This is a genomic window from Ralstonia sp. R-29, assembly GCF_049913345.1.
Classification (GTDB): domain Bacteria; phylum Pseudomonadota; class Gammaproteobacteria; order Burkholderiales; family Burkholderiaceae; genus Ralstonia.
In genome coordinates this window covers 113,815-565,951 of the sequence record NZ_CP184377.1, presented here as the reverse complement: position 1 = coordinate 565,951, position 452,137 = coordinate 113,815, and the positions used below count along the sequence as shown (strand labels likewise).

The 452,137-nt window shown below is 64.1% G+C and carries 431 protein-coding genes, 2 tRNA genes and 1 other RNA gene (2 of these 434 running past the window's edge); 228 read left to right on the top strand and 206 right to left on the bottom strand.

All coding sequences use genetic code 11. The annotated features are described in order from the left end of the window. Positions 1-24, bottom strand: the 5' portion of a protein-coding gene (locus ACN9M1_RS02685; RefSeq protein WP_426397167.1) for an MFS transporter. It extends 1,170 nt beyond the left edge of the window; 24 of the gene's 1,194 nt are visible here — the first part of the coding sequence; its start codon is at positions 22-24; the stop codon falls past the left edge of the window. Positions 25-212: 188 nt separating this feature from the next. On the opposite strand from ACN9M1_RS02685, the gene ACN9M1_RS02680 reads away from it, so the two are divergent. The 4 genes from ACN9M1_RS02680 to mobB all read left to right on the top strand — a co-directional run bounded on the left by ACN9M1_RS02680 (position 213) and on the right by mobB (position 5,985). Further along, positions 213-1,130 (top strand): Ku protein, encoded by a 918-nt coding sequence (locus ACN9M1_RS02680; RefSeq protein WP_426397165.1) that lies wholly within the window; start codon positions 213-215, stop codon positions 1,128-1,130. Positions 1,131-1,147: 17 nt separating this feature from the next. Then, on the top strand, positions 1,148-3,730 hold the full coding sequence (ligD, locus tag ACN9M1_RS02675) for a DNA ligase D (RefSeq protein ID WP_426397164.1): 2,583 nt from the start codon (positions 1,148-1,150) through the stop codon (positions 3,728-3,730). Positions 3,731-3,895: 165 nt separating this feature from the next. Continuing rightward, entirely contained in the window at positions 3,896-5,449 is a 1,554-nt protein-coding gene (gene dacB / locus ACN9M1_RS02670) for a D-alanyl-D-alanine carboxypeptidase/D-alanyl-D-alanine endopeptidase (RefSeq protein WP_426397162.1), read from the top strand. Then, positions 5,446-5,985, top strand: a complete 540-nt coding sequence (gene mobB, locus ACN9M1_RS02665; protein ID WP_426397160.1) for a molybdopterin-guanine dinucleotide biosynthesis protein B — start codon at positions 5,446-5,448, stop codon at positions 5,983-5,985. Before dacB ends, mobB begins: the two co-directional genes overlap by 4 nt. Before the next feature lie 126 nt (positions 5,986-6,111). Here mobB and ACN9M1_RS02660 read toward each other — a convergent pair whose 3' ends face one another. The 9 genes from ACN9M1_RS02660 to ACN9M1_RS02620 all read right to left on the bottom strand — a co-directional run bounded on the left by ACN9M1_RS02660 (position 6,112) and on the right by ACN9M1_RS02620 (position 16,288). Continuing rightward, positions 6,112-7,119, bottom strand: a complete 1,008-nt coding sequence (locus ACN9M1_RS02660; protein ID WP_426397158.1) for an SGNH/GDSL hydrolase family protein — start codon at positions 7,117-7,119, stop codon at positions 6,112-6,114. A 255-nt stretch (positions 7,120-7,374) separates the two neighbouring features. After that, complete coding sequence (locus ACN9M1_RS02655) at positions 7,375-8,412, bottom strand: SGNH/GDSL hydrolase family protein (protein ID WP_426397156.1); 1,038 nt, start codon at positions 8,410-8,412, stop codon at positions 7,375-7,377. Between the two features lie 143 nt (positions 8,413-8,555). After that, positions 8,556-9,569 (bottom strand): L-threonylcarbamoyladenylate synthase, encoded by a 1,014-nt coding sequence (locus tag ACN9M1_RS02650; RefSeq protein WP_426397154.1) that lies wholly within the window; start codon positions 9,567-9,569, stop codon positions 8,556-8,558. Between the two features lie 23 nt (positions 9,570-9,592). Then, complete coding sequence (locus tag ACN9M1_RS02645; protein ID WP_426397152.1) at positions 9,593-10,828, bottom strand: 5-(carboxyamino)imidazole ribonucleotide synthase; 1,236 nt, start codon at positions 10,826-10,828, stop codon at positions 9,593-9,595. 19 nt (positions 10,829-10,847) lie between these two features. Further along, positions 10,848-11,369 (bottom strand): 5-(carboxyamino)imidazole ribonucleotide mutase, encoded by a 522-nt coding sequence (gene purE / locus ACN9M1_RS02640; RefSeq protein ID WP_426397151.1) that lies wholly within the window; start codon positions 11,367-11,369, stop codon positions 10,848-10,850. An 18-nt stretch (positions 11,370-11,387) separates the two neighbouring features. Continuing rightward, complete coding sequence (locus ACN9M1_RS02635) at positions 11,388-12,323, bottom strand: phosphoribosylaminoimidazolesuccinocarboxamide synthase (protein WP_426397149.1); 936 nt, start codon at positions 12,321-12,323, stop codon at positions 11,388-11,390. 113 nt (positions 12,324-12,436) lie between these two features. Further along, positions 12,437-13,501 carry a class II fructose-bisphosphate aldolase gene (fba, locus tag ACN9M1_RS02630; protein ID WP_426397147.1) on the bottom strand — a complete coding sequence of 355 codons (1,065 nt, stop codon included), beginning with the start codon at positions 13,499-13,501 and terminating at the stop codon, positions 12,437-12,439. Positions 13,502-13,590: 89 nt separating this feature from the next. Beyond that, entirely contained in the window at positions 13,591-15,030 is a 1,440-nt protein-coding gene (gene pyk / locus ACN9M1_RS02625; protein ID WP_426397145.1) for a pyruvate kinase, read from the bottom strand. A 61-nt stretch (positions 15,031-15,091) separates the two neighbouring features. Further along, positions 15,092-16,288, bottom strand: coding sequence for a phosphoglycerate kinase (locus tag ACN9M1_RS02620; protein WP_426397143.1), 1,197 nt, complete (start codon positions 16,286-16,288; stop codon positions 15,092-15,094). A 179-nt stretch (positions 16,289-16,467) separates the two neighbouring features. Between ACN9M1_RS02620 and ACN9M1_RS02615 the strand changes: the two genes are divergently transcribed. Beyond that, positions 16,468-18,363: a M66 family metalloprotease gene (locus tag ACN9M1_RS02615; RefSeq protein WP_426397142.1), complete on the top strand. Its 1,896-nt coding sequence runs from the start codon at positions 16,468-16,470 to the stop codon at positions 18,361-18,363. Here ACN9M1_RS02615 and rarD read toward each other — a convergent pair. Genes rarD through ACN9M1_RS02600 form a run of 3 tightly spaced genes read right to left on the bottom strand, consistent with a single transcriptional unit; the run spans position 18,349 to position 20,374 of the window. Next, positions 18,349-19,257, bottom strand: a complete 909-nt coding sequence (rarD, locus tag ACN9M1_RS02610) for an EamA family transporter RarD (protein ID WP_426397140.1) — start codon at positions 19,255-19,257, stop codon at positions 18,349-18,351. The two genes, ACN9M1_RS02615 and rarD, sit on opposite strands and share 15 nt — an antisense overlap. A 2-nt stretch (positions 19,258-19,259) precedes the next feature. Further along, on the bottom strand, positions 19,260-19,583 hold the full coding sequence (locus ACN9M1_RS02605; RefSeq protein ID WP_426397138.1) for an AzlD domain-containing protein: 324 nt from the start codon (positions 19,581-19,583) through the stop codon (positions 19,260-19,262). Then, entirely contained in the window at positions 19,580-20,374 is a 795-nt protein-coding gene (locus ACN9M1_RS02600) for an AzlC family ABC transporter permease (protein ID WP_426397136.1), read from the bottom strand. The genes ACN9M1_RS02605 and ACN9M1_RS02600 overlap by 4 nt, the downstream gene beginning before the upstream one ends. Before the next feature lie 348 nt (positions 20,375-20,722). Between ACN9M1_RS02600 and ACN9M1_RS02595 the strand changes: the two genes are divergently transcribed. The 5 genes from ACN9M1_RS02595 to ACN9M1_RS02575 are packed head-to-tail and all read left to right on the top strand — an operon-like array spanning position 20,723 to position 24,168. Then, positions 20,723-20,920 carry a zinc-finger domain-containing protein gene (locus ACN9M1_RS02595; RefSeq protein WP_426397134.1) on the top strand — a complete coding sequence of 66 codons (198 nt, stop codon included), beginning with the start codon at positions 20,723-20,725 and terminating at the stop codon, positions 20,918-20,920. A 37-nt stretch (positions 20,921-20,957) separates the two neighbouring features. Further along, complete coding sequence (waaF, locus tag ACN9M1_RS02590) at positions 20,958-21,983, top strand: lipopolysaccharide heptosyltransferase II (RefSeq protein WP_426397132.1); 1,026 nt, start codon at positions 20,958-20,960, stop codon at positions 21,981-21,983. Positions 21,984-22,027: 44 nt separating this feature from the next. Next, complete coding sequence (locus ACN9M1_RS02585; RefSeq protein ID WP_009239042.1) at positions 22,028-22,468, top strand: YybH family protein; 441 nt, start codon at positions 22,028-22,030, stop codon at positions 22,466-22,468. A gap of 34 nt (positions 22,469-22,502) precedes the next feature. Continuing rightward, on the top strand, positions 22,503-23,594 hold the full coding sequence (locus ACN9M1_RS02580; protein ID WP_426397131.1) for a YheT family hydrolase: 1,092 nt from the start codon (positions 22,503-22,505) through the stop codon (positions 23,592-23,594). After that, a complete protein-coding gene (locus ACN9M1_RS02575) occupies positions 23,587-24,168 on the top strand; it encodes a DUF2946 family protein (protein WP_426397129.1) in 582 nt (193 codons plus the stop codon). The genes ACN9M1_RS02580 and ACN9M1_RS02575 overlap by 8 nt, the downstream gene beginning before the upstream one ends. 19 nt (positions 24,169-24,187) lie before the next feature. Here the strand turns inward: ACN9M1_RS02575 and ACN9M1_RS02570 are convergent, their stop codons facing one another. Then, positions 24,188-25,897 (bottom strand): M48 family metalloprotease, encoded by a 1,710-nt coding sequence (locus tag ACN9M1_RS02570; RefSeq protein ID WP_426397127.1) that lies wholly within the window; start codon positions 25,895-25,897, stop codon positions 24,188-24,190. Between the two features lie 105 nt (positions 25,898-26,002). Between ACN9M1_RS02570 and moaC the strand changes: the two genes are divergently transcribed. After that, entirely contained in the window at positions 26,003-26,479 is a 477-nt protein-coding gene (moaC, locus tag ACN9M1_RS02565) for a cyclic pyranopterin monophosphate synthase MoaC (protein ID WP_426397125.1), read from the top strand. Positions 26,480-26,539: 60 nt separating this feature from the next. Here moaC and ACN9M1_RS02560 read toward each other — a convergent pair whose 3' ends face one another. From ACN9M1_RS02560 to recA, 10 genes are all read right to left on the bottom strand, one after another. Further along, positions 26,540-27,061 (bottom strand): pilin, encoded by a 522-nt coding sequence (locus ACN9M1_RS02560; RefSeq protein WP_426397123.1) that lies wholly within the window; start codon positions 27,059-27,061, stop codon positions 26,540-26,542. 171 nt (positions 27,062-27,232) lie between these two features. After that, positions 27,233-28,966, bottom strand: coding sequence for a Wzy polymerase domain-containing protein (locus ACN9M1_RS02555; RefSeq protein WP_426397121.1), 1,734 nt, complete (start codon positions 28,964-28,966; stop codon positions 27,233-27,235). Between the two features lie 123 nt (positions 28,967-29,089). Beyond that, complete coding sequence (gene tfpZ, locus ACN9M1_RS02550; protein WP_426397119.1) at positions 29,090-29,899, bottom strand: TfpX/TfpZ family type IV pilin accessory protein; 810 nt, start codon at positions 29,897-29,899, stop codon at positions 29,090-29,092. Positions 29,900-29,991: 92 nt separating this feature from the next. Beyond that, positions 29,992-30,570, bottom strand: a complete 579-nt coding sequence (locus tag ACN9M1_RS02545) for a pilin (protein ID WP_426397118.1) — start codon at positions 30,568-30,570, stop codon at positions 29,992-29,994. Between the two features lie 179 nt (positions 30,571-30,749). Then, positions 30,750-31,445, bottom strand: a complete 696-nt coding sequence (locus tag ACN9M1_RS02540; RefSeq protein ID WP_426397116.1) for a TerC family protein — start codon at positions 31,443-31,445, stop codon at positions 30,750-30,752. Positions 31,446-31,593: 148 nt separating this feature from the next. Next, positions 31,594-32,475 carry a succinate--CoA ligase subunit alpha gene (gene sucD / locus ACN9M1_RS02535; RefSeq protein WP_021196607.1) on the bottom strand — a complete coding sequence of 294 codons (882 nt, stop codon included), beginning with the start codon at positions 32,473-32,475 and terminating at the stop codon, positions 31,594-31,596. An 85-nt stretch (positions 32,476-32,560) separates the two neighbouring features. Next, positions 32,561-33,727: an ADP-forming succinate--CoA ligase subunit beta gene (gene sucC, locus ACN9M1_RS02530; RefSeq protein WP_426397114.1), complete on the bottom strand. Its 1,167-nt coding sequence runs from the start codon at positions 33,725-33,727 to the stop codon at positions 32,561-32,563. A gap of 78 nt (positions 33,728-33,805) precedes the next feature. Further along, positions 33,806-34,444, bottom strand: a complete 639-nt coding sequence (locus ACN9M1_RS02525) for a DUF2889 domain-containing protein (RefSeq protein ID WP_426397112.1) — start codon at positions 34,442-34,444, stop codon at positions 33,806-33,808. 287 nt (positions 34,445-34,731) lie between these two features. Continuing rightward, complete coding sequence (gene recX / locus ACN9M1_RS02520) at positions 34,732-35,211, bottom strand: recombination regulator RecX (protein ID WP_426397110.1); 480 nt, start codon at positions 35,209-35,211, stop codon at positions 34,732-34,734. A gap of 96 nt (positions 35,212-35,307) precedes the next feature. Beyond that, on the bottom strand, positions 35,308-36,366 hold the full coding sequence (gene recA / locus ACN9M1_RS02515) for a recombinase RecA (protein WP_426397108.1): 1,059 nt from the start codon (positions 36,364-36,366) through the stop codon (positions 35,308-35,310). A gap of 270 nt (positions 36,367-36,636) precedes the next feature. On the opposite strand from recA, the gene ACN9M1_RS02510 reads away from it, so the two are divergent. From ACN9M1_RS02510 to ACN9M1_RS02500, 3 genes are read left to right on the top strand one after another with little or no spacing between them, the layout of a single operon-like run. After that, entirely contained in the window at positions 36,637-37,347 is a 711-nt protein-coding gene (locus ACN9M1_RS02510) for a response regulator (protein WP_426397107.1), read from the top strand. Then, complete coding sequence (locus ACN9M1_RS02505) at positions 37,340-38,899, top strand: sensor histidine kinase N-terminal domain-containing protein (protein ID WP_426397106.1); 1,560 nt, start codon at positions 37,340-37,342, stop codon at positions 38,897-38,899. Before ACN9M1_RS02510 ends, ACN9M1_RS02505 begins: the two co-directional genes overlap by 8 nt. Next, positions 38,896-39,198: a sodium/substrate symporter small subunit gene (locus ACN9M1_RS02500; RefSeq protein WP_426397104.1), complete on the top strand. Its 303-nt coding sequence runs from the start codon at positions 38,896-38,898 to the stop codon at positions 39,196-39,198. Before ACN9M1_RS02505 ends, ACN9M1_RS02500 begins: the two co-directional genes overlap by 4 nt. A gap of 7 nt (positions 39,199-39,205) precedes the next feature. Here ACN9M1_RS02500 and ACN9M1_RS02495 read toward each other — a convergent pair whose 3' ends face one another. From ACN9M1_RS02495 to ACN9M1_RS02480, 4 genes are all read right to left on the bottom strand, one after another. Beyond that, a complete protein-coding gene (locus ACN9M1_RS02495; RefSeq protein ID WP_426397103.1) occupies positions 39,206-39,856 on the bottom strand; it encodes a 3'-5' exonuclease in 651 nt (216 codons plus the stop codon). Positions 39,857-39,872: 16 nt separating this feature from the next. Continuing rightward, complete coding sequence (locus tag ACN9M1_RS02490) at positions 39,873-41,699, bottom strand: DUF294 nucleotidyltransferase-like domain-containing protein (RefSeq protein ID WP_426397101.1); 1,827 nt, start codon at positions 41,697-41,699, stop codon at positions 39,873-39,875. A gap of 64 nt (positions 41,700-41,763) precedes the next feature. Continuing rightward, positions 41,764-43,494, bottom strand: coding sequence for a cation acetate symporter (locus ACN9M1_RS02485; protein WP_426397099.1), 1,731 nt, complete (start codon positions 43,492-43,494; stop codon positions 41,764-41,766). Further along, positions 43,491-43,796 carry a DUF485 domain-containing protein gene (locus tag ACN9M1_RS02480; RefSeq protein WP_426397097.1) on the bottom strand — a complete coding sequence of 102 codons (306 nt, stop codon included), beginning with the start codon at positions 43,794-43,796 and terminating at the stop codon, positions 43,491-43,493. The genes ACN9M1_RS02485 and ACN9M1_RS02480 overlap by 4 nt, the downstream gene beginning before the upstream one ends. A 499-nt stretch (positions 43,797-44,295) precedes the next feature. Between ACN9M1_RS02480 and ACN9M1_RS02475 the strand changes: the two genes are divergently transcribed. From ACN9M1_RS02475 to ACN9M1_RS02465, 3 genes are all read left to right on the top strand, one after another. Next, on the top strand, positions 44,296-45,999 hold the full coding sequence (locus ACN9M1_RS02475; RefSeq protein WP_426397095.1) for an MFS transporter: 1,704 nt from the start codon (positions 44,296-44,298) through the stop codon (positions 45,997-45,999). Between the two features lie 48 nt (positions 46,000-46,047). Further along, a tRNA-Met gene (locus tag ACN9M1_RS02470) sits at positions 46,048-46,124 on the top strand. A 287-nt stretch (positions 46,125-46,411) separates the two neighbouring features. Then, complete coding sequence (locus ACN9M1_RS02465; RefSeq protein ID WP_426398780.1) at positions 46,412-46,633, top strand: hypothetical protein; 222 nt, start codon at positions 46,412-46,414, stop codon at positions 46,631-46,633. Positions 46,634-46,642: 9 nt separating this feature from the next. On the opposite strand, the gene ACN9M1_RS02460 is transcribed toward ACN9M1_RS02465, so the two are convergent. Continuing rightward, positions 46,643-47,599 carry an alpha/beta fold hydrolase gene (locus tag ACN9M1_RS02460; protein ID WP_426397094.1) on the bottom strand — a complete coding sequence of 319 codons (957 nt, stop codon included), beginning with the start codon at positions 47,597-47,599 and terminating at the stop codon, positions 46,643-46,645. Positions 47,600-47,614: 15 nt separating this feature from the next. After that, positions 47,615-49,141: a flavin-containing monooxygenase gene (locus ACN9M1_RS02455; protein ID WP_426397093.1), complete on the bottom strand. Its 1,527-nt coding sequence runs from the start codon at positions 49,139-49,141 to the stop codon at positions 47,615-47,617. 100 nt (positions 49,142-49,241) lie between these two features. Here ACN9M1_RS02455 and ACN9M1_RS02450 point away from each other — a divergent pair, with 100 nt between their 5' ends. The 3 genes from ACN9M1_RS02450 to ACN9M1_RS02440 all read left to right on the top strand — a co-directional run bounded on the left by ACN9M1_RS02450 (position 49,242) and on the right by ACN9M1_RS02440 (position 51,756). Continuing rightward, positions 49,242-49,889 carry a TetR/AcrR family transcriptional regulator gene (locus ACN9M1_RS02450; RefSeq protein ID WP_426397091.1) on the top strand — a complete coding sequence of 216 codons (648 nt, stop codon included), beginning with the start codon at positions 49,242-49,244 and terminating at the stop codon, positions 49,887-49,889. A 73-nt stretch (positions 49,890-49,962) separates the two neighbouring features. Beyond that, positions 49,963-51,159, top strand: a complete 1,197-nt coding sequence (locus tag ACN9M1_RS02445) for an FAD-dependent oxidoreductase (RefSeq protein ID WP_426397089.1) — start codon at positions 49,963-49,965, stop codon at positions 51,157-51,159. An 18-nt stretch (positions 51,160-51,177) separates the two neighbouring features. After that, positions 51,178-51,756 (top strand): hypothetical protein, encoded by a 579-nt coding sequence (locus ACN9M1_RS02440; protein ID WP_426397087.1) that lies wholly within the window; start codon positions 51,178-51,180, stop codon positions 51,754-51,756. On the opposite strand, the gene ACN9M1_RS02435 is transcribed toward ACN9M1_RS02440, so the two are convergent. The 3 genes from ACN9M1_RS02435 to ACN9M1_RS02425 all read right to left on the bottom strand — a co-directional run bounded on the left by ACN9M1_RS02435 (position 51,740) and on the right by ACN9M1_RS02425 (position 54,272). Next, a complete protein-coding gene (locus ACN9M1_RS02435) occupies positions 51,740-52,072 on the bottom strand; it encodes a cupin domain-containing protein (protein ID WP_426397086.1) in 333 nt (110 codons plus the stop codon). The genes ACN9M1_RS02440 and ACN9M1_RS02435 overlap by 17 nt on opposite strands. Positions 52,073-52,149: 77 nt before the next feature. Next, on the bottom strand, positions 52,150-52,890 hold the full coding sequence (locus ACN9M1_RS02430; RefSeq protein ID WP_426397084.1) for a response regulator transcription factor: 741 nt from the start codon (positions 52,888-52,890) through the stop codon (positions 52,150-52,152). A 464-nt stretch (positions 52,891-53,354) separates the two neighbouring features. Next, positions 53,355-54,272, bottom strand: a complete 918-nt coding sequence (locus ACN9M1_RS02425) for a LysR substrate-binding domain-containing protein (protein WP_426397082.1) — start codon at positions 54,270-54,272, stop codon at positions 53,355-53,357. A gap of 149 nt (positions 54,273-54,421) precedes the next feature. Between ACN9M1_RS02425 and ACN9M1_RS02420 the strand changes: the two genes are divergently transcribed. Beyond that, the gene (locus ACN9M1_RS02420; protein ID WP_426397080.1) at positions 54,422-55,327 is read left to right on the top strand and encodes a pirin family protein; all 906 of its coding nucleotides are present in this window, start codon (positions 54,422-54,424) and stop codon (positions 55,325-55,327) included. A 140-nt stretch (positions 55,328-55,467) separates the two neighbouring features. Here ACN9M1_RS02420 and ACN9M1_RS02415 read toward each other — a convergent pair whose 3' ends face one another. Together ACN9M1_RS02415 and ACN9M1_RS02410 are read right to left on the bottom strand one after the other, a co-directional pair. Beyond that, complete coding sequence (locus ACN9M1_RS02415) at positions 55,468-56,505, bottom strand: serine/threonine protein kinase (RefSeq protein WP_426397078.1); 1,038 nt, start codon at positions 56,503-56,505, stop codon at positions 55,468-55,470. Positions 56,506-56,510: 5 nt separating this feature from the next. Next, on the bottom strand, positions 56,511-58,160 hold the full coding sequence (locus ACN9M1_RS02410) for a DEAD/DEAH box helicase (protein WP_426397076.1): 1,650 nt from the start codon (positions 58,158-58,160) through the stop codon (positions 56,511-56,513). Positions 58,161-58,687: 527 nt separating this feature from the next. On the opposite strand from ACN9M1_RS02410, the gene ACN9M1_RS02405 reads away from it, so the two are divergent. From ACN9M1_RS02405 to ACN9M1_RS02270, 28 genes are all read left to right on the top strand, one after another. Beyond that, positions 58,688-59,743 (top strand): TetR/AcrR family transcriptional regulator, encoded by a 1,056-nt coding sequence (locus tag ACN9M1_RS02405; protein ID WP_426397074.1) that lies wholly within the window; start codon positions 58,688-58,690, stop codon positions 59,741-59,743. Between the two features lie 114 nt (positions 59,744-59,857). Further along, the gene (locus ACN9M1_RS02400; RefSeq protein ID WP_426397073.1) at positions 59,858-62,368 is read left to right on the top strand and encodes an acyl-CoA dehydrogenase; all 2,511 of its coding nucleotides are present in this window, start codon (positions 59,858-59,860) and stop codon (positions 62,366-62,368) included. Positions 62,369-62,386: 18 nt separating this feature from the next. Further along, positions 62,387-63,799 (top strand): 3-oxoacyl-ACP reductase, encoded by a 1,413-nt coding sequence (locus ACN9M1_RS02395; RefSeq protein WP_426397071.1) that lies wholly within the window; start codon positions 62,387-62,389, stop codon positions 63,797-63,799. A 7-nt stretch (positions 63,800-63,806) separates the two neighbouring features. Beyond that, positions 63,807-64,718 carry a MaoC/PaaZ C-terminal domain-containing protein gene (locus tag ACN9M1_RS02390; RefSeq protein WP_426397069.1) on the top strand — a complete coding sequence of 304 codons (912 nt, stop codon included), beginning with the start codon at positions 63,807-63,809 and terminating at the stop codon, positions 64,716-64,718. Between the two features lie 4 nt (positions 64,719-64,722). After that, complete coding sequence (locus ACN9M1_RS02385; protein WP_426397067.1) at positions 64,723-66,042, top strand: acetyl-CoA C-acetyltransferase; 1,320 nt, start codon at positions 64,723-64,725, stop codon at positions 66,040-66,042. Between the two features lie 96 nt (positions 66,043-66,138). Continuing rightward, positions 66,139-67,881 carry an AMP-binding protein gene (locus ACN9M1_RS02380; RefSeq protein WP_426397065.1) on the top strand — a complete coding sequence of 581 codons (1,743 nt, stop codon included), beginning with the start codon at positions 66,139-66,141 and terminating at the stop codon, positions 67,879-67,881. A gap of 21 nt (positions 67,882-67,902) precedes the next feature. Beyond that, complete coding sequence (locus ACN9M1_RS02375) at positions 67,903-68,805, top strand: DUF1571 domain-containing protein (RefSeq protein ID WP_426397064.1); 903 nt, start codon at positions 67,903-67,905, stop codon at positions 68,803-68,805. A 361-nt stretch (positions 68,806-69,166) separates the two neighbouring features. After that, positions 69,167-70,087 carry an OmpW/AlkL family protein gene (locus ACN9M1_RS02370; protein ID WP_426397063.1) on the top strand — a complete coding sequence of 307 codons (921 nt, stop codon included), beginning with the start codon at positions 69,167-69,169 and terminating at the stop codon, positions 70,085-70,087. 128 nt (positions 70,088-70,215) lie between these two features. Beyond that, positions 70,216-71,214, top strand: coding sequence for an NAD(P)/FAD-dependent oxidoreductase (locus tag ACN9M1_RS02365; RefSeq protein WP_426397062.1), 999 nt, complete (start codon positions 70,216-70,218; stop codon positions 71,212-71,214). A gap of 99 nt (positions 71,215-71,313) precedes the next feature. After that, a complete protein-coding gene (locus tag ACN9M1_RS02360) occupies positions 71,314-71,715 on the top strand; it encodes a hypothetical protein (RefSeq protein ID WP_426397060.1) in 402 nt (133 codons plus the stop codon). 57 nt (positions 71,716-71,772) lie between these two features. Beyond that, the gene (miaB, locus tag ACN9M1_RS02355) at positions 71,773-73,140 is read left to right on the top strand and encodes a tRNA (N6-isopentenyl adenosine(37)-C2)-methylthiotransferase MiaB (protein WP_426397058.1); all 1,368 of its coding nucleotides are present in this window, start codon (positions 71,773-71,775) and stop codon (positions 73,138-73,140) included. 21 nt (positions 73,141-73,161) lie between these two features. Further along, entirely contained in the window at positions 73,162-74,154 is a 993-nt protein-coding gene (locus ACN9M1_RS02350; protein ID WP_426397057.1) for a PhoH family protein, read from the top strand. Between the two features lie 2 nt (positions 74,155-74,156). Continuing rightward, positions 74,157-74,975 carry an rRNA maturation RNase YbeY gene (gene ybeY / locus ACN9M1_RS02345; protein WP_426397055.1) on the top strand — a complete coding sequence of 273 codons (819 nt, stop codon included), beginning with the start codon at positions 74,157-74,159 and terminating at the stop codon, positions 74,973-74,975. Between the two features lie 1,073 nt (positions 74,976-76,048). Beyond that, positions 76,049-76,579, top strand: coding sequence for a hypothetical protein (locus ACN9M1_RS02340; protein WP_426397054.1), 531 nt, complete (start codon positions 76,049-76,051; stop codon positions 76,577-76,579). Between the two features lie 107 nt (positions 76,580-76,686). Beyond that, positions 76,687-77,580 (top strand): HlyC/CorC family transporter, encoded by an 894-nt coding sequence (locus tag ACN9M1_RS02335; RefSeq protein ID WP_426397052.1) that lies wholly within the window; start codon positions 76,687-76,689, stop codon positions 77,578-77,580. Positions 77,581-77,656: 76 nt separating this feature from the next. Beyond that, positions 77,657-79,168: an apolipoprotein N-acyltransferase gene (gene lnt, locus ACN9M1_RS02330; protein WP_426397050.1), complete on the top strand. Its 1,512-nt coding sequence runs from the start codon at positions 77,657-77,659 to the stop codon at positions 79,166-79,168. 174 nt (positions 79,169-79,342) lie between these two features. After that, complete coding sequence (gene glyQ / locus ACN9M1_RS02325; RefSeq protein WP_426397048.1) at positions 79,343-80,338, top strand: glycine--tRNA ligase subunit alpha; 996 nt, start codon at positions 79,343-79,345, stop codon at positions 80,336-80,338. Continuing rightward, positions 80,335-80,994 carry a hypothetical protein gene (locus ACN9M1_RS02320; RefSeq protein WP_426397046.1) on the top strand — a complete coding sequence of 220 codons (660 nt, stop codon included), beginning with the start codon at positions 80,335-80,337 and terminating at the stop codon, positions 80,992-80,994. Before glyQ ends, ACN9M1_RS02320 begins: the two co-directional genes overlap by 4 nt. Positions 80,995-81,079: 85 nt before the next feature. Further along, a complete protein-coding gene (gene glyS, locus ACN9M1_RS02315) occupies positions 81,080-83,173 on the top strand; it encodes a glycine--tRNA ligase subunit beta (RefSeq protein WP_426397044.1) in 2,094 nt (697 codons plus the stop codon). Between the two features lie 22 nt (positions 83,174-83,195). Then, positions 83,196-83,783 carry a D-glycero-beta-D-manno-heptose 1,7-bisphosphate 7-phosphatase gene (gmhB, locus tag ACN9M1_RS02310; RefSeq protein WP_426397042.1) on the top strand — a complete coding sequence of 196 codons (588 nt, stop codon included), beginning with the start codon at positions 83,196-83,198 and terminating at the stop codon, positions 83,781-83,783. A gap of 11 nt (positions 83,784-83,794) precedes the next feature. Then, positions 83,795-84,547, top strand: a complete 753-nt coding sequence (locus tag ACN9M1_RS02305) for a lysophospholipid acyltransferase family protein (protein ID WP_426397040.1) — start codon at positions 83,795-83,797, stop codon at positions 84,545-84,547. Beyond that, positions 84,544-85,410: a M48 family metallopeptidase gene (locus ACN9M1_RS02300; protein ID WP_426397038.1), complete on the top strand. Its 867-nt coding sequence runs from the start codon at positions 84,544-84,546 to the stop codon at positions 85,408-85,410. Before ACN9M1_RS02305 ends, ACN9M1_RS02300 begins: the two co-directional genes overlap by 4 nt. A 54-nt stretch (positions 85,411-85,464) precedes the next feature. Continuing rightward, the gene (locus tag ACN9M1_RS02295) at positions 85,465-86,208 is read left to right on the top strand and encodes a hypothetical protein (RefSeq protein ID WP_426397036.1); all 744 of its coding nucleotides are present in this window, start codon (positions 85,465-85,467) and stop codon (positions 86,206-86,208) included. A 101-nt stretch (positions 86,209-86,309) separates the two neighbouring features. After that, the gene (locus tag ACN9M1_RS02290; RefSeq protein WP_426397034.1) at positions 86,310-87,449 is read left to right on the top strand and encodes an MGDG synthase family glycosyltransferase; all 1,140 of its coding nucleotides are present in this window, start codon (positions 86,310-86,312) and stop codon (positions 87,447-87,449) included. Continuing rightward, the gene (locus ACN9M1_RS02285) at positions 87,446-87,937 is read left to right on the top strand and encodes a hypothetical protein (RefSeq protein ID WP_426397033.1); all 492 of its coding nucleotides are present in this window, start codon (positions 87,446-87,448) and stop codon (positions 87,935-87,937) included. Before ACN9M1_RS02290 ends, ACN9M1_RS02285 begins: the two co-directional genes overlap by 4 nt. A 27-nt stretch (positions 87,938-87,964) precedes the next feature. Beyond that, positions 87,965-88,546, top strand: a complete 582-nt coding sequence (locus ACN9M1_RS02280) for a dual specificity protein phosphatase family protein (RefSeq protein WP_426397031.1) — start codon at positions 87,965-87,967, stop codon at positions 88,544-88,546. A gap of 68 nt (positions 88,547-88,614) precedes the next feature. Next, positions 88,615-89,022 carry a lactoylglutathione lyase gene (gloA, locus tag ACN9M1_RS02275; protein ID WP_426397029.1) on the top strand — a complete coding sequence of 136 codons (408 nt, stop codon included), beginning with the start codon at positions 88,615-88,617 and terminating at the stop codon, positions 89,020-89,022. Beyond that, positions 89,006-89,911: a DMT family transporter gene (locus ACN9M1_RS02270; protein WP_426397027.1), complete on the top strand. Its 906-nt coding sequence runs from the start codon at positions 89,006-89,008 to the stop codon at positions 89,909-89,911. Before gloA ends, ACN9M1_RS02270 begins: the two co-directional genes overlap by 17 nt. Here the strand turns inward: ACN9M1_RS02270 and rsmA are convergent. From rsmA to ACN9M1_RS02250, 4 genes are all read right to left on the bottom strand, one after another. Continuing rightward, positions 89,898-90,743, bottom strand: a complete 846-nt coding sequence (rsmA, locus tag ACN9M1_RS02265; protein WP_426397026.1) for a 16S rRNA (adenine(1518)-N(6)/adenine(1519)-N(6))-dimethyltransferase RsmA — start codon at positions 90,741-90,743, stop codon at positions 89,898-89,900. The genes ACN9M1_RS02270 and rsmA overlap by 14 nt on opposite strands. A 35-nt stretch (positions 90,744-90,778) precedes the next feature. Then, a complete protein-coding gene (gene pdxA, locus ACN9M1_RS02260; RefSeq protein ID WP_426397024.1) occupies positions 90,779-91,792 on the bottom strand; it encodes a 4-hydroxythreonine-4-phosphate dehydrogenase PdxA in 1,014 nt (337 codons plus the stop codon). An 89-nt stretch (positions 91,793-91,881) separates the two neighbouring features. Then, positions 91,882-93,378, bottom strand: coding sequence for a peptidylprolyl isomerase (locus tag ACN9M1_RS02255; RefSeq protein ID WP_426397022.1), 1,497 nt, complete (start codon positions 93,376-93,378; stop codon positions 91,882-91,884). Positions 93,379-93,385: 7 nt separating this feature from the next. Next, the gene (locus ACN9M1_RS02250) at positions 93,386-95,815 is read right to left on the bottom strand and encodes an LPS-assembly protein LptD (RefSeq protein WP_426397020.1); all 2,430 of its coding nucleotides are present in this window, start codon (positions 95,813-95,815) and stop codon (positions 93,386-93,388) included. A gap of 165 nt (positions 95,816-95,980) precedes the next feature. Between ACN9M1_RS02250 and ACN9M1_RS02245 the strand changes: the two genes are divergently transcribed. From ACN9M1_RS02245 to murU, 4 genes are read left to right on the top strand one after another with little or no spacing between them, the layout of a single operon-like run. Further along, positions 95,981-97,051 (top strand): aminoglycoside phosphotransferase family protein, encoded by a 1,071-nt coding sequence (locus tag ACN9M1_RS02245; RefSeq protein WP_426397018.1) that lies wholly within the window; start codon positions 95,981-95,983, stop codon positions 97,049-97,051. After that, the gene (locus ACN9M1_RS02240) at positions 97,051-97,776 is read left to right on the top strand and encodes an AzlC family ABC transporter permease (protein ID WP_426397016.1); all 726 of its coding nucleotides are present in this window, start codon (positions 97,051-97,053) and stop codon (positions 97,774-97,776) included. The genes ACN9M1_RS02245 and ACN9M1_RS02240 overlap by 1 nt, the downstream gene beginning before the upstream one ends. Continuing rightward, on the top strand, positions 97,773-98,090 hold the full coding sequence (locus ACN9M1_RS02235) for an AzlD domain-containing protein (protein ID WP_426397014.1): 318 nt from the start codon (positions 97,773-97,775) through the stop codon (positions 98,088-98,090). The genes ACN9M1_RS02240 and ACN9M1_RS02235 overlap by 4 nt, the downstream gene beginning before the upstream one ends. An 8-nt stretch (positions 98,091-98,098) precedes the next feature. Next, complete coding sequence (gene murU / locus ACN9M1_RS02230) at positions 98,099-98,800, top strand: N-acetylmuramate alpha-1-phosphate uridylyltransferase MurU (RefSeq protein WP_426398779.1); 702 nt, start codon at positions 98,099-98,101, stop codon at positions 98,798-98,800. A 13-nt stretch (positions 98,801-98,813) separates the two neighbouring features. Here murU and ACN9M1_RS02225 read toward each other — a convergent pair whose 3' ends face one another. Beyond that, entirely contained in the window at positions 98,814-100,886 is a 2,073-nt protein-coding gene (locus tag ACN9M1_RS02225; RefSeq protein WP_426397012.1) for a putative bifunctional diguanylate cyclase/phosphodiesterase, read from the bottom strand. A 239-nt stretch (positions 100,887-101,125) separates the two neighbouring features. On the opposite strand from ACN9M1_RS02225, the gene ACN9M1_RS02220 reads away from it, so the two are divergent. The 11 genes from ACN9M1_RS02220 (at position 101,126) to ACN9M1_RS02170 (ending at position 112,505) form a co-directional block, all read left to right on the top strand. Continuing rightward, positions 101,126-102,502 (top strand): aminopeptidase P N-terminal domain-containing protein, encoded by a 1,377-nt coding sequence (locus ACN9M1_RS02220; protein WP_426397011.1) that lies wholly within the window; start codon positions 101,126-101,128, stop codon positions 102,500-102,502. Positions 102,503-102,507: 5 nt separating this feature from the next. Next, positions 102,508-103,746 (top strand): UbiH/UbiF/VisC/COQ6 family ubiquinone biosynthesis hydroxylase, encoded by a 1,239-nt coding sequence (locus tag ACN9M1_RS02215; protein WP_426397010.1) that lies wholly within the window; start codon positions 102,508-102,510, stop codon positions 103,744-103,746. A 3-nt stretch (positions 103,747-103,749) separates the two neighbouring features. Continuing rightward, a complete protein-coding gene (locus ACN9M1_RS02210) occupies positions 103,750-104,997 on the top strand; it encodes an NAD(P)/FAD-dependent oxidoreductase (protein ID WP_426397008.1) in 1,248 nt (415 codons plus the stop codon). A gap of 196 nt (positions 104,998-105,193) precedes the next feature. Next, on the top strand, positions 105,194-106,261 hold the full coding sequence (gene dusB / locus ACN9M1_RS02205; RefSeq protein WP_426397006.1) for a tRNA dihydrouridine synthase DusB: 1,068 nt from the start codon (positions 105,194-105,196) through the stop codon (positions 106,259-106,261). Beyond that, entirely contained in the window at positions 106,258-106,491 is a 234-nt protein-coding gene (locus ACN9M1_RS02200; RefSeq protein ID WP_048934022.1) for a Fis family transcriptional regulator, read from the top strand. Before dusB ends, ACN9M1_RS02200 begins: the two co-directional genes overlap by 4 nt. A gap of 85 nt (positions 106,492-106,576) precedes the next feature. After that, the gene (gene purH, locus ACN9M1_RS02195; RefSeq protein ID WP_426397003.1) at positions 106,577-108,151 is read left to right on the top strand and encodes a bifunctional phosphoribosylaminoimidazolecarboxamide formyltransferase/IMP cyclohydrolase; all 1,575 of its coding nucleotides are present in this window, start codon (positions 106,577-106,579) and stop codon (positions 108,149-108,151) included. 87 nt (positions 108,152-108,238) lie between these two features. Next, entirely contained in the window at positions 108,239-108,784 is a 546-nt protein-coding gene (gene ruvC, locus ACN9M1_RS02190; RefSeq protein ID WP_199029271.1) for a crossover junction endodeoxyribonuclease RuvC, read from the top strand. A gap of 79 nt (positions 108,785-108,863) precedes the next feature. After that, a complete protein-coding gene (locus tag ACN9M1_RS02185) occupies positions 108,864-110,003 on the top strand; it encodes a glycerophosphodiester phosphodiesterase (protein ID WP_426397001.1) in 1,140 nt (379 codons plus the stop codon). 51 nt (positions 110,004-110,054) lie between these two features. Then, on the top strand, positions 110,055-110,636 hold the full coding sequence (ruvA, locus tag ACN9M1_RS02180) for a Holliday junction branch migration protein RuvA (RefSeq protein WP_104655438.1): 582 nt from the start codon (positions 110,055-110,057) through the stop codon (positions 110,634-110,636). Positions 110,637-110,712: 76 nt separating this feature from the next. Further along, positions 110,713-111,774 (top strand): Holliday junction branch migration DNA helicase RuvB, encoded by a 1,062-nt coding sequence (gene ruvB / locus ACN9M1_RS02175; protein ID WP_426397000.1) that lies wholly within the window; start codon positions 110,713-110,715, stop codon positions 111,772-111,774. Positions 111,775-111,794: 20 nt separating this feature from the next. Further along, positions 111,795-112,505 carry a queuosine precursor transporter gene (locus tag ACN9M1_RS02170; protein ID WP_426396998.1) on the top strand — a complete coding sequence of 237 codons (711 nt, stop codon included), beginning with the start codon at positions 111,795-111,797 and terminating at the stop codon, positions 112,503-112,505. A gap of 376 nt (positions 112,506-112,881) precedes the next feature. On the opposite strand, the gene ACN9M1_RS02165 is transcribed toward ACN9M1_RS02170, so the two are convergent. The 4 genes from ACN9M1_RS02165 to ACN9M1_RS02150 all read right to left on the bottom strand — a co-directional run bounded on the left by ACN9M1_RS02165 (position 112,882) and on the right by ACN9M1_RS02150 (position 115,548). Next, positions 112,882-113,562, bottom strand: a complete 681-nt coding sequence (locus tag ACN9M1_RS02165; protein ID WP_426396996.1) for a histidine phosphatase family protein — start codon at positions 113,560-113,562, stop codon at positions 112,882-112,884. A gap of 18 nt (positions 113,563-113,580) precedes the next feature. After that, positions 113,581-114,081 carry a D-aminoacyl-tRNA deacylase gene (dtd, locus tag ACN9M1_RS02160; protein ID WP_426396994.1) on the bottom strand — a complete coding sequence of 167 codons (501 nt, stop codon included), beginning with the start codon at positions 114,079-114,081 and terminating at the stop codon, positions 113,581-113,583. Further along, positions 114,078-115,256, bottom strand: a complete 1,179-nt coding sequence (gene tyrS / locus ACN9M1_RS02155; RefSeq protein ID WP_426398778.1) for a tyrosine--tRNA ligase — start codon at positions 115,254-115,256, stop codon at positions 114,078-114,080. The genes dtd and tyrS overlap by 4 nt, the downstream gene beginning before the upstream one ends. An 88-nt stretch (positions 115,257-115,344) precedes the next feature. Further along, on the bottom strand, positions 115,345-115,548 hold the full coding sequence (locus ACN9M1_RS02150) for a hypothetical protein (protein ID WP_426396993.1): 204 nt from the start codon (positions 115,546-115,548) through the stop codon (positions 115,345-115,347). Here ACN9M1_RS02150 and ACN9M1_RS02145 point away from each other — a divergent pair. Beyond that, positions 115,547-116,701 carry an anhydro-N-acetylmuramic acid kinase gene (locus ACN9M1_RS02145; RefSeq protein WP_426396991.1) on the top strand — a complete coding sequence of 385 codons (1,155 nt, stop codon included), beginning with the start codon at positions 115,547-115,549 and terminating at the stop codon, positions 116,699-116,701. The two genes, ACN9M1_RS02150 and ACN9M1_RS02145, sit on opposite strands and share 2 nt — an antisense overlap. Positions 116,702-116,767: 66 nt before the next feature. Here ACN9M1_RS02145 and erpA read toward each other — a convergent pair whose 3' ends face one another. The 5 genes from erpA to rplM all read right to left on the bottom strand — a co-directional run bounded on the left by erpA (position 116,768) and on the right by rplM (position 119,538). Beyond that, positions 116,768-117,142, bottom strand: coding sequence for an iron-sulfur cluster insertion protein ErpA (gene erpA, locus ACN9M1_RS02140; RefSeq protein WP_252676715.1), 375 nt, complete (start codon positions 117,140-117,142; stop codon positions 116,768-116,770). A 128-nt stretch (positions 117,143-117,270) separates the two neighbouring features. Further along, positions 117,271-117,675, bottom strand: coding sequence for a bactofilin family protein (locus ACN9M1_RS02135; protein WP_426396989.1), 405 nt, complete (start codon positions 117,673-117,675; stop codon positions 117,271-117,273). Between the two features lie 43 nt (positions 117,676-117,718). Next, positions 117,719-118,474, bottom strand: a complete 756-nt coding sequence (locus tag ACN9M1_RS02130) for a DUF6776 family protein (RefSeq protein ID WP_426396987.1) — start codon at positions 118,472-118,474, stop codon at positions 117,719-117,721. Between the two features lie 230 nt (positions 118,475-118,704). After that, on the bottom strand, positions 118,705-119,097 hold the full coding sequence (gene rpsI / locus ACN9M1_RS02125; protein WP_426396985.1) for a 30S ribosomal protein S9: 393 nt from the start codon (positions 119,095-119,097) through the stop codon (positions 118,705-118,707). A gap of 12 nt (positions 119,098-119,109) precedes the next feature. After that, positions 119,110-119,538: a 50S ribosomal protein L13 gene (rplM, locus tag ACN9M1_RS02120; RefSeq protein WP_426396983.1), complete on the bottom strand. Its 429-nt coding sequence runs from the start codon at positions 119,536-119,538 to the stop codon at positions 119,110-119,112. A gap of 621 nt (positions 119,539-120,159) precedes the next feature. Here rplM and ACN9M1_RS02115 point away from each other — a divergent pair. Beyond that, the gene (locus ACN9M1_RS02115; RefSeq protein WP_426396981.1) at positions 120,160-120,606 is read left to right on the top strand and encodes an OsmC family protein; all 447 of its coding nucleotides are present in this window, start codon (positions 120,160-120,162) and stop codon (positions 120,604-120,606) included. A 1-nt stretch (position 120,607) separates the two neighbouring features. On the opposite strand, the gene rnpB is transcribed toward ACN9M1_RS02115, so the two are convergent. From rnpB to ACN9M1_RS02095, 4 genes are all read right to left on the bottom strand, one after another. Then, positions 120,608-120,948: RNase P RNA component class A (rnpB, locus tag ACN9M1_RS02110), an RNA gene on the bottom strand. A gap of 19 nt (positions 120,949-120,967) precedes the next feature. Continuing rightward, on the bottom strand, positions 120,968-121,762 hold the full coding sequence (locus ACN9M1_RS02105; RefSeq protein ID WP_426398911.1) for a DUF3025 domain-containing protein: 795 nt from the start codon (positions 121,760-121,762) through the stop codon (positions 120,968-120,970). Between the two features lie 13 nt (positions 121,763-121,775). Continuing rightward, the gene (pyrC, locus tag ACN9M1_RS02100) at positions 121,776-122,810 is read right to left on the bottom strand and encodes a dihydroorotase (protein WP_426396980.1); all 1,035 of its coding nucleotides are present in this window, start codon (positions 122,808-122,810) and stop codon (positions 121,776-121,778) included. A gap of 32 nt (positions 122,811-122,842) precedes the next feature. Beyond that, positions 122,843-124,141 carry a glycerate kinase type-2 family protein gene (locus tag ACN9M1_RS02095; RefSeq protein WP_426396978.1) on the bottom strand — a complete coding sequence of 433 codons (1,299 nt, stop codon included), beginning with the start codon at positions 124,139-124,141 and terminating at the stop codon, positions 122,843-122,845. Positions 124,142-124,336: 195 nt separating this feature from the next. Here ACN9M1_RS02095 and ACN9M1_RS02090 point away from each other — a divergent pair, with 195 nt between their 5' ends. Continuing rightward, entirely contained in the window at positions 124,337-125,167 is an 831-nt protein-coding gene (locus ACN9M1_RS02090) for a class II glutamine amidotransferase (protein WP_426396976.1), read from the top strand. Positions 125,168-125,233: 66 nt separating this feature from the next. Here the strand turns inward: ACN9M1_RS02090 and ACN9M1_RS02085 are convergent, their stop codons facing one another. The 5 genes from ACN9M1_RS02085 to ACN9M1_RS02065 all read right to left on the bottom strand — a co-directional run bounded on the left by ACN9M1_RS02085 (position 125,234) and on the right by ACN9M1_RS02065 (position 130,358). Beyond that, entirely contained in the window at positions 125,234-125,968 is a 735-nt protein-coding gene (locus tag ACN9M1_RS02085) for an amino acid ABC transporter ATP-binding protein (RefSeq protein ID WP_048934006.1), read from the bottom strand. Beyond that, entirely contained in the window at positions 125,965-126,648 is a 684-nt protein-coding gene (gltK, locus tag ACN9M1_RS02080; protein ID WP_048934005.1) for a glutamate/aspartate ABC transporter permease GltK, read from the bottom strand. The genes ACN9M1_RS02085 and gltK overlap by 4 nt, the downstream gene beginning before the upstream one ends. Before the next feature lie 18 nt (positions 126,649-126,666). Beyond that, positions 126,667-127,395, bottom strand: a complete 729-nt coding sequence (locus ACN9M1_RS02075) for an amino acid ABC transporter permease (protein ID WP_426396974.1) — start codon at positions 127,393-127,395, stop codon at positions 126,667-126,669. 220 nt (positions 127,396-127,615) lie between these two features. Beyond that, positions 127,616-128,524: a glutamate/aspartate ABC transporter substrate-binding protein gene (locus ACN9M1_RS02070; RefSeq protein WP_426396973.1), complete on the bottom strand. Its 909-nt coding sequence runs from the start codon at positions 128,522-128,524 to the stop codon at positions 127,616-127,618. A gap of 532 nt (positions 128,525-129,056) precedes the next feature. Continuing rightward, positions 129,057-130,358, bottom strand: coding sequence for a Glu/Leu/Phe/Val family dehydrogenase (locus ACN9M1_RS02065; RefSeq protein ID WP_426396971.1), 1,302 nt, complete (start codon positions 130,356-130,358; stop codon positions 129,057-129,059). 323 nt (positions 130,359-130,681) lie between these two features. On the opposite strand from ACN9M1_RS02065, the gene ACN9M1_RS02060 reads away from it, so the two are divergent. Continuing rightward, positions 130,682-133,267, top strand: a complete 2,586-nt coding sequence (locus ACN9M1_RS02060) for a glycoside hydrolase family 19 protein (protein WP_426396969.1) — start codon at positions 130,682-130,684, stop codon at positions 133,265-133,267. Continuing rightward, positions 133,264-133,764 (top strand): hypothetical protein, encoded by a 501-nt coding sequence (locus ACN9M1_RS02055; protein ID WP_426396967.1) that lies wholly within the window; start codon positions 133,264-133,266, stop codon positions 133,762-133,764. Before ACN9M1_RS02060 ends, ACN9M1_RS02055 begins: the two co-directional genes overlap by 4 nt. Before the next feature lie 562 nt (positions 133,765-134,326). Here ACN9M1_RS02055 and ACN9M1_RS02050 read toward each other — a convergent pair. Together ACN9M1_RS02050 and ACN9M1_RS02045 are read right to left on the bottom strand one after the other, a co-directional pair. Then, on the bottom strand, positions 134,327-135,271 hold the full coding sequence (locus tag ACN9M1_RS02050) for a LysR substrate-binding domain-containing protein (RefSeq protein WP_426396966.1): 945 nt from the start codon (positions 135,269-135,271) through the stop codon (positions 134,327-134,329). 24 nt (positions 135,272-135,295) lie between these two features. Next, entirely contained in the window at positions 135,296-137,134 is a 1,839-nt protein-coding gene (locus ACN9M1_RS02045; protein WP_426396964.1) for an ABCB family ABC transporter ATP-binding protein/permease, read from the bottom strand. Between the two features lie 92 nt (positions 137,135-137,226). Between ACN9M1_RS02045 and ACN9M1_RS02040 the strand changes: the two genes are divergently transcribed. Continuing rightward, positions 137,227-137,667 carry an acyl-CoA thioesterase gene (locus tag ACN9M1_RS02040; protein ID WP_426396962.1) on the top strand — a complete coding sequence of 147 codons (441 nt, stop codon included), beginning with the start codon at positions 137,227-137,229 and terminating at the stop codon, positions 137,665-137,667. Positions 137,668-137,728: 61 nt separating this feature from the next. Here ACN9M1_RS02040 and ACN9M1_RS02035 read toward each other — a convergent pair whose 3' ends face one another. The 26 genes from ACN9M1_RS02035 to ACN9M1_RS01910 form a co-directional block, all read right to left on the bottom strand. After that, the gene (locus tag ACN9M1_RS02035; RefSeq protein ID WP_426396960.1) at positions 137,729-138,493 is read right to left on the bottom strand and encodes an enoyl-CoA hydratase; all 765 of its coding nucleotides are present in this window, start codon (positions 138,491-138,493) and stop codon (positions 137,729-137,731) included. A 27-nt stretch (positions 138,494-138,520) separates the two neighbouring features. Next, positions 138,521-139,474, bottom strand: coding sequence for a DegV family protein (locus tag ACN9M1_RS02030; RefSeq protein WP_426396958.1), 954 nt, complete (start codon positions 139,472-139,474; stop codon positions 138,521-138,523). A 213-nt stretch (positions 139,475-139,687) separates the two neighbouring features. After that, a complete protein-coding gene (locus tag ACN9M1_RS02025) occupies positions 139,688-140,887 on the bottom strand; it encodes an acetyl-CoA C-acyltransferase (RefSeq protein ID WP_426396956.1) in 1,200 nt (399 codons plus the stop codon). A gap of 32 nt (positions 140,888-140,919) precedes the next feature. Continuing rightward, complete coding sequence (locus ACN9M1_RS02020) at positions 140,920-143,400, bottom strand: 3-hydroxyacyl-CoA dehydrogenase/enoyl-CoA hydratase family protein (RefSeq protein ID WP_426396954.1); 2,481 nt, start codon at positions 143,398-143,400, stop codon at positions 140,920-140,922. Between the two features lie 191 nt (positions 143,401-143,591). Beyond that, on the bottom strand, positions 143,592-145,379 hold the full coding sequence (locus ACN9M1_RS02015) for an acyl-CoA dehydrogenase C-terminal domain-containing protein (protein WP_426396953.1): 1,788 nt from the start codon (positions 145,377-145,379) through the stop codon (positions 143,592-143,594). Positions 145,380-145,430: 51 nt separating this feature from the next. Beyond that, positions 145,431-146,021, bottom strand: coding sequence for a TetR/AcrR family transcriptional regulator (locus ACN9M1_RS02010; RefSeq protein ID WP_199032971.1), 591 nt, complete (start codon positions 146,019-146,021; stop codon positions 145,431-145,433). Between the two features lie 403 nt (positions 146,022-146,424). Next, positions 146,425-148,086 carry an acyl CoA:acetate/3-ketoacid CoA transferase gene (locus tag ACN9M1_RS02005; protein WP_426396951.1) on the bottom strand — a complete coding sequence of 554 codons (1,662 nt, stop codon included), beginning with the start codon at positions 148,084-148,086 and terminating at the stop codon, positions 146,425-146,427. 42 nt (positions 148,087-148,128) lie between these two features. Next, on the bottom strand, positions 148,129-149,397 hold the full coding sequence (clsB, locus tag ACN9M1_RS02000) for a cardiolipin synthase ClsB (RefSeq protein ID WP_426396949.1): 1,269 nt from the start codon (positions 149,395-149,397) through the stop codon (positions 148,129-148,131). Further along, a complete protein-coding gene (locus ACN9M1_RS01995) occupies positions 149,394-150,140 on the bottom strand; it encodes an endonuclease/exonuclease/phosphatase family protein (protein ID WP_426396947.1) in 747 nt (248 codons plus the stop codon). Before ACN9M1_RS01995 ends, clsB begins: the two co-directional genes overlap by 4 nt. Position 150,141: 1 nt before the next feature. Next, positions 150,142-150,627: a dihydroneopterin triphosphate diphosphatase gene (gene nudB / locus ACN9M1_RS01990; RefSeq protein WP_426396946.1), complete on the bottom strand. Its 486-nt coding sequence runs from the start codon at positions 150,625-150,627 to the stop codon at positions 150,142-150,144. A 114-nt stretch (positions 150,628-150,741) separates the two neighbouring features. Beyond that, positions 150,742-151,608, bottom strand: coding sequence for a hypothetical protein (locus tag ACN9M1_RS01985; protein ID WP_426398910.1), 867 nt, complete (start codon positions 151,606-151,608; stop codon positions 150,742-150,744). Between the two features lie 147 nt (positions 151,609-151,755). Further along, the gene (aspS, locus tag ACN9M1_RS01980) at positions 151,756-153,582 is read right to left on the bottom strand and encodes an aspartate--tRNA ligase (protein ID WP_426396944.1); all 1,827 of its coding nucleotides are present in this window, start codon (positions 153,580-153,582) and stop codon (positions 151,756-151,758) included. A 103-nt stretch (positions 153,583-153,685) separates the two neighbouring features. After that, on the bottom strand, positions 153,686-154,435 hold the full coding sequence (locus ACN9M1_RS01975; RefSeq protein ID WP_426396942.1) for a DUF502 domain-containing protein: 750 nt from the start codon (positions 154,433-154,435) through the stop codon (positions 153,686-153,688). A 31-nt stretch (positions 154,436-154,466) separates the two neighbouring features. Further along, a complete protein-coding gene (locus ACN9M1_RS01970; protein WP_426396940.1) occupies positions 154,467-154,805 on the bottom strand; it encodes an FmdB family zinc ribbon protein in 339 nt (112 codons plus the stop codon). 248 nt (positions 154,806-155,053) lie between these two features. Further along, positions 155,054-156,493 (bottom strand): sodium:solute symporter family protein, encoded by a 1,440-nt coding sequence (locus ACN9M1_RS01965; protein ID WP_426396938.1) that lies wholly within the window; start codon positions 156,491-156,493, stop codon positions 155,054-155,056. A 220-nt stretch (positions 156,494-156,713) separates the two neighbouring features. Further along, a complete protein-coding gene (locus ACN9M1_RS01960) occupies positions 156,714-157,343 on the bottom strand; it encodes a methyltransferase domain-containing protein (protein WP_426396936.1) in 630 nt (209 codons plus the stop codon). 23 nt (positions 157,344-157,366) lie between these two features. Further along, positions 157,367-158,944, bottom strand: coding sequence for a ubiquinone biosynthesis regulatory protein kinase UbiB (gene ubiB, locus ACN9M1_RS01955; protein WP_426396935.1), 1,578 nt, complete (start codon positions 158,942-158,944; stop codon positions 157,367-157,369). Then, a complete protein-coding gene (locus ACN9M1_RS01950; protein ID WP_426396933.1) occupies positions 158,941-159,606 on the bottom strand; it encodes a ubiquinone biosynthesis accessory factor UbiJ in 666 nt (221 codons plus the stop codon). Before ACN9M1_RS01950 ends, ubiB begins: the two co-directional genes overlap by 4 nt. A gap of 147 nt (positions 159,607-159,753) precedes the next feature. Continuing rightward, complete coding sequence (locus ACN9M1_RS01945; protein ID WP_426396931.1) at positions 159,754-160,794, bottom strand: Tim44 domain-containing protein; 1,041 nt, start codon at positions 160,792-160,794, stop codon at positions 159,754-159,756. 127 nt (positions 160,795-160,921) lie between these two features. Continuing rightward, positions 160,922-161,653: a bifunctional demethylmenaquinone methyltransferase/2-methoxy-6-polyprenyl-1,4-benzoquinol methylase UbiE gene (ubiE, locus tag ACN9M1_RS01940; protein ID WP_426396929.1), complete on the bottom strand. Its 732-nt coding sequence runs from the start codon at positions 161,651-161,653 to the stop codon at positions 160,922-160,924. 53 nt (positions 161,654-161,706) lie between these two features. After that, positions 161,707-162,123: a gamma-butyrobetaine hydroxylase-like domain-containing protein gene (locus tag ACN9M1_RS01935; protein ID WP_426396927.1), complete on the bottom strand. Its 417-nt coding sequence runs from the start codon at positions 162,121-162,123 to the stop codon at positions 161,707-161,709. Positions 162,124-162,156: 33 nt separating this feature from the next. After that, positions 162,157-164,001 (bottom strand): ABC transporter ATP-binding protein/permease, encoded by a 1,845-nt coding sequence (locus ACN9M1_RS01930; protein WP_426396925.1) that lies wholly within the window; start codon positions 163,999-164,001, stop codon positions 162,157-162,159. 102 nt (positions 164,002-164,103) lie between these two features. Beyond that, positions 164,104-164,556: an HIT family protein gene (locus ACN9M1_RS01925; RefSeq protein WP_426396923.1), complete on the bottom strand. Its 453-nt coding sequence runs from the start codon at positions 164,554-164,556 to the stop codon at positions 164,104-164,106. Beyond that, positions 164,553-168,575, bottom strand: a complete 4,023-nt coding sequence (locus ACN9M1_RS01920; RefSeq protein ID WP_426396922.1) for a DUF3683 domain-containing protein — start codon at positions 168,573-168,575, stop codon at positions 164,553-164,555. The genes ACN9M1_RS01925 and ACN9M1_RS01920 overlap by 4 nt, the downstream gene beginning before the upstream one ends. 199 nt (positions 168,576-168,774) lie before the next feature. Further along, entirely contained in the window at positions 168,775-169,356 is a 582-nt protein-coding gene (locus tag ACN9M1_RS01915) for a YqaA family protein (RefSeq protein ID WP_426396920.1), read from the bottom strand. 57 nt (positions 169,357-169,413) lie between these two features. Then, positions 169,414-170,661, bottom strand: coding sequence for a nucleoside recognition domain-containing protein (locus ACN9M1_RS01910; protein WP_426396918.1), 1,248 nt, complete (start codon positions 170,659-170,661; stop codon positions 169,414-169,416). A gap of 136 nt (positions 170,662-170,797) precedes the next feature. Between ACN9M1_RS01910 and ACN9M1_RS01905 the strand changes: the two genes are divergently transcribed. Next, entirely contained in the window at positions 170,798-171,277 is a 480-nt protein-coding gene (locus ACN9M1_RS01905; RefSeq protein WP_426396917.1) for a hypothetical protein, read from the top strand. Between the two features lie 9 nt (positions 171,278-171,286). Here ACN9M1_RS01905 and ACN9M1_RS01900 read toward each other — a convergent pair whose 3' ends face one another. Further along, a complete protein-coding gene (locus tag ACN9M1_RS01900) occupies positions 171,287-172,192 on the bottom strand; it encodes an ion channel (protein ID WP_426396915.1) in 906 nt (301 codons plus the stop codon). A 134-nt stretch (positions 172,193-172,326) separates the two neighbouring features. On the opposite strand from ACN9M1_RS01900, the gene ilvA reads away from it, so the two are divergent. The 5 genes from ilvA to ACN9M1_RS01875 all read left to right on the top strand — a co-directional run bounded on the left by ilvA (position 172,327) and on the right by ACN9M1_RS01875 (position 177,570). Beyond that, positions 172,327-173,847, top strand: a complete 1,521-nt coding sequence (gene ilvA / locus ACN9M1_RS01895; RefSeq protein WP_426396914.1) for a threonine ammonia-lyase, biosynthetic — start codon at positions 172,327-172,329, stop codon at positions 173,845-173,847. 19 nt (positions 173,848-173,866) lie between these two features. Next, the gene (queF, locus tag ACN9M1_RS01890; protein ID WP_426396912.1) at positions 173,867-174,703 is read left to right on the top strand and encodes an NADPH-dependent 7-cyano-7-deazaguanine reductase QueF; all 837 of its coding nucleotides are present in this window, start codon (positions 173,867-173,869) and stop codon (positions 174,701-174,703) included. Between the two features lie 90 nt (positions 174,704-174,793). After that, positions 174,794-174,940, top strand: a complete 147-nt coding sequence (locus tag ACN9M1_RS01885; protein ID WP_426396910.1) for a hypothetical protein — start codon at positions 174,794-174,796, stop codon at positions 174,938-174,940. A 496-nt stretch (positions 174,941-175,436) separates the two neighbouring features. Continuing rightward, positions 175,437-175,910 (top strand): hypothetical protein, encoded by a 474-nt coding sequence (locus tag ACN9M1_RS01880; protein ID WP_426396909.1) that lies wholly within the window; start codon positions 175,437-175,439, stop codon positions 175,908-175,910. Between the two features lie 331 nt (positions 175,911-176,241). Next, entirely contained in the window at positions 176,242-177,570 is a 1,329-nt protein-coding gene (locus ACN9M1_RS01875) for an acetate kinase (RefSeq protein WP_426396907.1), read from the top strand. 10 nt (positions 177,571-177,580) lie between these two features. On the opposite strand, the gene ACN9M1_RS01870 is transcribed toward ACN9M1_RS01875, so the two are convergent. The 5 genes from ACN9M1_RS01870 to ACN9M1_RS01850 form a co-directional block, all read right to left on the bottom strand. After that, positions 177,581-178,120 carry a hypothetical protein gene (locus tag ACN9M1_RS01870; RefSeq protein WP_426396906.1) on the bottom strand — a complete coding sequence of 180 codons (540 nt, stop codon included), beginning with the start codon at positions 178,118-178,120 and terminating at the stop codon, positions 177,581-177,583. Positions 178,121-178,166: 46 nt separating this feature from the next. Continuing rightward, positions 178,167-178,847 (bottom strand): C39 family peptidase, encoded by a 681-nt coding sequence (locus ACN9M1_RS01865; RefSeq protein WP_426398909.1) that lies wholly within the window; start codon positions 178,845-178,847, stop codon positions 178,167-178,169. Between the two features lie 28 nt (positions 178,848-178,875). Next, positions 178,876-179,349 carry a hypothetical protein gene (locus tag ACN9M1_RS01860; RefSeq protein WP_426396904.1) on the bottom strand — a complete coding sequence of 158 codons (474 nt, stop codon included), beginning with the start codon at positions 179,347-179,349 and terminating at the stop codon, positions 178,876-178,878. 129 nt (positions 179,350-179,478) lie between these two features. Beyond that, positions 179,479-180,753 (bottom strand): hypothetical protein, encoded by a 1,275-nt coding sequence (locus tag ACN9M1_RS01855; RefSeq protein ID WP_426396902.1) that lies wholly within the window; start codon positions 180,751-180,753, stop codon positions 179,479-179,481. Between the two features lie 710 nt (positions 180,754-181,463). Beyond that, on the bottom strand, positions 181,464-183,179 hold the full coding sequence (locus tag ACN9M1_RS01850; protein WP_426396901.1) for an AMP-binding protein: 1,716 nt from the start codon (positions 183,177-183,179) through the stop codon (positions 181,464-181,466). Between the two features lie 231 nt (positions 183,180-183,410). Here ACN9M1_RS01850 and ACN9M1_RS01845 point away from each other — a divergent pair, with 231 nt between their 5' ends. Continuing rightward, positions 183,411-183,929, top strand: a complete 519-nt coding sequence (locus ACN9M1_RS01845) for a gluconokinase (RefSeq protein WP_426396899.1) — start codon at positions 183,411-183,413, stop codon at positions 183,927-183,929. Positions 183,930-183,939: 10 nt separating this feature from the next. On the opposite strand, the gene ACN9M1_RS01840 is transcribed toward ACN9M1_RS01845, so the two are convergent. Together ACN9M1_RS01840 and ACN9M1_RS01835 are read right to left on the bottom strand one after the other, a co-directional pair. Further along, positions 183,940-184,743 (bottom strand): hypothetical protein, encoded by an 804-nt coding sequence (locus ACN9M1_RS01840; RefSeq protein ID WP_426396897.1) that lies wholly within the window; start codon positions 184,741-184,743, stop codon positions 183,940-183,942. Between the two features lie 66 nt (positions 184,744-184,809). After that, positions 184,810-185,769 carry an alpha/beta hydrolase gene (locus ACN9M1_RS01835; RefSeq protein ID WP_426396895.1) on the bottom strand — a complete coding sequence of 320 codons (960 nt, stop codon included), beginning with the start codon at positions 185,767-185,769 and terminating at the stop codon, positions 184,810-184,812. Between the two features lie 152 nt (positions 185,770-185,921). Here ACN9M1_RS01835 and ACN9M1_RS01830 point away from each other — a divergent pair, with 152 nt between their 5' ends. Together ACN9M1_RS01830 and ACN9M1_RS01825 are read left to right on the top strand one after the other, a co-directional pair. After that, entirely contained in the window at positions 185,922-186,356 is a 435-nt protein-coding gene (locus tag ACN9M1_RS01830) for a YeeE/YedE family protein (RefSeq protein WP_426396894.1), read from the top strand. Position 186,357: 1 nt separating this feature from the next. After that, positions 186,358-186,771 (top strand): DUF6691 family protein, encoded by a 414-nt coding sequence (locus tag ACN9M1_RS01825; RefSeq protein ID WP_426396893.1) that lies wholly within the window; start codon positions 186,358-186,360, stop codon positions 186,769-186,771. A 16-nt stretch (positions 186,772-186,787) separates the two neighbouring features. On the opposite strand, the gene ACN9M1_RS01820 is transcribed toward ACN9M1_RS01825, so the two are convergent. Both ACN9M1_RS01820 and ACN9M1_RS01815 read right to left on the bottom strand, forming a co-directional pair. Beyond that, positions 186,788-187,558 (bottom strand): glycosyltransferase family 2 protein, encoded by a 771-nt coding sequence (locus tag ACN9M1_RS01820; protein WP_426396891.1) that lies wholly within the window; start codon positions 187,556-187,558, stop codon positions 186,788-186,790. A gap of 53 nt (positions 187,559-187,611) precedes the next feature. Beyond that, positions 187,612-187,872, bottom strand: coding sequence for a phosphopantetheine-binding protein (locus tag ACN9M1_RS01815; protein ID WP_426396889.1), 261 nt, complete (start codon positions 187,870-187,872; stop codon positions 187,612-187,614). Positions 187,873-188,306: 434 nt separating this feature from the next. Here ACN9M1_RS01815 and ACN9M1_RS01810 point away from each other — a divergent pair, with 434 nt between their 5' ends. The 10 genes from ACN9M1_RS01810 (at position 188,307) to ACN9M1_RS01765 (ending at position 198,483) form a co-directional block, all read left to right on the top strand. Next, positions 188,307-188,951, top strand: a complete 645-nt coding sequence (locus ACN9M1_RS01810) for a hypothetical protein (RefSeq protein ID WP_426396887.1) — start codon at positions 188,307-188,309, stop codon at positions 188,949-188,951. A 19-nt stretch (positions 188,952-188,970) separates the two neighbouring features. After that, the gene (locus ACN9M1_RS01805; RefSeq protein WP_426396885.1) at positions 188,971-190,665 is read left to right on the top strand and encodes an AMP-binding protein; all 1,695 of its coding nucleotides are present in this window, start codon (positions 188,971-188,973) and stop codon (positions 190,663-190,665) included. Then, on the top strand, positions 190,662-191,624 hold the full coding sequence (locus tag ACN9M1_RS01800; protein ID WP_426396883.1) for an acyl-CoA synthetase: 963 nt from the start codon (positions 190,662-190,664) through the stop codon (positions 191,622-191,624). Before ACN9M1_RS01805 ends, ACN9M1_RS01800 begins: the two co-directional genes overlap by 4 nt. Further along, the gene (locus tag ACN9M1_RS01795) at positions 191,621-192,229 is read left to right on the top strand and encodes an outer membrane lipoprotein carrier protein LolA (RefSeq protein WP_426396882.1); all 609 of its coding nucleotides are present in this window, start codon (positions 191,621-191,623) and stop codon (positions 192,227-192,229) included. The genes ACN9M1_RS01800 and ACN9M1_RS01795 overlap by 4 nt, the downstream gene beginning before the upstream one ends. Next, positions 192,226-194,691: an MMPL family transporter gene (locus ACN9M1_RS01790; RefSeq protein WP_426396881.1), complete on the top strand. Its 2,466-nt coding sequence runs from the start codon at positions 192,226-192,228 to the stop codon at positions 194,689-194,691. Before ACN9M1_RS01795 ends, ACN9M1_RS01790 begins: the two co-directional genes overlap by 4 nt. After that, positions 194,688-195,551, top strand: coding sequence for a polysaccharide deacetylase family protein (locus tag ACN9M1_RS01785; protein ID WP_426396879.1), 864 nt, complete (start codon positions 194,688-194,690; stop codon positions 195,549-195,551). The genes ACN9M1_RS01790 and ACN9M1_RS01785 overlap by 4 nt, the downstream gene beginning before the upstream one ends. A 72-nt stretch (positions 195,552-195,623) precedes the next feature. Then, the gene (locus ACN9M1_RS01780; protein WP_426396877.1) at positions 195,624-196,838 is read left to right on the top strand and encodes a beta-ketoacyl-[acyl-carrier-protein] synthase family protein; all 1,215 of its coding nucleotides are present in this window, start codon (positions 195,624-195,626) and stop codon (positions 196,836-196,838) included. A 9-nt stretch (positions 196,839-196,847) separates the two neighbouring features. Further along, a complete protein-coding gene (locus ACN9M1_RS01775) occupies positions 196,848-197,687 on the top strand; it encodes a beta-ketoacyl synthase chain length factor (RefSeq protein ID WP_426396875.1) in 840 nt (279 codons plus the stop codon). Then, complete coding sequence (locus ACN9M1_RS01770; protein WP_426396873.1) at positions 197,684-198,142, top strand: hotdog family protein; 459 nt, start codon at positions 197,684-197,686, stop codon at positions 198,140-198,142. Before ACN9M1_RS01775 ends, ACN9M1_RS01770 begins: the two co-directional genes overlap by 4 nt. A 23-nt stretch (positions 198,143-198,165) precedes the next feature. Next, positions 198,166-198,483, top strand: a complete 318-nt coding sequence (locus tag ACN9M1_RS01765) for a hypothetical protein (protein WP_426396871.1) — start codon at positions 198,166-198,168, stop codon at positions 198,481-198,483. A 72-nt stretch (positions 198,484-198,555) separates the two neighbouring features. Here ACN9M1_RS01765 and ACN9M1_RS01760 read toward each other — a convergent pair whose 3' ends face one another. From ACN9M1_RS01760 to ACN9M1_RS01735, 6 genes are all read right to left on the bottom strand, one after another. After that, the gene (locus tag ACN9M1_RS01760) at positions 198,556-199,056 is read right to left on the bottom strand and encodes a hypothetical protein (protein WP_426396870.1); all 501 of its coding nucleotides are present in this window, start codon (positions 199,054-199,056) and stop codon (positions 198,556-198,558) included. Positions 199,057-200,122: 1,066 nt separating this feature from the next. Next, on the bottom strand, positions 200,123-200,890 hold the full coding sequence (locus tag ACN9M1_RS01755; RefSeq protein ID WP_426396868.1) for a hypothetical protein: 768 nt from the start codon (positions 200,888-200,890) through the stop codon (positions 200,123-200,125). Between the two features lie 141 nt (positions 200,891-201,031). Further along, the gene (locus tag ACN9M1_RS01750) at positions 201,032-202,294 is read right to left on the bottom strand and encodes a RelA/SpoT domain-containing protein (protein ID WP_426396866.1); all 1,263 of its coding nucleotides are present in this window, start codon (positions 202,292-202,294) and stop codon (positions 201,032-201,034) included. Between the two features lie 261 nt (positions 202,295-202,555). Further along, positions 202,556-204,973: a hypothetical protein gene (locus tag ACN9M1_RS01745; protein ID WP_426396865.1), complete on the bottom strand. Its 2,418-nt coding sequence runs from the start codon at positions 204,971-204,973 to the stop codon at positions 202,556-202,558. Continuing rightward, positions 204,970-205,899 carry a PIN domain-containing protein gene (locus ACN9M1_RS01740; protein WP_426396863.1) on the bottom strand — a complete coding sequence of 310 codons (930 nt, stop codon included), beginning with the start codon at positions 205,897-205,899 and terminating at the stop codon, positions 204,970-204,972. Before ACN9M1_RS01740 ends, ACN9M1_RS01745 begins: the two co-directional genes overlap by 4 nt. Positions 205,900-205,954: 55 nt before the next feature. Beyond that, the gene (locus ACN9M1_RS01735; RefSeq protein WP_426396861.1) at positions 205,955-209,596 is read right to left on the bottom strand and encodes a DEAD/DEAH box helicase; all 3,642 of its coding nucleotides are present in this window, start codon (positions 209,594-209,596) and stop codon (positions 205,955-205,957) included. Between the two features lie 146 nt (positions 209,597-209,742). Between ACN9M1_RS01735 and istA the strand changes: the two genes are divergently transcribed. After that, positions 209,743-211,269, top strand: a complete 1,527-nt coding sequence (gene istA / locus ACN9M1_RS01730) for an IS21 family transposase (protein ID WP_012760797.1) — start codon at positions 209,743-209,745, stop codon at positions 211,267-211,269. Then, complete coding sequence (gene istB / locus ACN9M1_RS01725; protein ID WP_426394882.1) at positions 211,259-212,044, top strand: IS21-like element helper ATPase IstB; 786 nt, start codon at positions 211,259-211,261, stop codon at positions 212,042-212,044. Before istA ends, istB begins: the two co-directional genes overlap by 11 nt. Here istB and ACN9M1_RS01720 read toward each other — a convergent pair. The 4 genes from ACN9M1_RS01720 to ACN9M1_RS01705 form a co-directional block, all read right to left on the bottom strand. Next, positions 212,041-212,868: a hypothetical protein gene (locus ACN9M1_RS01720; RefSeq protein WP_426396860.1), complete on the bottom strand. Its 828-nt coding sequence runs from the start codon at positions 212,866-212,868 to the stop codon at positions 212,041-212,043. The two genes, istB and ACN9M1_RS01720, sit on opposite strands and share 4 nt — an antisense overlap. After that, positions 212,865-214,061: a tyrosine-type recombinase/integrase gene (locus ACN9M1_RS01715; protein ID WP_426396858.1), complete on the bottom strand. Its 1,197-nt coding sequence runs from the start codon at positions 214,059-214,061 to the stop codon at positions 212,865-212,867. Before ACN9M1_RS01715 ends, ACN9M1_RS01720 begins: the two co-directional genes overlap by 4 nt. Positions 214,062-214,221: 160 nt before the next feature. Beyond that, positions 214,222-214,785 carry a single-stranded DNA-binding protein gene (locus ACN9M1_RS01710; protein WP_426396856.1) on the bottom strand — a complete coding sequence of 188 codons (564 nt, stop codon included), beginning with the start codon at positions 214,783-214,785 and terminating at the stop codon, positions 214,222-214,224. A 46-nt stretch (positions 214,786-214,831) separates the two neighbouring features. Then, entirely contained in the window at positions 214,832-215,995 is a 1,164-nt protein-coding gene (locus ACN9M1_RS01705) for an MFS transporter (RefSeq protein WP_426398908.1), read from the bottom strand. Between the two features lie 225 nt (positions 215,996-216,220). Here ACN9M1_RS01705 and uvrA point away from each other — a divergent pair, with 225 nt between their 5' ends. After that, positions 216,221-219,085 (top strand): excinuclease ABC subunit UvrA, encoded by a 2,865-nt coding sequence (gene uvrA, locus ACN9M1_RS01700; protein WP_426396854.1) that lies wholly within the window; start codon positions 216,221-216,223, stop codon positions 219,083-219,085. A 45-nt stretch (positions 219,086-219,130) separates the two neighbouring features. On the opposite strand, the gene ACN9M1_RS01695 is transcribed toward uvrA, so the two are convergent. From ACN9M1_RS01695 to ACN9M1_RS01685, 3 genes are all read right to left on the bottom strand, one after another. Next, positions 219,131-220,813 (bottom strand): Na/Pi cotransporter family protein, encoded by a 1,683-nt coding sequence (locus tag ACN9M1_RS01695; RefSeq protein WP_426396852.1) that lies wholly within the window; start codon positions 220,811-220,813, stop codon positions 219,131-219,133. Between the two features lie 25 nt (positions 220,814-220,838). Next, positions 220,839-221,459, bottom strand: a complete 621-nt coding sequence (locus tag ACN9M1_RS01690; RefSeq protein WP_426396851.1) for a LysE family translocator — start codon at positions 221,457-221,459, stop codon at positions 220,839-220,841. A 127-nt stretch (positions 221,460-221,586) separates the two neighbouring features. Next, the gene (locus tag ACN9M1_RS01685) at positions 221,587-222,195 is read right to left on the bottom strand and encodes an adenine phosphoribosyltransferase (protein ID WP_426396849.1); all 609 of its coding nucleotides are present in this window, start codon (positions 222,193-222,195) and stop codon (positions 221,587-221,589) included. A 123-nt stretch (positions 222,196-222,318) separates the two neighbouring features. Here ACN9M1_RS01685 and ACN9M1_RS01680 point away from each other — a divergent pair, with 123 nt between their 5' ends. Together ACN9M1_RS01680 and ACN9M1_RS01675 are read left to right on the top strand one after the other, a co-directional pair. Next, the gene (locus tag ACN9M1_RS01680; protein ID WP_426396848.1) at positions 222,319-222,897 is read left to right on the top strand and encodes a DJ-1/PfpI family protein; all 579 of its coding nucleotides are present in this window, start codon (positions 222,319-222,321) and stop codon (positions 222,895-222,897) included. A 39-nt stretch (positions 222,898-222,936) separates the two neighbouring features. Next, positions 222,937-223,341 (top strand): ribbon-helix-helix domain-containing protein, encoded by a 405-nt coding sequence (locus ACN9M1_RS01675; protein ID WP_426396846.1) that lies wholly within the window; start codon positions 222,937-222,939, stop codon positions 223,339-223,341. 9 nt (positions 223,342-223,350) lie between these two features. On the opposite strand, the gene ACN9M1_RS01670 is transcribed toward ACN9M1_RS01675, so the two are convergent. Next, positions 223,351-225,330, bottom strand: a complete 1,980-nt coding sequence (locus ACN9M1_RS01670; RefSeq protein WP_426396844.1) for a cation:proton antiporter — start codon at positions 225,328-225,330, stop codon at positions 223,351-223,353. A 310-nt stretch (positions 225,331-225,640) separates the two neighbouring features. Between ACN9M1_RS01670 and ACN9M1_RS01665 the strand changes: the two genes are divergently transcribed. The 12 genes from ACN9M1_RS01665 (at position 225,641) to ACN9M1_RS01610 (ending at position 235,409) form a co-directional block, all read left to right on the top strand. After that, a complete protein-coding gene (locus ACN9M1_RS01665) occupies positions 225,641-226,624 on the top strand; it encodes a KpsF/GutQ family sugar-phosphate isomerase (RefSeq protein ID WP_426396843.1) in 984 nt (327 codons plus the stop codon). Positions 226,625-226,640: 16 nt separating this feature from the next. Further along, positions 226,641-227,228 carry a KdsC family phosphatase gene (locus ACN9M1_RS01660; protein WP_426396841.1) on the top strand — a complete coding sequence of 196 codons (588 nt, stop codon included), beginning with the start codon at positions 226,641-226,643 and terminating at the stop codon, positions 227,226-227,228. A 4-nt stretch (positions 227,229-227,232) separates the two neighbouring features. Next, a complete protein-coding gene (lptC, locus tag ACN9M1_RS01655) occupies positions 227,233-227,865 on the top strand; it encodes an LPS export ABC transporter periplasmic protein LptC (protein WP_426396839.1) in 633 nt (210 codons plus the stop codon). 58 nt (positions 227,866-227,923) lie between these two features. After that, the gene (gene lptA / locus ACN9M1_RS01650) at positions 227,924-228,499 is read left to right on the top strand and encodes a lipopolysaccharide transport periplasmic protein LptA (protein ID WP_426396838.1); all 576 of its coding nucleotides are present in this window, start codon (positions 227,924-227,926) and stop codon (positions 228,497-228,499) included. A 26-nt stretch (positions 228,500-228,525) separates the two neighbouring features. Further along, entirely contained in the window at positions 228,526-229,314 is a 789-nt protein-coding gene (gene lptB, locus ACN9M1_RS01645; RefSeq protein WP_426396836.1) for an LPS export ABC transporter ATP-binding protein, read from the top strand. 108 nt (positions 229,315-229,422) lie between these two features. Beyond that, positions 229,423-230,931: an RNA polymerase factor sigma-54 gene (locus ACN9M1_RS01640; RefSeq protein WP_426396834.1), complete on the top strand. Its 1,509-nt coding sequence runs from the start codon at positions 229,423-229,425 to the stop codon at positions 230,929-230,931. 51 nt (positions 230,932-230,982) lie between these two features. Further along, on the top strand, positions 230,983-231,336 hold the full coding sequence (gene hpf, locus ACN9M1_RS01635; RefSeq protein WP_426396832.1) for a ribosome hibernation-promoting factor, HPF/YfiA family: 354 nt from the start codon (positions 230,983-230,985) through the stop codon (positions 231,334-231,336). A gap of 348 nt (positions 231,337-231,684) precedes the next feature. Then, positions 231,685-232,140 (top strand): PTS IIA-like nitrogen regulatory protein PtsN, encoded by a 456-nt coding sequence (gene ptsN / locus ACN9M1_RS01630; RefSeq protein WP_426396830.1) that lies wholly within the window; start codon positions 231,685-231,687, stop codon positions 232,138-232,140. Positions 232,141-232,212: 72 nt separating this feature from the next. Further along, the gene (gene hprK / locus ACN9M1_RS01625) at positions 232,213-233,187 is read left to right on the top strand and encodes an HPr(Ser) kinase/phosphatase (protein ID WP_366174061.1); all 975 of its coding nucleotides are present in this window, start codon (positions 232,213-232,215) and stop codon (positions 233,185-233,187) included. Positions 233,188-233,371: 184 nt separating this feature from the next. Next, positions 233,372-233,722 (top strand): PsiF family protein, encoded by a 351-nt coding sequence (locus ACN9M1_RS01620; protein ID WP_426396828.1) that lies wholly within the window; start codon positions 233,372-233,374, stop codon positions 233,720-233,722. A gap of 92 nt (positions 233,723-233,814) precedes the next feature. Next, a complete protein-coding gene (rapZ, locus tag ACN9M1_RS01615) occupies positions 233,815-234,705 on the top strand; it encodes an RNase adapter RapZ (RefSeq protein WP_426396827.1) in 891 nt (296 codons plus the stop codon). Positions 234,706-234,755: 50 nt separating this feature from the next. Continuing rightward, complete coding sequence (locus tag ACN9M1_RS01610; RefSeq protein ID WP_426396825.1) at positions 234,756-235,409, top strand: LON peptidase substrate-binding domain-containing protein; 654 nt, start codon at positions 234,756-234,758, stop codon at positions 235,407-235,409. A 22-nt stretch (positions 235,410-235,431) separates the two neighbouring features. Here the strand turns inward: ACN9M1_RS01610 and mutY are convergent, their stop codons facing one another. The 3 genes from mutY to mutM form a co-directional block, all read right to left on the bottom strand. Continuing rightward, complete coding sequence (mutY, locus tag ACN9M1_RS01605) at positions 235,432-236,580, bottom strand: A/G-specific adenine glycosylase (RefSeq protein WP_426396824.1); 1,149 nt, start codon at positions 236,578-236,580, stop codon at positions 235,432-235,434. Positions 236,581-236,683: 103 nt separating this feature from the next. Then, the gene (locus ACN9M1_RS01600; RefSeq protein WP_426396823.1) at positions 236,684-238,627 is read right to left on the bottom strand and encodes a dynamin family protein; all 1,944 of its coding nucleotides are present in this window, start codon (positions 238,625-238,627) and stop codon (positions 236,684-236,686) included. Between the two features lie 286 nt (positions 238,628-238,913). Next, complete coding sequence (gene mutM, locus ACN9M1_RS01595; protein WP_426396822.1) at positions 238,914-239,777, bottom strand: bifunctional DNA-formamidopyrimidine glycosylase/DNA-(apurinic or apyrimidinic site) lyase; 864 nt, start codon at positions 239,775-239,777, stop codon at positions 238,914-238,916. 101 nt (positions 239,778-239,878) lie between these two features. Between mutM and ACN9M1_RS01590 the strand changes: the two genes are divergently transcribed. From ACN9M1_RS01590 to ACN9M1_RS01555, 8 genes are all read left to right on the top strand, one after another. Continuing rightward, positions 239,879-241,831 carry a tetratricopeptide repeat protein gene (locus ACN9M1_RS01590; RefSeq protein ID WP_426396820.1) on the top strand — a complete coding sequence of 651 codons (1,953 nt, stop codon included), beginning with the start codon at positions 239,879-239,881 and terminating at the stop codon, positions 241,829-241,831. After that, the gene (lolB, locus tag ACN9M1_RS01585) at positions 241,831-242,442 is read left to right on the top strand and encodes a lipoprotein insertase outer membrane protein LolB (protein ID WP_426396818.1); all 612 of its coding nucleotides are present in this window, start codon (positions 241,831-241,833) and stop codon (positions 242,440-242,442) included. Before ACN9M1_RS01590 ends, lolB begins: the two co-directional genes overlap by 1 nt. An 18-nt stretch (positions 242,443-242,460) precedes the next feature. Continuing rightward, complete coding sequence (gene ispE, locus ACN9M1_RS01580; RefSeq protein WP_426396816.1) at positions 242,461-243,330, top strand: 4-(cytidine 5'-diphospho)-2-C-methyl-D-erythritol kinase; 870 nt, start codon at positions 242,461-242,463, stop codon at positions 243,328-243,330. Between the two features lie 50 nt (positions 243,331-243,380). Beyond that, positions 243,381-243,457, top strand: a tRNA-Gln gene (locus ACN9M1_RS01575). Positions 243,458-243,538: 81 nt separating this feature from the next. Further along, a complete protein-coding gene (locus ACN9M1_RS01570; protein ID WP_426396814.1) occupies positions 243,539-244,489 on the top strand; it encodes a ribose-phosphate pyrophosphokinase in 951 nt (316 codons plus the stop codon). Between the two features lie 162 nt (positions 244,490-244,651). Further along, a complete protein-coding gene (locus ACN9M1_RS01565) occupies positions 244,652-245,278 on the top strand; it encodes a 50S ribosomal protein L25/general stress protein Ctc (protein WP_426396813.1) in 627 nt (208 codons plus the stop codon). A gap of 176 nt (positions 245,279-245,454) precedes the next feature. Further along, positions 245,455-246,057, top strand: coding sequence for an aminoacyl-tRNA hydrolase (pth, locus tag ACN9M1_RS01560; protein WP_426396811.1), 603 nt, complete (start codon positions 245,455-245,457; stop codon positions 246,055-246,057). Positions 246,058-246,084: 27 nt separating this feature from the next. Continuing rightward, the gene (locus tag ACN9M1_RS01555) at positions 246,085-246,711 is read left to right on the top strand and encodes a DUF4124 domain-containing protein (protein WP_426396809.1); all 627 of its coding nucleotides are present in this window, start codon (positions 246,085-246,087) and stop codon (positions 246,709-246,711) included. Positions 246,712-246,768: 57 nt separating this feature from the next. On the opposite strand, the gene ACN9M1_RS01550 is transcribed toward ACN9M1_RS01555, so the two are convergent. The 5 genes from ACN9M1_RS01550 to ACN9M1_RS01530 all read right to left on the bottom strand — a co-directional run bounded on the left by ACN9M1_RS01550 (position 246,769) and on the right by ACN9M1_RS01530 (position 251,315). Beyond that, on the bottom strand, positions 246,769-247,029 hold the full coding sequence (locus ACN9M1_RS01550) for a YfhL family 4Fe-4S dicluster ferredoxin (protein ID WP_426396807.1): 261 nt from the start codon (positions 247,027-247,029) through the stop codon (positions 246,769-246,771). Between the two features lie 50 nt (positions 247,030-247,079). Beyond that, positions 247,080-247,583, bottom strand: coding sequence for a pantetheine-phosphate adenylyltransferase (gene coaD / locus ACN9M1_RS01545; RefSeq protein ID WP_426396805.1), 504 nt, complete (start codon positions 247,581-247,583; stop codon positions 247,080-247,082). Positions 247,584-247,745: 162 nt separating this feature from the next. Next, positions 247,746-248,402: a 16S rRNA (guanine(966)-N(2))-methyltransferase RsmD gene (gene rsmD, locus ACN9M1_RS01540; protein ID WP_426396804.1), complete on the bottom strand. Its 657-nt coding sequence runs from the start codon at positions 248,400-248,402 to the stop codon at positions 247,746-247,748. 76 nt (positions 248,403-248,478) lie between these two features. Next, positions 248,479-249,831: a M16 family metallopeptidase gene (locus ACN9M1_RS01535; RefSeq protein WP_426396802.1), complete on the bottom strand. Its 1,353-nt coding sequence runs from the start codon at positions 249,829-249,831 to the stop codon at positions 248,479-248,481. Next, positions 249,831-251,315: a M16 family metallopeptidase gene (locus tag ACN9M1_RS01530; RefSeq protein ID WP_426396800.1), complete on the bottom strand. Its 1,485-nt coding sequence runs from the start codon at positions 251,313-251,315 to the stop codon at positions 249,831-249,833. Before ACN9M1_RS01530 ends, ACN9M1_RS01535 begins: the two co-directional genes overlap by 1 nt. 72 nt (positions 251,316-251,387) lie before the next feature. Between ACN9M1_RS01530 and ftsY the strand changes: the two genes are divergently transcribed. The 4 genes from ftsY (at position 251,388) to ACN9M1_RS01510 (ending at position 255,949) form a co-directional block, all read left to right on the top strand. After that, a complete protein-coding gene (gene ftsY, locus ACN9M1_RS01525) occupies positions 251,388-252,755 on the top strand; it encodes a signal recognition particle-docking protein FtsY (RefSeq protein ID WP_426396798.1) in 1,368 nt (455 codons plus the stop codon). Between the two features lie 282 nt (positions 252,756-253,037). Continuing rightward, a complete protein-coding gene (locus ACN9M1_RS01520) occupies positions 253,038-254,027 on the top strand; it encodes a M35 family metallo-endopeptidase (RefSeq protein WP_426396796.1) in 990 nt (329 codons plus the stop codon). Then, complete coding sequence (locus ACN9M1_RS01515) at positions 254,017-254,442, top strand: hypothetical protein (RefSeq protein ID WP_426396794.1); 426 nt, start codon at positions 254,017-254,019, stop codon at positions 254,440-254,442. Before ACN9M1_RS01520 ends, ACN9M1_RS01515 begins: the two co-directional genes overlap by 11 nt. A gap of 1,042 nt (positions 254,443-255,484) precedes the next feature. Then, positions 255,485-255,949, top strand: coding sequence for a hypothetical protein (locus ACN9M1_RS01510; RefSeq protein ID WP_426396792.1), 465 nt, complete (start codon positions 255,485-255,487; stop codon positions 255,947-255,949). Positions 255,950-256,038: 89 nt separating this feature from the next. Here the strand turns inward: ACN9M1_RS01510 and maiA are convergent, their stop codons facing one another. Further along, on the bottom strand, positions 256,039-256,683 hold the full coding sequence (gene maiA, locus ACN9M1_RS01505; RefSeq protein WP_426396790.1) for a maleylacetoacetate isomerase: 645 nt from the start codon (positions 256,681-256,683) through the stop codon (positions 256,039-256,041). 17 nt (positions 256,684-256,700) lie between these two features. Next, positions 256,701-257,402 carry a fumarylacetoacetate hydrolase family protein gene (locus ACN9M1_RS01500; RefSeq protein ID WP_426396788.1) on the bottom strand — a complete coding sequence of 234 codons (702 nt, stop codon included), beginning with the start codon at positions 257,400-257,402 and terminating at the stop codon, positions 256,701-256,703. A gap of 140 nt (positions 257,403-257,542) precedes the next feature. On the opposite strand from ACN9M1_RS01500, the gene ACN9M1_RS01495 reads away from it, so the two are divergent. The 7 genes from ACN9M1_RS01495 (at position 257,543) to ybiB (ending at position 264,756) form a co-directional block, all read left to right on the top strand. After that, positions 257,543-258,181, top strand: coding sequence for an ANTAR domain-containing response regulator (locus ACN9M1_RS01495; RefSeq protein WP_426396786.1), 639 nt, complete (start codon positions 257,543-257,545; stop codon positions 258,179-258,181). Positions 258,182-258,864: 683 nt separating this feature from the next. After that, positions 258,865-260,145, top strand: a complete 1,281-nt coding sequence (locus tag ACN9M1_RS01490; protein WP_426396784.1) for a CmpA/NrtA family ABC transporter substrate-binding protein — start codon at positions 258,865-258,867, stop codon at positions 260,143-260,145. A 59-nt stretch (positions 260,146-260,204) separates the two neighbouring features. Further along, on the top strand, positions 260,205-261,056 hold the full coding sequence (gene ntrB, locus ACN9M1_RS01485; RefSeq protein ID WP_426396782.1) for a nitrate ABC transporter permease: 852 nt from the start codon (positions 260,205-260,207) through the stop codon (positions 261,054-261,056). A 10-nt stretch (positions 261,057-261,066) separates the two neighbouring features. Beyond that, positions 261,067-261,870 carry an ABC transporter ATP-binding protein gene (locus ACN9M1_RS01480; protein ID WP_426396780.1) on the top strand — a complete coding sequence of 268 codons (804 nt, stop codon included), beginning with the start codon at positions 261,067-261,069 and terminating at the stop codon, positions 261,868-261,870. Between the two features lie 285 nt (positions 261,871-262,155). Beyond that, positions 262,156-262,845 (top strand): Crp/Fnr family transcriptional regulator, encoded by a 690-nt coding sequence (locus ACN9M1_RS01475; RefSeq protein ID WP_426396779.1) that lies wholly within the window; start codon positions 262,156-262,158, stop codon positions 262,843-262,845. A 117-nt stretch (positions 262,846-262,962) separates the two neighbouring features. Further along, positions 262,963-263,367, top strand: coding sequence for a VOC family protein (locus tag ACN9M1_RS01470; RefSeq protein WP_426396778.1), 405 nt, complete (start codon positions 262,963-262,965; stop codon positions 263,365-263,367). A 378-nt stretch (positions 263,368-263,745) separates the two neighbouring features. Further along, the gene (gene ybiB / locus ACN9M1_RS01465) at positions 263,746-264,756 is read left to right on the top strand and encodes a DNA-binding protein YbiB (protein WP_426396777.1); all 1,011 of its coding nucleotides are present in this window, start codon (positions 263,746-263,748) and stop codon (positions 264,754-264,756) included. Positions 264,757-264,777: 21 nt separating this feature from the next. On the opposite strand, the gene ACN9M1_RS01460 is transcribed toward ybiB, so the two are convergent. Next, positions 264,778-265,647: a pirin family protein gene (locus ACN9M1_RS01460; protein ID WP_426396775.1), complete on the bottom strand. Its 870-nt coding sequence runs from the start codon at positions 265,645-265,647 to the stop codon at positions 264,778-264,780. 18 nt (positions 265,648-265,665) lie between these two features. Next, positions 265,666-266,070 carry an OsmC family protein gene (locus tag ACN9M1_RS01455; protein WP_426396773.1) on the bottom strand — a complete coding sequence of 135 codons (405 nt, stop codon included), beginning with the start codon at positions 266,068-266,070 and terminating at the stop codon, positions 265,666-265,668. 228 nt (positions 266,071-266,298) lie between these two features. Between ACN9M1_RS01455 and ACN9M1_RS01450 the strand changes: the two genes are divergently transcribed. Next, the gene (locus ACN9M1_RS01450) at positions 266,299-269,223 is read left to right on the top strand and encodes a diguanylate cyclase domain-containing protein (RefSeq protein ID WP_426396772.1); all 2,925 of its coding nucleotides are present in this window, start codon (positions 266,299-266,301) and stop codon (positions 269,221-269,223) included. A 199-nt stretch (positions 269,224-269,422) separates the two neighbouring features. Next, on the top strand, positions 269,423-270,352 hold the full coding sequence (rpoH, locus tag ACN9M1_RS01445; RefSeq protein WP_426396770.1) for an RNA polymerase sigma factor RpoH: 930 nt from the start codon (positions 269,423-269,425) through the stop codon (positions 270,350-270,352). A 65-nt stretch (positions 270,353-270,417) separates the two neighbouring features. On the opposite strand, the gene ACN9M1_RS01440 is transcribed toward rpoH, so the two are convergent. From ACN9M1_RS01440 to ACN9M1_RS01420, 5 genes are all read right to left on the bottom strand, one after another. Next, the gene (locus ACN9M1_RS01440) at positions 270,418-271,023 is read right to left on the bottom strand and encodes an SCO family protein (protein WP_426396768.1); all 606 of its coding nucleotides are present in this window, start codon (positions 271,021-271,023) and stop codon (positions 270,418-270,420) included. A 61-nt stretch (positions 271,024-271,084) separates the two neighbouring features. Beyond that, positions 271,085-272,026: a heme o synthase gene (gene cyoE / locus ACN9M1_RS01435; RefSeq protein ID WP_426396766.1), complete on the bottom strand. Its 942-nt coding sequence runs from the start codon at positions 272,024-272,026 to the stop codon at positions 271,085-271,087. Between the two features lie 9 nt (positions 272,027-272,035). Continuing rightward, positions 272,036-273,127 carry a COX15/CtaA family protein gene (locus ACN9M1_RS01430; protein WP_426396764.1) on the bottom strand — a complete coding sequence of 364 codons (1,092 nt, stop codon included), beginning with the start codon at positions 273,125-273,127 and terminating at the stop codon, positions 272,036-272,038. A gap of 3 nt (positions 273,128-273,130) precedes the next feature. After that, a complete protein-coding gene (locus ACN9M1_RS01425) occupies positions 273,131-273,787 on the bottom strand; it encodes an SCO family protein (RefSeq protein ID WP_426396762.1) in 657 nt (218 codons plus the stop codon). 52 nt (positions 273,788-273,839) lie between these two features. Then, positions 273,840-274,622 carry an SURF1 family protein gene (locus tag ACN9M1_RS01420; protein ID WP_426396760.1) on the bottom strand — a complete coding sequence of 261 codons (783 nt, stop codon included), beginning with the start codon at positions 274,620-274,622 and terminating at the stop codon, positions 273,840-273,842. Positions 274,623-274,688: 66 nt separating this feature from the next. On the opposite strand from ACN9M1_RS01420, the gene ACN9M1_RS01415 reads away from it, so the two are divergent. Continuing rightward, on the top strand, positions 274,689-274,898 hold the full coding sequence (locus ACN9M1_RS01415; protein WP_063392667.1) for a twin transmembrane helix small protein: 210 nt from the start codon (positions 274,689-274,691) through the stop codon (positions 274,896-274,898). 112 nt (positions 274,899-275,010) lie between these two features. Here the strand turns inward: ACN9M1_RS01415 and ACN9M1_RS01410 are convergent, their stop codons facing one another. The 8 genes from ACN9M1_RS01410 to ACN9M1_RS01375 form a co-directional block, all read right to left on the bottom strand. Further along, the gene (locus tag ACN9M1_RS01410) at positions 275,011-275,871 is read right to left on the bottom strand and encodes a cytochrome c oxidase subunit 3 (RefSeq protein WP_426396758.1); all 861 of its coding nucleotides are present in this window, start codon (positions 275,869-275,871) and stop codon (positions 275,011-275,013) included. A gap of 89 nt (positions 275,872-275,960) precedes the next feature. Beyond that, positions 275,961-276,173, bottom strand: a complete 213-nt coding sequence (locus tag ACN9M1_RS01405) for a DUF2970 domain-containing protein (protein ID WP_426396756.1) — start codon at positions 276,171-276,173, stop codon at positions 275,961-275,963. Between the two features lie 4 nt (positions 276,174-276,177). Further along, a complete protein-coding gene (locus tag ACN9M1_RS01400) occupies positions 276,178-276,771 on the bottom strand; it encodes a cytochrome c oxidase assembly protein (protein WP_426396754.1) in 594 nt (197 codons plus the stop codon). 32 nt (positions 276,772-276,803) lie between these two features. Continuing rightward, the gene (locus ACN9M1_RS01395; RefSeq protein ID WP_426396752.1) at positions 276,804-276,935 is read right to left on the bottom strand and encodes a cytochrome oxidase small assembly protein; all 132 of its coding nucleotides are present in this window, start codon (positions 276,933-276,935) and stop codon (positions 276,804-276,806) included. Positions 276,936-276,987: 52 nt separating this feature from the next. After that, the gene (ctaD, locus tag ACN9M1_RS01390) at positions 276,988-278,592 is read right to left on the bottom strand and encodes a cytochrome c oxidase subunit I (RefSeq protein WP_426396751.1); all 1,605 of its coding nucleotides are present in this window, start codon (positions 278,590-278,592) and stop codon (positions 276,988-276,990) included. 53 nt (positions 278,593-278,645) lie between these two features. Beyond that, positions 278,646-279,860, bottom strand: coding sequence for a cytochrome c oxidase subunit II (coxB, locus tag ACN9M1_RS01385; RefSeq protein ID WP_426396749.1), 1,215 nt, complete (start codon positions 279,858-279,860; stop codon positions 278,646-278,648). 49 nt (positions 279,861-279,909) lie between these two features. Beyond that, positions 279,910-280,440, bottom strand: coding sequence for a DUF2244 domain-containing protein (locus tag ACN9M1_RS01380; protein ID WP_426396748.1), 531 nt, complete (start codon positions 280,438-280,440; stop codon positions 279,910-279,912). 191 nt (positions 280,441-280,631) lie between these two features. Then, complete coding sequence (locus ACN9M1_RS01375; RefSeq protein WP_426396746.1) at positions 280,632-281,573, bottom strand: methyltransferase domain-containing protein; 942 nt, start codon at positions 281,571-281,573, stop codon at positions 280,632-280,634. 107 nt (positions 281,574-281,680) lie between these two features. Here ACN9M1_RS01375 and ACN9M1_RS01370 point away from each other — a divergent pair, with 107 nt between their 5' ends. Both ACN9M1_RS01370 and trmL read left to right on the top strand, forming a co-directional pair. Next, positions 281,681-282,403, top strand: coding sequence for a phosphoribosyltransferase family protein (locus ACN9M1_RS01370; RefSeq protein WP_426396744.1), 723 nt, complete (start codon positions 281,681-281,683; stop codon positions 282,401-282,403). A 108-nt stretch (positions 282,404-282,511) separates the two neighbouring features. Continuing rightward, on the top strand, positions 282,512-282,982 hold the full coding sequence (trmL, locus tag ACN9M1_RS01365) for a tRNA (uridine(34)/cytosine(34)/5-carboxymethylaminomethyluridine(34)-2'-O)-methyltransferase TrmL (protein ID WP_426396742.1): 471 nt from the start codon (positions 282,512-282,514) through the stop codon (positions 282,980-282,982). 26 nt (positions 282,983-283,008) lie between these two features. On the opposite strand, the gene ACN9M1_RS01360 is transcribed toward trmL, so the two are convergent. The 4 genes from ACN9M1_RS01360 to ACN9M1_RS01345 form a co-directional block, all read right to left on the bottom strand. After that, the gene (locus ACN9M1_RS01360) at positions 283,009-284,025 is read right to left on the bottom strand and encodes an NAD(P)H-dependent glycerol-3-phosphate dehydrogenase (protein ID WP_426396740.1); all 1,017 of its coding nucleotides are present in this window, start codon (positions 284,023-284,025) and stop codon (positions 283,009-283,011) included. A gap of 84 nt (positions 284,026-284,109) precedes the next feature. Next, the gene (gene secB / locus ACN9M1_RS01355; protein WP_426396738.1) at positions 284,110-284,631 is read right to left on the bottom strand and encodes a protein-export chaperone SecB; all 522 of its coding nucleotides are present in this window, start codon (positions 284,629-284,631) and stop codon (positions 284,110-284,112) included. Between the two features lie 162 nt (positions 284,632-284,793). Next, positions 284,794-285,051, bottom strand: coding sequence for a glutaredoxin 3 (gene grxC / locus ACN9M1_RS01350; RefSeq protein WP_426396735.1), 258 nt, complete (start codon positions 285,049-285,051; stop codon positions 284,794-284,796). Between the two features lie 19 nt (positions 285,052-285,070). Then, the gene (locus ACN9M1_RS01345; protein WP_426398907.1) at positions 285,071-285,493 is read right to left on the bottom strand and encodes a rhodanese-like domain-containing protein; all 423 of its coding nucleotides are present in this window, start codon (positions 285,491-285,493) and stop codon (positions 285,071-285,073) included. A 144-nt stretch (positions 285,494-285,637) separates the two neighbouring features. On the opposite strand from ACN9M1_RS01345, the gene gpmA reads away from it, so the two are divergent. From gpmA to ACN9M1_RS01330, 3 genes are all read left to right on the top strand, one after another. Next, positions 285,638-286,384, top strand: coding sequence for a 2,3-diphosphoglycerate-dependent phosphoglycerate mutase (gpmA, locus tag ACN9M1_RS01340; RefSeq protein WP_426398906.1), 747 nt, complete (start codon positions 285,638-285,640; stop codon positions 286,382-286,384). 118 nt (positions 286,385-286,502) lie between these two features. Continuing rightward, complete coding sequence (locus tag ACN9M1_RS01335) at positions 286,503-288,110, top strand: S41 family peptidase (RefSeq protein ID WP_426396733.1); 1,608 nt, start codon at positions 286,503-286,505, stop codon at positions 288,108-288,110. A 69-nt stretch (positions 288,111-288,179) separates the two neighbouring features. Further along, positions 288,180-288,929: a HesA/MoeB/ThiF family protein gene (locus ACN9M1_RS01330; protein WP_426396731.1), complete on the top strand. Its 750-nt coding sequence runs from the start codon at positions 288,180-288,182 to the stop codon at positions 288,927-288,929. A 66-nt stretch (positions 288,930-288,995) separates the two neighbouring features. Here the strand turns inward: ACN9M1_RS01330 and bfr are convergent, their stop codons facing one another. The 10 genes from bfr to ACN9M1_RS01280 all read right to left on the bottom strand — a co-directional run bounded on the left by bfr (position 288,996) and on the right by ACN9M1_RS01280 (position 298,227). Beyond that, positions 288,996-289,475, bottom strand: coding sequence for a bacterioferritin (bfr, locus tag ACN9M1_RS01325; protein WP_004637092.1), 480 nt, complete (start codon positions 289,473-289,475; stop codon positions 288,996-288,998). 158 nt (positions 289,476-289,633) lie between these two features. Continuing rightward, complete coding sequence (locus ACN9M1_RS01320) at positions 289,634-289,909, bottom strand: (2Fe-2S)-binding protein (protein WP_252676423.1); 276 nt, start codon at positions 289,907-289,909, stop codon at positions 289,634-289,636. Between the two features lie 224 nt (positions 289,910-290,133). After that, positions 290,134-291,885, bottom strand: coding sequence for a phosphoenolpyruvate--protein phosphotransferase (ptsP, locus tag ACN9M1_RS01315; RefSeq protein WP_426396728.1), 1,752 nt, complete (start codon positions 291,883-291,885; stop codon positions 290,134-290,136). A 49-nt stretch (positions 291,886-291,934) separates the two neighbouring features. Then, positions 291,935-292,204, bottom strand: a complete 270-nt coding sequence (locus ACN9M1_RS01310) for an HPr family phosphocarrier protein (RefSeq protein WP_426396726.1) — start codon at positions 292,202-292,204, stop codon at positions 291,935-291,937. Beyond that, positions 292,173-292,628: a PTS sugar transporter subunit IIA gene (locus tag ACN9M1_RS01305; protein WP_426396724.1), complete on the bottom strand. Its 456-nt coding sequence runs from the start codon at positions 292,626-292,628 to the stop codon at positions 292,173-292,175. The genes ACN9M1_RS01310 and ACN9M1_RS01305 overlap by 32 nt, the downstream gene beginning before the upstream one ends. Before the next feature lie 119 nt (positions 292,629-292,747). Further along, positions 292,748-293,719, bottom strand: a complete 972-nt coding sequence (gshB, locus tag ACN9M1_RS01300) for a glutathione synthase (RefSeq protein WP_426396723.1) — start codon at positions 293,717-293,719, stop codon at positions 292,748-292,750. Positions 293,720-293,757: 38 nt separating this feature from the next. Next, complete coding sequence (gene gshA / locus ACN9M1_RS01295) at positions 293,758-295,053, bottom strand: glutamate--cysteine ligase (protein WP_426396721.1); 1,296 nt, start codon at positions 295,051-295,053, stop codon at positions 293,758-293,760. A 393-nt stretch (positions 295,054-295,446) separates the two neighbouring features. Continuing rightward, on the bottom strand, positions 295,447-296,982 hold the full coding sequence (locus ACN9M1_RS01290; RefSeq protein WP_426396720.1) for an ammonium transporter: 1,536 nt from the start codon (positions 296,980-296,982) through the stop codon (positions 295,447-295,449). A gap of 30 nt (positions 296,983-297,012) precedes the next feature. Then, positions 297,013-297,351 (bottom strand): P-II family nitrogen regulator, encoded by a 339-nt coding sequence (locus tag ACN9M1_RS01285; RefSeq protein WP_426396718.1) that lies wholly within the window; start codon positions 297,349-297,351, stop codon positions 297,013-297,015. 66 nt (positions 297,352-297,417) lie between these two features. Continuing rightward, positions 297,418-298,227: a TorF family putative porin gene (locus ACN9M1_RS01280; RefSeq protein WP_426396716.1), complete on the bottom strand. Its 810-nt coding sequence runs from the start codon at positions 298,225-298,227 to the stop codon at positions 297,418-297,420. 530 nt (positions 298,228-298,757) lie between these two features. Here ACN9M1_RS01280 and ACN9M1_RS01275 point away from each other — a divergent pair. The 3 genes from ACN9M1_RS01275 to ACN9M1_RS01265 all read left to right on the top strand — a co-directional run bounded on the left by ACN9M1_RS01275 (position 298,758) and on the right by ACN9M1_RS01265 (position 301,455). Then, a complete protein-coding gene (locus ACN9M1_RS01275) occupies positions 298,758-299,015 on the top strand; it encodes an accessory factor UbiK family protein (protein WP_426396714.1) in 258 nt (85 codons plus the stop codon). A 178-nt stretch (positions 299,016-299,193) separates the two neighbouring features. After that, a complete protein-coding gene (locus ACN9M1_RS01270; RefSeq protein WP_426396712.1) occupies positions 299,194-299,706 on the top strand; it encodes a DUF1269 domain-containing protein in 513 nt (170 codons plus the stop codon). Positions 299,707-299,910: 204 nt separating this feature from the next. Then, positions 299,911-301,455: a YifB family Mg chelatase-like AAA ATPase gene (locus ACN9M1_RS01265; RefSeq protein WP_426396710.1), complete on the top strand. Its 1,545-nt coding sequence runs from the start codon at positions 299,911-299,913 to the stop codon at positions 301,453-301,455. Between the two features lie 4 nt (positions 301,456-301,459). Here the strand turns inward: ACN9M1_RS01265 and ACN9M1_RS01260 are convergent, their stop codons facing one another. Beyond that, complete coding sequence (locus tag ACN9M1_RS01260) at positions 301,460-302,101, bottom strand: LysE family transporter (RefSeq protein WP_426396709.1); 642 nt, start codon at positions 302,099-302,101, stop codon at positions 301,460-301,462. A 67-nt stretch (positions 302,102-302,168) separates the two neighbouring features. Further along, the gene (locus ACN9M1_RS01255) at positions 302,169-302,543 is read right to left on the bottom strand and encodes a heavy metal-responsive transcriptional regulator (protein WP_426396707.1); all 375 of its coding nucleotides are present in this window, start codon (positions 302,541-302,543) and stop codon (positions 302,169-302,171) included. A 99-nt stretch (positions 302,544-302,642) separates the two neighbouring features. Here ACN9M1_RS01255 and ACN9M1_RS01250 point away from each other — a divergent pair, with 99 nt between their 5' ends. Further along, positions 302,643-303,470 carry an SDR family NAD(P)-dependent oxidoreductase gene (locus ACN9M1_RS01250; protein WP_426396705.1) on the top strand — a complete coding sequence of 276 codons (828 nt, stop codon included), beginning with the start codon at positions 302,643-302,645 and terminating at the stop codon, positions 303,468-303,470. A gap of 32 nt (positions 303,471-303,502) precedes the next feature. Here the strand turns inward: ACN9M1_RS01250 and ACN9M1_RS01245 are convergent, their stop codons facing one another. After that, positions 303,503-303,961, bottom strand: a complete 459-nt coding sequence (locus ACN9M1_RS01245) for an Lrp/AsnC family transcriptional regulator (RefSeq protein WP_426398905.1) — start codon at positions 303,959-303,961, stop codon at positions 303,503-303,505. Positions 303,962-304,084: 123 nt separating this feature from the next. Here ACN9M1_RS01245 and ACN9M1_RS01240 point away from each other — a divergent pair, with 123 nt between their 5' ends. Next, positions 304,085-304,633 carry an RBBP9/YdeN family alpha/beta hydrolase gene (locus ACN9M1_RS01240; RefSeq protein ID WP_426396703.1) on the top strand — a complete coding sequence of 183 codons (549 nt, stop codon included), beginning with the start codon at positions 304,085-304,087 and terminating at the stop codon, positions 304,631-304,633. Positions 304,634-304,653: 20 nt separating this feature from the next. On the opposite strand, the gene ACN9M1_RS01235 is transcribed toward ACN9M1_RS01240, so the two are convergent. Next, entirely contained in the window at positions 304,654-305,217 is a 564-nt protein-coding gene (locus ACN9M1_RS01235) for a hypothetical protein (protein ID WP_426398904.1), read from the bottom strand. Between the two features lie 88 nt (positions 305,218-305,305). On the opposite strand from ACN9M1_RS01235, the gene ACN9M1_RS01230 reads away from it, so the two are divergent. The 3 genes from ACN9M1_RS01230 (at position 305,306) to ACN9M1_RS01220 (ending at position 307,350) form a co-directional block, all read left to right on the top strand. Then, positions 305,306-305,821 (top strand): O-acetyl-ADP-ribose deacetylase, encoded by a 516-nt coding sequence (locus ACN9M1_RS01230; RefSeq protein ID WP_426396701.1) that lies wholly within the window; start codon positions 305,306-305,308, stop codon positions 305,819-305,821. A 99-nt stretch (positions 305,822-305,920) separates the two neighbouring features. After that, the gene (locus ACN9M1_RS01225; RefSeq protein WP_426396699.1) at positions 305,921-306,475 is read left to right on the top strand and encodes a TlpA disulfide reductase family protein; all 555 of its coding nucleotides are present in this window, start codon (positions 305,921-305,923) and stop codon (positions 306,473-306,475) included. Between the two features lie 137 nt (positions 306,476-306,612). Then, positions 306,613-307,350: a DUF2278 family protein gene (locus tag ACN9M1_RS01220; RefSeq protein WP_426396697.1), complete on the top strand. Its 738-nt coding sequence runs from the start codon at positions 306,613-306,615 to the stop codon at positions 307,348-307,350. A 62-nt stretch (positions 307,351-307,412) separates the two neighbouring features. Here ACN9M1_RS01220 and ACN9M1_RS01215 read toward each other — a convergent pair whose 3' ends face one another. The 3 genes from ACN9M1_RS01215 to ACN9M1_RS01205 all read right to left on the bottom strand — a co-directional run bounded on the left by ACN9M1_RS01215 (position 307,413) and on the right by ACN9M1_RS01205 (position 312,153). Beyond that, the gene (locus ACN9M1_RS01215) at positions 307,413-308,729 is read right to left on the bottom strand and encodes a sigma-54-dependent transcriptional regulator (RefSeq protein ID WP_426396695.1); all 1,317 of its coding nucleotides are present in this window, start codon (positions 308,727-308,729) and stop codon (positions 307,413-307,415) included. A 22-nt stretch (positions 308,730-308,751) separates the two neighbouring features. Next, positions 308,752-310,725, bottom strand: coding sequence for a sensor histidine kinase (locus ACN9M1_RS01210; protein ID WP_426398903.1), 1,974 nt, complete (start codon positions 310,723-310,725; stop codon positions 308,752-308,754). 138 nt (positions 310,726-310,863) lie between these two features. Further along, positions 310,864-312,153, bottom strand: coding sequence for a dicarboxylate/amino acid:cation symporter (locus tag ACN9M1_RS01205; protein WP_426396693.1), 1,290 nt, complete (start codon positions 312,151-312,153; stop codon positions 310,864-310,866). 449 nt (positions 312,154-312,602) lie between these two features. On the opposite strand from ACN9M1_RS01205, the gene ACN9M1_RS01200 reads away from it, so the two are divergent. The 4 genes from ACN9M1_RS01200 to ACN9M1_RS01185 all read left to right on the top strand — a co-directional run bounded on the left by ACN9M1_RS01200 (position 312,603) and on the right by ACN9M1_RS01185 (position 315,204). Further along, entirely contained in the window at positions 312,603-312,926 is a 324-nt protein-coding gene (locus ACN9M1_RS01200) for a (2Fe-2S) ferredoxin domain-containing protein (RefSeq protein WP_366172166.1), read from the top strand. Positions 312,927-312,958: 32 nt separating this feature from the next. Next, positions 312,959-313,606 carry an alpha/beta hydrolase gene (locus ACN9M1_RS01195; RefSeq protein WP_426396691.1) on the top strand — a complete coding sequence of 216 codons (648 nt, stop codon included), beginning with the start codon at positions 312,959-312,961 and terminating at the stop codon, positions 313,604-313,606. Positions 313,607-313,690: 84 nt separating this feature from the next. Then, the gene (locus ACN9M1_RS01190) at positions 313,691-314,884 is read left to right on the top strand and encodes a D-alanyl-D-alanine carboxypeptidase family protein (RefSeq protein WP_426396689.1); all 1,194 of its coding nucleotides are present in this window, start codon (positions 313,691-313,693) and stop codon (positions 314,882-314,884) included. A 20-nt stretch (positions 314,885-314,904) separates the two neighbouring features. After that, the gene (locus tag ACN9M1_RS01185) at positions 314,905-315,204 is read left to right on the top strand and encodes a YbeD family protein (protein ID WP_426396687.1); all 300 of its coding nucleotides are present in this window, start codon (positions 314,905-314,907) and stop codon (positions 315,202-315,204) included. Between the two features lie 69 nt (positions 315,205-315,273). Here ACN9M1_RS01185 and ACN9M1_RS01180 read toward each other — a convergent pair whose 3' ends face one another. Then, positions 315,274-316,236 carry a transcriptional regulator GcvA gene (locus ACN9M1_RS01180; RefSeq protein WP_426396685.1) on the bottom strand — a complete coding sequence of 321 codons (963 nt, stop codon included), beginning with the start codon at positions 316,234-316,236 and terminating at the stop codon, positions 315,274-315,276. 140 nt (positions 316,237-316,376) lie between these two features. Between ACN9M1_RS01180 and ACN9M1_RS01175 the strand changes: the two genes are divergently transcribed. From ACN9M1_RS01175 to lipA, 3 genes are all read left to right on the top strand, one after another. Continuing rightward, complete coding sequence (locus tag ACN9M1_RS01175) at positions 316,377-316,736, top strand: DUF2917 domain-containing protein (protein ID WP_426396683.1); 360 nt, start codon at positions 316,377-316,379, stop codon at positions 316,734-316,736. Between the two features lie 147 nt (positions 316,737-316,883). Continuing rightward, positions 316,884-317,573, top strand: coding sequence for a lipoyl(octanoyl) transferase LipB (gene lipB / locus ACN9M1_RS01170; protein ID WP_426396681.1), 690 nt, complete (start codon positions 316,884-316,886; stop codon positions 317,571-317,573). A gap of 41 nt (positions 317,574-317,614) precedes the next feature. After that, positions 317,615-318,592 (top strand): lipoyl synthase, encoded by a 978-nt coding sequence (gene lipA, locus ACN9M1_RS01165; protein WP_426396679.1) that lies wholly within the window; start codon positions 317,615-317,617, stop codon positions 318,590-318,592. A gap of 80 nt (positions 318,593-318,672) precedes the next feature. Here the strand turns inward: lipA and ACN9M1_RS01160 are convergent, their stop codons facing one another. From ACN9M1_RS01160 to ACN9M1_RS01140, 5 genes are all read right to left on the bottom strand, one after another. Next, a complete protein-coding gene (locus ACN9M1_RS01160; RefSeq protein ID WP_426396677.1) occupies positions 318,673-319,020 on the bottom strand; it encodes a hypothetical protein in 348 nt (115 codons plus the stop codon). Positions 319,021-319,238: 218 nt separating this feature from the next. Next, complete coding sequence (locus ACN9M1_RS01155) at positions 319,239-319,541, bottom strand: CBU_0592 family membrane protein (protein ID WP_426396676.1); 303 nt, start codon at positions 319,539-319,541, stop codon at positions 319,239-319,241. Positions 319,542-319,611: 70 nt separating this feature from the next. Continuing rightward, the gene (locus ACN9M1_RS01150) at positions 319,612-320,421 is read right to left on the bottom strand and encodes a TorF family putative porin (protein ID WP_426396674.1); all 810 of its coding nucleotides are present in this window, start codon (positions 320,419-320,421) and stop codon (positions 319,612-319,614) included. Beyond that, entirely contained in the window at positions 320,421-322,154 is a 1,734-nt protein-coding gene (gene betA, locus ACN9M1_RS01145) for a choline dehydrogenase (RefSeq protein WP_426396673.1), read from the bottom strand. Before betA ends, ACN9M1_RS01150 begins: the two co-directional genes overlap by 1 nt. Positions 322,155-322,171: 17 nt before the next feature. Continuing rightward, positions 322,172-323,695, bottom strand: coding sequence for an aldehyde dehydrogenase family protein (locus ACN9M1_RS01140; RefSeq protein WP_426396671.1), 1,524 nt, complete (start codon positions 323,693-323,695; stop codon positions 322,172-322,174). A gap of 281 nt (positions 323,696-323,976) precedes the next feature. Here ACN9M1_RS01140 and ACN9M1_RS01135 point away from each other — a divergent pair, with 281 nt between their 5' ends. The 3 genes from ACN9M1_RS01135 (at position 323,977) to ACN9M1_RS01125 (ending at position 326,987) form a co-directional block, all read left to right on the top strand. After that, positions 323,977-325,419 (top strand): PAS domain-containing protein, encoded by a 1,443-nt coding sequence (locus ACN9M1_RS01135; protein WP_426396670.1) that lies wholly within the window; start codon positions 323,977-323,979, stop codon positions 325,417-325,419. Positions 325,420-325,608: 189 nt separating this feature from the next. Further along, positions 325,609-326,688 (top strand): hypothetical protein, encoded by a 1,080-nt coding sequence (locus ACN9M1_RS01130; RefSeq protein WP_426396668.1) that lies wholly within the window; start codon positions 325,609-325,611, stop codon positions 326,686-326,688. Continuing rightward, positions 326,685-326,987 (top strand): hypothetical protein, encoded by a 303-nt coding sequence (locus ACN9M1_RS01125; RefSeq protein WP_426396666.1) that lies wholly within the window; start codon positions 326,685-326,687, stop codon positions 326,985-326,987. The genes ACN9M1_RS01130 and ACN9M1_RS01125 overlap by 4 nt, the downstream gene beginning before the upstream one ends. Positions 326,988-327,166: 179 nt before the next feature. Here the strand turns inward: ACN9M1_RS01125 and ACN9M1_RS01120 are convergent, their stop codons facing one another. Next, complete coding sequence (locus tag ACN9M1_RS01120) at positions 327,167-329,269, bottom strand: phosphocholine-specific phospholipase C (RefSeq protein ID WP_426396664.1); 2,103 nt, start codon at positions 329,267-329,269, stop codon at positions 327,167-327,169. A 326-nt stretch (positions 329,270-329,595) separates the two neighbouring features. On the opposite strand from ACN9M1_RS01120, the gene ACN9M1_RS01115 reads away from it, so the two are divergent. Beyond that, positions 329,596-331,554: an NRPS-independent rhizoferrin synthetase gene (locus ACN9M1_RS01115; protein WP_426396662.1), complete on the top strand. Its 1,959-nt coding sequence runs from the start codon at positions 329,596-329,598 to the stop codon at positions 331,552-331,554. Then, the gene (locus ACN9M1_RS01110) at positions 331,551-332,795 is read left to right on the top strand and encodes a rhizoferrin export MFS transporter (protein ID WP_426396660.1); all 1,245 of its coding nucleotides are present in this window, start codon (positions 331,551-331,553) and stop codon (positions 332,793-332,795) included. Before ACN9M1_RS01115 ends, ACN9M1_RS01110 begins: the two co-directional genes overlap by 4 nt. On the opposite strand, the gene ACN9M1_RS01105 is transcribed toward ACN9M1_RS01110, so the two are convergent. The 5 genes from ACN9M1_RS01105 to ACN9M1_RS01085 form a co-directional block, all read right to left on the bottom strand. Next, on the bottom strand, positions 332,783-333,973 hold the full coding sequence (locus ACN9M1_RS01105) for a VanZ family protein (protein ID WP_426396658.1): 1,191 nt from the start codon (positions 333,971-333,973) through the stop codon (positions 332,783-332,785). The two genes, ACN9M1_RS01110 and ACN9M1_RS01105, sit on opposite strands and share 13 nt — an antisense overlap. Before the next feature lie 114 nt (positions 333,974-334,087). Beyond that, positions 334,088-334,726 (bottom strand): ABC-type transport auxiliary lipoprotein family protein, encoded by a 639-nt coding sequence (locus ACN9M1_RS01100; protein ID WP_426396656.1) that lies wholly within the window; start codon positions 334,724-334,726, stop codon positions 334,088-334,090. Between the two features lie 9 nt (positions 334,727-334,735). Continuing rightward, positions 334,736-335,707 carry an MlaD family protein gene (locus tag ACN9M1_RS01095; RefSeq protein ID WP_426396654.1) on the bottom strand — a complete coding sequence of 324 codons (972 nt, stop codon included), beginning with the start codon at positions 335,705-335,707 and terminating at the stop codon, positions 334,736-334,738. Beyond that, complete coding sequence (locus tag ACN9M1_RS01090) at positions 335,707-336,585, bottom strand: ABC transporter ATP-binding protein (protein ID WP_426396652.1); 879 nt, start codon at positions 336,583-336,585, stop codon at positions 335,707-335,709. Before ACN9M1_RS01090 ends, ACN9M1_RS01095 begins: the two co-directional genes overlap by 1 nt. After that, positions 336,582-337,706, bottom strand: coding sequence for an MlaE family ABC transporter permease (locus tag ACN9M1_RS01085; protein WP_426396650.1), 1,125 nt, complete (start codon positions 337,704-337,706; stop codon positions 336,582-336,584). Before ACN9M1_RS01085 ends, ACN9M1_RS01090 begins: the two co-directional genes overlap by 4 nt. 175 nt (positions 337,707-337,881) lie before the next feature. Here ACN9M1_RS01085 and ACN9M1_RS01080 point away from each other — a divergent pair, with 175 nt between their 5' ends. The 3 genes from ACN9M1_RS01080 to ACN9M1_RS01070 all read left to right on the top strand — a co-directional run bounded on the left by ACN9M1_RS01080 (position 337,882) and on the right by ACN9M1_RS01070 (position 340,467). Further along, positions 337,882-338,763, top strand: a complete 882-nt coding sequence (locus tag ACN9M1_RS01080) for a biotin--[acetyl-CoA-carboxylase] ligase (protein WP_426396648.1) — start codon at positions 337,882-337,884, stop codon at positions 338,761-338,763. Continuing rightward, entirely contained in the window at positions 338,760-339,623 is an 864-nt protein-coding gene (locus tag ACN9M1_RS01075) for a type III pantothenate kinase (RefSeq protein ID WP_426396647.1), read from the top strand. The genes ACN9M1_RS01080 and ACN9M1_RS01075 overlap by 4 nt, the downstream gene beginning before the upstream one ends. Before the next feature lie 88 nt (positions 339,624-339,711). Further along, the gene (locus ACN9M1_RS01070; RefSeq protein ID WP_426396645.1) at positions 339,712-340,467 is read left to right on the top strand and encodes an SPOR domain-containing protein; all 756 of its coding nucleotides are present in this window, start codon (positions 339,712-339,714) and stop codon (positions 340,465-340,467) included. A 15-nt stretch (positions 340,468-340,482) separates the two neighbouring features. Here the strand turns inward: ACN9M1_RS01070 and rfaE2 are convergent, their stop codons facing one another. Both rfaE2 and ACN9M1_RS01060 read right to left on the bottom strand, forming a co-directional pair. After that, positions 340,483-340,980 carry a D-glycero-beta-D-manno-heptose 1-phosphate adenylyltransferase gene (rfaE2, locus tag ACN9M1_RS01065; protein ID WP_426396642.1) on the bottom strand — a complete coding sequence of 166 codons (498 nt, stop codon included), beginning with the start codon at positions 340,978-340,980 and terminating at the stop codon, positions 340,483-340,485. Positions 340,981-341,054: 74 nt separating this feature from the next. Next, entirely contained in the window at positions 341,055-341,915 is an 861-nt protein-coding gene (locus tag ACN9M1_RS01060) for a ferritin-like domain-containing protein (protein ID WP_426396640.1), read from the bottom strand. Between the two features lie 400 nt (positions 341,916-342,315). Here ACN9M1_RS01060 and ACN9M1_RS01055 point away from each other — a divergent pair, with 400 nt between their 5' ends. Next, positions 342,316-342,996 (top strand): glutathione peroxidase, encoded by a 681-nt coding sequence (locus ACN9M1_RS01055; protein ID WP_426396639.1) that lies wholly within the window; start codon positions 342,316-342,318, stop codon positions 342,994-342,996. 64 nt (positions 342,997-343,060) lie between these two features. Here ACN9M1_RS01055 and ACN9M1_RS01050 read toward each other — a convergent pair whose 3' ends face one another. The 4 genes from ACN9M1_RS01050 to ACN9M1_RS01035 all read right to left on the bottom strand — a co-directional run bounded on the left by ACN9M1_RS01050 (position 343,061) and on the right by ACN9M1_RS01035 (position 346,841). Beyond that, positions 343,061-344,245: a patatin-like phospholipase family protein gene (locus ACN9M1_RS01050; RefSeq protein ID WP_426396638.1), complete on the bottom strand. Its 1,185-nt coding sequence runs from the start codon at positions 344,243-344,245 to the stop codon at positions 343,061-343,063. A 3-nt stretch (positions 344,246-344,248) separates the two neighbouring features. Beyond that, positions 344,249-345,130 carry a PhaM family polyhydroxyalkanoate granule multifunctional regulatory protein gene (locus tag ACN9M1_RS01045; protein WP_426396636.1) on the bottom strand — a complete coding sequence of 294 codons (882 nt, stop codon included), beginning with the start codon at positions 345,128-345,130 and terminating at the stop codon, positions 344,249-344,251. Positions 345,131-345,167: 37 nt separating this feature from the next. Beyond that, a complete protein-coding gene (locus ACN9M1_RS01040; protein ID WP_426396634.1) occupies positions 345,168-345,986 on the bottom strand; it encodes an enoyl-CoA hydratase/isomerase family protein in 819 nt (272 codons plus the stop codon). Positions 345,987-346,178: 192 nt separating this feature from the next. Next, positions 346,179-346,841, bottom strand: coding sequence for a hypothetical protein (locus tag ACN9M1_RS01035; protein WP_426396632.1), 663 nt, complete (start codon positions 346,839-346,841; stop codon positions 346,179-346,181). A 102-nt stretch (positions 346,842-346,943) separates the two neighbouring features. On the opposite strand from ACN9M1_RS01035, the gene ACN9M1_RS01030 reads away from it, so the two are divergent. After that, entirely contained in the window at positions 346,944-347,840 is an 897-nt protein-coding gene (locus tag ACN9M1_RS01030; protein ID WP_426396631.1) for an IclR family transcriptional regulator, read from the top strand. Between the two features lie 16 nt (positions 347,841-347,856). Here the strand turns inward: ACN9M1_RS01030 and ACN9M1_RS01025 are convergent, their stop codons facing one another. After that, complete coding sequence (locus ACN9M1_RS01025; protein ID WP_426396629.1) at positions 347,857-348,849, bottom strand: fumarylacetoacetate hydrolase family protein; 993 nt, start codon at positions 348,847-348,849, stop codon at positions 347,857-347,859. 95 nt (positions 348,850-348,944) lie between these two features. Between ACN9M1_RS01025 and ACN9M1_RS01020 the strand changes: the two genes are divergently transcribed. From ACN9M1_RS01020 to ACN9M1_RS01005, 4 genes are all read left to right on the top strand, one after another. Beyond that, complete coding sequence (locus tag ACN9M1_RS01020; RefSeq protein ID WP_426396627.1) at positions 348,945-349,808, top strand: IclR family transcriptional regulator; 864 nt, start codon at positions 348,945-348,947, stop codon at positions 349,806-349,808. Further along, on the top strand, positions 349,774-350,910 hold the full coding sequence (locus ACN9M1_RS01015; protein ID WP_426396625.1) for a DUF3108 domain-containing protein: 1,137 nt from the start codon (positions 349,774-349,776) through the stop codon (positions 350,908-350,910). The genes ACN9M1_RS01020 and ACN9M1_RS01015 overlap by 35 nt, the downstream gene beginning before the upstream one ends. A 2-nt stretch (positions 350,911-350,912) precedes the next feature. Beyond that, positions 350,913-351,755: a 3-oxoadipate enol-lactonase gene (gene pcaD, locus ACN9M1_RS01010; protein WP_426396623.1), complete on the top strand. Its 843-nt coding sequence runs from the start codon at positions 350,913-350,915 to the stop codon at positions 351,753-351,755. 319 nt (positions 351,756-352,074) lie between these two features. Then, entirely contained in the window at positions 352,075-352,332 is a 258-nt protein-coding gene (locus tag ACN9M1_RS01005) for a BTH_I0359 family protein (RefSeq protein WP_012760982.1), read from the top strand. A 110-nt stretch (positions 352,333-352,442) separates the two neighbouring features. Here ACN9M1_RS01005 and ACN9M1_RS01000 read toward each other — a convergent pair whose 3' ends face one another. Beyond that, positions 352,443-352,835, bottom strand: a complete 393-nt coding sequence (locus ACN9M1_RS01000; protein WP_426396621.1) for a rhodanese-like domain-containing protein — start codon at positions 352,833-352,835, stop codon at positions 352,443-352,445. A 158-nt stretch (positions 352,836-352,993) separates the two neighbouring features. Here ACN9M1_RS01000 and ACN9M1_RS00995 point away from each other — a divergent pair, with 158 nt between their 5' ends. The 6 genes from ACN9M1_RS00995 to ACN9M1_RS00970 all read left to right on the top strand — a co-directional run bounded on the left by ACN9M1_RS00995 (position 352,994) and on the right by ACN9M1_RS00970 (position 359,189). Further along, positions 352,994-354,034: a homocysteine S-methyltransferase family protein gene (locus ACN9M1_RS00995; RefSeq protein WP_426396620.1), complete on the top strand. Its 1,041-nt coding sequence runs from the start codon at positions 352,994-352,996 to the stop codon at positions 354,032-354,034. 52 nt (positions 354,035-354,086) lie between these two features. Next, positions 354,087-356,804: a methionine synthase gene (gene metH, locus ACN9M1_RS00990; protein ID WP_426396618.1), complete on the top strand. Its 2,718-nt coding sequence runs from the start codon at positions 354,087-354,089 to the stop codon at positions 356,802-356,804. Positions 356,805-357,043: 239 nt separating this feature from the next. Further along, positions 357,044-357,496, top strand: a complete 453-nt coding sequence (locus ACN9M1_RS00985; RefSeq protein ID WP_426396616.1) for a hypothetical protein — start codon at positions 357,044-357,046, stop codon at positions 357,494-357,496. A gap of 296 nt (positions 357,497-357,792) precedes the next feature. After that, positions 357,793-358,425 carry a response regulator gene (locus ACN9M1_RS00980; protein WP_039599179.1) on the top strand — a complete coding sequence of 211 codons (633 nt, stop codon included), beginning with the start codon at positions 357,793-357,795 and terminating at the stop codon, positions 358,423-358,425. Between the two features lie 113 nt (positions 358,426-358,538). Beyond that, positions 358,539-358,979, top strand: coding sequence for a response regulator (locus ACN9M1_RS00975; protein ID WP_426396614.1), 441 nt, complete (start codon positions 358,539-358,541; stop codon positions 358,977-358,979). Positions 358,980-359,048: 69 nt separating this feature from the next. Further along, positions 359,049-359,189 carry an entericidin A/B family lipoprotein gene (locus ACN9M1_RS00970; protein ID WP_366172077.1) on the top strand — a complete coding sequence of 47 codons (141 nt, stop codon included), beginning with the start codon at positions 359,049-359,051 and terminating at the stop codon, positions 359,187-359,189. Between the two features lie 81 nt (positions 359,190-359,270). Here ACN9M1_RS00970 and ACN9M1_RS00965 read toward each other — a convergent pair whose 3' ends face one another. Continuing rightward, the gene (locus ACN9M1_RS00965) at positions 359,271-360,695 is read right to left on the bottom strand and encodes a CHASE3 domain-containing protein (protein ID WP_426398902.1); all 1,425 of its coding nucleotides are present in this window, start codon (positions 360,693-360,695) and stop codon (positions 359,271-359,273) included. Positions 360,696-360,928: 233 nt separating this feature from the next. Between ACN9M1_RS00965 and ACN9M1_RS00960 the strand changes: the two genes are divergently transcribed. The 3 genes from ACN9M1_RS00960 to ACN9M1_RS00950 all read left to right on the top strand — a co-directional run bounded on the left by ACN9M1_RS00960 (position 360,929) and on the right by ACN9M1_RS00950 (position 362,254). Continuing rightward, entirely contained in the window at positions 360,929-361,096 is a 168-nt protein-coding gene (locus ACN9M1_RS00960; RefSeq protein WP_426396612.1) for a DUF1328 domain-containing protein, read from the top strand. A gap of 142 nt (positions 361,097-361,238) precedes the next feature. After that, positions 361,239-361,664, top strand: a complete 426-nt coding sequence (locus tag ACN9M1_RS00955) for a DUF883 family protein (RefSeq protein ID WP_426396610.1) — start codon at positions 361,239-361,241, stop codon at positions 361,662-361,664. Positions 361,665-361,702: 38 nt separating this feature from the next. Then, positions 361,703-362,254, top strand: coding sequence for a ferritin-like domain-containing protein (locus ACN9M1_RS00950; RefSeq protein ID WP_426396608.1), 552 nt, complete (start codon positions 361,703-361,705; stop codon positions 362,252-362,254). Between the two features lie 139 nt (positions 362,255-362,393). Here ACN9M1_RS00950 and ACN9M1_RS00945 read toward each other — a convergent pair whose 3' ends face one another. After that, positions 362,394-362,714, bottom strand: coding sequence for a DUF1840 domain-containing protein (locus ACN9M1_RS00945; RefSeq protein ID WP_426396607.1), 321 nt, complete (start codon positions 362,712-362,714; stop codon positions 362,394-362,396). Between the two features lie 175 nt (positions 362,715-362,889). Here ACN9M1_RS00945 and argS point away from each other — a divergent pair, with 175 nt between their 5' ends. From argS to ACN9M1_RS00920, 5 genes are all read left to right on the top strand, one after another. Beyond that, the gene (gene argS / locus ACN9M1_RS00940) at positions 362,890-364,680 is read left to right on the top strand and encodes an arginine--tRNA ligase (protein ID WP_426396606.1); all 1,791 of its coding nucleotides are present in this window, start codon (positions 362,890-362,892) and stop codon (positions 364,678-364,680) included. Between the two features lie 60 nt (positions 364,681-364,740). Beyond that, positions 364,741-365,448 (top strand): SPOR domain-containing protein, encoded by a 708-nt coding sequence (locus tag ACN9M1_RS00935; RefSeq protein ID WP_426396604.1) that lies wholly within the window; start codon positions 364,741-364,743, stop codon positions 365,446-365,448. A 98-nt stretch (positions 365,449-365,546) separates the two neighbouring features. Continuing rightward, entirely contained in the window at positions 365,547-366,233 is a 687-nt protein-coding gene (locus tag ACN9M1_RS00930; RefSeq protein WP_426396602.1) for a thiol:disulfide interchange protein DsbA/DsbL, read from the top strand. A gap of 132 nt (positions 366,234-366,365) precedes the next feature. Continuing rightward, positions 366,366-367,166 (top strand): SDR family oxidoreductase, encoded by an 801-nt coding sequence (locus tag ACN9M1_RS00925; protein ID WP_426396600.1) that lies wholly within the window; start codon positions 366,366-366,368, stop codon positions 367,164-367,166. Further along, positions 367,163-368,008: a helical backbone metal receptor gene (locus ACN9M1_RS00920; RefSeq protein WP_426396598.1), complete on the top strand. Its 846-nt coding sequence runs from the start codon at positions 367,163-367,165 to the stop codon at positions 368,006-368,008. Before ACN9M1_RS00925 ends, ACN9M1_RS00920 begins: the two co-directional genes overlap by 4 nt. Positions 368,009-368,055: 47 nt before the next feature. On the opposite strand, the gene ACN9M1_RS00915 is transcribed toward ACN9M1_RS00920, so the two are convergent. Together ACN9M1_RS00915 and ACN9M1_RS00910 are read right to left on the bottom strand one after the other, a co-directional pair. Further along, positions 368,056-368,442 (bottom strand): antibiotic biosynthesis monooxygenase family protein, encoded by a 387-nt coding sequence (locus ACN9M1_RS00915; RefSeq protein WP_426396596.1) that lies wholly within the window; start codon positions 368,440-368,442, stop codon positions 368,056-368,058. A gap of 20 nt (positions 368,443-368,462) precedes the next feature. Then, positions 368,463-369,542: an MBL fold metallo-hydrolase gene (locus ACN9M1_RS00910; protein WP_426396595.1), complete on the bottom strand. Its 1,080-nt coding sequence runs from the start codon at positions 369,540-369,542 to the stop codon at positions 368,463-368,465. A 173-nt stretch (positions 369,543-369,715) separates the two neighbouring features. Here ACN9M1_RS00910 and ACN9M1_RS00905 point away from each other — a divergent pair, with 173 nt between their 5' ends. From ACN9M1_RS00905 to ACN9M1_RS00810, 20 genes are all read left to right on the top strand, one after another. Continuing rightward, positions 369,716-370,213, top strand: a complete 498-nt coding sequence (locus ACN9M1_RS00905; protein WP_426396593.1) for a MerR family transcriptional regulator — start codon at positions 369,716-369,718, stop codon at positions 370,211-370,213. Between the two features lie 177 nt (positions 370,214-370,390). Then, on the top strand, positions 370,391-371,572 hold the full coding sequence (locus ACN9M1_RS00900; protein ID WP_426396591.1) for an isovaleryl-CoA dehydrogenase: 1,182 nt from the start codon (positions 370,391-370,393) through the stop codon (positions 371,570-371,572). Between the two features lie 169 nt (positions 371,573-371,741). Beyond that, complete coding sequence (gene aceK, locus ACN9M1_RS00895; protein WP_426396590.1) at positions 371,742-373,592, top strand: bifunctional isocitrate dehydrogenase kinase/phosphatase; 1,851 nt, start codon at positions 371,742-371,744, stop codon at positions 373,590-373,592. 23 nt (positions 373,593-373,615) lie between these two features. Continuing rightward, the gene (can, locus tag ACN9M1_RS00890) at positions 373,616-374,296 is read left to right on the top strand and encodes a carbonate dehydratase (protein WP_426396588.1); all 681 of its coding nucleotides are present in this window, start codon (positions 373,616-373,618) and stop codon (positions 374,294-374,296) included. A gap of 663 nt (positions 374,297-374,959) precedes the next feature. Then, positions 374,960-376,141 carry an acetyl-CoA C-acetyltransferase gene (locus tag ACN9M1_RS00885; protein WP_426396587.1) on the top strand — a complete coding sequence of 394 codons (1,182 nt, stop codon included), beginning with the start codon at positions 374,960-374,962 and terminating at the stop codon, positions 376,139-376,141. Positions 376,142-376,167: 26 nt separating this feature from the next. Then, positions 376,168-376,881: an SDR family oxidoreductase gene (locus ACN9M1_RS00880; RefSeq protein ID WP_426396585.1), complete on the top strand. Its 714-nt coding sequence runs from the start codon at positions 376,168-376,170 to the stop codon at positions 376,879-376,881. Positions 376,882-376,891: 10 nt separating this feature from the next. After that, a complete protein-coding gene (locus tag ACN9M1_RS00875; protein ID WP_426396583.1) occupies positions 376,892-378,022 on the top strand; it encodes an acyl-CoA dehydrogenase family protein in 1,131 nt (376 codons plus the stop codon). A gap of 21 nt (positions 378,023-378,043) precedes the next feature. Next, entirely contained in the window at positions 378,044-378,454 is a 411-nt protein-coding gene (locus tag ACN9M1_RS00870) for a rhodanese-like domain-containing protein (RefSeq protein ID WP_426396582.1), read from the top strand. Continuing rightward, the gene (locus tag ACN9M1_RS00865; RefSeq protein ID WP_426396580.1) at positions 378,451-379,149 is read left to right on the top strand and encodes an HAD family hydrolase; all 699 of its coding nucleotides are present in this window, start codon (positions 378,451-378,453) and stop codon (positions 379,147-379,149) included. Before ACN9M1_RS00870 ends, ACN9M1_RS00865 begins: the two co-directional genes overlap by 4 nt. Beyond that, positions 379,149-379,589 carry a YchJ family protein gene (locus ACN9M1_RS00860; protein ID WP_426396578.1) on the top strand — a complete coding sequence of 147 codons (441 nt, stop codon included), beginning with the start codon at positions 379,149-379,151 and terminating at the stop codon, positions 379,587-379,589. The genes ACN9M1_RS00865 and ACN9M1_RS00860 overlap by 1 nt, the downstream gene beginning before the upstream one ends. Positions 379,590-379,612: 23 nt before the next feature. Then, positions 379,613-381,220 (top strand): carboxyl transferase domain-containing protein, encoded by a 1,608-nt coding sequence (locus tag ACN9M1_RS00855; RefSeq protein WP_426396577.1) that lies wholly within the window; start codon positions 379,613-379,615, stop codon positions 381,218-381,220. Positions 381,221-381,254: 34 nt separating this feature from the next. Beyond that, entirely contained in the window at positions 381,255-382,163 is a 909-nt protein-coding gene (locus ACN9M1_RS00850) for a dienelactone hydrolase family protein (protein WP_426396575.1), read from the top strand. Then, the gene (locus ACN9M1_RS00845) at positions 382,160-382,954 is read left to right on the top strand and encodes an enoyl-CoA hydratase/isomerase family protein (RefSeq protein WP_426396573.1); all 795 of its coding nucleotides are present in this window, start codon (positions 382,160-382,162) and stop codon (positions 382,952-382,954) included. Before ACN9M1_RS00850 ends, ACN9M1_RS00845 begins: the two co-directional genes overlap by 4 nt. Positions 382,955-383,005: 51 nt before the next feature. Then, positions 383,006-384,088 carry a biotin synthase BioB gene (gene bioB, locus ACN9M1_RS00840; RefSeq protein WP_426396571.1) on the top strand — a complete coding sequence of 361 codons (1,083 nt, stop codon included), beginning with the start codon at positions 383,006-383,008 and terminating at the stop codon, positions 384,086-384,088. Positions 384,089-384,744: 656 nt separating this feature from the next. Further along, positions 384,745-386,769, top strand: a complete 2,025-nt coding sequence (locus tag ACN9M1_RS00835; RefSeq protein WP_426396569.1) for an acetyl/propionyl/methylcrotonyl-CoA carboxylase subunit alpha — start codon at positions 384,745-384,747, stop codon at positions 386,767-386,769. 95 nt (positions 386,770-386,864) lie between these two features. Then, positions 386,865-387,806 carry a 2-hydroxyacid dehydrogenase gene (locus tag ACN9M1_RS00830; protein WP_426396567.1) on the top strand — a complete coding sequence of 314 codons (942 nt, stop codon included), beginning with the start codon at positions 386,865-386,867 and terminating at the stop codon, positions 387,804-387,806. A 1-nt stretch (position 387,807) separates the two neighbouring features. Next, on the top strand, positions 387,808-388,737 hold the full coding sequence (locus ACN9M1_RS00825; protein ID WP_426396565.1) for a hydroxymethylglutaryl-CoA lyase: 930 nt from the start codon (positions 387,808-387,810) through the stop codon (positions 388,735-388,737). A gap of 22 nt (positions 388,738-388,759) precedes the next feature. Beyond that, entirely contained in the window at positions 388,760-389,260 is a 501-nt protein-coding gene (locus ACN9M1_RS00820; protein ID WP_039599414.1) for a YbaK/EbsC family protein, read from the top strand. A 10-nt stretch (positions 389,261-389,270) separates the two neighbouring features. After that, positions 389,271-389,537: a DUF1289 domain-containing protein gene (locus ACN9M1_RS00815; RefSeq protein ID WP_426396563.1), complete on the top strand. Its 267-nt coding sequence runs from the start codon at positions 389,271-389,273 to the stop codon at positions 389,535-389,537. A gap of 12 nt (positions 389,538-389,549) precedes the next feature. Beyond that, positions 389,550-390,509, top strand: coding sequence for an MBL fold metallo-hydrolase (locus ACN9M1_RS00810; protein WP_426396561.1), 960 nt, complete (start codon positions 389,550-389,552; stop codon positions 390,507-390,509). Positions 390,510-390,535: 26 nt separating this feature from the next. Here ACN9M1_RS00810 and ACN9M1_RS00805 read toward each other — a convergent pair whose 3' ends face one another. Beyond that, complete coding sequence (locus tag ACN9M1_RS00805; protein ID WP_426396559.1) at positions 390,536-391,462, bottom strand: alpha/beta fold hydrolase; 927 nt, start codon at positions 391,460-391,462, stop codon at positions 390,536-390,538. Positions 391,463-391,578: 116 nt separating this feature from the next. Here ACN9M1_RS00805 and ACN9M1_RS00800 point away from each other — a divergent pair, with 116 nt between their 5' ends. The 5 genes from ACN9M1_RS00800 to ACN9M1_RS00780 all read left to right on the top strand — a co-directional run bounded on the left by ACN9M1_RS00800 (position 391,579) and on the right by ACN9M1_RS00780 (position 396,290). Further along, entirely contained in the window at positions 391,579-392,127 is a 549-nt protein-coding gene (locus ACN9M1_RS00800; RefSeq protein WP_426396557.1) for a type 1 glutamine amidotransferase domain-containing protein, read from the top strand. Positions 392,128-392,207: 80 nt separating this feature from the next. After that, entirely contained in the window at positions 392,208-393,191 is a 984-nt protein-coding gene (locus tag ACN9M1_RS00795) for an NAD(P)H-dependent flavin oxidoreductase (protein WP_426396555.1), read from the top strand. A gap of 472 nt (positions 393,192-393,663) precedes the next feature. Then, complete coding sequence (locus ACN9M1_RS00790; RefSeq protein WP_426396553.1) at positions 393,664-395,109, top strand: DUF1254 domain-containing protein; 1,446 nt, start codon at positions 393,664-393,666, stop codon at positions 395,107-395,109. 51 nt (positions 395,110-395,160) lie between these two features. Next, positions 395,161-395,757 (top strand): helix-turn-helix domain-containing protein, encoded by a 597-nt coding sequence (locus ACN9M1_RS00785; protein ID WP_426396551.1) that lies wholly within the window; start codon positions 395,161-395,163, stop codon positions 395,755-395,757. After that, complete coding sequence (locus ACN9M1_RS00780; protein WP_426396550.1) at positions 395,754-396,290, top strand: GNAT family N-acetyltransferase; 537 nt, start codon at positions 395,754-395,756, stop codon at positions 396,288-396,290. The genes ACN9M1_RS00785 and ACN9M1_RS00780 overlap by 4 nt, the downstream gene beginning before the upstream one ends. Here the strand turns inward: ACN9M1_RS00780 and ACN9M1_RS00775 are convergent. Beyond that, a complete protein-coding gene (locus tag ACN9M1_RS00775; RefSeq protein WP_426396548.1) occupies positions 396,287-397,144 on the bottom strand; it encodes a PhzF family phenazine biosynthesis protein in 858 nt (285 codons plus the stop codon). The genes ACN9M1_RS00780 and ACN9M1_RS00775 overlap by 4 nt on opposite strands. Before the next feature lie 143 nt (positions 397,145-397,287). Further along, on the bottom strand, positions 397,288-398,142 hold the full coding sequence (locus ACN9M1_RS00770) for a 3-hydroxybutyryl-CoA dehydrogenase (protein WP_426396546.1): 855 nt from the start codon (positions 398,140-398,142) through the stop codon (positions 397,288-397,290). Positions 398,143-398,313: 171 nt separating this feature from the next. On the opposite strand from ACN9M1_RS00770, the gene ACN9M1_RS00765 reads away from it, so the two are divergent. From ACN9M1_RS00765 to ACN9M1_RS00735, 7 genes are all read left to right on the top strand, one after another. Beyond that, complete coding sequence (locus ACN9M1_RS00765; RefSeq protein ID WP_426396544.1) at positions 398,314-399,246, top strand: LysR family transcriptional regulator; 933 nt, start codon at positions 398,314-398,316, stop codon at positions 399,244-399,246. 229 nt (positions 399,247-399,475) lie between these two features. Next, entirely contained in the window at positions 399,476-400,162 is a 687-nt protein-coding gene (locus ACN9M1_RS00760; protein ID WP_426396542.1) for a hydrolase, read from the top strand. 130 nt (positions 400,163-400,292) lie between these two features. Then, positions 400,293-401,114, top strand: a complete 822-nt coding sequence (locus ACN9M1_RS00755; protein WP_426396540.1) for an alpha/beta fold hydrolase — start codon at positions 400,293-400,295, stop codon at positions 401,112-401,114. A gap of 54 nt (positions 401,115-401,168) precedes the next feature. Beyond that, the gene (locus ACN9M1_RS00750; protein WP_426396538.1) at positions 401,169-401,456 is read left to right on the top strand and encodes a XapX domain-containing protein; all 288 of its coding nucleotides are present in this window, start codon (positions 401,169-401,171) and stop codon (positions 401,454-401,456) included. 4 nt (positions 401,457-401,460) lie between these two features. Continuing rightward, positions 401,461-401,877, top strand: coding sequence for a DoxX family protein (locus ACN9M1_RS00745; RefSeq protein ID WP_426396536.1), 417 nt, complete (start codon positions 401,461-401,463; stop codon positions 401,875-401,877). A 10-nt stretch (positions 401,878-401,887) separates the two neighbouring features. Then, positions 401,888-403,726 carry an amidohydrolase gene (locus ACN9M1_RS00740; protein WP_426396534.1) on the top strand — a complete coding sequence of 613 codons (1,839 nt, stop codon included), beginning with the start codon at positions 401,888-401,890 and terminating at the stop codon, positions 403,724-403,726. Then, positions 403,716-404,423: a YoaK family protein gene (locus tag ACN9M1_RS00735; RefSeq protein WP_426396532.1), complete on the top strand. Its 708-nt coding sequence runs from the start codon at positions 403,716-403,718 to the stop codon at positions 404,421-404,423. The genes ACN9M1_RS00740 and ACN9M1_RS00735 overlap by 11 nt, the downstream gene beginning before the upstream one ends. An 18-nt stretch (positions 404,424-404,441) precedes the next feature. On the opposite strand, the gene ACN9M1_RS00730 is transcribed toward ACN9M1_RS00735, so the two are convergent. Beyond that, on the bottom strand, positions 404,442-405,164 hold the full coding sequence (locus tag ACN9M1_RS00730; RefSeq protein WP_426396530.1) for a GntR family transcriptional regulator: 723 nt from the start codon (positions 405,162-405,164) through the stop codon (positions 404,442-404,444). A gap of 286 nt (positions 405,165-405,450) precedes the next feature. Between ACN9M1_RS00730 and ACN9M1_RS00725 the strand changes: the two genes are divergently transcribed. From ACN9M1_RS00725 to ACN9M1_RS00700, 6 genes are all read left to right on the top strand, one after another. Further along, positions 405,451-406,518 (top strand): porin, encoded by a 1,068-nt coding sequence (locus ACN9M1_RS00725; protein ID WP_426396528.1) that lies wholly within the window; start codon positions 405,451-405,453, stop codon positions 406,516-406,518. A 159-nt stretch (positions 406,519-406,677) separates the two neighbouring features. Next, positions 406,678-407,706, top strand: coding sequence for an ABC transporter ATP-binding protein (locus ACN9M1_RS00720; protein WP_426396526.1), 1,029 nt, complete (start codon positions 406,678-406,680; stop codon positions 407,704-407,706). A gap of 77 nt (positions 407,707-407,783) precedes the next feature. Further along, positions 407,784-409,049, top strand: a complete 1,266-nt coding sequence (locus ACN9M1_RS00715) for an ABC transporter substrate-binding protein (RefSeq protein ID WP_426396524.1) — start codon at positions 407,784-407,786, stop codon at positions 409,047-409,049. A gap of 24 nt (positions 409,050-409,073) precedes the next feature. Next, positions 409,074-409,982 carry an ABC transporter permease gene (locus tag ACN9M1_RS00710; RefSeq protein ID WP_426396522.1) on the top strand — a complete coding sequence of 303 codons (909 nt, stop codon included), beginning with the start codon at positions 409,074-409,076 and terminating at the stop codon, positions 409,980-409,982. Position 409,983: 1 nt separating this feature from the next. Next, positions 409,984-410,880, top strand: a complete 897-nt coding sequence (locus tag ACN9M1_RS00705) for an ABC transporter permease (RefSeq protein ID WP_426396520.1) — start codon at positions 409,984-409,986, stop codon at positions 410,878-410,880. Positions 410,881-410,896: 16 nt separating this feature from the next. Beyond that, complete coding sequence (locus ACN9M1_RS00700) at positions 410,897-411,616, top strand: aspartate/glutamate racemase family protein (RefSeq protein ID WP_426396519.1); 720 nt, start codon at positions 410,897-410,899, stop codon at positions 411,614-411,616. Between the two features lie 15 nt (positions 411,617-411,631). On the opposite strand, the gene icmF is transcribed toward ACN9M1_RS00700, so the two are convergent. After that, positions 411,632-414,919, bottom strand: coding sequence for a fused isobutyryl-CoA mutase/GTPase IcmF (gene icmF, locus ACN9M1_RS00695; protein WP_426396517.1), 3,288 nt, complete (start codon positions 414,917-414,919; stop codon positions 411,632-411,634). A 285-nt stretch (positions 414,920-415,204) separates the two neighbouring features. On the opposite strand from icmF, the gene ACN9M1_RS00690 reads away from it, so the two are divergent. The 10 genes from ACN9M1_RS00690 (at position 415,205) to ACN9M1_RS00645 (ending at position 425,572) form a co-directional block, all read left to right on the top strand. Further along, on the top strand, positions 415,205-415,705 hold the full coding sequence (locus ACN9M1_RS00690) for a sn-glycerol-3-phosphate transporter (RefSeq protein ID WP_426396515.1): 501 nt from the start codon (positions 415,205-415,207) through the stop codon (positions 415,703-415,705). Between the two features lie 134 nt (positions 415,706-415,839). Then, positions 415,840-416,865 (top strand): hypothetical protein, encoded by a 1,026-nt coding sequence (locus ACN9M1_RS00685; RefSeq protein ID WP_426396513.1) that lies wholly within the window; start codon positions 415,840-415,842, stop codon positions 416,863-416,865. Between the two features lie 248 nt (positions 416,866-417,113). Beyond that, complete coding sequence (locus ACN9M1_RS00680) at positions 417,114-418,316, top strand: ammonium transporter (RefSeq protein ID WP_426396511.1); 1,203 nt, start codon at positions 417,114-417,116, stop codon at positions 418,314-418,316. A 74-nt stretch (positions 418,317-418,390) separates the two neighbouring features. Continuing rightward, on the top strand, positions 418,391-418,753 hold the full coding sequence (locus tag ACN9M1_RS00675) for a DUF427 domain-containing protein (RefSeq protein WP_426396509.1): 363 nt from the start codon (positions 418,391-418,393) through the stop codon (positions 418,751-418,753). A 155-nt stretch (positions 418,754-418,908) separates the two neighbouring features. Then, positions 418,909-419,634, top strand: coding sequence for a helix-turn-helix domain-containing protein (locus ACN9M1_RS00670; protein WP_426398901.1), 726 nt, complete (start codon positions 418,909-418,911; stop codon positions 419,632-419,634). 364 nt (positions 419,635-419,998) lie between these two features. Continuing rightward, positions 419,999-420,973 (top strand): DMT family transporter, encoded by a 975-nt coding sequence (locus tag ACN9M1_RS00665; RefSeq protein ID WP_426396507.1) that lies wholly within the window; start codon positions 419,999-420,001, stop codon positions 420,971-420,973. 645 nt (positions 420,974-421,618) lie between these two features. Beyond that, positions 421,619-422,251: a LysE family translocator gene (locus ACN9M1_RS00660; protein WP_426396505.1), complete on the top strand. Its 633-nt coding sequence runs from the start codon at positions 421,619-421,621 to the stop codon at positions 422,249-422,251. A 28-nt stretch (positions 422,252-422,279) separates the two neighbouring features. After that, positions 422,280-423,482 (top strand): low temperature requirement protein A, encoded by a 1,203-nt coding sequence (locus ACN9M1_RS00655; protein WP_426396503.1) that lies wholly within the window; start codon positions 422,280-422,282, stop codon positions 423,480-423,482. Between the two features lie 125 nt (positions 423,483-423,607). Then, entirely contained in the window at positions 423,608-424,315 is a 708-nt protein-coding gene (locus ACN9M1_RS00650; RefSeq protein ID WP_426398900.1) for a glutathione binding-like protein, read from the top strand. 60 nt (positions 424,316-424,375) lie between these two features. Beyond that, entirely contained in the window at positions 424,376-425,572 is a 1,197-nt protein-coding gene (locus ACN9M1_RS00645; protein WP_426396501.1) for an MFS transporter, read from the top strand. Between the two features lie 347 nt (positions 425,573-425,919). Here ACN9M1_RS00645 and ACN9M1_RS00640 read toward each other — a convergent pair whose 3' ends face one another. The 6 genes from ACN9M1_RS00640 to ACN9M1_RS00615 all read right to left on the bottom strand — a co-directional run bounded on the left by ACN9M1_RS00640 (position 425,920) and on the right by ACN9M1_RS00615 (position 429,118). Next, positions 425,920-426,168: a hypothetical protein gene (locus tag ACN9M1_RS00640; protein ID WP_426396500.1), complete on the bottom strand. Its 249-nt coding sequence runs from the start codon at positions 426,166-426,168 to the stop codon at positions 425,920-425,922. Then, positions 426,165-426,581 carry a VOC family protein gene (locus ACN9M1_RS00635; RefSeq protein ID WP_426396498.1) on the bottom strand — a complete coding sequence of 139 codons (417 nt, stop codon included), beginning with the start codon at positions 426,579-426,581 and terminating at the stop codon, positions 426,165-426,167. The genes ACN9M1_RS00640 and ACN9M1_RS00635 overlap by 4 nt, the downstream gene beginning before the upstream one ends. Continuing rightward, positions 426,581-427,078, bottom strand: coding sequence for a helix-turn-helix domain-containing protein (locus ACN9M1_RS00630; RefSeq protein WP_426396496.1), 498 nt, complete (start codon positions 427,076-427,078; stop codon positions 426,581-426,583). The genes ACN9M1_RS00635 and ACN9M1_RS00630 overlap by 1 nt, the downstream gene beginning before the upstream one ends. Before the next feature lie 27 nt (positions 427,079-427,105). Further along, complete coding sequence (locus tag ACN9M1_RS00625; RefSeq protein ID WP_426396494.1) at positions 427,106-428,314, bottom strand: PLP-dependent aminotransferase family protein; 1,209 nt, start codon at positions 428,312-428,314, stop codon at positions 427,106-427,108. A gap of 161 nt (positions 428,315-428,475) precedes the next feature. Next, positions 428,476-428,664 carry a hypothetical protein gene (locus tag ACN9M1_RS00620; RefSeq protein ID WP_426396492.1) on the bottom strand — a complete coding sequence of 63 codons (189 nt, stop codon included), beginning with the start codon at positions 428,662-428,664 and terminating at the stop codon, positions 428,476-428,478. A 58-nt stretch (positions 428,665-428,722) separates the two neighbouring features. Continuing rightward, entirely contained in the window at positions 428,723-429,118 is a 396-nt protein-coding gene (locus ACN9M1_RS00615; protein ID WP_426398899.1) for a PRC-barrel domain-containing protein, read from the bottom strand. Positions 429,119-429,380: 262 nt separating this feature from the next. Between ACN9M1_RS00615 and ACN9M1_RS00610 the strand changes: the two genes are divergently transcribed. Beyond that, a complete protein-coding gene (locus ACN9M1_RS00610; protein ID WP_426396490.1) occupies positions 429,381-429,857 on the top strand; it encodes a hemerythrin domain-containing protein in 477 nt (158 codons plus the stop codon). A 23-nt stretch (positions 429,858-429,880) separates the two neighbouring features. Then, a complete protein-coding gene (locus ACN9M1_RS00605) occupies positions 429,881-431,677 on the top strand; it encodes a thiamine pyrophosphate-requiring protein (RefSeq protein WP_426396488.1) in 1,797 nt (598 codons plus the stop codon). Positions 431,678-431,695: 18 nt separating this feature from the next. Here ACN9M1_RS00605 and rtcA read toward each other — a convergent pair whose 3' ends face one another. From rtcA to ACN9M1_RS00585, 4 genes are all read right to left on the bottom strand, one after another. Beyond that, positions 431,696-432,757, bottom strand: a complete 1,062-nt coding sequence (rtcA, locus tag ACN9M1_RS00600) for an RNA 3'-terminal phosphate cyclase (RefSeq protein ID WP_426396486.1) — start codon at positions 432,755-432,757, stop codon at positions 431,696-431,698. Positions 432,758-432,803: 46 nt separating this feature from the next. Then, positions 432,804-433,613 (bottom strand): nucleotidyltransferase domain-containing protein, encoded by an 810-nt coding sequence (locus ACN9M1_RS00595; protein WP_426398898.1) that lies wholly within the window; start codon positions 433,611-433,613, stop codon positions 432,804-432,806. 91 nt (positions 433,614-433,704) lie between these two features. Then, positions 433,705-434,919, bottom strand: coding sequence for an RtcB family protein (locus ACN9M1_RS00590; RefSeq protein WP_426396484.1), 1,215 nt, complete (start codon positions 434,917-434,919; stop codon positions 433,705-433,707). Between the two features lie 376 nt (positions 434,920-435,295). Beyond that, positions 435,296-436,855, bottom strand: a complete 1,560-nt coding sequence (locus ACN9M1_RS00585; protein WP_426396483.1) for a vWA domain-containing protein — start codon at positions 436,853-436,855, stop codon at positions 435,296-435,298. Positions 436,856-437,052: 197 nt separating this feature from the next. Between ACN9M1_RS00585 and rtcR the strand changes: the two genes are divergently transcribed. Beyond that, a complete protein-coding gene (gene rtcR / locus ACN9M1_RS00580) occupies positions 437,053-438,654 on the top strand; it encodes an RNA repair transcriptional activator RtcR (protein ID WP_426396481.1) in 1,602 nt (533 codons plus the stop codon). Here rtcR and ACN9M1_RS00575 read toward each other — a convergent pair. Beyond that, a complete protein-coding gene (locus tag ACN9M1_RS00575; RefSeq protein WP_426396479.1) occupies positions 438,651-439,556 on the bottom strand; it encodes a patatin-like phospholipase family protein in 906 nt (301 codons plus the stop codon). The two genes, rtcR and ACN9M1_RS00575, sit on opposite strands and share 4 nt — an antisense overlap. A gap of 75 nt (positions 439,557-439,631) precedes the next feature. Further along, entirely contained in the window at positions 439,632-439,910 is a 279-nt protein-coding gene (locus ACN9M1_RS00570; RefSeq protein ID WP_426396477.1) for a hypothetical protein, read from the bottom strand. A gap of 668 nt (positions 439,911-440,578) precedes the next feature. On the opposite strand from ACN9M1_RS00570, the gene ACN9M1_RS00565 reads away from it, so the two are divergent. Continuing rightward, positions 440,579-441,721 (top strand): ABC transporter substrate-binding protein, encoded by a 1,143-nt coding sequence (locus ACN9M1_RS00565; protein WP_426396475.1) that lies wholly within the window; start codon positions 440,579-440,581, stop codon positions 441,719-441,721. Between the two features lie 279 nt (positions 441,722-442,000). Here the strand turns inward: ACN9M1_RS00565 and ACN9M1_RS00560 are convergent, their stop codons facing one another. The 9 genes from ACN9M1_RS00560 to ACN9M1_RS00520 all read right to left on the bottom strand — a co-directional run. After that, positions 442,001-442,870: an OST-HTH/LOTUS domain-containing protein gene (locus ACN9M1_RS00560; protein ID WP_426396473.1), complete on the bottom strand. Its 870-nt coding sequence runs from the start codon at positions 442,868-442,870 to the stop codon at positions 442,001-442,003. 36 nt (positions 442,871-442,906) lie between these two features. Continuing rightward, positions 442,907-444,283, bottom strand: a complete 1,377-nt coding sequence (locus tag ACN9M1_RS00555) for an SIR2 family protein (RefSeq protein ID WP_426396471.1) — start codon at positions 444,281-444,283, stop codon at positions 442,907-442,909. Positions 444,284-444,571: 288 nt separating this feature from the next. Beyond that, positions 444,572-445,093, bottom strand: a complete 522-nt coding sequence (locus ACN9M1_RS00550) for a hypothetical protein (protein WP_426396470.1) — start codon at positions 445,091-445,093, stop codon at positions 444,572-444,574. 113 nt (positions 445,094-445,206) lie between these two features. Further along, positions 445,207-446,265: a hypothetical protein gene (locus tag ACN9M1_RS00545; protein ID WP_426396468.1), complete on the bottom strand. Its 1,059-nt coding sequence runs from the start codon at positions 446,263-446,265 to the stop codon at positions 445,207-445,209. A 600-nt stretch (positions 446,266-446,865) separates the two neighbouring features. Continuing rightward, positions 446,866-449,253, bottom strand: coding sequence for a hypothetical protein (locus ACN9M1_RS00540; RefSeq protein ID WP_426396466.1), 2,388 nt, complete (start codon positions 449,251-449,253; stop codon positions 446,866-446,868). 281 nt (positions 449,254-449,534) lie between these two features. After that, positions 449,535-451,109 carry an IS66 family transposase gene (gene tnpC / locus ACN9M1_RS00535; protein ID WP_426398811.1) on the bottom strand — a complete coding sequence of 525 codons (1,575 nt, stop codon included), beginning with the start codon at positions 451,107-451,109 and terminating at the stop codon, positions 449,535-449,537. A 31-nt stretch (positions 451,110-451,140) separates the two neighbouring features. Next, positions 451,141-451,491, bottom strand: coding sequence for an IS66 family insertion sequence element accessory protein TnpB (gene tnpB / locus ACN9M1_RS00530; protein ID WP_426396465.1), 351 nt, complete (start codon positions 451,489-451,491; stop codon positions 451,141-451,143). After that, the gene (gene tnpA / locus ACN9M1_RS00525) at positions 451,467-451,934 is read right to left on the bottom strand and encodes an IS66-like element accessory protein TnpA (RefSeq protein ID WP_426396463.1); all 468 of its coding nucleotides are present in this window, start codon (positions 451,932-451,934) and stop codon (positions 451,467-451,469) included. The genes tnpB and tnpA overlap by 25 nt, the downstream gene beginning before the upstream one ends. Then, a protein-coding gene (locus tag ACN9M1_RS00520) for a TnsA endonuclease N-terminal domain-containing protein (protein ID WP_426396462.1) crosses the window boundary here: on the bottom strand, positions 451,838-452,137 show its 3' end. Its footprint extends 483 nt past the window's final position; 300 of the gene's 783 nt are visible here — the last part of the coding sequence; its start codon lies beyond the right edge, outside the window — the gene reads right to left on this strand; it ends in the stop codon at positions 451,838-451,840. Before ACN9M1_RS00520 ends, tnpA begins: the two co-directional genes overlap by 97 nt.

Sequence of the window (452,137 nt, the reverse complement as noted above, 5' to 3'; positions counted from 1 at the left end):
GGACTGAATGAATTCGGAAGACATGAAGGACCGCGGAGAAATGCGATGCGGCGCAAATCGGTCGCGCCGCAAAAGCACCATGCTACCGCGCCCCGCTGAGGAACGTATGAGGCCCGCCCCAAGCGCCATGCAGCGCAGCGCGCACATGCGCTGGGTATGCCGCTTGCGTCACCAGTCAGCAGCATTGCATCCAACGCATCGGGAGACCCGTCATGCCCCGCGTGATCTGGAAAGGCGCCGTCAGCTTCGGCCTCGTCCACATTCCCGTCGCGCTATATCCGGCCACCCGCAGCGACGACCTCGACTTCGACTGGCTCGACCGCCGCACCATGGACCGCGTCGGCTACAAGCGCGTCAACAAGGCCACCGGCAAGGAAGTGCCACGCGAGCAGATCGTGCGCGGTTACGCCTACGAGAAAGACCGCTACGTCATCCTGACCGACGACGACATCCGCGCTGCCAACCCGGTCTCCACGCAGACGGTGGACTTGCTGGCGTTCGTCAACGCGGCGGAAATCCCGTTTCTCTATCTCGACACGCCGTACTTCCTGGCGCCCGACCGGCGCGGCGAAAAGGTCTACGCGCTGCTGCGCGAGGCGCTGGTACGCACACAAAAGATCGGCGTGGCCAATGTCGTGCTGCACACCAAACAGCATCTGGCGGCGCTGATTCCGCTTGGGCCGGTGCTGGTACTGCACACGCTGCGGTGGTCCAATGAAGTGCGCGACTGGTCTGAATTGGACATCCCCGCCGAGGGCGCCAAGGCCGCCAAGCTCACCGCCAAGGAAATCGACATGGCCGAGAAGTTGATCGACGACATGGCCGATACGTGGGACCCAACCGCGTATCACGACACCTTCCGCGACGACATCCTCGCGCTGGTCGATCGCAAGGTGCGCGAGGGCCGCACGGAATCGATCGAACCGGTGGAAGGCGAGCGTGCTGCACCCCGCGCCGACAACGTGATCGACCTGACCGACCTGCTCCGCCAAAGCCTGGCACGACGCGGCAAGGGCAAAGGCGCATCCGATGACGAAGCCCAAGAAGAGGCTGCCCCGCGCAAACGCGCACCTCGCAAGGCGGCCGCCACCAAGACCACGCGCAAGACTGCCGCCCGCAAGCACGCATAACGTAGGGAATCGACGCCATGCCACGCCACCTTGCCGACTACCGCCGCAAGCGCGATTTCACGCAGACTCAAGAGCCCGCCGGCGCACGCCGCAAGGCCGACGAACGCCGTGGGCGCGGCGGCAACGGCGCTTTGCACTTCGTGATCCAGAAACACGATGCCACGCGGCTCCACTACGACTTCCGGCTGGAGCTCGATGGCACGCTTAAGAGTTGGGCCATTCCCAAAGGCCCGAGCCTGGACCCGCACGACAAACGCCTGGCCGTGCATGTGGAAGACCATCCGCTCGACTACGCAGACTTTGAAGGCTATATCCCCGAAGGCCAATATGGCGGCGGCGATGTGATCGTGTGGGACCGCGGTATCTGGCACCCGCATGGCGACCCGCGCAAGGCGTACCGCGAGGGCAAGCTCAAGTTCGATCTCGACGGCGAGAAACTGCATGGCGCGTGGGCGCTGGTGCGCACGCATTTGCGCGCCAGCGGCAGGCAACCCAAAGAGCAGTGGTTACTCATCAAAGAGCGCGATACCCAGGTGCGTGCCGCGTCGGATTACGACATCACGCGGGCACTGCCCGGCAGCGTCATCAGCGGTAAGCACGTCGGCGAGGATGCCCAAGACGCTCCCTCCACAAGCGTGCAACCGCCAGCCGGTGCCGTGCCGGCTGCGCTGCCACGTACGTTGGAACCGCAACTGGCCACGCTGGTGGACGCCGCCCCCACCCACGGCGAATGGGACTACGAAGTCAAGTTCGACGGCTACCGCATCCTCGCGCGCATCGACGGCAACACCATCCGCCTGTTCAGCCGCAACGGCCGCGACTGGACGGCCAAGCTGCCGCGCCAAGCGCGCACACTGCATGCGCTGGGTCTGCGGGAGGCGTGGCTCGATGGCGAGGTCGTCGTGATGGGCGAGCGCGGGGTGCCCGACTTTCAGGCGCTGCAAAACGCGTTTGAAACCGCGCATGCCGAGCACATCGTCTACTACCTCTTCGACGTGCCGTTCTGCAATGGCATGGACCTGCGCAACGTGCCGCTGCGCGAGCGGCGCGCGCTGCTACAGCGCATTCTGGAAGCGGCGCCCGGTGACTTGGACCGTGATGCCGTGCTGTTCTCGGGCACCTTCCACGCAGCGCCGGAAGACCTGCTCGCCTCGGCCTGCAGCATGTCGCTCGAAGGCGTGATCGGCAAACGCGCCGATGCCCCCTACCGCGCCGGCCGCAGCCCCGCGTGGATCAAGCTCAAGTGCGGCCAGCGACAGGAATTCGTGATCGGCGGCTACAGCGCGCCCAAGGGCAGCCGCAGCGGCTTTGGCGCGCTGCTGCTCGGGGTGTATGACGATGCTGGCACGCTGCGCTATGCGGGCCGCGTCGGTAGCGGCTTCAACGAGACCAGCCTGAACGCGCTGCACCACGAGCTCAGCGGCTTGACGATCGACTCGCCGCCCTTCGCCAACCCGCCCACCGGCGCCGATGCGCGCGATGTGCAATGGGTCAAACCCGAGCGCGTGGCGGAGATTGCCTTTGCAGAGTGGACGCGCGAGGGCATCGTCCGCCAGGCGGTATTCCAGGGCTTGCGCGATGACAAACCCGCGCGCAGCATCATGCGCGAGACTGCCAAGCCACCGCGTGCCGCCAGTCAGGACCACCGCAAGGAGACCCGTGCCGTGAGCGCTGCCGAACGCAAAGTCCGACCGGGCGCGGAACGCATTGCCGGGGTGGACGTCACGCATCCGGATCGCGTCATCGAAAAGGCCAGCGGCACCACCAAGGCCGATCTCGCACGCTATTACGCGAGCGTGGCCGATTGGCTGCTGCCGCATCTGCGCAACCGGCCAACCTCGCTCGTGCGCGCGCCGGATGGCATTGAAGGCGAGCGTTTTTTCCAGAAGCATTCCGCCGCGCTGAAGCTGCAGGGCATTACGCAACTCGATCCATCGCTGGACCCGGGGCACCCCCCGCTGCTGGCGATCAACTCGGCCGAAGCGCTGGTCGGCGCCGTGCAGATGGGCACGGTGGAATTCCACACATGGAATGCGCTGGCCGACCGCATCGAGCAGCCCGACCGCATCGTCTTCGATATCGACCCCGACCCGGCGCTGCCCTTTGCGCGCGTGATTGAAGCCACGCAACTCACGCTGGCGATGCTCGATGAACTGGGCCTGAAGGCGTTCCTGAAGACCAGCGGCGGCCATGGGCTACACGTGGTGGTGCCGCTCACGCGGCGGGAGTCTGCCGGCTGGGATCTGCTCAAAGGCTTTGCCCACGCCGTGGTGCAGCACATGGCGGCCACCTTCCCCGACCGCTTCGTCGCCAAGATGGGCCCGCAGAACCGCGTGGGCAAAATCTTCATCGACTATCTGCGCAACAACCGGGGGGCGAGCACGGTGGCGGCGTATTCGATTCGGGCGCGGACGGGGCTGCCGGTGTCCGTGCCCATCCGCCATGACGAACTGGAAGGGGTGCAATCGTCCGCCCAATGGACGCTGCGCACGCTGCCGGACCGGCTCGCCAAGCTCAAAGCCGACCCGTGGGCGGATTACGCCGGCACGCGCCAATCCGTGACCGCCGAGATGCGCAAACGCGTCGGCGCCGATGGCTGACGCGTCACCTGCGGACGGTTCACGCAGAATTGGGCGGTGAATTGGGTGGCGAATTGGGCGGTAAATGGCCGCCTGCTTGTCGGCCGAAGCATGGGGTTGCTGCGTTAACATGCCTGCGTCCGCACATGGCGCCTGCGCATGTGCCCCACTCCGCCCCCCTGCCCGATGGCCCGAATTCGTCCGACCCGTTTGCCGTATCTGTCGCGCTGCGCACTGGCCTGCGCGATGCTTCTCACCCTCACCGCTGCGCCGCCGGCACACGCCAAGAAAGCGAAAGCCCGTGTCGCGCATACCGCAGCCGCCACCGCGGCCCAAACACGCCAGGCTGCGAACAACCCCGCCGGCCTGCCCGCCAATGTGGCGCTGGCGTTTTCGCGCGCGCATATCCCGTTAAGTGCGGTGAGCGTGTTTGTCGTGCGCACGGGCAGCGCCTCACCCATCCTGCAATGGAACGCCGACACGGGCATGAACCCCGCGTCGACCATGAAGTTGCTGACCACCTTCGCGGGGCTGGACATGCTCGGCCCCGACTTCCGCTGGAAGACCAGCGCCTATGCCGACAAAGAGCCGGTGAACGGCACGCTCAACGGCAACCTCTACCTGCGCGGCCAGGGCGATCCGAAGCTGATTCCCGAAGAGCTGGTCAAGCTGGTGGCCGACGTGCGGCGCGCTGGCGTGAACGAGCTGGCCGGCAATATCGTGCTGGATCGCACGTACTTTGAGAGCGGTCTGTCCGAATCGGCACCGCTGGACGGCGACAGCGCACGCGCCTACAACGTGGCGCCCGATGCGCTGCTGTATTCGTTCAAGACACTGACGTTCACGCTCGCGCCAGATGCCGGCAACGGCGCGATCAACATCGACGTGTCGCCGCCGCTGGCGCAATTGCAGATCGACAACCAGTTGCGCGTGACGCGCGGCGGCTGCGGCGATTGGAAGACCAGCTCCGGCGCCAACATCAGCACGCAAACCGACGGCCACGTGCTCGCCAGCTTCGACGGCCGCTATGCCGCCGCATGCGGCGAGCGCGTCTTCAACATTGCCGCGCTCACGCATGCCGATTTCATCTGGGGTGGCTTCCTCGCCCTCTGGCAGCAAGCGGGTGGCACGACGCGCTTCACGCCGGGCCTGCCGGGGTTACGTGAAGGCAAGGTACCGCACCAGGCTGTGCTGCTGGCCACGCACTACGGCCCCACGCTGGCCGAAGTCGTGCACGACATCGACAAGTACTCGAACAACGTGATGGCGCGCCAGCTCTTCCTCACCATCGGCGCGGAGATCGGCCGCAAACCGGCATCAGTGCGCCAAACCACCGAAGTCATCAACCGCTGGCTCGCCAAGCAGAACCTGACGATGCCGGAACTGGTGCTGGAGAATGGCTCGGGCCTCTCGCGCATCGAGCGCATCAGCGCGCGCAACATGGGCCGTCTGCTGCAACAAGCCGATGCCAACCCGAATGGCGGCGTCCTGCGCGATGCGCTGCCCGTGGTGGGTGTGGACGGCACCATGCGCAACCGCCTCACCCGCGCGGGCGTCGCCGGCAACGCCGAGATCAAGACCGGCACGCTCAATGACGTGCGCGCCATTGCCGGCTATGTGGAAGGCGAAGGCGGCGAGCGCTTCGTGGTGGTCAGCATGATCAATCACCCCAACGCCAGCGCCGGCCAGGCCGCACATGATGCGCTGCTGCAGTGGATCTACCAGGGTGCGCCGCGATGAGCCCGCACGTTGCGCTGCTGGGCATCACGGGCACATCGGGCAGCGGCAAGACCACGCTCACCGAAAAGCTCATCGCCCGCTTCGTGCGCGACGGCCGCCGCGTGGCGGCTATCAAGCACACGCATCACGGTTTCGACCTCGATTCGCCCGGCAAGGATTCGTACCGCATGCGCGAAGCCGGCAGCGCCGAAGTCGTGCTGGTGGGCGGCGAACGCCTGGTGCTGATGCGCGAATATGCGAACACGCGTGAGCCTGAACTGGCTGACGTGCTGGCGTTACTCTCGCCCGAGACCAACCTAGTTATCGTGGAAGGCTACAAGCGCAGCAACTTTCCGAAGATCGAGGTGTTCCGCCCCTCACTGGGCCGCGCCCCGCTGTGGCCGGAAATCGGCAGCGTGGTGGCCGTGGCCACCGACGCGCCTGAGGCCGTGGCCGTGCCCGCTGGCGTGGCGGTGCTCGATCTCAACGACGTGGATGCGGTGTATCGGTTTGCTGCACACCAAGTGGCGCAATTCACCAACATGAAGCGCCCTTAACCTTTGCACGGGGCCGCTTGGCTATGATGGGCTGGCTCGGTTTGCGCCAGCCCCCCAATGCTTGTCTAAGCGCGATGAGTGAAAACGCCCGCTTCGTGCGGGCGTTTTGCTGAGCGCCGACCTCAATCAGTGCGTCACACCGTCTGCCCGCAAACGCTGCAGCACATTGCTCGCAATCAGGCGATGGCCGCCCGTGGTCGGGTGTACGCCATCGGCGAACAGGTAGGTTTGATCAGCGCCGGGCGCCACCAGCGTATCGGCCGTGCAGAACAGCGTGCTACCGCCCGCACCTGGCACCAGCGCGTCGATCTTGGCTGGATCGCAGGCCGGCATGTTGGTGTTGACAAAACCAAACTGCGCACCGTTGTAAATAACATCCGCAAATTGCGTGTTGAAGTCGATCACGCGTGCGGTGGTACCCATCAACCCACTCTGCAGCGTCGCGTTGAACGCATTGACCAGTGGCGCATCGGCCGCCGAGCCCGCCGGTGTCAGGCTGCTGTCGGGCAGGTTGAGCACGTAGAGCTGCGTCGCGTTCTTGCTGATCATGTCGTTGACATAGCCAACCAGTTCACTTGCCACCCGTTGCACCTGCGCCATGGCGACCTCCGGCGTGACACCTGAGCCCGGCGTGTTGGCCATGTTGGCCCAATAGAAGACATCGTTGCTGCCTGCAAGCACGAAGACCACGTCGCTGTTGCCATTAAAGGTATGGTCGCTGGCCGCATAGAAATTGGCGAGCTGCTGCTCGACCGGATAGGGAAGCGCTCCGCCGATGTCGGTCACCCGTGCGCCACTCTGCGCGTAGTTGAAGCAACCTGGTTTCGGGCAGGCTTGTATCGCCCCGGTGGCGTCCGCCTCAACCGCTGGCGTGAGTGCCACGCCCAACTGCATAGCCACGGCTTCTGCCCACACGGGGCCGGGGTTGGTCGTGGCTTTGCCGCCACCCACCATGTGCGCCACGGGTGCCCAAGTACCGGAGTCGCTCAGGCTGTCGCCAAATACCACCACGCGCTGGACGTTGGGAACCTCGGGAGCCACAGGCTCAACACCCTCATCTCCGCCGCCACCGCATGCAGCCAAGCCCAAAGCCAGGACCACCGATGCGACGCTCACCCACTTGCGCTGTGCCATCACCTTCTCCTATATGCATTCTCGATCGTGGAGTTGGAACTCCGCGCGCTCAAGGCATATTGAAAAGCACAGCGCGAAAACGGAACAAAACAATTGACAGATGATGAACAGCTCGCGAGCTGGCGCCTGGCAGCAGGTGACCATATGACGCCAATCACCTGTAGGTTTGCCTTCAACCGCCCCTTTTGGGCTCGTTGGCATGCAAACAAGAACGCCCGCACAAGGCGGGCGTTTTGCGGAGTACGGTGTGCGGAATCAGTGCACCAGATTGTCCGCCAGCAAGCGTTGCAACACATTGCTGGCAATCAGGCGATGGCCACCCGTAGTCGGGTGCACGCCGTCTGCGAACAGGTAGGTCGTATCCGCGCCCGTGGCAACCAGCGTATTGGCCGAGCAAAACAGCGAGCTGCCGCCAGCGGTTGGCACCAGCGCGTTGATCTTCGTGGCATCGCAAGCCGGCGTGCTGGTGTTGGCAAAGCCAAACTGCGCGCCATTCTGGATCACGGCCGTCAGCTGCGAGTTGAAGTCGATCACGCGTGCGGTGGTGCCAGCCAGGCCATTCTGCAGCGTGGTGTTGAACGTGCCCACCAGCGAATGCAGCAGCGCTTGGCCCGCTACGCCGCCTGCTACGCCCTGCGGCGTCAGGCTGCTGTCGGGCAGGTTGAACACGTAGAGCTGCGTCGCGTTCTTGCTGATCATGTCCTTGATGTAGCCGACCAGGTCCGTCGCCGCCTGCTGGACCTGCGCCGTGGCGATCGCGGGCGTCACCGTGGTCGGGCTGGCAGCCACGGCGGCCGCCCAGAAGAAGATGTCGTTGTTGCCACCGAAGACGAACACCAGGTCACTGCTGCCGTTGAACGTGTTGTTGCTCGCCGTGTAGAAGTTGGCCAGTTGCTGCTTCACCGGATACGTCAGTGCGCCACCAGCGTGGCCGATGCCGTTCGGGTCCGTCACGCGCGCACCGCCTTGTGCATAGTCGAAACATCCAGCCTTCGGGCAGTTCTGCACCGAGGTGCCGAAACCCATGACGGCCGGCGTGAGCGCCACACCCATTTGGGAGGCCACCGTTTCGACCCACACCGGGCCCGGATTGGTGGTGAACCGGCCACCACCCACAGCGGCTGCCGCCGGCGTGTAGGTGCCGGCATCGCTCAGGCTATCGCCGAACACCACCACGCGCTGCACCTTGACAACGTTGTCGTTACCGCCCTGGTCGGATTCACCGCCGCCGCAAGCGCTCAAGCCCAAGGCCAGGGCCGCCGATGCGACGCCCATCCATTGACGCAACTTCATGGTCTGTCTCCCGTATGGAATTTTTATGATCTCTGGTGCCGCGGTATGTAACTTCGCCGCGCACCTTTGCGGCACGCGGAACGACACAACGACCCAGTGTAGCGAGGTAGACAGCCGTTCGACGAACGGTGGCGCCGGAAGAATTAGAGGCCTGACTCGAACGCGGCGGCGGCGCGACGCAGGCGATCGTTGACAGCCGCCCAGGCGGGCGTGTCGGCTAGGGTTTCCACCCAGATAGCGTCATACCCGCCGCGATCGAGCTCGCGCAGCAGCGCGTACAACGCATTCGCATACGCGGCCGGCGTTGCAGGCGCGGTGCGTTGATCGCAGCCGGCAGGCAACGCAAGCGGCGTGCCCAGCCACACGATGCGCTTGCCGGGCGGCAGCGCTGCAATGCGTGCAGGCACATCGGCGGCGCTCAGCAGATACAGCGGCGTGCGCGGCGCATAGTGCGCCTTCAGCGTGCCGGAAGCACGCGGTGCCGCCGCATCGGGGAGCGCGGGCAACTCGCCCGTCACGCGTTCGATGTCTTCTGGGGTGATGGCGCCTGGGCGCAACAGCACAGGGCCAATGCCCTGGTCCAGGCGCGAGAGATCGATGATGGTCGATTCAATGCCCACGTCCACGCCATCGCCTTCCAACACGAACACGGCATCACCGAATTCATCGCGCACGTGCTGGGCTGTGGTCGGGCTAACCTGGCCGAACTTGTTGGCCGATGGTGCCGCAATGCCACCGCGCCCACGCTTGAAGCGCGAGAGCAGCGCCTGCGCCACCGGATGCGACGGGCAACGCAGCCCGATGCTGTCCTGCCCGCCGGCCACGGCTGCGGGGATGTGGGGCGCACGCTTCAGAATCAACGTCAGCGGACCGGGCCAAAAGGCTCCAATGAGCTGCAGCGCGATGCCGGGCACCTCATCGGCCCAGTAAGAGATGTCCGCCCCATCGACCACGTGCACGATCACCGGATGATTGGAGGGCCGACCTTTGGCCGCGTAGATCTTGGCGATGGCCTGCGGGTTCTCCGCATCGGCGCCGAGGCCGTAGACGGTCTCGGTCGGGAAGGCGACCAGCTCGCCCGCCTCCAGCGCGCGGGCGGCCTCGTCGAGGCGCGCGGCGAGAGGCATCACGTAGGGCGTCTTGGTCCGATGCGGCATGGCGTGGCTCGCGCGTCTTCGTCTTAATCGGGCTGCAGGCCGAGCACGTGTGCAGCGTGGCGGAACGCTTCATCCACCACTTCCGGCGAGGTGCCGACACAGTTGACGTGGCCCATCTTGCGGCCGGGGCGCGCATCGGCCTTGCCGTACAAATGGACCTTGGCGCCGCTGTGGCGCATCACCTCTTGCCACGCCGGTGTGCGCTCCAGACCGTACTCGAACCACACATCGCCGAGCACATTCAGCATGCGCCCCGGCGAGTGCTGACGCGTGCTGCCCAGCGGCAGGCGGGCCATCGCACGCACCTGCTGCTCGAACTGGCTGGTCTCGCACACATCCATGGTGATGTGGCCAGAGTTGTGCGGGCGCGGCGCCATTTCATTGGCCACCAGCGAGCCATCCTGCAGCACGAAGAACTCGATGCACAGCACGCCGACGTAGCCCATCTCTTCCGCGATCATCGCGGCGGCGGCGCGGGTGCGCGTGGCAATGTCGTCCGACACGCTGCGCGACGGCATGATCGTCGAGAACAGGATGCCGTCACGGTGGGCGTTCTCTGCCAGCGGCCACGTAGCGGTCGTGCCGTCGGCGGCGCGGGCGGCCAGCACGGACACTTCGTAGGCCAGCGGCAGCATCTTCTCGAGCACGCATGGCACGTGCTGCATGGCACCCCAGGCGGCGCGCAATTCGTCGATGGTCAAGACGCGCGCCTGGCCCTTGCCGTCGTAGCCCATGCGGGCAATCTTCAGGATGCCGGGCAGCAGGTCGGCGGGCAGTTGCTCGATGTCGGCTTCGTGCTCGATCACCCAGCTTGGCGCGGGGTGGATGCCGGTGCGCGCCGCGCACAGCGCGAAGAACTTCTTCTCGGCGATGCGGTTCTGCGCGATCGACACGCAGTTGGCGCGCGGCGCAACGAATGCGCCAAGTTGCTCCAGACGGTCCAGCGCTTGCGCGGGCACGTTCTCGAATTCGGTGGTCACTGCCGGGCACAGCGCAGCCATCTCGGCCAGCGCGGCTTCATCGGTATAGCCAGCGCACAAGTGGCGCTCGGCGATGGTGCCGGCGGGGCTGCTTGGGTCCGGGTCCAGCACGCACACCTTGTAGCCCATCGCCTGCGCGGCGTGCGTGAACATGCGGCCAAGCTGGCCGCCGCCGAGCATGCCCAGCCAGGCATCGGGCAGGATTGCGTTGGGAACGTTCAGCGCGCGGGATTCCGCGGTGTGGGCTTGCGCCAGGCGCGGGTTCAGGTCGTCGGCCATGAATCAGGTCGTAGGTTGCTTAGGCGCCGTGCACAGGGAGCGTCATGCCGCGTGCCACTTCGGTCTGTTGCGCGCGGAAGGCTTCGAGCTTGTCGGCCAGGGCCGCGTCGGTCGTGGCGATGGTGGCGATGGCCGCCAGCGCCGCGTTGGCTGCACCCGCTTCGCCGATGGCAAACGTCGACACCGGAATGCCCTTGGGCATCTGCACGATGGAGAGCAGCGAGTCTTCGCCGCGCAGGTACTTGGACGGCACCGGCACGCCGAACACCGGCACGATCGTCTTGGCAGCGATCATGCCCGGCAGGTGCGCTGCCCCGCCGGCACCGGCGATGATGGCGCGCAAACCCCGGCCGCGCGCGGCTTCGGCGTAACGGAACATGTCGTCCGGCATGCGGTGCGCCGAGACGACCTGCGCCTCGAACGGAATGCCGAACTGCGTGAGCATGTCCACGGCGTGGCGCATGATTTCCCAATCGGAATTCGAGCCCATCACCACGCCAACGAGCGGAGCAGCTTGGGTGGCCGATTCGTGTGCGGTCATCGTCATCGCTCCAGGGTCTTAACGCAGGGACTCGCCAGTCAGGCGGGTCAGTGCTTCGCGGTACTTGTCGGCGGTCTTTTCGATCACGTCGGCAGGCAACTCGGGCGCCGGCGCGGTCTTCGGCCACGGCTTGCCGTCGATGCGCACGGCTTCGAGCCAATCGCGCACGAACTGCTTGTCGAACGACGGCGGGTTGGTGCCCACCTGGTACGAATCGGCCGGCCAGAAGCGCGATGAATCGGCGGTGAGCGCCTCGTCCATCAGCGTGAGCGTGCCGTTCTCGTCCAGGCCGAACTCGAACTTGGTGTCGGCGATGATGATGCCGCGCGTGGCGGCAAAGTCAGAGGCTTCCTTGTACAGGCGGATGCTCACGTCACGGATCTGCGCGGCGAGGTCCGGGCCGATGCGGCGCTCGACTTCATCGAAGGAGATGTTCTCGTCATGCTCGCCCATCTCGGCCTTGGCGGCGGGGGTGAAGATCGGCTCGGGCAGCTTCTGCGCGTTCTGCAGGCCCGGGGCCAGATGCACGCCGCACACGGCGCCGGTGGCCTGGTAGTCCTTCCAGCCGCTGCCGGCCAGGTAGCCGCGCACCACGGCTTCGACCAGGATCGGCTTCAGGCGCTTGACCACGATGGCGCGACCGCGCACCTGGTCGACTTCATTCGGGGCCACCACGGTTTCCGGCGTGATGCCCGTTTCGTGCGTCGGCACGATGTGGCGCAGCTTGCTGAACCAGAAGTCCGACATCTGCGCGAGCACCTTGCCTTTGTCCGGAATCGGTTGGCCGAGGATCACGTCAAACGCCGACAGGCGATCGGTGGTGACCATCAGCAGCTTGTCGTCGCCAACAGCGTAGTTCTCGCGCACCTTGCCGCGGCCAAGCAGCGGCAGGCTGGTGATCGACGATTCGTAAAGGGCGGACGATGCAGCGGGGTTGTTAGATGCGGCGGACACGGCGGAACCCGAGAGGAGATGAGAAAACGTGGAAGGCCAGCATTATACGTGGCCTGTGCAATGCAAAACGGCTGGCGCAGTGCCAGCCGTTTGCTAGATGTGACGCGAAAGGCTTATTGCACCACTTGCGCCAGCTTGCCGTTCGCGTAGTCAGCCGCCATCACCGACATACCCACCGGCTTGATCTTGCCAGCCTGACCTTCGCAGCCGAACTGGATGTAGCGCGCCTTGCAGACTTGCTTGGCGGCTTCGCGGGCGGGCTTGAGCCATTCGCGGGCGTCGAACTTGTCCGGATTTTCAGCCAGGAACTTGCGCACCGCGCCGGTCATCGCCAGGCGGATGTCGGTGTCGATGTTGATCTTGCGCACGCCGTACTTGATGGCTTCCTGGATTTCCTCGACCGGCACGCCGTAGGTTTCCTTCATCTTGCCGCCGTACTGGTTGATGATGGCCAGCAGTTCTTGCGGCACGGAGGACGAGCCGTGCATCACCAGGTGGGTGTTGGGGATGCGCGCGTGGATTTCCTTCACGCGGCTGATCGCCAGGATGTCGCCGGTGGGCTTGCGCGAGAACTTGTACGCGCCGTGGCTCGTGCCAATGGCGATGGCCAGGGCGTCGAGCTGCGTCGCCTTGACGAACTGCGCAGCCTCTTCCGGATCGGTCAGCAGCGACGAGTGGTCGAGCACGCCCTCGGCGCCGATGCCGTCTTCCTCGCCAGCCATGCCGGTTTCCAGCGAGCCCAGGCAGCCGAGTTCGCCCTCCACGGTCACGCCCACCTTGTGGGCCATCTCGACCACGCGGCGCGTCACGTCGACGTTGTAGTCGAAGTCGGCCGGGGTCTTGCCGTCTTCACGCAGCGAGCCATCCATCATGACCGAGCCGAAGCCCAGGTCGATCGCGCCTTGGCAGATTGCCGGGCTCTGGCCGTGATCCTGGTGCATCACCAGCGGGATCTCCGGGTACGCCTCAACAGCCGCCTGGATCAGGTGCTTGATGAAGGACTCGCCGGCATATTTGCGGGCGCCTGCACTGGCCTGCAGGATGACCGGCGCGCCGGTTTCCTTGGCGGCGTCCATCACGGCCTGGACTTGCTCCAGGTTGTTCACGTTGAACGCCGGCAGGCCGTAGCCGTTTTCGGCGGCGTGGTCCAGCAATTGGCGCATGGAAACGAGTGGCATGGTTTTCTCCTATGGGTCGATCTGTATTCGGGTCTCAGGAACGTATCTTGTTGGGGTAGCAATCTACGTTCCGTCGTGGGCGTCAGGCCTCAGTGCATGCCGACGCGGACAATCTTGAGTGTGTTGGTGCCGCCGGCCTGGCCCATCGGCTCACCGACGGTCAGGACGATGAAATCGCCGCGCTGCACGACGCCGCGCGAAACGAGCAGTTCTTCCGCTTGGTGCAGTGCCTCGTCGCGGTCGGTGCTGGTGGCCAGCGGCAGCGCCTGCACATTGCGGTACAAGGCCATCTTGCGTTGCGAGCCCACGTTGGGCGTCATCGCGTAGATCGGCACGTTGATGCCGTGGCGGCTCATCCACAGCGCGGTGGCGCCGGAATCCGTCAGCGCGGCAATCGCCTTCACCTGCAAATGGTAGGCCGTGAACAGCGCCCCCATGGCGATCGATTGGTCGATGCGGCTGAAGGTCTGTTCGAGGAAATCGGTGTCCAGGTGCACCGGCTGCGACTTCTCGGCTTCCACGCAGATGGCTGCCATGGCTTCGATGGTCTCGACCGGGTAGCGGCCGGCGGCGGTCTCGGCGGAGAGCATCACCGCATCGGTGCCATCCAGCACGGCGTTGGCGACGTCCGACACCTCGGCGCGCGTCGGCACCGGGTTCACGATCATCGATTCCATCATCTGCGTGGCGGTGATCGTCAGCTTGTTGGCTTCGCGCGCGAGCTTGATCATGCGCTTCTGCAGCGCCGGCACCGCGGCGTTGCCCACTTCCACGGCCAAGTCACCACGCGCGACCATGATGCCGTCGGAAGCGGCCAGGATCTCTTCGAGCACACCCGGGCGGATGGCCTCGGCACGCTCGATCTTGGCGATCATGCGCGGCTTGTGGTTGTGCGGTGCGCCCGCCACCACGGCCAGTTGGCGCGCCATTTCCATGTCGGTGGCGTTCTTCGGGAAGCTGACCGCGACGTAATCAGCGCCCAGCGCCATCGCGGTCTTGATGTCTTCCATGTCCTTGGCGGTCAGCGCGGGGGCCGACAGCCCGCCGCCCTGGCGGTTGATGCCCTTGTTGTTGGACAGCTCGCCGCCGATCTTGACGATGGTTTCGATCTCTTCACCCACCACGCGCTCGACCTGCAGCACGATCAGGCCGTCGTTAAGCAGCAGCAGATCGCCAGGACCAACGTCGCGCGGCAGTTCCTTGTAGTCGAGGCCGGCGCGCTCTTGGTTGCCCATTTCGCAACGCGCATCCAGCGTGAAACGGTCGCCAGGGGTGAGCGTGATCTTGCCGCTTTCGAACTTGCCCACGCGGATCTTCGGGCCTTGCAGGTCGGCCATGATGGCCACTTCGCGCCCCACCGAGCGCGCCACCTCGCGCACGAGCTGTGCGCGGTCGATGTGATCCTGCGCGGTGCCGTGCGAGAAGTTCAACCGCACCACATCCACCCCGGCCGCAATCATGCGGGTGAGGATTTCCTGCGTGCTGGACGCAGGGCCGAGGGTGGCGACGATCTTGGTGGCGCGGGTCATGGGCGGCGGTGTCTCGTTGGTGTTTGTTGTTAGATGACGCGAAGCGAAGCAGTGAGCGCGATCAGTCCTTGGCGCGCTGCTCCAGGATTTCCACGGCCGGCAGCGTCTTGCCTTCCAGGAATTCCAGGAACGCACCGCCGCCGGTGGAGATATAGCCCACCTTGTCGGCGATGTTGTACTTGGCGATGGCAGCCAGCGTGTCACCACCACCCGCAATGGAGAAGCCCGACGAAGCCGCAATCGCCTCGGCCAGCACCTTGGTGCCATTGCCGAACTGGTCGAATTCGAACACGCCAACCGGGCCATTCCACACGATCGTGCCGGCAGCCTTCAATTGGTCAGCCAGTTGTGCGGCCGTCTTCGGGCCGATGTCGAGAATCATGTCGTCGTCCGCCACGTCTGCCACATCCTTGACGGTGGCAGCGGCGGTGGCGCTGAATTCCTTGGCGCAGACCACATCCACGGGAATGGGCACCGAAGCACCGCGTGCAGCCATCAGGTCGATGATGGTCTTGGCGTCGCCCAGCAGATCCGGCTCGGCCAGCGATTTGCCGATCTTCAGGCCCGCAGCCAGCATGAACGTGTTGGCAATGCCGCCACCGACGATCAAGTTGTCCACCTTGTCGGCCAGCGATTTGAGGATGGTCAGCTTGGTCGACACCTTGGAGCCGGCCACGATGGCGACCAGCGGACGCTTGGGCTGGCCCAGCGCCTTGCCCAGCGCATCCAGCTCAGCGGCCAGCAGCGGGCCGGCGCAGGCGATCGGGGCGAACTTGGCGATGCCGTGGGTGGTGGCTTCCGCGCGGTGGGCGGTGCCGAAAGCGTCGTTGACGTAGACATCGCACAGCTTGGCCATCTTCTGGGCCAGTTCGTCGCTGTTCTTCTTCTCGCCCTTGTTGACGCGGCAGTTTTCCAGCAGCACGACCTGGCCGGGTGCCACATCCACGCCATCGACCCAGTTCTGCACCAGCTTCACATCACGGCCCAGCAACTCGGCCAAGCGTTTGGCCACCGGTGCCAGCGAGTCTTCCGGCTTGAATTCGCCCTCGGTCGGGCGGCCCAGGTGCGAGGTGACCATCACGGCCGCACCGGCACCCAGGGCGGCCTGAATGGCCGGTACGGAGGCGCGGATACGGGTGTCTTCGGTGATGTTGCCGGCATCGTCTTGCGGCACGTTCAGATCAGCGCGGATAAACACACGCTTGCCGGCAAGCTTGCCTTCGGAGATGAGATCGGACAGACGCAGGACGTGAGGCATGGCAGCAACGGAAGGAATCACGGAAAACGACGATTTTACCCGATCACTCTGGCCTCCTTGCCGTAAAACGGACGAGCGAAACCCCGAGTCCCCTGAATAGGGGAGCGCGCCCATCTTCACAATCCTCCACAAAGTTAGAATGTGCGCACAAACAAACATAAATACGTCGGGAGTTTTCCATGAGCCTAGTGCCAATCCTGGGCCGCACCACGCTGGCGGCCGCCTTGACGACCCTGTTGCTGACCGCGTGCGGCGGCGGCGATGGAGGGGCCACCAGCACCACATCGAGCACCTTGCCGGACGGTGGATCGACCGGCACCCCTGGCGCGCCGACGACACCGGCTGCCGGCCCGCTCACGCTCAACAAGCTCGAATTTGCGCAAACGCACGTACTGCCCGAGGGCGGCCTCACCTGGACGCTGCCCAACACCACGGGCACGCTGCAACTCACGGCTAATCGCGGGGCCTTGGCCCTGGTGTCGATCGGCCAAGCGGATGTGCAGCAACCCAAGCTGGAAGCCTGGCGCAACGGGGCGCTGGTCGGCAGCCTGGTACTGAATGCGCCATCCGCCCTGCCGCCCACCGAATCCAATGGCCGCGCTTACGCAACCGACCGCTGGAGCGTGACTGTGCCCGCCGCTTGGATGGTGCCCGGCACGTCGTTCCGCGTGTCCGCGGCCAACTACAGCGCCAGCACGAGCCACACGCCGAGCTTCGGCACGAACGCCGACATCACGCTGCGCGTGCTGCCGTTCTATCTGTTTGGCGCGAACGATTCGAACACGACGCCGCTGTCGACGGTCAAGACGCCGGACGCGGCTACGCAGCAGGAAATCTTCGCCAAGTGGCCGGTCTCCGCCTTGACGGCGGTGAATCATCCGATCGGGCGCGTGTCGTGGCCCAGCATCGTCATTGCACCCCGTACAGACAGCGCCAACGTTGCACAGCCCGCCTACGTGGTCACGGCCATGAGCCAGCAGAAAGAAGGCTATGCGGTGATGAGCGCCGTGCTCAGCCTCATTCAGAGCCTGCGCAATGCCAATGGTGAAGGGCCGACCAACAACCAGTACTACGCGCCGATCCTGCCGGTGGATCCGGTGACGAACCGGCCGGTGTCGCTCGGCGGTGGCCTGGGAGGTGGCAGCGCGGGCGTGGGCGACCAGAACTACACCGGTGTCTTCATCCACGAGCAAGGCCACGCGTTTGGCCTGCCGCACGCCGGCGATGCCTACACCGCCGGCACGTATCCGTATGCAGGCGGCAGCCTGACGGGCTCGGTGTGGGGTTATGACCCGAACAAGAACCAGTTCCTCGATATCCGCGCGCCGACCACGGCCAGCAGCTATACCAATTGCGCGGGCGGCCACCAGATCGACTCCGCTGGTCGCTGCATCAAGCAAGACCCAATGCAGGGGGGCGCGGGCGATCAATCGCCGGGCTACAAGTTCGCGACGTTCTCGGATTTCAATACGGGGAAAATGCAGGCTTGGCTGCAGGGCCGCATCCTGGTCGACGCGGCCTCGCCCACCGGTTACAGCCAGTGGAATACGACCACCCAGGCGCGCGTCGCCTACACGCCCGCAACCACCAGCAACGGCCTGTACGGCATCAATCAGAATCTGCCGACGCTGAGCAACGTGCCGGTCTACGCCATCGCCATCACCCTCAGCCGCGCGGGCACGGCGGGGGTCTCGCAGATCTATCCGCCGCTGTCGTTCACCGGCAACCTGATCCAGACGTTTGACCCGGCCAGCACCGCCGACCGCGCCGCCATCGTGCCCAACACCGGCACCTATGCGTGGTACTGCCACGCCAGCGGCTGCGATTACACCGTACGCGTGACCTACGCCGACAACTCGCAGATCACGCGGGTGCTGCAAGGCGGCTTCCGTCCATGGTTCGCACCGACGGGCACGCCCGCCGCGAGCACAACCGACCCCACCAGTGGCGACAGCTTCAAGCTGTGGACGATCAACGTGCCAGGCGACAAGGCCATCACCAAGGTGGAGTTGCTGGATACGCCGATGGCGTGGAACGGCCTGCCCGCCACGCCCACGGTGCTACTTAGCCGGTAACACCTGAGGGCGCCGCTGCAAACGCAGCGCGCCCTCTGCGCTGTAAAGCGCCAGCCCCACCCAGATCAGCACGTAGCCGGCGACCTTCGGACCGGCGAACGGCTCGTTGTAGAGCCACACGCCCAGCAGCAGTTGCAGCGTGGGGCTGACGTACTGCAGCAGGCCCAGCAGCGACAAGGGAATGCGCCGTGCGCCCGCGCCGAACAGCAACAACGGCAGCGCCGTCAGCGGGCCGGCCAGCGCCAGCAGCAGTTGCATCCCCGACGATGCGGCCAGGAACGCGTTCTGGTGCTGCGAAGCCAGCCAGCCCAGATAGCCCAGCGCCAGCGGAAACAGCAGCAGTGTCTCCAGCGTCAGGCCTTCCAGCGCGCCCAGCGGCGAGGTCTTGCGCAACAAGCCATACAGCCCAAACGAAAACGCCAGCGCCAGCGCAATCCACGGCAACGTCCCGGCCTGCCACGTCAGCCAGGCCACCCCGCAGGCGGCCAGCGCCACGGACATCCACTGCACCGGCCGCAAGCGCTCGCCCAGCACCAGCAACGCCAGCATCACGACCACCAGTGGGTTGATGAAGTAACCGAGGCTGGCGTCGATCACATGGTCATGGTTGACGGCCCAGATGTACGTCAGCCAGTTGGCGGCCAGCAGGAGCGTGCTTACCGCATAGCGGCCCACCACGCGCGGCTGCTTGCGCAACGCCCACAGCCACGCCCAATGGCGTTTGGCGAGCAGAATCACCACCATCACCGCCAATGACCAGATCACCCGGTGCGAGAGGATCTCCACCGGCGACACCGCCTTGAGCAGCTTGAAGTACAGCGGAAACAGGCCCCACATCGTGTAGGCCAGAAACGCGAAGATGGCGCCGTTGCGCGTGGAAGTCGAGCCCGACATCATCATCCCCAGAGGCGCAGCACAGTGAACACCGCCATGCCGACGACGACCATACCCAGCATGCGGCGCGTCACCACGTAGAACACGGTCGCGACAATGCCCGCCATCAGGCGCGGGTTGGTCCAGCTCGCATCAAAGTGGCCGTGGTTCCAGAGCAGATCGGGCAGCACGATGGCGATGAGCGCCGCAGCCGGCGCAAAGCGCAGCGCGTGCTGCAGGCGCGTGGGTAGCGTCAGGCGGTTGCCCACCGCCAGAAACAGCGAGCGCGTGAACACGGTGACCACCGTCATGCCGATGATGACCAGCCAGATTTCCAGCGCGCTCATGCGTCATCCTCCGGGGTGGGGACCACCGCGGCACGACGGCGCTGCCATTGCAGGCGCGCAGCAGCCTCATCGGCCGCCAGGCCGGCGGCCATCGCGCCGGTGACGGCAATCACGAGGCTCAATCGATACGGCAGCTTGAAGGCGATCAGCGCCAGCACCGCCGCCACGGCCACCGCCATCAGCGCGGCACGGCCACGAATGGTCGACACCATGACAGGAATGAGCGCCAGCGTCCCGGCCAATGCCAGGCCCCACGCATCAGGAAACAGGCTCGCCGCAACGATGCCCAGAATGGACGACGCCTGCCAGGCCACGAAATTGAGCAGGACCAAGCCCCAGTAGTAGCCCTCCTTGCCCGCTTGCGGCGCGGCCGACGGATACCGCTGGGTGAACATCACAAACGGCAGATCGCCGTTGAACACGCCCAACACCACCCGCCGCACGAACGGCAGATGGCCGAAATGCTGCATCAGCCCCGCGCTGAAAATGATGAAGCGCACATTAACGATGAACGCCGTCAGCAGCGCCGTCCAGATCGGCAGCCCGGCCGCCAGCAGCGGCAGCACCGCCAATTGCGACGACCCGGCATACACCAGCAGCGACATGCCGATCGCCTGCGGCAAGGTCAGCACGGACTTGCTCATCGCCACGCCCGTCACCAGGCCCCAGGCAAACACCGGCACCGTCGACGGCGTGTAGGCCCGCACGCCGGCCAGGAAGCCGTCGCGCTCGGCGGGGTCGAAGGCTTGCCAGCGCTGTTGCAACGCGGCGCGCCAGCGGGCTAGCGCCATGCTGACCTCGAAAGCGGCGAATGCATCTCTTTTAAATGGACCGGCCAGAGGCTGCCGGCAGCGCCGGAATACGCAAAGCAGCGCGGGGACGTCGGGAGCGACATGGGTGGCTCGCAGGAAACATGCGATTATACTTTTTGTATTAAGTGTCTGCTTAACGCCCCACGGACGACGACGGGGATACAACATCACGCCCGCTATTCATGCGCGCCACCACGCGCCGCAACAATCGGCGTTGGCGCGCCCGCCCCCACCCCTTACAATTTCAGCTTTGCCAGCATTTGAGCCTGCCGCATAACAAGACATGGCTGGCCCTGGCCAGACCCTGTCGGCATTTCTCACCTCATCATGACCACGCAAACCGCACCCACGATCGAAATCGGCGCAGACGACCTGCCGCTGCACTGCCCGACCGCCAAGACGCCGACCTGGAACTACCACCCGCGCGTGTTCCTCGACATCGCCGATACGGGCGAAGCCAAATGCCCGTACTGCGGCACCGTCTACAAGCTGGCTGCCGGCGTCGAACTGAAGGGCCACCATTGAGCCCGATTCACCCGCTGTACGCCGATCAGGCGAGTTGATGATGCGCAAGATCCTGGTAGTCGCCCCCAACTGGATCGGCGACGCGCTGATGGCGCAGCCCCTGTTTGCGCAGATCAAGGCGCGGCACCCGCGCGCGCAGATTCACGCCATCGCCCCGAAGTGGGTGGCGCCCGTGCTCGCCCGCATGCCGGAAATCGCGCGCGTGCTGCCCACCGAACTCGCGCACGGCAAGCTGCAGCTGGGCAGCCGCACGATGTTCGCCCAGCAGCTCAAAAACGAGACGTTCGATGCGGCCTACGTGCTGCCGAACTCGTTCAAGAGCGCGCTGATCCCGTGGCTGGCCGGCATTCCGCTGCGCATTGGCTACAAGGGCGAATCGCGCCTGGGCGTGCTGAACGTGCGCTACCCCAATCCGCCCAAGAGCGAGCGTCCGCCGATGGTGCAGCACTACGCGGCGCTGGCCTTCAAGCCCGGCGCCAAGCTGCCCGACACGCTGCCCGATCCCAAGCTGAATGTGGACGTGCAGCGCGTGGCCGCCACCTCGGCCAAATTCGGCATTGCCGGCAATGCGCGGCTCATCGCTTTCTGCCCGGGTGCGGAATACGGCCCCGCCAAGCGCTGGCCCGCCGAGCACTTTGCCGAACTCGCGCAGATGCTGCGCCGCTCGTTCCCGTACGCGCAGATCATCACGCTCGGCTCCGGCAAGGACCGCGAAATGGCCGATGCGATCGTCGAGCGCGCGCCGTTCGTGCGCAATCTCTGCGGCGAGACCTCGCTGGATGAGGCGATCGACCTGCTCGCGCGCTCCGAAGCCGCCATCTGCAACGACTCGGGCCTGATGCACGTCACCGCTGCCCTGGGGCGCCCGCAGGTGGCGGTGTTCGGCTCCAGCGACCCGCGCCACACGCCGCCGCTGTCGCCCGCTGCGAGTATCATGTGGCTCCATCTGGAGTGCAGCCCGTGTTTTGCACGCGAATGCCCGCTGGGCCACCTGCGCTGCCTGCGCGACATCGGCCCCGAGATGGTGTTTCATGAATTGCGCCGGCTGCTGCAACCGCAGTAACCACAGTAACCACAGCGCACCCCTCCCCCCAACCTTCGCCCGCCATGCCACGATTTGCCCGCCTGTTCGAAGCCGCCGAGGACATCCTCGAAGCCTATCGCGATGCGCTCAAGCGCCGCGATGCCGACGGTGCGCTCAAGCTGTGGCTGGACGAAGATTCCGTGAGCTTCATCCTGCCCGACGGCCAGCGCCTGCACGGCCACGAGCAACTGCGCGGCTGCCTCGATGCGCTGGTCGAGAAGAACCCGGTGTGGATCGAATGCCTCAGCCAGCAGGTGCATTCGTCGCTGGGCGTGTCGATTTTCGAGGCGACGGAAGCGCTGCGCTTCTCGGCCACCGCCACCGAGGCCGACCTGTACGTGCACACGACTTACGTGCTGATGCAGAACCACGAAGGCTGGCGCATCGCCCACGTGCATTCCAGCCAAGCCGCTGAAGAACGCGTGGCCGCCTCCATCGCCAGCGTCACGCACTCGCTCCACTAAGCCCGCCGCACTGGCGTGGCCGCCGTACCGTTTGATGATGCATCCGCTTCGCCACGCCGCCCCTGTTGATCTGAACCTTGGCGCCCTGCTCGCGGGGCCGTTCGAGCCGCATGCCTTCCGCTCGCCGTGGTGGCTGATCGGCGGCAATGCACAGACCATCGTGCCGGCGCGCCTGTGGCGCTTTCCGCGCATCACGTACCGGCGCGAGCGCTGGACCACCCCCGACCACGACTTCATCGACCTCGACTGGGCCACGCATGATGCGGACGCGCATGCGCCGCTCGTCGTTATGTTCCATGGGCTGGAAGGCGACTCACGCAGTCACTACGCGCGGTTGCTCATGGACGCCCTGCGTGCGCGCCGTTGGGCTGGCGTGATTCCGCACTTTCGCGGCTGCTCCGGCGAGATGAATCTCGCCCCGCGCATGTACCACTGCGGCGATGGCGCGGAGATCGGCTGGATTCTTGAGCGCCTGTATCACGAGCACTGCGTGCCGCAAGGGCGCAAGCTGCTGGCCGTGGGCATCTCGCTGGGTGGCAATGCGCTGCTGCGTTATCTGGGCGAACGCGGCATCGACGCACGTTGCGTGAGCGCCGCGGCAACCGTGTCCGCACCGCTGGACATGCGGGCCGGTGGCGCCGCGCTGTCCAAGGGCTTCAACATGGTCTACACGCGCATGTTCCTGCGCACGCTTAAGCTCAAAGCCAGCGCCAAGCTCGATCAGCATCCGGGCCTGTACGACCGCGCTGCGATGCTCGCCACGCGCAACCTCGGCGAGTTCGACAACCTCGTCACCGCGCCGCTGCATGGTTTTCGCGATGTGCTCGACTACTGGACCCGCGCGTCGTCCAAGCCCGTGCTGCACGACGTGCGCGTGCCCACGCTGGTGCTGAACGCGCGCAACGATCCGTTCCTGCCGGGCCAGCACTTGCCAGGTCCCGCAGATGTGTCGCCCGACATCGTGCTCGACCAGCCGCTGCATGGTGGCCACGTCGGCTTTCTGCTGCGACATGACGCGGGCTTGCGCCACCTTGCCGGCCGCGTCGACTGGATGCCCGCGCGCGTGCTGCGGTACTTTGACGACGTGCTCGGCCGCGCACCGCACGAAGAAGATGCCCATGGATGACGTCGTTCGCCAGGCCATGGCCAAGTGGCCCAACGTGCCGGATTGCTTCGGCTGGCTCGCGCTGGACCGTCGTGGCCAATGGCGCATGCGCAACGAGTTTGCACAGGCCAACAAGCTGTCGGGTGATCCGATCCGGCATGCACCGTTGGTCGACTTCATCGTCCGCAACTACGCGCATGACGATGCGGGACGCTGGTTCTTTCAGAACGGGCCGCAACGTGTGTTTGTCGAACTCGACTACACACCGTGGATCGTGCGACTGATGCCCGACGGCAAAGCGCACGCCTTCGCAACCACAACGGGTGCCGCTTTTGTCCCCACAGGCTGCTTTGCCGATGAGCGTGGCAATGTCCTGCTCGCTGGGCACGTGGCCGGGCGCGACGCGGAAGAAACGATCGCCGTCCTGCACGATCACGACCTGGAGCCGTTTTCCGCACTGGCGCAGTGGCATGGAGAGGCGTGCGGCGCTGCGCTGGGCACGCTCACCGTCGGCGCGCATCGGTTCGACATCGAGCCCATCCGCAGCACGGAAGTTGCGCGGCGCTATCGGTTCGTGCCGCACCCGGCCGCGTAACGCGCCCAACTTCGGCGCCCTACTTCGGCAGCGCTTTCTCCTCCACCTTCTCTTCCTTGTACTGCCGCTCCATCTGATGCAGACGCGCGTCGACCTCTGAGAGCGTGTAGAAATCCGCATCCCCCGCATCACGCGCGAGTTTGAGCTGCTCGACCGCAGAACCCCAGGCGCCATCGCGCGCGTACTTCTCGGCCAGCGCGCGGTGCTGCTCGACGCGCTTGCCCTGATCGGCATACGCGCGGGCCAGCATGTCCCACCAGATCGATTGCGTGGTGTCTTCGCGGGCCTTGTCCTTCAGATACGGAATCGCATCGTTCGTGCGGCCGGCTGCGAGCAACGTCTGCGCGTAGGTGATACCGACCGCGCGTGAGAGCGGATAGGCCGTCAGCGCCGCGCGCGCAAGCGTCATGGCCTCCGGCGTGCGACTGCGGGCGCGCGCCAGCTCGATCGCCGTCACGTCTAAATCCGCACTGCCCGATGTGATGCCCGGGATGTTGCCGTACAAGCGACGCGCTTCCAGCAACGCCTGATCCGCCTCATCCAGCCGCCCCGCCAGTTGATTGGCGACCGCGACGCCGTACCACAGTGCAGCACGCTTCTCGACCGGCGCATCTGGCGCCGACGTCAACTGCGAGCGCATCGCATTGCGCACATCGAGATAAGCGCTCGTGGACGTCTCCTGCAACACACGGGCGCGCGCCTTGGCAAAACCGAATTCCGGCCGATGGGGCTGACGTGGATGCGGCAGGCCACGCGCGCGATCTTCCATGTCGGCAATGCGCTCGCCGGTCAGCGGGTGGGTGCGCGCATAGCCGGGAATCACGCCCGTGTCGGCAATGTTAGTCACACGCTGCAGACGGCGGAAGAAGTCCGGCATGCCGTCCGGGTTGTAGCCGGCACCAGTGAGCAGCGTGAAGCCGACGCGGTCCGCCTCCCGCTCAGCGCTGCGCGAGAACGCCAACTGGTTCGACACCGCCGCCGCCTGGCCGCCAATCGCCAGGGCCTGTGCGGCATCCCCGCTCTTCGTGGCCGCCAGCCCGGCAAGCAGAATGGACGCCAGCGCAATCCACATCGACTCGCCCGACTTGTCGATGCCGCGCGCAATATGCCGCTGCAGCACGTGGCCGATTTCGTGGCCGAGCACCGAAGCCAGCTCCGATTCGCTATCCGTGGCCACCAGCGTGCCCGTATTCACGCCGATATAACCGCCCGGCAACGCAAACGCGTTGATGCCTGGATCGCGCACCGCAAACAACTCAAAGCTTGACGCCGACGCCGACGTGCTGCCCGCGACGTGCTGCCGGCGCGCCGCCTCGATCAGCTTGTAGCCAATGCCGTTGAGGTAATCGGTCAGCAGCGGGTCGGGTATGTAGTCCGGGTCCCGGCGAATCTGACGCATCACCCGGTCGCCCAGGCGGCGCTCCGTCTCCGGCGACAGCGCCGCCGTGGATGGGTCCCCCATATCGGGCAACTCATACGTCGGCGCATCAATGACGATCGGATCCTTCTGCAGATACGGCGATTGACGACCGATCTGCACGCTGCGGTTCAGGTTGCTTTGCACCTGGTCAGCCGCTGCTGCGGAACCCAAATCCGGAGGCATCGAAGCCGCCGGCGCCGAAGCCGCTGCTTGGGCCAACACAGGCAACGGCAGCGGCGCGAGCCACGTCGACAACAACACAGCAGCCGTCAGCTTGCAAACGCGCGGCCGAAAAATGGAAAGCGTCATACGGAAAGCAGGGAGTGCGGAATCAGCGCGACGACATCGCCGCGAGCCGGGTGCTTGCTATCATAAAACGCTTCGCACTCTGCTCCGCAAATCGCGCTGTCACCCATGTCGCAACTCACCCATTTCGATTCCGCCGGACAAGCCCATATGGTCGACGTCGGCGACAAGGCCGTCACGCACCGCGTGGCCGTGGCGACGGGCACGATCCGCATGTTGCCCGAGACGTTTGCACTGGTACGCGATGGCACCGCAAAAAAAGGCGATGTGCTGGGGATCGCGCGGATTGCAGCGATTCAGGGGTCCAAGCGGACGTCGGATTTGATTCCGCTATGCCATCCGTTGGCGTTGACCAAGGTGGCGGTTGATTTTGCGCTGGATGAGGCAGCGAGCACTGTCCGCTGTACGGTTCGGGCTGAGACGCGCGGGCAGACTGGGGTGGAGATGGAGGCGTTGACGGCTGTTCAAGTCGGGCTGCTCACCATCTATGACATGTGCAAAGCCGTGGATCGGGGGATGGTGATTGGGGATGTGCGGTTGGTGGAGAAGCGGGGGGGGAAGTCGGGGGAGTGGGTGGCGGGGTGATGCGGCAAACAGAAAAAGAACGCCAGTGAGGCGTTCTTCTTTACATTCCCTAGGGTCTGACTATCGGCAATCTGCCGGCGCAATATTTCCCGGCAGTGTTGCTGCTATCGCTGGTAGATCGGTGACTCCATCGCGCGTTGTCACGCCCGCTGCGTAGCAATCCCAGCGGATCGGGCCGACAGGCCGAGTGCTGCTGGTCGTTGTCCCCACCAAGGCCGCGCGGCTGGCAGTTGGCTTCAGAATCAGAGTGTTGGAGCCTGCCGCCGCCACATTTGGCGCATAGGTAATTAGAATCTCACCGGTAGTCTGATCAATCGCAATGCTGGTTACATTTCGTGTAGCCGAGTTTGCCACATCGTAGCCTTGATCCAAGACGGCCCCAGCAAGAGCGTTTTCAGCTACGGCCGTTTTGGCTGTAGCAGCCAATGCCAAGCCCTCTGTTACGCGCGAGCGCGCAACATAGTCCTGATACGCCGGCACCGCCACTGCCGCCAGGATGCCAACAATAGCAACCACGATCATCAGCTCGATGAGGGTGAAGCCGCGCTGGCGCTGATGGTTGCTTCGATATTGAACTCGCATAGATTTCTCCACAATTTATGATTTCGATTCACTCGGAAACCCGAAGTGAAGCGAGATTAGTGGACAACCTTGCAATATAGATATCAGACAACCAATTTTTACCAGCGCATAATCCAGTTCTTAAAAATCAATCTCGCGCTTAAATTCAGAAAATTTACATTGAATTCCCTTTCATTCTGCGCTAGCGAGAAGTTTTTCAGATTTTAGACGCGAACAGAAATTCTTTAAGCCGCCAACGTTGCGCTGGCAAGTCTGGCTCAGCAAGGCACTTTGCGCAGCGAAATCCGTCCAGTAGTGATTGTGAAGGCGTCGGACCTGAATGACGGCTTCTCCATTCTTACCTTCAAACGCAAGCGCCAGTGCATACCGCTGGATCGTCGAGGATGCGGGGTAGAACTGCACCGCCTGCCGCTCAAGCTTCACCAGCGAGGGCGCTGTTTGTTCGGTGACAGACGCGTTCATGGCCGTGACCAGTGTTGCGTAAGGGGTGAGCAACACGGGGCCGCCTGGGTGCCATGCCGATTCGATACGCGTGCCCGGCACGAAATAGAGCCGTTCGAGCACACGGTAATCCGCCCATAGACGAACAAGAAGCACCGCCCCCAAAACAACGATCACCCCCGAGAACCCCCAGGCGACAGGTGGCGAAGGAAACCGTAGCGTCTTGTTGTCGAGCAAGCCCAGAACGAAGGCAAACGGAAACAGAAAAAACACGTAGTGAAGCGGGTACTCCAGCAGCGAGTGCACAACCATCACGGCAATCACGGCGGACAGGAATGCCACCTCCGGAGACCGCAGTCGCTTAAGCAAGCCGAACGCCCACCACGCAAGCGGAATCAAAACCGCCAGTAAACCGGCCACGCCCGCCTTTGCCAATAGGTCGAGCACGATGTTGTGGGCATTCATCGACATCTCGACCTGGCCGACCGTGTCGGTTTGCACGTATTGATTCCATGCGTAGTCACCCCAGCCGCCGCCGAGCCACGGGTGCGCGAGGAAGATGTGCCAAGCATGCTTCCAGAGCAGCGGGCGCAGGCCGACGCCCTCCTGCATACGCTGTCCCATGGAACCAGGCAAGTCGAGCGCCCAAGCGCCATTAGCGAGCGAGATCAACCCGCCCCAGCTTTGGTACGCCAGCGCAAGCAACAGCACGGGGCCGCAGAGTGCAAGCAATCGGATTCGCCAAGCACGGCCTCGCGCTTCTGCTGCAAGCGGTATGCCGGCCAACAGCCCGACCACCGCAATGTGGATCCACGTCACCCGCGAGAACGTCAATGCCATGCCCAGCAGCAAGGCGAGCACGGCGACGGTCAGCGGACCGAGCCACTTCCGGTGGCGCTGACCCAGAAAGAGACACGCCGCCAGTCCAAACGCGAGATACGTACCGACGTGATTGGGTTGATTCAGATTGCCCCACATGCGCCGCGCACTGCCGGTCGGGGTCATTGAGAAGAAGGGCTCCGGCAGGTTTGGCACGCGGAACACCTGCACCAGCTCAATCGCCACTGTCAGCAGGCCGCCAATGGTAACGGCGACCGCAAGGGCATCCAACACACCCGGCAGATCGCGGCACCGCGCGCCTAGCCCGCAGATGACGGCAGCCGCCAGCAACGCCGCGATGGCTCCGGAAGAGAAGAATGGATTGAGCGGCGGCGCAATCGCCAGTTGCAGGATCAACACTGCAATCAACGCCAATGGCGCAAGCGCGGCTCTCGGCAGGCCAACGACTTGGCCGCACGTGGCGCCCAACACCGCCACCCCCAGCGCGATCCAGCATGCGGCTGCCACCCACTCCGAATAGAACGTGGGGATGGGATAGGTATGTGGCGCGACCAGGAAAGGCAACACCCAGCACGCCCCCAGGGCTAGCCAGACTGGCAAGAGCAAAACGGAGAATCGGCGCATCGGTGAGATGGACTGCGAAGATGCTGAAAACGAAAAGAGCGCCCGAAGGCGCTCTTGCTAGGCGGGCTAGTTTAGCTTAGGGGCCGTTCGCCACACCAGTGTTTGCGGCCGGACCGAACGCGTTCAGTCAAAACCGCCTACGGGCGCATAGCCCTTGATCGTGCCTTGCGCGTCGAGCAACGCGATCCACGTATCCAGTTGCTTTTGGCTGACAAGCGGCAGGTAATACAGTTGATCGATGGGGATGCCCGTTTTGCTTGCGGACTCGTCAACAACGGCTTGCTTGGCAGAGGGCAGCTTGGAGCGCAGTGCGGTGAGCGGCTTCATGCGTTGGCGAACAACGGGCCGACTTTCTTCGTAACTTTGCCACCAGCCTGGACGCGCGCTCGGTTCAATGCCTTGCATCGACAGCTCGATGCTTTTCAAGGTCTCTTCCCCGTTTTTTGGCGTGCGCGTTCCTAGAAGAACAGGGCCGGTCCAGGAGAGCCTCTGAAATTCAGCAGGCGCCTGCGGCAAATCGCTGGCGTTGATATCCGTTGCAGAAACTGCGACCAATCGATCGGTTTCAAAAGCCACGACCACAGGGCGCGCCAAGGTGACGCTGTGAAGGCCATACAGCAGCGCCGCTAGCTGGATCAATGCCACTAGTGATAGATCTAGCGTCAACTCTCGGCGAGACTTCACAGGATTGAACAGAACACTGGTGAGCAGCGGGCCACAAACAACATCAACGCCGACCACAATCCAAAAGAGATGCTGACCGCCCGCAACGTCACGGTAGGGGTAGGGAAACCATAGGCCGAACATCGTTGCCGCAGTCAGCGCTGCCACGACAAGACTCAGGCCAAGATGGATTAGTGCTGCCTTGGCTGCCGCTTGCACTCGTGCATGGTAAATCCAGGAGCGTATTACTGGCTTTTCAAATCGACCCATTCTCGGTGAATATCAATTCAAAAACGAAAAAAGGACTCCAGTTTCCTAGAGTCCTTTTCCTCTAATAGCCTAACTATTAGCAACCGATCCAATTAACGGCATTGAGCCGGCGCATACTTAGCCAGCACCGTGCCAGGCGTTGCAATAGTAATACCGTTTGCCGCAGCTGCGGCGCTGGTTTGGGATGCGCAACCCCAGTCAAGAACACCGGTGGCACCCGCCTGCACAGCCGCGAAAGCGGTTTGACCAGCAGCAGTATTCCGAATCCAAGGAGTCAGCGTAATCGTGTTCTGGTTAGCCGCGACACCTGCAGCCGCGGCGTTATACGTAACGGTAATAACAGGGTTAACCGTCGCTGCTGCGCCCGCGGCCACGGCAGGGAACAAAACCGAAGTCACATACTTGGAAGTTGCGCCGAGACCACCGTTTTGAAGATTCCACGTACCCGTGGCGTTGCCCATGTCTTGCAACGACGCAACGCCATCGGAAGCCAGAGTTGTCTTCGCGGATTCCGCCAGAGCCAGGCCTTCCGTCAATTTCGTACGGATGGTGTAATCCTGATAAGCCGGCAGCGCGATGGCAGCCAGAATACCGATGATCGCGACCACGATCATCAGTTCGATCAGCGTGAAACCCTTCTGGACACGCTTGTTGAGTCGCATCGACTTCATGAAATCCCCCGGATTGTTTGGTTAAAGATGATGCGGAGGAGATAGAGCATGGACCGTGCCAGCCGAAAAACCGTGCTTGTCAGCGAAAAGCTGACGCGGTTCGTATGAGCAACGTGACAGACTGTGACACGTTTTGACACCAATTGACGAAGTTCGTCAATTTGCGCCGCATAGATCACTTACACGTGCCGCAACGCCCGCCGGCTCAACCATCGACCCAGCGCCACCACAAGCAGCGCGCCCAAAACGCCGACCACCACATCCGCATACGGCACCGCACCCTCAAACCAAGCCGCATCCACCGGATCCGTCACCAACATATCCCCCGCCAGATACCCCAGCAACGCCGCCCCCAACGTCACGATCACCGGAAACCGAGCCATCACGCCCACCAGCAGCGTGCTGCCAAAGACGATGAACGGCACCGACAGCCCGAGCCCCAGCACCAGCAGCAAAAACGTCGTTCCCGGCGGCCCCTTCTCTGCGGCAGCCGCCACGGCGACGACGTTATCCAGCGACATCACCAAATCAGCAATCAAGATGGTCTGAATCGCGGGCCACAAGCCGTCGCGCTGGTGGTGATTCGCGGCCTCCTCTTCTGCTTCGGCCAGCAGCTTCACGCCGATGTAGACCAGCAACACCGCGCCGACCGTCTTCAGGTACGGCAACGCCAGCAGCTTGACAGCCAGGATGGTCAGCACGATGCGCAATACGATCGCGCCGGCGCTGCCCCAGAAAATGGCCTGCTTCTGCTGGCGCTTGGGCAAATTGCGCGCTGCCAGGGCAATGACGACCGCGTTGTCGCCCGACAGCACCACGTTGGTCAGAATGATGGAGCCGAGTGCGAACCAGAATGCGCTTGAGGTGAGCGCCATAGTGTTCCTGAAGCCGTTCTTATGGGAGGGATGATCTGCTTATACACATGTCGCGCCGAGGTCGCACGTTGCATCATCGACGAGCCTCGCGCACAAACAAAAACGGGAGCCGAAGCCCCCGTTCTCGCACAACCTCAAACCTTGCTGATTACAGCATCGCCTTGAGCAGACGCGCCATTTCCGACGGGTTCTTGGTGGTCTTGATGCCGCACTCTTCCATGATGTCCAGCTTGGCTTGCGCGGTGTCGGCACCGCCCGAGATCAGCGCGCCGGCGTGGCCCATGCGCTTGCCCGGAGGCGCGGTCACGCCAGCGATAAAGCCAACCACCGGCTTCTTCATGTTGTCCTTGATCCAGTAAGCCGCGTTGGCTTCGTCCGGACCGCCGATCTCACCGATCATGACCACGGCGTCCGTTTCCGGATCGTCGTTGAACATCTTCATCACGTCGATGTGCTTCAGACCGTTGATCGGGTCGCCGCCGATACCGACTGCCGACGATTGGCCCAGACCCAGTGCGGTGAGCTGGCCCACGGCTTCGTACGTCAGCGTGCCCGAGCGCGACACCACGCCGATGCGGCCCTTGCGATGGATGTGACCCGGCATGATGCCGATCTTGATTTCGTCCGGCGTGATCAGGCCCGGGCAGTTCGGGCCCAGCAGCAGCGTCTTGCTGCCAGCCTTACGCATCTTGTCCTTGACCATCATCATGTCGCGCACGGGGATGCCTTCGGTGATGCAAACCACCAGATCCAGCTCGGCCTCAACGGCTTCCCAGATGGCGTCAGCGGCGCCTGCGGGCGGCACGTAGATCACCGACACGGTTGCGCCGGTTTGTGCCTTCGCATCCTTGACGGTTGCGTAGATGGGAATGCCTTCGAAATCTTCGCCGGCCTTCTTCGGGTTCACGCCGGCCACGAAGGCGGCCTTGCCGTTGGCGTAGTCGCGGCAGCCGCGGGTGTGGAACTGGCCGGTCTTACCGGTGATCCCCTGGGTGATGACCTTGGTGTCTTTGTTGATCAGAATCGACATGCTGTAATCCTTTTATGCAGCGAGCCGCGCCGTCATGTTCAACGGGCGCCGCTCGCGTTCGCGTATGGTTGGGTCAGCGGGCGGCTTACTTGCCGGCGGCTGCGGCCACGACCTTCTCGGCGGCCTCTGCCATCGTGTCAGCGGCGATGATGGGCAGACCCGAGTCAGCCAGCATCTTCTTGCCGAGGTCTTCGTTCGTGCCCTTCATGCGCACAACCAGCGGCACCGACAGCGACACAGCCTTCGCCGCAGCGATCACGCCTTCAGCGATCACGTCGCAACGCATGATGCCGCCGAAGATGTTGACCAGGATGGCCTTCACGTCCGGGTTCTTCAGCATCAGCTTGAAGGCTTCGGTCACCTTCTCGGTGGTGGCACCGCCGCCAACGTCGAGGAAGTTGGCCGGCTCGCCGCCGAACAGCTTGATGGTGTCCATCGTGGCCATGGCCAGGCCGGCGCCGTTCACCAGGCAACCGATGTTGCCGTCCAGCGAGATGTACGCCAAGTCGAACTTCGAGGCTTCGATTTCAGCCGGATCTTCTTCATCCAGATCGCGGTACGCCACGATTTCCGGGTGACGGAACAGCGCGTTCGAGTCGAAGTTGAACTTGGCGTCCAGCGCGATGACCTTGCCGTCGCCGGTCAGGATCAGCGGGTTGATTTCAGCTTGCGAAGCGTCGGTTTCCCAGAATGCCTTGTACAGGCCTTGCAGGGCTTGGCGGGCTTGCGCGATCGAAGCGTCCGGCACGCCGATCTTGCGGGCGATGTCGTCAGCGTCAGCGTCGGTCAGGCCGGTCGACGGTTCGATGATCAGGGTGTGGATCTTTTCCGGGTGCGATTCGGCAACTTCTTCGATGTCCATGCCGCCTTCGCTCGAGGCCATCAGCGCGACCTTCTGCGACACACGGTCCACCACCAGCGACACGTACAGTTCCTTCTTGATGTCCGCGCCTTCTTCGATCAGCAGGCGCTTGACCAGCTTGCCTTCCGGACCGGTCTGGTGCGTCACCAGGGTCATACCCAGGATGCTGCTGGCGTATTCCTTGACCTGGTCCATGCTCTTGGCAACCTTCACGCCGCCGCCCTTGCCACGGCCACCCGCATGAATCTGTGCCTTCACGACCCACACCGGGCCGCCCAGGGTTTCAGCAGCCTTGATGGCCTCGTCGACCGAGAAGGCCGGAATGCCGCGCGGAACCGGCACATTGTATTTGCGCAGGATTTCCTTGCCTTGGTACTCATGGATATTCATGCGTGTTTCCTTTGCTAGGCAGAGTGAGTGTGATGAATGTTAAGGATCGAAAAAAGCGCGCGAGCAGCGCAACGTCCTTCAGGACGAGGGCTCGGGCGACAGCTCGATGGGTGGCGGTTGGATCTTGGGTTCGGGCTGGCTTTTGGGTTGATACGCATACCAGCGCGGATAATGCTTGCGGACCACCTCGCCCTCGAAATGCAGGGCATGGCAGCCGTGGAGTTGGTAAGGCGGCTGTTCGCCGGGCTCGATCGGCCGGTGATCGTCGGAGTTGTCGCGCACCGGAAAGACGTCGCCCGCAAAGGCCTGGATGGCAGCGGTCGGCAGCACACCGCACAGCTCGGTCAGGTGCGTACAGCCCGCCACGCCGCCGAGTCTCTCACGTGAAGCCTTTCGAAAACCCTTCATCAGGTTCAGGCCGATGAGCTTGCGGTAGGCCGGGCCGATCGTGTCGCAATGCGTGGGGTACGGCACCCAGTCGGAGCACGCTTCGGCGTCGACGACATTCATGCGGGTGTCGATGGTCACGCGCAGCCAGAGGTCGTGCAGCGGTTCGCCTTCCGGGCGGACGCCGCCGCTGGCGAGCGGAATGTCTCGGGGCTTGGTATCCGTCAGGCGCGCTTCGATGTCCCACAGACCGTCTTCCCGCAAATAGGCCTCCACCGTGATGGCACGGCGGTGACGCATGGCGCGCGGGACGGGGGCGGACAAAGGCATGAACCAGACAGACCGATAGGACCGATGAAGGAGGCGCGCAAATGCGTCGCGCAACACCTGCAGAACGTGCGTAGCAGCGCATTCGCCACCACTCACGAACACAATCGCCCTGCCACTGTGGTGTAGGACGATATCGAAGCCTTGGATTTTAACACGTCGTTACGACCGAACCGGGTCCGTTGCTGCAATGCGGCAGCAGAACGGCCGCAACAAGCCCAAACCATGCAAGCCGCAGAATCGGCACGCCCGCGGATTGTCCGCGCAGATTGTCGCGAGATCGGCGACGTTCACGCAGGATCGTCACCGTCGCCCAGCAGCTCATCGGCCCCGGAGATGATGCGTGACACCACGGAACGCGAGAACCCACGCGCCATCATGTAGCGGACCTGCTTGGCACGCTCGGCCAGGTCAGCAGGTGGCCGGCCGAAGCGCTTGTTCCACAACGCCTTGGCCCGGGCGGCCTCGGTGCTCTGCAGTTGAACCTTGACCTCGCCCAGTGTCTCTTCGCTGAGGTGATGCGTTTTCAGTTCCTGCATCAGCCGTGCAGTGCCGTAGCGGCCAGCGCGGCGGTGTACGACGCTTTCGGCAAAGCGCGTGTTGGAGAGCCAGTTCTCACCCTCCAGCCAATCCAGCAACGCGTCCACTTCTTCCGCAGATTCGGCATGCGGCGCCAGCTTGCGGCGCAGTTCCGCCCGGCTGTGCTCGCGCCGGGACAAATAGCCCAGCGCACGCGCCTTGAGCGACAACGGTTGACGGGGCAACGGCATACGCTTTCACGCCCAAAGAAAAAACGCCCGCCGTTGGGGGACGGCAGGCGTATGAAGCTCGATAGAGCCGCCGATCTGCGCCGACGGCCAACCCAATTACTCTTCGCCGACTTCCTCGGCCACCACGACGGCGTCCATCGGCGTCACGCCCAGTGCTTCGCGGACCTTGTTCTCGATCTCGCGCGCCAAATCGGGGTTCTCGCGCAGGTATTCGCGGCAGTTGTCGCGGCCTTGGCCGACGCGCTCGCCGCCGTAGCTGTACCAAGCGCCGGACTTCTCGACCACCTTGGCTTCCACGCCCAGGTCGATGATTTCGCCTTCACGCGATACGCCCTGGCCGTAAAGGATGTCGAAGATGGCTTCACGGAACGGCGGCGCCACCTTGTTCTTGACGACCTTGACCTTGGTTTCGTTGCCGACCACGTCGTCGCCCTTCTTGATCGAACCGATGCGGCGGATATCCAGGCGCACCGAGGCGTAGAACTTGAGCGCGTTACCGCCCGTGGTGGTTTCCGGCGAGCCGAACATCACGCCGATCTTCATACGGATCTGGTTGATGAAGATGACCATGCAGTTGGTCTTCTTGATGGTGCCGGTCAGCTTACGCAGTGCCTGGCTCATCAGGCGGGCTTGCAGGCCGGGCAGCGCGTCGCCCATTTCACCTTCGATTTCGGCCTTCGGCACCAGAGCGGCCACCGAGTCGATGACGATCAGGTCGACCGAGCCCGAGCGCACCAGCGCGTCGGCAATTTCCAGAGCCTGTTCACCCGTGTCCGGCTGGGAAATCAGCAGATCCGGCACGCTCACGCCGATCTTGTCAGCATAAGCGACGTCTAGCGCATGTTCTGCGTCGATGAAGGCGCAGGTGCCGCCCAGCTTCTGCATCTCGGCCACCACCTGCAGCGTCAGCGTGGTCTTACCCGATGATTCCGGGCCGTAGATTTCAATCACGCGGCCGCGCGGCAGGCCGCCAACGCCCAAGGCCACGTCCAGCCCCAGCGAGCCGGTGGACACAACCTGGACCGGCTCCACCTCGGCGTCGCCCATCTTCATGATGGAGCCCTTGCCGAACTGCTTTTCGATCTGCGCGAGCGCGGCAGCCAGCGCCTTCTGCTTTTCCGCGCTCATCGTGGCTGCCTTCTTGCCGTCTTCCATGGTCGTCCTTCGTGCAAATTGGTGTATAAATGGGCCGCAAGGGCTTGCGATTCCAGCGGTTGTCTGCAACAACGGGCCGCGAGGTGATCGCCTTGATACGGCCCAATTCCATGACTTTAGCGCCGCCAAGACTACAGCACCGCGAATTCGGAGTACTGTATAAAAAACCAGTGGTTTTGACAAGTCTCCAACACGAATGTCGCGCAAAAACCATGTAGCGGGCGGGACGGGCGAGCCAGACACTCGCCCAAGCATCGCGGGGAGACACGCATGCGCATCCTGATTGCCGAAGACGACGCCACCCTGGCCGACGGGCTCACACGCTCGCTGCGCCAGGCCGGCTATGCCGTCGACCAAGCCTCCGATGGGGCCACCGCCGATGCTGCGCTCTCTGCGCAGACGGCCCAGACCTATGACCTGCTGATCCTCGACGTGGGCCTGCCGCGCATGTCGGGGCTAGAGGTGCTCAAACGCCTGCGCTCGCGCGGGGCAATGCTGCCGGTGCTGATCCTGACCGCCGCCGACAGTGTGGAAGAGCGCGTCAAGGGTCTGGACCTGGGCGCTGATGATTACATGGCCAAGCCATTCGCGCTCTCTGAGCTGGAAGCACGCGTGCGGGCGCTGGTGCGGCGCGGCGCAGGCGGCGGGGCCACGCTGATCCGCCACGGGCCGCTCGCGTTCGATCAGGTCGGGCGCATCGCTTATATCCACGATCAGTTGGTCGAATTGTCGGCGCGCGAGATCGGCCTGCTGGAGATTCTGCTCGCCCGCGTAGGCCGGCTCGTCTCGAAGGAACAGTTGGTCGACCACCTGTGCGGTTGGGGCGAGGAAGTCAGCAACAACGCCATCGAGGTCTACATTCACCGGCTGCGCAAGAAGATCGAGGTGGACGGCATCCGCATCGCCACCGTGCGCGGGCTGGGCTACTGCCTGGAACGCGCGGCCGCACCCACCCCCGCTGCAACCGCCGCCCATGGGTGATCGGCTGGCTTGGCCGTGGCGCCGTCCTCGCGCACCGCAGCCTGACCCTGCCAGTGCGGCGCCCCAGGCGGACGACCGCGACCTCGCCGATACCCTGCCCCACCTCGAAGACGACGCCACCCGGCCCGTCGCGCGCTCGCTCTTCGGCGAGATTCTCGACTGGATGCTCGCGCCGCTGCTGTTGCTCTGGCCGATGAGCATTGCGGTGACGTACCTCGTGGCCAAGTCGATTGCGAACGCGCCGTACGACCGCGCGCTGGAATCGAGCGCGATCGTGCTCAGCCAGCAATTGCGCGAAGTGAACGGGCGCGTAACGCTGCAGTTGCCGATTTCCGCGCGGGAAATTCTGCGGGCGGATGAGACGGACAACATCTATTACCAAGTGCTCGGCACGAACGGCGAGTTCGTCTCCGGCGACCGCGACCTGCCGCTGCCGCCCGAGGAAGACACCGGTGCCGGTGGCCTCGTGCAGTTGCGCGACGATCGGATCCATGGCGCGGACATCCGCGTGGCCTATACGTATGTGCAGCGCCCAGGCATCGACGGCGGCAAACCGGCGCTGGTACAGGTGGCAGAGACGCTCGACAAGCGCGCGCAACTGGCCAACGAAATCATCAAGGGCGTGATCCTGCCGCAGTTCGTGATCCTGCCGCTGGCCGTCATCCTCGTCTGGTTCGGGCTCACGCGCGGGCTGGCGCCGCTCAATGCAATCCAGGAGCGTATTCGCGCGCGTAACCCGGGCGACACGAGCCCCATTGATGAAGGCGCAGCGCCGCAAGAACTGACGCCGCTAGTGGCGTCATTCAATGATCTGCTGGGGCGGCTGGAGCAATCGGTGCAGACACAGAAGCGCTTCATTGCCGATGCGGCACATCAGATGAAGACGCCGCTGGCGGGTCTGCGCATGCAAGCCGAATTGGCCCAGCGTGAACAATCGCCGGACGAACTGCGCCGCACACTCGCGCATATCGCTGACAGCTCGGACCGCACCGCGCACCTCGTCAAGCAACTGCTCTCGCTGGCGCGCATGGAGAACATGGGTGCGACCGATGGCATGGTGCCGCTGGACATTTGCGCGCTGTCGCGCCAAGTCGTGGCCGACTGGCTGCCCAAGGCGTGGGCCAAGCAGATCGATCTCGGCTTCGAAGAGCCCGGCCCGCCCGTCATGACGCCCGGCAACGCGACGATGCTTGCCGAGATGCTCAACAACCTGCTCGACAACGCGATCCGCTACACGCCCGACGGCGGGCACATCACGGTGCGCATCACCACGGCGCCGTTCGAGCCGTTCGTCTTTATTGACGTGGACGACACCGGCCCCGGCATTCCCGTGGCCGAGCGGGAACGCGTCATGCAGCGCTTCTATCGCATCCTCGGTACGCAGGCGGAAGGCAGCGGACTGGGCTTGGCCATCGTGCGGGAAATCGTGCAGCAGCATGGCGGCGATATCGAGGTGCTCGATAACGTGTACCAGGCATCGCCGCGGCTGGCGGGCGCGCGTTTTCGCATCACGCTGCACCGCTGCGCGCCGGATGAGGCGCCGAGCGTATGAGCATCACGCCCGGCACCCCAGCACGTCGACGCTGGATCACCAACATGCGCTGGATTGCTGCGCTGCTGGGGATATGGTTTGTGGTGACGTTCGTCGTGGCGTTCTTCGCGCGCGATTTGTCGATGCACATTTTTGGCTGGCCGTTCGCGTATTGGGTGGCCAGCCAAGGGGCGCCCATCGTCTATGTGCTGATCACGGTGCTGTATGCGTGGCGCACCAATCGTGCAGCGGCTGCCGAGGAAGACGCAGAGGCCGCCCACACGCCCCCGACTGAGTCCTCACCGCCGCCGTCGATCTAAGCGACTGTCATGTCGCGCCGAGCTGGCGGAGTTTGACGAAGGCCAGCGCGGCCATCACCGCATCGTTGAGCGCGTCGTGCGCGTCCCACGTTGGCAGTTCGAGCTCGCGCATGAGCGTGGCGAAACGCAGGTCGATGTCGGGATCCCCTTGTTGCCGATACGGCGGCAACTGCTGGAACCGGTAATCGTAGTACAACGCGGAGACTTCGATCCTAGGCTGCGGCAGGCCAATGCCAAGCATAGGCACCAACACGCGATTGAGCATCGCCACATCGAACTCCAGGTAGTAGCCCACCAGCGGCCGGCTGCCGATGAAGTGCAGCAGCGCGCGGATGGCCTGCTCGATCGGCACACCCTCTTCCAAATCGCGTTTGCGCAAGCGATGCACGCAGATGCTCTCTGCACCCACATTGCGCTGCGGCTTGATGAGCAATTCCAGGCGTTCACTCGTCAGCACGCGGTTGCCAACAATGCGAACCGCGCCGATGGAAATGATCTCGTCGGTGCGCACATTCAGGCCAGTGGTTTCGCAATCGAGCGCGACCCATTCGTCAGCAGGCGGCGTGTCGAACAGGAAGCGGAACGCCGGATCACGCAGCTTGCGCAACAGGCGGCGCCTTTGCAGCGCATCTCGCCAGTCGGAAAACAGCGTCGTCATGATGGCCTGCGCGCAGTTACATCCATTCGGTGCGCCAGCGCTGCCGCAACAGCGCCTTGAAGCGCTTGACCGCGCTCAGCGCATCCTTGAGCAGATCCCGCTCCAACGACGACAGGTGCGACAGATGCACATCACCCGACACCGGCTGATGCGCGTCGATGTCTGCCAACCCCGCCTTGAGCCGCAACGTCATCAGGAAGTGCAGGCTTTCACGTAGCTCATTGGCCATCTGCGCGTCGATCGCTTGCGCACGCACCAGCGCTTCCAGACGCGGCACGGTGCCGGTCTCGTCGAGCAGGTGGTGCGCCAGCGCAAGGCTGCGCACGCCGTGAACGATGGGGAAAATGCCTTCCTTCTTCACGTCGAGTACGGGGTCGGCATCGCCCAATCCGAGCAGGCGATCGCGCCAGCCCGAGGCCGTGCTAAAGGCTTCAATGGCAGCGGAAAAACGGCCGAGTACGGCGTCGTTGTCGAGCGTCAGGTCCAGCAAGGTGCGACGCAGTTGCTTGAGCAAGGTGGCATCGCCGCACACGGCGTGCGCATCAAAGAAGATCGCGAGCTGCATCAGGCCTTCCGGGCTCGGCAGGATCAGCCATTCACGGATGCGCCGAGCGAAGTCGCTTGCGCTCATGCACCACTCTGGCCGGCTGAGCATGATGCCGCCCGGGCACGGTGGGTAACCAAACGCGGCGAGCGCTTCGGAGAAACGTTCGACGATCTGCTGCAAGTCGGGCGGTGGCACGTAGCCGTCGCGCAGCACCAGGGCGTTGTCCTGATCGGTCTTGAGCAGTTGCTCGCCCCGCCCCTCGCTGCCCATGACGAACAGGCAGCTGTTGGCGACAAGATCCGGCGGCGCAATCATCTGCCACGCGCGCTCAAACAGGCGCGCGTTGATTTCGCGCACGAGGTGGGCGATGTGGTCCACACGTGAGCCGCCACGCAGGAGCAGCGCCACCATCCGCGTGATCTGCGCGGCCACCTGCGCGAGTGCGTCGAGATCCTGCGCGAGGTTGATCTGCACGGTCAGCAGATACGAGTGGTTGGCCAGAAAGCTGAACACATCCAGCGATTCCAGCAGGCCGACAATCGCATCATCACGCGTGACGACGAGGCGGTGCACGCGATGGCGCAGCATCAGGGTCAGCGCATCGCCGATCTGCGCGGAAGCGGGCACGGTGATGAGCGAAAACTGGCTCATCTGGCCGACCGGCAAACGATCGAGCGGCGTGCCATGGAGGATGGCGCGCTGCAAGGAACTGCGTGTAAAGATGCCCACGCGCGGCGGACTGCAGGCACCGTCACGTACCAGCACGTTCGACGTGTTGTGCGCCTGGAACAGCTCGACCACGGAGACGACATCCGTGTCCGCATCCACAAAATGGGCGGGCCGGATAAACGCATCGCTCACGCGGGACACCGCCAGCGACTGCATCGTTTCCAGGCTCTGCCGCTGCGCGATGGCGCTGAGCTTGCTGCCGAGATCTGAGAACAGCAGTGCCCCAAATGTGGCATTGGCGGCAATGAGGTCGCGCACCGCCTGGCGCGCGATTTGATAGGCGACGACTTCTTCAGTGGCGACGAAGCGGCTGCTGGCCTTGCCCGCGACCAGCGCGCGGCCGTCGAAGCAATCGTCGGGGCCATAGGTGGCGACCAACTCGTCGCCATCGTATTGGGCAACGCCGCCCTTGATGATCACAAACAGGTACAGCGGTGCCGCGCCCACATCGAGAATGACGTCGCCTTCTGGGTAATAGCCGATGTCGACGGCGTCATGCACCAGGCGCCGTTCGTCCTGGCTCAGGCAATCGAACGGCCAGACGGAGAAGTTGAATGTGCTGGGCATGGTGGCTGCAGAGGGTGGGCGACGCGATGCATCGCCCTGCCCTCGCTCAGCGTGCCGTGCTCGCTCAGTGGCCCGATGCGCCAGCCGCGCCGAGGCCCGTTTCGGAGCGCACCTGCTGCGCGGCGAACGACGCCTTCTCGTTCTTGGCACGCACGCTGGTGTCCAGCACCGAGAAGAGCCACACGCCAACGAAGCCGATCGTCATGGAGAACAGCGCGGGCGAGGTGTACGGGAACCACGCCGAGCCCTTCGGATAACCGAGCGTGGCTTCCCACACCGACGGCGACACGATCGTCAAACCCACCGACGAGATCAAGCCCAGGAAGCCACCGATGACCGCGCCACGGGTGGTGCAGCCCTTCCACAGCATCGACAGGAACAGCACCGGAAAGTTGGCTGACGCCGCCACCGCAAACGCCAGCGACACCATGAAGGCGATGTTCTGCTTCTCGAAGGCAATGCCCAGGAGCACAGCGATCACGCCTAGCACCAGCGTGGTGATGCGCGACACACGCAGCTCATCGGCGCTGTTGGCTTTGCCGTGCTTGAAGACCGTGGCATACAGGTCATGCGACACCGCCGAAGCGCCCGACAGCGTGAGCCCTGCCACCACCGCCAGGATCGTGGCAAACGCCACGGCCGAGATGAAGCCGTAGAACACATCGCCGCCCACCGATTTGGCCACCAGCACTGCAGCCATATTGGCCGTGCCCGCACCGCCCTTGATCACACCCTTGGCCACATCGGACAGCTCGGGGTTCGTCAGCACCAGCGTGATCGCGCCGAAGCCGATGATGAAGATCAGGATGTAGAAGTAGCCGATCCAGGTGGTCGCCCAGAACACCGATTTACGCGCTTCCTTGGCGTCCGGCACCGTAAAGAAACGCATCAGGATGTGCGGCAGCCCAGCCGTGCCGAACATCAGCGCCATGCCGAACGAGATGGCAGAAATCGGATCCTTGATGAAGCCGCCCGGCGACATTACCGACAGGCCGATCTTGGCAGCCTCGTCGGGCGATTTGCCGGCGTTGGCGGCAATCGCCGTCTTCACCTCAACCGCCTTGGCAAACAGCGCTTCCGGGCTGAAACCGTATTGCGCCAGCACCATGATCGCCATGAACGTCACACCCGCCAGCAGCAGGCAGGCCTTGATGATCTGCACCCAGGTCGTGGCCGTCATGCCGCCAAACAGCACGTAGACCATCATCAGCGCGCCGACGATGACCACGGCAATCCAGTAGTCCAGGCCAAACAGCAACTTGATGAGCTGACCGGCACCGACCATCTGCGCGATCAGGTAGAACGCCACCACGACCAGCGTGCCCACCGCGGCAAAGCTGCGGATCGGGCCTTGCTCGAAGCGATAGCCCGCCACATCGGCAAAGGTGAACTTGCCCAGGTTGCGCAGCCGCTCGGCCATCAGGAAGGTGATGATGGGCCAGCCGACCAGAAAGCCGATCGAGTAGATCAGCCCGTCATAGCCCGAGGTCATGACGGCTGCGGAAATGCCCAGGAACGACGCCGCCGACATGTAGTCGCCGGAGATCGCCAGGCCATTCTGGAAGCCGGTGATGCCGCCGCCCGCCGTGTAGAAATCCGCCGCCGAGCGCGTGCGCTTGGCCGCCCACTTGGTGATCCACAGCGTGCCTGCCACGAAGAGCGCAAACAACACGATGGCGGTGGTGTTGGTGGCCTGCTTGGCGGTCTGTCCAACATCGCCGCCGGCGGCGAACACCGCACCACAAGCGCCAGCGGCAAGCAGCGCCACCAGCATCGTTGAAAAATGCTTCTTCATTTGGCGATGTCCTTCAGGATGTCCTGCGTCAGTTGGTCGTATTCGCTATTCGCGCGGCGCACGTAAATGCCCGTAATGACGATGGTGAACACGATCACCGCCATGCCCACCGGCACCCCTACGCTCATCACGCCAGCGCCCAAGGGCTTGGCGAGAAACGGCTTGTCGAATGCGATCAGCGCGATGTAGCCGTAGTACACGACCAGCATCAGCACCGTCAGAACGAGGCCGAGCTTGTTGCGCCGTTGCTTGAGTTGCGCATATTTCGGATGCGCCTCGATTTTTCCTACCAATGAATCCATCGCCTGTCTCCTCTATCTCTCTTGGAACGAGTGCGCCGATTCTTATTGGCGAAACTGACTGAACTCTTACTCGGCCTCCCTTCAATGGCTTTCCACCGATAGTGGTTTTCCCTAGCGATGCGGACGGCCGTGCTGCCCGCTGCGATGCCGCGGTGTTTCAGATTGCGCGGAAGAGCGACATCAGCAGCGTGCGATTTTTGTGCGTATGCACATTGGCAGCGCTCTCAATTGCGTTGTGGCCCGCAGCGCATTTGGGTTGTGTTGGATGATGCAACGCACTAGACACAGCGGCGAACCTGCAGCGTCATCTCGCGTGCTTGAAATACCCAAGTCTTTGATTTTGTTGGGATCGCGGAGGGTTCGTGGCGCACGCGACGCACATCCCTTTGTCAGAACGCCGTAAGTTTCGCTTTCCACAATCGTTCACAGTTCTGCGGGCGCCCGTGTTGCGTTGTCATGTCCATGCCCAGCGGGATGATCCAAAAAATCAGGAGACAACATGGCAACCGTGCAAAGTGCACCGAATGCGCCCGCCGGGCGCATGCAGCCCGCGCCCATGACACGAGAGGAGAAGAAGGTCATCTTCGCCTCGTCACTGGGGACGGTGTTCGAATGGTACGACTTCTATCTCTACGGGTCGCTGGCCGCCATCATCGCCAAGCAGTTCTTCTCGGGGCTGGACCCGACGGCGGCATTCATCTTTGCGCTGCTGGCGTTTGCGGCGGGCTTTCTGGTGCGCCCGTTCGGCGCGCTGGTGTTCGGCCGCCTGGGCGACATGATCGGGCGCAAGTACACGTTCCTGATCACCATCGTGATCATGGGTACGTCAACGTTCATCGTCGGTCTGCTGCCCTCGTACAGCACGATTGGCGTGGCTGCGCCGGTCATCCTGATCGCGCTGCGCATGCTGCAGGGCCTGGCGCTGGGCGGTGAGTACGGCGGCGCTGCCACGTACGTTGCCGAACACGCACCGCACGGTCGCCGTGGTGCCTACACGTCGTGGATCCAGACCACCGCCACGCTGGGCCTGTTCCTCTCGCTGATCGTCATCCTTGTGGTGCGTGAGCTGACCGGCAAGTCGTTCGACGATTGGGGCTGGCGCATTCCGTTCCTGGTGTCGATCCTGCTGCTTGCCACGTCGGTGTATATCCGCCTGTCGATGAGCGAATCGCCGGCATTCCAGAAGATGAAGGCCGAGGGCAAGACCTCCAAAGCCCCGCTGACCGAATCCTTCGGCCAATGGCGCAACCTGAAGATCGTGATCCTGGCGCTGATCGGGCTCACCGCTGGTCAGGCCGTAGTCTGGTACACGGGCCAGTTCTACGCGCTCTTCTTCCTCACGCAAGTGCTGAAGGTGGACGCGTTCACGGCCAACGTGCTGATTGCGGTGGCGCTGGCCATCGGCACGCCGTTCTTCGTGTTCTTCGGCTCGCTGTCGGACCGCGTCGGCCGCAAGTGGATCATCATGGGTGGGTGCCTGCTGGCCGTGCTGACGTACTTCCCGCTGTTCAAGGCGCTCACGCACTACGCCAACCCGGCACTGGAGCGCGCGCAGCAAACTGCGCAGATCGTCGTCAAGGCCGATCCGAAGGAATGCTCGTTCCAAGGCAGCCCGATCGCCCGGGAAGTGGATTTCCGCTCGTCCTGCGACATCGCCAAGCGCACGCTGGCGCAATCGTCGGCCAGCTATGAGTCGGAAGACGCCCCCGCCGGCACCGTCGCCACGGTGACGATCGCCGGCCGGGAGATCGCCTCGCTCAACGCCAGCCGCACGGCCGACGGCCAGGCATTCGACGCCGACAGCAAGACCAAGATCGCCGACTTCAAGAAGCAGGTGGCGGAATCGCTCAAGGCGGCCAACTACCCGACCAAGGCCGATCCGGCCCAGATGAACACGGTCATGGTGCTGGTGATCCTGGTGATCCTGGTGATCTACGTAACCATGGTCTACGGGCCAATCGCGGCGATGCTGGTGGAGCTGTTCCCGACGCGCATCCGGTACTCGTCGATGTCGCTGCCGTATCACATCGGCAACGGCTGGTTCGGGGGGCTGCTGCCGACCATCTCGTTCGCCCTGGTGGCGCAGAACGGCAATATCTATCACGGGCTGTGGTACCCGATCTGGATCGCCGCCATTACCTTCGTGATCGGCGCGCTGTTCGTACGGGAGACCAAGGATGTGGATATTTATCGCAACGATTGACGAAGGGGGTTGACACATCCTCAGAAACCGGTAGAATCCCGCTTCTTCGGCGAATTAGCTCAGTCGGTTAGAGCGACGGAATCATAATCCGCAGGTCCGGGGTTCGAGTCCCTGATTCGCCACCAAATACCAAAAAGCCCTGCTTCGGCAGGGCTTTTTGCTTTTCTGCCGTCCCTTCTCGGCCGGCCTCCGCTGTCGCTCCCTGCTGGCCGCGATCCTCCTCCCCGACAGCAAATCTGGCATGCGGGCAGCACAGCGTCGATACTTCTGCACGCCCGCCACTCAACCAGCACACCAACCCGGAGCCCGCATGACCCGATTTGCCACGCTTATCACCACGGTCGCCGTCGCTGGCATGGCCGCATGCACCACTGCCGGCACCGAACCTGTCCCGACCGGAAAAGACATCGCCATGACCGATCCCACGCACGCCGGCGGCACATGCCACGCACCGACAACGGACGACGCACTCATCGGCAAATCGGAGCAGGAAGCCACGGCGCTGCTGGCCGGCTGCCTCTGGCGCATCAGCGAGCGCGACGGCAAAGCGCTGCCGGGCACGATGGACTACCGTGAAGAACGCCGAAACCTCGGCCTACAAAACGGCAAGGTGATCTGGGTGCGTCGCGGCTAAAGCGCGCTCCTACGCAACGGCCTCGGCCTGCGCAGGCGTCGAGGCGGCAACACCGAGCACCCACTCTGTCGTCAACGCGGGCTGTGTCACGGGCAGCATGTGCCCGCCTTCCACCACGCGCAGATTCACTCGGTCGAGCTTCTGCTTGAGCGCCTCGCCCTGGCGTTTGACGTTTAGGATGCGGTCGCCCCGGCCGTACAGCACGTCCACAGGCACTGCCATCGACGCATAGCGACGCTCCATGTCCGGCAGATCCTCCGGCGCGGAAACCAGATCCGACGACGCCGCATAGAACACCTGCGGGCGCAGTCCCAGCAAGCCACCACCCTTGAACGGAAAATCCTTCGGCATCGATTCCGGCGCGAACACAGCTTCGACGGCCTTGCGCGAATTCACAATCGACAGGGGAATCGCCAGCGTCCACGACACCAGCCGGCGCACCAGCGGCGACGGCAGCACCAAGCCGCCGAACGCGCCCGGCGGTGCGTTTTCGGCGTGCGTCAGCGGCGCAATCAACGCGAGGCGGCGAACCAGGCGCGGATGATTCAGCCCCACCGCCAGCGCAATCGCGCCACCCAGCGAATGCCCGACCAACACGGGCTTGTCGAGCCCGAGTGCCTCGATGCACTGCGCGACCACGCGTGCCTGGGCGTAGATGTTGGCAGTGGAATCGGCCCCGCGCGCGGAGCGGCCAGAACCGGGCCGGTCGATCGCAATCACGCGGTGGGACTGCGCCAGCCGCTCCAAATCCAGGTAGGCGAAGTTACGCAGATTGCCGCACAGGCCATGCACGAGCACGATGGCCGGGCCCTGGCCGCGATCGACGTAGTGCACGCGGTCACCGCCCACGTCGATGAACTGGCCTTCCGGGGGAAAGCCCTTCACAACACGGCGGGCGATGAAGAACGTGAACGCAACCGGCGCCGCAAGCACCAGCCCAATCACCAACAGGACAATTTGGGTCACAGTGTTCTCGCTTCGTTAGGCAGGTTGCTCAGCACCGGCCGGCTGCGCGCGGCGCTCGAATTGCATGGCGCTATCCGCAAGCGTGCCGAACTTGAGCATCAGCACATCCCGCGCGTAGTTTTGATACGACTTCCACGGCTGCTTCGTGCCCTGCTTGGGCAGGATGGATGCGGCGCGCTGGATGTAGCCCGAGGTTAGGTCGACGGCGGGTTCGCGGCCCATGGCTTCATCGTCAAGACGTGGCATGCACGTATCAAACCCATTGGCCTGCATGTGATTGAGCAAGCGGCAGACGTACTGTGCAATCAGCTCCGCCTTGAGCGTCCACGAGGCATTGGTGTAGCCGAACGATGACGCGAGGTTCGGCACGCCGCTGTACATCATGCCCTTGTACGACACCGTATCCGCCAGGTTCACCGGACGACCGTCGATCGTGATGGACGCCCCGCCCAGCACCTTCAGCTTGAGCCCGGTCGCGGTGACGATCACGTCTGCATCAAGATGCGCACCGCTCTTGAGTTGCAGGCCCGTGGCCGTAAAGTGCGCGATCTCATCGGTGGCGATGGACGCCTTGCCCGCACGGATCGTCTTGAACAGATCGCCATTCGGCACGAGGCAGAGGCGCTGGTCCCACGGGTTGTAGTGCGGCGTGAGGTGCTTGCGCACGTCGAATTCGGGGCCCAGCTGCTTGCCCGCCATGCGGATGATGAAATCCTTGAACGTCTTGGGCTTGCGGCGCGCCAGGCTGTAGAAGTACATCGTCAGCAGCACGTTCTTGGTGCGCACGAGGCGATGCGCGAGCCCCGACGGCAGCCAGCGTCGCAGCATGTTGGCCACGGCGTCTTGCTCCGGGCGCGACACGATATAGGTGGGCGAGCGCTGCAGCATCGTCACGTGCCGCGCCGTCTCGGCCATGGCGGGCACCAGCGTGACGGCCGTCGCGCCGCTGCCGATCACGACCACGCGCTGGTCGGCGTATGACAGATCGCTCGGCCAATGCTGCGGATGCACGATGCGGCCCTGGAACCGGTCCATGTCGGGCCACGTCGGCGCATGACCTTCTGCATAGTCGTAGTAGCCGCTGCACATGTAGAGGAACTTGCAGGTGAAGCGCACTGGCTCCTCACGGGTGCCGCTGGTGCCATCACTGCGCAAAGCCTGCACGGTCCAGCGCGCAACGGACGAATCCCAGCTGGCGCCCGTCACCTTGTGGCGGAAGCGGATCGACTTGTCGATGCCGAATACGCGTGCGGTATCGCGGATGTAGTCGAGGATGGTCTGGCCATCGGAGATGGCCTTGTCGCTGTGCCACGGGCGGAAGCTGTAACCCAGCGTGAACATGTCGGAGTCGGAGCGGACGCCAGGGTAGCGGAACAAGTCCCACGTGCCGCCGATGGTTTCGCGCCCTTCCAAGATGGCGAAGCGCGCCGAGGGGCAGCGCTCTTGCAGGTGATACGCGGCGCCCACGCCGGAAAGGCCGGCCCCGACGATCAGCACGTCGAAGTCCGTGTCAGGCACTGCGTACGCGGTGGTCGTCTCCATGTGGTCCGGTCTCCTGTTGGCGGCGCGGCGGATTTCGCCTTAAATGTGGTGTGCGTTGTCACCAATTTAATTTTCAGGCGCCCTAACGTCAAATTGGGAAATGGAGAAAACATTTGAAACGGCCAGAAAAGGCCGCCCGTATGGGGGTGTGGCGTCAGAGGCGCGTGCCGCGGAGCGCCGCGATGCGCTGATCTGCGCAGCCACGCAAGTCTTCGGCACGGTGGGATTCCGCAAGACCACGGTGCGTGCCGTGTGCCAAGCGGCGAAGCTCAATGACCGCTATTTCTACGCTGCATTCGAGAGCCTGGAAGCCCTGCTGCGCGCCACCTATCAGCACCACGCCGAACACCTGCGTGCGGATGTCTCGCAAGCCATTGCGGGCGTCGAGGGGAGCCTGGAAGCCCGTATCGATGCGGGCTTGCACGCGTTCTTCGCCTTCCTGCGCGATCCCTGCGCTGCGCGCGTACTGCTGCTGGAGGTGATGGGCGTGAGCCCCGAAACCGATGCGACGTACCAGCGCAACCTGCTGGAGTTCGGCAAGCAAATCATGACGCTCGCCCTGCCGTCCGGCACGGAGGGCGCCGATGTCCGCGCCGACGCCCGCATCCTCGGCCTCGCGCTCGTAGGCGCCATGACCAACGTGGGCGCCGCTTGGCTGCTGACCGGCTATCGTGATCCCGAAGACACCATGGTCCGCAACTGCCGCCGCGTCCTACTCGGCACGCTGCACGCAACGACACTAGGCTGACCACGCGAACTGCCTTAACGTGCGCGGCGTATCGTTATCATTTCGGGCAAACGATCCGCCACGCTTTCCTTTCATGACTGCACCCCGCTCGCTGCGCATCGGCATTGCCGGCGCAGGCAACGCCGGCCTTGCCGCCGCCATTGCATTTGCCCGCCAGGGACACGATGTCCACGTCTTCGAAAAACATCCGCAACTGACCGCCATGGGCGCGGGCCTGTTGATCCAGCCGCAGGGTATCCGCGCGCTGGAGGCCCTCGGCGTGGGCCGCGAGCTGGAAGGCATTGGCGCGCCAATCGATCGACTGATCGGCCTGAGCCATCGCGGCTGGCGCCTGCTCGACATCGACTACGCCGACGCGCCCGGCCGGGCAGTCACGCGCGCCGCAATCTCCTCGATGTTGTACGACGCCGCTCTACGCGCTGGCGCGATCTTTCACTTCGGCTGCGGCATCGAACAACTGCAACGTGATGGCGCGCAAGCCCACATCACCCATGCGCAGGGCGAATCGACATTCGACCTGTTTGTGATTGCCGATGGCGCGGCCTCCTCACTGCGCGAGCCTGCCGGGCTGGCCGGCCCATCGAGCACCTACCGCTGGGGCACGTTGTGGTTTCAAGCGTGGACTGAAGGATGGGATGCGCGCGTGCTGCATCAACGCTTTCGCGGCACGCGCGAGATGATGGGCCTGTTGCCCACCGACGTGGATGGCACCCGCACGCGCCTGTCGATGTTCTGGAGCCTGCGCGCCGACGCCGTGCAAGCCTGGCGTCAGAGCGACATCGCCCAGTGGAAAGCGCACGTGCTGAGCCTCTGGCCCCAGGCAGCGCCCGTGGTCGAGCAGATACGCTCGCACGATGATCTGTCGTTCGCCGTCTACCGCCACACGTGGCCGCGCGCGCTTGCCAAGCCGCCCTTCTGCGTGATCGGTGACGCCGCCCACGCGATGAGCCCGCAACTCGGTCTGGGCGCCACACTGGCCGCGCAGGATGCATTGGCTTTGGCCTCATGCGTGCAAGCACATGGCGCCACCGATGGCGCGCTCGCTTACCACGCACGCCGGCTGCGCACCGTGCAGGCTTACCAGACGCTCAGCCGCGCGCTCACGCCGTGCTTCCAGGCGCAATACGGCGGGTGGATGCGCGACGTGGTGTTCGCCACCGGCCTGCGTATCCCGGGCGTTACCTGGCTGATGAAGCGCAGCCTGGCGGAGCCGCCCGCACGCGATGCCGCATTTACCGCCGCCCCTGCCAGCGAAGATCCCCAGGCATAACGCCACCAACCCCAGTCCATGCATCTGCTACAGACGTTCCTGCCTGAACCCCAGTTCAGCGAGCAGCATCAAATCCGCATCGACGCGGCGCCGGGCCGCGTGCTGGACATGGTGCCGCAATTGGACGTAGCGGGCTTCCCGCTCGTGAAGTTATTTCTGGAGTTGCGTGCCGTGCCCGCGCGCATTGCCGCCGCACTGGGCAAGCCTGTCGGCGAACGCCGTGTCGATGCGGGTTTCGGCTTGCACGAGTTCATACCGCTTGGCCGCGATGCAGATCGCGAACTCGCTTTCGGGCTGATCGGCCGCTTCTGGGAGCCGACCGCTGGGCTCATCCGCGTCAACGCCGATGCATTCCGCGCATTTTCAACGCCCGGCGTGCCCAAACTGGTGATGACGTTTGTTGCCGAGCCAGACGGCGCCGGCACGCGGCTGACTACGCGCACCTGCGTGTACTGTCCGGATGCCGCATCGCGACGCCGCTTTACGCCGTATTGGCTGTTGATTCGCCTGCCAAGCGGGCTGATCCGCCGGACGATACTGCGGCGGATCAAGCAGCTTGCCGAAACGCCGGCTGCCCCACTTACACGTCCAGAATAACCAGCGTGCCCGCGCTGCCCGCATCCACGCTGTGCGGCACACCGGCCGGCACCACGTAGACCTCCCCGCGCGACACCGTCACCGGCGCGCCGTGAATACGCAAGCGCAATTCGCCGTCGATGACCAGCAAGCCTTCCGCGTAGTCGTGTACCTCGTCGGGATACGGCGTGCCATCCATGCGCAGCACCTTGAAGTTGCCGCCGCCAAATCGCTCCAGCACGCGCGACGACCACGCTTGCGGCAGCGCATCCGCAACGGCAATGAGGTTGACAAGCGACACACCGGCCTCGGCAGAAAAATGGAATGCCGCGAGCATACCAGCGGCCACCATGTAAAACGGGCGACGCCGCTTTCCCGCAACGTCGCCCGATGCGTGGGTTGACCGGTGTGCGCTTATTCGTCGTACGCCATCGCGTCGGTGTCGGCCAGCGCGCCCATGTCATCCACCGGCTTGAGGTGGTCCAGGCGATAACCGTGCTTGTACACCGCCACCAGGCGCACTTCGTTCACCGGCTCGATGTTCAGCTTCATCCGGATGCGCGAAACGTGGCTGTCGATCGTGCGCGTGTATTCCGACGAATTGCGGCCCCACACCTGCCCGAAGATGTGGTCACGCGACAGCGTGCGGCCCACGTTCGAGAATAGCAGCAGCGCGAGCTGGAACTCGATCCCTGTCAGCGTGACCGGCTCGCCGTGCAGCGTGACCTGCTGGCGCTGCGGGTTGAAGTGATACGGCCCCACATCAAACGGCAGGCGGCCATACGGAATCGGATACGCACGGCGCAGCAGCGCATCGACGCGCGCACGCAGCTCGGGAATACGGAACGGCTTGGCGATGTAGTCATCCGCGCCTTGCGTGAGCGCGCGCACGAGGCTCTTCTCGCCTTCTTCGGCCGTGACGAACAGGATCGGCAACACATCCTTGTGGCGGCTGCGCACCACGCTCAGCACGTCAATGCCGAGCATGCCCGGCGTATGCCAGTCGAGAATCAGCATGTCGTACGAAGAACGGCCGAGCATGCGCAGCAGCGTCGCGCCGTCGGTATAGGTCACCACGTCGTGGCCCGATTGGGACAGGATCTGGACGATGACTTCGCTCTGGAAGGGATCGTCTTCAAGCAAGGCGATTCGCATGTTTGGCTCCATGAATATTGCGCACATGCGTGCCGGGATGGCGGGGGTACAAATTGCACCCAATCAGTCGCGGCATAGCGCGATCCGTTGCATGTGTTACGTGTCTGCAATTTTCATGGCGAGGTTTGCTACGAACCATGAGAAGAGTCCTAATTTGTGAAGACCTTGAAACACCCTGACCCGTGTGCGTTAGCGAAAATCGGGCAAAAAAAAGCCCGGACAACGAGGTCCGGGCGGCGGTGTTTCCCACAACGTGACGGGATCAGAAACACCCAAGGGTCGCGTATGCCGAACACACTGCAACACACCGGGGGGACGCGCTGCAGTGCTTCACGGGGGTGACGTCAAGGAGGGTCCGACGTACTTGTCCGGCACACGAATGCGCATGATGCCGTGCGATGCGCACTGCCGGATCAACCGTGACAACATTTGACCAACCATCCCGCCGGTGGAACAGCCGTGTCTTAGGTGGGATCCGCGTTTTCCAGCTCTTGCCGAATCGACTCCGTCAGCATGTCGATCAACAGGCGAACGCGCTTGGGCACGAAGCGCGCAGAGGGCGTGACGAGATTGATGGGCTCGCCGCTGGTGGCGTAATCGGGCAGCACGCGCACCAAGCGCGGCAGTGGCGCATTGGCACGCGCCACGGCGCTCGCATAGAGGGGCAGCGGGCCGATGCCGGCGCCGGACGCGATGAGTGTTTCCAGATACGAGAGGCTATCGGCATTCAACCGTGCGCGTACCGCGACCGTTTTCAGGCCATCGGGGCCGACCAGGCGCCATTGCGTTTCGCCGCGGCCGGTGCCGCGAAAGTCGAGGCAGCAATGGTCGGCCAGCGCCTGCACGGTCTGCGGCGCACCGCGCTTTTGCAGGTAATCGGGTGACGCGAACAGACCAATACGCAGCACGCCCAGCGGCCGTGCGACCAGCGAGCTATCGGCGAGGCGACCCACGCGCACAGCGAGATCAAAGCCTTCCTGTACAAGATCGACATTGCGCGGCGTCAGTACCACGTCCAAATCGATATCCGGATACTGCTGCATGAAGCGCGCCGCCACCGGGGCGACAAGTAAGCGCCCGACATCTTCGGAGGAGGTGATCCGCACCTTGCCGCGCGGCAGATCCTGCAATTCCCCGGCGCAGGTCGTGGCGCGTTCGATCTCTTCCAGCGCCTGGGACGCCACTTGGTATAGGCTCTGCCCCGCGTCAGTGAGATGCAAGGTGCGGGTGGTGCGCTGTAACAGTCGCACGTTCAAATCTTGTTCGAGCGCAGCAATGCCCCGGCTGACGGACGATTTGGGCAAATCCAGTCGCGTCGCCGCTGCGGTGAAGCTGCCCGCTTCAACCACGCGCACGAACAGCGCCAGTTGGTTCAAATCCATGGTTTCCTCCTGTAATGGGCGCGCTCGCCGGCTGTGGTTTTGATTGTCTCGCCGGGAGCAACATTTTTTCCCACAATAACCGACTAGTGCAGACGGGGCAACCACCCTACATTTGCGGTATGACAAATCCCCGATTCCAGGAGAACAACATGGAAACCCTCGCACAACCGCAAGTACAGCAAGTGCAACGTGCTCGCCGTGTGGAGCGCCTCGTCACCGGCCGGCCGACGTCGGACGGTGCGGGCGTGAAGCTCACGCGCGTGCTGACGAACAACCTGCAACGCCGGCTCGATCCCTTCCTGATGCTCGACGCGTTCCGCAGTGATGACCCGAACGACTACCTGGCCGGCTTCCCCGATCACCCGCACCGCGGCTTTGAAACGGTGACGTACATGATCGCGGGCCGCATGCGCCACCGCGACAGCGCCGGCAACGAAGGCCTGCTGCAACATGGCGGCGTGCAGTGGATGACCGCCGGCAGCGGCGTCGTGCACTCCGAGATGCCGGAGCAGGAAGATGGCGTGATGGAAGGCTTCCAGCTCTGGCTGAACCTGCCCGCGCGCGACAAGATGACGACGCCGTGGTACCGCGATATTCCGTCGGCCGAAATTCCCGAGTTCACGACGGAAGATGGCGTGGCGGTGCGCGTGATCGCCGGTGAGTCGCAAGGCGTGCAAGGTGCGATGACGCGGGAAGCGACGCAGCCGCTGTACCTCGACATCACGCTGCCGGCCGGTACATCGTTCGCGCAGCCGCTGCCCGAAAAGCACAACGCGTTTGTCTACGTGTTCCGTGGCAGCGCGCTGGTGGGCGATGCCGATGCCCCGGGCAACGCTGGCCTGCAGCGCGTGGATGACAAGCAGATGGCCATTCTTGCCAACACGGAAGGCAGCGACGGTGTTGTGATCCGCGCGGAGGATGTAGAGACCCGCGTGCTGCTGATCGCAGGCAAGCCGCTGAACGAGTCGATCGCGCAGTACGGCCCGTTTGTGATGAACACGCAGGAAGAGATCTTCCAGGCCGTGCGAGACTTCCAGGCCGGCAAGTTCGCGTAAGGCCACGCTGCAAAACTACTGCGCGGCCCGATCTTGAACCTGTGATGCTCGCCGTACCCGTGTACGGCTGTGCTTCTCGGTTCAACCTCGGGCCGCTCGCTACGTTTTTCAGCGCAGCCTTACCCTTCTTTTGGTGGACCTCACCAGAGCGGCGGTTCGTCCAACAGCGCGATCTGCTCGCGCAATTCCAAGACCCGGTCCTGCCAGTAGCGTTGCGTGTTGAACCACGGAAACGCGGCAGGGAACGCCGGATCATTCCAGCGACGCGCCAACCACGCGCTGTAGTGCAGCAGCCGCAGCGTGCGCAGCGCTTCCACCAGATACAACTCACGCGTGTCGAATTCGCAGAAATCTTCGTAGCCGGCCAGCAGGCTGGCGAGCTGCGATTGCATCGACGCGCGATCGCCCGAGAGCAGCATCCACAGATCCTGCACGGCGGGGCCGGTGCGGCTGTCATCGAAGTCGACGAAGTGCGGGCCAGCGCTGCGCAGCGGGTCGCCTTGCTTGGCGTCGGCCTCTTCGATCCAGAGAACGTTCGACGCATGGCAATCGCCATGCAGGCGCAGCAATGTCACATCGCCTGCGCGGTCGTAGCAGCGGCGTACGCCGTCGAGCGCGGCATCGGCCACGCTGCGCCAGGCGGGCAGCAAGTCGGGCGGGATGAAATCGTGTTCGAGCAGCCAATCGCGCGATTGCACGCCGAAGGTGTCGATGTCGAGCGCAGGCCGCGCCATGAACGGGCGTTGCGCGCCCACGGCGTGGATGCGGCCGAGGAAACGGCCCATCCATTCGAGCGTGTCGTCGCGGTCGATTGCGGGCACGCGGCCGGCGCAGCGCGGGAAGACCGCGAAGTGCCAGCGCTCGAAGGCGTGCAGCGTGCGGCCGTCGATTGCCAGCGGCGCGATCACGGGGATCTCGGCGGCGGCGAGCTCCTCGGTGAACGCGTGTTCCTCGACGATCTGCGCGTCGTTCCAGCGGCCGGGGCGGTAGAACTTGACCACCACCGGCGCGCTGTCTTCCACGCCGACCTGGTAGACGCGGTTCTCGTAGCTATTGAGCGCGAACATGCGGCCGTCCGGCATCAGCCCGACCTGCGCCAGCGCATCGAGGATGCTGTCGGGCGTCAGGCCGTCGTACGGGGCGTCAGTTGATGCCGGTTGGCCGTCGTCGTCACGCATGAGCGTCAGGCTTTGCGGCCGCCCAGCAATGCAGCAGCCTTGGCGAACAGACCGTTGAACGGCTGCTTGGCCGGTTGCGCAGCCTTCTGCGCCGGTTGTGCGGCTTGCGTGTTCGACGAACGACGCTGACCGCCCTGCCCGTTGCCTTGCGCTTGGCCCTGGCGCTGACCACGCCCCTGCGATTGACCGTTGCCTGCGCCGTTGCGATGGCCGCCCTGCGGCTTCGGTGCAGCCTGGCCGTCACGCTGGCCTTGTGCTTGTCGTTGGCGGCTGCCGCCGCCGTTACGACCCTGACCTTGGCTTTGGCCCTGACCATTGCCACTCGACTCACGACGCGGTTCGCGGGGCTCACGCGGAGCGCGCGGCTCGCGCGGCGCAGCGTTGCCGCCGGCCGCTTGGCGCGGTTGCTGGCTGCGACCACCGCCCGGGCGGCCACCACGCGCATTACCGCCGCGGCCGGCCGAGTTGCGGCCATTCGGAATCGGCTCTGGCGCGATGCTCGGATCCGGCTCGAAACCTTCCAGCACGGTGCGCGGCAGTTCGCGCTTGATCAGGCGTTCGATGTCGCGCAGCAGGCCGTGCTCGTCCACGCAGACCAGCGAGATCGCCTCACCCTGCGCACCTGCGCGGCCCGTGCGGCCGATCCGGTGCACGTAGTCTTCCGGCACGTTCGGCAGGTCGAAGTTGACCACGTGCGGCAGTTGATCGATGTCGATGCCACGTGCAGCGATGTCGGTGGCGACCAGCACGCGCAGCGTCCCGGCCTTGAACTCCGACAGCGCACGCGTGCGCGCCGATTGGCTCTTGTTGCCGTGAATCGCCAGCGACGAAATGCCGTCACGCGTGAGCTGCTCGGCCAGACGGTTCGCGCCGTGCTTGGTGCGCGTGAAGACCAGCACCTGATGCCAGTCGTTGTCGCGCACGAGCTTGGCCAGCAGTTCGCGCTTGCGCTCGCGGTCCACCGGGTAGATGCGCTGCTCGACCGTCTCGGCCGTGGTGTTACGGCGCGCGACTTCGATCAGCGCCGGCTTGTCGAGCAGGCGGTCGGCCAGTTCGCGGATGTCATCCGAGAACGTTGCCGAGAACAGCAGGTTCTGGCGTTTCGGCGGCAGGATGTTGAGGATCTTGCGGATGTCGTGGATGAAGCCCATGTCGAGCATGCGGTCAGCTTCGTCCAGCACCAGCAGTTCGATGTGCGACAGGTCGATGGTGCGCTGGCCCACGTGGTCCAGCAGACGGCCCGGCGTGGCCACGACGATATCGACACCGCGCTTGAGCGCGTCGATCTGCGGGTTGATGCCGACGCCGCCGAACATCACCATCGACTTCAGCGGCAGGTATTTGCCATAGGCGCGCACGCTCTCTTCCACCTGCGCGGCGAGTTCACGCGTAGGGGTGAGCACCAGCGCGCGGATCGGGAAGCGCATGCCGTTGGGCGTCTGCACCTTGTTCGGTTGCGTGGCGGAGAGGCGATGCAGCAGCGGCAGCGTGAAACCGGCGGTCTTGCCGGTGCCGGTCTGTGCACCGGCGAGCAGGTCACCGCCCTTAAGGACTGCGGGGATGGCCTGGCGTTGAATCGGAGTGGGTTCGGTGTAGCCGAGTTCGGCCACGGCGCGTACCAGCTTGTCTGACAAGCCGAGTTCGGAAAACGACATGGAAAAGCGATTGGACCGGCGTGTCCCGCGCATTCGTTCGTGCGCCAATCGTGGACAAAGCCTGGGTAGGTGACGGGGCGACTGGACCCCGGGGACTGCATGGACTGCAAGAAGGGGCGTAGTTTAACAGGGTGCCGTGTCGCGACGCCGTTTTGCGACGTTCGTGCGCGCCAAGTCGAAGGCAGCGCGCCCCGAGCCACAGTCGATGTGCACACAACGTCGCAGTGCTCGTTGGTTCGCTTCAAGCGCCGCTTCAGCCGATTGGCGGACCCGACCGCGCCTACGCAAACAAGGCTTTAGCGGTCTCGATGTTTGCGCCCACTCACCCCCCATCTCAATAGGAAAGAGCCACTCCTGGGCAAATCCCCTATCTCTAGAGGCTTCGCTCGAATTGCTCGCTTGGCGTTTTCAAACGTCTGTTCCTAACATGCCCTGGCAACACAAATACACATGTTTGAATCGTTCGTTCGAGCGCTGCAATGCAGCAATCCACGCCGATATCGGACCAAAAAAACGAGGTTGGAGACATGGGACGTCCTGGAGCAGGAGACACCAAGGGCCGCATTCTTGAGGCCACCGAACTGCTGTTCATCGAGTTCGGCTACGAGGCGATGTCGTTGCGGCAGATCACGGCGCGCGCCAAGGTCAATCTGGCAGCGGTCAACTATCACTTCGGCAGCAAGGAGGCGTTGATGCAGTCGGTGCTTGGGCGCCGGCTCGATCCGCTCAATACGCGCCGCCTGGCGCTGCTCACCGCTTGCGAAGAGCGCTGGACCAAGGAGCAGCTCACGTGCGACCACGTGCTCGGCGCGCTGTTCGTGCCCGCGCTGCAGATGGCGCGCAACCCGGACACCGGCGGCCCCGCCTTCCTGCGTCTGATGGGGCGCGTGTATTCCGACACCTCGCCGTTCGTGCAGAACTATCTGCTCGGGCATTACGCGCCGGTGTTCGGTCGATTCTTCGAGGCGTTCTCAGCCGCGCTGCCGCATGTCCCACGCGCTGAGCTCGGCTGGCGCCTGCACTTCTCGCTCAAGGCGCTCGCGGGCGTGCTGGCGGGCGACGATCTCAACAACCTCTTGCCGATGTTCACGCAGGGCAAGCCGATGACCGATGCCTCGCTGCTGGCGAGGCTCACGGCACTGGTGGTGGCCACGCTCAACGCCCCGTTGCCGGGCGAGGCCGGCGCGCTGGACCAGGTGGTCGAACTGGCCGAAGCGCAGGCACCCACGCCCGCAGCGCAGGCCAACGATGCGCCCAATGGCAGCGAAGGCAACGGCCACGGCGGCTCCACGCGCCAAGCCGGACACGGCAACGGCCGCGCCACCGAACGCGGTACGACACCCGCCACCACTTCGCCGTTCTCCGGCGATCTGTTCGGCCGCACACCCGGCGCCCGCGCCAGCGCCGCCGCTGATGTGCAGGACGACCTCGGCGAGGATGCGGACGACGATCACCCGGACGATGGCGACGACGGCGCGGCACCCACCGCGCGCACCCGGGCGCTGGCCATCCGGCGCAGCAATGCTGCCCGCGCGATCTTCCCGGCCAACCCGATGCGCCCCTGGCGTAGCCCCGGCGCCTGATCTCGCAGGCGCCGCGCGGCGCTCCCGCGCCCAGGCACGGGAGTCGCTCCGGCATTCGGCAAGCGCCGCTTGTCCCAGACATCCGGCGCAGGAACGCAGCGAATGGAGACCCTCATGACGGCGATCTGGATCGTCTTGCTTGGCATCGGCGCGCTCGGGCTCGCCAGCCTGGAAGCCTCGGCATTTGCCTGGCTGATCGCCACCGGCGTATGGCTGGTGGCCGGCGCGTGGCTCGGCCTGATCGGCCCTGTGATGACCACGGTACTTGCCATCCTTTTGATGCTGCCCGCGCTCGTGCTCACGCTGAAACCGCTTCGCCGCGCACTCATCACGCGCCGGGTGCTGGCGATGTTCCGCAAGATCATGCCGGAGATGTCGCAAACCGAACGCGACGCCATCGAAGCCGGCACGGTCTGGTGGGATGCAGAGCTGTTCTCCGGCCGGCCGAATTGGTCGCGGCTGCTCTCTTCGCCACAGCCGCGCTTGTCGCCGGAAGAACAGTCGTTCCTCGACGTCGAAACCGAAAAACTCTGCGACCTCGCCAACGACTGGGAAAGCACGCAGATCTGGCAGGACATGTCGCCCGAAGCGTGGGCCTATGCCAAGCGCGCAGGCTTCCTCGGCATGATCATTCCGAAGGAATACGGCGGCAAAGGCTTCTCGGCGTATGCGCATTCGCAGGTCATCATGAAGTTGTCGACGCGCTGCTCTGCAGCTGCTGTGTCGGTGATGGTGCCCAACTCGCTCGGGCCGGCTGAACTGCTGCTGCACTACGGCACCGAAGCGCAGAAGAACCACTACCTGCCGCGCCTCGCCCGCGGTGAAGAGATCCCCTGCTTTGCACTGACCAACGCGTATGCGGGCTCCGATGCTGCGGCCATTCCCGATGTGGGCGTGGTCTGCCGCGGCATGCATGAGGGCCGCGAAACGCTGGGCTTCCGCGTGACCTGGAGCAAGCGCTACATCACGCTCGGGCCGATTGCGACGGTGCTCGGCTTGGCTTTCCGCGCAGTCGATCCGGATGGCCTGCTTGGCGGGGATAAGGAGCCCGGCATCACCTGCGCGCTCATCCCGACCAAGCATCCGGGCGTGAACATCGGCCGCCGGCATTGGCCGCTGAACGCGGTGTTCCAGAACGGCCCCAACTGGGGCAAGGACGTGTTCATCCCGATCGACTGGGTGATCGGCGGGCAGGCGCAAGTGGGCCGTGGCTGGCGCATGCTGATGGAATGCCTGGCGGCGGGTCGGGCGATTTCGCTGCCGTCGTCCAACGTGGGGCTGTCGAAGATTGCCGTGCGCAGCACCGGTGCGTATGCCGCAGTGCGCCGCCAGTTCCGCACGCCCATCGGCAAGTTCGAGGGCATTCAGGAAGCGCTCGGCCGCATGGGCGGCAACCTGTACATGATGGATGCGGCGCGGCGCCTGTCGGCGCTGGCCGTGGACCTGGGCGAGAAGCCTTCGGTCATCTCCGCCATTGCCAAGTATCACGTCACCGAACGTGCGCGCGATGTGGTCAACGATGCGATGGACATCGTGGGCGGCAAGGGCATCTGCATGGGGCCGAACAACTTTCTCGCACGTGCGTATCAGCAGGTGCCGATCGCGATTACGGTGGAAGGCGCGAACATCATGACGCGCTGCCTGATCATTTTCGGGCAGGGTGTGATCCGCTGCCATCCGTACGTACTGCGCGAGATGACGGCCGCGCAAGGTGCCGATTCGCCCGAGACGCTGCGCGCATTCGATGCGGCGCTGTTTGGCCACGGCGCGTTCATCGCGGGCAACTTCGTGCGGGCGTTCCTGCATGCGCTGTCGGGCGGGCGCGTGGCACCTGCACCATCGAATGCGGCGCCCGAAATGCAGCGCTACTACCAGGCCGTCAACCGCTTCTCGACCGCGCTGGCGCTGCTGTCCGACGTATCGATGTTCACGCTGGGCGGCACGCTCAAGCGCCGCGAGAGCATCACCGGCCGGCTGGGCGACATCCTTTCGCAGATGTATCTAATTTCGTCTGCGCTCAAGCGCTTTGAGGACGAGGGCCGCCCGGTGGAAGACGCACCACTGGTGCACTGGTCTGTGCAGGACGCGTTGGTGCGCGCGCAAGACGCACTCGACGGCGTGCTGGCGAACTTCCCGAACGCGGGCATCGCCGGCCTCCTGCGCACGATGATTTTTCCGTTCGGTGCGCCGTATCGAAAACCGTCTGACGCACTGGCCGCGCAAGTGGCCGAACTGATGCAGACACCCGGTGCCGCGCGCGACCGCCTGCTGAGCGATTCGTATTGCCCCACGCCCGATATCGACCCGATTGCCTACGGCGAAGCCGCCTTCCGCCTGCAACCGGCGGTCGACGCCATCGAGCAACGCTTGAAACCCGTCATCCGAGAAGGCAAGCTGCCGCCCGTGCCGCAAAGCCTGCCCGATTTCGAAACGTGGACGGCGCAAGCCGTGGCACAAGGCCTCATCGATGAAGCCGAGCGCAAGCAACTGTGCGACTACGCGCGCTTTGGCGAACACGCCGTCGCCGTGGACGACTTCCCGCCCGACTTCAACCTGCTGGCCGACCTACAGCGCCGCAAGGATGCATTGGACGCACTACAAGCTGCAGAACGCCGCGCAGCCTGATCAACCACAACAACAACGATGCAAGACAAGTATCTCGATTTCGTCGGTTCCGGCTTCGGCAAATGGCTGTCGGCCAATCTTGGTCTGCCGCAGCCGGTGCCGCTGCGCCGCTATCGCGCGGGGGAGCCGGAGTTTGTCGGGCCCTTTCTCGTGGGCGCAGCACCGGGCGGCGCGATGCGCGAGACGCTCGCCGCGCTGTTTGCCGAGATCGGCGTGCCGACGCGCTTTCATGAAAGCGACCCGGAGTGGCTCGGCGTGGCCAACCGGCACGGGCAAATCACAGGCCGCTTTGTTGCGCCCACGGGCAGGGAGGGCGATGCGTTTGACCGCATTGGCGGCATCGTTGTCGACGCGACGGGCATCGTCTCAGTCGACGGACTCGACGCGCTGTACCACGTGTTCCACGACGGCGTGCGGGCCATCGGTCGCTGCGGCCGCATCGTCGTGATTGGACGCCCGCCGGAAGCCTGCAAGACATCGGAAGCTGCGGTTGCACAACGCGCGCTGGAAGGCCTGACGCGCTCGCTGGGCAAGGAAGTGCGGCGCGGCTGCACGGCGCAACTCGTCTACGTGGCCGATGGCGCGGAGAACGTGGCTGCATCGACCTTGCGCTTCCTGCTGTCCGCGCGTTCAGCGTATGTGTCGGGGCAGGTGGTGCGCGTGCGTGCGGCAACGCCGGTGTCCGTGGATTGGCAGAAGTCGCTGGCCGGGCGTACCGCGCTGGTGACTGGCGCCTCGCGCGGCATTGGCGCGGCGATTGCGCATGTGCTGGCCCGGGATGGTGCGCGCGTGTTGTGCCTGGACGTGCCCGCCGCGCAAGAGAGCCTGAACACCGTCGCGCAGGAAATCGGCGGTGAAGCGTTGGCCTATGACGTTGCCGCACCGGAAACCCCCGCGCTGCTCGCGCAGCAACTCGCGGCGCTGGGCGGCATCGACATCCTCGTGCACAACGCCGGTATCACGCGCGACAAGACCATCGCCCGCATGGCCGAACCTGCGTGGCGCAGCGTGCTCGACATCAACCTCACCGCGCAGTTGCGCATCAACGACGCCCTGCTCGCCGCCAATGCGCTGCATGCGGGCGGTGCCATCGTGTGCGTGTCGTCCATCAGCGGCATTGCAGGCAACCTGGGGCAGACCAACTACGCGACCTCCAAGGCGGGTGTGATCGGCTTGGTGCAAGCGAGCGCGCCGCTGCTGGCTGAACGCGGCATCACCATCAATGCCGTCGCGCCGGGCTTTATCGAAACGCAGATGACGGCGGCCGTGCCGTTTGCCATCCGCGAGGCGGGCCGCCGCATGAACGCCATGAGCCAGGGCGGCCAACCCATCGACGTGGCCGAGACGATTGCGTGGTTCGCAAATCCCGCATCCAACGGCGTCACGGGCAACATCGTCCGCGTGTGCGGGCAGAGCCTGCTCGGAGCCTGAGACGACCATGCGCACGCTGGCCCTGTCCTGCCCGATGACCGCAACGCAGACGCTCGTGACCGAGCCGCCGTCGCCGGGGGCATTGGCATGGCGTGCGCTGCTGTCGCAGCGCAAGGGCAAGCGCGGCGGGCCGCTGCCACGTCATACCCTGGTGCGCCAGGAAGTGCCGCTGGACGCCGAGCACATCGCGCAGTACGCGGCGGTGTGCGGTTTCTCGCCTGCGCATGGGGTGCCGATGACGTATCCGCATCTGCTGGGTTTTCCGCTGCAACTCATGCTGATGACGGAGTCGGCATTTCCGTATCCGGTGATCGGGCTCGTGCACCTGTGCAACACGATCCGCCAGCATCAACGCCTGGAGGCAGGTGAACGCGTGCGCGTGGAAGTGCGCCCGCGCCGGCTGCTCCAGCACGCGCGCGGGCAAGCCTTCGCCATTGAGACGGCCATCCTCAAAGCGCGCACGGTAGTGTGGGAATCGCTGTCGACGTACCTGCGCGTCGGCGTGCCGTCGCCGCAGGGTGCGCCGTTGATTGCGCTGCCGACCATATCCGACCTGTCGCCCGATGGTCACTGGGAAGTCCCCGCTGACACCGGCCGCCGCTACGCAGAGGTGTCAGGCGACTGGAACCCCATCCACGTGTCGAGCATCGGCGCAAAGCTGTTCGGCTTTGCGCACCCCATCGCGCATGGCATGTGGACCAAGGCGCGCGCACTGGCCGCGTTGCTGCCGGCCGCGCCGCTCACGCAAAGCGAGGTGGTGGCGGAATTCAAGACGCCGCTGCACCTACCGGGGGCCGCTACGCTCTGGCAAGCCCACGAAGCCGCCACCGGGCGCGCATTTGAGGTTCGCAACGCGGCTGGCGACAAACCCTATCTGCGTGGCGTACTCACGCTGACGCAACCCAATACCGGAGACTGAACCCATGCTCGTCAACGCGCAGCCGCGCCGCGTCGCCATCCTCGGAGGTAACCGCATCCCGTTCGCGCGTTCGAATACCGCCTACGCCACGGCGTCGAACCAGCAGATGCTGACCGCAGCGCTGCAAGGCCTGATCGACCGCTTCAACTTGCATGGCCAACGCCTGGACGAAGTGGTGGCCGGTGCCGTCATCAAGCACGCGCGCGATTTCAACCTGGCGCGAGAGACGGTGCTGTCCACCACGCTCGCCAAGCAAACACCCGCGTATGACGTCCAACAGGCCTGCGGCACGGGGCTGGAAGCGGCCATCCTGGTCGCCAACAAGATTGCGCTCGGGCAGATTGAGGTGGGCATTGCGGGCGGCACGGATACCACCTCCGATGCGCCCGTCGGGCTGAACGAAAAGATGCGCAAGATCCTGCTGGAAGCCAATCGCGCCAAATCCACCGGCGCGCGCATCAAGGCCCTGGCCGGGCTGCGGCCGTCGATGTTCGTGCGGCCCCTGCTGCCCCGCAACAGCGAGCCACGCACGGGCCTGTCAATGGGCGAGCACTGCGAACTGATGGCCAAGCGCTGGGGCATCCGCCGCGAAGACCAGGACGCCCTCGCGCTGCGCAGCCACCAGAACCTCACCGCCGCCTACGAGCGCGGCTTCTTCATCGATCTGATGACCGCCCACCTCGGGCTGGACCGCGACAACAACCTGCGCAGCAACCTCACCATCGCGCAACTGGCGAAGTTGCAGCCGGTGTTCGACCGCAGCGCCGCCGGCACCATGACGGCCGGCAATTCCACACCGCTCACCGATGGCGCCTCGTGCGTGCTGCTCGCCAGTGAAGACTGGGCGCGTGCGCACAACTTGCCGGTGCTTGCCTACATGACCTGCGCGGATACCGCCGCCGTCGATTTCTTCAGCGGCACACCCGAGCAGAACGAAGGGCTGCTGATGGCGCCGGCCTATGCCGTTTCGCGCATGCTGCAACGTGCCGGCCTCACGCTGCAGGACTTCGACTACTACGAGATCCACGAAGCCTTCGCCGCCCAGGTGTTGTGCACGCTAGCCGCGTGGGAATCGCCCGAGTACTGCCGAGAAAAACTCGGCCGCAGCGCACCGATGGGCAGCATCGACCGAGCCAAGCTCAACGTAAACGGCAGCTCGCTGGGCACCGGCCACCCGTTTGCCGCCACAGGCGGGCGCATCGTCGCCACACTCGCCAAGATGCTGGCGCAACGCGGCAGCGGGCGCGGGCTGGTGTCGATCTGCGCGGCGGGCGGGCAAGGCGTCGTCGCCATTCTGGAAAGGCCCGAACAGATGTCGCATTGAACCCACGGGCCCACGGGAACGGCCCGCTTAAGAACCCGCGCGGCATATAACGAAACCAGCCGCATGCCGTTTCAACGGACGATGGACGGAGACACCATGAACACCGTTGCCGACCGCAACAATCTGACCGACCGCATCTGGCTAAAGTCGTATCCCGAAGGCGTACCTGCGGAGATCAACCCCGACCGCTATCACTCGCTGGCCGAAGTGTTTCGCGAATCGGTGGAGAAGTACCGCACGCGCGTCGCTTACGTGAGCGTCGGCACGGAGATGACCTACGGCGAATGCGAACAGCAGGCCAAGCACTTCGCGGCATGGCTGCAATCGCGTGGCGTGAAGAAAGGCGACCGCGTGGCGATCATGCTGCCCAACAGCCTGCAGTATCCGGTGTGCCTGTTCGGCACGTTGCTGGCCGGCGCCATCGTCGTCAACGTGAACCCGCTGTACACGGTGCCGGAACTGGCCCACCAGCTGCGCGATTCCGGCGCGCAGACCATCGTCGTGCTGGAAAACTTTGCGCGCACGCTGGAGCAAGCGCTGCCCGGCACACAAGTGCGCAACATCGTCATCACCGGCATTGGCGACCTGATGGGTGGCGCGCTCAACGTCAAAGGCCGTGCGCTGAACTTCGTGATGCGGCATGTACAGAAGCAAGTGCCGCCGTACACGCTGCCCTCGCCGATCTGGCTGCGCGATGCGCTGGCCGCGGGGCGCGCCCGTGCGCTGCAGCCGGTGCAACTGGCATCGGAAGACATCGCCTTCCTGCAATACACCGGCGGCACCACTGGCGTGGCCAAAGGCGCGATGCTCACCCACCGCAACATCATCGCCAACCTGCTGCAGGCAGAGGAATGGTCCAAGAGCATGCTCACCGGCGGCGCGGAGACCAACGTCACGCTGTTGCCGCTGTATCACATCTTCTCGCTCACGGTGAATCTGCTGATGTTCATGACCATGGGTGGGCGCAACATCCTCATTGCCAATCCGCGTGACACCAAGCGGGTGCTCTTCATCTTGCGCAAAGAACGCTTCTCGGGCATTGCGGGGGTCAACACGCTGTTCAATCTGCTGCTGGAAGACCCCGAGTTTGCCAAGCGCGATTTTTCTGCGATGAAGATCACCATCGGCGGCGGCATGGCGGTACAGCGTGCCATTGCGGAGCGCTGGAAGAAGGTGACTGGCCACACCATCGTGGAAGGGTATGGGCTGACGGAATGCTCGCCCGTGGTGTCGATGAACCCGCCGAACATTACCGAATTCAGCGGCACGATTGGCTTGCCGGCGCCCTCCACCGAAGTGCGTTTCAAACGCGACGACGGCACCATCGCCCCCCTGGGCGAGCCCGGCGAATTGCAGGTGCGCGGCCCCCAGGTCATGCGTGGCTACTGGCAGCGCCCGGAGGAAACCGCCAAGGCCATCGATGCGGATGGCTGGTTCTCCACCGGCGATATCGGCGTGATGGACGCCAACGGCTACATCCGCCTGATCGACCGCAAGAAGGACATGATCCTCGTCTCGGGCTTCAACGTGTATCCGAACGAGATCGAAGATGTGGTGGCGCTACACCCCGAGGTGCTGGAGGTGGCCGCCATTGGCGTGCCTGACCCGGTGGCGGGCGAGCGCGTGAAGATCATCGTGGTACCCCGCACCAGTGCATTGACGGAAGCCGCACTGCTCGAACACTGCCGCGCGCATCTGACCGGCTACAAGATGCCGCGCATCGTCGAGTTCCGCCACGAGGAGCTGCCCAAGTCGACGGTGGGCAAGATCCTTCGGCGCGAACTGCGCGATGCCGATCCGGACATCCAGCGCGCCCGCGCGGCACAGGTACCGCAATAGCGCGCCGATTAGGAGACTCGCATGCGTGCACGCACTGTTGCCCTGATGACGGCGCTGGCTTGCTGCGCCCCAAGCTGGGCCCAGACCTCGGATGGCTCCGCACCCGTTGCATCTTCGGTGGCGGCGCCGGCTTCGCAGTCCGTCGCCATTGCAGCCTTTGCCGCCATGGACGTCAGCAGACAGGCGGCGTGGCTCGGCACGGAGGTCCACGCCAACGCATTCGCTAACTGGGCTGACGACGACATCCTCGCCATGGCACAAGCCATGAAGCCCGAAACGCTGGTGCGCTGGCTCAAGGCCGAGGTCGCCAACCTGCCGGAATACGAATACCGCATGCGCCGCCAGGAGCGCGTGAAGGACCAATGGCAAAGCCAGCCGTCGCTCATGCTGGTGCGCTACCGCCACGCGCCGCGCCAGGTCTATGCGCGCTGGCTCAAAGGCGGTGCACACGCGGGCCAGGAAATCATCTACGACGAAACCGTGCGCAAAGACGAGATGTACGGCCACCTGGGCGGCGTCTTCGGCTTTGCGGCCATCTGGAGCGCGCTCGACGGGCAGCTCGCCAAATCGCAGTCAAACCACACCGCGCGCGAGCTGGGGCTGCAGTTCATTGTCGATGCGGTCGAACGCGATGGCCGCGCCCACGTTGCCGCCGGCGAGACCGGCAAGTTCAACGACGCCCGCGTGGTGACCGAAAGCGGTGAGCGCATGCTGGCCCTGACCTGGGATTCGCCCACCGGGCCACCGGCGTTTTACGCCAAGCGAGTACGGCTGTTTTTTGACCTCAAAAACCCGTGGGTCCGTGTTGAAGAATCATGGGATGCATCAGGCAACCCGCTTGAAAAAATTGCCATTGAAAGCGTGACGCGCAAGACCTGGAACGACCAAACCTTCAACCCAAAGAACCCGGAATACAAGTTTTAAAGCCCCACCCGTAGACCGTTGTGCACCAAGGCTCCGCCGCTTGGGCGATCGGTATCAAACACGCCTAGGGGAAACCCTTGTGGCGTGCGTACCAGCTAGAGGAAAGCTTCAACGAACGCAGAGAAATCGCTGCGTTATGCTGCGGAAACACAAATCGCCACACCAGTCCACTGAATCACTGAAATTGGTCGGTGCTTGCCACGCCATACGGGCGCATCGCGTTGTTGCAAATGCTCGCAATAGCCAGCTATTGCTGCGCTTTGCGCCTAGCGCTGCATCCCGCATGGCATGTCCTGCCCCTCCCATTTCAGTGATTCAGCGGACTAGGCGAAATAACAATTCCATCCAGAGAGACAACCACATGAACCGCACTGCCCGCCGCTTTGCCGCAGCCCTCGCCTGCGCCGCTGTCAGCACCCTCGCAGCCTCCGCTGCGCACGCGCAATCCACCGCAGAGTCCAACGTTGCTGCAAGCGCCAGCACCGGCTCGGGCAGCTCCAGTGGCGGCGGATTCGGGCAATTCATGGACGACTACGTCTGGGGCCGTAACGTCATGGCGGTGGGCTGGTTCTACATCCGCCCGATGGATTCGGCCACGCCGCTGACCACCACGACCAGCGCCCTGGGTCTGGGCACGTACCAGTCGCCGGGCACCGATGTGAAGGTCAGCAACGCCAACACGCTGTCGGTCACGTTCACGCACTTCTTCAACGACAACATCGCCGGGACCTTCGTGGGTGGCGTGCCGCCCAAGTTCAACCTGTACGGCAGCGGCAACGTGATCGCGCCGGTGCCGGTGATCGGACCGCTGACGCTGATCAACCTGGGCCTGCCGCAAAACAACCCGGTTGCCACGGTGCGCGAGTGGAGCCCGACGATCGTCGCGCAGTACTACTTCGGCACCAAGGAGAGCAAGGTCCGTCCGTTCGTCGGTGGCGGCGTCAGCTACAACTTCTTCACCAACCTGCGCCTGAACTCCAACTTCGTGAACGCCATGCAGAACCTGGGGCAGGTGCTGCAACTTGGCATGGGCCAGGTGCCGACCGGCCCGGCCAAGGTGACGGCCGAGACCTCCAGTTCCTGGACGCCGGTGGCCAGCGTCGGCGTGTCGTATGAGTTCGCCAAGAACTGGTCCGCCATCGGCACGGTGTCGTACCTGCCGCTGAAGACCACGTCGACCATCACGATCCGCAGCCAACAGGGTCAGGTGCTGGCCACCAACAAGACCGACATCAAGGTCGACCCGCTCGTGTTTGGATTGGCGATCGGCTACAAGTTCTGAGCCGCCGGGTTGCTCAATCGCAAACGCCACCTCCGGGTGGCGTTTTTCATTGGGGCATGGCGCAATAGAGTCGATATGATGGCGGGATTCTGCTGACCCATCCCTCGCCCGCTTAACCCACCTCGCCCATGACCCAGCCTTCCATCGCCATCGTCGGAGCCGGCATTGCCGGTGTTGCCTGTGCCAACGCGCTTGCCGCGGAAGGCATCGCTTCCACCGTCTACGAGCGCGCGGGTGGCGTGGGTGGCCGGCTGGCGACCACGGTGTTGCCCGAGGGTGCCCCGGCGTATGCGTTCGACCATGGCGCGCAGTCGTTCAACGTGCGCAGCGAGGCCTTCCGCCGCGCGGTGGATGCTGCCGGGCGACAAGGCTCCGTCCTGCCATGGCCCGCGCGCTGGGGGCACCGCACCGCCGACACCTTGCAGGCCGATACGCGTGACGAAACCCGCTACGTCGGCCTGCCCGGCATGGGCGCACTGGTGCGCAGCCTCGCCACGCCGCTGGACGTGCGCTTTGGCCACGCCGTCACGCACATTGCGCACGAGGGCCGGCGCTGGACGATCGAGCGCAACGGCGCCGGCACCGAACACGCCGACATCCTCGCCCTGGCCTTACCCGCGCCCGAACTGCCGGCGCTCTTCCATGGTACGGCACCAGCCTCGCTGCAAGAGACGATTGCCCCAGTGCGCTACGCCCCGTGCTGGGCGCTGATGATGGGCTTTGCGCAACCGCTCGACCTCCCTTACGACGGCATCCGCATCGACGACGACATGCTCGCCTGGGCCGCGCGCGACAGCGCCAAGCCCGGCCGCGTGATGGTCGACGAGTCGTGGGTGGTGCATGCGTCGCCCGCTTGGTCTGCTGCACACGCCAACGACACGCCCGAGCAGGCGCTGCACGCCATGCACGCCCGCTTTGCCGAAGCCTTCCCCGGCACGCCCGAGCCCGACCTCATGGCCGCGCACCTGTGGCCGCATGCGCTGGTGGAACAAGCCGTCGGCCTGCCCTGCCATTGGGACGGCGCCGCCCGCCTGGGCGCCTGTGGTGACTGGTGCGAAGGCCCCCGCGTGGAAGCCGCCTTCCTCAGCGGTGTGGCGCTGGCCGCAAAGATCGCGGAATCGCTGTGAGGAAACGCCATCGCGCGCCACCGGGCGTTACAATGTCGGGTTGTCTCGTGTTTCGTGTGCCGGGTCGCTCACCCGGCGTGGCTTTCCTCTGACGACGCCATGCGCACCCGACGCCAAGTCCTCGCCCTAGCCTTTGCCGCCGTTGCGGCATCGGTGCCAATGCTGTCCGCCCATGCGCAGGTGCTGCGCAATATTCCGGCGAACGCTCCGGCAGCCCAGTTGACCGTCAATTCGGCCAACACCGGCACGCTGAGTACCGGCAGCACCGGCGTAGTCCGCATCCTGCTGCTTGGCCTGACCAGCAGCAGCGCGGATATCAACTTCGCCCCGGGTGTGCGGATCCTGTCGCTGGACGGGCGCCTGCTGCCGCCCGCTTCGGTGGTCGGCCAGACGTTCAAGGTGCGCTATCAGCTCGACCTGTATCGGCAGTTGCTGACGGCATGGGTTGTCAGCGATGACGACTACAACGCCGCAGTCGCCGCGCAAGCCCAGTCCCAGTAGTCAAGACAGAACGCCCCACGAAGCACGTGCCCCCAGGTCAACCACTGTGAACGGCACATGAAAAAAGTCTTCATCAAAACCTACGGCTGCCAGATGAACGAGTACGACTCGGACAAGATGTCCGACGTGCTCAATGCCGCTGAAGGTCTCGTCCCCACCGACACGCCCGAAGATGCGGACGTGATCCTCTTCAACACGTGCTCCGTGCGCGAGAAGGCGCAGGAGAAGGTGTTCTCCGAACTCGGCCGCGTGAAAGCGCTCAAGGCCCTCAAGCCGGACCTCGTCGTTGGCGTGGGCGGGTGCGTGGCCAGCCAGGAAGGCGCTTCCATCGTGGCGCGCGCGCCGTACGTGGACGTCGTCTTCGGCCCGCAGACGCTGCACCGCCTGCCCGACCTGATCGCAGCGCGCCGCCGCACGGGCCGCTCGCAGGTCGACGTGTCCTTCCCCGAGATCGAGAAGTTCGACCACCTGCCGCCCGCGCGCGTGGATGGCGCCAGCGCTTTCGTGTCGATCATGGAAGGCTGCTCGAAGTACTGCAGCTACTGCGTGGTGCCTTATACCCGTGGCGAAGAAGTCTCGCGCCCGTTCGACGACGTGCTGGCCGAAGTGGCTGGCCTGGCCGAACAGGGCGTGCGTGAAGTCACGCTGCTCGGGCAGAACGTCAACGCCTACATCGGCAGGATGGGCGACACCAGCGAGCGTGCGGACTTCGCGCTGCTGCTGGAATACGTGGCCGAGATTCCCGGCATCGAGCGCATCCGCTACACGACCAGCCACCCAAAGGAATTCAGCTCGCGCCTGATCGAGGCGTACGCCACCAACCCGAAGCTGGTCGATCACCTGCACCTGCCTGTGCAGCACGGCTCCGACCGCATCCTGATGGCCATGAAACGCGGCTACACAGTGCTCGAATACAAGAGCAGCATCCGCAAGCTGCGCACAATCCGGCCGAACATCTCAATTGCCACCGACTTCATCGTCGGCTTCCCGGGCGAAACCGATGCGGACTTCGCCAAGACGATGGACCTGATTCACGAGATCGGCTACGACACCTCGTTCAGCTTCATCTACAGCCCGCGCCCCGGCACGCCGGCCGCCAACCTGCCCGACGACACGCCGCAGGCGGTGAAGCTCGAACGCCTGAAACATTTGCAGGCGACCATTGAAGAGAACGTCGTGCGCATCAGCCAGGGCATGGTCGGCAGCGTGCAGCGCATTCTGGTCGAAGGCCCATCGCGCAAGGACCCGACCGAGCTGCATGGCCGCACCGAGAACAACCGCGTCGTCAACTTCGCCCTGCCCGAGTTGCCGCAAGCGCGCCGCGATCAACTCATCGGCCAGATGCTCGACGTGCGCATCGTGCACGCGTTCCCGCATTCGCTGCGCGGTGAGGTTGTCGCCGATGACAACCGCGTGACCCACTGATCATCAACACAGACGGATTGGATGAAACCGACCACCGCTGAATTCACCGCGCCCAAGAACGACAACGCACGCCTGCAGAACCTGTGCGGGCCGCTGGATGAAAACCTGCGCCAGATCGAGCAGGCACTGGACGTGACCATCAGCCGGCGCGGCAGCAAGTTCACCGTGCGCGGTGCCAACGCACAAGGCGCGGCCAATGCGCTGGAAACGTTCTACAACGCCGCTCGTGATCCGCTGTCGGTGGACGACATCCAGCTCGGCCTAGTGGAGACCCGCCAGGTGGCCGCACATGGCGCCTACCTGCCGGAATCGAGCACCGACGTGCCCGATGGCAACGACCTGTCGCCGGTATTGCACACGCGGCGTACCGATCTGCATGGCCGCACGCCGATGCAGCGCGAATACCTGCGCAGCATCCTCTCGCACGACCTGTCGTTCGGCATCGGCCCGGCGGGTACGGGCAAGACGTACCTGGCGGTCGCCTGCGCGGTCGATGCGCTCGAGCGCGACGCCATCAAGCGCATCGTGCTGACACGCCCCGCCGTGGAAGCGGGCGAGCGCCTCGGCTTCCTGCCCGGTGACCTTGCACAGAAGGTCGACCCCTACCTGCGCCCGCTGTACGACGCGCTGTACGACCTGCTCGGCTTCGACAAGACGCAGAAGATGTTCGAGCGCCAGATGATCGAGATTGCACCGCTTGCGTACATGCGCGGGCGCACGCTCAATCACGCCTTCATCATCCTGGACGAAGCCCAGAACACCACGCCGGAACAGATGAAGATGTTCCTCACGCGGATCGGCTTCGGCTCCAAGGCGGTGATTACCGGCGACACGACGCAGATCGATTTGCCGCGCGGCCAGAAGAGCGGCCTGATCGAAGCGCAGCACGTGCTGCGTGACGTGCGCGGTGTGGCGATGACACGCTTTACCAGCGTCGACGTGGTGCGGCACCCGCTGGTGGCGCGCATCGTCGAGGCTTATGACGAATTCCATGCACAGCACAAGGACGCCTGAACGTGGCCAAAGCTAAAACCAAAGCCAAGAAGACCCAACCCGAAGCCGCCGATTCGTTCGGCCCGCGCGTCGACGTATTCGACGCCAAGGGCAAACCCAAGACGGTGGATGCCAGCGCCGTGCGCATCGCCTTTGCCGATGGCCGCAGTCTGATCATCAGCGTGCCCGACACTGCGGACGGCGCCATCACCCTCGTCGCCGAGCATTCGGACACCAACACGAACGCCATGCTGTCGTTGCGCCCGGAGCACCACGACAGCGTCACGCTTCGTGTTGAAGCCGAGCCGGTGCAAACGGAGCGCACTGAAGACCTCGACGACACGTTCTGGAACCACGGCGCCGAGGCCTTCGACGACGCGGAAATGCTCACGCTCGACCTGACCGTGCAGTACGGCGACGAGTTGAAGGCTGCCGCGCGCAAGGCTCTGCCGAAAGAGCAGGACATCGAAGCGTGGATCGCCCCCGCACTGTTTGCCGATGCGCAGCTGAACGTACGCTTCGTCGGCGAGGAAGAAGGCCGCACGCTCAACCGCACGTATCGCGGCAAGGACTACGCCACCAATGTGCTGACCTTCTCGTACGCAGAGAAGGAAGACGACCCCGTCTCGGCCGACGTCGTGCTGTGCTGCCCGGTGGTCGAGAAGGAAGCGAAGGAACAGAAGAAGCCGCTGCTCGCACACTACGCACACCTGATCGTGCACGGCGCGCTGCATGCGCAAGGCTACGACCATGAAGAGCCGGCCGATGCCGAAGAGATGGAAGGCATCGAAACGCAGATCCTCGGCGAGCTCGGTTTTGCCGATCCATACGCGGATCGATAAAGAAGCACCGTCCCGCATGCTTAACGCCGGCCTCGCGCCGGCGTTTTGCTTGTTGCGTGTTCCATTTCTGCAGCAAGCCGTTTCAACGCTGAATCAACCTGCTTAACCGCAGACCCAATCCCCACAAAGGTTTACAGGATTTCCTCCGCCATTCGGCGCATGGCCGCGCCGGTCAAACCGCGCATGCACGGCGCACCGGTGGCCGGCCATCCGGCACTCGCACCACTGTCCATACGGCGCATGGGTTTTGCCGTAGCGATTTCTATCCTCCACGCATAAGCCGCCGCTCGAGCGAGCTCAACGAACGTCGGCGCAAACGAGCGCCATGGGCCAACCCACGCACAGACGGGCACGGCCCCGCGGGGAGGTCATCATGCGTCAACGCTTCATGGACAGCATTCCATGGACCACGCTGCTCGTCGGCGTGGGTGTCGGCACTGCGCTCGCGGTCGCGCCGCGCATCGCGCATGCGGATCACAAGCAGTCGTGTTATGCGGGCATCGTCGTCGTGTTTGACGGTGCATGGCACCCGGGTGCGGTGATGGGTTGTCGCACCGTCAATGTGTCCGACAGCAACAACGTGGTCGGCGCCGAAGTGAACCTCATGATCGCGCAAGGCACGATCCGGCCGCGTGTGCAGGCCGTGGTCGGCAGCACCAGCGTGCAGGCGCTGATCGGCGGCGGATACGATTTCGCGAGCGGCAAGCCCCTGGTGGGCGTCGGCGTCACGGGCAACCATTGGCTAGGCGGCGTAGACACGGAGATCGCCGGCCGCTGGACAGCCTACGCCGGCGCCAGCACGCTGGGCCGCTACCACCGCAACACGCAGGACCCCGCCGTGACGCCTGCAACCACCCCAGCCAACAACATCACGCCGCCACCGCCCACGAACAACAACGCACCAGCCCCCGCTCCGACGCCAGGCAAGTCGCCGAGTCCTAGCCCTAGCCCTAGCCCTAGCCCTAGCCCTAGCCCTAGCCCTAGCCCCGGCCCTAGCCCGACTCCGACTCCGACTCCAACACCAACACCGACGCCCAGCCCGGCCCCAACCCCGTCGCCCTGCGGAAGCTGCCATGGCGGTGACCATGGTGGTCATCATCACGGCGGGCATCACGATCATGACCACGATCACGACCATGACGGCCACCACGGTGGACATCATGGCGGCGATCACGACCGCGGCGGCGATGGCGACCATGACCATGGCGGAGGTGGCGACCATGGCAATCACCACGGCCCGCACGGTGGCGACCATGACCACGGTGGCGATGGTCACCACGGCAACGGCCACGGCGATCACGATGGCAACCACGGGCACCAAGGCGACCATGATCGTGGCGGCGACGGCCACCATGACAACGACCATGGCCATCACGACCGCGGCGGTAGCACCGACCACGACAAAGACCACGGCCACGACGACCGAGGCGGCGGTGATGACCCCGGCGCTCACCACCATGGCGACAACGACCACCACGGTGACGAGAACGGCGGACCTCCCGGCAACGACGATCACCATCACCCAGGCGGCAAGGACGGCAGCGACTGACCGTTACCCCCTTCGGCAGCGCGCCCCAGCCATGCCGCCCGAGCCGGCCACCTGAAGTGCAGCGTCATTCACTTCAGGTGGCCCGGGGCTCGCCCGGCGTCATCTGGACCGCCAATCTTTTGGTGTATGCTGGCCCGATGTTTAACGACGCGCGACCGCGCCATGAATGATCCGTATCCCAGTCCGAAGCCAGCCGACAAACCCCGCTCGCTGCTGGAACGCCTGACCGACCTCATCTCGCCCGAGCCCGAATCGCGGGCCGAGCTGCTCGAAATCCTCCAAGACGCCCATGCGCGCAACCTGATCGACGCCGACTCCCTGTCGATGATCGAAGGCGTCTTCCAGGTCTCGGACCTGTGCGCGCGCGACATCATGATCCCGCGCGCCCAAATGGACGCGCTGAACATCGCCGACGCGCCATCCGAATTCATCCCCTTCGTACAGGAAGCTGCGCATTCGCGTTTCCCCGTCTACGAAGGCAGCCGTGACAACATCATCGGCATCCTGCTGGCCAAGGATTTGTTGCGTTTCTATACCGATGAAGACTTCGACGTGCGCGACATGCTGCGCCCGGCCGTGTTCATCCCCGAATCGAAGCGCCTGAACGTGCTGTTGCGCGACTTTCGCGTCAACCGCAACCACATCGCCATCGTCGTCGACGAATACGGCGGCGTGGCCGGCCTCATCACGATTGAAGACGTGCTGGAGCAAATCGTCGGCGACATCGAAGACGAGTACGACATCGAAGAGGAAGAGGACAACATCCTCGCGACCGCCGATGGCCACATGCGCGTGCGCGGCCTGACCGAGATCGAGCAGTTCAACGAAGCCTTCGGGACGCAGTTCTCCGACGAAGACGTCGACACGATTGGCGGGCTGCTGTCCAACCACCTGGGCCGCGTGCCGCACCGTGGCGAGAAGATCGTCATGGGTGCGCTGCAATTCGACGTGTTGCGCGCCGATGCACGCCAGGTGCAGGTGCTGCTGGTACGCCGTATCACCTCGCCGGCCGGCGGCAATGCCGTCGCTGACACTTCCGGTTCTCACCCCGCCTGATTCTTCCGTGCCTGCTCAGTTCTCTTCCCCTGCCGACCGTTCCCGTCGGCAGGATGCTCCCCTTGTGCCGCCCGCCGTGCCACTGGCACGCCTGCGTTTTGCGATACCGCTGGCGGCCTTGCTGGGCGTCATGCATACGCTGTCGTTCGCGCCCAACCACTGGTGGTGGCTGCAGATCCTCTCGCTGACGGGGCTGGCGGCGCTCGTGCAGCGTGCGCCGCGTCTGCGTGATGCGGCGTGGGTCGGCTATGCCTTCGGCTTGGGCTGGTTCCTGTCGGGCGTGTGGTGGCTCTATATCAGCATGCATGTCTACGGCGACATGCCCGCGTGGATGGCCGCGCTGGCCGTGCTGCTGTTCGCGGGCTATCTGGCCCTGCATCCGGCGCTGACCATGTGGGTGTGGCAATGGCTGACGCGGCGCGGGCGGTGGTCCGGTGCGGCATCGGCGTTGGTGTTCGGTGCAGCGTGGGCCATTGCGGAATGGCTGCGCGGCACCGTGTGGACAGGTTTCCCCTGGATCAACGGCGGCTATGCGCACACCGAAGGCCCGCTGGCCGGCTACGCGCCGCTGGTGGGCGTGTACGGCATCGTGTTGATCGCCGCCGTACTGGCTGGCCTGCTGTGCGTCGCGGCTGAACGCCGCCTGCACTGGCTGGCGGGCATCGCGGGCGCCATCGTGCTGGTGGCTGGCTGGCCACTGCACGGCATTGCGTGGACGCAGCCGGTGGGCAAGCCGATCTCCGTGCGCCTCCTGCAGGGGAATGTGCCGCAGGACGTGAAGTTCCAGCAGACCGGCATCGAGCGATCGCTGGAGCTGTACACCAAGATGGTCACGGAAAAGCCCGCGCAGCTGGTCGTCACGCCCGAGACCGCCTTCCCGATCATGATCCAGGACATGCCGCAGGAGATCGCGCTGGCTATCCGCACGTATGTGGACACGACGGGCTCCAGCGTGCTGTTTGGCGCCGCCAGCCAGGACTCGGCGGTGGACTACACCAACAGCGTGTTCGGCGTCGGCCCGCAGTTCCAGAGCGTGTACCGCTACAACAAACACCACCTCGTGCCCTTCGGCGAGTTCATCCCCCTCGGTTTCCATTGGTTCGTCAACATGATGAACATGCCGCTTGGCGATTTCCGGCGCGGCCAACTGGTGCAGCCGCCCATGCCCGTAGCGGACCAGCGCATCGCCCCCAACATCTGCTACGAAGATTTGTTCGGCGAGGAGATTGCTGCCTCGCTGCGCCATGCCGATCAGCCGGCCACGATCCTCGCCAACACGACGAACCTGGCGTGGTTTGGCGACACCATCGCGCTGGACCAGCACCTGCAGATCTCGCGCATGCGTGCGCTGGAGACGGGCCGCCCGATGCTGCGCGCCACCAATACCGGCGCCACCGCCGTGGTGCGCCCGGACGGCAGCGTGCAGGCGCGCCTGCCCGTCTTCACGCTCGGCACGCTGCAGGCTGACGTGCAAGGCACACAAGGGCTGACGCCCTTTGTGCGCGTGGGCAACGCCCCGGCGGTTGGACTGGGCGCTCTGGTGCTGCTGATCGCATTCGTACGCCGTCGCAAGGCCGGCGCGAACTGAGCGTTGGCCGCCCGGAGGACTTTCGAGACACTTTCCGGGGCGGCTGACAAAAAACGCTAAAATTCAATGTTTTACGGCGATCATGCACGTCACTGCGCGCAGCAAAGCGCGCCGTGCCCGCCGCTGCATTCCACCGCCGCGCGGCGTTGCCACGACGGACCAACGGGTACCACCATGCTTACTTTCCAGCAAATCATTCTCAAGCTGCAGTCGTACTGGGACGCCCAGGGCTGCGCCCTGCTGCAACCGATCGACCTCGAAGTCGGCGCCGGCACCTCGCACGTGCACACCTTCCTGCGCGCGATCGGCCCCGAGCCGTGGCGTGCCGCGTATGTGCAACCGTCGCGCCGCCCCAAGGACGGCCGCTACGGCGAGAACCCGAACCGCCTGCAGCACTACTACCAATATCAGGTGGTGCTCAAGCCGGCACCGGAAAACATCCTCGACCTGTATCTCGGTTCGCTGCAAGCGCTGGGCCTGGACCTCAAGCAGAACGACGTCCGCTTTGTGGAAGACGACTGGGAAAACCCCACGCTCGGCGCCTGGGGCCTCGGCTGGGAAGTCTGGCTCAACGGCATGGAAGTCACGCAGTTCACGTACTTCCAGCAGGTGGGCGGCCTGGATTGCAAGCCCGTCACCGGTGAAATCACCTACGGCATCGAACGCCTGGCGATGTACATCCAGAAGGTCGAGAACGTCTACGACCTCGTCTGGACCGAATGGGAAGAACCCGGCCCGAACGGCCCGGTCACCCGCCGCCTGACCTACGGCGACGTCTACCACCAGAACGAAGTCGAACAATCGACCTACAACTTCGAACACGCGGACACCGCCGTGCTGTTCCGCCGCTTTGCCGAACACGAAGCCGAGGCCAAGCGCCTGATGGGCGCGCCCGCAGAAGGTAAAGACGGCGATGCCGCTGCGCAGAGCGACGCACCGGTGGTACAACTCGCCCTGCCCGCCTATGAGCAAGTGCTCAAGGCCGGCCACACCTTCAACCTGCTGGACGCACGCGGCGCCATTTCGGTGACGGAGCGCGCGGCCTATATCGGCCGCATCCGCAACCTGTCGCGCTCGGTGGCGCAGGCCTATTACGACTCACGCGAGCGCCTGGGCTTCCCGATGTGCGGCTCGTCCGCCACCGCTGCCAAGACCACGGAGGCCGCATGACGGCCACCCGTGCGCGACGCGGGCTGGCGCTGCTGACGGCAGCGTCGATCGGCGCGCTGGCGCTGCCGGCAAGCGTTGCGCAAGCGGCGCGGCATCGCACGGCCAAGCCGGCGTCGACGGAGAAGATCTACGTGGTGCCGAGCAACCTGACGCAGATGTGCGTGGCCGACGCCAAGCCGCTGCAGCAAGCGCTGAACGGCGCCTGGACGCCGCCCCCGCCCGCGCTCGACCAATGGACGAGCCTGGCGCGGACCATGGCCTGCGACCTGTCCGGCGCGCGTGACCTCGGCTGGCACCGTGTGCCGCTGCGCACGTACGCCACCGCCCTGCGCTTCCCGTTCACGTGGGTGGAATGGCAAGGCGTGGGGGCGAAGGCGCAGCGCCGTGCGCGCGTGTTCCGCGCGTCGACCCAACTGCCGAGCCGGCTCGAATTCAACGTGTCGGGCACGCTGCAAGAGGTGCGCTACGACGCGCGACGCGGCACGCTGTCGGCCCGCTTCCTGCGCCGCGATGCGGCTGCGCCTGGGACCAACCCTGCGCCGATTGCGCCGCCGCCTCCGCCGGGGCAATGCGCGGGTACCCAATTGCAGTTCCAGCAGCAGGGCGGCGTGTGGCTGCTCTCGGGCGTGGAGCCCGTGCCGGGTTCGCCCTGTTAAGCCTTGCTGATCTGAACCTAACAACGTAACCGCCGCACACAGCACGTAAGCGGCGCAGAACAACGACGTCACCGATTCAAACGCTATGTCCACCCTCCTGATCGAACTGCTGACCGAAGAACTGCCGCCCAAGGCGCTGGCCCGCCTGGGCGAGGCGTTTGCGCGCGGCCTGTTTGACGGTCTGTCGGCGCAAGGCCTGCTCGAAGAAGGCGCTGCCGTGGAAGGCTTTGCCACGCCGCGCCGCCTAGCCGCATCGATCACCGGCGTGCGCCGAACCGCGCCCGATCGCGAACTGCGCGAGAAGGTGCTGCCCGTGACCATCGCCTTCGACGCCGAGGGCAAGCCTGCCGCACCGCTCATCAAGAAGCTGGCCGCGCTGGCCAAGACGGTGGGCGTGGAAGCCATCGCCCCCGAATCGCTCGAACGCGCCCCGGACGGCAAGGCCGAGGCGCTCTTCTACCGCTACACCGCACGCGGCGCTGTGCTGGCTGATGGCCTGCAGACCGCGCTGTCGCAAACCATCGCCAACCTGCCGATCCCGAAGGTGATGACCTACCAGCGCCCGAACGGTGACAACGTCCAGTTCGTGCGTCCGGCGCACAAGCTGATTGCGCTGTTGGGTAGCGAAGTCATTCCGGTCAGTGCGTTTGGCCTGCAATCGGGCAACGTCACGCTGGGCCACCGCTTCCTGTCAGCCGGCGAAATCGTCATCCAGGACGCCACTTCGTACGCGAGCACGCTGGAGTCGCAAGGCAAGGTCATCGCGAGCTATGCCAAGCGCAAGGACGCCATCCGCGCCGAGCTGCTCAAGACGGCCGGCGCCGATACGGTCGTCATGCCGGAGTCGCTGCTGGACGAAGTGAACGCGCTGGTCGAATGGCCCGTGGTCTACCCCTGCCACTTCGAGGAAGCCTTCCTCGCCGTGCCGCAGGAATGCCTGATCCTGACCATGCAGACCAACCAGAAGTACTTTGCACTGACCGATGCACAGGGCCACTTGCGCAACCGCTTCCTGATCGTCTCGAACATCGCCACCAGCACGCCCGAGGCCATCATCGAAGGCAACGAGCGCGTGGTGCGCCCGCGCCTGGCCGATGCGCAGTTCTTCTTCGAGCAGGACAAGAAGAAGCCGCTGGCCGACCGTGTGCCGCTGCTCTCGCGCGTGGTCTATCACAACAAGATCGGCACGCAACTTGAGCGCGTATCGCGCCTGCAAGCGATTGCCGGCCAACTCGCTGAAAAGCTCGGTGCGGATGTCGCCCACGCCTCGCGCGGTGCGCTGCTGGCCAAGGCCGACCTGCTGACTGACATGGTGGGCGAATTCCCCGAGCTGCAAGGCACGATGGGCACCTACTACGCCCGCCACGACGGCGAACCCGACGACGTGGCGCTGGCCTGCTCCGAACACTATCAGCCGCGCTTTGCCGGCGACGCGCTGCCCACCACCGCCACCGGCACCGTGGTGGCGCTGGCCGACAAGCTGGAAACACTGGTCGGCATCTGGGGCATCGGCCTGCAACCCACGGGCGAGAAAGACCCGTTCGCGCTGCGCCGCCACGCGCTGGGCATCCTGCGCATGCTGATCGAGAAGCCGCTCACGCTCACCATCGACGACGCGCTGCAGAGTGCCGCCGCCAGCTTCGACGGCATTGCCGCGGTCAAGCCGGACCTGGCTGCCATCACCGACTTCCTGTATGACCGCCTGCGCGGCTACCTGAAGGACAAGGGCTACAGCACCAACGAGATGGAAGCCGTGGTCAGCCAGCGCCCGCAGCGCCTGGACGACATCGTCGCCCGCCTCGAAGCCGTGCGCGCGTTTGCCGCCCTGCCGCAGGCCGAAGCCCTGGCTGCCGCCAACAAGCGCATCACCAACATTCTGAAGAAGACGGACGTCGCCATCGGCGCGGTGCAGCCGCAACTGCTCAAGGAAGACGCCGAGCGCGCATTGCACGACGCCGTCGCCTCGTCCGAGCCGCAGGTGCACGATGCGTTTGCGCGCGGCGATTTCACTACCGCGCTCAAGACGCTGGCTGGCCTGCGCGAAGCGGTCGACACCTTCTTCGACGGCGTGATGGTGATGGCCGACGACACCGCCCTGCGCGACAACCGTCTCGCACTGTTGGGCCAGTTGCACGGCCTGATGAACCGCGTGGCGGACATCTCCAAGCTGGCCGCCTAAGCCTGGTGCTCCGGAGCCTGACATGCCCCACATCCCCAAGCTGGTGATCCTCGACCGCGATGGCGTGATCAACCTCGACAGCGACCAGTTCATCAAGTCGCCCGACGAGTGGATCCCCATCGACGGCAGCCTGGAAGCGATCGCCGAGCTGAACCAGGCCGGCTACCAGGTGGTGGTGGCAACCAACCAGTCAGGCATCGGGCGCGGGCTGTTCGAAGCCGCTGCGCTCAATGCGATGCACGAGAAGATGTACAAGGCGCTCGCCACCTACGGCGGGCGCGTCGATGCCGTCTTCTTCTGTCCGCACACCGCCGCCGATGCCTGCGACTGCCGCAAGCCCAAGGCCGGCATGCTCATCGAAATCGCGCGCCGCTTCGACGTCGACCTAGCTGGCGTGCCGGTGGTCGGCGATTCGCTGCGCGACCTGCAAGCCGGCGTGGAAGTCGGCGCCGTGCCGCACCTCGTACTAACCGGCAAGGGCACCAAGACCCGCGATGCCGGCAACCTGCCTCCGGGCACCCAGATTCACCAGGACCTGCGCGCGTTTGCGCGTGCGCTGCTGTCCCCCGCGCCCCACAGCACGCCCTCGCGTGCCCCCGGTGCCCCTTGAATTCGCCCCCAATGACTTTTATCCGCTCCCTGCTGTACCTGCTGTTTCTGATCGTCTGGACGCCGATCTATGCGGTGGCCTGCTTCATCGTGTTTCCGTTCATGAACCCGGCCCGCCGGTTCTGGATGGTGTCGGGCTGGACCAAATCCGCCATCTGGATGGCGCGCTGGATGGTCGGCATCCGCTGGCAATACCAGGGTTGGGAGCACATCGAAGAGGCCGTTGCCACCAACAAGCAGGTGGTGCTGCTCTCCAAGCATCAGTCGGCGTGGGAAACCATGGCGTTCGTGGCCACCATGCCGCGCCCGCTGTGCTACGTGTTCAAGCGCGAACTGCTGTACGTGCCGTTCTTCGGCTGGGCCCTGGGCATGCTCAAGATGGTGCACATCAACCGCAAGGACGGCGCCAACGCCTTCGCCTCGGTCGCCCGCCAGGGCAAGGAACGCCTGGCGGATGGCGCGTGGGTGATCATGTTCCCGGAAGGCACGCGCACCCGCTCGGGCGATCCGAAGCCGCGCTACAAGAGCGGCGGTGCGCGCTTTGCCGTGGATACCGGCGCGTGGGTCATCCCCATCGCACACAACTCCGGGCGCGTATGGCCGCGGAATTCGTTCCTGAAGTATCCGGGGCTGATCACCCTGTCGGTCGGCCCGGCCATCTCGACCGCCGGCAAGACCAGCGACGAGCTCAACCGCGAAGTCGAAGCGTGGATCGAAGCAGAAATGCGTAGAATCGACGCCGATAGCTACCGCGAGCGCGCATGAAACTGCTGCGACCCCCGACTTCGCCCACCACTGCCGACAGCGTTCAGCTTGAGTTGCCGCTGCTCGCGCCGGAAGTCGAACCGCAGCCGCACGCTCCGCTTCTCACACCGCCTGCTTCCGATCCTGCCGCGCCGCTTGGGCCCAACCAGCGTCGCCTGACATTGGGCGAGCGCGCCTTGGTCTACAACCTCAAGCGCTCATCGCGACGCACCATCGGCTTTGTCATCGACGATCGCGGGTTGTCCATCACGGCACCGCGCTGGGTCACGCTCAGCGAGATCGAACACGCCATCGCCGAAAAGCAGAAGTGGATCTTCGCCAAGCTGGCCGAATGGCGCACGAATGCTGCGCGCCGCATGCTGCCGCCCATGGCGTGGGAGGACGGCGCCACGCTGCCCTTCCTGGGCAAGACCGTCACGCTCAAGCTGGAGTCGCCCATCGGCGCGCTGATGTTCGACGCGGACGCGTGCGTGCTGCACCTGGGCCTGCCGCCTTCCACCACCGAACAGCAGATCAAGGACCGCGTACAAGGCTGGCTGCAGACGCAAGCGCGGCGCCTATTTGGCGAGCGGCTCGAGGTGTACGCCGAGCGACTCGGCGTGCGGCATAGCGCGTATGCGTTGTCTTCCGCCGCCACACGCTGGGGAAGCTGCACGGCGGACGGCAAGATCCGCCTGAACTGGCGCCTCGTGCATTTTCCGATGAGCCTGATCGACTACGTGGTTGCCCACGAGCTGGCGCACCTCAAAGAGATGAACCACAGCCCGCGCTTCTGGGATACGGTCGAATCGATCTTCCCCGAGTTTAAAGAAGCGCGCGAACAGCTGCGCTCGCATCCGCCGGAATATCTGCCGGCGTTCTAAGGGGTTCGCCCCTTATCTGCCTGCGCAGGGCTTGCACGCGCTGCGCCAGCCTTCATGATCTTCGCTCCCGTCTTCTCCCTGCTGGCGTTCTTCGTTCTCTTCATCGTGCCGCTCATCGGCGTGTTCGGTACGATTCCAATGGCCTGCGTCGTCGTGGCAAGGTGGCGCACGAAGCAACCTCCGCTCTCTCGGAAAGCGCGGCGATGGATGTGGGGGCTGGCGGTCTTCCTGGCCGTAGCAGATCTGTGGGCGGGTCTCGTGGCTTACCAGATGCACAGTACTACGCTCGACATCAGAGAAAAATCCGCGAACCAAGCCGCGCGAGAAGATTTCATCCTCGATCGCGATTTTCAGTACGGCGAGTTGGTCATTCCGGCCGGCAGCCAGATCCACCGCTACGACCCGTTCGACAACGGCGAGAAAGACATGCCCCTCGCATTGCGGGGTCTGCGCGCTGTACGGTTTCCCCATCCGGTGCGCGTCGCTGGTGTCACCACGGATGCGATGGATGTGTCCGGCGGAGCAAAACTCGTCTTGAGCGAGGACCAGCGCATCGGTCCACTGTTCGCATACAACAAGCACGGGAAATTGACCCGGGAGGGTCAGCCCGCATCCGTCGCTTGCAAACGTGGGCAGATCGCTAGCTTCCATGTGCCTTCGATTCCCTACGACATCGTGGCGGAATTCGCCAAGCCTGAACCCGATGGCCCCGATGCGCGCTTCAAACCAAGCCAGTGGCAATTCCTGGGCTGCGACGCCGACACGCGGATCGACCTTCCGCCCATCGTGCGACGTTAGGGTCTGTTTGCGCCCTAACCGGAAGGCGCATTCCGCAGCACAGCGGAGTTGGTGGAGAATACGGCACCCCGGCATCATGAAGCCGGGCTTCTGCCACCACCATGAAAAAGATTCTGCTCCTGAGCGTCAGCGCTGGCGCCGGCCACATGCGGGCCGCCGAGGCCATCCGCGCCTATGCCGATGCGCACCCCGCCGGCATCGAAGCCACGCACCTCGATGTGATGGACTTCGTGTCGACCGGCTTTCGCAAGCTGTACACCGATTTCTATATCAAGTTGGTCAGCAGCCAGCCGGCGCTGTGGGGCTATCTCTATCAAAAGACGGACGAGGCTGCGCCCAGCGCGCTGTCGCAAAAGCTGCGCCGCGCCGTGGAGCGACTCAGTTGCCGCGCGCTGCTGTCCGAGATCAAGCGCCAGCGCCCCGACGCCATCATCTGCACACATTTTCTGCCGGCGGAATTGCTCTCGCGTGAACTGCGCAAGGGGCACCTCGACGTGCCGGTGTGGGTGCAGGTGACGGACTTCGATCTGCACAGCATGTGGATCGTGCCGAATATGCGCGGCTACTTTGCGGCCAACGAAGAAATCGCCTGGCGCATGCGCGAGCGCGGTCTGGCTGCGGATGCCGTGCACGTGAGCGGCATTCCGATCATGCCGGCCTTCGGCAAGCCGCTCGACCGTGCCATGTGTGCGGCAGAGTTCGGCCTCAATCCGCAACGCAAGACGTTCCTGATGATGTCGGGCGGCGCCGGTCTGGGCGGCCTGGATACCCTGGCCGAACGCCTGCTGGCGATGGATGGCGACTTTCAGCTCGTGGCACTGGCCGGCAAGAACAAGACGATGCTCGAAGCGCTTCAGCGCGTTGCGCAACGCCATCCGGGGCGGCTCTTCCCGCAGGGGTTCACGCAGCAGGTGGAACGCCTGATGGCCTGCGCGGACCTCGTCATCACCAAGCCGGGCGGGCTGACCACCTCTGAATGCCTGGCGATGCAGTTGCCGATGATCGTCAACTCGCCCATCCCCGGCCAGGAAGAGCGCAATGCCGATTTCCTGCTCGAACAGGGCGTTGCGCTCAAGGCCATCGACGATGCGGCACTGGAGTTCCGCATTCACGCGCTGCTCCGTGAGCCCGACCGCTTGGCCACCATGCGGCGCAAGATCGGGCCCCTGGGCCGTCCGCACGCGGGTCAGTTCGTGCTCGATCGCGTGCTTGGGCTCACCGCGCAAGCTGACGCCGCATGAACGCCGCCACGTTCGTTCCGCAGCGCCGCACGCTGGCGCTGGTGGCCTGGGTGGTGCTGCTTGGGTTCTTCTTCGCCAATGTCGAAATCCAGATCGAAGGCAGCGCCGGCTGGGCCGCCAATCTGCCCACCTGGCGGATTGAAAAACACTGGCTGCTCGACCTCTTCTGGGGCGGCCGCCCGATGACGGGATACCACGCCTGGGTGTTCCCGTTCGTGGCGCTGTTCTTCCACTTGCCGGTGGTCTTCAACGGCCAATGGTCGTGGCGCATCGAGGCACGCATCATCGCCTGCATCATGCTCTTCTGGCTGGTGGAAGATTTTCTGTGGTTCGTGCTGAACCCCGCGTACGGCATCGCGAAGTTCACGCCAGCTTACGTGCCGTGGCACATCCACTGGATCGCCTTTGCCCCAACCGACTATTGGACGATGAGCGCCGCCGCCTTCGCCCTGTTCTTCATCTCGCGTGCGCGCACTGCGGCACGCTGATCGACGACCGCACTCCCCCCGATCGCCATGCGCATTCTTGCCGTTGCCACTGCCGTTTTCCTGTTTGCTGGTGTGCTGACCTTCGGCAGCGCGGAGTCAACACCCGCACCCGCCATCCGCCCGTTGCAATGGGCGCAGAACGTACCGGAGTCGCCGGTGAACAATCTGCACCGCATCACGCCCTCGCTCTACCGCAGCGCACAGCTCTCGAAAGACGACGTGCCGCAGTTGCAAAAGCTCGGCATCCGCAAGGTCATCAGCTTCCGCGCCTTCCATTCGGATAGCGAGATCCTGGCCGGCAGCGGCATCACGCTGCAGCGCATTCCCATCAATACGTGGAACATCCGCGACACCGATATGGTGACCGCGCTCAAGGCCCTGCGCGCGCTCGACCACGATGGTCCGGTGCTGATCCACTGCCAGCACGGCGCGGACCGCACAGGGCTGGTCTCGGCGCTGTACCGCGTGGTGTACCAGGGCTGGACGAAAGAGCAGGCATTGGAAGAGCTGCAACACGGCGGCTACGGCTTCCACGCCATCTGGCAGAACATCACGCACTATCTGCAGCGGGTGGATATCGAGCAATTGCGCCGGCAGGTCGAGGGCTAGGCTTCTGCACGTTCGGGCATCCGCTCCTACAATGTTGCCTTCCCGCAGTCCCCCAAGAAGGAACCTCCATGCGAATGCTCCACACCATGCTGCGCGTCGGCGACCTGCAGCGCTCGATCGACTTCTACACCCAGGTGCTCGGCATGCAATTGCTGCGCACCAGCGACAACCCCGAATACAAGTACTCGCTGGCGTTTGTCGGCTACGGCCCGGAGGCCGGTAACACCGTCATCGAGTTGACCTACAACTATGGCGTGAGCGAGTACGAACTCGGCACGGCGTTCGGCCACCTCGCCATTGAAGTCGACAACGCCGCACAGGCCTGCGACCAGATCCGCAACGCAGGCGGCAAGGTCACTCGCGAAGCCGGCCCGGTCAAGGGCGGCAGCACCATCATCGCCTTTGTGGAAGACCCGGACGGCTACAAGATCGAGTTGATCCAGGCGCGCTCCATGCCCGATGGCAACCGCCACTGACGCGGTCCGCCGGCCGCTGGACAGCATCGCCATCGGGCTGATGCTGGTGCTGTGCATGTCGTGGGGCTTCCAGCAGGTCGCCATCAAGATCGCCGCGCACGATGTGGGGCTGATCATGCAGGCCGGCGTGCGCTCCACGATTGCTTCGGTGCTGGTGCTGGCGTTTGCGCTGTGGCGCGGTACGTGCCTGTCGGTGCGCGATGGCACGCTGCCGGGCGGCCTCGTCGCTGGCTTGCTGTTCGGCGTCGAGTTCCTCTGCATCTTCATCGGCCTGGGCTACACGACGGCCTCGCGCATGGCGGTCTTCGTGTACACCGCACCCGTGTTCACCGCGCTCGGCCTGCACGTCTTTGTGCCGGGCGAGCACCTGCGGCCGCGCCAGTGGCTCGGCATTGCGGTGGCCTTTGCGGGGATCGTGCTGGCGTTTGCCGACGGCATCCTGCGCCCGGCTGCGGGCCCGTCGACATCGGTGGGCGATGCACTGGGTGTGGTTGCGGGCGCGCTATGGGGCGCCACGACCATCGTCGTGCGGGCGAGCAAGCTGTCGAATGCGCCAGCGGCCAAGACGCTGCTGTATCAGTTGGCCGTCTCCGCCGTGCTGCTGATGGTGATGGCGCTGGGCACCGGCCAGGTCTTCACCGCCAACCTGACGCCGACCGCGCTGGCGAGCCTCGCGTACCAGTCCGTGCTGATTGCGTTTGCGAGCTACCTGGCGTGGTTCTGGCTGCTGCGCCGTTACCTGGCGTCGCGGCTGTCAGTGTTCTCGTTCCTGACGCCGTTGTTTGGCGTGGCCTTTGGCGTGTTGCTACTGCACGAACCGGTCGGCCTGCGGTTTGCGCTGGCCGCAGCATTGGTGCTGTCCGGCATCCTGCTCGTCAATCTTCGCTAAGGTCTGACACGCTGCCGGCAATCCGGTTGGCCGGCAGCGCGTTCGCTACCGCCACAAAGTCTTCCACCGGCACCTCTTCTGCGCGACGGCCCAGGTCGAAGCCGAGCGCCTCGAAATCGATCACATCACGCAGCGCGCCCAGCGTGTTGCGCAGCACCTTGCGCCGCTGCGAAAACGCCATCGTCACCACGGTGCCCAACGCGCGCATGTCCACCGGCGCATACGGCGATTTGTCCGCCGGCCACGGAATCATCCGCACCACAGCCGAATCCACCTTGGGCGGCGGGTTGAACGAGCCCGGCGGCACATCCAATACCTGCTCCATGTAATACCGCACCTGCAGCATCACCGAGAGCCGGCTGAACGCCTTGCTGCCCGGCGCGGCCACCATGCGGTCGACCACCTCCTTCTGCAGCATGAAGTGCTGATCGCGCACGCGGTCGGCAAACGCCGCCAGGTGGAACAGCAGCGGGCTCGAAATGTTGTACGGCAGGTTGCCCACGATGCGCAGCGATCGCCCTGCCTCATGCAGCGAGCCAAAGTCGAACGCCAGCGCATCCCCCGCATGCACGATCAGCCGATCGCCAAAGCGCTTCTGCAGACGCGCCACGAGATCCCGGTCCAGCTCGACCACCTGCAGCGTGCGCACGCGCTCCATCAGCGGCACGGTGAGCGCGCCCAGGCCGGGGCCGATCTCGACCAGCACGTCGTCCGGCTGCGGATCGATGGCGGCCACGATGGCGTGGATCACGCCGTCATCCACCAGAAAGTTCTGGCCGAAGCGCTTGCGGGCCTGGTGCCCCTGGTGAACGCCGATCGTGGGTCGTGCCATCGCGAAACTCGCAGTCAAAAAAGAGAAAACAGAAATCAGGAAGGTGCGCGGGCCGTCTGGCGCGCCATGGCAATGGCCGTGTCGATGGCCTCGATCATGCTGCCGAACTCGGCGCGACCCGTGCCCGCCAGATTCAGCGCGGTGCCGTGGTCAACCGAGGTGCGCACAAACGGCAGCCCGAGCGTGATGTTCACACCACGGCCGAAGGTGCCGTACTTGAGCGGCGCCAAGCCCTGATCGTGATACATCGCCAGCACGCAATCCGCCTCCGCCAGCAGGCGCGGCTGGAAGAGCGTATCGGCGGGATACGGCCCCCGCACGTTGATGCCACGCTCCAGCGCACGGGCGATGGCCGGCTCGATCACTTCGATCTCTTCGCGGCCGAGGTGGCCCGACTCGCCGGCGTGCGGGTTCAACCCCGTCACGAAGATGCGCGGTGCGTTCACCGCAAAGCGCGCGCGCAGTTCCTGCTGCAGGATGTCGAGCGTCTCGTCGAGCACCTCGGGCGTAATCGCATCCGGCACTTCACGCAACGGCAGATGCGTGGTTGCCAGTGCCACACGCAGCATGGCGTTGTTGTGCGCGGGTTGCGGGCCAGCCAGCATCATCACCACCCGCGGCGTGCGGCTGCGCTCGGCCAAGTATTCGGTGTGACCGGTAAACGACACGCCCGCGTCGCTGATGGTGCTCTTCTGCACGGGCGCGGTGACCATCGCGTCGTAACGATCGGCCGTGTCCAGTAGGCAGCCGTCGATGGCGGCGTCGAGCACATCCAGCACATAGCGGCCGTTGGCGGCATCGAGCAACCCCGCACGCACCGGCGCACCCAACGGCCGATCGACGATGGTCAGCGCCGTCGACACAGCACGCCAGAAATCGCCCTGTCCGATAGCCTGGGCACGCTCCTGCAGCAAAGCGGCATTGCCGATCACGTGCCACTGCACGTCGGCATAGCGCGACGCCTGCCGCGCGAGGTGCAGCAGGGCTGCCACGGTGATGTCCGGACCGATGCCGGCGGGCTCGCCGGTGGTGATGGCAATGTTCAGCATGCGACGCTTGTCTGCAAAGGAGTCGATGTCATTCTAGAAACACCACGGCCGCCCGCAGGCGGCCGTGTGCGATTGCGCAATGCCGTCGCTTACTGCTGACGGTTGACGCGGTATTCCACGTGGGCGCTGTCACGCAGTTCACGCAGCCAGTCTTCGTACGCCGCCTGCACCTTTTGCTCGCGGATCACCGAGCGCGCATAGTCGCGCTGGCGGTCCACCGGCACCTCGGCCTCGCGGCGGCCCTCCACCTGGATCAGGTGCACGCCAAACTGGCTCTGCACCGGCTGCGAGACATCGCCCGGCTTGAGCTGGTTCATCGCCTGCTCAAACTCCGGCACCAGTTGGCCCGGCGATACCCAGCCCAGCTCGCCGCCCGCGCTCGCCGAACCGTCCTGCGAGTAGCGACGTGCCGCATCACCAAAATCGTACCCGTGCACGATGCGATCACGCAGACCGGCCAGTTGGCGGCGCGCGTCATCGGCCGACATGGTTGCGCCGGTCTTGATCAGGATGTGGCGCACCTGCGTCTGCTGCACCTTGGTGGCGATGGCCGTGCTCGGCGCGCGCTTTTCCAGCAGCTTGATCACGTGGTAGCCAGCCGGGCTTTCGATCACCTCGCTGCCCACCTGACCGGCCTTCATGTCGATCACCGCGTTGGCGAACACGGCCGGCAGACGGCCGATGGGGCGCAGGCCCAGTTCACCGCCCTGCGAGGCCTCCTGCGCCGCAGAATTCTCGCGCGCAAGCTTGGCAAAATCAGCACCACCCTGCGCTTGCTTGAGCAGCGCCTCGGCCTTGCTGCGCGCTGCGGCCTTCTGGTCTGCCGAGGCGCCCTCGGCCACCGGCACGAGGATCTGCGCAACGTTGTATTGCTGCTCGCCAGCGGCAGCGGCACCACCGCCCTGCTGCGCCAGGAAGTTGTCGATCTCACCGTCGTACACCTGGACCTTGGAGTCCACGTCGCGCTCACGTAGGCGCGCCATCAGGATTTCCTGGCGCAGGTCCTCACGGTACTTGTTGTAGGCCATGCCCGATTCCGCCAGCTTGCTCTTGAGCTGCGGTACCGTCAGGTTGTTGCGCTGGGCCACGGTTTCCACGGCGCGATCCACATCGGCATCCGACACACGGATGCCGCTTTCCTTGGCGGTCTGCGCCTGCACACGTTCCAGAATCAATTGCTCCAGCACCTCGCCGAGCATATCGGCGCGCGGTGGCAGCGGGCGATTCTGCGCCTGGAAGGTGCGCTCCACCAGATCCGCCCGATTAAGCAGCTCGCGGCGGGTGATGACGTCGGTATTGACCACGGCCACCACTTCGTCAACGAGCTGGCTGCGTGGTGCGCCGCTCACCGCCGGCCCGGGTAGCGTGCCTTGCAGCAGCGGCTGGCTGGGCGACGAAGTTGGGTTGGCGAAGATGCCGCGCACGGCACCCTTCTTGGCCGGTTGCGTCTGCTGCGCCAGGACGGCAGGCGACAGCATGACGCCCGCCATCAGTGCCACCAGCATGCCGGTCGCAGTCGCCTTACGTATAGGCAGACGGCCCGAAGATGCCACGCGCGTGGCAGAAGCGGTCGATTGGAAAGCCATGATGTCGTTATTCATATTGATCCAGCACGGACGGCGTAATCGGCTGAGCGGACACCGGCTGATAGCCGGGCACGTTCAGACGAATCACGTCGATCGGATTGTTCCCCACCTTCGACAGGCCCTTGAACTCGATCTGGGCAAAGATGTGTGTCGTATAGCCCGAAACCGCGTTGCTGTAGCGCTGCACCGCCAGCCGGCCAACCCAGCAGTCGGCGACATACTCGAGGCCCAGCAGCATGTCCGACGGCTTCTTCGCATCCATGTCGTAACCGATGCGGCCCAGGCCGTACAGGCGCCGCGTGATCGGCCACTGCGCCGAGATATCGGCCTGCTCCAGCGGCAACTGACCAGTGTTGGCATCTTGCCGGTAGTAGCGGTAGCCCAGGTTGATCACCTTGTTGGCTTCGGGCTTCCAGCTGAGCGCCACGGTCGAGCGCATGAGACGATCGATGTCCTGATTGTACTGAAGGTTCGTATCGAAGAAGATGCCGCGGAACATCTGGATCGTGGTCGCACCCAGCAGATCCGAATAGCGGCGCACCGACGTGGGCGCGGCACCGGCCAGCGTCACGCGCTGGCCTTCGAAGTCGATACGTTGCGCAATCGTGGCGCGCAACCGCTCAATGCCCGATTCCGCCTCGATGAAGCGCGTGGTCACGCCCGCCGTCAGCTTGTTGTTGTCGGCGATGCGGTCATACCCGGTGTACGGGTTCTCGGTAAAGATCTGGCCGAGGTTGTAGTCCGACTGCGCGGTGTCGAACAGCGGAATCTGCGACTGGTCGCGGTACGGCGTGTACACGTAGAACAGGCGCGGCTCCAGGGTCTGGATATAGCTCACGCCAAACAGCTTGGAGACCACGGAAGCATCGCGCTCGAACGTCATGCCGGAATCGAGCGAGAACGTCGGCAGCGTGCGGTTGATCTGCGATTGCTGCGTGTCGCCGGCCGGGCGATCCAGTCGATACGACGTGGCGTTCAGGATGAACTTCGGCGTGACAAACCAGCCCGGGCGGATGATCGGATAGCTGATCGTCGGCTGCATGAACAGACGCTCACCCTGGACGACGTTGTCCACCGGAATGGAGAAGCGCGTGTAGTCGGTCTGGAAATTGATGTCGAAGCCGCCGACGTCGTACCGGTTGTACGTCAGGTTCAGCTGCGGCTCACGTTCATACGGCGGCGACAGCGGCGTGGTGGCGGTCGACAGCGTCTGGAACTTCTGCACGCGCGCCAGCGCAACCCAGTCGCCGAACGAATAGGTGACGCCGCCCTCTTGCACGTACTGGCGCTGCGTCGCCTGGACGATGCTGCGGCCGAGGTCGTCCGGATACGTGCTGTCGGAGACCTTGTTGTAGTTGACGTAGGCGTTCAGACCCGGCGCCAGGCGCTGGGTGTGCTGCACGGCGAACGACCACCGGTTGCGGCCAGCCTCGCGGTCATCGGGGAGGAACTCGCCGCGCAGGACACCGCCGTATGACGCACCGAGATAGCGGTATTCTGCGCCCAGTTGCAGGCCACGCGTGGTCAGCAGACGGGGGTACAGCGTCAGATCCCGGTTGGGCGCGATGTTGAAGTAGTACGGCAGCGTCAGGTCAGCGCCGCTGCGGCTGTTGTAGCCGAACACCGGCGGGAGGATGCCGCTGCGCCGGTCGTCGTTGAGCGGGAAGTCCATCATCGGCGTGGCAAACACCGGCACGCCCATGAAGTGCAGCACGCCGTTGCGGCCGGAGCCGACTTGGCGGTCGCTGTCGATATCGATGCGGCTGGCGCTGAAGTACCAGTCAACGTTGTCGGGCGAACACGTGGTGTACGTGCCGCGCGTGATGCGGCTGTTGTCCTTGTCGATGAAGTCGATGCGCTCGGCGGTGCCGCGGCCGCCCGTCGTGTGGAATTCGTAGGACGGCGTGCTCATGGTGCCTTCGTTGGCGGTGACCTTGAGCTTGGCGTCCGGGCCGGTGACGAGCGTGCCGCCCTTGAACAGCCGCACGTTGCCGGTGGCGGTGGCGACGTCGGTGTCCTGGTTGTAATCCAGCGTGTCGCCCTTGATGACGGTGCCGTTGCGGCGCAACTCGCCATTGCCGCGCAGGTGGACGTCTTCGTTGGTGCGGCCGTCCATCGCGTCGGCGGCGGCAAACGAGGGGACGGTGTTGTCGGGCCGCTGAATCGGCTCGGCCATCTTGGGCACCAGCGGGCTGCCGCCCGGCGTAGTGGGGCCGGACGTGGACAGTGCCGTCACGGAGGAAGCGGGCGTCGCCGTGGAAGCCGTTGGCTGCGCGATGTCTTGGCTTTGCGCGCTCGACGTCGCCGTCCAGACACCCGCCAGCGCAAACACCAGCGGGCGCAATGCCAGCGTGCGGCGGCGGTTGGCGCTCGCCAGCTCGGGCACGGTCACAGCGGGGCGCTGCCGGGGTTTCCTGGCTCGGTTCGGTTCGGTCATGCAGATCGGGAGCTGGGCTGCGCGCGCACAGGCGCGCACGGACACATCATCGTCGGTATTCCGCCGCCGGGCACGGCCCTGGCAGGGCTTGCGGGCACTCGCAGCGAAACTCGGTCGGGTATTATACGGGGCTTCCTTCCAGCCCCATTCCAGCGTTCCCTCAGCATGGCTTCGACCCCTGGCGCCACCGGCGCAAACGACGCGCGCCTTCAACCCCTGCGCGACTGGCTCGGCACATTGCCCGCCGCCCATGGTCTGCGCATCGACACCTTGCAGCCGGCTTCGGCCGATGCCAGCTTCCGCCGCTATTTCCGCGTGGAAGGCGCTGTCAACGGCCAACCCGGCACGCTGATCGTCATGGACGCGCCGCCGCCCCAGGAAGACTGCCGCCCCTTCGTCCACGTGGCCGGTCTGCTGAACGGCGCCGGCGTGCATGCGCCGAAGGTGCTGGAACAAGACCTCACGCAAGGTTTCCTGCTGCTGACCGACCTGGGCCCGCAAACCTACCTGCAATCGCTGCGCGAGCACAATTTCGACCTCGCCTACGCCAACACGCTGTTCCGCCCGGCCATCCACACGCTGGTGCGTTGGCAACTGGCCTCGCGCGAAGGCGAGCTGCCGCCGTACGACGAAGCGCTGCTGCGTCGCGAACTGGCGCTATTCCCGGACTGGTACGTCGATCGCCACCTGCAGCGCCCGCTGGATGCCACGCAGCGCGAATCGCTCGACAAGGTGTTCAAGCTGCTGGTCGACAGCGCCCTGGCCCAACCGCGCGTGTACGTGCATCGCGATTACATGCCGCGCAACCTGATGATCAACGCGGCCGACACGTCGCAGCCTGGCGTGCTGGACTTCCAGGACGCCGTCTACGGCCCGATCACGTACGACGTGGCCTCGCTGCTGCGCGACGCCTTCCTCTCGTGGGAAGAAGAAGAGGAGCTCGACTGGGCCGTGCGCTACTGGGAAGCCGCGCGCAAAGCCGGCCTGCCGGTCGATGAAGACTTTGGCGAGTTCTACCGTGCGCTCGAATGGATGGGCGCACAGCGTCACCTGAAGGTGGCCGGCATCTTCGCGCGCCTGTGCTACCGCGACGGCAAGACCGGCTACGTGGAAGACACCCCGCGCTTCATCGCGTACCTGCGCCGCGTGTGCAGCCGCTACAACGCGCTGGCGCCGCTCGCTCGCCTGCTCGATCAGCTCGAAGACCGCGCCCAGCAGATCGGCTACACGTTCTGATGCCATCCCCCCGCGCGACTGAATTCCGCGCCGGTGCGCTGGCGCTTGCGCCCATGCTGCTGGGCGTGGTGCCGTTTGGGCTGATCTACGGGGTGCTGGCCACGTCGGCGGGCATGCCTGCATGGCTGGCGGTGGCGATGAGCGCCATCGTGTTCGGCGGCGCCTCGCAGATGATCCTCGTGCAACTGTGGGCCGGCGGCGCGCCCGCGCTGATCATTGCGGCCACGGTATCGATGGTGAACCTGCGGCATGCGCTGTACTCCGCCAGCATCGCCCCGGCGCTGGCGCATCTGCCGCGCCGCTGGAAATGGCTGATTGCTTATCTGCTGACGGACGAAGCGTTCGCCGCCATGAATCGGCGCGTGGTCACGGCGCAGCCTGGCAGCGAGGAAGCGGCGTATCGCCATTGGTACTTCCTTGGTGCCGGCGTGGCGTTGTGGACGAGCTGGCAAGCATCGACCGCCGTCGGTGTAGTGCTGGGCGCGCAGGTACCGACCACGTGGCCGCTCGATTTCTTCCTGCCGCTCACGTTCATCGCCATCGTGGTGCCGTCGCTGCGCACGCGGGCGCAATTGGCGGCCGCATTGGCTGGTGCGGCGCTGGCCGTGGCGTGGACGGGCTGGCCGCACAAGCTTGGGCTGATGAGCGCGGCGTGCGTGGGTATCGCCATCGGCGCGATCGTTGAGCGGCTGGTGAGCCGACCGAAAAAAGAGATCGCAGCATGAAGGCGCTCATCTTGCTCGGCGTCTTGCTGATTTCCGGCGCGGCCACCTACCTGATCCGCCTGTCATTCATCGCTCTCGAAGGGCGCATGAATCTGCCGATGTGGTTCCGCAGCGCCCTGCCCTACGTGCCGGCGGCGATGCTCACCGCGCTGATCGCGCCTGATCTGCTGATGCGCGACGGCGCGCTGGCCGTGTCCGCCGACAACCCGCGCCTGATCGCCGGCATCGTCATCGCACGGGTGACGAAAAGCGCGATGTGGACCATCGTCGGCGGCATGGCTGTTCTACTGATTCTGATGAAGGTGATGGCTTGAACTCCACGATCAAAGCCATGATTTTTGCTGCCGGCCGCGGTGACCGCATGCGCCCGCTGACGGACCACACGCCCAAACCACTGCTCAACGTGGGCGGCAAACCGCTGATCGTGTGGCAGATCGAACGCCTGGCCGCTGCCGGCGTGCGCGACATCGTCATCAACCATGCGTGGCTCGGCGCGCAGATCGAATCCGCACTCGGCAACGGCAGCGCCTGGGGCGTGCGCCTCGCGTATTCGCCCGAAGGCGAAGCGCTGGAGACGGCGGGCGGCGTTGTCCAGGCGATGCCGCTGCTGCATGCCGGTGATGGCCACAGCGTGTTCATCGCCGTGAGCGGTGATGTGTTTTGCGATTACGACTACGCCGCGCTGCGCGAACGTGCACCGGCATTGGCTGCGCAGACCACGCCGGGCATGCATCTGGTGATGGTGCCCAATCCGCCGTACCACCTGCGCGGTGATTTCGCCCTGGATGACGCAGGCGCACTCCACACCGACGGCACCGAGCGCCTCACGTTCGGCAACATCGGCCTGTACGACACACGCCTGTTTGCCGGCATCGCGCCCGGCACGCGGATGGCCATGACGCCGCTGTACCACCAGGCGATTGCCGAGGGCCGCGCCACGGGCGAGCGCTTTGATGGCCGCTGGGAAAACGTCGGCACGCCAGCCCAACTGGCCGCACTCGACGCCGAAGTGCGCTCGCGCTGAGTCCCTGAGTCCTTTATGCCGGTACGCCGTTAGCCACCGCGGCACTGAGCGATTCCGCCGTCATTGGGCGGCCCAGCAGATAGCCCTGCAGCGAATCACAGCCGAGCCGCGTCAGAAATGCCTGCTGCTCGGCGGTCTCGACGCCCTCAGCCACGATGCGCAGGTTCAGCGTCTGCCCCAGCGCCACGATGGCAGAGACGATGGCCGCATCTTCCGTGTCGTGCGCTAGGTCACGCACAAAGCCTCGGTCGATCTTCAGTTCGCTGGCGGGCAAGCGCTTGAGGTACAGCAGGCTGGAATAACCCGTGCCGAAATCGTCGATCGAAATGCGCACGCCCATCGCATCCAGTTGCTGAAGGATGTGCAGGCTTGCATCGGCATCGCGCATGGCGGTGGATTCCGTGATCTCCAGCACTAGACTGTGCGGATCGAGCGCATGGCGGGCCAGCGCGTCGCGCACGGTGTCGATCAGCGCGGCGTGGCTGAACTGCAGCGCGGACAGATTCACGGCGACCGTCCACGTGGTGTGTCCCTCGCGGCGCCACTCCGCCATCTGGCGGCACGCTTCATCCAGCACCCAAGCGCCGAGCGGCACAATCAGGCCGGTTTTTTCGGCCAGGGGGATGAACTCGTGGGCCGGCACCAGACCGCGCACCGGATGTTGCCAGCGCACCAGCGCCTCGACACCGGTGATGGGGCCGTCGGGCGCGTGGAACTTCGGCTGGTAGTACAGCACGAGTTCATTGCGCTCCAGCGCCAGGCGCAAGTCCTGCACAAGCTGCAACTGCTTGTGCACGTTGGCGTTCATCGAAGGCTCGAAGAAGCAGTAGGCGTTCCGGCCCAGGCCCTTGGCGTGGTACATGGCCGCGTCGGCATTGGTGAGCAGATCGTGCTGGTTGGCGCCATCACCCGGATAGATCGCAATGCCAACACTGGTGGACACACGCAACTCATGCCCGCCCGCCATGAACGGCTCGCGCACCACCTCCAGCAGCGCATCGGCCAGGCTGCCGGCGTCTTGCGGATCGTCCACCTGCGCGAGCACGACAAACTCATCACCACCGACACGCGCCACGGTGTCCTGCTGGCGCACGCGGCTGACGATGCGCTGCGCCACGTCGATCAACAGCAGATCGCCGACATGGTGGCCATACACATCGTTCACGGCCTTGAAGCCGTCGAGGTCCATGAACATCACCGCGAAGCGACGCTTCTCGCGGTCTGCGGTGCGTATAGCCTGGTTCAGGCGATCGTCCAGCAGCAGGCGATTGGAGAGCTTGGTGAGGTTGTCGTGCAACGCCAGATAGGCGAGCTCTTCGTTCGCCTCGGCCAACGAGTTGGCGAGCACCGTGGTACGCGCCTCCATCCGCATGTCGAGCACGGAGATGATGAGCGCGATTGCCAGCACGGCCAGCGTAACGATGACGATCACCAGCGCCAGCCATTCGGCGCTCACGCCGGTGCGGGCCGCGCTGCACACACTGCCCAGTGGAAACGCCGCGGCTTCCATGCCCGTGTAATGCATGCCGACGATGGCCACGCCCATTACCACGGCAGAGCCGGCGCGCAGTGCACGTACACGGTACGACTGGCGACGTAGGTGGAAGGTAATCCACAGTGCCGTACCCGAGGCCAACACGGCAACCAGCACCGAGAGCGCAAACATCGCCGGATCGTAATGGATACCCGGCGTCATGCGCAGCGCGGCCATGCCCGTGTAGTGCATGCCCGCCACGCCGGCACCCATCAGCAGCGCACCGCCGGCCAGCCGTGACCACGGCAATTCCCGCTGACTGACCAGCCACAGCGCAAACGCCGACGCAGCAATCGCGATGGCCAAGGACGCCAGCGTGATGCCTACGTCATAGCCAAGCGGAATCGGCAGGCTGAAGGCCAGCATGCCGACAAAGTGCATCGACCAGATACCCAGCCCCATGGCCGATGCCCCGCCGACCAGCCACCACAGTGCGGCGCGGCCGCGTGCGGTACTCACCCGTCCCGCCATGTCCAGCGCGGTATACGCCGCCAGGATGGCCACGAACAGCGACAGGAGAACAAGAAGCGGGTTATAGCTGCTGGCGAGCATCGGGATTCCTTCGGAGCAGAGCGAGCCAATGCGGCCATTTCAATGCAGGCGGAGGTCACAACATAAAGAAGCGACACAACGGTCTATCGACCGCGCCGGGCCGAGACTTTAGACGACTGCCCGGCACGTCACAATTTTCTTTGCAATTGAGATGCGCCCAGATGGCCGGGATGGCCCAGATCGCCGCCACGGGGCGGCGTTACAATCGACGCATCCTTTTTGCTGCTGGAAAACACGCCATGTCCGCCACCGAACTCGCTTTCCTCCAGACCTATCGCCAGCGCCGCGAACGCGTCGCGCAATGGCTGCGCGCAGCGGGCGGCGGCGTGGCCATCGTGCCGACCGCACCGGAGGCGATGCGCAACCGCGACAGCGATTACCCCTACCGGCACGACAGCTACTTCTACTACCTGACCGGCTTCACCGAACCCGAAGCCGTGCTCGCCATCGTGGTGCCGGCTGGCAATGGCCCCGCGCGTAGCGTCCTGTTCTGCCGCCCCAAGCACGAAGAGCGCGAAATCTGGGACGGCTTCCGCTTCGGCCCCGAAGGTGCCCGCGAAGCCTTCGGCCTGGATGAGGCGCATTCCGTGGAAGAGATTGACGCGGCGCTGCCCAAGCTGCTCGCCAACGCGGCGGCCGTGGCCTATCCGCTGGCCGAGAGCGGCACGTTCGACCGCCGCATGCGCCGCTGGCTCGATGCCGTGCGCATGCAGGGCCGCGCGGGTGTGTCGTCGCCGCACCAGGCGCTGGACGTGCGCGCCATCCTCGACGAGCTGCGCCTGTTCAAGGATGCGGGCGAGCTCGACATCATGCGCCGCGCCGGGCGCATCTCCGCCGGGGCGCACGTGCGTGCCATGCAGGCCTCCCGCGCTGGCCTGCGCGAATACCACCTCGAAGCGGAACTGCTGTACGAGTTCCGCCGCCACGGCGCGCAGAGCGTCGCGTACAACTCCATCGTCGCCACCGGCCCAAACGCTTGCGTGCTGCACTACCGCGCGGGCAATGCGGAACTGCGCGACGGTGATCTCTGCCTGATCGACGCCGGCTGCGAGCTGGATGGTTACGCGTCGGACATCACCCGCACGTTTCCCGTGAACGGCCGCTTCACCGGTCCGCAGCGCGAGCTGTATGAACTCGTGGTGGCCGCTCAGGAAGCGGCCATTGCCGAAACGCGCCCCGGCGTGCCCTACAACGTGCCGCACGACGCCGCCACGCGCGTGCTGGCCCAAGGGATGCTCGACACCGGCCTGCTCGACGCGAACACCGTCGGCACGCTCGACGACGTGATCGCCGGCGGCCAGTACCGCCAGTTCTACATGCACCGCACCGGCCACTGGCTCGGCATGGACGTGCATGACGTGGGCGAATACCGCACGCCGGGCGCTGCCCCCGCGGAAGGTGAACGCCCCTGGCGCCCGCTCGAGGCAGGCATGGTGCTGACGGTCGAGCCCGGCATCTACGTGCGCCCCGCGCCCGGCGTGCCCGAGCAGTATTGGCACATTGGCATCCGCATTGAAGACGACGCCATCGTCACGCCCGAAGGCTGCGAGATCATCACGCGCGACGTGCCCGTCGCCGTGGACGAAATCGAAGCGGTGATGCGAGGCCAGCAATGACGGACATGACTACCACAGGTGTCACGCAGGCGGACTTCGACGTCGCCATCGTCGGCGCGGGGCCGGTGGGGCTGGCGCTGGCCAACTGGCTGCTGCGCGATACCGACTGGCGCATCGCCCTGTTCGACGCGCGCGATGCCGAAGCGGCCGCGCATGACCCGCGCGCGCTGGCGCTGTCTCATGGCTCGCGCGTGCTGCTGCAGGAGATTGGCGGCTGGCCCACGCGCGCCACGCCCATCACGCATATCCACGTGTCGCAGCGCGGCCATTTCGGGCAGGCGCATATCCGCCGCGAGGACTACGACGTGCCCGCGCTCGGCCATGTCGTGCAGTACGGCGACCTGAGCGCCGCGCTCAACGCCGCGCTCGCCACACAGATGCAGCGTCACCCGAACCGCCTCACCCGCTACGACCACACGCCGGTCGAGCGCGTCGAACAACTGCCTCGCGCCGATGGCACCATCGCCCCGGCCCGCGTGCGGGCCCTCCAAGGTGAGCGACATGAGGGGCGTCACCCGCTCGCCATCGAAACCGAAGTCGTCATCCAGGCCGAAGGCGGCTTGTTCAACGACGCGCGCAAGCAAGCCGGCAGCCTCGCCCACGCGCGCCGCCGCGACTACGGCCAGACCGCCATCGTCGCGCACGTGCGCTGTAGCGCGCCGCTGGAGGGTTGGGCGTGGGAACGCTTCACGCCCGAAGGTCCGCTCGCGCTGCTGCCGCAGGATGACGCACAAGGCCCAGGCTACGCGCTGGTCTGGTGCTGTTCGCCCGGCGAAGCCCGCCGCCGCGCCGCGCTGCCCGACGACACCTTCCTGGCAGAACTGAGCGCCGCGTTTGGCGACCGCATGGGCCGCTTCACGCACGCCAGCCCGCGTCACACGTTCGCGCTGGGCTTGCATGCGCAGCGCATTCCGGTGGACCGCCGTGTCGCTGCCATCGGCAATGCTGCGCAGACGATTCACCCTGTCGCAGGCCAGGGCTTCAACCTCGGCTTGCGCGATGCGTTTGAGATGGCCCGCGCGCTGCGTGATGGTGCAACACCGGCCACGCTCGCCCGCTTTGCCCGCGAACGCGCGTTCGACCGCGCCGTCACCATCGGCCTGACCGACTTGCTGCCGCGCGCGTTTGCCGTGCCTGGGCGCACGTTCGGCCACCTGCGCGGTGCGGCGCTGACGCTGCTCGAATGCCTGCCGCCGCTCAAGCACGGGCTGGCGCGGCAGATGATGTTCGGGCAGCGGAGCTAGCGCGTGCAGATCGCCGTGGTGGGTGCCGGCGTTGTCGGCACCGCCTGTGCGTTGCAACTCCAGCGTGAAGGACACCAGGTCACGCTGCTGGATCAGGCCGGCATCGGCGAAGGCTGCTCGTTCGGCAACGCCGGCTGCCTGAGCGTGGCGTCCGTCGTGCCGATGGCGCTGCCCGGCATGCTGAAACAGGTGCCGAAGTGGCTGGCCGATCCGATGGGCCCGCTGACGGTGCGCTGGCCCTACCTCCCGCGCGCGCTGCCCTGGCTGTTGCAATGGGTGCTCGCCGGCAATGAAGCGCAGGCCCGCGCGACCGCGCAGCCGCTGGCAAACCTCTTTGGCGCGACCTTTCCGGGCTACCGCAGCCTGCTCGACGCCACGCAATACGACAGCCTGATTCGCCAGACGGGCCACCTGTATGTCTGGCGCTCACTGACGCGCTCGTCGGGCGATGTGCTGGCGCAATCCATCCGGGACGCCACCGGCGTGCGCTCGCAAGCCCTGAGCGCCGGTGAAGCACGCGAACTCGAGCCTGCGCTGGCCGCCGACATCCAATCTGGCCTGCTGCTGCCGGACAATGGTTTCACGGTCAACCCGGAGCGACTGGTCAAGACGCTGGCGGAGAACTTTCTGGCGGCGGGCGGCACGTTCCTGCGGCGCAAGGTGCTGGATGTTGAATTCGGCCGCAGTGACGCCGGCGGCCCGACGCGCCTGCACACCGATTGCGGCACGCTGCCCGTATCGAAGCTCATCATCACTACAGGCGCGTGGTCAAAGCGGGTCGGCGCGAAGCTTACTGGCGTGCGCATCCCGCTCGACACAGAGCGCGGCTATCACGCCACGCTGCGCATGCCGACCGTACAACCTTCGCGACCGATCATGGACTGCGAACGCAAGTTCATCGCCACGCCCATGGAATTCGGCCTGCGCATTGCCGGGACCGTGGAAATCGGTGGGTTGGACGCCTCGCCCGACTACCGACGCGCCCGCATCCTCATGCAACAAGGTCAGCAGCTCTTCCCCGGCCTCACCTTTGCGGACGACAGCCAGTGGATGGGCCATCGGCCGTCGATTCCCGATAGCCTGCCCGTGATCGACCGCTCGGAGCGTTACCGCAACGTGTTCTTCGCCTTCGGACACGGCCACCTGGGCATGACCGGCGCCCCCGGCACAGCGCAATTGATCGCCGATCTGGTCAACGAGCGCACGCCCTTCACCGACGCCCGCCCCTACGGCCTGCAGCGCTTCCGATAACGCCAGCCACGGCAACTACCCGCCCGCCGACCGCACTGCCGCATAGTTTGTGCACAACATTTAGGCAATCCGGCGGTTTGGCGGTAAAATCCCGTCCTCGCATTTTTCACTCCCCCGTCGCTCCGCCACTCTGTTGTCAGATTTGGGCGGAAGGGGTGTTTTTTCGTTTCTTCCAGCCGCTTCTTCTACGCCAGCCTTGCAGATCGGACCGCATACCCTCCGCAACAACCTGTTCGTCGCCCCCATGGCGGGTGTGACGGACCGCCCGTTCCGCCAGCTGTGCAAGCGGCTGGGCGCGGGCTATGCGGTGTCGGAGATGGTCGCGTCCAACGCGCAACTCTGGAAGAGCGAGAAGACCATGCGGCGCGCCAATCACGAAGGCGAGGTGGAGCCGATCTCGGTGCAGATCGCCGGCGCCGAGCCGATGATGATGGCCGAGGCCGCGCGCTACAACGTCGACCGTGGCGCGCAGATCATCGACATCAACATGGGCTGCCCGGCCAAGAAGGTGTGCAACGTGGCCGCCGGTTCCGCCCTGCTGCAGAACGAGCCGCTGGTCCAGCGCATCGTCGAGGCAGTGGTCGGTGCAGTGGGTGACCGCGTACCGGTCACGCTCAAGATCCGCACCGGCTGGGACCGCGAACACCGCAATGCATTGCGCGTGGCACACATCGCGCAGGATGCCGGCATCAGCATGCTGACCGTGCATGGCCGCACGCGTGCCGACCTGTACCACGGTGATGCGGAGTACGACACCATCGCCGCGGTCAAGGCATCGGTGCGCATTCCGGTGGTGGCCAACGGCGATATCACCACGCCGGCCAAGGCCAAACTTGTACTGGCCGTGACCGGTGCGGACGCCATCATGATCGGCCGCGCGGCGCAGGGGCGCCCGTGGCTGTTCCGCGAGATTTCTCACTTCCTGCAGACCGGCACGCTGTTGCCGGCGCCGGAGGTGGAAGAGATCCGCGGGATCATGAATGCGCACCTGGAAGAACACTACGCGTTCTATGGCGAATTCACCGGCGTGCGCACTGCACGCAAGCACATCGCCTGGTACACGCGCGGGTTGGCGGGGGCCAACCTGTTCCGCCACCGCATGAACACGATCGAAGACACGGCCGAGCAGTTGGAGGCCGTCAATGCGTTCTTCGACGAACAGCGTGCGCTGTCCGACCGCCTGGTCTATGAAGATCAGGCCAGCGGTGGCGAACACCCCACGACGGGCAACAACGACAACAACAAGGAACTGCTTGCCGCATGAGCCGCAACCCGATCGAACGCTGCATCCGCGACAGCCTGGATACGTATTACCGCGACCTGGATGGCGAAAACCCGTCCAACGTCTATGACATGGTGCTGCAGGCCGTCGAACGGCCGCTGTTGGAAACCGTGATGGCATGGGCGTCCAACAACCAGTCGCAGGCTGCCGATTACCTGGGCATCAACCGCAACACGCTGCGCAAGAAGTTGCAGCAGCACGGGTTGCTCTGAGCCCACTGACCGATTTCTCCTTCTGACGGCGCCAGGGTATCCACCCAGCGCCACATCCGCTCACCGGCCCACCGGTATTTTCACCATGATCCAGCAAGCCCTGCTTTCCGTTTCCGACAAGACCGGCATCGTCGACTTTGCCCGTGCCCTGCACGCGCGCGGCGTCAAGCTCCTCTCCACCGGCGGCACCGCCAAGCTGCTCGCCGAATCGGGCCTGCCCGTGACGGAAGTGGCGGATTACACCGGCTTTCCGGAAATGCTCGATGGCCGCGTCAAGACGCTGCACCCGAAGGTGCACGGCGGCATCCTGGCCCGCCGCGACCTGCCCGAGCACATGGCCGCACTGTCCGAGCACAGCATCCCGACCATCGACCTGCTGGTGGTGAACCTGTACCCGTTCCAGCAGACGGTGGCCAAGGACGAATGCACGCTGGCCGATGCCATCGAGAACATCGACATCGGCGGCCCGACCATGCTGCGCTCGGCAGCCAAGAACCACCGCGACGTGACGGTCATCGTTGACCCGACCGACTACGCCATCGTGCTGGCCGAAATGCAGGCCAACAACAACACGGTCGGCTACGAAACCAACTTCATGCTGGCCAAGAAGGTGTTCGCGCACACCGCGCAGTACGACGGCGCCATCACCAACTACCTGACGAGCCTGGGCGCCGACAAGTCGCACAGCACGCGCAGCGCCTACCCGCAGACGCTGAACCTGGCCTTCGACAAGGTGCAGGAAATGCGCTACGGCGAGAACCCGCACCAATCCGCCGCCTTCTACCGTGACCTGAAGGCCGTGAACGGCGCGCTCGCCAACTACAAGCAGCTGCAGGGCAAGGAGCTGTCGTACAACAACATCGCCGACGCCGATGCCGCGTGGGAATGCGTGAAGTCGTTCGACCCGGCCAAGGGCGCCGCGTGCGTCATCATCAAGCACGCCAACCCGTGCGGCGTGGCCATCGGTGGCACCGCGCAGGAAGCGTACGAAAAGGCCTTCAAGACGGATTCGACCTCGGCCTTCGGCGGCATCATCGCCTTCAACGTGCCGCTGGATGAAGCCGCTGCACACGTCGTCGCCAAGCAGTTCGTGGAAGTGCTGATCGCCCCGGGCTTCTCGGAAGGCGCGCGCGCCGTGTTCGCTGCCAAGCAGAACGTGCGCGTGCTGGAAATTCCGCTCGGCAATGGCGTGAACGCCTACGACTTCAAGCGCGTCGGCGGCGGCCTGCTGGTGCAGAGCCCGGATGCCAAGAACGTGCAGCCGAGCGAGCTGCGCGTGGTCACCAAGCGCCACCCGACCCCGAAGGAAATGGACGACCTGATGTTCGCCTGGCGCGTCGCCAAGTTCGTCAAGTCGAACGCCATCGTGTTCTGCGGCGGCGGCATGACGCTGGGCGTGGGCGCCGGCCAGATGAGCCGTGTGGACTCGGCACGTATCGCCAGCATCAAGGCACAGAACGCGGGCCTCACGCTGGCCGGTTCGGCCGTGGCGTCGGATGCGTTCTTCCCGTTCCGCGACGGCCTGGACGTGGTGGTCGATGCCGGCGCCTCGTGCGTGATCCAGCCGGGCGGCTCGGTACGCGATGACGAAGTGATCGCCGCTGCCGATGAGCGCAACGTGGCGATGATCTTCACGGGCACGCGTCACTTCCGCCACTAAGCAACACCGCCTGCACGACAGGCCAACGGGGCAAGGCGTAAACTGTCGCCTTGCCCCGTTTTTCTTTGGCTCCTCACTCACGTTTTCATGCGCATCCTCGGCATCGACCCCGGCCTTCGCACCACCGGTTTCGGCGTGCTCGAACGGCACGGCCACAAGCTCGTCTACGTGGCCTCGGGCACGATCAAGAGCAACGGCAATGCCGACTTGCCTAGCCGCCTCAAGACGCTGTACGACGGCGTCTCCGAACTGGTGAGCACGTATCGGCCGGACTGCGCCTCCATCGAAAAGGTGTTCGTCAACGTCAACCCGCAATCGACCCTGCTGCTGGGCCAGGCACGCGGCGCGGTGATCTGCGGGCTGATGAGCGGCAACCTGCCGGTGTTCGAGTACACCGCGCTGCAGCTCAAGCAGGCCGTGGTCGGCTATGGCCGCGCCAACAAGGACCAGGTGCAGGAAATGGTCGTGCGCCTGCTCAACCTCGAAGGCAAACCCGGCTCGGATGCCTCCGACGCGCTGGGCGTGGCGATCTGCCATGCGCATGGCGGTGAAACGCTCGCCGCCATGGCGGGCCTGGCACCGCAGCTTGCGCAAAAGGGCCTGCGCGTGCGGCGTGGGCGCCTGGTCGGCTGACAGGATTCCCCAAGCCTGCGGGTAGCTCCATGCCCGCACCGCGACTACCATGCGGGGTACCCGTCTTCAGGAGCCCCCGATGCCGCGCCGCCTTATCCTGCTGAGCCCGTTGATCTTGAGTACGTCGATCGCCCTCTCCGCCTGCCGGCTGGAGTACAACCACGGCAGCGGTGGCGGCGGCAACACCACACCCATCGCCACCGTCCAGGTGATCGGCCACCGCGGTGCGCCGGCATTGCGGCCGGAGCACACGCTCGCCTCGTACCAGAAGGCCATCGACGACGGCGCCGACATCATCGAGCCGGATCTCGTCTCCACAAAGGACGGCGTGCTGGTCGCGCGGCATGAGAACGAAATCTCCGGCACCACCAATGTGGCCGACGTGCCGGGCTTTGCCGGCCGCAAGACCACCAAGACGATCGACGGCCAGAGCGTCACCGGCTGGTTCACGGAAGACTTCACGCTCGGCGAATTGAAAACGCTGCGCGCGCGGGAACGCATCCCGACCATTCGCCCCGACAACGTCGCCTACAACGACCAGTTCGACATCCCCACGCTCGACGAGATCATTGCGTTGGCGCGCGACCAGTCCGCCAAGCTCGGCCGCAACATCGGTATCTATCCGGAGACGAAGCATCCGACGTATTTCCAGTCGATCGGGCTGCCGCTGGAGGACAAGCTGATCGACGGCCTGCGCCGCGATGCTTTCACCGCCAGCCGCACGACGGTCTATATCCAGTCGTTCGAAGTCGCCAACCTCAAGGCCATCCGCAACAAGATCGGCAGCAGCCAGCCCAACTGGAAGCTCGTGCAGCTCATGGGCAGCGCCAGCAAGCAGCCGTACGACTTCGTCGTCGCCAAGGACACGCGCACCTTTGGCGACATGATGACCAGCCAGGGCATGCGCGACATCGCCGTATACGCCAACGGCGTCGGGCCCGAGAAGAACAGCATCATGGGCCTGGACGCTAACGGCCGCCTCACCGACCCGACCGACCTGATCCGCAACGCGCACAACGCCGGGCTGGTGGTCCACCCCTACACCTTCCGCCCCGAGAACACCTTCCTGCCGCCGTCGCTGCGCAGCGGCGCGGACAACACGCGCAACGTGAGCGGCTCGATCACGGAGATCCAGGCCTTCCTGCGCGCCGGTGTTGACGGCTTCTTTACCGACGACCCCGCCGTCGGGCGGCAAGCCGTGTCGACGTTCAAGCGCTGAGGCTGGTTCGGCATCGGCTACACTGCGTCCCGTTTTGGAGGAACCCCAACCATGATCGGACGCATCGCCGGGACGCTGATCGAAAAGAACCCGCCGCACCTGCTGGTCGATTGCCACGGCGTCGGCTACGAGATCGACGTGCCGATGAGCACGTTCTACAACCTGCCCGCCACCGGCGCGCCAATCGTGCTGCTCATCCAGCAGATCGTGCGCGAGGATGCGCACCTGCTCTATGGCTTCGGCACCGCGGCTGAACGCGAGACCTTCCGCCAGCTCATCAAGATCTCCGGCATCGGCGCGCGCATCGCGCTGGCGGTGCTCTCGGGCATGTCGGTGGCCGAGCTCGCGCAGGCCGTGACGCTGCAGGAAGCCGGGCGGCTGACGCGCATCCCGGGCATCGGCAAGAAAACGGCCGAGCGCCTGCTGCTCGAACTCAAGGGCAAGCTTGGTGCGGACCTCGGTGCGGTACCGGGCGGCCCGGCCGTCTCGGACGACGCGGTGGATGTACTCAACGCCTTGCTGGCGCTGGGGTATTCCGACAAGGAAGCGGCGCTCGCCATCAAGCAAGTGCCAGCTGGCACGGGCGTGTCGGAAGGCATCAAGCTGGCGCTCAAGGCGCTCTCAAAAGGCTGAAGCCTGGGCGATGGCGAGGCGGTAAAATGGCCCGTTCGCGCGCCTTTGTACCCTCCGCCCGCGCCGTCTGCCCCTCATGATCGAAACCGACAAGCTCGCCGCCAAGGCCGTCTCTGCTGAGCGCATCATCTCAGCGTCCCCCGCCTCCCCCAACGAGGAGGCGTTCGAGCGCGCGCTGCGCCCCAAGCTGCTCGACGAATACGTCGGCCAGGAAAAGGTGCGCGGCCAGCTCGACATCTTCATGACGGCCGCCAAGAAGCGTCAGGAAGCGCTGGACCACGTGCTGCTGTTCGGCCCGCCGGGTCTGGGCAAGACGACGCTGGCGCACATCATTGCGCGCGAGATGGGCGTCAACCTGCGCCAGACCTCCGGCCCCGTGCTGGAGCGCCCGGGCGACCTAGCCGCGCTGCTCACCAACCTCGAAGCCAACGACGTCCTCTTCATCGACGAGATCCACCGGCTCTCGCCCGTGGTGGAGGAAATCCTGTATCCGGCGCTGGAGGACTACCAGATCGACATCATGATCGGCGAGGGCCCGGCGGCGCGCTCGGTCAAGCTCGATCTGCAGCCGTTCACGCTGGTGGGCGCCACCACGCGCGCCGGCATGCTGACCAACCCGCTGCGCGACCGCTTCGGCATCGTGGCGCGGCTGGAGTTCTATACGCCGAGCGAACTGGCGAAGATCGTCACGCGCTCGGCCGGCCTGCTTCATGCACACATCGCAGAAGACGGCGCACTGGAAATCGCCAAACGCTCGCGCGGCACGCCTCGGATCGCCAACCGCCTGCTGCGCCGCGTGCGTGACTACGCCGAGGTGAAGGCCGATGGCGTCATCACCCGTGAAGTCGCCGACGCCGCGCTGGCGATGCTCGACGTGGATGCGGTCGGCTTCGACCTGATGGACCGCAAGCTGCTTGAAGCGATCCTGCACAAGTTCAACGGCGGGCCGGTCGGCATCGACAACCTGGCCGCCGCCATCGGCGAAGAGCGCGACACGATTGAAGACGTGCTCGAGCCGTACCTGATCCAGCAGGGCTATCTGCAGCGCACGCCGCGCGGGCGTATGGCCACGGCTTCGGCGTACCAGCACTTCGGGCTGGGCGCCCCCAAGGGCGACCTCTGGGACGGCAACAACTAACACTCTGCCTAACGCCTGCCATGACCACCCCAAGTCCTCAGCGCAACTTCCGCTACTACGACTTCGTCATGGCAGCCTTTGTGACGGTGCTGCTGTGTTCGAACCTGATCGGCGCGGCCAAGGCGGCACAGATCACGCTACCGATCATCGGGCCGGTCACGTTTGGCGCTGGCGTGCTGTTCTTCCCCATCTCGTACATCTTCGGCGACATCCTCACCGAGGTGTACGGCTACGGCCGCGACCGCCGCGTGGTGTGGGCGGGGTTCGCCGCGCTGATCTTCGCGTCGTTCATGTCGCTGGTGGTGCTGGCACTGCCGGTGGCGCCGTTCATGGCCGACTACCAGAAGAGCCTGAACGACGTGTTCGGCAACACCCCGCGCATCGTCGCCGGGTCGCTGATCGCGTTCTGGTGCGGCAGCTTCGCCAACAGCTACACGCTGGCGAAGATGAAGATCGCTACGGAAGGGAAATGGCTGTGGACGCGCATCGTCGGGTCCACGGTGGTGGGCGAGGCGGTGGATTCGTCGCTGTTCTACGTGATCGCCTTCTACGGCATCTGGCCGCACGAACAGGTGCTGCGCGTGGCCATCGCGCAATACATCCTCAAGACCGGTTGGGAGATCGTGGCGACGCCGCTCACCTACCGCGTCGTCGCCTTCCTCAAGCGCGCCGAGAACGAGGATTACTACGACCGCGATACGGACTTCACACCGTTCCGGCTCAAGGTGTAGCCCTTCGCCCTCCGAGGCTCACGCTCGAGCCTCCCAACGCCGCGCACGGCGTTTGCAGCTCGACGTGCCAAGCTCTGAGCTCCAAATTTCCGAGCTTGAACCGTCGTGTGCCGAGTTATGAACGCCGACGCTCGGGTTCTGAGCGCGACGCGCCGGCGTCTGGACTCGACACGCCGCCTTCGGAGCTCGGAAATGTCGAGTTCAGGAGGCGACGCTCCAGGTTCCGTACTCGACATTCCGCGTTCTGGACCCGACGTTCGGGGTTCTGAACCCCGCGTTCCGGGCTCCAGACTCCAAGCCCGGGGTTCTGACCCCAGGGTTCCAGGCTTTGGAACCGGCCTTCGGCGTTCTGAACCCGACGGATGCGCCGTCGGTGCTAGGGCACGCGGCGGTCCACTTCGTCGAGCACCAGCAAATCCAGGTGCGCGACATCGCCCCACTGCAGCACGGTCAGTTGATGACCATCGGACGAGAGCCGGTTGATGCTCGCGTTGCGCAGTTCATGCTGACGCGGCGCGGTGAGCGCCATGGCGTTGGCGTGGCGGTACAGGCAATCGAGCACGCCGCCGTGGCTGACCAGCGCGATGCGCTCGCCGGGGTGGCGGCGGATCAGGCGCAGCGCGGTTTGCACTGCGCGCTCGTGGAATGCGTTGAGGGTCTCGCCGCCGGGCGGTGCGAACTCGGGCACGCGATTCTGCCAAGCGTCGAATTCCGCCGGATGCTGCTCGGCGACCTCGGCGTAGGTCAGGCCTTCGAACTGGCCGTAGTGGCGCTCGCGCAGACCCACATCGTCACGCACGGTGGCGCCCACCCGATCGGCGAGCGCCTGCGCCGTTTGCTTGGCACGCGATAGGTCGCTCGCATACACCGCATCGAACCGCTCACCTGCAAGCGCCTTGCCCAGTTGCGCGGCTTGCTCCAGCCCTTGCACATTCAGCGGCACATCGAGCTGGCCCTGCAGGCGGCGCTCGCGGTTCCAATCGGTCTCGCCGTGGCGGACGAGCACGATGTGGGTAATCTGCGGCATCGGCAGGGGGATGGCGGCGGCGCGTGGCATCACGGGTTCCTGAGCAGGTCAGACAGATTTGGCCGGTTCCGGCGCGGCAGCGCGCACCACCTGCGGCGCGATCTGCAGCCAGAACGTGACCGGGCCATCGTTGACGAGCGACACCTTCATATCCGCGCCGAACTCGCCGGTGGCGACGATGGGGTGCTGTGCGCGAGCCCGCGCCACGAAGTGCTCATACAGGCGGCGGCCATCTTCCGGCGCCGCTGCTGGCGTAAAGCTCGGGCGCGTGCCGGACTTGGTATCCGCTGCCAGCGTGAACTGCGACACAATCAGCAAGCCGCCTGCCTGACCATTGCCGTCGATGTTGCGCACGGGCAGGTTCATCTTGCCCTGCGCATCCGAGAAGACACGGTAGTTCAGCAGCTTCTCCAGCAGGCGGTCGGCTTCGGCAGGGGTATCACCGCGTTCGGCACACACGAGCGCAAGCAGGCCCGGGCCGATCTCGCCGACGACGCGGTCATCCACGCGAACGGCCGCTTCCGACACACGCTGGATCAGTCCGATCACGACAGCACCACGCGCGCAAAGCGGCGCTTGCCGACCTGCATGACGAACGTGCCGGCTTCCACCTTCAGCGCCTTATCGCTGACGACGGTGCCGTCGATCTTCACGCCGCCCTGCTCGATGTTGCGGTTGGCATCCGACGTGGACGGGCACAGGCCCGCCTGCTTGAGCAGTTGCGCGATGCCCAGCGGTGCGCCCGACAGCTCGATCTGCGGAATGTCGTCCGGCACGCCACCGCGTGCGCGGTGGTTGAAGTCTTCCAGCGCGCGCTCGGCATCGGCCTGGCTGTGGAAGCGCGCGACGATCTCCTGCGCCAGCAGTACCTTGCAATCGCGCGGGTTGCGGCCCAGCGCAATCTCCTGCTTCATCAGATCGATTTCGGCCAGCGGGCGGAACGACAGCAGCGTGTAGTACGTCCACATCAGGTCGTCGGAGATGCTCATCAGCTTGCCGAACATGTCGTTCGGCGCCTCGCTGATGCCGACGTAGTTGCCCTTGGACTTGGACATCTTTTCCACGCCGTCCAGGCCCACCAGCAGCGGCATGGTCAAGATGCACTGCGGCTCCTGGCCGTATTCCTTCTGCAGTTCGCGGCCGACCAACAGGTTGAATTTCTGGTCGGTGCCGCCGAGCTCGAGGTCGGACTTGAGCGCGACCGAGTCGTAGCCCTGCATCAGCGGGTAGAGGAATTCGTGCACCGAGATCGGCACGCCGCCCTTGAAGCGCTTGGTGAAATCATCGCGCTCCATCATGCGGGCGACGGTGTAGCGCGACGCCAGCTGGATCATGCCGCGCGCGCCCAGCGGGTCGCACCATTCGCTGTTGTAGCGGATCTCGGTCTTGCTCGGGTCCAGCACCATGCTGGCCTGGCGGTAGTAGGTCTGCGCGTTGGCCTCGATCTGCTCGCGCGTGAGCGGCGGACGCGTCGAGTTGCGGCCAGACGGGTCACCAATCGTCGACGTGAAATCGCCGATCAGGAAGATCACTTGGTGCCCCAGGTCCTGCAACTGGCGCATCTTGTTGAGCACCACGGTGTGGCCGATGTGGATGTCGGGCGCGGTCGGGTCCAGGCCGAGCTTGATGCGCAGCGGCACGCCAGTGGCGGCGCTGCGGGCCAGCTTCTGTTCCCAGTCGGCCGCCACGAGGAGTTCATCGCAGCCGCGCAGCGACACTTCCATCGCGTGGAGCACCTCCGGCGTCACCGGATATTTCGGTTTGCCCGGCGTGGCGCTATCAGAAACGGGGGATGCGGGTGCGGCGGAAGCGTCAGGTGCGGTCATGGCAAAAAGAAAGGTCACCGCGCCGCAGAATGGAAAGCGGCGCGAACGGATCAACAATCAGGGAAACCGGTGCGTGCGCGATGGCCGACATCGAATCCAACGGGCCGGCTGCGCAATCCCGTGATTTTACCGTGATGTGCCCATCCGGCCCGCGCATTGCACGGGTATGCGCTGGTAAGCTGTCGCGCATGAAGCATCCCAACGACACCCCTGTCCGCAGCGATCGCTACATCGGCCTGATGTCCGGCACCAGCCTGGACGGCGTCGATGGCGTGCTGGCGGACTTTTCCGGCGAGCACCCGGCCGTGCTGGCCGACGCGTACGTGCCCTTCTCGCCTGAATTGCGCGAGCGCTTTCTGGACCTGCAGCACGCCGGCCACGACGAGATTCACCGCGAAGCGTTGGCCGCCAATGCGCTGGCCGCAGTCTACGCAGAATGCGTCGCCAAGCTGCTCGCCGCCACCGGCCTGACCCCGCATGATGTGCGGGCCATTGGCGCGCATGGACAGACGATCCGCCATCAGCCCGGCGCGCACGATGGCGTTGGTTACACGCGCCAGACGCAGCACGCCGCGGTGCTGGCCGAGCGCGCCGGCATCGACGTCATCGCCGATTTCCGCAGCCGCGACATCGCCGCCGGCGGCCAGGGCGCGCCGCTCGTGCCGGCGCTGCACCGCGCGCTGTTCGGCCTGCCCGACGCGTGGCGCGTGGTCTGCAATATCGGCGGCATCGCCAACCTGACCGTGCTGCCCCCGCAGGCAACGGACGCGCGCGACGCCGTGCTCGGCTTTGATAGCGGCCCCGGCAACGCGTTGATGGACCACTGGGTCCACACGCACCAAGGCACCCGTTATGACGTCGATGGCGCCTGGGCCCGCACCGGCCACATCGACGCGACGCAGCTCTCACGCCTGAAGGCCGAACCGTTCTTCGCCGCGCCGCCGCCCAAGAGCACCGGCCGCGATCTGTTCAATCCGGCGTGGCTGCAACGGACGCTCGGCGATGCGCTGAATACCGCCCGCCCCGAAGACGTACAGGCCACGCTGCTCGCGCTCACCGCCGACACCATCGCCGATACCGTGCGCGCGCATGCGCCGCAGGCGGCGTCGCTGCTGGTCTGCGGCGGCGGCGCACGCAACGGCGCGCTGATGGCGCGTATCGCGCAGCAACTGCCCGGCGTGCAAGTCGCCCCGACCGACGATTTCGGTGTGCCCGCGCATCAGGTCGAGGCGCTGGCCTTTGCTTGGCTCGCACGGCAGTGCGTGCGCCGCGCCCACGGCAATCTGCATACCGCGACCGGCGCCTCTGGCGGCCGCATCCTCGGCGCGATCTATCCGGCTTGAGTGTCGGATCAGCAGGCAACAAAAAAGCGCACCGAAGTGCGCTTTTTCTTTGGCAGCGATGCCGCGTCAGACCGAGAACGACGAGCCGCAACCGCAAGTGGTCGAAGCATTCGGGTTCTTGATGACGAACTGCGCGCCGTTGATGTCTTCCTTGTAGTCGATCTCGGCGCCCACCAGGTATTGGTAGCTCATCGAGTCGATCAACAGCGACACGCCATTCTTGGTCATGGTCGTATCGTCTTCGTTGGTCTCTTCGTCAAAGGTGAAACCGTACTGGAAGCCCGAGCACCCGCCGCCCTGCACAAACACGCGCAGCTTCAACGCCGGGTTGCCTTCCTCTTCAATCAGTTGCTTGACCTTGTCCGCAGCGCTGTCGGTAAAGACCAGCGGAGCCGGAACCTCGTTCACATCGGGCGTGGCTGCCTGCGCGACTGCGTTCATGAAAAATCTCCTGTGGGATGCGTCTGAAACTTGCCTGTATTTTAAGCGCAAGCTGCAAATCGTGCCGAAGCCCCGCATTTCAAGTGGGCATTGTGCGGTGCGCCAGCAACGGCCGGCACACGGTGTGATCAGTCCTGGTTCGATGCCAGCTTCAGATTGGGCAGCAACTTCACATCGCCGGGTGCGGCGTGCGTCAGCGTGCCCATGACGACGGCGCCTTGGTGCATTTCCAGCGCGGCGTATTGGACGTTGCCCTCGATACGCGCCTTCGGCTGCAACTCCAGCAGCTCGGCCACATGCACCGGACCGACCACCGTGCCGTTCAGGATCAGGTGCCCAACATGCACTTCGCCTTCGACGCGTGCACTGTCGGTAATCACCAGCATGCTGGGCTTGTCGGGATCACCATAAATGTTGCCCTTGATCTCGCCGTCGATCCGCAAACCGCCGGAGAAGCGCAGATCCCCCTCCAGCTTGGTGCTGGCCCCCAGCAGCGTTTCGATCGCCAGCCCTTTCTTTTTGCCAAACAGCATCGTCGACTCCTCTATGTACGGATCATCGACAGGACTACGCCCGTCAGATAGAAAAACTCTGGCTCGCCTTGATCTTGCCGTTCTGCAACACCTTCACCATCACCGACTTCACCGTTGTGCCTGCCGGCACATCCACAGCACCTTCCAGACGCTGATAGTGCGTGAGCTTGACACGGGTGGCTGTGGCAGCCGCCCCGCCGGCCGCCGACCCCGGGAAATCGATCGTAGCAGGTTTGCCCCCCTGCACCACGTTCAGCGTGAGGGCCAGTTGCCCCTCGAACTCGGAGACCGGCGCGAACGCCTTGCCGCCGCCTTGCATGAGCAACACGCGGAAGCGCAGGTGCGTCGGCTGCGCCTCGTCCGGCGCGATGCGGAAACTGCGCACGTAGATCCCAGCGGAATTGGTGGGCGCGGGCAACAGACTGTCGAAGAAGGCCAGATCCTCCTTCAACTGCGCGTTCTCGGTTTCCAGTGCCTTGAGTTGCTCGGCCATCTGCGCCTGCGCGCCTTCAGCCATGCCCAGGCGGGCATCCACGGTGCCGGCGGACGCGGCGAGCTTGTCGCGCTCGGCCTGCACGGCAGCCAGCTTGGCGGTCAACTCGCGATTCATCGCGCGCAGGTCGCTGTCGTGCGGCCCCGTCAGGCGGCGCCCTTCTTCGAAGGCCCACAGCGCCGCCGCTGCGGCGATCCCCAGTACCACCGCAATCAGCAGAATCGTCACCGGCCATGGCAATCGCGAGCGTACGGTGACGTTTGGGGCGAGCACGGAAGCGCGACGCAATAAGCGACGCGCCTTCATACGCTCGCCTCCTGATCCGCGTTGCGAATCAGAATCGGATTAGGCGAAACAGCGGATTGCATCATAAGGACCAAACGCTAACGAAATGTGAATTGTAGTCCCACCGACATGTCGGAGCTGTTGCAAAGGGTAAGCGAGGCGCCGAAATGATCACGCTGTTTGATTGGCGCGCTCAAAACAAAAAACCACACCCAAGGGTGTGGTTTCTTGCTGAAGCAGCAGGAAGCGGATTAACGCTTCGAGAACTGCTTGGCGCGGCGGGCCTTACGCAGACCAACCTTCTTACGCTCGACTTCACGTGCATCGCGCGTCACCAGACCTGCCTTCGACAGGGTCGGCTTCAGCGTTGCATCGTAGTCGATCAGGGCGCGGGTGATGCCGTGACGCACGGCACCGGCTTGGCCGGTTTCACCGCCGCCGACCACGTTGACTTTGATGTCGAACGTAGCTGCGTGGTTGGTCAGCTCCAGCGGCTGACGCACGATCATCAGCGAGGTTTCACGAGCGAAGTACTCGTTGATGACCTTGCCGTTCACAATGATGTCGCCCTTGCCGGACTTGATGAAGACACGTGCCACAGCGCTCTTGCGGCGGCCGGTGCCATAGTTCCAGTTACCGATCATGGATGTGGCCCCTTAGATTTCCAGCGCTTTCGGCTGCTGTGCTTCGTGCGGATGCGTGCCTTCGGCGTAAACCTTCAGCTTCTTGATCATCGCGTAGCCCAGCGGACCCTTCGGCAGCATGCCCTTCACAGCCTTTTCCAGGGCGCGGCCCGGGAAACGCTGCTGCATCTTGCCAAACGTCGTTTCGTAGATACCGCCCGGGTAGCCCGAGTGGCGATAGTACTTCTTGTCGGTCGTCTTGGCGCCCGTCACGCGCAGCTTGGCTGCGTTGATGACGATGATGAAATCGCCCGTGTCGACGTGCGGAGTGAATTCGGGCTTGTGCTTGCCGCGCAGTCGGTGTGCCACTTCGCTGGCGACACGCCCGAGGACTTTGTCCGTCGCGTCAATCACGAACCAATCGCGCTTCACCTCATGCGGCTTTGCGGAAAAGGTCTTCATGATTTTTCCAAAATTTGAGTCAGTGCCCGAGTGGACCCGTATCGCGCGTTGACTGCTCACGAACGGATCGTCTTTTGCTGCCTGTTTTTCCGCGGGCAATCCGGAAAAGATTTCAATTATACCCCGCAAGCAGCCCTTGACACAAGGAAAAAGGTGCGCCGCGACTGTAGGGACGAAAAAAAACCCAAGCTATTGAGCTTGGGTTTGAATCCACCAAAGGAGGAGGGTGGAGGAGACACCTGCTGATCGTTGACTTGGTGGGTTGCACCGCATCAGCCGATCCAATGGTGCAAATTATACCCATTTCTGGGGCAGGCGCAAGGAAATTTGCACTACGAAATCGCATTTCGTAATGCGGAAAGCACGCAGGCGCACACCTGGCCCAAGTGATCTTTTAATAATCAATGAGTTAGTGAAATTCAGCCTCGTGGATGATGTTGCCCGCTAGAGACTTTCTTCGAATCCCAGCCCAATTTCGGTGCAAAGAAGGCGGGTTGCACCTTTCCACATGAATGTCCGTGTCAACACGAGATCACCCTAGGGCGCGCAGCCGGGTTCTGCGTGGGTCGCTACAATGTGGCTTTTCGTCGGCGCTGGCCGACTTCTGCTCAAGGATTGGACATGGATTGCACAGTCACCTGGACCGGGCCGGACGGCATGGCCTTTTTGGCGGAAACCGGAAGTGGCCATCTCGTCACCATGGATGGCGCACCGGATGGCGGTGGCCGCAACCTTGCGCCGCGCCCGATGGAAATGGTGCTGCTGGGCACCGGCGGCTGCACCGCCTATGACGTGGTGCTGATCCTCAAGCGCGGACGCCAGGACGTGCAGGGTTGCAGCGTCAAGCTGCATGCTGAGCGCGCCGAGACCGACCCGAAGGTCTTCACGCGCATCCATTTCACCTTTACGGTGACAGGGCGCAACCTGAAGCGGGAAACGGTGGAACGTGCGGTGCAGTTATCGCACGAGAAGTACTGCTCGGCGTCGATCATGCTGGCCAAGACGGCCGAGATCACGCACTCGCTGGAACTGGTGGACTTGGCCACACAGCCAACGGCATCGGAATAAGAAGCGAAGCGAACCGATAAGCCGGATTCTGTGCGCCGCATGGCCGAAACCAGCGGCGTGACAACCATTCCTCTAGACCGGCTGTTGCCAGCCGGCTCAAGCTCCCTACCCGCAGACTCAGCGAGCCGCTTCATCGCCTGCTTACTTGGGATTGCTCCGGGTGGAGGTTACCGCGTTTCACCCTTCGCCCTGACCGAAGCCGGGGCGAAGACTCGTCTCTGTGGCCCTATTCCGCACGTCACCGTGGATGGTCGTTAGCCATCACCCTGCTCTATGGAGTCCGGACTTTCCTCCCCTTGTGCTCGCCGAGGCGGCACAAGCAGCGGTTGTCTGGTCCGCTTCGCGAGGCGCGAGTCTAGCACTAATCAGGTACCACTCGCCGCCGTCCGGGGCGAAAGACGGTCGTATCTAGATAAAAGCCGACATCTTCATTGGCATCGCACCAACCGGGGATGCCCATGACGGGCAGCGGGCGGAAATCGCGGGGCGTCAGTTCGGTAGTGAATAGCGTGTCCGCGAGAACAGCATCGAGCGATGCGCGATCCGCCGACAGTGCAGCCACGCGCATCGGCCACGCATGCGCAGTGATCGACTTGTACGGCGCGACCAGCTTTTCCAGCAAGGCATGGCCGAATGGCAGAACGATGCAGGACGCACCCCATGCTGCCCTGCCCTCGGCAAACAAACCCCGCCAATCGAAACCCGTCAGGCAGCGTTCGGGCGCGTCGTCGGTGTGCAGGAAGATGAGCGCATTCTCGTCGAACAGCGTGGCGGCATCGCGGACGGTGCCGCGGGCCGCGCCGATTCCCTCCTGCGTGATGGCCCGCGCCTGACGCGCATTGAGCGCCGCCTTGGCGCGGGGCCAGTGCAGCCAGATCAAGGCGTTGAAGAAATCGTGGAGGTTGTCGCGCGTGGGGACTTCGCCGGTTGCGGCGATGTGCGCTTCGTAGGCCGTGCCGGTAGGCAACGCGCTTTGCGGGACGAAGCGCAAGGCATGACCGCCGGATGCGCAGATCGCCCGTGCTGCGGGATGGGCGTTCAGTGCATCCCGGAGGTCGGCGCCGACCGCAATCGCGTCTGCGATGGGGGCACCGACCTGGGCAAGCGGTGCGAACGCTGGATGCGTCCAGTCGATCGCACCGAGAGCTTCAGCCAGCAATTCAGACCGCTCAGACAGATTTCCAGCGCAGCATTTCGCCGCCACGCAGCGGCACGAGCGTTTGCTCGCCGAACGGCACTTCCGCCGGCAACTGCCATTGCGAGCGCGTGAGCGTGAGCGTGCCGGCGTTGCGCGGCAGGCCGTAGAAGTCCGGGCCGTGCAGGCTGGCAAAGCCTTCGAGCTTGTCGAGTGCGTTGGCGTCTTCAAACGCCTCGGCGTACAGCTCCATGGCGTGCAGCGCGGTGTAGCAGCCGGCGCAACCGCAGGCGTGTTCCTTTACGCCCTTGGCATGCGGCGCGCTGTCGGTGCCGAGGAAGAAGCGCGGGTGGCCCGAGGTGGCCGCGGCCACCAGCGCCAGGCGGTGCGTCTCGCGCTTGAGCACGGGCAGGCAGTAGTAGTGCGGGCGGATGCCGCCAACAAAAAGCGCGTTGCGGTTGTACAGCAGGTGATGCGCGGTGATGGTCGCGCCGACGGGCCCTTCCGCATCGCGCACGTATTCGGCGGCGTGCTTGGTGGTGATGTGCTCGAACACGACCTTCAGCGCGGGGAAATCGCGGCGCAGGGGCAGCATCACGGTGTCGATGAAGACGGCTTCGCGGTCGAAGATGTCGACGGTCGGGTCCGTCACTTCGCCGTGCACGAGCAGCGGCATGCCGACTTCCTGCATCGCTTCGAGCGTCTTGGCGCAGCGGCGCAGGTCCGTGACGCCGGCATCGCTGTTGGTGGTGGCGCCGGCCGGATACAGCTTCACCCCGTGGATGAAACCGCTGGCCTTCGCCTCGCGGATCACCTCAGGCGACGTGTTGTCGGTCAGGTACAGCGTCATCAGCGGCTCGAACTGCGTGCCAGCCGGCAGCGCGGCGAGGATGCGATCGCGGTAGGCGCGTGCCTGCGCGGTGGTCGTCACCGGCGGCTTGAGGTTCGGCATGATGATCGCCCGGCCGAACTGGCGCGCGGTGTCGCCCACCACGTCGGCGAGCGCATCGCCATCGCGCAGGTGCAGGTGCCAGTCATCGGGGCGGACGATTGTGAGGGTGTCGGTCATGGTGTTGCAGCCTTCAGATGCGGAATGCAGATTCAAAGAATGAGGATGACGCGGTAATCGTTGACGTTGGTGCGCGTCGGGCCGGTGACGATCAGGTCATCAGCGGCGGCGAAGAAACCGTAGGCATCGTGTGCGTCCAACGCGGCGCGGGCGGCGACGCCCTTGGCGGCAGCGCGGGCGACGGACGCGGGATCGAGCAGCGCGCCCGCATTGTCCTCCGATCCGTCGATGCCGTCTGTATCGGCGGCGAGCGCGTAGACGTTGTCCATGTCTTCGAGGGTGACGCCGAGCGAGAGCAGGAATTCCGCGCAACGCCCGCCGCGGCCGCCGGTCAGGCCTGGCGGGATCGTTACCGTACATTCGCCGCCGGAGATGAGCGCGACCGGCGTGGTGAACGGCGTGCCGTGCTGGCGAATTTGCCGCGCCAACGCGCCATACACCTGGGCGACCTCGCGCGCCTCGCCGGTGACAGTGTCGCCGAGGATGGCGGTGTGGATGCCGCGCGCCGCGAACACGTGTGCGCCGGCCCGCAGGCTTTGCTGCGCCGTGGCGATAACGTGATTGGCGACGCGCGTGAAGCAGGCGTCGCCGGGCTTGGGCGTTTCGGCAATCTCCCCACGTGCGCCGCGCTCAAGGTGGATGCGCACGGTATCCGGCATCTGCGCGCCCCAGCGTTTGAGGATGGATAGCGCATCGGCATAGGTGCTCGCATCGGGCACGGTCGGGCCGCTGGCGATGGCACTGGGGTCATCGCCGGCCACGTCGGAGACGATCAGCGTCGTCACTGGCGCGCGCGATGCGGCAGCCAGACGCCCGCCCTGAATACGCGACAAATGCTTGCGCACGATGTTCATGTCGGTGATCGGCGCGCCGCAACGCAACAGCTCGCGCGTCACCGCCTTCAGATCCGCCATCGGGATGTCCTCAGCGGGCAGCGACAGCAAGCTCGAACCGCCGCCCGAGACCAGCACGATGAGGTGATCCTTCTCAGTGAGGGCCGAGACGCGCTCCAGGATTTCCTGCGCAGCCTGTTCACCGGCTTCATCGGGCACGGGGTGGCCGGCTTCGATCACGCGGATGTGCGCGGTCGGCAGGCCATGGGCGTAGCGCGTGACGACCACCCCTTCGATCTGCGCGCGGCCGGCATAGGCCTGCTCGACCGCCAGCGCCATCGACGCAGCCGCCTTGCCGGCGCCGACCACCAGCGTCTTGCCCCCGGCATGCGGCGGCGGCAGAAAGCCGGCGACGATCTTTAGCGGGTCAGCCGCGCTCACGGCCGCAGCGTAGCTCTCCAGCAAAAGGGCTCGGGCGGCGGCGCGATCAAGCTTCATGGGGACGTCCAGTTGGGCGAGGTTGGGCGGGAGTTAGGCAAACGAGGATGCTACGTTTGGTGGCAATTCTGGCGGGATGCGGCTTGAGCGCAACGGCAGGCGGCTCAGCCGGCGCCGCGAACGCCAAGTCGCTTGGCACCCCCCGCGCCCGGCAGGATAATGACTATTTTATTGCATCCGACTTTTTCCCCCACCATGTGCCAGCTGCTGGGCATGAACTGCGCCGAACCAACCGATGTGACGTTCTCGTTCACCGGGTTCGCCGCGCGCGGTGGCGTGACCGACCACCATGCCGACGGCTTTGGCGTCGCCTTCTTCGAAGACAAGGCCTGCCGCCTCTTCATCGACAACCAGTCGGCCGGCACCTCGCCGGTGGCCGAACTGGTCAAGCGCTACCCGATCAAGTCGAAGAACGTCATCTCGCACATCCGCAAGGCGACGCAGGGCACGGTGCGGCTGGAAAACTGCCACCCGTTCATGCGGGAGCTGTGGGGGCGGCACTGGATCTTTGCGCACAACGGCGATCTGAAGAACTTTTCGCCGTTCCTCTCGGGCGTCTACCAGCCCGTGGGCGACACCGACAGCGAGCTCGCCTTCTGCTACATCATGCAGTCGTTGCGCAAACGGTTTCCGGGCTCCCAACCGCCGCTCAACGAGCTGTTCTACGCGCTGTCCGATATCACCAAGGAAATCACGCGCTACGGCGTGTTCAACTTCCTGCTGTGCAACGGGCAGGCGCAGTTTGCGCATTGCTCGACGCGGCTGTATTACATCGTGCGGCAGTGGCCCTTCTCGACGGCGCATTTGATCGACGCCGACATGACGATCGACTTCGCCAAGTACACAACGCCCGCCGACCGCGTGGCCGTGATCGCCACCGCGCCGCTCACCGACAACGAGGTCTGGACCCAGTTCGTGCCGGGCGAGTTGCTGATGTTCGAATCGGGCCAGGCCACCATGGCGACCAAAGTGCCGATTCCGGAAGCGGTACAGATTGCCAACGCCGCCAACACGGCCTGCACCTGACGCGATCGTCGCCCAATAAAAAACCGCTCCCGAAGGAGCGGTTTTTTCGTTGCCTGAGACCTTCGCTTAATGCGAGAGGATCTTCGACAGGAACTGCTTGGCGCGGTCCGAGCGGGCGTCAATGTTGCCGAAGAACTCTTCCTTCTCGCAGTCTTCAACAATGCGACCTTGGTCCATGAAGATCACGCGGTTGGCGACCTTGCGCGCGAAACCCATTTCGTGGGTCACGCACATCATGGTCATGCCTTCCTTGGCCAGTTCCACCATCACGTCGAGCACTTCGTTGACCATTTCCGGGTCCAGCGCGGAAGTCGGCTCGTCGAACAGCATGCAGATCGGGTCCATCGACAGCGCACGGGCGATGGCCACGCGCTGCTGCTGACCGCCCGACAACTGGCCCGGGTACTTGGCCGCATGCGCCTTCAGGCCCACGCGATCCAGGTACTTCAGGCCCTTGGCCATCGCCTCTTCCTTCGAACGGCCCAGCACCTTCTGCTGCGCGATCGTCAGGTTTTCGGTAATCGACAGATGCGGGAACAGCTCGAAGTTCTGGAACACCATGCCCACGCGCGAACGCAGCTTCGGCAGGTTGGTGCCCTTGGCGCCCACCGAGGTACCGTCGACCAGGATCTCGCCCTTCTGGAACGGCTCCAGCGCGTTGACGGTCTTGATCAGCGTGGACTTGCCCGAACCCGACGGGCCGCACACCACCACCACCTCGCTCTTCTTCACGCTGGTGGTGCAATCGGTCAGCACCTGGAAGGCGCCATACCACTTGGAAACGTTCTTGATCTCGATCATTGGGTCACCTTCTTCTGAAGTCGCTTCACCAGCACGGAGGCGCCGAAGCAGATCACGAAATAGCACAAGCCGGCAAACAGCAGCAGTTCGACGATACGGCCGTCGCGCTCACCGATGTTGTATGCCTGCGTAAAGAAGTCCGACAGCGCGCTCACATACACCAGCGACGTATCCTGGAACAGGACAATCGCTTGGGTGAGCAGCAGCGGAATCATGTTGCGGAACGCCTGCGGCAGGATCACCAGGCGCATGGCCTGGCCGTACGTCATGCCCATCGCATAGGCCGCGAACATCTGCCCGCGCGACACGCTCTGGATACCGGCGCGGATGATTTCCGAGTAGTACGCCGCCTCGAACAGTGCGAAGGCGACCAGCGCGGACGTCATGCGCATGTCGGTGGCCGGCGACAGGTTGAAGATCTTCTGCAGCACCTGCGGCACGATCAGGAAGAACCACAGCAGCACCATCACCAGCGGGATGGAGCGGAAGAGGTTCACGTACGCCTGCCCGAACCACTGCAGCGGCTTGATGCCCGACAGGCGCATCATCGCCAGCAGTGTGCCCCAGACGATGCCGACCAGAATGGCCGTGCCCGTGATCTCCAGCGAGAGGAGCATCCCCTCGCCGAGCACGCGCATGTTGTCGGCGTTGACGGATGAGAAATCGAAGTGATAAGCCATGAAGTGTCCTCGCCTCGATTACTTGCCGCCGATGAAGCCAGGCAGCCGGGAACGTGCTTCCACCCAGCGCATCAGGCCCATGACAGTCAGGTTGATCAGCATGTACATCAGCGTCACGGCGATGAACGACTCGTACGGCTGCGCGGTGTAGTCCACCAGTTGGCGGCCTTGTGCGGCAAGCTCGAGCAAACCGATGGTCGATGCCACGGCGGAGTTCTTGAAGATGTTCAGAAACTCGGAAGTGAGCGGCGGCACGATGATGCGGAACGCCATCGGCAGCATCACATGACGATACGTCTGTGCCAGCGTGAAGCCCATCGCCAGACCGGCGTTGCGTTGGCCGCGCGGCAGCGAGTTGATACCCGAGCGCACCTGTTCGCACACACGCGCCGCGGTAAAGGTACCGAGGCACAGCATCGCGCTCAGGAACATCGCCGTAGCTGGGTTCATCTGCTTGATGTAGTCGCCGCCCGGCACGAGTTCAGGCATGACGAAGTACCAGATGAAGAGCTGCACGATCAGCGGAATGTTGCGGAACAGTTCCACATACGCCGCGGCAAAGCCCGACAGCCACTTGTTCGGCACGGTGCGGAGCACGCCGAGCACGGAGCCGATGACCAGCGCGATGATCCAGGCGGAGAGACCGAGCACAACGGTGGTCTTCAAGCCTGACAGCAGCCAGTCGAGATAGGTCTGATTCTGGGCGGCTTCCGTAAAGAAGACGCCCCAGTTCCAGTGGTAATTCATGATGGTTCCCCTCTGCGCCTGCCCCCTCCTGCTGCGCGTCCTGATCTTGGCTTGCGATGCGCGCCACACGCGGTGTGCGGCGATGCTTCCCAGGCCAACGTCGGACCAATCGCTACGGACGGGAACAGACTCCTAAAAAGAAACGGAAGGGGATGACCTGTTGACCGGTCTTTGCCTTCCGTTTCGATGACGCTTCTTTCAGGCCCGTTGAGGGAGCCGATCAGTCAAGAGCCTTGTCGTTCGGGTTCTTGATCAGCGCCTTCATGTCGTCCGACAGCGGGAACTCCATGTTCACGCCCTTGGGCGGAACCGGGGTCTCAAACCACTTCTTGTACTCGGCGTTGATCGTGCCGTCCTTCATCATGCCGGCGATGGTCTTGTCGGCCAGGGCCTTGAACGGCTTGTCATCCTTGCGGACCATGCAACCGTAGGCTTCGCGCGATTGCGGCTTGGCCACGACCACCCAGTCAGCCGGGTTCTTGGCCTTGGCACGCTCGCCGTACAGCAGGGCGTCGTCCATCATGAAGGCAACAGCGCGGCCCGACTCCAGCGTCAGGAACGACTGACCGTGGTCCTTCGTGCTGATGATGTTCATGCCCAGCTGCTTTTCGTCGTTCATCTTGCGCAGCAGGCGTTCGGACGTCGTGCCGGCGGTGGTCACAACGTTCTTGCCCTTCAGGTCAGCCCAATCCTTGATGCCCGAATCCTTCTTCACCATGATGCGCGTGCCGATGATGAAGATGGTGTTCGTGAAGGCAGCCTGCTTCTGGCGCTCGAGGTTGTTCGTGGTCGAGCCGCACTCCAGATCGATGGTGCCGTTCTGCAGCAGCGTGATGCGGTTCTGCGAGGTGACCGGAATTTCGTTGATCTTCAGATCTTTCAGGCCGAGTTGCTTCTTCACGTCCTCAGCGATCTTCGTGGCAACGTCGTACGAATAGCCGATCGTGCGGACACCGCCGACGTTGTAGCTGAACGGAATCGACGAATCGCGTACGCCCAGCGTGATGGTGCCGGTGTCTTTGATCTTCTTCAGCGTACCAGTCAGCTCTTCTGCGTGCGCAGCGCCGCCGAATGTACCCACAGCGACACCAACGGCAGCAAGCACAGTTGCCAGCTTGGCGAGGTTCATGAAAGTCTCCTTTTGACCATGAAAGAGAAAGACGGGACTGTACCAAAAAACCTATAGCGGCAGTATTGGTGTTGCCACTACATCGTTGAATCGAACGGAGTTTTTTCCTTGGGCGGGGCCTTGCCGAGCCCCCTGCGTTCCGAGCCATCGGACAGATTGCGTCGCGCCCTTCCGGAAAACCGGATACATCACGCAGCCGCCTGTTGCCGACCGACTCTGCACGATCGGCACGCAAGTGCGATCGCTTGAGCGGGTGGCTGCTAACTACTCAGGAAAACCAAAGGGAGAACCGTCTGCCCGATGTGCGCTCTCTGTCGCTTACACGAACCCGACTGGAGAATAGAAGAAGGGCGACGACATCATCGATACCGCCGCCCTTCTGATGGTGCAGTGTCCCGGGACGCTATGGTTGGCCCCATGAACACCGGCTTTCTTCAACCGTCGCGCATGGCCGCCTGATCGGCGGCGACGCGATAGACCGAAGCAGCGCCCTGTTGGAGCACCGCACCGGTATTGATCAGCGCGTCGCCGATCAGGGGTACAGACCGCGCTCTTGGCGGGCCTGCAGAATCCGCGTGCAGGCGATGATGAACGCCGCCGTACGCAGAGTAACCTTGTTGTCCTGAGCCACCTGCCAGATGGCGCGGAACGCGTCTTGCATGATCCGTACCAGGCGCTGGTTGATCTCGTCTTCGGTCCAGAAGAAGCTCGAGAAATCCTGCACCCACTCGAAATAGCTGACCGTCACGCCGCCGGCGTTGGCAATCACGTCCGGGCACACCAGCGTGCCCTTGTCGCGCAGGATGTCGTCGGCCTCAGGCGTCGTGGGGCCGTTTGCACCTTCCACGACAATCTTTGCCTTGATATGGGGCGCGTTCTTGGCGGTGATCTGACCTTCCAGCGCAGCCGGGATCAGGAATTCGCAGTCCAGCGCCCAGAAATCGTCTTGCGAGACGGTCTCGGCGGCAAAGCCGGCCACGCTGCCGTTGTGTTCAACGTGCGTGATGAGCGCGTCGACATCCAGGCCGTTGCCGTTGAACACGATGCCCTTGTGATCCTGCACGGCGATGATCTTTGCGCCAGCATCATGGAACAGCTTGGCGGCCACGCTACCCACGTTGCCGAAGCCCTGCACAACCACGCGTGCGCCCTTGACGTCGATGCCGAGGTTGCGCGCAGCCTCGCTGCCGACCACGAACACGCCGCGGCCCGTCGCCTCGCGACGGCCCAGGCTGCCGCCCAGAGCGATCGGCTTGCCGGTCACCACGCCCGTGGCGGTGGCGCCTTCGTTCATCGAGTACGTGTCCATCATCCACGCCATGATCTGCGCGTTGGTGTTCACGTCCGGTGCCGGGATGTCCTTGTTCGGGCCAATGATGATGCCGATCTCGCTGGTGTAGCGGCGGGTCAGGCGCTCCAGTTCGCCGGAAGACAGCTTGCGCGGGTCGACGCGGATACCGCCCTTGGCACCGCCGTACGGCACGTTCACAGCCGCGTTCTTCACCGACATCCATGCCGACAGCGCCATCACTTCCGACAGCGTCACGTCCTGGTGGAAACGCACGCCACCCTTGCCCGGACCGCGCGACGTGTTGTGCTGCACGCGATAGCCCTCGAAGTGGGCGATGCGGCCGTCATCCATCTGGATGGGCACGTCGACGATCAGCGCGCGCTTGGGGCGCTTGAGCGTTTCAACCCAGCGTGCGAGCGAGCCGAGGTAGGGGGTGACCCGGTCGACCTGCTGCAGATAGATGCCCCACGGACCGAGGTTGTCGGCCGGCAGATAGGACGGGATGGAATGCTGGAGTGTCGACGGAGATGCGACATTGGACATGGTTGTCTTCCTCTTTTGAACCTTGGTAAGGCCCCTGGTTTGGGAACTGCGGTCCCACAAAATGCCCGCCAGCTTAGGGACCGCCCAGAACGAAATCCAATGCCGTTTTTACATCGGGTTATGCATATGGCGCATAACCTTCATGGGCTTGCAGCATCTGCAACCGCAACCACGCCTCGCGCGTTTCACGCACCAAATCAGAACAGGTCCACAGGTACTCCGCGCGCACTGAGCGTCCAAACTCGGTCGCATCTGTTTGATGCAAGCGGTGGCATGGAACCGGAGCTGATGCAAGGCATGGAGCACCAACATAATTTGACAGCGTGTCTGAATGGAGTTGCAGCGATGATTTAAAGCGCCGTTTCACTGGACTTGGTTTCAACTTGCAGCACTCAGACAACGCTATGCCTCCACCGCCTAATCCCCCAACGCCTCCCCACCTCCAGCCTTTAGCGTTCGCCTTCCCCTTCCGAGCCGCAGATGGCAAAGCACTCGTAGACGAACATGCCTTCTATGAATGGCTGGGCAAGGAGAACACCGGCAATTTTGCCGTCAGCAGGTCGGGCATGTGGCACGGTGGTATTCATATCAGTGCTGAAGGTGCGGGCAAGCATCTGGATTTGCAGAGTGGTGTACGCGCCATCGCCGCAGGCGAAGTCGTCGCCTATCGCACGAACCGCGTGGCGCTGCTCAGCCAGATCGCGGAAGAAGGCAACAAGCCGGCCAAAACCGGCTATTACAGCTCCGCCTTCACATTGGTGCGGCATTCACTCGAATACCCTGCCGACAATCGGTTGCCCCTCTTTAGCCTGTACATGCACCTGCAAAGCATTGCCGAGTACGAACAGACGGGCGCGCTGCCTCCAGCCTATTGGGCTCGCGCCTACGAAGTCACTGAGCACGCCTCGGACAAGCCCAAAGCCACGGCAAATATCCCCACCCCAGTCGAACATATCGGCCTAAACATCCGCGCCGACACAACGGGAGGTGCGGAGCTCCTAGGCATCCTGCCTCGCAGCACACAAGTGCGCATCGGGGAGACGCGCAAAAATGGGCTCTGGGGAAAAGTCGAGGCTATCGAGTCTGGCACCATCCTGCCGCCCGAGGTGGCAAGTTACGTCCGCGAAGGTGCAGACAAAGGCTGGGTATTCCTTGGCAAGGCACAGGGACACTTGCTGCTGAAACCCATCATCTCGCCAGCACTCAGCGACCAAGTGGTCGTGCCCGCCACCCCGATCCGCATCAACGCGGGCGATTTGATTGGGCACCTGGGCCACTATTGGCAGTCGGATGCTCCTGAGCAGGAGCACCGGATGGTGCATATCGAGGTGTTCTGTGGAAGTGATCTGCCCGATTTCCTCGCTAGGAGCCGCGCAGCAGCCAAGGACATCGTCGATCTAAGCAAACTCCCTCTACTGCACATCGACAAGGGCGTCAAGCTCTTCCAAATCAAGAAAGCGGACACGCAGGGCAACCCTGTTTACGAAGAAGGCACCGACGCTCCGCAAACAGCCGTCGTTCAAATCTACAACCAAGCCGCGCTCGATGCATTTCCCGCCGAACACAAAGGACCGAAAGACAACGGCCCAGGCCCCGGGCAACCGTGGTGGTATGTGACCAGTGCCAATAGCCGCCACGAAGACATCAGCGGTTGGGTCCGCAACCGGCAAATGCCACCCAATGGGGGTGTCATGCGCGAATCGCCGCACGCCTGGATCGACTTCGAAACCGTCACCGGCGACGATGGGGGCAACCCCACCATGTGCCGCACCGTGGACGGCTATCTGGATTACGCGCTGAACGAGGACAAACCAGCGACGGGCGACATCCGGAATCTCAAGCCACTGGCCTGCAACTTCTACCGCGCGCTATCGCCCATGCGCAACGAGGCCCGCGCTGCCGACGAACTGCGTGCCCTTAAGGACAACAAGTGGCTACGCTTCCGGGCATCACGGTTGATGCTAAAGCACCGCAGTGAATGGGCCAGCCAGAGCGAGTACGAGAGCTTCTTCGAGACAGTGCTCAAGCGCATTGACGAGGAGCCGTATCACAAGGCGGAGATTGAGCGGCTCAAGAAGCTTGTGTGGTGGGACGAGGTGAGCGCGAAGGTGGGGCAGCCGTTTCCAAGCAGTCCTGAGGTGTTCCATATTCATCCGGTTGCGTTGGCGGGGAATTTCCATAAAGGCGGCTTTCAGTTCACGTTGCCCATGCTGCAGAAGCTCTTCCCGCAAGCAAGTAGCAATGCACTACAGGAGGTAGCCAACGAACTCAATTCTCATCTTGAAATCTACAAACTCGACACCCCGCTTAGACGGATGCATTTTTTTGCCCAGATAAAGCAAGAAACCGGGCCCTCTCTCAGCCGCGAAGAGGGCTTTGTTTGGAAAGCGAGTTCATTGATATCGAGCTTCTCATACTTTCACAACCACCCCGACCAAGCCCATGCACATGGCTACCATCAAGTAAGGCCCATCAAAGCCAACGGCACAGCAATGAATCAAGCAGACTTTGAGGCAATCGCTAACGGTGCATATGGAGGTCGCGCGGAACTGGGGAATGGTAACTACGCCAGCGGGGACGGATGGCGGTTCAGAGGCAGGGGCCTCAAACAACTTACAGGGCGGGCAAACTACAAATCCTTCACAAAATGGCACTCGGCCCATCAAAATGAATGGCCTCAGGAAATCATTAATTTCGAACTAAATCCTGAACTTCTAGTTCAACTAAAGTACGCAGCAAGGTCTGCCGCATTTTTTTGGGTTGATCACAATCTTCACATAGAGGCCGACAAGGGAGCGACCCCAGCACAAGTGAATGCAATTACCGCAATCGTCAACTTGCACACAGACAGTTACGCAGCGCGCGTAGACAACTTCAACGAAATTTACAGCTACGGAGATTTCAATTGAAAACCACCCTCTCCATTGTTTTTTCACTCAACGCAATCATTCCATTTGCACTTATCCCATCATCCTCCCTTGCAAATGCCGATGAAATTACACTCTGCCAACAACACGAAGAGATATATTTCAGTTGCAAAATAAATAACGATATCGCATCAATCTGCGCATCAGGAAACATATCACCGAACAATGGTTATGTCCAATACCGGTTTGGCAGAGAAAACAAAATCGACCTAGAATTTCCCAACAAGCCATACCCACCCCTAAAAAGATTCTCGATCAGCGACATATCTGCAGGGAGCGTCAACTCAACACACCTCAAATTCAAATCAGGAGGCTACGACTACGTCTTATACGATAGCTCAATAAGCGGAATCTACGTAAAGAAAAAAGGAAAGATAATTTCAAACCTAATATGCGAGCCAGGAATATACAGCAAGATTAGCCCAAGAGCATTTAGAGGAATTAAGACAACACCCCCCATTAATGGAATTGACGACTGATTGATGGCCATCAACTTTGAGGCAGTCTGATAACTGGCTCGACCCGACCACGCGTGATTCGTTCCACCTTGTCCCGCGCAGCCGTGCGGTGCGATCAGCGATGGGATGCAAGCAGGACCGGCGGGAGCAGAAGCGGTAGGTCTTCTCGGCAGCACATCTGCGAATCACGCGCTTCGGCACTTTTGGTTTATCAGCACCATCCGACCCGCAGCGATATTGAATCGGCTGCCCGAGGCCTCGCCCCCCCCTTTTGCGCTGGGGCACCGTACAGATGGAAACATTGAGTCTGTCTGGATGCGGGATTGACAGAGCCGCTGGCGAACGCCCTCAAAAGTCTTGTTGGGTCCGCCAACGATGTACCAGCCATCGAGGCGAGAACAGTCGGCGAGGCGGAAGGGGGCTACTGCCCGTGGCTTGCGCTCGCGCTTGCTGTCGAAAAAGCGAAAGGCAGTTCCGGCACACGACTGATACCGGACCAAAAGGATAGCGACCTTGTCGCTATGGTTTTTCGAGCAAACACGTAGGCAAAAGAATCCGCGTCAGCGCACCAGTGATACGCAATTCAACTCGCCAGCGCGCTCCACAGCGTGTCGATCAACTCCCGTTTGCGCTTGGATTGTGGGTGGCGCCGATCAGGGGCGCCGTTCTGCGGGTGCTCACGGTAGAGCCGGATTTCCATCTCAATGGATAAGGTGCCACCGCCCTTGCCTTCGGCGCGCACCAGCCGTCCGGCGGCGACCTCGTCGCGTACCGCGCTTTCTGGCAGGAAGGCCACGCCGTGGCCCGCCAGCGCCATCACCTTGAGCGCCTCGGCCATGTCGGTCTCGTAGCATTTGTCGAGCAGCGGCGCCACCGGCGAGTTCTCCAGCAACACGTCGACCATGCGCCCCAGAAAGGCGTTGGGCGTGTAGCTGAGGTAGGCAATCGGCTTGCGCGCGGCCGATGCCAGCCGGTAGATCGGCCGGCCGCTGGCATCGGGCTTGGAAAACGGCGACAGCCGCTCCGTGCCCAGCACCAGCATGTCGTAGCGCGTCGGGTCGAGCTGGATCATCTGGCGCGCGTGGTGATAGACCATCACGAGATCGCAGCCGCCTTCCACCAGCGTCATCACCGCATCGTGCACGTTCAGCGCGCGCAGGCGGCACTGCAGCTTGCCGATCTTCTCTTCCACCTGCGCCAGCCAGCCCGGAAAGAACGTGAGCGACAGCGTATGCGGTACCGCAAAGTCGATCGTCGAGGCGCTGGCCGGGCGCTGGCCGCGCATCAGCGCGCGCGTTTCGCTCACCTGCGCGAGCATCGCCAGCGCCTGTTCGTAGAAGACCTCGCCGGCGGGCGTGAGCCGCGTGGGATAGCTCGACCGGTCGATCAGCTCATTGCCGAGCCAGGCCTCGAGTGATTGGATACGGCGCGAAAACGCCGGCTGCGTCACGTGCCGCAATTCGGCCGAGCGCGAAAAGCTGCGCGTTTCGGCCAGGCTGATGAAGTCTTCCAGCCATTTGAGTTCCATCGCGTTCCCTCTTCCCCAACCTGCTTATGCGTTCTCTGTGTTTTCGGCGTCTTCGGCAACGCGCTCAGGTTCACGCGCCTGCATGCGCCACATCTGCGCGTAACGCCCATCGGCGCGCAGCAGCGATTCATGCGTGCCGCGCTCGATGATGCGGCCGTGCTCCATCACCAGAATCTGGTGGGCGCGCACGATGGTCGAGAGCCGGTGCGCAATCACCAATGTGGTGTGGTTCTGCGCCAGGCTCATCAACTCTTCCTGGATGGCGTGCTCGGTGCGCGAGTCCAGCGCGGAAGTGGCCTCGTCGAACACGAGAATCGGCGGACGCTTGAGCAAGGTGCGCGCGATGGCCACGCGCTGCTTCTCGCCACCAGAGAGCTTCAAGCCGCGTTCACCGACCTGCGTGTCGTAGCCGTCGGGCAATGACTCAACAAAGTGGTGGATCTGCGCGGCGCGGGCGGCTTCGATCACCTCTTCGCGTGAGGCCTCGGGACGGCCGTAGGCGATGTTGTAGTAGATGCTGTCGTTGAAGAGCACCGTGTCCTGCGGAACGATACCGATGGCCGCACGCACACTCGACTGTGTGACGTCGCGCAAATCCTGGCCGTCGATTTGAATGGCACCCGACTTGACGTCATAGAAGCGGAACAGCAGCCGCGCGAGCGTCGACTTGCCCGAGCCGCTCTGCCCGACCACCGCCGTAGTCGTACCGGCCGGAATAGTGAAGTCGACATCGAACAGGATCTGGCGCTTGGCTTCGTAGCTGAAATCGACGTGCGCGAAGCGGACTTCGCCAGCATGCACGGTCAGCGGTGGAGCATCCGGCTTATCGGCCACTTCACGGTTCGTCTGCAGCAGGGTGAACATGCGGTCCATGTCCGTCACGGCCTGCTTCAGCTCGCGGTAGATCACGCCCAGGAAGTTGAGCGGAATGTAGATCTGCAGCATCAGCGTGTTGACCAGCACGAGATCGCCCAGCGTCATGTGCCCGGCGGCCACGCCTTGCGTCGCGCGATACAGGATCAGGATCAGCGCCGTGGCCACGATGAACTGCTGACCAAAGTTCAGGACCGACAGCGAATTCTGCGAGCGGATGGCGGCAGCGCGGTACTTCAGCAGGTTCTCGTCGTAGCGGCGCGCTTCGTATTCTTCGTTGCCGAAGTACTTGACGGTCTCGAAGTTGAGCAGCGAATCGATGGCCTTCTGGTTGGCGCGCGAATCGAGTTCATTCATCTTGCGGCGGAAGTTGGTGCGCCAGTTCGTCACCGTGACGGTAAAGACGATGTACGCCACCAGCGCGCAGAACGTGATGAGCGCGAACCACACGTCGTACTTCACGAAGAAGTACGTGATGACGAGGCCCACTTCCACCAGCGTCGGCAGGATGCTGTACAGCGAATACGAGATCAGCGATTGAATGCCGCGCGTGCCGCGCTCGATATCGCGACTCATGCCGCCGGTCTGGCGCTCCAGGTGAAAGCGCAGCGACAGCGCATGCAGATGCCGGAACACCTGCAGTGCGAGCGTGCGCACGGAGCTCTCCGTCACCTTGGAGAAGAGAATTTCACGCAGCTCGGAAAACAGCGACGTCGACAGCCGCAGCAGCCCGTATCCGACGATGATGCCCACCGGCACGACTAGCAGCGCGCGCGGGTCGGAGGGCGACACGTTCATCGAATCGATCAGCCGCTTCATGACCATCGGCACGCCCAGGTTGGCCACCTTGGCTGCGATCAGGAAGGACAGCGCCAGCGCCACGCGCCATTTGTACGCCAGGAGGTACGGCAGCAGGCTCCTGATAGTGCGCCAATCGCCACGGTTTCCCCCTGGCGGAGGCGGTTCGGAAGAGGCGGGGAAGCGGCGCATGTGGCGGTGCAATAAATTGGCGGATTGTGTATTCTCCCACCGATCACCCCGGTCCGCCGCGCGCCCCCGCCGGCCCCGCCCGCCCTGCCTCAATGTTGCCCTGCATCCTCATGTCCGATACTCAAGCCACCACTGAAACCGTCACGCTGCCCGCCGACAAGCAACCCGCCGTGCGTGTGATGCCCATGCCGTCCGACGCCAACGTCCACGGCGATGTGTTCGGCGGCTGGATCATGTCGCAGGTGGATATTGCGGGGTCGATTCCGGCGGCGCTGCGTGCCAATGGGCGCGTCGCGACGATTGCGGTCAACTCGTTCGTCTTCAAGCAGCCCGTGTACGTGGGCGACCTGGTGAGCTTCTACGCGAGCGTGGTCAAGACGGGCCGCACCTCCATCACGGTGGATGTGGAGGTCTATGCGCAGCGCATGGGCAGCGATGGCCACCATGCCACCGTCAAGGTCACGGAAGCGACGCTCACCTATGTGGCCACCGACGAGAGCCGCAAGCCGCGCGTGTTGCCGGCGGCGGAGTGATCTGGCTACGCGCAGCAAAAAACCCGGCCTAGCCGGGTTTTCTTTTGCGCTGACGTCTCGCTCAGTTGAACTTGGAGAAGTCCGGTCGGCGCTTCTCGAAGAATGCGGTGAACGCCTCGCGCGCTTCCGGCGCACGCAGCATCTCGCCAAACTGTTTGCCTTCTAGCGACATGCGCGCGGCGATCTGTGGCATCGCGCCATCCTTCATCAGGCGCTTGGTGGCGCGCAGCGATGCGGGCGGCAGCAGCGTCAGCTTGCGCGCCTGCGTGCGCACGAAGGCATCGAGCTCGCCTGCCGGCAGCACGCGATTGACCAAACCCAGTTCGCGCGCTTCGTTCGCGTCAAACGGCTCGCCGAAGAGCAGCTTGTCCGCCGCGCGGTGGTAGCCCGCCAGTTGCGGCAGCAGCAGACTCGATGCGGCCTCCGGGCACAAGCCCAATTGCGCGAACGGCATCGACAGCTTGGCCGTCTCCGACGCATACACGAGGTCGCAGTGCAGCAGCATGGTCGTACCCACGCCCACAGCCGCACCGCTCACCGATGCGATCAGCGGCTTGGTCGCCGTGCTGATCGCCTTGAGGAACTGGTGCACGGGGGCATTCTCGTCCTTAGGCGGATGCTTCATGAAGTCTTCGAGATCGTTGCCGGCTGTGAACACGCTCTCGTGGCCCGCCAGCACGATCACGCGGATGGCGGGATCGGTCTCGGCGGCTACCAGTGCATCCGCCAGCGTCTGGTACATCGCGGCGGTGATGGCGTTCTTGCGGTCCAGACGGTCGAAGGTGAGTGTGAGGACGCCGTCTGCGGTCTCGGTACGAATCGACATGAAAACTCCAGAATGAAACCTGCGCCGCTAAATCGGTACAGGGGAATCAGATAGATAGCCGACGGAGAACGCGTTGGCCCCCACGTTCAACGCCACGGTCAAACTCATCGGCGCGAGTAGCACTTCCACGCCGTGGTCCTGTGCGGTCCGCATCAACGCTTGCACCGGCTCCATGCGGCGCACGTTGTCAAGCGAACCGGAATACGTGATCGCCACCACAGGCGTAGCGAGACGCTCCTCGGCGATCATGGTTTCGGTGTGCGCGAGCAGGCGGCGGATGCCTTCATCGGAGCCACGCACCTTGGCGATGGCTTCCGTTTCGCCGCGATGCATGTGGATGAGCGGGCGCACGTTGAAGGCCGTGCCCATCATGTACCGGCCCCACGTGATGCTCTTCTCGCCCTTCTGCTTGGCGCGCGTGTACATGTACAGCAACTCATCGGGCACGAGGTAGACGTGCGAGGCATCGCGCAGGCGGTTCTCGATTACGTTGACCACGTCGCGCACCTCGGCGCCTTCGCGCAGCATGCGCGCGGCTTCGTGCACCATCAGCGCCTGGCCGGGGCCGATGGCGCCGGTGTCCACCACCGTCAGTTCGAACAAACCCGAGCGGCCTGCATCCTTGCGCGGCTTGAAACTCTTGGCCGTTGTGCCCACCACCGCGCCGGTGGCGTGGCCGTAGAAATGGCTGCGCGAACTGGCAATCGTTAGCAGCAGCGCGCGGTCGTGCTGCGTGACCACGTGCTTGAGCAGAAAGTCTTCGATCTCGCGCTCCAGCAGCGGGATCGACTCGGCGTAGTGGTCTTGCTTGTCGACGAGGTACTTGCGATAGAGCTGCGGCAGCGCCACCTCGTCGCGCCGGTCTTCCACAAACAGCTCGCCCGCACGAATGCGGAACGGCACCACGCCCAAACCCAGTTGATCGATCATCGAGCGCGGCATATCGCATGCCGCGTCGGTCAACACGATTGTGTTACCCATCGCGCCCTCCTCTGTGTGCATCACCGGTGGCCCGGTGATGTGTCTCCTCTGTTGCGGAATCGTGGCTCCGCTTCTGTGGCGTGCCCACTGGCGTGGGCCGCATTCTTCGGCGCGCTTGTTTTGTATTGCTTTGCGCGCCTGCGCAATCATGCGTGGTGAGACGGGCGATTTACAAGCAGGGGGAAGGCCTTAATCCTTCCCCCTGACGTGGGGTCACATGCGTTCGAAAATGCCTGCGGCGCCCATGCCGGTGCCGACGCACATCGTCACCATGCCGTACTTCAGGTTGCGACGACGCAGGCCGTGCACGACGGTCGCGGCACGGATGGCGCCGGTCGCACCCAGCGGGTGGCCCAGCGCAATGGCGCCGCCCAGCGGGTTGATCTTGCTGGTGTCCAGACCCAGATCCTGAATCACGGCCAGCGACTGCGCGGCAAACGCTTCGTTCAGCTCGATCCAGTCGAGTTGATCTTGCGTCAGACCACCCGCCTTCAGCGCCGCAGGAATCGCTTCCTTCGGGCCGATGCCCATGATCTCCGGCGGCACACCGCGCACCGCAAACGACACGAAGCGCGCCAGCGGCACCAGGTTGAACTGCTTGAGGATCTTTTCCGAGACCAGGATCAGCGCGCCCGAGCCGTCCGACGTCTGCGAGCTGTTGCCGGCCGTCACGCTGCCCTTGTTGGCGAACACGGCCCGCAGCTTGCCCAGGCCTTCCACCGACGTATCAGCACGCGGGCCTTCGTCCAGCGACATCGTGCGCGTCTTGATGTCGATCGCACCCGTACCCAGGTTCGGGAACTTCTCGATGATCTCGATCGGGGTGATCTCGTCCTTGAACTCGCCGGCTTGCTGCGCGGCCAGCGCCTTCTGGTGCGACAGTAGCGAGAAGGCGTCCTGCGCCTCGCGCGAGATCTTCCATTGCTGGGCGACCTTCTCGGCGGTCAGGCCCATGCCGTAAGCGATACCGATGTTTTCGTCACGCGTGAAGATGTCCGGCGACATCGACGGCGAGTTGCCCATCATCGGCACCATGCTCATCGATTCGACACCGGCGGCAATCATCACATCGGATTCGCCCACGCGGATGCGGTCCGCCGCCATGGCCACGGCAGTCAGGCCCGAGGCGCAGAAGCGGTTCACGGTCACGCCGCCCACGCTGTTGGGCAGGCCGGCCAGCAGCGCGCCTATACGCGCCACGTTCAGGCCTTGTTGCGCTTCGGGAATCGCGCAGCCGACGATGGCGTCTTCGATCAGCGCCGGGTCCAGGTTCGGCACCTGGGCGACAGCGCTCTTGAGGATGGTCGCCAGCAGATCGTCCGGGCGCAGGTTCTTGAGCGTGCCCTTGGGGGCCTTGCCGATCGGGGAACGGGTCGCGGCGACGATGTAGGCGTCTTGCAGTTGCTTGGTCATGATGAAACTCCTGTTCTCTGTCGTCGCGGCAATTAGTTACGCACCGGCTTGCCGGTCTGCAGCATGCCCATGATGCGTTCCTGCGTCTTGGAAGTGCCGAGCAGATCCACGAAGGCCTTGCGCTCCAGCGCCAGCAGCCATTCTTCGTCCACCAGCGAACCGGCTTCCACGTCGCCGCCGCACACGGCTTCGGCGATGCGCGAGGCGATCGTGAAGTCGTGCTGCGAGATGAAGCCGCCGTCACGCATGTTCACCAGCGACGCCTTGATGGTCGCGATGCCCGAACGGCCCGCCACCGGAATGCCCACCGGACGCAGCGGTGCGCGGTAGCCCGAGTCGGACAGTGCTCGCACTTCGTTGCGTGCCACATACAGCAGTTCATGCACGTTGAAGACGATGGTGTCCGTCGGTTGCAGGTAGCCGATCTTCTGCGCGTCCAGTGCGGAAGACGACACCTTGGCCATGGCCGCAGCCTGGAAGCGGTTGGTCAGGAACTGCAGGATGTTGGTGCTGCCTGCCGCCTGCGCAGCCTTGGCAGCGGCCAATGCGGCTTCCTTCAGACCACCACCGGCCGGCACCAGGCCCACGCCCACTTCCACCAGGCCCATGTAGGTTTCCAGCGCAGCCACACGCTTAGCCGAGTGCAGCATCAGCTCGCAGCCACCGCCCAGCGCAATGCCCGACGCAGCCGATACGACCGGCACACCGGCGTACTTCACGCGCATCATGCCGTCCTGGAATTTCTTGACGAACGGCTCGATGCCCTTGGCGCCGCCCATCATGAAGGCCGGCATGGCTTCTTCCAGGTTCGCACCCGCGGAGAACGGACCGCCCGGCGCACCCAGCTTGAGCGACGTCGGCTGCCACACCACCAGACCCTTGTAGCCGGCTTCGGCCAAGTCGACCGCGCGCGTCAGACCATCGATGACGCTCGGTCCGATCGTGTTCATCTTGCTCTTGAACGAGACGATCAGCACGTCGTCCTGACCCGCCGCATCGTCCACCCAGATGCGCACGGCATCGGTCTCTTCGATGGTCTTGCCATACGTGAGCGGGTTGACCGTGGTCGCACCCTTGATCGGCGCGCGGAACACCTGGCGGCCATACACCGGCAGCGTGCTGCGCGACAGGAAAGCGTTTTGGTTGGCCGACCACGAACCCTGTGCCGAATGCACACCGCCGTTGTCTGCCACCGGGCCGGAGAACACCCACTGCGGCAGTGCTGCGTTCGACAGCGCCTTGCCGGCTTCGATGTCTTCCTTCACCCACTCGGCCACTTGCTTCCAACCGGCTTCTTGCCAATCTTCGAACGGGCCGCTGTTCCAGCCGAAGCCCCAGCGGATGGCCAGGTCGACTTCCGCTGCGGAGTCAGCAATCTGCTCCAGGTACACGGCGATGTAGTGGAACACGTCGCGGAAGACAGCCCACAGGAACTGCGCTTGCGGGTTGGTCGATTCACGCAGCAGCTTCAGGCGCTCGGCCGGCTCCTTCTTCAGGATGCGCACGACCAGCTCGTCGGCCTTCTTACCGCTCGGGCCGTACTGGCCGCTTTGCGGGTCCAGCACCTTGATGTCCTTGCCTTCCTTCTTGTAGAAGCCGGCACCGGACTTCTGGCCCAGGGCACCCGCTTCCACCAGCTTGGCCAGCACGGGCGGCGTGGCATAGACCGGAGCGAACGGATCGTCCTTCAGGTTGTCCTGCATCGTCTTGATGACGTGCGCCATCGTGTCCAGGCCCACCACGTCTGCCGTGCGGAACGTGGCCGACTTGGCGCGGCCCAGCTTCGAGCCCGTCAGGTCATCCACCACGTCGAACGGAATGCCGTACTTGGCTGACTCCGCAAACACCGCCAGGATCGAGAAGATGCCGACGCGGTTGGCGATGAAGTTGGGGGTGTCCTTCGCGCGCACCACGCCCTTGCCGAGCGCGGAGGTCAGGAACGTTTCCAGCTTGTCGAGGATGTCGCCACGCGTGTGCGCAGTCGGGATCAGCTCGACCAAGTGCATGTAGCGCGGCGGGTTGAAGAAGTGGACGCCGCAGAAGCGCGACTTCAGCTCGGCGTCAAAACCATCCGACAGTTCGGTGATTGACAGGCCCGAGGTGTTCGACGCGAAGATTGCGTGCGGCGCGATGTGCGGCGCGACCTTCTTGTACAGGTCGTGCTTCCAGTCCATGCGCTCGGCAATCGCTTCGATCACGAGGTCGCAATCGCGCAGCTGCTCGATGTCGTCTTCGTAGTTGGCGGCCTGGATCAGATTGGCGTCGTCCTTGATGCCCAGCGGTGCCGGCGACAGCTTCTTCAGGTTCTCAATCGCCTTGAGCGCGATGCCGCTCTTCGGGCCTTCCTTGGCCGGAAGATCGAACAGCGTGACGGGGACCTTGGCGTTGATCAGGTGCGCGGCGATCTGCGCGCCCATCACGCCGGCGCCCAGCACGGCAACGCGCCGGACGAGGAAGTTGGAACGCTGGCCGGCCTGCGGCTGCGCGCTGGTGGGGAGTTCAGTGCGGGTCATGGTGTCCTCGCGGAAAGAAGAGGAGTCGTCACCCCCGCACAAGCGGGAGCAACAAAAAAGAGGCGTTGAAACCTGCTCACGATCCGTAGCGAGCGGTTCGAGGTTGGCGGGAGAAGCGCAGCCGTACATGGGTACGGCGAGCATCGCAGTGCCAAGATCGGACCGCGCAGTAGGATCGTGGGCAGGTTTCCTTAGAACAGGTCGGCTTCGAGTGCCATCAGCGTCGCGCCGCCGGCACGTGCCATGCGGATCTGCGAAGCCGTTTCCGGTAGCAGCTTGGCGAAATAGAAGCGTGCCGTCGCCAGCTTGACCTTGTAGAAGGTGTCGCCGCTGTTTTGCTTCTCCAGCGCGATCTTGGCCATGCGGGCCCAGAAGTACGAGAACACCAGGTGGCCGACCACGCGCAGGTACGGCACAGCGGCGGCGCCGACTTCATCCGGGTTGGCCATGGCCTTCATGCCGATTTCCATGGTCAGCTTCTGGACCTTGTCGCCGATGTCGGCCAGCGGGTTGATGAACTCCTGCATGGCTTCGTTGGTGCCTTCGGCTTCGACAAAGTCCTGCACCAGCTTGCCGAATTTCTTCATCTTGGCGCCCATGTCGCCCAGGATCTTGCGGCCCAGCAGGTCCAGCGACTGCACGGTGTTCGTGCCTTCGTAGATCATGTTGATGCGGGCGTCGCGCACGTACTGCTCCATGCCCCACTCGGCGATGTAGCCGTGGCCACCGAAGACTTGCATGCCTTCGTTGGTAGAGATGAATGCGTTGTCGCTCAGAAAGGCCTTGGCGATCGGGGTCAGCAGCGCGACCAGATCCGCAGCGTCCTTGCGCACGGATTCGTCCTCGTGCGACAGCTCGCGGTCGATCTGCAGGGCGATCCAGTAGCTGAATGCGCGGCCACCTTCAGCAAAGGCGCGCTGCGTCAGCAGCATGCGACGCACGTCCGGGTGCACGATGATCGGGTCGGCCGGCTTGTCCGGTGCCTTCGGGCCCGACAGGCTGCGCATCTGCAGGCGCTCCTTGGCGTAGGCGGCGGAGTTCTGATACGCGACTTCCGTCAGGCCCAGGCTCTGCATGCCGACGCCCAGGCGGGCGGCGTTCATCATCACGAACATGGCGTTCAGGCCCTTGTTCGGTTCGCCGACCATCCAGCCGCGGGCGCCGTCCAGGTTGATCACGCAGGTGGCGTTACCGTGAATGCCCATCTTGTGTTCGATGGAGCCGCACTTCACGGTGTTGCGCTCGCCCGGGTTGCCGCTGGCATCGGGGATGAACTTCGGCACCACGAACAGCGAGATGCCCTTGGTACCGCCCGGTGCATCCGGCAGACGCGCCAGCACCAGGTGGATGATGTTTTCGGCCAGGTCGTGCTCGCCTGCCGAGATGAAGATCTTCGTGCCGGTGATGGCGTACGAGCCATCGGCCAGCGGCTCAGCCTTGGTGCGCAGGATGCCGAGGTCGGTGCCGCAGTGCGGCTCGGTCAGACACATCGTGCCGGTCCACACACCCGACACCAGCTTCGGCAGGTAACGCTGCTTCAGCTCATCCGTGCCGTGTGCGTGCAGGGCTTCGTATGCGCCATGCGACAGACCGGGATACATCGTCCAGGCCTGGTTGGCCGAGTTCAGCATCTCGTACAGCGCATTGTTGATCAGGATAGGCAGGCCCTGGCCGCCGTATTCCGGATCGCAGCCCAGCGAGGGCCAGCCGGCCTCGACGTACTGCTGATAAGCCTCTTTGAAGCCCTTCGGTGCGGTCACTACGCCATCGCCGTGGTACGTGCAGCCTTCGCGATCGCCGGATTGGTTGAGCGGGAAGATGACTTCGGAGCAGAACTTGCCGGCTTCCTCGATCACCTGATTGATGGTGTCGGCATCGATCTCCGCGTGCTGCGGCATCTGCTTCAGGTGGTCCTCCACGCCGAGAAGCTCGTGGAGAACGAACTGCATGTCACGCAGCGGTGCGGTGTATTGACCCATCTTGCAACTCCTTGGTGTGTACTGTGCGACCGCTAGGTGTGCGATGCCGCATCAGGTTCGGTAAGACTGAATGAGTTTGTTAAGCGCCACCATGGCCAGCTCGGCGCTGTCGGGCAACCGCAGGAAGCGCGCATCGTGATGCAAGCCCAGCTCCAGGCTGTACATCTCGAACAGCATCAACCGCGGGTCCGCTTCCGCACGCAGATGGCCTTCTTCCTTGGCCTGCTCGATCGCGCGGGTCAATGCCGCCCGCCAGATCGTCACGCTCTTGACGAGTTCGTCGCGCACCGGACTCTCGGCACGATCGTCGTACTCCACCGCGCCGCTGATGTAGATGCAGCCTGTGGTCACTTCCTGAATGCGCTTTTCCATCCAGCGGCGCACCATGCTCCACAGACGCGGCAGACCGCGCGGTTCCGTCAAGCTCGGGTAGAAAACTTCCTGCTCGAACCGTTTGTGATACTCGCGGACCACTTCCACCTGCAGATCTTCACGCGAGCCGAAGTGTGCAAACACCCCGCTCTTGCTCATCTGCATGCGCTCCGCGAGCACACCGATCGTCAACCCTTCCAGTCCGTCGCGCGAGGCCAGTTCCAGCGCGGCATCGAGAATCGCCGCACGCGTCAGCTCGCCCTTGCGCATCGGCGTGGCAGCTGCGTGATTCGATTCATGACGAGCGGTTGGGTGACGCATGATGATTTCTCTCCGTTCTTTTCTGGGGCGCAACATGCTGAAAATTAGCGTCTTGGAGGGCGCCTTTTGCATGCCGGGCAGGACTGTAAACCAGCCTGCGCGAACACTCTAGCCCAAAATCGAACGGTCGTTCAATTATTTACAGCCGCCTGTTATGCGGCAAGTGTTTTATTAGAAAGCGCCATCTAAATGAAGGCGCTGCAAGGAATGTCATCGCACCGCAACCGGATTCCCGAAAAGCCTTTTGGATAAAGGCTTTGCAGGGTGTGCGCCGCACACAGAAAAGGCGTGCGGCGCAGCATGGCCAGAGGTATTTCTAGTGCTACCCATCAGTAAATAAAACGCACAGAAATCAGGCCGACGCGGCGGTCGCGCCCATGGGGCCACGGCGAAAGATACGTGCGTCCATCTCACGCAGATCGGGGGCCACGGCAACCTCGGCGGCGCATTGGTCGAGGACGTCGCGGTGCAAGTCGATACCGGGGGCGATTTCCGTCAGCGTGAGCCGGCGGCGGCCCTGCCCATCGTCACGCATTTCGAAGACGGCGCGCTCGGTGACGTAGCGCACGAGGATACCGGAGCGCGCCGCGTACTCCCCGTTAAAGGTCAGATGTGACACGGCCGGCACGATCTTCTTGAGCCGCCCTTCCTGCACGATGCGCAGCTTGCCGTCTTCGGCTTCGACCTGCAGACCGCCGGCGGTAAGGGTGCCCATGAACACGATGGAACGCGCGCTCTGCGTGATATTGATGAAGCCGCCAACGCCCGCAACGATGGTGTCGCCGCCCTCGCCGAACAGGCTCACGTTGACGTTGCCCGCGCCATCCAATTCGGCGAGGCCCAGGATGGCGAGGTCGATGCCACCGCCTTCGTAGAAATCGAACTGCGCGGGCTGGTCGACCACCGCTTCGGGATACGCCGACGCGCCAAAGCTCAACCCATCCGCCGGTGTGCCGCCAATAGGGCCGGCTTCCACCGTGAGCGTGAAGCCGCGCGCGCCCTCTTGTTCGGCCAACGCGCCCACGGCGGCCGGCATGCCCACGCCGAGGTTCACGACACTGGGTTGCTGCGCCATCAGTTCCAGCACGGCGCGGCGCTGCACCAGCGTGCGCGCATCGAGTGTGCCGTGCAGGTTGGCTTGCAGCGCGTCACTCGCCTCGATGACGTCTTCCTTCAACTGGATCGCCTCGCCTTGCCAGGGGCGGATATAGGTGGGATTGAACGCCTCGCCAAAGGTCATCTGGTGCTCGGCTTCGTCCTCGGCAACGACCACGTAGTCGACCAGGATGCCCGGCACATGGATCGCCTGCAGGTTGTCGTGCCGATCCACCAGCCGCCGCACCTGTGCGATGACGATACCGCCCGAATTGCGCGCCGCTTGAGCCATCGCCAGCAACTCGTGATGAAAAGCTTCTTCATGCGTGCTGATGTTGCCCCGCGGGTCGGCCGATGTACCGCGAAGGAACACGCAATGCAGCGGGAAGCTGGGGTAGAACAGATAGTCGTCACCGCGAAAGCGTTCGTACTCGACCCATGATGTGCCGGCAGCGCGTGCCGCCTTGGCGCGCGCGTTGATGGCGCCACCGTGATAACGCGCATCCAATTCGGTGCGCGGGTCGACGAAGGTGTGCAGGCCGATCTTCGTCAACACGCCGGGCTTGCCGCCCGCGATGGCGCGGTACAAATGCGTGAGCACACCCTGCGGTAGGTTGAACGCATCGCATTGCTCGGCGAGTGCCAGGTCGGCCAATCGCGTGGCCGAGCGCCAGTGGCCACCGACCACACAACGCGTCATGCCGGCGTTGCCGAAGTGGTTGACACCGCGCGTGGCGCGATCGCCCTGCCCTGCGGAGTAGACGAGCGTTAGATCACGCGGCTCGCCGGTCGCCAGGAAGCGGCGTTCCAGCGCGTGTGTGATGGCCTCCGCGTGGCCAGCGCCGACAAAGCCCGCGCAAGCGACCGTCCACCCAGGCTGCACTAGCCGCGCGGCGGCATCTGCTGTGATGACTTGCATGTCTCCTCCGATATCGTTTTATTCTTGCTGACGGCGTTGCCGCTAATAGTGGGCGGCCCGCCCGCTGATGATCACGCCCAGGCGGACGATCTGGTAAGCGCACCAATCCGTGGCGCGCCACCACCAGCGCCGCGCGGCGTGCGCGTCGGCCAGCACCGGACGGGCGTGATAGTCGATGGCGTGCTCCAACGCTCCGCGCAGCCGGCCTGCCACTTCAGCATCCCACGCCACCACATTGGCTTCGCGCGCGAGCAGCAAGCTGAACGGGTCAATGTTGCTGGAGCCGACCGTGGCCCAGCGGTCATCCACGACCGCCACCTTGGCGTGCAGAAAGCTGGCGGTGTATTCGTAGATCTCCACGCCGTCACGCAGCAGCATGTGGTACAGCGAGCGCGTTGCGTAGTGCTGCAAGCGGTATTCGACTTGTCCCTGCAACAGCATGCGCACCCGCACACCGCGCCGCCTGCATGCCGCCAGCGCACGCATGAATCGCACGCCCGGCAGAAAGTACGCGTTGGCGATGATCACCTCATGCCGCGCCGTGCCCAGCGCGCGCAGATACTCGCGTTCGATCGCGCGCCGGTTACGCACGTTGTCGCGCAGCACCAGGGACGCCAACACCGTACCCGGCGCCCGTTCGCTTTGCCGCCCCGATGCGCCACGATGGCGTGGGCGTGGTGTATCGGTGATCACTGGAAAATCGGCGGCGACGCCCGTCACGCCCACCTCGCGTACGCCAGCGCGCACGCCCATCTGCCACCACAGCCGGTCGACCGTCAGCGCAATCTGCGCGACGAGCGGCCCACGCACCCGCACGGCAAAGTCGTAGCGCGGCCCCAGCTCTGCGTCATTGAACGGCGCATGGTTGAAGTCATCGATGATGTTGATGCCGCCGACGAATGCCACGTCGTCATCCACGACGGCGATTTTGCGATGCAGCCGCCGCAGGTATCGACGCTGCAAACGAAAGCCGCGTACCGGACGATAAATGCGCAGCGTCACCCCCGCCGCTTCCAGCATCGCCGCGATACTCGCGGGCAGCAGGCCGGTGCCGAAGCCGTCGATGGTGAGGCGGACCTCCACGCCACGCTGTGCGGCGCGGGCTAGCGCCTCGGTCACGCGATGGGCGGTCGCATCATCGGTGTAGATGTAGGTTTCGAGCGCCACGCGGCGTTGCGCGACGTCGATGGCTTCGATTAAAGCGGGGAAGAATTCTGCGCCACCGCACAGCAGGTCGACGTCATTGCCGGGCAGAGGTTTGCCGCGCCGCCACTCGGAGCGTAGCGGACCCGCATCACGCACGACCCTCATGGGCGCGCCAGTTCCGCCATCAGGGGCACGTGGTCGGAGCGCTGCGCCCACTCACGGCCGGTCAGCGCGTGCGCCCGCTCAATGTCGAAACCGCGCACGTAGATGCGGTCCAGCCGCAGCCACGGCATGTGGCTGGGGAAGGTACGCACGGGGCGCGCATCTGCGGCGCGGTCTGCTACCTCGGTGGCGTCCAGCGCTTGGCAGATCACGCGGTCGAGCCGGTTGTTCCAGTCGTTGAAATCGCCGGCCACCACGAGGGGGGCATCTTGCGGCACCACGGATCGCACACGTTCAATGAGCGCCTCCGCCTGCCGCTGTCGGCTGCGCGCAAACAGGCCGAAGTGCGCGCACAACAGATGGACCTCGCCGAAGCCGAGGTCGGTCACGGCATGCAGCAGCCCGCGCTGTTCAAAGCGGTGGTCAGAGATGTCCAGATTCTCCGACAGCAGAATCGGGAAGCGCGACAGGATGGCGTTGCCGTGGTGCCCATGCTCGTACACGGCATTGCGGCCATAGACGGTGTGCGGGTACACGTCGGTCGCCAGATAACGCAGTTGCGTGTAGTTCGGGTCGAATAGCTCGGCGGCGACCAGGCGGTCGTTGCGGTCCTGCACTTCCTGCAGAAAGACGATATCGGCGTCCATGGTGTGCAGGCCCTGCCGCACGTCATGTACGCGCACGCGCCGCGCAATGCCCGTCACGCCTTTGTGGATGTTGTAGGTGGCGACGCGCAAGCGGAGCATGTCAGACCTGATCCTTCGTCAATGCAGCCTGGCGGGCGTTGTAGGCAGCCAGGCGCTCGGGCAATTGCAGGATGGCTTCGGCGTTGCTGCGCGAAAAGCAGCGTGCAGCAGCCTCTTCATAGGGCAGCCATTCGGCTTGCACGTGTTCGCGCGGCGACAACCGCACCGGCACCTTGGCGTTCACCAGCAGGCCGAACCAATGTTCAGTGTTGCGCGTGACGCCCGGCGCGTAGCGGTGCCGCCAGTGCGGGTAGATCTCGTATTCGATGTGGTGGCCCCAATCGATCAGATGATGCCGCGCCGAGTCGATGCCAGTTTCTTCCAGCGCCTCGCGGCGGGCCGTGTCGGCCAGGGGTTCATCCAGCGCATCGCAACTCCCGGTGACGGACTGCCAGAAACCGGGGTGGTCCGCCCGTTCCATCACCAGCACATGCAAATCCGGCGTGTGGATGACGACGAGGACGGAGACAGGAATCTTGTGCGACATGGCGGGGTAGCAACGGACGGCACGGGTGGCCGCAAGCCCATAGCTTACCGCAGGCAGGCGCACGCCACGGCCATGCCCAAGCAATCCGCGGACCGCCCCGGCCCGCCTGCGCCATTACGCCGCGCGCAAAGGGCCTTGGCCGGTACGTGTGCGCGTCAGCCAGAGCACCGCGTCGTCGGCGGCATGCTCGTGACCGAGCTCGTGGCGCACCGCGGCAATCAGGCGATCCAGCATCGCCGTGTAGTCTTCGGCCGCGCGTTGGGACTGCACCCATAGGCCCTCCGCGCGGTCGGCGAGTTGTTGGCGGAGCGCGGCGAGGTGCGTGGTCAACTCGCGCTCGCGGGTGCCGAGAGCATTGAATTTCTGGATGAGGAAACGCTGCACCTCGGTCTGCTCCGATTGCGCGTTGGCCTGCTCGAAGCGCACGACGATGGCGGAGGTTTCTCGCTCGATGCGCTGGAGTTCATCACGGCCATCGCGCTCGGCGGTTTCGAGCGCCTGCAGGGCGCGGCGCTCGGTCAGCAAAGCGCGCACATGTTCGGCAAAACAACGTTCGGCCGCCAAGTGCACTTCGGCCAGCGCTCGTGGCGTGTCGTACACCAATGGATGCACCGGCGCCTCTGGAGCAGCCGCCGGCAACTCGGTATCGGGCACGCGCAGGTTGGGCACCAAGTGCAGCCAGTGCAAGCGGTCGGTAGACAAACGACTCAGAGCGCGCAGTGCCTCGCTCAACCTAACAGTCGATGCAGCCGGTGCCAGCCCCGCCGAGTGCCCGCTCTGCGCGGCGGCTGCAATCTCGGGCACGCATGCTGCGACGGTGGTCGCCACCGCTTCCGTCATGGCAATGGCTGCCCTGCGGGTACCTCGGCGAATCTCGATCCATGCCACGAGCATCACCACCAGCGCCGCAATCAGCCAGGTCAGCAGAAATTCGGCGTGCGCCACCACCCAGGTGCGCATGAAATCGATGAAGTCCATCAGAACACCCTCCTTCTTGTCACCCCACGTGACTGCGGCGAAAGAGAGTGTGTAGCAAGCGTCGTTCCTGCATCGAAACGCACGCCCAAAAAGAAACCGCGCCGCCCTTTGCAGGCGGCGCGGTTGCTGTACAGCTTGAAACGACGGGGGTCAGGCCGTGGTCGCGCTCGTCGGTGCAGCCACCTTCGCTTCGGCGGCGCGCAGACGAATGTGCAATTCGCGCAATTGTTTCTCGTCGACCGGGCTCGGGGCCTGCGTGAGCAGATCCTGCGCGCGCTGCGTCTTCGGGAAGGCGATCACATCGCGGATCGAATCGGCACCGGCCATCATCGTCACAACGCGGTCCAGACCGAAGGCAATGCCGCCGTGCGGAGGCGCGCCGTACTGCAGTGCGTCGAGCAGGAAGCCGAACTTGGCACGCGCTTCTTCCTCGCCGATCTTCAGGGCGCGGAACACCTTGCTCTGCACGTCTTCACGGTAGATCCGCACCGAGCCGCCACCGATTTCCCAGCCGTTGAGCACCATGTCATACGCCTTGGCGATGCACTTGCCCGGATCGGTTTCCAGGTATTCCAGGTGCTCGTCCTTCGGGCTCGTGAACGGGTGGTGCATGGCCACCCAGCGCGCGTCTTCCTCGTCGTACTCGAACATCGGGAAGTCCACCACCCACAGCGGCTTCCAGACGTCTTCAAACAGGCCGGCGTTCTTGGCGAAGTCGGAGTGACCGATCTTCAGGCGCAGCGCGCCCATCGCGTCGTTCACCACCTTGGCGCGGTCTGCGCCGAAGAACAGGATGTCGCCATCCTGCGCACCGCTGCGCTTGAGGATCTCGGCGATGGCCGCGTCGTGCAGGTTCTTCACGATTGGCGATTGCAGGCCGTCGCGGCCCTTGGCCACTTCGTTGACCTTGATCCAGGCCAGGCCCTTGGCGCCGTAGATTTCAACGAACTTGCCGTAGGCGTCGATATCACCACGCGACAGGGCAGCACCGCCCGGCACGCGCAGGGCCACCACGCGACCGCCTTCGGCATTGGCCGCAGCCGAGAACACCTTGAAGTCGACGTCCTTCATGGCGTCGGTCAACTCGGTGAATTCCAGTTTGACGCGCAGGTCCGGCTTGTCCGAACCGAAGCGGGCCATCGCCTCGCGGAACTCCATCACCGGGAACTTGGCATCCAGCTCGACCGACATGGTGTTCTTGAACACCGTGCGGATCATCTCTTCAAACAGGTCGCGGATTTCCTGCTCGTTCAGGAACGACGTTTCGCAGTCGATCTGAGTGAATTCGGGCTGGCGGTCAGCGCGCAGGTCTTCGTCGCGGAAGCACTTGGTGATCTGGTAGTAGCGGTCGAAACCCGACACCATCAGCATCTGCTTGAAGAGCTGCGGCGATTGCGGCAGCGCGAAGAACTGGCCGGCGTTCACACGCGAGGGCACGAGGTAGTCGCGCGCGCCTTCGGGCGTGCTCTTGGTCAGCATCGGCGTTTCGATGTCGATGAAGCCCTTGTCGTCCAGGTACTTGCGCACTTCCATCGCCACCTTGTAGCGCAGGCGCAGGTTGTACTGCATCTGCGGGCGGCGCAGGTCCAGCACGCGGTGCGTCAGGCGCGTGGTTTCCGACAGGTTGTCGTCGTCCAGCTGGAACGGCGGCGTGACGGAGGCGTTGAGCACGGTCAGCTCGTGGCACAGCACTTCGACCTTGCCGCTGGCGAGGTTGGCGTTGGTGGTGCCTTCCGGACGGGCGCGCACAACGCCCTTCACCTGCAGGCAGAACTCGTTGCGCACGCCCTCTGCCACCTTGAACATCTCCGGGCGGTCCGGGTCGCACACGACCTGCACCAGGCCTTCACGGTCGCGCAGGTCGATGAAGATCACGCCACCGTGGTCACGACGGCGATGGGCCCAGCCCGACAGCGTGACGCTCTGGCCGAGCAGTTGTTCGGTGACCTGACCGCAGTATTGAGTACGCATTTGCATGTTGTGGTTTTCCGCGAAGCGCGCCGCCAACAGAGCGTCGCGCGTGAAAGTTGATCGAGAGGGCCGGAGGGATCAGTGCGCGCTACCGGCCAATTGCATTGACTTAAGGAGCTGATACGGCGCCGCCAGCATCGGGCAGCGCGCTCGGATTCGAAGAGTCGCGCGGCACGCTGTGTTGCGTGCCAGCCGGCGACCGGTCCTCCGTCTGTGGCGATGCATCGGGTGGGTCCATGCGGCGCGGCAGCGCTTCAGGCGCCACTACCCCCATCGACACGATGTACTTGAGCGCCGCATCCACCGTCATGTCCAGCTCGATGGTGTCGGCCTTGGGCATCATCAGGAAGAAGCCCGAAGTCGGGTTCGGCGTGGTTGGCACGTACACGCTGACGTACTCGCCCTGCAGGTGGTTTTCGACATCACCGCCGGGGCGGCCGGTCAGGAAGGCGATCGTCCACGAGCCTTCGCGCGGGTACTGCACCAGCAGCGCCTTGCGGAACGCATTGCCATTGGACGACAGCAGCGTGTCGGAGACCTGCTTCACGCTCGAATAGATCGGCCCGACCACGGGAATGCGACCCAGCACCGCTTCCCACCACGTCACCAGCTTCTGGCCGATGAAGTTGTGCGCCGCCACGCCCACGATCAGGATGAACGCCAGCGTGAGAATCGCGCCCACGCCGGGAATACGGTGGCCGAAAAGCTGATCCGGCTGCCACGCTGACGGCAGGAGCGCCAGGCTCTGGTCCATCGTACCGATGATGAGCGACAGCACCCACAGCGTGATCGCAAGCGGGACAAGCACCAGAAGACCGGTCAGGAACCACGTCTTGAGTGCGCTGGTTTTCTGTTTCATGGGGCGATGGACCGAGGAGTCTGGAACGCGATCAGTGGCACGCGCAGGACGTGCCGCAACCGCCGGAGGCCGCCGGAGCGGCGCTGGCCGTGCTGGACGAAGCGCTCTCAGACGAAGCAGCCGGTGCGGCGGCCGGGGCAGCAGCGTCCGTCTTCGCTGCCGTGCCCGTGGCGGACGCGCCGCCCGAGCCACCGCGGAAATCCGTCACGTACCAGCCCGAACCCTTGAGCTGGAAGCCGGCCGCGGTCAGTTGCTTCTTGAACGCAGGCGCGCCGCAGGCGGGGCAATCCGTCAGCGGCGCGTCGCTCATCTTCTGCAGCACATCCTTGGCGTGGCCGCAGGCGTCGCATCGATAAGCATAGATCGGCATGGTGTCCTCACCCTGGAACAAACGAAATTCGAGAAAACGATGGAAATGCCCGCGCAGGCCGCGAACAGAGCGCCGGAAACGCGCACAGGCTCGCGATAGATCGGGGCAACTGCGTGCAACACAAGTGCCGCCACGCAAAGCCTTGAATTATAAACCCTTTCGAAGGGATTCCCGACCGCGGATGCGAAGCTTGCGATGGCAGCGCGCCACAAAGTGGCACGCCGCGCACGCCCCCACACCGGGGGCGATCAGGCTTGCGTGGCCGCCTTGGTGGTCGGCGCGCGGTTCTCGATCCACTGCGGGCCGAGCGAACCCAGGATCATCGCGCCAAGGCTAGCCAGCAGACCCACCAATTGTGGCGGCAGCATCGCATTCGGCACGAAGACCTCGCACCAGATCCATGCCACCAGACCGAGGATGATGGCCAGCAAACCGCCCTGCTTGGTCGCGCGCTTCCAGAACAGGCCGAACGCCAGGGGCACAAACGCCGCCACCAGAGTGACCTTATAGGCACTCTCCACCATATGGAAGATCGAGAGCTGCGAATTCAGCGCAAACAGCGTCACCAGCGTGGTAAAGACCAACACCACCGCCTGCATCACGCGCAGGAAGCGCTTGTCGTCCATGGCAGGCAACAGCGGGCGCAGCACATTCTCGGCAAAGGTGACCGACGGCGCCAGCAGCGTAGCACTGGCGCAGCTCTTGATGGCCGACAGCAGCGCGCCAAAGAACATCACCTGCGCGACCAGAGGTGCGTGTTCCAGCACCAGCTTGGGCAGGATGAGTTGCGAATCGGTGTTGATGTATTTCTCGACCATGGCTGGGTCGATCAGCGTGGCGGAATACGCCAGGAACATCGGCACGAAGGCGAACAGGAAATACAGCACGCCGCCCAGTACCGAGGCCGTCCCGGCAATGCGTTCGGTGCGCGAAGAGGTCACGCGCTGGAACACGTCCTGCTGCGGAATCGAACCCAGCATCATGGTGATCCAGGCCGTCACAAAGCCGATCACCTCGAGCGGGTTGAACGCCGGCCAGAACGCAAACTTGCCCGAGGCCGCCGCATGCGACACCACCGTGCCCACGCCGCCGGCCTGGCCCGAAACTTCCCAGCCGATGTACAGCATGCCGATCACGATGATGATCATCTGGATGAAGTCGGTCACCGCCACCGACCACATGCCGCCAAACAGCGTGTAGACGAGCACGCTACCCGCGCCGATCACCATGCCCAGGTCTTGCGAGACGGCGCCATCCGACACGGTATAGAACACCAGGCCCAACGCCTTGATCTGCGCCGCCACCCAGCCCAGATACGACACGACGATGCACAGCGTGGTCAGGGTTTCGGCCACGCGGCCGAAGCGGTTGCGGTAGAAGTCGCCAATGGTGAGCAGGTTCATGCGGTACAGCGGCCGCGCGAAGAACAGGCCTACAAGCACCAGGCAAAGGGAAGAGCCGAACGGATCGGCCACCACGCCGTGCAGACCGTCCTTGAGGAACTCGGCGGGGATGCCGAGCACGGCCTCGGAGCCGAACCAGGTGGCGAACACCGTGGCCGTCACCACCGAGAACGGCAGGCCACGGCCCGCCACCGCAAAATCGGCCGTATTGCGCACGCGAAGCGCCGCCCACAGGCCGATCCCGACCGAAATCACCCAGTAAACAATGACAAACCAGATCAGCATGGCACGCGCGAAAGAGGCAGGAATCCCGTCGGCGGCTAGGCGCCGGGCGAAGTGGCCGGATTATAGCGATGGGACCTCACCCCGGGGCATTGGTGCGACCACGAATGCGCCCTGCCCTGCCACTTTTTTACGCGCCGGCCCCGGATGGGCATCTGCGGGCTTTTCGGGATGGCCGTCGATGTTGCTTCGCACCAACACTGGCCGCCATCACCGCGCAAGTTCAGGTGCTACGGCGCCGCCAGACCTGCCAGCGCTCGCGCCCGGCGAACACCGGCATGGAATCGGCTTCGGCGATAGGCGTGTCGCTGAGTCGCTCGAAGGCGGGTGACAACAACGCGTCCAACTCGGCTTGCGTGGTTTCGAACGGCGGGCCTTTGGGCACCGCCTCCCGCCCCTCGACCACGGCAAAAAAGCCGGCCAGCAAACCGCCGGGCGGTAGCAGCTTTGCAACCTGCGCCGCGTAGTCCGGCCACAGTCGGCGCGGCATCGCGCACAGAAAGGCGCGCTCGTAAATCCACTGCACCGGCCGGCGCGGCGCAAAGCGGAAGAAATCCGCCAGCTCCACCACGTCGCCATGCGGGCCGAGTACGGCCTTGGCCGAAGCGACAGCACTCGGCGCAAAGTCGATTGCCGTGACGGGCCAGCCGTGCTCGGCCAACCAGCCGGCTTCGTAGGCGTTGCCGCAGCCGGGAATCAGCGTGGAAAGCGGCGCGGGCTGCGCTTGGATGAATTGCAGGAAGGCCGCGGGCACGCCGTTCGCATCCCAGGGCGTGTGTTCACGGTCGAAGCGCTCGTCCCAGAAAGCGGGGTCGGCGGCGTCGCGGGACTGGAAGACGGGCGGTTCGGCCATGGCGTTAAGAAAAGATCTGGAGATCAGTAACGGGCCATCCAGGTCAGCACATGCGTCGCGATGATGCCGACAGCAAACCCGCCGACGAACAGCAACGCGGCCGACAACAACCGGTTGGTGCGCTTTTGCTCAGCCAGCAGCGCGGTCAGCGCGGTGGTGTGCACCTTGCCGTCGTCGCGGGCGTGGCGGTCCAAAATCTGGTGCACCAGGCGCGGCAGATCGGGCAGCTTGTTGGCCCACTGGGGCGCCTCCACCTTCAGACGCTCGACAAAACCGCGCCAGCCGATCTGCTCGTGCATCCAGCGCTCGAGGAACGGCTTGGCGGTCTTCCACAGGTCCAGGTCCGGATCGAGCTGTCGACCCAGGCCTTCCACGTTGAGCAACGTCTTTTGCAGCAGCACAAGCTGCGGCTGCACTTCCACGTTGAAGCGGCGCGAAGTCTGGAACAGGCGCATCAGCACGAGCCCCAAGGAGATCTCGCCGAGCGGTCGGTCGAAATACGGTTCGCAGCAGGCACGAATCGCGCCTTCGAGCTCTTCCACGCGCGTCTCTTCCGGCGCCCAGCCGGACTCGATATGCAGCACCGCCACGCGGTGGTAGTCGCGCTGGAAGAACGCCAGGAAGTTCTGTGCGAGGTAGTTCTTATCGAACTCCGACAATGCCCCGACGATGCCGAAATCCAACGCGATATAGCGGCCCAGCGTCTCGGGCGCCACGCTCACGAGGATGTTGCCTGGGTGCATGTCGGCGTGGAAAAAACCGTCGCGGAAGACCTGCGTGAAGAAGATCTCCACGCCGTCGCGCGCAAGCTTGTGCATGTCGACGCCAGCGGCGCGCAGCTCTTCCGTGTGCGAGATCCGCATGCCGTGCATGCGCTCCATCACGAACACTTCCGACGTGCACCAGTCCCAGAACACCTCGGGCACCAGCAGCAAATCGGAGTTGGCGAAGTTGCGCCGCAACTGGCTGGCGTTAGCCGCCTCGCGCATCAGATCCAGCTCGTCGTGCAGGTATTTGTCGAACTCGGCGACCACCTCGCGGGGCTTCAGGCGCTTGGCATCGGCCCAGAGCTTTTCCATCCACGTGGCCAGGTCCCGCATCAGCGCGAGGTCACTGTCGATGACGGGCAACATGCCCGGGCGCAGCACCTTCACCGCCACCTCGCGGCCATCGCACGGGCCGCCGCGCAGCGTGGCGAAATGCACTTGCGCAATCGACGCGCTCGCCACCGGGTGATGATCAAAACGATGGAACAGCGCCGACAGCGGCTTGCCCAGCGATTTCTCGACGATGGCGGCCGCCACCTTCGGATCAAACGGCGGCACGCGATCCTGCAGCTTGGCGAGTTCATCGGCCACATCAGGTGGCAGCAGATCGCGGCGCGTCGACAGCACCTGCCCGAACTTCACGAAGATGGGGCCAAGCTGCTCAAGCGCGAGGCGCAGGCGCACGCCGCGTGGCAGCTTTGGCTTGCGCCCCAGCGTCAACAGCCACACCAGCGCACGAATGCGGCGGCTCTTGAACCCCGACAGCGCGAGTTGATCCAGCCCGTAGTACAGGATGACGAAAACGATCTTGCCCAACCGGAAGAAGCGCGTCATGCCGATTCACCCGCGCGTGCCTTCGAGGTTGCAGGGCGCGCGAGCGTTTCGAGTCGCTCCAGGCGTTTGGCGAGGCGCGCCTCCGCATCACGCAGCGCAGCCACATCAGCGGCAAATTGCGCGAGGCGTGCATGGCGCACCAGTGTCGGCTGCTCATCGGTCAGGTACGACGCCACGGATTCCGCCAGCGAGCGTCCAACGCGCGTGACCTCGGTGCGTGCGGCCTGCACACCGCTCACCATGCGCTGCGCGATCACGTCACCAAACACGCGCGACAAATCCTCTGCCGCATCCCAGCGCAGATTGCGCAACAACGTGGACAGCACGTTGGCAAACTCGGCTTCGCCTTCAATGCGTACGTGCTTGAGCACGGCGGCCTGGCCGCCTGTCGCGTATTCGCTCGCCGCCGCAGCCAGCGGCACCACCACGGTTACGGCGGGCTGCACATCCTCCTTGGGCGCCTCGGGCATCGTGACGAGGCCTGCGGAATCCACCTGCAGCGTCACCGACACCGGCGCGAGATCAAAACGCGCGGCGCGGCCGGCAAATGGACGCAGCGTCTCCTGCGCCCAGGGCTCCTGGCGCAGCAGATGATTCAGCGCGAGCAGCAACGGCTGCATCAGCACAAGCGGAAACGAAGACGAAGTAGCAGTCGAAGACATGCGGCAAGGGTGCGCAAAAGCGGCCAGAAACAGGCGGGTGACGGGCAACGAAAAGGGCCCGAACCGAATGGTCGGGCCCTATTTTACGGGCAATGCAGAAACGGCCGTTTTGCGCCGCTTCAAGCCTTATTTTTCATCAAGGCAGCATCACTGCAATTGCTGGATACCCGCCAGTACCCAGCCACCCGCGCCTTGCGTCGGCTTGGTGAGGTTCCAGACCTCGGCAAACGGCTGGGCTGGTGCGTTGGCTTCTTCGCGAATCATGCCCGAGAAGCGCACGCTGGCCAGGTACTCGGTGGCCTGCGTCTCAATGCCAAGCATTTCGGCCTCCACCGAAACCACGTCGGTCTTGTTCGGCGTGGTGCCGCGATCCGCCAGGTCCATTTTGATCTCGGCGAACATCTCCGGCGTGGTGAACTCGCGGATGTCGTTCAGGTTGCCGGCGTCCCATGCGGCCTGCAGGCGGATGAAATAGACCTTGGCGTTGCGCAGGAAGGCTTGCGTGTCGAAATCGGCCGGCACGCCCCACGGCTGTTGCGGTGCCGCTGCGGCAGCTTGTGCGTTGACGGCGGGCTCGACCGGACCACCCAGGTTCCACGATTGTGCGGCCGTCGGCGCGCCAGCGCCCAGACCCGACGTGTTACCGCTGTTGAGCGACGCTGCCGCCGGAGTGGAAACCTGCGGAGCCGGTGCGGCCGGTTGCGGCACATACGGCTCGCGGTCACCACCCAGCGACGGACCACCCGTGGCATACGCCGGACCTTGCGGACGGCTGCCGCGCACCTTGCGGATGATCCACATCACCACAAAGGCGACCAGGGCAATCAGGATCAGGTTCGAGAGGAGCGAAGCCAAGCCTGCACCCAGACCGAACTTCGATAGCAGATAGCCGATGCCCAGACCTGCGGCCAGACCGCCCAGCATGCCACCCCAGTTGCGCCCAGGCTTTGCGGCCGGCGCGCCCGGAGCGGGTGCTGCCGGCGAAGGTTGCGCGGCCGGTGCGGCCTGCTGCGTGGGCGAAGGCGTCGTTGCCGGCGGCGTCTGCTGACGCTGCGTCACTGTGGACGACTGTTTGCCGATGCTGCGGCTGCCGCCCATGCGTTTGGCGTTGGCGTCCAGCGCCGTACCGAATGCGAGCGTCGCAACCAGCGCGCCCGCCATCAATTTTCCACCCCAATGCAAACTCATCGCTGTCTTCTCTCCAATAGGCAGTGACGCCATTAGATGAAGACGTCAACGCCGAATTCAATGTGAGGATCGTGGCATATCGCCGCAGCGGGCTGCATCGCCCATCCGGTGGACCGATGAAAACCGCTCAGAGGCGACGACCGACGTGCAGTGCAACGACACCCGCCGTCAGGTTGAAGTATTCGACCTTGTCCAATCCGGCCTGTTCCATCATCTGCTTGAGCGTTTCCTGATCCGGGTGCATGCGGATGGACTCAGCCAGATAGCGGTAGCTCTCTGGATCGCCCGCCACCTTGCTGCCCAGCCACGGCAGTACCTTGAACGAGTACACGTCGTAGGCCTTTTCCAGCGGCTGCCACACCTTGGAAAACTCCAGCACCATCACCTTGCCGCCCGGTTTGACGACACGGCGCATCTCGGCGAGTGCGCGATCCTTATGCGTCATGTTGCGCAAGCCGAATGCCACTGTCACGACATCGAAGTAAGCATCTGGAAAGGGAATGTGCTCGGCGTCGCACAGCGCAGTGGGTGTGAGCACGCCGGCGTCGAGCAGACGATCGCGGCCGACGCGCAGCATCGACTCATTAATGTCGGTCAGCCACACCTCGCCGGTGGGGCCGGCCTGGCGCGCAAAGGCCTTGGCCAAGTCACCCGTGCCACCGGCGATGTCGAGCACTTTGTAGCCGGGGCGCACTGCTGCCTGGGCGATGGTGAACATCTTCCACACGCGGTGCAGGCCGCCAGACATCAAGTCGTTCATCACGTCGTACTTGCTGGCGACGGAATGGAACACACCGGCAACCTTGCCGGCCTTCTCGCGCTCGTCGACCTGCTCGAATCCGAAGTGGGTTTTGCTCATGACAGAAAGGGATGCGGAAAGCGGCGCAAGCGTGCCGCGAAGTGAATCGGGAATCAGTGGCTGTGGCCGCAGGCGTGGCCGGCGTTAGCGGCCATGGGGGCATCACGGTCGAGGCCGGCGGCGGCGAGGCGGTCGAGATACGCCTGCCACAGCGCATCGTGTTCAACGCCGAGGCGGTACAGATAGGCCCAATCGTAGATGCCGGAATCGTGGCCATCGGAGAACAGCGGCCGGATCGCGTAGTTGCCGACCGGCTCGACGCCGACGATGCCGACGTCGCGCTTGCCCGTTTGCAGCACTTCCTGCCCCGGCCCGTGCCCCTGCACTTCGGCCGACGGCGACAGCACGCGCAAGTACTCAAATGGCAGGCGGAACTGCTTGCCATCGGCAAAAGCGATCTCCAGCACGCGCGATTGCGTGTGCACGGTCAAGCCAGTCGGGTGCGGGGTGTCGGCGGAAAGTCCGGCCATGAAAAACGTCTCGTTGAGTCAAAAAGCTGTGTTTCAGGAAGCCGCCAGCGCCACGTGCGCGGGCTCTTCCACCACCCGATAGCTTACCGCAGTCAACGGGTCGCCCTCGGGGATGTAGCGCAGCCGGCGATGGTGGAATCGTGCCACGGTGCTGCGGTGCGCCACGCTGACGATGGTCACGTCGGGCATCGATTCGAGCATCAGGCTGTACATGAAGGCCTCGGTGTCTTCATCGAGTGCGCTGGTGGCCTCGTCGAGGAAGAGGTAGTCCGGACGCTGCAGCAAGGCGCGCGCGAAGGCCAGGCGCTGCTGCTCGCCGGGCGAGAGGCGCAGGCTCCAGTTGCTGACCTCGTCGAGCAGATCGACCAAAGCCGGCAGGCGGCAAGCGCTCAGCACCTGCGTCAGGCGCTCGGCGGTGTATTTGGTGGCGAGATCGGGGTACGACAGCGCATCGGCCAGCGTGCCGGACGGCAGGTAGCTGCGCTGCGGCAGGAACAGCACGCGGGCGTCGTCAGGGATTTCGATGCGACCCGTGCCGTACGGCCAGATGCCGGCGACGGCCCGCACCAGCGTGCTCTTGCCGCAGCCCGACGGGCCGTTGACGAGCACGCGCTCACCGCGCGCGAGGGTCATGTCGAACGGTTCGACCAGCAGGTCGTCCGGCTTACGGTTCGGCAGGTTCAGCGCCAGGCCACGCGCCTCGATGGCCGGCACGGCAGCGGTTTCGACCTCGACATCACGTACGCCGGCGCGGTGTTCCTCTTCGCGCTCGGCGGCGCGGATCGCGCGCTGGAATTCGATCAGACGGTTGGTGGAGGCCTTCCAGCTCACCAGCGTGCGGTAATTGGTGACGAACCACGACATGGCGTCCTGCACCTGCCCGAAGGCCGTGGCGACCTGCATCATCCCGCCCAGCGTGAGCGTGCCGCCAAAGTAGCGTGGCGCCGATACCAGAAACGGAAAGATGATGGCGAACTGCGCATAGCCGGAACTGGCGAAGGTCAGCCGCCGCGTGTAGTCCATCAACTGGTTCCAGTTGGTGCGGATGCGCTCGAAGCGGCCACGCAGAATGGCCTTCTCGGTCGGCTCACCGCGGTACAGGGCAATGCTCTCGCTGTTCTCACGCACACGCACCAGTAGGAAACGGAAATACGCTTCATAGCGCTCTTGCTGGAAGGAGAGCCCGATCAGCGGCCGCCCCACGAAGTGAATGATCACCGAGCCCACAATCGAATACAGCAGCGCAAACCACACCATGTACCCGGGGATGACGAAATCGCGCCCACCCAGGCTGAATGCGAGGGGCCCGGACACAGCCCAGAGGATGCCGAAGAACGACACCAGCGTGACCGCCGAATTCAGGAAACCGAGCGCCAGCGTGAGCGTCGCATCGGTGAAGTTGCGCAGGTCGTCGGCGATCCGCTGGTCGGGGTTGTCGGCGGTGTGGGTCTGCTCCAGGCGGTAGAACGCCTGCTTGCCCAGCCAATCATCGAGAAAGCTACCGGTGATCCACGTCCGCCACCGCATCTGCAACATCATGGAGTAGTACAGCCGCATGATCGAGCCGAAGATCAGCAACGCGGCAATCCACGAAAAGCGGCCCAGTTGCGTCCAGAATTCGCCGTAGTTCTTCTGCTCCAGCGCGTTGTAGAAGAGCCGGTTCCAGTCCGTGAACAGCACGTTCATGTAGACCAGAAACAGGTTCAGGCCGATCACCAGCGCGAGCAGCCCCCAAGCCTTGTGGCGATCTTCCGAGAACCAGTACGGGCGAATCAGTTGCCACGTCTCGGACAGATTCAGCCGGCCGTGATGGACATTCAGCTCGGCAATGGAGTCTTTGTGGGAATCGGGCGTGGCGGCGGTGCGCGGTGTCGTCATGGCGATATCGATAGCGGTGGCACGACGGAAAGAGAATCTGACGGCCTGCGCGCCATGAGGGTTCCGTGCAGGACGTGGTGAAGCGTTACCGGCGGTAACCGCTCAGACGTCGGCAAGCGCCGATTGCAGCGCGTACGACAGCGCCGGCAGCTTGGCCGTCAACTCGGCCATGCGCGCGGCATCCGGCTCGCGTTGGGCGGGGCCCCATACGGCTTCCGGAAAATGCGTGTCCCACCGATAGCGCGGAATGACATGCCAGTGCAGATGCGGAACGAAGTTGCCGAAGCTGGCGAGGTTGATCTTGTCCGGCGCGAGCTCTGCGCGCAGCACGCGCTCTACGCGCGTGACAACCTCCATCAGCCAGTGGCGATCGGCGTCGGACAAATCGGTCTGCTCGGCGACGTGGTCATTCCAGATGACGCGGCAGAAGCCCGGAAAGCGCGCGTGCTCCACCAGCACCACGCGCGCCCGGGCGTTGCGCCAGACGGGCTCGCCGCCGTCGGTCTCGCACAATGCGCAGTCGGGTGCGCGCTGGCCCGTCGACACAGCCGTCACACCAGCACCCGCTCGATGCCGCCAGCGTTGGCGTGCTTGACGTAGTCTTCCAGCCACGTCTCGCCGAGCACGTGGCGCGCCATTTCGACCACGATGTAATCGGCTTGCACCGACGCATCTTCGCTATAGCGCGACAGGCCCTGCAGACACGACGGGCAGCTCGTGAGGATCTTCACGTCGCCGCTGAACGCCTGACCGTTGCTATCGGTGCGCAGCTTGTCGGCGCCCTTGCGCATTTCCTCTTCCTTCCGGAAGCGGATCTGCGTGGAGATGTCAGGGCGCGTCACGGCCAGCGTGCCAGATTCACCGCAGCAGCGATCGTTCTTCTCGATCGCGCTCACCTTGCCATCAGCACCCTGGTTGCCGCCCATGAGCTGGTTGACCAGCTTGGTCGGGTCCATCGTCTTGATCGGCGTGTGGCAGGGGTCGTGGTACATGTACCGCGTGCCTTGCACACCGTCGATCTTCACGCCTTTTTCCAGCAGGTATTCGTGAATGTCGATGATGCGGCAGCCCGGGAAGATCTTGTCGAATTCATAGCCGGCGAGCTGGTCGTAGCACGTGCCGCAGCTCACCACCACCGTCTTGATGTCGAGGTAGTTGAGCGTGTTCGCTACGCGGTGAAACAGCACGCGGTTGTCGGTGACGATCTTCTCAGCCTTGTCGTACTGGCCAGTGCCGCGCTGCGGATACCCACAGCACAGGTAACCGGGCGGCAGCACGGTCTGCACGCCCGCGTGCCACAGCATCGCCTGCGTGGCCAGACCGACCTGCGAGAACAAGCGCTCCGAGCCGCAGCCCGGGAAGTAGAACACCGCTTCGCTGTCGGGCGTGGTCGCCTTCGGGTTGCGGATGATCGGGACGATCTCGTTGTCCTCGATGTCCAGCAGCGCGCGCGCCGTCTTCTTGGGCAGGTTGCCCGGCATCTTCTTGTTGATGAAGTGGATCACCTGCTCGCGCACCGGCGCCCTGCCCACCGTGGCGGGCGGATGCGCGGTCTGCTTCTTGGCGAACTTCTTCATCACCTCGTTGCCCAGACGCTGCGCCTTGTAGCCCCAGTCGATCATCACCTTGCGGGTGAGGTTAATGGTCTCGGGGTTGGTCGCGTTCAGGAAGAACATCGACGCGGCGGTGCCAGGGTTGAACTTCTTCTGCCCCATCTTGCGCAGCAGGTTGCGCATGTTCATCGACACGTCGCCGAAGTCGATCTTGACCGGGCACGGCGTCACGCACTTGTGGCAGACCGTGCAGTGGTCGCCCACGTCGGCAAACTCTTCCCAGTGCTTGACCGACACGCCGCGGCGTGTCTGCTCTTCGTACAGGAAGGCCTCGATGAGCAGCGAGGTGGCGAGGATCTTGTTGCGCGGGCTGTACAACAGGTTGGCGCGCGGCACATGCGTGGCGCACACCGGCTTGCACTTGCCGCAGCGCAGGCAGTCCTTGATCGACTCCGAAATGGCGCCGATGTCGCTCTGCTGCATGATGATCGACTCGTGCCCCATCAGGCCGAACGAGGGCGTGTAGGCGTTGCGCAAGTCGGCGGCCAGCCCTTGCGGGTCGTTCACGTCGCGCAGCAGCTTGCCCTTGTTGAAGCGGCCGTTCGGATCGACGCGGCGCTTGTAGGCCGCGAAGTCGGCGATCTCGTCGTCGGTCAGGAATTCCAGCTTGGTGATGCCAATGCCGTGCTCGCCCGAGATCACGCCGTCGAGCGAACGCGCCAGCGTCATGATGCGGGCCACCGCCTTGTGGGCGTCCTGCAGCATGTCGTAGTCATCCGAGTTGACGGGGATGTTGGTGTGCACGTTGCCGTCGCCGGCGTGCATGTGCAGGGCCACGAAGACGCGGCCACGCAGCACCTGCTTGTGGATCGCCTGCGCCTCGTCGAGGATCGGCTTGAACTCGCCGCCGTTGAAGATCTTGCGCAGCTCGGCGCGGATTTCCGCCTTCCACGACACGCGAATCGTGCGGTCTTGCAGCAAGTGGAACAGGTTAGCGTTCGGCTGGTTGACCAGACGGTCGTCGATGGTCTGCGCGAGGTAGCCCAGGCCCAGGCCGATGAGGCTGGCGCGCGCCGTGGTGACCGGCGTGTCGAGATGGTCCAGCAGGTACTGCCAACGGGCGCGCGTGGCACGCAGCAGTTGCTGCGCCTGTTGCACGCGGTCTTCCAGCAACTCGGCGCTGGGGATCTCGTTGGCGTCGTCGGTGCGGCCCAGCGGCAGGTTGCTGCCAGCAAAGAAGTCGAGCAGCGCGTCGGTTAGCTTGAGCTTGTTCTTGATCGACAGCTCGATGTTGATGCGCTCGATGCCGTCGGTGTACTCGCCCATGCGGTTGAGCGGGATCACCACGTCTTCGTTGATCTTGAAGGCGTTGGTGTGCTTGGAGATGGCCGCCGTACGCGAGCGGTCAAGCCAGAACTTCTTGCGCGCTTCGGGGCTCACGGCCACAAAACCTTCGCCGCTCTTGGCGTTGGCGAGGCGAATCACCTCCGATGTGGCGCGCGCCACGGCGTCGTCGTCATCACCGACGATGTCACCGATCAGCACCATCTTCGGAAACGCATTGCGCTTACTCTTGGTCGCGTAGCCGACCGCGCGCAGGTAGCGCTCGTCCAGATGCTCCAAGCCGGCGAGAATGGCGCCGCCTGGCTTCTTGGTTTCGCCGTCGAGGTAGTCCTTGATTTCCACGATGCTCGGCACCGCATCACGCGCCTGACCAAAGAACTCCAGGCAGACGGTGCGGATGAACTTCGGCATGCGGTGCAGGATCCAGCGCGCGCTGGTGATGATGCCGTCGCAGCCTTCCTTCTGCACGCCGGGCAGGCCGGCCAGGAACTTGTCGGTGACGTCCTTGCCGAGGCCTTCCTTGCGGAATTTGCGGCCCTCAATGGTGAGCGTCTCGGTGCGCAGCAGCTTGCTGCCGACCGGCGCATCGCCGTCGAACCACTTCAGCTCGAACGTCACCACGGGTGCGTCGTGAATCTTGCCGAGGTTGTGGTCGAGGCGCGTGACTTCGAGCCAGTTGCCGTCCGGATCGACCATGCGCCACCAGGCGAGGTTGTCCAGTGCAGTGCCCCACAGCACGGCCTTCTTGCCGCCAGCGTTCATGGCGACGTTGCCGCCGATGCACGAGGCGTCGATCGACGTCGGGTCCACCGCGAAAACGAGGCCGGCCTTTTCAGCCGCTTCCGCCACGCGGCGCGTGACCACGCCGGCGCCCGAATAGATGGTCGCCACGGGCTGGTCGACGCCCGGCAGATCGGTCATCTCGACCGCATCCAGGCGCTCCAGCTTTTCGGTGTTGATGACAGCCGAGAACGGCGTGAGCGGCACGGCGCCGCCGGTGTAGCCGGTGCCGCCTCCGCGCGGGATGATGGTCAGACCTAGCTCGAAGCAGCCCTTGACGATGCCGGCGATCTCTTCTTCCGTATCGGGCGTGAGCACCACGAACGGGTATTCGACGCGCCAGTCGGTGGCGTCCGTCACGTGCGAAACACGCGACAGGCCATCGAACTTGATGTTGTCCTTGGCGGTGACGCGGCCGAGCACCTTCTGCGCGCGGCGGCGCAGGTCATACACCTGGGCGAATTCTTCCTGGAACGCCTTGACGGCGCGGCGGGCATGCACGACCAGTTGCTCGACCTTGGTCGCGCGCACGTCGCCTTCCGGGTCGTGGTGCGAATCGTGATCCGCCACGCGGCGCTTCTCGATCTCCGCCAGGCGGTGATTGAGCGCGTCGATCAGCATCTGGCGGCGCTTGGGCGTCTCGAGCAGGTCGTCCTGCAGGTACGGGTTGCGGCGCACCACCCAGATGTCGCCCAGCACTTCGTACAGCATGCGTGCCGATCGGCCAGTGCGGCGCTCGGCGCGCAACTCGCTCAGGATCTGCCACGCAGATTCGCCCAGCAGGCGGATGACGATTTCCCGATCCGAGAACGAGGTGTAGTTGTAGGGAATCTCGCGCAGCCGGGGCGCAGCGTCGTGCGCCGTGAGTTTGGCGTCGATCAGAAGTGGGGCATTCATGGCGTGCCGCTGGGGAGGGAGCGCGGCAAAGAGAGCCCGAGCCGCGCGGTCTTTAAAGGGCGATTGTACTGCAAGCTGCAACGTTGATGCGTTGCAACAACGGTATCCCTGCCGGTGGCATGGGCGCCAAAACCGTCGCGTTTTCAATGGTTTGCGAACACTGCAAGCTCAAATACGTGACGAAAAAATCACGCAAACGTCACATCATGACGTTCTTGATCCAGCCCAGGATGCCGTGCCAGAAGCCATCGGGCAGCGTCATCAGGGCCCCCGTCATGACCAGATAGCGCAGGAACTTGCCGATGGCCATGTACATGAGGCTGGGCCAGAACCGCAGGCGCAGCCAGCCGGCCAGCGTACACAGCGGGTCGCCAATGCCCGGCAGCCACGACACCAGTAGCGACACCGGGCCGATGCGGCGCATCCAGCGGAAGTATTTCTTGTCGAGCGGCGGCTCGCGGTGGCGCTTGGGGTGCGGCACATGGTGGGCGTGCTCGGCGTTGTGTTCGCGGCGGCGGCGGGCCAGATGGAACCGCACCAGCGCCAGCTTGGCCGCATAGCCCATCCACCAGTCCACCGCGCCGCCCAGCGTGTTGCCGACCGTCGCCACGATGATGGCCGGCCAGAACATGTCCGGATTGAGCCTGATGTACGCGAAAACCGCCGGCTCTGAGCCCAGCGGCAAGAGCGTCGCCGAGATGAAACTGACGATGAAGATGGCTGGCAGCCCGACCGTGGGCAGGGCAAGCGTGGCAAAAAGCGTGTCGATCCACTGTTCCATGCGGTCGATTGTAGTGGCCGGGCGGCCGCGGCGTCGCTTGGGAGCCGCCCTACCCCGTCAGGCAAAGAACAAGTAGGCGACAAGGACAGCGCCGACCAGCCCGATCAAGTCCGCCCACAGCCCGCAGGCCAGCGCGTAGCGGGTGTCCTTGATGCCGACGCTGCCAAAGTAGACGGCCAGCACGTAGAACGTGGTCTCGGTCGAGCCCTGGATGATGGCGGCCAGCTTGCCCTGGAAAGAGTCGACGCCGTAGGTCGTCATTACGTCGACCATCAGGCCGCGCGCGCCGGCGCCGGAGAGCGTTTTCATGATGCCGACAGGCAGGGCCGGCACGAAGCGCGTATCGATGCCCAGGTGCGAGAACAGCGCCGACAGCCCCTGCATCAGGTAATCCATGCAGCCCGCCGCGCGGAACACGGCAATGCCCACCAGCACGGCCACCAGGTACGGCACGATTCCGATCGCCACCTGAAAGCCGTCCTTGGCCCCGTCGACAAAGGTCTCGTAGACATTGATGCGGCGAATGGCCCCACAGGCCAGGAACGCCACGACGATGGTGAGGATCGCGCCCGCGCCGATCAGGCCAATCCACGCCGCCATCTGCTGCGGCGGAAACTGGTGCAACCACGCAAACAGCAACCCCATCATCGCGACAAAGCCGCCGAAGTACGCCAGCAGCGCCGGCTTGAACAGATTGATGCGCTGGTACCACGCCACCGCCGCAATGCCCGCGCAAAAGCCGATGAAGGTGGACAGCAGCGTCGGCAGGAAGATGTCCGCCGCATTGAAACCGACCAGCCCCTGCTTGACCGCCATGGCCTGACGAATGGCAATGACAGAGGTCGGCACCAGCGTCACGCCCGCCGTGTTGAGCACCACGAACATCAGTTGCGCATCGCTGGCGCGCTGCGACTGTGGATTGATCTCCTGCAGCTCGCGCATGGCCTGCAGACCCAGCGGCGTGGCGGCGTTGTCCAGGCCGAGCACGTTGGCAGAGACGTTCATCATCATCGCGCCGTTGGCCGGATGGCCGGCGGGCACGGACGGAAACAGGTGCCGCATCAGCGGGTTCACCAGCCGCGCGAACAGGTCGACCACGCCAGCCCGCTCCCCCACGCGCATGATGCCCAGCCACAGCGCCATCATGCCGGTCAGGCCGAGCGCAATCTCGAAGCCGGTGCGCGCGGCATCGAACATGGCGGTCAGCATGCGGGAGAAGACTTCCATGTCGCCCTGCACCACCTGCACGCACGCGGTGATAAAGGCAACGAGGAAGAAAGCCAGCCAGACGAGATTGAGCGCCACGGTGCGTCCATTCAGAGCGGAAGCGGCTATTGTGCCGGACCGGGCGCCCGCATCGTCCCTTTCCTCGAGCCGATAGAGACAAGGCGGCGACCTATACTGCCCCGCATTCGGTGCAAACCGCTACGCGGGAGGCCACATGGTCAAAGTGCTCTTCGCGGGGTTGGCCGGCGGGCTGACCCTGAACGCCGCCATGCTGCTGACGTTCCGGCTGATCGGCTTCGGGTGGAACGGCGGCGGTTTCCTGCTCACCTCGCCCATGCAGAGCCGCAAGCTCATCGCAGTCTGGACGCAAATCGAGCCGCTACCGCTGATCGTCGCCACCCCCGCGCCGATGATCTTCGGGCTGATGCTGTTTGGTGTGGTCCATGCCGCCATGTACCACTGGCTGGCGCCGGCGTGGCCGGCAGGCATTGCAGCCAGAGCGCTGCGCTTTGGCGGCCTGATGTTCGTGCTGTCCTACGGTTTCTTCGAATTCTTCACGCCGGTCAACCTGCTTGGCGAGCCGCTCGTGCTGGTACTGGCGGAGCTCGGCTTCTGGGCGGTCATTGCGGCAGCAGAAGCCTGCGCCATCGCAGCCGTCATGGAACGGCGCGCAACGGTTCCCCTGGCTGCGTAGAACAACGCGCTAAGTCCCGGTGGCGGGCCCGTCAACCGGCTCGATCTTGTGGAAGTTGTCGTAGTCGACGGTGGTCACGCCGTCTTCGTCGTGAATCAGGTCGAGATAGCGGTGGTTCCAGCGGATCGTGTCGTGCCGCCACGAATAGCGCGCCTGCACGGTTTGCGCAGCCGTCTCGTCAGCGCCTTCGATGGTGAGCAGCAGCAAGGCGTCGCCCGCGGCGAGCGATTCTGCCGTGGCGTTGTGCAGCGGACTGGACTCATCGATGACGTGCATCATCACCCAGCCCAGCAGGAAGATCGGGTGCTCACTGCGCTCCAGTTTCAGGTCGCGGATCTTGTAGATCGAATAGCCTTCGGGCGAGCGCTCGTCCTGCATCAGCCGCAGCCGCGCCGTGGCCTCGGCAATCACGTTCTGTCGCGCGTTGGCAGCGCGCAGCATCAACGTGGGCTTTCCGTTGATGGTGCGCACGACCGGATTGCGGGCAAACAGGATCTTGGCGCGCGGCCGGGAAAAGCGCGCGAACACCAGCCCCGTCGCCATGGCAATCCCCGACATGCCGATGAAGATTTCCAGCGTGGCGATGAGGTGGGCGTAGGTCGTCTGCGGATGCATGTCGCCGTAGCCGACGGTGGCCAGCGTTTCCACGCTGAAGAAGAACGCGCCGGCAAAGCCCGGTGGCGACTGGTTCGCGATGGACGCATCGCCCAACGAATACAGCCCAGCAAACACCGCATTGAGCGTCAGGAACAGCGTCGCCAGCAACGCAAAGAAGGTCGGCCAGTTGACTTCCAGCGCGTGGTGATAGATGTCGCGCCAGCCCAGCGGCGGCATGCCGTAAGCGATGACGTGCTGCGTACCCGACCAGATCTTGCGGCCCCGGCGCAGCCGGGAGGGAGACGACGGGGTATTCATGAGGGGGCCTCGCGCCGATGATGAGCCGCGCCCCGGTGGCACGGCTGCGGCAGTGTACCGACCGCCCCGCCTGTCCGCCAAGGCCCCGCATGATAGGCTTACGGGCTATCCCCACGTCCAACCCGGTCCGCACCATGGCCATCGATTACCTCAAGAAAATCCTGACTGCGAAGGTCTATGACGTCGCGGTGGAAACCGAGCTGAAGTTCGCGCCCAACCTGTCGGCGCGCACCGGCAACCGCGTCTACCTCAAGCGAGAAGACGACCAGCCGGTGTTCTCGTTCAAGCTGCGCGGCGCCTATAACAAGATGGCCTCGCTCACGGCGGCCGAGCGCAAGCGCGGGGTAATTACAGCCTCCGCCGGCAACCATGCGCAGGGCGTGGCGTTCAGCGCGGCCCGGATGGAATGCAAGGCGATCATCTGCATGCCGGTGACGACGCCACAGCTCAAGATCGACGGCGTGCGCTCGCGCGGCGGCGAGTGGGTCGACGTCGTGCTGCACGGCGAGAGCTATTCCGACGCCTACAACCACGCCGCCAAGCTGCAGGAAAAACACGGCTACACCTTCGTGCACCCCTTCGATGACCCGGAGGTGATTGCCGGCCAGGGCACCATCGCCATGGAAATCCTGCGCCAGCATCCGCAGCCGATCCACGCGATCTTCTGCGCGATTGGCGGCGGCGGGCTGATCTCGGGCATCGCCGCGTACGTGAAGGCCGTGCGCCCCGACATCAAGGTGATCGGCGTGCAGAGCGTGGATTCCGACGCAATGGCGCGCTCAGTGGCCGCTGGCAAGCGCGTTGAGTTGAAGGACGTGGGCCTGTTTGCCGACGGTACGGCGGTCAAGCTGGTCGGCAAGGAAACCTTCCGCATCACGCGCGAGCTGGTCGACGAGATCATCACCGTGGATACGGATGCGATTTGCGCAGGGCTCAAAGACGTGTTCCAGGACACGCGCAGCCTGCTCGAGCCCTCGGGTGCGCTGGCCGTGGCCGGCCTCAAGGTGTACGCCGAAACCCACAAGCTCAAGAACGAAGCGCTGGTGGCCGTGGCCAGCGGCGCCAATATGAACTTCGACCGCCTGCGCTTCGTGGCCGAACGCGCCGAGGTGGGCGAGGCGCGCGAAGCGGTGTTTGCCGTGACGATTCCCGAAGAGCGCGGCAGCTTCAAGCGCTTCTGCGAGCTGGTCGGCTGGTCGCGCAACGTGACGGAGTTCAACTACCGCATCGCCAGCAAGGACGCCGCGCACATCTTCGTGGGCGTGCAGATTGCGTCGCGCGCAGAGGGCGACAAGATTGCGGATAACTTCCGCAAGCACGGCTTCCCGACGCTGGACTTGTCGAACGACGAACTCGCCAAGCAGCACATCCGCTACATGGTGGGCGGGCGTTCGCCGCTGGCCGAGAACGAACTGCTGTACCGCTTTGAATTCCCCGAACGGCCGGGCGCGCTGATGAAGTTCCTCTCGAGCATGAGCCCGAACTGGAACATCAGCCTGTTCCACTATCGGAATCAGGGCGCGGATTCGAGCAACATCCTCGTCGGCATCCAGGTGCCGAAGAATGAGAAGCGCGAGTTCAAGGCGTTCCTCACCACGCTGGGCTACAAGTCCTGGGACGAAAGCGAGAACCCGGTCTACAGCCTGTTCCTGTAATCGGCCGCGGAGCACTGTCATGAGTAACCAACCTGAACACTCGCCGCTGGGCAAGGCCTCCGCCTACAAGACGGAGTACGACCCGAGCCTGCTGTTTCCCATTCCACGCCAGGGCAAGCGCGACGAGATCGGCTTGGCCGTCGGCAGCGCCCTGCCCTTCTTCGGCGTGGACCTGTGGAACCTGTACGAGCTGTCGTGGCTGAACCTCAAGGGCAAGCCGCAGGTGGCAGTCGGCACGGTGATCGTGCCGGCGGATTCGCCCAATATCGTGGAATCGAAGTCGTTCAAGCTGTATCTGAACTCGTTCAACCAGACCAAGGTGGCGTCGTACGAGGCGCTGCAGCAGTTGATCCACCACGATCTGTCGGAAGCGTGCGGTGCCCCGGTGCAGGTGCGCATCGCACCGCAGGAGGAGTTTGCACGGCAGAAGATGGGCGAACTCGACGGCCTGCTGCTCGATCGCCTGGACATCGAAACCGACATCTACCAGCCCACGCCCGACCTGCTGCACGCGGATGAGGAAGAAGGCCCGGTCGAAGAAACGCTGGTCTCGCACCTGCTCAAATCTAACTGCCTGGTGACGGGTCAGCCCGACTGGGGCAGCGTGCAGATCCGCTACGTGGGCGCGCCGATCAATCAGGAAGGGCTGCTCAAGTACCTGATCTCGTTCCGCGAGCACAACGAGTTTCACGAGCAGTGTGTGGAGCGCATCTTTACCGACATCCTGCGCCAGTGCCGGCCGGTCAAGCTGGCGGTGTATGCGCGCTACACGCGGCGCGGCGGGCTGGACATCAACCCGTTCCGCACCAACTACAACACGCCTTGGCCGGATAACCTTCGGAATGCGCGTCAGTAACACCAGACGTCGCCGGCAACACCGCAAAGCGCCTCCGGGCGCTTTTTTCTTGGCGATGCCGAGCTGTACGACAAGCTCTGCAAGCTGCGCATGATGCTGGCGATGTTGTACGCCGGCGGGTTCGACCACTTCAAACGCATCGATACCGCACTGCAGGCCGATTACCTGTGTACCTGCGTGCAATACGTGGAAGAGGCGTACGCGGCCATGCTCGTCACCGACGGGCTTGCCGGGTAAATCGCCCCGCTCACGACCACGACACCGCCCCGTGCACGGCCGCCTGACATGCGTGCACGCGGGGCTGACACGCGTTGACGCCCGCCCGATTGGCATCAACGCCAGTCTGAAAGCCGTTCACGCATAAAAAAGCAGCATGAATGCCCCTCCGAGACACGTGAACGCCAGTCCGACATGCGTGAATGCTCAAAAAAGCAGCATTAACGGCAGTCTGAGGTGCGTGAATGCATGTCCAACAGGCGTGAATGCATAAAAAAGCAGCATTAACGCGTCTCTGCGTAGCATCAACGCCAGTCGCGCATATGCGAATGCATAAAAAAGCGGCATCAACGCCCGTGCGACCCGCATTCACGACGCAACACCTGCCGCTCGCATAGGAATTACCTGATTCTTCGGCGCAAAACGGCCCTCAGCCTTGTCATGCAGGCACCCGACACCGCACGCTTGCGCAACCGTGCGCCCTCGCGCTGCCATTTCCCTCAAGACAAGGAACGCAATGTCACAAAACCTGATCTCGCTCGCCCTCGGCCCGAACGAATGGAAGGCGATCGATACCACGCTGCAAACGCTGGAGTCGCAACTGCGCGGCCTGATTGACCTCTCCACCGAGCAACGCAGCAAGGTCGTCAAGATGGGCGACAAATCGGAAGCATTTTGCCGCAAGGCCCTCGACGTGCTGACCAACAACCCCGGCGTGCTGCCCGGCAACTTCAATCTGGCGGAGATGCAGCGCGACCTGCAAGCCTTTGACGCCCTGCGCAGCCGCCTGCTGCGCGTGGAAAAGCTCTATGAAAAGATGCGCGACTCGCAGCTCGCCCTGGGCAGCGACGTGATGAGCGCCGCGCTGGACGGCTATGCCTTTCTGAAAGTGGCGGGCAAGGGCGAGGGGTTGGACTCGGCGCGTCAGGCCTTGTCGGCACACTTTACGGGTGGGCCACGGAAGAAAGCACCAGCGGAAGAAGCTTCGTAGTCGGTTGCTGTTGTGTGTCCATACCCCCTCGCCAAAACGAGGGGGTTTTGCTTGCCCCGGCGATCAACCAAACGAACACGCGCGTCTCGTCCTTTTTGCGGACGCCAACGCCCTATCGTTTCGCACGCGCTCGCCTATAGTGGTATCCGCAGTTAGAGCTGCTAACAAAACTGTCCTGGCTAGGCGTGCCGACGCAGACAGTACAAGTCGTACGGCAAGGAGGCGCAACGACGCCAGGGCGGTTTTGTTAGCGGCTCTTAGCCACCCGGGGGAATCGTGAAGGGCTTGTCCGCTGTTTGCGGGCAGCGCCCTCTCGACGGGGGACATTGCCATGACGCAAACGCCATGGAAGCCGCAACGCAAGTCCAATCATGCGGTTACGTGCGCATGCCTGCTGTTGTGCAGCGGGCCGGTCCTTGCACAGACCAACACCACCGCGCCGGTGGACGACAAGCCACCGAGCCTGGAAGCGCTGCAGCGCGAGCTTGCCGATACGCAGGCGCGCCTGCAGGAGTTGAAGCGCTCGATCCAGCAGCAGGAAGCCCATGTGCGGCGCATGCGGCGCGCGCTCGGCATGAGCGAGGGCCAACTCGATACCGTACGGGGCGCAGGCGCGCCCGGCGCAGGTGGGGACGCCCAGCAGGTCGCCCAGAATGACCAGCCCGGTGCCACACCCGTCGGCAAACCGCCGGAGCCGCCCGACCAGCCACCACGCATCGCACAGATCTTCGATGAGCCCAGCGCGCTGACGCCGCCGGGCAAGTTCGTCGTGGAGCCGTCGTTGCAGATGGCGTATTCATCGTCAGACCGCGTGGCGCTGGTGGGTTACACCATCATCCCGGCGCTGCTGATCGGGTTGATCGACGTGCGGCAGGTCAAAACCACCACGCTCACCAGCACGCTGGCCATGCGCTACGGCCTGGCCAAGCACTGGGAAGTGGAAGCGCGCGTGCCCTACGTCTACAGCACGAGCGACACCGTCAGCCGTGAGCTGTTCACCGGCACGGCCAGCGACAACGCCTTCAGCTCGCACGGCCATGGCATTGGCGACGTGGAGCTGACGGCGCGCTACCAGATCAGCGCGGGCGGCGTGGACAAGCCGTTCACCATCGGCTGGATGCGCTTCAAGACACGCACCGGCAAAGACCCGTTTGAAGTCACCACCGATTGCGTGACGCGCTGCGTGAGCAACACCACAGGCACCGGCCTGCCGCTGCAGCAGCCAACAGGTTCGGGCTTCTTTGCCATTCAACCCGGGCTGACGTGGCTGTATCCGACCGACCCGGCGGTGTTCTTCGGCAGCATCAGCTACCTGCACAACTTCGAGCGCAAAGACGTGAGCCTGACCCTGGTGGACGGCTCCAAACAATTCCTGGGCGACGTCAAGGCCGGCGACATCATCGGCCTGAATTTCGGCATGGGGCTGGCCTTGAACGAGAAGGCTGCGTTCTCGATCGGCTTCGACCAGAGCATCATCGGACCGACCAAGCAGAACGGCCAGCGCGTGCCGGGCTCGGTGCGCACCATTCTCGGCACGCTGCTGGTGGGCTACTCGTACCGCATCTCGCCCACAACCAGTTTGAACCTGTCGGTCGGCGCGGGGCTGACGCGCGACACGCCAGACCTGACCGTCACGCTGCGGGTGCCGATCCAGTTCTAGTTTGCGCAGATCAGTGGAGCATGGTCACCACGTTGGCCAGCGCCCCCTGCAGCACGTTGGCGAGATTCATCTGCCGGAACTGCGGCAGGCTGTTGACGGCCGCGTTGATGGTCGTCACGGCTTGCAGCGTCTGGTTGTTCAGGCTGTTCTGGATGACGGTGGCCGCGGTGGTCGCACCTGCCGTCACGTCGGGCGGCGCCACGTTGTTGGGCCCGTTCTGCACAAGGTTGCCGGTCGTGACCACGTTCACAAGCTGCTGCGCCTGCGTGGCGGTCATCCGCGCCACGTCGGGAATATTGACGGCGGCGCTGGCGACCAGATCCCCATTGATGTAGACCGCGCGATCGATCCCAAACGAAATATGCAGGCCCGCGACTGAGGGCACATCAAACCCGCCGCGCATGTCGTCGAGCTTGTCTTCCGACACGGCCTGCCACGCGTGCACGGGGTTGTCTTCCATGCCTGCCGCCAGCGCATGCGCGGGCCCCATCAGCGCGAGCAGGCCCACGGCCCATGCCGTTGCATTCCGCGCTCCACTCAGTTGCCGCATGATGCCCTCCTGCCTGACTACCCTGCTGCACGTGGCTGGCCTGCGCTCAGAAATCGCTCGGGCCGTGTTTGGGGATCACGATGTTCCCCAAGCCTGTGCGATCGACGCCTTCGCCCAGCGGCGCACGCGGTGCCACACGCCAATCCTGCCCCGCGTTGAACGTTGCCTGCCCTTCGCGGTTGTGGATGACGAACAGCAAATGGTTGTCCCACATGCCCTCAAAGCTGGCACGGGGGATGGCGCGCGTGCCCATGGCCGGATCGCCCACCAGCACGCGTCCTTCCTGCACGCCCTTGACCACCACGAAGTGGTGATAGCCGTTCTCGCTCAGCAACACGATGGCCGGTAGATGGGCGCCATTCAATGCCTCCAGCGGCTGCTCGAAACCATCGGCCTCAAAGCCTTGCGACTCCAAGTAGCGCTTGATGTCGAGCAGCGAAAAACCTTCGCGCCGGATCTTCTCCTGATTGCCATGCGTGTACATGGCCTGGAACACGGTCTGTTCGCTCACCGCATAGCCGTATTGGTACGTGAGCAACGTCGCCACCGCCGCCGAGCCGCAACTGAAGTCGTAGCGCTGGTGAATGGTGCGCAGGTATCGCGCCTCCTTCATGCTCGTCACGGGCACGGCATACGTGCCGCCGCCCGTACCGAGCATGTCGACGGAACCCGCCAAGGCGGGCGCGCACGCTGGCATCAGCAACGCCGTCAGCGCCACAGCACACATCTTGCGCATCACCACTTTCCTTACGGACTCAGGGTCTGAATTGCACGTTGACGATGGTGGCGTTCTGGATCAGCACGTTCGCTCCGCTGTTCTGGATGACCGTGGGGATCCCGGCGGCATTGGCAAACGAGCCGTCGCGCACGATGTTCGACCCCGTCGCCACATTCACGGCGGTGTTGTCGCTCACAGTGCCCGAGAGGCGCGCCTCGTTGACGGTCTGGTAGAGGTCTTGCGTACCGCCGCGATAGCCGTCGAGTTTGTCCGCACCTACCGCATGACCCAGACTGGGTACAAACACAGGCACCGATACGGTTGTGGCGACCGGGGGACGCACCGCTTCCGTATTGGTACTGGCTGTCTGCGCACCGTCTGCGATCAGCCCATCCTCCGCCGCCATTGCTACTGCTGCTGGCCACACTGCCAGGCCGCATGCCAGAAGCAACGCCATCGGCCACGCCGGCCATCCTGCTGTGGTTCTTGTGATTCTTCTGTCGGATCGCATCGAATGTCTCCTTCTCACGTTCCGACTGCGGCCGGGCCACTCGCGCAGCCCGGCCGGTCTATCGCTGCCAGCGCACCATCACGTCATGGCGCCGGCAGCGTCGCTTCCCCGCTCATGCCGGATGCCGCGTCATTTGCCCACGTTCAGGTTGGCCTGCACGTTGATGCTTTGCTGGATGAGGGAAGCAAAGCCGCTGTTCTGGCTCGCCACCATCACGCCTGCTGCGGACTGGCCGACGCTGGTCATGGCATTGGACATGTTGAACGTGCCCGCATCCACGGCCACCGTACCGCCTGCACCGCCGGCACCGCCAACTGCGCCGTTGCCGACGCCACCGTTGCCAACGCCGCCCGCACCGCCTGCAGCACCCACCGCGCCAACGGCGCCGTTGCCTGCCGTGGACGAAGCCGCGCCGTTGGTCGCGCTGCCGTTGGTTGCGCTGCCGCCCGCACCACCGGTGCCGGCCACATTGGTGGCGGCACCACCGGCCGCGCCTGCGCCGCCCGTGCTGGTGCCAGTGGCCGTGCTGGTGCCAGTGCCGGCACCACCCGAGGCAGTTGAACTGCCGCCGGTGCCTGTGCCGCCTGCCGCGCCGTTTCCGCCGGCCGCCGCTGCGGCGCCACCCGTTGCCGAGCCCGCGCCATGATGGCGATTGGCGTCACCGCCATTGGAGCCACCGGCACCGCCGCCGCTGCCTCCAGCGCCGCCGCCCGCCGCGCTGGCGCTGCCTGCCAGGCCGCCCAGACCGGCGCCCAGGCTGGCCGACAGTGTGCCGGAACTGCCGCCGCTACCGCCACCGCCCGCGTTGCCTGCAGCGCCACCGCCATTGCCACCGTTGCCGGCAGTCGCGCCGCCGTTGGTTGCACTGCCGTGCGTCACGCTGCCCGAGCTGCCGCCCGCGCCACCGCTGCCGCCTGCACCGCCGGCGCCACCGTTGCCACCCACGCCTGTGCCGCCGTAGCCGTAACCGCCACGCCCGCCGGCGCCGCCATTGGCAGAGCCACCGTTATTGGTGGCGATATTCCCAATCCCCGAGATGCTGAGGTTGGTGACCGTGCCCTCCAGTTTGGAGATGGCAATCGCCTTGCTCGTGTTGAAGGAATTGGTAAAGGTCGCGGTGGACACCCCGCCGTTATTGCTGGCTGCAGTGCCGTAGCCGGTGGCGCTGGCTGTACCGCTGTTGTCGCGGTTGCTGCCCTGGCTTGAGTTGTTGTGCTGGTTCGAGTTGTCTGTTGCTGTGGTCGTTGTTGTGGTGTCTGTGTCGGTACTGGTTCTGGTGATGGTCGACGTGTTGGTCTGGGTCTTGTCACCCGCGCCAGACGCCGAGTTCCCGATATCGGCCAGTGCAACGCCAGAGACCCCCAATCCCATGGCGATCGCGGTGGCCAGTAAGGTCTTCTTCATAACGCACTCCATAAAGGTGAGAGGGGCGGTCGGAAGCGCGGCCAGTGGGGCCGGCGCGCTCTGCCAGTGGGAAAACAACATCACCCACCCCGGGCGGCCTCGTTCGCATATTCAATGCCACGTTTGCAGGGTGTTTGCGTACGGCCGTGCTAAGCGTTTGAAAACGCGAAGGTTTCAATCGCACGCTCCCGTGCCTCGGCACGAAATCGCCCGCAATCGTGTCGCGCCATGCCACTTTGGGAGGGGGTTTTTTCCCGCATCGGTTGCAGCGCTGATACAGCGCCCTCACCCGCTTGCCGCGCACGCGCATGCGGTCATCGGCCGAAGAAGCAAACCACGCGCGCGCATGCGCTGGCCCATGCCGTTTCCAACGGGCAACGCGTCAGGTGTTTCAGAGCTGATACATCGGCGCACCTTGGCTCACATTGCGTGAGCGGCCGATCATGGGCGACATGCATGCCGTGGCGCACCTCATGCCGCGCAACATGCTGCGATGTGGATGGACACCGCAAGCGCGCAGGCCCGCGCGCCCGTTTTCATGCGAGTGCCCCCTATCGTCAAGACACGTACGGGGACCCTGTCTTGATACCCGCGCCTCGCGCTGCCCGGGCCATCAAAAAAAATTGCGCGCGGCAAGCATCGTCATGACAACGTCATGGCAACAAACGACCGCGCGCAACCTGTTCGCATTTCAACTGCGAAACCGCAGCTCAAGCCGTGGCAGCCACCGTCAGCTTGAGCTCTTCGATCATGCGGTCGCGCATGACGAACTTCTGCACCTTGCCCGTCACCGTCATCGGCATCTCGGTGACGAAGCGGATGTAGCGCGGGATCTTGTAGTGCGCGATCTGGCCTTTACAGAATTCGCGGATCTCATCCTCCGTGGCCTGCTGGCCGGGCTTGAGCACGATCCACGCGCAGACCTCCTCGCCGTATTTCTGATCCGGCACGCCGAACACGTTGACGGCCTGCACCTTGGGGTGGCGGAAGAGGAATTCTTCGATCTCGCGCGGGTACACGTTCTCGCCGCCGCGGATGAGCATGTCTTTCACGCGGCCGACGATGTTGCAGTAGCCCTCGGCATCGAAGGTGGCCAGGTCTCCGGTGCGCATCCAGCCGTCCTGGATGGATTCGGCGGTCTTGGCCTCGTCGTCCCAGTAGCCGAGCATGACCGAATAGCCCTTGGTGCACAGCTCGCCCTTCTCGCCCACGGGCACCACCTCGCCTGCGCCATCCACCAGCTTGACCTGCAGATGCGGCTGGATGCGGCCGACGGTGGTGACGCGCTTGTCGAGCGGGTCGGTCACCGCGCTCTGGAACGACACGGGGCTCGTCTCGGTCATGCCGTAGGCGATGGTGACTTCGCGCAGGTTCAGCTCCGACACCACGCGCTTCATCACCTCGATCGGGCATGGGGAGCCCGCCATGATGCCGCCACGCAGGCTCGATACGTCGAAGGTCTTGAAGTCCGGATGATCGAGCTGCGCGATGAACATGGTCGGCACGCCATGCAGTTGCGTGCAGCGTTCTGCCGCCACGGTCTGCAGCGTGGCCAGCGGGTCAAATGCCTCGCCCGGAAACACCATGCACGCGCCGGTGGCCGTGCACGTGAGCACCGACATCACCATCCCGAAGCAGTGATACAGCGGCACCGGAATGCACAGCCGATCGCCCGCCTGCAGATTCATCGCCATGGCAACGAAGCGCGCGTTGTTGACCACGTTCACGTGCGTGAGCGTGGCGCCCTTGGGCGCGCCGGTGGTACCGCTGGTGAACTGGATGTTGATGGCATCGTCGGGCGACAGCTGCGCCGTGATGGCATCCAACGCATCAACGGGTACGCTTTTTCCGCGTGTGATGACGTCGGCAAAGTTGATCATGCCCGGCGTGCTGGCCTCGCCCATCCGGATGACCCAACGCAACGCCGGCAGCTTGGCTGCATTCAGCGCGCCGGGTTCTGCGCTTGCCAATTCGGGCGCAAGCGTCTGCAGCATCTCCAGGTAGCGCGAAGTCTTGAACGCCTCGGCCGCGACGATCGCCTTGCAGCCCACCTTGTTGAGCGCGTACTCCAGCTCCGAGAGCCGGTAGGCCGGGTTGATGTTGACGAGGATGAGCCCCAGGCGCGCGGTCGCAAACTGCGTCAGCACCCATTCGTAGCGATTGGGGGACCAGATGCCGATGCGGTCGCCGCGCTGCAAACCGAGCGCATGCAGGCCGGCGGCCAGTGCGTCGACCTGTTCGGCAAAAGCACGCCATGTCCAGCGCACGTTTTGCTCGCGGAAGACGACCGCCTCTGCGTCGGGGTAACGGCGCACGGTGTCGGCCAGCAGCGCCGAAACCGTCACGTGTGCCAGCGGCACCGACGTATCGCCCACTACGTACGACACACCACCACGCGGTCGCGCGTCGAATCCTTCACCAGCCATGGATGTCTCCTGATCAACTCGGCCTCATGCGTCATGAGCCGCGTTTTTGTTATGAATGACTGTACTTACAGCGCTGCATGGAATTTGACGCAGCTTGACGCTTTTGGCAATCCGTTCCCCGGCGAACAATGACGCGGAACAATTGCTGCGGCGCAGCAGCAAAAATCGGCGTCCGGCACCTTCAACGCGCTAACATGCCGGCCTGACGTTTTCTTGCACGCGGGATTGGCGATGATCGTTGTAGTGATGGGTGTTTCGGGTTGCGGCAAATCGACGGTGGGCCAGAAGATTGCCGAGCGGCTGGGCTGCGCGTTCCGTGATGGCGACGAGTTCCACAGCGAGGCCAACCGCGCCAAGATGCACGCCGGCATCCCGCTCAACGACGACGATCGCAAACCCTGGCTCGAAAGCATCCGCGCCTATATGGATGAAACGACCAGCGGCGGCCGTTCGCTGGTGGTGGCGTGCTCCGCGCTCAAGCAACGCTACCGCGACGTGCTGCGCGGCAATGCCGTCAACGGCGGCCACACCGAATTCGTCTACCTGAAGGGCAGCTTCGATCTGCTGCAAGGCCGCCTGGCCGCACGCAAGGACCACTTCTTCAACCCCAACCTGCTGCGCAGCCAGTTCGAAGCACTGGAAGAGCCGACTGACGCCGTGGTCGTCGACATTGCGCTACCGCCCGACGCAATCGTCGACGAAGCGGTCAAGCAACTGCAGGCGCGCGCCGCGCATCGCCCCGCCGCCTGAGTCCCCGCAATCAGCTGTGTATGAGTTGCTGCAACACGGCTTGCACGTCGCCGTGGCAGACGCTGCTCATGCGGTCTTGCTCTTGCGGCGTGTCGATCTGCTCATGCGCCTGCAAGCCCAGTTCAATCAGCGATTGCACGCGCGGCACCCAGTGGCGGCTGAGCTGCGTTTCCAGGTCGGCCGCCATGCGCTCGGGGTCGCCAAAGTAGAGCTGGCCACCATATTCGCGCTGAATCTCCTTGCGGATCATCTCGGCGGCGCGCGGTAACACGGCGCGGTTGACGGCCACATGCCGCAGTTCGTGTTCGCGGATGGCGTTGTAGGCGCAACTGCCCGGCGCGAACTCGCGCGCGACCGTCACCCGAAAATCGCTCAGCACCAGCTCCACATCCACGGACGGCCGCAGGCACGTGGTGGGCGGCTGCGTCGGCAGTGCCATATAGTGCGTGGTGACACTGAATTGCGCGCCGAGCGTCGCGTACGTTTTGCCCAGCACACGCGCCGCGCGATCGTACGGCGGGGCCTCGGCGGTCAGTTGGTCGACGGAGCGGTCGTTGGAAAATGTCAGCGGGGTTTCGCTGGCATGCACGGTCACATGCATGGGACCGAGCTTTTCGTCGCAGATCTTGAGCCAGTAGCTTTTGGAAGCCGACACGCTAGTCGGCACGCCCGTGCGGCCCTCCGTGGTGGCCGCGGCAACGGTCTCGATGGGCGCAAAGCGAACCTTCGCCAATTGCGCGCGATGGTGCCGGCTCCATACCAAGCCGCCGGCAACGCATGCCAGCACCAAACCCAACACCACCACCCGACGCATCCTTGGCTCCCCGTTTGCGCATTCCGGCCGGTCTGCGCAGGGGCGCCGGTCGGTTGATTGGCTACATCATGCCGGCGTCAGTTGCGCCGGTTCTCTGTTCTCGTGCCGGGCCGCAACCAGTTGCCTGATCTGCTCGCCCGACCGTTGGAGCGCAATACGCGCCTCTGGTAAGAAAGGATAGAAGATCGGCCAGACGTGCGGAAGACGTCGGCCCATTTCTACCGAAACGGATACCCCTGCCGCGCGCGCCCGGTCGGCCATTCGGAGGGTGTCGTCGCGCAGGACTTCGCTGCTGCTGACGTAACAGTGCAGCGGTGGCAAGCCTGCGAAATCGGCATAGAGCGGCGAGGCCAGCGGGTGGTCCGTCGGCGCGCCGGAATCGCCCAGGTAGAGCGCCGCACCGTGGGCCATCCAGGCACCCCGGAACATCACGTCGGATTCATCGTTGTCGATCAGGCTCTGGCCGGTGGCGGCAAGGTCCGTCCACGGCGAATAGAGAATCGCGCCGGCCGGCAGCGGGTCCGCTGCATCGCGCAACGCCACCAGCAACGCCAGGGCCAACCCACCGCCCGCCGAATCGCCCGCGACCACGATGCGCGACGGCGCCACACCCTGCGCCAGCAACGTGCGATAGGTGAAGAGCGCATCTTCCACCGGCGCAGGAAACGGGTGCTCGGGCGCCAGCCGATAGTCCGGCACGCACACACGCGAGCGCGCATGCGTCGCCAACCCGATGGTGATGGGGCGATGCGTGCGCGGGCTGCAAAAGAAATAGCCGCCGCCATGCAGATAGAGGACGACCGGGGCGTCGGCGTGGAGGTCGGGGTCGGCGGGTTCGATCCACTCGCCCGTCAGGCCGTGGTTAGCGGGCGCAATGCGCCAGTCGGGCGGCAACTCCACCGGCCGCGGCATCTTGCGCTTCTCAGCATGCAGGCGCGTGGCGATGGGGTCGAAGGGCTCACGTTCGGTCGGCTTCTTGACCTGGTTGCGCACCATTCGCGAGATCACCCAGTTTTGCCAACTCATGGTGCGACCCTCCGCTCGAAACATTCAGCCTAGCGACGATGCGCTGCCCGGACAATCGGTTCGCACCCTGCTGGGCGCGGATCGCACGAAGTTGACGAACAATCTACAAATTTATATATCATTCAATTCTTAATTGATTCTGAGTTGCGCGCATGTCCATCGACTTCGCACATTTCACACCGGGGGCCGCGCTGGTTGGCGGCTTGATCATCGGGTTGGCGGCGGCCGTGCTGGTGCTCGCCAACGGACGCATCGCCGGTATCAGCGGCATTCTGGGCGGGCTATTGCAGCGCCCGCGCGGGGACATGGACTGGCGCATCGCATTTCTGGCGGGGCTCATCGGGGCGCCCATGCTTGCTGCGGTGCTGGGCCATCCGGTGGTGCCGGAGATCAGCGCCGGCTGGGGCGAGGTCCTGGCCGCCGGCTTTTTGGTCGGCATCGGCACGCGCTACGCGGGGGGCTGCACCAGCGGCCACGGTGTCTGCGGCCTATCGCGCGGGTCCATGCGCTCGCTGGTGGCCACGCTGACGTTCATGGCGGCGGGCGTCGTCACCGTGTTTGTGACGCGCCACGTGGTGGGAGGCTGACATGGCAACGATCATGGCGCTGGTTGCGGGCCTGCTGTTTGGCGTGGGGCTGATCGTGTCGGGCATGGCCAATCCGGCCAAGGTGCTCGGCTTTCTGGACTTGGCGGGCCGGTGGGACCCGTCGCTCGCCTTTGTGATGGCCGGCGCGATTGCGGTGGGCACGCTGGCGTTTCTCATCGCTGGGCGGCGCGGTCGATCCTGGCTTGGTAGGCCGATTCAGTGGCCGACAGCCACGGGCATCACCACGCGGCTGGTGCTGGGCAGTGCGGTCTTTGGCATCGGCTGGGGGCTGGCGGGGTTTTGCCCTGGGCCCGCGCTGGTGGCACTGGGCGCGGGTGTACCGAAGGCGATCGGCTTTGTCGGCGCAATGCTGGTGGGGATGGCGGTGTTCAGTCTGCTGGAGCGTAAGCGCTAAGGCTGGCAGCAATCAGCTACCAGCCGCAACGCACTCGCCGCGCAATCATCCCGGGCAATCGCAGCAAACCGGCCGCCAGCAGGCGCAGGTGCATGCTCACCAGCAGGACGTTGTCGCGCAGGTACTGGAAATGCGAAACGCCGCCCTCGTCCCGGCGGAAGTAGCGTACGGGCGCGTCCAACCGGATCGGGCGCACGCCCGCCCAGCACAGGCGCACAGCGGCTTCGGGGTCGAAATCGAAACCACGCATCCACGCGTGGCGTCGCATGAGGGCCGCCAGCGGTGCGATGGGGTACACGCGAAAGCCGAACAGCGTATCGCCGATGCCGGCCCACAGCGTCTCCACCTCCGCGCAGGCGTTGGACAGACGCCGGCCCTGCACGCGCGCCCACGGCGCACTCGCATCGAACATCGGCTGGCCGAGGACCATTGCACCAGGCGCCGCCTGCGAAGCGGCCATGAACGCGGGGATGAGGTGCGCGGGGTGCTGGCCATCGGAATCCATGGTGAGCACATGCGTGAAGCCGGCGGCGGTGGCCGCGTCGAGCCCCGCGAGCACGGCCACACCCTTGCCACGATTGCGCGGCAACACGATCACACGCAGGCCCGGGTCTTGCGCGGCCATCGCCTGCAGGCGCTCGGTGCTGCCATCGGTGCTGCCGTCCACAACCACCCACACGGGGTTCCACTGCGCGCGCGCGCTGCGCACGGTGTCATCCACTTTGATGCCCGGGTTGTAGCTCGGGATCAGGACAAGGTGCGTGTTGGATGCGCCGGTCATCGGCATGGCTCTGGCGTCCTGGCGTCCTGGTGGCGTCGATGGGGGCGGAACGTCGGGCCTTAGCGCGTGCGGTGCTCGGCCACGTAGGTGGCCAGCGCGCCCAGCGAGGCGAAGATCTTTTCGTTGTCCGGATTGGACGAGCGCAGCTCGAAGCCGTACTTCTTGGAAATCAGCAGCGCGATTTCGAGGATGTCGATGGAGTCGAGCCCGAACCCTTCGCCGTACAGCGGCGTGTCGGCCGTAAGGGTATCGAGTTGGATGTCTTCGAGATTCAGCTCGCCGATCACGAGGGTGGCGAGCTCTTTTTCCAGGTCGTTCATCAGTCTTGCATGCACGGGCAGCCCGCAGCGAGGGAGTGCGGCCAGAAACGACGACATCCTTCCTCGCCCGAAACCCTGCCTTGCCCTGCCCCCGCCCGTGTCTTAGGGGGTCGTTTAAGCTAGGCGGATTCTAGACGAAGGGTTACACATCGTATAGCGCAAAACCGTGACAAAGACCGCAATATCGCCGCGTTTACACGAAGTGACGCAAACGATTCAACGGCTTGCGGGGCGCCGCCCAGCGGTAGCGGCTCGTCCGTCGGCGCGGCCAAATGTTGTACATCCGGTTACAAAGCCGCCGTCGCCAGATCGGGTGAGAACGGCGACCGGCCCTAGAATGTGGCCGCCAGAACGCGCCGTCTAGCCCGTTGGCAGACGCGCTGATCCACCCCGAAACCTGCGATGCCGCACCGTTTTTTCCGCCCTTCCTTACTATGGACCGCCTGATCAGCCTTGCACGCGCCGTGGCCGGCGTAGCGGCGGTCGTGGCGTATCAGCTGGGTGCGCACTATGCGGCGGCCACGCCGGGCGCGCATGGCGTGGGGCTTGCGATGGCGCTCGTCCCGCCGCTGGCGATTGCCGGGGTGGCCGCCGCGCGATCGGCTCGCCGCGTGTGGCTGCTGCCGCTGTGGGCTGTCGTCTGTGGCGCGTTGTGGATGTCGCGCGAACCGCTGGCGCGTCATTTCGGCTGGGGCCTGTATCTGGAGCATGTGAGCTTCAACCTGATGATGGCCTACGTGTTCGGCCACACGCTGTCGGCCGGGCATGAGCCGTTGTGCACTCGCTTTGCTGCTGTGGTGCACGGCACGCTCACGCCACGCATTGCGCGCTATTCGCGGCAGGTCACGCTGGCGTGGACGCTGTTCTTTCTCGCCACCGCGGCCGTCTCCACCCTGCTATTTGCCATGGCATCGATCGTCACGTGGTCGACGTTTGCGAACTACCTGTCGCTGCCACTGGTGGGCGTGATGTTCGTGGCGGAATACCTGTGCCGGCGCATTGCGCTGCGCGGGGAGCCCAGCTCCAGCCTGCTCGATGCGGTGCGCGCGTACCGGCAATCCACGCACACGCAACGCTGAACCACCGGCCGCTCTCACCATGTCGACTTATCCGCTGGTTTCCCATCCATCGTTGGATCACACGCTTGCCTGGCGCGATGGCGCGCCGGTGCCGGTGCGCGCTTTTCTGGGTGACGTGATGGCGCTGGCGGCGCGGCTCCCCGCTGGCGGCAACGTGTTCAACGCCTGTACTGACCGCTACCGTTTTGCCGTCGGCCTGTGCGCGGCGCTCATAGCCGGCAAGGTCAGCCTGTTGCCGCCCATGCAAACGCCGCAGATGGTGCATCAGCTTGCCGCGTTCGCGCCCGACGTGTTCTGCCTGTACGACGCGCCAGCGTGCCCTGTCGACCTGCCGAGCTTCCGCTACCCCGATCCCATGCCGGCTGCGACTGCACCCACGCACGTGCCGCAGATCAACGCCGAGCAAGTCATGGCGGTGCTGTTCACATCCGGCTCGACAGGCACGCCTGTGCCGCATCGCAAGACATGGGGCGCACTCGTGCAATGCATGCGCGCGGCCGTGGCCCAGCTCGGGCTGAACGATGGGCGATCATTCACGCTGGTGGGTACGGTGCCCGCGCAGCACATGTATGGCTTTGAGGTGACGGTGCTGATCGCGCTGCAAGGTGGCCTGGCGTTCAGCCACCGGCAGCCGTTCTACCCGGCGGACATCTGCGAGGCGCTGGCCGAGGTGCCGCAACCGCGTGTGCTGGTGACCTCGCCGGTGCATCTGCGTGCGCTGCTGGCATCCGGACCCACGTTGCCGAATGCCGCACTGGTGCTGTCCGCCACGGCGCCGCTGTCGGCAGCGCTCGCCCAGGAAGCGGAGACGCGCCTGAGCGCGCCGCTCATCGAAATCTACGGCAGCACCGAAACCGGCCAAGTCGCCACGCGCCGCACCGCGCAAGACACGGCGTGGCACCTGTACCCGGCACTGCGCATGGAGACGCGCACCAGCACCACGGAGGACGACGGCCCCACCGTGTGGGTCTCCGGCGGCCACGTTGACACGCCGGTGCCGATGGGCGACGCGATCGAACTGCTGGACGACACGCACTTTCTGCTGCACGGGCGCAAGGCGGACCTCATCAACATTGCCGGCAAGCGGTCTTCGCTGGCGTATCTGAATCACCAGCTCAATGCGATCCCAGGTGTGGTGGACGGCGTGTTCTTCATGCCGGACGACGCGCCGGCCACCCCGCACGCGCACGGCGGCGCGGCCGTCACGCGATTGGTCGCGCTGGTGGTTGCGCCCAACCTGCGCCACGCCGACGTGCTGCGCGCCCTGCACGACCGTGTCGACGCCGCCTTCCTACCGCGTCCGCTCTTGATGGTCGACGCGCTGCCGCGCAACAGCACCGGCAAACTCCCACGCGATGTGCTGACCACCCTGGTGGCGCAGCACTGGCCCCGCCATCCCAACACGGCATCTGCCATGCAATTCACCATCCCTGCCGATCATCCTGCGTTGCCCGGCCACTTCCCCGGCCACCCCATCGTGCCCGGTGTCGTGTTGCTTGACCATGCGCTCCAGCACATCGGCGCAGCACAGGGGCGCTCGCTCGATGCCTGCAAGATCAGCTCGGCCAAGTTCCTCAGCCCGGCCGCGCCGGGGGAGCCGCTCGATGTGGCGTTCGACACCACGGCCAGCGGCGCCATCCGCTTCACCATCCGCACTGGCGAGCGCGACGTGGCCAGCGGCGTGCTGGCCGCACCGGAGAGCGCACCCGCATGAAGCGCCCCGAATGGGCCGAGCGCCCCGAGCGCAGCAACGTGCTGCTCCTGCGAGTGATGACGTGGCTCTCATTGCGGCTGGGGCGGCCGTTCGGGCGCGGCGTGCTCCGGTTGATTGCGGCGTACTTCGTGGCGTGCTCACCGGCGGCGCGCCGGGCTTCGCGCGACTACCTGCGCCGCACGCTGGGTCGATCTGCGAGCCTGCGCGATGTGTTCCGGCACATGTTCACCTTTGCCACCACCATCCACGACCGCATCTACCTCATCAACGGGCGCTTTGATCTGTTTGACGTGCAACTGCAGGGGCAGACCCATGTGCACGATGTGCTCGCGCAGGGGCGCGGGGCGTTTCTGCTGGGCGCACACCTGGGCAGTTTCGAGGTCGTGCGCGCGCTTGGCCGCACGGTGCCCGACCTGCGCGTGGCCGTGGCCATGTACGAAGACAACGCGCGCAACATCAACGCAGCCGTTGCGGCCATCAACCCGGCAGCGGCACCGGAAGTGATTCCGCTCGGGCGCGTCGACGCCATGCTGCAGGTGCGCGAGGCGCTGGACAGCAACCGCCTGGTCGGCATGCTGGCCGATCGCACGCTGCTGCGCGATGCGGGGGCGTCCGTGCAACGCATGGAGTTTCTCGGCGGCACGGCGGCGTTTCCGCTGGGGCCGCTGCACATGGCAGCCCTCCTCAAGCGGCCGGTGCTGTTCATGACGGGGCTGCACCTGGGTGGCAATCGCTACACCGTGCATTTCGACCTGCTGGCCGACTTCACGCAGGTGCAACGCGCGGACCGCGCCGCCGCGGTCCAAGCCGCGCTGGCACGCTATGTCGAACGCGTCGAGCACTACTGCCGCACCGCACCCTATAACTGGTTCAACTTCTTCGACTTCTGGCACGATGCCGACGCTGCTGCGGCACCCCGCTCTGCGCGCACCGAACCGCCCGAAACCCTGACGCCATGACCGCAATGCGCCCCCTGCTCCGCGCCTGTCTTGCCTTGCTCGCCGCGAGCCTGTTGGCCTGCACCGCCCATGCCGCCGACACCAGCGCCTGGACGCTCGACCGCCTGATGTCCACGCTGGCGCACAACAAATCGGGCCGCGCCACTTTTACGGAAACCAAATACCTGTCGATTGCCGAGCAGCCCGTGGAATCGTCCGGCGAGCTGGTGTTCGTTGCGCCCGACCATCTGGAAAAACACACGCTGCGGCCCAAGGCCGAGCACCTCGTCATCGACGGCGACAAGCTCACCGTCGAGCGCAACCAGCGCAAGTTCACCATGCCGCTGGCGCAGTACCCGGAGCTGAACGCCTTCATCGAAAGCATCCGCGCCACGCTGGCCGGCAACCGCTATGCACTCGAAGCGATCTACACCGTCGCCATTGCCGGCCGTGGCGATGATTGGACGCTCACCCTCACACCCATCGACACGCGCATGCAGAAAGTGGTCAGCACGATCACACTCGACGGCACGCGCGACATGCTGCGCAGCGTCGCCATCCAGCAGGCCGACGGCGACCACTCGCTGATGCGGCTGCAACGTGTTTCCACCGACACGGCCCGATGAACGCAACGAAAGCGACCAGCGCAACAAGCGCGATGCTGGCCCTTCGCCAACCTGCGGTGGTGTTGTGGCTGCTCGTCCTGCTGCTGTGCGCAGTGGCGATCGGGCGCACCAGCTTTACGGCGGATCTGTCGGCGTTCCTGCCACGCTCGCCGAGTGCGGAGCAGCGTGTCCTGGTCGACCAGTTGCGCGAAGGCCTGGTATCGCGGCTGATCCTCGTCGGCATCGAAGGCGGTGATGCCGCCACGCGTGCGGCACTGTCACGCCAGCTCGCCGGCACCTTGCGCGCCGATGCCCAATTCAGCGCCGTCAACAACGGCGAACCCGTGAGCGAAGCGCGCGACCGGCAGTTCATCTTCGAGCATCGTTACGTGCTCAGCCCGGCTGTCACGTCACAGCGTTTCTCGGCGGAAGGGCTGCACGCGGCACTGGGCGAGAGCCTGGACCTGCTGAGTTCGTCCGCTGGGCTCATCGCCAAGAACCTGCTGCCGCGTGACCCCACCGGCGAAGTGGCGGCACTGGTCAGCCAGCTCGACGGCACCGCGCTGCCATCGTCGATGTACGGCGTGTGGGCCTCGCACGATGGCCAGCGTGCCGTGCTGGTCGTGCAGACGGCCGCCGCCGGCTCCGACACTGACGCGCAGGCCAGCGCCATCCGCGCCGTGCGCGCTGCGTTCGATGCGGCAACACGTGCCGTGCCAAATGCGACATCGACCCGCATCCTGATGACGGGCCCCGGCGTGTTTTCCGTAGACGCGCGCGACACCATCAAGCACGACGTGGAGCGCCTATCCACGCTGAGCCTGATCCTCGTGGTTGCGCTGCTGCTGACGGTGTATCGCTCGCCGCGCACGTTGGCGCTGGGGTTGTTGCCAGTGCTGTCGGGCGTGGCAGCCGGGCTGGCTGCGGTGAGCCTGACGTTCGGCGCAGTACACGGCCTCACGCTGGGCTTCGGCACCACGCTCATCGGCGAGGCGGTGGACTACTCGATCTACCTGTTCGTGCAGTCTGCGCGGGCCGACGGCGCCAAAACGGGCGCCAATCCGCGCGACAGTCTGCGCGCATGGATTGCCACCTACTGGCCGACCATCCGCCTGGGCGTGCTGACCTCGGTGTGCGGTTTTGCGTCGATGCTGTTCTCGGGCTTTCCGGGCCTCGTGCAGCTCGGGCTGTATTCGATCGTCGGGCTGGTGACGGCGGCGCTGGTGACGCGCTATGTGTTGCCGCATCTGCAAGGCGCGCGCGTGGCCGTGCGGGATGTGTCGCGGCTCGGCGCGTGGTTGGCCCGCGTCACGCTGGCCGCGCCACGTCTGCGCTGGCCGCTCGTGCTCGTGCTCGCTGGCGCGTGCATCACGCTTGCGCTGCATCGCGATGGTTTGTGGAGCCGTGAACTCGCCGCGCTCAGCCCCGTTCCGGCGAAGAGTCAAGCGCTCGACGCCAGCCTGCGCGCGGACGTGGGTGCGCCGGATGTGCGCTACCTCGTCGTCATCCCCGCCGCAACGGAGCAGGCCGCGCTCGAAGCTGCGGAGAAGGTCGGTGCGCAGCTGCAACCGCTGGTCGATCAAGGCGTGCTTGCCGGGTTCGAAACCCCCGCGCGCTACCTGCCCAGCGATGCCACGCAGCGCGCGCGTCTGGCTAGCCTGCCGCCCGCCGATGTGCTGACAGCGCGCATGCGCAGCGCCGTGGAAGATCAGCCGATCCGCGTGAAGCCCGAGCTGTTCGCCCCCTTCATCGCCGACGTGGCTGCCGCGCGCACGCAACCGCTGCTGCGGCGCGCCGATCTGCAAGGCACGTCGATGGCGCTGGCGGTGGATGCCCTGCTGACCCAACGCGACGGCCAATGGAGCGCCATGCTGCCCTTACGTGCGCCCTCAGCACCGGCAGCCGCACCAACCGCGCCCAACGAGCCCAGCCTGAATGCCACCCCCATCCGCGCAGCCGTCGAACACGCGGGCGTGCCGGGCGCACTCTTCATCGATCTGAAAGCCGAGGCGGACCGCCTGTACGTCAACTACGTGCACGAAGACATCCGTCTCTCGCTCGCCGGCTTTGCCGCGATTGCGTTGCTGCTGCTCGTGGCCCTGCGCTCGCCACAACGTGTGTTGCGCGCGCTGGCACCCCTGGTGGCGGCAGTGCTGGTGGTCACAGCAGGCTTTGCGCTGGCGGGTGTGCAACTGACCATCCTGCACCTCGTCGGCATGCTGCTGATCGTGGCGGTGGGCTCGAACTACGCGCTGTTCTTCAACCAGGGCGGCGAGCACGCGCAGAGCATCGCGCCGCAGACGCTGGTGTCGCTGCTGGTGGCCAACCTGGCGACCGTGGCCGGCTTTGGCCTGCTGGCCTTCTCGCGCGTGCCGATGCTCGAAACCTTCGGCCTGACGGTTGGCCCTGGCGCCATGCTGGCGCTGGTGTTTGCTGCCATCCTGGCGCCCACAACGCATCCCGCTCGCCCGGCCTCCGCATGAACGCACCGCACATCCCTCCACTTGGCACGGCACGACGCTGGAAGCCGACGCCGCTGATCCAAGGCACGCTCGCCTTGCACGCCGGCGCGGCAGCGGCCCTGGTGGCACAGCCATCGGCCTGGCCGTGGGCCGGCGGCGCCGTCATCGCCTCGCACCTCGCGGTGATGGCCGCCGGGCTGTGGCCACGCAGCACGCTGCTCGGCCCCAACTGGACGCGTCTACCCACAACCGCCGGCCGGCAGATCGCCCTAACCATCGACGACGGCCCGGACCCCGAAGTCACGCCGCGCGTGCTGGATGTGCTGGACGCATACGGCGCCCGCGCTACCTTCTTCTGCATCGGTGAACTGGCGCGCCGTCACCCGCGTACCGTGGAAGCCATCGTCGCGCACGGGCATGCGGTGGAAAACCACAGCCAGCGGCATCGGCATACGTTCTCGCTGCAAGGGGCCGGCGCACTGCGGCGCGAAATCGAAGCCGCGCAAGACACGCTGGCCGACATCACCGGCGCGCGCCCGCTGTTCTTCCGCGCGCCGGCCGGGCTGCGCAACCCGTTCCTTGAACCGGTGCTGTGCCAACTCGGCCTGCAACTGGCGAGCTGGACCCGGCGGGGCTTCGACACCCGTTCAAGCAGCGCCCAGGCAGTCGCCGGGCGGCTGCTCCACAACCTTGCGCCACAAGACATCCTCCTGCTGCACGACGGCCACGCCGCGCGCGATACCAACGGTACCCCCGTGCTGCTGACCGCCCTGCCAATCGTGCTGCAGGCCGCAGCGCAGGCGGGGTTGCAGTGCATCACGCTGCGCGCCGCCCTCGCCCCGGAGGCCGCGCGGGTGACCGAGCCACAAGTCGCCATTTGATAAAATTTGTGAGTTACCGGCACACCAGTTGCTGGAGCTCATCCCCACCAAACGCCCTCCGACACCCCCGCCGTGAAGCCCCTATTGGTCACGCATTTCACCGCCACGAGCTGCCTCGGACGTGGCCTTGACGCCACGCTCGATGCGTTGCGCAGCCAGCGCGGCGGCCTCGTGCCGTGCGACTTTCCACGTGCCGACCTCGACACGTGGATCGGCGCCGTCGACGGTGTGGACGCCGAGTCCATCCGCGCGGACCTGGCCCCCTTTGATTGCCGCAACAACCGGCTGGCGCAGATCGGCCTCGCACAAGACAGCTTTGCCGAGCACGTGATGACCGCCAAGACCCGTTACGGCGCCAAGCGCATCGGCGTGTTCATCGGCACCAGCACGTCGGGCATTCTCGAAACCGAACACGCCTATCAGCACCGCCAGTATCACGATGGGCAGACCGGCGCGCTGCCCGCGAGCTTTCACTACGCGCAAACGCACAACATCTATTCGCCGGCTGCCTTCGTGCGCGCGGTCTTTGGGCTGGGTGGTCCGGCCATGGCCATCTCGTCGGCATGCTCGTCGGGCGCCAAGGTGTTTGCCTCGGCGCGGCGCATGCTGGAAGCGGGCCTGATCGACGCTGCGGTAGTGGGAGGAGTGGATTCGCTATGCCTGACCGCGCTGTACGGGTTCAACTCGCTGGAGTTGCTGTCGCACGCGCCATGCCGGCCGTACGACGTGGCGCGCGATGGCATCTCCATCGGCGAAGCCGCTGCGTTTGCGCTGCTGGAACGCGTGCCAGACACTGCGTTGGCCGACGATGCCATCCTGTTGCTCGGCATTGGCGAATCGAGCGACGCGCATCACATGTCGTCGCCGCATCCCGAAGGCCTGGGCGCGCGCGCGGCCATGGTGCAAGCGTTGCAAACCAGCGGCCTGGCGGCATCGGACATCGACTACATCAACCTGCACGGCACCGGTACGGCCAGCAACGACACCGCCGAGGCACGCGCCATGCAGCCACTGTTTGACGGCACGCCATGCAGCTCCACCAAGGGCGCAACCGGCCACACGCTCGGCGCGGCCGGCGCGCTGGAAGCCATCATCGCGGCGCTGACGCTGCGCCATCAGTTCGTGCCCGGCGGCATCAACACCACGCAGCCCGACCCGGCCCTCGCCGTGCACTACGCCACCACGAGCCGCGATGCCCGCGTGCGCACCGCGCTCAGCAACGCCTTCGGCTTTGGCGGCACCAACTGCAGCCTGATCTTCGGCCGCGCCGACGCTGCCCGGAGCTAATGCCGCACCATGACCCAACTCAGCGCCTTCATTGAAAGCATCGGCCTGCTCGGCCCCGGCCTGCCGGACTGGCCGCACGCAGCCGACGTGCTCGCAGGCCGCACACCCTACGCGCATGCGCCGACCACGCTGCCGCCGCCGGCCGGCTTGCCGCCCATCGAGCGCCGCCGCACCGGCCCCGTCGTCAAGCTCGCGCTGGCGGTCGGCCACGAAGCGGTGGCCGCTTGCGGGCGCGATGCCGGCACGCTCGCCACCGTGTTCACCTCCTCCGGCGGCGACGGGCAGAACTGCCACGTCATCTGCGAGACCCTGGCCAGCGAGGAGGCCGACAATCGCAAGCTCTCGCCCACGCGTTTCCACAACTCCGTGCACAACGCGCCGGCCGGCTACTGGAGCATCGCCACGCACGCCATGGCGCCGTCCAATGTGCTGTGCGCACACGACGGCAGCTTTGCCGCCGGCCTGCTCGATAGCCTGTGCCAAGTCGCCGTCGATGGCACGCCCACCCTGCTGATTGCCTACGACAGCCCGTACCCCGAGCCGCTGCACGCCATGCGGCCCGTGTCCGATGCGTTTGCCGTAGGGCTGGTGCTGGCGCCGGAGGCCAGCGCAAAGACGCTGGCGCGCATCGACATCGAACTCACCGACACGCCCGCGACCACGCTAGCCGCGCCAGAACTGGAAACATTGCGGCACGGCAACCCCGCCGCCCGCGTGCTGCCATTGCTGGACGCCCTAGCAACGCGGCGCGCGCAGCGCGTGGTGCTCGACTACTTGCCCGATACCGGCCTACAGGTGAACGTCGTTCTGCCCGATGCCACAGGCGCCTTCCGCGACATCGCAACATGACCGCCGACGCACCGCTTTCACCACCGCTGGATCGCAACTGGATTGCCGCGCGCATTCCGCACAGCGGCACGATGTGTCTGCTCGACACGGTGCTCGCCTGGGACGATGCCCACATCCACTGCACCGCCACCAGCCACCGGGACCCTGCCAACCCGCTGCGTTCCAACGGGCAGCTGGCCGCCGTCTGCGGCATCGAATACGCGGCCCAGGCAATGGCTGTGCACGGCGCACTGGGTGATACGACACAGGCGCGCCCGTGCGCCGGCTTCCTCGCTAGCGTGCGCAGCGTCGAGACATTTGTCGCACGGCTCGACACCATCGACACCCCACTCGACATCGAGGCCGAGCGCATCGGCGGAGACGGTAACAACGTGTTGTATTCCTTTACCGTGCGCGATGGCGCGCGCATCCTGTTGACAGGTCGGGCGGCTGTCGTGCTCGACGCCGCTGTATGAACTTGCCCAGGAGGAATCCCGCCGTGAAAGGTCGCCCGCTTCTGATCCACTCGCTGATCCCCGCGCTGATGCTGGCACTGCTCAGCCCGCTTGCCCACGCCGACTTGTCTGAAACGAAGCAAGAGATCAAGCAAGACACGAAAGACGCCGCCAAGAAAACCGGCCACGCCGTGCGTGATGGCACAAAGGCCGTGGGCCACGCCACGCGCGACGGCGCGAAAGCCGTCGGGCATGCCACGGCCAATGGTGCCCGTGCGGTCGGCCACGGTGCCCGCGATGCGGCGCACGCCACCAAATGCGGCGTCAAGCATGTGTTCAAGAAGGGATGCTCGAACGGCTAACGCCGCGCGCAGGCAACAAAAAACCCGGCAATCCGCCATGGATGCCGGGTTTTTTGTTGTCTGGTGAGCAGGCTATCGCGTCCGTTGCTCACCTTCCGCATGCGTCTCCCATTTGATCGACTCCGGGTCGTCAATCGTGTTGTCGCCCTGGCTGAATCGACCGTGCTGCGGGGCAATGTTTGCGTCCTCCTCCCACGTCGCCTGCTGGGTGAACGTGCCGGCCTTTCGGTCGAACTTTAGGAAGTGGTGCGCTGTCTTTCCACCCCAGTCAGAGGACGGCAGCGAGATGTAGTGAACCGCGTACTGATCATCGGTGAGGTGGCCGCGCACGACGTACACACCATAATGCTCTTCGCCCTGAGAAATAATCTTGTAAACGCCGTTGTCGTAGTAGTACAGCGTTGCGTCCGGAAACGGCTTTTTCTCGTACATCTTTTCATAAAACAATTTCTGCTTGACCGTCGGCTTGCCAAACTTGACTTCGACGGACGCGGGCTGAGCGCCGCCACCCTCAGCCGCCATTATCGGGGCGGCCACAAGCGCCAGGATCGAGAAAAGCATTTTTCGCATCATCACAGTCTCCAGAAGTCGGGTTGCCGTTGAGCACGACAAATTCAAACGCATATTCACGGGGAGCATCCATGCATGGCGCCTGAAGCCGCGTTGCGCCGGCTTTCAGTTGCACGGATGATGAAAAATTGACCGCAAAACTCGAATCTGCCCTGGTCGAGTGCAGATATTTCAAAATCCACGGAAAGCACAATATACGGCGAAAATATTACCACCGTAATACGACTGAGGATTATTGAAAATAAAGAAAGCCGCCCCGACTATTTCGATCGACACACGGAGTCCTTAGTCGCACATCGACCTATCCGCTTGAAAACTGGAAAGCCAATAAATAAAGGCCCTGTAAATTTCCGCCCAACCTTTTGGTCAGGCGAAAATTTACAGGGCCTTGCTTTACCGATTTGGACTACGTTTTCCTTAAAAAGGTTAGCGGAACCACCTACTGTCAGATTTCCCCTAACCGTTTGATTCAAAAAAAGAATCCTACAGATCCCACAGCCTGTGTCAAACATCGAGTTGTCAAATGGCGTTGCCCGTGTACGCCAGTTCACCCGCGCAGCGGGTGAACTGGCGCCTTCGTCCGTCACTTTTCAGCTTTTTGGGGTTGCTTATATCTTTCCAACACTGGGAGAGGTCCAGGGGAGGGGCCGGCAGCATGACTGCGAGAGAAGTTATCCACAGGCACGCAGACAGCCCGCAAAAACCAAATCAACAGGCTAGGGGCTCTCTCGAGAGGAAAAAACCTCGACGACGGTCGCTCGGGGCGGCTCGGCATTCAATCGAACGGATACGTCTGTGGATAGGACGAGCCGTAGGCCACCTTGCACCGAATGGGACTCGACGAGGTTGCTTATAACATTGAGTGGCACCGGCTATGACACTACGCGTCGTTGGCGGTACACAACAAGACGCATTCCGAATGCGGTAGACGCGCAAGGCACCTGCTTCAAGGAAGTAGAGTTGGGCGCAAGGCCCTGCCAATCCAATGGCTTAGGCCATGATATCTCAAACATCGAATACGTCCAACCTGAAAGCGCGGACGCCGCCATAGAGAGTCAACTGCCGGCCTTCAACCCCACCCCATCAGGTCATGAATAGCTTGGGCCTGGGCGATGTAAAGAAGGTCGATGTTCGCAGAAAACTCATAAATGATCCCAGCAAACGCATAGCTGAGGATCCCAGCCGGGCTTTGCAGAAGCCTGAATGCAGGCCCGCCACTGAGGCCTCCGATAGCGTCTGGCTCTGGCTCATTGGCTTGCCGGATCCACTCATCCCGCTCGAACTGGCAAACCAGATAGTTATCGTGCGCCACCGTGGCTGGCGTCGCCCCGCAGCTATAGCTACCGAAGTTCAATTCGTTGAGCGACTGCGCCCGCCGCAAACCACCGGGAAAGCCGCCGAAGGCGATCCCCTCGCCCGCAACTGCGAGATCCGGCCGAGCCATACCGATATCGAAGAATGCTTCGCCGATGCCGAAGCCGCCGTCGACAATCTCAGTCGCCTGTTCAGTTGTCAGGCGAACGACCGCAACGTCGAGTTCATGGCTCTCCCCGACCATTTGCGCAAGCGGGTCCAGTCGGCAATTGTCGATCTGGAAGAACGCGAAGGCGGATTCCGCCCGTTTTCGCCGGAAACCCTCTAAGACGTGGGCGCAAGTGATCATCAAACGATCTTCCCCCCGCGCTATCAGCGAAGCCGTCCCGTTGTTCACTTCGAGTTGGTTTCCAGGCTCCGGTGTAATGCCAAAGAACGCAGCCTTACAAAAACGGAGTGGGTATCGCGCCAGTTCAATCCCGAACGGGCCAGCGAGAAGTGCCCGCGCCTCGTCTTCATCCATGCTGCACTCCTCGGTGCCGCCGCATAACCTCATCCATTACACGGTCCGGGGAATATCGGCGCCAAAAATCTTCTGCCATTCGTCGCCGGCGTCGGTGACGCGGTTTTTGTAATCGACGGCGATCTTGGCGGCCCCGCCCCTCTAAGAAAAATTGTTCGACCCCAGAGCTATGAGTTCGAAATGCGGGTTCATCCTTCGCATCTCGTACGCCGCCTTTTTAATCCGATCGGTATGCGCGTTAAAAACCTCAATTGGACTATCGAAGACCTTCCCGTTATTGAGAACCGCGAGCGCCGTATTAGATATCCTGCCGGCGATCATTTCCTTGCCGTCCTGTATTACGAAGCTCACATAGTCCCCGGTAGTATCAGACCTTGGAGGACCAATCGAGAAGCTGTCATCCATTGGCTTTTTCGCCTCTTCGCTGTTCTCATGTTCCCGAAGACTCTTATTCACAAGAGAGCCGAGAGCAATGAAGTTTGTTTTGCCGTTTCCATCTAAAAAATTTAATTTTCGAATTTCCTTTTCGGACAGCGCATAAAGGAGCTCATTGAGCTTTATAGATGCACCAGTTGTACCACTGGCTTGCAGAGATCCTTTCAGGGGCTCAGAGATTTTCGCGACCGTCTGCGAAAGCCCTCTGACAAAGCTACCCATCTCATCTGCCGCACCTGCAATTCGATTGAAAACACCAAGAAACTCCTTCAGCGTTTCATCGTCCGAGAAACTTGGATACCTCACTTGGTGGTCAATCTCGGACCAACCCTCTTCGAATATGGTGCGGACTTGGATCTCGGAAAACGTTTCGCGTTTTCTTGACGAATCGGAGACGATGTAGTGTATCGACCTATATCCTGAATCACGGGTATCAATCTCGATCCCATTGTCACGATACAGGTAGTCTGAATCACCCGGCCTGATGTTCGCGATTGGGCCCTCAGTGATATTGAAGTGATCCTTTATCTGCTTGTCGATTGCGATGCATTCATCCTTGAATAGGTGAATGGCGCGTATACCCACCAAATCGGTGATGATCTTGTGGTAACTCTGCGCGCTGATTTTTTTATACTCCTCGGGCTTTTCAATCAGCTTTCTGACAATCTTTGCCAGCAGATGTGCGGTGTCCTTTACGCGAAAGCGTACGGAGTGCACGCCATCCATTTTTTGGAGATCGCGCGCGTAATGCTCGGCGGTACTCTGGAGGCGATCTTTGCGGAGTTCGTGGTCGTTCGCTATTTCAACCAGAACACTCCAGTCGGCTCCGCTACTCTCCCACTCCTCACGCGTTACATGGTTTTCGCGCAAAAATTCGTCAAGTGTCAGAGCAAACACTTTATCCCCCTTGTGACGCGCTGCACAGATCCCCAGCCATTGCTTCCAAGAAGCGTCCAGCAAACCAACCAAACACCCAATCAAGCGCCACGGATGCGCAGGAAATTCTCTTTGGAAACAATGAATTCCCACGCTACCGAGTTAAGCGACAACCAACCAAGCAACCCTCCGGATGTATCTCAACGAGGAATTCGATCGCCCAGCCCTGAGAGAAGCATTTTCGGAAAAACCTTAGGCCCGGTGCGCTTACTTGCCACCTATCCCACCGATCAGTGCGCCGTGTTCCATGCCGTCCGACATTGCAGATTCTCTTTGAAAGTGTCCGCATGGCCCTCAACTCTCGTCCTTGCCAATGCCGAATCGATACTTTCGCAGCGCTAGCCCCTCGTCTGCTCGTCGCTGCTCATGCTCGATCATCCCTTGCAGGCCGTCGGTAAGCCATTCAGCGAAGGCTTGGACACGGCTGTCTTCGTCGCTTCTCCAATCGGAAATCGCCTGCAGTTTTTGTTCGTACGCCTGGACCATTCCGTACTCACCTCTGACGACGCCCGTGGTTTCAATAGCAGCCGCGACCTCTTTCCAAACGCCGGAACGCTCTGGCACCGCCTTAATAATGGCCTTGCAGATATCCAAAATCGATGAGGAGCCGTCGTAGGCGCGCAGGATACCGACGACAAACGCGATGTCGTCCTCGTCACCACTCCCAACATACTGAAGCAGCAGCGCCTCTAATGGCTCGCCAAAGGTCGGGAACGCCGACTTTACAAGCCGAGCGCCACGATAGCTAAACATGAACCGGACTTCGTCATCGAAGTCACCCCGAAGTGCCGACAGCAGGGCGCCCGGCTCACGAGCGATTGCCTCACCCAATTTGTGAAGCTGATACGGAATCGGCTCGAACGAATCCGAACTGCCAGCATCCAATTCACGCTTTTTTTCCGCTAGCGCCCGAGCGTGCTTCAGGCGTCCTATTAAAAAGCTGAGGACCACGTGAAGGTCAAACTGTGCGATCTCGTAGAGAACGTCCTCTGCCCTAAAGTCCAGCTCCGGCAGCGAGGTTAGCATCGCTAGAATCTCGGCACGCTCACTCGGCTCCATCGCGCCCACCAGAACGCGAAAATCCTTCCTGAACCAAATGACGTTTGCCCAGCGGGCGTCATCGTGTTTGGCCAGTTCGCGCAGCGACCGCAGGAAGATGGACTTGGCAGTGACAGCACCTTCGGCAAAAAGGCTCGCGGCGACTCCCGCCGTTTGGATAAGAGCCTCCCGATCATCGAGCGCCGCGGCACGGTCAATAACCGCCGTCAGCGTGTCGAGACGCTGCGCGCCGACTCCGTAAAGTGACTTGGCGATCGTTGTCAGGTGTCGGCCACTCGCAATCCAACCCTTCGCAATCGCATCGATTTCCCCCGAGCACCCACTGGTCCACAAACCACGCGTCAACGCAATGAAAAATGGCTCCATGACCGCTTCATGGACGGTAGTGAGGAGTTCGAGCGCAAGGCGAGGTCTCTCCCGACCGATGGATTCTAGGAAGTCGTAGTACACCGGGAACATCGCCAGATCGTCTGATCGTGTCTTCGAGAACTCCAGAATGCGATCGCGCCACACCTCATAAGTGGCATCATTGATCTCCTCGAGATACTGACGCGCGGCCTCACGTCGCTTGGTGTCACTGTAGTCCCAAGCCCCGTCAGAGCGACTCAAATCTTCCCACTTCCCGAAAATGCCTTCAAAGCCGATGAGTTGCTTGTAGATTTGGTATTCGGCGTGCGCATCCAACACATCCCGCACTTCCAGAGCCTTGTCCTTGATCGCCTGAGAATCCCCGTGGTAGTAGTCCCAGTAAGCTAGATGCTCAATCGACTGCACCACTGGCAGTGTCTCGGTTTTCACCAGATCGCGCGCGAACTCAAGCACAGTGATCGCATCGCGCTCAAACATAGCTAGGGTATCGGCGTTGCTGACGCGGCCCTCACGTCGTGTCGCGGTGTTCAAGGTCCGCAGGACTCGCATCCGATGGCTGACTGATGCGTCAAGCACGTACATCCGCTTTGCCAAGTCAATAGCAGCCGCGCGCATGGTGGCGACACCGCCATCGCTCTGCACCGAACCCCGTCGGATTGTGATGCTCTGGTACGACCAAGAAGTGCCCTCGATTGCTGGCGAAAGCGTCGTGCCGAGGACTTGGAGGATGACGTTCGCGTTGGTGCGCAATTCATCATCCTTCAGGTTGCCGAGGTGAGTCACCAGGCGCATCTGCGGACCAGCACCGCGCGGGGGCTCGCCATAAAACACATCCAGGTCGAACGTTGCGAGCGCTGTCAGCCCACCCTCGGCCTTGGCTCTGACTTCCTGGTCAGCGGCACGCGACATCTCCAGCAGGAAGTCGACGAGCTGCTCCGTATGCACGTAGCGCACCTTGTCGGCGACCTCAATGGCTTCCCTGATCAGACTCTCAGCGGAGCGATAGCGAAGCCTCGACCCAGAAATGGGTGTACCGCCCTCGGTCAAGATTCGGGTCGACACTGCGCGCACAAACTTTTCCAGCATTGGCAACACCGCCATGTGGAACCTTGGAACAAGTACCGCGAGCGTCTTCAGGGCCTCAGACAATTCATCGTACTCGGCGCTCTCCTCCAGTACCTTTGCAACGCGTCGGAACTCTTCGCTCAGACGCTCTTCAACTGCTGCGGTTTTGACTTCCACTAGCTTCGAAAGCGCAGCAAGACGTAGTTCGAACTGGCTCATTGGGTGACCTTTAGCAGTATCGCAGTCACAGCCTCCGTACTTGCGGCATGCTGGGCAAGCGCCCGGCTCGTAGGAACGAGGTGAGTGCCGGTATCATCAAGCCTGCCGGACAGCACCAGCGTGCGCGCCTCGTGTTCTGCGATCGTGCGATCAACTCCTGCGCTTTCAAGGGCTGAAAAGAGCGCTTCCTTGGACGGGGCGTTGAGCGCCTCAATCAAGCCAAGCACGATGACATCAATGTTCTTGAATGCCGGGCTCCGAAGTTGATTTAGGGGAACAGGCGCTTCCCCCACGACAGGCGGTCGTATCGAAACTACGGCGGTCGCTTGCTCGATGTCCTCGAGCAATGCCGTCACGTCCTGATAGACCTTGAAGCCTTCCTTTTCAAACGCCTCTGCAAGCTTGTTGTCGCCCACCAGTGCGCAATGTTGGCCTTTCCTTGGCTTGATCTCAATCCCCGCTTCCAATATCCACGAGTCCGGGATGTCCTTGCGTCGCGCTTCCCGCGCTTCGCTTGAGTTGAACGGAGGGTCTACGTTGAAGTATCTGGCCCATGCGCCCGCGGCGTGCTCCATGGAAATAGCAATCACCTCGATCTTGTTGGTGGTCACGAACTGATTGAATGTCGCCTGCGAATTGCGCGTGACCTCATCTAGATTCCATAGCTCCAAGTGAGGGGCCGGCAGCCCTTCTACGAGCATGCCCAGCATGCCGCGCTGCAGTTTGTCGAACATCGACTTCACTTTCTCGGCGAACTCCACGTGCCTCTCAAGCTGGGCCGTTCGCTCTTCCTCAAGAGCAATCTGCGGAATGTAGATCTTCAGCGAGCCCATCTGCGATCGCGTTAGCAACCGCTGGAAATCGGCGTGTTGGAAGGGAAACCTACGCAGCATGCTCGTGTCAATCACGAGGTGAAAGACTTCCATACGCTGTCGAATAAGTCAGTGCTCAAGTGGCATCGAGGAGCCGTAGTCAAGCGCGTCAAGATGGCCGAAAAACGCGCGCCACAGTTGGTGTGGTGCCGGTTGCATTCAGCTCATAATCGCTTCGTGTGGCCCACAAACTAACGGTTAGAGCTTCGTCAGTTATCGCCAACTCGAAACCAGCTGGATCAAGCCAGGCAACATGGGCGCCGCGCGAGACTGGCACTACCGCGTATCGCCCCCTCTCACCTGTCGTACCGGTCAGCCGTGCATTGAACTGGCGTACCGGAACGCTAGCCTCCTCGCGGCTTTGAAGGCTCTCGTGCCAGCGTAGCAACAGCTGAGGGTCAATGCGATCTTCGCTTGACGGCGCGTCAAACTGATTCGCCAACCAACTGTCGTACTCCCCACGACGCCCCTCGGCGGCATCACGAGTTTGCTCAAGACCTCTAGCTAGGCAAAATGCTACAAACGGATCATGCGTTCCCCATCGCAATAGCTCCCGAGCCCAAAAGGCAAACCAAGGAAGCCCCGTAGTGTCCTTCCAACTAGCCAGACTTGGAACAGCGAATGGGTCGGCAGCGCCTTCTGACCAAGCGCGAGCGACAACGGCGCCTATAGCTACGCCCAGCCGGAACTCCAAATTGTCGGTAACGAAACGTTGCCATGCGCGAAGGCTCTCTGCAGAGGGCTCATTGGCGGCAGGCTCGTTCATCCACCACCCAAGTACGTCTCCCCAGCGTTCCAGAATCGCCTGATCGCCGACGGTATGCCTCACCCGGAAGCCAAAACCGCGATCTCGTTCGAGTAACTCACCAATGCTCCGAAAGACGTTTACCCGAACTGTTACATTGGCACTGCCATATGATTCTGCCTCGGCGATCAATTCGCGGATTTTTGGCACTACGGCCTCAAATCGACGTCCTACCAGCGGTGGAAACCCATACTGATAGAGGCGGCGACGTTCATCCGGATCGGTATATAGGTGCGACACGATGCCGACACCTCGCCGGATAAATGCCTGTTCGAGCCAGGCCTCCTCGCTTGCGGCAACGGCGGAAAAGGTTCTACGCCACACATCGGCTAAATGTCGTTCAGCACGTGCAGGAACCATATCGGTGTCACCAATACGAGCCGCCTCCTCAAGGGACGTCATCAGAACTGCGTCGAGCTCGTCCATAGTGTCAGCCAATCTGGCCAGATTGTCGCTCGCGCCCATGCCGGCATCAGCACTAACCGCTGTTGGCGCTGTTACCTCGAGCCAATCGATGAATCTTTCCGGCGCCATCCCAAGCAGCGCAGACGAGCGCAACCAGAGCGTCTGCAGCAGCAATGCGAGCGGACTGGTCGCAGCATCGATATCGCGCTCCTCAATCACCAAACCACGTCGCAGAGCTTCATAGTCGTCGATCAACTCTTCACGTTGCCTGCGCTGCGTTGAGCGCATACCTGAAGCGGTCGTCGATACTTGGGTAGGCAATGCCACCAAAGTCATACCTTCGATACCACGTGTGGCACCAGGTCGCCCCGCTCGTCCAGCCAGGTTTCGGAACTCCGCCGTCGTTAGTGGAACGATGACTGGTTCCTCTGTAACTGGATTCCAGGAGCGACGTTTGAGGGAAGTGAGGAAGATCACATCAAACGGCAGGTTCACCCCTTCAGTAAGGGTAGCCGTTGCGACGGTGATAGGACAGATCTTCTTGTCGATCATCTCGACCATCAGTCGACGGAGGCGCTGTGGCATCTGACCATGGCTCGTTGCAATGCCACGCTCTAGCAAGTAGAGTTCAAAGGACTCTGGCCCACAGTAATCCCTGCACGCTGCCCGTGCCTCTTCAAATCGGGTACCTAGAAGACCGTCTGGTGGAGAAAATCGGACAGCAGTTGCCCAGTCCGAGCTCTTAAGCGCCTCTGTATACCAGCGCATGATCTGCTCAGGTTCCTGTGAGATCGAAATCAGGATGCGCTGATCCTCTTCAGACAAGTGCAATGCAGTCCACAGTACGCTTAGGCTATTGAAGCGATTCAAGCTGTTGCGCCAGGTGGCGGGCAAGGCTGGCAGCGCCTCTATTCGCAGGGGCAAGTAGACCGGCTCCTCCTCCCCTCTAAGATAGAGGGGGAGGCCGTTCATGAGATCCAATTGGATGCGCCCCTGACTTCTCGGGGCAGTCTCCAGAATTCCGATCAGTTGCCGGGTGCTGCGATAACGCACGCCAACAGGTTGGGCGTCGGCGCGGCCTTCCACCCATCTTGCAACCGGCCCCGCGGCACCCCCTGCTACAGCCGTCAAGGCAATCCGAATGACGTCTGGTCGATACGCGAGGATCCGCGACACTAGGCTTTCAAGCCGGATTGATCGATTGCTGTGATCGGCAAAGCTAACTCGCGTCGCATCATCAGCGGTAGGCACGACTTGGTGCGCCTCATCAATGATGAGCAACCTGAGTCGGGCGATAAGCAGCGGCCCGAGATACCGCATAAGCGCCTCGGCCTTCTCTACTGTTGCGATCAGGGCAACTGGCTGCGCAGAATTCAGCCAGTAGTCGGTGATTCCCCAATCAGCGCCTCCGTAGAGGCCGGTGATAGTAATGTCGCGGCCCAGTTCGGAGGTGAGCTTTGCCTCGACCTCACCAGCAAGTGCGCGCGAGGGAACGATGTATAACGCAAGAGGCGCTACATCGCCGTCATGGTCTCGAAGCAGCAGTTCCTTGATGAGAGCGATATTTGCAACGAGCGTCTTGCCGGAGCCAGTCGGTGTGCACAACGCGAATGAGCTTTCAGTCCGCAAGCGTTCTAGGCCATGCAACTGCGAGGGCCATAGAATGCCCCGGCCACGACTGTACTGGTCTCGGGCGTAAGCGAGCAATTTGTCCGCTCGCTCAGGCCTCATAGTCGCGATTGCGCGAAGCTGCCGATAAATTGTGGCACTGACATAGCTGTCAGCAACTTGCCGGACAAGCGAAATGACGAGAGCTGCGTCGTCACTAAAGGTGCGGGTAGCCAACGCATCGAATGCATGTAGCTTCCGGATAGCCACTGCGAGGCGATTGTCGTCACCACGCCGAAGGCAGTCGGCCGTCAGCCCTAAAGTCCTTACAAGCTCCACTGTAAGGGCCCAACTTACGCCGCTACGCTCCGAATCGTTGCTGGACTCTTGCCGCACTCCAGCATACAACTGTGCCACTGCATCCCGGCTCGTAAGTTCGGAATGATGGCGCCAGAAATTTCCTGCCAGCTGGAGGACACCATCAAAGTCCGCACGTAGAAATGCTGCATAAAGTTTGACGCCTTCGTGCTCGGTCTGTACCTGATCGAGTAGCCCCGCGGCCATCGCGGGCAAACCGCCAAGTTGATAGGCTGCCGCAGCAAGAAGCTCGATAGGCAGAATTGAACGAACGTTGTCGTTCGACCTGTGGAGCCATTCAAGAATCTCGCCCGTTCGGCGAAAACAGTCGGTCGCATGGTTGGACTGAGCGCCTTCGACTGAACGAAAAATGTGTGCCGCATGGAGAAGACGGCGCGCGTCGCTCAGTTGCGTTGCCGACTCTCGATCACTCCATTGAATCGCTGGGACCTGCCAAGTAGTCTGCAGACAACGAACATATGCTCTCGCCTGAGAACGGCTAAGCTCATTCCGAACCGCTAGATCCCGCCGGATCTGGTCAGCAGCCGCAAGCCGCTCTTCGTCTCGGGCTACCATCAGGCGTCCTTCCAGAGAGATGTGTACAGGCCATCGATAAGGTGTTGATTTGCACCGAATCCTGACCCACCCGAGGTAGGTTTTTGCATCGAATGTTGACCCACGTATAGAACACTGTCCCGCTCGGCAACGAGCGGGAGATCGGAGTGATCGACGTGGCCATACTGAGCATCATTCGACGCTGGCATCTTCGCGACCAGATCCCGCTGCGCGAGATCGCCAGACGCCTGGGCATCTCCAGGAACACGGTCAGGCGCTATCTGCGCGCTGACACCACGGCACCGGCCTATCCTGCACGGCAGAGTCCGAGCAAGCTCGACGGCCATGCCGCCAAGCTCTCCGCTTGGCTCAAGACCGAGGCCAACAAGCCACGCAAGCAACGGCGCACACTCAAGCAGATCCACACTGATCTGTGTGCCTTGGGCTTCACCGGCTCCTACGATCGCGTTGCCGCATTCGCTCGCCGCTGGCGCCAGGAGCAACAGGAGCAAGCCCGCACGTCGGGGCGAGGCACCTTTATCCCACTGCGCTTCGCAGAGGGTGAGGCCTTCCAGTTCGACTGGAGCGAGGACTGGGCGGTCATCGCCGGCGAGCGCACCAAGCTGCAAGTGGCTCAGTTCAAGCTCAGCCACAGCCGCGCATTCTTCCTGCGCGCGTATCTGCTGCAGACCCACGAGATGCTGTTCGATGCCCATCACCACGCCTTTGTGGCCTGGGGCGGTATCCCGCGTCGCGGCATCTACGACAACATGAAGACCGCCGTGGATCGCGTGCGCCTGGGCAAGTTGCGTGACGTCAACTTGCGCTTCAGCACCATGGTCAGCCACTACCTGTTCGACGCCGAGTTCTGTAACCCGGCCTCGGGCTGGGAGAAGGGGCAGATAGAGAAGAACGTGCAGGACAGCCGTCACCGCATCTGGCAACGCATCCCTGCATTCGGCTCTCTGGCGGCACTTAATGACTGGCTGGCCGACCAGTGCGTACGGCTGTGGCAGCAGACCCGCCATCCTGAGCTGGACATGACCCTCTGGGAGGCCTGGTCGCTGGAGCGGCCACACCTGATGCCCGTGGGGCAGCCGTTCGATGGCTTTGTGGAGCACACCAAGCGCGTCTCACCAACCTGCCTGGTGACCTTCGAGCGCAACCGCTACAGCGTACCGGCGTCGTTTGCCAACCGGCCCATCAGTCTGCGCGTCTATGCCAATCGGCTCGTGTTCGTGGCCGAAGGCCAGGTGATTGCCGAGCACGTGCGGCACATCGACCGTAGCCATCTTCCGGGGCGCACAATCTATGACTGGCACCACTACCTCGCGGTGCTGCAGCGTAAGCCCGGTGCGCTGCGTAACGGCGCACCGTTCGCCGAACTGCCAGAGGGCTTCCGACGCCTGCAATCCACACTGCTCAAACGCCCTGGTGGCGATCGCGAGATGGTCGAGATCCTGGCGCTGGTGCTGTTGCACGACGAACAGGCCGTACTCACTGCGGTGGAGCTCGCACTGGAGGCGGGTGCCCCGTCCAAGCAAACCATCCTGAACATCCTCAGCCGCCTCCTGGAAGGCGAGCCCGTGGCACCGATCACCTCACCACAGGCACTGGCGCTGCACGTCGAACCGCAGGCCAACGTCGGCCGCTACGACAGCTTGCGAGATCGGGAGGTGCATCATGCAGCATGAAGTCATGTTGGAGATGCTCAAGTCGTTGAAGCTGCACGGCATGGCACAAGCGCTGGGCGACCTGGCGGCGCAGGACTCGCCGGCCTACCAGTCGGCCGTGGCCATCCTGTCGCGTCTGCTCAAGGCCGAGCTCACCGAGCGCGAGGTGCGCTCGCTGGCCTATCAGATGAAGGTGGCGCGCTTCCCAGCCTACCGAGACCTGACCGGCTTCGACTTCAGTTGCAGCGGGGCCAACGAAGCACTGGTGCGGCAGCTTCACCGCTGCGAGTTCCTCGAGTCGGCGCACAACATCGTGCTGGTCGGCGGCCCAGGTACGGGCAAGACCCATCTCGGCACCGCCATCGGCGTGCAGGCCGTGGAGCACCATCACCGTCGAGTGCGCTTCTTCTCGACCGTGGAGCTCGTCAACGCGTTGGAACTGGAGAAGGTCTCAGGCAAGCCGGGACACCTGGCCACGCGACTCATGTATGCCGACCTGGTGATCCTCGATGAGCTGGGCTATCTGCCGTTCAGCCAGACCGGCGGCGCATTGCTGTTCCACCTGATCAGCAAGCTCTACGAGCGCACCAGCCTCGTCATCACCACCAACCTGAGCTTCGGCGAATGGTCCAGCGTCTTCGGGGACGCCAAGATGACCACCGCGCTATTGGATCGCCTCACGCACCACTGCCACATTGTTGAAACCGGCAACGATAGCTATCGTTTCAAGCACAGCACCACCCAGCCCAAGAAGGAGAAACGCACCGCCAAACAACCCGCACAAAGCGACACCTAACAGCCTTTGGGGTGGGTCAGTTTTCGATGCAAATCCTGGGTCAGGATTCGGTGCAAATCAACAGACAGGCACAGCCACGTAACGAGAATCTCATCCAGGAGATCCGTGCCGTCTTGGAGCATGGCGAGCAAACGCCCTTGTAGCGCCATCACCTCGACGAACCGTAATGGCCCTTCGTCGGGGTCCTGACTAAGCACTGCCTGCCCTTTGTCGTTACCGCCGATGACTTGGTTGACAAGGTATGTCGCGCACTCCTGTTCGAATCCTTCGAACTCTTGGTCGGCACCGAAGACATACCACCTCCGATATGCATCTAGGGTATTGGCGACTGTGCCCGGTGGATAGCTTCTTCCAAGCGTGTGCTTGATTTTCGTAAAAAAACCATCACCAAATGTCTGCAAGGAATCAATATTCAATCCACAGGACTGCGCTATATAGAACAACCTCTTAAGATTATTGAACTGATTCTCCACATAGCTCGGCGCTTTTGTTCGAATCAAATTCTTTATGTATTCATGGGTCGCGTGCAGAACAACTTCCGCGACAACAGACTGGAGCCTCCAGTTGATCGACACATGGGGGGCAATAATCCAAGTATCGCCCGATATATCGACGCGACTCCCCGACTGCGACAAGATCCATCTATGACTCTCGTCACCGTCCGGCAGCGCAATGTCTTCATGGATGAGCGCATCGACCAGAACATCATTCACGTTTCTCATTCTCATATTTGATAGCGAAGGCGAGAGAAAGCGAGACATCAATTTCACAAATCGAGCGAACGCCCGGCAACAAGCGACGCTCACTATCAGAAAGGCGCTCATCCCTCAGTTTTCCGCGTCACTTTTCTCTGCATGTTTTTGATTTTCTCATTTGTAGAATTTCTAATTGATCGCTTTCCGTATCGCAATGGCATAGTGGATTTTTCCGTCCATCCCATTGCGTACTTCTGGTCTCGAACATGGGTCGGATCGCTACTGGAGTCCGACGTCATCTCATTCCAGCGATCATTCCAGTCATGCCTCAATAGATGTGGGAACAGCGGCACCAGCGAGCCATGCTTTGCCGCAAGTGCTGCTACGATTTTCCTAAGGCCACGGTCAGTCAGCGGATCCCCTCGGTAGTTCACGAAGACAAACGGGTGCTTCCTGGCATTCGGAAATTTTTTCCGATCGGACCGACCCCGCGTTATCCAGACATCCAGCAGGTCGCGAAGATCGTCCTCAAGAGTGAGAATGCGACCGTTCGTCTTTGTCGACGCAGGATTGCGCCGACGGTCTTCGGGGTCGTCATGGCGACGGTGAATTGTCACTGTCGCCGGGCGTGCGCTGAAGTCAAAGTCGGAACACTTCAAGCCCAGGAGCTCCCCCGCACGCGGCCCCAACGCGTAGGCCAGATTCAACATTGCCGCATTACGTAGCTGCAACTCCGGTTTGAAAGGATTGCCGGGATCGCCGGGATGGATAACCCTGAGAAAGAGCTCGCGCTGTTCAGGCGTCATGCCGAGGCGCTCTCCCGGGACAGGTCCGCTTTGCGCGTCCACGCGAGGCGCCACGCTGCTGGCACGCTTCTCAAAACGCACCAAGGCCTCATGGGCGGCAGCATGCTCACGTCCATCGGTGATACGTGCGAGGACCGGCTCGGCTACCCATTTCACATAGTCAATGCAGGTGAAATAGCGTGCCGCACCGTACTGCGGGGAAACGAGACGAGACCCCATCTGCGGTACGGAAATGCGGCATCGGTCGGCAAGAGCGACAAGCTCGTCCGTAGAAAGGAAATGCCGTTGCGCCGCGCGAAGCACAAGGTCGATGTGCAGTTCGGAGAAGAACTCAAGGCCAAGTGCAACCGCGCTCAGTTCTTGGCGAATCGACTGAAGAGTGAGTCCGCGTGCCCGAAGCCGGACCAAGGCGTAGTGAGCCGCGGGTACGACTGGCAACCCAAGCGGCCCGTGCGTCAGCAGGGCCATCCGCTCACCTGAGTCCAGCCGGAAACTGCGAACCGTCAAACCTGTCATGGCCCCACCTCATCGTTTGGTGGAGTCAATTTACAGGAAGGTCTCGGTTCCGCTTACTGCGACAAATGGGCCAAAACGAAAGGCCGGAAAAACCGTCTGCAACCATTTGATTGCAAACAATTTTCCGGCCTGAACTTAACAACCTCGGATGTGGTTCCGCCTAGAACGGAATATCGTCGTCCATATCCTCAAACCCATTCGACGGTGCGGCTTGACGGCGTGCACCACCTTGATTGCCACTCTGGCTGCCGCCACCTTCGCCGCCACGCGAGTAACCACCGCCTTGGCTTTGACCTTGGGCGCGGCCGCCACCGTAACCACCAGCGCCGCCACCTTCGCCGCCGCGCGAGTAGCCACCACCGCCACCTTGGCCACCACCACCGCCCTCACCGCCGCGGCCGCCGAGCATCTGCATTTGGTCTGCGACGATTTCGGTGCTGTATTGCTTCTGGCCGTCCTTTTCCCATTGACGGGTCTTTAGCTTGCCCTCGATGTAGACCGACGAACCCTTCTTCAGGTATTCGCCGGCAATTTCTGCCAAGCGGCCGAAGAAGGCGATGCGGTGCCACTCGGTGGCTTCACGCATTTCGCCGCTGGCCTTGTCCTTGTAGCGGTCGGTGGTTGCCACGCGGATGTTCGTGACTGCGTCGCCGCTGGGCATGTAACGCGTTTCAGGATCGGCGCCGAGATTGCCGACGATGATGACTTTGTTGACGGACGCCATGATGAGTTTCCGAAGGTAGGTTGAGTGATGCCGCCGTAGGCCCGGTTTAGTGTCGGCGCAATGCCGGCATCCGCATGGGGCTCGCGATTATAAGCCAAGCCAAGGCCAGCCCGGCGCATGTGAAGAACACGGCGCTCTGCCCCGCGTGCAGCAAAATCCAGCCGCCGCCGGCACCGCCTGCAAACAGCCCCAGCGCCTGCGTGGTGTTGTACACGCCCATGGCTGCGCCCTTGCGCACGCCCGGCGCGTATTTCGACACCAGCGACGGCTGCGAGGCCTCCAGCACGTTGAAGCCCAGGAAGTACACCAGCAACGCGATTGCCAGCGCGGCCAGGGTCGGATGCGCTTCGCCCAGCGCCAGTTGCGCCACCATCACCAGCGCCACAGCCGACAGTAGTACCGCCTTCATCTTGCCGCGCTTTTCCGCAGCAATGATGGCCGGCACCATCAGCACGAACGACACGCCCATCACCGGCAGGTAGATCTTCCAATGCGAATCGACGGGCAGGCCGGCGGCTTCCAGCATGTGCGGCAGCACGACGAACAGCGCCGTCTGCGTGGCATGCAGCGCAAACACGCCAAAGTTCAGGCGTAGCAATTCCGGGTTACGCAGGACTTCGCGGAACGGGGCTTTCACGTGTTCGGGCGGGCGCGGCGCATTGGGCACCACCCACAGCACCACGCCGATGGCGGCCACGGCCAATACGCCAATCGCCAGGAACATGCCCGGCATGCCGACCCAGCGAAAGATGACCGGCGCGCTAACGATGGCCACGGCAAACGACACGCCGATGCTGCCGCCGATCATGGCCATGGCCTTGGTGCGATGTTCTTCACGCGTGAGGTCGGCCACGAACGCGATGACGGCGGAGGAGATCGCCCCAGCGCCCTGGATGGCGCGCCCGACGGCAATGCCCGCCACGCTATGCGAAAACGCCGCCACTAGGCTGCCCACCGCAAAGATCACCAGCCCCGCCACGATGACAGGCTTGCGCCCGAAACGGTCCGATAGCCAACCGTAGGGGATGTAGAGCACCGCCTGGGTCAGGCCATATACGCCGATGGCAAAGGCGACGAGCTGGGTGTTGTTGCCGTCGGGCAGCGTTTTCGCGAACACCGCGAAGACCGGCATGATCATGAACAAACCCAACATGCGCAGCGCGAAGATGCCGGCCAGTGAAGCGGCCGCGCGCAGCTCAAGGCCGGTCATGCGGCCGGAAGCGGAAGTCATGGGTGGGGAGTCGAAAACAGGGTGCGAAAACCGCCGCAACCATGCGGCGGAAAGGACACTTGAACAGCTTGGCGGGTTGCCCCATGTGAGGGCAGCTACCCGCAAAACCGAAGTTCGGTATATTAGCAGGCTTACCCTTTTTCACCCCCCTCCGCCCATTGCCGCACCCAGCTTGGCAGGCGGCTCGCGAGGCGAAAGCCGCACATGGACGAAATCAAGATTCGTGGGGCCCGTACCCACAACCTGAAGAACATCAACCTCGATCTGCCGCGCAATCAGCTGGTCGTGATCACCGGGCTCTCGGGGTCGGGCAAGTCGTCGCTCGCGTTCGATACGCTGTATGCGGAGGGGCAGCGGCGCTATGTGGAGTCCCTCTCGGCCTATGCCCGCCAGTTCTTGCAACTGATGGAAAAGCCCGACGTGGACCTGATCGAAGGTCTATCGCCGGCCATCTCCATCGAACAGAAGGCAACGAGCCACAACCCACGCTCCACCGTCGGCACCGTCACCGAGATCCACGACTACCTGCGTCTGCTGTACGCCCGCGCCGGCACGCCCTACTGCCCCGACCACGGCCAGCCGCTGGAAGCGCAAAGCGTGTCGCAGATGGTCGATGCCGTGCTGGCGCTGCCGGCCGATACCAAGTTGATGATCCTGGCGCCCGTGGTGGCCAACCGCAAGGGCGAACACGTCGACCTGTTTGAAGCAATGCAGGCGCAGGGTTTCGTGCGCTTTCGCATCCGCTCGGGCGGCGGCACCGCGCACGAGGCCGAAGCCAAGGTCTACGAAGTCGACAACCTGCCCACGCTGAAGAAGAACGACAAGCACAGCATTGAAGTCGTGGTCGACCGCGTGAAGGTCAACCCGGAACTCAAGCAACGCCTGGCCGAATCGTTCGAAACTGCGCTGCGCCTGGCCGACGGCCGTGCCATCGCGCTGGAAATGGACACGGGCAAGGAACACGGCTTCAGCTCCAAGTTCGCCTGCCCGATCTGCTCGTACTCGCTGCAGGAGCTGGAGCCGCGGCTGTTCTCGTTCAACAATCCGATGGGCGCCTGCCCGCATTGCGACGGCCTGGGCCAGATCACCTTCTTCGATCCGAAGCGCGTGGTGGCCTTCCCGAATCTGTCGCTGGCCTCGGGTGCCATCAAGGGGTGGGACCGCCGCAACCAGTTCTACTTCCAGATGCTGCAGAGCCTGGCAGCGTTCTACGACGTCGACATCGATGTCGCCTTTGAAGAGCTGTCGGCCGAAATCCAACAGATCGTGCTGCACGGCTCGGGCAAGCAGCAGATTCCGTTCACGTACATCAACGAAAAAGGTCGAACCACCGTGCGCGAGCACGCGTTCGAGGGGATCATCCCCAACCTGGAACGGCGCTACAAAGAGACCGACTCCATCGCCGTGCGCGAAGAGCTGGCCAAGTACCAGAACAACCAGCCCTGCCCTGAGTGCCACGGCACCCGCCTGCGCCGCGAGGCGCGCTTCGTCAAGATCGGCGAGGCCGAGCAGGCACGCGGCATTTACGAGATCAACGGCTGGCCGCTGCGCGATGCGCTCACGTATTTCCTGACGCTGAACATGCACGGCGCCAAGCGCGAGATCGCCGACAAGATCGTCAAGGAGATCAGCGCGCGCCTGAACTTCCTGAACAACGTCGGGCTGGATTACCTGTCGTTGGAGCGCAGTGCCGATACGCTTTCGGGCGGCGAGGCGCAGCGCATTCGATTGGCTTCGCAGATCGGCTCGGGCCTGACCGGCGTGATGTACGTGCTCGACGAGCCGTCGATCGGCCTGCACCAGCGCGACAACGATCGGCTGATCGGCACGCTCAAGCACCTGCGCGACCTCGGCAACTCGGTGCTGGTGGTGGAGCACGATGAAGACATGATCCGCGCGTCGGATTACGTGGTCGACATCGGCCCCGGCGCCGGTGTGCACGGCGGCCAGATCATTGCCGAGGGCACGCCCCAGCAGATCGAACAATCGCCTGCGTCGCTGACGGGCGATTACCTCTCGGGCAAGCGCCGCATCGAGGTGCCCGCCAAACGCACCGCCCCCGACGATGAACGCTGGCTGCGCATCCTCAACGCCACGGGCAACAACCTGAAAAACGTGTCGGCGGAGATCCCCATCGGGCTGCTGACGTGCATTACGGGCGTATCGGGCTCGGGCAAGTCGACGCTGATCAACGACACGCTGTACCACGCGGTGGCGCGCCATCTGTATGGCTCCACGCCGGAGCCCACGCCGCACGACCGCATTGATGGGCTGGAGCATTTCGACAAAGTCATCAACGTCGATCAGTCGCCGATCGGCCGCACGCCGCGCTCGAATCCGGCCACGTACACGGGCCTGTTTACGCCGATCCGCGAGCTGTTTGCCGGTGTGCCGTCGGCCAAGGAGCGAGGCTACGACCCGGGCCGCTTCTCGTTCAACGTCAAGGGTGGCCGCTGCGAGGCCTGCCAGGGCGACGGCGTGCTCAAGGTCGAGATGCACTTCCTGCCCGACGTGTACGTGCCCTGCGACGTGTGCCACGGCAAGCGCTACAACCGCGAAACGCTGGAGGTGCTCTACAAGGGCAAGAACATCACCGAAGTGCTGGAGATGACGGTCGAGCAGGCGCACGAGTTCTTCGCGCCCGTGCCGGTGGTGCGCCGCAAGCTGCAGACGCTGCTGGACGTGGGCCTGGGCTACATCCGCCTGGGGCAATCGGCGACCACGCTGTCGGGCGGTGAGGCGCAGCGCGTGAAGCTATCGCTGGAGCTATCGAAGCGCGACACCGGCCGCACGCTCTACATCCTGGATGAGCCGACCACCGGTCTGCACTTCCACGACATCGAGCTGCTGCTCAAAGTCATCTACAAGCTGCGCGACCACGGCAATACGATCGTGATCATCGAGCACAACCTCGACGTGATCAAAACGGCAGACTGGTTGATCGACCTCGGGCCGGAAGGCGGCGCGGGCGGTGGGCAGATCATCGCCAAGGGCACGCCGGAGGATGTGGCGAAGAGCAAGGCGAGCTTTACGGGGAAGTACCTGGCGCCGCTGCTCAAGCGGAAATAAGCGCGACGATCGCGCAAAGAAGAGCGCAGCTTCAGCTGCGCTTTTTTAATGGCTGATCGGCGCCGCTTCCGTTTCCGACGCCACCTCGTCGGCGTCCTTCATCCGGCTGCGATTCAACGCCCCCGCCTCATCCAGCACCGGATACGCCGCCGCACAGAACAGCGAATTCAACCGTTTGAAATCGCTGATGATGTCCAGATGCAGGGAGCTGGTTTCGATGCTCTCCGCCGTCTGCGCCGACACGCGCGTGAGGTGGCTGCGCGAATACCGCTTCTCCAGATCGCGGAAGTGCGCCTTTTCCAGCATCAGCTTCTGCGCGCTGCGCAGGTCGCCGGTCAGGAAGACCGACAGCGCCAGCTTGAGGTTGATGACCAACCGCGCGTGCATGTCTTCCAGTTCCTGCATGCCGGCCTCGGAAAACGCCAGCTTGTGCGCGATCTTCTTCTCGCGCACGTCCTGCAGCAGGCGGTCGAGAATGTCGCCGGCATGCTCCAGGTTGATCGTGAGCGAGATGATGTCGGCCCAGCGCTTGCCCTCGCGCGCATCCAGCGCTTCGTGGCTGAGCTGCGTGAGATAGAGCTTGATCGCGGTGTACAGCGCATCGACCTCGTCGTCGATCGCGCGGGTGGTCTGTAGCAGGCGCACGTCGTTGGTCTTGAGCACACGCAGGGTGTTGTCGAGCATGTGTTCGACGCGATCGCCAATGCGCAGTACCTCGCGCGACGCATTGCCCAGCGCAAGGGTGGGCGTGGCCAGCGCGGACGGGTCCAGATAGCGCGGCGCGACCAGATCATCGATATGCGCGCCACCCGGCAGAATGCGCGCGCACAGCTTCGCCATCGACTCGGTCAAACCGATCAGCAACGCCGCCAATGCCACGTTGAACAGCACATGGAACGCCACCACCACGTGCTGCAGCGCCACGCCCGCGTGCGGCGCCAGTTCGGCCAGCTTGTCCAGGAACGGCAGCACCAGTGCCGCGCCCAACATGCGCGAGAGCAGGTTGCCCAAGGTTGCCCGGCGTGCGGCCTGACTCGATGACGGCGTGGTCGCCAGCGCGGCGACGGCACTACCGATGTTCGCGCCCAGCACAATCGCAAACGCCACCTTCACAGACACGGCAGCGGATGTCGCCAGCGTCGCGCAAAACAGCACCACCGCCAGGCTCGAATAGCACAGCAGCGTGAGCACCGCGCCGATCAGCATATTCAGCCCGGTGTCCGACGAGATGGAACCGAGCAGCACGCGCAGCGCATTCGCCTCGACCATCGGGCTGGAGGCCACCGAGATCAGCTCCAGCGCCATCATGATCAGCCCCAGACCGATCAGCACGCGCCCGAAATGCCCGACCGGGCTGCCCTTGCGCGACAGGTGCAGGATCACGCCAAAGAAGATCAGCAGCGGCGACAGCCAGGACAGATCCAGCGCAAACACCTGCGCCATGATGGCCGTGCCGACGTTGGCGCCCAGCAGGATCGCCAGCGCCGACGACACGCCCATCAGCCCCTGCGCAACGAACGCCCCCACGATGGTGGCCGTGGCGTTACTGCTCTGCACCAGGCACGTCACGCCAATACCGGCCAGCAGCGCGGAAAACCGGTTTGACACGCTGCGCGACAGCAGGCGGCGCAAGTCCGCGCCATACAAGCGCAGCATGCCGACCTTGACGGTCTGGGTGCCCCACACCAGCAGGGCAACACCGGAGAGGAGTTTGAGCAGCGTAATCATCGATTCCTGAGGCGCCTATTGCTTATTACTTAGTCAGCGCCACGCGCAAGCCCAGCCCGATAAAGATGCAACCGCTCACGCGATCCAGCCACAGCGATGCCCGTGGCGTGCGGCGCATCCAACCGCCCAGCGCCGCCGCACACCAACCGTACAGGCTGAACACCACAACGGTCTGCGCCATGAAGATGCCACCCAGCAGCAGCATCTGCAACGCCGCATGACCGGCTTGCGCATCCACGAACTGCGGCAGGAACACCACGAAGAACAGCGTCACCTTCGGGTTGAGCAGATTGGCGAAGACGCTCTGGCGAAACACCTGCCACAGGTCTGGCGCCGCCTGAGCATCCGCCTGCTTCAGGCCCACGCCGCCTTTGCTGCGCAGCGCCTGGATGCCAAGCCAGATCAGATAGGCCGCGCCCAGCCAGCGGATGGCCTGAAACGCCATGGGCGACGACTGCAACACCGCCGCCAGCCCCAGTGCCGCAAACGTTGTATGGAACAGGCAACCCGATGCAAACCCGGCCGCCGCCGCCAAGCCAGCCTTGCGGCCCTGGCTCGCGCCGCGCGCAATCACCTGCAGGTTGTCAGGCCCCGGCATCACCGTGATGGCGATGGAGGTGAGCAGGAACAGCAACACATGGGGCATCGACGGCCTCCTGGCGGCGCAAGAAAAAATGCAGAAAGGGAGAAGAAACCATGCTACCGCGCCCAGCAACACGTCGTCATACTTTTGTCACATGAACGTATGCGACGGCAGCATCGCTTGGGACAGATCAGTGGCCGTCGAAACGGCACACCGTGAACAACGGCAGCCCGCCTTCGATCAGCAACTGCGAGCCGCCCAGTTCAGGCAGATCGACAATCGCCGCGCCCTCCACCACCGTCGCGCCCAGGCGTTCGAGCAAGCGCTTGCCGGCCATCATGGTGCCGCCGGTGGCGATCAGGTCGTCGATCAGCAGGACGCGGTCGCCGGGCTTGCAGGCATCGGCATGGATCTCCACCGTGGCGCTCCCGTACTCGAGCATGTACTCCTCGGCCACCGTGTTGAACGGCAGCTTGCCCTTCTTGCGGATCGGCACGAAGCCCAGGTTCAGCTCATACGCCACGATCGAGCCAAGGATGAACCCGCGCGCGTCGATGCCCGCCACCAGGTTCAGCCCCTGCCCCATATAGCGATGGACGAACACGTCCACCAGCACGCGCAGGCTCTTCGGGTCCTGCAGCAGCGGCGTGATGTCGCGGAACATGACGCCCGCCTGTGGCCAGTCCGGCACCGTGCGGATACGGTCACGCAAATAGCGCGACACATCGCCCAGTTCGGTTGAAGCGGGAACGGACGACGGCGTCAGCAACGCCGCCTGGTTGTGCGGGACTTGGCTCATGGCAAGAACGAAAAAACGGGGAAAACGTAGTCTGCGGTAATGGGCTACCACCCGGGCCAATGGGCACCGCACCACAATGGGCCGGTTGTTACCTCGGATTGCAACCATACAGGAGACACGGCGATGGCTAAGAAAATTCTGATGCTGGTAGGCGACTATGTGGAGGACTACGAAGTCATGGTCCCCTTCCAGGCGCTGCAGATGGTCGGCCACACGGTGCACGCCGTCTGCCCAGACAAGAAAGCCGGTGATTCGGTTGCTACCGCTGTCCACGATTTCGAGGGCGCGCAAACCTACTCCGAAAAGCCCGGCCACCGCTTCACCGTCAACGCCAGCTTTGCCGACGTCGACCCAGCCGCCTATGACGCACTTGTCGTGCCCGGCGGCCGCGCGCCCGAATACTTGCGGCTGAACGCCCGCGTGCTCGACGTCGTGCGGCATTTCGCCCAGGCAGACAAGCCCATCGCAGCGATTTGTCATGGCGCGCAGCTGCTCTCGGCCGCGGGCGTGCTGGAAGGCAAGGCTTGCTCGGCATACCCGGCGTGTGGCCCGGAAGTCACGGCGGCCGGTGGCAAGTTCCAGGACATTCCCGTCGACCAGGCCCACACCGATGGCAAGCTCGTCACGGCGCCCGCCTGGCCAGCGCATCCGGCTTGGCTCGCACAGTTTCTTGAAGTCCTGGGCACGCGGGTTCTACACTGATCCGGTTGCCCGCACGCCGGGCGCCTCCGGAGCCCGGCCATGTGCGAAATCTTCATCCGCGCCAACCCGCATTCGTACGACAGCCTCGCGCGTTCGCTACGCCTGCACGGCGTGGCGACCAGCGTGCGACTCGAGTGCCTGTTCTGGGAGGTGCTTGAAGAAATCGGCCAGCGCGACGGCCTGACGGTCAACCAGCTCATCAGCAAGCTCTACGACGAGCTGCTCGAGCGGCGCGGCGAGGTGTCGAACTTCGCCTCGTTCCTGCGCGTCTGCTGCCTGCGCTACCTGATGCTGCAGCAGGATGGCCGGATTCCGGCTGACACACGGGTGTCAATCCGCTCGCTCGATGCCGCCACCGTGCTCGACGGCCTACCGCCCGGCATGGCCGACGCCCCGCCACCGCGCCGCTCCCGCGGGCCGCTGCTCGAAGCGCTGGTCAAATAAGCGCTGACATCAACGCGGCGACAGCCGTTCCTCCGCCATCTGCAAGCTTTCTGGCGTGCCACGCAGCACGACGATATCGCCCTGCTCCAGCACCGTGTCCGGCTCCGGGTCGATCGCGCGAATGCCTTGCCGACGGATCGCGGTGACTGAGGTCTTGAACGTTTCCAGCCCCATCGTGCCCAGCTTGCGGCCGATGGCCGGCGAGCCCTCCGACAGCGGCACCGAGTGCAGACGCACAGCCTCGCGCTCGAGCATGTCTTCCTCGTCATCCTGGCCGTGGAAGTAGCCGCGCAGCAGGCTGTAGCGCGCGTCGCGCATTTCCTGTGCGCGGCGCACCACGCGGCGCAGCGGCACGCCCAGCAGCACCAGCGCGTGCGACGCCAGCATCAGGCTCCCTTCAATGATTTCCGGGACGACCTCGGTGGCGCCGGCCTGCTGCAGGCGGTCCAGGTCCGCATCGTCAATCGTGCGCACGATCACGGGCAGCGTCGGCTCCAGCGCCTGCACGTGGTGCAGCACCTTCAGCGCAGACGCCGTATCGGCATAGGTAATGGCGACCGCCGCCGCACGGTGGATACCCGCCGCCACCAGCGACTCGCGTCGCGCCGCATCGCCGTAGACCACGTGCTCGCCCGCGGCTGCGGCATCGCGCACGCGGTCGGGGTCCAGGTCCAGCGCCATATAGCCGATGCCCTCTTGCTCCACCATGTGCGCCAGGTTCTGGCCGCTGCGCCCATAGCCGCAGATGATGACGTGACGCTCGGTAGCGATGCTCTGCGCGGCGATCTTCGTCATCGCGAGGGATTGCATCAGCCAGTCCGTGCGCGACAGCCGCATGGCGATCACGTCGCTGTATTGGATCAGGAACGGCGCCAGCAGCATCGACAGCAGCATCGCCGCCAGAATCGCCTGGCCGAGCAGGGGGTCGATCAGGTGGAGCCCGTCGATCTGGTTGAGCAGCACGAAGCCGAATTCGCCGGCCTGCGCCAGCCCCAACGCAGTACGGATGGCCGCACCACCGCCCGAGCCAAACGCGCGCGCCAGCAGCGCAATCAGCACGAACTTGAACAGCACGGGCCCGGCCACCAGCGCCAGCACCAGTGCCCAATGATCGACCACCACGCGGGGGTCCAGCAGCATGCCCACCGTCACGAAGAAGAGGCCGAGCAGCACATCGCGGAACGGCTTGATGTCTTCTTCCACCTGCAGCTTGTACGGCGTTTCCGACACCAGCATACCGGCCAGGAACGCGCCCAGCGCCATCGACAGGCCCAGCCGCTCGGTCAGCGCCGCCATGCCCAGCGTCACCAGCAGCAGGTTCAGCATGAACAACTCTTGCGAGCGCCGCGCCGCCACCAGGTGGAACCACCGCGACAACAGCTTCTGCCCAAGGAACAGGATCAGCACCAGCGCGATGGTGATCTTCAGCGCCGCAACTGACAGCGCCAGCATCAGATCGCTCGGGTTCTTGCCCAGCGATGGCACCACGATCAGCAGCAGCACCACCGCCAAATCCTGGAACAGCAGCACGCTGATGATGTTGCGGCCGTGCTCGGTTTCCAGTTGCAGACGTTCGGCCAGCATCTTCGAGACGATGGCCGTAGATGACATGGCCAGCGCGCCGCCCAGCGCCAGTCCCGCCTGCCACGACAGCGGATACCAGTGCGACAGCAGCAGCGACACCGGAATCGTCAGCAGCATGGTCAGCACCACCTGCGACGCGCCCAACCCCAGCACCAGCCGCCGCATCGAACGAAGCTTGGAGAGGTTGAACTCCAGCCCGATCGAAAACATCAGGAACACCACCCCGAACTCGGCCAGGTAGCGCGTCTGGGCGGAATCGGACTCCAAGCCCGTCGCTTTCGGCCCGATCAGCACGCCCACTACCAGGTAGGCCAGCATCGGCGGCAATTGCAGCATGCGGAACAGCACCACGCCGATCACGGCGGCGGCCAACAACACGAGGGTGAGTTCCAGCGGCGAGTGCATGCGACGCGAAAAACCAATCGAAAGGGGTTGAACAGAAAGGGACAGCACCCGCGCATCAGGACGGTGCGTGCGCAAACGAGCACGCAGGCGCTGCAAGACGGATGCCAGGGTATAAATGAAGAACGTGACACGCGAGACGCCGCAGGTCAAAAAATGACGGCGTGGCGGCGGGAAGGAAAGTGGTTTGAAAGCTGAATGCCGCGGCGCAGCAAAACGGAGCGCCCGCACGCTCCGCGACTCCCCGCAAGCCAAGCTCTGACACGCGGCAAGCGGCCAGGGCCAGTGTGAATCGTTGTTATACTTCGCCGCCATGATAGCGAATTTCAATCCGGATCGAGCACTGGCGCTGGCTCAGCAGACCTTCGATATCGAAGCGCAAGCCGTGCTCGGCCTCAAATCCCAGGTGTCCGCCGACTTTGCACGTGCGGTCGAAATGGTGCTCGGCTGCACCGGCCGCGTGGTCGTGTCCGGCATGGGCAAATCGGGCCATATCGCGCGCAAGATCGCCGCCACGCTGGCTTCGACCGGCACGCCGGCCTTCTTCGTGCACCCCGCCGAAGCCAGCCATGGCGACCTCGGCATGGTCACGCGCGACGACGTCTTCATCGGTTTCTCCAATTCCGGCGAGGTGTCGGAGTTGAACGCCATCCTGCCGCTGGTCAAGCGGCTGGGCGCCAAGCTGATCGCCGTGACGGGCAACCCGGAATCCTCGCTCGGCAAGCATGCCGACGTGGTGCTCAACTCGCACGTCGACGTCGAAGCCTGCCCGCTGAATCTCGCCCCCACCGCCAGCACCACCGCGCAGATCGCCCTAGGCGACGCACTGGCCGTGGCCGTGCTGGACGCGCGCGGCTTCGGCGCGGAAGACTTTGCCCGCTCGCATCCGGGCGGATCCCTCGGCCGCAAGCTGCTGACGCACGTACGCGACGTCATGCGCGCCGGTGACGCCATCCCGCGCGTGAACGAAGACACGCCGCTGTCGCAAGCGCTGATGGAAATCACCCGCAAGGGCATGGCCATGACCGCCGTGGTCGACGCGCAAGGCCACGCCGTGGGCGTGTTCACCGACGGCGACCTGCGCCGCCTGCTGGAAACCCCGCGCGACTGGCGCACCGTGCCGATGCATGAAGTCATGCACCGCAATCCGCGTTCGATCGGCCCCGATCAGCTCGCCGTAGAAGCCGTCGAAGTGATGGAAACGCATCGCATCAATCAGCTGCTGGTGGTCGATGCCGCCGGCCTCTTGGTGGGCGCGCTGCACATCCACGACCTGACGCGCGCGAAGGTCATCTGACCCGCCCACGCCGCTGATGACCACCCCGGCTGATCCTGTCCACAGCAACATCGACGCACGCTTTCCGCAGGCGATGGAACGCGCCGCGCGCGTGCGCCTGATGGTGTTCGACGTGGATGGCGTGCTGACCGACGGCCGCCTGCTGGTCGGCCCCGAAGGCGAGATCAGCAAGGCTTTCGACACGCTCGATGGCCACGGCATCAAGCTGCTGGCGCAGGCCGGCATCACATCGGCCATCATCACCGGCCGGCAATCCGAAATCGTGGCCTGGCGGGCTGGGGAACTCGGCATCGAACACTTGTACCAAGGTGTCGTCGACAAGCGCGAGGCCTTTGCCCATTTGCTGTCCGCCACCGAACTGCAACCGGCAGACACCGGCTACATGGGCGACGACTGGCCCGACCTGCCGGTGATGGCGCTGGTGGGCTTTGCCGCCTGCCCCGCCCAGGCTCACGTGGAACTGCGGAACCGCGCCCACTACGTCGCCCAGGCAACCGGCGGACGCGGCGCCGTGCGCGAAGTCGCCGACCTGATCCTCAAGGCGCAAGGCGCCTACGATGCCCTGCTCGCGCGAGTGCTGCAGCAGGCCCCGCAAACATTCTGATCACATGGCCAACGACCGCTCCCAACGCCTCGTTTCCTCCGTGCTGCAGATCATGCTGCGCGGGCTGCCGATCCTGCTGATGGCGATCGTCTGCGGCGTCACGTTCCTGCTCGTGCAGGTCAACACGCCGCAAACCGACGAAGCCGCCACGCAGCCCAAACGCCACGTCGCCGATTACACGATGGACGGTGTCTCGGCCACCGCGCTGGATGAGACCGGCGCCACCAAATACCGCTTTACCGGCGTCCACATGAACCACTATGAGGACGACCTGACCTACGACGTCACCTTCCCCGCACTGCGCGTGTATGCGCCCGATCGGCCGCAGGTCACCGCCCGCGCCGATCTCGGCAAGATGAACGGCGACGGCACCATCATCGACCTGTACAACAACGCCAAGGTCATCCGCGCGCAAGGCCCCGACGCCCGCCAGGACCCACTGATGACGGCCGACTCGACCTACTTCCAGGTGCTGCTCAACGACGACGTCGTGCGCACCGACAAACCCGTCGAGCTGCATCGCGGGCCGTCCGTCATGAACGCCAACGGCCTCACCTTCAACAACGTGACGCGCCAAGTACAATTGCTGGGCAATGTGCGCGGCCGGATCGAAGGGCTGGGGGGCCCGAAGCCGTAGACTTCACCCCCACAGTTGAAAACGCCCATCGACCGCGCTCTTCTCTGACTTGATCTCCATGACTGATTCCCTCCGTGCTGCCGGCCTCGCCATCGTCGCTGCGCTGCTGCTTCCGGCCTTGCCCGCGCACGCCGAACGCGCCGACCGCGACAAGCCGCTCGTGCTCGAAGCCGACAACGCCAGCTACGACGATCTGAAACAGGTCTATCACCTGACCGGCAACGTGGTGCTCACCAAGGGCACGATGGTGCTGCGCTCCGATGCCGCCGATCTGCGCACCGATCCGGAGGGCTACAACTACGCGGTCGCCACCTCCAAGCCCGGCAATCTGGCGTTCATCCGTCAGAAGCGCGACAACGTCGACGAGTACATCCAAGGCTGGGGCGAGCGCATCGAATACGACGGCAAGCAAGAAATCTCCAAGCTGATCAGCCGCGCCCGCATGGAACGCCTGCAGGGCGCCACGCAGCTCGACGAGATCCGCGGCGCCGTCATCACGTACGACGGCCAGAAGGAGTTCTACACCGCCTCGGGCGGCGCCGAGAACGCGACCTCCGCCAACCCGTCGGGCCGCGTGCGCGCTGTCCTGGCGCCGCGCACCAGCACGCCGGCTACGCCAGCGTCCAAGCCCTGATCCGTACCGCCTTTTTCGCTTTGCCTATGTCCGCCACCACCCTCGCCCCCAAAACCGCTGCGCCGCAGGCCACGACCTCCAGCACGCTGGTCGTTCGCCATCTGAAAAAGCGCTACGGCACGCGCACGGTGGTGAAGGACGTGTCGCTCGACGTAAAGAGCGGCGAGGTGGTCGGCCTGCTGGGCCCCAACGGCGCGGGCAAGACGACCTCGTTCTACATGATCGTCGGTCTGGTGGCGCTGGATGCCGGCGACATCGTGCTCGACGGCCAGCACATCAGCCGCCTGCCGATCCACCAGCGCGCGCGCATGGGGCTGTCGTACCTGCCGCAGGAAGCGTCGGTGTTCCGCAAGCTCAACGTGCAGGAGAACATCCGCGCCGTGCTCGAGTTGCAAGAGCAGGACGGCAAGAAGCTCGCGCCCGCCGAAGTCAACCGCCGTCTCGACGCGCTGCTCGACGATCTGCAGATTGCTCACCTGCGCGACAACCCCGCACTCTCGCTTTCGGGCGGCGAGCGCCGCCGCGTGGAAATTGCCCGCGCTTTGGCTTCGTCGCCGCGCTTCATCCTGCTCGATGAGCCGTTTGCCGGCGTGGACCCGATCGCCGTGGGCGAAATCCAGCGCATCGTCAGCTTCCTGAAAGACCGCAACATCGGCGTGCTGATCACCGATCACAACGTGCGCGAAACGCTGGGCATCTGTGATCACGCCTACATCATCAGCGAAGGCACCGTGCTGGCGGCCGGCCAACCCGAGCAGATCATCGAAAACGAGGATGTGCGCAAGGTCTATCTGGGCGACAACTTCCGGATGTAAGTCACGCCGCACGCCTACGCCGTAAGGACGGTCGGACAGGCGTGGTAAGGGCGCACCTTAAAGCAAAATCCGTTCCATCGACTGGCGGTTGGGCATAGAATAGGCCGCATGAAACAGTCGCTCCAGCTCCGTCTCTCTCAGCACCTGGCGCTCACGCCGCAGTTGCAGCAGTCCATCCGGCTGCTGCAGTTGTCGACCATCGAACTGCAGCAGGAAGTTGAGCAGGCACTGACCGAAAACCCGCTGCTGGAGCGGGAAAACGAGTGGCTCGACACCTCCGCGCGCATTGGCGCAGATGGCTCCGTCAACGCGTTGCAGAGCAATAGCGCCACCCCACTGCCCACCGAATCGCCGCCGCCGTCACCCAACGGCGCCGACAGCAGCAACGGCACCGACAACAGCTACGAGAGCAACGACAGCAGCGCCGACTTCGACAGCGACTACGGCTCCGACCGCTCCGATTGGAGCCTCGACGATTTCGCCCGCAAACCGCAATCTGACGAAGACGACCGCGCCCCGCTGCAATTGCGCGAGGCCGAGCCCTCGATGCGCGAGTTCCTCATGGAGCAACTCGCGCCGCTCAAGCTGTCGATGCGCGACAAGGGCCTCGTCATCTTCCTGATCGAATCGCTCGACGACGAAGGCTATCTCTCCGCCACGCTCGACGAGATCCTCACCGACCTCCCCGCAGAACTCGAAGTCGAACTCGACGAGTTGCAAGCCGCGCTGCGCATGCTGCAGAGCTTTGATCCGCCCGGCATCGGCGCGCGCTCTGCCGCCGAATGTCTGACGCTGCAACTACAGCGGCTCGACTCACCGGCGAAGGCGCTCGCGCTCATCATCGTCAACCAGCATCTCGAACTGCTCGCAGCGCGCGACTACACGCGCCTAAAGAAAGCGCTCTGCGTCGATGAGCCTGCACTGAAGGCCGCACATGAACTCATTCGTTCATTGACGCCGTTTCCGGGCCATGCATTTGGTCGCGCCGACGCCGACTTCGTGGTGCCCGATGTCGTCGTGCGCAAAACCAGCGCCGGCTGGATGGCACAACTGAACCCCGACGTCATGCCGCGTCTGCGCATCAACGACATGTATGCGCAGATTCTGCGCAGCAGCCGCGGCGAATCGGGGGCCGCCAATCTGCAGCAGAAGCTGCAGGAAGCGCGCTGGCTGATCAAGAATATTCAGCAGCGCTTCGACACCATCCTGCGCGTCTCGCAAGCCATTGTCGAACGTCAAAAGAGCTTTTTCACGCACGGTGAAATCGCCATGCGCCCCTTGGTTTTGCGGGAAATAGCTGATACGCTGGGTCTACACGAGTCCACGATCTCCCGTGTGACGACCAACAAGTACATGGCCACCCCGATGGGGACGTTTGAGCTGAAGTACTTCTTCGGCAGCCATGTATCGACGGAAACCGGCGGGGCCGCGTCATCCACTGCGATACGCGCGCTCATCAAGCAACTTGTAGGAGCCGAAGACCCGAAGAATCCTCTGTCCGATAGCAGAATTGCCGAGCTGTTAGGCGAACAAGGATTCGTGGTGGCCCGTCGGACGGTGGCCAAGTACCGCGAAGCCCTGAAGATCCCTGCAGTGAATCTGCGTAAGTCTTTATAGCCGCATCGCGGGCAGTTCCGGTGCGGCCCATCCGTGAGAAGGAGAACCGCTATGAACTTCAAACTCAGTGGACACCACCTGGACATCACGCCCGCGTTGCGTGAGTACGTGGAAACGAAACTGGAGCGTGTGATCAGGCACTTCGATCAGGTGATTGGCGTCAGCGTATTGCTATCGGTCGATAACCACAAGGAGAAGGATCGGCGTCAGTACGCGGAAATCAACCTGCACCTCAAGGGTAAGGACGTCTTCGTAGAATCACACCATGAAGATCTTTATGCGGCGATCGACCTACTCGTCGATAAGCTGGACAGGCAGGTCATCAAGTACAAGGACCGCGTGCAAAGCCACGACCGCAGCAGCGTGAAGCACGAGGCCTTCCAGGCCGTGCAGATGCAGCAATAGGCAACGGCACCACAAAAAACCGCGCCCTCGGATGGCGCGGTTTTTTTATGCCATGGTGCATTCCTAACGATTCCGATTGCATCGGAATTAAGTCGGGCTAAAATCTGACCAAAGTATGAATGCTTGGCGTGGCGCGGATTCCGGCGCGATGCCGGCAAAAACAGGGTCGATGCGCAGGCGTAGTACGTCGGCAGCGGCCATTTGCAGCCCTGGGGGATTCGCCTCTCTGCCCTGCGCGGCACGCCACTGGTGCGCCGCACAAAGCCGCGCGACACGTGGTCTATAATGACCCGATTGTCCGCGCGCCAATTTGGTGCAGAAGGACGCCGCTCATTTCACGCATTACACATGAATCGCTTGGCCAAACTGCTGCCGCCCGGGAACATCACCCTCGACGTCAGCGTAACCAGCAAGAAGCGGGTATTTGAACAGGCTGGTCTGCTGTTCGAGAACAACCATGGCGTAGCGCGCGCCGTTGTCACCGACAACCTGTTCGCACGCGAATCGCTTGGATCGACGGGCCTGGGCGCCGGCGTGGCCATTCCGCACGGCCGCATCAAGGGGCTCAAGCAACCGTTGGCCGCATTCATGCGGCTGTCTGAGCCTGTGCCGTTCGAGTCGCCTGACGGCAAGCCGGTCTCGCTGCTGATCTTCCTGCTGGTGCCAGAACAGGCCACGCAGCAGCATCTGGAAATCCTCTCAGAAATCGCCCAGCTACTGTCCGACCGCGAAATGCGGGAAGGCCTTGCCACCCTGCCGTCGCCCGAGGCGATTCACCAGCTACTGACCGACTGGCGGCCCTGAGCGCAGCGCAATCGGGGCTGCGCGCAACCGATTGCGAACGCTCATCGCCCCAACGGCGCACCGTGCCCTGCTATGGAACTGACTGGCGTTACCGCCCAATCGATTTTTGACGACAACGCAGCCGATCTGAAGCTGTCGTGGGTCGCCGGCCTGGAGGGCGCGGACCGCGCATTCGACGTGGATTTCGCCAAGGAAGCGACGTCTGCGGCGGACCTGGTCGGGCACTTGAACCTGATCCACCCGAACCGTATCCAGGTGCTCGGCAAGCCCGAGATCACCTACTACCAGCGTCTGTCGGAAGAAAACCGCAAGCGCCAGATGGGCGAGCTCATCCTGCTGGAGCCGCCGTTCCTCGTGGTGGCCGATGGCGTGGACCCGCCGCCCGACTTGGAGCTGCGCTGCACGCGTTCGTCCACGCCGCTGTTCACGTCGCCGATTTCCTCGGCGGCGGTGATTGATCATCTGCGGCTGTATCTGTCGCGCATCTCCGCACCGCGCGTGACGATGCACGGGGTGTTTCTCGACATCCTCGGCATGGGCGTGCTCATCATGGGCGATTCGGGCTTGGGCAAGAGCGAGCTGGGGCTGGAGTTGATCTCGCGCGGCCACGGCCTGGTGGCCGACGACGCCGTCGACTTCGTGCGCCTGGGGCCGGATTTCATTGAAGGCCGCTGTCCGCCGCTGCTGCAGAACCTGCTGGAAGTACGCGGCCTAGGCCTGCTCGACATCAAGACGATCTTCGGTGAGACAGCCGTGCGCCGGAAGATGAAGATCAAGCTGATCGTGCAGCTCGTGCGTCGCAACGATGGCGAGTTCGAGCGCCTGCCGCTCGATTCGCAATACCTCGATGTGCTCGGCCTGCCGATCCACATGGTGAAGATCCAGGTGGCGGCCGGCCGCAACTTGGCCGTGCTGGTGGAAGCCGCCGTGCGCAACACCATCCTGCGCCTGCGCGGCATCGACACGCTGCGTGACTTCATGGACCGCCAACGCGCCGCCATGCTGGCGGAAGCGGCATCGCATTCACCGCAGGGCCGTCTGCTTTAACAAAGCTGCTACAAAGTTTCGCGATCTGCCGGGTTTTACCCTAGTTTTCGTGACGAAACGTCAACCCCGCAGGCGGCATCGCCGTTGTGGAGGGGAATGCGCCGGGCACGCACGCGGCGCCGTTCATCGCGAGCGCGGTGACACATTCGCCCGCTCTTCTGTCGGTACCCAAGGAGAAACCACGATGAAACAACTGATTGCCGCTTGCGCCCTGGCGCTCCCCTTCCTCGCAGGCCAGGCTTTCGCCCAGGGCAGCGCACCGGCCGCCGCTCCAGCAGCACCGGCAGCACCGGCAGCTGCGCCCGCCGCCAAGAATTCGCAGCAAGACAAGATGAAGCAATGCAACATGGACGCCGCCGGCAAGAAGGGCGACGAGCGCAAGGCGTTCATGAAGGGCTGCCTGTCGGACAAGCCGGTGGCCGCTGCCAAGCCGATGACCCAGCAGGAAAAGATGGCCTCCTGCTCCAAGGCCAACAAGGGCAAGAAGGGCGACGAGTACAAGAACGCCCAGAAAGCGTGCCTCTCGAAGGGCTGAGCCTCCGCTTGGCTTGACGCAGAAAGGCGGCCACACCGGCCGCCTTTTCTGTTGGTCGCGGGTTTGCCACGGAGGAATGCTATCCTCGCGTCATGCGCATTACTCTCATCACCGGCATGTCGGGTTCGGGGAAGTCAGTTGCCCTGAACGTGCTCGAAGACGCAGGCTACTACTGCGTGGACAACCTGCCTGCGCAGTTCATCCCCGAACTGGCGCGCTATCTGGCGGACCAGGGCTATACGCATCTGGGCGTCGCCACCGATATCCGCAGCCGAGAGTCGCTGCGCAAGGTGCCGGAGACCATCACCACGCTGCGCAAGGAACACGACGTGCGCATGCTATTCCTGACGGCGAGCACCAACGCCTTGGTGCAGCGCTATTCCGAAACACGTCGCCGTCACCCACTGTCGATCCGCAATGGCCGGCCCGATGTGACCGGCTCGCCCGCCAGCGCCAAGGACGCCGACACGTCCCTCATCGAAGCCATCGAGATGGAGCGCGAGCTGCTCAGCCCGCTGGCCGACCCGGCGCACCGCATCGACACCAGCACGCTCCGCACCAACGCCCTGCGCGCGTACATCAAGGAATTCATCAGCGACGAGCCGCACGACATCACGTTGATGTTCGAGTCGTTCGGCTTCAAGCACGGCGTGCCAACCGATGCCGACCTCGTCTTCGACGTGCGCTCGCTGCCCAACCCGTACTACGACACGCAACTGCGCCCGCTCACCGGCCGCGACCAGCCCGTCATCGACTTCCTGCAAAGCCAGCCCATGGTGCTGGCAATGGCGGAAGACATCCGCGCCTACGTGGAAAAGTGGCTGCCGAGTTTCATCGCCGACAACCGCAGCTACCTGACCGTCGCGATTGGCTGCACGGGGGGGCAGCATCGTTCCGTGTATATCGCCGAACGGCTTGCCACGTACTTCCGCGCGCATGGTAATGTGTTAGTCCGCCATCGCGAATTGGCCGTAGACGGCTAAGCCGCACGGCGTCACGCGAAGGTCTTGCCGCTGTCCGCTGAAGCCCGTCCATGCAAGAAGACATCGCTCTCTCGCCTTTCTCACCGCTGCCGCCGCTGCCAACCGAGCTGCCGCTGTTTCCGCTGCACACGGTGCTGTTTCCAGGCGGACTGCTCCCACTGCGTATTTTCGAAGCCCGCTACATGGACATGGTCCGCACCTGCCTGCGTGACCAGACCCCCTTTGGCGTCTGCCTGATCGAACGCGGCAATGAAGTCGCCACGGCCGAAACCTCAACGGTGCCCGTCGATGTCGGTTGTATCGCCCACATCGTCGAATGCGACATGGAGCAGCTTGGACTGCTGATGATCAAGGTGCGCGGCACGCAGCGCTTCAAAGTGCTGTCGTTCGACACCACGCCCGATGGCCTGATGCGAGGCACGGTCGAGCCCATCGGCGCGGACGTGGAAGACTGCAAGAGCGAACTCTTCGACGATTGTGTGAACGCCCTGCGCCGCATCGTGTCCACGCTGGGTGCGCGCGAAGACGGGAACGTGCCGATGGCCGAGCCGTATGACTGGAACAGCCCGAGCTGGGTCGCCAACCGGTTGTGCGAACTGCTACCGGTACCGCTCAAGGCCAAGCAGAAGCTGATGGAACTGATGGATGCCGGCATGCGCATCGAGATCGTCCATCGGTACATGAAGCAGCACCATATTCTGTGATGCTGCGTCGGTCGAACTGGCGTTAAATCAAGCTCGGCTGCACCAGCGTCTCCAGCGCCAATTTCACGGGCGCTGGCAATCCCACCGAATTAAGTTGCGCGAGCGGTAGCCAGCGCCAGTCGTCGCTAAGCGCGGCGGGCGTGGCAATGTCCGCGCGCAGCAGATGCATGTGCAGGCGGAAGTGCGTGAAGGTATGCGTAAGCGCACCGGCCATTTCCACCGCAGAGACAGCGCCGTACGCCTGCGCAGCCCGGCGCACGACATCGACGTCCAAAGGATGCGCGTCAATCGCATCGTCCATCTCCCCCACCAGCGGCAGCGACCACAACCCGCCCCAGATGCCACGCTGCGGACGACGCTGCAGCAGCACCGCGTCGCTGTGCAGCGCGATGATGAGCGTGGCGGCGCGTTCGGGCGTCGCCTTGCGCGGGCGCGGCACGGGCAGCTCCATCACGCGATCGGTATGGCGCGCTTCGCACAGCGACTCGAGCGGACAGGCACGTTCGCCGGTCAGACATACGGGCTTGCCGCGCGTGCAGACGGTGGCGCCCAGGTCCATCAAACCCTGCGTGTACGGCTGGATGCCTTCGGCTGGCGGCAGCACGGCTTCCGCGATGCGCCACATCGTGTCTTCGACGCGCTTGTCGCCGGGAAAGCCGTCGATGCCGAACGCGCGCGCAAACACGCGCTTGACGTTGCCATCCAGGATCGCGGCACGAACGCCGTATGAGAACGCCGCGATGGCCGCAGCGGTCGAGCGGCCGATGCCCGGCAGCGTCGCCAACACTTCGGGATCGCGCGGGAAGACGCCGCCATGCTCCGCCACCACAATCTGCGCGCAGCGATGCAGATTGCGCGCACGCGTGTAGTAGCCGAGGCCGGCCCATGCAGCCATCACGTCATCCGCCGGCGCAGCAGCCAGCGCTTGCACCGTCGGGAATCGTTCGATGAAGCGCGCGTAGTAGCCGAGCACTGCGCTCACCTGCGTCTGCTGCAGCATGATCTCGGAGAGCCACGTGCGATACGCATCGCCCGTGTTCTGCCACGGCAGATGGTGACGCCCATGTCGCTGCTGCCAGGCGATCACGCGCACGGCGAAGTCGTCAGGAAGCGAAGGCAAAACGGGAGCGGCTTGAGCGGTACGGCGCGTGCGGCGTGGAGTGGCGGTCATGCGTGTGATGAAGAAGCGGCGCACGGGAACCGCGCGCTGGCGGCGATCCTACCAGAACGAAAAAGGCGCCCGCAGGCGCCTTTCCCATGCATGACGATGTGCATTAGGCCGCAACGGACTGCTGTTCCAGAATCATCCCGGCCGAGAGGATGCGATCGGTGTACGTCGCGATCACGCCGCTGCGCTCATCCAGCGTGTTGAGCAGCGCTTCAAGCTCGGTGATGCGCGCTTCCAGCGTATCGGTCGCCTCGTGGATGCGCTCAATCGAATCGACACGCTTGCGAAGCTGCTTCTGGTGATCGCGCACCTGCGCTTCGAGCGGCGTCATGACCGACTTCAGCCAGATCTCGATATCGCGGTTCATGTCCTGGAAGGTGTCCAGCACGCGGCTGGCCACCGTCGAGAACGCGCCGTGCACAAGCTGCGGCTTGGGGCGGGTCAGGAAGCTGAACGCGCCAAAGTGGTTGTGCGCGAGCATCAGCGTTTCTTTCAGATCGGCGTCGTAGCGCGTGCCCAGGAAGCGCAGCGGCGGCGACAGCGTAAAGCCGTGCTCGGCGTTGAACTTCTTGTACATGCCATCGACCATCTGATGCAGTTGGTCGATGCGGTTGGCCGCGTCGCGTACCAGACCGGTCAGGTGGCCGAACAGCTTATCCATGTCGTCGCGCAGGCCGCGCGAGAACACGCGCTCCTTCATCTTTTCGCGCGCTTCGCGCATGGTGGAGCGGATCTGCTTGAGCTGCACGCTCTTGATGATCTCCGCGCTGTGGCGGCCGAACACCGTGCGCAGCGCCTGGAACTTGGCGATGCTCTGCTCGAACTCTTCCTTCTCGCCCTGCACGCGCATCAGCATGTGCTTGACCATCGTGTGGTTCTTGCCGCGCAGGCCGCGCAGCTCGAACAACTGCTCGACGATGTCACGGCGACGCATCTGCAACAGTTGCTGCGCACCAGCGGCCATGTCCTTGACCGCTAGTTGCACTTGCTCGGTCACGATCTCGCGACGCTGCGGGATCAGCTGATCCGACAGCACCGACTCCAGCTCCGGCAGACGGCTCTTGGCCAGCAGTTCGTCGTCATGGCTGACCTTGGCCAGCAAGCCCTTCTGCGCCGATACCGGATACACGCGCTCGACATCGATATCGAGCACCTGTGCCGTGGTCATGATCTGACGGCTGACTTCGCTCTCGATTTCCTGCTCGGTCTTGAGCGGGTCCCACAGGCCATCGACCTTGTTGAGCACGGCGATGCAGCCCTTGCGCTGACCACCACCCACGTGCGAGCGCCACAGCTCCAGATCGCTCTTGGTCACGCCGGCATCCGCTGCCAGCACGAACACGACGACGTGCGCATCCGGAATCAAGCGCAGCGTCAGTTCCGGCTCGGTACCGATGGCGTTCAGGCCCGGCGTATCCAGAATCACCAGACCCTGCTTGAGCATCGGGTGCGGGAAATTGATGATCGCGTGGCGCCACTTCGACACTTCCACCGTGCCAGCGGCATCCACCGAGAATGCGGCGTCCGGGTCAGCATCGTTGTACAAACCAAGCTGCTCGGCCTCTTCCTTGGGCACGCGCACCGTTTCCACCACGTGGCGGAACGCTTCCAGCATGCCCTCGGGCGACGACGGATCGAGCGGCACCGACAGCCAGTGGCTGCCGGCATCGCGAAAATCAGCCGTGGACGCATCATGCAGGCGCGTCTCAATCGGCAGCAGACGGATCGACGGTGGATAGCTTTCGTCGTACATCAGCTCGGTCGGACACATCGTGGTCCGACCCGCCGACGACGGCAGGATGCGGCGACCAAAGTCCGCAAAGAAGATCGCGTTGATCAGCTCACTCTTGCCGCGCGAAAACTCGGCAATGAAGGCGACCTTCAGCTTGTCGCTACGCAGAACCCCACGAATGCGCTGTGCGCGCATGTCGGCCTGGGCGTCGTACAGCTCCTGCGCCTGCAGCCAATCCTGGAATTCCCCCACCGACTGCAGTACCGAAGCGCGCCAGGCGCTGTACTGCTCGAACTGTGTGCTCAGTGTGTTGTTCATCGTTCTGTCTTATTGTGTGCGCGCACCCGAAATGAAACCGCGCACCCTCCCGCCATCACTACAGCCGTGGGCATACGCCCCATTACGGCACAGAAAGGCACAAATTTAGATGGAACGATACAGGGAACCGCCCGAATCCGGTGGAACTTTCCGCTGGCGCGCGAGGGGCGGCGCGGCAAGTGTTGCGGGATGCCATCGGCAGCCGGACACCCCACTTCGAAAATCTTGCGAAATGACGCACAAAGCGCTCCAGCAGGCACCGCGGTGGGGTGCTCAGGCAGACGCCTCAGCGCTGGCAGGTGGGGCAATAGAACGTCGAGCGCTGCCCTTGCACGATCTGGCGAATCGGGGTGCCGCACACACGGCATGGCAGGCCCGCACGGTCGTACACGAACGCCTCAAGCTGGAAGTAACCGCTCTGCCCGTCTGAGCCGACAAAGTCGCGCAGTGTGCTGCCGCCCCGGGCAATGGCATCGGCCAGCGTGGCGCGAATAGCTTCGGCCAGCGCCGCGTAGCGAGGGCGGCTGATGCGGCCTGCCGCCGTGGTCGGCCGAATACCGGCGCGAAACAGGCTCTCGGAGCAATAGATATTGCCCACGCCGACCACGATGTCGCCCGCCAATAAGGCCGATTTGATCGCAACGCGACGCCCACGGGTTCTGGCGAACATCCAGTCGCCATCGAACCGCGCGTCGAATGGTTCAATGCCGAGGTTGCGCAGAAGTGGGTGTTCCGCCAAATCCGTTTCGTCGCCGGGGTGCCATAGGACAGCACCGAAACGACGCGGATCGCGATACCGCAATGTGATCGGCACACCGGTTGCGTCCGCCAATTCAATGTCGACGTGGTCATGCGGCCCCGGCATCACCGGTGTTTCCAGCACGCGCAGGGTGCCCGTCATGCCAAGGTGGATCAGCAGCCAACCGCCGGTGACGTCGGCACGGTCCCCATCGGGCATGCATTCGATCAGGAGATATTTGCCCCGGCGCAGCAGGCGGGTCACGGTCAGGCCCGCGAGCAACTCCGGCAATGCCGGGTCAATCGGCCACCGCAAGCCATGATGGCGCACCACGGCGCGCACGATACGTCGCCCCGTGATATGCGGTAACAGGCCCAAGCGGGTGACCTCCACCTCCGGCAACTCAGGCATCGAACCTCCGTCGCATGTGATGCTCCAATCTTTTTGACCAATGCGGCCGATTGTAGCGGTCAGGCTACAATGCCCCGAACCCCATCCGGAGCCTCGCAACCATGCCTTACGCCTTCTCCCGTTCGCCCGCGACGCAACGCCCGCGGCGAGTTCCACGCAGCCGAGCGATCCTGCTCGCCTCGCTGGTTGCGGGAGGCTTGGCCAGCGTGCCGGCATGGGCAACGCAGTCCGCCACGCAGCTCGCCCATAGCGCAGCCGCCCCGCTGGTCGCCCAGGCGACACCGGAAGGCGGCAACAACCGCGCAGCCGTCCAGCTGGAGCGCTCGCGGCCGCGCACCGGGCTGCTGAATTCCGAGCGCACGGACCTGCCGCATGTCCCGCTGGATGCGGACATCATGTACCGCGTACTGGCGTCGGAAGTGTCGCTGCAGCGTGGCATGGTCGAGCCGGCCTATCGGACGTATCTCGACCTGGCACAGGACACTCGCGACCCGCGCTTCGCCCAGCGCGCCACCGAAATCGCCTTCCTGACACGCTCCCCTTCGCAAGCGTTGACTGCGACGCGGCTATGGGTCGAGCTTTCGCCGACATCCATGCCCGCACGCCAGGTGCAGCAGCTCCTGCTGGTGGCCACCGGCAAATGGGCGGAAGTCGAGCCGATGTTGCAAGCGCAGTTGAACAAGGTGTCGCCCGGCCAGCGCGCCGACGCCATCCTGCAGTTGCAGCAGCAGATGTCCAAGAGTAGCGACCCCGCCGGCGCCGTGACTGCGCTGCAGCACATCGCCGCGCATGACATGCAGCGCCCCGAAACGCACCTGGCGCTGGCACGCGCCAAGGTCGTCGCCAAGGACGTCCCGGGCGCGCTGACAGAGTTGGATACCGCGCTCAAGCTGCGCCCCGGCTATGAAGATGCCGCCATCCTCGCTGCCGAACTCCGCGCGGACAGCGACCCGGATGGCGCCATCGCCGGCCTGCGCACCTTCCTCAAGGCCGCACCGGCCTCGATCGACGGCCACCTCGCGCTGGCCCGCATGTACCTCGTGCGCGATCAGCAGGACAAGGCCCGCGCCGAGTTCGAGGCCGTCAAGAAAATCGCGCCCAACGACGCCCGCATTACGCTGGCGCTGGGCCTGCTGAACCTGCAGCAGCGCCAGTACGACACCGCAGAGCGCTATCTGAAGGAATACGTGGCCGCCACGGCCAAATCGCCCACGCTGAGCCCCGAGCCCGGCTATCAGGGCCTCGCCCAACTCGCCGAAGAGAAACGCGACTACGCCGGCGCGCTCGCCTGGGTCGACAAGATCACCGGATCAGCCAACGGCGACGGCGATGGTCAGACCGCACTCGCCGCCGGTATCAAACGCGGGCAATTGCTCGGCAAGCTGCGCCGCATCGACGAAGCCCAGCAGACCTTCGACGAACTCGTTGCCGATTCGGAAGACATTCCTGACGGCCCGCGCCGCCAAGCCTTGATGGACGGCATCCGCCAGGCCGAGATCGGCATGCTGATGGACGCGAAGGCCTACGGCCGCGCTCGCGCGCGCGTCAACGAGTTCCTGCAGAGCGACCCAGACAACGTCGAATACTCGTACCAGCTGGCAATGCTCGAGGAACACGACGGCCACTACGACAACATGGAAACGCTGCTGCGCAAGGTGATCGACCTGCGTCCCGGCCAAGCCATTGGCTACAACGCGCTCGGCTACTCACTGGCCGATCGCAATGTGCGCCTGCAGGAAGCGCAGGAGCTGCTGGAGAAGGCTGTCTCGCTGGCGCCGGAAGACCCCTATATCGCTGACAGCCTGGGCTGGGTGAAGTACCGCCGCGGCGATCTGCCGGCCGCTACCGACATCCTGCGTAAAGCCTGGACCGCCGCCCCGCAAGCCGAGATCGGCGCGCACCTGGGCGAAGTCCTGTGGCAATCGGGCAAGCAAGACGATGCACGCAAGATCTGGACGGAAGCCGTCAAGCTCGACGTCAACGACAACACCCTGCGTGACACGCTGCGCCGCTTCGGCCAGCCGATTCCCAACGCCCCGACGAGCGCGAACTGATGGGCGTGCGGTTTTCCAACGCGCTTGGCGCGGTGATGCTGGGCGCGAGTTGCATGTTGTTTGCCGGCTGCGCGAGCGTGCGACCGGCCAATGACCTCTTCGCTGGCGTGCAAGACGGCGACACCACGGTCACGCGCTATCAAGGCCGCTTCTCCGCTCGCTACACACAAGGCAACGCGGAACAAAGCGTGGTGGGCAGCTTCCTTTGGCGCGAGCGCGGCGCCGATGTGCAGTTGGAATTGATGTCGCCCCTCGGCCAGACGATGGCAGTAGTCAGCCAGAACCAACAAGGCGCCACACTCGAATTGCCCAACCAGCAGCCACGGCAGGCCCCCGAAGTCGATACGTTGATGCAGGATGCGCTCGGTTTCTCGCTACCGGTGTCTGGCCTGCGCGACTGGCTGCGCGCCCGCCCCGCCGCCGGCACGCCGGCCCACGTAGCGCGTGACGCGCAATCGCGCCCCGAAACCATCGAGCAGAACGGCTGGACCGTGCACTACGTCGCCTGGACGGACGATGCCTCCACCGATGCGCGCATCCGCCGACTCGACCTGGATCGCCCGCAAGGGGCGAATGGACCGCTCTCCGTGCGGCTCGTACTGGACCAGTAACAGCGTCATCGTTTCATCATGACTTCCGCACCGATCGAGCTGCGTGATTGCCCCGCGCCCGCCAAGCTCAACCTCTTTCTGCATGTGGTCGGCCGCCGCCCCGACGGCTATCACCTGCTGCAAACGGTCTTCCAGCTCATCGATTGGTGCGACACGTTGCACTTCGCACGTCGCGCCGACAGCCGCCTCGTCCGCACCACCGACATCCCCGGCGTGCCCGCCGATGACGACCTCATCATTCGGGCCGCGCGCCTGCTGCAAGCCGAGACCGGCTGCACCTACGGCGCCGACATCGCCATCGAGAAACGCCTGCCGATGGGCGGCGGCATCGGCGGCGGCTCGTCGGACGCGGCCACCACGCTGCTCGCGCTTAACCGCCTGTGGGGCCTCGATTTGCCGCGCACGACGTTGATGGCACTCGGCCTCAAACTCGGCGCCGACGTGCCCTTCTTCCTCTTCGGCCAGAACGCGTTCGCCGAAGGCATCGGCGAGCAACTCACGCCGGTCACCGTGCCGCCGGCCGCGTTCGTGGTGATCCATCCTCGCGTGCATGTGCCCACCCCCGAAATTTTTTGCGATGAAGGGTTGACACGCGATACGCCACTCACCATAATTACGGACTTTCCTGACCAACAAATTGTCTTCGCTTACGGTCGCAACGATCTGCAAGCGGTGGCGGAAAGGAAATACGGCGAAATCGCCCGAGCTCTTGTCTGGCTGCGTCAGTTCAGTTCTTTGGCAAGAATGACCGGGTCCGGTGCCTGCGTGTTCGCTCCGTTCGATAACGTTGAGCATGCACAAGCGGTGGCGGATCAGGTGCCTCCCGAATGGGAAGGTCGGTGTGCGGCAGGTCTGGCGCATCACCCGCTCGCGAGTTTTGCTGTGTAAGGTTTGCAGTTATTGCTTCTGCAATGGAAGCAGTAACCAATCGGTTGTGTAGGGGCGTCGCCAAGCTGGTTAAGGCACCGGATTTTGATTCCGGCATGCGTAGGTTCGAATCCTTCCGCCCCTGCCATTTTCTTCTCTATAGTTCCCAGCAATAGCCCGGTTGGTGTTTCACCCGCCGGCGCGTCTGAAGTCGAAAACAGGTGCCCCGATGAGCAGCGAAGGCTTGATGGTTTTTACCGGCAACGCCAACCCGAAACTCGCCGAAGCTGTCGTCAAGCACCTAGGCATCCCGCTCGGCAAGGCCCTCGTCGGCCGGTTCTCCGATGGTGAAGTCCAAGTCGAAATTCAGGAAAACGTGCGCGGCAAGCACGTGTTCATCCTGCAATCGACCTGCGCCCCGACCAACGACAACCTGATGGAACTGATGGTGATGGTCGATGCGCTCAAGCGTGCGTCTGCCCGCCGCATCACGGCTGCCATCCCCTACTTCGGCTATGCCCGCCAGGATCGCCGCCCGCGTTCGGCGCGCGTGGCCATCACGGCCAAGGTCGTGGCCAACATGCTGGAAGTCGCCGGCGTCGAGCGCGTGCTGACGATGGACCTCCACGCTGACCAAATCCAAGGCTTCTTCGATATCCCGGTCGACAACATCTACGCGTCGCCCGTTCTGCTCGAAGACCTGCGCAAGAAGAACTACAGCGATCTGCTGGTCGTGTCGCCGGACGTTGGCGGCGTGGTGCGCGCCCGTGCGCTCGCCAAGCAACTCAACACCGACCTGGCCATCATCGACAAGCGTCGCCCGAAGGCCAACGTGGCCGAGGTGATGAACATCATCGGTGAAGTCGAAGGCCGCAACTGCGTGATCATGGACGACATGATCGACACCGGTGGCACGCTGTGCAAGGCGGCCCAGGTGCTCAAGGAGCGCGGCGCCAAGCAAGTGTTCTCGTACTGTACGCACCCGGTGCTGTCGGGTGGTGCGGCTGCCCGCATTGCCGATTCGATGCTGGACGAAGTGGTCGTAACCGACACCATCCCGCTGCGCGAAGACGCCATCAAGTGCGGCAAGATTCGTCAGCTCTCGACGGCGCCGCTGCTGGCCGAGACCTTCACCCGCATCGTGCGCGGCGACTCCATCATGTCGCTGTTTGCTGAATAATTCAGCACCGGCACCAGCTCTGTTATAATTCAAAGCTTTACTGCAGAAAACGTCGGTTCGACGGCACTTCTGCGGTGTTTGCGGGGCGCACTCAGTGATAACTGCGGCGCCCCATTCACCAGACGGCTTGGTCGCGAGTCGTCTTTTTCGTTTGGAGCAATCATGAAAGTTGTCGCTTTCGAGCGTAGCGTTCAGGGCACTGGTGCGAGCCGCCGCCTGCGCAATTCCGGCAAGACCCCGGCCATTATTTACGGTGGCGGTGCCGAGCCGAAGCTGATCGAACTCGATCACAACGCGCTGTACCACGCGCTGAAGAAGGAAGCCTTCCACTCGTCGATCCTCGACATCGAAGTGGCTGGCAAGGTGGAAAAGGCGCTGCTGCGCGATTTCCAACTGCATCCGTTCAAGCAACTGGTTCTGCACGTTGACTTCCAACGCGTGTCGGCCAAGGAAAAGATCCACGTCAAGGTGCCGCTGCACTTCCTGAACCAGGAAACCGCACCGGGCGTGAAGCTGGGCCACGGTATCGTGAACCACATCCTGAACGACGTGGAAGTGTCGTGCCTGCCGGCCGACCTGCCGGAGTTCATCGAAGTGGACCTGGGCAACCTGGAAATCGGCCAGACCCTGCACATCTCCGACCTGAAGCTGCCGAAGGGCGTGACCATCCTCACCCACGGTGGCGATGAGAATCCGGCAGTTGCCAACATCAGCGTGCCGGCTGGCGAGAAGTCCGCTGCTGCTGAAGAAGGCGCCGCCGCTGAAGGCGAAGAGAAGCCGGCTGCCTAAGTTGCCGCACCGTCGCACCTTCGGGTGCGACACGAAAAAGCCCGCCGAGCTGGTCTCGCCGGGCTTTTTTTTCTGCCTGTGTTTCCACCGAGGCCGCCTTGCCTGCACGTCGAGGAAAGCGGCTATGCTTGTAGGATCAAGGGGCGCTTCCTGCACCCATCCTGGTATTTCATCGCATGATCAAACTCATCGTCGGGCTCGGCAATCCGGGCGCCGAATATGCTGCGACCCGGCATAACGCCGGCTTCTGGCTGATCGACCAACTTGCCCGCATCGGCAACGTCACGCTACGCAACGAGACGCGCTTTCACGGCTATGCCGCCCGCGCCAACCTGTGGGGCAACGAAGTGTGGCTGCTGCAACCGCAGACGTTCATGAACCGCTCCGGTCTGGCTACCGTGGCGCTCGCGCGCTTTTACAAGGTGATGCCGGATGAGATCCTGGTCGTGCACGACGAATTGGACCTGCCGCCCGGCGCCGTCAAACTCAAGCTCGGTGGCGGTTCAGGCGGTCACAACGGCCTGAAGGACATTGCCGCGCATCTGACCACGCAACAGTTCTGGCGCCTGCGACTGGGCATCGGCCACCCGCGCAATCTGTTGCCGCCGGGTACGACACCATCCGGCCAGCACGACGTCGCCAACTTCGTGCTCAAAGCGCCCCGCAAGGAAGAACAAGAACTCATCGACCGGGCCATCGATCACAGCCTCGATGCGCTGCCCGAGCTGATTGCCGGCAACGCCGAGAAAGCCATGATGCGCCTGCACACGGCCCGCTGATCCGCCCACACCAGCAAGGACACCGCCATGACGCCGTTCTTCGCCCTCACCTTTCGCGCCGCCGCGCTGGCGGGTCTGGTGGTCGGCCTATCGGCAATGATGCCCGCGCAAGCACAGGTTTATCGCTGCAACGAGCACGGCCAAACGACCTACTCCGACCACCCCTGCGGGACACGTGCGACGTCAGTGCCGCTGATCGACAATACGCCAAGCGCGGCTGACCAGAAAGCCGCCCTCGATCGCGCCAGCAACGAGGCGGCGCAAGTCCACGAGATGGAAACCGCGCGTCGCAAGGCACAAGCCGCAGAAGACGCGCGCCAAGCGCAGATTGCCGCGCAAGCCGCCGAGCAAGCGCGCCGCGAGCAGCAGCGCAAGGTCGTGGTTGCGCAGGAAGGCGTGCGTTACTGTCATCGCGTGTATATCGGCCCTGCGCCCTACCCGCTGCCTTATCCGACGCCGATGCCGGTGATCACCCAACCGCCCGCACCGCCTGCCGGCGCCCTGCGTCAGCCAAGCAACGGCCCAAAACCATTCGCGCAGGCACCGGCTACACCCACACCGATCGTGCCGCGTCCGCATTACCCGCACTACCGCATCGTCTGCGAGCCGGGTTATGTGTATGAGGGTCCGGAAGACCTGCTGCCGATCCAGTAAACGGAACAGCACGCACCAATGAAAAAGAGACGGCCTCGGCCGTCTCTTTTCGTTGCCTCACGCCGCGCGTGGCGGGGAAGTGAGCTTGATGTACTTCTGCATCAACTGTTCGTGCGTTTCCTCGTGGGCCGGGTCCTTGGGGATGCACTCCACCGGGCAGACCTGTTGGCACTGAGGCTCATCAAAGTGGCCGACGCATTCGGTACATTTGCCCGGGTCGATCACGTAGATCTCCGGGCCCATCGAAATGGCGTTGTTCGGGCACTCGGGCTCGCACACGTCGCAGTTGATGCACTCATCGGTGATGATGAGCGCCATGATGCTTTCCTTGAAATGACCGGCGAGCCCGCGCTCGCCAAAGCGTCATTTTATGCCGATTTGTCCGACCCTTCCGCCTTGCCGGTCTTTTCCTTGAGCCACTTCTCGACCGACGGGAAGACGAACTTGCTCACATCGCCACCCAGGACGGCGATTTCACGCACAAACGTGCCGGAGATGAACTGGTACTGGTCCGACGGCGTGAGGAACATGGTTTCCACATCCGGTAACAGGTAGCGGTTCATGCCGGCCATCTGGAACTCGTATTCGAAGTCCGACACGGCACGCAGGCCCCGCACGATGACGCGTGCACCGTTCTTGCGCACGAAATCCTTCAGCAGGCCAGAGAACCCTTCCACCCGCACGTTCGGATAGTGGCCGAGCACTTCACGGGCAATCTCGATGCGCTCTTCCAGCGCGAAGAACGGCCGCTTGTTCGGGCTCTGCGCCACCCCGACGATCAGTTCGTCGAAGATGTTGGATGCACGCCGCACGAGGTCTTCGTGACCGCGCGTGAATGGATCGAAAGTGCCGGGATAAACCGCGATCACCATGGTTCCTCCACCAAGGGGAAAAGAGCGTCCGTCGTGCGCGGCGTGGGACATGGCCGCGCCATTGTGCGTTTGGACACCGTTGCGTTGTCGAGCGCGGCTGGTCCCGAGCCTGCCGCCTGCAGGTGCCGCCCGATGCTCATGCACCGTTGCGAGCGGCGTAGTTTAACCGTTTTTGCGGAGCAGCAAATGTGCGTGCACCGCGCCGGCGCGCAGATGCTTGTGCAGCACCAAATCGGTGGGCAGCGCGATACCAGCGATGGGCGCATCGCCAGGTGAATCAGCACTCACATCCACCAGCGGCTGCGCTGCTTCAAGGTAGATCACCCCGCCCGGCTTGACGACACGGGTCGCGGCGTCCAATGCGCGCAAGGTCCAATCCTGCGAAAACGGCGGGTCGATGAACACCGCATCGAGCGCAGCATCGGGCTGGCGGGCCAGCCAGCCAAAGGCGTCACCGGAGATGACGTCGACCATGCTGGCGCCGAGCTTGTCGCGTGTGGCGTGCAACGCGCGCACGGCGGGCGCGTGGTTTTCGATAAGCGTCACATGCGCTGCACCGCGCGAAGCGGCCTCAAAGCCGAGCGCGCCGGTGCCGGCGAAGATGTCCGCGCAGCGCCAGCCTGTCAGATCCTGGCCGAGCCAGTTGAAGACGGTTTCGCGGACGCGGTCGCTGGTCGGGCGCAGGCCATCGGCGTCGACCACCGGTAGCGGGGTGCGCTTGTATTGCCCGCCGATGATGCGCACCTGCTGCGGTGCGCGCGCATGCGACGTGGCGGTCTTGGCCTTGGGGCCTTTGGAGCTGGAGGTACGAGGTGCCATGGGCGCGATTGTAGTGCCAGCGCAAACAAAAACCGGCGGGGATGCCGCCGGTTTTTTCGGATGAAGGCGCGGTGCGTCAGTTCGCTGCGGCTTTCTCCGGGCCACCCACCACGATCGTCGCCATGGTCTGCGGTTGCAGCACGCGCTGGAACGCCGTGCGCACCTGGTCGCGCGTGACGGCGGCAATGCGCTGCGTCCACGTATCCAGATAGTCGAGCGGCAGGTTGTACCAGGCGATGTTGGCAACGTTGTCCAACAGCTTGCGGTTGCTGTCCAAGCGCAGCGGGAAACCGTTGACGAGGTTGTCCTTGGCGGCCTTCAGCTCCACGTCGGTCGGGCCATCGGCCACAAACTTGGCGACGGTGTCACGCACCACGGTCAGCGCTTGCTCGGTCTGGTCCTTGCGCGTCTGCAGGGCCAGCTCGAAGGGGCCGGGCTGCGCGGCAGGCGCGAAGTAGCTACCGATGCTGTAGGTCAGGCCGCGCTTCTCGCGCACCTCGTTAGTCAGCCGCGCGCTGAAGCCCCCGCCGCCCAGCACGTAGTTGCCGACCAGCAGCGCAAAGTAGTCCTTATCGCCGCGCGCAATGCCGGGCTGACCAATGATGATGCTGGCCTGCTGCGCCGGATGCGGAATACGGATCGTCTCCGCCTTCGCCAGCGGCATCTTCACGTCAGGCAACGCCGGAGGCGTCGCGCCGTCAGCGGGCAGGCCGCGCGTGATCTGCTCGGCGATGGCCTCGGCTTCCTGACGGCTGATCGCGCCAATGAGCGTCACCACCGCGCGCTTGGCCGTGTAGTTCGCTTGGTAGTAGCGCACGATGTCGTCGCGCGTGATGCTCTCCACCGTTTCCGGCGACGCCGTCTGCCCATACGGATGCGTACCGTAGATGGCCGTGCCAAACGCACGCTCGGCCAGCACACCCGGCTTGGTCAGCGATTCACGGATGGATGCCACCAGGCGCTGCTTGTCGCGCGTGAGCACGGTGTCGGGGAAGGTCGGTGCCGAGACGATCTGCGTCATCAACGCGATGGCGGGGCCGCGCTCAACCGGGTCGGAAAGCGTGCGCAGGCGCAGGCTGGTGCGATCACCACCCGCACCGCCGCCAAAGCTCGCGCCCACGTCGGCAAACGCATCGGCAAGCGCCGCTTCGTCACGTGCCGGGGCGTTGCCCTGTGCGGCGACGCCCTTGTCGAGCATGCCGGCGGTGAGCGATGCCAGGCCAACCTTGGCCGCCGGCTCATAGCGCGAGCCCGCATCCACGTCGAGGTTGATGTCGAGCATCGGGATCGACGGGCTCGGCACAAAGAACACGCGTGCGCCGGTCGGGGCCGTCCAATGCTCAATGGGCAGTGCGGCGAACGCGCCCTGCGCAGCCGCTGTAACGATGGCGACCAGCGCCGTCTTCAGAGTCAGAGACATGGCGCGCATCAACGCAGCCCTCCTTCATCGCGCATGCCGGGAACAGGCTTGCGCGCCGGTTTGTTGGGATCGATCGGTTGTGGCAGCAGCGTGGCCACGACGAGGTTGTCTTCGCTGAAGTACGTCTGTGCTACGTGCTGGATCTGGGCCGACGTGACGGCCTTGATCTTCTCCAGCTGGCGGTCGATGGAACGCCACGGCAGGCCACTCATCTCGTTCATGCCGATCTCCATGCCCTGACCGAACACCGAGTCGCGCTTGTAGATCTGCCCGGCCACGACTTGCGCTTTGACGCGCTTCAACTCGGCATCGGTCACGCCCTCTTTGGCAATGCGCTCGATCTGCGCGCGCAGGGCCTGTTCGATCTCGGCGGTGGTGTGACCGTCGGTGGGCGTGCCGTCCAGCAGGAAGATGGACGGGCCACGATTCAAGCCGTCGTAGCCAGCGTTGACGTCATCCGCGATGCGCTTGTCACCTTTGACGAGCAGGTTGGGCAGGCGAGCATTGTCGTAGCCATCGAGCACGGCCGACAGGACTTCCAGCGCGTACGGATCGACATCCTTCTCCACATCCCGCAGCGGCGGTGTCTTGTACGCCAGCACCACGTATGGGTTCTCTGCGGGCGCCTTCACCCAGATGCGCTTCACGCCAATCTGCTTGGGCTCTTCTTGCGCATAGCGGCGCGGCAGATCGTGCGGCTTGAGTTTGCCGTACGTGCGCTGCGCGAGGCGGAACACCTCGTCGGGGTTCACATCGCCCGCAACAATCACGGTGACGTTGTTGGGCGTGTACCAGGCGTGGTACCAGTTCTGCGCGTCCTGCACCGTCATCGTGTCGAGATCGCCCGGCCAGCCGATGGTCGGGTTGCGATACGGCGCGGCGTTGAACAGCGTGGCAAGCATCTGCTCGTAGACGGTGGAACGGGCGGAGTCGTCGATGCGCATGCGACGCTCTTCCTTCACCACGTTCATCTCCGGCTTGAACTCCTTGTCGGTCAGCTGGAGATTGGCCATGCGATCGGCTTCGAGCCCCATCACATCGGCCAGGTGCGACTTCTCGATCTGCTGGAAGTACATCGTGAAGTCACGCGTGGTCATGGCGTTTTCACGGCCGCCCAGGGCGGCTACGCGGCGAGAGAACTCGCCCGGGCCGACGGCCTTGGTGCCCTTGAACATCATGTGCTCGAGCATGTGGGCGACACCGGTGGTGCCATTGTGCTCGTCGATGCTGCCAGCGCGATACCACACCATGTGCGCCACGGTGGGCGCGCGGTGGTCTTCCTTGACGATCAGGCGCAGCCCGTTGGGCAGCTTGTATTCGTGTGTGTCGGACTGGCTGGCGCCCACTTTGGCGCCCGTGGCAGTGGCTGCCGCACGAGCCGGAGAACCCGCCAGTTCCTGTGCCCCGACCGGGCCGGCCAGCAAGCTTACCGCTAGGGCCATCGCAGCCAATTGGCAGGCCCGCGACCGAGCCCGTTTTGAAACAATTCGCATGGAAGAGCGCATAAGGGCCGTCTGATAAAATTCGACGCTTGATTCTAACGGCGAAATAGACTGCCTTTTACGATGTTTAGTTTCTGGAAGAAGCGCAAGGCAGAGCCGCAACCGGCCGCCGAACCCACGCCCGCAGCCGCGCCCGAGGCCGCGCAGGCACCCATACCCGCACCCGCGCCGGCCCCTGCGGTCACACCCGACGCCCCGGGCGCCTCCACCACACCAGACGCTAGCGCCCCCCCGACCACCGCCCCCGCAGCGGAAGAGGCCCGCCCAGGCTGGTTGTCACGCCTGGGCTTTGGCGCAAGCGCCACACCCGAGCCCGCCGCCGTTCCGCCAGCACCGGTACCCAGCCCTGCGCCAGAACCTGCTGCGCTGGCACCCGTGCCGGCTGAGGCGCCGGTTCCAGCACCTCAGCCCGCACCCGCCATCGCACCGCCTGCGTCGGTCGCCGTGCCGGACACCCCTGCTGAAGCCACCCCGCTCGACATGCAGGCCGGCGACATCGAAACCGTGCCAACGCCGCCCGTCATCGAACAGGCCCGCAAGGGCTGGATGTCGCGTCTGCGCTCGGGCTTGTCGAAGACGAGCAAGAACCTCACCACGCTGTTCGTTGGCGTGAAGGTAGACGAGGCGCTGTTCGAAGAACTCGAGACCGCGCTGCTGATGGCCGACGCTGGGGTCGACGCCACCGAATACCTGCTGGGCGAACTGCGCCGCCGCATCAAAGCCGAGCGCATTGAAACCGCCGAAGGCGTGAAGACCGCCCTGCGCGACCTGCTGGTCGAACTGCTGCACCCGCTGGAAAAAACCATGGTGCTCGGCCGCGAACAGCCGATGGTGATCATGATTGCGGGCGTCAACGGCGCCGGCAAGACCACCAGCATCGGCAAGCTGTGCAAGCACTTCCAGACCTACGGCCAATCCGTGCTGCTGGCCGCGGGCGACACGTTCCGCGCCGCTGCGCGCGAGCAGCTCGTCATCTGGGGCCAGCGCAACAACGTGACCGTGGTCGCGCAGGAATCCGGCGACCCAGCCGCTGTGATTTTCGATGCCGTGAACGCCGCGCGTGCACGCGGTATCGACATCGTCATGGCCGACACCGCCGGCCGCCTGCCGACGCAGTTGCACCTGATGGAAGAGCTCAAAAAGGTGCGCCGCGTGACCGCCAAGGCCATGGCCACGGCGCCGCACGAAACGCTGCTGGTCATCGACGGCAACACCGGGCAGAACGCCCTGGCGCAAGTGAAGGCGTTCGACGAAGCGCTGGGCCTCACGGGCCTGATCGTTACCAAGCTCGATGGCACCGCCAAGGGCGGCATCCTGGCTGCGATTGCGCGGCAGCGGCCGGTGCCGGTGTACTTCATCGGCGTCGGCGAGCAGGTGGAGGATTTGCAGCCGTTTTCGGCGCGGGAATTTGCGGATGCGCTGCTGGGGTAAAGCTCCACGAAAGAAATCTTGCTGCACAGAAACGCCCTGACTTGCTCAGGGCGTTTCTGTTTGTGCGCTCACGCATTGCGCATCGGATGTCGCCTCAAAATAACGGGCCACATCGCGCACGGTTCAGCTTTCAACCGATATTGACTGTCTTGCCTACGCCATTCGGCAAAGATGGCGGGTGTTTCGTCCTTCATGTTTTCACGGAGACACCGCCATGCAAGATATCCGAGCGCATTCCCAACGAATAAGGCCGGTGCCGACCACGCCTGAAAGGTCGGCGACATGATCCGGTACTTCCTCGCCCGAGGCGACCGGGCCGGTAGCGCGACGATCGTGGAAGGGCTGCCGAGCATCACCTGCTCCAACCCGCCACCCGCCGTGCAAATCGCCACGCTGTATATGAAAACGTACTGCACGGCGTGCAAGCGAGAAGGGTTCATTGCGCCCGAGGGGCCGCGCCATGCCGGCACGGGGCCTAACGGCAAGCCGTGGGCATTGAGTGGGGACATCAACGTTTGCGGATGTCATCCGGCGCCGGTCTTTTATGCCGAGCGTGCGATGAAGATGAGTTTCACGAGCGAGGAGGTTGCACGAACGAGCGCGCCGATTGCGCCCGCCTATGTGCCGCAGCGCGAATATACCCACGAAGAGCACGCACACGAGAAGGTCAGTGAGGAAGAGCCAAGCACGTTGGAGGATCATCCAGATTTGATTTGTCCAAACATGACGAACGAAGAGTTCGCTCGGATGGTCATGAAACGACGAGACAAAGCCGTTTCGCTTATCGACAAGCGCATGACAGAACTAACAGGATGGTCTCCTGCTACTCAGGCCCGCGTCGCCCAGTGGTTCGGGAACAGCGACAGTACAACGAGGGACTATCTAGCAGCCGGGCTTTCCCGTATACGCCACGTACTGGCCGGACTGACTCCGGGCAATTTTGTACGCTACTCGGAAGCAGCCATGGCAAACGTCGGCTGCGTATCAGACTCAAAGAAAAAACTCGGAGTGGTCGCAGAAGTATGCGCACCAGATACGGCAACGCACACGATCGCCATTCATTTGGATTTCTGCGAGCTACGGGACTTTTCCTACAGCATGGATTCGCAGGTATCTACGCTAATTCACGAGGTATCGCACTTCCACGACACCATGAGCACCGGAGATCCGGTCTACTTCATGAGGAAATGTCGCGAACTTGCGAAATCCAAGCCGGAAATCACCCTCCACAATGCCGATAGCATCGCAGGTTATGTCATCTATGAAGATTAGAAATACGCTGGCTGCGTTTCTGCTGTTGAGTGCCCACGCCGCGTATGCCTGCATGCCGGGTCAGAATTTCGATGTGCACTTTTCTTCGGATTCCGCCACGGTGTCTGCGTCGGAAATACTCCGCTTAGCCAATTGGATAGTGGATCAGCGCATCAAATATCCGACACAAGAGGTGTTTCAAATCGATGGGCGGGCGGAGGACCGTGAGCACAACGCACACACGCTGGCCAAAGCACGCTTGCAAGCAGTCGTATCGATCCTCGAAGCCCAACACTTCAATCAGGTGCCGATGGACGAGCACTACGGCGTCTATCGTTCAGGCGATGTAGAAAATGGAAAGCGAGTCGAAATCTCGATCTTGCCTGTGTGCCCCAACTCGTGCTGCCCTCATGACGATACGCCAACCAAGAAATAGGCAAACTTGGCTGTCCTCACTCCCCAAAGGACATTGTTGTTGCTCTGTATCGCGCAAGGCGGGTCAAGGAAACGGGGGCTATCCATGAGGATTTCTGTCCCAATGCTTCTACTGAACGCTGTGGTAGCCACCGCGTGCTCAAAAGAACATGCCGCTGCAGTGTGGACAGCGAAGCAAAGTACCTCCGTCTATGCCTCAGAGAAAGACACCGAAGACCGGGTCTTGTTTACCTTGATGCCCGGCGATACATGCACCCCACTGCGTAGCGTAGTCATGAAGGCCTATCTCCACGCCGAGATTCAATGCAAGGACGGGCGTGACTGGGTCATCGACAAGCAGAATTTTGATATCCAGTCCGCCCCCATCCGATCTGGGGTTGAGCGGCACTCCGCGCCGTCGTCAAAGGACTAATTCTGAAATGCGTAGGCTCCTAATCTCCGCGCTACTGCTTGTAGCCACAGCATCCACAGTTGCCTCGCCCGTTGCTCAACACCTCGGCTTCTTTTCCAATCAGCGAACAGTGGGAAGTAGCGACGACCCGCACACTGAAGGCTATGCCCTGGATCTCTACCGAGAAGGACCACGGGTCTTCGGCCAGTTCTGCGTGTCAACCGGAATCGAAACGCCTTGCGGCGTCATCGACACCGCTGACATCAAGGTCACCACGGGGGCGATCACGTTTCGAGCCAAGTTATCAACCGGCAGCGAAGTCACTCGAGAGTCCGGTCCAAAAGGGCGCCCAACCCGAGACATTTTTGAGTTTGTCGGCAGACTCTCCGCCAATGCAGTGAAAGGCCGCGTGACGCATAGAAATGGTTATGACTCCAGAACGGACGCACAAACGGAGTCTGTCTCGTTGCGTCGCGGACGCGCCGATACGGTGTCAACAAGCTACGCAGATTGGATGCGAGATCCTGCCAACAAACCCGCCGACTGGTGACCCCCGTAGCTCCCTCAAAAGCGCTCCCTATCGCAACGTGCTACCCGTTCGAAGCGCCGATTGGAACCGGAAAACCACAACCGCTGCCCTCCAAAAAGACCAATGAAGAAACTCATCTTCGCTTTCCTTCTACTACTCGTGGCATCCGCGCCTTCTCAAGCATGCCGCCCAGCCTATATGTCCTTTTCTCCTGTGTTTGCCCCGGGGGCAAACCAACTGAGCGTCGACGAACTTCATCGGCTACTGGAATGGAGAGAAAAGACAAGAACCGCCTTCCCGAATAGCGGGGAGTACATCGTAGTGGCGCCTGCAGACAAAGCCCTTGGTGTGCCGGACAACTTAGCCGAGCAACGTCTCCAATCCCTGATCGGGCTCCTTAGGAATATTGGCGTACCCCAAAGCGATGTCCTTTACGCTGAAGTACACCAGCGAGGCAGCGGCAAGATCTTGCCCACTGACAAGACGGTGATGCAGCAAGCATTACGAGATATCAATACTGCCTCTATCGAGATCAATCCTCGATGCCCGCATGCATGCTGTCCCGGCCCCACGCCAATTCAACCGTAGCAGGCGAGCACTGCGCTACCCACAACCGCCTAACTCTTGCTAGGGCTCTCACGTCTGCAATAAAAAAACGGGGGCAACGCCCCCGTCCATCAAGCCGCATCCGGCTGCACCCCAGGCGCCGCCCTCTGAAACACCTCCTGCGCCATGCAGTGCTCAAAAATCCGAGCCAGTGTCGGGTAATCCTCCACCGCCACATCGAACCGCTTGCCGTTGAAGACCTGCGGCACGAGGCACACATCAGCCAGCGTTGGCGTGTCGCCCACGCAGTAGGCCCCCGTGAGCGGCGATGCCGACAGCCGCGTCTCCAGCGCCGCAAACCCCAGCTTCACCCAGTGGCGATACCAGTCGTTGCGCGCTTCCTCTTCCACGTTGAACGTGTGCTTGAGGTACTTGAGCACGCGCGGGTTGTTGAGCGGATGGATCTCACACGCAATCGCCAGCGCAATCGCGCGGATGTGCGCACGGTGGCTGGGCGAGCCAGGCAGCAGCGTGGGCTCGGGATGCGTCTCTTCCAGGTACTCGACGATCGCCAATGATTGGTTCAGCACGTCGGTGCCGTCGCACAGCACGGGCACCAGCGCATCGGGGTTCAGCTTGACGAAGTCGGGCGCCAATTGCTCGCCCTTGAGCAGGTGCACGGGCGCGTAGTCATACGGCAGGCCCTTGATCTCCAGCGCGATGCGCACACGGAACGACGCCGAACTGCGGAAGTAGTTGTACAGCTTGATCGACATGGCTTGCGGCTCTCTGCTCAGATGACCTTCACATGCAGTTCGCCCACGCCGTCGATCTTGCCGACCATCAGGTCGCCAACAACAACCGGGCCGACGCCCTCAGGCGTGCCGGTATAGATCAGATCGCCAGGGCGCAGCTCAAACAAGCGCGAGAGGTACGCAATGGTTTCCGGCACCGACCAGATCAGGTCCGACAAGTCGCCGCGCTGGTGTTCGCGGCCGTTGACCGACAGCGTGATCGCGCCCTTGTCCGGGTGGCCGACCTCCTTCACGGGGATGATCGGGCCGATCGGTGCCGAGCCATCGAACGCCTTGCCGGTTTCCCACGGGCGGCCGCCCTTCTTGGCGGCGTTCTGCAGGTCGCGGCGCGTCATGTCCAGGCCGATGGCGTAGCCGTAGATATGCTTGGCTGCGGATTCCACAGCGATGTCGCGCCCGCCCGTGCCGATGGCGACCACGAGTTCGATCTCGTAATGGCAATCCTTCGTCTCGGTGGGGTAGACGAACTGGCCGGTCTCGCCGTCGGCGATGTAGCGCACGGCATCGGCCGGCTTGCAGAAGAAGAACGGCGGCTCGCGGTCGGGGTCGGAACCCATCTCGCGGGCATGGGCGGCGTAGTTACGGCCGACGCAGTACACGCGGCGCACCGGAAACTGGCCTTGCCCGCCACGCACGGGAATGCCGTTGACGGTGGGCGGGGTGACGACATATTCGGTCATGCAGGTCTCCTGGAAATTCGCTTGAATAAACAGACGGGGACACGGCCACCGCCCCCCGGCGACCGAGCTGCGAGCATACACCCGCACCGGCCCGGCGCGGTTCTTGCAAGCGTAGCGTGCACCCTGCCCCACTTTGCACCATGCAAACGAAACCGCCCGCCCCATCCGCCCCGCCCGCCGCGCCTCACTCGGCCGCGCCGATGCGCGTGCTGCTGGTGCGTGATCCGTTGGACGCCGAACAGATCAACCTGGAGCTGATCCGCGCGGGGCTGGCCGAAGCCGGCTTCATCGACGTGGGCCTGGCCGACGCCGACCTTACCCTGCCCGACCGCATCGCGCAGACACAGCCCGACATGGTGATCGTCGCGTCGGAATCCGCCGCACGGGACACCATCGAGCACGTCTGCGTGGCCACCCAGCATGCGCCGCGCCCCATCGTGCTGTTCACCGACAACGACGACGCGGCGCGCATCAAATCGGCGTTCGCCGCGGGCATCACGGCCTACATCGTCGACGGCATCAAGCCCACGCGTGTGAAGGCCGTGCTGGACGTCGCCTACGCCCGCTTCGAGCACGAGCGCGAACTGCGCGCCGAACTGGACACCGCCAAGACCCAGTTGGCCGAGCGCAAAGTGCTCGAGCGCGCCAAGGGGCTGCTGATGAAGCAGATGAACCTGTCTGAGGACGACGCCTTCAAGCGCCTGCGCAAGATGGCGATGGACCGCAATATCAAACTCGTCGAAGCCGCCCAGCGCGTGATTGACGTGATGGCCGGCTGAGACCACCGGGCACCGCCCAGTTTTGGTGCGCCGCACAACTCCGGCGCCGGAAACGCACCAGTCGCGCGCCAAGGTCTGCGGCTCGAACGCCGGGTTCTGAAGCGCACGTGCCGAGCGTTGAGCTCCGACTGCGGGGCAAAAAGCCTCACGCGTGGAGCTCCGAGCCCCAATCGCCGCGCTAAATGCCTCGCACCCATGGAGCTTTGAACTCGAGCCGCCGAGCAAAAAGCCTGACGCACCGAGTTCTGAGCTCGAACCGCCGAGAAAAAAGCTCGACACGCCGAGTTCTGAGCTCGAACCGCCGAGAAAAAAGCTCGACGCGCCGAGTTCTGAGCTCGAACCGCCGAGAAAAAAGCTCGACGCGCCGAGTTCTGAGCTCGAACCGCCGAGAAAAAAGCTCGACGCGCCGAGTTCTGAGCTCGAACCGCCGAGAAAAAAGCTCGGCGCGCCGAGTTCTGATCTCCGACTGCCGAGCAAAAAGCCTCACGCGCGGCGTTCGGAACCCCGTGCGTCGTGTTCTGAACTGCAGAGTTGGCATACCCCTTGCAAGTGTCGCTGCGAGCCGATGCCAATGTGGGTATCGGCACGAGACAACGGCGTCTCGATGCACGGCAAGCGCGCTCCCCATCATGGAGGGACGTGGCCGCGCGTCGGGACGCCTTTTTCTTTCCTTGGAGCCATGGATGGCCGCGCCAGACAAGACTGACCCCGTCGTCAACCCGATCAATCCGAAGCGCCGCAGCGTGATCAAGGCCGCGGCAACCATTGCTGGAGGGAGTGCCGTGGCATTGATCGATCCGCTGGTGCGTGCTGGTGCCTGGGCCGCTGGCTCCGATGCGCCCGAGAAGACCGAGCTGAAGGTCGGCTTCATCCCGCTGACCGACTGCGCGTCGGTGGTGATGGCCTCCACGCTGGGCATCGACAAGAAGTACGGCATCAAGATCACGCCGTCGAAAGAGGCCTCGTGGGCGGGCGTGCGCGACAAGCTGGTGTCGGGTGATCTGGATGCGGCACACGTGCTCTACGGGCTGATCTACGGTGTGCAGCTCGGCATTGGCGGCCCGAAGAAAGACATGGCCGTACTGATGACGCTGAACAACAACGGCCAGGCCATCACGCTGTCGAACAAGCTCAAGGAAGCGGGCGTCAAGGACGGCGCATCGCTCAAGGCCGTGATGGCGAAGGACAAGCGCGAGTACGTGTTCGCGCAGACCTTCCCGACCGGCACGCATGCGATGTGGCTGTACTACTGGCTGGCCGCGCACGGCATCCATCCGCTGCAAGACGCGAAGGCGATCACCGTGCCGCCGCCGCAGATGGTCGCCAACATGCGCGTAGGCAACATGGATGGCTACTGCGTGGGCGAGCCGTGGGGCGCCCGCGCCATCGCCGACAACATCGGCTTTACCGCCGAGACGACGCAGGCCATCTGGAAGGACCACCCGGAGAAGGTGCTCGGCACCACGGCGGAGTTCGTGCAGAAGTATCCGAACACGGCACGCGCGCTGACGGCTGCGGTGCTGGAGGCGGGCAAGTTCATCGATGCCTCGGCGTCGAACCGCCGCAAGACGGCCGAGACCATCGCCGCCAAGTCCTACGTGAATACCGACATGGACATCATCCTGGACCGCATGCTCGGCCGCTACACGAACGGCATCGGCAAGACGTGGGATGACCCGGACCCGATGCGCTTCTATCACGACGGCGCGGTCAACTTTCCGTACCTGTCGGACGGCATGTGGTTCCTCACGCAGCAGAAGCGCTGGGGGCTGTTGAAGACGCATCCGGATTACGCGGCGGTGGCCAAGCAGGTCAACCGCATCGACATCTTCAAGCAGGCCGCGGCTGCCACGGGCACGCCCTTGCCGAAGAGCGACATGCGCACCGCCAAGCTGATCGATGGCGTGGTGTGGGATGCGAAGAACCCGGCTGCGTATGCGGACGGTTTCAAGATCAAAGCCTGACGCTTCCACCGTCTTCTCCGAACTTCTGATTGCGGTCCCTCACGTCGATGGAGCCCGACATGAACACGCTCGTCAAACCGTTGTCCGGCGTGCAGTCTGACGCCGCTGTTCCCACACGTCGCATCGCGTTGCGCGACTGGTTTGTGGCCGCCGTGGTGCGCGGCTTTCCGCCCGTGCTGGGGCTGGTGATCTTCGTGCTGGCGTGGCAGGGCATCGCCACCGCCATCCCCGCGCTGCCGACGCCGGCGGTGACGTGGAAAGCGGCGGTCGCGCTCTTCGCCGATCCGTTCTATCGCAATGGCCCGAATGACCAGGGCGTGGGTTGGAACGTGCTGGCCTCGCTGGCGCGGGTGGGCGCAGGCTTTGGGATGGCCGCCATCATCGGTATTCCGGCCGGCTTCCTGATCGGGCGCTTTGCATTCCTCAACGCAATGACCTCGCCCATCATCAGCCTGCTGCGGCCGGTGTCGCCGCTGGCATGGCTGCCGATTGGGCTGCTGCTGTTCAAGTCGGCCAACCCGGCGGCCATCTGGGCGATCTTCATCTGCTCGATCTGGCCGATGGTGATCAACACCGCCGTGGGCGTGACGCGCGTGCCGCAGGATTACCTGAACGTGGCGCGCGTGCTGAACCTGTCGGAGTGGAAGGTGTTCACGCGCGTGCTGTTTCCGGCGGTGCTGCCGTACATGCTGACGGGCGTGCGGCTGTCCATCGGCACCGCGTGGCTGGTGATCGTGGCGGCAGAGATGCTGACCGGCGGTGTCGGCATCGGGTTCTGGCTGTGGGATGAGTGGAACAACCTGAAGGTCGAGCACATCGTCATCGCTATCTTTGTGATTGGCGTGGTGGGCTTGCTGCTGGAGCACGCGCTGCTGGCGATTGCGCGGCGGTTCTCGTACGACGCTGTTTGAGGGGGCGACCATGAGCGAAAAATTCCTGCGCATTGAAAACGTTGGGCAGACGTTCAAGACCAAGAAGGGTGCGTTCGTCGCGTTGCGCGATATCGACCTCACCGTCGCGCGTGGTGAGTGCATTGCGTTGATTGGGCACTCGGGGTGCGGTAAATCGACGTTGCTGAACCTGATTGCCGGGCTGACGCGGCCGACCACGGGTGGGTTGATCCTGGCGGAGCGTGAGATTGCCGGGCCGGGGCCGGATCGGGCGGTGGTGTTTCAGAACCATTCGCTGCTGCCGTGGCTGACGTGCTTTGACAACGTGTATCTCGCAGTGGAGCGCGTGTTTGGCAAAGCTGAATCGAAGGCCGACTTGAAGGCACGCACGCATGCGGCACTCGCGCTGGTCGGCTTGTCTCATGCTGAGCAGAAGCATCCGCATGAGATTTCCGGGGGGATGAAGCAGCGGGTGGGGATTGCGCGGGCGCTGTCGATGGAGCCTAAGGTGCTGTTGATGGATGAGCCGTTTGGGGCGTTGGATGCGCTGACGCGGGCGCATTTGCAGGATGAGCTGTTGAAGATCGTTGCTGCTACCGGTAGCACGGTAGTGATGGTCACCCATGATGTGGATGAAGCCGTGCTACTGGCGGATCGCATCGTCATGATGACGAATGGGCCGGCGGCGACGATTGGCGAAGTGTTGAAGGTGGATTTGCCGCGGCCGCGGGATCGGATGGCGTTGGCGGAGGATTCGACTTATCACGCTTGTCGGACGGCTGTTTTGGATTTCTTGTATCGGAAGCAGCGGCATCCGGTGGCGGAAGCGGCTTGATGTTTGGGGTGGTCCTTTCTTTTTGACCTTGGTGGTCCACCCCTATTTCATCCCCTGCCGGGGCTGACTCACTTTCTTTGGTCTTGCCCAAAGAAAGTAAGCAAAGAAATGCGCGCCCGAGATGGCGACCCCCTCCTTGAATTTCCGTAACCGTGCGGAGATGGGGAAAACTCGCTTCGCTCAGACAGTTCCCCATCTTTTTTCCGCCCGCTTACGAAAATTCAAGGCGCCATCTAGGGCAGGAACGGCAACAGCCAAACCATCGCGGTTTTGGCGGTGCCGCAAATGCTGTCGCTCTCTTCTGCTACAAATGCTGTGCGAATCCGTTCTTGTGCTTCTTTGAAGCGCGGGGCGGCTTACTTTGCACACCGGGAGATCGATGGCGTGAATACCGACGCGTTTTTCAACAAGATCCGCACCTACGCGGAAATCTCGGATGAGGCCAAGCGAGCCTGGGCTTCTTTGCTACAACCTCGGCAATACCGGAAGGACGAGTCGCTGGTCGTTGCGGGGGAGGTGCCGACCCGGTTTGCCTTTGTGCTTGAGGGCTTGTTCTTCCAGCACTGTGTGGGCCCGGAGGGCGACATGGTCATCAAGTACTTTTTTCCGGAGGGTCGGATTGCTGCTTCAGTCAGTGCGACGCTGCAGGGCAAACCCAGCCCATCCACGATCACGGCCATCGAAGACTCCAGCGTCTTGGAGTACGACTTCGCTGCGTTCCGAGCGCTGACGATCCGGTTTCCCGATATCGCAGCCTTCTATATGCGCTACATGGAGCGCCACTGGATCATCGAAAAGGAGCCGATTGAGGTCGGCTTTCGCCGCGACAACGCGATGCAGCGCTATCGCGACTTCATCAGCAGAGAACCCGATTTGCACCGGCGCCTGAGGCAACACCACATCGCCGCGTGGCTCGGCATCACCCCGGAGAGCCTGAGCCGCCTGCGGAAGGCGATTGCCCTGGGTGTGGGATAAGCCGCACTGCGGTTTGCGTCTTACCGTCTTACCAATAGTCAATGCGTCACCGCGCGCGGCGCCCGTATCGTTGCGCCAGGCAAGCGCGGTGCTTGCCCCCAACCGAGGAGACCTGTCATGACCACGTCGATCTTTGTGAACCTTCCGGTCGCAAACCTGCAGAAGTCCAAAGCGTTCTATGAAGCCCTGGGCTTCAAGAACAACCCGCAATTCACCGATGACACCGCCGCCTGCATGGTGTGGAGCGACGCCATCTTCGTGATGCTGCTCACGCACGCAAAGTGGCAAACCTTCACCACCCGTCCGCTCCCGGCAAAGGGCACCAGCGAAGTGATGCTGGCCCTGACGTGCGACAGCAAAGACGCCGTGGATCGGATGAACGACGCAGCAGCCAAGTTCGGCGGCACCGCAGACATCAACAAGAAACAGGACCTGGGATTCATGTACAACCGCGCCCTAGCCGACCTAGACGATCACATCTGGGAAGCCGTGTGGATGGACCCAGCCGCATTGAGTTCGTAACACCCGACCACCGGGGCGCAGGCCACCAACAAACACAGCGCCACGCCCTACCCACCGCCGGTTTGGCCGTTGACGTACCTGCCCTTGATGGCGCCTTGAATTTTCGTAAGCGGGCGGAAAAAAGATGGGGAACTGTCTGAGCGAAGCGAGTTTTCCCCGTCTCCGCACGGTTACGGAAATTCAAGGAGGGGGTCGCCATCTCGGGCGCGCATTTCTTTGCTTACTTTCTTTGGGCAAGACCAAAGAAAGTGACTCAGCCCCGGCAGGGGATGAAACAGGGGATGGACCACCAACACAAAAGCAAAGCGAACCCACCATGGCGCCAGCGCAACCCACAGCGCTATGATCGTCACCACGCCACAACACCGCACCAAACCCATGCCCGCTCCCCCCATCCTCCCCGACAACGCCGCTGAGGAAGCCCTCGCAAACGGCCCCTTCCCCGCCGCCCGCTTCATCAAGGAAATCGGCCGTGGCGCAGACGGCGCCCGCGCGTTGGTCAAGCACGACGCACGCGCGTTATTCACCGCCATGCTGGAAGGCCGCATCGCCGACGTACAGTTGGGCGCCATCCTCATGGCCTACCGCATCAAGGGCGAAACCCCAGAAGAGCTCGACGGCATGCTGGAAGCCACCCACGCGCACTGCCGCCCGCTGCCGGCGCCGGATACACCGGAGCACGCGCTGCCGGTCGTCATCCCCAGCTACAACGGCGCCCGCCGCCAACCGAACCTCGTGCCGCTGCTGGCCAAGCTGCTGGCACGTGAGGGCGTGCCGGTGCTGGTGCATGGCATCCGCCGCTTCGACGGCCGCATCACCACGGCCGCGCTGTTCGAGGCGCTCGGCTGGCCCATCTGCGAACACATGGACGAAGCGCGCGAGCGCCTGGAAAACGATCGGCTCGCGTATGTGCCGATCGACGTGCTCTCGCCCAAACTGACGGCGCTGCTCGACAAGCGCGAGATCGTCGGCCTGCGCAACTCCGCACACACGGTGGTGAAGATGCTGCAGCCCATCGGCGGCCACGCCCCGCACGAGGCGCTGCGGCTGGTCAGCTACACGCACCCGGAATACCGCGACACACTCACCGATTACTTCCTGCGCCACCCGGCCAATGTGCTGCTGGCACGCGGTACGGAAGGCGAAGCCGTGGCCGACGCACGGCGCGGCAGCGCAGTCGAGTGGCTGCACGACGGCACGCACGAAACGGTGATCGAGGCGGTGGAAGGGTCGAGCGATGCGCCGCCCGAATTGCCGGCGGGCACCGATGTGGCCGCGACGGCACGGTGGATTGCTGCAGTGCTCGACGGCACACAGCCGGTGCCGGAGCCGATCGCCAAGCAGGTCCGCGCGATCGTGCGGTGTGCAAAACCGGCGCGAGCTGCCTGATCGATCGTTGGTCGGTCTGACTTACTTGGGCGGCAGCGGAATGCGCTCCGTCTCGCCGGGCACGTGGGCGAAGGCGTCGGCCTCCCAACGTTGCTTGGCGTCTTCAATGTCCGCCTTGTCGCTGGCGACGAAGTTCCAGTAGATGTGGCGGTGGCCGTCGGTCGGGTCGCCGCCCAGCAGCATCACACGTGACGACACCTGCGCGGTGAGCGTCACGTCACCTCCCGGCTCCAGCACGGCGAGGTGGTGTGGGTCGAGCGCTTCGCCGTCGATCGTGACGGCGCCGTCGACGAGATAGAGGCCGCGGTCTGCATGCTCGGACGGAATCACCAGCGACGCGCCGGCCGCCAGTTCCAGCGCCACGTACAGCGTGCGCGAACTCACCTTCACGGGCGATGTCAGCCCGAATGCGTCGCCTGCAATCACCACCCCCTGCACGCCGGGGCACTCGAGCTTGGGCAGCGTGCTGGCGGCGTGGTGGGCGAAGCTGGCTTCGACCTTTTCCTGATCCTTTGGCAGTGCCACCCAGGTCTGGATGCCGTGCATGCGCGCACCCTTCTCCCGCGCTTCGGGCGATGAGCGTTCGGAATGGGCGATGCCGTTGCCGGCCGTCATCCAGTTCACGTCACCCGGGACGATGGTCTGCACGCTGCCGAGGCTGTCGCGGTGGACCATGCTGCCTTCAAAGAGGTATGTGACGGTGGCCAACCCGATGTGCGGGTGCGGGCGCACGTCGATGCCTTGGCCGGCCGGAAAATCCACCGGCCCCATGTGGTCGAAAAAGATAAACGGGCCGACCGTCTGGCGCGCGGCCGAGGGCAGCACGCGCTTGACCGAGAAACCGCCGAGGTCGCGCACGTGCGGGCCGATGATGTGCAGGATGGACGTCATGGTGATGCTCTCCCTGGCTCAGGCGCGTTCGGCAAGTTCGGTGTCGACGCTGATCTCGACCTCGGTCATCAGCTTGTGGATGGGGCACTTGCCGGCCACGCGCAGCAGGTCGGCGCGCTGTTCGTCGGTCAGGTCCCCGTGCAGGGTCAGCACGGTGCGCAGCTTGTAGCGGCCCTGGCGTTCCTGGGTGTTGTCGTGTTCGACAGCCACGTCGATGGCGTCGAGTGGGTATTTGCGCTGGCGCGCGTAGAGCGTCACGGTGAGCGCCTTGCAGCTTGCCAGGGCCGCATCAAAGTAGGCATGCGGGTCAGGCGCGCTGCCCTCGCCCATCGGCTTGGGGACATCGGTGTAGGTCACGCCTTCGGGAAAGGTGACCCTGTGGCGAAACAGGCCTTCGGTGTCCTTGCTGACGACGATGGTCATGGCGGCTCCTCAACAGTTTTTGCGATGTCCGGGCAGTGTAGCCAACTTGCGTGACGACACGGCGGGTGCGGCGTACGTCGCTTTGCTGGGCGCGCCCATCACACGACATTGCAGACATGGGCCCAGACCCTGCGGGTTTCCCGCAAAAGGCTCAAGCAGCGCGGTTTTTCGCCGATCTTCCGGGTGGGACACGTTCGTCCCGGCCGGCCCCACAGACACATCCACTACATGGTTTCTCGCCGCCCGCTTGCCGCCGTTGCTGGTGGCATCGGCTCGCTTCTCACGCTCTTCGGGCTGACCGTCATGGTCGGCTGGCTGCTGCATTGGCCCTGGGCAGTGACGCTTGGCGGTGATCGGCTGGTGATCGTGTTCGCCACGGGGCTGCATCTGACGTTGCTGGGCACGGGGCTGATCGCACTGGTGGTCGGCACACTGCGGCCTGAGGCGCGCTGGGCGGATTGGATCGCGCACCTGGCGGGCGGCGTGGTCGCGCTGCTGTGCGGCCTGCGCCTAGTGGAGGCAGCCACCGGTTGGCCCGTCGCGCTGGACTTTCCCAATGTGCACCTCTGGCTGGAACACAGTTGGCGGACCGGCTGGATTGGGGCCATCCACCCGAGCCACGCGCTGGCTCTGGCGGCAGCCGGCGTGGCGCTGGCCCTGGTGCCGGCACTGCAGCAGCCACGGCGTGCGCAGTGGCTGTGGGCCCTGCTGGGTGCCGCCGTGCTGCTGTGCGTGGGCGATCTGCTCGGTCGCGCCATGGCACTCGAATATCTGTACCCCGTCTGGTTGAAGTGGCGGGCGTCCGACGTGTCCGCCATCTGCACGTTGCTGGTGCTGGTGGGCGTGGTCTGTGCGGCCATGGCCCGGCACCCTGGCCTGTTGCGCATCCGGTTGTCACCTGAAGACACCATCGTGTGGATCAGCAGTGGCTGCGTGGTGCTGGCTGGCGTGTGTGCCACCGTGACCGCGTTCATCATCCAGGTGGACAGTGCCAGCACGACGTTCGGCACCACGCGGGCACGTGCGCTGTCGAGCTACGCCGAAGAGTTCGACCAGGTGCTGGCCATGCGCGCGGAAAACCCGCGCATGATCGCCGCCGTCATCCGCATCCAAGAGGCGGTGCGCCACCCCGCCGACAACGGCGCGCGGCTGCGCGGCGCCAGTGCGCTGGAGGCCTTTCGCGAACAGGGCTATTCGTATCTGCAACTGCGCACGCTCGACGGCACCAGCGTCGTCAGCCTCGGCACGCAGGCGGCGCACCCCGAACTTGCCATCGCACTGCACGCCGGCTTGGCGCCCGAGCGCATCACGCTGCAATGGGTACACGGCTTTGCGATGCGCACCGAAACGCCAATACTGGCCGATGGCGTGCAGGTCGGTTGGCTCGTCACCGAGCAGCCACTCGCGCACATGACGGCCCGCTACGTCAACGTGCAAGACGCGGGCGTGACGGAAACGCTGGCCATGTCCGGCTTTGATGCGCGCGGGCGTGCCATGTCGTTTCCGCAGCGCTTTGACGCGTTCGTCTTTGAACTCCCACCGCTGATGGCCGGCAACCAGCCGCTGCCGTCACGCCTGGCACTGGCTGGACACGCCGGCTTTGGCCAGTGGCAAGACATCCATGGCATGCCGACGTCATTCGGCTATACGCCCATCGGCCACACCGGTCTGGCGCTGATCAGCAAGATCGCCAGCGCCGAGCTGTATGCCCCCATGCGCACGCAGTTCGAACGGCTCGTAGCGCTCATGCTGTGTCTGATGGTTGGCAGCGTGCTGGCGATCCGGCTGACGGTGCGCCCGTTTGCCAACCGGCTGGCCGCCTCTGAACGCGCCTTGCGCACCGCCAACGAAAGCCTGGAGCGACGCCGCGACGCCCTGCGCGCCAGCCGTGAACAACTGCGCCTGGTGGCCGACAACGTGCCTGCGCAGCTCAGCTACGTCGACCCGGACGGCATCATCCGCTTTGCCAGCCGCACACTGCTCGAAGCCTTCGGCCGCACCGAAGACGACTTGCTCGACCGCCCCGTGCGCGACCTCTACAGCCCCGAGGACTACCGCACGCTGCTGCCCTACATGACTGAAGTGCTGGCCGGCTACCCGGTGCAGTTCGAGATCACGTCCATGCGCACCGGCACGCCGCGCTATCTCAGCGGCCACTACTTCCCCGACTACGACGACCGCGGCACGCTGCGCGGCTACTTCTCGGTGCTGCAAGACCTCACCGCCCGCACCAGCGCCGAACTGGCCCTGGCGCGCAGCGAACGCGCGCTCAAGCTGGTGCTCGACAATGCGCCGCTGCTGGTCTCGCACATCAGCCCGGACGGCATCTTCACCTTCTGCAACGCCACCCACGCGCGCTGGCTGCAGCGCATGCCCGACGAAGTGTGCGGCCAGCATGCTGAGCAGGTCTTCACACCCGGCACCTACGCCCAACTGGCGCCGTATCTGGCGCGTGCCGTGCAGGGCGAAACAGTGGAATTCGAAATCAACGCGCCCTGGTACGAAAAGCCGTACATGCATGGCCCCCGGCACCGCACGCGGTATCTGCGCGGCCACCTCGTTCCCGATGCCGCAGAGTCGGATTCCGACGCAGGGCGCTGCGGCGTCTACACCTTCGTGCAAGACGTGACCGAAGCCAAGCGCAGCGAGATGGAACTCTCGCGCATGGCCCGCTTTGACGCGTTGACCGGCCTGCCCAACCGCTACGAGCTCTACGAGCGCCTGCGCGGCGCGCTCGAGCGCCGCCAACGCCAGCCCGCGCCGATGGCCGTGCTGTACCTCGACGTGGATCACTTCAAGCACATCAACGACACCTACGGCCACGCCACCGGCGATGCCGTGCTGGTCGAAGTCGCCCACCGTCTGCAACGGGCTGTGCGCCGCACTGACACCGTCGCGCGGCTTGCAGGTGACGAATTCGTCATCCTGCTCGACCCGATCGACAGCCCTGATGATGCGCTGCACACAGCACAGAAGGTCGTCAGCGCCATCCGGCCGCCAATGGCCCTCTCTGGCGACGTGGTTTTGCATGTGACGGCCAGCATTGGCGTGGCATGCCCGGGCCCGGAGGTTCATGACGCTGACATCGCTTTACGCGAGGCGGATCGCGCACTCTATTGGGCCAAGTCACGCGGCCGCAACACTGCCGCCTGAGCGCGAACCGACGGCGCTGGCGGCGGTCTATGACTGGGTGCGCGGCCTATTTTGTTGCGCCGCAAACATCACGCTATTGAGGTGAATCCCCTGATTTACGGGAACTATCAACCGGACAAAAATGTCCTATTAGCACTCATCCTGATGGAGTGCTAAGATGCCTTTCCAAACCTCCACTGGATTTCGACAGGAGTCCTGAGTGAACGCAGTCATCCCCGTGAATACCGTTTCCGCAATCGCCACCCAGCCGTCCGGCAACGCCGGTAATGGATGGGCGCTGGCGTTCCCTGGCAACCTGGGCAACATCGACGCCTATATCCAGAGCGTCAACCGGGTGCCGATGCTGTCGGCCGAGGAAGAGCAACACCTCGCCCGTGACTACCGTAGCACCGGCAACATCGATTCGGCCCGCCGCCTGGTGCTTTCGCACCTGCGCTTGGTCGTGTCGATCGCCCGCGGCTACCTCGGCTACGGCCTGCCCCACGCCGACCTGATCCAAGAAGGCAACATCGGCCTGATGAAGGCCGTCAAGCGCTTCGACCCGGATCAGGGCGTGCGTCTCGTCTCGTACGCGATGCACTGGATCAAGGCCGAGATGCACGAGTACATCCTGAAGAACTGGCGCATGGTCAAGGTGGCCACCACCAAGGCCCAGCGCAAGCTGTTCTTCAATCTGCGCAGCCACAAGCAAGATGCGCAGGCGACCTTCTCGCCGGACGAGATCAGCGCCGTAGCGGCCGAACTCAACGTCAAGGGCGCCGAGGTGCGCGAGATGGAAACGCGCCTCTCGGGCGGCGACATCGCGCTGGAAGGCCAGATGGACGATGGCGAAGAGTCGTACGCCCCGATCGCCTACCTGGCCGACACGCACAACGAGCCGACCCGCGTGATCGAGTCGCGCAGCCAGGATCGCCTGCAAAGCGAAGGCATCGAAACGGCGCTGGCCAAGCTGGACGACCGTAGCCGCCGCATCATCGAAGCCCGCTGGCTGAACGTGAACGACGACGGATCGGGCGGCGCCACGCTGCACGAACTGGCTGACGAGTTTGGCGTGTCAGCCGAGCGCATCCGCCAGATCGAATCCGCCGCGATGAAGAAGATGAAGGGTGCGCTGCAGGCATTTGCTTAAACCGCTCCTCGCAATAGAAAAGCCCGCCAAGTTGGCGGGCTTTTTCTTTGGGCGCGGACAAGAGATCAGTCAGCCAGCAACTGCTTGATGTCATGCGCGATCGGCTCGGGGCCTTGGCCGTGTTTGATGAACAGACGCAGGTTGCCTTTCGGGTCGAACATGTAGCTGCCGGCGGTGTGGTCCATCGTGTAGTTGTCGGGCGAGCTGCCCGGCACCTTGCTGTAGAACACCTTGAAGTCGGACGCGACCTTCTTGAGTTCGGCGTCGTTGGCCGGGCGCAGGCCGGTGAAGCGCGGGTCGAACGCCGGCACGTACTTGGCCAGCAGGTCTTGCGTATCGCGCTCAGGGTCGACGGTGACGAACAGCACTTGCACGCGGTCGGCATCCTTGCCGAGGGTGTCCATCACGGCGCGCAATTCGGCCAGCGTGGTCGGGCAGACGTCCGGGCAATGCGTGTAGCCGAAGAACATCACGACGACCTTGCCGCGGAAGTCTTCCAGCGTGCGGCGCTTGCCGGTGTGGTCAACAAGCGAAAAATCGGTGCCGAAGCTCTTGGAGCCGGTGATGTCGAGGTTCTTGAACGCGGGCTTGTCGCTGCATGCGGCGAGCGCCAGCACGGTGGCGGCCAGCGCGGCGAACAGCACGGCGCGGAAGTGTCGGAAGGAGAGCATGGTCATCGTGTTGAGAGCAGACCGCCTAGGGTAACGCCAACGGCGCATGCCCCGCACGGCGTCACAGCGCCGCGCTTTGGGTCAGCGTCGGCCCGAACTTGAAGTAGTGGTCCACCAGCAGCGCCGCAAACAGGATCGAGAGATAGACGATCGAGTAGCGGAAAGTCTTCTGCGCCAGCGCGTCGGAGTAGTTGCGATACATGCGCCACGCATAGGCGAGAAAGCCGAAGCCGAGCACCAGCGCCGTCGCCAGATAGATGACGCCGCTCATGCCGTACACGAACGGCAGGATAGTCGCGGCAATCATGATGAGCGTGTACAGCAGGATGTGCAGTAGCGTGTATTTCTCGCCGTGGGTGATCGGCAGCATCGGCAGACCGGACTTGGCGTAATCCGCACGTCGGTATAGCGCCAGCGCCCAGAAGTGCGGCGGCGTCCAGGTGAAGATGATCAGCACTAGGATCCATGCCTCGGCCGGGACGCTGTTGGCGACGGCGGCCCAGCCCAGTGCCGGTGGCATCGCGCCCGACAAGCCACCGATCACGATGTTCTGCGGCGTCGCCGGCTTGAGCAGCAGCGTGTAGATGATGGCGTAGCCGATGAAGGTGGCGAAGGTCAGCCACATCGTCAGGTCATTGGCGAACACGTGGAGCGTCCACATGCCTGCGCCGCCCAGCACGAGCGAGAACAGCAGGATCTGGCGCGTGCCCAACTCACCGCTAGCCGAGGGGCGCCAGGCCGTGCGGCGCATCATCGCGTCGATCTTGCGTTCGACCAGGCAGTTGATGGCGAAGGCCGCACCGGCAAACAGCCAGATGCCGACCGCGCCGCCGATCAGCACCGGCCACGGCACCATGCCCGGCGTGGCCAGGAACATGCCGATCACGGCGCAGAACACGGCAAGCTGCGTCACGCGCGGCTTGGTGAGCGCCGCATACTGCGATGCGGTGTGTCGCCAGCCGGGGAGTTGAGTGGAAGTTGTTGGGGTTGCCACGGTATTCATAGAAATCAGTCAGACAGCGGCCACAGCCGCAGAGATCGGCGCACGCGCCTGCGCAAGCCCGATCAGGTAATGCAAACGCACCATCAGCAACAGCAGCACCGCTGCCCCGCCGTTGTGCGCCACGGCGGCCAGCAACGGCCAGCCGAGCACGATATTCGACAAGCCGGTCGCCAGCTGCACGGCCAGCACAATCAGCAGCGCGGTGGCCACACGGCCAATGCCGTCAATGCGACGTGCGCGCACGCCAAGCCAAGCCAGATAGCTCAGCACAACCACGGCGAACACGCGATGCGTCCAGTGGATCGCGACCAGCGCGTCATGCGAAATAAAATCGCCGCCCGCCGTACGGCCGAGCTCACGCCAGAACGTGAAGCCATGTGCGAAGTCCATTGCTGGGACCCACTGGCCGTTGCAGAGCGGGAAGTCGGTGCAGGCAAGCACCGCATAGTTGGTGCTGACCCAGCCGCCCAGCGCGATCTGCGCAACCAGTAACACTAGCCCGATCGCGGCCGGCACGCGCAACGATGCACCACGGCCATCGACAAAGCGCGGCGCATCGTTCTTGCTGCCAAGCCAGATCAATGCCGCCAGCAGCGACATGCCGAGCAGCAAGTGCGTCACCACAATCGATGGCTGCAGCTTGAGCGTGACGGTCCACGCGCCGAACGCGCCCTGCACGCACACCAGCGCCAGCACGAAGGTGGCGTACCACGGAGATTGTTTGAGTTCGCGGCGCTTGGCCCATGCCACCACCACGAGCGTGATGATCAGCACGCCCACCGCCATGGCAAAGTAGCGGTGCGTCATCTCGATCCACGCCTTCATCCACGTGACAGGGCCGCTGGGCATGGCGGCCTGCGCGGCGTGGATGTCATCGCGTGCGTGGAACGGGTTGGAGGTGCCATAGCAGCCGGGCCAATCCGGGCAGCCGAGGCCGGAATCCGTCAGGCGCGTAAAGCTGCCGAACATGATGAGATCCAACGTCAGGAACGCCGTGATCCACACCAGCTTGCGGTACTTGTTGCGATCCCCCTTGACCAGCACGTAGCACAGCGGGATCAGCGCGATCAGGATGCCAATGGAAGCGAGTTGCAGCAGCATGGCTTATCCGATGCGCGAATACTTCAGCAGCCGCGTCAGGTCACCACGCACCTTCTTCGGGTCCGGGTCTTTCGGGAACTGCATCATCAGGTTACCGAGTGGATCCACCAGGAAAAGATGGTCGGCCGGCAGCATCTTGCCATCGGCCAGCCAATCCTTCGGCAGCTCCGGTGCGTGCAGGAAGCGCACGGCGGCGTAGTCATCGTTATAGGCCTTAAGCAGGCGCGGGTCGATCTGGCCGCGGTCCGTCACGAGCCATACGGGGACGATGCGGTCGCGGTCCGGACCCTGGCCGATACGCAACTGGCGCATGGTGAAAAGCTTGCGCGCGCAGTTGTCGTCGCAAGCGCTGCCGTCCACCGAGACCAGCAGCCACTTGCCCTTGAGACTGGCGAGCGGGACTTCAGCGCCGTGCTCGTCCTGCACCATCAGCCCGGTGGGAATCGGCCGCTGCGGGTCGATCAGCGCGCCGTACGCCGCCTTGCCGCCGGCCGGCGTGAAGACGTAATAGGCAAGGTAGGACGCAATCACCGGAGAGGCGCACACCAGCAGCAGGAACAGCATCATCAAGCGGCCGCGGCGCGTGCGCGCGTCGATGCGCGGGTCTTCAGACACCGCAATCGCGCCGGGCGCGCCGGGTGTGGACTCCTGATTCACCATGTGATCCTTAATGCATGTCGCTGCGGCACTAAGCCGCAACGTGAGTTCGTTTTCAGACGGGCCCCGAGGCAGCCGCCAAGCGACGATAACGTCGCACGCTGTAGAAGACCATCAGCGCCAGGACCGCTGCCGCCATCGCAAACCACTGGAATGCATAGCCATAGTTGCGGTCCGCGCCTAAGTCTGCGCGCGGCCAATCGCGCGCCAGGCCGTCTTGCGCGTCGGATTGCTGCTCAACGACAAACGGTTGGAGCGGCACGCCGATTTCGCGCGAGAACGCGTCGAGGTCGATATTCTGCCTAAGTCGCTGGCCGACTTCACCTGCGCCGTTCTTTGACCCCAAGCTGAAGACGCGGCTCGCATGGGGCACGGCGATCCCTTCGACCTGCACTTCGCCCGCCGGCGTGGTGTACGGCGCAATGCGTGTGCGGTCCATCGGATCGCGCGGCAGCCAGCCCCGGTTGACCAAAACCGCATGTGGCCCCACCGGTCCGCCCGCGCCCTCCAGCATCAGTGGGATCAGCACCTCAAACCCCGGCTGTGAAACGCCCTGCGCCACGTGCGGGCGATTCTCGAGCAACACCGTATGCGCCACATCAAACGTGCCCCGCAATAACACTGGCCGATACAGCACCGCATCGGCCGCCACAGGCTGCGCGGTGATGCGTTGAGCGGGCGCATTCTGCAGCGCTTCGATGCGCGCCTGCCGGTCGATGCGTTCCTGCGCGCGGGCAAGCTGCCAGCGACCCAGCGCGCAGGTCAGCGCAATCAGCGCCACGCCAGCCAGCATCGGCACGGGCGCGAACCATTGGCGCATCGGCACACGCACAGTCATTGCACCCATCCACCCAGCAACCCGGTGAGATAATCGTCGACACTCATTTCCGACCTTTCCAACTCCATGCGCATCGTCGTTGCCATTGCGTTTCTGCTGATTCTCGGCAGCCTTGCTTCCGCGTTGTTCTTCCTGATGCGCGACAAGGGCCACAGCAACCGCACCGTCCGCTCGCTGATGTTCCGCGTGGGCTTTTCGATTGCGCTGTTCATCTTCATTCTGGTGGCCAACCGGTTGGGGTGGATTCACAGCACCGGCATCCCCATGGGCCAATAGGCACCAATAAAGGCGCCACTAAAGGCGCCGCTAAAACGAAAACGCCGCAGCGGTGTCCCGTCTGCGGCATTGGTGAATCGCAGGCGACGCGCACGTCGCCCCGCCGAACCCTTTAAAGCCAGTACACGACCACGTACAGGCCCAGCCAGACCACGTCCACGAAGTGCCAGTACCACGCGGCACCTTCAAACGCGAAGTGGTGCTCCGGCGTGAAGTGCCCCTTGATCACGCGGCCCAGCACCACGGACAGCATGATCGCGCCCATCGTCACGTGAAAACCGTGGAAGCCCGTCAGCAGGAAGAACGTCGAACCGTAGATGCCGGACGTCAGCTTCAGGTTCAGTTCGTGATACGCGTGGATGTATTCGAACGCCTGGAAGCCCATGAACGTGAAACCCAGGACGATCGTCAGCAGCAGGCCCTGGATGACCTGAGCACGCTTGCCTTCACGCAGCGCATGGTGCGCCCACGTGAGCGTCACGCCCGAAGTCAGCAGCAGTGCCGTGTTGATGGTCGGAATCGGCCACGGCCCCATCGTCGTGAACGGCGACACCGTGCCGGCCGGGCCGGCGTTCGGCCACAGCGCGTTGAAGTCGGGCCACAGCAGCTTGTTGTTCAGATCGCCCAGCCACGGCATGGCGATGGTGCGGGCATAGAACAGCGCGCCGAAGAACGCCGCGAAAAACATCACTTCTGAGAAGATGAACCAACTCATCGACCAGCGGAACGAGGCGTCCACGCGTTCGCCGTATTTGCCGCCCTCGGATTCGGAGATGGCGTCGGCAAACCACGCGCGCAGCACGAACAGGAACCACAGCAGGCCCACCAGGAACGTCCACGGCGCCCACGGCTGCGCGTTCACCCACGCCGCTGAGCTCAGCAGCAAGATCAGCAGACCGATGGAAGCCGAAATCGGATGCCGCGACGGCCCAGGCACGAAGTAGTACGGAGCGTTCGCTCGATTCGCACTCATCTGTTTTTCTCCAGCTCTGTTTTTTTAACAATCCACTCTGGTGTTGCCCGGCCTGTCCTGCCGACTACGTAGGCCGTCTCCTCAACCTTCTAACCCACCACTGCGCGCACAATCAGCAATAGCGTGATGACAAACAGCACCGCCGCCAACACACCCGCGATGATCACGTGCACCGGGTTCAACTGCGCCATGTCCTTGTCATGATCACGGCCTTTGCGCACCCCGAAGAACGACCAGAACACCGCCTTCATCGTCTGCGCGAATGATGCGCGTCGCTTGGTCGCTTCCTTCAGGTCGTCCATGTCCTCACGTTCCCTTGGTCGGCATCGCCGGCTTGATGGCGGACGGTGCGTGAATCTCAAAGAAAGTGTAGGACAGAGTGATCGTCTTCACGTCCTTGGGAAGATCCGGATCAATCACAAACACCACCGGCATCTCACGGGATTCATTGGCCGTCAGCGTCTGCTGCTTGAAACAGAAGCACTCGATCTTCTTGAAGAACTCCGTTGCCTGCTTGGGCGCGTAACTCGGGATGGCTTGCGCCTCCACCGTGCGCCCTTCCTTGTTCACCACTTCGTAGACGATCTGACTGATCTCGCCGGGGTGAACTTCCATGCTGTTCTTGACCGGGCGGAAGCGGAACGGCCCTTGGCTGTTCGAATCGAATTCCACCGTGATCGTGCGCGTCTTGTCGACCTGCGAATTGCGCAGCGCGCCGCCATCCTCGTCACGCGTATTCAGCACGTTGATGTTGGTGACTTCGCAGATCTTCTTGTACAGCGGCACCAGTGCGTAGCCGAAGCCGAACATCATCACCACTACGACGGCCAGCTTGCCGAGCATGGCCCGGTTCAGGCCGCGTTCGATGGTCTTGTCGCTTGGGTTCGGTGTCTGGCTCATATGCAATGTTGGTTCAGCAGCCACGTGCCCGGCTAACCGCCAAACACCACGCGCTTGAAAATCACACCCAGAAAGAAAACCAACGCGATGGTGCCAAGGATGAACGCCAGGCGACGATTTGCAGCGCGTTGCTCGGGCGTTGGGCTTTTTTCTGGATTCGACATCGTTGTCCGGAGGATCGCGAGGCCGGAACTGGCCGACCTCGCGACACCTGCATTACTTCACGTGCGGCGGTTCTTCAAAGGTGTGGAACGGCGCCGGCGAGGGCACGGTCCACTCCAGGCCTTCCGCGCCCTCCCACGGCTTGTCGGCGGCCTTCTCGCCACCGCGGTACGACGGCAGCACCACGAAGAAGAAGAAATACACCTGCATCAGGCCAAAGCCCAGCGCACCGATCGACGCAATCGCGTTGAAGTCGGCGAACTGCTGCGGGTAATCCGCATAGCGGCGCGGCATGCCGGCCAGGCCCAGGAAGTGCATCGGGAAGAACGTGAGGTTGAAGGTAATCATCGAACCCCAGAAATGGATCTTGCCGCGCGTCTCGCTGTACATGTAGCCCGACCACTTCGGGCCCCAGTAGTAGAAGCCCGCGAACAGCGCGAACAGCGAACCGGCCACCAGCACGTAGTGGAAGTGCGCCACCACGTAGTAAGTGTCCTGCAGCTGGATGTCGATCGGGGCCACGGCCAGGATCAGGCCCGTGAAGCCGCCCACCGTGAACACGAAGATGAAGCCGATCGCGAACAGCATCGGCGTCTCGAACGTCATCGAGCCGCGCCACATCGTGGCCACCCAGTTGAAGATCTTCACGCCGGTCGGCACCGCGATCAGCATCGTCGCGTACATGAAGAACAGCTGGCCGGTCACAGGCATGCCGGTCGTGAACATGTGGTGCGCCCACACGATGAACGACAGGATGGCGATCGACGCCGTGGCGTACACCATCGAGCTGTAACCGAACAGCGGCTTGCGCGCGAAGGCCGGCACGATCTGGCTGACGATACCGAACGCCGGCAAGATCATGATGTACACCTCGGGGTGCCCGAAGAACCAGAAGATGTGCTGGTACATCACCGGGTCACCACCGCCGGCGGCTGAGAAGAAGCTCGTGCCGAAGTGGCGGTCGGTCAGCACCATGGTGATCGCGCCTGCCAGCACCGGCATCACGGCGATCAGCAGATACGCGGTGATCAGCCACGTCCAGCAGAACATCGGCATCTTCATCAGCGTCATGCCGGGGGCGCGCATGTTCAGGATGGTCACGATGATGTTGATCGCACCCATGATCGACGAGGCACCCATGATGTGCACCGCGAAGATCGCCATGTCCATGCCCGGGCCCATCTGCACCGACAGCGGCGCATAGAGCGTCCAGCCGGCAGCGGTGGCACCGCCCGGGGCGAAGAACGAACCCACCAGCAGCAGTGCCGCGGGCGGCAGCAGCCAGAAGCTGAAGTTGTTCATCCGCGCGAACGCCATGTCGGACGCGCCGACCTGCAGCGGAATCATCCAGTTCGCAAAGCCCACGAAGGCCGGCATGATCGCGCCGAACACCATGATCAGGCCGTGCAGCGTGGTGAACTGGTTGAAGAGTTCCGGATGGAAGAACTGCAGGCCCGGCTGGAACAGTTCCAGGCGGATCAGCAGCGCCAGCGTGCCGCCCGAGAGCAGCATCATGAAGGAGAACAGCAGGTACAGCGTACCGATGTCCTTATGGTTGGTCGCAAACAGCCAACGGCGCCAGCCGTGCGGGTGGTCGTGCGCGTGGTCGTCTCCATGACCGTGCGCGTGATCTTGTGGGTGCGTAACAGCGGTGCTCATCTCAACGAACTCCTTGGATTTTTTCCTTACGCAGACGATCAGCAGACGATCAATCAGCTAGCGTTGCCGGGGGCTTGCGTGGCGGCAGTCTTGGCGCCACCTTCAGGCATCTTGCCGCCGCGCGCGTCCTTCACTTGCGACGGTTGCAGCAGATCACCGGTATGGTTGCCCCAGTTGTTCCGCTCATACGTGACGACGGCAGCGATTTCCACATCGTTGAGCGCCGAGGCCCAGGGCGGCATTGCCGCCTTGCCGTGCAGCACGATATCTACGTGGCCGGCCAGCGGGCCGTTGGCGATCTTCGAACCGTCCAGGGCCGGGAACGGACCACCGCCCTTGCCGTTCGGCTGGTGGCACACCGCACAGTTGGCGGCGTAGACCTTCTCGCCGCGCGACTTCAGTTCGTCCAGCGTGTAGGTCTTGGTCGGATCATCGGCCTTGGCGGCCATTTCCTTCTTCTTGCCGTCGACCCACTTGGTGTAATCGTCCTGCGACAGCACGCGCACGACGATCGGCATGAACGCATGTTCCTTGCCGCACAGCTCAGCGCACTGGCCGCGATACACGCCGACCTTCTCGGCCTTGAACCACGTGTCGCGCACGAAGCCCGGAATCGCATCCTGCTTCACGCCAAACGCGGGGATCATCCACGAGTGAATCACGTCGTTGGCCGTGGTAACGATGCGCACCTTGCGATTGACCGGCACGACCAGCTCGTTGTCGACCTCGATCAGGTAGGTCTCGCTCTTGGGCGCCTGGTTGTTGATCTGGTCACGCGGGGTGGTGAGCGTGGAGAGGAACGAGATGCCCTCCCCTTCGCCCTTCAGATAGTCGTAACCCCACTTCCACTGATAACCGGTGGCCTTGATGGTGAGGTCGGAATTGGTGGTGTCCTTCATGGCGACCACGGCCTTGGTCGCCGGCAGCGCCATCCCGATCACGATCAGGAACGGCACGATGGTCCAGATGATTTCAACCGTGGTGCTTTCGTGGAACGTCGCGGGCTTGTGGCCGACCGACTTACGGTGCTTGAAAATGGAGTAGAACATCACCCCGAACACGCCGATGAAGATCACGATACAGATGACCAGCATCATCCAGTGCAGCCAGTGGATCTCGGCGGCGATCTTGGTGACCGGAGGCGCGAGATTCAGTTGGCGTACTGCGGGGCCGCCCGGCATGTCTTCCACTGCCTGGGCCGTTTGACTGAGGGCGAGGAGAGAACCTGCCGCCAGCAAACCTGCCAATGTCTTATTCAACATTTTCATTTTTGGTTGTCCCACAATTTACAGATTCCACTCTGCCCCGGTGCGAGGCTCACGAAGCCTGGGGTGGCGACCCAAGCTCCAAACACCGGGAAAGCTCGCTTGCGAAACGCCGCCGGCCAGCCGGGTCAAGAAATCTACCCACTCGCACAACGCGTCCGCTCGAACACAGCGCGACCTGCTCTCGCAGCGGCCCCTCCAGCACCACACGTACCCAGCGTGGGTTGAACACGTGGCGTACCTGCCGGCTGGCACTGACCTGCTCAACCACCAGCGCATCCGCGTCCAGCCAGATGTGCTCGTAGTCGGCGGCGTGCCGGGCATGGTACAGCAACGCCCACGCCAGAGCCGCGACCTCCAGGCCGGAGAACGGCAACACAAACCACGCCCCTTGCCACGCAAAGAACGAAGCGATCACGAACGGAGGGATGACAATCGAGAGGGTGAACCAGCCAAGCTGGCGGGGTGAAAGCGAGCAGTTTCGCTTCATCAGCCAGGTCTTCCGCGGCGATTCCGGGATGGTGGAGGCGCCGCACGCTGGCTGGAGCGCAGTACCAACGCACACATTCGCCATGTCATGCATTGAACCACTCCTGCCTCAGATGCATACCCGATCGGTTCGCCCGCGACAATAACGGGATAGGCCTTTGGGGACTGCTGCGACAAACCGGCACAGTATATGGCTGCATTTGACCCCAAACAAGGCAAAGCGCCTTTATGCAAGTCCCGGCTTGACAAGGTGCGGTCAATACCGTTGATGCACCGAAATGGGTATCAGGCGCGCGGTTTGCGGCCGATCTGATCCACCGGGATCATGGCGCGCCCTTGCTCGTCGAGCGCCTGTCGCGGGTTGGGCGCGAGCTTCCACGCATGACCGTAGACGACCTCGAACGTGAGCGGAATCAGGCCGTCGGCATTGCGCTGCGCGTCGAGTGCATCGATCAGGTGTTGGCGCCAACGTGGTGTATGCAGGCCAGCGCCGGCCAGATTGCGACCTTCGCCATCGGTCAAGCCAGCCATGCCGCCCAGCAAATGCACATCCGCCAGCAGCGCCTGCGGCGTCTCGTAGGTGATGGTGAGCTGTTCCATGTCCATCACGGGCGTGGACCAGCGGCTATGTACCAGCATGTCGCCAATGTCGTGCATGTCGACAAAGCGCAGGGTATGGACGCCTGAGTCGATGCCGGCCAGGGCGCTGCGCAGTTCGCGCAGGGTATCGGAGCCGAACAGACTGAACATCAGCAGACCGCCCTCGGTGGTAATGCGGTGCCATTCCGGGAAGATGGCGTGCGGAGCGGGGTCCCAATGCAGCGCCAGGTTGGACCACAGCAGGTCAAACGTGCCATTGGCGAACGGCAGCGCGCGGAAATCCGCCTGCGCAAAATCGAAGACGGGGCGCTTCCTGAGCAACCGGCCGAGCCAGCCGGCGTCGGTGCGCTGCGGGTCGAGCTGCTGCGCCCGCGCCAGCATGGCGGCCGACCAGTCCACGCCGCAGATCTGCGCGTCCGGATACTGCGCGCGCAGCACCGCCAGGCCTTGTCCGAGGCCGCACCCAAGATCCACCGCACGCGACGGCGCCAGCTTGATGTAGGAGAGCCGGTCTTGCATCCGGGCCCCGACTTCGCGCAGCAGAAAATCCGCATCGGCAAAGCGCGCGGCGCGGCGGTCGAAGGCGCGCCGCAAAGCGGCAGGACGGGCAAGGATGGGATCGGACATCAGCAAGACAGGGCTGGAACAGCGGCCGACAAGTATACCGGCCGGCTGTTCAGGGCGTTGTCCGATAGCGCCCGGGCCAGAAATCGGCTTGGATAGCGGCTTTTTCCATGCACCGACCTCTCTTGCGTATTTGGTTCCGCGCCGACCTACGGCAGCTGTTGCCGTGTGCCTGCGCTATCTGCGGCGCGGTGCAGCGGGATCTGGTGTGCGCCGGCTGCATGGGCGACCTGACCCCGTTACTGCATCAGCGGCGCTGCGTCCAGTGCGCCATCCTGCTGAAGGCGCACCATCGCGCCCGGCATTGCCCCGCTTGCCTGGCCGGGCCGCCCGACTACGACGCTACCGTGGTCATTGCCGACTACGTCTGGCCGCTCGACCACATCGTTACGGGATTGAAGTTTCGGGGCCAATTGCCGCTGGCGGCCTGGCTGGCCGAGCGCTTGGGCGATGCGCTACGCGCCGCGCCCAGCGGATTGCCCGACGTGTTGCTACCCGTGCCGCTTTCCGCCACGCGCCTGCGCTCGCGCGGCTACAACCAAGCGTGGGAGATTGCCCGCCGATTGGGCAAACAGCTCGGCATTTCGGCGCGGGCCGACGGACTGCGCCGCGTGCGCGACAACCCCGCCCAGGCCACGCTGGACCGCGCCGAACGCCTCGCCAACCTGCACGGCGCCTTCGAGGTGGCGAATGCAGCCGCCATCGCAGGGCGCCACATCGGCTTGGTCGACGATGTGATGACCACCGGCACCACCCTCGGCGAAGTCGCCACGCAGCTCAAACGCGCGGGCGCGGCGCGCATCACGAACGTGGTCGCCTTGCGTACGCCTTGATCGCGTGCTTATGCGACATTCCGCCGCAGCTCGACCAGACGGCTGTGGCGGGATGACAACCCCATGCAATGTAGATAAGCTCGCCGCCGACATTCTCTTGCCGCCGCCATGTTCAACGTCGTCCTCGTCGAGCCCGAAATCCCGCCTAACACGGGCAATGTGATCCGCCTGTGCGCCAACACGGGCGCGCAGTTGCACCTGATCGAACCATTGGGTTTTCCACTCGAAGACGCTCGCATGCGCCGCGCGGGGCTCGACTATCACGAATACGCGACAATGCGCGTGCATGCGGATTGGGACGCCTTCCTGCGTGACGCGCAGCCCGACCCCGCGCGCATGTTCGCGCTCACCACGCGGGGCTCCACGCCATTTGCCGGCATGGCGTTCCAGCCCGGCGACTGGTTTGTGTTTGGCTCGGAAACGCGTGGGCTATCGGAAGAGCGCCGCGAATGGTTTCCAACCTCGCAGCGCATTCGCCTGCCAATGCGGCCCAACAACCGCAGCCTGAATCTCTCGAACACCGTGGCCGTGGTCGTATTTGAAGCGTGGCGGCAGAACGGGTTCGCGGGCGGCGTCTGAGCGCACCGCCCCCCATCCCAATCGATTTAGCGTGCGGACTCCGACTTAGCGTCGCGCTGCAACAGGCGCTCCACCGCGTGCGCCGGTGCGAGTCCATCAAACAGAACTTCGCACACCGTAAAGGTGATGGGCATATCCACGCCCTTGGCGCGCGCCAGCGCTGCAACAGCCCGCGCGCAACGCACGCCTTCGGCAACATGGCCAAGGCTATGCAGGATGTCGTCGAGCGTGCGGCCCTGCGCGAGCTGCATGCCAACGGTGCGGTTGCGTGACAGATCGCCGGTAGCGGTCAGCAGCAGATCGCCCATCCCCGTCAGGCCCATGAACGTTTCCGGCCGGCCGCCTAGCGCCAAGCCCAGGCGGGTCATCTCGGCCAGCCCACGCGTTACCAGCGCGGCACGCGCGTTCAGGCCGAGGCCCAGACCATCCGCCGCGCCCGTCGCAATGGCCAGCACGTTTTTAACCGCGCCTCCCACTTCCACGCCGACCAGGTCATCGCTGCCATACACGCGCATCGCGTGGTGATGAAAGCCCTGCTGCGTGAGCTTGCAGAGCGCGTCGCTGGTCGATGCAACCGTCATGGCGCACGGCAAACCCTGTGCGACTTCCTTGGCGAAACTCGGGCCGGAGAGCACGCCCACCGCCAGATCTGTGCGTCCGGTCTGTTGAAGCACATCGGCGACGATGGCGTGCGGCAGCGCGCTGGTCTGCGGGTCAAAGCCCTTGCACAACCAGATCACGTTGCGCACAGTGCCGTGCGCCGCAATCGCGCGGGTCAGGTCCGCCAGCCCGGCAACCGGCGAGGCAATGACGGCCAGTGCATCGTCGCCCGCCGCATGGTCGAGCGCGGCTTGCAAGTCAGCATCGAATTGCAGCGACGGCTGCAGCGCGATGCCCGGCAGGTAGGTTGCGTTGATGTGCGTGGCGACCATCTGCGCAACCAGGCTGGCGTCACGCCCCCACAGCACGACGTCGTGCGATTGCGCGGCATGGCTGGCCAGGGCAGTGCCCCAGGCGCCAGCGCCGAGAACGGAAATTCGCATGCGCTTGAGTCTCAATCAGTCAGACAAAAAAAGCCCGCGCGAGCATGTGGCCAGCGCGGGCTTCTGGCGCGGTGCGCCTCGTGTTTAGTGCGTGGCCTTCGAGCCGTCCGGCATCACCAGACCAGCGTTGCCACCAGCGGCTTGCGCCTCTTCCATGGCGGCCGCCAGACGCTGTTCGTACAGCGCCTGGAAGTTGATCTCGGCCAGGTGGATCGGTTGGAAGCCAGCGCGGCCGATGGTGTCGGCAATGTTCGAGCGCAGGTACGGGTACACGATGGTCGGGCAGGCGATGCCCAGCAGCGGGTCCATCTGCTCGCCCGGCACGTTGCGAATGTCGAAGATACCGGCTTGCTTGGCTTCCACCAGGAAGGCGACCTTCTCTTGCACCTTGGTCGTGACCGTACCGATCACCACCACTTCAAACACGCCCTCGGCCAGTTGCGAGGCGGACACGTCCACCTGCACCTCAACCGACGGTTGTTCTTGCTCGAGGAAGATGTGCGGCGAATTCGGCTGTTCCAGCGACAGGTCCTTCAGGTACACGCGCTGAATGTTGAAGAACGGCTGGCCATCCTGGCCCGGTTGCTGTTGTTGCTGGTCGCTCATGACTCGCCTTCAAAATGGGATGTGGTCTGTGCTTGGCGGACCCTGCCCGCCGCGCAAGACGCGTATGGTACATGACCAAATGGTGCCCGCTATGAGAGCAGGCCCAAAAGTACAACGCCCGGTCGAAACCGGGCATTTTGGTGTGGCGTGCTGGTCGCCGGGTCAGGCGGCGAGCAACGGCACGAGGCCACCTTCGCGGTCCAGCGCAGACAGATCATCGAAGCCGCCGATGTGGCGCTCATCGATGTAGATCTGCGGCACGGTGCGGCGGTTCGTGCGCGTCATCATCTCTTCGCGCCTGCCGGGTTCGCGGTCGATCAGGATCTTCTCGATCTGTTCGACGCCGCGCTGCTTCAGGAGTCGTTCCGCTGCCACGCAATACGGGCAGACGGTGGTGCTGTACATGACCACGTGCGCCATAACTTCAAACCTCGTTTCTTTATTTGACGACCGGAAGGCCTGCCTGCTGCCAGGCGGCCAATCCGCCCTCGAGCGAATAGACCTCACTGTAACCGGCCTGCTTCAACACTGCTTGCGCCCGCCCGGCGCGCTGGCCGGTCTGGCATACGAGGATGATGGGGGTCTCTTTGTTCTTTGCAAGGCCAGCCGCCTTGCCTTCCAACTCGCCAAGCGGCGCATGCTTGGCTTGCGGCAGATGGCCAGTCGCGTATTCACCGCTTTCACGCACATCCACCACCACGGCATTGCGACGATTGATGAGTTGGGTTGCGACGGAGGCACTCACCTTGGCGCCACCCCCGCCCGCAATACGGCGCTGAATGGACGACCAGACCAGCAAACCGCCAGAAACGATGGCGACAGCAAGCAGTGCAAGGTTGTTGTAATCGGCGAAGAACTTCACGGTATCGGTTTCCTGGATGAGTCTGGCGGGCATCATTCGAACGGTTCGGGGGCCCGGCGCCCGCGGCATTATAAAATAGCCGGTTTCGGCGGCCGAACGATGAATGGCCGCGTGCAGGTTTTCTCACTTCTCATCATGGCAGTCATGCACAAGCTCGTCCTCATCCGCCACGGCGAATCGACGTGGAATCTGGAGAACCGCTTCACCGGCTGGGTCGACGTCGACCTGACCGACACAGGCGTCGCCCAGGCCCGCCAAGGCGGCAAACTGCTGCGCGAAGCCGGCTTCACCTTTGATCTGGCCTACACCTCGGTGCTCAAGCGCGCAATCCGCACGCTGTGGCACGTGCAGGACGAAATGGACCTGATGTGGATCCCGACCCGCAACGAATGGCGCCTGAACGAGCGCCACTACGGCGCGCTGTCGGGCCTGAACAAGGCCGAGACTGCCGCGCAGTATGGCGATGAGCAAGTCCTGGTCTGGCGCCGCAGCTACGACACGCCGCCGCCCGCCCTGGAGCCCGGTGCCGACAACGACGCCTTCGGCAACCCGCGCTACGCTGGCCTCACGCGCGAGCAAGTGCCCCTGACCGAATGCCTGAAGGACACCGTCGCCCGCGTGATGCCGCTGTGGGAAGAGTCGATTGCGCCCGCCATCCAGAGCGGCAAGCGCGTCGTCATCGCCGCGCACGGCAACAGCATTCGCGCGCTGGTGAAGTATCTGGACGGCATCTCCGACGCGGACATCGTCGGGCTGAACATCCCCAATGGCACGCCGCTCGTGTATGAGTTGGACGCCAACCTCAAGCCGATCCGCCACTACTACCTGGGCGACCAGGAAGCGATTGCCGCGTCGCTCGCGGCGGTGGCCAGCCAAGGCAAGTCGAAATAAGGCGTAACAAGGCGCGGGGCACCTCAACGCCTTTATACTGTCGAAGCCTGTAGCCCGGGATGTGCATTCGCCACCCCGGGCCATGTTTATCTACTGTTCCCACGTCCACGCTCGACACATGCGAACTTCGCTCAAGAACATCAGCTTGATCGCCATCGGCCTCGTCACCGGGGTGCTGGCGACGCTCCAGCTCTCCGCCACCGCCCAAAACGCGACGGTCGGGCCGCTTCCGCTGGAAAAGCTGCGCCTGATGTCTGACATTTTTGGCCAGATCAAGCGCGAATACGTCGAGCCCGTGGATGACGACAAGCTGCTGACCGAAGCCATCAAGGGCATGGTCGCCAGCCTCGACCCGCATTCGGCCTACCTGGACAAGAAGGACTTCCAGGAGCTGCAGGAAGGCACCCAGGGCCGCTTTGCCGGCCTGGGTATCGAGATTTCCCAGGAAGAAGGCCTGGTCAAGGTCATCAACCCGATTGAAGACACCCCCGCCTTCCGCGCCGGCGTGCAGCCGGGCGACCTGATTACCCGTATCGATGACAAACCCGTGCGCGGCATGCCGCTGGAGCAAGCCGTCAAGCGCATGCGCGGCGCACCGGGCACCAAGGTCACGCTCACCATCTATCGCAAGAAGGAAGAGCGCACCTTCCCGCTGACGATCACCCGCGCTGAAATTCAAGTGCAGTCGGTCAAGGCCAAGATGCTGGACAACGGTATCGCCTGGGTGCGCATCACCAGCTTCCAGGAACGCACGGTGCCGGACCTGGCCAAGAGGCTCAATGACCTGGCAAAGCAGGATGGCCACCTCAAGGGCCTGATCCTGGATCTGCGCAACAACGGCGGTGGCGTACTGCAAGCCGCTGTGGGCGTGTCGGCTGCGTTCCTACCGCCTGATGTGACGGTGGTGTCGACCAACGGCCAGGTGCCGGATGCCAAGCGCACGTACAAGACGAGCTTCACCAACTACCGTTTGAGCAACCTCGATTCCGATCCGCTGGTCGGCCTGGACCCCGAGTTCAAGACCGTGCCGATCATCGTGCTGACCAACGCCTACACGGCTTCCGCCTCGGAAATCGTCGCTGGCGCGCTGCAGGATCATCACCGCGCCAAGACGATGGGCAAAACGACCTTCGGCAAGGGCTCGGTGCAGACGGTGCGTCCGCTGTCGAACGACACCGGCATCAAGCTGACGATTGCGTACTACTACACGCCGTCGGGCAAGTCGATCCAGGCCAAGGGCATCCGCCCGGATATTCCGGTTGATCAGAACCCGGACGGCGACCCGGACGACGCGCTGATCACCCGCGAGATCGACACCGAGCGCCACCTGCACAACAAGCAGGAATCGGAAGAAGCCGAGATGACCGAGCGCGAAAAGCGCCGCGTTGAAGAGCTGCGTCGCCTGGAAGAAGAAAACGCCAAGAAGACGCCCGAGCAGCGCGAGAAGGAACGCAACAAGAAGCCGATCGAGTTCGGTTCGGCCGACGACTTCATGCTTCAACAAGCGATTGCCGACCTGAAGGGTCAGCCGGTCAAGCGCTCGAAGTCGGTGCTGGAAACCGCTGCGGCCGCGGTGCCGGACAAGGCGGTGAAGTCGCCGGCAGCCAAGGAGTCGAGCAATCCCGCCAAGCTGCCCAAGGGCAAGGCTGCTCCGGCTTCCGAGCCGAAGCCGAACGTTCCGGCCAGCGGCGTGATTCCGGCACCGGAACCGACCGGTAACCGCTGATACACAGATCGGCCAAGACTGGCAAACTTACGAGGCCGTGCACTGCACGGCCTTTTTCATTGCACCGCCATGAACGACGAACAACTGCTGCGCTACTCGCGCCACATCCTGCTCGACGAAATCGGCATCGAAGGCCAGACGCGCCTGCTTGAAGCGCATGCACTGGTGATCGGCGCGGGCGGGCTCGGCGCTGCGGCCCTGCCCTACCTTGCGGCAGCCGGGGTGGGCACGCTCACCATCGTTGACGACGACACCGTCGACCTGACCAACCTGCAGCGCCAAATCATCCACACGACCGAATCGGTCGGACAACCGAAGGTGGAATCGGCGCGGGCAGCCATCGCGCGGCTGAACCCGGATGTGCGCGTGCAAGCTGTGCTGCGTCGATTGGACGCCGATGCCCTCGGTGCGCTGCTCGATGGCGTCAGCGTCGTACTTGATTGCTCCGACAACTTCGCCACGCGCCAGGCGGCCAACTTGGCGTGCGTACGCGCCGGCGTGCCGCTTGTGTCGGGTGCTGCAATCCGCTTCGACGGGCAGATCAGCGTATTCGACAGCCGTGCCGGTGGCCCTTGCTACGCCTGCCTGTTCCCACCCGACGAGCCTGCGCCGGAAGTTGCCTGCGCGACAATGGGCGTGTTCTCACCGCTGGTCGGCATGGTGGGCACGGTGCAGGCGGCTGAGGCGCTCAAGCTGGTCGCCGGGATTGGCCGTTCGTTGGCGGGGCGCCTGCTGATGCTGGATGGTCTGTCGATGGAATGGACGACCATGCGCGCCGCGCGCCAGCCGTCTTGCCCGGTCTGCGGCGGCGCTCACTGATTCGCTAAAACGCGGGCGACAAAAAAGGAGGCCAAGGCCTCCTTCTTTTTTGCTCACCGATGCGGCTTACTCGCCCTCAGGCTCCATCTGCGATTGCAGGTAGTTCTGGATGCCAACCTTGTCGATCAGCTCCAGCTGCGTTTCCAGCCAGTCGATGTGTTCTTCCGTGTCATCCAGGATGTCGACGAGGATTTCGCGGCTGACGTAGTCCTTGACGGACTCGCAGTAGGCAATGCCTTCGACCACCGTGCCATGTGCAGCGCGTTCGAGCTTCAGATCGCACTCGATGATTTCCTTCGTGTCCTGGCCGATGAAGATCTTGCCGAGGTCCTGCAGGTTCGGCAGGCCGTCGAGCATCAGGATGCGCTCGATCAGGCGATCGGCGTGCTTCATCTCGCCGATCGACTCCTTGTATTCGTGGTCCCCAATGCGCTTGAGCCCCCAGTGGCCGTACATGCGCGCGTGGAGGAAGTATTGGTTGATGGCCGTCAGCTCATTCTTGAGCTGCGCGTTCAGATATTGGATGACCTTCTTATCGCCTTTCATGCTTGGGGCTCCAGCAAATTGCAACTGCAGTGATGGACGCACACATGCGTCCGCTCAAGGCGAGCCCAGAGCCTGACCCAAGAAGCAACACGTGCCGCCGAGGCTAAAGGCCCGGGCGGCAGATCGCGGCGAAAACAGATCGGAGGAAAAACGGGGAGTCAGGCAGCCAACGCGCTGGCCGAGACGGCTTGGTCGTTGGCGACGGGCTCGTCGCGACGCTCGATTATGGCATGCGTACTTGCACGGCCCAACACTTGGTCGACGGGGATGCAGCTCACCGCTTCGGCGAGCACCTGCTTGGCGCAGTCCCGGCATTGTCCGCAGCACGTCCCCACGCCGAGCGTTTCGGCGAGTTCGTCCATTGTCGACACGCCCAGACGGGCGGCGCCATGGATTTCGCGGTCGGTCACTTGGTTGCAGATGCAGACGTACACGGGGGTTCCTCCGCAGCACTCGAAACGCGCTGTGAAACCCAGAATAACAGAGAATGGTAATGAGAACAATTCTTGTTCGACCCCATTCTGCGGACAGGGACATGCGGGTGCACGCCAACCGTCTTTTCACGAAAAGACGTGCAATTTCAATCACTTAGATGGGGATTTTTTGCCTGCAAAGGCGACGCGCCGGCGCAACGGCCGGCGCCTAAAAGATGGGCAGATCAGGCGCGAGCCAGCGCCCCGAGGGCATCCTGAATTTCGGTCGGTTCGCAGCTTTGCAGCAGGCGATCGACCTCGCGCATCAAACGCGGGCGATCCGAGCGCAGGATCTCCTGCTTGACCCGCAGCAGTTGCGACGGATGCATCGAAAATTCGGTCAGCCCCATGCCGAGCAGCAAGCGCGTCATGGTGGCATCACCCGCCATTTCCCCGCATACCGACACCGGCTTGCCAGCCTGGTGCCCCTCGCGGATGGTGCGCGCGATCAGTTGCAACACCGCAGGGTGCAACGGGTCGTACAGATGGGCGACCGCATTGTCAGCGCGGTCGATGGCCAACGTGTACTGGATCAGGTCGTTGGTGCCGATCGAGAGGAAATCCATCCGGCGCAGGAACACCGGCAGGATCAGCACGGCCGCAGGGATCTCGATCATGGCGCCGACCTTGATGGTCGGGTCATAGGCCACGCCCTCTTCATCGAGCGACGCCTTGGCGCGTTCCAGCAGTTCCAACGTCTGGTCGATCTCACGGGCGTGCGCGAGCATCGGCACGAGAATCTTCACTGGTCCGAACGCGGACGCCCGCAGCAGCGCGCGCAATTGCGTCAGGAACATCGCCGGCTCTGACAACGACCAGCGAATCGCACGCAGGCCCAGCGCCGGATTCGGCGCCGTCTCGAACACATCGTCTCGGATGTCGAGCGGCTTGTCGGCGCCGATGTCGATCGTGCGGATGGTGACCGGCAGGCCCTTCATCGACTCGATCGCCGTGCGATACGCACGGAACTGCTCTTCTTCATCCGGCAACGCGCCGCGCCGGCCCATGAAGAGGAACTCGGAACGGAACAGGCCCACGCCAACGGCGCCCGCCTTGACGGCCGTGGCCGAGTCTTCGGGCATCTCGATGTTGGCCAGCAGATCGATCTGCGTGCCGTCGAGCGTGACGGTGGGCGTGTGGCGCAGGCGTTCGAGGCGCTTTTTCTGCAACTCGCTTTCGCTGCGCCGGTGGCGGTATTCCTCGAGGATGGCGGTGTTCGGATCAATGATCACGATGCCGTTGTCGCCATCAATGATGACGACGTCGTCCTGGCGGATCAGCGTGCTCGCGTTGTGCACGCCCACGGCTGCCGGAATATCAAGACTGCGCGCCACGATCGCGGTGTGCGAGGTGCGCCCGCCCAGATCGGTGACGAAGCCGGCGAAGGTCTGGCCGCGGAATTGCAGCATGTCGGCCGGCGCAATATCGTGCGCCACGACGATCATGCCGGCATCCGGGTCGCAACCAACGGCCACGGGCGCGGGCGCCAGCGCCGGCGCGCCTGCCAGCACCTTCAGGATGCGTTCGACCACCTGCTCGATGTCCGCCTTGCGCTCACGCAGGTATTCGTCTTCGATTTCGCCAAACTGGCGGATCAACTCTTCAAGCTGCGTGGTGAGCGCCCACTCAGCGTTGTAGCGGCGCGTGTGAATCAACGTCTCGGGCACCTGCGAGAGCAGCGCGTCATCGAGGATCATCGCGTGCACGTCGAGGAAAGCGCCCATCTCTTCCGGCGCATCGGCAGGCAGGTCCCCCTTGAGCGCGATCAGCTCGGCGCGTACGGTGGCGCGGGCGCTGCGCAGGCGCTCGACTTCAGCATCGAGCTTGTCTTCGTCGACGAGGTAGTGCGACACATCGAGTGCCGCACGCGCCAGCATGTGGGCGCGGCCGATAGCAATGCCGCGCGAAACTGGAATGCCATGCAGGGTGAAGGGCATAGAAAGCGCTGGCTGAAAACGGCAGTTGGACTGGGCTGATTCGCCGGGTTTACTCACCCTCGCCGAAGCGATCGTTGATGAGCGCGACCAGACCGTCCATGGCGTCCTGCTCGTCGGGGCCCTCGATCTCCAGCGACACCGTGGTGCCGATACCGGCGGCCAGCATCATCACGCCCATAATGCTCTTGGCGTCGACCTGGCGACCGTTGCGCGACATCTTGATCTGACTGTCGAACTTACTGGCGAGCTGCGTGAGTTTGGCGGAGGCCCGGGCATGCAGCCCGAGCTTATTGATGATGGTGATATCCCTCTGCAGCATATTTGTCTGGATGGTTGGCAACCTGATTCTGAACGGCTGTCGAGCCGACCTGCAGCACCCCTTGCGAGCCGCCGGCCAGGGCCTTGGCAGCGAGCTGATCCAGCTTTTCGGTGCGATAGCAGATGGCGCGCACCAGCATTGGCAAGTTCACGCCGGCCAGCACACGCACGCGGCCCGGGTCGGCCAGGCGCGAAGCAATGTTGGCGGGCGTGGCCCCGAAGATGTCGGTGAGCACCAGCGCGCCGTTGCCCTCGATGAGTTCAGCAAGCTTGGCGCGCGCCTGGGCCAGCACGGCGGCCGGCTCGGCATCGGGCAGGACGTCGATCGCATCCAGCCGTTCAGGCTGGCCGCAATACACGTGTGCAGCGCAATCGCGCAGTGCGCTGGCCAGCGGCGCATGAGCGATGATCAGAATCCCTGCCATGATCGAAAAGCGAATCGGTGTGAATCCGATTGTATCAGGGCCATTTGCGGCAAACGTGGCCGATGTGGCCGAACTCCCCCGAGCGGAGGACACCCGCTGGGAGGGACCCAGCCAGGGTTCTAGGCCGGCTTGCGACCCAGAACGCTCGATTTACCGACCGCGCGCTCCAGTGCATCAATGAACATCCCTGCGACGTTAAAGCCGGTCTGCTGCGTGATTTCCTGGAAGCAGGTCGGGCTGGTGACGTTCACCTCGGTCAGGTAATCGCCGATGACGTCCAGGCCGACGAGCAACAGACCGCGCTGCCACAGCACCGGTGCAAGTGCATGCGCAATCACCTGATCACGCTCCGACAGCGGCTGCGCGCGGCCCGTGCCGCCAGCCGCCAGATTGCCGCGCACCTCCCCAGCCATCGGCACGCGCGCCAGCGAGTGCGGCACCGGCGAACCGCCAATCAGCAAGATGCGCTTGTCGCCCTCGCGTATAGCCGGGATGTACTGCTGCGCCATGATCGTGCGCGCGCCGTTGTCGGTCAGCGTTTCGATGACGGCGCCGAGGTTCATGCCGTCCGGCCCGACGCGGAAGATGCCCGTGCCACCCATGCCGTCGAGCGGCTTGAAGATGACGTCACCCTGCTCGGCGTGGAAATCACGCAGGCGCTTGGCATCGCGCGACACGATCGTCGGCACCGTGAACTCGCGGAATTGCGCAATCGCCAGTTTCTCGGAATGATCGCGAATCGCCTGGGGCTTGTTGAAGATGCGTGCACCCTGCCGCTCGGCGATTTCCAGCAGCCACGTGCTGGTGACGTACTCCATGTCGAACGGCGGGTCCTTGCGCATCAGCACGGCATCGAAACCGGTGAGCGGCAGCAGGCGTGCGTCGCCCGCGCGGTACCACTCATGTTCTTCGCCGGTCAGGGCGATGGGCGTGGCGACGGTTTCCACCACGTTGCCCGCCAGCGTGAGCTGTGACTGCAGGCACGTGAAGATGGCATAACCGCGCGCGGCCGCCTCGCGCATCATCGCGAAAGTGGAGTCCTTGTAGATCTTGAACGTCGACAGCGGATCGACAATGAACAGGATGCGCATGGCGGTTCCTTCTACCTTCTGCAGCGTGGTACGGCTGATCAGATCAGCGGGTTCGGGTCGGTCTTTTCAAGCTCGAGCGATGCGGCCAGCAAGGCCAGGCGTGCCACCACGCCATACATGTAGAAGCGGTTTGGCTCGCCGGCGCCCGGCTTGGCGTGGCTGTCCGGCAGCGAATTCGACGCAAACGGCAGCGGCACGAAGTGCATGCCCGGTGCGTTCAGATTCTCGTCCACGCCGCGGCCCGTGTGAACCCGGTAGAAACCGCCAACCACATAGCGGTCGATCATATAGACGACGGGTTCGGCCACGGCCTCGTTGATCTTCTCGAAGGTGTGTACGCCTTCCTGCACGATCACTTCGGAGACCTCCAGGCCCTCCTTCACCACGCTCATCTTGTTGCGCTCTTTCCGGTTCAGGCCCTTGACCTCGGAAGGATCGCGCACGGTCATCACGCCCATGCCGTACGTACCGGCGTCGGCCTTGACCACCACATATGGGGTCTCGGTCACGCCGTATTCCTTGTACTTCTTGGCGGTCTTCTTGAGGACCGTTTCGACTGCGTGCGCGAGTTCTTCCTCGCCGGCGCGCTCATGGAAGTCCAGCCCGCTGCACTTGGTGAAGTACGGGTTGACCATCCACGGGTCAATGTCGATCAGCTTGGCGAACTTCTTGGCCACTTCGTCGTAGGCGGCAAAGTGGTTGGTCTTGCGGCGCTGCGACCAGCCCGCGTGCAGCGGCGGCAGCAGGTATTGCTCGTTGATGTTCTCGAGGATGGGCGGCACGCCGGCCGACAAGTCGTTATTCAGCAGGATCGAGCACGGGTCGAAATCTTCCATGCCCAGGCGGCGACCCTTGGTGCCGATGCGCTTGAGCGGCTCGACCACAAGGCGCTGTCCATCGGGCAAGTCAATCGGCGTGGGCTCAGTGATGTCGTCCGACAGCGAACCCAGACGCACATTCAGACCGGCCTGGCGCATGATCTGCGACAGCCGCGCCACGTTCTGCAGATAGAACATGTTGCGCGTGTGGCGCTCGGGGATCAGCAGAAGGTTCTTGGCGTCGGGGCAGATCTTCTCGATGGCGGCCATGGCGGCCTGCACGGCCAGCGGCAGCATCTCGGGCGCCAGGTTGTTGAAGCCACCCGGGAAGAGGTTCGTGTCGACGGGCGCGAGCTTGAAACCGGCGTTGCGCAAATCGACGGAACAATAGAACGGCGGCGTGTGCTCTTGCCACTCAAGGCGGAACCAGCGTTCGATGGCGGGCGTGGCGTCAAGAATCTTCTGCTCGAGCTCGAGCAGCGGCCCGTTCAGCGCGGTGATCAAGTGCGGAACCATACCCTTCCTATTGATGTTATTTATCGCCCACTCCGATTGTAGAGGAATAGGCAATAGCTTGCAGACAGCATGCCAACGATGGCGGGCTATCGATATGCGGTCGTTAGACGGTTTCGCAAGGGCGGAAGGGGGGGAATGCGTGCGGCATTGCACAAAACCACACACAAAAAACGCGAACAAAAAAAAAGCGCGGGGCTGCCGCGCTTGGGGAATAGCCTGACAGATACGGGGAGCGTTCTGCAGGTGGAGGAAACCACGTCTGCAATGTAAGCGTCCGCATAACGAGAGGCAATTGAAGGTTTTTTACATCGGAGTTAAGGCGCGGTGACTCAAGCGCCGCGCCAACAAAAAACCCGGCGCGTAGCCGGGTCTTTTGCTTGATCAGGCACACGATCAGTCTTCGTAAGCAGTTTCGCCGTGAGACGTGATGTCCAGACCTTCGCGCTCCTCTTCTTCCGGCACGCGCAGACCGACGATCGCATCGACGATCTTGTACGAGATGAAGGCCACCACGCCCGACCAGATGATCGTGGTCAGCACGCCTTGGAGCTGGATCCACAGCTGGCCGCCGATCGAGTAGCCGTCGGCCACCTTGTTGGCAACGTAGTCGTAGATGCCGGTGCCGCCCAGGCTCGGGCTGGCGAACACGCCGGTCAGCAGCGCGCCGAGGATACCGCCCACGCCGTGCACGCCGAACACGTCGAGCGTGTCGTCCATGCCCAGCATGCGCTTGAGGCCGTTCACGCCCCACAGGCACAGCAGGCCGGCGAGGATACCCAGGGCGATCGAACCCATCGGGCCGACAAAACCGGCTGCCGGGGTGATGGCCACCAAGCCAGCCACGGCACCCGATGCTGCACCCAGCATTGACGGCTTGCTCTTGCCGATCCATTCACCGAAGCTCCACGACAGCACGGCAGCGGCGGTGGCCAGCAGCGTGTTGACGAAGGCCAGCGCGGCGGAGCCGTTGGCTTCCAGGGCCGAACCGGCGTTGAAGCCGAACCAGCCGAACCACAGCAGCGAGGCACCGACCATCGTCAGCGTCAGGCTGTGCGGCTTGAGGGCTTCACGGCCGAAGCCGATGCGCTTGCCGAACAGGAAGGCGCCCACCAGACCAGCAACGGCGGCGTTGATGTGCACCACGGTACCGCCCGCGAAGTCCAGCGCGCCCTTCTGGAACAGCCAGCCCGACTTGGACGTCATCACCTCAGCCGCCTTGGCATCGGTAAAGCCATCCGGACCCGGCCAGAACCAGACCATGTGGGCGATCGGCAGGTAGCTGAAGGTGAACCACAGCACCACGAACAGCAGCACGGCCGAGAACTTCGCACGCTCGGCGAAGGCACCGATGATCAGCGCGCAGGTGATCGCGGCAAACGCGCCTTGGAACGCGAAGTACGCAAACTCCGGCACCACCACGCCCTTGCTGAAGGTGGCGGCCACCGAATCCGGCGTCAGGCCCTTCAGGAACAGGCGATCGAGCCCGCCGAAAAACGCATTGCCCTCGGTGAACGCGAAGCTGTAGCCGTAGATGGCCCACAGGATGATGATGAGCGAGAAGATGCCCGTGCACTGCATCAGCACCGACAGCATGTTCTTCTTGCGGACCAAACCGCCGTAGAACAGCGCCAGGCCCGGCAGCGTCATCAGAATGACGAAGGCGGTGGAAACCAGCAGCCATGCCGTATCGCCCTTATTGGGGACGGGGGCTGCAGCGGCAGGTGCCGAGGCGGCAGCCGGCGCAGCAGCGGCTGCGGCCGGAGCAGCAGCGGCGTCGGACGCAGGTGCCGCAGCAGGGGCAGCAGCAGCCGGTGCCGAAGCTTCAGCAGCCGGCTTGTCCTGTGCGACGGCGGGTGCCGACATCACGGCGCCCGCAAGCACCGCAACAACGGCCCCTGCGGTCAGGAATCGTGTGAACCAGGTTTTCATGTTTTGACCTCTTCCTTGGCAGATTGGGGCTTATAGAGCGTCGCCGCCGGTCTCGCCGGTGCGGATGCGGATGACTTGTTCAATGTCGGCCACGAAGATCTTGCCGTCGCCGATCTTGCCGGTACGCGCAGATTTTTCGATGGCTTCGACGGCGCGCTCGAGCACGTCGTCGGGTACAGCCACTTCGATCTTCACTTTAGGCAGGAAGTCGACGATGTACTCGGCGCCGCGATACAGCTCGGTGTGGCCCTTCTGGCGCCCAAAGCCCTTGACTTCGGTCACGGTGATGCCCGACACGCCCACTTCCGACAACGCCTCGCGGACCTCGTCGAGCTTGAACGGCTTGATGACAGCCATGATGAGTTTCATGCTGGATTCCTCCTCGATTGACGGCGCCCGACTCGTCAATGGGCGCCGCTTCGCCTCGTTAGCTGGTTAGAAAGTCTTGGTGACCGACAGCAGCGCCGTCGCCTTGCCCATGTAGTTGTTGCGCGTGTTGGTGTAGAAGGCGCGCGACGCGTTGGTGTCGATGTACGCCAGCGATGCCGTCCAGCCGCTGCCGAAGTCCTTCGTCACGCCGACCTTCCAGTCGGCATACGAAGCACGCACGGCCTGGTGCGGGATCTGCTGATAGCCCAGGTGCAGGTTCAGTGTCAGGCCCCAGAAGCCGGTGTCGAAGTTGCCCGACAGGTCGAAGTACTGGCTGTGGTGCGAATCGGGCGTGCCGAACAGGTTCGAGAACGCGTGCGAATACTTGAACGTGACCGGGCCGTAGCCGATCTGCGCGTAGCCCTCGGTGGTATGCGGGCGGGTGTAGTCGCTCGGATAGCTGCCCGGGTAGTAGTACTGCAGCACGCCCACGTCGATGGGCACGTCCTTGATGATCTCGGTCTTGTAGCCGCCGTAGAAGTCCATCTCGATCGGCGCGGAGACGTTCGAGTTCGAATCGCTCAGCCAGCTGATCGACGAGTTCCAGTTGCCGATGTAGAAGCCTTCAGGCAGCACGCCGCCCGGAATGGCGTAGTCAAACCCGCCCTGGATGGCCGGCTTGTTGTTCGTCTGCATGAGGCCGCGATAGCGGTACTGGCTGGCCAGCGTGACGTTGGCGGTGAGCGCAGGCGCCGGAGCAGGCGCAGCGGCCGGTGCATCGGCAGCAGGCGCGGTCTGGGCGACAGCGGATTGGCACACACCGGCAGCGGCACCGGTCAGCAGCAACATCGTGGCTGCGTACGCAAACTTCTTCATAACGGCTCCCCCCTTTAGAAGACCTGCAGAACGTGAAAGAAAAGTCGCATCGGTTCTGCAACTGTCATGCCATGTTGCGGCGATAGGATTGGAGGAGTTCCTCAGCGTGCGGGCCCCGATGGCGTGGCGGCGCATCACCCCGGAAATTGGGGACGGATCCGCTGGCGCGGCCTTCGCACCCCGCAATGGGTTGCAACAGGCGGGGCTACCGATGGCCAAGGCGCGCCGCCCTCGCGCGATAAAAACCATGTGATAGAGTGAATTCAGCACCGTGCCGCAGCGCGTGGACGGCTGGATCGCCGCGTCAGCGCTTGATCTGTCCCCTTTTGATTGACGACGGCGATGCCGCATCGCAGCGAGAATTGCCGCATTTTGTGCCGTTGCAAGCGCTCAGCCGGTACCATTCCGCCCTGCGGCACCGAAACCACGCGCCTGGCGCTACGCCGCGCACCATGGCACAGCAGATTTGGCGCACAGAATCGGTGCGTGCACCGACTTGGCGCACCCCGTAAGACCCACGGAGCATTCCTATGAAACCCACCGATCTCTTTTCCGACTTTCAGAACCGCGTGTCCGAAGCACTGCGTAACTCCCCGGCTGCCGACATCGAAAAGAACGTCCGCGCGATGATGACGCAGGGCTTTTCCAAGCTGGACTTGGTCACGCGGGAGGAATTCGATGTGCAGTCGCAAGTACTGGCTCGCACGCGCGCACGACTGGAAGAACTGGAAATGCGCGTGGCCGCGTTGGAAGCACAATTGAAGTCTGCCGCCCCGGCTGACCAGTAATCTCGCTGCCCGGTGTTGCGCCGGGCGCGCATCTGCGCTGCCGCTGTGCTGGCCGCCGCACCCCTGCTGCGGCGCACAGCGAAAAGATCAATTCGCCGCCTTGTTGCGGTTGGCGAACTGATCTAGAACTCCCTTATGGCCTGTCGACCGATAAGGCGCACGCTTGAGGAGAGAGATCATGCAGCATCGCCTCTACTTTCTATTGCCGGACGTAGCCAGCGCCCGGCGCGTGATGAATGATCTGCTGCTGGCGCGCATCACCGAGCGCCACATCCACTTCGTCGCCCGCGAAGGCGCCGACCTCACCGGCCTGCACGAGGCCAACCTGCTGCAAACCTCCGACATCGTTCACGCCACCCAGAACGGCTTGGTGATTGGCGGCGGCGCGGGTGTGCTGGCGGGCGTGGTAGCGGCGCTGTTCCCGATCATTGGCGAAGGGCCGCAGTGGGGCATGGTCGGCATCACGACCGTCGTCGGCGCGCTGTTTGGCGCGTGGGCCTCGAGCATGATCGGCAGTTCCGTGCCGAACAGCCGCCTCAAACCGTTCAAGCAGGCGGTGGAGGATGGGCAGATCCTGCTGATGGTGGACGTGCCGCGCTCGCGCATGGCTGAAGTGCGTGCGCTGCTGCAGAAGACGCATCCCGAAGGCCGCTTCAGCGGCGAAGATACGGCGATGCCCGCATTCCCCTGATCGATCTGCCGACACCGAAACCGGAGCCGCGCGCTCCGGTTTTTTTTTTGGACTCAGACGGCGCGTCAAATTTGGATGCAGGCGGAGTGGGCGGCACGGCTTGGCTGGCACAGTGGCGGGTTCCTCATCCGTTGCCCACTCACCTGCCATGCCTCCATGTCTCGCCCGCCTCCTAGCCTGTAACGTCAATCGGAGGACGGCGCGATGAGCCTCGCCGTTCTGCGTTCACGCGCGCTGTCGGGCATCGATGCGCCCGCCGTGTCGGTGGAGGTCCATCTGGCGAATGGCCTGCCGTCGTTCACCATCGTCGGGCTGCCCGACACGGAGGTGAAGGAAAGCAAGGACCGCGTGCGTGCGGCCATCCAGAACAGTCACTTTGAGTTTCCCGCGCGGCGCATCACCGTCAACCTGGCACCGGCTGATCTGCCCAAGGAATCGGGCCGTTTCGATTTGCCGATTGCGCTGGGCATTCTCGCTGCCAGCCGGCAGATCCCGCACACGCATCTGGATGCGCACGAGTTTGCGGGCGAGCTTTCGCTGTCTGGAGACTTGCGGCCAATTCGCGGCGCGCTGGCGATGGCGTATGCGTTGTCGCGCAACCCCGATTTGACCAACACCGCCACGGATGGCGAAGCGCCGCTCGCCCGCGCCTTCGTGCTGCCCGCCGAGAATGCGGCTGAAGCCGCGCTGGTCAGCGGCACCAAGGTCCTGCCTGCGCGCACACTCATTGAGGTGTGCGATCACCTGAGCGCGCCGGATCGCAATCTCTCGCCCGTGCGGCCGGCTCCGGTCGATACCGAGATCCGCTATCCAGACCTGGCCGACGTACGCGGCCAACCGCAGGCACGGCGCGCGCTGGAGGTGGCTGCCGCCGGCGGCCATTCCATGTTGATGATCGGCCCGCCCGGCACCGGCAAATCGATGCTCGCCCAGCGCTTTCCCGGTCTGCTCCCGGAGATGAGCGACGACGAAGCGCTCTCTGCCGCGGCTGTCATGAGCCTGACCACGCGCGGCTTCGATGCGAAACGCTGGAAGGTGCGGCCATTCCGCGCGCCGCATCACACCGCCTCTGCCGTGGCGATGGTGGGCGGTGGCAACACGCCAAGACCGGGTGAGATTTCGCTCGCGCACCAAGGGGTCTTGTTCCTGGATGAGCTCCCCGAGTTCGAACGCCGCGTGCTCGAAGTCCTGCGCGAACCGCTGGAGACTGGCCACATCACCATCTCGCGTGCAGCACATCAGACGGATTTCCCCGCCAGTTTCCAACTCATCGCGGCGATGAACCCCTGCCCGTGCGGCTATCGGGGCCACCCGTTGCGCGCGTGCCGCTGCACGCCGGATCAGGTGGAGCGCTACCAGTCGCGCATTTCCGGCCCGCTGCTCGATCGCATTGATGTGCAGATCGAGGTGCCCACGCCATCGCAGGAAGAGCTGCTCGACGGGCCGCCCGGTGAACCGACACTCAACGTGGCCGAGCGCGTATCTGCCGCACATGAACGGCAACTCGCGCGCCAAGGCAAACGCAACGCGCTGCTGGCCGGCCACGAGATCGACCTGTACTGCGCTCGCACCGATGCGGCCGACGGTCTGCTACGCCATGCGATGACGCGCTTCTCGTGGTCTGCGCGTGCCTATGCGCGCGTGCTCAAGCTCGCCCGCACGATTGCAGACCTGGCCGGCGATGCACAGATTGACGCCGCGCATGTGGGCGAGGCGATTCAGTATAGGCGTGGGGTGAAGGCGGATTAGCCCGTCAGGCCGTCTGCCGCTTCACGAAGAACAACGCCGCACCGATGCTCATCAGCATGCCGCCGAAGAACCGGCTCTGCCAGCGCAAGGCGCGCGGATTGCGGAACAGGCGTTGTGCGCGCGAGGCGAGCAGCGCGTAGCCGTGCATCACGATCAGGTCGACAAACACCATCGTCACCGCCAGGATGGCCAACTGCGAAAGCAGCGGCTTGGCCGGATCGATGAATTGCGGCAGCACCGCCACCATGAAGAGGATGCCCTTGGGGTTCGTCAGGTTGGTCAGCAGCCCGACCAGGAAGCGGCGGCGCGCACCGCTGCCTGACACCTTGACTGCCTCACCCTCTGCTGGCTTGCTGATCTGAATCGGCGTGCGCCACTGCACGATGCCCAGGTAGATCAGGTACAGCGCGCCGACGATCTTGATGGCGGTAAAGGCATGCTCAGATGCAATCAGCAGCGCGCCCAGCCCGGCACCGGCAATGAACAGGACCACCACAATGCCCAGCTCCAGCCCGGCAATCGTGACGGACGTACGGCGTACGCCGTGCGTCAGGCCGTGGCTCATGCAGAGAATGGCGCCCGACCCTGGCGAGATGGCGATGACCCAGGCCGCCAGAAAGAAGGCCAGCCAGACTTGCAACGTCATGATGGTGTCTCCGTGATGAGATGAAATGAAGCAATGAAGCGGAAGGCTCTTGGATAGCGCCCCCCCACTACGCGCTTTCGCCATCAACACAACCACCCTCGACCTTGGCCAGCGCATTCAGCAGCCCCGCACGCAACGCGGTCAGCGCCTGACTCTTTTCTTCCACTTCTGCGAGCTTCGCTTCGATACACGCCACCTTTTGCGCGACAGCAAAGGCGGGGCTGCCCCAGACATGGACGACGTCGTTGATTTCCGCGAGCGTGAACCCCAGCGCCTTTGCGTGAACGATCAGCCGAATCCGCTGCAACGAGACCTCGGAATAGCGCTTGTACGTATTGGTCGCGTGCGGCTGTGCTGCCTTGTCGAGCAGCCCCATGCGCTCGTAGTAACGCACGGTATCTCGCGAAACGCCTGCTCGCTTGCTCAGTTCGCCGATGCGCATGCTGCCTCTACCGAATGTTGTGGACCGTCATTAGGGCTTGACCGTGGTCTTTAGTCAACGGTTTACAGTCCGCCCCACTTTCCACTTCATCAGCAGGCCATGAAGCATTCCTTCGATTTTCGCGGAAAAACAGCACTCATCACGGGGGCATCGTCGGGTATCGGGCTGGAGTTCGCCCATGCGCTAGCCAAGCGTGGCGCGAAACTTCTGCTGGTCGCACGCTCGCGCGACAAGCTGCGCGACTTGACCGCCAAATTGCGACACGACTACGCCTGCGACGCAGACTTCCTGACGGTTGACCTGAGCGCACCGGACGCTGTCCCGACGTTGGCAGACCATCTGAAGGCGACCGGCACGGTGGTCGATGTCCTGATCAACAACGCGGGCTTTGCGGCTTACGGGCGCTTCGAAACAGTTCCGTGGACGTGCCAACGCGATGAAGTACTGGTGAACTGCATGGCCGCGGTCGAGCTGACACAGCTTCTGCTGCCGGGAATGCAGGCACGATCCGGTGGGGCGATCATCAACGTCGCCTCAACAGCCGCATTCCAGCCCCTTCCTTACATGGCGATCTACGGCGCAACCAAGGCTTTTCTGCTGTCATTTTCAGAAGCCGTTTGGGCTGAGAACCGGCATCGCGGCATTCGGGTCCTCGCACTGTGTCCCGGCGCAACGCAAACCGGCTTTTTTGATGTCGTTGGTGCCGAGGAAGCGGCGGTCGGCACCCCGATGCCTGTCGCGCGCGTGGTGCAAGACGCGTTGTGGGCGCTCGATCGCAATCGGAGCTATCGGATTGTCGGCACGCAGAATCGGCTGCTTGCCAATTTGCAACGGCTATTGACCCGCGAGATGTCGGCACGCCTGGTGGAGAAAATCCTTCGGCCGAGAAACGCCGGGATGCCGGTGGCAGGAGACGCCAACGCGTAGGGGTGGCCGACATCCATCAACGTGGTCGTCGATCAAGGTTGAGCGCTGTGGATCGGCTTCGGTGGATAACTCGCCAGCACCACCGAGGTCGTGACCGATCCGAATCTGGCCAACGCATCGATTGCCACTTCGAGTTGTGTCATCTCTTCCACCACCATGCGGACGATGAAGCAGTCTTCGCCGGTGATCCGATGCGCCTCGACGATTTCAGGCATCGCCTCGAAAGCGCTGAGGCACGCCTTGATCTGAGCATGGGTGGTGCGGATCCGCACGATCGCTGCGATGCCGCGCCCCACGAGACCCGGATTGATGCGCGCCCCATAGCCCTCAATGATGCCTTGCTCTTCCAGTCTTTTGATCCGAGCGGCGACCGCGGGTTGCGACAACCCAATCTGCTTGCCCAACTCGGTATTCGTGATGCGCGCATGCGTTTGCAGCACCTCAAGAATGCGCCAGTCGAGTCGATCCAGCTCGACGCCCTTTTGTTTCATTCGTTGATGCCCCTCAATTCCGTGCATTCGAAGCCGGTTGGCGTTCATTTCAATGGTTCAGCCATTCTGACAGAGCGCATCAGCCTTTAAGCTGGAGGCTCATTCAGGGAGGGGAAATCCAACATGAGTCAACGCGTTCTGATCGTGCCCGGTTACGGCAATTCAGGGGCAACACACTGGCAAAGCCTCTGGGAGGCCGCGAAGCCAGGACACTGGCGTCGCATGAAAATCGACGACTGGGATCGCGCCGTCTGCGACGAATGGGTCGCGGCAATCGATCGCGAAGTGGCGGCGCTCGGGCCCGATACGATCATCGTCGCGCACAGTCTTGGGTGCCTCGCCGTTGCGCATTGGGCCATGCGCCACGCGGTCACCGTTCGAGGGACGCTCCTCGTCGCCGTTCCGGATCCGTCGGCAGCCGCCTTTCCCAACGCCTTTTGCGTCGGGTTCTCACCCGTGCCTTCAGCAAGATTGCCATTTCGCAGTACCGTGGTGGCCAGCAGCGACGATCCCTATGCGGGGATCAGTTATGCGAAGTCCTGTGCCAATGCTTGGGGCAGCGAATTCCTCGATGTCGGAGCGCGCGGACATCTGAATGCCGCGAGCCAACTGGGTGACTGGGCCGAGGGATACCAGCTCCTGCAGCGTTTTGATGCGAGCACGCTCGCCTGACAAGCCGGTGTGAATCGGCCCTAGTAGGGGTGGAAGCTGGAGAGGAACTGCTCGACCTGCTCCTGCTGGCGCCCATCGCGCGCGGCCTCGCCCGATTCGAGCACGACGGCCTGGTAGGCGTGTTTGCCGACGGCGACCACGCGGGCGGTCAGACGGCGCGGCGTAGGGTCGTTGCCGCCGGCGCCCTGCGCAATCAATTCCACGGCCGGCACCGATCGCGGCGGCTGCGCGGCAGTTTTCACGGCGATGTCCTTGGTGAGCACCTGCCCTTTCAGATTGGCCGACAAGCCCGTACGCAACGCCGCTACGGCTTGCTCGCGCCAGACTGGGTCGTCGGCGGGCAATTCCACCACGCCGATGGCGAACAGCGTGCCGTCGATGCTGGCGGCCTGCATGGTCATTGGCAGGCGCTGCCCGTTGACGGTGATGGGGCGAGCATCGGCGGTGGGCTTGGCGGGGTAGTCCACGGCGTACGCACCTTCGTTGGACTGGACGGTGCGCCAGTCGTACTTCGGCGAGCAGGCCATCAACAGCGCACAGATCGCTGCGCCCATGCCCCACTGCCAGCCGCCTGCTTTTGCCATGCGTGCCACGTCGTCTCCTGGATTGTTCTGCCGGTTTCGCGCCGCCTATTATCGAGCAGAGCCACCCGCGAGACCCTAGGACTACGCCATGCCGAGCCCGAGCCTCCTTTTGCGTGCCCTGCGCGCCGACATTACTACCCTGGACTGCGACGCCATCGTCAATGCCGCCAACAGCTCGCTGCTGGGCGGGGGCGGCGTGGACGGCGCCATCCACCGCGCCGCAGGCCCCGAGTTGCTCGAAGCCTGCCGCGCCCTCAACGGTTGCCGCACCGGCGAGGCCAAGCTCACACCAGGCTTCCGACTGCCGGCGCGCTACGTTATCCACACCGTCGGGCCCATCTGGCGCGGAGGCCGGCAGGACGAAGCGACCCTGCTGGCCGCCTGCTACCGCAACAGCCTGGAGCTTGCCCGGCAGCATGACCTGCGCACCCTCGCCTTTCCGTGCATCAGCACCGGCGTCTACGGTTTTCCGGCTCACCTGGCCACGCCGATCGCGCTGCGCACGGTCCGAGAGCACGGCGCGGGCTTTGACGAGATCACCTTCTGCTGCTTTTCCCCCGCCGACCTGACGCTCTACGAAGCCGCGCTTGCTGGCGCAAAGTGACGCATGCATCGCAATAGACAGAATGTCGCAGGCGACCGGTCAGTTCGTCTTGGCAGGCCTACAATAGACGTTTCGTTTCCCCTCCAGACCGTTGTCGCCATGGCCTCGACCCTGACCTCCTCCGCTGCCGCCACGCCCGCCGCTTCCAGTGGCCGTCGCTGGCTGTTGCCCGTGATCGTGCTGGTGCTGGCCGTGGCGGGCTGGTTTGGCTGGCGCGCGTTCTCGCCATCGCAGCAGGTGCCGGCCGCCACCTTCACGCTGCTCGACGGGCAGAAGCTGTCCACGCAAGACCTGAAGGGCAAGGTCTACCTCGTCAACTTCTGGGCGACGAGCTGCACCACCTGCATCAAGGAAATGCCCAACATGGTCCAGACGTACAACAAGTACAAGGGCGAGGGCCTGGAATACGTGGCCGTGGCGATGAGCTATGACGCGCCAATGTACGTGATGAACTTCAGCCAGACGCGCCAGTTGCCCTTCAAGGTGGCGATGGACGCCGACGGCTCCGCCGCCAAAGCCTTCGGCGACGTGCAGCTCACACCCACCACCTTCCTGGTCGGCCGCGACGGGCGCATCCTCAAGCGCTACGTCGGCGAGCCGGAGTGGTCGTCGTTCGACGCGCTGCTCAAGCAGACGCTGGGCAAGCAGGCCTGAGCCGGCTGCCCCACCCAAACAAAACGCCCGGTCGATGCCGGGCGTTTTTGTGTCCGGGCGATGCGCGTTCCACACTACGTTCACGCGGGCCTGCTGCAATGGTGGCCCGTCAATCCGTGAACCGATGGAGCACGCGCATGGCCAATACCTACTGCATGTTCAAGGGCAAGCTGAAATTCGGCGTGCCTTATCTTGAGGGCTACAACGGCAACCCACATTACGCGATCGTGGCAGCGGCGCCAGATGGCTCGGAGTTCGTGGTGCTCGCCAATGTGAAATCCGACTCGACCATGCCCGGCGCGGGCGAGGCCGGTTACCACGTGCTGTATCAGTGGACGACCGATTTCAACCTGCCGATGACGGCACAGCTTGCGGCGCTGGCGCCGGGCCTATATCAGGACGGCTTTCCACGCCTGGACTATGTGCGCGACGCCGGGCTGGTCGACTTCCCGAACATGCAGCCGATCGCACCCGATACCGAGACCGAGCACAACGACATCAACGCGCTCGTCGACGACATGCTCGCACTGGACCGCACCGCCGCGCCGATCGACTACGTCTACCATGGCAGCTCCGGCGACGATGACCGCAAGGGCTGGCCGCCGCGTACCGACGTGACGGTCTACGGCTTCGGCTTTTTGTTCGAGCCGCAACAGAACGGCCTGCATGAGACGCACATGAACCAGGGGAACCCCGTCGTGCATGCGCCGGGCGTGAAGGACCATTCGCGCGAGAACGGCACGCAGCAGGACGGCGCCCTCATCGTGGAGATCGACGGCACGTTCCAGGCACTGTTTATTGCGTTCCAGACGCAAAGGATTCCAACGGATCAGCGCGGATATCCGGTGGCAGGTGCACATCCGATTCTTGGCTGAGTGCCCAAAACAAACACAAACGCCCGGTCGATGCCGGGCGTTTTCGTTTCCTGCGATGCAACTCAGAGGCCGTACCGCTTGATCTTGTCGTACAGCGTGGCGCGGCCGACTTGCAGGATGTCTGCCGCCTGGTGGACCGAGCCACCGGTGCGCGCCAGCGTCTCGGCAATCACCGTGCGCTCGTAACGTTCGACACGCTCCTTGAGCGGCATGCCGTCTTCCGAGGCATCCGGCACGACCGGCGTGCGGCCAATGCCAAGCACGAGGCGATCGGCCGCATTGCGCAGTTCCCGCACGTTGCCGGGCCAGTTCGATTGCATCAGCTCGTGGCGCTGGCGCTCGGCCAGCATCGGCAACGGCCGCTGGTAGCGCACGGCGGCGTCGAGCAGGAAGTGCTCGAACAGCGGGATGATGTCTTCGCGGCGTTCGCGCAGCGGCGGCAGGTCGATGGCGACCACGTTCAGGCGGTAATACAGATCGCGCCGGAAGCCACCCGCGTCGATCAACGCTTCCATGTCGCCCTTGGCGGCGGCAACGATGCGCACGTCGATGCGTACCGACTCGTTGGAGCCCAGGCGCTCCAGCGCGCCCTCCTGCAGCACACGCAGCAGCTTCACTTGCAGTGCGATGGGCATGCTCTCGATTTCGTCGAGGAACAGCGTGCCGCCCGACGCGTGCTCCAGCTTGCCGATGCGCCGCTTGCCCGCGCCCGTGAAGGCACCCGCCTCGTGGCCGAACATCTCGCTCTCGAAAATCGCCTCGGGCACCGCGCCGCAGTTGAGCGCGATGAACGGCTTGTCGTGACGCGGCGACAGCATGTGCAGGCTGCGCGCGACCAGTTCCTTACCCGTGCCAGTCTCACCGTTGATGAGCACTGGCGCATCGGTGGTCGCCACGTTTTCGATCAGCGCACGCACCGCGGCCATCGCGGGCGAGCGCCCGATGATGCGCGTGCCCGCCGCCGGCCCGGCCAGTTCGCGACGCAGCGCGCGGTTTTCCAGCTCCAGTGCGCGGCGCTCCATAGCGCGGCGCACGGTTTCCGTCAGGCGCTCGGCGGGAAACGGCTTTTCGATAAAGTCGAATGCGCCTTCGCGCATTGCCTGCACGGCCATGGTGATATCACCATGGCCGGTCACGAGCACCACGGGAATGCCCGTGCCGAACGACTGGCAATGCGTGAGCACATCCAAGCCGCTGGCGCCCGGCAGCCGCAGGTCGCTTACCACCACGCCGGGGAAGTTCGCGTCGATCTTGCCGACGGCTTCTTCAGCGCTGCCGAACGCCTGCACATTGAAGCCGGCTAGCTCCAGGCTCTGCGCGGTGGCCTGGCGTACAGGCGGGTCGTCTTCGATAAAGAGAACGGTCAAGCCTTCGGACATGGGTGGTCTGCGTAAAAAGGAATCAGGTGGATGCCGCGGAGGTGACTTCGGCGCGTACCAGTGTCAGCGTAAATTGCGCCCCGCCGCCTGGCACGTTTGCGGCCGACAGCGAGCCGCCAAAGTCGCGCGCGATGCTGGTGGAGATCGCCAGCCCGAGGCCCAGCCCCTGACCGATTTCCTTGGTGGTGAAAAACGGCTCGAACAGATGCGGCATGGCGTCGGGTGGAATGCCGGGGCCGTTGTCGCGCACCGTAATGTTCAACTGCGTGCTCTGTTGCGATGGTGCACCCTCCGCCGGACCGATGTCGATGTCGATACGGCCAGGGCGCGCGAGTTCGTTGGCGTTGATCGCATCGAGCGCATTGCCGATCAGGTTGATCAACACTTGCTCCAGCTTCAGCTCATCCGCGCGGACGACGGCTTCGGCTTCGGGGATGCGCCAGTGCAATTCGAGTTGCACGTCGCCCAGGCGCGGGCGCAGCAGCGCCAGCGTGTGATCCAGCGCCACGCGCACCTGCACATCGCTGTGTTTGCGGCGCGAGCGGCCCGCAAACAGCTTGAGCTGCGCGGTGATCTTGCCCATGCGCTCGGTCAGGTCAGCGATCGCCTGCAGGTTGTCGGTGGCGGCGCCGTGCTGTCCACGCTCCAGCAGGATGCGTGTGTTGTCGGAGAACGTGCGCAGCGCGGCCAGCGGTTGATTGAGCTCGTGCGTGATGCCGGCGGCCATCTGCCCCAGCGCGGCAAGCTTGCTGGCCTGCACGAGTTCGTCCTGCGTGGCGCGCAGTTCGGCTTCCGCGCGTGTGCGGTCGACGATCTCATGCTGAAGCTGTTCGTTGGTGGCCATCAGGTCGGCCGTGCGGTCTTCGACGCGGCGTTCGAGCTGGTCATACGCAGCTTCGAGCAGGCGTCGGCTGCGCAGCATTTCCATCAGGCGCAGGCGGCGCTGGCGCCAATAGAAGAGCAGCAGGCACGCAAACGCGAAGGCAAATGCGGCCGCCACGGTGGCGCTGCGCGCGGCGCTCATCACCGGGTCGACGGGCGTGAGGTACATCAGCGTCCAGTCAGGTTCGACCAGGTCGCGCGAGACCTGCAGGTAGCGCGTGGCATTCGCCCGTTCGCCGATGCGGATGAGTTCGGCGCCCTCCGGCAAGCGCCCCGTCAGGCGCAGAAAGCCCGGCGCCTCGGGCTGCAACGGCAGCGGCTTGATCTCTTTGCGGTAGTACTGGCGCGTAGCTTCAAATTGCGCCTGCAGCTTGGGCGTGAGCGGCTCAACGGTGTGGTACTGCCACGCCGGCACGGACGACAGGAAGATCACGCCGTTCTCATCGGCCACCATCACCGGCTCGGACGCATCGTGGCTCGCGCGGCCGAACCATTCGAGGTTGAGCTTGACCACCGTCACGCCGATCACGCGGCCGTCCTGCATGACGGGCTGCGAGATGTAGTAGCCCGGCTCTTCACGCGTGATGCCGATGCCGTAGAACCGCCCGACATGGCCCGCCGCCGCCTGCTGGAAATACGGCCGAAACCGATATTCCGCACCGACAAAGCTATCGGGTTGGTTGTAGTTGGACGCCGCCTGCGCCAGGCCGCTCGGGGCAATCACGTAGGTGGCGGTCGCGTGCGCGCGGTCGTTGACCTCACGCAGATACTGGTTGGCGCGCTCGACATTGCCGGGCGTCGGGTTGGCCAACAGATCGTGGATGAACGGATGCAGCGCCACCAGCGCCGGCAGGTATTCGTAGCGGTCGAGCGTGCTTTTGAGGTTGGCGGCGTAGCGATCGACGCGGCCGCCGGCGGCCTGCTGCGCCTGGGCGAGGCCGCGGTTCCATGTCACCACGAACGTCGCCGTGCACACCAGCGTCATCAGCGCCACGAGCCCCGCCGCAACCAGCCACCAGAACCCGCGACGCGAGCCGGAAGCGCTGGTAAAGGAGAAGTCGGGATCGGACATCGGCGGGGCTTGGGCGGCGGAGGGTGTCGCCGTCCCTTCCATTGCCGCGTTGGCCGTCGTGCGCGTCACGAGGCGCTCCAAATAAGAAGCGGGGCCGTCTGGAAGGACAGGCCCCGCAATCATACGCTGTCAACCGGGGGCGCCCGCAGGCGCCTGCCCAGTCCTGTCTACTCTCGCCGATCAGGCTGCCGGGGTGGCCGGCACGCCTTCGTCGCTGCGGTTGCCCGACAGCACGCGGGCCAGCTTGGCGCGATCGAGCTCACGTTCCCAGGCCGAGATCACCACGCAGGCCACGCCGTTGCCGGTAATGTTGGTCAGCGCGCGGCACTCGCTCATGAAGCGGTCGATACCGAGGATCAGCACCATGCCTGCCACCGGAATGTCCGGCACCACGGCCAGGGTTGCCGCCAGCGTGATGAAGCCTGCGCCGGTGATGCCCGATGCGCCCTTCGACGTCAGCATCGCCACGGCCAGGATCGTCAGCTGCTGCGTCCAGGTCAGTTCAATGTTCAGCGCCTGCGAGATGAAGATCACCGCCATCGTCATGTAGATGTTGGTGCCGTCCAGGTTGAACGAATAACCGGTCGGCACCACCAGGCCCACCACCGACTTCGAGCAGCCCAGCTTCTCCATCTTTTCCATCAGGTGCGGCAGCGCCGATTCCGACGAGCTCGTGCCCAGCACGATCAGCAGTTCTTCCTTGATGTACGCGACAAAGCGGAAGATGTTGAAGCCGACCAGCCGCGCGATGATGCCCAGCACCACCACCACGAAGATGATGGCCGTCAGGTAGAACGTGCCGACCAGCTTGAGCAGCGGCACCAGCGAGATCACGCCGTATTTGCCGATGGTGAAGGCCATGGCGCCAAAAGCACCGAGCGGCGCCACACGCGTGATGACGTGCACGATGCGGAAGAACACGTGCGAGATCTGATCGATGAAGTCCGTCACGATCTGCGCGCGCTCACCCATGGCTGAGAGCGCACCGCCAAACAGCAGCGCAATCAGCAGGATCTGCAGGATGTCGCCCTTGGCGAAGGCATCCACCACCGTGCTCGGGATGATGTTCAGCAGGAAGTCGACCGTGCTGGCCGATTGCGCCTTGGCGGCGTACTGCGCCACAGCCTTGGCGTCGATGGTGTGCACATCAACGTTGAAGCCCGCACCCGGGTTGAAGATGTGGCCAGCCGCCAGACCAATCACCAGCGCGAAGGTCGAGACGACCTCAAAGTAGAGCAGCGCCTTGCCGCCCACGCGACCCACCTTCTTCATGTCGCGCATGCCGGCAATGCCGGAGACGACCGTACAGAAGATGATCGGCCCGATCACCATCTTGATCAGCTGAATGAAGCCATCGCCCAGCGGCTTCATCTTGACTGCCAGTTCGGGCGAGTAATGGCCCAGCAGAACGCCGATGACGATAGCCGCCAGCACCTGTACGTACAGGATTTTGTAGAACGGTTTTTTCATGTCTTCCTCGAGTGTCACAGACCGGCCGTGCGCTCGATTGCTCGCCCGGTCCGACCCGCCCTGATGTGGTCTCTCTCCTGCCTCGATACGCCGGCTTGTACCAACTCTTCCAGCGTTTCCCGCAGCAGGTCGCCCTTTATTGCAAGGGCTGTGCCAATGTGAAATTTCCGTGTCAGCGCCCCGCCAGCCCTTGTGCCAGCTTGGTGTGACTACGATGGCACCCGCTCCACCCGTCGTCAATCCCGGAATCCGCGCACAGACGCCGTCCGGACATCCGGAAAACGTGTTGCAGCGCAGCAGCGCGCGGCTTGGTCGCGGAGGACGCCTACGTCTGGGGCCGTATAATGCCGGGTCGTTACGCAAATCCACATGTGCGTGCGCGCCAGGAAGCCCTTTACGTCCTGCACCGCCCGCCGCCCTCGCCCTCCCAGTTTTCTGTCGGTCCGCCCATGAGCAGCCACTACCAGCACCACGTTTTCTTCTGCCTGAACGAACGCGAGGACGGCTCGCGCTGCTGTGCCGACTTTGGCGCCAAGGCCATGCAGGAATACGCCAAGAAGCGCTGCAAAGAGCTTGGCATCAACGGCGAAGGCCGCGTGCGCATCAACAAGGCTGGCTGCCTGGACCGTTGCGAACTCGGTCCCGTGCTGGTGGTCTACCCCGAGGCCGTCTGGTACACCTTCGTCGACCAGGAAGACATCGACGAGATCATCCAGAGCCATCTGATTGAGGGCAAACCGGTCGAACGGCTGATGGTCGATCGCCCCGCCTGAGTCCGACTAAGCTTTAGCCGCCCCGCTTTTCCATGAACGTGCATACGCAAGAACGCCTGATCCCCGGTCCGGTCGGCCAGATCGATCTGTCCATCGACCAACCGGAGGACGCACCGCGCGGTTTGGCGCTGATCGGCCATCCGCACCCGCTGTTTGGCGGCACCAAGGACAACAAGGTCGCGCAGACCCTGGCCCGCACCTTCGTCGGTCTTGGCTACGTGACGGTGCGCCTGAACTTCCGCGGCGTGGGCAAGACCGAAGGCACGCACGACAACGGCATTGGCGAACAGGACGACATGCTGGCCGTGCTCGACTGGATGCGCACGCAAACCGAATGGTCCGCCGACGTGGCCACGTTGCCGCTGGCGCTGGGCGGCTTCTCGTTCGGCAGCTTTGTCGTGTCGCAGGTGGCCCGCCGCCTGGCCGAAGCGAGCACGCCGGCCGAGCGCTTGGCGCTGGTCGGCACCGCCACCTCGCGCTGGGATGTGGCGCCGGTGCCGGCCGACACCATCGTCATTCACGGCGAGCAGGATGACACCGTGCCGCTCATCGATGTGCTCAACTGGGCGCGACCGCAGGAATTGCCCGTGATCGTCATTCCGGGCGCCGATCATTTCTTCCATCGCAAGCTGCATTTGATCCGGCAGCTCATTACCGGCGCCTGGGCGCCACGTCCGTAACTTTCGCCCGTTGATTTTCCGTACGCCGCACCTTCCCCCCGGGGCGTGGCGTCATTGAACTCCAAGCAGACCGCAGGACCCGACATGCAGACCCGCTTTACCGCTTCCGTTTTCTCTTCCGCCGCTGTCACCGTTGTTGCCGCAGCCACGCTTGTCTCGGCACTGCCTGCTGCGGCGCAGCCCGTACCGGCGCCGCAGGTGGCGGCACGCTCGTGGATGCTGACCGACGTCACCAGCGGCCAGGTGCTCGGCGGCACCAACATGGACGAGCGCATCGAGCCCGCTTCGCTCACCAAGCTGATGACGGCTTACCTCGTCTTCGAGGCCGTGCGCGACGGCAAGCTCAAGTACGACCAGATGATCACGCCCACCGAGACCGTGCGCACCGTCAAGACGGACGAATCGCGCATGTTCCTGCAGCCAGGCAAACCCGCCTCGGTGCGTGAGCTGACGCAGGGTCTGATCATCCAGTCGGGCAACGATGCAGCACTGGTACTGGCCGAAGCCGTGGGCGGCACCGAGACCAACTTCGTGATGCTGATGAACCGCGAAGCCGAACGCCTGGGCATGAAGAACACGCACTTCGCCAATGCCGCCGGCCTGCCCGACCCGAACCACTACAGCACGGCACGCGATCTTTCGATCCTGACGTCGGCGCTGATCAAGAACTTCCCGCAGGATTACAAGTTCTACTCGCAGAAGGAATTCACCTATAACAACATCAAGCAGCCGAACCGTAACCGTCTGCTGTGGCTGGACCCGACCGTTGATGGCGGCAAGACGGGCCACACCAAGTCGGCCGGCTACTGCCTCGTCACGTCGGCCAACCGTCCGCTCGCGGATGTGCCGGGCGCGAGCCGCCGCCTGCTGTCGGTCATCATCGGCACCAAGAGCGACCAGGTCCGCACACAGGAAAGCCTGAAGGTCCTGAACTACGGCTACCAGTTCTTCGACACGGTGCGCCTGTACCAGGCCAATGCAGCGCTGCAGACGCTCGACGTGTACAAGGGCCAAGCCAAGACCGTGAAGCTGGGCGTGGCCGAAGACAAGTGGATCACCGTGCCCAAGGGCGCAGGTGCACGCCTGAAGCCGGTGCTGGAGCACAAGGAACCGCTGCTCGCCCCGATCGCACAAGGCCAGCAGCTGGGCACGGTCAAGGTGATGGACGGCTCGACCGTGGTGTCGGAATTCCCGGTGGTGGCGCTGGAAGGCGTGCCCGAAGCCGGCTTCATCGGCCGCACGATCGACGCGGTCAAGCTGTGGTTTAAAAAGAAGTAATCGCCCCCATTTACTTCGACATGACTGCCTCTCACACTCCCCCGCCGGGCCACATCCCGCCCGAACAGTCGCTCATTGAGTACCCGAGCGATTTCCCCATCAAGGTGATGGGGCCGATGCATGACGACTTTGCCGCGACCATCGTCGAGGTGGTCCGCCAGCACGACCCGGAATTCCACGAGGGACGCCTGGAAAAGCGCCCGTCTTCCAGTGGCAACTATCTGGGCCTGACGGTGATCGTGCGTGCGACCAGCCGCGCCCAGCTCGACGCGCTGTATCAGGCACTGACGAGCCATCCGATGGTCAAGATCGTGCTGTAACGCATCGCGCACGCAACGCAAAACGCCCCGGCATATCCGGGGCGTTTTCGTTGGTGCGCAGGCAGTGCATCAACCCTTGGCGACGTGCCCCAGGCAGACCGTGTTGTCGCGCATCAAGCGCTCCAGCTTGAGCTTGAACGCCGCGATCTCCGGCAGCAACCACGCGCGAAACGCCTGCATCTTGGGCGTCTGCAGCGCGCTGTGGGGGCACACGAAGTAGTAGTTCCACGGGCAGGGAATCGTCGTCTCGAACAGGCGCACCACGCGGCCGGTCATCAGATCGTTGAAGGCCAAGGTCGGGCGGATCAGCGCAATGCCCTGCCCCGCCGCCGCCGCCTGCAACAACAGCGATGAATCCTGGAACATCAGCCCGCCGCGCGGCTCTACAAAGCCCGGCATGCCGGCCGCCTCGAACCAGGGCACCCAATCCTCGCCCTCGCTGCGCAGCAGGGTCATGGCCGCCATCTCGGCCACCGTGCGCGGCAGGCGCCCACCGTTGAACGACGGGCTGCAGATCGGGAAGAACACGTCGTCGAGCAGCTTTTCCACATACAGGCCTGGATAGTTGCCCGAGCCCATGCGCAACGCCACGTCCACCTCCTCACGCGCGAAATCGACCAGCGCGGGGCTCGAGAACAGCTCCACCTCCAACTCCGGATGGCGCTCGATGAAGGTGCCGATATGCGGTGTCAGCCAGCGCGCGGCAAACGACGGCATCGTGCTGATGGCCAAGCGGTTGTCGCGATTACCGGCGCGCAGTTGATGCGTGGCCTGGGCGATCTGGTCGAGCGCCTCGCGCACGCGTTCTGCATAGGTGCGGCCCGCGTGCGTCAGCACGACACGCTTACCTCGCCGCTCGAACAGCGGCACGCCCAGCTCCTCTTCCAACGTGCGCATCTGGTGGCTGACCGCGCCGTGCGTAACGAACAACTCCGTCGCCGCGCGCGAAAAACTCTCATAGCGGGCCGCCGCCTCAAACACCCGCAGCGCGCCAAGTGAAGGCAGGCGCATCGGTTCGCGGATTTCCGTCATGTTTCCCTCCGTGTTTTCGTAGTGCTTTATGTGAGAAACACTATCAAGAACACCAATATATATCGTTTGGACCTAGGCAACCAAGCGCCTAGACTTCCTTCAACGGCAAGGCCCTATCCACTGCCGTGAAGGAGCCGATCATGAAAGCTGTACTAACAAAAATTGTATTCACTCTGCAGCCCGGCGAAGTGGTGGCATTGCGCATGCCGGCCAACCAGAATCTGCGCGTCGAAGAAGCCCACGGGCGCGACGTCTGGGTCACCCACGAGAACACAGCCGGCGATGAATGGCTGCACGCCGGCGGCAGCGTTGCCGTGAAGCGCGGCGAGGAAATCGTCGTCTCGGTGGACCCGAAAGCCATCGGCCCCGTCTCGCTGGCCGTGGAAGCCACCGACGGCCACATGCCGCGCAAGCCGTGGCACGTCACCGATGGCTGGCGTCATACGCTGGCGGCACTGGGCTGGAACGAACACGCTGATACACCCGTCGTGGCCGCCTGATTACGCCTCCTTTTGCGGCGTCTGCCGCAAAAGCCCGATGCCGGCGCGATGCCTCCCATCGCGCCGGCATCGTTTTTTTGTCCGACCCTGCAAGGGAAGCGGGCAAAGGCGCGGCGGCAGTGACAGCCCTGCGCTACACTCGCGGGCATGATTCCGATTGACATCGTCGAACGCGGTTTGCAGGACTACGCCGCCTGCTTCGACGAAATGCAGACCTTCACGGCCCAACGCGGCGCCGACACCCCCGACACGATCTGGCTGGTCGAACACCCGCCGGTGTTCACGCTCGGTCTGGCCGGCGATCCGGCACATCTGTTGGCCGCAGGCAACATCCCTTTGGTGAAAGTCGACCGTGGCGGGCAGATCACCTACCACGGCCCCGGCCAAGTCGTCGCCTACCTCTTGCTGGATCTGCGCCGCCGCGGGCTGTTCGTGAAAGCGCTGGTCGACGCCATCGAAGCGGCCGTCATCGAGACGCTCGCCACGTATAATGTCGCCTCCGAACGCAAGGCTGGCGCCCCCGGCATCTACCTGTCGAACGGGCCGGACCAAGGCGCCAAGATCGCCGCGCTGGGGCTGAAGATCCGCAACGGCTGCAGCTACCACGGCGTGAGCCTGAACCTGGCGATGGACCTCGCGCCCTTCACGCAGATCAACCCATGTGGCTATGCCGGCCTGGAAACCGTCGACATGGTGACCGCCGGCGCCCGCGATGCGTCCGGGCGTGCCGTGGATGCATCCGACTGGCAACCCGTTTCCCGCGAACTGGCCAATGCGCTGGTCGCCCAATTGCAGCAACGCGCGCAAGCGCAACCCGCCGAGGCCGCGACCGCCTAGCGCCCGAAATGCACGAGCCACAAGCCCGTGCGGAGAACACGATGACCGATTCCGCAACCGTCACTCCGTCGAACGAACCGTACGACGCCACCCGCAAGCAGAAGTCGCTCGACAAGACCGCGCGTATCCCCATCAAGATCGTGCCGGCCGAGAAGCTCAAGAAGCCGGATTGGATTCGCGTGCGCGCCGCCACCGGCAATTCGCGCTTCTACGAGATCAAGGACATCCTGCGCGCCAACAACCTCGTGACGGTATGCGAAGAGGCAAGCTGCCCGAACATCGGTGAATGCTTCGGCAAGGGCACGGCCACGTTCATGATCATGGGCGACAAGTGCACCCGCCGTTGCCCGTTCTGCGATGTCGGCCACGGCCGCCCCGACCCGCTCGATGTGAATGAGCCGGAGAACCTGGCCAAGACCATCGCCGAACTCAAGCTCAATTACGTCGTCATCACCAGCGTCGACCGCGACGATCTGCGTGACGGTGGCGCCCAGCATTACGTGGATTGCATCTCGCGTACGCGCGCGCTGTCGCCGGCCACGCGCATCGAAGTGCTGGTGCCGGACTTCCGCGGCCGACTGGAGAAGGCACTGGACATCCTCCAGGAATGCCCGCCGGACGTGATGAACCACAACCTCGAAACCGTGCCGCGCCTGTACAAGCAGGCCCGCCCCGGCGCCGATTACGCGCATTCGCTCAAGCTGCTGAAGGACTTCAAGGCCCGCAACCCGAATGTGCCGACCAAGTCCGGCCTGATGGTCGGCCTGGGCGAGACGGATGAGGAAATCCTCGAAGTCATGCGCGACATGCGCGAGCACGACATCGACATGCTGACCATCGGCCAATACCTGGCGCCGTCGGGCCACCACCTGCCGGTGCTGCGCTACGTGCATCCGGACACTTTCAAGATGTTCGAAGAGAAAGCCTACGAAATGGGCTTCACGCATGCCGCCGTGGGCGCCATGGTGCGCAGCTCGTACCACGCCGATCAGCAAGCGCACGAAGCCGGCGTGGTCTGATCGCCGCGCAAAAAACGCAGCGCAAACAAAAAGGGCCTTGGGTTCAACCCCAAGGCCCTTTTTGCTTTGGTGCGGCCGACTCAGGCACGCGAAGCAGCGTCCTTCGGATACGAGGCATCGCCGTTCCACGACAGGTAGCCATTGGTATCGGCTTGGCGGTCGGCACCTTGCGTGTACGGATTGAAGCGATCGTTCTTCCATGACAGATAACCGTAGCTGTCAGCCTGGCGGTCAGCGCCTTGTGTGTATGGGTCGAACTTGGCGGCAGCGCCCTCGGTGTACGGGTCTGCCTTCGTCACGGCTTGACCGTTCGTGTACGGCTCCTTGAGCTGCCCGGCGGCGGCCGGAGAGGCCGACAACAGTGCGGCAGAGGCAGAAACAGCGGCCACGGCGGCCAAGAGGATACGGCGGGAGAATGCGGTGTTCATGATCGGCTCCTTGATTGCCTAGGTGTTCGGTTGCGCTCAGTTCGTTGCGCTTGGGACTAGAATAGATCGTTGCCCTTCACGGATAAATCATCATTCCAAGAAAAGACTGTTCTCACAATATCAACAGTTAAAGCACTCGAACGGTCAGAGCCATAAGCGACGCTATATCCACGCAAAAAAAAACCGCGCTCAGCGGCGCGGTTTTCTGGACCCTAGATCTACGGCTGCGCCGGTTGCCCCGGACGCGGCGCACTGGCCGGCTCCGCCACTGGGCGCCCCGCCTGTTTATTCCGCCACCAGCCCATCAACGTCAGCGCCAGCCAGAAGAATTGCGTGAGGAACGACGCGAGGTTGAACGAGCCCATCAGCGAAATCAGGATGCAGGCAGGTCCAAGCAAGTTGAGCCGAACCGCGAATGCACTGGTCGGCGACTTGTGCAGAACCTGCACGCCAAAGTGCGCAGAGACGTACGCGGCAACGCCGACGAGACCGACAACATCGGTAAAACCCAGGGAGGCCATGATGTGTTGCTGTGAAAGCTGAGGTTGTGAAAAAAAGGTTGAGGGTTGGGGCCGCCGGCCGGGGGTGGCCTCAGTACGTTGCCGTTAGCTTGAGCGCGACGGTGCGCCGGCCCAGCGTCATGTGGTCGACGCCGTTGCGCACCGACGGCAGGTTCGCGTAAGCCGGTGCATCCGCGCCCGTGAAGGCAGCGGACACCGTCAGAAACTTGTTGATGGGCCGCGACAGCTCGATGCGGTAGTCGGTAAAACCAAACGCGCTGTGATGCCGCACGTGCTCATGGCCGACATGCAGGCCGAGCGTGAAATCGTTCGGCAGTGGCACATTCCAGTTGGCCTCGGCATAGGTCGAGCCACGGCTGCCTTTGTCGATGCCGTCGGCCAGCGAGTTGCCGTCGAAGCCGAAGTAGTTCGACAGCGACGTCCACAGCTTGACCGATACACCGCGCCAACCGGCGCCAACCATCCACTCGGTATAGCCGTAGCCGGTGGCCGGGCCGCCAGCGATGGCCTTGTCATAGCGCGCGCCGGGATACCAGTAGCGGTAGAGCCCGGTAGTCAGTTCGATGTCTTGCGCGGTCTTGGTGGCGTAGCCGAGGTAGGTGTCGATCTCTGCGTGGCCACCGGCAATGACGTGGTCGCTCACCTGCGAGCCCCATACACCGGCATAGAAACCACTGGGTGCCGTGTAGTCGAAACCCGCTTGGAGCGCCGGTTTGCCCCACGTCTGGCGCAGGCCGCGCGACACGTATTGCGAGACAACCGAGGCGTTGGCCGACCAGCGTTTGTCATCGCCAGCCGGCGCCTCTTCAGCCAGCGCGGGCAGCGCAGCGGCGCATGCTGCTGCCCCACCTAGCATCGTCGCAACGCTGCGCCAACGCATCAGGCCGTCACCAGTTCGCTGGCCACCAGCGGCCCGCTCGCGTCCTTCTGCGGCGCCTGCAGCGGCGACTTGCCGGCCACGTAGAACGCTGCATCCGAACGCGCGAGCGGCGCCACACCGCGAATCCGGTCGGCGATCTTCTCGGCCATCATGATCGTCGGCGCATTCAAGTTGCCGGTGATGATGCGCGGCATGATCGACGCATCGACCACGCGCAGGCCCTCGAGCCCGTGCACGCGACCTTCGTGGTCGACCACGGCCATCGGATCATCGGCGGTGCCCATCTTGCAGGTGCAAGATGGGTGCAGCGCGGTCTCGGCATGGCTGCGCACGAAGGCGTCGATTTCGGCATCGGTCTGCACGCTCGGGCCGGGGCTAATCTCGCGGCCGCGATACTGGTCGAACGCGCGCTGCGCAATGATGTCGCGCGTGATGCGTACACCAGCGCGGAACTCACGCCAATCCACGTCATGCGACATGTAGTTGAACAGGATGCGCGGCTTGTCACGCGGGTCGCGCGAGGCGAGCTTCACGTAACCCGTGGACGGCGATCGCATCGACCCAACATGGCACTGGAACCCGTGCATCTTCACCGGGTTGCTGCCGTCGTAGTTCACTGCCAGCGGCAGGAAGTGGTACTGGATGTTCGGCCACTCGAAGCTGTCGTCGCTGCGGATGAAGCCGCCCGCCTCGAAGTGGTTGCTGGCGCCGGGGCCGGTGCCGTTCATGTACCATTCCAGGCCGACCTTCGGCTTGTTGTACCAGAGCGTGGATTCATAGATCGACACCGGCCGCAGGCACTCGTACTGGATGTACATCTCCAGATGGTCCTGCAGGTTCTCGCCGACGCCCGGCAGATGCGCGACCGAGTGGATGCCCATCGCACGCAGCTCGTCCGCATTACCTACGCCGGAGCGCTGCAGCAACTGCGGCGAGGCGATTGCACCGCTGGTGACGATCACCTCGCGGCGCGCGCGCCAGGTTTCGCGGTTGCCATCCATCAGCGCTTCCACGCCAACGGCACGCGTGCCCTCGAAGATCACGCGGTCAGCCAGCACGCGTGGCAGTACCGTCAGCGTGGAACGCTTGCGCGCGGTATCCAGATAGCAGAGCGACGTGCTGGCGCGGCGGCCCTTGGCCGTCACGGTGCGATCCATCGGGCCCAGGCCTTCCTGGCGATAGCCGTTCAGATCGTCGGTGGCCGGAATACCGGCTTGCTCACCCGCCTCAATGAAGGCGTGGAACAGCAGGCTGTTGTCGCGCTTGGGCGTGGTGACTTGCAGTGGGCCGGAATCGCCATGCCAGTCGTTGGCCCCCTTGTCGTACGTTTCCGACTTGCGGAAGTACGGCAGGCAGTCGGCATACGTCCAGTCGGACAGGTTGAAATCGCTCGCCCAGCGTTCGTAGTCCATCGCGTTGCCGCGGATGAAACACATGCCGTTGATCAGCGACGAGCCGCCCAGCCCCTTGCCGCGGCCTTGCGACATGCGGCGGTTGTTCATGTGCGGCTCGGGCTCGGTCTCGTAGGCCCAGTTGTACGTCGTGCCCTGCAGCGGATACGCCAGCGCGGCCGGCATCTGCGTGCGGAAATCCCAGCGGTGATCGGGGCCGCCCGCTTCGAGCAGCAGCACGGTCACGTCCGGGTCTTCGGTCAGGCGCGCGGCCAGCGTGCAGCCAGCCGAACCCGCGCCCACGATGATGTAGTCGTATTCCTGTACGGTGTTCGTCGTCAAAACGTGCCCTCCCTGTTTTACTCAGCGTCGGCGCCGAACCAGTTCAGCGGGGCCGGTGCGAGGTTGATGTAGCTGTGCTTGAGTTCGGTGTACTCATCCAGGCCACCGCGGCCGAGTTCGCGGCCGATGCCGCTGGCCTTGTAGCCGCCCCACGGCGCCTCGGGGAAGTACGGGTGATAGTCGTTGGCCCACACGGTGCCAAAGCGCAGCGCGCGGGTGACGCGGTTGGCGCGGCCGAGATCACGCGTCCACACGGCGCCGGCCAAACCGTACGACGTGTTGTTGGCGCGGCGCACGGCTTCTTCTTCGGTGGAGAAGCGCTCGATGGTGAGCGCTGGGCCAAAGATTTCTTCCGTGGCGATCTTCATGTCGTCGCGCACGTTGGCGAGCACGGTCGGCTCGAGCCAGAAGCCGCGCTCGAACTGCTTGCCTTCGGGCGCCTTGCCACCGCAGCGGAGCACAGCACCTTCCGCCACACCGGCCTGGACCATGTTGATGATCTTCTGGCGCTGGAAGGCCGACTGCACGGGGCCCATTTGCGTGCCCTCGTCAAAGCCGTTGCCGAGGCGGATGCGCTTGACGCGCTCGACCAGCGCTTCAACAAAGCGGTCGTGGATGCCGTCTTGCAGCATCAGGCGCGAACCTGCCGAACACACTTGGCCGGCGTGGAAGAACGCCGCGTTCACGGCTTGGTCGACGGCGGCGTCGAAATCCGCATCGTCAAAGATGATGTTCGGGTTCTTGCCACCCAGCTCCAGGCCGATCTTCTTGAAGTTGCCGATGGCCGCGTTCATGACGGCCGCTCCGGCCACTGCGCCACCCGTGAATGACACGAGGTCCACGTCCAGGTTGCGCGACAGTTCAGCGCCCGCCTCACCCGCACCGGTGATCAGGTTGAACACGCCCGGCGGCAGGCCGATCTCTTCCAGCAACTGCGTAAAGCGGTGCGTGGTCAGCGGTGTGAGGTTGCTCGGCTTGATGATGACCGTGTTGCCCGCGCCCAGCGCCGGCGCGATCTTCCATGCGGCTTGCAGCAGCGGGTAGTTCCACGGCGTGATCAGGCCGCACACACCCACCGGCTCGCGCAGCGTGCGGCTGATGACGTGCGACGGCGCTTCGTTGACGAGGCCCGACTCGGTGGCAACCAGCCCGGCGAAATAGCGGAACGTGGCGGCAATGCCGTCCATGTCCCAACGGCTTTCGATGATCGTCTTGCCGGTGTTCAGCGACTCGAGCGTCGCCAGGTTCTCGGCGTCGGCGTCGATGGCGTCGGCAATGCGGTTGAGCAGACGGGCGCGCTCGCGCGTGCCGGTGTTGCGCCACGGGCCTTCCTCAAATGCGCGGCGGGCAGCGGCAATGGCGCGCTGCGCATCGGCCACGGAGGCATCGGCAGCCTGCGTGAGGACGTTTTCGTTGGCGGGATCGACGATGTCGAGGTACACGCCGCCTTCGGGCTGGACCCACTGGCCGTCGATATACAAATCAAGACGGGGAGCCAGCGTGGCGGAGCGGAAATCGGTGGAAAGAGAAGCTTGCGTCATATCCTGGACCGGTTAAGCGGGTTGAATACCCGGGCTGGCGCACGAAGAAGACGGCGCCCGAAATGCCGACACCGTAGCGCTGCGATGAGCGCATTTCAGTGTGGCGACCCAAAAATTCACTGTCAGTTTTTTTATTTACCTTTGGAGAATCATGGACTAGTCTAGGAAAGAATAGTTGCCCCAGGCCAATCGTTAAGCCCTAATCTCCATAAAAATCGATAGATTTCAGCTATTTTTGAGGCGCTATACTGTTGCAAACAACTTCCAGTGAATTCCACGTCATGACCGCTGCTTCGCTTGCCTCCGATGGCTCGCTCGATGACGACAGCTTTGCCGGGCGCCTCAAAGGCGTGCTCACACGCGAGCGCATCCAGCTCAAGCAGGTGGCGGCCGCGCTGGGGGTGTCGCCGTCGGCAGTCCACAAATGGACGCGCGGCGGCGAGATCGAATACGCCAACCTGCTCGCGTTGGCCCGCTTCCTGAACGTGAATTGGCTGTGGCTGCGCTACGGCGACCGCGCGCTGGCTGACCTGGAAGCCAACCTGAGCACCGACACCCGCGCCCGTGAAGGCCGCCAGAAACACCTGGCCGCGATCATGGAAAGCGAGGCGCGCATGACCTTCGCGCAGGAGATTTCCGGCGTGGTCACGTGGGAGTGGAACCTGCTGACCGATGCGGTGGCGTATTCGCCGAATGCCGCGCGCCTGTTTGGCCGGCCGATCCGCACGCTGGAGGATTTCTGGCAGTGCGTGGTTCCGCAAGACGTGCCAGGCGTGGAGGCGGCCGTGGCGCGGAACCTGTCCGAAGGCGGCGTCTACGAGCATGAATTTCGCATTGCGCCCGCACCCGGCAAGGTGTGCTGGATCGTCTCCCGGGCCACGCTCGTGCGGGATGCGCAAGACCGGCCGGTCAAGATGATCGGCCTGAGCCTGGATGTCACGGAGCGCCGCACGGCCGAGGCCGCATTGCGCGATTCCGAGGCTCTGTTGGCCGAGGCGCAGAAGATTGCCCGCCTCGGCGGTTGGATCTGGGAGCCTGGTACTGATGCCTGCCGCTGGACGGACGAGGCTTACCGCCTGTTTGGCTGGGCGCCGCAGGGCTCGCCGGTGTCGATGGAACGCTATCTGGCAGCCGTCATTCCGGCAGATCGCGCGCGCGTGCAGGCTGTGTTGGACGAGGCGGTCGCCAGCCGGCAGCCGTATCGCGTGGAATACACCATCACTCTGCCCGACGGCACCCACCGCCACATCCGCGAGGAAGGCGAAGCGCAGGACGCGGATGCCGCCACACCCACGATGATCGGCGCGGCGCAGGACATTACCGCCGAGGTGGAGGCGCAGGCGGCCTTCCGCAACAGCGAAGCCAAACTGCGCACGCTGTTCGAGCAGGCGCCCGTGGGCATCGCACAGGTCAGCCTGGAAGGCCGCTGCCTGCTTGCCAACCCATGGCTGTGCAAGCTGCTGGGGCAACCGGAAGCGGCACTGCAACAACGTACGCTGCTCGACCTCACGCATCGCGACGACCTCGCCCGGCACCTGCGCCAGTACGGCGAGCTGCTGGCCGGCACCGTGCCAGCCTATGCGCTCACGCTGCAATTGGTACGCGGCGATGGCTCGGCGGTGCTGGTGCGCATCACCACCTCACTGGCGCGCGATCCGGCCAGCGACGCACCGTTGCATCTCATTACCGTGGTTGACTCGGCGCCTGAAACAGGCGCCTCTTAGCGCACTTGCATCACCTGACGTCATAGACGTCAACTTCTGACAATCCCGTCAATCGTTGCGACTTTTTCCGGCATGCCTGGAGGGCCGGCATAGACTCCGAAGAACTATCAGTTAATTTCTAAACCTCCAGTAACTTAAGCGTCACCTGACAGGTTCACCGCCGGTACGCACAGAACAAGGAGATCGGTCTTGGCTTCATCCTCCGCCGCCCGCGCGGCACATCACAAACGCACGCTGCAGTGGGGCTACCGCTGGGCGCTGTGGGCCGCCATTCTGTGGGGCGCCTGGTACGTGCCGGGCACAGCCGTCTGGCATGAGTCTCCATTCGCGACGATGGATTTGTCGGACCCGCGCGTTTTCCTGGTCTGCGCGGCCGTCATCACGGCATTCCACAGTTGCATGGTGATGATCTTCCAGTGGGTGTGGCTGGGCTCGCTCGGCAAGTTGGGCGATTACTTCCGCACCATCGGCCAGTTCCGCAAGATCTCCCGCTGGTACTTCATCGCGGCTGTGGCCGGTGGGCTGATGGCGAACTTCGGCTCGTACCTGGCGATGGGCTATGTAGGCGCGGTGTTCGCAGCCGTGGCCGGCCTGCTCTACCCCGTGGTGGGCGCGACGGTGGCCAAGCTTTGGTACAACGAGCGCATCAGCGCGCGGGCGGCGGTTGGCATCGCGATCATCATCGCCGGCGGCGTGGCGATCTACGCGCCGGCGCTGATGGCCGAATCGCACAGCGGCGGCAACCAGTGGATCGGCTATCTGGGCGGCGCCATGGCGGCCATCGGCTGGGGCTTGGAAGGCGCGATCGTGGGCCGGGCGATGGACGTGACCGATCCCGACTGCGGCGTCTCCATCCGCTACACCGCCGAGGCCATCTACTGGATCGCCTTCGTGTTGCCGGCCATCGCGCTGTTTGCGCACGTGCCGGTGCCGGTGACGGAGATCGCCTCGGGCATCCTGCACAGCAAGGCGCTGCTGTGGCTGGCGGTGGGCGGGCTCACGTTCTCGTTCTGCGCGGTGGCTTGGTACAAGTCCTTCCCGCTGATCGGCGTGGGGCGCGGCCAGGCGCTGGGCGCGTTCTACGCGATGTTCGCCACGATCTTCACCGCCATCTTCACGCTGCAGTTTCCGGAGTGGTACTTCCTGATCGGGCTGGCGCTGGTGATCTTCGGCGGCTTCGTGATGGTGTCGGAAAGCTCGGAAAACCTGGAGGTGATTCGCGGCACGGCGCCCACCCTCCCCACAACAACAACAGAGACGCACGCATGAAACTGCACATGAAGGGCTACATCCTGCAACTGCTCGCCAGCGGCGATGCACTGTGGGACAGCGACATCGCCCATCGCACCTGCGTCGAATACGGCAAACCCGAAGATGAGTACTGGGTAGGCAACGTCCGAGCCATCCTCGCTGATCTGTACTCCGGCTGCTTGGTGGAAACGCCCGAAGACACGCTGGACGAAGCCACCGGCAAGGTGCACTTCCGCTACGCCATCACCGAATTCGGCCGCCAGCGCATGGCGGACACCGGCCTGCTCGACGCCGAACCAAAGGAGACCACGCAATGACGCACTACTGGGGCTACCCGTTTGCCGATGTCCTGGCGATCGTGATGATCGTCGGGTTGAGCGCACTGGCGCTGTATCAGGCACGCACGTATACGAAGCAGCTCTGACGCTGCGCAACACGCAAAGAAAAACGGCCCGCTGGCAGACAACGCCAGCGGGCCGTTTTGCTTGGATACAACTTATGCGCCGAGCGCCGGATCGGACGCGCTGGTGCGGCCGGTTTCAACGTGGCCGGCCAGGCGACGCTCGAAGCCGGCATCGGTGCCGGCCGTGACGGTCAGGTCGTACCAGGCGTGCTGGCTGCGCAGGTCCAGGTACACGGACGCATCATCGCCGCCGCGCACTTCGCGCTGCACGCTCTCGCCCGTATAGGCGCTCTTGATCGTGAAAACGGTGGGCGTGCGGCCGTGGTTGATCAGGCGCAGTTGCAGGTTGCCGTTGGCGACGTCGTAGCCCTCCTTCACCTCCAGCGCGCGGCCGTGCGGGCGCAGCAAACCGGAAAGCGACAGCTTGCCGACAAAACGTCGCAGGAAGCCGTTCGGACCATGCACGGTGAAGTCGTATGCGCCGCCGACGTTCACGGCCAGTTTGTCGGACAAGCGCTTGCCGGCCTCCACCGTGTAGGTGCGCGGGGCGTCCACGCTGCCGGCGGTGTAGACGAGGAAGGCCGCGCCAAGATCGCCGGTGTTCACGAAATCGAGCTGGAACTTCCCAGCGGCCTCGTCCTGGCGGCCACGCACGAACAACTCGTAGGGCAATGCGCGAGCCGGGCGCACGCCAGCCTCTTGCTTCGGCACGGCCTGCACCAGCGGCGGCAGCGGCACGTAGTCGGCGTGGCGCAGCTTGTCTTTCGGCACGTAGGCGGCGGTGCTCGGCAGCGTGGGCACCACCTCGTTGGGCGTGGCGAAGTTGAATGCCGACGTCAGATCGCCACACACCGCACGGCGCCACTTCGAAATATTCGGCGACTTGACGTGGTGCGTGCGCTTAAAGCGCTGCTCGATGAAGCGGATGATCGACGTGTGGTCGAACGTTTCCGAACACACGAAACCGCCCTTGGACCACGGCGACACCACCAGCATCGGCACGCGCTGGCCGAGGCCGTAGCTGCCGGCGCTGTACTTGCTGTTGCCAGGGAAATATTCGCCCGTGGTATCGACGGTCGACAGTCCATTGCTGCCGGACGACGCGAACGGCGGCACAAGGTGGTCGAAGAAACCGTCGTTCTCGTCATAGGTGATGAACACCGCTGTCTTGCTCCACACCTCGGGGTTGGAGGTCAGGATCTGCAGGACCTGGTCGATGTACCACGCACCGTAGTTGGCCGGCCAGTTCGGATGCTCAGAGAACGCCTCGGGCGCGGCGATCCACGACACCTGCGGCAGCGTGCCGTTCTGTACATCGCGCTTGAGGATGTCGAAGTAGCCCTCACCGGCCGATGCATTGGTGCCGGTGCGTGCCTTGTCGTACAGCGGGCTGCCGGGCTGCGCGTTCTGGTATTGCTTGAAGTACAGCAGTGCGTTGTCGCCGTAGTTGCCGATGTATGCATCGCTCGTCCAGCCCCACGAGCCAGCGGCGTCGAGGCCCGTGCCGATGTCCTGATAGATCTTCCACGAGATGCCGGCGGCTTCGAGCACTTCCGGGTACGTCGACCAGCCGTAGCCGGCTTCCGCGTTGTCGATCACGGGGCCGCCGCCGACGTTGTCGTTACCGACGTAGCCCGTCCACATGTAGTAGCGGTTCGGATCGGTCGAGGTGGGCGTGGAGCAGTGATAGGCGTCGCAGATGGTGAAGGCGTCGGCCAGCGCGTAATGGAACGGGATGTCCTGACGCGTGAGGTACGCCATCGTGGTGGTGCCCTTGTGCGGGACCCAGCCGTCGTAGCGGCCACCGTTGACGGCGAGGTGCGTATCGTTCCAGCCATGCGGCAGATCTTGCAGGAACTGCAGGCCGAGGTCCGGCGCGCTTGGGCGGAACGGCAGCACCTCGCCCACACCGCCAGCGACCGGCTGATGCCACACGGTCTTGCCGGTGGGCAGGTTGATCACGCGCGTATCGCCGTACCCGCGCACGCCCTTGAGCGTGCCGAAGTAGTGGTCGAACGAGCGGTTCTCCTGCATGAGGATCACGATGTGCTGTACGTCCTCGATATTGCGGTGCGCGTTGTGGGCGGGAATCGCCAGTGCCTGGCGAATGCCTTCGGGCACCGCGCCCATGGCCGCAGACGCGGCAGCCAGTTGGGCGGCGGAACGGAGAAAACCACGGCGGCTCTTGGAGGTCATCTTCTCTACCTGTTGAGGGTGTTGGGGGGTGGGGGTCAGGCGCTAAGGTAGAAAGGATTCGTGTCGGTTGCGTGAAGACGGCGCCTGTCGGCAGTGTCACGCAACCCCACCCGTTTGATGGAGTACTGTTGCAAATGAGAGCAATTCTCATCTACACTGCAGCGCAACAAATTGCGGATCGCCGCCGGCATGGCGCGCTCCACCGCATCCGCGCCTAGCACGCGCATCGCCCGACAGACTGTCGAGCGGCCCCTACATCAGATCCCTGTGCCGCAGGACCGAGCCCCCGCTCGCCTGCCCATGCTGATCCCCGTAGGAGCCCTCTCGTGCAACGTCAAGCTGATCCCGTCGCTCATCCGCCCATTGCCGCCGCGGCCGGCAACCTCGCTTTTGAATCGATTCCGGCCTTGCAGAAGGCCGGCGTACGCGCCGACCAGTGGTCTGCCGCGCAGCAGCTGGCACAGCGCCGCGTGCTGTCGCGCCTGTTGCAGGCGCTGTTTCGGGAGGCACTGCTCAACCCCGGCCAGTTGATCGCCGATACCCGCGCCGATGTGACGCTGTTGCCCATCTGGCAGCAGCGCGTGGTCTTGCGCTTTACGGGCTTGCGCGCCGGTGCGCTCGGCAGTTGGACGTTGACGGGCGATGTGGCCGTGCTCGCGCACGATCAGCCGCCGGTGTCTATCGATCGGCCTTCCACCTTGCTCCATTGGCTGTCGCCGATGCTGGACACCGGCGACGCGACAGATGTCTCGCGCCTGACCGCCATTGCGCGGCTATCGGCCGAGCTGGACAACAGCCAGGACAACGACACGCTATGCCAGGCCTATCGACTCGCCTGGGGCGAGCGACTCGCCGCCGAACATGGCACCTCGGCGGCGCAAGACGCGCTGGCCTCGCTCACCGACGATGGCACACCGCACGCCCTGGCCCGCACCGAGCAATGGGGCACCGGTGGCCACCCCTGGCACCCGGCCTACAAGACGCGAATGGGGCTGTCGCCCGATCAGGTGATCGCGCTGTCGCCGGAGTTCGAGGCCGAAGTCCCCATCGGGCTGGTGGCCGTGGCCGCGCATCGTCTACAGGTGACCACGATGGCGGGCGTGCAACCCTACGCGGCGTGGTTTGCGTCCACCTTCCCCGACGCCATGCGCGCCTTCCGCAAAGCCTTGCTGGCACGTCAGTTGGCGCCCGAAGCGTGGCTGCCGCTGCCCGTCCACCCGTGGCAGCGCGACACGACACTCACTGAAACCTTCGCCGATGAATTGAAGGCCGGCGAGCTGATCGTGTTGCCCGAGATCACCATCGCGGCACGGCCGACCATGTCGTTCCGCACCGTGGCGGCGACCGACGCGCCGGGTGGCCCGATGCTGAAGTTGCCCGTGAGCATGCGGCTCACCAGCGTAGAGCGCACCGTGTCGCCCAAATCCGCCGTCATGGGCCCGCGCGTGAGCATGCTGCTGGAAAGCATCCTCGCGGCCGATGCGGCGCTGGCATCCGTGTTGTCGATCGTGCCGGAGCGCCACGGCATCCACCTGGCCGGCACGGACGACGAGCGCGCGCGCCACCTCTCGATGATCGTGCGCGACAACCCCACCGCCCGCATCCCTGGCAATCAACGGCTGCTGCCCGTGGGGGCGCTGTTCACGCCAGATTTCACTGCCGACATGACACAACCGGGCGCGCCCACGCTGCTCGACACCGTGCTTGCACGCCAAGCCGGCGGCACCCGTGCGGAACGCGCCACGCGTTTCTTCGCGGCTTACCTGGGCGTGGCGATTCCGGCCGTCGTCGGGCTGTATCTGCGCTATGGCATTGCACTGGAGGCGCATCAGCAGAACACCTTCGTCGTCATCGACGAATGCGGCATGCCGGTGCGGCTGGTAGTGCGTGACTTTGGCGATGTAAAGATCGCGCTGCCGGCTTTGCAAGCGCAAGGCTTCTCCATCGACCCATTCCGCGCTGGGCACACCACGTACCCGGACCGCGACATCCCGCGCAAAAAGCTGATCCACGCGTTCCTGCTGTGCCATATCGGCGAGTTGGCACTGGCGCTCTTCCCGGACCACGGCAGCACAGCGGGCCTGCGCCAGTGGCGTGACGCCATGCACGCAGCGTTCGACGCCAGCCGCACCATCATGGATGCCGACACCTGGGCACATGAGCGTCACGCACTGCTCGAAGCACCGTGGACGTTCAAGACCTTCGTGCGCATGCGCCTGCGCGACCAGTCCGATGACATGCATGCCGCGCTGCCGAATCCATTGGCTGCGGTGGCCACGGCATGAGTTCTGCCATGCGTGCCGACTCGTGGCGCGGGGCCATTCGCTGGCTGCTCGTCATTCAAGCGCTGTCGATGGGTGCGATGGAGATGACCGGCCCGTTCTGGCCGCTTTTCCTGCGCGAGTTGGCACCGGTGCCACACGTGCCGTTCGCGTGGGTGGCCAGCGCCGCGTACTTTGCGCCGATGGCCGCCACGCTCCTCACGGCGCCATGGTGGGGCCGGCTGGCGGACCGCGTGGGCGCCAAACCGATGATCCTGCGGGCGTTGGTCGCGCTGGCGGTGTCCCAGTTGTGGTCGGTCTATGCGGACTCGGCGGCCAGCGTGCTGCTGGCGCGCACGGTGCAAGGCGGGCTGGCGGGCTTCCTGGCCGCCGCGCAGATCTACGCCATGCGCGTGGCGCCTGCCGACATGCGCCGCCGCGTCTTTGCCGACCTGCAAACCGTCACCGCCTGCGGCAGCTTCATGGCGCCGCCGGTGGGCGCGTGGCTCGTTGCATGGATGGGCTTTCGGATGGCCAATACGGCGGGTGCCGTCATCATCCTGGCGTGCATTCCGCTGGCGATGCTGTGTTTGCCTTCGGTGTCGCCCCGCGTGCGGGAAGCATCCAGCCCGACGGCGGACACATCCTCCACGCAGCACGCGCCGCTGGGCGGGCTCGTCATTGGCCTGCTGCTGGGCACCGTGGCCGTGCAGGCAGCGCGCGTCATGCCGCAGGGTTTTCTCGCGCCGTATATCACCGAGACGCTGCATGGCTCCGTCATGCTGGCGGGGCTCGCCTATAGCGCCACGGCGGCGACGCTGGCGTTGTCGGCGCGTTGGTGGGCGAAGCGCTTCGCGGGGTTGCCGGTGCACGCCACGCTTAGCCGTGTGGGCATGCTGACGGCGGTGTGCGGTGTAACCGCGCTGTGGCAGGGCTTTGCGCAGGGTGAGGTCGGTTTCATTGCGGCGCGTCTGGCTTGGGGCGTCTGTCTGGGCGGTTTGCTGCCCGTCATGAACAGCCTCGTCGCCGAGACCAGCCCGCAAGAACGCCAAGGGTTTGCCCTGGGGCTGTGCAGCAGCGCAGCAAAGGGCGGCGCGCTCATTGGGCTGGGCATGGCGGCCGTCTCAACGGGGCTGTTCGGCTGGCGCTCGGGCTTTATCGCCATGGCGGCAATGTACGTTGCGGCACTGGCCGCCCTGCTGATCGTGCACCGTGTGGCGTTGCCGAGCGCAGTGCCGCCGGCGGTACAGACTCAGCGCGCCTGACGCGCGGCGCGCCGTTGCAGATGCGTCTGCTCGGCGCGCCAGACGAGGTAGCCCAGCCCCAGGAACGGCCACAACCAGCCGATCCACTGCGACAGGCTGTTGAAATGCACGAAGCGCCCCAGCCGCCAGGCTTGCGCCGACACCCACGAATACGGGCTCGGCGGCAGCACGTTGGACAGCACAATCAGCGCAATCAGCAGCGTCATCGCCAACCCGCCCCGCAGCCAGCGCGGCAGACGCACCAGCAGCACCAGCGCGAGCGAGCCGACCACCAACCCAAAGCGCGCGCCGGACGAGAGCCAATCCCACGCCCCGGCCAGCGGGAACTGCAGCAACGTCGCCCCCGCCTTCAGCAACAGCGTGCTGGTCAAGAGCGCGGCAAGTAGCGGCAGCATGGGCGCCCCGCGGCGCATGGTCACCGTAGCCAGCAGCGCCGTGCCGACCCAGCTGCAGGCGGTGATGAGCGCCTCCAGCAATTCCTGCCGCTGCAGCGCCTCGGGGTGCGCTTGCAACTGGTCGTGCCAGTCGAACAGATCGGGAAACCAGTTGCGGATCACACTGGTCAGGAACGCATCCGGCGACGGGTCCAGCAGCATGCTGCGCACCACGCCACCCATGCTGAAGAGGAACTCCTGCGGGAACGTCTGCGCAAACGGCCACAGCAGCAGCAACAGAATCGCAAACGTGGCATGCGGCTCAAACCAGTGCTTGCGCACGCCCCGCAGGCCACCGCGATCGATCAGCCGCCCCGCAAACGGTGCCATGACGATCCCGCCCAACAGCGCACCGATCGTGTTTGTCGCCAGATCCACGTTGGAGGAAATGCGCGTGGGCAGGTAGGTCTGAATCGCTTCCATGGCCCCCGAGAGCAGCAACCCGGCGAGCAGCGCCAGCAGCACCGCGCGCCAGCCCGTGATACGCGGATGCAGCGCCAGCACCGTCAGCATGCCCAGCGGCATGTAGCCCCACACGTTGGTCATCAGGTCGAAGCCGGTGTTGTAGCGGGGCAGCGGCGCGGTCAGGAAGGCAAACGGCGACACGCCCGTATCCGTCCACCCGGCAAACGGATACAGGCTGGCGTAGATGACCAGCAGCACAAACCACCCCAGCCCGACGCGAGCAAGCGGCGAGTGGCGATGCGGGACAGGTGCGGCGGGTTGCGAGTGGAGGTCCGTCACCGGAGGGCGCTGCGAGTCGTCTGGAAGGAGGAACGGACGGGTTCAGAAGAAGCGCGCCCATGATAGCGTCCGATGCCGCACATCATGGTTGGTTCCCCTGTCCGGCGGAGGGCGTTAGCGTCGGTGCGCGCCGGATTGCGCCGCCGCACCCAGCGGCAAGCCCGCCACCCAATCGAGCACCTCGCCGATGGCCTTGTCTGACGCCTGCGTGAGCGCCACCACCCCGCCGGCGGCGTCCGTACTGGGCGCGGGCGCATCGGCCTGCACTACCCGCTGGTCGATCACCCCGCGCGACTGGACGACCGTCGCACGCAGGCGCACCACACCCCGGCTCGCATCCGGTCGGTCAAACACCTGGGAGAAATCGACCAGCTCGACCCGTAGGGACGGCACGTCCGGCGCGGCGTAGCTGACCACCTGCCCGCGCGCGGCCGCCGCATTGCGCAGGCGTGCATCGAACAGGTTCACGGGCGACTCCACCCAGCGGCTGTTGGCGTACGCATCGGTACGCTGGCTTTGCGCATAGGCCAGGCGGTAGAAGATGGCGTTACCGTCCATCCAGCCCGGGCCGGCCACCTCGGTCACTCGCAGCGCCGTGGGCAGACGTGCGCCGCTGCTGGTGGCGGAGGCCAAACCAAAATCGTAAAGCGCGGGCGGGGCGACCTGCGCGCTGGAACACGCCGCCAGCGCAACGAGCCCAGACAACGCGGACAGCGCCAGCGCGCGACGGAACACAGCAGACAACATCGGCATGGAATCTCCTCAGGGCTGGCGGGCTGCAGGCGCCGTAAAGCCGGTCTCACCCGGGCCGGGCACACCGGGCGCGGGGCCGAACAGCACGCTCTGCGGACGCGCATTGAAATCGGACACGGCGTGGTCAAAGCCGCGCACGGCCTGGCGGGCCTCGCGCGCAAAGCCGTTGAGTTGCGGCAGCGTCTCGTAGGTCAGTACGTTGGCGGCGGATTGCATTGATTGCGTTGCCGTCGTCAAGTCTGTGCCGGCACCGGAAAGCGTCGACATCAACGACCCCTTCGGGTCGGCCAGCGATTGCGTCAGCTTGCGCGTGGACACCAGCGTTGCGTCGAGGTTGTCGGCAATCTGCGGCAGTTTGCGCAGCGTTGGCTCCACATGCTGGGCGAGCGCGTTGTAGGTGTCCATCGTCTGCCGGAACGACTGCAGCGAATCACTGATCTGCTGGCGATGCGCATCGTCAAACATGGTCGACAGCGAGGTCAGCGTCTGATCGAGCTTGGAGAGCATCTGGTCGCCACGCTTGTCGAGTTCATCCAGGAAACCGGCTTCCATGCGGATGCGCGCGGGGTTCCTGTCGGACGTGGCAAGGCGCGTGGGGTTGGGGGCGCGCCGGCCGCCATCGTTGCCTGCGTCGAAGCCGCGATCGTCGAGCTGCACATAGGCCAGGCCCGTCACGCCCTGATACGCCAGCCGGCCGTACGTGGTGGTGGTGATGGGCGCATCCTTGTCGACCAGCACGCGCACCACGATCTGCCCCGGCACCTTGTCGTCAAAGCGGATGCTGTCGACCTTACCGACATCCAGGCCGCGATACTTCACGGCGGCCTGCGGGTTCAGCCCGTTGACGGTCGAACGCGTGACCACCTCGTACGGCACGCGCACGGTCTGGTCGCGGTTGAACCACATCACGGCCAGCGCCACAAAGATCGCCAGCCCGATCGTGAACAGCCCGGCCAGGAATGCGTGGGCTTTGTTTTCCATCAATCCTCCTGCACTGCAAGCGTGGCGGCCGCCACGACTTCTGTCATCTGCGGGCCCAATGCCATCAGGGCCCGCTGCCCCCGCTCGCCCAGGAAGTATTCCTTGATGAACGGATGGTCGACCTGAATGATCTGCTCGATCGGCGCGGCGGCCAGCACCTTGCGGTCCGCCAGCACAGCGATGCGGTCGGACAACGCCACCAGCGTGTCCAGATCGTGCGTGACCATCACCACCGTCAAACCCAGCTCCTGGCGCAACTCACGGATGAGCGCGACGTAGTCGTCCGACGCACGCGGGTCCAGCCCGGCGGTGGGCTCATCCAGGAACACCAGCTCGGGCTCCAGCGACAACGCCCGCGCCAGTGCCACGCGCTTGATCATGCCGCCCGACAAATCCGACGGCATCTTGTCGGCGTCGGTCGATTTGAGCCCCACCATCTGCAGCTTGAGCATCGCCACGCGCTGGATGAACGCATCGGGCAGCGTGCGCAGCTCGCGCATCGGCAAGGCCACGTTGTCGATCACGGATAGCGCCGAGAACAGCGCGCCGTGCTGGAACTGCATGCCCCAGCGGTTGCGCATCGACTGCAAGTCATTGCCGACCTGGCACGTCAACTCTTCGCCAAAAATGTGGATGGTGCCCGAGGTCGGCTTCTCCAGCCCGACCACCTGGCGCAACAGCGTCGTCTTGCCGCTGCCCGAGCCACCGACGATGGAGAGCACCTCGCCACGAAACACGTCCAGGTTGATGTTGTCGAGCACCGTCACCTTGTCGTAGCGCTTGGTGACGTTGCGTACCTCAATCACGCGCTCGCGGGCTGGCGTAATGATCGGTGCGGCTTGCGTGTGCTCGACGTGCGGATGGCGTGGTCGCGTCATATGCCGATGTCCTTGAAGAGGATGGCAAACACCGCGTCCGCCAGGATGACGATGGTGATCGACACCACCACCGACGTGGTCGTGCCCTCGCCCAGGCTCTGCGTGTTGGGCTGGATGCGCAGGCCAAAGTGGCATGCCACCAGCGCGATCAGCATGCCGAACACCACGCCCTTGCCGATGCCGAGCCACAGGTTGGCCACCGGCACTGCATCGGGCAGCGAGGTAATGAAATAGGTCGGGCTGATGTCGAGCTGGAACTTGGCCGCCAGGATGCCGCCGCCCAGCGCGAGCAGATCCGTCCACGCCACCAGCAGCGGCATGGCAATCGCCAGCGCAATCACCTTGGGCAGGATCAGCCGAAAGCCGTGCGAGATGCCCATCACGCGCATCGCGTCGAGCTCTTCGGTCACCCGCATCACGCCAATCTGCGCGGTGATGGCCGAGCCGGATCGTCCCGCCACCAGGATGGCCGCCAGCACCGGCCCCAGCTCGCGGATGATGGCCATCCCCAAAATGTTGACGATGAAGATGCTGGCCCCGAACACGCGCAACTGGTTGGCCGACAGATAGCTCAGCACAATCCCAATCAGAAAACCCACCAGCGCCGTGATCCCGAGCGCCTTGTAGCCCGTGCTGTAGATGTTGGCGGAGATCTCGCGCCACGGCCCGCGATGCGGCGCGCGCAGGAACCGGCCGAAATCGAACATCAACTGCCCGATCATGGCGATGCCGTTGCGCGCATGGTCGAAGAAATCGAGCATGCCCCCGCCGAGGATCGCCACCGGGTTCATGCGCGGCGCCAGGCGCTGTTTCCAGCCGCCGGGGTCGAGCTTGGCCACGCGGTCGATCATGCGGCGCTGGTCGGGGCGGGCGTCGAGGTGTTCGGGCCACTTGTTGCCCCAGGCGCGCCAGAGCAGTTGCGCGCCAAAGTGGTCGATGCGGCCAACCTCGGTCAGGCACCAGGCGTTGGCGTTGTCCAACCCCGCGCGGATTTGCGCCCGCGCGCCGCGCACGCCAGCCCGCTCGGCCAGCGCAAGCGTGGTCCAGTCGCCGGAAAGAAAGGCAACGGAGCGCCCATCGACAAGGCGGACTTCAAGCTGTGGCGTGCGGCAGGTGATCAAACGGTGCTCCGTGGTCGGTGATGCCGGATATCGGTCGCATTGTAGCCAAGCCACTCCCCGACGCTGGCACACTGTGGGGCTGATGGGTCGCTTGCCGCAAGCATCGTGCCTCGGTTTGGAGGCCGCGCTCGTACAATGCGCCCATCTGTTGCGCGAACCCTGATCGCTCGCTTTTATGTCTCTCGCAGAACCCTCCGCCCGCTGGCGCCTGTCGCGCGAACGCATCCAACCCAGCGGCCCCGCCGCCGGCTGGCCGGTGACCGTGGTGGAAGCCACCGGCTCCACCAACGCTGACCTGATGGCCGCCGTGCGCGAGGCCGCCTGGCCTGCGTCGCCCGCCAACGCTGCCGGCCCCGGCCCGGCACCCTTGCTTGCCGCCAGCGTGCTCGCCGCGCAGCGCCAGACCGCTGGACGCGGCCGCCAGGGTCGCCCCTGGAGCGGCGACCACGGCCTGACCTTTTCCGTCGCGTGCGCCTTTGCCGGCGAGCCCGCCCAACTCGGCGGCCTGAGCCTCGCCGTCGGTGTGGCCGTGGCCGATGCCGTGGCCGCCTACGCGGAAAACCACGGCGGTAGCGCACAAGCCGTGGCGCTCAAGTGGCCGAATGACGTGCAGATCGCCGCGCGCAAGCTCGCCGGCATCCTGGTCGAAACCGTGCGTGCCGCGCCTGGGCAGACCTGGGCCGTCATCGGCATCGGCCTGAACCTGGAGCGCCCCCGCAGGCTGGAAGACACGCTGGGGCGGGAACTGTCGGGCGTCGAAGAACTGGTGGATACGCCGGAGCCGAACGCCGTGTTCTCGGCGCTGCTCACGTCGCTGGGCGAACACCTGCAGCGCTTTGGCGAGCACGGCTTGGCGCCGTTCGTCGCGCCGTTTGCCGCGCGCGACGCCTTTGCCGGCGAGCGCGTGCGCCTGTGGCAAGACGGCACCGTGGTGCTCGAAGGCGTAGCGCATGGCATCGATGCGCACGGCCGGCTCGCCATCGAATCGGGCGGCCGTGTGCAGTGGGTCCACAGCGGCGAGGTGTCGCTGCGCAGCGCAGACGCGGAGCAGCCATGACGCGCCTCAAGGCTCCGGCTGCGCCCGCTCGCCCGCTGCTGCTGATCGACGCCGGCAACACACGCATCAAGTGGGCGTGGATCGCCAGCGGTGTCGATGCGCTGCCGGAAGAACCTGACGCCACCCCCTGGCAACACGCCGGCGCACGCACGCACGATCAACTCGCAGAACTGGTGGAAGACTGGCGCGACTGCCATGTCGCGGGCGTTGCGCCGCCCGAAGTGTGGATCAGCGCGGTGGCAGGCCCCGCGCTGCGCGATGCGCTGACCGCGCGCATTGCCCGCGTATTCGACGGCGCGCGCGTGCGCATCGCCGCATCAGAAGCCGCCACCGCCGGGCTGCGCAATGGCTATCGCGAACCGGGCCAACTGGGCACAGACCGATGGGTCGGCGCGGTCGGGGCGCGACATGTGTGGCCCGATACGGCGCTGCTGCTCGTCACCGCCGGCACGGCCACCACGCTCGACATCATCACGCCCGATGGCCTGTTTGCCGGTGGCCTGATCCTCCCGGGCATCACGCTGATGATGCGTGCGCTCTCCCGCAACACCGCGCAATTGCCGGAAGTGGACATCGCCTACCTCAGCACACGCGACGTGGTCGCGCCGCCGTGGGCCGACAACACGCAAGACGCCATCGCGCTCGGCTGCATCACCGCGCAGGCGGGCGCCATTGCGCAGACGTGGCAGACGCTGCAGGCGCAATACCCCGGCCCGGCACGCTGCGTGCTGAGCGGCGGCGCACGGACCGCGCTGGCCCCGCATCTGCGCATGCCGTTCCAGATGCACGATAATCTCGTGCTGCTGGGCCTGCAGGTGCTGGCGCGCGCCGGCCGTGAAGATGCCGCGCCGCCGGACTGAGGCCGTCGCCGTTCCCCGTTTTACTGTTGTTGCTGTCTCCGTGTTCCTGCATTCCGAATCACCGTCCGAATCCACGCCTGTTCGCACCATGACGCTTCGCCTCGCCCTGCTGCTTCTGCTGCTCGTCAACGGCGTTTTGCTGGCGGCCAACGTGGGCGTGTTCGGCCCCGATGTGGCCAGCGCCTGGTTTGAAAGCGAGCGCGAACCCGAGCGCATGCGCCGCCAGATTCGCACCGAAGAGATCCGCATTCTGGAGCCCGCTCCGGCCTCCGGAGCCGCAGCGCCCGCGGCTGCGCCGGCCTCCACGCCTGCCGCCTCCGCAGCGCAGGCTTCCATCGAGCGCACCGCCCTCTCCACCGCCGACACTGCCGGCACGTGTACCGAACTCGGTGGCTTGACCGATGCCCAGGCCACGCGTGGCGTCGATCAACTCAAGCCACTGGCTGGCGTTGAGGTGGAGCGCATCACGCGCCAGGAAGACAGCCGCTGGTGGGTCCACATGCCCGCCCGCGACACCCGCGAAGACGCCGAGCGCAAGGTCGGCGAGCTCAAGCGCCGTAACGTGGGCGACTCGGCCATCGTGCAGGAAGGGAATGGGTTCGTGGTGTCGCTGGGGTTGTTCCGCGACAAGGAGCGCGCGCAGCAGCGACTCGATGATCTGCGCGCCAAGGACGTACGCACCGCTGTGCTGACCGAAACCCGCCGCAGCGCCGCACGCACGTGGCTACGCGTGACTGCCAGCGGCGACGCGGCATCCGCTGTCGCAACCCAACTGGCCTCGCTCAAGAAGAGCCTCGGTGCAGACGACTTGCGCGCCTGCACCTCCGTCACCGCATCGCGTTAAACACCCGGCGCAGGATCAGGACGTTGCGCGCACGCGCTTGAGCAGCGCCGTGGTCGAGCGATCGTGCTCGAACGGAATCGCCAGCGCCGTGCCGCCCCAGCTGCGCACCACGCGTGTTTCTTCCAGCGCGTCGATGTCGTAGTCGCCGCCCTTGACGTAGATGTCGGGGCGCACGCGTTGGATGAGTTCGACCGGCGTGCGCTCGGCAAACAGCACCACCAGGCTCACCGATTCGAGCGCGGCCAGCACGGCCAGACGATCGTCCTGCGCATTGAGCGGGCGATCGTCGCCCTTGCCCAGCATGCGTACCGAGGCATCGGTGTTCACGCCCACCACGAGCGATGCCCCCAGCGCGCGCGCCTGTGCCAGGTACGTCGCATGACCGCGATGCAGGATGTCGAATACGCCATTGGTAAAGACGATCGGGCGCGGCAGGGCTTGCACCCGGGCCTCCACATCGGCGGAGTCGCAGATCTTTTGTTCAAAGGCGGGTGCGGGCTGACGAACGGTCATGGCGAAAGCGAAATCGGAGTGGAAAACAAAACGGCCCATCGAATCGATGGGCCGCTGGCTGCCAATGGCAAGAATCAGGCCGCTTGTTCCGCGCCGGCCGAGCCGAGCAGACGTGCGTTGAGTTCCTTGCGATAGCGGTTCAGGTCTTGCACGGTTTCAAAGGTACGCTCGAACAGCAGACCCATGTTGTGCAGGATGCGCTCGATCACCTTCTTTTCCCAGCCGGCGTCGAACTTGATCTGCTCGTCGAGCCAGTGCTCGAGCCAATCCGGGTTCGGCAAGCGCGACTGCACCGTGTCTTGCGGGAACAGCGCCTTGTTCACGTGCAGGTTGGTCGGGTGCAGCGGCTTTTCCGTGCGGCGGGCCGAGGCCATCAGCACGCCGATCTTGGCGAAGGCGCTGCGGGCGTTGTCACCAAACTGGCCGAGGTACTTCTTCATGTAGCGCAGGTAGGCGCCGCCGTGGCGGGCTTCGTCCTGCGACAGATGCTTGTAGATCGACTTGATGACCGGCTCGGTGTGCCATTCGGAGGCACGGCGGTACCAGTGGTTCAGGCGGATCTCGCCGCAGAAGTGCAGCATCAGCGTTTCCAGCGGCGGGGCCGGATCGAACTCGAAGCGCACGTTGTGCAGCTCTTCTTCGGTCGGCACGAGGTCCGGGCGGAAGCGGCGCAGGTATTCCATCAGCACCAGCGAATGCTTCTGCTCTTCAAAGAACCACACGCTCATGAACGCCGAGAAATCGGAGTCGTGGCGGTTATCGCGCAGGAACATCTCGGTGGCGGGCAGTGCGGACCACTCGGTGATGGCGTTCATCTTGATGGTCTGCGCTTGCGCGTCGCTCAGCAGCGACGCATCGAACGTGTCCCACGGAATATCTTTTTCCATATTCCAACGGACCGCTTCCAACGACTTGAACAATTCGGGATAGAGCATGGTAAGCCTTTGAATTTGCAGGCGGATTCTAGCAGACATGCTTGACCGGCCTTGGTTTTTCGTGCTTGCCGGAGCAAAGAATGGTGTCTGTCCGTTTCCTCGTCACAACAGGCCTGCCGGTGCCACGCGTGCGACGCGCGGCTTGGGCGACCCCCTTGGTGCGCCGGGCGCTGGCGCGAGCCTCGCGGTGATCCGCGATGTGATCGACGGGTTGTCCGTCGTCTTGTGTGGAGCGGCCCCCTCGATTGTCAGCGCGCCCTTCAGTATAGGAAGCGCGGCGCGTACAAGCGGCGTCCGGCGTGCCGCGCGCAAAGCACTTCCAGTGCCGCAGCCCCGGGCTTCGCGGCGTTATACCCTAGACTCAAAGGATCGACACACCGCCAGCTTTCGGAGACCTGACATGTTGTTTTCCGCCACCGTGCCTGCTCGCCGCCGGTCCTTGCCACGGCATGCGTCAGGCGTACTGCGCCGACACCATCTACTGGTGATTGCCATTGCGATTGCCATTGCCGTCATCGCCCTGCTGCTGCCGCGCACGGGTCACGCCGCTGCGCCCGCCGCACAACCGGTGGCCCCGGCCGCCAATGGCACGTGCCCGGCCAGCCTGAATTTCCGCGTCAAACGTCTGCAGGATGATGCCCCGCAAGACCTTTGCCAGTACGCCGGCCACGTGGTGCTGGTGGTCAACACGGCCAGCTACTGCGGCTACACGTATCAGTACGAAGGCCTGGAAGCACTCTATGCGAAATACCGCGACAAGGGGCTGACGGTGCTCGGCTTTCCGTCCAACGATTTCGAGCAGGAGCCCGGCAATAGCAAGCAGATCGCCGCGTTTTGCTACAACACGTATGGCGTGAAATTCCCGATGTTCTCGAAGACGGCGGTGGTGGGCCCGAGTGCCTCGCCCCTGTACGCCTGGCTCGCGGCACAGACCGGGCAGGCGCCGAAGTGGAATTTCCACAAGTACCTGCTGGATCGCAACGGCCGCGTGGTGGCGGTGTATCCGAGCAAAGTCGAGCCGGGCGATCCGGCCCTTGCCAAGCGCATTGATGCGCTGCTGGCCGAACCGGCACCGCGCTGAGTTGGCCGCTTGAGTTGGCCGCTTGAGTCAGCCGCTTGAGTCAGCCGCTTGAATCAGACCTCGCTTAGGCCGCGCGCATGGTGTCCGGCACCACGCCGTACAGGAACGCGGCCAACTCCTCACGGCGGGCCTGTACATCGCGCTCGCCCAGATCGATCAGTTCCTGCGTGAATTCGGGTTCGAACAGCAGATAACTGGCGAATGCGGCGCCGCGCGCCTCAGTGCCACCCAGCGGTTTGAGCAGCGCGCGCACTGTGCTCGGCAAGCGCTGCACGTGGCGCGAGGCGATCAACTCGATACGCTCGGACGGCGCCACCACCATCACTTCAATCTTGCGCCAGCCGTCGCGCGCGTCGGCGAGTTCGGGGGTGCGGGCCACCATCGCGTTGATGTGCTGCAGCCGTTCGATGTCGGTCGACAGGCCATCCAGAAAGATGCTGGCCAGCGCCTGCCCGGCAACCTGCGCCAAGGACGGATAGCCCGACGCCGGCACCGTGTCATACCACCCGGGCTGCGAGCGCGACGCCGCGCCCACCACCAGAATGCGATTCGCGCCCAGATGAATGGCCGGGCTCAGCGGTGACATCTGGCGCATCGTGCCGTCGCCAAACCACTCGTCATTGCCCTCAAGCGGCACCGGCTCGGCGGGAAATACGAATGGGATGCTGGAAGACGCCAGCAAGTGCGACACGCCAATCTCATCGGCCACGGCAATCCGCTGCGAACGCCGCCAAGGCAGCACCACATGCGGGGATTGGTAGAACGTGACGTGGCGCCCGGTGGTGTAGGACAGCGCCGTGATGGCCAGCGCGCGCAGTGCGCCGGCTTCGAACGCGGCCTGGACCCGGCGGCCATCGTGGTGGGCCTGCAGCATCTCGCGCAGCGGGGTGTTGTCGAACAGGGCACGGGGCGTGCGGCCCGTCATCCAACCGAACGCCAGCGCAGTCAGCCAGCGCGCGCCACTGGCGCCCACACGGCCGACATCGGTGCGATAGACGCGGTCTGCATGCAGGCTGGCCCAGAGCTGCGTGAGCGCCTCGGTGGCTTGTGTGAAGTCCTGCGCGCCACGCGCCAGGCCCAGGCTGTTGATGGCCCCGGCCGACGTGCCGCAGATCACGTCGAACGGTGTGCGGACCACGTTGGGCACCGTGTCGCGCGCGAGCCGCGCGATGCCACGCAGCACGCCGACCTGATAGGCGGCGCGTGCGCCACCGCCCATCATCAAGAGCGCGGTGCAGTCGTTCGACATCGATCAGGCGGTGTCGTCGTTGGCCGGTTTAGGCGGTGCCGCCTTGGCGGGCGCCTTCTTCGCTGCGGCCTTCTTGGGAGCCGGCTTCGCTGCTTTACCAGCAGGCGCCTTGGCGGCCGGCTTCGGTGCCGACTTGGCGGCCGCACGTTTCGGCTTGGCCGGTGCGGTTTTCTCTTCGATCTCCTCCGGCGCGGTATCAAGCCCCTCCGCCCCGGGTGCGCCCATGCCTCCCGCAGCACCACCAAACCCCGGGAAGCCCGGCATCAGGTTCTGCGGCATCGGCATGGCAGCGGCTGCTGAACTGGCGATCTGGTTGAACTGCTGCTGCAGCATGTTCCACCACGGCGACGGGTCGAGCGCGGCGGCAGCGGCGCGCGCGGCAGCAGCCTGTGCTGCTTGGGTGGCTCGGGCCGCTTCAGCGCGGGCCTCGGCTTCATCGTCATCGGTATCTTCCGATGCGACTTCTTCCTCATCTTCCGGCGAAGGTTCTTCGGCCTCGGCGGATTGAGCGGTCGTGTGCGGCCACGCCGGCTTGCTATCGGAGGCTTCATCGGCGGTCTCGCCCTGGCCGGCAAAGCCATCGAACGCAGACTTCATCGCCTCGGGTGACAACGCCGAGCCAAACGTCTGCAGCGCCACCAGCGTGGCGCGCTGGACCTCCAGCCCCTGGATGGCGGTGCGCAACAGGCTCGCGTTCAGTTGCAGCCAGCTTTCCACCGCGCGCAAGTCATGGATGCGCTTGTCGAGCTCTTCGAGATCCATCGGCGGCGCGGCAAAGCTCGCCATGTTGGGCATGCCGCCGGCCATGCCGGCAAAGCCGCCGCCCCATAGCTTGCGCAGAAATTCGAAGCCGCCTTCAGCGAAATTGGGCATCTGGGTGAACATGGTGTCTCCTGGAAATCGGTCGTGGGTCGATGACGGTTCAGGTGCCGTCGAAGGTGGGCGGGCGCTTCTGGCGCAAGCTGGCAATGCCCTCGCGCACATCGGGGCCGGCAAACCCCATGAATTCCAGCGCCAGCGAGGTATCAAAACTCGGGCCCGCCAGACGCAGCCAGTTGTTCAACGCGTACTTGGTCCAGCGGATGGCCGTCTGCGAACCCGCCGCCAAACGTTCGGCCACCTCGAAAGCGCGATTGACAAGCTCCGATTCGGGCACAGCCAATGACACCAGCCCGATACGTTCAGCCTCATCACCGGTCATCGACTCGCACAGCAGCAGGTAGTACTTGGCCTTGGCCATGCCGCACAGCAGGGGCCAGACGATCGCTGCATGGTCACCCGCCGCCACGCCCAGGCGCGTATGCCCATCCACAATGCGCGCGTCCTTCGCGGCGATGGAAATATCGGCCAGCAAACCGGCGACCAGCCCAGCACCCACGGCGGGCCCATGCATGGCGCTGACGATGGGCTTGTCGCAGTTGATGAGGTTGTAGACGAGGTCGCGCGCCTCGTGCCAGACGCGCGTGCGCACGTCGAAGTCTTCGGCCATCTGCTCGACGAGGTGCAGATCGCCGCCGGCCGAGAAGCCCAGCCCCTCGCCGCGAATGAGCGCCACGCGCACCGAGGGCTCGGCAGACACATCGCGCCAGATCTCGGCCAACTCGCGGTGCAGACTCGAATCGGCGGTGGACAGCTTGCGATTGGCCGACTGCGCCGCACCCATCACGATTTCGAGGACGGGGCCGTGCTGAACGAGCGTCAGCGCTTGGTAGCGGGCGAAGCGGGGAGCAAGCGAAGTCATGATCGGTCGGAATGTGAATCAAGCATAGCGGATGAGGCTGCGCGTGCAATGCGGCAGACACGTCGTGATGGCGCCCTCGTGCGGGCGCGCTGGTCCGGGCGCTGCATGCGGTTTCCTCCCGTCATTTGGAGAAGAGCCTAGCGGTTTTGCCGCGGTTTGGCGATGCGGGGCAGCCCGGGCATCCTCGCTGGTTCAAGCCGTGCCAGTCTGGTTGGGTACATGGTCACCCAACTGACGCAAGCCTTCGGCATAGGTACCGGCGTCCATTTCCGCCGTCGACTTGGCCACGTAGTAGGCGAGCCCCAGGCGTGAGGAGGTACCGGTGAAGACCTGATAGAAGTCGCCCAGATCATGCAGGCGCACGACTTTCCGCCACGGGATCACAGCGGCCTTGCCGGAGGGCCCTCGCACTGACAACGTGCTGGACGATAACGACCACACATGCAGCCCCTCCAACCGCGCCATGCTGCGCCGGACAGAACGCTCGGTGATCGATGCGATGAGGGGCGGGGTCCGCTGCTCGATCTTGGCCGTAAACCATCGGCGCGCACGCAGGACATGAGCGATCCCTGGTTTGTGGAAACGCCACCAAAGCCCGCCGTAGATCAGCGCGGCCAGCACGAAAGGCAGCACCGCTTCGATCGGGCTTTGATGCGAGGCGCCCTCCAGCCTGATCAGCCCCACGACCAACAGCGGAACGATCAGAAAGACCGCCGGCAGCCAGCGCTGCATGACAGACTCCATGCGCGCCTGCATGGCAGCCTGCCTGTTCGCCAGCCGCGCGATGCGTATGGCGGTGATGCGGTCAGCCAACGACTGGCATTGCGCGGCGCTGATACGGAAACGTAGCTCCATGGCCCGTCCTGAGTTGAGGTCCAACGTGATTCTAGAGCCACGCGCCTCGGTTGTATCTTTTTACGTAACGCGTATCTTGTAGAGCGACATCCGAGACTTCAAATGCCCATCGACGCCCCCCTCCTACCCGACGAACCGCTTGTAGAAGACGCCCCCGCCGAGCGCACCAGCGCCGGCATCCACTCCGCCGAAATTGCGCTGACCGTGCTCTCGGCGATGGCGCGCACGGGCGGCGCACACGCCGTCTCTGAACTGGGCCGGCAACTCGGCATGCCGCGCGCCAAGGTGCACCGCTATCTGGTCTCGCTGGAGCGCATGGGCTTTGTCGAGCAGGACCCGGCCTCGGCACGCTACCGGCTCGGCACGCAGGCGCTGCAGGTGGGGCTGTCCGCGTTGTCTGATGTGGATTTCGTGCGCGAAGGCACCAACATGCTGCCCAAGCTGGCCGAGCGGCTCAACGAGAGCGTGTTCCTGTCGGTGTGGAGCAACCGTGGGCCCGTCATCGTGCGATGGGAAGACGGTGGCCGGCCGGTGGCGGTGAACGTGCGCGTGGGTTCGGTCATGCCGCTGCTGAACTCGGCCACGGGGCATGCGTGCGCGGCCTGGATGCCCGAAATCCAGATCGTGCCGCTGATCGACCGCGAACTGCGCGGCCCCGGCGCGGGCAAGGCTGGACTGACGGATTGGCTGAACTGCCGCGCGCTCTGGCAGACCGTGCGACACGAAGGCGTGGCGCGCATCACGGGCTCGCTGGTGCACGGCATTGATTCGGTGGCCGTACCGGTGCTCGATGCGCAGGGCAAGCTCGCGGGGGCCATTACGGCGCTGGGGCTGTCCAGCGCGTTCGACTCCAGCCTGGAGGGGCCGGTCTCGCAGACGCTGCGCGAGGCGGGGCGGTCGCTATCGCTGCGCTTGGGGTATCACGGCCAGGCGCTGACCGCCGGGGCGGCGCCGGTCAAGCGCGGACGCCGCCCGAAGGCTGCACCCGAATCGGCGTAACTAAGCAGCGTAAGCCTTACGCCTGCGTGCCCGGCGCAACGACTTCCTGGTCAATCGCCCCGAAGATCGACACGCCATTCGCATCGAACATCTCGATCTTCACCGTGTCGCCATAGCGCATGAATTCGGTGACGGGCGCCCCGGATTCGATGGTCTCCAGCATGCGTTTCTCGGCAATGCACGCGTACCCCTTGCTGCGGTCCACGTTGGAAATCGTGCCCGAACCGACGATGCTGCCCGCCCGCACGTTGCGCGTCTTGCAGATGTGCGCGATCAACTGGCCGAAGTCGAACACCATGTCGGTGCCGCACTCGGGCTGGCCGACTTTCTTGTTGTTCCAGCGCACCGTCATCGGCAGATGCACCTTGCGCTCACGCCAGGCCTCGCCCAACTCGTCGGGCGTGACGGCCACGGGCGAGAACGCCGTTGCCGGCTTGCTCTGGAAGAAGCCGAAGCCCTTGGCGAGCTCGGCGGGAATCAGGTTGCGCAGCGACACATCGTTGGCCAGCACGATCAGGCGGATACCTTCGGCGGCAGCAGCGGCTTCGGTACCCATCGGCACGTCACCGGTGATGACGGCCACTTCGGCTTCGAAGTCGATGCCGAAGGCCTCGCTGCGGCAGACGATGGGGTCGTGCGCGCCGGCCAGGTCGTCGGAGCCCCCCTGGTACATCAGCGGATCGGTCCAGAACTCGGGCGGCATCTCGGCGCCGCGTGCCTTGCGCACCAGCTCGACGTGGTTCACGTAGGCCGAACCGTCGGCCCACTGGTACGCGCGCGGCAGCGGTGCCATGCAGTTGGCCGCATCAAATGCAAACGGGTGACGCGCGCGGCCCGCGTTGAGCTGCTCGTACAACTCCTGCAGTTGCGGCGCGTGGAAAGCCCAGTCGTCCAGCGCGCGCTGCAGCGTCCCGGCGATGTGCGTGGCGAAGTGAGCGGTCTTCAGGTCGCGCGAGACCACGGCCAGCTGGCCGTCGCGCGAGCCATCCTTGAGGGTGGCGAGTTTCATGGGCGTCGTGTGCGGATCTTGTGCAGGAAAAAGCTGCGCGGATGGTACACCGTGCATCGGCTAAACTGGCCCGAACCCTGTTTCCACCCGCCACCATGTCTACGCTGCCCGCTGACACCGATCTCGAGCTGGAGCCCGATGCCGATGCTGATGGCGAACTGGATGCGCCCGCGCGCTCGGGCATCCAGTCCATCGAAGTCGGCTTCCGGCTGCTGGAGGTGCTCACGCACACCAACGGTCCGATGATGCTGCGTGATCTGGCGCGCGCCGCGCCGATGAACCCCGCCAAGGCACACCGCTATCTGGTGAGCTTCGCGCGCCTGGGCCTCGTCACGCAAACGCCCGAAGGCCGCTACGACCTCGGCCCCTTTGCGCTGGAGATGGGCCTGGTGAGCCTGAATCGGCAAGACCCGATGCGCCGCGCCCGCCCTGCCGCCGCCGCGCTGCGCGACGAAATCGATCACACCATCGGCCTGGCCGTGTGGGGCAACCAGGGCCCGGCCATCGTCCACTGGGAAGAAGCCAGCCACCCTGTGACGGTCAGCCTGCGTCTGGGCGATGTGATGCCGATGCTCAACTCGGCGACCGGCCGCGTGTTTGGCGCCTATTTGCCGCGCGCCCAGACGCTGTCGTTCATCCAGCGCGAGCTCGACCGGTCTGCGCGCAACGAAGGCAACACCGAACTTCCCCGCACGCTCGAAGCCTATGACGCCATTTGCGCCGACGTGCGCACGCACGGCGCCTCACGCATCCACGGCGGCGTGCTGCCCGGCATCAATGCCATGTCGCTACCGGTATTCGACGCCAACGGCCAGCTATGCCTGGTGCTGATCGCCCTGGGCGCGCAAAGCACCTTCGACACCACCTGGAGCGGCCCGCTGGAGCGGCGCTTGCGGCAGGCCGCACAACAGCTTTCCGCCGATCTTGGATACGTTGCACCCAACGCCCCACAACCCTGACGATGTGACTGCCGGCCGCGGGCGCCGCCTTGGACGCTTTCGCCGCCTGCGCCGCGTCGGGCTGATCGTGTTGGCGGTCCTCCTGTTGCACGTCATCGCCGTCGTCTGGATTGCGCGCAACCATCAGGTCATGTGGCCGCCTGAGCCGGACCAGATCGTTCCGGCGCTGCTGTTGCGCCCGGAGCCCGTACAGCCGCCCGCGCCCCCCGCCCCAAAAGCGGCGCCCACGCCCAAACCGCGTCCCGCCGCGCCCCGTCCGCAAGCCGCACCGACACCTGCGCCAGCCCCGGTACCGGCGACGCCAGACATCGCCAATATGGACCCGGAGGACTTCAGCAGCGCCGGCGCCCAAGCCTCGGCCAACTCCGGTGTGGTCTCCGACCCGAGCGCGCGGGGCCCGGGCGCCGCCCCATCCGGCGCCAACTTTTCGCTGCCGCCGTCGGCCACGCTGCACTACGCCACCTACGTCAACGGCGTACGCAACGAAGACGGTGTGATCCGCTGGGCCACCGATGGCAAAACTTACACGCTGGCCGTCGAAATTCCGCTGCCGCTGTTCTTTGGCTCGCTTGCGTTCCGCAGCGCGGGCAGCGTGGGCACCTATGGCTTGGCGCCCGCCCGGTACGAAGAAGTGCGCGGTCGCCGACAACCCGACGTCACCACCTTCCACTACGCCGCAGATGCCACGCCGGCATCCGGCGCGCAGAGCGCACCCACCGTCACTTTCACGCGCACGCCTGCCGTGCTGCCCTTGCCCGAGGGCACGCAAGACCGCTTCAGTGTGTTCCTGCAATTGACGGGATTGGCGCGTGGCAAGCCCGAGCGCATCGCCAGCCCTGGGCTCACGCTGGAGATTCCCATCGCCGATACCGACAGCATGGAAGTCGCCCGCGTGCAGCACATCGGCGAAGAGACCATCGACACCCCGAACGGCACGATTCGTGCGCAGCACTTCATACGGCTACCGCGCCGGGCAGACGACAAACGGCGCGTGGAAATCTGGCTGTCCGCCGAGCGCGGCTGGCTGCCGGTACGCCTGCGCCAGACCGAGCCCAACGGCATGCAGTTCGACCTGGTCTACCAGTCCCAGGAAGGAGGCTGACCGTGAATCCCAACGCCAACGCACCACAATCCGGCACGGTGCACGCCAACGGCATCGACATCCATTACCGCATCGACGGGGCGGACGGCGCATGGGTGGTGCTTGCCCACGCGCTGGGTGTAGACCATCAACTGTGGGACGGCATCGCCGAGCGCCTTGCCGCCCGCCACCGCGTGCTGCGCTACGACGCGCGCGGCCACGGCAAGACCAGCGCCCCGCATGGGCCATACACGCTGTTCCAGATGGCCGACGACGTGGCCGGCCTGCTGGATGCGCTGTCGATCGAACAGGTGCATTTCGTCGGGCTGTCGATGGGCGGAATGGTGGGGCAAATCCTCGGTGTGCGTCACCCGCAGCGGCTGCTCTCGCTCACGCTGTGCGACACCGTCTGCTACACGCCCATGGCAGCGCACGCCATGTGGGACGAACGTATCGGCCAGGTGGAAGCGCATGGCATGAGCGGCATCATCGAACCCACGCTGCAGCGCTGGCTGACCACCGCGTTTCGCGAAGCACACCCCGCAGAGGCCGACCGCATCCGCAACCTGTTGCGCGCCACACCGCCCCACGGCTACGTCGGCGCATGCCTCGCCATCAAAGCGCTCGACACGCGCACCGGGCTGGCGCGCATCACCTGCCCCACACTCGTCATGACCGGCGAGGAAGACACCGGCGCGCCGGTGGAGGTGGCGCGCGAGATCGCCTCGCGCGTTCCCAACGCGCGCTTGAAAGTGATCCCGCACGCAGCCCATCTCGCCCCTATCGAACAGGACGACACCTTCCTCCGCGATCTGGATGAATTTCTCGGGCACGCGGGATGCGGGAGCCAATGCGACACGCCTTGAAGCGTCGCTGCCTCGCCGATAGTTGCAGGCGCCGTGCACACGGTCCGTCGTCTACCCATCGAATGGGGGACAGCCGCTTGCACCTTTTGATGCAGACACGGAAAGGTCTTGTTACTCGGCCACAACGCCCGTCACACATTAGGCCTCGCATTTGAGAACTTTGTGGTCAATGATTAAGCCCAAGGAACAGATGGGGCAGAGCGGTCATGCGGCGGGAGTTGATCGGCCCTTGAAGTCATGACCGCGGGCCCCATCTACCCGGTGCAGCAGTAGAGCAGTCCCCACAACAGCAAGACGATTGACGCCTCGGAGGTGCACCATGCAAATGATCTACAACAGCGACAACTACTGCGTTGTCGAGTTCGGTGTCGACGGCCAGCACGCCATGCTTGCCGCGGGCGGCTACGAGATCGTCGATAAGAACCTCAAGCGCGAGATCTTCCTCGGCGGCGAACTGGCCGAGCACTTCCGCGAGGACGTCAAAAAACTGATCGCTAGCGAACCCACGGTCGAAGAAGTCGACGACTTCCTCGGCAAATTCGACACGGTGATGACGCAGCCCGTCACGATGCACTGAAGTGGAGCGGGCCAACTGCCCGCCGGACCGATCAACAAAAAACGCCCGGAGCTTGGCGCTTCCGGGCGTTTTTTCATGCGCGCATCGACTATCGCGTCAATAGCTTCTGGCTAGCACTGCTCCCACGGCAGGCCGGCGTGGCGCCACCCGTTGAGTGTGTTGCGGTGGCGCGTGCCATCCAGATCGCCCTCAAAGCCGTGGCGCACGACGTAGACGTCGCGGAAACCGGCTTCTTCCAATGCGTGGGCTGCGGCTGCAGAGCGATTGCCGCTGCGGCAGATCAGCACGATCGGCCGCTCGAAGCCGTGGCCCGTCAGCTTGTGCACGGTGGGCACGAACTCCGGGTTCACCTCCCAGTGCGGGCCGTCGTTCCAGGAAACATGGTGCGCGCCAGCCGGGTGGCCAACAAACAGGTGTTCCATTTCGCTGCGGCAATCGATGAACAGCGCAGCAGGCGTGCGTTGCAGGAAGGCGTGGGCGTCGGTGGGGTCGAGCAGTTGCATGGCGGCGGTCAAGGCGAGACAAATGGCGTGATGTGGATTATAGGAGCGGGATTACCTACAACGGCGGCAAGTCCTTGATGCGACTGGTAAAATTGCGCTTTGGCCGCCCCTGCCGCAATTTTGACGATCAGTCCGGCCGCTGCACCTCGGAGTCCTCCATGACCGCGCCCCTGCCCTACACCCGTGCCGCCAACCTGCCCGCGCTGCTGCGCGAGCGCATCCTGATCCTGGACGGCGCAATGGGCACCATGATCCAGCGCTACAAGCTGACCGAGGCGCAGTACCGCGGCGAGCGGTTCGCCAATCACCCGATCGACGTGAAGGGCAACAACGAACTGCTGTTGCTCACCCGCCCTGAAGTCATCCGCGAGATTCATGAGCAGTACCTGGCCGCCGGGGCCGACCTGATCGAAACCAACACCTTCGGCGCGACGACCATCGCGCAGGAAGACTACAAGATGGCGGACCTGGCCTACGAGATGAACGTCGTGGCCGCCCGCCTGGCGCGCGAGGCCTGCGACAAGTACAGCACGCCCGAGAAGCCCCGCTTCGTGGCCGGCGCCTTCGGCCCGACGCCCAAGACCGCCAGCATCTCGCCCGACGTGAACGACCCCGGCGCACGCAACGTCAGCTTCGACCAATTGCGCGACGCGTACTACGAACAGGGCAAGGCGCTGCTCGAAGGCGGGGCGGACGTGTTCCTGGTCGAGACCATCTTCGACACGCTCAACGCCAAGGCCGCGCTGTTCGCCATCGACCAGCTGTTTGAAGACACCGGCGAGCGCGTGCCCGTGATGATTTCCGGCACCGTGACCGACGCCTCGGGCCGCATTCTCTCGGGCCAGACGGTGGAAGCGTTCTGGAACAGCCTGCGCCACGCCAAGCCGATCACCTTCGGCCTGAACTGCGCGCTGGGTGCCGCACTGATGCGCCCGTACATCGCCGAGTTGGCGAAGATTTGCGACACCGCCGTCTCGTGTTACCCGAACGCCGGCCTGCCCAACCCGATGAGCGACACGGGCTTTGATGAAACGCCCGACGTGACGTCCAGCCTGGTCGACGAATTCGCCGCCGCTGGCCTAGTGAATCTGGTGGGGGGCTGCTGCGGCACCACGCCTGAGCACATCAAGGCGATTGCGGACCGTGTTGCGAACCGCAAGCCGCGTGCATGGCCCGGCCAGTACAAAGAAGCTGCCTGAGTCTGAACCAACGCGCCACCGCCCGCCTGCCCCTTATTTGCATCAGAAGAACATGACCGACCACCCCATGCGCCTCTCTGGCCTCGAACCGTTCAACATCGGCGAGGACACGCTGTTCGTCAACGTTGGGGAGCGCACCAACGTCACCGGGTCCAAGGCGTTCGCGCGCATGATCCTGAACAGCCAGTTCGACGAGGCGCTGGCCGTCGCGCGTCAGCAGGTCGAGAACGGCGCGCAGGTCATCGACATCAACATGGACGAGGCGATGCTCGATTCGAAGGCGGCGATGGTGCGCTTCCTGAATCTGATCGCCTCCGAGCCGGACATCGCGCGCGTGCCGATCATGATCGACTCATCCAAGTGGGACGTGATCGAGGCGGGCCTGAAGTGCGTGCAGGGCAAGGCGATCGTGAACTCGATCTCGCTCAAGGAAGGCGAGGAACAGTTCGCGCACCACGCGAAGCTGATCAAGCGCTACGGCGCGGCTGCGGTGGTGATGGCGTTTGACGAGCAAGGCCAGGCCGACACGTTCCAGCGCAAGACCGAGATCTGCAAGCGCAGCTATGACTTCCTCGTCAACAAGGTCGGCTTTGCGCCGGAAGACATCATCTTCGACCCGAACATCTTTGCCGTCGCCACCGGCATCGAAGAGCACAACAACTACGCGGTCGACTTCATTGAGGCGACACGCTGGATCAAGCAGAACCTGCCGTACGCGAAGGTGAGCGGCGGCGTGTCGAACGTGTCGTTCTCGTTCCGCGGCAACGATGTGGTGCGCGAGGCGATCCACACCGTGTTCCTGTACTACGCGATTCAGGCGGGCATGGACATGGGCATCGTCAACGCCGGCCAGTTGGGCGTGTACGAGAACCTCGATCCGGAGTTGCGCGATCGCGTGGAAGACGTGGTGCTCAACCGCCGCCCGGATGCGACGGACCGCCTGCTGGAAATTGCAGACAACTACAAGGGCGGTGGCACCAAGCGCGAAGAGAACCTCGCCTGGCGCCAGGAGCCGGTGGAAAAACGCCTCGCCCACGCCCTCGTGCACGGCATCACCGACTTCGTGGTGGAAGACACAGAAGAAGTCCGCCAGAAGATTTTTGCTGCAGGCGGCCGCCCGATCCAGGTAATCGAAGGCCCGCTGATGGACGGCATGAACATCGTCGGCGACCTCTTTGGCGCCGGGAAGATGTTCCTGCCGCAGGTGGTGAAGAGCGCCCGCGTGATGAAGCAGGCGGTGGCGCATCTGATTCCGTTCATCGAAGAAGAGAAGCGCCAGATTGCGGCTGCCGGCGGCGACGTGCGCTCGCGCGGCAAGATCGTCATCGCCACGGTCAAGGGCGATGTGCACGACATCGGCAAGAACATCGTCACCGTCGTGCTCCAGTGCAACAACTTTGAAGTCGTGAACATGGGCGTGATGGTCCCGTGCAACGACATCCTGGCGAAGGCCAAGGTGGAGGGCGCGGACATCATCGGCCTGTCGGGCCTGATTACGCCGTCGCTCGAAGAGATGGCCTACGTGGCCTCGGAAATGCAGCGCGATGACTACTTCCGCGTGAAGAAGATCCCGCTGCTGATCGGCGGCGCCACCACGAGCCGCGTGCACACCGCCGTGAAGATCGCCCCGAATTACGAAGGCCCCGTCGTCTACGTGCCAGACGCCTCGCGCTCGGTGAGCGTGGCGTCGAGCCTGCTGTCGGACGAAGGCGCCGCGCGCTACGTTGAAGAACTGCATGCGGATTACGACCGCATCCGCACTCAGCACGCCAACAAAAAGGCCACGCCGATGGTGTCGCTGGCGGCCGCGCGTGCCAACAAGACGAAGATCGACTGGTCCGACTACACGCCGCCCAAGCCCAAGTTCATCGGCCGCCGCGTGTTCAAGAACTACGACTTGAACGAACTCGCGCAGTACATCGACTGGGGCCCGTTCTTCCAGACGTGGGACCTCGCCGGCAAATTCCCCGACATCCTCAATGACGAGATCGTGGGCGAATCGGCCCGCAAGGTGTTCTCGGACGGCAAGAGCATGCTCGCGCGCCTGATCGCCGGGCGCTGGCTCACGGCCAACGGCGTGATCGCGCTGCTGCCCGCCAACACCGTCAACGATGACGACATCGAGATCTACACCGACGAATCGCGCTCGGAAGTCGCGCTCACCTGGCGGAACATCCGCCAGCAAAGCGAGCGCCCGATCATCGACGGCGTGATGCGCCCGAACCGCTGCCTGGCGGATTTCATCGCACCCAAGAGCACCGGCATTGCCGACTACATCGGCCTGTTTGCCGTCACGGGTGGCATCGGGGTGCAAAAGCGTGAAGCCGCTTTCGAAGCCGACAACGACGACTACAGCGCGATCATGCTCAAGGCCCTGGCCGACCGTTTTGCCGAAGCCTTTGCCGAATGCCTGCACGCCCGTGTGCGCCGCGACCTGTGGGGCTACGCGTCGGACGAAACGCTCGACAACGACGCGCTCATCCGCGAGGAATACAAGGGCATCCGCCCCGCGCCCGGCTACCCAGCCTGCCCAGAGCACACCGTCAAGCGCGACATGTTCCGCGTGCTCGACGCGCAGGAGATCGGCATGGACCTGACTGAAGCGCTGGCCATGACGCCAGCTGCGTCTGTGTCGGGCTTCTATTTGTCGCACCCGGACAGCACGTACTTCACGCTGGGCAAGATCGGCCAGGATCAGGTGGACGATATGGTCGCCCGCAGCGGTGAAGACCGCGCGTTTGTGGAGCGCGCCCTCGCCCCGAATCTCTGAATCTGTGACAAGACGTTTAATACATAGTGTGTGCCACATTGTGTCTTACGCCCGCAAACCCTTGTCGGTATTGGCCTGAGCGGCATTTCAAGAGGGGTGATGCTGACATTACAAAGCCTTACACCCCCTAACAGTCGTAACCGGAAGGGCTCCATACACTGAACTCATTCGCTCAACACACAGAGCGATGCCGCGACGAATCCCTCGCGTGGCCGTTCAGAACGAAAGGAGTCTCTTCCATGAACAAGCTGCTGATCTCCCTGTCCGCCATCGCCATCGCTGCTGCTTCGGCTTACGCCAATGCGCAAACCCCGTCGGCCAATGCCGGCGTGCAAGCCAACGGCACGGCAGCTGTCGCACCGGCACCGGCCACTACGGCCAACGTCGGCACCGGCCTGAAGGCCGATGTGAAGTCGGACGGCGGTGCCAAGCTGGACACCGAGTCCGCCAAGAGCCAACTGAACACCAAGGCCGAGCACAGCGCCAAGGCAGCTCACGAGCACAAGGCCAAGGCTGAAGCCGGTGTGGATAAGACGGCCGACAAGGTCGGCAAATCGGTCAGCAAGACCGAAAAGTCGGCAGGCAAGACCACCAAGGCTGCCAAGGCAGATGTCGCCAGCGCGGCTGGTACCACCACCGGCACCACCGGCGCGGATGCCAGCGTGAACGCCGGCGCCACGACCCAGAAGTAAGCCAGCCTGACCGGGCACTGCCCGGCACCTGTGGCCATGACGGGGCGGATACCCACCGCCCCGTTTTCTTTTTTCTGGCGCACAGGCACATGGATTGCTCCAATTACACGCGCAAGCATGTTGCGATGCAGGCACTTATGAGAGCGTTCATGGAAACCCACCCCTCGACTCCGGAACCGGCCGTTTCAAGCGACGCCGGTTTCACGCTACAGTCCGATACAATTGCTGTCGTATCGAACCAACAAGCGCAGCGCGCAGGTGGAGTCAGCCCGCCCGGCGCGCCCATAAGGAGCAGCATGATTCGCGTCCTGATTGCGGACGACCACGAGATCGTCCGCGCCGGCCTTCGGCAGTTTCTGTCCGAAGAGCGGGACATCGAAGTCGCGGGGGAAGCGGCAAGCGGGGAAGAGGTGATGGAGCAACTGCGCACCAACGCCTTCGATGTGGTGGTGCTCGACATCTCCATGCCCGACCGCAACGGCATCGATACGCTCAAGCTCGCCCGCCAGCGTCACCCCGATCTGCCGGTGCTGATCCTGTCCACCTTTCCGGAAGACCAGTACGCGATCAACCTGATCCGCGCAGGTGCATCGGGCTACCTGACCAAGGAAAGCGCCCCCGATGAGCTGGTGAAAGCCATCCGTACCGTGTCGCAAGGCCGACGCTATGTCAGCCCGACGGTGGCGGAACTGCTGATCGGCGGCCTGGAAAAACCGACCGACCAACCGCTGCACCAGACGCTGTCCAAGCGCGAATTCCAGATCTTCTGCAAGCTCGCACGCGGGCAATCGGTGTCGATCATCGCGGAAGAGCTGTTCCTGAGCGTCAAGACGGTCAGCACCTACCGCACCCGGATCCTGGAAAAGATGGGCATGAAATCCAATGCCGATCTGACGTACTACGCCATCAAAAACGGCTTGGTGGAGTGACGCCACACCCCTGGCGCAAACCCCACCGCAATACGCCTAGCCGCCCCCACCCCTGTTGGCATGTAGGACAACGCCTGATACCACCTAGGCAACCCGGTGGCTACCATCAACGCATGCTGGATCAAGCCGTCACCCTCTCCACCCGTGGCCTGCGCGTCCTCCTGATCGAGGACTCCCCGGTGCTTCGCGGCATGGTGTTGGAATACCTCAAGGCCTCCGCCTTCGTGGCGACGGTCGAGTGGGCCGACACCGAAGACTTGGCCCTGAGCCAGTTAGCGCAGGGTCACTACGATGTGGTCATCGTGGATCTGCAATTGCGCCAGGGAAACGGCTTCAAGGTGCTGCAAACTTTGCGCGATCAAGCCTCGCCCAGCGTACGCATCGTCTATACCAATCACGCCCAGGTGCCGACCTATCGGCAACGCTGCTTTGAAGCCGGCGCCAACTACTTCTTCGACAAATCGCTTGAGCTCGACAAGGTGTTCGAGGTGATCGAAGAACGCGCCGGCATGTCGCGGCCGCGCACGCAAGCCGCCCACCATCCGCACGCCTGAAGCGTCCGCGCGCCGGTTGCATCGTTACGCGGTAATCCCCCATCCTGTTTCTGACCCAAGGAGCATTCGATGAAGACCCTGTGTGCCGCCCTCGCGTTGATGTGCGTTTTCCTGGCTGGCTGCAACACCATGGCCGGTGCCGGCAAGGACATCCAGACTGGAGGCCAGAAGCTCGAAAACGCTGCCGACAACACCAAACAGAAAATGTAAGCCGGCAAGCGCGCAACGAAAAAAAGCCCCGACATGGGGCTTTTTGCTTTTGGTGTGTGGCGCGCGCAATCGCTCCGGCGCTCAGACCGCTGCACTGCCCGGCAACGCCGTCTGCGGAGCAGCGACGTGCTCCGCGTGGTCTGCCCGCTCGAACACCGCATCCGTCGGCGGCAGCTCGACGATGATGGTCACGCCGCCGCCAGGCATCGAATCGATCGTCAGCGTGCCGCCCAGCGCAATGGCGCGCTGTTCCATCCCGAGCAGCCCGTGATGACCGACCATGCGGCGGCGCTCAATATCGGCGGGAAAGCCTCGGCCGTTGTCGCGCACGCGCAGGCGCACGCCCTCGTCTTCGTTCACATCCAGCGCCACCGAGACCGATGTCGCGTGCGCGTACTTCGATGCGTTCGTCAGCGATTCCTGCACGATGCGGTATAGCGCGATGGCCGCATCATCGGTCAGCTTGGGCATGTCGTCGGGCAGGCTGACCTCGGTGTGCCAGCCGTTACGCACGCCCACGTCTTCGGTCAGTTGCGAGAGTGCCTCGACCAGCCCCAGGTTGAGCAGGATGGTCGGGCGCAGGTCTTCGATCAGGCGGCGCTTGATCTGAATGCCTTGGTCGACGTGGGCCATCACGCGGGTAATCTTTTCGCTCACGGCCGGCTCGTTGGCCTGCATGCGCGAGCGCAGCCAGTGCAGATCCATCTTGGTGGCAGTGAGGATGGCGCCCAGCTCGTCGTGCAGTTCGCGCGCGAGGCGGGTCTTTTCGTCTTCGGTCACGCGTTGCAAGTGGGCCGCTAGGTCGGACAGCTGCCGCGTGCGTTCGCGCACCATGCGGTCGAGCTTGAGGCTTTCTCCTTCGGCCTTGTCGCGCGCCTGTTCTGTCACCGCCAGGCGCTTGGCGTGCTGCATGCCCAGCACCACCAGCAAGATGATGTTGACCGCCGTGATGAGCGCAATGCCATAGCGCGAGAGCGCCAGATCGCGCTCGGCGTGTTCGAGGCTGCGCGCCACGGTGGCGATCTCCCGCTGGCGCAGACGGTCCAACCCCTGCCGCACCGCCTCCATCGAGGCCTTGCCGAAATCGGTACGCACAAGATCCAGCGCCACTTCCAGATCGCGCTTGCCGTAGATGAGCGTGAGCTCCATTTCGGTGAGCTTGCGGCTGACCTGCAGCGCGGTCTCCGAAAACAGCTTGAGCGCATCCGGATCGTTGGCGTAGTGGTCGCGGATCTCCGCCATCAGCGCGTGAATATGCGGGATGGCCTTGTTGTAGGGGTCGAGGTATTCGTCCTTGCCGGTGAGCAGGAAGCCGCGCTGGCCGGCCTCGGCATTGACAAGCTCTGCGAGCAGTTCGTTGATGGCGGTTTCGGCTTGCTGCGACTGAATCACCTGCCGATAGCCCTGACTCAGGCGAACGTTGCCCGTCTCCGAAGCAATCAGCACCCCGAGCGTCAGCAAGATGCCGACGGCAAGCAGCAAGGTGGAGCGCAAGGATGACCGCATGGCATGCAGACCCATGTGAAACGCGTCAAACCGCCCGACGCGGCACGCGTTGCGTGTGTGTTTTTAGTAGGGGGCATGATACTCCGTGGCCGCCCCAGACGACACTTCGGGCGCACCCGGAGCGGGCACGCTGCGTGCGTCACAGTACGCCGGCAGGGCACCCGGGCAACAGCGGCGCCACGATGCAGCGCAACAGCCCTGCCTCCCTACTATCCCGATCCGGAGGCAACAACATGCTGAAATGGGCACTGATCTTCGCCATCATTTCCGTGGTGGCAGGCGTGCTGGGCTTTACCGGCATTGCCACAGGCGCGGCGAGCATCGCCAAGATCCTGTTCTTCATCTTTGTGGTGCTGTTCGTGCTGTTTCTCATCCTGGGGGTCACCGTTTTCAAGGCTTAGCGCCGCCCCTGAGCCCGTCGGGTCCGTGTCTTGCTAAATCACTTGGGCAGACGTCCCACTTGTTTGTGTGGGCCGGCCCCGTAACCGACCACCCGCGCTGTCGGTGCGTGCTTCCCGCAGCGCCACGATGAGGAACCCCACCATGTCTCTCTTTGCCAGCCAACGCGTGCGCAGTCGCGTCGATGACATCAACGACCGCGCACACCGCGCCATGAACAGCGCCAGCGATGCCGTGGACCACGCACGCTACGCCGCACGTCCCGCCGTGGAAGACATCCAGAGCCTGTTGCATTCGCTCGAAAACGCCATCCATACCCTGACCGACGAAGGCAGCGCCGAAGCCAGCCGCACTCGCCGCGCGCTGCGTGCCCGCGCAGACCAACTGCGCCGCGCCGCCAACGACCGTGCCCATCAAGCGAAGGAACGCATGGACTGGGCGCTCGACCGCACGGAAGAAACCATTACGGGCGCGCCGTTCAAATCGGTGGGTGTGGCGGTGGCGATCGGGGCGGCCATCGGCCTGGCGGTCGCCCTTGCAGGCAGCGGCCGGCGCAGCGAGCGCGAGTAGCGCGCAGCCCCGCCAATCTCACCTTGAAGGAGCCCTGCATGACCCAGACCAACGCGGCCCCGGAAAGCCGCTTCCTCACCGACATCAAGACGCTGCGTGAACGCGCCCGCAAGCATATCGAGGAAGGCGCGGTGACCGACGACTACCAAGCCGATCGCGATACCGTGCTGCGCCTGCTGAACGAGGCCCTGGCGACGGAGTTGATCTGCGTGCTGCGCTATCGGCGACACCACTTCATGGCCAAGGGCATCAACGCGGACCCGATTGCGGAAGAATTCTTGGTGCACGCCACCGAAGAGCAGCAGCACGCCGACAAGATCGCCGCGCGCATCGTGCAACTGGGCGGCGCGCCCAACTTCAGCCCGGAAGGCCTATCGACGCGCAGTCATTCGGAATATGTGGAAGCCGACGGCCTGGTCGACATGATCAAGGAGAACCTCGTGGCCGAGCGCATCGCCATCGACAGCTATCTGGAGATGGTGCGCTACATCGGTGACCGGGACCCAACCACGCGGCGCGTGCTGGAAGAGATTCTGGCCATGGAGGAAGAACACGCGGACGAACTGTCCGACATGCTGCACGACCAATAACGCCAACGCGGCAAAACGAGATACCGGCACGACGTACCCACGTCAGCGCTACCCCCTCCCCCGCTCCCGGCCCTAGTGGCCGGATGCCCGGACCGCCGTTGCGGTGGCCGGGCATTTTTTTGAACCGACTCTTTTACGCTCAAACGCCCCACATCACGGTGGCGTTCTTCGGCAGCGATTCCTCCAGCATGTGCAGCAGTGGGTACGCGCGCTGACCGAGGTGCGGCGGCTCTTCCTCGCCTTCATCGTCGTCCTTGGCGGTCAGTTCAGCCACCTTGATGTGAGCCTGGTGGGTATCGTCCTTGATGGCGCGCTTGAGGCGGTCGATGGCGTGCGGCATCTCTTCGGGGGTGATGACGCCGCGCTCACCCAGCGTTTTGCCGATCACGCCCAGCAACACCATGGCGAGATCCTTCTGCATGGAGAAACTTTGCGACTCGTGCGAAGTAAAGGTAATCATGATTCTTGGTTTCCCTTGGTTGGGTGGGGGGCCGCAGATTGCCACGGCGCCGATCGGATACGGCTGAGACCGCGGCTCACCTGATAAAATTTCGTACTTTTCCCCGAACAACGCAACTGGCCGCGCCGGAACTGGATTTCAACCGGTTTCAGCACTGCCGGCGTCATGGTTTCTTATGCTGCCCTCCCACAAACAGACGATCGCCCAATTGTTGTCCGACGCCGTCGGCTCCCTGCTGCCCGAAGGCCAAGCCCGACCGGAGATCGTCCTGGAGCGCCCGAAGCAGGCTGCGCACGGCGACATCGCCTGTAACGTGGCGCTGCAACTGGCCAAGCCGCTGGGCAAGAACCCGCGCGAACTCGCCGGCAGCATTGCTGACGCCATCCGCGCCGATGCCCGCGGCCAGCGCCTGGTCTCCGCCGTGGAAATCGCCGGCCCGGGCTTCATCAACCTGCGCCTGTCGCCGGCTGCCCGTGCCGACGTGATCGCTGCCGTGTTTGCCGAAGGTGACCGCTTTGGCGCCGCCAACACCCATGACGGCGCGCCGGTGCTGGTGGAATTCGTGTCCGCCAACCCGACCGGCCCGCTGCACGTCGGCCACGGCCGCCAGGCCGCGCTGGGCGATGCACTGGCGAGCCTGCTCGACTGGCAGGGCCACACCGTCCACCGCGAGTTCTACTACAACGACGCTGGTGTGCAGATCCACAACCTGGCCGTCTCCGTGCAAGCCCGCGCACGCGGCTTCAAACCCGGCGACGCCAACTGGCCCGAAGCCGCCTACAACGGCGACTACATTGCCGACATCGCCACCGATTACCTGGCCGGCAAGACCGTACGCGCCTCCGATGGCGAACCCGTGACGGGCGCTGGCGACGTGGAAGACCTCGAAGCCATCCGCCGCTTTGCTGTCACGTATCTGCGCAACGAGCAGGACATCGACCTGCAGGCCTTCGGCGTGAAGTTCGACCGCTACTACCTGGAATCGTCCCTCTACACCGAGGGCAAGGTGCAGCAGACCGTCGACGCGCTCATCGCCGCCGGCAAGACGTACGAACAGGAAGGCGCGCTGTGGCTGCGCACCACCGATGACGGCGACGACAAGGACCGCGTCATGCGCAAGTCCGACGGCGCGTACACCTACTTCGTGCCGGATGTTGCGTACCACACCACCAAGTGGGGCCGCGGCTTCACGCAGGTCATCAACGTGCAGGGCAGTGACCACCACGGCACCATCGCCCGCGTGCGCGCCGGCCTGCAGGGCCTGAACATCGGCATCCCCAAGGGCTATCCCGACTACGTCCTGCACAAGATGGTCACGGTGATGAAGGACGGCGCCGAGGTGAAGATCTCCAAGCGCGCGGGCTCGTACGTGACCGTGCGCGACCTGATCGAATGGTCCAACGGCGACGCCGAATCGGAAGCCGGCGTCGACACCATCCGCGCCTGCGTGGAAGCCGGTGAGCCGAACTGGCCGTCGCACTTCACACGCGGCCGCGACGCTGTGCGCTTCTTCCTGCTGTCGCGCAAGGCCGATACGGAGTTCGTCTTCGACGTGGACCTGGCGCTGAAGCAGAACGACGAGAACCCGGTGTACTACGTGCAGTACGCCCACGCGCGCATCTGCTCGGTGTTCGAGCGTGCCGGCGTCGACGCTGCCTCGCTGACTGGCGCCGACCTGGCTGCAGTCACCGGCCCGGACGTCAGCCCGCAGGCAACCGCCTTGGTGCAGCGCCTGGCGGCCTTCCCCGACATGCTGGCCGACGCCGCGCGCGAACTGGCACCGCACGCCGTGGCCTTCTACCTGCGCGACCTGGCGGGTGACTTCCACGCGTTCTACAACGCCGATCGCGTGCTGGTCGACGACGAAGCCGTCAAACGCGCCCGACTGGCGCTGCTGGCCGCCACACGCCAGGTGCTGCGCAACGGCCTGGCGGTGATCGGCGTATCGGCGCCGCAAAAGATGTAAATGCGCACGATTTGGCATCACACGGCGCTCTTATAATCGGGCGCTTCTAGAAGGATCGACATGGCACGCAATACGCAATCTTCCCGTGTCCGCTCGCAATGGGGCGGCACGTTTCTGGGTCTGGTGCTCGGGCTGATCGTCGGCTTGGCGATCGCCGTGGTGGTGGCGGTGTACATCACCAAGGCGCCGGTGCCGTTCGTGGCGCGCGGCGGCGCCCAGCCCAAACCGACCGAGGCTGGCAACGTGGTCAACACACTGCCGACGCCAGCGCAAACCGCGCCGCAAGCCAGCGCACCGCAAGCGGCAGACCCGAACGCGCCGCTGTGGAGCCGTGTGCCGCCCAAGCCAGTCGATCAGCCGGATGCCAACAACCCGCCGCCGGGCATCACCATCCACCCTGCGCAGCCGAGCTCGGCACCGCAGGTTGCCAGCGCACCGGCGGCCAAGCCGCCGAAACCGCCCGTAACCGTCGCCAACGAAAAGCCAGTCACCGACCCGATCGCCGAGATCGCCCGCCAGGATGCCGCCAAGACGGGCTATTTCCTGCAAGTTGGTGCTTACAAATCGGCAGAAGACGCTGAACGCCAGAAGGGCAACCTCGCCATGCAAGGCTTTGAAGCCAAGGTGACGCAGCGTGAAGTGAACGGCGCCACCATGTACCGCGTGCGCCTGGGACCGTACAACTCGTTGGAAGACATGACCGCCGCACGCAGCCGCCTGCAGTCTTCGGGCGTGGAATCGTCGGTCATCCGCTTTGCCCGCCAGTGACGTGAAAAACCGTCGGCGCCAGAACCCGCCGGGCTGGCGCCGGTCAGAAGCCTGAGGATCGGATTGCCGATCGTCCTTCGCTCCACTTCCATCTCACCATGAAAAAACTCGCTGCCCTCCTGATTGCTCTCGCCACCGGCGCCGGCCTGCTGATGACCGCACCGGCCCAGGCCCAGACCGCCCCCGTGGCTGGCCGGGACTACCAAGTGCTGCAACCCGCACAGCCCGTGCCGGCCGGCAAGATCGAGGTGACGGAGTTCTTCGGCTACTGGTGCCCGCACTGCAACCACTTCGAGAGCAGCTGGGAAGCCTGGGGCGCCAAGCAAGGCAAGGACGTGACCATCAAGCACGTACCGGTTGCCTTCAACAATGACCCCCGCCTGGTGCCGTATTCGCGCATCTACTACACGCTCGAAGCCATGGGCAAGCTCAACGCCAAGAGCAGCAAGGGCATCTCGATGCATGCCCGCATCTTTGACGCCATTCACGGCGCAGACCGCCTGAACGTGGGCCGCGACAAGGCGCAGCAGGAACAGGTCATTGGCGACTTTGTGGCCAAGGAAGGCCTCGACCGCAAGGCGTTCATGGACACCTACAACTCGTTCACTGTGAACTCCAACGTGACGCGTGCCAACCAACTGACCGAGCAGTACCGCATTAACGGCGTGCCCACCGTGGTGGTGCAGGGCAAATATGTGATCTCGCCCGACGAAGCCGGCGGTTACGTCAAGACGACGCAGACGCTCGACTACCTGGTCCAACAAGTCCGGGCCGGCAAGATGTAAGGAGGCCGGCCGCGCGGCGGCACTGCCCCGCGCTACCGACTTGCCAACGCCCGCCATCGTGCGGGCGTTTTTGTATGCGGCATGTGTTGCCCCTGTCTCCATGCCAAACAACACCCGACATCCGACACCCCTATGAGCCAAACCGTCTTCATCACCGGCGCCTCCAGCGGCATTGGCCAGGCACTGGCGCGGCAGTATGCGGCGCAGGGCGCGACGCTCGGGCTGGTCGCGCGGCGTGTGGAGGTGCTGCACGATTTCGTACAGACACTGCCGGCCAGCATCCAGGGCCGCTGCCATTGCTACGCCGCCAACGTGTGCGACGCGGAGTCGATGCGCGAAGCGGCCAACGCCTTTATCGCCACAGCGGGCGTGCCCGACGTGGTGATCGCCAATGCCGGCATCTCGGAGGGCACCGATCTGCGCGAGCCCGGCGATCTGGCGGCGTTTGCCCGCGTCATGGACACCAACTGGATGGGTACGCTCAACACCTTCCAGCCCTTCGTCACGCCCATGCTGGCGCGCGCCAAGCCGGGGCAGCCCGGCGGCACGCTGGTCGGCATTGCCAGCGTGGCGGGTGTGCGCGGGCTGCCGGGCGCGGCGGCGTATAGCGCTTCCAAATCGGCGGTGATCAAGCTGATGGAGAGCCTGCGGGTGGAATTTGGCCCCCGTGGGTTGCGCATCGTCACCATCGCCCCGGGCTATATCCGCACGCCCATGACGGACCACAACCCCTATCCGATGCCCTTCCTGATGCCGGTGGACGTGTTCGCGCCGAAGGCGGTGCATGCCATCCACCGCGGCGTGCGCTTTACGGTGCTGCCGTGGCAGATGGGCATCGTCGCCAAGCTGCTGCACGTGCTGCCGCGCTGGCTGTATGACTTCGCCTTTGCGCGCGCGCCGCGCAAACCTCGTAAGCCTGAGAATTCGCAATGATCTTGACCGACGCGCTCGGCAACGCGCACACGCCTGTCGACACCACGCCGCGCATCGCGAGCCTGGTGCCCTCCATTACCGACCTGCTGTTCTCGCTCGACCTGGGCGACCAACTCGTCGCCCGCACCGGCTTCTGCATCCACCCGCGCGAGGCCGTGCGCAACGTGCCCAAGGTGGGCGGTACCAAGACCGTCAAGCTGGACAAGCTGCGCGAACTGGCGCCCACGCACGTCATCGTCAACATTGACGAGAACACGCGCCCGACCGTCGACAAGCTGCGCGAGTTCGTCCCCCACATCATCGTCACGCACCCGTGCGCGCCGGAAGACAACCTAGCGCTGTACCAACTGCTGGGCGGCATCTTCCGCCGCGAGGCGCAGGCGAAAACGCTGTCTGATGCGCTCACGCAAGAGCTCGACGCCCTGCGCGGCCGCCACTTCCTGCCGCGCCGCGTGCTGTACGCCATCTGGCAAGACCCGTGGATGACGGTGTCGCGCGACACGTACATCTCGCGCATGCTCAAGCTGGTCAATTTCCACACGTGGCCCGAAGACCCGGCGCCCGTGCAATGCGGCACGGAAAAAAGCGGCGATTGCGCCCGCCCAAATCGCCCGGACACGCGCTATCCGACGTTCCGCTGGAGCAGTGACGTGGTGCGCAACATCGACTGCGTGCTGCTCTCCACCGAGCCCTACAGCTTTACCGACGAACACGTCGACGCGCTGGAGAAGCAGATCGGAAAGCCGGTCTATCTGGTGGATGGCGAGATGGTGTCGTGGTACGGCAGCAAGGCCATCGAAGGGGCGCGATACTTAGGAGAATTTGCGAAGGGGCTGCGTTAAGAAGAAAACCCGCCGGTTGGCGGGTTTTTTCTGGCCGACGCGACGCCTTATCGTTCAAACCCGTAGTCGTACTCCACCTTGGCAATACGCAGGTGATACGACGCATACCACTGCTCGCGACCCATCTTCTGCGCAGCGAGGTGCTCGCTCTGATTCTTCCACTCGCGAATGGCTTCCAGCGACGACCAGTACGACACCGTAATCCCCGGCCGCCCCTGGTCGCCCGCCAGTTCATCGCGCACGGATTCAATGCCGAGGAAGCCCGGCATGTCGCGCGCAAGCTCGACCATGCGATCGGCCATCGCACCGTAGCCGTTGTCGCCATCGGTGCGCGTGGAGGAGAAGATCACCGCGTAATACGGCGCCGGGGGCGTGTGCGCAGGAAACGGCAGAACGGCGGCGCTGTCGTCGAGAACATCGTGGTGGTCGGCCATGTTGGGCTCCGGATCTTGGGTCAGGTTGCTGCGTGAAAGCGGATGGTGCCATCGGCGCCGGTCTCGCGCACCAGCTCGCCGCGATGCCACAGCGCGTGGAGGTGGGCGAGCGCCTCGCCCATCGCGAAGGTCATCTGGTGCACGTCAAACTGGCGCTTGAAGATGACGTTGACGATATCCCGCGCGGATTGCGGCGCGGTTTTGCATGCGGCCAGCGTATCGGCCAGCCGGTCGGCATGGTGGTCGCGCAGTTGCTGAATGCGCGTATGCAACCCGCGGAATGGCCGCCCGTGCGACGGCAGGATCAGTACATCGGCCGGCAGCGGCGCGTACTTGCCGAGCGAGTCGAGGTACAGCGTGAGCGGATCAGCCTCAGGCTCAATGTCGAACACGCTCACGTTGGTGGAGATGCGCGGCAGGACCATGTCGCCGGAGATCAGCACGTTGGCGTCTTCGCTAAAGAGCGCGACGTGTTCGGGCGCATGACCAAAGCCGGTGATGACGCGCCAGTTGTGCTGGCCGATGGTGACGACGTCGCCTTCCATCAAACGGCGGTACTGGCCGGGAACACCGGGCACCAGCGTGCTGTAGTAGTCCTTGCGGTTGCGGATGCGCTCGATGGAGTCGGGGTCTGTCAGGCCATGGCGCTCAAAATGGCGCGCGGCAAATTCGCCGCCGGCATTGGATGCGCCGGTGCCGCCCACCAGCATGCGGGCGAAAGCGTAATCGCCCAGGCTCATCCAGAGGCGCACGTTCCAGCGTTTTTGATCGCCGCCCTCGCACAGCCAGCTCGACAAACCGACATGGTCCGGATGGCAGTGCGTGACCAGCACGCGCAGCACCGGCAGGCCATCAAGGTGGTTCGCGAAAATGGTTTCCCAGTATCCGCGGATGGCTTCGTGGTTGATGCCGCAATCGATGATCGTCCAGCCGTCTTGCCCGTCCTTGTGATCACGTAGCAGCCAGAGGTTGATGTGATCCAGCGCAAACGGCAGCGGCATGCGCAGCCAGTAGACGCCGGGGGCGACTTCAAACCGCGTGCCGCCTTCGGGCAGCGTGTCGCCAAAGGGATAGTCGAGTTGGTGTTCGAGCGCGTTCATGGGAATGTGGTCTCGGGCGCCGCCTTGAGAACAGTCATGGGGCGGTCTCTGTGATTGCGGTTTGGGGCAATTGACGCTAACGTAAACGTCAATTCGCCGCCGGTCATCCATCTTAAGCGAAAACTTCATGGCGCAGCCCGGCGTGCTTCTGCCATCACTGGATTCTCCGCCGTATGCCCGCTTCCACTCCGTCTGCCGCCGCTGAACTTGCCGCTGATCTCGAATCGGGCGACGCCTGCGAACAAGCTGACGCCAGCTACACCATTACCGACCTCGCACGTGAATTCGACATCACGCCGCGCGCCATCCGCTTCTATGAAGACCAAGGCCTGCTGGCGCCGGATCGCCAGGGCCCGGGCGGGCGCCGCCGGGTGTACTCCGCCGGCGAGCGCACGCGCCTGAAGCTGACCTTGCGCGGCAAGCGGCTCGGGCTGTCGCTGGGCGAGATCAAGGAGATCCTGGACCTGTACGAATCGCCGCGCGATACGGTGCCGCAGTTGGAACGTTTCCTGGCGTCGCTGGCGCAGCATCGCGCGGTGCTCACGCAGCAGTTGGATGACCTCAATGCACAGCTGGCCGAGATCGACCAGCACGAGCGCCAATGCCGCCGCCTGCTGGAAGACGCACAGGCCGGCACCGCCAAGCCGCCGAAGCGACGCAAGACCGCCTGATTCCACAAATCTACGTAACGACCAGTCATTGACGTTTACGTAAACGTCAATACAATACGCAACACCCTGCAACACCCTCCCGGCACCGGTGCGCCTGCCACAAGCGGCGTGCACCGCACCGCGCCAGACCACTTACCAGAGACACTCGCGGCTTGAACCGCGCCCAAGGAGACCACCATGATTGACCTGCCCGGCTTGAAATTCGACTTGGGCGAAGACATCGAGATGCTGCGTTCGGCCGTGCGCGACTGGGCGCAGGGCGAGCTGGCCCCGCGTGCAGGCGAGATCGACCGCACCGACCAGTTCCCGATGGACGCGTGGCGCAAGATGGGTGACCTGGGCGTACTCGGCATCACGGTGGCCGAGGAGTATGGCGGCGCCAACATGGGCTACCTGGCGCACATGATCGCCATGGAAGAAATCAGCCGCGCGTCGGCGTCGGTCGGCCTGTCGTATGGCGCGCACTCGAACCTGTGCGTCAACCAGATCCACCGCAACGGCACGGCGGCCCAGAAGGCCAAGTATTTGCCTAAGCTGGTGTCCGGTGAATGGGTGGGCGCGCTGGCCATGAGCGAGCCGAACGCCGGGTCGGACGTCGTCAGCATGAAGCTGCGCGCCGAACTCAAGGGCGACCGCTACGTGCTCAACGGCACCAAGATGTGGATCACCAACGGCCCGGATTGCGACGTGCTGGTGGTCTACGCCAAGACCGAGCCCGAACTGGGCGCACGCGGCATGACGGCGTTCATCGTCGAAAAGGGCATGAAGGGCTTCTCGGTGGCGCAGAAGCTGGACAAGCTCGGCATGCGCGGCTCGCACACCGGCGAGCTGGTCTTCGACAACGTGGAAGTGCCGGTGGAAAACATCCTCGGCCAGGAAAACGGCGGCACCAAGGTGCTGATGAGCGGCCTGGATTACGAGCGCGCCGTGCTCTCCGGCGGCCCGATCGGCATCATGCAGGCCTGTATGGACGTGGTCACCCCGTACATCCACGACCGCAAGCAGTTCGGCCAGAGCATTGGTGAGTTCCAGCTCATCCAGGGCAAGATGGCCGACATGTACACCACGCTGCAGGCTTGCCGCGCGTACCTGTACACGGTCGGCAAGAACCTCGATTCGCTGGGCCGCGACCACGTGCGCCAGGTGCGCAAGGACTGCGCCGGCGTGATTCTCTATACCGCCGAAAAGGCCACTTGGATGGCGGGTGAAGCGATCCAGATCCTGGGCGGCAACGGCTACATCAACGAATTCCCGGTCGGCCGCCTGTGGCGCGACGCCAAGCTGTATGAAATCGGCGCCGGCACGTCGGAAATCCGCCGCATGCTGATCGGTCGGGAGCTGTACGCAGAAACGATGTAACGCGCCCTAGGCGGTCGACATGGGCAGGCTGATGGCAGCGGCCATCAGCCAAACGGATAAGGAGGCGCAACGGTTTCAGGACGCGGACACCGCATCGAAGACCCTACAATCTAGGTCTTCCGTGGTCTGCTGGTTTTGTTGCTCTCCCGCCCTCCCCCGCGCACACGCCATGTCCCACTTCCCCAAGCTCCTCTCGTCGCAGATCGCCTTTGACGTCGCCCGCACGATGCTCGACGGCTTCGACAAGCACTATCGCTTGTTCCGCGAGGTCTGCGTGCAGGCCAAGGCGGCGTTTGAGCACGGGGATTGGGCGGCCATGCAGCAGTTGCAGCGCGATCGCATTGCCTACTACGACGAGCGCGTGCGTGAAGCGTCGGTCATCCTCGAAGATGAATACGACGCCGAGAACATCGACGACGAGATCTGGCGCCAGATCAAGCTGCACTACATCGGCCTGCTGACCAACCATCACCAGCCGGAGCTGGCCGAGACCTTCTTCAACTCGGTGTGCACGCGCATCCTGCACCGCTCGTATTTCAGCAACGATTTCATCTTCGTGCGGCCGGCCATCTCGACGGAATACATCGAGAACGAAGAATCGCCCACCAAGCCGACGTACCGCGCCTACTACCCTGGCACGCGCGAAGGGCTGGGCGATTGCTTCGAGCGCATCGTGCACAACTTCCAGCTCGAAGCCCCGTTTGAAGACCTGCGCCGCGACATCGGCTACCTGATGCGCGCCGTGGAAGAGCATTTTGGCGACTACCGCATCGCGCCGAATTTCCAGATCCACGTGCTGTCATCGCTGTTCTTCCGCAACACGGCGGCGTACATCATCGGGCGCGTAATCAACGGGGATAAGACGTATCCGCTGGCCGTGCCGATCATGCGCAATGCGAGCGGCCAATTGCGGCTGGACACCGTGCTGCTGCGCCCGGAACAGCTGCTGATCCTGTTCTCGTTCACGCATTCGTACTTCATGGTGGACATGGAGATTCCGTCCGCCTACGTGACCTTCCTGCGTGACCTGATGCCCCGCAAGCCGCGCGCCGAGATCTACACCTCGCTCGGCCTGCAGAAGCAGGGCAAGAACCTGTTCTATCGGGATTTTCTGCACCACCTGCAGCACTCGTCGGACAAGTTCATCATTGCGCCCGGCATCAAGGGCCTGGTGATGCTGGTGTTCACGCTGCCGTCGTACCCGTACGTCTTCAAGGTCATCAAGGACTACTTCCCGCCCCCGAAGGAAACCACGCGTGAGCTGATCAAGAGCAAGTACCAGCTGGTGAAGCGCCACGACCGCGTGGGCCGCATGGCGGATACGCTGGAGTATTCCGACGTGGCCTTCCCGCTCTCGCGCTTTGATGAAGCGCTGATCAAAGAGCTGGAAAAGCATGCCCCGTCGATGGTCGAATACCAGCGTGCCGAAGACGGCAGCGAAGAGATCGTCATCCGCCACGTCTACATCGAGCGCCGCATGACGCCGCTGAACATCTGGCTGCAGGAAGGCACCGATGCGCAGGTCGAGCACGGCATCATCGAATACGGCAACGCCATCAAGGAACTCATCGCCGCGAACATCTTCCCCGGCGACATGCTGTACAAGAACTTTGGCGTGACGCGCCACGGCCGCGTGGTCTTCTACGACTACGACGAGATCGAATACCTCACCGACTGCAACGTCCGCAAGGTGCCGCAGCCGCGCAACGAAGAGGAAGAGATGTCGGGCGAGGTCTGGTACAGCGTCGGCCCGCACGACATCTTTCCGGAGACCTACGGCACCTTCCTGCTGGGCGATCCGCGCGTGCGCGAGGCCTTCCTCAAGCACCATGCGGACTTCTTCGACCCGGCCATGTGGCAGGCCTACAAAGACCGCCTGCTGTCTGGCCAGACACACGATTTCTACGCGTATGACGCAAGCGAACGCTTCGTCAACCGATACGGCGCCGGCGCACAGGGGACTGCAGCCGCACAAACGACCGAACAGGTCACAACAACGCTGCAACGCGCCGCCGCCTAACTCTCTCAACACGACGGGAAACCATGCCGAATCGCATCAAAGAACTATTTGAAAACAACCGGAAGTGGGTCGAGCGCGTCAACGCGGAAGACCCGACATTCTTCTCGGCGCTCGCCAACCAGCAGAACCCCGAATACCTGTGGATCGGCTGCTCGGACTCGCGCGTACCTGCCAACCAGATCATCGGGCTGCCGCCGGGTGAGGTGTTCGTCCACCGCAATATCGCCAACGTGGTGGTGCACTCGGACTTGAACTGCCTGTCGGTGCTGCAGTTTGCGGTGGAGGTGCTGAAGATTCGGCATATCACCGTGGTGGGTCACTATGGGTGTTCGGGTGTGAAGGCTGCACTGACGAAGCAGCGCTTCGGGCTGGCGGATAACTGGATTCGTCACGTGCGGGATGTGGCTGAGCAGCATGAGACGTATCTCGGCACGGTGGTGCGCGAGCAGGATCAGCATGATCGGCTGTGTGAGTTGAACGTGATCCACCAAGTGAACAACGTCTGCCTGACGACGATCGTGCAGGACGCTTGGGATCGTGGGCAGCCGCTGACGGTTCACGGGTGGATTTACGGCGTGAAGGATGGGCTGCTGCGCAATCTGGGCATGGCGGCGAGTTCGAATGAGGAACTGCATGCGCAGTTGGGTGAGGCTTGGAAGAACTATGGGAAGGAAGGGAGTGTGCCGACTCCAGTGGGGTTCTGATTTTGCTGGGTAGGGGTGGGCTTTGTTTTTTTTGTGCTTTTGGTCCATCCCTTGTTTCATCCCCTGCCGGGGCTGACTCACTTTTCTTTGTCTTGCCAAAGAAAAGTAAGCAAAAGAAAGGCGCGCCCGAGATGGCGAAAGACTCCTTGAATTTATGTCGCAAGGAGGGAGGGGAGGCAAACTCTCTTCGCTCAGACAAGCCTCCCCTCTTTTTCCTCCTTGCAACAGAAATTCAAGGCGCCATCTAGGGCAAGAACGTCAAAGGCCAAACCATCGACCACCAGTGCAGTAGGAACCGGCAACACAACGCGAGCAACAACAGCAGCAAACAAGAGCCACTAGGGCATGCAGACCAACGGTTTGCTTTTCCCCTGCCCTAGATGGCGCCTTGGATTTTTGTAAGCGGGCGGAAAAAAGACGGGGAACTGTCTGAGCGAAGCGAGTTTTCCCCGTCTCCGCCCGGTTACGAAAATCCAAGGAGGGTGTCGCCATCTTGGGCGCGCCTTTCTTTGCTTACTTTCTTTGGCAAGACAAAGAAAGTGAGTCGCCCCCGGCAGGGGGTGAAACGGGGGATGCACCACAAAACACAAACCCCAAAGCAAGAGACACATAGCCCCTGCACCACAAGTGCAGAACATGTCGACAGCACACCAGGAGATCACCATGTCCGACCGCATCATCATCGCCTCCGCCGCCCGCACGCCGATGGGCGCTTTCCAAGGCGAACTCGCAAGCCTGACCGCCCCGCAACTCGGCGCCGCTGCCATCCGCGCGGCAGTCGAACGCGCCGGCCTGAAGCCCGAGCAAATCGAAGAAGTCATCATGGGCTGTGTGCTGCCGGCAGGCCAAGGCCAGGCACCAGCCCGCCAGGCAGCATTGGGCGCTGGCCTGCCGCTGTCGGTCGGCTGCACCACGGTCAACAAGATGTGCGGTTCGGGCATGCGCGCCGCGATGAATGCATACGATGCGCTGCTCGCAGGCTCGCTGGATGTGGTGGTCGCGGGCGGTATGGAAAGCATGACGAATGCGCCCTACCTGATCCCGAAAGGCCGCGGCGGCTACCGCATCGGCCACGGCATGATCTACGACCACATGATGTTGGATGGCCTGGAAGACGCGTATGACAAGGGCCGCGCCATGGGCACCTTCGGTGAAGACTGCGCCGAAAAGTACGGCTTCACGCGCGAGGCGCAAGACCACTTCGCGATGACCTCCGTACGCCGCGCGCAAGAGGCCACCGAATCCGGCGCATTCCGCTGGGAGATCACGCCCGTCACCGTGTCGAGCAAGGCCGGCGACACCGTCATCGACACCGACGAAGGCCCGCGCCGCATCAAGGTCGACAAGATTCCCTCGCTCAAGCCCGCGTTCAAGAAGGACGGCACGGTAACGGCCGCTTCGTCCTCGTCGATCAACGATGGTGCGGCTGCACTCGTGATGATGCGTGAGTCCACCGCCAAGCAACTCGGCATCACGCCGCTGGCAGTAATGCTGGGCCACACCACGCATGCGCAAGAACCAGGCTGGTTCACGACGGCGCCAGTCACGGCCATCGACAAGCTGTTCAAGAAGCTCGACTGGAACTCAGGCAACGTCGATCTGTTCGAGATCAACGAAGCCTTTGCCGTGGTGCCGATGGCCGCCATGCATGACCTGCACATCCCGCACGAGAAGGTGAACGTGAATGGCGGCGCATGCGCGCTGGGCCACCCGATCGGCGCGTCGGGTGCGCGTGTGATGGCGACGCTGCTGGGTGCTCTGCGCCACCGTGGCGGAAAGCGCGGCGTAGCCAGCCTGTGCATTGGCGGCGGTGAAGCGACCGCCGTGGGCATCGAACTCTACTGAACGGAAAGGCCAGCACGCTAATGACGATGGCGAACACAACCTCCCGCCGCACGCGCACCGCACTCATCCTGGGTGCGTCGCGCGGCATCGGTCTGGAAACCGTCAAGCAGTACCGGGCGGATGGCTGGCGCGTGATCGCCACCGTGCGCTCACAAGAAGCGGCACAGGCGTTGCAGGCGCTGGGCGCGGAGACGCACGTGCTTGACCTGACCGACGCCAACGCCGTCGGCGGCCTGGCGTGGAAGCTCGACGGCGAGGCGCTGGACGTGGCGATCTACGTGGCGGGCATCTACGGCCCGCGCACGCAGAACGCCACGCCCGTCAGTCAGGCCGACTTTGATGCGGTGATGCACACCAACGTGTGGGCGCCAATGGGCGTGCTGCCCGCCGTGCTGCCGATGGTGGAAGCTGGTCGCAATGGTGCGGACGAAGCGGGCGGCGTACTGGCCGTCATCTCCAGCCGCATGGGCAGCATTGGCGAGATGACGGGCAACGGTGGCTGGCTGTATCGCACCAGCAAGGCGGCGGTGAATGCCGTGCTGCGCGGCGTGTCGATCGACGCGAAGAACGCCACGTGCCTGACGTTCCACCCCGGCTGGGTGCAGACCGACATGGGCGGCGCCGGCGCGGCCATCACGCCGCAAGAGAGCGTGGCCGGCATCCGCCGTGTGATTGCCGGTGCCACGCGCGCCGACAACGGCACGTTCCGCAACTACGACGGCAGCGTCATTGAGTGGTGAGGCCAGAACGATGCTGCTGACCCAAGAACAGGAAATGATCCGCGACGCCATCCGCACCTTCGTGCGCGAGGCGATCACCCCGCACGCGGCTGCGTGGGACCGTGATGGCACGTTCCCGAAAGATGTACACCGCCAACTCGGTGAGCTGGGCGCGTATGGCGTGGCCGTGCCGGAAGAACTCGGCGGTGCCGGGTTGGACTACCTGTCGCTCGCGCTGATCCTGGAAGAGATTGCCGCCGGTGATGGCGGTACCTCCACCGTCATCAGCGTGAACAACTGCCCCGTGTGCAGCATGCTGATGGCGTTTGCGAACGACGCGCAGAAGCAGCAGTGGCTGGTGCCGCTGGCGCGCGGCGAGATGCTCGGCGCGTTCTGCCTGACCGAGCCGCATGTCGGCTCCGATGCCTCGGCCCTGCGCACCACCGCCGTGCGAGATGGCGACCACTGGGTGCTCAACGGTGTGAAGCAGTTCATCACCAGCGGCAAGCATGCCGACGTGGCGATCGTCATGGCCGTGACGGACAAGGCAGCGGGCAAGCGCGGCATCAGCGCGTTCCTGGTGCCGACCAAGACACCGGGCTACATCGTCGCGCGGCTGGAAGACAAGCTCGGCCAGCATTCGTCGGACACAGCGCAGATCGTGTTGGAAGATTGCCGCATCCCCGCCGATTGCCTCCTGGGTGAAGAAAGTGCCGGCTACAAGATGGCGCTGTCCGGGCTGGAAGGCGGGCGCATCGGCATTGCTGCGCAAAGCGTGGGCATGGCGCGCGCGGCGTTTGAAGCCGCGCTGGCGTATGCCAAGGAGCGCGAGAGCTTCGGCCAGCCGCTGTTCGCACATCAGGCCGTGCAGTTCCGCCTGGCGGAGATGGCCACACGCGTTGACGTGGCGCGCCAGATGGTCTGGCACGCCGCCAGCCTGAAAGACGCCAGCCTGCCATGCCTGAAAGAAGCGGCCATGGCCAAGCTCAACGCCAGCGAGATGGCCGAGCGCGTGTGCTCGGATGCCATCCAGGTCTTCGGCGGCTACGGCTACGTGAGCGACTTCCCGGTGGAACGCATTTACCGCGACGTGCGCGTGTGCCAGATCTACGAAGGCACGAGCGATATCCAGAAAATCCTGATCGCCCGCGCCCTCGCGTAGGCCAACAAGGAACGCACTGCCATGCCCATGAAGAAAGGATTTCGCGCACTGGTCGACCAAGCCATGGCCGAAGTGCGCACGCTCTCGGTGGACGAGGCGCGCGCCTTGGTCGACGACCCGGCCGTCCAGTTTGTCGACGTGCGCGACATCCGCGAGCTGGAACGCGAAGGCGTGATCCCGCACGCGCTGCACGCCCCGCGCGGCATGCTGGAATTCTGGGTCGATCCCGAATCGCCGTATCACAAGCCGGCCTTTGCGCAAGACAAGACCTTCGTCTTCTTCTGCGCGGCCGGCTGGCGCAGCGCGCTGGCCACCAAGACCGTGCAGGACATGGGGCTGGAACGCGTCGCCCATATCGAAGGCGGATTCACCGCCTGGAAGGCAGCCGGTGCGCCGGTTGCCGCTTACGAAAAACCCACGAAAAAAGCATGACTGCAGTCTCTCAATCCGCCGCGACCCAACCCCGCCACCCACGCTTTGACGCGATCCTCTTCGATTGCGACGGCGTGCTGGTCGACAGCGAACCCCTCGTCAACCGTTTGATCTGGCAGATGCTGACCGAACTGGGCATCAACATCAGTCCGGAAGATTCGATCAAGCGCTTCCTCGGCAAGGCCATCCGCGAAGAATTGGATGCGATTGCCGAGATGCGCGGCGCGCCGCTGCCGCCGAACTGGCTGTCTACTTTCCATGCGCGCCGCAACGCGCTGCTCGAAGCCGAAGTGGAAGCCGTGCCGCACATTGCGCACGCCATTGATGTGCTCTCCAGACTGGGCCTGCCGATGGCTGTGGCCTCCGGTGCCGATCGCGTGAAGGTGGAACTGCAGCTCAACCGCACTGGTTTGATCGAGCACTTCCAGCCGACGGACGTACGCATCTTTTCGGCCACCGAGGTCGCGCGCAGCAAGCCCGCGCCCGATGTGTACCTGCTGGCGGCCAGCAGCCTGGGGGTAGCGCCGTCGCGCTGCCTGGTGATTGAAGACAGCCCCACGGGTGTGACCGCCGGCCACGCTGCGGGCATGACCGTGCTGGCCTACGCCGGCCGCAATGCGCCCGGCCCGCTGCTTGCCGCAGGTGCTACGCAAACCTTCACCGATATGCGCCACCTGCCGGATCTGCTGGCCTGATGTCGAATACCCAAGCCAAGTCCATCGGCCCGACCGACGCCTGCCCCTGCGGCGGCGGCGCCTATGCACGCTGCTGCGGCCCGTACCACGCGGGCGACGCGGTGCCGGCCACAGCCGAACAGCTCATGCGCTCGCGCTACAGCGCCTATGTGCTGGGCGACACGGCGTATCTGCGCCGCACGTGGCATCCGTCCACCTGTCCCATCGATCTGGAAACGAGCGAAGCCGACGCTGCTGCCACACGCTGGCTCGGCCTGGACGTGAAGCGCCACGTACCGCAAGACGCAGCACACGCGACGGTGGAATTCGTCGCGCGCTACAAGGTGGGCGGCCGCGCGCACCGCCTGCATGAAACCAGCCGCTTCGTCCGCCTGGACGCGAGCGGCACTGAATCCGCCGAAGGCCGTTGGCTCTACGTCGACGGCACCTTCCCCGACTGAACCGCCCCCCCTGCACTGCTGCCATGCCGACGCTAGACACCAAGCTGAACCCCCGTGCCGAAGACTTCAAGGCCAACGCCGATGCCATGCGCACCCTCGTCGCGGACTTGCGCGACAAGGTCGCCCGCATCGCCCAGGGCGGCGGTGATGACGCCCGCGCCAAGCACCTCGCCCGCGGCAAGCTGCTGCCGCGCGATCGCGTGCAGCAACTGCTCGACCCGGGCACGCCGTTCCTGGAGTTCTCGCAACTGGCGGCGTATGGCATGTACGACGACGCGGCACCCGGCGCCGGCATCATCACCGGCATCGGCCGCATCTCGGGGCAGGAGTGCGTGATCGTCTGCAACGACGCCACGGTCAAGGGCGGCACCTACTACCCGATGACGGTGAAGAAGCACCTGCGCGCGCAGGAGATCGCCGAGCAGAACCACCTGCCCTGCGTCTACCTGGTCGACTCGGGCGGCGCCAACCTGCCGAACCAGGACGACGTCTTCCCCGACCGCGACCACTTCGGCCGCATCTTCTACAACCAGGCGAACTTGTCGTCCAAGGGCATCCCGCAGATCGCGGTGGTGATGGGCTCGTGCACGGCCGGCGGCGCGTATGTGCCGGCCATGAGCGACGAGTCGATCATCGTCAAGGAACAGGGCACGATCTTCCTGGCAGGCCCGCCGCTGGTGAAGGCCGCCACGGGTGAAGTGGTGAGCGCCGAAGATCTGGGCGGTGCCGATGTGCATACGCGCCTGTCGGGCGTGGCGGACTACTTCGCCAACAACGACGCACACGCGCTGGCACAGGCCCGCAGCATCGTCGCGCACCTGAACCGCCGCAAGCCGGACCAAGTGCAGATCCATGCGCCGGTCGAGCCGCGCTATGCGGCGGAGGAACTCTATGGCGTGATCCCGACGGACACGCGCAAGCCGTTTGATGTGCGCGAGGTCATCGCCCGCATCGTCGACGATTCCGCCTTTGATGAATTCAAGGCGCGCTACGGCACCACGCTGGTCTGCGGCTTTGCGCGCATCTGGGGCTACCCGGTCGGCATCATCGCCAACAACGGCATTTTGTTTTCAGAGGCTGCCCTCAAGGGCGCGCACTTCATCGAGCTGTGCTGCCAGCGCAAGATCCCGCTGGTGTTCCTGCAGAACATCACCGGCTTCATGGTGGGCCGCAAGTACGAGAACGAAGGCATCGCCAAGAACGGCGCAAAGATGGTGACGGCAGTGGCCACGGCGCAGGTGCCGAAGTTCACGGTCATCATCGGCGGCTCGTTTGGCGCGGGCAATTACGGCATGTGCGGCCGCGCGTATTCGCCGCGCTTCCTGTGGATGTGGCCGAATGCGCGCATCTCGGTGATGGGCGGCGAGCAGGCTGCGAGCGTGCTCGCCACCGTGCGCCGCGACGGCATCGAAGCCAAGGGCGGCCAATGGAGCGCCGACGAGGAAGCCGCCTTCAAGGCGCCGATCCGCGATCAGTACGAACGCCAAGGCCACCCGTACTACGCCAGCGCACGCCTGTGGGACGACGGCGTGATCGACCCGGCCGACACGCGCAGCGTGCTGGGCCTGGGCCTGTCGGCCAGCCTGAACGCGCCGATCGGCGACATGAACTTCGGCGTGTTCCGCATGTGAGCGGGCCGCCGGTTGAATTGAACTGGGGAATGCAGTGAACAAGAAGGTCAGGCGAGCATGGAGCGGCGCGTGTGCGGCCATTGGCTGCGCCGTGCTGCTGACCACCGCCGCCTATGCGCAAGACAAATCTGCCAGCGGCCTGAACGAAGCGATTGTGGAAGTCCCCAAGTCTGCGGGCATCTTCACCGTCAAGCTGGAAACCACGGTCTACAAGCCGGCCGGGGATGGGCCGTTTCCGCTCATCGTGCTCAACCATGGCAAGGCACACGGCAACCCGGCGTTCCAGAGCCGCGCGCGTTATACCGCGCAGGCCGCGGCACTGGTCGCACGGGGCTATGTGGTGGTGATCCCGATGCGCCAGGGCTTCTCCAAATCGGGCGGTGCATATATCGGCGGCGGCTGCAATGTCGAGGCTAACGGCATCGTGCAGACCGAAGACGTGGTCGCCACGCTCGACTACATGACCAAGCAGCCGTATGTGGACCGCGACCGCATCGTCATCATGGGCCAGTCGCACGGCGGCCTCACCACGATGGCCTTTGGCACCATCAGCTACCCCGGTGTACGCGGCCTGGTGAACTTTGCCGGCGGCCTGCGCAACGACAACTGCGTGTCATGGGAAGACAACCTCGTGCGCGCCTTTGAAAACTACGGGCGCCAGTCACGCTATCCGTCGCTCTGGTTCTACGGCGACAACGACAGCTACTGGCCCAAGCCGCTACCTGAGAAGATGTTCGCGGCCTACACCAATGCGGGCGGCAAGGGGCAGTTGGTCGATTACGGCAACTTCCAGAGCGACTCGCACGGCATGTTCTCCAGCCGTGCAGGCCTGAACATCTGGCTGCCCAAGGTCGATGCCTTCCTGCGCGAACTCGGTTTGCCCGCCGGCCCGGTGCCCGCCAACGCGAGCACACAAGACGGCCCCAACAAGGACACGCAATGAACGCCTTCGAAACCCTCGCCTTCGCACAGCACGGCGCCGTCGCCACGCTCACACTCAACCGGCCCGACGTGCGCAACGCCTTCAACGAAACGGTCATCGCCGAGTTGACGGGCGCCTTCCGCGCGCTGGCCGATGAGCCCAGCGTGCGCGCCATCGTCCTCGCCGGCAACGGCCCAGCCTTCTGCGCCGGAGCCGACCTGAACTGGATGAAGAAGATGGCCGGCTACTCCGACGACGAGAACCGCGCCGACGCCCTGCGTCTGGCCGAAATGCTGCGTGCCATCTACACGTGCCCCAAGCCCGTGATCGCACGTGTGCAAGGCGACACGTATGCGGGCGGCGTCGGACTGGTCGCCGCATGCGACATCGTGGTCGCCGTCGACACGGCCAACTTCTGCCTGTCGGAAGCCAAGCTCGGGTTGATCCCGGCCACCATCAGCCCATACGTGATCCGCGCGTTGGGCGAGCAGGCCTCGCGCCGCTACTTCATCACCGCTGAACGCTTCTCTGCGGCCGAGGCGCATCGCCTTGGCCTCGTGCATGAGCTGGTGAACGCAGACGCGCTCGACACGAAGGTCAACGACATCACCGCCGCGCTCGTCGCCAACAGCCCGAACGCCGTGCGCGAGAGCAAGCGCCTCGTGCGTGAAGTGTCCGGCGCCGCCGTCAACGACGCGCTGCTGGCGGATACCGCTGAACGCATCGCCACCATCCGCGCCTCGGAAGAGGGCCGCGAAGGCGTGCAGAGTTTTCTGAGCAAGCGCAAGCCGAACTGGCTGCTGCCGGCCTGAACCGTATAACTACGAAACCACGCATCAAAAAATCATTTGAAGGAAGTTCCCATGCAATCCACTCCGCTCAACTTCGTGCCGAACGCCGCCAAGGCACCGGTCACGCCCGGCCAAGCGCCCAACGCGCGCTGGAGCCGCGAAGCCATCGAAGCGCTGTTCGCGCTGCCGTTCAACGATCTGCTGTTCCAGGCGCAGCAAGTGCATCGCGCCAACTTTGATGCGAATGCGGTGCAGCTCTCGACACTGCTGTCGATCAAGACCGGCGGCTGCCCGGAAGACTGCTCGTACTGCCCGCAATCGGCGCGCTACGACACCGGTGTCGAAGCTGAGAAGCTCATGCCGATCGACGAAGTGCTCGAAGCCGCATCGCGTGCCAAGCAGAACGGTGCGAGCCGTTTCTGCATGGGTGCTGCGTGGCGCAACCCGAAGCCGCATCAACTCGATGCCGTGGCCGACATGGTGCGCGGCGTGAAAGCGATGGGGCTGGAAACGTGCGTGACGCTGGGCATGCTCAAGCAAGAGCAGGCTGCGCAGTTGAAGGATGCAGGGTTGGACTACTACAACCACAACCTCGACACCGCGCCGGAGTTTTACGGCGAGATCATTACCACTCGGACGTATCAGGACCGGCTCGACACGCTGGAACACGTGCGTGATGCGGGGATCAATGTGTGCTGCGGCGGCATCGTCGGGCTTGGGGAATCGGTGCACGAGCGTGCAGGCTTGATTGCCGAGCTGGCGAACATGGAGCCGTATCCGGACTCGGTGCCGATCAACAACCTGGTGAAGGTGGAAGGGACGCCGCTGGCGGGCAACGAAGAACTCGACCCGTTCGATTTCGTGCGCACGATTGCCGTGGCGCGGATCACGATGCCCAAGGCGATGGTGCGGCTGTCTGCTGGCCGCGAGGCGATGGATGATGCGTTGCAGGCGCTGTGCTTTATGGCGGGCGCTAACTCGATCTTCTATGGCGAGAAGCTGCTGACGACGGATAACCCGGAGGCGGATGCGGATCGCAAGCTGCTGGCGCGGTTGGGGATGCGGGTGGAGGTGCAGGATCACATGCACCACAGCACTGATGCTGCGCACTCGCATTCGTCGCATTGCCATATCGACATTACGCCGGCGGACTGATGGGTTGGATTGGGGATGGTTTTTTTCTTTTGGTCCATCCCTTGTTTCATCCCCTGCCGGGGCTGACTCACTTTTCTTTGTCTTGCCAAAGAAAAGTAAGCAAAAGAAAGGCGCGCCCGAGATGGCGAAAGACTCCTTGAATTTATGTCGCAGGGAGGGAGGAGAGGCAAACTCGCTTCGCTCAGACAAGCCTCCCCTCTTTTTCCTCCCTGCAACAGAAATTCAAGGCGCCATCTAGGGCTCCAACGGCCAAACCATCGAAGCACAAACGCAGTAGTAGGTACGCGACAAGACGCGAAGCGCCGCGAGCAAACCCAGTGGTGGAGTGCGAGCGAAGCGAAGCAGCACACAGCAACAAACAAGAGCCTGACAGCGCATGCAACCCAACGGTTTGGCCGTTGACGTTCCTGCCCTAGATGGCGCCTTGAATTTGTGTAAGCGGGCGGAAATAAGACGGGGAACTGTCTGAGCGCAGCGAGTTTTCCCCGTCTCCGCCCGGTTACACAAATTCAAGGAGGGGGTCGCCATCTCGGGCGCGCCTTTCTTTTGCTTACTTTTCTTTGGCAAGACAAAGAAAAGTGAGTCAGCCCCGGCAGGGGATGAAACAAAGGATGCACCACAAGTGCAAAACCAAAACGAGGAGACGTAACAACACCATGATCACCAAACTCCTAATTGCCAACCGAGGCGAAATCGCCTGCCGAGTCGCCGCCACCTGCCGCAAGCTAGGGATCCGCACCGTAGCGGTCTACTCGGACGCCGACGCCAACGCCCGCCACGTCGCCGCCTGCGACGAAGCCATCCACATCGGCGAACCCGCCGCCCGCGACAGCTACCTCCGCGCTGACCGCATCCTCGAAGCTGCCCGTGCAACAGGCGCGCAAGCCGTCCACCCCGGCTACGGCTTTCTCTCCGAAAACGAAGCCTTCGCCAAGGCCTGCGCAGACGCCGGCATCATCTTCGTCGGCCCGCCGGCCTCGGCTATCGAAGCCATGGGCAGCAAGAGCGCTGCGAAAGCGCTCATGGAAAAAGCCGGCGTACCCCTCGTCCCTGGCTACCACGGCGACAACCAAGACGCCGCCTTCCTGCGCACGCAGGCCGACCGCATCGGCTATCCCGTGCTCATCAAGGCCAGCGCCGGCGGCGGCGGCAAGGGCATGCGTGTGGTGGAATCGGGCGACGCGTTCGAAGCGTCGCTAGCCTCCGTCAAGCGCGAAGCCTCCAGCAGCTTCGGCGATGACCGCGTGCTGATCGAGAAGTACCTCACCCGCCCGCGCCACATCGAAATCCAGGTCTTCGCCGATGGCTTTGGCGATGCCGTCTACCTGTTCGAGCGCGACTGCTCCGTGCAACGCCGTCACCAGAAGGTGCTGGAAGAAGCCCCCGCCCCCGGCATGACGCTGGACCGCCGCCGCGCCATGGGCGAAGCCGCCGTGGCCGCCGCACGCGCCGTGGGCTACGTGGGCGCCGGCACGGTCGAGTTCATCGTCGATGAAGACGGCACGTTCTACTTCATGGAGATGAACACACGCCTGCAAGTCGAGCACCCCGTCACCGAGATGATCACGGGCGAAGACCTCGTTGAATGGCAATTGCGCGTGGCCTCCGGCGAGCCGCTGCCGCGCTCGCAGGATGAATTGCACATCCACGGCCATGCGCTGGAAGCACGCATCTACGCTGAAAACCCGGACCGCGATTTCCTGCCCTCCATCGGCACGCTCAAGGTACTGCGCACGCCGGCTGCGGTGGAGTTCACCGTCGGCGCGCAGGCGAATGGCGAACCCGCCGCCGTGCGCATCGACGCCGGTGTGCGCGAAGGCGACGCCATCAGCCCCTACTACGACCCGATGATCGCCAAGCTGATCGTCTGGGGCCGCGACCGTGAAGAGGCGCTCGCGCGCATGCTGCAGGCGCTGGGCAGCTTCCATCTGGTCGGGCTGTCGTCCAACGTGGCATTCCTGCGCCGCCTGGTGGCATCGAAGCCGTTTGCGACGGCGGACCTGGATACGGGCCTGATCGCCCGCAATCAAGACACACTGTTCCCCGCTGCGCCGGACGTGCCGCAAGACGCCATCGCCCTGGCCGTGGCCGCGCTGCTGGCACGCGAGGCACGCGGCCTGCGCACCGACACACGTGATCCGCACTCGCCGTGGGCGCGCGGCAGCGGTTGGCGCCTCAACAGCGAAGCCGAACGCACGCTGCGCTTCACGCAGGGCGAGCACGCCATCGACGCCACGCTCATCTACGGCCGCGACGGTTCGCGCCTGAACACCAACGGCGCCGACGCGCCGTTCACCTCGCAGCGCCATGGGGAGACCTTCACCGTCGCGCTCGGCTCGCACAAGGCCACCGGGCAGGTGCATGCGGATGGCGATGTCTTCCACGTCTTCACCGGGGGCGCGCACTGGACGCTCGAGCGCCACGACCCGCTCGCTCACGCAGGCGAGACCGACGACGAAGGCGGCAAGCTGACCGCGCCGATGCCCGGCAAGGTCATCGCCGTGCTCGCCGCGCCGGGGCAGACTGTCACCAAGGGCGCGCCGCTCGTCGTCATGGAAGCCATGAAGATGGAACACACGCTGACCGCCCCAGCCGATGGCGTGGTCGAGTCCGTGCTGTACGGCGTGGGCGATCAGGTGACGGAAGGCGTGCAACTGCTGGCGTTCAAGCCGGCGGAGTGATGCCTGAATGGCGCCAAAGCGGGCCGCCGCGCGCTTCGGCAGCCCCTGCTACACTGCTTGACGTATACGTCAACTAAGAATCGAAGTCGCCCCACATGCACATCCAGATCTACACGCCCGACGGTAAGCCCCAACCCTGGCTCGATGGTTTTGCGCAGGCGCTGCCTGATGCGCGGCTGTCGGTGTGGGAACAAGGCGCGGCGCAGGACGCCGACTACGCCGTGGTCTGGCAACCGCCTGCCGACATGCTGCGCGGGCGCCAAGATTTGCGAGCGGTATTCAACCTGGGCGCGGGTGTCGACGCCATCCTCGGCCTGCGTGCGCAGTCGCCCGATGCCATCCCCGAAGGCCTGCCGATCGTGCGCCTGGACGACGCCGGCATGGCCGCGCAGATGGGCGAGTACGTCACGCATGCCGTGCTGCGCTTCTTCCGGCGCCTCGACGAATACGAGCGCCAGCAGCAGGCCAAGATTTGGCGCTTCCTCAAGCCGTTCAACCGCGATGAGTTTGTCGTCGGTGTGCTGGGCCTCGGCGTCCTCGGCACGCACATCGCGCAAACGCTGGCGGGCTTCGGCTTTCCGGTGCGCGGGTGGAGTCGTTCTGCCAAGGCCATCGACGGCATCGATTGCCGCGCTGGTGCCGATGCGCTGCCGGGCTTCCTTGCCGGCACGCGTGTGCTGGTGAACGTGCTGCCGCTCACCGCCGACACTGAGAACGTGATCGACGCCAAGCTGCTCGCACAGCTCGCGCCAGGTGCGTTCGTCATCAACGTGGCGCGCGGCAAGCACCTGGTGGAAGACGATCTATTGGCTGCCGTGCGCAGCGGGCACATTGCCGGCGCCGCGCTCGATGTGTTCCGCAAGGAGCCGCTGCCCGCCGATCACCCTTTCTGGACCGAGCCGCGCATCCACATCACGCCGCACATTTCGGCGCTGACGCTGCGCGAGGTGAGCATTGCCCAGATCGCGCGCAAGATCCGCGCGCTGGAAGCTGGCGAGCCGATCGTCGGCATTGTCGATCTGCAACGAGGTTACTGAGATGGCATTCCCCCATTTTGTGAAAGTGGTCGAAGTCGGCCCGCGCGACGGTCTGCAGAACGAGAAGGCGCCGGTTTCCACCGACACCAAGGTCGAGCTGGTGAACCGTCTGTCCGACGCCGGCTTTGTCAACGTGGAAGCCGCGTCGTTCGTATCGCCCAAGTGGGTGCCGGCGATGGCCGACGGCGCCGAGGTGATGGCGCGCATCCAGCGCCGGCCGGGCACGTTGTATTCGGTGCTCACGCCCAACATGAAGGGCTTCGAGGGCGCGGCTGCGGCGGGTGCGGATGAGGTCGTGATCTTCAGCGCGGCCAGCGAGGCGTTCGCACAGAAGAACATCAACTGCTCGATTGCCGAATCGATCGAGCGGTTCGCGCCGGTGGCCAAGGCTGCCAAGGACGCGGGCATTCGCGTGCGCGGGTCGATCTCGTGTTCGCTTGGCTGCCCGTATCAGGGCGAGGTGCCGGTCGCATCGGTGGTCGACGTGATCCAGCGCATGGCCGATCTGGGCTGCGACGAGATCGACATTGCCGACACCATCGGCATAGGCACGGCCGGGCGCGTGAAGACGGTGATGGAAGCCGCTGCGGCGACGTTCCCGATCGATCGTCTCTCCGGCCATTTCCACGACACGTATGGCCAAGCACTGGCGAACATCCTCGCCAGCCTGGAAGTCGGCATCAACATCTTCCACGCCTCGGTGGCGGGGCTGGGCGGCTGCCCATACGCCAAGGGCGCGACCGGCAATGTCGCCACCGAAGACGTGCTGTATCTGCTGCATGGCCTTGGCATCCGCACCGGCATCGATCTGGACAAGGTCGTGCTGGCGGGCGACTTCATCTCGCAAGCCATCGGCCGGCCGACTGCCTCGCGCGCGGGCCGCGCACTGCTGCTCAAGCTGCAAGACCAGATCGCCCAGGCCTGCATCTAACGACTGACGAAGAACAACGACGATGACCGCGACTGACACGAACGCCCCTCTTCCCGAATCCGCCCAACGCGTGGCCGACCACTTGCGCACGCTTGGCTACGAGAAAGCCATCGTGATGCTGCCGGCCACCGGCAAGACGTCCGCTGAAGCCGCTGCCGGCCTGGGCTGCTCGGTGGCGGAGATCGCCAAGTCGATCATCTTCCGCCGCGCGAAAGACGACGTGCCGGTGCTGGTGATTGCCAGCGGCACCAATCGTGTCGACGAGGCCAAGGTTTCCGCGCACGTGGGTGCCCTCGCCAAGGCCGATGCCAAGTTCGTGCGCGAGAAGACCGGCTACGCCATCGGCGGCGTGTGCCCGGTGGGTCATGCAGTGAAGCCCGTCATGCTGCTCGACCAGGATCTGTTCCAGTACGCCAGCGTGTGGGCCGCCGCCGGCCATCCGCACGCGGTGTTCAACCTCACGCCCGCCGAGCTGGAAGCGATGACCGGCGCGCCTGTGGCCGACATCGCCCAGCGAGATTGATCGAACGCTCATGGACGGCTGTACACGCGCCCAACTCAAGCTCGCGCTCGGCAAGCTGCGCAACAGCCGCGCGCAGGCCGAGCGCGCGCAGCCGGTCGCATCACCATGCATCAGCGTATGCAAGATGAACGACGCGCGCGGCCTGTGCATCGGCTGCATGCGCACCATCGACGAGATTGCCGCGTGGTCGACCATGAGTGACGCCGCGCGGCTGGCGGTGTGGCAAACGCTGCCTGAACGTGCGTGCGCGTGGCTCAACGATATGCCCCGCGCCTGACCTCACACCACCATGGCCGAACACGACAGCACCACTCTGCCCGTGCGTTTGCCAAACTCGATGCGCGTGTTCGAGCGCGGCTGGCTGTCGTCCAACAACATCCTCTTCTTCGATGACGAAACGCATGGCGGCTGCGCGCTGGTCGATTCCGGCTATCTCACGCACGCGCCGCAGACCGTGGCGTTGGTACAGCACGCGCTGCAAGGCAGGCCGCTGCGCCGTCTGCTGAATACGCATCTGCATTCCGACCACTGCGGCGGTAACGCAGCGCTGCAGGCGCTGTATAGCTGCCACACCCGTGTGCCCGCCGCGCAAATCGACGATGTGCGTCGCTGGGACGCTGACGCCCTGAGCTACGCCCCCACCGGCCAACAGTGCGCGCGCTTCACGCTGCCCGAAACCGATGCCGGCCTCGCGGATGGCATGACCTTGCGCCTGGGCGGCTTCGACTGGCAGGTCATCAGCGCACCGGGGCATGACCCGAACGCGGTCATCCTCTACAACCCCGAGACACGCGTGCTGATCTCCGCCGACGCGCTGTGGGAACGCGGCTTTGGCGTGATCTTTCCCGAGCTGGAGGGCGAGAGCGGCTTTGCCGAGCAGCAGGCCATTCTCGAACGCATCGCGCAGCTCGATGCGCGTATCGCCATCCCCGGGCATGGTCGGCCGTTCACGAACATCAACGCCGCCATTGATGCGTCGCTCAGTCGACTCGCCTATCTGCGTGTGGACCCGGAACGCAATGCACTGCACGCCATCCGTGTGCTGGTGAAGTTCAAGCTGCTGGAGCAGCAAGCCCTCACCCATGACGCGCTGGCTACGTGGTTCACGCAGACGACGCTGATGCCGCGGTTGCAGGCGCGCTTCTTTGCCAACACATCATTGGTCGAGATGCTCGATGCGGCTGTCACCGCGCTCGTCAAGGCACGGGCTGCGACGGTCGAGCACGGGCGGATTCGCAACCGCGATTGAATCCGTCCGGCGACTGAGCGCTGACTTCACCCAAAAAACGCCCGCATCTCCTTGAGCAACGCCTCCGGCGCCTCCTCCGGCACGTAATGCCCGCAGGGCACGGTGCCGCCGCTCACATTCTCCGCCACGGCCTGCCACAGCTCCAGCGGCTTGAAGCACCGCTGGATCACCCCATGCTCGCCCCACAGCACGCGCAGCGGCACACGCACGCGCTTGCCGGCTTCGCGGTCGGCGCGATCGTGTTCGAGGTCGATGGTGGCGGCGGCGCGGTAGTCCTCGCACATGGCGTGCACGCACGCGGGCTCGCGCATGGCCGCGGCGTAGGTGTCCATCGCTTCCGGGGCAAATGGCTGCAGCCCCGCATGACGCAGGCCCATCAGCTTGCTGATGTAGAAATCGGGCGTCGCGTTGATGAGCGTCTCGGGAAACGGATGTGGCTGAATCAGGAAGAACCAGTGCCAGTAGGCGGAGGCGAACGCCATGTCGGTGTTTTCGTACATCGCCAGCGTGGGGGCGATGTCGAGCAGCATGGCGCGCTCCACGTGCGCGGGGTGATCGACGCACAGGCGATGCGCCACGCGGGCGCCCCGATCGTGCGCGCATAGCCGGAAGCGGCCAAAGCCGAGCGCGCGCATCACCTCCACTTGGTCCTGCGCCATGACGCGTTTGCTGTATTCCACATGCCGGGCGCTGCCTTCCGGTTTGGACGAAGCGCCATAACCGCGCAAGTCGGTGGCCACGACGGTGTAATCGCGTGCCAGATCTTGCGCCACCTTGTGCCAGATCACGTGGCTCTGCGGGTGCCCGTGCAGCAACAGCAAGGGCGGGCCACTGCCACCGATCACCCCCGCAATCTCCACCCCGTTGACGGTCTGGCGGAACGGGCGAAAGCCGGGGAACAGCGCGGCGTCTGCAGCAGCGGTAGCGGCGTCGATGGATAGCGGCGTGGTCATGCGGGTCTCCGTGGTTGTGCGATGCGTGCGATGGATGCTCCGCATGCTAGCGCACCGCGGGCATGCACGTTGCGGAGATGTCCGCTCCGCCCATCTCCATCTGACAGGAGCCCACCATGACTACGCTTTCCGATACGCGCATCGCCATCCTCGTCTACGACCTCTTCGAGCAAGCCGAGCTGACCGGCCCAAAGCAGGCGCTGGAAGAGGCCGGCGCCACCACCGCCATCATCGCGCCCAAGGCGGGCAGCGTGACGGGGTTGCATCACGACACCAAGGCCGACACCTTCAAGGTGGATCTGGTGCTGGACTACGCCCGCGCAGAAGACTTCCATGGCCTGGTGCTGCCCGGCGGCGTGTTCAACGCCGATGCGCTGCGCATGGTGCCCGCCGCGCAGGCCTTTGTAAAAGCGTTCGAGCGCGAGCAAAAACCGATCGCCGTGATCTGCCACGGGCCATGGCTGCTGGTGTCGGCCGGGCTGGTGCGCGGGCGCACGCTCACGAGCTGGCCCACGCTGCAAGACGACATCCGCAATGCTGGCGGCATATGGGTCAACCAGGAAGTCGTGACCGACCGCAACTGGGTCAGCAGCCGCAAACCCGACGACCTGCCCGCCTTCAACCGCACCTTCATCGAATTGCTTGCGCAGCATGCGCATGCCTGAGGCGGATTGCGGCGATGCGGAGTGCGGGATCGTTCCTATAATCGAACGACGCCCTCCGCACACCCTCGCCAGGAGCCGCCATGCCCGCCGCCAAGCATCTGCCGCCCGCCCTGCAACATCTGACGCTGCCCGTGATCGGCTCACCGATGTTCATCGTGAGTTATCCGGAGCTGGTGCTGGCGCAGTGCAAGGCGGGCATCGTCGGCGCGTTTCCAGCGCTCAACGCACGCCCGGCCGAGGTGCTGGACGACTGGCTCACGCAGATCAACGAAGACCTGGCTGCCCACCGCGCCGCACATCCGCACGATGTGGTCGGGCCGCTCGCGGTCAATCAGATCGTGCACCACTCGAATGCGCGCTTGGAGCAGGACGTAGCCACCTGTGTGAAGCACAAGGTGCCGATCTTCATCACCTCGCTGCGCGCGCCGGTCAGGGAGATTCTGGATGCCGTGCACAGCTACGGCGGCATCGTGCTGCACGACGTGATCAACCTGCGCCATGCCGAGAAGGCGCTCGAAGCCGGCGTCGATGGGTTGATCCTGGTGGCGGCGGGTGCGGGCGGACATGCCGGCACGCTGTCGCCATTCGCGCTGGTGGGCGAGGTGCGGCGCATCTTCGACGGACCGATCGCGCTGTCGGGCGCGATCACCACCGGCGATGCCATCCTGGCCGCGCAAGCCATGGGCGCGGACCTCGCCTACATCGGCACGCGCTTCATCGCGAGCCAAGAGGCGCATGCGGCGGAAAGCTACAAACAGGCGATCCTGCGTGCAGCCGCGTCTGACATCGTCTACACGAACCTGTTCACGGGCGTGCACGGCAACTACATCCGAGAAAGCATCGAATTGGCGGGCCTGGACCCTGCCGCCCTGCCCGAAGCCGACAAGTCGACGATGAACTTTGGCGATGGCAGCTCGCGCGCCAAAGCCTGGAAAGACATCTGGGGCGCTGGCCAAGGGGTCGGCCAGATTGCGGATGTTCCACCCGCCGGGGAAATCGTCGCCCGCCTGAAAGCCGAATATGACGCGGCGAAATTGCGTCTGGCGATCCACCTGCGTCTGTAAGCACGGGGGGGGATGGGCGTACCCCACTGCACTTCGATTGACTTGCGGCGGCGGCACTTCTAAATTCAAAAATGCTTAAGAACAAGCGTGGCGACGGGGCAGTTACCCCGGTCGACTGCGCAAGCGTGTGCGCAAGCATCCTTGGGGGGATGTTCGAACAGGCTCTAGGGTCTGTTGACATCTAAACGCCCGCCCGCAAGGAGCAGAAAGGCCGCAGGGCTAGGCGTGGACGGCGCCGCTTAGCCGGCTAAGCAAGCTGGCCGCAACGACGCCATGCGGCCTTTCTGGTCCTTGCCCTTCGGGTTGACCCGATCAGGGGCCATCTGCTTTGTCGGCGCGCCTTGCAAAGGGAATGACCCTTTGCGGCGGCGTCCTTCGCGCATCTGGCCCCTGCTCGGGTCAACGGGCGGGCGTTTAGATGTCAACAGACCCTAGTTTCCTGTTGCCGCGTACCGACAAGAAGGAGAACACGATGACGCACTGTCTCGCGCCTGCGCGCTGGCTGACCAAGCTGGTGGCCGTGGCGCTGAGAGTGGCGGCGCTGGCCCTGACGGGCTGCGCCACCCAGACTCCGGAAACCACCGCAGGTGCCGAGCTGCGCTTGCCCCAACCCGGCGAAGCCCAGGTGCGGGCCGCCTACGTGTATGCGTTTCCGTTGATGATGACGGATGCCCTGCTGCAGACGACCTCTGCCCAAGCGCCCACGGGCCGCTTCATGCACCAACGCACGCTCGACGAAGCGGCCACGCCCGCCGGTGCACGCACCCGCGTGGATGCGCTCACGAGCAGCGCATTCGTCGATTTGCGCAACGGCCCGGTGGTACTGAGCCTGCCCGACGTAGGTCGCCGCCACATCTGGGTGGCGCTGCATGACGGGTGGACGGACATCTTTGAGTCGCTGGGCAACCGCACCACCGGCACGCGCGCCGCGCACTACGCCATCACGCCGCCGGGCTGGGAAGGCACGTTGCCGGCTGGCGTCAAACAGGTCGCCGCGCCGACGAACCTGGTGTGGATCGTGGCCCGCACGCAGACGGCCGGCCAGCGCGATCTGCCCGCCGCACGCCGGGTGCAAGAGCGCTACCGCATCACGCCGCTAGACGCCTTCGGCAAACCAACCGCCCGCGACACCGAAGCGGAAGCCGACGCAGACAAAGCCACCGACATCGACGTCAGCCTGGACGCCGCGCGCCGCCGCGTCACCGCGCTCGACGCCAACGCTTACTTCACCCGCTTCGCCGAGCTGCTCAAGGACAACCCGCCGCACCCGGCGGATTCCACGATGGTGCAGTCCCTGCGGGATCTGGGCATCACGCCCGGCGCACCGTTCAATGCCAAGGCGGTGAACGCCTCCAGCCTGAAAGTGATGGACGCCGGTGTCGACGCGGCACGCAGCACGCTGGGGCTGGCCGTCAAGCAGCCGACCGTTACGCAGAACGGCTGGTTCATCCCCCGCAATGTCGGCGCTTATGGGCTGGACTACGCGCAGCGCGCCATCGTGGCGTGGGACGGCGCCGGTGCCGACCTGCCGCAAGACATGCTGATCGCCACCACCACGACGGACGCCAACGGCCTGTCGCTCGACAGCGGCCACCGCTACGTGCTGCATTTCGAGCGCAACCAACTGCCGCCCGAAAACGCCGGCTGGGCCGTGGCCGCCATCGCTATGGCGCCGCAGCCCGCGCGCACAGCGGCGCGGCTGGAACTGCGCAACATGCTGAGCGAAGCCGACCGCCCGCGCCTGAACCCCGATGGCTCGCTCGACATCCTGATCCAGCGCCTGCCGCCCAAGGGCATGCGCAACAACTGGCTGCCACCGCCCACGGGGCCGTTCCAACTGCGCATGCAACTGACTTGGCCCAAGGAGGCCGCGCTCGACGGCTCGTGGGTGCCCCCAGCCGTGCAACGGCGCAACTGACTCGCCTCACTTTCCAGTTTACTGGAAGTAAAATTCCATTAAACTGGATACATGGACATCCACCAACGCATTGCCCGACGCCTGCGTGAATTGCGCGACGCGCAGGGTTTCTCGCTCGAAGCCCTGGCCGAACGCAGCCAAGTCAGCCGTTCGGCCATCTCCCTGATCGAGCGCGGACAGAGCAGCCCGACCGCCGCCGTGCTCGACCGGCTTAGTTCTGCACTGGGCGTGACGCTCGCCTCGTTGTTTGAGGACAGCGCCACCCCGGCCGCCGAACCCTCGCCTGTTGCGCGTACAGCCGATCAGCCGGAATGGACCGACCCGGGCTCCGGCTACGTCCGCCGCAACCTATCGCCAGCCGCACGCTCGCCCATCCAGTTGGTGGAGGTGCACTTTCCGCCCGGCCAGCGCGTGGCCTACGACACTGGCGCGCGCGACGCCGAAGTCCATCAGCAGCTGTGGGTCATCGACGGCACGATGGAGGTGACTGTGGGCGACACACACTGGCGCCTCGCTGCCGGCGACTGCCTGGCCATGCAGCTTGACCGCCCCATCGTCTTTCACAACCCGAGCAAACGGCCGGCGCGCTATCTGGTGGCACTCACCACCTTGCCGCCCACGCTCTCCGCCAATTGGAGAACCGCATGATCGACACCGTGGCCGTACGGCGCCTTGGCGCCAATGAGGCGAGCGCCTGCGTCGATGCGCTGGCGGATGTTCTCGTCGATTGCGTGGAAGGTGGCGCGTCGGTCAGCTTCATGTGGCCGCTGTCGCGCGACAAGGCACAGGCGTTCTGGCGAAACGTGGCCGAAGGTATTGCGCACGGCGAGCGCGCGCTGTTGATCGCGGAAGACGACACCGGCGCCATCGTCGGCACCGTGCAATTGATCCTGGCGCAGCCGGAAAACCAGCCGCACCGCGCCGATGTGGCCAAGATGCTGGTGCACCGCCGCGCGCGCCGACAAGGCGTGGCGCAGCGGCTGATGGCAGCGATTGAAGAGGTGGCGCGTGCCGAGGGGAAGACCGTGCTTTTGCTCGACACCGTTACCGGCGGCGATGCCGAGCGGCTCTACGCACGCGCCGGCTGGCAGCGCGTGGGTGTGGTCCCCAACTACGCACTGATGCCCGACGGCGCCTTCTGCGGGACGACGTTCTACTGCAAGCAGCTTGAGGCCGCTTAGAGGTTGAGCGTGCCGCGGCCGATTTCGATCACGCGGCCGCCCACGTGGATGGTGCCGTCGGCATCCACCTTCAGCTTCAGGTGGCACGGCCGCCCCACTGCGGCGCCCTGTTCGATGCGATAGCTTGCCGGCAACGCATGCTCCGTTGCGCGTAGCCAGCCGCCCAGGTTGGCGCAGGCCGAGCCGGTGCCCGGGTCTTCCCACAGACCGGTGCCGTATTCGAAGAAGAAGCGCGACACCACCGGATCATTGCTGCCCGGCGCGGGCATGGTGAACACGTACGCATTGCGCCCGTCGTTGCGGCTGCGCGGCCACGCATCAAAGGCCGACGGGTCGGGGCGGGCGCGGTCCACATCGGCACGTGTCTTGACCGGCACCATCAGTTGCTCGATACCGGCATCGACCCACAGCGGCGGGCCGGCCAGCGCGTCGGCGTCCAGCCCCAGCATCTTGGCGATCGCCGGATCTTCCTCCCGCGTGCTCAATGCACCCGAGCGCGGCGGCACCAGCGACCACCCATCATCCTGCGCGGTCAGCGAGACGATGCCGGACTGGCAACGCAGCGTCAGTTCGTTGCCCGGACCGTACAGCTCACGCACCACCTGCGCAGTCCCCAGCGACGGGTGGCCGGCAAACGGCATCTCGTAATCGGGCGTGAAGATGCGGAAGCGCGCGGTGGCGCCATCCGTATCGTCCGGGAAGATGAAGGTGATCTCGGACAGATTGAACTGGCGTCCGATGGCCTGCATGGTGGCGTCGTCCAGGCCGCGCCCGTCTTCAAAGACGGCGAGCTGGTTGCCGCCAAAGGTGGATTCAGCAAAGACGTTGAGCAGACGGAAGGCGTAGCGCGACATGGTGACGTCCGGTGTGTGGGAAGAAAAAAACGGTGTGGCGATGCGTCATCATCAACGCACCGCCACACCGCCTCCATGCACACTTGCAGACAGTTTGCGCGAATCCGACCGGACAGTTGGCGGACAGCGCGAAGTCTGAACAATTATTTACGGTAGTCGTACACGCCGCGACCGGTCTTGCGGCCCAGATAGCCGGCGGCCACCATTTCGCGCATCAGCATGGCCGGGCGGTATTTCGGATCGCCGAATTCGGTGTACAGCACTTCCATCACGGCCAGCATGGTGTCCAAGCCGATCATGTCGGCCAGTGCCAGCGGCCCGATCGGGTGGTTGCAGCCGAGCTTCATGCCTTCGTCAATCTCTTCGGGGCTCGCCAGGCCCTCGCCCAGCACGCAGAACGCCTCGTTGATCATCGGGCACAGGATGCGGTTGACCACGAAGCCCGGGCTGTTCTTGACGGTGATCGGCGTCTTGCCGAGCTGTTTGGCGAGTGCGTCCACGGCGGCGTGCGTGGCATCGCTCGTCTGCAGGCCGCGGATGACTTCCACCAGCGCCATCATCGGCACCGGGTTGAAGAAGTGCATGCCGATGAAGCGGCTGGCGTCTTGCAGCACGGCCGCCAGCTTGGTGATCGAGATCGACGACGTGTTCGACGCAACGATGGCGTGCGGCGCGGCCACCGCTTCGAGTTGCTTGAGGATCTTCACCTTCAGGTCAAAGTTTTCGGTCGCAGCTTCGATGACGAGGTCGGCGCGCTTGAGGTCGTCATAGCTGGTCGAGCCCTGGATGCGTGCCAACGCTGCCGTCTTGTCGGCTTCGGTCAGCTTGTCCTTCTTGATGAGGCGGTCCAGGCTGCCGGCCACGGTGGCAATGCCCTTCTGCACGGCGGCATCGCTGATGTCCACCATCACCACATCCAGCCCGACCACGGCGCACGCCTGTGCAATGCCGTTGCCCATTGTTCCGGCACCGACGATGCCGACCACTTGAATTGCCATGACTGCTCCTCGCTTGGTATGGAATGGGTATTGGAATGAAACAGATTGCAGAGGATAAACGACGTAGCGATCTGCGGAAAAGCCTTGCCAGCGGTAACGTCACATTCCACCCGATCGCCGTATGATGGCTGGCGTCGCGCCACCCTCACCTCCGGCGCGGGGATACCCCAAATGGACCGCTTTCTCAGTATCGAAGCCTTTGTGCGCGTGGCAGAAACGCGCAGCTTTGCCGAAGCCGCACGCCAACTGGGCGTGACCAACTCCGTGGTGACGAACCGCGTACAGCAACTGGAACGCTTTATCGAAGCGCCGCTCTTTCACCGCAGCACACGGCATGTGCGGCTCTCCGAAGTCGGCGAGACCTACTACAAGCAGTGCGCCGAAGCCGTCTGCATGCTGACGGACCTGACCGACCAGATGCGCGGCTTGCGTGCCACACCCGTGGGCAAGCTCCGCATTCGCATGCTGCCCGGCTATGCGCTGGACCACTTCGCCGCGCCGCTCGCACGGTTCAGCGCGCAATATCCCGACATCCAGCTCGATGTGGTGGTCGAAGACAACGTGGTCGACCCGATTGCCGAGGGCTTTGATGTGGCGTTCCAGATCTTTCCGCCCATCAATGATTCGCTGATCGAAAAGCGGCTGTTCGTGCTGCGGCGTCTGTTCTGCGCGACGCCCGCCTACCTCGACGAGTACGGCGTGCCGCAGCAACCGGCCGACTTGCTGCAGCATGCCTTGGCCCTGTACTCGGGTTACCCGACGCGCAAACGCTGGACGTTCTCGCAAAGCGGTGAGGTGCGTGCGGAACTCGAGTTGCCGGAGCAACTGCGCTCAAACTCCGTCCATCTGCTGCGCGACTACGCACTCACCAGCGCCGGCATCGCGTGCCTGCCCACGCTGGTGGTGAGCGACGACCTGCTCGCGGGCCGGCTGGTGCCGGTGCTGGCCGACTATGACCTGGTGCCGCTGCACTTCTCTGCGGTGTATCCCGAAACGCAGCGGCAAGCCGTCAAGGTTCGCGCGCTGATCGACTGCCTGGTCAGCCACCATGCAGGCGAGCCGGCCTGGGACGTGCCCTTGCTCGCGCGCGGCTGGATCCGCTGAAGGGCAGCATCCAAAGAAAAGACCGGCCTGCCGCTGACCCGCGCCGGTGCAGGTTAGCGGCCTAATGTTTCACCCAGCAGCGGGGATTATTCGTCAATCGCAAATACTGCCCTCGCCGTTTCTGGCGTTGTACACGGAGCGCAAATTCCTATCATGGTTGGGCCGCCGATTGCCGCGCGTTCTGCATGGCGGCGCTCTCTTATCTGCATTGCCCCCACCGGATACGGCCATGACGAACCCCAAGCTGGAAGTCCTTACCCCGCAGAACTGTCAACTGATCTTCATCGACCATCAGCCGCAAATGGCCTTCGGCGTGCAATCGATGGATCGGCAAGCCTTGAAGAACAACACGGTTGGTCTTGCCAAGGCGGCGAAGATCTTCAACATCCCCACCACCATCACCACCGTGGAATCGCAGAGCTTCTCGGGCTATACCTACCCCGAGCTGCTCGACGTGTTTCCGGATCAGCAATTGCTCGAACGCACGTCGATGAACTCCTGGGATGACCAGAAGGTGCGCGACGCGCTCGCCAAGAACAGCCGCAAGAAGGTCGTCGTCTCCGGCCTGTGGACGGAGGTGTGCAACTGCACCTTTGCCCTGTCGGCCATGCACGATGCCGACTACGAGATCTACATGGTCGCCGACGCATCGGGCGGCACCTCCAAGGAAGCGCACGACTACGCCATGCAGCGCATGGTGCAGGCCGGCGTGGTGCCCGTGACGTGGCAACAGGTGCTGCTGGAATGGCAACGCGACTGGGCCCATCGCGATACGTATGACGCCGTGATGAAGCTGGTGAAGGAGCACTCCGGCGCCTACGGCATGGGCGTGGACTACGCCTACACGATGGTGCACAAGGCACCGCAACGCACCGCAACGCCGCACGAGGCGCTGGCTCCGGTGGCAGCCAACTGATCGCGCTGCCGCACAAGCACCGACGTTGTTACCGCAGGCGGCGCATGCACAGCAGGACTGCTGCATGCGCCGCCCGGCTGACCATCCGGGCCATCCGGACCCTCCCACCGACCCTCACCCACTCTCTCCCATGCAAACGATTACGACCCAAGACGGTACGCGCATCTTTTACAAGGACTGGGGCAGCGGCAAGCCCGTGGTCTTCTCGCACGGCTGGCCGCTCAACGCCGATGCGTGGGACGCGCAAATGCTGTTCCTCGTGCAGAAGGGCTTCCGTGTCATCGCGCATGACCGGCGCGGCCACGGCCGCTCCGACCAGCCATCCCAAGGCAACGACATGGACACCTATGCCGACGACCTGGCAGCGCTGCTAAACGCCCTCGACATCCAGGGCGCCACGCTGGTCGGTCATTCCACCGGCGGCGGCGAAGTCGCGCACTACATCGGCCGCCACGGCACCAAGCGCGTCGCCCGTGCGGTGCTGATCGGCGCGGTGCCGCCCATCATGCTCAAGACGGCGTCGAACCCGAACGGCTTGCCGATGGAGGTGTTCGATGGCATCCGCAAGGGTGTGACCGACAACCGCTCGCAGTTCTATCGCGATCTCGCCACGCCGTTCTTCGGCTTCAACCGGCCGGGCGCGAAGGTTTCGCAGGGCACGATCGACGCCTTCTGGGCGCAGGGCATGACCGGCGGCATCCACGGTCAGTACCTGTGCATCAAGGAGTTCTCGGAAGTCGACTACACCGAAGACCTGAAGAAGATCGACGTGCCCGTGCTGTTCCTGCACGGCGACGACGATCAGATCGTGCCGATCGACGATTCAGCCAAGCTGGGCGTGGAGCTGGTGAAGAACGGGACGCTGAAGGTCTATCCGGGCGGCTCGCACGGCATGTGTGTGACCGAGGCGGACAAGGTCAACGCCGACCTACTGGCGTTCCTCACCGCCTGATCGGCATGGGCGGCGCACCTCGAGCACGCCGCCCTTCGCAATCTGGAGTGCCACATGAAGCCCTATCTCATCTCCCTTGGCGTCGGCCTGTTAGTCGGCCTCATTTATGCGCTGCTGCATGTGCGGTCCCCTGCGCCGCCGGCCATTGCGCTGATTGGGCTGCTTGGCATGCTGATCGGCGAGCAGATCGTGCCGACCGCGCAACGCCTGCTGGCGGGCGAACCGATCACCATGGCGTGGTTCCGCCAGGAGTGCGTGCCGAAGATCACCGGCGCACCGCCCAAGGCGCAGCCGTCTGACATTGCCGCCGCCGGCGACCGCGCGCCGGGCAACCCGAGCTGATGCCATGACCCGCCTCTCGCTGGAATCCACCGCCGCTGCAACAAGCGACACCGCGCTGCACGCCAGCCTGCTGTTTTTGCGCGTGGCCGGCAGCACCCTGCTCATTGCCGTGCACGGTCTGCCCAAGGTGCTGCACTACAGCCAGGAACTCACGCGCATTGAAGACCCGTTCCACCTGGGTGCCGCGCCGACGCTGCTGCTGGCGATCCTGTCGGAGACGCTCTGCCCGCCGCTGATCGCGTTGGGCGTGTTGACGCGCCTGGCGTGCCTGCCCATCCTCGCCACGCTGCTGGTGGCCATGCTGGTGGTGCACCCAGGCTGGTCGCTTGCCGAAGGGCAGTTCGGCTGGATGCTGCTGATCATCTTCACGACCGTCCTGATTGCCGGGCCCGGACGCTTCTCGCTGTTTCCCAAGTACTGACACCGACACCATGACCGCCGACCTCATCCTGCACAACGGCCGCATCCACACGGTCGACCGCGAACGCCCCACCGCCAGCGCCGTTGCCGTGCGCGACGGCCGCTTTGTTGCCGTGGGCGACGACGCCACCGTGATGGCTCAGCGCGGGGCCACCACCCAGGTGATCGACCTGCGCGGGCGCACCGTCATTCCCGGCCTGAACGATTCGCACCTGCACCTGATCCGGGGCGGGTTGAACTACAACCTGGAACTGCGCTGGGAAGGCGTGCCCTCGCTGGCCGACGCGATGCGCATGCTCAAGGAGCAAGCCGATCGCACGCCGTCGCCGCAATGGGTGCGTGTGGTGGGCGGCTGGACGGAGTTCCAGTTTGCCGAGCGCCGCATGCCCACGCTGGAAGAGCTGAACCAGGCCGCGCCCGACACCCCCGTCTTCGTGCTGCACCTGTACGACCGCGCGTTGCTTAACCGTGCCGCGCTGCGCCAGGTCGGCTACACCAAGGACACGCCGAACCCGCCGGGCGGCGAAATCCAGCGCGACGCCAGCGGTGAGCCCACCGGCATGCTGATCGCCAAACCCAACGCGATGATCCTGTACGCGACGCTGGCCAAGGGGCCGAAGCTGCCGCCGGAATACCAGGTCAACTCCACGCGCCAGTTCATGCGCGAGCTGAACCGCCTGGGTGTGACCAGCGCGATCGATGCGGGCGGCGGTTTCCAGAACTACCCGGAAGACTACGAAGTCATCCGTGAGCTGTCGGAGCAGAACCAGCTCACCATCCGCATCGCTTACAACCTCTTCACGCAGAAGCCGAAAGAGGAACTGGCCGACTTCAAAAACTGGACCGGCAGCGTGCAATACCGCCAGGGCGATGACTTCTTCCGCCACAACGGCGCAGGCGAAATGCTCGTCTTCTCTGCAGCCGACTTTGAAGACTTCCTGCAGCCGCGCCCCGACCTGCCCGAGACGATGGAGCAGGAGCTGGAGACCGTGGTGCGCCACCTCGTCGCGCAGCGCTGGCCGTTCCGCCTGCACGCCACGTACGACGAATCGATCTCGCGCATGCTGGATGTGTTCGAGCGCGTGAACCGCGACATTCCGTTCAACGGCCTGCCGTGGTTCTTCGACCATGCGGAGACAATCTCGCCGAAGAACATCGAACGCGTACGCGCACTCGGCGGCGGCATCGCCATTCAAGACCGCATGGCGTTCCAGGGCGAATACTTTGTCGACCGCTACGGCGCTGCCGCTGCAGAAAAAACGCCGCCCATCAAGCGCATGCTGGCCGAAGGCGTGCCGGTGGGCGCCGGCACGGACGCCACGCGCGTGTCGAGCTACAACCCGTGGACGTCGCTGTACTGGCTGTCGAGCGGCCGCACCGTGGGCGGCATGGCGCTGTATCCGGAAGGGCTGCCGCGTGAAGTGGCGCTGGAGCTGTACACGCACGGCAGCGCGTGGTTCTCGGCGGACCAAGGCAACAAGGGGCAGATCAAGGTCGGGCAACTCGCCGACCTGGCAGCGTTGTCGGCGGATTTCTTCAGCGTGGCCGAGGCCGACATCAAGACCATCGAATCGGTGCTGACGGTGGTGGGTGGACGCATCGTCTACGGCGCAGCGGAGTTCACGGAGTTCGGCCCGCCGCCGATTCCGGTGCTGCCGGAGTGGTCGCCCGTGGCGCGCGTGCCTGGGCACTGGCGGCCGGCTGCACCGCTGCAGCAGCAGGTGCACCACTGCGCGGGCGCCTGCACGGTACACGGCCACGCGCATCAGAAGGCGCGCACGGCCAATGTGCCGACCACCGACTTCCGCGGCTTCTGGGGCGCCTTTGGGTGTTCGTGCTTTGCCTTCTGAAACCGCAGCAGCTCCGGTGGCTGCGTCGCCGTCGGCGCGCTTCCTAATCGCGCAGGGCAGTCTGCTGGCGTTCGTGGCGGGCTATGTGGATGTAGTCGGCTTCGCGGCGCTGTTCGGGCTGTTCACCGCGCACGTCACGGGCAACTTCGTGATGATCGGGCTGGAGTTGGCCGGCACCGGACAAGGCGTGCTCGCCAAGCTGCTGGCGCTGCCGATGTTCGTGCTGGCCGTGGCCGCGACCAAGCTGGCGGTGGCGGCGCTCATGCGGCGCGACGTAGCACCGCTGCGGCCGCTGCTGCTCGCGCAGGCTGCGCTGCTGCTGGCATTCATGGTGGCGGGGTTGCTAGCGCTGCCGATTCAATCGGCCGATGCACCGTCCACGATTGTGGCCGGGCTGATTGGCGTGGCGGCGATGGGCGTGCAGAACGCCAAGGCGCGCCTGGTGCTGTCGGAACACGCGCCCACGACCATCATGACGGGTAACACCACGCAGATCGTGATTGATGTGGTGGAGTTACTGTCGCCTGGTAGCACACAGAAGGAAACGGCGCGCACGCGGTTGCGGAAGATGGTGCCGCCGTTGTGCGGGTTCGCCATGGGCGCGGTGTTGGGGGCGCTGGCGTTTTCTTTCTTGTCGTTCTGGTGTGTGGTGCCGCCGGTGTTGATTTTGCTAGCGCTGGCTGTCATGCAGCGCTAGCCATCACCCCGCCGCCTGTCAGGCCTTGACGCGCTGGAACAGCTTCGAGAAATCGATCGATTCCACCTGCCGGGGCTCAAGCTCCAGCGCGGCGATGTACTCTCCTAGGTGCTCGCCCGTCAGCCGGGCGGCGCGCTCGCCGTCGCGGCGCTCCACTGCATCCAGAATGGCCAGGTGTTCGTCATGGCCGCAACTGGGGCGCGCTGGCGATTCATAAAGACCAATCAGCAGCGATGTGCGCGCCACCAGCGTACGCAGCATCGCAGTGATGATGGGGTTGCCGTTGGCCTCGGCCAGCTGGATGTGGAAATCCCCAGAGAGGCGGATCCAGTCGCGCCAATTGCCGGATTCGCGGCTGGCATGTTCGGCAGCCGCCAGCGCGCGCAACTCGGTGAGTTGCTCCGCAGTCGCGTGCTGCGCCAATTCCCGCACTGAGCCGGTCTCCAGAATCAGCCGCGCACCAAAAACCTGCCGCGCCTCCGTGGCGTCGTGCACGGCGATCGTCGCGCCGCGGTTGGGCTGCAGCTCGACCACCCCTTCATGCGCCAGCTTGACCAGCACCCGGCGCAATGTCCCCCGTGTGATACCGAACGCCTTGCAGAGCTGCGCCTCGACCAGGCGGGTGCCCGGCGGCAGCTTCTGTTCAAGGATGGCGTCGTACACCGCATCGGAAATGCGGGCGTCGACTTCGGCGTTGTTGCGGCGGGGGGAGGAGGTCGGGGGGGGCATCGGCTCGGGCATCTCGTCATTCTAATCGAGCAAACCGCGCTTGGATTGTGCACAACCCTGATGCCAATCTGGCCGACGTTGGTGCGACATCCTCAAGAAAACCCTCCCGAATGCTGGCGCTTTTGCACCAGAAACAAGCGAAACCCCGCGATTTTGCTTGGCACGGTTACTGCATGTAGACAAGCGTGATTGTGCACAATCCAAACGACGCTTGTATTCAACATAAAACGCAATGCCAGGAGCGGCCACTGACCCTGCAAATGCGGTCGCGCCAATTCATTTAGGGGAATCACCTGTCATGAGCACCACTATCAAGCTGGGCGCTGCCGCCCTGGCATTCGGGCTGTCTGGCGTGGCCGCTGCGCAATCGAGCGTCACGCTGTCGGGCGTGATCGATACCGGCATCAGTTGGACCAACCATGCCGGCAACGGCTCGCAAAGCCTGACCGGCGTGTCGGACAGCATCCTGGGCGTGTCGAATTTCGGGCTGAGCGGCAAGGAAGACCTGGGCGGCGGCGTGAGCGCGCTGTTCAACCTGCAGGCGGGCTTCAACCCGAGCAACGGGCGCATGTCGTCCAACGGCACGCTGTTTTCGCGCAATTCGTATGTCGGGCTAACGTCGGCATCCGGCACGCTCACCGCCGGCAAGCAGTGGAACTTCAACGACGACTGGCTGGTGGGCAGCGTCTTCAAGGGCGGCTACAACTCGGGTTCGATCTTCAAGTTCAGCGAGTTCGACGCCGTGAGCGAGATCTACAACAACACGGTGAAGTACGTATCGCCCACGCTGGGCGGTGCGCAATTTGGCGCGATGTACGGCTTTGGCGAAACGGCGGGTTCGCTGTCGCAAGGCTCGCTGTTCAACCTGGCGGCGCGCTATAGCGGTGGCCCGGTGTACCTGGCTGCCAGCTACGACCAGGAGCGCGATGGCAGCGGCACGGGCTCGCTCTACAAGCTCTTCACCGTGGGCGGCAGCTACACGTTTGGTGCGGCCAAGCTGCGCCTCGGTGCGGCACGCGCCGATGTGGGCGGCACGGGGGCGTTCCAGTCGATCCCGAGCATGTCGGCACGCAAGGCCTACGCCGTGGAAGGCGGCGTCGATTACGCCTTCACCACGGCCTTTACCGGCTCGGCCGACGTGCTGTACCGCCGTAACACGACGCTGTCGAACAGCTCGATGGTCTACCGGCTGCTGGGGCTGTACAGCTTGTCGAAGCGCACAACGCTGGTGGCCAACGTGGCGTATCTGAAGAACTCGTCGAGCGCGACGGAAGCCCTGGTCAACACCACGTCAGGCGCCATCGGCGGCGGTGTGGCGGGAACGAGCCAGACCTCGGTGGCGCTGGGCGTGCGCCACACCTTCTGATACACGCGAAGGCAGCCGCACCACGTGCCCCGGTATGTGGCGCGGTTGCCCGCAGATGCCGTCACACGCACGGAAGCACGCACCAGAACGACGCATGCCACGCGCACGCGCCGCGAAATCGCCGCGCGTAGACAGGCATACCTATTGCACTGCCCCGACATGACCCGCGCCCCCACCGCCCCCGCCGACTCCCTCGAACTCGTTGCGCTGACCAAGCGTTACGCACACGACGCTGTGGCCGTCGACGCCATCAACCTGCGCGTGCCGGCCGGCAGCTACTGTTGCTTGCTTGGGCCATCGGGCTGCGGCAAGTCGTCCACGCTGCGCATGATTGCCGGCCACGAGCACGTGAGCGACGGCGACATCCTGCTCGGCCACCGCAACATCACCAACCTACCGGCGGCCGCACGCGGCACGGCCATGATGTTCCAGAGCTATGCGCTGTTTCCGCACCTGAGCGCGCTCGACAACGTGGCCTTCAGCCTGAAGATGCGCGGCATCAGCGCGGGCGAACGGCGCAAACGCGCACAGGCCCTGCTGGAGCGCGTGGCCATGGGCCACCTGGCGCAGCGTCGTCCGGGCGAGCTGTCGGGCGGCCAGCAGCAACGCGTGGCGCTGGCGCGCGCGCTGATCATGGAACCGCGCGTGCTGCTGCTCGACGAGCCGCTCTCTGCGCTCGACCCGTTCCTGCGCACGCAGATGCGCGCCGAACTGCGGCGCTGGCAGCAGGAGCTCGGCCTGACCTTCGTGCACGTCACGCACTCGCAGGAAGAGGCGATGGCCTTGGCCGACCAGATGGTGGTGATGAACCACGGCCGCATCGAACAGGCCGGCAGCCCGCGCGAGGTCTACAACCAGCCGGCCAGCGCGTTTGTCGCCACCTTCATCGGCGGGCACAACCTGCTGGAAGACGCGGATGGCCCAGTGGCCGTACGCATCGATCGCATGGCGCTGCATGCCGATGAGGCCACCGCAGGCGATCGCCCGCGCGTGCGGGGCCGCGTCTGTGACATCGAATACCAAGGGACACACGTGCTCATTGGCGTGGAGACATCGCCCTCCCAACGCCTGACCGTGAGCCTGCCCGAAACCGACAGCGCCATCGCGCACCTGGCGCTGCATCAGCCCATTTGGGCCTCGTGGGATGCCGCGCAGGCACATCGTCTGCCCGCAGCTACCGCAGCCTGACACCCGGTCTCAACCATTCCAATCCGCAGCCTGACGGCTTCAGGCGCTGCCTTCACCTTCACATCAGGGGTTGCTTCATGTCTGACGATTCCATCGACTTCAAGGCCGGCCGCCGCACCGCACTCAAGGGCATGGCCGCCATTCTGGCCACCGGCGTGGCGCCGGTCGTTCTCGCGCAGGAAAAACCGACGCTGCGCTACCTCGGCACGGCGGTCAACCAGGACAAGGCCATCGCCGAGAAATTTGAAGCCGACACCGGCATCCGCCTGCAGTACGTGGCCGTCACCACCGATGAAGTGACCAAGCGCGCCGTGACCGCGCCGAGCAGCTTCGACCTGATCGACACGGAGTACTTCTCGCTCAAGAAGATCGTGCCGACCGGCAACCTGCTGGGCATCGATGCGCGCCGCATCAAGAACGCCGACAAGATCACGTCGCTGTTCACCAAGGGCGAAGTGGCCGGCAAGAAGGTGGGCGACCAGGGCACCGCGCCCAAGAAGGTCATGTACCTGCCGGGCGCCAATGCGACCACGTTTTCCACGTCGCCCACGCAGTTCATGACGCTGATCCCGACCGTGTACAACGCCGACACGCTGGGCATCCGCCCCGACCTCATCAAGCGCCCGATCAGCTCGTGGGCCGAGCTGCTGAACCCGGAGTTCAAGGGCCGCGCGTCGATCCTGAACATCCCGTCGATCGGCATCATGGATGCGGCGATGGTGGTGGAAGCCAAGGGCCTGCACAAGTACGCCGACAAGGGCAACATGACCCGTGCCGAGATCGACCTGACCATCAAGACGCTGATCGAAGCCAAGAAGGCCGGCCAGTTCCGCGCACTGTGGAAGGACTTCAACGAGAGCGTGAACCTGATGGCCTCGGGCGAGGTGGTGATCCAGTCGATGTGGAGCCCGGCGGTGACGGCCGTGCGCAGCAAGGGCATCGAGTGCACGTTCCAGCCGCTCAAGGAAGGCTATCGCGCGTGGGCAGCCGGCTTTGGCATTCCGAAGACGGTGTCGGGCAAGAAGCTCGACGCCGCGTACGAATTCATCAACTGGTTCCTCGACGGCTGGGCCGGCGCGTACCTCAATCGCCAGGGCTACTACAGCGCCGTGCTGGAAACGGCCAAGGCCAAGATGGAGCCGTACGAGTGGGCCTACTGGATGGAAGGCAAACCCGCCGCCAAGGACATCAAGAGCCCCCACGGTGACGTGCTGGCCAAGGCCGGCAGCGTGCGCGACGGCGGCAGCTACGAACAGCGCATGGGCGGCATCGCCTGCTGGAACGCGGTCATGGACGAGAACGAGTACATGGTCCGCAAGTGGAACGAGTTTGTCGCTGCCTGATCGCCTGAGCACCTCACCATCGTCATGACACCCACCACACCGCCCACTCCAACCGCTGCCGGTACCTTGCGTCCGGGCCTGCAGGCGCTGCCGTTTGCGGCGGTGTTCGTCGTGTTCTTCCTCATCCCGCTGGGGCTGGTCGCGATGGTCAGCTTCTGGGATTTCAACGAGTACGCGCTGCTGCCAACCTTCACCTTGCGCAACTACGCCAAGCTGTGGGAAGGCTGCGGCCATCTCAATGAATATGGGGACTTGTGCGTGACGGCATCGACGTATCTGTCGACGCTGCGCTTTGCGCTGGCCACCTGGGCACTGACGCTGGTGCTGGGCTTTGCGCTGGCGTATTTCCTGGCGTTTCACGTGCGATCGGCTGCGGTGCAGACACTGCTGTTCGTGGTGTGCACGGTGCCGTTCTGGACGTCCAACGTGATCCGCATGATTTCGTGGATTCCGCTGCTGGGCCGCAACGGCCTCGTCAACCAGACGCTACAGGCCATGCACCTGATCAACCAGCCGCAGGACTGGTTGCTGTACTCCAACTTCTCGGTGCTGCTGGCCTACGTGCACCTCTACACCATGTTCATGATCGTGCCGATCTTCAATTCGATGATGCGCATCGACCGCGCCTTGCTCGAAGCTGCGCGCGATGCCGGCGCCAGCGCGTGGCAAGCGCTGTGGTACGTGATCGTGCCGCTCTCGCGCAGCGGCATTCTGATCGGCTCCATCTTCATCCTCACCATCGTGATGGGCGATTTCGTGACCGTGGGCGTGATGGGCGGCCAGCAGATCGCCTCCGTCGGCAAGATGATCCAGGTGCAGACGTCGTACCTGCAGTTCCCGCTGGCGGCGGCCAATGCCGTGGTGCTGCTGCTGACGGTGCTGATGATCATCTGGGGCCTGACCCGCGTGGTCGACATCCGCAAGGAGCTCTGACATGCGCCCACGTTTTCGTGAACCACGCGCCCCGGGCTTCTGGCCGCTGGCGTGCCTCTTCGCGCTGTTCGTGCTGTTTCTCTACGGCCCGATGCTGACGATCTTCGCGCTCAGCTTTCAGGGGCCAGACGGCGGGCTGACGTTTCCGATGAACGGGTTGTCGCTGCATTGGTATCGACAGCTTGCCGAGGGCCTGGGCGTGGTCGACATCGGCGCGGCATTCCGGCGCTCGCTGGCACTCGGTGCGGTGGTGATGGCGCTAACCATGGGGCTTTCGCTGCTGGCGGCGCTCGCGTTTCGCAAGCGGCTGCGTGGTGGCGGCACGCTGTTCTACGTGACCGTGGCCAGCCTGATCATGCCGTCGATCGTGGTGTCGCTTGGCATCGGCCTGCAGTTTCGGTTGGTCGACACGGGCATCAAGGCGCTGCTCACCGCCTTGGGCATGGGCGATCAGGCCGACAGCTTTGGATCGTCGCTCGGCCTGTGGACCTCCGCACTCGGCGCGCACCTGACGTGGACGCTGCCGTTCGGCCTGCTCATCATGTTTGCCGTCTTCAACCGCTTCAACCCTGCCTATGAGGAAGCCGCGCGCGACCTGGGTGCCACGCCTTGGCAGACCTTCCGCCATGTCGTGTTGCCGTTGATCGCCCCATCGCTCATCGGCGTGGGCATGTTCGGCTTCACGCTCAGTTGGGATGAGATTGCGCGCACCTCGCAGGCCATTGGCGACGTCAACACGCTGCCGCTCGAACTGCAGGGGCTGACGACCACCGTCACCACGCCGGCCATCTACGCGCTGGGCACGCTCACCACCGTGGTGTCGTTCGTGGTGATGGGGCTGACGATGCTCGCCATCGTGCGGTTGCGCCGCCGCCAGAGCGCAGGGCGTGTTGACTGAGCACACGCGAATGGCCATGGCTCCTGAATCGGCTGGCTCGCGCCGGCTGTTGCTGATCAACCCGAACACCACGGCCGCACTCACGCAGACGCTCGCCCGCTACGTGCAAGCCGCGTTGCCGAGTGATGTGATTGTGGAATCCATCACCGCCCGCTTTGGCGCGCCGTATATCGCCACCGAAGTCGGCTATGCCGTGGCCACGCATGCGGCGCTCGACGCATGGGCGACGACGCAGCAGCAACCAGCGCCCGACGCTGCCATCATCGGCTGCTTTGGCGACCCGGGGCTCTTCGCGCTGCGCGAGGTGGCGCCCTGCCCCGTCACCGGCCTCGCGGAAGCTGCATTGATGGAAGCGGCCACGTACGGCACTTGTGCGGTCATAACGGGTGGACATGCCTGGGGGCCGATTCTGGAGCGCTTGCTACCCACGCTGGAACACGGCCACACCGTGCGCGACATCCATACCGTAGAACTCGACGGCGCTGCGCTATATGCGGCGCCAGACGCAGCGGAGCAGATTCTGCTGGGCGCGTGCACAACGATGCTGCGCCGCCAGCCGGTGGAGGCCATCGTGCTGGGTGGTGCCGGGCTCGCTGGCGTGGCACAGCGTCTGCAACCCCACGTTCCCGTACCGCTCATCGACAGCGTGACAGCGGCGGCCCGCCAGGTGTGGGGTGCGCCGCGCGGGGGGCATGGTGCGCTACCGGCGTGGGTCGCGCACGCCACGCACGCGTGAGCACACACGACGCGGCTACATGTTGCGGCGGTACTGGCCACCCACCTCAAACAGTGCATGCGTGATCTGCCCGAGCGAGCAGACGCGCACCGCATCCATCAACACCGCAAACACGTTCTGATCCTCAATCACCGCCCGCTGCAGGCGCTGCAGCATAGCCGGCGATTCCGCAGCATGCCGCGCATGAAAGTCATGCAAGCGCGCAAGCTGGCTCTGCTTCTCTTCCTCGCTTGAGCGCGCAAGCTCAATATGCGGCGGCGCAACGTTCTCCGCCTCCGGGTTGCGAAACGTGTTCACCCCAATGATCGGCAGCGAGCCATCATGCTTGCGCTGCTCATACAGCATCGACTCTTCCTGAATCTTGCCGCGCTGATAGCCCGTCTCCATCGCCCCCAACACGCCGCCGCGCTCGGCAATGCGCTCGAACTCCTGCAACACGGCTTCTTCCACGAGATCAGTCAACTCATCGATGATGAAGCTGCCCTGATTCGGGTTCTCGCACTTGGCCAGCCCCCACTCCCGGTTGATGATGAGCTGGATGGCCAGCGCACGCCGCACCGATTCCGCCGTGGGCGTGGTGATGGCCTCGTCGTAGGCATTCGTGTGCAGGCTGTTGCAGTTGTCGTAGATGGCGATGAGCGCCTGCAGCGTCGTGCGGATGTCGTTGAAGGCGATCTCCTGCGCATGCAGTGACCGCCCCGACGTCTGCACGTGGTACTTCAACTTCTGGCTGCGCTCATTCGCGCCGTACTTGTCGCGCATCGTCACCGCCCAGATGCGGCGGGCGACGCGGCCGAGCACGTTGTATTCCGGGTCCATGCCGTTGGAGAAGAAGAACGACAGGTTGGGCGCGAAATCATCAATGTGCATCCCACGCGCGAGATAGGCCTCCACATAGGTGAAGCCGTTGGCGAGCGTGAATGCCAGTTGCGAGATCGGGTTAGCGCCGGCCTCGGCAATGTGGTACCCCGAGATCGACACCGAGTAGAAATTGCGCACCTGCTGGTGCACAAAATATTCCTGGATGTCGCCCATCACCTTGAGCGAAAACTCGGTCGAGAAGATGCAGGTGTTCTGCCCTTGATCCTCCTTGAGGATGTCGGCCTGCACCGTGCCGCGCACGTTCTGCAGCACCCACGCGCGGATCTTCGCCTCCTCGTCGGCGGTGGGCTCGCGCTGGTTGTCGGCGCGGAACTTGGCAAGGTTCTGGTCGATGGCGGTGTTCATGAACATCGCCAGGATCGTCGGTGCGGGGCCGTTGATCGTCATGGAGACCGACGTATTCGGGCTGGTCAGGTCAAAGCCGTCGTACAGCACCTCCATGTCGTCGAGCGTGGCGATCGACACGCCCGAGTTACCGACCTTGCCGTAGATGTCCGGGCGTACGGCCGGGTCTTCGCCGTAGAGCGTGACGGAGTCGAACGCCGTGGAAAGCCGCTTGGCTTCCATGCCCTCGCTGACGAGCTTGAAGCGGCGGTTGGTGCGGAAGGCATCGCCCTCGCCGGCGAACATGCGTGTCGGGTCTTCGTTCTCGCGTTTGAAGGCGAACACGCCGGCGGTGTACGGAAAGCTGCCCGGCACGTTCTCGCGCATCAGCCAGCGCAGCACTTCGCCGTCGTCTTCGTACGGCGGCAGCACGACCTTGCGGATGACGGTGCCGGAAAGCGTGGTGTGCGTGAGCGCGGTACGGATTTCCTTGTCGCGGATTTTGACGACGTACTCTTCGCCGGAATACGCGCGGCGCAGGTCGGGCCACATGGCGAGCAGCTTGCGTTCGGTGGCACCGAGTTGCGCATCGCGCTCGGCGGCTTGCTTGTCGAGCGCGGAGAGCGTCTGCACGCTCGCACCCGCACGCTCCAGCATGAGCCGGCTGGCCTGCAATTGCTGACGCTCGCGCGCGAGGCAGCTTTGCATCTGCACGCGGCGGTGATAGCCGCGAACGGTATCGGCCAGTTCCGCCAGATAGCGGACGCGTGCGGGCGGCACGATCGCGTCGTGGCTGGTGGAGCAATGACCGGCCGGACGCGGCAGCGTGCGTTCAGTGAGCGCCATGCCACGCTCCGTCAGGCGATCTGCCAGTGCGTGGTACAGCGCCATCACGCCGTCATCGTTGAAGTGCGAGGCCTGCGTGCCGAACACCGGCATGTCTTCGGGCCGGGCGTGCCATTGCTCGCGGTTGCGCTGCACTTGCTTGGCGACATCGCGCCATGCGTCCTGCGCGCCCTTGCGGTCGAACTTGTTGATCGCCACCAGGTCGGCAAAGTCCAGCATGTCGATCTTCTCAAGCTGGCTGGCGGCCCCAAACTCGGGCGTCATCACATACAGCGACAGGTCGACGTGCGGCACGATGGCCGCGTCGCCCTGCCCAATGCCGGAGGTCTCCACGATGATCAGGTCGAAGCCCGCTGCACGGCACGCGGCAATCGCATCGGGCAGCGCTTCGGAAATCTCGCTGCTCGCCTCGCGCGTGGCCAGCGAGCGCACGAAGATATTCGGATGGTTGATCGCGTTCATGCGGATGCGATCGCCCAGCAGCGCCCCGCCCGACTTGCGCCGTGATGGGTCGATCGAGATGACGGCGATGCGCAGCCGGTCTTGCTGATCGAGCCGGAAGCGGCGGATCAGCTCATCGGTGAGCGATGACTTGCCCGCACCGCCCGTGCCCGTGATGCCGACCACCGGTGTGGATGTCGTTACCGCAGCGGCATGCACTGCCGCGCGCAATGCCGGATCAATACGGCCCGATTCCAACGCCGTAATCAGTTGCGCGAGCGCGCGGCGGTCGCCGTTGGCCACCAGCTCCAGCGTGGTCGGTGCATAGGTGGAGAGGTCAATATCGCAGCGCCGCACCATGTCGGCAATCATGCCGGCCAGGCCCATGCGCTGGCCGTCTTCGGGGCTGTAGATGCGCGCGACGCCGTAGTCCTGCAGCTCGCGAATCTCGGTTGGCACGATCACCCCGCCGCCGCCGCCGAACACCTGAATGTGCTCGCCGCCGCGTGCGCGCAGCGCGTCGATCATGTACTTGAAGTATTCGACGTGGCCGCCCTGGTAGCTCGACACGGCAATGCCCTGCACGTCTTCCTGCAGCGCGGCGTTGACCACCTCATCCACGGATCGGTTGTGCCCGAGGTGGATCACCTCGCAGCCCATGGATTGCAGGATGCGCCGCATGATGTTGATCGACGCGTCATGCCCGTCGAACAGCGAGGCGGCCGTCACGAACCGCACCTTGTTGCGCACCGGCGCCGGCTCAGTGGCGGGGGTCGGGTCAGCCGCGCGGGCTGCGGAAAGATCGGTCATGTCTCCACCTTGGTTAAGTGGGCGCCGGCGCTGGATGTGTTTTAGGCCGCACAGGACGCGGCGTGCCGGTCAGCAAGTCGAACAGACAGTATTTTCGGGGCTGACCTAAACGTCAACTCGCCCCACATCCTGCCCCGCCGTGTAAGCCGATTCTTATTTTTCGGACCGTTCTGACGGAAACGTCGGCCAACTTCGCGCAACATTCTCATCACACAAATCACAGGAATTCACGTCGGCCCCATGCAAGGGCCAAGCGGCGATTGCGCCCGGGCGTGTCGATGACACATGACTCACTCTTCTGCTTTGATCACGAGGCTTCGCGGCGTCGCCATTGGCGCGGCGCTTTTGGCGGGCGCATCTCCGGCGCTGGCCGACATCTTCGAACCCGGCGATGAAATCTCCGTCCAGGCGAGCGTGTACAACATGCATTACAGCCGCGACGATCACTACATCAAATACTCGCCGCTGCTGGGTGTCGAATGGCGCCGCGACAACGGCTGGCTGGTGGGTGGCGCGGTGTTCCAGAACTCGTTCGGCCAGCCGACGCAGCTGGTGTACGGCGGCTACCTGTGGAACCTGGGCAACACTAACTTTTACGGCAAGCTGACCGGCGGCATCCTGCACGGCTATAAGGGCGAGTACCAGAACAAGGTGCCCCTGAACTACAAGGGCTTCTCGCCGGGCATCCTGCCGGCGCTGGGCTACAAGGCCGGCCAGTTCCGCACGGAGGTCCAGCTGTTCTGGACTAGCGGGTTCATGGTGACCGTGGGCTACTCCTTCAAATAAGTCATTCCCCGCCCGGGTCGCCCCAACCAACACGCGGGGCCATCTCGGTGCAACCCCCGGCTTGCACACAATCGATACAAATCGCTACAGTCTTGCTTTGGCCGGAAACGGGACGGCCGGAGGGGGACATTCCAATGCCAAGCCGCGCCACGAAGCGCTGGTGTCTGATCGCCTTGCTGGCGTGGTCTGGCCACGCGCTGGCGTGGGACTACACGCCTGGCGCCATCCCGGGGCTGATCAGCGTGCTTGGTTTCCTGACGGCACAGACACAGGCGCTTGACCGTGCCATCCAGCGCTTTCCTGCGCAGCGCGAAGAGCTGATCCGCGCCCGCACCCAGTTCGACAACACGTTTCCGCAGGCGCTGGTACGCACCCGCCGCCTGATCGCCGGCATTCCGCTCACGGATGACGAGCGCCAATTGCTGATTGAGCGCGCGCTCGACCTCCACCAACCCAGCGTGGTGACCGCCACGCAAACGGAGCAGACCGCGCACGCCCTGGCCGAGCGCGTGATAGCACGCGCCCAGGGGGCCCAAGACCGCCCGACCCTACAAGCCCTGCTGGCCGTCGTGTATGACGAGCGCCCGGCCGATGAGCTGGCCAGCCGCTTTACGCAAACCCTCACGCTGGCGGACTGGCCGAACGCGCGTGGCGCGAACCTGGCGCTGCGGCTGCCGTTCTCGTGGGAGCGCGTGCCGCCCACCACACCGCGCAAGCCGGACCCGGCCCGCGTGGCCATTGGCGCGTGGGCCAACCAAGGCGGCTCGGGGCTCTCGCGCATCGAACTGATCGTGCGCCCCACCGAGGGCGAGCCCGAAACCGTGCCCGACACCCGCGAGCCACGCTGGATGCGCGATGCCGTCCGCCAGGCGGTGGCCGTGCCATGCCGGCTTGTCAGTTGGGGCACGCAGTCGTTCGGGGGCCGTCCGGGCGTCTGGGCCACGTATATCGGTGAGTCGCCCGGCCCACGGGTGGCGCGCGCTGGCGGCAATACGCTGGTGGGCCGCGTCATCATCGTGCCCACCGAAGGCGCATTGGTGATGCTGCACATGCAATCGCCGGCCACCTCGCCCGAGCAGGCCAGCGCCGTGCGCCAGCGCTACGAGGCCCTGTGGAACACGGTGGCCAGTTCGCTCTCCGTATCGGCGCCAAAGCCATAGGCGTTCACCGCACCATCACGGCGCATTCTCGCCGCCCTATCGCACCAAATAAAAGCGCTTGCGCCCCAAATATGGGCGCACATGTCGCGGCTGCTCGCAACAACGGCAACACGCACGCCGGTGGTGCGTCACGCCACGACTTTGCACACAGTTGGAACGGTTTTTGCGTCTGTCGGCGCCTTTTGCGTCATTGAGGGGCGTGCACTGCACCCAGATGGCGCGACCCATCCACCCGCACGACAACCGCAATGAACACCATCAAAACCGGGGGCGACGCGCTCTTCATTCTGCTGGGCGCGATCATGGTGCTGGCAATGCATGCCGGCTTCGCGTTCCTCGAGCTGGGCACCGTCCGCAAGAAGAACCAGGTCAATGCGCTGGTCAAGATCCTGGTCGACTTTGCCGTGTCGACCATCGCGTACTTCTTCATCGGCTATGCCGTGGCATATGGCGTGAACTTCTTCGCCGGCGCAGACGTGCTCGCGCAGCAGAACGGCTACGAGCTGGTGAAGTTCTTCTTCCTGCTCACCTTCGCGGCGGCCATCCCGGCCATCATTTCGGGCGGCATTGCCGAGCGCTCGCGCTTTGAGCCGCAACTGGCGGCGACCTTCGTGCTGGTCGGCTTCGTCTACCCGTTCTTCGAAGGCATTGCGTGGAACGAGCGCTTCGGCATTCAGCGCTGGCTGCAGGCCGTGACGGGCGCGGAGTTTCACGACTTTGCCGGCTCGGTGGTGGTGCACGCGGTGGGCGGCTGGATCGCCCTGCCGGCGGTGCTGCTGCTGGGCGCGCGCCATGGCCGCTACAAGGACGACGGCCGCATCGCCGCGCATCCGCCGTCAAACATTCCCTTCCTGGCGGCCGGTGCCTGGGTGCTGGCGGTGGGTTGGTTCGGCTTTAACGTGATGAGCGCGCAGACGCTGGACAAGATGAGCGGCCTGGTCGCCATCAACTCGCTGATGGCCATGGTGGGCGGCACGCTCACCGCCTGGTGGATGGGCAAGAACGACCCCGGCTTCTCGTACAACGGCCCGCTCGCCGGCCTGGTGGCGGTGTGCGCCGGCTCCGACGTGATGCATCCGCTGGGCGCACTGGCCACCGGCGGCATTGCCGGCGTGCTGTTCGTATGGATGTTCACCCGCGTGCAGAACGTCTGGCGCATCGACGACGTGCTCGGCGTATGGCCCCTGCACGGTCTGTGCGGCGCATGGGGCGGCATCGCGGCCGGCATCTTCGGGTTGAAGGCGCTGGGCGGACTGGGTGGGGTGTCGTTCTGGGCGCAGATCGTGGGCACAGCCGGTGGCATCGTCATCGCGCTGATCGGCGGCACGGTGGTGTACGGCACGTTGCGCAAACTGGTGGGCCTGCGGCTGGACCGCGAGGCCGAATTCATGGGCGCGGACCTGGCAATCCACCGCGTATCCTCCACGCCGGAATCGGAAACGCACTGGTAACCCCGCCGATCGGACGTCGAGTGCGGCGCTTGCTAGAGTGAAAGGCATCCTTTCGCCCACTGCAGGAGTGCCGCATGCCCGATCTCGATGTCGACCCGAACCACCCCATCACCGTCGAAGCGAACCCGCGCCGCGTGACGGTGACGTTCAACGGCTACACCATCGCCAACACGCGCATGGCCCGCACGCTGCGCGAGGCATCGCTGCCGCCGGTGCAGTACATCCCGCGCGATGACGTGCAGATGAACCTCCTGGAGCGCACGCAACACCACACGCACTGCCCGTACAAGGGCGACGCGTCGTACTACACCATCGTCGCCGATGGCGAGCGCGCGGAAAACGCCGTCTGGACATACGAAAGCCCCAAGCCCGTTGCGCGGGAGGTCGGCAGCTATCTCGCGTTCTACCCAAACAAGGTGACGATTCGGGAGGAATGACCGCCCGCCGCTGACATGCCGCTGTCACGCGCGCGATGCACGATATGCGCGTTCCTCTTCTCACGGAGCCTCTTTCCGTGAAAGTTCAAAACCCGGCGCGGGATGACCCTGTGGCCGGGTATTTTTTTGCACGGCAGCGGGTGTATCCTGCGCCGATGCTGGACTTCCGCACCTACGGCCTCGCCGCGCCTCCGCACGCACACGACTACATGCAGGTCGTGATGCCCGCGCGCGGCATCCTGGAGATGGACGTGGACGGCCGCGGCGGCCGCGTCGACACGCACCACGCCGCGCTCATCCCCGCCAGTGCCACGCACGCGTTTGAAGCCACGGGCGCCAACCGCTTCATCGTGTTCGACATCCCGGGCCAAACCGTGGACGCACCCAGCCTGGGCGGCCTGGCGGATCGCGTGTTCTTTCCGCTCACACCCGGACTACGTGCGTTGACCACGTGGCTGCAAGACGCGCCCATCGTCGATACGGTGTTGGCGAATGCGTGGTCATCCCTGGCGCTGGCAACACTGGCGGCGCATCCGGCCAACCAGCCAACGCAACTGCGCACCCGCCCCGATGCCCGTGCCGAGCGCGCGTGGCACGCCATCGAACACCGCTACGCCGAGCCGCTCACTGTGGAAGTACTCGCCGCCGACGTGGGTGTCAGTGCGCGACGCCTGGCGACGCTCTTTCGCGCCGCGTATGGCACCACGCTGCATGCGCGCCTGGCCGAAGTCCGCTTGCGCCACGCGCTGACGCTGCTCGAAACCACCGCCCTGCCCATCGCCGAGATTGCCGCGCGCACCGGCTACTACGACCAAAGCGCCCTCACACGCCACCTCAAGGCCGCGCACGGCATCACGCCGGCCGCCGTGCGGCGCAGCTAGGATCTGTTGACATCTAAACGCCCGCCCGCAAGGAGTAGAAAGGCCGCAGGGCTAGGCGTGGACGGCGCCGCTTAGCCAGCTAAGCAAGCCGGCCGCAACACCGCCATGCGGCCTTTCTGCTCCTTGCCCTTCGGGATCAGGGGCCATCTGCTTTGTCGGCACGCCTTGCAAAGGGAATGACCCTTTGCTGCGGCGTCCTTCGCGCATCTGGCCCCTGCTCGGGTCAACGGGCGGGCGTTTAGATGTCAACAGACCCTATCCTTCCCGTTTCCGTTTTTGCCAACGCGCGGCCGTCTTCACCAAGACGCACCGCGCCTGCACACGCACAGTGCCGGTTCGATTGACCCACTCGACCGGACTTCTCATGGCTGTTGGCGACGCTGCCGCAACCCACCTCCACCACCCACAGCACAACGGGCGCGATCAACTCGTCGGGTTGGGATGCGGCGTCACGGCTGGCGCGCTATGGGGGATCATCTTTTTGGCGCCGAAGATGCTGCCGCAGTTCTCGCCGCTGGCGCTCTCGGCCGCGCGGTATGTGTTGTATGGCGTGCTGTCGCTGGTGCTGGCGCTGCCCGTGTGGCGCACGCTGTGGCGCAAGACGACGCGGCGCGATTGGGTAGCGCTGCTGCTGTTATCGCTGCCGGGCAACATTCTTTACTACCTGTGCGTGGCGGGGGGTGTGCAGCGGGCGGGCGTCGCGCCGGCGTCGCTCATCGTCGGGCTGTTGCCGGTGACGGTCAGCCTGGCCGGCGCAGCGGAACGAGGAAGCTTGCCCCTGCGGCAATTGGCCTTGCCGTTGCTACTGGCGGTTGCCGGCGTGGTGTGCATCTATCTGGATGCGCCGGCCATGCATGCGGATGCGGGCGACAGCACGTACTTCATCGGCTTGCTGATGGCGGCGGGGGGGCTCCTCTGTTGGACGGTCTACGCAGTGTGCAACGCGCGGTACTTGCGCAAGCACCCGCAGTTCACCAGCCGGGAGTGGTCGTTGTTGACGGGCGTGGCGACGGGGGCGTTGTCATTGGCCCTCGCCGTGCCGGCGTTCCTCGTGCCGGGCATGGCGACATCTTCAGCGCAGCCCGCATCGGCTTGGTGGATGTTCTGGCTCGTGAATGCCGGCGTGGCGCTTGGGGCGTCTGTGCTGGGCAATAGCCTGTGGAATACAGCCAGCCGCAAGCTGCCGTTGACGCTGTCGGGGCAGTTGATTGTGTTTGAGACGGTGTTTGCGTTGTTGTATGCGTTTGTTTATGAGGGGCGGTGGCCGCATGGGTTGGAGTTGCTGGCAGCGCTGTTGTTGATGGGCGGGGTGGGGTTGGCTGCGCGGCGGCATGGGTAGTTTTTGTTTTGGGTTTTGGATTTTGGCCTTGGTGGTCCATCCCCCTTTCGTTCCCTGCCGGGACCGACTCACTTTTCTTTGTCTTGCCAAAGAAAAGTAAGCAAAAGAAAGGCGCGCCCGAGATGGCGAAAGACTCCTTGAATTTATGTCGCAAGGAGGGAGGGGAGGCAAACTCGCTTCGCTCAGACAGGCCTCCCCCCTTTTTCCTCCTTGCAACAGAAATTCAAGGCGCCATCAAGGGCCCAACATCAAAAGACAAAAGGCCAACCCGTCGCAAGGTTGGCCTTGTCGTGTTGGGACCAGCGTACCGATGGTTTGGCCTTTGACTTTCCTGCCCCTGATGGCGCCTTGGATTTTTGTTGCGGGGAGGAAGAAGGAAGGAGCCTTGTCTGAGCGCAGCGAGTTTGGCTCCTTCCCCTCCCCGTGACAAAAATCCAAGGGGAAGTCGCCATCTCGGGCGCGCCTTTCTTTGCTTACTTTCTTTGGCAAGACAAAGAAAGTGAGTCAGCCCCGGCAGGGGATGAAACCAGGGACGCAACCCCCAACCTCAAAACCAAACCCGAAGAAAATCAGACCACTCCGTTTGACGCCACAAATTTTTCGTGGATAACTGTCAGCCCATTTCCAACAAAGACAGAGCCCACCATGACCCTCCAAACCTGGCTGGCCTTCATCGGCGCCAGCATCATCATCCTGCTGATTCCCGGCCCGACCATCCTGCTGGTAATCGGTGATTCGCTGGCCAACCGGGGCCGCTCGGCGTGGAGCACGGTAGCGGGCGTGGCCGCTGGCGACACTACGGCGATGGCCGTGTCGCTGGCGGGTGCGGGCGCCCTGCTTGCCGCATCGGCCACGGCCTTCACGGCGCTCAAGCTCATCGGCGGCTCGTATCTCGTCTACCTGGGCATCAAGTCCATCCTCTCTGCCCGCCGCCTGCGCGACGATGCGCCTGAGAGCACGATCCCCGTGCAGCAAAAGTCCGCTGGCCGGCGCTTCCTGTCCGCCTGGACGGTCACCGCGCTCAACCCCAAGAGCATCGTCTTCTTCGTCGCCTTCGTGCCGCAGTTCATGTCGGCCGAGCAGACCTTCCTGTCGCAGAGCGCAATCCTGCTGCCGACCTTCGTGATCTTGGCAGCCGCCAACGCATCCATGTACGCGCTGGCCGCCAAACTGCTCGCCAAGCGCCTGACCAGCGTGGCCGCGCAACGCCGCTTCGGCTACACCGGCGGTGCGGTCATGGTGGGTGCCGGCACGCTCACGCTGGGCATGCAAGCCTGATCACGGCCCCTCCGCTTTTCCCCTTCCCATGCCCCGCAGCTACCTCCGTCCCGCACCAACCACCACGGCTGGCGCGCACGGCCACCACCGCGTCACGAACATCGAGCTGTTCTTCGACCTCGTGTTCGTGTTCGCGGTGACGCAGCTCTCGCACCTGCTGATCGGCAACTTCACGCTTGAGGGCGGCGCGCAGGCGCTGCTGCTGATGCTGGCGGTGTGGTGGGTGTGGATCTTCACCTCGTGGGTGACCAACTGGCTCGACCCCGAGAAGCTCGCCATCCGCATGCTGATGCTCGTGCTGATGACGGCGGGGCTGCTGCTCTCGGCGTCGCTGCCGCAGGCGTTTGGCTCGCGCGGACTGGCGTTTGCGCTGGCCTACGTCTTCATGCAGTTCGGGCGCACGCTGTTCTTCCTGTGGGCCGTGCGCGGCGAATCGCTGGCCATGCGGCGCAACTTCCAGCGCATCGGCGTGTGGCTCGGCGTCTCGGCGGTGCTGTGGCTGGTGGGCGGGCTGTCGGACGTACCCGTGCGCTGGGTGTGCTGGACCACCGCGCTGGCCATCGAGTGGCTCGGCCCCTCCACGGGCTTCTACACGCCCGGCATCGGCCGCTCCACCACCGACGACTGGAACGTGGAAGGCGGCCACATGGCCGAACGCTGTTCGCTGTTCATCATCATCGCGCTGGGTGAATCGGTGCTGGTAACGGGCTCGACGTTTGCCGGGCTCGAATGGAACGCCGCCAACATTGCCGCGATGGCGATGTCGTTCATCGGCAGCCTGGCGATGTGGTGGCTGTACTTCGACACGATTGCCGAGCGCGGTGCGCAGACCATCTCGCACTCGGCTGACCCAGGCCGGCTGGCGCGCCTGGCCTACACCTACATCCACGTGGTGCTGGTGGCGGGCATCATCGTTGGCGCGGTGGCCGATGAGTTTGTGCTGGCGCACCCCGTGGGCCACGCCCATGCGGGGACCGCGCTGGCCGTGATGGGCAGCGCGATGCTGTATCTGCTCGGCAACCTGCTCTTCAAGTGGGCGATCTTCGGGCGCCCGCGTCCGGCGCACGCGGTGGGGCTGGTGGTACTGGCCGGCGCCTGGCTGCTGGCGGGCGATCTGCCTGCGCTGGTGATGTCCGCCCTGGCGACGGGCGTGCTGTGCGGCACTGCCGCCTGGGAGTGGTACGCACGCTCGTGCGAAACCCCGGAGCCCGCGCAGGCGCGCGGACACTGAGCAGCACTGAGTGGTCACCTTGGGCCGCCAAGTGGCCACCTGAAATTTCCCATTTTTGGCGATTACCAAAGGCCACTCGCACGCATAATCTGTCAACCAACATGACAGAACACGAGGGCCCCGCCATGATCGACCTCTACTACTGCGCCACGCCCAACGGCCTGAAGATGGCGCTGTTCTTTGCCGAAACCGGCTTACCGCACCGCGTCATCCCCGTCGATATCAGCCGGGGGGACCAGTTCAAGCCCGCGTTCCTGGCCATTTCGCCCAACAACAAGATCCCGGCCCTGGTCGACCATGACCCGGCCGAGGGTACCGAGCCTGTGGTGCTGTTCGAATCGGGCGCCATGCTGCTCTATCTGGCCGAGAAGACCGGCCAACTACTGCCCACCGACCTGCACGGCCGCATGGAAGTGCTCAAGTGGCTGTTCTGGCAGGTGGGCGGCCTGGGCCCGATGGCCGGGCAGATCGGCCACTTCAACGTGTACGCCCCCGAGCGCGTGCCCTACGCCATCGACCGCTACACCAAAGAGACCAACCGCCTGTACGGCGTGCTCGACCGCCGCCTGGCCGATCGCCCGTACATTGCCGGCAACGACTACACCATCGCCGACATCGCGGCCTACCCGTGGATCGTGCCGCACGCCGGGCACGGGCAGGATCTGAACGACTTCCCGCACCTGCAGCGCTGGTTCGAAGCCGTCGGCGCCCGCCCGGCGACGGAACGTGCCTACGCCGGTGTCGAGCGTGCCTACTCGCGCCGCCGCGAAGACATCTCCGACGACGAGCGCAGCGTACTGTTCGGCCAGACCGCCGATACCGCCGCGCGCTGATCCCTGCGGAGCCCCACGCTCCGCCCCTTCTTCCGCTTTCTCTTCTGACAGGAGCCGACCATGCCGGCATCGCTGTGGTGGTTGTGCCTGGGCGCGTTCGCCATCGGCACCGAAGGATTCATGATTGCCGGCCTGTTGCCGGTGCTCGCCGCCGACCTGGGCGTGAGCGTGCCCGCGGCCGGGCAGCTCGTCACCGTGTTTGCCGTGACGTATGCCGTGGGCTCGCCGGTGATGGCGACGCTGCTCGGCAACGTCGACCGGCGCCGCGTGCTGATCGGCGCGCTGGCGATCTTTGCGGCGGGCAACCTGCTGGCGGCCGGTGCGCACGGCTTCGGGCAGTTGATGGCGGCACGGGTGCTGCTAGCGCTGGCGGCCGGCGTGTTCCTGCCGACAGCGAATGCGGTGGCGACCTCGCTGGTGCCGGCGGCGCGCAGCGGCTCGGCGCTGGCCATCATCACGGGCGGTGGCACGGTGGCGGTGGCGCTGGGCGTGCCGCTTGGCGCGTGGATTGCCGCGCAGGGCGACTGGCGTTCGACGTTCATGGCGTGCGGTGTGTTGTCGGCACTGGCCACGGCGGGCCTCGCCTTCGGTCTGCCGCGCGCCCTGCCGCACAGCGTGACCACGCTGGCACAACGCCTGAGCGTGGCGCGCCGGCCCGGCATGCTGGGCGCGCTGGCGGTATCGGCGCTGTGGGCGGCGGGCGGCTTCACGTTCTACACGTATGTCGCACCGTTCTTTGTGCAGGGGCTGGGCTTTGCACCGCAGCACGTGGGCATCGTGCTGTTCCTGGTCGGCAGCTTTGCCGCGCTGGGCACTGGGCTGGGCGGCCACATGACGGACCGCGCAGGCGTGGCACGCGTGCTGGCCGTGAGCAGCGCAGGCATCGTGCTGGCGTTCTCGGTGCTCTCGCTGTCAGCGCAGGTGCTGCACGGGGCCACAGCAGGCGCCATCGCCATCGGCGCGGTCGTGTTGTGGGGCATGGCGGGCTGGGGATTTGGCCCGGCCCAGGCCACGCGGCTGATCCGCCTGGCGCCCGATGTGTCGCCGATCACGCTGTCGCTGCATGCGTCAGCGGTCTATGCGGGGATCGCGCTGGGGTCGAGCGTGGGCGCGCTGGCACTGGCCCACGGCGGCCCGGGCATGCTGGGGTGGGCGGCGGCGGGGTGCCATGTGGTGGCGGTGGTGCTGTGGCGGCGGGGTGGGCGGCATGAGCCTGCGCAGGCCACTGAACAGCCGGCCACGTCCGTCGCGCATTGAGAGCCGGCGGGATCGGCCTCGTGTTTCGGGTTCTGAACTCGGCGTGTGGAGAAAAAAAACTCCACGTTCGGAGTTCCAAGCTCGACCAGCCGAGAAAAAAGCTCGACGCTCCGAGTTCTGAGCTCGACATGTCGAGAAAAAAGCTCAACGCTCCGAGTTCCGAGCTCGACGTGTCGAGAAAAGAGATCGGCGCTCCGAGTTCTGAGCTCGACGTGTCGAGAAAAAAGCTCGGCGCTCCGAGTTCTGAACTCGGCGTGTGGAGAAAAAAGCTCGACGCTCTGAGCTCTGAGTTCGACATTCCGAGAAAAATGCCTGACGTTCCGAGCCCGAAGCTCGGCGGTCAGTGCTCAGACGGCCGTGTTTGAGATGGCGTTGGGGCTCGAAGCGGCACGCCGTGCGTTGCGCCGGTCCAAGTACGGCAGCACAAACATGACCAGCCCCGTGATCAGCAACAGCGCCAGCGGCAGCAGCGGCGCATAGGTGATCCATGCAGGCGGCGTACCCCGCGTCATCGCGACAAAGTTGGCGATGACCGTGAGCGTGAAGGCCATCGACACCCAGCGGTGAAACTGGCGGATTCCGTTGCGGGCGCTCACTTTGCACCTCCGGCGGCCTGGATCATCTTCCAGCCGTTGCCGGCCGGGTCGCGGAAACCGGCATCGACGCTGCCGAAGCGCTCAACCGGTTCCTGCGTGAACTCCACGCCGCGCCCGCGCAGTTGCGCGTAGCTGGCGCGGCAGTCGGCCACGGTCAGCACCAGCGGCGGCATCGCGCCCTTGGCGACCATGGCGCGCAGCGTCTGCGCGGTGGCTTCGTCATGGATGGGTGGCCCCGGCTGGAACAGGCCGAGCTGGAATGACGGCTGCTCCGGATGCTGCACCGTCAGCCATCGATACGGGCCGTTGCGGACGTCCGTATGGACGCGAAAGCCCAGCTTGTCGACATAGAACGCCAGCGCTGCATCCTGATCGTCCACGTACAGCCCGACGACGTTGATCCCTTGGCTCATCACCGCTCCTTGTTGTTGATGGGTGACGGATTTGTACCCTCGGCCAACTGCCGGCGCTTCTCCGAAACTGCTGTGATGAGGTCGGGCCGCTGCGCCGCCTTCAAGACACAGGCGGGCACGCGGTCGAGTTGTTGCTGCGGTGCGGTGGCCTGGGCCTCGCGGCGCAGGGCGCTGGGGCTCTGGCCGGTGATGTCCCGAAAGATGCGGCCGAAGGTGCCGAGGCTTTCCCAGCCGGTGGCGTAGGCGATTTCGATGATGGGGAGGTCGGTGTCGCGCAGGAGGGTGGCGGCCTGCTCGATGCGGCGCGTGAGCAGGTAGCGGTGCGGCGGAATGCCGAAGGCCTGCTTGAACGAGCGCGCGAAATGCGCCTCCGACACGCCGCTCACCTCGGCCAGTCGCTTGACGGGCCAGGCCTCGTGCGAGGCGGCGTCCATGCGGTCTTTGGCGCGCAGCAGGCGGCGCAGCAGTGCCGGGTCTTGCTGCGCGTCAGCGGGCATCTTGGCCACCGCCGCCTGCGGCCGCGATCAGCCGAGCTTGAACTCGCCAATGGCGCCGGCCAGCTTGCGCACGCCCTCCTCCACCTGCGCGAGCGACGAGGTGGCGTACGACAGGCGCAGCGTCGAGCGGTCCGGATCCACCGGGTAGAACGCCGCGCCCGGCACGAAGGCCACGCCACGCTCGATGGCCACCTTGGCGACGTCTGCGGCATTGCGGCCTGGCAGCGCGCCCCACAGGAACATGCCGCCGCGCGGGCGGTTGAAGGTCAGTTCGCTCTCGGGCAGCAGTGCACGCAGGCCGTTGGCCATGGCGTGGGCGCGTTCGGCGTAGGCCGCACGCGTGCGCGGCAGCACGGTGTCCAAGCGGTTGCTGCGCAGGTAGGCCGCGGCCGTGGCCTGTGCAAACGTGGAGGTGTGCGCGTCGGCAAACTGCTTGACCATGACGGCGTTGCCCAGCACCGGCTGCGACGCGATCATCCAGCCCACGCGCAGGCCCGGCGCCAGCACCTTCGACAGGCTGCCCAGATAGATCACACGGCCCTGTGCGCCGTCGGTCTGTTGCGAAAGCGCGTACAGCGACGGCGGCGGGGGCGCGTCGAAATACAGCTCGCCGTAGGGGTCGTCCTCCACCAGCAGCAGGTTGTGGCGCACGGCCACGTCCAGCAGGCGCTTGCGGCGCTCCAGGCTCATCAGCGCGCCGCTCGGGTTGCCGAAGTTGGGGATGACGTAGAGGAACTTGGGACGCGCGGTGGCGAGCGTCTTCTCCAACGCATCGATGTCCAGACCGTCTGCATCGGTCGGCACGCCGGCCACCTTGGCGCCGTACAGCTTGAAGGCCTGGATGGCGGCGAGGAAGGTGGGCGCTTCGGTCAGCACGGTGTCGCCTTCGCCGATCAGCACCTTGCCCAGCAGGTCGAGCCCTTGCTGCGAACCGGTGGTGACGAGGATGTCGGTGTTGGCGATGGCGGCGCCGCGCACCTTCATCAGATCGACAATGGCCTCGCGCAGCGGTTCGAACCCCTCAGTGGCGCCGTATTGCAGCGCGCGGGCGGCGTCGTTGGCGAGTGCGCTGTCGGCGGCGGCCTTCAGGCCTTCGACGTCGAACAGGGCGGAATCGGGAAAGCCGCCGGCAAACGAAATCAGGCCCGGCTTGCCGAGCACCTTGAAGAGTTCGCGGATGGCGGAGGTTTCAACGTTTTGCAGGCGCGGGGCCAGCAGCGATTGCAGGAAATCCATGGCGTGCGTGTCTCTATAGGGTTCGAGTGCCCGCCACTTTACGTGATGTGCGCCGCGCGCGCATGCCGCATGCGCATGTGGCCGTCACGGCGCAAGAGGGGTGTCCAGAGACTGAAAACCGCCCGCATGCCCCGGAGATTCGGGCGATGCGGGCGTGGAGCTTAGCGATGGTTGCTGTTGCGGTTGCGCTTGTCGTTGTGCGCGTCAGTGTCCTTGTCCTTATCCACCACGCGCGTGATGCCCCCTGTAGAAGGCGGGTCGCTGGCCGGGAAGGTGTCTTCCACGGCCTTTTCAACGAGGTCTTCGCGCTTGTGTGCAGTCGGGTTCTTTTCCTTCTTACCCTTTTCCATAATGGCCTCCTGTCTTAAGCCGGGTTGATCACACGCACGCGAACAACGTGCCTGCCGCTCAGTATTCCTCCCAGTACGGGCGTGAGCCGTAGTACTCGTGCACGGACTCGGCCCAGGTCGGGTCGGCCATCGTGGGCCAATGGTCCTTGTCGAAGCCGGGGGCCGCGTCCAGACGCTCCTTGTTGGCATCGAGCACAAAGCACTTGCGATCCACATCGAGCGACATGGCGCTCCACGGCACGGCAAAGAGCTTGTCGCCAATGCCAAGAAAACCGCCCACCGACATCACCGCATAGGCGATGCGCCCGCGTTGCACGTCGAGCATCACGTCGGTGATCTTGCCGAGGTCGTCGCCGGTGAGGTTGACGACGCGGTTGCCCTCCAGCGTGTCGGCGGCCATGAGTTCCGGCCCAGGGCCGGCCGATGTTGGATCAGCGCGCCCGATGATGCGCATGCGCACACCGGCCGTGCTGCTCGTGCCTGCGCCCAGGCCGGTTGCGGATGTTGTGTAGTCCATAGCCATGGCAATACCTCCCATCAGTTGAGGTGAAGAACAATGCGCGGCGCTCGCACAAGTCATGTACGAGCCCGTGAGCAACCACTGCCCTCAGCACAAAACCTGCCTGCCGACGCGAACCACTCCACAGCCGTGCACGGCATGGCGCTTGCTCGACGGTACGGCGTCGATCCACACCCACCCCACACCGGAGAGCCCCATGAACAAAGCCGAAATCCCCGTGGCGCAACGCGCCGTGCTGGCGATGCTGCTGGACGATCATCGAGAGGTGAAAAAGCTGTTCAAGACATTCCAGCAAGAGAAGGACAAAGGCGCGTCTGAGCAGATCGTGCGCGAAGCGTGTGAAAAGTTGACCGTGCACACGCAGCTGGAAGAAGAACTGTTCTACCCATTCGTGCGCGACAACGGCGGCGAAGCGTTCAAGGATCTCCTCGACGAAGCCGTGGTCGAGCACGCCACCGCCAAGGCGCTGATCCAGCAACTCGCCGGCATGCAACCGGGCGACGATCTGTTTGCCGCGAAATTCACCGTGCTGGCCGAGTACGTCTCGCACCACATGGAGGAAGAGGAGACGGAGCTGTTTCCCAAGCTGATCCATCAGCACGTCGACCTGGCACCGTTGCAGGAACCCATGACCGCGCGCAAGGAAGCGCTGCTGGCCGAGCACGCCGCCTGATACCCGACAACAGGACGCCCATCATGCAACCCACCGTGAGCGACTTTCTTGTCGCACGCCTGTACGAATGGGGTGTGCGCCGCATCTATGGCTACCCCGGCGACGGCATCAACGGCATGTTCGGTGCCTTGCAGCGCGCGGGCGGCAAGATCGAATTCGTGCAGGCGCGGCACGAAGAGATGGCCGCGTTCATGGCCTCGGCGCATGCCAAGTTCACGGGTGAGCTGGGCGTGTGCATGGCCACCTCCGGGCCGGGTGCCGCGCACCTCGTCACGGGCCTGTACGATGCGCGGTTGGACCACATGCCCGTGCTGGCGATTACCGGGCAGCAGGCGCGCACCGCCGTCGGCGGGCACTACCAGCAGGAGGTCGACCTCGTGGCGATGTTCCGCGACGTGGCGGGCGCGTTCGTGCACCAGGCCAGCGTGCCGGCGCAGGTGCGGCATCTGCTCGACCGTGCCGTGCGCATCGCCATCGGGCAACGCCGCGTGACGGCACTCGTGTTGCCGAACGATCTGCAGGAAATGCCCTACACCGCACCGCCGCATGCCCATGGCACCGTGCACTCGGGTGTGGGCTACAGCGCGCCGACGGTGGTGCCGCAGGCCGTGGATCTGGAGCGTGCAGCCGACGTGCTCAACGGGGGCCGCCGCGTCGCCATGCTGGTGGGTGCAGGCGCGCTCGGTGCCAGCGCGGAAGTGGCGGCCGTGGCGGACACCCTGGGCGCAGGTGTCGCCAAGGCGCTGCTCGGCAAGGCCGTGCTGCCCGACGACGCGCCCAACGTAACGGGCGCAATCGGCCTGCTAGGCACCGAACCCAGTTGGGAGCTGATGAACCACTGCGACACCCTGCTGATGGTCGGCTCGGGCTTTCCGTATGCGGAATTTCTGCCCAAGGAAGGCCAGGCGCGCGGCGTGCAGATCGACCTGGACCCCGGCATGCTCGGGCTGCGCTACCCGATGGAAGTGAACCTCGTCGGCGACAGTGCGCAGACGCTGCGCGCGCTACTGCCGCTACTGCAGCGCAAGACCGACACGTACTGGCCCGAGCGCATTGCCCGCTGGAATGCCGATTGGTGGAAGACCCTAGAGCAGCGCGCGTTGCAGCCCGCCTACCCCGTCAATCCGCAGCGTGTGTTCTGGGAGCTGTCTTCCCGGCTGCCCGCCAACGTGATCGTCACGAGTGATTCCGGCACCTGCGCCAATTGGTATGCGCGCGACCTCAAGTTCAAGCCCGGCATGATGGGCTCGCTCTCGGGCGGGTTGGCGTCGATGGGCGCGGCGGTGCCGTATGCGATTGCCGCCAAGTTTGCGCACCCCGATCGCCCCGTCATCGCCCTGGTGGGTGACGGCGCGATGCAGATGAACAACATGGCCGAGCTGATCACCGTGGCGAAGTATTGGAAGCGCTGGAAATCGCCCAAGTGGATCTGCATGGTCCTCAACAACCAAGACTTGAATGAAGTCACCTGGGAGCAGCGCGTGATGGAAGGCGACCCGAAGTTTCCGGCGTCACAGGACATCCCCGACGTGCCGTATCACCGCTTTGCGGAGTTGATCGGCTTGAAGGGGCTGTATGTCGACAACCCGGACCAAGTGGCCGGCGCGTGGGATGAAGCACTCGCTGCGGAGTGCCCCGTTGTGCTGGAGGTAAAGACCGACCCCGACGTGCCGCCGCTGCCGCCACACGTCACGCTGCAGCAGGCGCGCAACTTTGCGACGGCGCTGGCGTATGGCGACCCGGACGCGAGCGGCGTGCTGCGCGGAACGGCACGGCAAGTGTTGTCGGCGCTGTTTCCGGTGCACAAAGACAAGGAGTGAACCGGAAACGCAGGGCGCTCAACACACCTCGACGTGGACGGCGCCGGACTCCAGCGGGCGCACGTCCACTTCCACCGGCAGGAATTTCTCGATCACGCCGATATTGGTGAGCAGATGCGACGAGGCCTCCACCACCGTCAAGCTTCCGGCACCGGCCAGCGCCATTGGCAACACGAGCTGATCGGCAAGGTACTCGTCGACCGCCGCCGTGCTCTGCAGATAGCGCTGCGCCGCGTGCGCGACTTGCTGGCCGATCGTTTCTGCCGTCACACCACGTTCACCAAAGCCGGTGAAGACTTCGGTGACGTGCTCGTGCACGATGTCCAGCACCAGCGCATTGCCGGGGCCTTCTGCGTTGCCGAGGTCACGCACCGTGCCTTCGATGCCGGGGACCAAGCGGCCGAGCGTATCCAGCTCGCGCCGCGCCACGCCGCCGCGTACGCCGGCAACGATGCCTTCGGCACGCAGCGCTTGCTGTGCGCCGCGCTCCGTCAGATGCAGCGCATGCAACGCACCCGCACACGGCGTGACCGCCGCCACCACCTCACCACCGCCCGCCGGGTAGAAGCCGTGGCGCTTGAGCGTGAGCGTCTGCGTCACGCCCATGCGCGCCATCAGCGGCAACCATGCGCGGATGAGGAAGTCGACTGGCGGCGCTGCACGGTTGTGCGTGCCGCCGCTCACCGACACGGTGCTCGACGCATCGGCAAACCATAGTGCGGGCAGGATCGTCTGCAGCACCAGCGTGCAGCTGCCAGCCGTGCCGATGGCGAAGCGGTAATCGCCGCCACGGATGGCGCCAGGTATGAAACGCAGCGTCTGCGAGCCCGCTTCTGCGCCTTCCACCGTGGCGCCGCTGATCTCCACCGCCGCCTGCACGGCGGTCAGATGCTGGCGCAGCAAACCCGGCTTGGAACGTTTGGCGCGGATGTTCTCGATCTGGAACGGCGTGCCCGTCAACATGGACAGCGTGAGCGCAGTGCGCAGGATCTGGCCGCCACCCTCGCCTTGGGCGCCGTCGAGTTCGATGCATGCGGCGGGTTGTGCTGATCGTTGTTCTTGTTGTAGTTGGGTGTTCATGGTTTGTTCTTCTTGTTGGTCTGCGCACCCGTCAGTGAGGTGCGCGTTAGCTTGTACAGGGTGATCGCGCCAGCACGGTGTCGTAGAGGAACGCATCCAATGCTGCTGGGTTGCCTGTCGCCTGACGGAAATCTGCCGGCACGTCTTCCTGCGCCAGCGCCTGCTCGATAAAGGCGTGAATGCGCGGGAAGCGTGCACCGTATTCGGCCTCGCCGGATTCCATCTTGATCGCCAGCAACTGGTTGATCTCGTCGCGCAGGGCGGTGTCTCTCACCATCACGTCGGCCAGATCGGCAAAACGCATCGGTGGGATGCCGCGTCCTTCGTCGATCCACTGTGCGGCCAACAACGGGCGCAGCACGTACAGGTACTTCTTCATGCGCACGGTCTCGCCCTGCAGATAGCCGCGAAAGTTCTTCGCCGCCATCGATACGTAGTGCCAGCGCCCCTTGCGCTCGGAGAAGAACGTTGGCGCGAGCGTGCGCATGCGTTCGGCCAATGCCGCGTCCTGGCGATACACCACGGGCGACGCGAGCCACTCCAGCAACGTCGGGTTGGAGCGATGCATGAGCTGCAGCGCCTTGCGCAATTCCCAACCGGAGATGTCCAACTCATCGCTGATCGGCAGTTCGATCACATCGCGCTGTGGCTCAACGCGCAGATACCACTCGGGCTCATGCACGTAGACGAAGCGCACGTCGTAGTCGCTGTCGGGCGAGGCAAAGCCCCAGCCGCGGCTGCCGGATTCGCATGCAAACAGAACACGAACGTCGTGCTGCTGCTCGATGCTGCTGAGCTCCGCCAGCACACGCTCGCGGATGGCGTCGGAGACGGGGTGGGAATACAGAAACGTCATGGTGTTCACTTGTTGTTCTTGTTGCACGAAACGCAGTCGGGCACGGCGGAAAACCACCGTGCCCGCGACACGCAAAAAACGAAGCGCGAGCTTATCCCTTCACACACACCACCTGGCGCAGCGTGTGCACGATCTCCACCAGATCCGCCTGCGCGGCCATCACGTGGTCGATGTCCTTGTACGCCATCGGGATCTCGTCGATCACGTCAGCGTCCTTGCGGCATTCCACGTGGGCCGTGGCACGAATCTGGTCATCGACTGTGAAACGCTTCTTGGCCTGCGTGCGGCTCATCGTACGGCCCGCACCGTGGCTGCACGAGCAGAAGGCCTCTTCGTTACCCAGCCCGCGCACGATGAAGCTCTTCGCCCCCATCGAACCCGGAATGATCCCGAGCTGCCCCTTCTGCGCCGACACCGCGCCCTTACGCGTCACCAGCACATCGCGCCCGAAGTGGGTTTCGCGCTGCACGTAGTTGTGGTGACAGTTCACCGCTTCCACGTCCGCCGCGAACGGCTTGGTGATGACTTTGCGCGCGGCCGCGATCACGTTCTGCATCATCGTGGCGCGGTTGCGGCGTGCGTAGTCTTGCGCCCAGCCGACGGCTTCAACGTAATCGCCAAAGTGCTGGCTACCTTCTTCAAAGTACGCCAGGTCGCGGTCCGGCAGGTTGGCGATGTGCTGGCGCATATCGGCCTGTGCCAGTTCAATGAACAGGTTGCCAATGGCGTTCCCCACCCCGCGCGAACCCGAGTGCAGCATGAACCAGACGCGCTGCTCTTCATCCAGGCAGACCTCGATGAAGTGGTTACCGGTCCCCAGCGTTCCCAGGTGCTTGTGGTTGTTGGTCTTGTTCAGCTTCGGGTACTTGTCGGTGATGCGCTTGAAGCCGTCGACCAGTTCACCCCACATGGCATCGACCGTTTCCGGCGGCGTGTTCCAGGCGCCCTTATCGCGCGGACCCGGCGTACGGCCGTGCGGCACCGCCGCTTCAATGGCGCTGCGCAGGCCATGCAGGTTGTCCGGCAAGTCTGCGGCCGTCAGCGTCGTGCGCGCGGCCATCATTCCGCAGCCGATATCCACGCCCACGGCCGCCGGGATGATCGCGCCCTCGGTCGGGATCACGCTGCCGATGGTCGAACCCTTACCCAGGTGCACGTCCGGCATCACCGCCAGGTGCTTGAAGATGAACGGCATCTTGGCCGTGTTCATCAGTTGCTTGCGGGCGTCGTCTTCGACCGGCACGCCGTTGGTCCACAGCTTGATGTCGGCGCCGTTGTCGACGTGGAGGGTGTTGTACTTGCTCATGATCTTTCGTTGCATCCGTTCTTTTCATTATGGGACCCGATGTCGCATTGGTAGTGACATCGGGCGTTGCATTGGGGTCGGCGACTAAAGTTGGCGAAACTCGCGCTCTATCCACTGAGCTACGGTCCCCCTGATTTGGGACCGGCGGGATTCGAACCCGCGACCTCGATCGTGACAGGATGTAGTTCCGCCGGCATTCGCCGGAAAAAAGGTGGTGCGACTAGGGGAGCGAGTGGTCTCACGCTTTCGCGCGGGTCGGGTTCGAACCGACTAGATACCGATGTACACCCGCAGGCATTCGCACCTGGCGCGTCAGGACAAGCTCTTCAGCATTCGTGACGCGCCGGTAAAACGTTGTTGTTCATCACATGACGGCCTACAACACCGTCGCCTCGATGGCCTCGACCCAGTGGCCAGCGCCAAAACTGCCAGACGCAAACTGCGCGATCACGTCGAACACCGCATCGCCGAAACCGCCGACGTTGAGGATGTCCTCACGCTCCATCGCCTGCGTGGTGCCGTACGGCTGCAGATCGATGCAGACCAGCTTGGCTTGCGGGTTACGCAGCTTCAGCAAGTCCCACTGCAGCATCGTTTGCGTTGCCCCGTGACGCGTGGCATCGACCCACGACTCGTTGTCCGACACCAGGATCACCACATCGACCTTGGCGCGCTCGGCCACCAGCTTGGCCAGCGGCGCCGAGCAGTTGGTACCGCCGCCACCGATGGCCGCCAGCTTGTCGGCATTGGTCATGACCGAATCGCGGGCGTTCAGCTGCACATCCACCACACGCTGCTCGAACGGCAACACACGTGCCTTCGGATGCGAGCGCAGGATGGCAGCCGATACCAGCGCAGCCACGTCGATACAGCGCACGACCGAGGTCGCGCCCTGACGCCAACCCGTCACCGGGCTGCCCATCGAGCCGGACACGTCCGGACACACGACCACGTTGCCTTCAAGCTTCGGCACGTTGGCCAGCGACACATCGAGCGCATCCTGCAGCGCTTCGCGCACAGCCAGCGGCACCGGATCGACCGCCGAGCGGTACGCCGCCAGCAGTTGGTACGGATACACGCGCGCCTTGCGTACCTGCGCCGCATCGGCCAGACGGGCCGCCACACGCTTGGTCACACCCGGCAGGCTGAACGCACCTTGGCGGCCCAGCGTATTCAGGTTCATACGCAGCGCGTGCCAACCCATGCGCTCCGACAGCACCGCCCATTGCGCGGCGTTCAGCGGCGCATTGGTCAGCAGTTGGAACGGCACGTCCGGCAACGCCTTCGACTCGCCGGCGCGGAACGCACACAGCTCACGCGTCAGCGGCGGCAGTTGTGCGGCGTCATGCGGCTTGCCGATCAGCCACGCAAAGAACGCGGCACGCCAAGCTTCTGCCGGCTTCGGGTGCACCATCTTCACGACATCCGCCAGCGACGGCGCATTGCCCACGGCCGCCTGCAGCAGCTGCACTTCCGTGGCGGTGTTCAGCCATGCCTGCACCAGCTTCTTCGGGCGGCTGCCGAGCGACTTGCGGCCCGTTGCGCCACTGCGCACGATCTGTACGAAGTTGCGCAGCATCTTGCCGGTGTCGATCGTGCGGCCGAACACCGCCGGCAGCAGCGCGCTGCCCTTGGCCGCCAGCACGGCGGTCACCAGGGCCGGCATGTCCTTCATCAGACCGCGCTCGCGGCTGTACACCGCGGTCTTGGCGATGAAGGCATCGTCCACTTGCAGCGCCAGTTGCAGCACGTCGGCCAGTTGCGTCTCGGCCGATGCGTAGAAGGTGTGGTTCAGGCAGCCCGTCATCGCGAGTTGCGCCAACTGGTGCTGGGGCGACATCGCATACGCCGGGGCGCCTGCCTGGTTGATCGCGTCGGTCGCATTCGCTTGGACCGTCTTCGCGAGCAAGGTCTGGAACAGTTGCTGGTTAGCCATTTGGCATCTCGCGTTGTGTTGTTGATGCCTTCTCTAGTGCAATGGGTATGCCAGGTCACTTCATACCAGCCGCACATCGACCTATCCCATTGATTTTATTGAACTTACCGAGCAATAACGCAGATGTAGGCACGCCAGACTTCCTGAAAATACGATCCATTGATATATTGATTTATTTTTTTAGATAACACCTCAGCATGCGCAAAACCGTCGCCATCGGCTTCGTGGGCACCACGCTCGACTACGTGGGCAAGGGTGCCCAGCGTTGGGAGCGCTGGCGGCCCACCGTTGGCCTGTGCCAGCAAGACGACTTGGTTATTCACCGGCTGGAGCTGCTGCACGACGCGCGCAGCCGCAGCCTGTTCGAGCGCCTGCGCGATGACATCGCCGCTGTGTCGCCCGAAACCGAGGTGCGCAGCGTCGAAGTCACGCTGCGCGACCCGTGGGATTTCGAAGAGGTCTACAGCACGCTGCACGACTTCACGCGCGGCTACGCCTTCGACACCGAGGCCGAGGACTACCTCATCCACATCACCACGGGCACGCACGTCGCGCAGATCTGCTGGTTCCTGCTAGCCGAGGCGCGCTACCTGCCGGCGCAGCTCATCCAGACGGCGCCACCGCGCAAGAAGGAACTCGGCAACATCACCGGCAGCTACAGCGTCATCGACCTGGACCTCTCGCGCTACGACAAGATCGCCACGCGTTTTGCGCGCGAGCGGGAAGACACGGTCTCGCTGCTGAAGTCGGGCATCGCCACGCGCAACCCGGCGTTCAACCGGATGATCGAGCAGATCGAGCGGGTGGCGTCGCGCTCCAAGGCGCCGATGCTGCTGTTTGGGCCGACGGGTGCCGGCAAGTCGTTCCTCGCACGTCGCGTGTATGAGATGAAGAAGGCGCGCCATCAACTCGCCGGCCGCTTTGTCGAGGTGAACTGCGCCACGCTGCGCGGCGACAGCGCGATGTCCGCGCTCTTCGGCCACGTGAAGGGCGCCTTTACCGGCGCGCAGACCGAGCGTGCCGGCCTGCTGCGCAGCGCGGATGGCGGCCTGCTGTTCCTCGACGAAATCGGCGAACTGGGCCTGGATGAGCAAGCCATGCTGCTCAAAGCCATCGAAGAGAAGCGCTTCCTGCCCTTCGGCAGCGACCGCGAAGTGGAGAGCGATTTCCAGCTCATCGCCGGCACGGTGCGCGACCTGCGGCAGTGGGTGGCAGAAGGCCGCTTTCGCGAAGACTTATACGCGCGGATCAACCTGTGGACGTTCGACCTGCCCGGCCTGGCTGATCGCCCGGAAGACCTGGAGCCGAACCTCGACTTCGAGCTCGCGCGTTTTGCACGTGAGCACGGCGAGCAGGTGCGCTTCCACACCGAAGCGCGGCGCATCTACCTGAAGTTCGTCACCTCGCCGCAGGCACGCTGGACGGGCAACTTCCGCGAGCTGTCGGCCTCCGTTACGCGGCTGGCGACGCTGGCCGAAGGTGGACGCATCACTGAAGCGGACGTGGCGGACGAAATCGCGCGCCTGCAGTGCACGTGGGCCGCGCCCGATTCGGCACGCGAAGCAGGCAGCCTCGCCGATTTGCTGGGTGATGACGCCGCCGCGATCGACCTGTTCGACCGCATGCAACTGGAAAACGTGGTTGCCGTGTGTCGCACGTCGACATCGTTGTCGGACGCGGGGCGGCGGCTCTTCGACGTGTCGCGTACGGAGAAGGCGAAGGTGAATGACGCGGATCGGCTGCGCAAGTATCTCGCGCGCTTTGGGTTGGATTGGGCGACCGTGCGAGCTGAGGGCTAGTCAGCAGACAACACATCTGCCGTGCAACTCGGATGGCTGGCATCGTGATGGTGTTCGCGCAAGGCGCCTGGGACACCCGTGCCGGCCAGACCACCAGCGGCCAACCATGCTGCAGTAGCACTGGCAGCGCGGTCGATCAGCTCCGCGCAGCGGGTGTAGTCATACGGCGAGATGTCGAGCGGGCACAACGGCGGCACCACGGTGATGGGTACTTGCCCCGCCCAGCGCTCCAGGTCTTGCACGAGCTGGCGAGCCACCAATAGCGAGAGCGCATTGAGCGCGTGCTCGATAGCGCTGCGCGGGGTGCGCCGGTCTGCGCAGGCAAAACCCGCCGGCAACACCACCACGCGCGTCGCACCAAGCCGGATGGCGGCGGAGATCGGCGTGTTGTTGGCGACACCGCCATCGATGAGAAGTCGCTCGCCAATGCGCACCGGTGGAAACACACCAGGGATGGCTGCGCTGGCCAGCACCGCCTGCACGATCTGGCCGGAGGACAGCACCACTTCAGCGCCGGTATGCATGTCGGTAGCGATGACATGCAGCGGCAGCGCGGCCGCCTCGAGCAGCGCCTGCGCAAAATGCCGCGTGAGCAGTCGCTGCAGGCCTGACGCCTCCACCAAGTGGGCGCGCTTGCCGCCCAGCATGCCCAGCATCGCGCGCCACGACCACGGCATCACGTCGGCACGCCGAACGCTGCGCCATAGCGCCTCAAGCTGTGTGATGCCGGCCACGTGTGGGTTGCATGCAAAAAACGCCGCATTGATGGCCCCGGCAGAGGCGCCGATCACCATGTCTGGCACCACGCCCCAGGCCACCAGCTCGCGCAGCATGCCGGCCTCGATGGCGCCGAGGCTGCCGCCGCCAGCAAAAACGAACGCCGTTTTCTCCGCCCTATCCATCAACAATGCTGTGCCGCAGCACAAGAGTCCGCCAACGTTGGCTGGAATTAGAGTAGGACTCTGCGGCGACCGTGGCTAGGAGCGCACGGCCCCACGCGCCGCATCGGCCATGGGCTTCCAGTGCAGGAAGCCGAACAGCAAGGTCAGCAGCACGCTGCCCAGCAGCGGCCCCTTGTACAGCGCCACCTTCTTGAAGCAGAAGACCACTTCCAGCAGGTGCACGGCCAGCAGCGCCCCGGCGATGATGCGCACCCAATCGATGGCATTTGGCAACAGTGGCAGCGCTGTCAGGTAGCTGGCCAATGCCACGCCATAGACGACGAGCAGGACGATCTTGCTGAGAAAGTTGAACATGCCACGGGCTCCAGAAACGTCGATCATCAATGCGCGCACAAGCATACCTTCCAGCGCCCAGGCCGCATCCGCTTCAAACGCGGGGGTAGACCGCCCCCTCGACTTTATATCGACGCCCCCGAAAGCAAGAGCGCAACAGCAAGTGAAACCCGCCTGCCAATCAACATTTTGGTGCATTGAACTGCTCACGCAAACCCCGCCAATATCCCCGGCCCTGTCGTCATTGCCGGCGTGCGCATGAGCACGCGCCGACCACCACGACGCGGAGCAATCCGATGTCGCCACCATCGGGGTACCCAATGGGTACGCGTTCGCGACGAACGCTGGGCAAATACGGACGGACGCACCAGGGTCTGTTTACATATGAAACGCGTGCACGCGAGGGGAAGATGGGCCGTAGGGCTAGGCGTGGACGGTGCCGCTTAGCCAGCTAAGCAAGCCGGCCGCAACGACGCCATGCGGCCCATCTGCCTCTCGCCCGAAGGGTTGGCCCGAGGGGGCCAACGTGCGTGCGTTTCATATGTAAACAGACCCTAGCCACACTAGAAATCATCGAGGCTGGGCGGACGTCGTCGACAGGGTCCAAATCGTGACCGCCATTTGAGACACGGCGGCACGCATTCCCGCTCTTGCCGGCGTGAGCCGGTTCTTTTTAGGTGATAACAAGAATGAAGATGAAGCGCTTTGCCATGCTGGGGGCTGTGGCAACCGTATTCCTGTCGGCCCAGGCCGTCGCCGAAGTTGTGACAGTGGCCCAGGTGCTGCCGCTGGAGGGGTCCGTGGAGCCGTCGACGCGCGCCACCGCGGAAGCAGCGGAGTTGTACCTGCGCAAGGTCAACGAGGCGGGCGGCGTGAATGGGCACACCATCAAGGTGGTCACGATCAACGGCTCGAGCAACTTGGACACTGCGGCGCAACGCACGGGCGACGTGATCCGCCAGCATCATCCGGCTGCCCTGCTGAACTACTACGGGTCTGCGCGCACCGCCACGCTGATCAAGAGCGGCATCCTGGAGACCAGCCGGACACCGGTGCTCGGCGCCATCGTATCGTCCACGCAGGTGCGCCAGAGCGCAGACAACAAGTGGGTCTTCTATGTACGCGCGGGCCTCAAGGCGGAAGCCGAGCAGATGGTGCGGCAGAGCGTTGTGCTGGGTGGCAAGCGTATTGCCGTGTTGCACCAGGGGGATGCCTTTGGCGAGGATGGGCTGAACAAGAGCACGGCCGCCATGCAATCCCTGGGGCTCAAGCCTGTGCTGACGGTGCCCCTGCCGACCAAGACAATGGATGCAGCTGCGCTGAACAAGCTCGCAGAAACCGTGCTGAAAGCTGAGGCCGATGTGGTGTTGATGTTCTCTGACAGCGTGAACATCGGCGGCTTCCTGCGGGCCTACCGCGAGCGCGGCGGCAATGCGGTGGTGACGACCGATTCCACCCCATCAGCCGACGAGCTGGTGCACGCGTCGAGCCCGGATCTGGCACGGGGTGTTTGCATCGCAGAGGTGATGCCGGCACTCGCCAAGCGCAATACCAAGCTGGCACGCGCCTTCATCGCCGACATGACGGCTGCCGGCCGGCCGGCTCTGGCCAAATCGACGACTGCGCTGGAGGGTTATGCGTCGGCCAGGCTGTTCGTGGAGGCGCTGCGCAAGGTCAACGGCCCCGTGACGGGAGAAGCCATTCGAACGGCCCTGCAGACGCGCGGACCGTTCGATCTGGGGGACTTCGATTTACATTACGGGCCGTCGCAGTACGAAGGCTCGCGCTACGTTGATATCGGCATCATTGGCCGGGATGGACGCGTGCTGTAGCGGTTTGAAATAGTTGTTGCGCCGCTCGCACTTAGTTGTTGCGCCGGTGGCTGGAAACCCAGTTCCGGCGCTGCTTTCGAGAAAGACGGCTAACGACACGCGGCCGAGAATGTCCGGAATCCGGACGGTCCCATCGCCGATACCTGAATTCGCATTAATTGTTGCTACATCCAGCGCCAGTTGCTCGTCACAGCCAAGGCCAGTACCGAGGAGCATCCTGCGCAATATAGGAGAAGTGCGAGCAACGCGGTCGAACCCCATGCACCTCAGCACCGCTACTCAGCCGACACTCTCGCCCGCTGACCTGCTGCGATACCAGACTTCATTGCCGCTGCTGCTGTTGTTCGCCTGCTTGCGAACCTCGAACTGACGCGACTCGTGAATAACCTGCCGCCAGCTACCGCAGCCATACCGTAACGGTTGCTGGTCCGGATGCTCCTCGCGTATCCATGCCGTGGCGGCATTTAGCCTCGTCCAACCATTTGTGCCCAACCTGGACTCCGCTTCCCGAAGACAGGTGACCACCCCACTTGTTGGCCAACTCACTGTTCCATCTGGCGAGACTCCATTCACCACAAAGTCTTGATAAGCCGAGGTCGCCATAAACGAAGCCATATGCGACCAAGCCTGCTGCATGGACTCCGCCCAACCACGCAGAGTGAGGAAGTGGCCGTCAATGGTTTCGTAGCAGGCATCGAGGTGAACGTCAGCGGCAGTGCAGCCACCCACTTCCCAGATGTTGAAACGTTGCAGAAAATGATGGACAAGCTCATTGCGTAGGGCCACCAGTTCCTGCAGTGCTGCCCTGATAGCCTCGTACCGTTCAGTCTCCAACTCAATCTGCGAACGGAATCGGACCCAAAGGCCGCCACCGCCAGACTCGTCTTCGCCAGCCGCATCGTCGTCCTGGCTTGGAGTCAGATAGTTGTCAGTAAGCATGCGAACCAGAGTCCCCAAGGTCTGCTTCTGAACGCACGCCACCTTCGCCTCACGGATTGTCTGCAGTTTGGCAGGTGGCCCGCCTATGTCGTGATGAGCGACCAGCGACTTGAGGAGCGCTTCATACTGCTGGAGGCGAAGCAGGCAGCGCCCGAGCTTGCGCTGCACGGTGCGCTGCAACTCGAGCGTAGCATCCGGATTGCCTGACATCAGTGGCCTCATATCCTTTTGCGTACACGCAGCCGTCTATGCCGCCTTCAGTGCGCCCACGGCACAATCCTCTGCCAGCTTATACGGCTCGCCTGTTTGCACTGCTCTCAACAAGTCGACACATGCCTGCGAATACTTGTTTGTGCTGCTGGATTTCCCCGTTCGCATAGTGATGTGGTACGTGTTGTCGGACGACTTCAGGTCGAATCCCGTCTGCTCCTCCACCAGCTCAATAAGCCGATGCGCAGCATTCCAGCCCTTATGGCCAAGCTGCTCCGCGACCTCGGTCAGAGTGAACGGGAAGTGCAGGTTGACCTTCGCCGGGTCCCCGATTGCCGTGATGCCAAGCAACGTTGCGACGCCATCGCCCTCCTGTAGCTTGTGTTCGAGCGTTTGGAAGTCAATTTCCACTTTCTTGGTCGGCACGTCCTTGCGGACTAGGTCAACCGTACGCGCGAGCAGTGACCGCAGTAGCTTCATGTTCACCTTCTCAAGTGCGCCACCGCTGCTGAACGCCTCGTAGACCCATTCGAACGACGACGCCGAGATACTCTTAATCCGAATCTCTCGGTTCTCACCGACGGCGAGCACCCTGTCTCGCGCGGGGTATGAGGTCTCCTCAATTGCGGGGTCCCACTCCAAAATATAGATGTTTGGAATGAGCGCGAAATTGGCGCGAATCATCCGGTCAACGTCGTAGAGCACGCTGCGAATGTTAGGGTCGTTGGCGCCGTAGCCAATGAACAGCAGAGGATGCTCGGCAAAGTAGGTCAGTAGCTTCGCGCTCAGGTACTTCTTGTCCGTTTCGAAGGCTTCGTAATCGCCTTGCGTCAGCACGAGCGAAAGTGGGTCTGCAACAGAGCCATGAATCTTGAAGATTTCGCCGATGGAGAGGTAAGGTTGCTTCAGAATGGTCTGGCCGACGACTGTCTCGTACTGTGGGAAAAGCGGCTCCAACAATTCATCGTAGTTCGTCGTTACGATAGCGTGCGGATTAATCGACTGCAGCGCCTTAAGTTCGGCCTTCAATCCTGCGTGCACCGGTTTGAGGTTGTGAAGCATCGCAGCCGTCGCATGCTTCAGGAACACCTCCGTCGGAAACGCCTCGTCGAAATAGTTCGGCGGAAAGTTCGCACGCCCCTCGTCCCACGCCCAGTCCCGGTAAGCCTCCGCGAACATGCTCGCGATACGAGGCTGGTCCTGGAACTTCTGTTTGTAGTACGCGTAAGGATGGTCGACTCTTGGGCAGTTCTCGGCCAACTTCTTCAAGAGTTCGTCCCAATTCGGCGCGTCGGCGTAACGTCGTGAGAACCCCGACCCGACAAACAGAATCGGTTGGCAGCCGGCAAGCTTCAACACGTTCGCGATGTCTGCCCTAACTTCTTGCTGATACTGTGCATAGTCCATCGGCATGGTGGTTCCTCAGAACACGACACGCTGAGCGCGCATCTCTTGTCACTTTCTGAAGGCCGCAATGTCGCGCCTCCCCCTGGCCAAGCATTTACTTAGTTCTTCTACTGACGCCGGTGTCGAACCGGGCGCGTGAGTCGTTTTGAGCATGGTAGCCGAACTGTGCTTAACCGATAGCTTGAGCGCTTGCCGCCTTGGCCGCCAACAACTTGCCGATTTCAGCTATTAGCCAATGAGGGGCGCCCGCACCATATGCCAGTGGCTCCCATCTCGCTGCATATTGCTCTTCTATTAGTCTGGACGTAGATACAACTCACTGCGCGGAAACCCGGCCTTGCCGGGCCAAAGCCTGGAGGTCAGCGATTTCAGCTCGAATGCGGCTGCTGTCCTTCGTCCCAGCGTGGATGCGATGACGAACGTTCGTCCGCAATCAAGCTGAACACAGTAGCCACGGGGAGTACGCCGATTGCTCCAAGGAAGATACCGATGCATGACAGTCACGTGATAGGTGCTGCGGCCTGATATGGAAATTGGATAGTCCACATGTTGGTTGGCTCCGTAGTCTCCTACCGAGGGAAGCCAATGTACCTGGCCATCCATTGCCAGGTAGCCGATGGCAGACACCTGTACGGAAAACGAACTGTCGTTGTTGATGGAAAGAACGTCATGCCATCCGTTGAGCACGTTCGTCCAATATAGGCGCAGCCGATGAGCGTCCTTCTTAAATGTGAAATACAACGCGACCGATGCGATTAGGGCGGAAATCAGGGATACAACGAGTGAAAAAAGGGGGACGAGGCTAAGTGTTTCCATGCTGGAATAGATAGTTTGCCGAGCAGTTATCGATGGCCAATGAAGCGGCACCCGGCCGGGGACGGCGGCCTCCAACATCGCAAGACCCCGCGGCAGGCCGGTATGTGTGGTGGTTACAGATTGAACGGACGAATATCGTCCTTTCGATAGACCACGCACGCCACGCTCGCATGTTTGCGGGCCTCGTTGACCTGTTTGCGTTCGGTGTCGTCTGAGAAGAAGCCCTTTGCGTGGTCACCAATGACACTTGGGTCGTAAGGGTCCCGACAGAGCAGCCTCACATCGCCGAACACAAAGCGAGGATATGCCTTGATGGACATCGCTGTGCCTTCACCTCGTTTCACAGGGATGCCGGCCAGTTGAGCAGCATCGGCAAGCTCGGGTCGAGTGAGTTCGAACGTACTGGCCTCGTTGGAGCGGACGCCCATGATTTCCATGACCAGCGTAGAAAAACCTCGGGGAATGATGGCGAGATACATCACCAAGATGATGATGGACATAGCCGCTCCGAGCAGGCCATACAGCGCTGGCTGATGAGCCTTTTTCGCCCAACGACGCGCGTTGAGATAAAACAGACTGGGCCAGTAACCGCAGAACGACACAACGATAGTGAAGACAAACGCGATGACGGTGTCACTGGTGTGAGCGTTCGGCCCGAGAACGTTGCCGAACATACTCATCGGCAGCGCGGTCACCATTGCTGCGAATGTCGCTGCTGCCGGCATCCCGATGGAAAACATGTTCCAGCGTTGCCCCTTTTTGCGTTGGCGAAGTAGAAACAGCAGTGTTGCCGCGGCGTATGTCGCGCCCAAGACGGCGAAGATGACCCATCCGCCGTCGAAGCTCATTGACAACCCCATCAGCAGGGCTAGCCAGATGATGAACACGTAGATGAAGTAGCGAGCAGGATGGTCTGTCGCTTCATCCAGCTTCCCATTTGCCATGGACGACGCTGCTACGACGACGAGCGATGGCATCCACATCTGCAAAAAGAACGCCACCAACATCAGCACTGCGACAAAGAGCACTGCCGCGAGGCCTTCTTTCGACGAGATGGCATCCAGGAAGAGGCCTTTCGCGTTGATGCTGTGCAGGTAGCCCCAAAGCAGCATGGCTGACAGAAAGAGCGAAAGGATGAATAGCTTCAGGATGACGTCGATGCTGTCCTTCACGAAGCTCACTCGGGAGGTCATCGTGGACCAGGTCTCAGGTTTCGCCGGAAGATGAGCTCGATACAGTTGTGCGCGACGTTCGGGCGTCGGATTATTTCGATTGCGGTGCATGTTGCTGATTGTGTTTGCTTGTTAGCAAGCAGGCGTATCGCTCCCGGCATCTCAATCGACTCGCCCGGAAACCAGCCCTACCTGCCTGGCCGCCCCCCAATGAACGGCGGCGCAAATGTGAAGCCCGAACAGTCCTGTCCGCAATTCAATGTTGTTCACAGCAGTTCTAAGCGCAATGAGCGCGCACGCCCGATGCTTGACGGATGGCGATTTCAGATGAAACCACTCTGCGGAGTTACCCCTTAAGCAGGGTGCGCAACGAGGGACCGCTGTTGTGAATTCCTGACACGGGACAAACATACGGCGCAGGAAGAACGGGCGAAAAAAGAGCCGCTCGTGGAGCGGCTTACACTTTGATGAACGCGATTGAGAGGTCTCCCCACCAGGTTGCTCCATTGCGGGGCGCCCCTGCAGTGGGGCTGCGCGGGAAGTGTCGCGCCCGTGCGAGACGCGACACCTAGCGCTTTGAAGACACAGTAGTCGGCGCCGTCACATCAGGTCCGCAAGACTCTCCTCCATATCGGCGTCGAAGTCGGCTATCCAGTCCGAGTCAGGGGTGGACTGCTGCGGCTCTGGAGCATCGAGCGCCCCGTCAGAGCGAGCGACACTGGGTTTCGTTTTAGCGGGTCCGGCCGCGTCCTTGGCCGGCGCCGGTATTGCGCTTTCCAGCAGGTCATCCATAAATGACCGGTTAGCCAGGGCAGTATCAAGCATGCGTTGCTGCGACACCATGACCTCGCCGGCAGAGGACTTCCTCTTCCGCGGCGTGACGGCATCCTCTGATGTTTCCTGTATTGCCTTGTGGACTGCAACACGGTTGTCACCGGCCTTGCGTGCGGTCTTCGCTTCTGACGTACTGTCGGCTTCCAGAAACAGCTCCCACTCGAACCAGCTCATTCTGTCTTCCAGGCGACGAGCATCCTCTTTGTTGACCTTCAGCAGGCTTACGGAGCCGTCAGCCTTACGCCAATACATCAAGTGTGGGTCCCGAGTCGGCTGCACCTGGATGGGTATGGACTTCCCGTCTTCCCACCGAATCTGGTGGTCATAGTATTGCCTCAGCTCCTCGGATGAATACGTCAGGTCGTCCCACACCACTTTGCCCCGCTGACACGAACGCGGCTCCCAATCGCTGTATTTCTCCCAGACCTCTGCTGGCGACAGCTTCCGTTTCGCATTTCCTTCGCGGGCCTTCTGGTAAGCCGTGAACAGGCGTGCCGGCGTGCTGTCGACTCCCTTCCTTCGCAGCGCAGCGGGTAGCTTGCGGCGCTTCGCGTAGTACAGATTGATGTGGTTGATGGCGAGTAATAACAAACGCTCGAACTCGGCAACCGATACTGGCGCGGCTTTCTTCGCTGCTCGCCGCTTCTCCTGGGAGAGGGGGTCACGCGCCCGACTGTAGCCCGCATCCGCGTTTTGGTAGAACTGCAAGATGAGGTTGTTGAGCGATTCACCGATTGCCCTCAACTCTGGGCGTCGTGGCGGCGGAATGCTTCTGGCCAGCCTCAACCTATCGACAATGGCACTCAAGACAGATTCAGACGCTCCCGGACCATGGTCGACGTATATCTCATCGTAGTTGCCATGCAGGAGCCCATTCAGCTTTCCCAAGCCCAGCGCAGCCGCTCTCGACTCACGACCAGACTTCGGCATGTGAACCGAAGCCAGGCACTCCTTGTAAGCACGCGCGTTCTCTCTGGTCAGAGACAGCGCATACCCAACCACCGCCGATGAGAGTCGAGACACCGCGAAGATGACCCAAATCTGGAATGGCGTTTTTCGCCTCCCATTGGGATGTCTGATGAAGACTTTCGCCTGGAAGCCGTCGACGTCCAATATCTCGATGGCACCGCCCGTAGGGTCTGTTGCCCTGCCTATTCTGGCTGCGTCGTACATCTCGTGCAGCCGTTGACCATTGCGTTTCCTCTTTAGGTCATGTTCAGCAATCAGCCTTCTCGCGTGGTATCTGAAGCTGTAGACCGTGGGGGTCAGGAATTTGCTCACCTTTGAGTACAACTCGGCGCACATATGCTGGTATGTAAATGCGATGTCCAGCTTCTGACCGGCGTACCAACGCTTGAGTGCAAACAGCATCTTGCGCACGTCAATCTCGCGTACGGGTGCCTGCTGCTGAGCCACACGGTCTTGCTCAACTGCAGCCCTGTTTCTGCTTTGCCGCTCGGTAACGTTTTTCCTCCCTGGTTTCCGCCGATTCTTGCCAACTCGCGTTTTCCCACGCCCGCCCCGCAAGTCGGTCAAATCAAGGTATGCATCGTCCTCTCCACCGAAGTGGAAGTACCGATGCAGCAGGAGCTTCAACTTCTTCTGATAGCTCCGGCCCCTTCCGAGCGCGTAACAAATGCGTCGCACCGACTGCTGAAGCGCCTCCTTGCTCATGAGGACCGCATCGTTGATAGGTTCGCTGTCCGTCCACTCGGCAATGTCATGTGACACTCGCAGCATTGCCCGCACAAGGGCCTTGTTCCTTGAAAAATTGGCGTTGGCCGACTCACTCTTCTTCTGCACTGGGCTTTTGAAGGTCGTGAACTCAACATCATCCAGCGCTCCCGGCTCCTTCTCGAGCGACCACGTATGCCAACGGCCGGGGCCATTCAGCGACACTGCGTCGCTTAGCTCCAGAACGAACAGTTCGCGCGTCGCAGGGTTCCAGGCTACAGCTCGGTACCGCTTTTCCTGTCCGTCACGACGCCTGGAGAAGGACGCAAATCGATATAGCCCTCCTGGCCACGTTGAGGCATGGACCTCTCGGAGCCACACAGCGAGTTCGTGGTCGGCCTTTTGTGGGGCCACGGGCAAAATATCGCTCCAGGGCGCTGTAGCATGCACTGGCTGGGGTGCCTCTACGGTCAAATCCATGCCCAACTCCTCAGCATTTCCGTCGGTGTAGCGGGTGTTCTCCGCTTTGCACCGCCGCTCCTCCCCGCGAAGACGATGGGCCTTTCCGGGTCAAACAGAACATTGCGGTCTAGCCGTAGGAAACCGAAGGCCACTGCGGTTGCAAAGAGATATTCGCCGGCGTCAGGCACTAACCCCACCGCGCGCGCGGCACGACGTCGGACCGCGTTTGCTGAGCCTCTTCGGCTGCCCTTCAGAAGCGCTTGCGAGAACGTTTGTAAGCAGTCTTTAAACGACGCCTCTCAGCGTGTCGCAGCCATGGCCCACGGCAAGAGCGCGGCGTAGTCATCGACGGTTGTCGCCAGCGGGAGTTTCCTGAACAGCCAGACGAGATACTGGTACGGATCGAGGCTGTTGGCCTTACAGGTTTCGACCAGCGAGTAGAGATTGGCGCTTGCGTTGGCGCCGGCCACGGTGGTCGCAAACAGCCAGCCCTTTCTTCCGAGCACGAACGGACGGATCGCGTTCTCGCAGGGATTGTTGGAGATCGGCCATGTACCGTCCTCGACGTAGCGGGCGAGCTTGTGCCACTGGCCGTGGAGATACTGCATGGCTTTGCCCAGCAAGCTGCCAGGCACTACGGCCGGCATCTGCTCGCGCAGCAACGCTGCGATGGCCTGCAGGACGTGGGCGCTGTAGCGCTGGCGCAGCCGTTGTCTGCGCGCCGCCGGCCAGTCTGCCGAACGCGATTCCGCAGCGAACAACCTACCGATGAGCTTGACGAAGCGCGTAGCCGTCAACTGCGGCGTGCGCGCGGCTTTCGGCACCGCCTCCTCGGCCTTGATGAAGCCACGGCGCGCGTGAGCCCAGCAGCCCAAGTGGACGAGCTGGTTGTCGACGGCCAGGCCGTTGTAGAGTTCATAGCCGTCGGTGATCAATGCCGTGCCCGGCCGGATTCCGGCGTAGATCGCGCGGGCGTGCGCAGCGCCGCGCCCCGGCGCGTAACTGAACAGCCGCACGGGTGGTCCCGATCCGTTCATCTGCGCCCAGATATAGCTCTTGGCTTGCGCTCGGCGCCCTGGCTCCTTAAGGACCTGGAATGTCGTCTCGTCGCCATGGATCAGATCCGACTCGAACAGCGTATCGCGCAGCAGGTTGATCACGGGCTGCACCGCCAAGCCCACGCGGACCATGCTGGCGGCGATCGTGTTGGCCGAGATGTCGCCGCCGAAGCGGCGCAGCAAGCCGGCCTGACGGTACAGCGGCATGCCGAACTGGTACTTGCCCGTAGCGATCCACGCCAGCGCTGACTCGGTGAACAGCCCACGAGGGATGATGCGTGCCGGCGCCGGCGTGACCTTGATTCCCAGGTCGCAACACGGGCAGGCGTACTTGACGCGCTGGTGCTGGATGACGCGGACCTGTTCTGGAATCACGTCCAGTTGCTCGCTGGTTTCGACGCCGATCTCGACCAGCGCATGACCATCGTTGACGCAGAAACGCTCGGCCTCGGGCAGATCGTGACGCACCACTTCGCGAGGCAGATTGGGATCAAGCGGCTTGCGCCCGCGCTTCTTGCGCGTGTGCGCGGCGACCTTCGTGCCGGGGACATCCTCCTGTGCGGGTTGCGCGCTGGCCGTCAGTGCTTCGGCTTCGTTGAACAGACCGAGCTGGCCTGCATCGCGGGCCTCGCTGGTCGCGCCGAACAGTTCGCGGCGATAGGCACGCAACCGTTCCTCGGCCAGATCGCGTTCGGCCTTTGCCAAGCGCAGCTCGCCACGCAGCACATCGTGATCCCGCTGGAGCTGGCCAAGCGCCTCGCGCGCAGCCAGCAGTTCCTGGAGTTCCTCGGCGGCGATCGTGACGTTGATGGGCATGTCGGCTTGGACCGACATACCCAGGTGCGGTTCAGCTTGCGCGTGCGTAGAAACGCTGCGGATGCTTCTTGACCACGGCGATATCGATGCCGTCGAGCAACCAGTGCAGTTGCTCGACGCTCAGTTTGACGATGTCGGACGTGTCGGGCCAGATGAACCGGTCGGCCTCCAATCGTTTGAGCAACATCCAGAAGCCGTTGCCGCCCCAGCCGAGAATCTTGATGCGGTCGCGCCGGCGATTGCCGAACACGTACAAGGCTTGGGCCATCGGATTGAGCGCCATCGCCTGCTCGACCAGGATCGACAGGCCGTTGATGCCAAGCCGGAAGTCGACGGGCTCGCGATGCAGGAAGACCTTCAGGCCGTCGTCGAACCGGAACACGGCAGCCTCCCCAGCATCTGGACGATCGTGGCCAGTTCATCGAGATTGGCTTCGCCTAATTCGAACTCGACTCCATTGGGCAAACGCACGTGCAAGGCGATTGCCATGCCGACGCTGGGCGGTCGGCCTGCCAGCGATGCCGGCTCGGCGACAACGGGAACAAATGCATCTCGTGAGGGCGGCAACTCAATGGTGTCGGCGCCGCCTTCCTGCTCGTCGACAACCGCCGTAGTGCAGCGATGCTTGCGCTGGTGTGCTGCTATCCATGTCCTCACGAGATTCGGATTGACGCCATACTTCATTGCCGTGCGGGCGATAGAAGCTCCTGGCTTTAAGCAGGCTTGTATCAGTTCCTCTTTAGCCACCTCGTCATACTGCCGCCGGCCATCTCGCTTGCGGCCGATGACGAGGCGATCCTGCAAACTCTCTTCCCTTTCGTCCATGTGTGCACCTGTCCACGTTCATCAACATGGACACGTAGCATCTGTGAACCCTCAGCGCGACGCCAGGGCGTCAATAATTGACGCCTTACGAACGTTTCGGCGAGGTCGTAGAGCGACCATATGTCCGTATCACGCACCGTGTGATAGAGAAGTCGGCAGTTGGTGTAGTGCTCGTCGGTGATTTCATCGCCCTTGACCAGTTC

Excerpts from the sequence above, each read along its gene's own strand:
- ACN9M1_RS00595 (WP_426398898.1), bottom strand. The coding sequence starts at position 433,613 with ATGACGTTTCTGTATTCCCACCCCGTCTCCGACGCCATCCGCGAGCGT.
- ACN9M1_RS00555 (WP_426396471.1), bottom strand. The coding sequence starts at position 444,283 with ATGCCGATGGACTATGCACAGTATCAGCAAGAAGTTAGGGCAGACATC.
- grxC (WP_426396735.1), bottom strand. The coding sequence starts at position 285,051 with ATGGCGCACGTGGTCATGTACAGCACCACCGTCTGCCCGTATTGCGTG.
- ACN9M1_RS01415 (WP_063392667.1), top strand. The coding sequence starts at position 274,689 with ATGCGCATCGTCGTTGCCATTGCGTTTCTGCTGATTCTCGGCAGCCTT.
- ACN9M1_RS01265 (WP_426396710.1), top strand. The coding sequence starts at position 299,911 with ATGAGCCTCGCCGTTCTGCGTTCACGCGCGCTGTCGGGCATCGATGCG.
- ispE (WP_426396816.1), top strand. The coding sequence starts at position 242,461 with ATGACTTCCGCACCGATCGAGCTGCGTGATTGCCCCGCGCCCGCCAAG.
- ACN9M1_RS02255 (WP_426397022.1), bottom strand. The coding sequence starts at position 93,378 with ATGGCTTTCCAATCGACCGCTTCTGCCACGCGCGTGGCATCTTCGGGC.
- ACN9M1_RS02455 (WP_426397093.1), bottom strand. The coding sequence starts at position 49,141 with ATGGAGACGACCACCGCGTACGCAGTGCCTGACACGGACTTCGACGTG.
- recA (WP_426397108.1), bottom strand. The coding sequence starts at position 36,366 with ATGGAAGACGGCAAGAAGGCAGCCACGATGAGCGCGGAAAAGCAGAAG.
- ACN9M1_RS02270 (WP_426397027.1), top strand. The coding sequence starts at position 89,006 with ATGGCAACCGCCACTGACGCGGTCCGCCGGCCGCTGGACAGCATCGCC.
- ACN9M1_RS01280 (WP_426396716.1), bottom strand. The coding sequence starts at position 298,227 with ATGAAGAAGTTTGCGTACGCAGCCACGATGTTGCTGCTGACCGGTGCC.
- cyoE (WP_426396766.1), bottom strand. The coding sequence starts at position 272,026 with ATGAATACCGTGGCAACCCCAACAACTTCCACTCAACTCCCCGGCTGG.
- ACN9M1_RS01670 (WP_426396844.1), bottom strand. The coding sequence starts at position 225,330 with ATGCACTCGCCGCTGGAACTCACCCTCGTGTTGTTGGCCGCCGCCGTG.
- ACN9M1_RS02405 (WP_426397074.1), top strand. The coding sequence starts at position 58,688 with ATGGGACGTCCTGGAGCAGGAGACACCAAGGGCCGCATTCTTGAGGCC.
- secB (WP_426396738.1), bottom strand. The coding sequence starts at position 284,631 with ATGAGCGACCAGCAACAACAGCAACCGGGCCAGGATGGCCAGCCGTTC.
- ilvA (WP_426396914.1), top strand. The coding sequence starts at position 172,327 with ATGGCCATCGATTACCTCAAGAAAATCCTGACTGCGAAGGTCTATGAC.
- ACN9M1_RS01510 (WP_426396792.1), top strand. The coding sequence starts at position 255,485 with ATGAAGAAACTCATCTTCGCTTTCCTTCTACTACTCGTGGCATCCGCG.
- ACN9M1_RS02410 (WP_426397076.1), bottom strand. The coding sequence starts at position 58,160 with ATGTCGTTTTCCGAACTCGGCTTGTCAGACAAGCTGGTACGCGCCGTG.
- ACN9M1_RS00975 (WP_426396614.1), top strand. The coding sequence starts at position 358,539 with ATGCTGGATCAAGCCGTCACCCTCTCCACCCGTGGCCTGCGCGTCCTC.
- ACN9M1_RS01260 (WP_426396709.1), bottom strand. The coding sequence starts at position 302,101 with ATGACGTTGCAAGTCTGGCTGGCCTTCTTTCTGGCGGCCTGGGTCATC.
- rsmD (WP_426396804.1), bottom strand. The coding sequence starts at position 248,402 with ATGGCACCTCGTACCTCCAGCTCCAAAGGCCCCAAGGCCAAGACCGCC.
- fba (WP_426397147.1), bottom strand. The coding sequence starts at position 13,501 with ATGCCACTCGTTTCCATGCGCCAATTGCTGGACCACGCCGCCGAAAAC.
- ACN9M1_RS01235 (WP_426398904.1), bottom strand. The coding sequence starts at position 305,217 with ATGGCAAAAGCAGGCGGCTGGCAGTGGGGCATGGGCGCAGCGATCTGT.
- glyQ (WP_426397048.1), top strand. The coding sequence starts at position 79,343 with ATGCTTACTTTCCAGCAAATCATTCTCAAGCTGCAGTCGTACTGGGAC.
- ACN9M1_RS02295 (WP_426397036.1), top strand. The coding sequence starts at position 85,465 with ATGATCTTCGCTCCCGTCTTCTCCCTGCTGGCGTTCTTCGTTCTCTTC.
- ACN9M1_RS02475 (WP_426397095.1), top strand. The coding sequence starts at position 44,296 with ATGGCAACCGTGCAAAGTGCACCGAATGCGCCCGCCGGGCGCATGCAG.
- ACN9M1_RS01820 (WP_426396891.1), bottom strand. The coding sequence starts at position 187,558 with ATGCCGATGACCGGCGCATCCAACACGCACCTTGTCCTGATCCCGAGC.
- ACN9M1_RS02070 (WP_426396973.1), bottom strand. The coding sequence starts at position 128,524 with ATGAACCTCGCCAAGCTGGCAACTGTGCTTGCTGCCGTTGGTGTCGCT.
- ACN9M1_RS01945 (WP_426396931.1), bottom strand. The coding sequence starts at position 160,794 with ATGAGTTTGCATTGGGGTGGAAAATTGATGGCGGGCGCGCTGGTTGCG.
- ACN9M1_RS02360 (WP_426397060.1), top strand. The coding sequence starts at position 71,314 with ATGCGCACCCGACGCCAAGTCCTCGCCCTAGCCTTTGCCGCCGTTGCG.
- ACN9M1_RS00725 (WP_426396528.1), top strand. The coding sequence starts at position 405,451 with ATGAGCACCACTATCAAGCTGGGCGCTGCCGCCCTGGCATTCGGGCTG.
- ACN9M1_RS00645 (WP_426396501.1), top strand. The coding sequence starts at position 424,376 with ATGCCGGCATCGCTGTGGTGGTTGTGCCTGGGCGCGTTCGCCATCGGC.
- ACN9M1_RS02585 (WP_009239042.1), top strand. The coding sequence starts at position 22,028 with ATGCCACGATTTGCCCGCCTGTTCGAAGCCGCCGAGGACATCCTCGAA.
- ACN9M1_RS01210 (WP_426398903.1), bottom strand. The coding sequence starts at position 310,725 with ATGGAAGGGACGGCGACACCCTCCGCCGCCCAAGCCCCGCCGATGTCC.
- ACN9M1_RS01715 (WP_426396858.1), bottom strand. The coding sequence starts at position 214,061 with ATGACAGGTTTGACGGTTCGCAGTTTCCGGCTGGACTCAGGTGAGCGG.
- ACN9M1_RS00745 (WP_426396536.1), top strand. The coding sequence starts at position 401,461 with ATGACCCGCCTCTCGCTGGAATCCACCGCCGCTGCAACAAGCGACACC.
- ACN9M1_RS02370 (WP_426397063.1), top strand. The coding sequence starts at position 69,167 with ATGAACCGCACTGCCCGCCGCTTTGCCGCAGCCCTCGCCTGCGCCGCT.
- ACN9M1_RS00660 (WP_426396505.1), top strand. The coding sequence starts at position 421,619 with ATGACCCTCCAAACCTGGCTGGCCTTCATCGGCGCCAGCATCATCATC.
- ACN9M1_RS01555 (WP_426396809.1), top strand. The coding sequence starts at position 246,085 with ATGACGCCGTTCTTCGCCCTCACCTTTCGCGCCGCCGCGCTGGCGGGT.
- ACN9M1_RS00950 (WP_426396608.1), top strand. The coding sequence starts at position 361,703 with ATGACCCAGACCAACGCGGCCCCGGAAAGCCGCTTCCTCACCGACATC.
- ACN9M1_RS00980 (WP_039599179.1), top strand. The coding sequence starts at position 357,793 with ATGATTCGCGTCCTGATTGCGGACGACCACGAGATCGTCCGCGCCGGC.
- ACN9M1_RS00700 (WP_426396519.1), top strand. The coding sequence starts at position 410,897 with ATGGCTCCTGAATCGGCTGGCTCGCGCCGGCTGTTGCTGATCAACCCG.
- argS (WP_426396606.1), top strand. The coding sequence starts at position 362,890 with ATGCTGCCCTCCCACAAACAGACGATCGCCCAATTGTTGTCCGACGCC.
- ACN9M1_RS01755 (WP_426396868.1), bottom strand. The coding sequence starts at position 200,890 with ATGGATGAAGACGAGGCGCGGGCACTTCTCGCTGGCCCGTTCGGGATT.
- ACN9M1_RS00790 (WP_426396553.1), top strand. The coding sequence starts at position 393,664 with ATGACGCACTGTCTCGCGCCTGCGCGCTGGCTGACCAAGCTGGTGGCC.
- ACN9M1_RS01120 (WP_426396664.1), bottom strand. The coding sequence starts at position 329,269 with ATGACCTCCAAGAGCCGCCGTGGTTTTCTCCGTTCCGCCGCCCAACTG.
- coxB (WP_426396749.1), bottom strand. The coding sequence starts at position 279,860 with ATGAAAATGTTGAATAAGACATTGGCAGGTTTGCTGGCGGCAGGTTCT.
- ACN9M1_RS01285 (WP_426396718.1), bottom strand. The coding sequence starts at position 297,351 with ATGAAACTCATCATGGCTGTCATCAAGCCGTTCAAGCTCGACGAGGTC.
- ACN9M1_RS01885 (WP_426396910.1), top strand. The coding sequence starts at position 174,794 with ATGATGCTGGCGATGTTGTACGCCGGCGGGTTCGACCACTTCAAACGC.
- ACN9M1_RS02480 (WP_426397097.1), bottom strand. The coding sequence starts at position 43,796 with ATGGATTCATTGGTAGGAAAAATCGAGGCGCATCCGAAATATGCGCAA.
- ACN9M1_RS02085 (WP_048934006.1), bottom strand. The coding sequence starts at position 125,968 with ATGATCGAGATCAAGAACGTTTCCAAGTGGTATGGCGCCTTCCAGGTG.
- ACN9M1_RS01815 (WP_426396889.1), bottom strand. The coding sequence starts at position 187,872 with ATGAACGACCTGGAAAAAGAGCTCGCCACCCTCGTGATCGGCGAGCTG.
- ACN9M1_RS01915 (WP_426396920.1), bottom strand. The coding sequence starts at position 169,356 with ATGGAACAGTGGATCGACACGCTTTTTGCCACGCTTGCCCTGCCCACG.
- ACN9M1_RS01565 (WP_426396813.1), top strand. The coding sequence starts at position 244,652 with ATGAAAGTTGTCGCTTTCGAGCGTAGCGTTCAGGGCACTGGTGCGAGC.
- ACN9M1_RS01305 (WP_426396724.1), bottom strand. The coding sequence starts at position 292,628 with ATGGCAGGGATTCTGATCATCGCTCATGCGCCGCTGGCCAGCGCACTG.
- ACN9M1_RS00655 (WP_426396503.1), top strand. The coding sequence starts at position 422,280 with ATGCCCCGCAGCTACCTCCGTCCCGCACCAACCACCACGGCTGGCGCG.
- ACN9M1_RS01870 (WP_426396906.1), bottom strand. The coding sequence starts at position 178,120 with ATGCGGCAACTGAGTGGAGCGCGGAATGCAACGGCATGGGCCGTGGGC.
- ACN9M1_RS01855 (WP_426396902.1), bottom strand. The coding sequence starts at position 180,753 with ATGAAGAAGACCTTACTGGCCACCGCGATCGCCATGGGATTGGGGGTC.
- ACN9M1_RS01860 (WP_426396904.1), bottom strand. The coding sequence starts at position 179,349 with ATGCGATCCGACAGAAGAATCACAAGAACCACAGCAGGATGGCCGGCG.
- ACN9M1_RS01935 (WP_426396927.1), bottom strand. The coding sequence starts at position 162,123 with ATGGCCGGACTTTCCGCCGACACCCCGCACCCGACTGGCTTGACCGTG.
- ACN9M1_RS00575 (WP_426396479.1), bottom strand. The coding sequence starts at position 439,556 with ATGGATAGGGCGGAGAAAACGGCGTTCGTTTTTGCTGGCGGCGGCAGC.
- ACN9M1_RS02025 (WP_426396956.1), bottom strand. The coding sequence starts at position 140,887 with ATGACCAAGCAACTGCAAGACGCCTACATCGTCGCCGCGACCCGTTCC.
- ntrB (WP_426396782.1), top strand. The coding sequence starts at position 260,205 with ATGAACACGCTCGTCAAACCGTTGTCCGGCGTGCAGTCTGACGCCGCT.
- ACN9M1_RS01490 (WP_426396784.1), top strand. The coding sequence starts at position 258,865 with ATGGCCGCGCCAGACAAGACTGACCCCGTCGTCAACCCGATCAATCCG.
- ACN9M1_RS00865 (WP_426396580.1), top strand. The coding sequence starts at position 378,451 with ATGACTGCAGTCTCTCAATCCGCCGCGACCCAACCCCGCCACCCACGC.
- erpA (WP_252676715.1), bottom strand. The coding sequence starts at position 117,142 with ATGAACGCAGTCGCGCAGGCAGCCACGCCCGATGTGAACGAGGTTCCG.
- maiA (WP_426396790.1), bottom strand. The coding sequence starts at position 256,683 with ATGTCGATCAAGCTGTACAACTACTTCCGCAGTTCGGCGTCGTTCCGT.
- ACN9M1_RS02680 (WP_426397165.1), top strand. The coding sequence starts at position 213 with ATGCCCCGCGTGATCTGGAAAGGCGCCGTCAGCTTCGGCCTCGTCCAC.
- ACN9M1_RS02305 (WP_426397040.1), top strand. The coding sequence starts at position 83,795 with ATGACTTTTATCCGCTCCCTGCTGTACCTGCTGTTTCTGATCGTCTGG.
- ACN9M1_RS00985 (WP_426396616.1), top strand. The coding sequence starts at position 357,044 with ATGAACAAGCTGCTGATCTCCCTGTCCGCCATCGCCATCGCTGCTGCT.
- ACN9M1_RS00620 (WP_426396492.1), bottom strand. The coding sequence starts at position 428,664 with ATGGAAAAGGGTAAGAAGGAAAAGAACCCGACTGCACACAAGCGCGAA.
- rapZ (WP_426396827.1), top strand. The coding sequence starts at position 233,815 with ATGCGCATTACTCTCATCACCGGCATGTCGGGTTCGGGGAAGTCAGTT.
- ligD (WP_426397164.1), top strand. The coding sequence starts at position 1,148 with ATGCCACGCCACCTTGCCGACTACCGCCGCAAGCGCGATTTCACGCAG.
- ACN9M1_RS01380 (WP_426396748.1), bottom strand. The coding sequence starts at position 280,440 with ATGCATGACATGGCGAATGTGTGCGTTGGTACTGCGCTCCAGCCAGCG.
- ACN9M1_RS01110 (WP_426396660.1), top strand. The coding sequence starts at position 331,551 with ATGAGTTCTGCCATGCGTGCCGACTCGTGGCGCGGGGCCATTCGCTGG.
- ACN9M1_RS01140 (WP_426396671.1), bottom strand. The coding sequence starts at position 323,695 with ATGACGCAAGCTTCTCTTTCCACCGATTTCCGCTCCGCCACGCTGGCT.
- lipA (WP_426396679.1), top strand. The coding sequence starts at position 317,615 with ATGACCGATTCCGCAACCGTCACTCCGTCGAACGAACCGTACGACGCC.
- waaF (WP_426397132.1), top strand. The coding sequence starts at position 20,958 with ATGATGCGCAAGATCCTGGTAGTCGCCCCCAACTGGATCGGCGACGCG.
- ACN9M1_RS00560 (WP_426396473.1), bottom strand. The coding sequence starts at position 442,870 with ATGTCAGGCAATCCGGATGCTACGCTCGAGTTGCAGCGCACCGTGCAG.
- ACN9M1_RS01600 (WP_426396823.1), bottom strand. The coding sequence starts at position 238,627 with ATGAACAACACACTGAGCACACAGTTCGAGCAGTACAGCGCCTGGCGC.
- ACN9M1_RS00945 (WP_426396607.1), bottom strand. The coding sequence starts at position 362,714 with ATGATTACCTTTACTTCGCACGAGTCGCAAAGTTTCTCCATGCAGAAG.
- ACN9M1_RS02365 (WP_426397062.1), top strand. The coding sequence starts at position 70,216 with ATGACCCAGCCTTCCATCGCCATCGTCGGAGCCGGCATTGCCGGTGTT.
- ACN9M1_RS01040 (WP_426396634.1), bottom strand. The coding sequence starts at position 345,986 with ATGACTTCGCTTGCTCCCCGCTTCGCCCGCTACCAAGCGCTGACGCTC.
- ACN9M1_RS00690 (WP_426396515.1), top strand. The coding sequence starts at position 415,205 with ATGACTCACTCTTCTGCTTTGATCACGAGGCTTCGCGGCGTCGCCATT.
- ACN9M1_RS01685 (WP_426396849.1), bottom strand. The coding sequence starts at position 222,195 with ATGAGCCAAGTCCCGCACAACCAGGCGGCGTTGCTGACGCCGTCGTCC.
- ACN9M1_RS02250 (WP_426397020.1), bottom strand. The coding sequence starts at position 95,815 with ATGACCGAACCGAACCGAGCCAGGAAACCCCGGCAGCGCCCCGCTGTG.
- can (WP_426396588.1), top strand. The coding sequence starts at position 373,616 with ATGCCGAATCGCATCAAAGAACTATTTGAAAACAACCGGAAGTGGGTC.
- ACN9M1_RS00805 (WP_426396559.1), bottom strand. The coding sequence starts at position 391,462 with ATGACCACGCCGCTATCCATCGACGCCGCTACCGCTGCTGCAGACGCC.
- ACN9M1_RS01950 (WP_426396933.1), bottom strand. The coding sequence starts at position 159,606 with ATGTCTTCGACTGCTACTTCGTCTTCGTTTCCGCTTGTGCTGATGCAG.
- ACN9M1_RS02415 (WP_426397078.1), bottom strand. The coding sequence starts at position 56,505 with ATGCGTGACGACGACGGCCAACCGGCATCAACTGACGCCCCGTACGAC.
- ACN9M1_RS00765 (WP_426396544.1), top strand. The coding sequence starts at position 398,314 with ATGGACCGCTTTCTCAGTATCGAAGCCTTTGTGCGCGTGGCAGAAACG.
- ACN9M1_RS02510 (WP_426397107.1), top strand. The coding sequence starts at position 36,637 with ATGCGCATCCTGATTGCCGAAGACGACGCCACCCTGGCCGACGGGCTC.
- ACN9M1_RS01530 (WP_426396800.1), bottom strand. The coding sequence starts at position 251,315 with ATGCGAATTGTTTCAAAACGGGCTCGGTCGCGGGCCTGCCAATTGGCT.
- ACN9M1_RS00860 (WP_426396578.1), top strand. The coding sequence starts at position 379,149 with ATGTCGAATACCCAAGCCAAGTCCATCGGCCCGACCGACGCCTGCCCC.
- ACN9M1_RS00930 (WP_426396602.1), top strand. The coding sequence starts at position 365,547 with ATGAAAAAACTCGCTGCCCTCCTGATTGCTCTCGCCACCGGCGCCGGC.
- ACN9M1_RS00570 (WP_426396477.1), bottom strand. The coding sequence starts at position 439,910 with ATGTTCAACTTTCTCAGCAAGATCGTCCTGCTCGTCGTCTATGGCGTG.
- ACN9M1_RS01160 (WP_426396677.1), bottom strand. The coding sequence starts at position 319,020 with ATGAACACCGCATTCTCCCGCCGTATCCTCTTGGCCGCCGTGGCCGCT.
- ACN9M1_RS01845 (WP_426396899.1), top strand. The coding sequence starts at position 183,411 with ATGATCGTTGTAGTGATGGGTGTTTCGGGTTGCGGCAAATCGACGGTG.
- ACN9M1_RS02170 (WP_426396998.1), top strand. The coding sequence starts at position 111,795 with ATGACCACCCCAAGTCCTCAGCGCAACTTCCGCTACTACGACTTCGTC.
- ACN9M1_RS02005 (WP_426396951.1), bottom strand. The coding sequence starts at position 148,086 with ATGCAAGTCATCACAGCAGATGCCGCCGCGCGGCTAGTGCAGCCTGGG.
- glyS (WP_426397044.1), top strand. The coding sequence starts at position 81,080 with ATGTCCACCCTCCTGATCGAACTGCTGACCGAAGAACTGCCGCCCAAG.
- icmF (WP_426396517.1), bottom strand. The coding sequence starts at position 414,919 with ATGACCGATCTTTCCGCAGCCCGCGCGGCTGACCCGACCCCCGCCACT.
- lptB (WP_426396836.1), top strand. The coding sequence starts at position 228,526 with ATGTCCGCCACCACCCTCGCCCCCAAAACCGCTGCGCCGCAGGCCACG.
- ACN9M1_RS02600 (WP_426397136.1), bottom strand. The coding sequence starts at position 20,374 with ATGGCGCTAGCCCGCTGGCGCGCCGCGTTGCAACAGCGCTGGCAAGCC.
- ACN9M1_RS02440 (WP_426397087.1), top strand. The coding sequence starts at position 51,178 with ATGCATCTGCTACAGACGTTCCTGCCTGAACCCCAGTTCAGCGAGCAG.
- nudB (WP_426396946.1), bottom strand. The coding sequence starts at position 150,627 with ATGTCGCACAAGATTCCTGTCTCCGTCCTCGTCGTCATCCACACGCCG.
- ACN9M1_RS00875 (WP_426396583.1), top strand. The coding sequence starts at position 376,892 with ATGCTGCTGACCCAAGAACAGGAAATGATCCGCGACGCCATCCGCACC.
- ACN9M1_RS02015 (WP_426396953.1), bottom strand. The coding sequence starts at position 145,379 with ATGGGTCAATACACCGCACCGCTGCGTGACATGCAGTTCGTTCTCCAC.
- aceK (WP_426396590.1), top strand. The coding sequence starts at position 371,742 with ATGTCCCACTTCCCCAAGCTCCTCTCGTCGCAGATCGCCTTTGACGTC.
- ACN9M1_RS01785 (WP_426396879.1), top strand. The coding sequence starts at position 194,688 with ATGAACGCACCGCACATCCCTCCACTTGGCACGGCACGACGCTGGAAG.
- ptsP (WP_426396728.1), bottom strand. The coding sequence starts at position 291,885 with ATGCCCTTCACCCTGCATGGCATTCCAGTTTCGCGCGGCATTGCTATC.
- ACN9M1_RS01215 (WP_426396695.1), bottom strand. The coding sequence starts at position 308,729 with ATGTCCGAAGGCTTGACCGTTCTCTTTATCGAAGACGACCCGCCTGTA.
- ACN9M1_RS02010 (WP_199032971.1), bottom strand. The coding sequence starts at position 146,021 with ATGCGCAAGGGCGAGCTGACGCGTGCGGCGATTCTCGATGCCGCGCTG.
- ACN9M1_RS01475 (WP_426396779.1), top strand. The coding sequence starts at position 262,156 with ATGCTGTCGCTCTCTTCTGCTACAAATGCTGTGCGAATCCGTTCTTGT.
- ACN9M1_RS01905 (WP_426396917.1), top strand. The coding sequence starts at position 170,798 with ATGGTCAAAGTGCTCTTCGCGGGGTTGGCCGGCGGGCTGACCCTGAAC.
- ACN9M1_RS02150 (WP_426396993.1), bottom strand. The coding sequence starts at position 115,548 with ATGCGCGACAGCTTACCAGCGCATACCCGTGCAATGCGCGGGCCGGAT.
- mobB (WP_426397160.1), top strand. The coding sequence starts at position 5,446 with ATGAGCCCGCACGTTGCGCTGCTGGGCATCACGGGCACATCGGGCAGC.
- ACN9M1_RS01620 (WP_426396828.1), top strand. The coding sequence starts at position 233,372 with ATGAAACAACTGATTGCCGCTTGCGCCCTGGCGCTCCCCTTCCTCGCA.
- ACN9M1_RS01835 (WP_426396895.1), bottom strand. The coding sequence starts at position 185,769 with ATGAGTTGGCAAAACTGGGTGATCTCGCGAATGGTGCGCAACCAGGTC.
- ACN9M1_RS02145 (WP_426396991.1), top strand. The coding sequence starts at position 115,547 with ATGAAGCATCCCAACGACACCCCTGTCCGCAGCGATCGCTACATCGGC.
- queF (WP_426396912.1), top strand. The coding sequence starts at position 173,867 with ATGAGTAACCAACCTGAACACTCGCCGCTGGGCAAGGCCTCCGCCTAC.
- lolB (WP_426396818.1), top strand. The coding sequence starts at position 241,831 with ATGGGCGTGCGGTTTTCCAACGCGCTTGGCGCGGTGATGCTGGGCGCG.
- ACN9M1_RS01640 (WP_426396834.1), top strand. The coding sequence starts at position 229,423 with ATGAAACAGTCGCTCCAGCTCCGTCTCTCTCAGCACCTGGCGCTCACG.
- ACN9M1_RS00900 (WP_426396591.1), top strand. The coding sequence starts at position 370,391 with ATGATTGACCTGCCCGGCTTGAAATTCGACTTGGGCGAAGACATCGAG.
- ACN9M1_RS01775 (WP_426396875.1), top strand. The coding sequence starts at position 196,848 with ATGACCCAACTCAGCGCCTTCATTGAAAGCATCGGCCTGCTCGGCCCC.
- ptsN (WP_426396830.1), top strand. The coding sequence starts at position 231,685 with ATGAATCGCTTGGCCAAACTGCTGCCGCCCGGGAACATCACCCTCGAC.
- gpmA (WP_426398906.1), top strand. The coding sequence starts at position 285,638 with ATGCACAAGCTCGTCCTCATCCGCCACGGCGAATCGACGTGGAATCTG.
- ACN9M1_RS00830 (WP_426396567.1), top strand. The coding sequence starts at position 386,865 with ATGCACATCCAGATCTACACGCCCGACGGTAAGCCCCAACCCTGGCTC.
- ACN9M1_RS00845 (WP_426396573.1), top strand. The coding sequence starts at position 382,160 with ATGAACGCCTTCGAAACCCTCGCCTTCGCACAGCACGGCGCCGTCGCC.
- ACN9M1_RS01960 (WP_426396936.1), bottom strand. The coding sequence starts at position 157,343 with ATGGCCGAACCGCCCGTCTTCCAGTCCCGCGACGCCGCCGACCCCGCT.
- ACN9M1_RS02135 (WP_426396989.1), bottom strand. The coding sequence starts at position 117,675 with ATGCTGTTTGGCAAAAAGAAAGGGCTGGCGATCGAAACGCTGCTGGGG.
- ACN9M1_RS00810 (WP_426396561.1), top strand. The coding sequence starts at position 389,550 with ATGGCCGAACACGACAGCACCACTCTGCCCGTGCGTTTGCCAAACTCG.
- mutY (WP_426396824.1), bottom strand. The coding sequence starts at position 236,580 with ATGACCGCCACTCCACGCCGCACGCGCCGTACCGCTCAAGCCGCTCCC.
- ACN9M1_RS00670 (WP_426398901.1), top strand. The coding sequence starts at position 418,909 with ATGCTGGACTTCCGCACCTACGGCCTCGCCGCGCCTCCGCACGCACAC.
- ACN9M1_RS00935 (WP_426396604.1), top strand. The coding sequence starts at position 364,741 with ATGGCACGCAATACGCAATCTTCCCGTGTCCGCTCGCAATGGGGCGGC.
- lptC (WP_426396839.1), top strand. The coding sequence starts at position 227,233 with ATGGCCAACGACCGCTCCCAACGCCTCGTTTCCTCCGTGCTGCAGATC.
- ACN9M1_RS00920 (WP_426396598.1), top strand. The coding sequence starts at position 367,163 with ATGATCTTGACCGACGCGCTCGGCAACGCGCACACGCCTGTCGACACC.
- ACN9M1_RS01705 (WP_426398908.1), bottom strand. The coding sequence starts at position 215,995 with ATGACCGGCCTTGAGCTGCGCGCGGCCGCTTCACTGGCCGGCATCTTC.
- ACN9M1_RS01310 (WP_426396726.1), bottom strand. The coding sequence starts at position 292,204 with ATGCTGCAGAGGGATATCACCATCATCAATAAGCTCGGGCTGCATGCC.
- sucD (WP_021196607.1), bottom strand. The coding sequence starts at position 32,475 with ATGTCGATTCTGATCAACAAAGACACCAAGGTCATCACCCAGGGGATC.
- ACN9M1_RS02235 (WP_426397014.1), top strand. The coding sequence starts at position 97,773 with ATGAAGGCGCTCATCTTGCTCGGCGTCTTGCTGATTTCCGGCGCGGCC.
- ACN9M1_RS01735 (WP_426396861.1), bottom strand. The coding sequence starts at position 209,596 with ATGGTAGCCCGAGACGAAGAGCGGCTTGCGGCTGCTGACCAGATCCGG.
- ACN9M1_RS00585 (WP_426396483.1), bottom strand. The coding sequence starts at position 436,855 with ATGGCTAACCAGCAACTGTTCCAGACCTTGCTCGCGAAGACGGTCCAA.
- ACN9M1_RS01125 (WP_426396666.1), top strand. The coding sequence starts at position 326,685 with ATGAAACTGCACATGAAGGGCTACATCCTGCAACTGCTCGCCAGCGGC.
- aspS (WP_426396944.1), bottom strand. The coding sequence starts at position 153,582 with ATGCAAATGCGTACTCAATACTGCGGTCAGGTCACCGAACAACTGCTC.
- ACN9M1_RS02490 (WP_426397101.1), bottom strand. The coding sequence starts at position 41,699 with ATGCCCAGCACATTCAACTTCTCCGTCTGGCCGTTCGATTGCCTGAGC.
- ACN9M1_RS02220 (WP_426397011.1), top strand. The coding sequence starts at position 101,126 with ATGTCCGCCACCGAACTCGCTTTCCTCCAGACCTATCGCCAGCGCCGC.
- ACN9M1_RS00835 (WP_426396569.1), top strand. The coding sequence starts at position 384,745 with ATGATCACCAAACTCCTAATTGCCAACCGAGGCGAAATCGCCTGCCGA.
- ACN9M1_RS00910 (WP_426396595.1), bottom strand. The coding sequence starts at position 369,542 with ATGAACGCGCTCGAACACCAACTCGACTATCCCTTTGGCGACACGCTG.
- ruvB (WP_426397000.1), top strand. The coding sequence starts at position 110,713 with ATGATCGAAACCGACAAGCTCGCCGCCAAGGCCGTCTCTGCTGAGCGC.
- ruvC (WP_199029271.1), top strand. The coding sequence starts at position 108,239 with ATGCGCATCCTCGGCATCGACCCCGGCCTTCGCACCACCGGTTTCGGC.
- ACN9M1_RS01220 (WP_426396697.1), top strand. The coding sequence starts at position 306,613 with ATGGCCAATACCTACTGCATGTTCAAGGGCAAGCTGAAATTCGGCGTG.
- ACN9M1_RS00740 (WP_426396534.1), top strand. The coding sequence starts at position 401,888 with ATGACCGCCGACCTCATCCTGCACAACGGCCGCATCCACACGGTCGAC.
- ACN9M1_RS00880 (WP_426396585.1), top strand. The coding sequence starts at position 376,168 with ATGGCGAACACAACCTCCCGCCGCACGCGCACCGCACTCATCCTGGGT.
- bioB (WP_426396571.1), top strand. The coding sequence starts at position 383,006 with ATGCAATCCACTCCGCTCAACTTCGTGCCGAACGCCGCCAAGGCACCG.
- pth (WP_426396811.1), top strand. The coding sequence starts at position 245,455 with ATGATCAAACTCATCGTCGGGCTCGGCAATCCGGGCGCCGAATATGCT.
- ACN9M1_RS01375 (WP_426396746.1), bottom strand. The coding sequence starts at position 281,573 with ATGTCCGATCCCATCCTTGCCCGTCCTGCCGCTTTGCGGCGCGCCTTC.
- ACN9M1_RS01480 (WP_426396780.1), top strand. The coding sequence starts at position 261,067 with ATGAGCGAAAAATTCCTGCGCATTGAAAACGTTGGGCAGACGTTCAAG.
- gmhB (WP_426397042.1), top strand. The coding sequence starts at position 83,196 with ATGCCCCACATCCCCAAGCTGGTGATCCTCGACCGCGATGGCGTGATC.
- ACN9M1_RS02395 (WP_426397071.1), top strand. The coding sequence starts at position 62,387 with ATGCAAGACAAGTATCTCGATTTCGTCGGTTCCGGCTTCGGCAAATGG.
- ACN9M1_RS02380 (WP_426397065.1), top strand. The coding sequence starts at position 66,139 with ATGAACACCGTTGCCGACCGCAACAATCTGACCGACCGCATCTGGCTA.
- ACN9M1_RS01760 (WP_426396870.1), bottom strand. The coding sequence starts at position 199,056 with ATGATGCGAAAAATGCTTTTCTCGATCCTGGCGCTTGTGGCCGCCCCG.
- ACN9M1_RS02605 (WP_426397138.1), bottom strand. The coding sequence starts at position 19,583 with ATGAGCGCGCTGGAAATCTGGCTGGTCATCATCGGCATGACGGTGGTC.
- ACN9M1_RS02285 (WP_426397033.1), top strand. The coding sequence starts at position 87,446 with ATGAACGCCGCCACGTTCGTTCCGCAGCGCCGCACGCTGGCGCTGGTG.
- ACN9M1_RS02485 (WP_426397099.1), bottom strand. The coding sequence starts at position 43,494 with ATGAAGAAGCATTTTTCAACGATGCTGGTGGCGCTGCTTGCCGCTGGC.
- ACN9M1_RS01570 (WP_426396814.1), top strand. The coding sequence starts at position 243,539 with ATGAGCAGCGAAGGCTTGATGGTTTTTACCGGCAACGCCAACCCGAAA.
- ACN9M1_RS01900 (WP_426396915.1), bottom strand. The coding sequence starts at position 172,192 with ATGAATACCCCGTCGTCTCCCTCCCGGCTGCGCCGGGGCCGCAAGATC.
- pdxA (WP_426397024.1), bottom strand. The coding sequence starts at position 91,792 with ATGCTGAACATTGCCATCACCACCGGCGAGCCCGCCGGCATCGGTCCG.
- ACN9M1_RS01270 (WP_426396712.1), top strand. The coding sequence starts at position 299,194 with ATGCAGCATCGCCTCTACTTTCTATTGCCGGACGTAGCCAGCGCCCGG.
- ACN9M1_RS02525 (WP_426397112.1), bottom strand. The coding sequence starts at position 34,444 with ATGCCTTTGTCCGCCCCCGTCCCGCGCGCCATGCGTCACCGCCGTGCC.
- ACN9M1_RS02065 (WP_426396971.1), bottom strand. The coding sequence starts at position 130,358 with ATGTCCAATGTCGCATCTCCGTCGACACTCCAGCATTCCATCCCGTCC.
- ACN9M1_RS02575 (WP_426397129.1), top strand. The coding sequence starts at position 23,587 with ATGGATGACGTCGTTCGCCAGGCCATGGCCAAGTGGCCCAACGTGCCG.
- ACN9M1_RS01590 (WP_426396820.1), top strand. The coding sequence starts at position 239,879 with ATGCCTTACGCCTTCTCCCGTTCGCCCGCGACGCAACGCCCGCGGCGA.
- ACN9M1_RS02500 (WP_426397104.1), top strand. The coding sequence starts at position 38,896 with ATGAGCATCACGCCCGGCACCCCAGCACGTCGACGCTGGATCACCAAC.
- ACN9M1_RS00680 (WP_426396511.1), top strand. The coding sequence starts at position 417,114 with ATGAACACCATCAAAACCGGGGGCGACGCGCTCTTCATTCTGCTGGGC.
- ACN9M1_RS02450 (WP_426397091.1), top strand. The coding sequence starts at position 49,242 with ATGGAGAAAACATTTGAAACGGCCAGAAAAGGCCGCCCGTATGGGGGT.
- ACN9M1_RS01360 (WP_426396740.1), bottom strand. The coding sequence starts at position 284,025 with ATGCGAATTTCCGTTCTCGGCGCTGGCGCCTGGGGCACTGCCCTGGCC.
- ACN9M1_RS01420 (WP_426396760.1), bottom strand. The coding sequence starts at position 274,622 with ATGACTGTGCGTGTGCCGATGCGCCAATGGTTCGCGCCCGTGCCGATG.
- ACN9M1_RS01185 (WP_426396687.1), top strand. The coding sequence starts at position 314,905 with ATGACTGCCTCTCACACTCCCCCGCCGGGCCACATCCCGCCCGAACAG.
- ACN9M1_RS02645 (WP_426397152.1), bottom strand. The coding sequence starts at position 10,828 with ATGGCCGACGACCTGAACCCGCGCCTGGCGCAAGCCCACACCGCGGAA.
- ACN9M1_RS02650 (WP_426397154.1), bottom strand. The coding sequence starts at position 9,569 with ATGCCGCATCGGACCAAGACGCCCTACGTGATGCCTCTCGCCGCGCGC.
- ACN9M1_RS02245 (WP_426397018.1), top strand. The coding sequence starts at position 95,981 with ATGGCTTCGACCCCTGGCGCCACCGGCGCAAACGACGCGCGCCTTCAA.
- ACN9M1_RS01030 (WP_426396631.1), top strand. The coding sequence starts at position 346,944 with ATGCCCATCGACGCCCCCCTCCTACCCGACGAACCGCTTGTAGAAGAC.
- ACN9M1_RS01520 (WP_426396796.1), top strand. The coding sequence starts at position 253,038 with ATGATCCGGTACTTCCTCGCCCGAGGCGACCGGGCCGGTAGCGCGACG.
- ACN9M1_RS01195 (WP_426396691.1), top strand. The coding sequence starts at position 312,959 with ATGAACGTGCATACGCAAGAACGCCTGATCCCCGGTCCGGTCGGCCAG.
- ACN9M1_RS02375 (WP_426397064.1), top strand. The coding sequence starts at position 67,903 with ATGCGTGCACGCACTGTTGCCCTGATGACGGCGCTGGCTTGCTGCGCC.
- ACN9M1_RS02320 (WP_426397046.1), top strand. The coding sequence starts at position 80,335 with ATGACGGCCACCCGTGCGCGACGCGGGCTGGCGCTGCTGACGGCAGCG.
- ACN9M1_RS00855 (WP_426396577.1), top strand. The coding sequence starts at position 379,613 with ATGCCGACGCTAGACACCAAGCTGAACCCCCGTGCCGAAGACTTCAAG.
- ACN9M1_RS01055 (WP_426396639.1), top strand. The coding sequence starts at position 342,316 with ATGTTGTTTTCCGCCACCGTGCCTGCTCGCCGCCGGTCCTTGCCACGG.
- rarD (WP_426397140.1), bottom strand. The coding sequence starts at position 19,257 with ATGTCGGGCTCGACTTCCACGCGCAACGGCGCCATCTTCGCGTTTCTG.
- ACN9M1_RS01275 (WP_426396714.1), top strand. The coding sequence starts at position 298,758 with ATGAAACCCACCGATCTCTTTTCCGACTTTCAGAACCGCGTGTCCGAA.
- ACN9M1_RS02570 (WP_426397127.1), bottom strand. The coding sequence starts at position 25,897 with ATGACGCTTTCCATTTTTCGGCCGCGCGTTTGCAAGCTGACGGCTGCT.
- rtcA (WP_426396486.1), bottom strand. The coding sequence starts at position 432,757 with ATGAACACCCAACTACAACAAGAACAACGATCAGCACAACCCGCCGCA.
- ACN9M1_RS00870 (WP_426396582.1), top strand. The coding sequence starts at position 378,044 with ATGCCCATGAAGAAAGGATTTCGCGCACTGGTCGACCAAGCCATGGCC.
- ubiB (WP_426396935.1), bottom strand. The coding sequence starts at position 158,944 with ATGACGCGCTTCTTCCGGTTGGGCAAGATCGTTTTCGTCATCCTGTAC.
- rpsI (WP_426396985.1), bottom strand. The coding sequence starts at position 119,097 with ATGATCGGTAACTGGAACTATGGCACCGGCCGCCGCAAGAGCGCTGTG.
- ACN9M1_RS01225 (WP_426396699.1), top strand. The coding sequence starts at position 305,921 with ATGGCCTCGACCCTGACCTCCTCCGCTGCCGCCACGCCCGCCGCTTCC.
- ACN9M1_RS01795 (WP_426396882.1), top strand. The coding sequence starts at position 191,621 with ATGACCGCAATGCGCCCCCTGCTCCGCGCCTGTCTTGCCTTGCTCGCC.
- rplM (WP_426396983.1), bottom strand. The coding sequence starts at position 119,538 with ATGAAGACCTTTTCCGCAAAGCCGCATGAGGTGAAGCGCGATTGGTTC.
- ACN9M1_RS00750 (WP_426396538.1), top strand. The coding sequence starts at position 401,169 with ATGAAGCCCTATCTCATCTCCCTTGGCGTCGGCCTGTTAGTCGGCCTC.
- ACN9M1_RS01740 (WP_426396863.1), bottom strand. The coding sequence starts at position 205,899 with ATGGAAGTCTTTCACCTCGTGATTGACACGAGCATGCTGCGTAGGTTT.
- ACN9M1_RS02435 (WP_426397086.1), bottom strand. The coding sequence starts at position 52,072 with ATGCTCGCGGCATTCCATTTTTCTGCCGAGGCCGGTGTGTCGCTTGTC.
- ACN9M1_RS00715 (WP_426396524.1), top strand. The coding sequence starts at position 407,784 with ATGTCTGACGATTCCATCGACTTCAAGGCCGGCCGCCGCACCGCACTC.
- ctaD (WP_426396751.1), bottom strand. The coding sequence starts at position 278,592 with ATGAGCACCGCTGTTACGCACCCACAAGATCACGCGCACGGTCATGGA.
- ACN9M1_RS02445 (WP_426397089.1), top strand. The coding sequence starts at position 49,963 with ATGACTGCACCCCGCTCGCTGCGCATCGGCATTGCCGGCGCAGGCAAC.
- ACN9M1_RS01025 (WP_426396629.1), bottom strand. The coding sequence starts at position 348,849 with ATGAAACTCGCCACCCTCAAGGATGGCTCGCGCGACGGCCAGCTGGCC.
- ACN9M1_RS01720 (WP_426396860.1), bottom strand. The coding sequence starts at position 212,868 with ATGAGCGCCTTTCTGATAGTGAGCGTCGCTTGTTGCCGGGCGTTCGCT.
- dacB (WP_426397162.1), top strand. The coding sequence starts at position 3,896 with ATGGCCCGAATTCGTCCGACCCGTTTGCCGTATCTGTCGCGCTGCGCA.
- ACN9M1_RS00565 (WP_426396475.1), top strand. The coding sequence starts at position 440,579 with ATGAAGATGAAGCGCTTTGCCATGCTGGGGGCTGTGGCAACCGTATTC.
- moaC (WP_426397125.1), top strand. The coding sequence starts at position 26,003 with ATGTCGCAACTCACCCATTTCGATTCCGCCGGACAAGCCCATATGGTC.
- ACN9M1_RS02555 (WP_426397121.1), bottom strand. The coding sequence starts at position 28,966 with ATGCGCCGATTCTCCGTTTTGCTCTTGCCAGTCTGGCTAGCCCTGGGG.
- ACN9M1_RS01930 (WP_426396925.1), bottom strand. The coding sequence starts at position 164,001 with ATGACGACACCGCGCACCGCCGCCACGCCCGATTCCCACAAAGACTCC.
- ACN9M1_RS01020 (WP_426396627.1), top strand. The coding sequence starts at position 348,945 with ATGTCTACGCTGCCCGCTGACACCGATCTCGAGCTGGAGCCCGATGCC.
- ACN9M1_RS02165 (WP_426396996.1), bottom strand. The coding sequence starts at position 113,562 with ATGCCACGCGCCGCCGCCATCCCCCTGCCGATGCCGCAGATTACCCAC.
- ACN9M1_RS02280 (WP_426397031.1), top strand. The coding sequence starts at position 87,965 with ATGCGCATTCTTGCCGTTGCCACTGCCGTTTTCCTGTTTGCTGGTGTG.
- ACN9M1_RS02050 (WP_426396966.1), bottom strand. The coding sequence starts at position 135,271 with ATGGAACTCAAATGGCTGGAAGACTTCATCAGCCTGGCCGAAACGCGC.
- purE (WP_426397151.1), bottom strand. The coding sequence starts at position 11,369 with ATGACCGCACACGAATCGGCCACCCAAGCTGCTCCGCTCGTTGGCGTG.
- ACN9M1_RS02215 (WP_426397010.1), top strand. The coding sequence starts at position 102,508 with ATGACTACCACAGGTGTCACGCAGGCGGACTTCGACGTCGCCATCGTC.
- ACN9M1_RS01460 (WP_426396775.1), bottom strand. The coding sequence starts at position 265,647 with ATGACGTCCATCCTGCACATCATCGGCCCGCACGTGCGCGACCTCGGC.
- ACN9M1_RS02390 (WP_426397069.1), top strand. The coding sequence starts at position 63,807 with ATGCGCACGCTGGCCCTGTCCTGCCCGATGACCGCAACGCAGACGCTC.
- purH (WP_426397003.1), top strand. The coding sequence starts at position 106,577 with ATGATCCAGCAAGCCCTGCTTTCCGTTTCCGACAAGACCGGCATCGTC.
- ACN9M1_RS02420 (WP_426397080.1), top strand. The coding sequence starts at position 54,422 with ATGGAAACCCTCGCACAACCGCAAGTACAGCAAGTGCAACGTGCTCGC.
- ACN9M1_RS01450 (WP_426396772.1), top strand. The coding sequence starts at position 266,299 with ATGGTTTCTCGCCGCCCGCTTGCCGCCGTTGCTGGTGGCATCGGCTCG.
- ACN9M1_RS01975 (WP_426396942.1), bottom strand. The coding sequence starts at position 154,435 with ATGAAACAGAAAACCAGCGCACTCAAGACGTGGTTCCTGACCGGTCTT.
- ACN9M1_RS00685 (WP_426396513.1), top strand. The coding sequence starts at position 415,840 with ATGCCAAGCCGCGCCACGAAGCGCTGGTGTCTGATCGCCTTGCTGGCG.
- ACN9M1_RS01080 (WP_426396648.1), top strand. The coding sequence starts at position 337,882 with ATGTCTCTCGCAGAACCCTCCGCCCGCTGGCGCCTGTCGCGCGAACGC.
- ACN9M1_RS01405 (WP_426396756.1), bottom strand. The coding sequence starts at position 276,173 with ATGGACGACCTGAAGGAAGCGACCAAGCGACGCGCATCATTCGCGCAG.
- ACN9M1_RS01660 (WP_426396841.1), top strand. The coding sequence starts at position 226,641 with ATGACCACCCCGGCTGATCCTGTCCACAGCAACATCGACGCACGCTTT.
- ACN9M1_RS02560 (WP_426397123.1), bottom strand. The coding sequence starts at position 27,061 with ATGCGAGTTCAATATCGAAGCAACCATCAGCGCCAGCGCGGCTTCACC.
- tnpA (WP_426396463.1), bottom strand. The coding sequence starts at position 451,934 with ATGGACGAAAGGGAAGAGAGTTTGCAGGATCGCCTCGTCATCGGCCGC.
- ACN9M1_RS01255 (WP_426396707.1), bottom strand. The coding sequence starts at position 302,543 with ATGCGCATCGGCGAACTGAGCAAGCGAGCAGGCGTTTCGCGAGATACC.
- ACN9M1_RS00795 (WP_426396555.1), top strand. The coding sequence starts at position 392,208 with ATGCCCGCCGCCAAGCATCTGCCGCCCGCCCTGCAACATCTGACGCTG.
- ACN9M1_RS00590 (WP_426396484.1), bottom strand. The coding sequence starts at position 434,919 with ATGAGCAAGTACAACACCCTCCACGTCGACAACGGCGCCGACATCAAG.
- ACN9M1_RS01425 (WP_426396762.1), bottom strand. The coding sequence starts at position 273,787 with ATGGTGAATCAGGAGTCCACACCCGGCGCGCCCGGCGCGATTGCGGTG.
- ACN9M1_RS02045 (WP_426396964.1), bottom strand. The coding sequence starts at position 137,134 with ATGCGCCGCTTCCCCGCCTCTTCCGAACCGCCTCCGCCAGGGGGAAAC.
- ACN9M1_RS00650 (WP_426398900.1), top strand. The coding sequence starts at position 423,608 with ATGATCGACCTCTACTACTGCGCCACGCCCAACGGCCTGAAGATGGCG.
- ACN9M1_RS01965 (WP_426396938.1), bottom strand. The coding sequence starts at position 156,493 with ATGCTGATCTGGTTTGTCATTGTTTACTGGGTGATTTCGGTCGGGATC.
- ACN9M1_RS00635 (WP_426396498.1), bottom strand. The coding sequence starts at position 426,581 with ATGAGCCAAGGGATCAACGTCGTCGGGCTGTACGTGGACGATCAGGAT.
- ACN9M1_RS00885 (WP_426396587.1), top strand. The coding sequence starts at position 374,960 with ATGTCCGACCGCATCATCATCGCCTCCGCCGCCCGCACGCCGATGGGC.
- ACN9M1_RS01205 (WP_426396693.1), bottom strand. The coding sequence starts at position 312,153 with ATGAAAAAACCGTTCTACAAAATCCTGTACGTACAGGTGCTGGCGGCT.
- ACN9M1_RS01190 (WP_426396689.1), top strand. The coding sequence starts at position 313,691 with ATGCAGACCCGCTTTACCGCTTCCGTTTTCTCTTCCGCCGCTGTCACC.
- sucC (WP_426397114.1), bottom strand. The coding sequence starts at position 33,727 with ATGAATATCCATGAGTACCAAGGCAAGGAAATCCTGCGCAAATACAAT.
- ACN9M1_RS00960 (WP_426396612.1), top strand. The coding sequence starts at position 360,929 with ATGCTGAAATGGGCACTGATCTTCGCCATCATTTCCGTGGTGGCAGGC.
- ACN9M1_RS01970 (WP_426396940.1), bottom strand. The coding sequence starts at position 154,805 with ATGCCGATCTATGCTTATCGATGCGACGCCTGCGGCCACGCCAAGGAT.
- ACN9M1_RS01180 (WP_426396685.1), bottom strand. The coding sequence starts at position 316,236 with ATGACGGAAATCCGCGAACCGATGCGCCTGCCTTCACTTGGCGCGCTG.
- ACN9M1_RS01175 (WP_426396683.1), top strand. The coding sequence starts at position 316,377 with ATGAAAGCTGTACTAACAAAAATTGTATTCACTCTGCAGCCCGGCGAA.
- ACN9M1_RS00605 (WP_426396488.1), top strand. The coding sequence starts at position 429,881 with ATGCAACCCACCGTGAGCGACTTTCTTGTCGCACGCCTGTACGAATGG.
- gloA (WP_426397029.1), top strand. The coding sequence starts at position 88,615 with ATGCGAATGCTCCACACCATGCTGCGCGTCGGCGACCTGCAGCGCTCG.
- ACN9M1_RS02580 (WP_426397131.1), top strand. The coding sequence starts at position 22,503 with ATGATGCATCCGCTTCGCCACGCCGCCCCTGTTGATCTGAACCTTGGC.
- ACN9M1_RS02430 (WP_426397084.1), bottom strand. The coding sequence starts at position 52,890 with ATGCGAATCGCCTTGCTTGAAGACGATCCCTTCCAGAGCGAAGTCATC.
- gshB (WP_426396723.1), bottom strand. The coding sequence starts at position 293,719 with ATGCGCATCCTGTTCATTGTCGATCCGCTGTCGACGTTCAAGATCTAC.
- ACN9M1_RS01410 (WP_426396758.1), bottom strand. The coding sequence starts at position 275,871 with ATGAGTGCGAATCGAGCGAACGCTCCGTACTACTTCGTGCCTGGGCCG.
- ACN9M1_RS00775 (WP_426396548.1), bottom strand. The coding sequence starts at position 397,144 with ATGTCGCGCTACGCCTTCCGTCTGCTCAACGTCTTTGCTGAATCCACC.
- ACN9M1_RS02095 (WP_426396978.1), bottom strand. The coding sequence starts at position 124,141 with ATGAAGCTTGATCGCGCCGCCGCCCGAGCCCTTTTGCTGGAGAGCTAC.
- ACN9M1_RS00915 (WP_426396596.1), bottom strand. The coding sequence starts at position 368,442 with ATGGCCGACCACCACGATGTTCTCGACGACAGCGCCGCCGTTCTGCCG.
- ACN9M1_RS00630 (WP_426396496.1), bottom strand. The coding sequence starts at position 427,078 with ATGCCCGCTGACGCGCAGCAAGACCCGGCACTGCTGCGCCGCCTGCTG.
- ACN9M1_RS01800 (WP_426396883.1), top strand. The coding sequence starts at position 190,662 with ATGAAGCGCCCCGAATGGGCCGAGCGCCCCGAGCGCAGCAACGTGCTG.
- ACN9M1_RS02225 (WP_426397012.1), bottom strand. The coding sequence starts at position 100,886 with ATGCTCGCCAGCAGCTATAACCCGCTTCTTGTTCTCCTGTCGCTGTTC.
- ACN9M1_RS01370 (WP_426396744.1), top strand. The coding sequence starts at position 281,681 with ATGCACCGACCTCTCTTGCGTATTTGGTTCCGCGCCGACCTACGGCAG.
- ACN9M1_RS01430 (WP_426396764.1), bottom strand. The coding sequence starts at position 273,127 with ATGCTGCTGCAACTCGCTTCCATTGGCATCCTGATCGCGCTGATCCCG.
- ACN9M1_RS01850 (WP_426396901.1), bottom strand. The coding sequence starts at position 183,179 with ATGGCTGGTGAAGGATTCGACGCGCGACCGCGTGGTGGTGTGTCGTAC.
- ACN9M1_RS00625 (WP_426396494.1), bottom strand. The coding sequence starts at position 428,314 with ATGGATTTCCTGCAATCGCTGCTGGCCCCGCGCCTGCAAAACGTTGAA.
- ACN9M1_RS00720 (WP_426396526.1), top strand. The coding sequence starts at position 406,678 with ATGACCCGCGCCCCCACCGCCCCCGCCGACTCCCTCGAACTCGTTGCG.
- ACN9M1_RS00675 (WP_426396509.1), top strand. The coding sequence starts at position 418,391 with ATGCCCGATCTCGATGTCGACCCGAACCACCCCATCACCGTCGAAGCG.
- ACN9M1_RS01050 (WP_426396638.1), bottom strand. The coding sequence starts at position 344,245 with ATGTCGAACGACTGCACCGCGCTCTTGATGATGGGCGGTGGCGCACGC.
- ACN9M1_RS01745 (WP_426396865.1), bottom strand. The coding sequence starts at position 204,973 with ATGAGCCAGTTCGAACTACGTCTTGCTGCGCTTTCGAAGCTAGTGGAA.
- ACN9M1_RS00995 (WP_426396620.1), top strand. The coding sequence starts at position 352,994 with ATGACCGCGCCCCTGCCCTACACCCGTGCCGCCAACCTGCCCGCGCTG.
- ACN9M1_RS00925 (WP_426396600.1), top strand. The coding sequence starts at position 366,366 with ATGAGCCAAACCGTCTTCATCACCGGCGCCTCCAGCGGCATTGGCCAG.
- ACN9M1_RS01680 (WP_426396848.1), top strand. The coding sequence starts at position 222,319 with ATGGCTAAGAAAATTCTGATGCTGGTAGGCGACTATGTGGAGGACTAC.
- ACN9M1_RS01075 (WP_426396647.1), top strand. The coding sequence starts at position 338,760 with ATGACGCGCCTCAAGGCTCCGGCTGCGCCCGCTCGCCCGCTGCTGCTG.
- ACN9M1_RS01000 (WP_426396621.1), bottom strand. The coding sequence starts at position 352,835 with ATGCAACTGCTCGACCCCACCGACGCCCACGCCTTCCTGCAACGCACG.
- ACN9M1_RS01200 (WP_366172166.1), top strand. The coding sequence starts at position 312,603 with ATGAGCAGCCACTACCAGCACCACGTTTTCTTCTGCCTGAACGAACGC.
- ACN9M1_RS02030 (WP_426396958.1), bottom strand. The coding sequence starts at position 139,474 with ATGGGTAACACAATCGTGTTGACCGACGCGGCATGCGATATGCCGCGC.
- hprK (WP_366174061.1), top strand. The coding sequence starts at position 232,213 with ATGGAACTGACTGGCGTTACCGCCCAATCGATTTTTGACGACAACGCA.
- ACN9M1_RS02545 (WP_426397118.1), bottom strand. The coding sequence starts at position 30,570 with ATGAAGTCGATGCGACTCAACAAGCGTGTCCAGAAGGGTTTCACGCTG.
- ACN9M1_RS00970 (WP_366172077.1), top strand. The coding sequence starts at position 359,049 with ATGAAGACCCTGTGTGCCGCCCTCGCGTTGATGTGCGTTTTCCTGGCT.
- ACN9M1_RS02595 (WP_426397134.1), top strand. The coding sequence starts at position 20,723 with ATGACCACGCAAACCGCACCCACGATCGAAATCGGCGCAGACGACCTG.
- ACN9M1_RS01710 (WP_426396856.1), bottom strand. The coding sequence starts at position 214,785 with ATGGCGTCCGTCAACAAAGTCATCATCGTCGGCAATCTCGGCGCCGAT.
- tnpC (WP_426398811.1), bottom strand. The coding sequence starts at position 451,109 with ATGCCCATCAACGTCACGATCGCCGCCGAGGAACTCCAGGAACTGCTG.
- ACN9M1_RS02425 (WP_426397082.1), bottom strand. The coding sequence starts at position 54,272 with ATGGATTTGAACCAACTGGCGCTGTTCGTGCGCGTGGTTGAAGCGGGC.
- ACN9M1_RS00710 (WP_426396522.1), top strand. The coding sequence starts at position 409,074 with ATGACACCCACCACACCGCCCACTCCAACCGCTGCCGGTACCTTGCGT.
- ACN9M1_RS00955 (WP_426396610.1), top strand. The coding sequence starts at position 361,239 with ATGTCTCTCTTTGCCAGCCAACGCGTGCGCAGTCGCGTCGATGACATC.
- ACN9M1_RS01695 (WP_426396852.1), bottom strand. The coding sequence starts at position 220,813 with ATGATTACGCTGCTCAAACTCCTCTCCGGTGTTGCCCTGCTGGTGTGG.
- ACN9M1_RS01810 (WP_426396887.1), top strand. The coding sequence starts at position 188,307 with ATGGACCGCCTGATCAGCCTTGCACGCGCCGTGGCCGGCGTAGCGGCG.
- bfr (WP_004637092.1), bottom strand. The coding sequence starts at position 289,475 with ATGAAAGGCGATAAGAAGGTCATCCAATATCTGAACGCGCAGCTCAAG.
- ACN9M1_RS02290 (WP_426397034.1), top strand. The coding sequence starts at position 86,310 with ATGAAAAAGATTCTGCTCCTGAGCGTCAGCGCTGGCGCCGGCCACATG.
- pyrC (WP_426396980.1), bottom strand. The coding sequence starts at position 122,810 with ATGACCGACACCCTCACAATCGTCCGCCCCGATGACTGGCACCTGCAC.
- ACN9M1_RS02130 (WP_426396987.1), bottom strand. The coding sequence starts at position 118,474 with ATGAAGGCGCGTCGCTTATTGCGTCGCGCTTCCGTGCTCGCCCCAAAC.
- ACN9M1_RS01470 (WP_426396778.1), top strand. The coding sequence starts at position 262,963 with ATGACCACGTCGATCTTTGTGAACCTTCCGGTCGCAAACCTGCAGAAG.
- ACN9M1_RS01155 (WP_426396676.1), bottom strand. The coding sequence starts at position 319,541 with ATGGCCTCCCTGGGTTTTACCGATGTTGTCGGTCTCGTCGGCGTTGCC.
- lipB (WP_426396681.1), top strand. The coding sequence starts at position 316,884 with ATGATTCCGATTGACATCGTCGAACGCGGTTTGCAGGACTACGCCGCC.
- ACN9M1_RS01920 (WP_426396922.1), bottom strand. The coding sequence starts at position 168,575 with ATGAATGCCCCACTTCTGATCGACGCCAAACTCACGGCGCACGACGCT.
- ACN9M1_RS00615 (WP_426398899.1), bottom strand. The coding sequence starts at position 429,118 with ATGCGCATCATCGGGCGCGCTGATCCAACATCGGCCGGCCCTGGGCCG.
- ACN9M1_RS00540 (WP_426396466.1), bottom strand. The coding sequence starts at position 449,253 with ATGGATTTGACCGTAGAGGCACCCCAGCCAGTGCATGCTACAGCGCCC.
- ACN9M1_RS02040 (WP_426396962.1), top strand. The coding sequence starts at position 137,227 with ATGTTGCCCTGCATCCTCATGTCCGATACTCAAGCCACCACTGAAACC.
- ybiB (WP_426396777.1), top strand. The coding sequence starts at position 263,746 with ATGCCCGCTCCCCCCATCCTCCCCGACAACGCCGCTGAGGAAGCCCTC.
- ACN9M1_RS02660 (WP_426397158.1), bottom strand. The coding sequence starts at position 7,119 with ATGGCACAGCGCAAGTGGGTGAGCGTCGCATCGGTGGTCCTGGCTTTG.
- clsB (WP_426396949.1), bottom strand. The coding sequence starts at position 149,397 with ATGAGGGTCGTGCGTGATGCGGGTCCGCTACGCTCCGAGTGGCGGCGC.
- ACN9M1_RS01455 (WP_426396773.1), bottom strand. The coding sequence starts at position 266,070 with ATGACCATCGTCGTCAGCAAGGACACCGAAGGCCTGTTTCGCCACAGG.
- ACN9M1_RS02090 (WP_426396976.1), top strand. The coding sequence starts at position 124,337 with ATGTGCCAGCTGCTGGGCATGAACTGCGCCGAACCAACCGATGTGACG.
- ACN9M1_RS01005 (WP_012760982.1), top strand. The coding sequence starts at position 352,075 with ATGCAAATGATCTACAACAGCGACAACTACTGCGTTGTCGAGTTCGGT.
- ACN9M1_RS01240 (WP_426396703.1), top strand. The coding sequence starts at position 304,085 with ATGAGTCAACGCGTTCTGATCGTGCCCGGTTACGGCAATTCAGGGGCA.
- ACN9M1_RS01875 (WP_426396907.1), top strand. The coding sequence starts at position 176,242 with ATGACGCAAACGCCATGGAAGCCGCAACGCAAGTCCAATCATGCGGTT.
- ACN9M1_RS02505 (WP_426397106.1), top strand. The coding sequence starts at position 37,340 with ATGGGTGATCGGCTGGCTTGGCCGTGGCGCCGTCCTCGCGCACCGCAG.
- ACN9M1_RS01250 (WP_426396705.1), top strand. The coding sequence starts at position 302,643 with ATGAAGCATTCCTTCGATTTTCGCGGAAAAACAGCACTCATCACGGGG.
- ACN9M1_RS01515 (WP_426396794.1), top strand. The coding sequence starts at position 254,017 with ATGAAGATTAGAAATACGCTGGCTGCGTTTCTGCTGTTGAGTGCCCAC.
- ACN9M1_RS01535 (WP_426396802.1), bottom strand. The coding sequence starts at position 249,831 with ATGCGCGCCATGTCTCTGACTCTGAAGACGGCGCTGGTCGCCATCGTT.
- ACN9M1_RS02615 (WP_426397142.1), top strand. The coding sequence starts at position 16,468 with ATGAGCCTAGTGCCAATCCTGGGCCGCACCACGCTGGCGGCCGCCTTG.
- lptA (WP_426396838.1), top strand. The coding sequence starts at position 227,924 with ATGACTGATTCCCTCCGTGCTGCCGGCCTCGCCATCGTCGCTGCGCTG.
- ACN9M1_RS00965 (WP_426398902.1), bottom strand. The coding sequence starts at position 360,695 with ATGCGGTCATCCTTGCGCTCCACCTTGCTGCTTGCCGTCGGCATCTTG.
- ACN9M1_RS01395 (WP_426396752.1), bottom strand. The coding sequence starts at position 276,935 with ATGTCGAATCCAGAAAAAAGCCCAACGCCCGAGCAACGCGCTGCAAAT.
- ACN9M1_RS02035 (WP_426396960.1), bottom strand. The coding sequence starts at position 138,493 with ATGTCGATTCGTACCGAGACCGCAGACGGCGTCCTCACACTCACCTTC.
- miaB (WP_426397058.1), top strand. The coding sequence starts at position 71,773 with ATGAAAAAAGTCTTCATCAAAACCTACGGCTGCCAGATGAACGAGTAC.
- ruvA (WP_104655438.1), top strand. The coding sequence starts at position 110,055 with ATGATCGGACGCATCGCCGGGACGCTGATCGAAAAGAACCCGCCGCAC.
- ACN9M1_RS02655 (WP_426397156.1), bottom strand. The coding sequence starts at position 8,412 with ATGAAGTTGCGTCAATGGATGGGCGTCGCATCGGCGGCCCTGGCCTTG.
- uvrA (WP_426396854.1), top strand. The coding sequence starts at position 216,221 with ATGGACGAAATCAAGATTCGTGGGGCCCGTACCCACAACCTGAAGAAC.
- ACN9M1_RS01245 (WP_426398905.1), bottom strand. The coding sequence starts at position 303,961 with ATGAAACAAAAGGGCGTCGAGCTGGATCGACTCGACTGGCGCATTCTT.
- ACN9M1_RS01045 (WP_426396636.1), bottom strand. The coding sequence starts at position 345,130 with ATGTTCACCCAGATGCCCAATTTCGCTGAAGGCGGCTTCGAATTTCTG.
- ACN9M1_RS01665 (WP_426396843.1), top strand. The coding sequence starts at position 225,641 with ATGATAGCGAATTTCAATCCGGATCGAGCACTGGCGCTGGCTCAGCAG.
- ACN9M1_RS02200 (WP_048934022.1), top strand. The coding sequence starts at position 106,258 with ATGAGCCGCAACCCGATCGAACGCTGCATCCGCGACAGCCTGGATACG.
- ACN9M1_RS01330 (WP_426396731.1), top strand. The coding sequence starts at position 288,180 with ATGAACGACGAACAACTGCTGCGCTACTCGCGCCACATCCTGCTCGAC.
- ACN9M1_RS02400 (WP_426397073.1), top strand. The coding sequence starts at position 59,858 with ATGACGGCGATCTGGATCGTCTTGCTTGGCATCGGCGCGCTCGGGCTC.
- gshA (WP_426396721.1), bottom strand. The coding sequence starts at position 295,053 with ATGGTTCCGCACTTGATCACCGCGCTGAACGGGCCGCTGCTCGAGCTC.
- istB (WP_426394882.1), top strand. The coding sequence starts at position 211,259 with ATGCAGCATGAAGTCATGTTGGAGATGCTCAAGTCGTTGAAGCTGCAC.
- ACN9M1_RS02540 (WP_426397116.1), bottom strand. The coding sequence starts at position 31,445 with ATGGCGCTCACCTCAAGCGCATTCTGGTTCGCACTCGGCTCCATCATT.
- ACN9M1_RS01060 (WP_426396640.1), bottom strand. The coding sequence starts at position 341,915 with ATGCTCTATCCCGAATTGTTCAAGTCGTTGGAAGCGGTCCGTTGGAAT.
- ACN9M1_RS01095 (WP_426396654.1), bottom strand. The coding sequence starts at position 335,707 with ATGGAAAACAAAGCCCACGCATTCCTGGCCGGGCTGTTCACGATCGGG.
- ACN9M1_RS00755 (WP_426396540.1), top strand. The coding sequence starts at position 400,293 with ATGCAAACGATTACGACCCAAGACGGTACGCGCATCTTTTACAAGGAC.
- ACN9M1_RS01805 (WP_426396885.1), top strand. The coding sequence starts at position 188,971 with ATGTCGACTTATCCGCTGGTTTCCCATCCATCGTTGGATCACACGCTT.
- ACN9M1_RS02350 (WP_426397057.1), top strand. The coding sequence starts at position 73,162 with ATGAAACCGACCACCGCTGAATTCACCGCGCCCAAGAACGACAACGCA.
- ACN9M1_RS02020 (WP_426396954.1), bottom strand. The coding sequence starts at position 143,400 with ATGACCCGCACTGAACTCCCCACCAGCGCGCAGCCGCAGGCCGGCCAG.
- ACN9M1_RS00815 (WP_426396563.1), top strand. The coding sequence starts at position 389,271 with ATGGACGGCTGTACACGCGCCCAACTCAAGCTCGCGCTCGGCAAGCTG.
- ACN9M1_RS02465 (WP_426398780.1), top strand. The coding sequence starts at position 46,412 with ATGACCGATCCCACGCACGCCGGCGGCACATGCCACGCACCGACAACG.
- pyk (WP_426397145.1), bottom strand. The coding sequence starts at position 15,030 with ATGACCCGCGCCACCAAGATCGTCGCCACCCTCGGCCCTGCGTCCAGC.
- ubiE (WP_426396929.1), bottom strand. The coding sequence starts at position 161,653 with ATGAGCAAAACCCACTTCGGATTCGAGCAGGTCGACGAGCGCGAGAAG.
- ACN9M1_RS02335 (WP_426397052.1), top strand. The coding sequence starts at position 76,687 with ATGAATGATCCGTATCCCAGTCCGAAGCCAGCCGACAAACCCCGCTCG.
- ACN9M1_RS00905 (WP_426396593.1), top strand. The coding sequence starts at position 369,716 with ATGCCCGCTTCCACTCCGTCTGCCGCCGCTGAACTTGCCGCTGATCTC.
- ACN9M1_RS00780 (WP_426396550.1), top strand. The coding sequence starts at position 395,754 with ATGATCGACACCGTGGCCGTACGGCGCCTTGGCGCCAATGAGGCGAGC.
- ACN9M1_RS00760 (WP_426396542.1), top strand. The coding sequence starts at position 399,476 with ATGACGAACCCCAAGCTGGAAGTCCTTACCCCGCAGAACTGTCAACTG.
- gltK (WP_048934005.1), bottom strand. The coding sequence starts at position 126,648 with ATGGCTTATCACTTCGATTTCTCATCCGTCAACGCCGACAACATGCGC.
- ACN9M1_RS01290 (WP_426396720.1), bottom strand. The coding sequence starts at position 296,982 with ATGAAAACCTGGTTCACACGATTCCTGACCGCAGGGGCCGTTGTTGCG.
- tfpZ (WP_426397119.1), bottom strand. The coding sequence starts at position 29,899 with ATGGGTCGATTTGAAAAGCCAGTAATACGCTCCTGGATTTACCATGCA.
- ACN9M1_RS01440 (WP_426396768.1), bottom strand. The coding sequence starts at position 271,023 with ATGCTCTCCTTCCGACACTTCCGCGCCGTGCTGTTCGCCGCGCTGGCC.
- ACN9M1_RS00785 (WP_426396551.1), top strand. The coding sequence starts at position 395,161 with ATGGACATCCACCAACGCATTGCCCGACGCCTGCGTGAATTGCGCGAC.
- ACN9M1_RS02240 (WP_426397016.1), top strand. The coding sequence starts at position 97,051 with ATGCCATCCCCCCGCGCGACTGAATTCCGCGCCGGTGCGCTGGCGCTT.
- ACN9M1_RS01675 (WP_426396846.1), top strand. The coding sequence starts at position 222,937 with ATGTGCGAAATCTTCATCCGCGCCAACCCGCATTCGTACGACAGCCTC.
- ACN9M1_RS01335 (WP_426396733.1), top strand. The coding sequence starts at position 286,503 with ATGCGAACTTCGCTCAAGAACATCAGCTTGATCGCCATCGGCCTCGTC.
- ACN9M1_RS00820 (WP_039599414.1), top strand. The coding sequence starts at position 388,760 with ATGACCGCGACTGACACGAACGCCCCTCTTCCCGAATCCGCCCAACGC.
- ACN9M1_RS01690 (WP_426396851.1), bottom strand. The coding sequence starts at position 221,459 with ATGCCCCATGTGTTGCTGTTCCTGCTCACCTCCATCGCCATCACGGTG.
- ACN9M1_RS02075 (WP_426396974.1), bottom strand. The coding sequence starts at position 127,395 with ATGAATTACCACTGGAACTGGGGCGTCTTCTTTACGGAAGCCGCCCAG.
- ACN9M1_RS00550 (WP_426396470.1), bottom strand. The coding sequence starts at position 445,093 with ATGGAAACACTTAGCCTCGTCCCCCTTTTTTCACTCGTTGTATCCCTG.
- trmL (WP_426396742.1), top strand. The coding sequence starts at position 282,512 with ATGTTCAACGTCGTCCTCGTCGAGCCCGAAATCCCGCCTAACACGGGC.
- ACN9M1_RS01230 (WP_426396701.1), top strand. The coding sequence starts at position 305,306 with ATGCCGAGCCCGAGCCTCCTTTTGCGTGCCCTGCGCGCCGACATTACT.
- ACN9M1_RS01035 (WP_426396632.1), bottom strand. The coding sequence starts at position 346,841 with ATGGAGCTACGTTTCCGTATCAGCGCCGCGCAATGCCAGTCGTTGGCT.
- coaD (WP_426396805.1), bottom strand. The coding sequence starts at position 247,583 with ATGGTGATCGCGGTTTATCCCGGCACTTTCGATCCATTCACGCGCGGT.
- ACN9M1_RS00825 (WP_426396565.1), top strand. The coding sequence starts at position 387,808 with ATGGCATTCCCCCATTTTGTGAAAGTGGTCGAAGTCGGCCCGCGCGAC.
- ACN9M1_RS02300 (WP_426397038.1), top strand. The coding sequence starts at position 84,544 with ATGAAACTGCTGCGACCCCCGACTTCGCCCACCACTGCCGACAGCGTT.
- ACN9M1_RS01790 (WP_426396881.1), top strand. The coding sequence starts at position 192,226 with ATGAACGCAACGAAAGCGACCAGCGCAACAAGCGCGATGCTGGCCCTT.
- ACN9M1_RS00770 (WP_426396546.1), bottom strand. The coding sequence starts at position 398,142 with ATGGCAATTCAAGTGGTCGGCATCGTCGGTGCCGGAACAATGGGCAAC.
- ACN9M1_RS01840 (WP_426396897.1), bottom strand. The coding sequence starts at position 184,743 with ATGCGTCGGGTGGTGGTGTTGGGTTTGGTGCTGGCATGCGTTGCCGGC.
- ACN9M1_RS01500 (WP_426396788.1), bottom strand. The coding sequence starts at position 257,402 with ATGACCGAATATGTCGTCACCCCGCCCACCGTCAACGGCATTCCCGTG.
- ACN9M1_RS02385 (WP_426397067.1), top strand. The coding sequence starts at position 64,723 with ATGCTCGTCAACGCGCAGCCGCGCCGCGTCGCCATCCTCGGAGGTAAC.
- ACN9M1_RS01070 (WP_426396645.1), top strand. The coding sequence starts at position 339,712 with ATGACGCTTCGCCTCGCCCTGCTGCTTCTGCTGCTCGTCAACGGCGTT.
- ACN9M1_RS01150 (WP_426396674.1), bottom strand. The coding sequence starts at position 320,421 with ATGCGTTGGCGCAGCGTTGCGACGATGCTAGGTGGGGCAGCAGCATGC.
- tyrS (WP_426398778.1), bottom strand. The coding sequence starts at position 115,256 with ATGGAAGTGTCGCTGCGCGGCTGCGATGAACTCCTCGTGGCGGCCGAC.
- ACN9M1_RS00705 (WP_426396520.1), top strand. The coding sequence starts at position 409,984 with ATGCGCCCACGTTTTCGTGAACCACGCGCCCCGGGCTTCTGGCCGCTG.
- ACN9M1_RS01770 (WP_426396873.1), top strand. The coding sequence starts at position 197,684 with ATGACCGCCGACGCACCGCTTTCACCACCGCTGGATCGCAACTGGATT.
- ACN9M1_RS01550 (WP_426396807.1), bottom strand. The coding sequence starts at position 247,029 with ATGGCGCTCATCATCACCGATGAGTGCATCAACTGCGACGTGTGCGAG.
- ACN9M1_RS02185 (WP_426397001.1), top strand. The coding sequence starts at position 108,864 with ATGCCGCGCCGCCTTATCCTGCTGAGCCCGTTGATCTTGAGTACGTCG.
- ACN9M1_RS01135 (WP_426396670.1), top strand. The coding sequence starts at position 323,977 with ATGACCGCTGCTTCGCTTGCCTCCGATGGCTCGCTCGATGACGACAGC.
- ACN9M1_RS00730 (WP_426396530.1), bottom strand. The coding sequence starts at position 405,164 with ATGCCCGAGCCGATGCCCCCCCCGACCTCCTCCCCCCGCCGCAACAAC.
- rfaE2 (WP_426396642.1), bottom strand. The coding sequence starts at position 340,980 with ATGACCGTTCGTCAGCCCGCACCCGCCTTTGAACAAAAGATCTGCGAC.
- ACN9M1_RS01865 (WP_426398909.1), bottom strand. The coding sequence starts at position 178,847 with ATGTGTGCTGTGGCGCTGACGGCGTTGCTGATGCCAGCGTGCGCGCCC.
- ACN9M1_RS01830 (WP_426396894.1), top strand. The coding sequence starts at position 185,922 with ATGTCCATCGACTTCGCACATTTCACACCGGGGGCCGCGCTGGTTGGC.
- ACN9M1_RS01495 (WP_426396786.1), top strand. The coding sequence starts at position 257,543 with ATGCAAACGAAACCGCCCGCCCCATCCGCCCCGCCCGCCGCGCCTCAC.
- ACN9M1_RS01400 (WP_426396754.1), bottom strand. The coding sequence starts at position 276,771 with ATGAGCCAGACACCGAACCCAAGCGACAAGACCATCGAACGCGGCCTG.
- ACN9M1_RS02620 (WP_426397143.1), bottom strand. The coding sequence starts at position 16,288 with ATGCCTCACGTCCTGCGTCTGTCCGATCTCATCTCCGAAGGCAAGCTT.
- recX (WP_426397110.1), bottom strand. The coding sequence starts at position 35,211 with ATGCCGTTGCCCCGTCAACCGTTGTCGCTCAAGGCGCGTGCGCTGGGC.
- hpf (WP_426396832.1), top strand. The coding sequence starts at position 230,983 with ATGAACTTCAAACTCAGTGGACACCACCTGGACATCACGCCCGCGTTG.
- ACN9M1_RS01090 (WP_426396652.1), bottom strand. The coding sequence starts at position 336,585 with ATGACGCGACCACGCCATCCGCACGTCGAGCACACGCAAGCCGCACCG.
- ACN9M1_RS01880 (WP_426396909.1), top strand. The coding sequence starts at position 175,437 with ATGTCACAAAACCTGATCTCGCTCGCCCTCGGCCCGAACGAATGGAAG.
- ACN9M1_RS00665 (WP_426396507.1), top strand. The coding sequence starts at position 419,999 with ATGGCTGTTGGCGACGCTGCCGCAACCCACCTCCACCACCCACAGCAC.
- ACN9M1_RS00800 (WP_426396557.1), top strand. The coding sequence starts at position 391,579 with ATGACTACGCTTTCCGATACGCGCATCGCCATCCTCGTCTACGACCTC.
- metH (WP_426396618.1), top strand. The coding sequence starts at position 354,087 with ATGACCGACCACCCCATGCGCCTCTCTGGCCTCGAACCGTTCAACATC.
- ACN9M1_RS00610 (WP_426396490.1), top strand. The coding sequence starts at position 429,381 with ATGAACAAAGCCGAAATCCCCGTGGCGCAACGCGCCGTGCTGGCGATG.
- rsmA (WP_426397026.1), bottom strand. The coding sequence starts at position 90,743 with ATGGCACGACCCACGATCGGCGTTCACCAGGGGCACCAGGCCCGCAAG.
- ACN9M1_RS01825 (WP_426396893.1), top strand. The coding sequence starts at position 186,358 with ATGGCAACGATCATGGCGCTGGTTGCGGGCCTGCTGTTTGGCGTGGGG.
- ACN9M1_RS01610 (WP_426396825.1), top strand. The coding sequence starts at position 234,756 with ATGCAAGAAGACATCGCTCTCTCGCCTTTCTCACCGCTGCCGCCGCTG.
- ACN9M1_RS02495 (WP_426397103.1), bottom strand. The coding sequence starts at position 39,856 with ATGACGACGCTGTTTTCCGACTGGCGAGATGCGCTGCAAAGGCGCCGC.
- rtcR (WP_426396481.1), top strand. The coding sequence starts at position 437,053 with ATGCGCAAAACCGTCGCCATCGGCTTCGTGGGCACCACGCTCGACTAC.
- ftsY (WP_426396798.1), top strand. The coding sequence starts at position 251,388 with ATGTTTAGTTTCTGGAAGAAGCGCAAGGCAGAGCCGCAACCGGCCGCC.
- mutM (WP_426396822.1), bottom strand. The coding sequence starts at position 239,777 with ATGCCTGAGTTGCCGGAGGTGGAGGTCACCCGCTTGGGCCTGTTACCG.
- ACN9M1_RS01995 (WP_426396947.1), bottom strand. The coding sequence starts at position 150,140 with ATGCTCCGCTTGCGCGTCGCCACCTACAACATCCACAAAGGCGTGACG.
- ACN9M1_RS02115 (WP_426396981.1), top strand. The coding sequence starts at position 120,160 with ATGGATTGCACAGTCACCTGGACCGGGCCGGACGGCATGGCCTTTTTG.
- ACN9M1_RS02340 (WP_426397054.1), top strand. The coding sequence starts at position 76,049 with ATGGCGGTGACCATGGTGGTCATCATCACGGCGGGCATCACGATCATG.
- ACN9M1_RS01100 (WP_426396656.1), bottom strand. The coding sequence starts at position 334,726 with ATGCCGATGTTGTCTGCTGTGTTCCGTCGCGCGCTGGCGCTGTCCGCG.